Annotated in this window: 398 protein-coding genes, 12 tRNA genes, 3 rRNA genes, 1 other RNA gene, 9 pseudogenes and 2 riboswitches (1 of these 425 only partly in view); of the genes and pseudogenes, 230 read left to right on the plus strand and 193 right to left on the minus strand. The window is 70.2% G+C overall.

Annotation, left to right across the window (positions count from 1 at the left end; genetic code table 11):
- The 9 genes from AC1P0E_RS17660 to AC1P0E_RS17700 form a co-directional block, all read right to left on the minus strand.
- Positions 1–169, minus strand: the start of a protein-coding gene (locus tag AC1P0E_RS17660; protein WP_482743125.1) for a hypothetical protein. It extends 713 nt beyond the left edge of the window; the window shows 169 of its 882 coding nt (coding positions 1–169); the start codon lies at positions 167–169; its stop codon lies beyond the left edge, outside the window.
- A gap of 43 nt (positions 170–212) precedes the next feature.
- Positions 213–1,076, minus strand: a complete 864-nt coding sequence (locus tag AC1P0E_RS17665) for an RNA polymerase sigma factor SigF (protein WP_482743126.1) — start codon at positions 1,074–1,076, stop codon at positions 213–215.
- Between the two features lie 221 nt (positions 1,077–1,297).
- Positions 1,298–2,167, minus strand: coding sequence for an RNA polymerase sigma factor SigF (locus tag AC1P0E_RS17670; protein ID WP_482743127.1), 870 nt, complete (start codon positions 2,165–2,167; stop codon positions 1,298–1,300).
- Between the two features lie 180 nt (positions 2,168–2,347).
- Positions 2,348–2,641, minus strand: a complete 294-nt coding sequence (locus tag AC1P0E_RS17675) for a Dabb family protein (RefSeq protein ID WP_482743128.1) — start codon at positions 2,639–2,641, stop codon at positions 2,348–2,350.
- Between the two features lie 9 nt (positions 2,642–2,650).
- Positions 2,651–2,815: a hypothetical protein gene (locus AC1P0E_RS17680; protein ID WP_482743129.1), complete on the minus strand. Its 165-nt coding sequence runs from the start codon at positions 2,813–2,815 to the stop codon at positions 2,651–2,653.
- A 94-nt stretch (positions 2,816–2,909) separates the two neighbouring features.
- Positions 2,910–2,996 (minus strand) — tRNA-Ser (locus tag AC1P0E_RS17685).
- A gap of 58 nt (positions 2,997–3,054) precedes the next feature.
- Positions 3,055–3,483 carry a tRNA adenosine(34) deaminase TadA gene (gene tadA / locus AC1P0E_RS17690; protein WP_482745795.1) on the minus strand — a complete coding sequence of 143 codons (429 nt, stop codon included), beginning with the start codon at positions 3,481–3,483 and terminating at the stop codon, positions 3,055–3,057.
- A gap of 74 nt (positions 3,484–3,557) precedes the next feature.
- Positions 3,558–4,109, minus strand: a complete 552-nt coding sequence (locus AC1P0E_RS17695) for a tRNA adenosine deaminase-associated protein (RefSeq protein ID WP_482743130.1) — start codon at positions 4,107–4,109, stop codon at positions 3,558–3,560.
- A 184-nt stretch (positions 4,110–4,293) separates the two neighbouring features.
- Complete coding sequence (locus AC1P0E_RS17700; RefSeq protein ID WP_482743131.1) at positions 4,294–4,485, minus strand: hypothetical protein; 192 nt, start codon at positions 4,483–4,485, stop codon at positions 4,294–4,296.
- 105 nt (positions 4,486–4,590) lie between these two features.
- On the opposite strand from AC1P0E_RS17700, the gene upp reads away from it, so the two are divergent.
- Complete coding sequence (gene upp / locus AC1P0E_RS17705; protein ID WP_482743132.1) at positions 4,591–5,226, plus strand: uracil phosphoribosyltransferase; 636 nt, start codon at positions 4,591–4,593, stop codon at positions 5,224–5,226.
- A 25-nt stretch (positions 5,227–5,251) separates the two neighbouring features.
- Here upp and AC1P0E_RS17710 read toward each other — a convergent pair whose 3' ends face one another.
- The 3 genes from AC1P0E_RS17710 to AC1P0E_RS17720 form a co-directional block, all read right to left on the minus strand.
- Positions 5,252–5,884 carry a LytR C-terminal domain-containing protein gene (locus tag AC1P0E_RS17710; protein ID WP_482743133.1) on the minus strand — a complete coding sequence of 211 codons (633 nt, stop codon included), beginning with the start codon at positions 5,882–5,884 and terminating at the stop codon, positions 5,252–5,254.
- 114 nt (positions 5,885–5,998) lie between these two features.
- Positions 5,999–6,301, minus strand: a complete 303-nt coding sequence (locus AC1P0E_RS17715; RefSeq protein WP_355256020.1) for a type II toxin-antitoxin system VapB family antitoxin — start codon at positions 6,299–6,301, stop codon at positions 5,999–6,001.
- A 187-nt stretch (positions 6,302–6,488) separates the two neighbouring features.
- A complete protein-coding gene (locus AC1P0E_RS17720) occupies positions 6,489–7,079 on the minus strand; it encodes an HhH-GPD-type base excision DNA repair protein (protein WP_482743134.1) in 591 nt (196 codons plus the stop codon).
- 228 nt (positions 7,080–7,307) lie between these two features.
- Between AC1P0E_RS17720 and AC1P0E_RS17725 the strand changes: the two genes are divergently transcribed.
- Entirely contained in the window at positions 7,308–7,811 is a 504-nt protein-coding gene (locus AC1P0E_RS17725) for an MmpS family transport accessory protein (protein ID WP_482743135.1), read from the plus strand.
- 61 nt (positions 7,812–7,872) lie between these two features.
- On the opposite strand, the gene AC1P0E_RS17730 is transcribed toward AC1P0E_RS17725, so the two are convergent.
- Positions 7,873–10,158, minus strand: coding sequence for an ATP-binding cassette domain-containing protein (locus tag AC1P0E_RS17730; RefSeq protein WP_482743136.1), 2,286 nt, complete (start codon positions 10,156–10,158; stop codon positions 7,873–7,875).
- A 118-nt stretch (positions 10,159–10,276) separates the two neighbouring features.
- Between AC1P0E_RS17730 and AC1P0E_RS17735 the strand changes: the two genes are divergently transcribed.
- Positions 10,277–10,870, plus strand: coding sequence for a rhodanese-like domain-containing protein (locus AC1P0E_RS17735; protein ID WP_482743137.1), 594 nt, complete (start codon positions 10,277–10,279; stop codon positions 10,868–10,870).
- Between the two features lie 175 nt (positions 10,871–11,045).
- Positions 11,046–11,480, plus strand: coding sequence for a DUF6083 domain-containing protein (locus AC1P0E_RS17740; protein ID WP_482743138.1), 435 nt, complete (start codon positions 11,046–11,048; stop codon positions 11,478–11,480).
- Between the two features lie 152 nt (positions 11,481–11,632).
- On the opposite strand, the gene AC1P0E_RS17745 is transcribed toward AC1P0E_RS17740, so the two are convergent.
- Complete coding sequence (locus tag AC1P0E_RS17745; protein WP_482743139.1) at positions 11,633–12,280, minus strand: GOLPH3/VPS74 family protein; 648 nt, start codon at positions 12,278–12,280, stop codon at positions 11,633–11,635.
- Positions 12,281–12,414: 134 nt separating this feature from the next.
- Between AC1P0E_RS17745 and AC1P0E_RS17750 the strand changes: the two genes are divergently transcribed.
- Both AC1P0E_RS17750 and AC1P0E_RS17755 read left to right on the plus strand, forming a co-directional pair.
- On the plus strand, positions 12,415–13,182 hold the full coding sequence (locus AC1P0E_RS17750; protein ID WP_482743140.1) for an IclR family transcriptional regulator: 768 nt from the start codon (positions 12,415–12,417) through the stop codon (positions 13,180–13,182).
- Positions 13,183–13,280: 98 nt separating this feature from the next.
- The gene (locus tag AC1P0E_RS17755) at positions 13,281–14,444 is read left to right on the plus strand and encodes a PP2C family protein-serine/threonine phosphatase (protein ID WP_482743141.1); all 1,164 of its coding nucleotides are present in this window, start codon (positions 13,281–13,283) and stop codon (positions 14,442–14,444) included.
- Positions 14,445–14,645: 201 nt separating this feature from the next.
- Here AC1P0E_RS17755 and AC1P0E_RS17760 read toward each other — a convergent pair whose 3' ends face one another.
- A complete protein-coding gene (locus AC1P0E_RS17760) occupies positions 14,646–15,068 on the minus strand; it encodes a PIN domain-containing protein (RefSeq protein WP_482743142.1) in 423 nt (140 codons plus the stop codon).
- Positions 15,065–15,280, minus strand: coding sequence for a type II toxin-antitoxin system VapB family antitoxin (locus tag AC1P0E_RS17765; RefSeq protein WP_482743143.1), 216 nt, complete (start codon positions 15,278–15,280; stop codon positions 15,065–15,067). Before AC1P0E_RS17765 ends, AC1P0E_RS17760 begins: the two co-directional genes overlap by 4 nt.
- 812 nt (positions 15,281–16,092) lie before the next feature.
- On the opposite strand from AC1P0E_RS17765, the gene AC1P0E_RS17770 reads away from it, so the two are divergent.
- The 3 genes from AC1P0E_RS17770 (at position 16,093) to AC1P0E_RS17780 (ending at position 20,267) form a co-directional block, all read left to right on the plus strand.
- On the plus strand, positions 16,093–18,078 hold the full coding sequence (locus tag AC1P0E_RS17770; protein ID WP_482743144.1) for a hypothetical protein: 1,986 nt from the start codon (positions 16,093–16,095) through the stop codon (positions 18,076–18,078).
- Positions 18,078–18,443: a hypothetical protein gene (locus tag AC1P0E_RS17775; protein ID WP_482743145.1), complete on the plus strand. Its 366-nt coding sequence runs from the start codon at positions 18,078–18,080 to the stop codon at positions 18,441–18,443. Before AC1P0E_RS17770 ends, AC1P0E_RS17775 begins: the two co-directional genes overlap by 1 nt.
- Before the next feature lie 783 nt (positions 18,444–19,226).
- On the plus strand, positions 19,227–20,267 hold the full coding sequence (locus AC1P0E_RS17780) for an LPO_1073/Vpar_1526 family protein (protein WP_482743146.1): 1,041 nt from the start codon (positions 19,227–19,229) through the stop codon (positions 20,265–20,267).
- Positions 20,268–20,324: 57 nt separating this feature from the next.
- On the opposite strand, the gene AC1P0E_RS17785 is transcribed toward AC1P0E_RS17780, so the two are convergent.
- Together AC1P0E_RS17785 and AC1P0E_RS17790 are read right to left on the minus strand one after the other, a co-directional pair.
- Positions 20,325–20,993: a YdcF family protein gene (locus AC1P0E_RS17785; protein WP_482743147.1), complete on the minus strand. Its 669-nt coding sequence runs from the start codon at positions 20,991–20,993 to the stop codon at positions 20,325–20,327.
- Complete coding sequence (locus AC1P0E_RS17790; protein WP_482743148.1) at positions 20,990–21,784, minus strand: GntR family transcriptional regulator; 795 nt, start codon at positions 21,782–21,784, stop codon at positions 20,990–20,992. The genes AC1P0E_RS17785 and AC1P0E_RS17790 overlap by 4 nt, the downstream gene beginning before the upstream one ends.
- 599 nt (positions 21,785–22,383) lie before the next feature.
- Here AC1P0E_RS17790 and AC1P0E_RS17795 point away from each other — a divergent pair.
- The 6 genes from AC1P0E_RS17795 to AC1P0E_RS17820 all read left to right on the plus strand — a co-directional run bounded on the left by AC1P0E_RS17795 (position 22,384) and on the right by AC1P0E_RS17820 (position 27,262).
- Positions 22,384–22,650 carry a DUF6284 family protein gene (locus AC1P0E_RS17795; protein ID WP_482743149.1) on the plus strand — a complete coding sequence of 89 codons (267 nt, stop codon included), beginning with the start codon at positions 22,384–22,386 and terminating at the stop codon, positions 22,648–22,650.
- Positions 22,647–23,501 carry a DUF2637 domain-containing protein gene (locus tag AC1P0E_RS17800; protein WP_482743150.1) on the plus strand — a complete coding sequence of 285 codons (855 nt, stop codon included), beginning with the start codon at positions 22,647–22,649 and terminating at the stop codon, positions 23,499–23,501. Before AC1P0E_RS17795 ends, AC1P0E_RS17800 begins: the two co-directional genes overlap by 4 nt.
- On the plus strand, positions 23,501–23,839 hold the full coding sequence (locus tag AC1P0E_RS17805) for an RRQRL motif-containing zinc-binding protein (protein ID WP_482743151.1): 339 nt from the start codon (positions 23,501–23,503) through the stop codon (positions 23,837–23,839). Before AC1P0E_RS17800 ends, AC1P0E_RS17805 begins: the two co-directional genes overlap by 1 nt.
- Before the next feature lie 9 nt (positions 23,840–23,848).
- Positions 23,849–24,418, plus strand: coding sequence for a hypothetical protein (locus AC1P0E_RS17810; protein ID WP_482743152.1), 570 nt, complete (start codon positions 23,849–23,851; stop codon positions 24,416–24,418).
- Between the two features lie 62 nt (positions 24,419–24,480).
- Complete coding sequence (locus AC1P0E_RS17815; protein ID WP_482743153.1) at positions 24,481–26,601, plus strand: ATP-binding protein; 2,121 nt, start codon at positions 24,481–24,483, stop codon at positions 26,599–26,601.
- 202 nt (positions 26,602–26,803) lie between these two features.
- Positions 26,804–27,262: a hypothetical protein gene (locus AC1P0E_RS17820; protein ID WP_482743154.1), complete on the plus strand. Its 459-nt coding sequence runs from the start codon at positions 26,804–26,806 to the stop codon at positions 27,260–27,262.
- 33 nt (positions 27,263–27,295) lie between these two features.
- Here AC1P0E_RS17820 and AC1P0E_RS17825 read toward each other — a convergent pair whose 3' ends face one another.
- Positions 27,296–28,228: an HNH endonuclease gene (locus AC1P0E_RS17825; protein ID WP_482743155.1), complete on the minus strand. Its 933-nt coding sequence runs from the start codon at positions 28,226–28,228 to the stop codon at positions 27,296–27,298.
- 102 nt (positions 28,229–28,330) lie between these two features.
- Between AC1P0E_RS17825 and AC1P0E_RS17830 the strand changes: the two genes are divergently transcribed.
- The 6 genes from AC1P0E_RS17830 (at position 28,331) to AC1P0E_RS17855 (ending at position 33,755) form a co-directional block, all read left to right on the plus strand.
- Positions 28,331–29,020: a DNA cytosine methyltransferase gene (locus AC1P0E_RS17830; protein WP_482743156.1), complete on the plus strand. Its 690-nt coding sequence runs from the start codon at positions 28,331–28,333 to the stop codon at positions 29,018–29,020.
- Positions 29,017–29,646: a class I SAM-dependent methyltransferase gene (locus AC1P0E_RS17835; RefSeq protein ID WP_482743157.1), complete on the plus strand. Its 630-nt coding sequence runs from the start codon at positions 29,017–29,019 to the stop codon at positions 29,644–29,646. The genes AC1P0E_RS17830 and AC1P0E_RS17835 overlap by 4 nt, the downstream gene beginning before the upstream one ends.
- Positions 29,643–30,533, plus strand: a complete 891-nt coding sequence (locus tag AC1P0E_RS17840) for a bifunctional DNA primase/polymerase (RefSeq protein ID WP_482743158.1) — start codon at positions 29,643–29,645, stop codon at positions 30,531–30,533. The genes AC1P0E_RS17835 and AC1P0E_RS17840 overlap by 4 nt, the downstream gene beginning before the upstream one ends.
- Before the next feature lie 346 nt (positions 30,534–30,879).
- A complete protein-coding gene (locus AC1P0E_RS17845; RefSeq protein ID WP_482743159.1) occupies positions 30,880–32,061 on the plus strand; it encodes a DUF3631 domain-containing protein in 1,182 nt (393 codons plus the stop codon).
- Between the two features lie 174 nt (positions 32,062–32,235).
- A complete protein-coding gene (locus AC1P0E_RS17850; protein ID WP_482743160.1) occupies positions 32,236–32,487 on the plus strand; it encodes a helix-turn-helix domain-containing protein in 252 nt (83 codons plus the stop codon).
- Between the two features lie 8 nt (positions 32,488–32,495).
- Complete coding sequence (locus AC1P0E_RS17855) at positions 32,496–33,755, plus strand: tyrosine-type recombinase/integrase (RefSeq protein WP_482743161.1); 1,260 nt, start codon at positions 32,496–32,498, stop codon at positions 33,753–33,755.
- Between the two features lie 65 nt (positions 33,756–33,820).
- Here the strand turns inward: AC1P0E_RS17855 and AC1P0E_RS17860 are convergent.
- Positions 33,821–33,905: transfer RNA gene (locus tag AC1P0E_RS17860), tRNA-Ser, on the minus strand.
- A 98-nt stretch (positions 33,906–34,003) separates the two neighbouring features.
- On the opposite strand from AC1P0E_RS17860, the gene ffs reads away from it, so the two are divergent.
- The 6 genes from ffs (at position 34,004) to AC1P0E_RS17890 (ending at position 42,274) form a co-directional block, all read left to right on the plus strand.
- Positions 34,004–34,102, plus strand: an RNA gene (gene ffs / locus AC1P0E_RS17865) — signal recognition particle sRNA small type.
- Between the two features lie 42 nt (positions 34,103–34,144).
- Positions 34,145–36,307, plus strand: coding sequence for a DNA polymerase III subunit gamma and tau (locus tag AC1P0E_RS17870; RefSeq protein ID WP_482743162.1), 2,163 nt, complete (start codon positions 34,145–34,147; stop codon positions 36,305–36,307).
- 41 nt (positions 36,308–36,348) lie between these two features.
- A complete protein-coding gene (purD, locus tag AC1P0E_RS17875) occupies positions 36,349–37,602 on the plus strand; it encodes a phosphoribosylamine--glycine ligase (protein WP_482743163.1) in 1,254 nt (417 codons plus the stop codon).
- Between the two features lie 232 nt (positions 37,603–37,834).
- On the plus strand, positions 37,835–39,454 hold the full coding sequence (locus tag AC1P0E_RS17880) for a M48 family metalloprotease (protein WP_482743164.1): 1,620 nt from the start codon (positions 37,835–37,837) through the stop codon (positions 39,452–39,454).
- A 355-nt stretch (positions 39,455–39,809) separates the two neighbouring features.
- On the plus strand, positions 39,810–41,297 hold the full coding sequence (locus AC1P0E_RS17885) for a N,N-dimethylformamidase beta subunit family domain-containing protein (RefSeq protein WP_482743165.1): 1,488 nt from the start codon (positions 39,810–39,812) through the stop codon (positions 41,295–41,297).
- A 77-nt stretch (positions 41,298–41,374) separates the two neighbouring features.
- Positions 41,375–42,274, plus strand: a complete 900-nt coding sequence (locus AC1P0E_RS17890) for a phosphoribosylaminoimidazolesuccinocarboxamide synthase (protein WP_482743166.1) — start codon at positions 41,375–41,377, stop codon at positions 42,272–42,274.
- Positions 42,275–42,332: 58 nt separating this feature from the next.
- Here the strand turns inward: AC1P0E_RS17890 and AC1P0E_RS17895 are convergent.
- The 8 genes from AC1P0E_RS17895 to AC1P0E_RS17930 all read right to left on the minus strand — a co-directional run bounded on the left by AC1P0E_RS17895 (position 42,333) and on the right by AC1P0E_RS17930 (position 46,819).
- A tRNA-Gly gene (locus AC1P0E_RS17895) sits at positions 42,333–42,405 on the minus strand.
- Positions 42,406–42,435: 30 nt separating this feature from the next.
- A complete protein-coding gene (locus AC1P0E_RS17900; RefSeq protein WP_482745796.1) occupies positions 42,436–43,050 on the minus strand; it encodes a response regulator in 615 nt (204 codons plus the stop codon).
- Between the two features lie 11 nt (positions 43,051–43,061).
- Positions 43,062–44,282 carry a sensor histidine kinase gene (locus AC1P0E_RS17905; protein ID WP_482743167.1) on the minus strand — a complete coding sequence of 407 codons (1,221 nt, stop codon included), beginning with the start codon at positions 44,280–44,282 and terminating at the stop codon, positions 43,062–43,064.
- A gap of 24 nt (positions 44,283–44,306) precedes the next feature.
- Positions 44,307–45,074 carry an ABC transporter permease gene (locus tag AC1P0E_RS17910; RefSeq protein WP_482743168.1) on the minus strand — a complete coding sequence of 256 codons (768 nt, stop codon included), beginning with the start codon at positions 45,072–45,074 and terminating at the stop codon, positions 44,307–44,309.
- Positions 45,071–46,030: an ABC transporter ATP-binding protein gene (locus AC1P0E_RS17915; RefSeq protein ID WP_482743169.1), complete on the minus strand. Its 960-nt coding sequence runs from the start codon at positions 46,028–46,030 to the stop codon at positions 45,071–45,073. The genes AC1P0E_RS17910 and AC1P0E_RS17915 overlap by 4 nt, the downstream gene beginning before the upstream one ends.
- A 148-nt stretch (positions 46,031–46,178) precedes the next feature.
- A tRNA-Gly gene (locus tag AC1P0E_RS17920) sits at positions 46,179–46,254 on the minus strand.
- 53 nt (positions 46,255–46,307) lie between these two features.
- Positions 46,308–46,379 (minus strand) — tRNA-Gly (locus AC1P0E_RS17925).
- A 122-nt stretch (positions 46,380–46,501) separates the two neighbouring features.
- Positions 46,502–46,819: a histone-like nucleoid-structuring protein Lsr2 gene (locus tag AC1P0E_RS17930; protein WP_482743170.1), complete on the minus strand. Its 318-nt coding sequence runs from the start codon at positions 46,817–46,819 to the stop codon at positions 46,502–46,504.
- 325 nt (positions 46,820–47,144) lie between these two features.
- On the opposite strand from AC1P0E_RS17930, the gene purS reads away from it, so the two are divergent.
- The 6 genes from purS to AC1P0E_RS17960 all read left to right on the plus strand — a co-directional run bounded on the left by purS (position 47,145) and on the right by AC1P0E_RS17960 (position 53,082).
- Positions 47,145–47,396, plus strand: coding sequence for a phosphoribosylformylglycinamidine synthase subunit PurS (gene purS / locus AC1P0E_RS17935; RefSeq protein ID WP_454375426.1), 252 nt, complete (start codon positions 47,145–47,147; stop codon positions 47,394–47,396).
- The gene (gene purQ / locus AC1P0E_RS17940; RefSeq protein ID WP_482743171.1) at positions 47,393–48,073 is read left to right on the plus strand and encodes a phosphoribosylformylglycinamidine synthase subunit PurQ; all 681 of its coding nucleotides are present in this window, start codon (positions 47,393–47,395) and stop codon (positions 48,071–48,073) included. Before purS ends, purQ begins: the two co-directional genes overlap by 4 nt.
- Positions 48,070–50,319, plus strand: a complete 2,250-nt coding sequence (gene purL, locus AC1P0E_RS17945) for a phosphoribosylformylglycinamidine synthase subunit PurL (protein ID WP_482743172.1) — start codon at positions 48,070–48,072, stop codon at positions 50,317–50,319. The genes purQ and purL overlap by 4 nt, the downstream gene beginning before the upstream one ends.
- Positions 50,320–50,421: 102 nt before the next feature.
- Positions 50,422–51,231: a maleylpyruvate isomerase family mycothiol-dependent enzyme gene (locus AC1P0E_RS17950; protein WP_482743173.1), complete on the plus strand. Its 810-nt coding sequence runs from the start codon at positions 50,422–50,424 to the stop codon at positions 51,229–51,231.
- 170 nt (positions 51,232–51,401) lie between these two features.
- On the plus strand, positions 51,402–52,202 hold the full coding sequence (locus AC1P0E_RS17955) for a putative protein N(5)-glutamine methyltransferase (RefSeq protein ID WP_482743174.1): 801 nt from the start codon (positions 51,402–51,404) through the stop codon (positions 52,200–52,202).
- A 46-nt stretch (positions 52,203–52,248) separates the two neighbouring features.
- Complete coding sequence (locus tag AC1P0E_RS17960) at positions 52,249–53,082, plus strand: META domain-containing protein (RefSeq protein WP_482743175.1); 834 nt, start codon at positions 52,249–52,251, stop codon at positions 53,080–53,082.
- A gap of 46 nt (positions 53,083–53,128) precedes the next feature.
- On the opposite strand, the gene AC1P0E_RS17965 is transcribed toward AC1P0E_RS17960, so the two are convergent.
- Positions 53,129–54,280 carry a metallopeptidase domain-containing protein gene (locus AC1P0E_RS17965; RefSeq protein WP_482743176.1) on the minus strand — a complete coding sequence of 384 codons (1,152 nt, stop codon included), beginning with the start codon at positions 54,278–54,280 and terminating at the stop codon, positions 53,129–53,131.
- A gap of 282 nt (positions 54,281–54,562) precedes the next feature.
- On the opposite strand from AC1P0E_RS17965, the gene purF reads away from it, so the two are divergent.
- Entirely contained in the window at positions 54,563–56,086 is a 1,524-nt protein-coding gene (purF, locus tag AC1P0E_RS17970; RefSeq protein WP_482743177.1) for an amidophosphoribosyltransferase, read from the plus strand.
- Between the two features lie 35 nt (positions 56,087–56,121).
- Positions 56,122–57,195 carry a phosphoribosylformylglycinamidine cyclo-ligase gene (gene purM / locus AC1P0E_RS17975; RefSeq protein ID WP_482743178.1) on the plus strand — a complete coding sequence of 358 codons (1,074 nt, stop codon included), beginning with the start codon at positions 56,122–56,124 and terminating at the stop codon, positions 57,193–57,195.
- A gap of 103 nt (positions 57,196–57,298) precedes the next feature.
- Here purM and AC1P0E_RS17980 read toward each other — a convergent pair whose 3' ends face one another.
- Positions 57,299–57,556: a DUF3073 domain-containing protein gene (locus AC1P0E_RS17980; RefSeq protein ID WP_482743179.1), complete on the minus strand. Its 258-nt coding sequence runs from the start codon at positions 57,554–57,556 to the stop codon at positions 57,299–57,301.
- 301 nt (positions 57,557–57,857) lie between these two features.
- On the minus strand, positions 57,858–58,940 hold the full coding sequence (locus AC1P0E_RS17985; RefSeq protein WP_482743180.1) for a Leu/Phe/Val dehydrogenase: 1,083 nt from the start codon (positions 58,938–58,940) through the stop codon (positions 57,858–57,860).
- 183 nt (positions 58,941–59,123) lie between these two features.
- Between AC1P0E_RS17985 and AC1P0E_RS17990 the strand changes: the two genes are divergently transcribed.
- Positions 59,124–59,975, plus strand: coding sequence for a DUF8083 family protein (locus AC1P0E_RS17990; protein WP_482743181.1), 852 nt, complete (start codon positions 59,124–59,126; stop codon positions 59,973–59,975).
- Positions 59,976–60,445: 470 nt separating this feature from the next.
- On the plus strand, positions 60,446–60,652 hold the full coding sequence (gene bldC, locus AC1P0E_RS17995; RefSeq protein ID WP_003949541.1) for a developmental transcriptional regulator BldC: 207 nt from the start codon (positions 60,446–60,448) through the stop codon (positions 60,650–60,652).
- Between the two features lie 385 nt (positions 60,653–61,037).
- On the opposite strand, the gene AC1P0E_RS18000 is transcribed toward bldC, so the two are convergent.
- The 3 genes from AC1P0E_RS18000 to hrpA all read right to left on the minus strand — a co-directional run bounded on the left by AC1P0E_RS18000 (position 61,038) and on the right by hrpA (position 65,591).
- Positions 61,038–61,244, minus strand: coding sequence for a DUF6274 family protein (locus AC1P0E_RS18000; RefSeq protein WP_482743182.1), 207 nt, complete (start codon positions 61,242–61,244; stop codon positions 61,038–61,040).
- Between the two features lie 259 nt (positions 61,245–61,503).
- A tRNA-Asp gene (locus tag AC1P0E_RS18005) sits at positions 61,504–61,578 on the minus strand.
- A gap of 92 nt (positions 61,579–61,670) precedes the next feature.
- A complete protein-coding gene (hrpA, locus tag AC1P0E_RS18010) occupies positions 61,671–65,591 on the minus strand; it encodes an ATP-dependent RNA helicase HrpA (protein WP_482743183.1) in 3,921 nt (1,306 codons plus the stop codon).
- Positions 65,592–65,719: 128 nt separating this feature from the next.
- On the opposite strand from hrpA, the gene AC1P0E_RS18015 reads away from it, so the two are divergent.
- The 3 genes from AC1P0E_RS18015 to AC1P0E_RS18025 all read left to right on the plus strand — a co-directional run bounded on the left by AC1P0E_RS18015 (position 65,720) and on the right by AC1P0E_RS18025 (position 68,516).
- Positions 65,720–66,163: a hypothetical protein gene (locus tag AC1P0E_RS18015; RefSeq protein ID WP_482743184.1), complete on the plus strand. Its 444-nt coding sequence runs from the start codon at positions 65,720–65,722 to the stop codon at positions 66,161–66,163.
- Positions 66,164–66,927: 764 nt separating this feature from the next.
- Positions 66,928–67,683 carry a DsbA family protein gene (locus AC1P0E_RS18020; protein WP_482743185.1) on the plus strand — a complete coding sequence of 252 codons (756 nt, stop codon included), beginning with the start codon at positions 66,928–66,930 and terminating at the stop codon, positions 67,681–67,683.
- On the plus strand, positions 67,680–68,516 hold the full coding sequence (locus AC1P0E_RS18025; RefSeq protein WP_482743186.1) for a cytochrome c biogenesis CcdA family protein: 837 nt from the start codon (positions 67,680–67,682) through the stop codon (positions 68,514–68,516). The genes AC1P0E_RS18020 and AC1P0E_RS18025 overlap by 4 nt, the downstream gene beginning before the upstream one ends.
- A gap of 98 nt (positions 68,517–68,614) precedes the next feature.
- Here AC1P0E_RS18025 and AC1P0E_RS18030 read toward each other — a convergent pair.
- From AC1P0E_RS18030 to AC1P0E_RS18045, 4 genes are all read right to left on the minus strand, one after another.
- Positions 68,615–68,691: transfer RNA gene (locus AC1P0E_RS18030), tRNA-Phe, on the minus strand.
- 22 nt (positions 68,692–68,713) lie between these two features.
- Positions 68,714–68,788 (minus strand) — tRNA-Asp (locus tag AC1P0E_RS18035).
- Between the two features lie 38 nt (positions 68,789–68,826).
- Positions 68,827–68,899: transfer RNA gene (locus AC1P0E_RS18040), tRNA-Glu, on the minus strand.
- Between the two features lie 79 nt (positions 68,900–68,978).
- A complete protein-coding gene (locus AC1P0E_RS18045) occupies positions 68,979–70,535 on the minus strand; it encodes a metallophosphoesterase family protein (RefSeq protein WP_482743187.1) in 1,557 nt (518 codons plus the stop codon).
- A gap of 86 nt (positions 70,536–70,621) precedes the next feature.
- Between AC1P0E_RS18045 and AC1P0E_RS18050 the strand changes: the two genes are divergently transcribed.
- The 7 genes from AC1P0E_RS18050 (at position 70,622) to AC1P0E_RS18080 (ending at position 77,691) form a co-directional block, all read left to right on the plus strand.
- Positions 70,622–70,984, plus strand: a complete 363-nt coding sequence (locus tag AC1P0E_RS18050; protein ID WP_028815096.1) for a metallopeptidase family protein — start codon at positions 70,622–70,624, stop codon at positions 70,982–70,984.
- Positions 70,981–71,457, plus strand: a complete 477-nt coding sequence (locus AC1P0E_RS18055) for a fluoride efflux transporter FluC (RefSeq protein WP_482743188.1) — start codon at positions 70,981–70,983, stop codon at positions 71,455–71,457. The genes AC1P0E_RS18050 and AC1P0E_RS18055 overlap by 4 nt, the downstream gene beginning before the upstream one ends.
- Positions 71,454–71,816: a fluoride efflux transporter FluC gene (locus AC1P0E_RS18060; protein ID WP_482743189.1), complete on the plus strand. Its 363-nt coding sequence runs from the start codon at positions 71,454–71,456 to the stop codon at positions 71,814–71,816. The genes AC1P0E_RS18055 and AC1P0E_RS18060 overlap by 4 nt, the downstream gene beginning before the upstream one ends.
- 237 nt (positions 71,817–72,053) lie before the next feature.
- Positions 72,054–72,629 carry a hypothetical protein gene (locus AC1P0E_RS18065; RefSeq protein ID WP_482743190.1) on the plus strand — a complete coding sequence of 192 codons (576 nt, stop codon included), beginning with the start codon at positions 72,054–72,056 and terminating at the stop codon, positions 72,627–72,629.
- 227 nt (positions 72,630–72,856) lie between these two features.
- Complete coding sequence (locus tag AC1P0E_RS18070) at positions 72,857–75,175, plus strand: DEAD/DEAH box helicase (RefSeq protein ID WP_482743191.1); 2,319 nt, start codon at positions 72,857–72,859, stop codon at positions 75,173–75,175.
- Positions 75,176–75,590: 415 nt separating this feature from the next.
- Positions 75,591–77,531 (plus strand): FG-GAP-like repeat-containing protein, encoded by a 1,941-nt coding sequence (locus AC1P0E_RS18075; protein WP_482743192.1) that lies wholly within the window; start codon positions 75,591–75,593, stop codon positions 77,529–77,531.
- Positions 77,532–77,618: 87 nt separating this feature from the next.
- A tRNA-Lys gene (locus AC1P0E_RS18080) sits at positions 77,619–77,691 on the plus strand.
- A gap of 168 nt (positions 77,692–77,859) precedes the next feature.
- On the opposite strand, the gene AC1P0E_RS18085 is transcribed toward AC1P0E_RS18080, so the two are convergent.
- From AC1P0E_RS18085 to AC1P0E_RS18095, 3 genes are read right to left on the minus strand one after another with little or no spacing between them, the layout of a single operon-like run.
- Positions 77,860–78,405 (minus strand): NUDIX hydrolase, encoded by a 546-nt coding sequence (locus tag AC1P0E_RS18085; protein ID WP_482743193.1) that lies wholly within the window; start codon positions 78,403–78,405, stop codon positions 77,860–77,862.
- 9 nt (positions 78,406–78,414) lie between these two features.
- Entirely contained in the window at positions 78,415–79,536 is a 1,122-nt protein-coding gene (locus AC1P0E_RS18090; RefSeq protein ID WP_482743194.1) for an adenosylhomocysteinase, read from the minus strand.
- A gap of 19 nt (positions 79,537–79,555) precedes the next feature.
- Positions 79,556–79,753, minus strand: a complete 198-nt coding sequence (locus tag AC1P0E_RS18095; RefSeq protein ID WP_482743195.1) for a hypothetical protein — start codon at positions 79,751–79,753, stop codon at positions 79,556–79,558.
- Positions 79,754–79,861: 108 nt separating this feature from the next.
- Here AC1P0E_RS18095 and AC1P0E_RS18100 point away from each other — a divergent pair, with 108 nt between their 5' ends.
- From AC1P0E_RS18100 to AC1P0E_RS18115, 4 genes are all read left to right on the plus strand, one after another.
- Positions 79,862–80,602, plus strand: a complete 741-nt coding sequence (locus tag AC1P0E_RS18100; protein ID WP_482743196.1) for a hypothetical protein — start codon at positions 79,862–79,864, stop codon at positions 80,600–80,602.
- Positions 80,603–80,748: 146 nt separating this feature from the next.
- On the plus strand, positions 80,749–80,949 hold the full coding sequence (locus AC1P0E_RS18105) for a DUF5988 family protein (protein WP_482743197.1): 201 nt from the start codon (positions 80,749–80,751) through the stop codon (positions 80,947–80,949).
- 53 nt (positions 80,950–81,002) lie between these two features.
- Positions 81,003–81,076 (plus strand) — tRNA-Met (locus AC1P0E_RS18110).
- Between the two features lie 179 nt (positions 81,077–81,255).
- Complete coding sequence (locus tag AC1P0E_RS18115) at positions 81,256–82,455, plus strand: PP2C family protein-serine/threonine phosphatase (protein WP_482743198.1); 1,200 nt, start codon at positions 81,256–81,258, stop codon at positions 82,453–82,455.
- Here the strand turns inward: AC1P0E_RS18115 and AC1P0E_RS18120 are convergent.
- A complete protein-coding gene (locus AC1P0E_RS18120; RefSeq protein WP_482743199.1) occupies positions 82,394–83,377 on the minus strand; it encodes a DUF2332 domain-containing protein in 984 nt (327 codons plus the stop codon). The two genes, AC1P0E_RS18115 and AC1P0E_RS18120, sit on opposite strands and share 62 nt — an antisense overlap.
- A 259-nt stretch (positions 83,378–83,636) precedes the next feature.
- Positions 83,637–83,784: riboswitch (cyclic di-AMP (ydaO/yuaA leader) on the plus strand.
- 11 nt (positions 83,785–83,795) lie between these two features.
- Between AC1P0E_RS18120 and AC1P0E_RS18125 the strand changes: the two genes are divergently transcribed.
- On the plus strand, positions 83,796–84,881 hold the full coding sequence (locus AC1P0E_RS18125) for a M23 family metallopeptidase (protein WP_482743200.1): 1,086 nt from the start codon (positions 83,796–83,798) through the stop codon (positions 84,879–84,881).
- Positions 84,882–84,972: 91 nt separating this feature from the next.
- Here AC1P0E_RS18125 and AC1P0E_RS18130 read toward each other — a convergent pair whose 3' ends face one another.
- From AC1P0E_RS18130 to AC1P0E_RS18145, 4 genes are all read right to left on the minus strand, one after another.
- On the minus strand, positions 84,973–86,352 hold the full coding sequence (locus tag AC1P0E_RS18130) for a PrsW family intramembrane metalloprotease (RefSeq protein WP_482743201.1): 1,380 nt from the start codon (positions 86,350–86,352) through the stop codon (positions 84,973–84,975).
- 50 nt (positions 86,353–86,402) lie between these two features.
- Positions 86,403–87,197, minus strand: a complete 795-nt coding sequence (gene trmB, locus AC1P0E_RS18135) for a tRNA (guanosine(46)-N7)-methyltransferase TrmB (protein ID WP_482743202.1) — start codon at positions 87,195–87,197, stop codon at positions 86,403–86,405.
- Positions 87,198–87,506: 309 nt separating this feature from the next.
- Positions 87,507–88,718, minus strand: a complete 1,212-nt coding sequence (gene lhgO, locus AC1P0E_RS18140; protein WP_482743203.1) for an L-2-hydroxyglutarate oxidase — start codon at positions 88,716–88,718, stop codon at positions 87,507–87,509.
- Positions 88,719–88,903: 185 nt separating this feature from the next.
- Positions 88,904–90,343 (minus strand): NsdA family TPR-like regulatory protein, encoded by a 1,440-nt coding sequence (locus AC1P0E_RS18145; protein ID WP_482743204.1) that lies wholly within the window; start codon positions 90,341–90,343, stop codon positions 88,904–88,906.
- A 630-nt stretch (positions 90,344–90,973) separates the two neighbouring features.
- Between AC1P0E_RS18145 and AC1P0E_RS18150 the strand changes: the two genes are divergently transcribed.
- Positions 90,974–93,133: an asparagine synthase-related protein gene (locus tag AC1P0E_RS18150; RefSeq protein WP_482743205.1), complete on the plus strand. Its 2,160-nt coding sequence runs from the start codon at positions 90,974–90,976 to the stop codon at positions 93,131–93,133.
- A gap of 74 nt (positions 93,134–93,207) precedes the next feature.
- Here AC1P0E_RS18150 and AC1P0E_RS18155 read toward each other — a convergent pair whose 3' ends face one another.
- Together AC1P0E_RS18155 and AC1P0E_RS18160 are read right to left on the minus strand one after the other, a co-directional pair.
- Positions 93,208–95,160, minus strand: a complete 1,953-nt coding sequence (locus AC1P0E_RS18155) for a sigma-70 family RNA polymerase sigma factor (protein WP_482743206.1) — start codon at positions 95,158–95,160, stop codon at positions 93,208–93,210.
- 340 nt (positions 95,161–95,500) lie between these two features.
- A complete protein-coding gene (locus AC1P0E_RS18160) occupies positions 95,501–96,262 on the minus strand; it encodes a TetR/AcrR family transcriptional regulator (RefSeq protein ID WP_482743207.1) in 762 nt (253 codons plus the stop codon).
- A 331-nt stretch (positions 96,263–96,593) separates the two neighbouring features.
- Between AC1P0E_RS18160 and AC1P0E_RS18165 the strand changes: the two genes are divergently transcribed.
- Together AC1P0E_RS18165 and AC1P0E_RS18170 are read left to right on the plus strand one after the other, a co-directional pair.
- Positions 96,594–97,934 (plus strand): NAD(P)/FAD-dependent oxidoreductase, encoded by a 1,341-nt coding sequence (locus tag AC1P0E_RS18165; protein ID WP_482743208.1) that lies wholly within the window; start codon positions 96,594–96,596, stop codon positions 97,932–97,934.
- Positions 97,935–98,117: 183 nt separating this feature from the next.
- Positions 98,118–99,794 carry an ATP-binding SpoIIE family protein phosphatase gene (locus AC1P0E_RS18170; RefSeq protein ID WP_482743209.1) on the plus strand — a complete coding sequence of 559 codons (1,677 nt, stop codon included), beginning with the start codon at positions 98,118–98,120 and terminating at the stop codon, positions 99,792–99,794.
- A gap of 66 nt (positions 99,795–99,860) precedes the next feature.
- On the opposite strand, the gene AC1P0E_RS18175 is transcribed toward AC1P0E_RS18170, so the two are convergent.
- On the minus strand, positions 99,861–101,153 hold the full coding sequence (locus AC1P0E_RS18175; RefSeq protein WP_482745797.1) for an MFS transporter: 1,293 nt from the start codon (positions 101,151–101,153) through the stop codon (positions 99,861–99,863).
- A 126-nt stretch (positions 101,154–101,279) separates the two neighbouring features.
- Here AC1P0E_RS18175 and AC1P0E_RS18180 point away from each other — a divergent pair, with 126 nt between their 5' ends.
- The 5 genes from AC1P0E_RS18180 (at position 101,280) to AC1P0E_RS18200 (ending at position 108,510) form a co-directional block, all read left to right on the plus strand.
- Positions 101,280–101,837, plus strand: a complete 558-nt coding sequence (locus tag AC1P0E_RS18180) for a MarR family winged helix-turn-helix transcriptional regulator (RefSeq protein ID WP_482743210.1) — start codon at positions 101,280–101,282, stop codon at positions 101,835–101,837.
- A gap of 667 nt (positions 101,838–102,504) precedes the next feature.
- Positions 102,505–104,030 (plus strand): 16S ribosomal RNA (locus AC1P0E_RS18185).
- Between the two features lie 299 nt (positions 104,031–104,329).
- Positions 104,330–107,454 (plus strand): 23S ribosomal RNA (locus AC1P0E_RS18190).
- A 74-nt stretch (positions 107,455–107,528) separates the two neighbouring features.
- Positions 107,529–107,645 (plus strand): 5S ribosomal RNA (gene rrf, locus AC1P0E_RS18195).
- Together the 16S, 23S and 5S rRNA genes form the textbook arrangement of a ribosomal RNA operon.
- A 307-nt stretch (positions 107,646–107,952) precedes the next feature.
- Positions 107,953–108,510, plus strand: coding sequence for a GNAT family N-acetyltransferase (locus tag AC1P0E_RS18200; RefSeq protein WP_482743211.1), 558 nt, complete (start codon positions 107,953–107,955; stop codon positions 108,508–108,510).
- Positions 108,511–108,610: 100 nt separating this feature from the next.
- Here AC1P0E_RS18200 and AC1P0E_RS18205 read toward each other — a convergent pair whose 3' ends face one another.
- From AC1P0E_RS18205 to AC1P0E_RS18245, 9 genes are all read right to left on the minus strand, one after another.
- Complete coding sequence (locus AC1P0E_RS18205) at positions 108,611–110,725, minus strand: type IV secretory system conjugative DNA transfer family protein (protein WP_482743212.1); 2,115 nt, start codon at positions 110,723–110,725, stop codon at positions 108,611–108,613.
- 1 nt (position 110,726) lies between these two features.
- On the minus strand, positions 110,727–112,142 hold the full coding sequence (locus tag AC1P0E_RS18210) for an ATP-binding protein (RefSeq protein WP_482743213.1): 1,416 nt from the start codon (positions 112,140–112,142) through the stop codon (positions 110,727–110,729).
- A gap of 19 nt (positions 112,143–112,161) precedes the next feature.
- A complete protein-coding gene (locus AC1P0E_RS18215) occupies positions 112,162–113,715 on the minus strand; it encodes an SCO6880 family protein (RefSeq protein WP_482743214.1) in 1,554 nt (517 codons plus the stop codon).
- The gene (locus tag AC1P0E_RS18220; protein ID WP_482743215.1) at positions 113,712–115,112 is read right to left on the minus strand and encodes a hypothetical protein; all 1,401 of its coding nucleotides are present in this window, start codon (positions 115,110–115,112) and stop codon (positions 113,712–113,714) included. The genes AC1P0E_RS18215 and AC1P0E_RS18220 overlap by 4 nt, the downstream gene beginning before the upstream one ends.
- Positions 115,102–115,950: a DUF8175 domain-containg protein gene (locus tag AC1P0E_RS18225; RefSeq protein WP_482743216.1), complete on the minus strand. Its 849-nt coding sequence runs from the start codon at positions 115,948–115,950 to the stop codon at positions 115,102–115,104. The genes AC1P0E_RS18220 and AC1P0E_RS18225 overlap by 11 nt, the downstream gene beginning before the upstream one ends.
- 180 nt (positions 115,951–116,130) lie before the next feature.
- Positions 116,131–116,439 (minus strand): hypothetical protein, encoded by a 309-nt coding sequence (locus tag AC1P0E_RS18230; protein ID WP_028814667.1) that lies wholly within the window; start codon positions 116,437–116,439, stop codon positions 116,131–116,133.
- Between the two features lie 2,107 nt (positions 116,440–118,546).
- A complete protein-coding gene (locus AC1P0E_RS18235) occupies positions 118,547–118,714 on the minus strand; it encodes a VOC family protein (protein ID WP_482743217.1) in 168 nt (55 codons plus the stop codon).
- 192 nt (positions 118,715–118,906) lie between these two features.
- The gene (locus AC1P0E_RS18240; protein ID WP_482743218.1) at positions 118,907–119,146 is read right to left on the minus strand and encodes a DUF397 domain-containing protein; all 240 of its coding nucleotides are present in this window, start codon (positions 119,144–119,146) and stop codon (positions 118,907–118,909) included.
- A complete protein-coding gene (locus AC1P0E_RS18245) occupies positions 119,139–119,330 on the minus strand; it encodes a DUF397 domain-containing protein (RefSeq protein WP_482743219.1) in 192 nt (63 codons plus the stop codon). Before AC1P0E_RS18245 ends, AC1P0E_RS18240 begins: the two co-directional genes overlap by 8 nt.
- Positions 119,331–119,831: 501 nt before the next feature.
- On the opposite strand from AC1P0E_RS18245, the gene AC1P0E_RS18250 reads away from it, so the two are divergent.
- The 3 genes from AC1P0E_RS18250 (at position 119,832) to AC1P0E_RS18260 (ending at position 122,403) form a co-directional block, all read left to right on the plus strand.
- Positions 119,832–120,200, plus strand: coding sequence for a peptidoglycan-binding domain-containing protein (locus AC1P0E_RS18250; RefSeq protein ID WP_482743220.1), 369 nt, complete (start codon positions 119,832–119,834; stop codon positions 120,198–120,200).
- A gap of 157 nt (positions 120,201–120,357) precedes the next feature.
- Complete coding sequence (locus AC1P0E_RS18255; RefSeq protein WP_482745798.1) at positions 120,358–121,368, plus strand: C40 family peptidase; 1,011 nt, start codon at positions 120,358–120,360, stop codon at positions 121,366–121,368.
- A 300-nt stretch (positions 121,369–121,668) separates the two neighbouring features.
- Complete coding sequence (locus AC1P0E_RS18260; protein ID WP_482743221.1) at positions 121,669–122,403, plus strand: phosphatase PAP2 family protein; 735 nt, start codon at positions 121,669–121,671, stop codon at positions 122,401–122,403.
- 30 nt (positions 122,404–122,433) lie between these two features.
- Here the strand turns inward: AC1P0E_RS18260 and AC1P0E_RS18265 are convergent, their stop codons facing one another.
- Both AC1P0E_RS18265 and AC1P0E_RS18270 read right to left on the minus strand, forming a co-directional pair.
- Positions 122,434–124,041: an FAD-binding oxidoreductase gene (locus tag AC1P0E_RS18265; protein WP_482743222.1), complete on the minus strand. Its 1,608-nt coding sequence runs from the start codon at positions 124,039–124,041 to the stop codon at positions 122,434–122,436.
- 400 nt (positions 124,042–124,441) lie between these two features.
- Positions 124,442–124,603, minus strand: coding sequence for a hypothetical protein (locus tag AC1P0E_RS18270; protein ID WP_482743223.1), 162 nt, complete (start codon positions 124,601–124,603; stop codon positions 124,442–124,444).
- A gap of 152 nt (positions 124,604–124,755) precedes the next feature.
- Between AC1P0E_RS18270 and AC1P0E_RS18275 the strand changes: the two genes are divergently transcribed.
- Both AC1P0E_RS18275 and AC1P0E_RS18280 read left to right on the plus strand, forming a co-directional pair.
- Positions 124,756–125,583 (plus strand): SCO4651 family lipoprotein, encoded by an 828-nt coding sequence (locus AC1P0E_RS18275; protein ID WP_482743224.1) that lies wholly within the window; start codon positions 124,756–124,758, stop codon positions 125,581–125,583.
- A gap of 132 nt (positions 125,584–125,715) precedes the next feature.
- A complete protein-coding gene (locus tag AC1P0E_RS18280) occupies positions 125,716–125,907 on the plus strand; it encodes a hypothetical protein (protein WP_482743225.1) in 192 nt (63 codons plus the stop codon).
- 58 nt (positions 125,908–125,965) lie between these two features.
- Here AC1P0E_RS18280 and AC1P0E_RS18285 read toward each other — a convergent pair whose 3' ends face one another.
- Positions 125,966–126,334 carry a metal-sensitive transcriptional regulator gene (locus AC1P0E_RS18285; protein ID WP_214901758.1) on the minus strand — a complete coding sequence of 123 codons (369 nt, stop codon included), beginning with the start codon at positions 126,332–126,334 and terminating at the stop codon, positions 125,966–125,968.
- Between the two features lie 195 nt (positions 126,335–126,529).
- Here AC1P0E_RS18285 and AC1P0E_RS18290 point away from each other — a divergent pair, with 195 nt between their 5' ends.
- Both AC1P0E_RS18290 and AC1P0E_RS18295 read left to right on the plus strand, forming a co-directional pair.
- The gene (locus AC1P0E_RS18290; RefSeq protein ID WP_482743226.1) at positions 126,530–127,150 is read left to right on the plus strand and encodes a DUF47 domain-containing protein; all 621 of its coding nucleotides are present in this window, start codon (positions 126,530–126,532) and stop codon (positions 127,148–127,150) included.
- A gap of 6 nt (positions 127,151–127,156) precedes the next feature.
- Complete coding sequence (locus AC1P0E_RS18295) at positions 127,157–128,155, plus strand: inorganic phosphate transporter (protein ID WP_482743227.1); 999 nt, start codon at positions 127,157–127,159, stop codon at positions 128,153–128,155.
- Positions 128,156–128,285: 130 nt separating this feature from the next.
- On the opposite strand, the gene pstB is transcribed toward AC1P0E_RS18295, so the two are convergent.
- The 11 genes from pstB to mshD form a co-directional block, all read right to left on the minus strand.
- The gene (pstB, locus tag AC1P0E_RS18300) at positions 128,286–129,062 is read right to left on the minus strand and encodes a phosphate ABC transporter ATP-binding protein PstB (RefSeq protein WP_482743228.1); all 777 of its coding nucleotides are present in this window, start codon (positions 129,060–129,062) and stop codon (positions 128,286–128,288) included.
- Positions 129,063–129,086: 24 nt separating this feature from the next.
- The gene (gene pstA / locus AC1P0E_RS18305; RefSeq protein ID WP_482743229.1) at positions 129,087–130,166 is read right to left on the minus strand and encodes a phosphate ABC transporter permease PstA; all 1,080 of its coding nucleotides are present in this window, start codon (positions 130,164–130,166) and stop codon (positions 129,087–129,089) included.
- On the minus strand, positions 130,163–131,164 hold the full coding sequence (pstC, locus tag AC1P0E_RS18310; protein WP_482743230.1) for a phosphate ABC transporter permease subunit PstC: 1,002 nt from the start codon (positions 131,162–131,164) through the stop codon (positions 130,163–130,165). The genes pstA and pstC overlap by 4 nt, the downstream gene beginning before the upstream one ends.
- A 97-nt stretch (positions 131,165–131,261) precedes the next feature.
- Positions 131,262–132,398, minus strand: coding sequence for a phosphate ABC transporter substrate-binding protein PstS (gene pstS / locus AC1P0E_RS18315; protein ID WP_482743231.1), 1,137 nt, complete (start codon positions 132,396–132,398; stop codon positions 131,262–131,264).
- A gap of 479 nt (positions 132,399–132,877) precedes the next feature.
- Complete coding sequence (locus AC1P0E_RS18320; RefSeq protein ID WP_482743232.1) at positions 132,878–133,297, minus strand: NUDIX hydrolase; 420 nt, start codon at positions 133,295–133,297, stop codon at positions 132,878–132,880.
- Entirely contained in the window at positions 133,294–134,334 is a 1,041-nt protein-coding gene (locus AC1P0E_RS18325; protein WP_482745799.1) for a CHAD domain-containing protein, read from the minus strand. The genes AC1P0E_RS18320 and AC1P0E_RS18325 overlap by 4 nt, the downstream gene beginning before the upstream one ends.
- Positions 134,335–134,593: 259 nt before the next feature.
- Positions 134,594–136,825, minus strand: a complete 2,232-nt coding sequence (locus tag AC1P0E_RS18330; protein WP_482743233.1) for an RNA degradosome polyphosphate kinase — start codon at positions 136,823–136,825, stop codon at positions 134,594–134,596.
- Positions 136,826–137,042: 217 nt separating this feature from the next.
- Positions 137,043–137,993, minus strand: a complete 951-nt coding sequence (locus AC1P0E_RS18335) for an ABC transporter permease (protein ID WP_482743234.1) — start codon at positions 137,991–137,993, stop codon at positions 137,043–137,045.
- Positions 137,990–138,889, minus strand: a complete 900-nt coding sequence (locus AC1P0E_RS18340) for an ABC transporter ATP-binding protein (protein WP_482743235.1) — start codon at positions 138,887–138,889, stop codon at positions 137,990–137,992. The genes AC1P0E_RS18335 and AC1P0E_RS18340 overlap by 4 nt, the downstream gene beginning before the upstream one ends.
- On the minus strand, positions 138,886–139,272 hold the full coding sequence (locus AC1P0E_RS18345; protein ID WP_482745800.1) for a GntR family transcriptional regulator: 387 nt from the start codon (positions 139,270–139,272) through the stop codon (positions 138,886–138,888). The genes AC1P0E_RS18340 and AC1P0E_RS18345 overlap by 4 nt, the downstream gene beginning before the upstream one ends.
- Positions 139,273–139,374: 102 nt before the next feature.
- Entirely contained in the window at positions 139,375–140,301 is a 927-nt protein-coding gene (gene mshD, locus AC1P0E_RS18350; RefSeq protein WP_482743236.1) for a mycothiol synthase, read from the minus strand.
- Between the two features lie 323 nt (positions 140,302–140,624).
- Here mshD and AC1P0E_RS18355 point away from each other — a divergent pair, with 323 nt between their 5' ends.
- Positions 140,625–142,469, plus strand: a complete 1,845-nt coding sequence (locus AC1P0E_RS18355) for a bifunctional metallophosphatase/5'-nucleotidase (RefSeq protein ID WP_482743237.1) — start codon at positions 140,625–140,627, stop codon at positions 142,467–142,469.
- A gap of 73 nt (positions 142,470–142,542) precedes the next feature.
- On the opposite strand, the gene AC1P0E_RS18360 is transcribed toward AC1P0E_RS18355, so the two are convergent.
- The 5 genes from AC1P0E_RS18360 to AC1P0E_RS18380 form a co-directional block, all read right to left on the minus strand.
- Complete coding sequence (locus AC1P0E_RS18360; RefSeq protein WP_482743238.1) at positions 142,543–143,970, minus strand: sensor histidine kinase; 1,428 nt, start codon at positions 143,968–143,970, stop codon at positions 142,543–142,545.
- A complete protein-coding gene (locus AC1P0E_RS18365) occupies positions 143,967–144,686 on the minus strand; it encodes a response regulator transcription factor (RefSeq protein ID WP_482743239.1) in 720 nt (239 codons plus the stop codon). The genes AC1P0E_RS18360 and AC1P0E_RS18365 overlap by 4 nt, the downstream gene beginning before the upstream one ends.
- 67 nt (positions 144,687–144,753) lie before the next feature.
- Entirely contained in the window at positions 144,754–145,758 is a 1,005-nt protein-coding gene (locus AC1P0E_RS18370; protein WP_482743240.1) for a S1C family serine protease, read from the minus strand.
- Positions 145,759–145,856: 98 nt separating this feature from the next.
- The gene (locus tag AC1P0E_RS18375; protein ID WP_482743241.1) at positions 145,857–146,885 is read right to left on the minus strand and encodes a LacI family DNA-binding transcriptional regulator; all 1,029 of its coding nucleotides are present in this window, start codon (positions 146,883–146,885) and stop codon (positions 145,857–145,859) included.
- 24 nt (positions 146,886–146,909) lie between these two features.
- On the minus strand, positions 146,910–147,719 hold the full coding sequence (locus AC1P0E_RS18380) for a winged helix-turn-helix transcriptional regulator (protein ID WP_482743242.1): 810 nt from the start codon (positions 147,717–147,719) through the stop codon (positions 146,910–146,912).
- Between the two features lie 229 nt (positions 147,720–147,948).
- On the opposite strand from AC1P0E_RS18380, the gene AC1P0E_RS18385 reads away from it, so the two are divergent.
- The 8 genes from AC1P0E_RS18385 to AC1P0E_RS18420 all read left to right on the plus strand — a co-directional run bounded on the left by AC1P0E_RS18385 (position 147,949) and on the right by AC1P0E_RS18420 (position 153,304).
- Positions 147,949–148,818 (plus strand): alpha/beta hydrolase, encoded by an 870-nt coding sequence (locus tag AC1P0E_RS18385; RefSeq protein WP_482743243.1) that lies wholly within the window; start codon positions 147,949–147,951, stop codon positions 148,816–148,818.
- Between the two features lie 33 nt (positions 148,819–148,851).
- On the plus strand, positions 148,852–149,106 hold the full coding sequence (locus AC1P0E_RS18390; RefSeq protein WP_069928149.1) for a MoaD/ThiS family protein: 255 nt from the start codon (positions 148,852–148,854) through the stop codon (positions 149,104–149,106).
- A gap of 10 nt (positions 149,107–149,116) precedes the next feature.
- Positions 149,117–150,562, plus strand: coding sequence for a hypothetical protein (locus AC1P0E_RS18395; protein ID WP_482743244.1), 1,446 nt, complete (start codon positions 149,117–149,119; stop codon positions 150,560–150,562).
- Between the two features lie 90 nt (positions 150,563–150,652).
- Positions 150,653–151,357, plus strand: coding sequence for an LmeA family phospholipid-binding protein (locus AC1P0E_RS18400; protein WP_482743245.1), 705 nt, complete (start codon positions 150,653–150,655; stop codon positions 151,355–151,357).
- Between the two features lie 164 nt (positions 151,358–151,521).
- Positions 151,522–151,605 carry a putative leader peptide gene (locus AC1P0E_RS18405; protein ID WP_355254274.1) on the plus strand — a complete coding sequence of 28 codons (84 nt, stop codon included), beginning with the start codon at positions 151,522–151,524 and terminating at the stop codon, positions 151,603–151,605.
- Between the two features lie 185 nt (positions 151,606–151,790).
- Positions 151,791–152,630, plus strand: coding sequence for a sulfurtransferase (locus tag AC1P0E_RS18410; RefSeq protein ID WP_482743246.1), 840 nt, complete (start codon positions 151,791–151,793; stop codon positions 152,628–152,630).
- Between the two features lie 35 nt (positions 152,631–152,665).
- A complete protein-coding gene (locus AC1P0E_RS18415) occupies positions 152,666–152,953 on the plus strand; it encodes a DUF1416 domain-containing protein (protein ID WP_482743247.1) in 288 nt (95 codons plus the stop codon).
- A gap of 90 nt (positions 152,954–153,043) precedes the next feature.
- The gene (locus AC1P0E_RS18420) at positions 153,044–153,304 is read left to right on the plus strand and encodes a DUF3099 domain-containing protein (RefSeq protein WP_482743248.1); all 261 of its coding nucleotides are present in this window, start codon (positions 153,044–153,046) and stop codon (positions 153,302–153,304) included.
- A 4-nt stretch (positions 153,305–153,308) separates the two neighbouring features.
- On the opposite strand, the gene AC1P0E_RS18425 is transcribed toward AC1P0E_RS18420, so the two are convergent.
- The gene (locus AC1P0E_RS18425; RefSeq protein ID WP_482743249.1) at positions 153,309–153,671 is read right to left on the minus strand and encodes a DsrE family protein; all 363 of its coding nucleotides are present in this window, start codon (positions 153,669–153,671) and stop codon (positions 153,309–153,311) included.
- A 104-nt stretch (positions 153,672–153,775) separates the two neighbouring features.
- Here AC1P0E_RS18425 and AC1P0E_RS18430 point away from each other — a divergent pair, with 104 nt between their 5' ends.
- The 6 genes from AC1P0E_RS18430 to ygfZ all read left to right on the plus strand — a co-directional run bounded on the left by AC1P0E_RS18430 (position 153,776) and on the right by ygfZ (position 158,492).
- The gene (locus AC1P0E_RS18430) at positions 153,776–154,585 is read left to right on the plus strand and encodes a hypothetical protein (RefSeq protein WP_482743250.1); all 810 of its coding nucleotides are present in this window, start codon (positions 153,776–153,778) and stop codon (positions 154,583–154,585) included.
- Entirely contained in the window at positions 154,582–155,364 is a 783-nt protein-coding gene (locus AC1P0E_RS18435) for a hypothetical protein (protein WP_482743251.1), read from the plus strand. Before AC1P0E_RS18430 ends, AC1P0E_RS18435 begins: the two co-directional genes overlap by 4 nt.
- Positions 155,361–156,200, plus strand: coding sequence for a hypothetical protein (locus tag AC1P0E_RS18440; protein ID WP_482743252.1), 840 nt, complete (start codon positions 155,361–155,363; stop codon positions 156,198–156,200). The genes AC1P0E_RS18435 and AC1P0E_RS18440 overlap by 4 nt, the downstream gene beginning before the upstream one ends.
- A 230-nt stretch (positions 156,201–156,430) precedes the next feature.
- Positions 156,431–156,994: a heme-binding beta-barrel domain-containing protein gene (locus AC1P0E_RS18445; protein WP_482743253.1), complete on the plus strand. Its 564-nt coding sequence runs from the start codon at positions 156,431–156,433 to the stop codon at positions 156,992–156,994.
- Between the two features lie 57 nt (positions 156,995–157,051).
- Positions 157,052–157,501, plus strand: coding sequence for a Fur family transcriptional regulator (locus AC1P0E_RS18450; protein ID WP_482743254.1), 450 nt, complete (start codon positions 157,052–157,054; stop codon positions 157,499–157,501).
- Between the two features lie 10 nt (positions 157,502–157,511).
- Complete coding sequence (gene ygfZ, locus AC1P0E_RS18455) at positions 157,512–158,492, plus strand: CAF17-like 4Fe-4S cluster assembly/insertion protein YgfZ (protein WP_482743255.1); 981 nt, start codon at positions 157,512–157,514, stop codon at positions 158,490–158,492.
- Positions 158,493–158,516: 24 nt separating this feature from the next.
- Here the strand turns inward: ygfZ and dtd are convergent, their stop codons facing one another.
- Positions 158,517–158,942 carry a D-aminoacyl-tRNA deacylase gene (dtd, locus tag AC1P0E_RS18460; RefSeq protein ID WP_482743256.1) on the minus strand — a complete coding sequence of 142 codons (426 nt, stop codon included), beginning with the start codon at positions 158,940–158,942 and terminating at the stop codon, positions 158,517–158,519.
- 119 nt (positions 158,943–159,061) lie between these two features.
- Between dtd and AC1P0E_RS18465 the strand changes: the two genes are divergently transcribed.
- The 3 genes from AC1P0E_RS18465 to AC1P0E_RS18475 all read left to right on the plus strand — a co-directional run bounded on the left by AC1P0E_RS18465 (position 159,062) and on the right by AC1P0E_RS18475 (position 162,014).
- Entirely contained in the window at positions 159,062–159,664 is a 603-nt protein-coding gene (locus tag AC1P0E_RS18465; protein ID WP_482743257.1) for an RsiG family protein, read from the plus strand.
- Between the two features lie 61 nt (positions 159,665–159,725).
- Complete coding sequence (locus AC1P0E_RS18470; protein WP_482743258.1) at positions 159,726–160,694, plus strand: asparaginase; 969 nt, start codon at positions 159,726–159,728, stop codon at positions 160,692–160,694.
- Between the two features lie 75 nt (positions 160,695–160,769).
- A complete protein-coding gene (locus AC1P0E_RS18475) occupies positions 160,770–162,014 on the plus strand; it encodes a GNAT family N-acetyltransferase (RefSeq protein ID WP_482743259.1) in 1,245 nt (414 codons plus the stop codon).
- Between the two features lie 35 nt (positions 162,015–162,049).
- Here the strand turns inward: AC1P0E_RS18475 and AC1P0E_RS18480 are convergent, their stop codons facing one another.
- Both AC1P0E_RS18480 and AC1P0E_RS18485 read right to left on the minus strand, forming a co-directional pair.
- On the minus strand, positions 162,050–162,238 hold the full coding sequence (locus tag AC1P0E_RS18480; protein WP_482743260.1) for a hypothetical protein: 189 nt from the start codon (positions 162,236–162,238) through the stop codon (positions 162,050–162,052).
- Positions 162,239–162,428: 190 nt separating this feature from the next.
- Complete coding sequence (locus AC1P0E_RS18485; protein ID WP_482743261.1) at positions 162,429–162,617, minus strand: hypothetical protein; 189 nt, start codon at positions 162,615–162,617, stop codon at positions 162,429–162,431.
- 182 nt (positions 162,618–162,799) lie between these two features.
- Here AC1P0E_RS18485 and AC1P0E_RS18490 point away from each other — a divergent pair, with 182 nt between their 5' ends.
- The 3 genes from AC1P0E_RS18490 (at position 162,800) to AC1P0E_RS18500 (ending at position 166,638) form a co-directional block, all read left to right on the plus strand.
- Entirely contained in the window at positions 162,800–163,660 is an 861-nt protein-coding gene (locus AC1P0E_RS18490) for a winged helix-turn-helix domain-containing protein (RefSeq protein WP_482743262.1), read from the plus strand.
- Positions 163,660–164,403, plus strand: coding sequence for an HAD family hydrolase (locus AC1P0E_RS18495; protein ID WP_482743263.1), 744 nt, complete (start codon positions 163,660–163,662; stop codon positions 164,401–164,403). The genes AC1P0E_RS18490 and AC1P0E_RS18495 overlap by 1 nt, the downstream gene beginning before the upstream one ends.
- Positions 164,404–164,652: 249 nt before the next feature.
- Positions 164,653–166,638: a phosphotransferase gene (locus AC1P0E_RS18500; protein ID WP_482743264.1), complete on the plus strand. Its 1,986-nt coding sequence runs from the start codon at positions 164,653–164,655 to the stop codon at positions 166,636–166,638.
- A 10-nt stretch (positions 166,639–166,648) separates the two neighbouring features.
- Here the strand turns inward: AC1P0E_RS18500 and AC1P0E_RS18505 are convergent.
- Positions 166,649–167,077 (minus strand): annotated as a pseudogene (locus AC1P0E_RS18505) (ABC transporter permease); the annotation flags it as partial.
- A 182-nt stretch (positions 167,078–167,259) separates the two neighbouring features.
- Complete coding sequence (locus AC1P0E_RS18510; protein ID WP_482743265.1) at positions 167,260–168,252, minus strand: zinc-binding dehydrogenase; 993 nt, start codon at positions 168,250–168,252, stop codon at positions 167,260–167,262.
- A gap of 77 nt (positions 168,253–168,329) precedes the next feature.
- Between AC1P0E_RS18510 and AC1P0E_RS18515 the strand changes: the two genes are divergently transcribed.
- Complete coding sequence (locus tag AC1P0E_RS18515) at positions 168,330–168,950, plus strand: TetR/AcrR family transcriptional regulator (RefSeq protein ID WP_482743266.1); 621 nt, start codon at positions 168,330–168,332, stop codon at positions 168,948–168,950.
- 42 nt (positions 168,951–168,992) lie between these two features.
- Entirely contained in the window at positions 168,993–171,020 is a 2,028-nt protein-coding gene (locus AC1P0E_RS18520) for a HelD family protein (protein WP_482743267.1), read from the plus strand.
- 40 nt (positions 171,021–171,060) lie between these two features.
- Here the strand turns inward: AC1P0E_RS18520 and AC1P0E_RS18525 are convergent.
- The 5 genes and pseudogenes from AC1P0E_RS18525 to AC1P0E_RS18545 all read right to left on the minus strand — a co-directional run.
- Positions 171,061–171,153 (minus strand): annotated as a pseudogene (locus AC1P0E_RS18525) (nitroreductase family protein); the annotation flags it as partial.
- A 92-nt stretch (positions 171,154–171,245) separates the two neighbouring features.
- The gene (locus AC1P0E_RS18530) at positions 171,246–171,719 is read right to left on the minus strand and encodes a nitroreductase family deazaflavin-dependent oxidoreductase (protein WP_482743268.1); all 474 of its coding nucleotides are present in this window, start codon (positions 171,717–171,719) and stop codon (positions 171,246–171,248) included.
- A gap of 339 nt (positions 171,720–172,058) precedes the next feature.
- Positions 172,059–174,449 carry an ATP-binding cassette domain-containing protein gene (locus AC1P0E_RS18535; RefSeq protein WP_482743269.1) on the minus strand — a complete coding sequence of 797 codons (2,391 nt, stop codon included), beginning with the start codon at positions 174,447–174,449 and terminating at the stop codon, positions 172,059–172,061.
- 287 nt (positions 174,450–174,736) lie between these two features.
- Complete coding sequence (locus AC1P0E_RS18540; protein ID WP_482743270.1) at positions 174,737–175,399, minus strand: response regulator; 663 nt, start codon at positions 175,397–175,399, stop codon at positions 174,737–174,739.
- A complete protein-coding gene (locus AC1P0E_RS18545) occupies positions 175,396–176,523 on the minus strand; it encodes a sensor histidine kinase (RefSeq protein ID WP_482743271.1) in 1,128 nt (375 codons plus the stop codon). Before AC1P0E_RS18545 ends, AC1P0E_RS18540 begins: the two co-directional genes overlap by 4 nt.
- Positions 176,524–176,716: 193 nt before the next feature.
- Here AC1P0E_RS18545 and AC1P0E_RS18550 point away from each other — a divergent pair, with 193 nt between their 5' ends.
- The gene (locus AC1P0E_RS18550; RefSeq protein WP_482743272.1) at positions 176,717–177,139 is read left to right on the plus strand and encodes a DUF6223 family protein; all 423 of its coding nucleotides are present in this window, start codon (positions 176,717–176,719) and stop codon (positions 177,137–177,139) included.
- A gap of 145 nt (positions 177,140–177,284) precedes the next feature.
- Here AC1P0E_RS18550 and AC1P0E_RS18555 read toward each other — a convergent pair.
- Positions 177,285–177,884 (minus strand): annotated as a pseudogene (locus tag AC1P0E_RS18555) (GNAT family N-acetyltransferase); the annotation flags it as partial.
- Positions 177,885–178,338: 454 nt separating this feature from the next.
- On the opposite strand from AC1P0E_RS18555, the gene AC1P0E_RS18560 reads away from it, so the two are divergent.
- The 3 genes from AC1P0E_RS18560 to AC1P0E_RS18570 all read left to right on the plus strand — a co-directional run bounded on the left by AC1P0E_RS18560 (position 178,339) and on the right by AC1P0E_RS18570 (position 179,810).
- Positions 178,339–178,725, plus strand: coding sequence for a helix-turn-helix domain-containing protein (locus AC1P0E_RS18560; RefSeq protein WP_482743273.1), 387 nt, complete (start codon positions 178,339–178,341; stop codon positions 178,723–178,725).
- A gap of 25 nt (positions 178,726–178,750) precedes the next feature.
- Positions 178,751–179,335 (plus strand): hypothetical protein, encoded by a 585-nt coding sequence (locus tag AC1P0E_RS18565; protein ID WP_482743274.1) that lies wholly within the window; start codon positions 178,751–178,753, stop codon positions 179,333–179,335.
- Between the two features lie 127 nt (positions 179,336–179,462).
- A complete protein-coding gene (locus AC1P0E_RS18570; protein WP_482743275.1) occupies positions 179,463–179,810 on the plus strand; it encodes a DUF2516 family protein in 348 nt (115 codons plus the stop codon).
- A 67-nt stretch (positions 179,811–179,877) separates the two neighbouring features.
- Here AC1P0E_RS18570 and AC1P0E_RS18575 read toward each other — a convergent pair whose 3' ends face one another.
- From AC1P0E_RS18575 to AC1P0E_RS18585, 3 genes are all read right to left on the minus strand, one after another.
- On the minus strand, positions 179,878–181,188 hold the full coding sequence (locus AC1P0E_RS18575; RefSeq protein ID WP_482745801.1) for a PP2C family protein-serine/threonine phosphatase: 1,311 nt from the start codon (positions 181,186–181,188) through the stop codon (positions 179,878–179,880).
- A 405-nt stretch (positions 181,189–181,593) separates the two neighbouring features.
- Positions 181,594–182,643 carry a C40 family peptidase gene (locus AC1P0E_RS18580; protein ID WP_482743276.1) on the minus strand — a complete coding sequence of 350 codons (1,050 nt, stop codon included), beginning with the start codon at positions 182,641–182,643 and terminating at the stop codon, positions 181,594–181,596.
- A 194-nt stretch (positions 182,644–182,837) separates the two neighbouring features.
- Positions 182,838–183,644 (minus strand): class I SAM-dependent methyltransferase, encoded by an 807-nt coding sequence (locus tag AC1P0E_RS18585; RefSeq protein WP_482743277.1) that lies wholly within the window; start codon positions 183,642–183,644, stop codon positions 182,838–182,840.
- A 201-nt stretch (positions 183,645–183,845) separates the two neighbouring features.
- On the opposite strand from AC1P0E_RS18585, the gene mshA reads away from it, so the two are divergent.
- Positions 183,846–185,192 carry a D-inositol-3-phosphate glycosyltransferase gene (mshA, locus tag AC1P0E_RS18590; protein ID WP_482743278.1) on the plus strand — a complete coding sequence of 449 codons (1,347 nt, stop codon included), beginning with the start codon at positions 183,846–183,848 and terminating at the stop codon, positions 185,190–185,192.
- Positions 185,185–185,724, plus strand: coding sequence for a type III secretion system chaperone family protein (locus tag AC1P0E_RS18595; protein WP_482743279.1), 540 nt, complete (start codon positions 185,185–185,187; stop codon positions 185,722–185,724). The genes mshA and AC1P0E_RS18595 overlap by 8 nt, the downstream gene beginning before the upstream one ends.
- A 108-nt stretch (positions 185,725–185,832) precedes the next feature.
- Here the strand turns inward: AC1P0E_RS18595 and AC1P0E_RS18600 are convergent, their stop codons facing one another.
- Positions 185,833–186,189 (minus strand): hypothetical protein, encoded by a 357-nt coding sequence (locus AC1P0E_RS18600; protein ID WP_482743280.1) that lies wholly within the window; start codon positions 186,187–186,189, stop codon positions 185,833–185,835.
- Between the two features lie 223 nt (positions 186,190–186,412).
- Between AC1P0E_RS18600 and AC1P0E_RS18605 the strand changes: the two genes are divergently transcribed.
- Positions 186,413–188,101, plus strand: coding sequence for a glycosyl hydrolase family 28-related protein (locus AC1P0E_RS18605; RefSeq protein ID WP_482743281.1), 1,689 nt, complete (start codon positions 186,413–186,415; stop codon positions 188,099–188,101).
- Here AC1P0E_RS18605 and AC1P0E_RS18610 read toward each other — a convergent pair.
- Positions 188,091–189,389, minus strand: a complete 1,299-nt coding sequence (locus AC1P0E_RS18610) for an MDR family MFS transporter (RefSeq protein ID WP_482743282.1) — start codon at positions 189,387–189,389, stop codon at positions 188,091–188,093. The two genes, AC1P0E_RS18605 and AC1P0E_RS18610, sit on opposite strands and share 11 nt — an antisense overlap.
- A 156-nt stretch (positions 189,390–189,545) precedes the next feature.
- Here AC1P0E_RS18610 and AC1P0E_RS18615 point away from each other — a divergent pair, with 156 nt between their 5' ends.
- Positions 189,546–190,307, plus strand: coding sequence for a phosphoglyceromutase (locus tag AC1P0E_RS18615; RefSeq protein WP_482743283.1), 762 nt, complete (start codon positions 189,546–189,548; stop codon positions 190,305–190,307).
- A 132-nt stretch (positions 190,308–190,439) separates the two neighbouring features.
- Complete coding sequence (locus tag AC1P0E_RS18620) at positions 190,440–190,742, plus strand: hypothetical protein (protein WP_482743284.1); 303 nt, start codon at positions 190,440–190,442, stop codon at positions 190,740–190,742.
- 79 nt (positions 190,743–190,821) lie between these two features.
- On the opposite strand, the gene AC1P0E_RS18625 is transcribed toward AC1P0E_RS18620, so the two are convergent.
- Together AC1P0E_RS18625 and phoU are read right to left on the minus strand one after the other, a co-directional pair.
- Positions 190,822–190,983, minus strand: coding sequence for a hypothetical protein (locus tag AC1P0E_RS18625; protein ID WP_482743285.1), 162 nt, complete (start codon positions 190,981–190,983; stop codon positions 190,822–190,824).
- A gap of 130 nt (positions 190,984–191,113) precedes the next feature.
- Positions 191,114–191,812 carry a phosphate signaling complex protein PhoU gene (phoU, locus tag AC1P0E_RS18630; RefSeq protein WP_482743286.1) on the minus strand — a complete coding sequence of 233 codons (699 nt, stop codon included), beginning with the start codon at positions 191,810–191,812 and terminating at the stop codon, positions 191,114–191,116.
- 190 nt (positions 191,813–192,002) lie between these two features.
- Here phoU and phoR point away from each other — a divergent pair, with 190 nt between their 5' ends.
- Both phoR and phoP read left to right on the plus strand, forming a co-directional pair.
- Positions 192,003–193,280: a two-component system sensor histidine kinase PhoR gene (gene phoR, locus AC1P0E_RS18635; protein WP_482743287.1), complete on the plus strand. Its 1,278-nt coding sequence runs from the start codon at positions 192,003–192,005 to the stop codon at positions 193,278–193,280.
- Complete coding sequence (phoP, locus tag AC1P0E_RS18640) at positions 193,277–193,963, plus strand: two-component system response regulator PhoP (protein ID WP_482743288.1); 687 nt, start codon at positions 193,277–193,279, stop codon at positions 193,961–193,963. The genes phoR and phoP overlap by 4 nt, the downstream gene beginning before the upstream one ends.
- A 64-nt stretch (positions 193,964–194,027) precedes the next feature.
- Here the strand turns inward: phoP and AC1P0E_RS18645 are convergent, their stop codons facing one another.
- Entirely contained in the window at positions 194,028–194,711 is a 684-nt protein-coding gene (locus tag AC1P0E_RS18645) for a DUF461 domain-containing protein (RefSeq protein ID WP_482743289.1), read from the minus strand.
- A 567-nt stretch (positions 194,712–195,278) separates the two neighbouring features.
- On the opposite strand from AC1P0E_RS18645, the gene AC1P0E_RS18650 reads away from it, so the two are divergent.
- From AC1P0E_RS18650 to AC1P0E_RS18675, 6 genes are all read left to right on the plus strand, one after another.
- On the plus strand, positions 195,279–195,761 hold the full coding sequence (locus AC1P0E_RS18650; protein WP_006380568.1) for a CarD family transcriptional regulator: 483 nt from the start codon (positions 195,279–195,281) through the stop codon (positions 195,759–195,761).
- Between the two features lie 344 nt (positions 195,762–196,105).
- Positions 196,106–196,864: a 2-C-methyl-D-erythritol 4-phosphate cytidylyltransferase gene (ispD, locus tag AC1P0E_RS18655; protein WP_482743290.1), complete on the plus strand. Its 759-nt coding sequence runs from the start codon at positions 196,106–196,108 to the stop codon at positions 196,862–196,864.
- Positions 196,854–197,348, plus strand: a complete 495-nt coding sequence (ispF, locus tag AC1P0E_RS18660) for a 2-C-methyl-D-erythritol 2,4-cyclodiphosphate synthase (RefSeq protein ID WP_482743291.1) — start codon at positions 196,854–196,856, stop codon at positions 197,346–197,348. Before ispD ends, ispF begins: the two co-directional genes overlap by 11 nt.
- Positions 197,349–197,601: 253 nt before the next feature.
- Positions 197,602–199,005: a cysteine--tRNA ligase gene (gene cysS, locus AC1P0E_RS18665; protein WP_482743292.1), complete on the plus strand. Its 1,404-nt coding sequence runs from the start codon at positions 197,602–197,604 to the stop codon at positions 199,003–199,005.
- Positions 199,006–199,084: 79 nt separating this feature from the next.
- The gene (rlmB, locus tag AC1P0E_RS18670; RefSeq protein WP_482743293.1) at positions 199,085–200,041 is read left to right on the plus strand and encodes a 23S rRNA (guanosine(2251)-2'-O)-methyltransferase RlmB; all 957 of its coding nucleotides are present in this window, start codon (positions 199,085–199,087) and stop codon (positions 200,039–200,041) included.
- Positions 200,042–200,324: 283 nt separating this feature from the next.
- Positions 200,325–202,013 (plus strand): DoxX family membrane protein, encoded by a 1,689-nt coding sequence (locus AC1P0E_RS18675; protein WP_482743294.1) that lies wholly within the window; start codon positions 200,325–200,327, stop codon positions 202,011–202,013.
- Between the two features lie 116 nt (positions 202,014–202,129).
- Here the strand turns inward: AC1P0E_RS18675 and AC1P0E_RS18680 are convergent, their stop codons facing one another.
- From AC1P0E_RS18680 to AC1P0E_RS18690, 3 genes are all read right to left on the minus strand, one after another.
- Positions 202,130–202,855, minus strand: a complete 726-nt coding sequence (locus AC1P0E_RS18680; protein WP_482743295.1) for a nucleotidyltransferase family protein — start codon at positions 202,853–202,855, stop codon at positions 202,130–202,132.
- Positions 202,856–202,894: 39 nt separating this feature from the next.
- Positions 202,895–203,311 carry a hypothetical protein gene (locus AC1P0E_RS18685; RefSeq protein ID WP_482743296.1) on the minus strand — a complete coding sequence of 139 codons (417 nt, stop codon included), beginning with the start codon at positions 203,309–203,311 and terminating at the stop codon, positions 202,895–202,897.
- 205 nt (positions 203,312–203,516) lie between these two features.
- Positions 203,517–204,653, minus strand: a complete 1,137-nt coding sequence (locus AC1P0E_RS18690) for an ABC transporter ATP-binding protein (protein ID WP_482743297.1) — start codon at positions 204,651–204,653, stop codon at positions 203,517–203,519.
- Between the two features lie 209 nt (positions 204,654–204,862).
- Here AC1P0E_RS18690 and AC1P0E_RS18695 point away from each other — a divergent pair.
- The 3 genes and pseudogenes from AC1P0E_RS18695 to AC1P0E_RS18705 all read left to right on the plus strand — a co-directional run.
- Positions 204,863–204,937: transfer RNA gene (locus AC1P0E_RS18695), tRNA-Thr, on the plus strand.
- Between the two features lie 683 nt (positions 204,938–205,620).
- Positions 205,621–205,803, plus strand: coding sequence for a hypothetical protein (locus tag AC1P0E_RS18700; RefSeq protein WP_482745981.1), 183 nt, complete (start codon positions 205,621–205,623; stop codon positions 205,801–205,803).
- A pseudogene (locus AC1P0E_RS18705) lies at positions 205,804–206,074 on the plus strand (aldo/keto reductase); the annotation flags it as partial.
- Positions 206,075–206,263: 189 nt separating this feature from the next.
- Here AC1P0E_RS18705 and AC1P0E_RS18710 read toward each other — a convergent pair.
- From AC1P0E_RS18710 to AC1P0E_RS18720, 3 genes are all read right to left on the minus strand, one after another.
- On the minus strand, positions 206,264–206,992 hold the full coding sequence (locus AC1P0E_RS18710; protein ID WP_482745802.1) for a 4'-phosphopantetheinyl transferase family protein: 729 nt from the start codon (positions 206,990–206,992) through the stop codon (positions 206,264–206,266).
- A gap of 701 nt (positions 206,993–207,693) precedes the next feature.
- A complete protein-coding gene (locus AC1P0E_RS18715) occupies positions 207,694–208,950 on the minus strand; it encodes a helix-turn-helix domain-containing protein (protein ID WP_482743298.1) in 1,257 nt (418 codons plus the stop codon).
- Between the two features lie 170 nt (positions 208,951–209,120).
- On the minus strand, positions 209,121–209,270 hold the full coding sequence (locus AC1P0E_RS18720; RefSeq protein WP_482743299.1) for a hypothetical protein: 150 nt from the start codon (positions 209,268–209,270) through the stop codon (positions 209,121–209,123).
- Between the two features lie 285 nt (positions 209,271–209,555).
- Here AC1P0E_RS18720 and AC1P0E_RS18725 point away from each other — a divergent pair, with 285 nt between their 5' ends.
- From AC1P0E_RS18725 to AC1P0E_RS18775, 11 genes are all read left to right on the plus strand, one after another.
- On the plus strand, positions 209,556–209,771 hold the full coding sequence (locus AC1P0E_RS18725) for an MbtH family protein (RefSeq protein ID WP_482743300.1): 216 nt from the start codon (positions 209,556–209,558) through the stop codon (positions 209,769–209,771).
- The gene (locus AC1P0E_RS18730) at positions 209,768–211,279 is read left to right on the plus strand and encodes a condensation domain-containing protein (protein ID WP_482743301.1); all 1,512 of its coding nucleotides are present in this window, start codon (positions 209,768–209,770) and stop codon (positions 211,277–211,279) included. Before AC1P0E_RS18725 ends, AC1P0E_RS18730 begins: the two co-directional genes overlap by 4 nt.
- Complete coding sequence (locus AC1P0E_RS18735; RefSeq protein WP_482743302.1) at positions 211,276–212,583, plus strand: MFS transporter; 1,308 nt, start codon at positions 211,276–211,278, stop codon at positions 212,581–212,583. Before AC1P0E_RS18730 ends, AC1P0E_RS18735 begins: the two co-directional genes overlap by 4 nt.
- Before the next feature lie 8 nt (positions 212,584–212,591).
- Positions 212,592–213,635: a TauD/TfdA family dioxygenase gene (locus AC1P0E_RS18740; RefSeq protein ID WP_482743303.1), complete on the plus strand. Its 1,044-nt coding sequence runs from the start codon at positions 212,592–212,594 to the stop codon at positions 213,633–213,635.
- A gap of 2 nt (positions 213,636–213,637) precedes the next feature.
- Positions 213,638–217,465: an amino acid adenylation domain-containing protein gene (locus tag AC1P0E_RS18745; RefSeq protein WP_482743304.1), complete on the plus strand. Its 3,828-nt coding sequence runs from the start codon at positions 213,638–213,640 to the stop codon at positions 217,463–217,465.
- Positions 217,458–223,160, plus strand: coding sequence for an amino acid adenylation domain-containing protein (locus AC1P0E_RS18750; RefSeq protein WP_482743305.1), 5,703 nt, complete (start codon positions 217,458–217,460; stop codon positions 223,158–223,160). Before AC1P0E_RS18745 ends, AC1P0E_RS18750 begins: the two co-directional genes overlap by 8 nt.
- A gap of 62 nt (positions 223,161–223,222) precedes the next feature.
- Positions 223,223–230,509, plus strand: a complete 7,287-nt coding sequence (locus tag AC1P0E_RS18755) for a hybrid non-ribosomal peptide synthetase/type I polyketide synthase (protein WP_482743306.1) — start codon at positions 223,223–223,225, stop codon at positions 230,507–230,509.
- 25 nt (positions 230,510–230,534) lie between these two features.
- Positions 230,535–231,374: a thioesterase II family protein gene (locus AC1P0E_RS18760; RefSeq protein ID WP_482743307.1), complete on the plus strand. Its 840-nt coding sequence runs from the start codon at positions 230,535–230,537 to the stop codon at positions 231,372–231,374.
- Positions 231,374–231,577: a hypothetical protein gene (locus AC1P0E_RS18765; protein WP_482743308.1), complete on the plus strand. Its 204-nt coding sequence runs from the start codon at positions 231,374–231,376 to the stop codon at positions 231,575–231,577. The genes AC1P0E_RS18760 and AC1P0E_RS18765 overlap by 1 nt, the downstream gene beginning before the upstream one ends.
- Entirely contained in the window at positions 231,574–232,089 is a 516-nt protein-coding gene (locus tag AC1P0E_RS18770; RefSeq protein ID WP_482743309.1) for a cysteine dioxygenase, read from the plus strand. Before AC1P0E_RS18765 ends, AC1P0E_RS18770 begins: the two co-directional genes overlap by 4 nt.
- A gap of 740 nt (positions 232,090–232,829) precedes the next feature.
- Complete coding sequence (locus AC1P0E_RS18775) at positions 232,830–233,375, plus strand: GNAT family N-acetyltransferase (RefSeq protein WP_482743310.1); 546 nt, start codon at positions 232,830–232,832, stop codon at positions 233,373–233,375.
- An 805-nt stretch (positions 233,376–234,180) separates the two neighbouring features.
- Here the strand turns inward: AC1P0E_RS18775 and AC1P0E_RS18780 are convergent.
- Positions 234,181–235,572: an NAD(P)/FAD-dependent oxidoreductase gene (locus tag AC1P0E_RS18780; RefSeq protein WP_482743311.1), complete on the minus strand. Its 1,392-nt coding sequence runs from the start codon at positions 235,570–235,572 to the stop codon at positions 234,181–234,183.
- 106 nt (positions 235,573–235,678) lie between these two features.
- Between AC1P0E_RS18780 and AC1P0E_RS18785 the strand changes: the two genes are divergently transcribed.
- Positions 235,679–236,602: an aminoglycoside phosphotransferase family protein gene (locus AC1P0E_RS18785; RefSeq protein ID WP_482745803.1), complete on the plus strand. Its 924-nt coding sequence runs from the start codon at positions 235,679–235,681 to the stop codon at positions 236,600–236,602.
- Positions 236,599–237,069, plus strand: a complete 471-nt coding sequence (locus tag AC1P0E_RS18790; RefSeq protein ID WP_482743312.1) for a GNAT family N-acetyltransferase — start codon at positions 236,599–236,601, stop codon at positions 237,067–237,069. Before AC1P0E_RS18785 ends, AC1P0E_RS18790 begins: the two co-directional genes overlap by 4 nt.
- A 231-nt stretch (positions 237,070–237,300) precedes the next feature.
- Here AC1P0E_RS18790 and AC1P0E_RS18795 read toward each other — a convergent pair whose 3' ends face one another.
- Together AC1P0E_RS18795 and AC1P0E_RS18800 are read right to left on the minus strand one after the other, a co-directional pair.
- Positions 237,301–238,311: a zinc-binding dehydrogenase gene (locus tag AC1P0E_RS18795; protein ID WP_482743313.1), complete on the minus strand. Its 1,011-nt coding sequence runs from the start codon at positions 238,309–238,311 to the stop codon at positions 237,301–237,303.
- A 130-nt stretch (positions 238,312–238,441) separates the two neighbouring features.
- The gene (locus tag AC1P0E_RS18800; RefSeq protein ID WP_482743314.1) at positions 238,442–239,632 is read right to left on the minus strand and encodes an FAD-dependent oxidoreductase; all 1,191 of its coding nucleotides are present in this window, start codon (positions 239,630–239,632) and stop codon (positions 238,442–238,444) included.
- Positions 239,633–239,785: 153 nt separating this feature from the next.
- On the opposite strand from AC1P0E_RS18800, the gene AC1P0E_RS18805 reads away from it, so the two are divergent.
- Positions 239,786–240,487, plus strand: coding sequence for a pentapeptide repeat-containing protein (locus AC1P0E_RS18805; protein ID WP_482743315.1), 702 nt, complete (start codon positions 239,786–239,788; stop codon positions 240,485–240,487).
- Between the two features lie 71 nt (positions 240,488–240,558).
- Here AC1P0E_RS18805 and AC1P0E_RS18810 read toward each other — a convergent pair whose 3' ends face one another.
- From AC1P0E_RS18810 to AC1P0E_RS18820, 3 genes are all read right to left on the minus strand, one after another.
- Complete coding sequence (locus tag AC1P0E_RS18810; protein ID WP_482743316.1) at positions 240,559–241,062, minus strand: hypothetical protein; 504 nt, start codon at positions 241,060–241,062, stop codon at positions 240,559–240,561.
- Between the two features lie 158 nt (positions 241,063–241,220).
- Entirely contained in the window at positions 241,221–241,898 is a 678-nt protein-coding gene (locus AC1P0E_RS18815; protein WP_482743317.1) for a response regulator, read from the minus strand.
- A complete protein-coding gene (locus AC1P0E_RS18820; protein ID WP_482745804.1) occupies positions 241,895–243,034 on the minus strand; it encodes a sensor histidine kinase in 1,140 nt (379 codons plus the stop codon). The genes AC1P0E_RS18815 and AC1P0E_RS18820 overlap by 4 nt, the downstream gene beginning before the upstream one ends.
- Before the next feature lie 367 nt (positions 243,035–243,401).
- Between AC1P0E_RS18820 and AC1P0E_RS18825 the strand changes: the two genes are divergently transcribed.
- The 5 genes from AC1P0E_RS18825 to AC1P0E_RS18845 all read left to right on the plus strand — a co-directional run bounded on the left by AC1P0E_RS18825 (position 243,402) and on the right by AC1P0E_RS18845 (position 248,490).
- On the plus strand, positions 243,402–243,959 hold the full coding sequence (locus AC1P0E_RS18825) for a GlcG/HbpS family heme-binding protein (protein ID WP_482743318.1): 558 nt from the start codon (positions 243,402–243,404) through the stop codon (positions 243,957–243,959).
- A gap of 121 nt (positions 243,960–244,080) precedes the next feature.
- Positions 244,081–244,743, plus strand: a complete 663-nt coding sequence (locus tag AC1P0E_RS18830; RefSeq protein WP_482743319.1) for an ankyrin repeat domain-containing protein — start codon at positions 244,081–244,083, stop codon at positions 244,741–244,743.
- Complete coding sequence (locus AC1P0E_RS18835) at positions 244,740–245,972, plus strand: YncE family protein (RefSeq protein ID WP_482743320.1); 1,233 nt, start codon at positions 244,740–244,742, stop codon at positions 245,970–245,972. The genes AC1P0E_RS18830 and AC1P0E_RS18835 overlap by 4 nt, the downstream gene beginning before the upstream one ends.
- 43 nt (positions 245,973–246,015) lie before the next feature.
- Positions 246,016–247,446 (plus strand): M1 family metallopeptidase, encoded by a 1,431-nt coding sequence (locus AC1P0E_RS18840; RefSeq protein ID WP_482743321.1) that lies wholly within the window; start codon positions 246,016–246,018, stop codon positions 247,444–247,446.
- Positions 247,447–248,169: 723 nt separating this feature from the next.
- Complete coding sequence (locus tag AC1P0E_RS18845; RefSeq protein ID WP_482743322.1) at positions 248,170–248,490, plus strand: CPCC family cysteine-rich protein; 321 nt, start codon at positions 248,170–248,172, stop codon at positions 248,488–248,490.
- Between the two features lie 105 nt (positions 248,491–248,595).
- On the opposite strand, the gene AC1P0E_RS18850 is transcribed toward AC1P0E_RS18845, so the two are convergent.
- The 3 genes and pseudogenes from AC1P0E_RS18850 to AC1P0E_RS18860 form a co-directional block, all read right to left on the minus strand.
- Positions 248,596–248,796 (minus strand): zinc-binding dehydrogenase, encoded by a 201-nt coding sequence (locus tag AC1P0E_RS18850; protein ID WP_482743323.1) that lies wholly within the window; start codon positions 248,794–248,796, stop codon positions 248,596–248,598.
- 79 nt (positions 248,797–248,875) lie between these two features.
- Positions 248,876–248,971: pseudogene (locus AC1P0E_RS18855) on the minus strand (hypothetical protein); the annotation flags it as partial.
- A 947-nt stretch (positions 248,972–249,918) separates the two neighbouring features.
- Positions 249,919–250,494 carry a TerD family protein gene (locus AC1P0E_RS18860; RefSeq protein ID WP_482743324.1) on the minus strand — a complete coding sequence of 192 codons (576 nt, stop codon included), beginning with the start codon at positions 250,492–250,494 and terminating at the stop codon, positions 249,919–249,921.
- 148 nt (positions 250,495–250,642) lie between these two features.
- Between AC1P0E_RS18860 and arfB the strand changes: the two genes are divergently transcribed.
- Complete coding sequence (gene arfB / locus AC1P0E_RS18865; RefSeq protein ID WP_482745805.1) at positions 250,643–251,077, plus strand: alternative ribosome rescue aminoacyl-tRNA hydrolase ArfB; 435 nt, start codon at positions 250,643–250,645, stop codon at positions 251,075–251,077.
- A 35-nt stretch (positions 251,078–251,112) separates the two neighbouring features.
- Here arfB and AC1P0E_RS18870 read toward each other — a convergent pair whose 3' ends face one another.
- Positions 251,113–251,613: a flavin reductase family protein gene (locus AC1P0E_RS18870; RefSeq protein ID WP_482743325.1), complete on the minus strand. Its 501-nt coding sequence runs from the start codon at positions 251,611–251,613 to the stop codon at positions 251,113–251,115.
- A 361-nt stretch (positions 251,614–251,974) separates the two neighbouring features.
- On the opposite strand from AC1P0E_RS18870, the gene cdgB reads away from it, so the two are divergent.
- Positions 251,975–253,651 carry a diguanylate cyclase CdgB gene (gene cdgB / locus AC1P0E_RS18875; protein ID WP_482743326.1) on the plus strand — a complete coding sequence of 559 codons (1,677 nt, stop codon included), beginning with the start codon at positions 251,975–251,977 and terminating at the stop codon, positions 253,649–253,651.
- A gap of 110 nt (positions 253,652–253,761) precedes the next feature.
- Positions 253,762–254,778 carry a carbohydrate-binding protein gene (locus AC1P0E_RS18880; RefSeq protein ID WP_482743327.1) on the plus strand — a complete coding sequence of 339 codons (1,017 nt, stop codon included), beginning with the start codon at positions 253,762–253,764 and terminating at the stop codon, positions 254,776–254,778.
- A gap of 31 nt (positions 254,779–254,809) precedes the next feature.
- On the opposite strand, the gene AC1P0E_RS18885 is transcribed toward AC1P0E_RS18880, so the two are convergent.
- The 4 genes from AC1P0E_RS18885 to AC1P0E_RS18900 form a co-directional block, all read right to left on the minus strand.
- Positions 254,810–255,661 (minus strand): class II fructose-bisphosphate aldolase, encoded by an 852-nt coding sequence (locus tag AC1P0E_RS18885; RefSeq protein WP_482743328.1) that lies wholly within the window; start codon positions 255,659–255,661, stop codon positions 254,810–254,812.
- Between the two features lie 42 nt (positions 255,662–255,703).
- Entirely contained in the window at positions 255,704–256,630 is a 927-nt protein-coding gene (locus tag AC1P0E_RS18890) for a 1-phosphofructokinase family hexose kinase (protein WP_482743329.1), read from the minus strand.
- A 147-nt stretch (positions 256,631–256,777) separates the two neighbouring features.
- Positions 256,778–257,923, minus strand: a complete 1,146-nt coding sequence (nagA, locus tag AC1P0E_RS18895; RefSeq protein WP_482743330.1) for an N-acetylglucosamine-6-phosphate deacetylase — start codon at positions 257,921–257,923, stop codon at positions 256,778–256,780.
- Positions 257,923–258,879, minus strand: coding sequence for an ROK family protein (locus tag AC1P0E_RS18900; protein WP_482743331.1), 957 nt, complete (start codon positions 258,877–258,879; stop codon positions 257,923–257,925). The genes nagA and AC1P0E_RS18900 overlap by 1 nt, the downstream gene beginning before the upstream one ends.
- A 253-nt stretch (positions 258,880–259,132) precedes the next feature.
- Here AC1P0E_RS18900 and AC1P0E_RS18905 point away from each other — a divergent pair, with 253 nt between their 5' ends.
- From AC1P0E_RS18905 to otsB, 3 genes are all read left to right on the plus strand, one after another.
- Positions 259,133–260,356, plus strand: a complete 1,224-nt coding sequence (locus AC1P0E_RS18905) for an extracellular solute-binding protein (RefSeq protein ID WP_482743332.1) — start codon at positions 259,133–259,135, stop codon at positions 260,354–260,356.
- A gap of 32 nt (positions 260,357–260,388) precedes the next feature.
- Complete coding sequence (locus AC1P0E_RS18910; RefSeq protein WP_482743333.1) at positions 260,389–260,673, plus strand: DUF3263 domain-containing protein; 285 nt, start codon at positions 260,389–260,391, stop codon at positions 260,671–260,673.
- Positions 260,674–260,759: 86 nt separating this feature from the next.
- Positions 260,760–261,623: a trehalose-phosphatase gene (gene otsB / locus AC1P0E_RS18915; RefSeq protein WP_482743334.1), complete on the plus strand. Its 864-nt coding sequence runs from the start codon at positions 260,760–260,762 to the stop codon at positions 261,621–261,623.
- A 308-nt stretch (positions 261,624–261,931) separates the two neighbouring features.
- On the opposite strand, the gene AC1P0E_RS18920 is transcribed toward otsB, so the two are convergent.
- Positions 261,932–263,344, minus strand: coding sequence for an alpha,alpha-trehalose-phosphate synthase (UDP-forming) (locus AC1P0E_RS18920; RefSeq protein ID WP_482743335.1), 1,413 nt, complete (start codon positions 263,342–263,344; stop codon positions 261,932–261,934).
- 69 nt (positions 263,345–263,413) lie between these two features.
- Positions 263,414–264,364: a glucosyl-3-phosphoglycerate synthase gene (locus tag AC1P0E_RS18925; RefSeq protein WP_482743336.1), complete on the minus strand. Its 951-nt coding sequence runs from the start codon at positions 264,362–264,364 to the stop codon at positions 263,414–263,416.
- Between the two features lie 150 nt (positions 264,365–264,514).
- Positions 264,515–264,642, plus strand: a riboswitch (SAM riboswitch).
- Between the two features lie 17 nt (positions 264,643–264,659).
- Between AC1P0E_RS18925 and thrC the strand changes: the two genes are divergently transcribed.
- From thrC to AC1P0E_RS18950, 5 genes are all read left to right on the plus strand, one after another.
- Positions 264,660–265,958 carry a threonine synthase gene (gene thrC / locus AC1P0E_RS18930; RefSeq protein WP_482743337.1) on the plus strand — a complete coding sequence of 433 codons (1,299 nt, stop codon included), beginning with the start codon at positions 264,660–264,662 and terminating at the stop codon, positions 265,956–265,958.
- Positions 265,955–266,230, plus strand: a complete 276-nt coding sequence (locus AC1P0E_RS18935; RefSeq protein ID WP_482743338.1) for a ubiquitin-like small modifier protein 1 — start codon at positions 265,955–265,957, stop codon at positions 266,228–266,230. Before thrC ends, AC1P0E_RS18935 begins: the two co-directional genes overlap by 4 nt.
- A gap of 425 nt (positions 266,231–266,655) precedes the next feature.
- Complete coding sequence (locus AC1P0E_RS18940) at positions 266,656–266,859, plus strand: cold-shock protein (protein ID WP_005315736.1); 204 nt, start codon at positions 266,656–266,658, stop codon at positions 266,857–266,859.
- A 316-nt stretch (positions 266,860–267,175) separates the two neighbouring features.
- A complete protein-coding gene (groL, locus tag AC1P0E_RS18945; protein WP_482743339.1) occupies positions 267,176–268,798 on the plus strand; it encodes a chaperonin GroEL in 1,623 nt (540 codons plus the stop codon).
- Between the two features lie 204 nt (positions 268,799–269,002).
- On the plus strand, positions 269,003–270,166 hold the full coding sequence (locus tag AC1P0E_RS18950) for a S8 family peptidase (RefSeq protein WP_482745806.1): 1,164 nt from the start codon (positions 269,003–269,005) through the stop codon (positions 270,164–270,166).
- A gap of 58 nt (positions 270,167–270,224) precedes the next feature.
- Here AC1P0E_RS18950 and AC1P0E_RS18955 read toward each other — a convergent pair whose 3' ends face one another.
- Both AC1P0E_RS18955 and AC1P0E_RS18960 read right to left on the minus strand, forming a co-directional pair.
- Positions 270,225–270,488, minus strand: a complete 264-nt coding sequence (locus tag AC1P0E_RS18955) for a DUF397 domain-containing protein (RefSeq protein ID WP_482743340.1) — start codon at positions 270,486–270,488, stop codon at positions 270,225–270,227.
- Positions 270,472–271,311: a helix-turn-helix domain-containing protein gene (locus AC1P0E_RS18960; RefSeq protein WP_482743341.1), complete on the minus strand. Its 840-nt coding sequence runs from the start codon at positions 271,309–271,311 to the stop codon at positions 270,472–270,474. The genes AC1P0E_RS18955 and AC1P0E_RS18960 overlap by 17 nt, the downstream gene beginning before the upstream one ends.
- 115 nt (positions 271,312–271,426) lie before the next feature.
- Here AC1P0E_RS18960 and AC1P0E_RS18965 point away from each other — a divergent pair, with 115 nt between their 5' ends.
- The 4 genes from AC1P0E_RS18965 to AC1P0E_RS18980 all read left to right on the plus strand — a co-directional run bounded on the left by AC1P0E_RS18965 (position 271,427) and on the right by AC1P0E_RS18980 (position 272,554).
- Positions 271,427–271,642, plus strand: a complete 216-nt coding sequence (locus AC1P0E_RS18965) for a hypothetical protein (protein WP_069928212.1) — start codon at positions 271,427–271,429, stop codon at positions 271,640–271,642.
- On the plus strand, positions 271,639–271,857 hold the full coding sequence (locus tag AC1P0E_RS18970; RefSeq protein WP_482745982.1) for a hypothetical protein: 219 nt from the start codon (positions 271,639–271,641) through the stop codon (positions 271,855–271,857). Before AC1P0E_RS18965 ends, AC1P0E_RS18970 begins: the two co-directional genes overlap by 4 nt.
- 92 nt (positions 271,858–271,949) lie before the next feature.
- Complete coding sequence (locus tag AC1P0E_RS18975; RefSeq protein ID WP_482743342.1) at positions 271,950–272,144, plus strand: type II toxin-antitoxin system VapB family antitoxin; 195 nt, start codon at positions 271,950–271,952, stop codon at positions 272,142–272,144.
- Positions 272,135–272,554 (plus strand): PIN domain-containing protein, encoded by a 420-nt coding sequence (locus tag AC1P0E_RS18980; protein WP_482743343.1) that lies wholly within the window; start codon positions 272,135–272,137, stop codon positions 272,552–272,554. Before AC1P0E_RS18975 ends, AC1P0E_RS18980 begins: the two co-directional genes overlap by 10 nt.
- A gap of 77 nt (positions 272,555–272,631) precedes the next feature.
- Here the strand turns inward: AC1P0E_RS18980 and AC1P0E_RS18985 are convergent, their stop codons facing one another.
- From AC1P0E_RS18985 to AC1P0E_RS18995, 3 genes are all read right to left on the minus strand, one after another.
- Positions 272,632–274,164, minus strand: a complete 1,533-nt coding sequence (locus AC1P0E_RS18985) for a PTS transporter subunit EIIC (RefSeq protein WP_482743344.1) — start codon at positions 274,162–274,164, stop codon at positions 272,632–272,634.
- 40 nt (positions 274,165–274,204) lie between these two features.
- Positions 274,205–275,167, minus strand: coding sequence for an N-acetylmuramic acid 6-phosphate etherase (gene murQ / locus AC1P0E_RS18990; RefSeq protein WP_482743345.1), 963 nt, complete (start codon positions 275,165–275,167; stop codon positions 274,205–274,207).
- Between the two features lie 64 nt (positions 275,168–275,231).
- Positions 275,232–276,164 carry a MurR/RpiR family transcriptional regulator gene (locus AC1P0E_RS18995; protein ID WP_482743346.1) on the minus strand — a complete coding sequence of 311 codons (933 nt, stop codon included), beginning with the start codon at positions 276,162–276,164 and terminating at the stop codon, positions 275,232–275,234.
- A gap of 111 nt (positions 276,165–276,275) precedes the next feature.
- Between AC1P0E_RS18995 and AC1P0E_RS19000 the strand changes: the two genes are divergently transcribed.
- The gene (locus AC1P0E_RS19000) at positions 276,276–276,635 is read left to right on the plus strand and encodes a hypothetical protein (protein ID WP_482743347.1); all 360 of its coding nucleotides are present in this window, start codon (positions 276,276–276,278) and stop codon (positions 276,633–276,635) included.
- Positions 276,632–276,904, plus strand: coding sequence for a DUF4031 domain-containing protein (locus AC1P0E_RS19005; RefSeq protein ID WP_482743348.1), 273 nt, complete (start codon positions 276,632–276,634; stop codon positions 276,902–276,904). The genes AC1P0E_RS19000 and AC1P0E_RS19005 overlap by 4 nt, the downstream gene beginning before the upstream one ends.
- Positions 276,905–276,974: 70 nt before the next feature.
- Here the strand turns inward: AC1P0E_RS19005 and AC1P0E_RS19010 are convergent, their stop codons facing one another.
- Positions 276,975–278,198 (minus strand): Cmx/CmrA family chloramphenicol efflux MFS transporter, encoded by a 1,224-nt coding sequence (locus tag AC1P0E_RS19010; protein WP_482745807.1) that lies wholly within the window; start codon positions 278,196–278,198, stop codon positions 276,975–276,977.
- A 105-nt stretch (positions 278,199–278,303) separates the two neighbouring features.
- Positions 278,304–278,972: an HD domain-containing protein gene (locus AC1P0E_RS19015; protein WP_482743349.1), complete on the minus strand. Its 669-nt coding sequence runs from the start codon at positions 278,970–278,972 to the stop codon at positions 278,304–278,306.
- A 154-nt stretch (positions 278,973–279,126) separates the two neighbouring features.
- Between AC1P0E_RS19015 and AC1P0E_RS19020 the strand changes: the two genes are divergently transcribed.
- The gene (locus AC1P0E_RS19020) at positions 279,127–279,822 is read left to right on the plus strand and encodes a copper homeostasis protein CutC (protein WP_482743350.1); all 696 of its coding nucleotides are present in this window, start codon (positions 279,127–279,129) and stop codon (positions 279,820–279,822) included.
- 293 nt (positions 279,823–280,115) lie between these two features.
- On the opposite strand, the gene AC1P0E_RS19025 is transcribed toward AC1P0E_RS19020, so the two are convergent.
- A complete protein-coding gene (locus AC1P0E_RS19025) occupies positions 280,116–282,191 on the minus strand; it encodes a HelD family protein (protein WP_482743351.1) in 2,076 nt (691 codons plus the stop codon).
- Positions 282,192–282,469: 278 nt separating this feature from the next.
- Between AC1P0E_RS19025 and AC1P0E_RS19030 the strand changes: the two genes are divergently transcribed.
- Entirely contained in the window at positions 282,470–282,667 is a 198-nt protein-coding gene (locus AC1P0E_RS19030) for a hypothetical protein (RefSeq protein WP_482743352.1), read from the plus strand.
- Between the two features lie 134 nt (positions 282,668–282,801).
- Positions 282,802–284,022 carry a glycosyltransferase 87 family protein gene (locus AC1P0E_RS19035; protein WP_482745808.1) on the plus strand — a complete coding sequence of 407 codons (1,221 nt, stop codon included), beginning with the start codon at positions 282,802–282,804 and terminating at the stop codon, positions 284,020–284,022.
- 43 nt (positions 284,023–284,065) lie between these two features.
- Here AC1P0E_RS19035 and AC1P0E_RS19040 read toward each other — a convergent pair whose 3' ends face one another.
- Entirely contained in the window at positions 284,066–285,721 is a 1,656-nt protein-coding gene (locus AC1P0E_RS19040) for a DNA repair helicase XPB (RefSeq protein WP_482743353.1), read from the minus strand.
- Positions 285,722–285,824: 103 nt separating this feature from the next.
- Here AC1P0E_RS19040 and AC1P0E_RS19045 point away from each other — a divergent pair, with 103 nt between their 5' ends.
- Positions 285,825–286,367, plus strand: a complete 543-nt coding sequence (locus AC1P0E_RS19045) for a VanZ family protein (RefSeq protein ID WP_482743354.1) — start codon at positions 285,825–285,827, stop codon at positions 286,365–286,367.
- Positions 286,368–286,403: 36 nt separating this feature from the next.
- Here AC1P0E_RS19045 and AC1P0E_RS19050 read toward each other — a convergent pair whose 3' ends face one another.
- A complete protein-coding gene (locus tag AC1P0E_RS19050; RefSeq protein ID WP_482743355.1) occupies positions 286,404–288,947 on the minus strand; it encodes a helicase-associated domain-containing protein in 2,544 nt (847 codons plus the stop codon).
- Between the two features lie 79 nt (positions 288,948–289,026).
- On the opposite strand from AC1P0E_RS19050, the gene AC1P0E_RS19055 reads away from it, so the two are divergent.
- Complete coding sequence (locus AC1P0E_RS19055) at positions 289,027–290,094, plus strand: hypothetical protein (RefSeq protein WP_482743356.1); 1,068 nt, start codon at positions 289,027–289,029, stop codon at positions 290,092–290,094.
- Between the two features lie 4 nt (positions 290,095–290,098).
- Here AC1P0E_RS19055 and AC1P0E_RS19060 read toward each other — a convergent pair whose 3' ends face one another.
- From AC1P0E_RS19060 to AC1P0E_RS19075, 4 genes and pseudogenes are all read right to left on the minus strand, one after another.
- The gene (locus AC1P0E_RS19060; protein WP_482743357.1) at positions 290,099–291,085 is read right to left on the minus strand and encodes an ABC transporter substrate-binding protein; all 987 of its coding nucleotides are present in this window, start codon (positions 291,083–291,085) and stop codon (positions 290,099–290,101) included.
- 224 nt (positions 291,086–291,309) lie between these two features.
- Positions 291,310–292,101: pseudogene (locus AC1P0E_RS19065) on the minus strand (ABC transporter ATP-binding protein); the annotation flags it as partial.
- Positions 292,098–293,159 (minus strand): FecCD family ABC transporter permease, encoded by a 1,062-nt coding sequence (locus AC1P0E_RS19070; RefSeq protein WP_482743358.1) that lies wholly within the window; start codon positions 293,157–293,159, stop codon positions 292,098–292,100. The pseudogene AC1P0E_RS19065 and the gene AC1P0E_RS19070, both read right to left, overlap by 4 nt.
- Complete coding sequence (locus AC1P0E_RS19075) at positions 293,156–294,190, minus strand: FecCD family ABC transporter permease (protein ID WP_482743359.1); 1,035 nt, start codon at positions 294,188–294,190, stop codon at positions 293,156–293,158. The genes AC1P0E_RS19070 and AC1P0E_RS19075 overlap by 4 nt, the downstream gene beginning before the upstream one ends.
- Before the next feature lie 66 nt (positions 294,191–294,256).
- Here AC1P0E_RS19075 and AC1P0E_RS19080 point away from each other — a divergent pair, with 66 nt between their 5' ends.
- The gene (locus AC1P0E_RS19080; protein WP_482743360.1) at positions 294,257–294,901 is read left to right on the plus strand and encodes an HAD family hydrolase; all 645 of its coding nucleotides are present in this window, start codon (positions 294,257–294,259) and stop codon (positions 294,899–294,901) included.
- Here the strand turns inward: AC1P0E_RS19080 and AC1P0E_RS19085 are convergent.
- Positions 294,880–295,125, minus strand: coding sequence for a hypothetical protein (locus AC1P0E_RS19085; protein WP_482743361.1), 246 nt, complete (start codon positions 295,123–295,125; stop codon positions 294,880–294,882). The two genes, AC1P0E_RS19080 and AC1P0E_RS19085, sit on opposite strands and share 22 nt — an antisense overlap.
- A 156-nt stretch (positions 295,126–295,281) precedes the next feature.
- Here AC1P0E_RS19085 and AC1P0E_RS19090 point away from each other — a divergent pair, with 156 nt between their 5' ends.
- Positions 295,282–295,665, plus strand: coding sequence for a cold-shock protein (locus AC1P0E_RS19090; RefSeq protein ID WP_028811088.1), 384 nt, complete (start codon positions 295,282–295,284; stop codon positions 295,663–295,665).
- A gap of 103 nt (positions 295,666–295,768) precedes the next feature.
- On the opposite strand, the gene AC1P0E_RS19095 is transcribed toward AC1P0E_RS19090, so the two are convergent.
- From AC1P0E_RS19095 to AC1P0E_RS19110, 4 genes are read right to left on the minus strand one after another with little or no spacing between them, the layout of a single operon-like run.
- On the minus strand, positions 295,769–296,620 hold the full coding sequence (locus AC1P0E_RS19095; protein WP_482743362.1) for a 1,4-dihydroxy-6-naphtoate synthase: 852 nt from the start codon (positions 296,618–296,620) through the stop codon (positions 295,769–295,771).
- A complete protein-coding gene (locus AC1P0E_RS19100; RefSeq protein ID WP_482743363.1) occupies positions 296,610–297,275 on the minus strand; it encodes a futalosine hydrolase in 666 nt (221 codons plus the stop codon). The genes AC1P0E_RS19095 and AC1P0E_RS19100 overlap by 11 nt, the downstream gene beginning before the upstream one ends.
- A 2-nt stretch (positions 297,276–297,277) precedes the next feature.
- Entirely contained in the window at positions 297,278–297,772 is a 495-nt protein-coding gene (locus AC1P0E_RS19105; protein WP_482743364.1) for a DUF2771 domain-containing protein, read from the minus strand.
- A gap of 27 nt (positions 297,773–297,799) precedes the next feature.
- Positions 297,800–299,161, minus strand: a complete 1,362-nt coding sequence (locus AC1P0E_RS19110) for an MFS transporter (protein WP_482743365.1) — start codon at positions 299,159–299,161, stop codon at positions 297,800–297,802.
- Between the two features lie 393 nt (positions 299,162–299,554).
- Between AC1P0E_RS19110 and AC1P0E_RS19115 the strand changes: the two genes are divergently transcribed.
- The 3 genes from AC1P0E_RS19115 (at position 299,555) to AC1P0E_RS19125 (ending at position 304,964) form a co-directional block, all read left to right on the plus strand.
- Entirely contained in the window at positions 299,555–300,478 is a 924-nt protein-coding gene (locus AC1P0E_RS19115; RefSeq protein WP_482743366.1) for a DUF3027 domain-containing protein, read from the plus strand.
- A gap of 449 nt (positions 300,479–300,927) precedes the next feature.
- A complete protein-coding gene (locus AC1P0E_RS19120; RefSeq protein ID WP_482743367.1) occupies positions 300,928–304,113 on the plus strand; it encodes a sacsin N-terminal ATP-binding-like domain-containing protein in 3,186 nt (1,061 codons plus the stop codon).
- A 107-nt stretch (positions 304,114–304,220) separates the two neighbouring features.
- The gene (locus AC1P0E_RS19125; protein ID WP_482743368.1) at positions 304,221–304,964 is read left to right on the plus strand and encodes a calcium-binding protein; all 744 of its coding nucleotides are present in this window, start codon (positions 304,221–304,223) and stop codon (positions 304,962–304,964) included.
- A gap of 34 nt (positions 304,965–304,998) precedes the next feature.
- Here the strand turns inward: AC1P0E_RS19125 and AC1P0E_RS19130 are convergent, their stop codons facing one another.
- Both AC1P0E_RS19130 and AC1P0E_RS19135 read right to left on the minus strand, forming a co-directional pair.
- The gene (locus tag AC1P0E_RS19130) at positions 304,999–307,521 is read right to left on the minus strand and encodes an HAD-IC family P-type ATPase (protein WP_482743369.1); all 2,523 of its coding nucleotides are present in this window, start codon (positions 307,519–307,521) and stop codon (positions 304,999–305,001) included.
- 114 nt (positions 307,522–307,635) lie between these two features.
- Positions 307,636–307,944, minus strand: a complete 309-nt coding sequence (locus AC1P0E_RS19135) for a DUF2530 domain-containing protein (protein WP_482743370.1) — start codon at positions 307,942–307,944, stop codon at positions 307,636–307,638.
- 198 nt (positions 307,945–308,142) lie between these two features.
- On the opposite strand from AC1P0E_RS19135, the gene AC1P0E_RS19140 reads away from it, so the two are divergent.
- Positions 308,143–309,594, plus strand: coding sequence for an NCS2 family permease (locus AC1P0E_RS19140; RefSeq protein ID WP_482743371.1), 1,452 nt, complete (start codon positions 308,143–308,145; stop codon positions 309,592–309,594).
- On the opposite strand, the gene AC1P0E_RS19145 is transcribed toward AC1P0E_RS19140, so the two are convergent.
- Entirely contained in the window at positions 309,587–309,769 is a 183-nt protein-coding gene (locus AC1P0E_RS19145; RefSeq protein WP_355720936.1) for a toxin-antitoxin system HicB family antitoxin, read from the minus strand. The two genes, AC1P0E_RS19140 and AC1P0E_RS19145, sit on opposite strands and share 8 nt — an antisense overlap.
- Positions 309,770–309,888: 119 nt before the next feature.
- Between AC1P0E_RS19145 and AC1P0E_RS19150 the strand changes: the two genes are divergently transcribed.
- From AC1P0E_RS19150 to thpR, 3 genes are all read left to right on the plus strand, one after another.
- Positions 309,889–310,326, plus strand: coding sequence for a MarR family winged helix-turn-helix transcriptional regulator (locus tag AC1P0E_RS19150; RefSeq protein WP_138898141.1), 438 nt, complete (start codon positions 309,889–309,891; stop codon positions 310,324–310,326).
- A 44-nt stretch (positions 310,327–310,370) separates the two neighbouring features.
- A complete protein-coding gene (locus AC1P0E_RS19155) occupies positions 310,371–311,759 on the plus strand; it encodes an MFS transporter (protein WP_482743372.1) in 1,389 nt (462 codons plus the stop codon).
- A 419-nt stretch (positions 311,760–312,178) separates the two neighbouring features.
- Positions 312,179–312,748, plus strand: a complete 570-nt coding sequence (gene thpR, locus AC1P0E_RS19160) for an RNA 2',3'-cyclic phosphodiesterase (RefSeq protein ID WP_482743373.1) — start codon at positions 312,179–312,181, stop codon at positions 312,746–312,748.
- A 246-nt stretch (positions 312,749–312,994) separates the two neighbouring features.
- Here the strand turns inward: thpR and AC1P0E_RS19165 are convergent, their stop codons facing one another.
- The gene (locus tag AC1P0E_RS19165) at positions 312,995–313,993 is read right to left on the minus strand and encodes an aldo/keto reductase (RefSeq protein WP_482743374.1); all 999 of its coding nucleotides are present in this window, start codon (positions 313,991–313,993) and stop codon (positions 312,995–312,997) included.
- Between the two features lie 412 nt (positions 313,994–314,405).
- Here AC1P0E_RS19165 and AC1P0E_RS19170 point away from each other — a divergent pair.
- Positions 314,406–314,549: pseudogene (locus tag AC1P0E_RS19170) on the plus strand (IS5/IS1182 family transposase); the annotation flags it as partial.
- 51 nt (positions 314,550–314,600) lie between these two features.
- On the opposite strand, the gene AC1P0E_RS19175 reads toward AC1P0E_RS19170, so the two are convergent.
- Positions 314,601–315,047, minus strand: a complete 447-nt coding sequence (locus AC1P0E_RS19175; protein ID WP_482745809.1) for a DUF6228 family protein — start codon at positions 315,045–315,047, stop codon at positions 314,601–314,603.
- 191 nt (positions 315,048–315,238) lie between these two features.
- Between AC1P0E_RS19175 and AC1P0E_RS19180 the strand changes: the two genes are divergently transcribed.
- A complete protein-coding gene (locus AC1P0E_RS19180; RefSeq protein ID WP_482743375.1) occupies positions 315,239–316,930 on the plus strand; it encodes an ISAzo13 family transposase in 1,692 nt (563 codons plus the stop codon).
- A gap of 111 nt (positions 316,931–317,041) precedes the next feature.
- Here the strand turns inward: AC1P0E_RS19180 and AC1P0E_RS19185 are convergent, their stop codons facing one another.
- From AC1P0E_RS19185 to AC1P0E_RS19195, 3 genes are all read right to left on the minus strand, one after another.
- A complete protein-coding gene (locus tag AC1P0E_RS19185; protein ID WP_482743376.1) occupies positions 317,042–317,446 on the minus strand; it encodes a peptidase inhibitor family I36 protein in 405 nt (134 codons plus the stop codon).
- A gap of 123 nt (positions 317,447–317,569) precedes the next feature.
- Entirely contained in the window at positions 317,570–317,770 is a 201-nt protein-coding gene (locus tag AC1P0E_RS19190) for a DUF397 domain-containing protein (protein WP_482743377.1), read from the minus strand.
- Positions 317,767–318,615 carry a helix-turn-helix domain-containing protein gene (locus tag AC1P0E_RS19195; protein ID WP_482743378.1) on the minus strand — a complete coding sequence of 283 codons (849 nt, stop codon included), beginning with the start codon at positions 318,613–318,615 and terminating at the stop codon, positions 317,767–317,769. The genes AC1P0E_RS19190 and AC1P0E_RS19195 overlap by 4 nt, the downstream gene beginning before the upstream one ends.
- Positions 318,616–318,659: 44 nt before the next feature.
- On the opposite strand from AC1P0E_RS19195, the gene AC1P0E_RS19200 reads away from it, so the two are divergent.
- Positions 318,660–319,067: a hypothetical protein gene (locus AC1P0E_RS19200; RefSeq protein ID WP_482743379.1), complete on the plus strand. Its 408-nt coding sequence runs from the start codon at positions 318,660–318,662 to the stop codon at positions 319,065–319,067.
- A 103-nt stretch (positions 319,068–319,170) separates the two neighbouring features.
- The gene (locus AC1P0E_RS19205) at positions 319,171–320,151 is read left to right on the plus strand and encodes a hypothetical protein (protein WP_482743380.1); all 981 of its coding nucleotides are present in this window, start codon (positions 319,171–319,173) and stop codon (positions 320,149–320,151) included.
- Positions 320,152–321,094: 943 nt separating this feature from the next.
- Here the strand turns inward: AC1P0E_RS19205 and AC1P0E_RS19210 are convergent.
- The 5 genes from AC1P0E_RS19210 to AC1P0E_RS19230 all read right to left on the minus strand — a co-directional run bounded on the left by AC1P0E_RS19210 (position 321,095) and on the right by AC1P0E_RS19230 (position 324,769).
- On the minus strand, positions 321,095–321,817 hold the full coding sequence (locus tag AC1P0E_RS19210; protein ID WP_482743381.1) for a VOC family protein: 723 nt from the start codon (positions 321,815–321,817) through the stop codon (positions 321,095–321,097).
- Positions 321,818–321,910: 93 nt separating this feature from the next.
- Complete coding sequence (locus AC1P0E_RS19215; RefSeq protein ID WP_482743382.1) at positions 321,911–322,528, minus strand: TOPRIM nucleotidyl transferase/hydrolase domain-containing protein; 618 nt, start codon at positions 322,526–322,528, stop codon at positions 321,911–321,913.
- 176 nt (positions 322,529–322,704) lie between these two features.
- The gene (locus tag AC1P0E_RS19220; protein WP_482743383.1) at positions 322,705–323,091 is read right to left on the minus strand and encodes a VOC family protein; all 387 of its coding nucleotides are present in this window, start codon (positions 323,089–323,091) and stop codon (positions 322,705–322,707) included.
- On the minus strand, positions 323,088–323,381 hold the full coding sequence (locus AC1P0E_RS19225; RefSeq protein ID WP_482743384.1) for an ArsR/SmtB family transcription factor: 294 nt from the start codon (positions 323,379–323,381) through the stop codon (positions 323,088–323,090). Before AC1P0E_RS19225 ends, AC1P0E_RS19220 begins: the two co-directional genes overlap by 4 nt.
- Before the next feature lie 614 nt (positions 323,382–323,995).
- Entirely contained in the window at positions 323,996–324,769 is a 774-nt protein-coding gene (locus AC1P0E_RS19230; RefSeq protein WP_482743385.1) for a GDSL-type esterase/lipase family protein, read from the minus strand.
- Between AC1P0E_RS19230 and AC1P0E_RS19235 the strand changes: the two genes are divergently transcribed.
- The 4 genes from AC1P0E_RS19235 (at position 324,768) to AC1P0E_RS19250 (ending at position 328,675) form a co-directional block, all read left to right on the plus strand.
- Complete coding sequence (locus AC1P0E_RS19235) at positions 324,768–325,820, plus strand: WD40 repeat domain-containing protein (protein WP_482743386.1); 1,053 nt, start codon at positions 324,768–324,770, stop codon at positions 325,818–325,820. The two genes, AC1P0E_RS19230 and AC1P0E_RS19235, sit on opposite strands and share 2 nt — an antisense overlap.
- 97 nt (positions 325,821–325,917) lie before the next feature.
- Complete coding sequence (locus tag AC1P0E_RS19240) at positions 325,918–326,109, plus strand: DUF6381 family protein (protein ID WP_482743387.1); 192 nt, start codon at positions 325,918–325,920, stop codon at positions 326,107–326,109.
- 445 nt (positions 326,110–326,554) lie between these two features.
- Entirely contained in the window at positions 326,555–327,844 is a 1,290-nt protein-coding gene (locus AC1P0E_RS19245) for an ATP-binding protein (RefSeq protein ID WP_482743388.1), read from the plus strand.
- Between the two features lie 192 nt (positions 327,845–328,036).
- The gene (locus tag AC1P0E_RS19250; RefSeq protein ID WP_482743389.1) at positions 328,037–328,675 is read left to right on the plus strand and encodes a hypothetical protein; all 639 of its coding nucleotides are present in this window, start codon (positions 328,037–328,039) and stop codon (positions 328,673–328,675) included.
- Positions 328,676–328,765: 90 nt separating this feature from the next.
- Here AC1P0E_RS19250 and AC1P0E_RS19255 read toward each other — a convergent pair whose 3' ends face one another.
- Positions 328,766–329,593, minus strand: coding sequence for a TetR/AcrR family transcriptional regulator C-terminal domain-containing protein (locus tag AC1P0E_RS19255; RefSeq protein WP_482743390.1), 828 nt, complete (start codon positions 329,591–329,593; stop codon positions 328,766–328,768).
- Positions 329,594–329,691: 98 nt separating this feature from the next.
- Here AC1P0E_RS19255 and AC1P0E_RS19260 point away from each other — a divergent pair, with 98 nt between their 5' ends.
- Together AC1P0E_RS19260 and AC1P0E_RS19265 are read left to right on the plus strand one after the other, a co-directional pair.
- Positions 329,692–330,711, plus strand: a complete 1,020-nt coding sequence (locus AC1P0E_RS19260; RefSeq protein ID WP_482743391.1) for an ATP-binding cassette domain-containing protein — start codon at positions 329,692–329,694, stop codon at positions 330,709–330,711.
- Positions 330,708–331,538 (plus strand): ABC transporter permease, encoded by an 831-nt coding sequence (locus AC1P0E_RS19265; RefSeq protein WP_482743392.1) that lies wholly within the window; start codon positions 330,708–330,710, stop codon positions 331,536–331,538. Before AC1P0E_RS19260 ends, AC1P0E_RS19265 begins: the two co-directional genes overlap by 4 nt.
- 92 nt (positions 331,539–331,630) lie before the next feature.
- On the opposite strand, the gene AC1P0E_RS19270 is transcribed toward AC1P0E_RS19265, so the two are convergent.
- Positions 331,631–332,392 (minus strand): DUF4360 domain-containing protein, encoded by a 762-nt coding sequence (locus tag AC1P0E_RS19270; RefSeq protein WP_482743393.1) that lies wholly within the window; start codon positions 332,390–332,392, stop codon positions 331,631–331,633.
- 269 nt (positions 332,393–332,661) lie between these two features.
- Positions 332,662–333,780 (minus strand): phosphoserine transaminase, encoded by a 1,119-nt coding sequence (gene serC, locus AC1P0E_RS19275; protein ID WP_482743394.1) that lies wholly within the window; start codon positions 333,778–333,780, stop codon positions 332,662–332,664.
- A 355-nt stretch (positions 333,781–334,135) separates the two neighbouring features.
- On the opposite strand from serC, the gene AC1P0E_RS19280 reads away from it, so the two are divergent.
- The gene (locus AC1P0E_RS19280) at positions 334,136–337,060 is read left to right on the plus strand and encodes an FAD-binding and (Fe-S)-binding domain-containing protein (protein ID WP_482743395.1); all 2,925 of its coding nucleotides are present in this window, start codon (positions 334,136–334,138) and stop codon (positions 337,058–337,060) included.
- Between the two features lie 31 nt (positions 337,061–337,091).
- Here the strand turns inward: AC1P0E_RS19280 and AC1P0E_RS19285 are convergent, their stop codons facing one another.
- Both AC1P0E_RS19285 and AC1P0E_RS19290 read right to left on the minus strand, forming a co-directional pair.
- Positions 337,092–337,703: a hypothetical protein gene (locus AC1P0E_RS19285; protein WP_482743396.1), complete on the minus strand. Its 612-nt coding sequence runs from the start codon at positions 337,701–337,703 to the stop codon at positions 337,092–337,094.
- Positions 337,675–338,130 (minus strand): serine hydrolase, encoded by a 456-nt coding sequence (locus AC1P0E_RS19290; protein WP_482745810.1) that lies wholly within the window; start codon positions 338,128–338,130, stop codon positions 337,675–337,677. Before AC1P0E_RS19290 ends, AC1P0E_RS19285 begins: the two co-directional genes overlap by 29 nt.
- Before the next feature lie 332 nt (positions 338,131–338,462).
- On the opposite strand from AC1P0E_RS19290, the gene AC1P0E_RS19295 reads away from it, so the two are divergent.
- From AC1P0E_RS19295 to AC1P0E_RS19335, 9 genes are all read left to right on the plus strand, one after another.
- Positions 338,463–339,383 (plus strand): EamA family transporter, encoded by a 921-nt coding sequence (locus AC1P0E_RS19295; RefSeq protein ID WP_482745811.1) that lies wholly within the window; start codon positions 338,463–338,465, stop codon positions 339,381–339,383.
- A gap of 159 nt (positions 339,384–339,542) precedes the next feature.
- Positions 339,543–340,349, plus strand: a complete 807-nt coding sequence (locus tag AC1P0E_RS19300) for a TIGR03084 family metal-binding protein (protein WP_482743397.1) — start codon at positions 339,543–339,545, stop codon at positions 340,347–340,349.
- Positions 340,346–342,067: an acyclic terpene utilization AtuA family protein gene (locus AC1P0E_RS19305; protein WP_482743398.1), complete on the plus strand. Its 1,722-nt coding sequence runs from the start codon at positions 340,346–340,348 to the stop codon at positions 342,065–342,067. Before AC1P0E_RS19300 ends, AC1P0E_RS19305 begins: the two co-directional genes overlap by 4 nt.
- 166 nt (positions 342,068–342,233) lie before the next feature.
- Entirely contained in the window at positions 342,234–343,841 is a 1,608-nt protein-coding gene (locus AC1P0E_RS19310) for an acyl-CoA carboxylase subunit beta (RefSeq protein ID WP_482743399.1), read from the plus strand.
- A gap of 22 nt (positions 343,842–343,863) precedes the next feature.
- Complete coding sequence (locus tag AC1P0E_RS19315) at positions 343,864–345,846, plus strand: acetyl/propionyl/methylcrotonyl-CoA carboxylase subunit alpha (RefSeq protein ID WP_482745812.1); 1,983 nt, start codon at positions 343,864–343,866, stop codon at positions 345,844–345,846.
- A complete protein-coding gene (locus AC1P0E_RS19320) occupies positions 345,843–347,006 on the plus strand; it encodes an acyl-CoA dehydrogenase family protein (RefSeq protein WP_482743400.1) in 1,164 nt (387 codons plus the stop codon). Before AC1P0E_RS19315 ends, AC1P0E_RS19320 begins: the two co-directional genes overlap by 4 nt.
- A 44-nt stretch (positions 347,007–347,050) precedes the next feature.
- Positions 347,051–348,637 (plus strand): 4-coumarate--CoA ligase family protein, encoded by a 1,587-nt coding sequence (locus tag AC1P0E_RS19325; protein WP_482743401.1) that lies wholly within the window; start codon positions 347,051–347,053, stop codon positions 348,635–348,637.
- Entirely contained in the window at positions 348,634–349,371 is a 738-nt protein-coding gene (locus tag AC1P0E_RS19330; RefSeq protein WP_482743402.1) for an enoyl-CoA hydratase family protein, read from the plus strand. Before AC1P0E_RS19325 ends, AC1P0E_RS19330 begins: the two co-directional genes overlap by 4 nt.
- Positions 349,359–350,024 (plus strand): TetR/AcrR family transcriptional regulator, encoded by a 666-nt coding sequence (locus AC1P0E_RS19335; protein ID WP_482743403.1) that lies wholly within the window; start codon positions 349,359–349,361, stop codon positions 350,022–350,024. Before AC1P0E_RS19330 ends, AC1P0E_RS19335 begins: the two co-directional genes overlap by 13 nt.
- A 79-nt stretch (positions 350,025–350,103) precedes the next feature.
- Here the strand turns inward: AC1P0E_RS19335 and AC1P0E_RS19340 are convergent, their stop codons facing one another.
- Positions 350,104–351,204: a citrate synthase 2 gene (locus AC1P0E_RS19340; RefSeq protein ID WP_482743404.1), complete on the minus strand. Its 1,101-nt coding sequence runs from the start codon at positions 351,202–351,204 to the stop codon at positions 350,104–350,106.
- A gap of 355 nt (positions 351,205–351,559) precedes the next feature.
- Here AC1P0E_RS19340 and pdxH point away from each other — a divergent pair, with 355 nt between their 5' ends.
- The 4 genes from pdxH (at position 351,560) to AC1P0E_RS19360 (ending at position 357,599) form a co-directional block, all read left to right on the plus strand.
- Entirely contained in the window at positions 351,560–352,183 is a 624-nt protein-coding gene (pdxH, locus tag AC1P0E_RS19345; protein ID WP_482745813.1) for a pyridoxamine 5'-phosphate oxidase, read from the plus strand.
- Positions 352,184–352,575: 392 nt separating this feature from the next.
- Positions 352,576–353,937 (plus strand): PAS domain-containing protein, encoded by a 1,362-nt coding sequence (locus AC1P0E_RS19350; RefSeq protein ID WP_482743405.1) that lies wholly within the window; start codon positions 352,576–352,578, stop codon positions 353,935–353,937.
- Between the two features lie 392 nt (positions 353,938–354,329).
- Complete coding sequence (locus AC1P0E_RS19355; protein WP_482743406.1) at positions 354,330–355,787, plus strand: MFS transporter; 1,458 nt, start codon at positions 354,330–354,332, stop codon at positions 355,785–355,787.
- Positions 355,788–356,141: 354 nt separating this feature from the next.
- Entirely contained in the window at positions 356,142–357,599 is a 1,458-nt protein-coding gene (locus AC1P0E_RS19360; RefSeq protein ID WP_482743407.1) for an MFS transporter, read from the plus strand.
- 190 nt (positions 357,600–357,789) lie between these two features.
- Here AC1P0E_RS19360 and AC1P0E_RS19365 read toward each other — a convergent pair whose 3' ends face one another.
- From AC1P0E_RS19365 to AC1P0E_RS19380, 4 genes are read right to left on the minus strand one after another with little or no spacing between them, the layout of a single operon-like run.
- On the minus strand, positions 357,790–359,046 hold the full coding sequence (locus AC1P0E_RS19365) for an ABC transporter permease (RefSeq protein ID WP_482743408.1): 1,257 nt from the start codon (positions 359,044–359,046) through the stop codon (positions 357,790–357,792).
- The gene (locus AC1P0E_RS19370; protein ID WP_482743409.1) at positions 359,046–359,726 is read right to left on the minus strand and encodes an ABC transporter ATP-binding protein; all 681 of its coding nucleotides are present in this window, start codon (positions 359,724–359,726) and stop codon (positions 359,046–359,048) included. The genes AC1P0E_RS19365 and AC1P0E_RS19370 overlap by 1 nt, the downstream gene beginning before the upstream one ends.
- On the minus strand, positions 359,723–360,781 hold the full coding sequence (locus AC1P0E_RS19375; protein ID WP_482743410.1) for an efflux RND transporter periplasmic adaptor subunit: 1,059 nt from the start codon (positions 360,779–360,781) through the stop codon (positions 359,723–359,725). The genes AC1P0E_RS19370 and AC1P0E_RS19375 overlap by 4 nt, the downstream gene beginning before the upstream one ends.
- Positions 360,778–361,314, minus strand: coding sequence for a hypothetical protein (locus tag AC1P0E_RS19380; protein WP_482743411.1), 537 nt, complete (start codon positions 361,312–361,314; stop codon positions 360,778–360,780). The genes AC1P0E_RS19375 and AC1P0E_RS19380 overlap by 4 nt, the downstream gene beginning before the upstream one ends.
- A 112-nt stretch (positions 361,315–361,426) precedes the next feature.
- On the opposite strand from AC1P0E_RS19380, the gene AC1P0E_RS19385 reads away from it, so the two are divergent.
- Together AC1P0E_RS19385 and AC1P0E_RS19390 are read left to right on the plus strand one after the other, a co-directional pair.
- Positions 361,427–362,092, plus strand: coding sequence for a response regulator transcription factor (locus AC1P0E_RS19385; RefSeq protein ID WP_482743412.1), 666 nt, complete (start codon positions 361,427–361,429; stop codon positions 362,090–362,092).
- A complete protein-coding gene (locus AC1P0E_RS19390) occupies positions 362,089–363,282 on the plus strand; it encodes a sensor histidine kinase (protein ID WP_482743413.1) in 1,194 nt (397 codons plus the stop codon). The genes AC1P0E_RS19385 and AC1P0E_RS19390 overlap by 4 nt, the downstream gene beginning before the upstream one ends.
- Before the next feature lie 108 nt (positions 363,283–363,390).
- Here AC1P0E_RS19390 and AC1P0E_RS19395 read toward each other — a convergent pair whose 3' ends face one another.
- Positions 363,391–364,146: an SIS domain-containing protein gene (locus AC1P0E_RS19395; RefSeq protein WP_482743414.1), complete on the minus strand. Its 756-nt coding sequence runs from the start codon at positions 364,144–364,146 to the stop codon at positions 363,391–363,393.
- 177 nt (positions 364,147–364,323) lie between these two features.
- On the opposite strand from AC1P0E_RS19395, the gene AC1P0E_RS19400 reads away from it, so the two are divergent.
- Positions 364,324–365,016 carry an iron-dependent transcriptional repressor DtxR gene (locus AC1P0E_RS19400; RefSeq protein ID WP_069928273.1) on the plus strand — a complete coding sequence of 231 codons (693 nt, stop codon included), beginning with the start codon at positions 364,324–364,326 and terminating at the stop codon, positions 365,014–365,016.
- 502 nt (positions 365,017–365,518) lie between these two features.
- Positions 365,519–366,409, plus strand: a complete 891-nt coding sequence (locus AC1P0E_RS19405; protein WP_482743415.1) for an alpha/beta fold hydrolase — start codon at positions 365,519–365,521, stop codon at positions 366,407–366,409.
- Between the two features lie 21 nt (positions 366,410–366,430).
- On the opposite strand, the gene AC1P0E_RS19410 is transcribed toward AC1P0E_RS19405, so the two are convergent.
- Genes AC1P0E_RS19410 through AC1P0E_RS19420 form a run of 3 tightly spaced genes read right to left on the minus strand, consistent with a single transcriptional unit; the run spans position 366,431 to position 369,638 of the window.
- Complete coding sequence (locus tag AC1P0E_RS19410; RefSeq protein WP_482743416.1) at positions 366,431–368,089, minus strand: transporter; 1,659 nt, start codon at positions 368,087–368,089, stop codon at positions 366,431–366,433.
- Entirely contained in the window at positions 368,086–368,916 is an 831-nt protein-coding gene (locus tag AC1P0E_RS19415; protein ID WP_482743417.1) for an ABC transporter ATP-binding protein, read from the minus strand. Before AC1P0E_RS19415 ends, AC1P0E_RS19410 begins: the two co-directional genes overlap by 4 nt.
- Positions 368,917–368,960: 44 nt before the next feature.
- Positions 368,961–369,638: a bifunctional DNA primase/polymerase gene (locus AC1P0E_RS19420; protein WP_482743418.1), complete on the minus strand. Its 678-nt coding sequence runs from the start codon at positions 369,636–369,638 to the stop codon at positions 368,961–368,963.
- 307 nt (positions 369,639–369,945) lie between these two features.
- On the opposite strand from AC1P0E_RS19420, the gene AC1P0E_RS19425 reads away from it, so the two are divergent.
- On the plus strand, positions 369,946–371,331 hold the full coding sequence (locus AC1P0E_RS19425; RefSeq protein WP_482743419.1) for an NsdA family TPR-like regulatory protein: 1,386 nt from the start codon (positions 369,946–369,948) through the stop codon (positions 371,329–371,331).
- Positions 371,332–371,525: 194 nt separating this feature from the next.
- On the plus strand, positions 371,526–373,247 hold the full coding sequence (locus AC1P0E_RS19430) for a hypothetical protein (RefSeq protein WP_482743420.1): 1,722 nt from the start codon (positions 371,526–371,528) through the stop codon (positions 373,245–373,247).
- A gap of 84 nt (positions 373,248–373,331) precedes the next feature.
- Here the strand turns inward: AC1P0E_RS19430 and AC1P0E_RS19435 are convergent, their stop codons facing one another.
- Positions 373,332–374,666, minus strand: coding sequence for an ABC transporter substrate-binding protein (locus AC1P0E_RS19435; RefSeq protein WP_482743421.1), 1,335 nt, complete (start codon positions 374,664–374,666; stop codon positions 373,332–373,334).
- A gap of 171 nt (positions 374,667–374,837) precedes the next feature.
- Here AC1P0E_RS19435 and AC1P0E_RS19440 point away from each other — a divergent pair, with 171 nt between their 5' ends.
- Positions 374,838–375,284, plus strand: coding sequence for an SCO4402 family protein (locus AC1P0E_RS19440; protein WP_482745814.1), 447 nt, complete (start codon positions 374,838–374,840; stop codon positions 375,282–375,284).
- A gap of 29 nt (positions 375,285–375,313) precedes the next feature.
- The gene (purU, locus tag AC1P0E_RS19445; protein ID WP_482743422.1) at positions 375,314–376,204 is read left to right on the plus strand and encodes a formyltetrahydrofolate deformylase; all 891 of its coding nucleotides are present in this window, start codon (positions 375,314–375,316) and stop codon (positions 376,202–376,204) included.
- A 48-nt stretch (positions 376,205–376,252) separates the two neighbouring features.
- On the opposite strand, the gene AC1P0E_RS19450 is transcribed toward purU, so the two are convergent.
- Together AC1P0E_RS19450 and AC1P0E_RS19455 are read right to left on the minus strand one after the other, a co-directional pair.
- The gene (locus tag AC1P0E_RS19450; protein WP_482745815.1) at positions 376,253–377,452 is read right to left on the minus strand and encodes a zf-HC2 domain-containing protein; all 1,200 of its coding nucleotides are present in this window, start codon (positions 377,450–377,452) and stop codon (positions 376,253–376,255) included.
- A gap of 179 nt (positions 377,453–377,631) precedes the next feature.
- A complete protein-coding gene (locus tag AC1P0E_RS19455) occupies positions 377,632–378,216 on the minus strand; it encodes a sigma-70 family RNA polymerase sigma factor (protein WP_482743423.1) in 585 nt (194 codons plus the stop codon).
- Between the two features lie 243 nt (positions 378,217–378,459).
- Between AC1P0E_RS19455 and AC1P0E_RS19460 the strand changes: the two genes are divergently transcribed.
- Positions 378,460–378,834, plus strand: coding sequence for an STAS domain-containing protein (locus AC1P0E_RS19460; protein WP_482743424.1), 375 nt, complete (start codon positions 378,460–378,462; stop codon positions 378,832–378,834).
- Between the two features lie 58 nt (positions 378,835–378,892).
- Positions 378,893–379,429: an EF-hand domain-containing protein gene (locus tag AC1P0E_RS19465; protein WP_482743425.1), complete on the plus strand. Its 537-nt coding sequence runs from the start codon at positions 378,893–378,895 to the stop codon at positions 379,427–379,429.
- A 159-nt stretch (positions 379,430–379,588) separates the two neighbouring features.
- Here the strand turns inward: AC1P0E_RS19465 and AC1P0E_RS19470 are convergent, their stop codons facing one another.
- The 3 genes from AC1P0E_RS19470 to AC1P0E_RS19480 form a co-directional block, all read right to left on the minus strand.
- Positions 379,589–380,635 (minus strand): hypothetical protein, encoded by a 1,047-nt coding sequence (locus tag AC1P0E_RS19470; protein ID WP_482743426.1) that lies wholly within the window; start codon positions 380,633–380,635, stop codon positions 379,589–379,591.
- A gap of 76 nt (positions 380,636–380,711) precedes the next feature.
- Positions 380,712–381,577, minus strand: a protein-coding gene (locus AC1P0E_RS19475; RefSeq protein WP_482745816.1) for an IS5 family transposase whose coding sequence is annotated in 2 segments (ribosomal slippage) — positions 380,712–381,197 and positions 381,200–381,577 — 864 coding nt in all. Because the reading frame shifts where the segments join, the coding sequence is not laid out codon by codon here.
- A gap of 16 nt (positions 381,578–381,593) precedes the next feature.
- The gene (locus AC1P0E_RS19480) at positions 381,594–383,141 is read right to left on the minus strand and encodes a class I adenylate-forming enzyme family protein (RefSeq protein WP_482743427.1); all 1,548 of its coding nucleotides are present in this window, start codon (positions 383,139–383,141) and stop codon (positions 381,594–381,596) included.
- A 143-nt stretch (positions 383,142–383,284) separates the two neighbouring features.
- Between AC1P0E_RS19480 and AC1P0E_RS19485 the strand changes: the two genes are divergently transcribed.
- The 4 genes from AC1P0E_RS19485 (at position 383,285) to AC1P0E_RS19500 (ending at position 387,599) form a co-directional block, all read left to right on the plus strand.
- Positions 383,285–384,508: an amidohydrolase family protein gene (locus AC1P0E_RS19485; protein ID WP_482743428.1), complete on the plus strand. Its 1,224-nt coding sequence runs from the start codon at positions 383,285–383,287 to the stop codon at positions 384,506–384,508.
- On the plus strand, positions 384,508–385,680 hold the full coding sequence (locus AC1P0E_RS19490) for an acyl-CoA dehydrogenase family protein (RefSeq protein ID WP_482743429.1): 1,173 nt from the start codon (positions 384,508–384,510) through the stop codon (positions 385,678–385,680). The genes AC1P0E_RS19485 and AC1P0E_RS19490 overlap by 1 nt, the downstream gene beginning before the upstream one ends.
- The gene (locus AC1P0E_RS19495) at positions 385,680–386,609 is read left to right on the plus strand and encodes an acyl-CoA dehydrogenase family protein (protein ID WP_482743430.1); all 930 of its coding nucleotides are present in this window, start codon (positions 385,680–385,682) and stop codon (positions 386,607–386,609) included. The genes AC1P0E_RS19490 and AC1P0E_RS19495 overlap by 1 nt, the downstream gene beginning before the upstream one ends.
- A gap of 522 nt (positions 386,610–387,131) precedes the next feature.
- The gene (locus AC1P0E_RS19500) at positions 387,132–387,599 is read left to right on the plus strand and encodes an ATP-binding protein (protein ID WP_482743431.1); all 468 of its coding nucleotides are present in this window, start codon (positions 387,132–387,134) and stop codon (positions 387,597–387,599) included.
- A gap of 426 nt (positions 387,600–388,025) precedes the next feature.
- Here the strand turns inward: AC1P0E_RS19500 and AC1P0E_RS19505 are convergent, their stop codons facing one another.
- Positions 388,026–388,955, minus strand: a complete 930-nt coding sequence (locus AC1P0E_RS19505; protein ID WP_482743432.1) for a cyclase family protein — start codon at positions 388,953–388,955, stop codon at positions 388,026–388,028.
- An 83-nt stretch (positions 388,956–389,038) separates the two neighbouring features.
- Between AC1P0E_RS19505 and AC1P0E_RS19510 the strand changes: the two genes are divergently transcribed.
- The 4 genes from AC1P0E_RS19510 to AC1P0E_RS19525 all read left to right on the plus strand — a co-directional run bounded on the left by AC1P0E_RS19510 (position 389,039) and on the right by AC1P0E_RS19525 (position 392,767).
- A complete protein-coding gene (locus tag AC1P0E_RS19510) occupies positions 389,039–389,953 on the plus strand; it encodes an SDR family oxidoreductase (protein WP_482743433.1) in 915 nt (304 codons plus the stop codon).
- Between the two features lie 455 nt (positions 389,954–390,408).
- Positions 390,409–391,557 carry an acyl-CoA dehydrogenase family protein gene (locus AC1P0E_RS19515; protein WP_482743434.1) on the plus strand — a complete coding sequence of 383 codons (1,149 nt, stop codon included), beginning with the start codon at positions 390,409–390,411 and terminating at the stop codon, positions 391,555–391,557.
- Entirely contained in the window at positions 391,554–391,694 is a 141-nt protein-coding gene (locus AC1P0E_RS19520; RefSeq protein ID WP_482745983.1) for a hypothetical protein, read from the plus strand. The genes AC1P0E_RS19515 and AC1P0E_RS19520 overlap by 4 nt, the downstream gene beginning before the upstream one ends.
- Before the next feature lie 14 nt (positions 391,695–391,708).
- A complete protein-coding gene (locus tag AC1P0E_RS19525; RefSeq protein WP_482745817.1) occupies positions 391,709–392,767 on the plus strand; it encodes a Zn-dependent alcohol dehydrogenase in 1,059 nt (352 codons plus the stop codon).
- Here AC1P0E_RS19525 and AC1P0E_RS19530 read toward each other — a convergent pair.
- Entirely contained in the window at positions 392,759–393,871 is a 1,113-nt protein-coding gene (locus AC1P0E_RS19530) for a GlxA family transcriptional regulator (RefSeq protein WP_482743435.1), read from the minus strand. The two genes, AC1P0E_RS19525 and AC1P0E_RS19530, sit on opposite strands and share 9 nt — an antisense overlap.
- A gap of 74 nt (positions 393,872–393,945) precedes the next feature.
- Between AC1P0E_RS19530 and AC1P0E_RS19535 the strand changes: the two genes are divergently transcribed.
- Positions 393,946–395,202, plus strand: coding sequence for an MFS transporter (locus tag AC1P0E_RS19535; RefSeq protein WP_482743436.1), 1,257 nt, complete (start codon positions 393,946–393,948; stop codon positions 395,200–395,202).
- A gap of 151 nt (positions 395,203–395,353) precedes the next feature.
- Positions 395,354–396,697, plus strand: a complete 1,344-nt coding sequence (locus AC1P0E_RS19540) for an MFS transporter (RefSeq protein WP_482743437.1) — start codon at positions 395,354–395,356, stop codon at positions 396,695–396,697.
- Here the strand turns inward: AC1P0E_RS19540 and AC1P0E_RS19545 are convergent.
- The 4 genes from AC1P0E_RS19545 to AC1P0E_RS19560 all read right to left on the minus strand — a co-directional run bounded on the left by AC1P0E_RS19545 (position 396,687) and on the right by AC1P0E_RS19560 (position 402,060).
- The gene (locus AC1P0E_RS19545) at positions 396,687–397,295 is read right to left on the minus strand and encodes a flavin reductase family protein (RefSeq protein ID WP_482745818.1); all 609 of its coding nucleotides are present in this window, start codon (positions 397,293–397,295) and stop codon (positions 396,687–396,689) included. The two genes, AC1P0E_RS19540 and AC1P0E_RS19545, sit on opposite strands and share 11 nt — an antisense overlap.
- A 114-nt stretch (positions 397,296–397,409) precedes the next feature.
- Positions 397,410–398,249, minus strand: coding sequence for an enoyl-CoA hydratase/isomerase family protein (locus tag AC1P0E_RS19550; RefSeq protein WP_482743438.1), 840 nt, complete (start codon positions 398,247–398,249; stop codon positions 397,410–397,412).
- A 61-nt stretch (positions 398,250–398,310) separates the two neighbouring features.
- On the minus strand, positions 398,311–400,545 hold the full coding sequence (locus tag AC1P0E_RS19555) for an acetate--CoA ligase family protein (protein WP_482743439.1): 2,235 nt from the start codon (positions 400,543–400,545) through the stop codon (positions 398,311–398,313).
- A gap of 360 nt (positions 400,546–400,905) precedes the next feature.
- On the minus strand, positions 400,906–402,060 hold the full coding sequence (locus tag AC1P0E_RS19560; RefSeq protein ID WP_482743440.1) for a flavin-containing monooxygenase: 1,155 nt from the start codon (positions 402,058–402,060) through the stop codon (positions 400,906–400,908).
- 173 nt (positions 402,061–402,233) lie between these two features.
- Between AC1P0E_RS19560 and AC1P0E_RS19565 the strand changes: the two genes are divergently transcribed.
- Positions 402,234–402,686, plus strand: a complete 453-nt coding sequence (locus AC1P0E_RS19565) for a DoxX family membrane protein (RefSeq protein ID WP_482743441.1) — start codon at positions 402,234–402,236, stop codon at positions 402,684–402,686.
- Positions 402,683–403,114: a Zn-ribbon domain-containing OB-fold protein gene (locus AC1P0E_RS19570; RefSeq protein WP_482743442.1), complete on the plus strand. Its 432-nt coding sequence runs from the start codon at positions 402,683–402,685 to the stop codon at positions 403,112–403,114. The genes AC1P0E_RS19565 and AC1P0E_RS19570 overlap by 4 nt, the downstream gene beginning before the upstream one ends.
- Before the next feature lie 63 nt (positions 403,115–403,177).
- Here AC1P0E_RS19570 and pspAB read toward each other — a convergent pair whose 3' ends face one another.
- The 4 genes from pspAB to AC1P0E_RS19590 form a co-directional block, all read right to left on the minus strand.
- Positions 403,178–403,762: a PspA-associated protein PspAB gene (pspAB, locus tag AC1P0E_RS19575; RefSeq protein WP_482743443.1), complete on the minus strand. Its 585-nt coding sequence runs from the start codon at positions 403,760–403,762 to the stop codon at positions 403,178–403,180.
- Between the two features lie 9 nt (positions 403,763–403,771).
- Complete coding sequence (htpX, locus tag AC1P0E_RS19580; RefSeq protein WP_482743444.1) at positions 403,772–404,683, minus strand: zinc metalloprotease HtpX; 912 nt, start codon at positions 404,681–404,683, stop codon at positions 403,772–403,774.
- Between the two features lie 114 nt (positions 404,684–404,797).
- Complete coding sequence (locus tag AC1P0E_RS19585; RefSeq protein WP_482743445.1) at positions 404,798–405,451, minus strand: pyridoxine/pyridoxamine 5'-phosphate oxidase; 654 nt, start codon at positions 405,449–405,451, stop codon at positions 404,798–404,800.
- Positions 405,452–405,561: 110 nt separating this feature from the next.
- Entirely contained in the window at positions 405,562–406,737 is a 1,176-nt protein-coding gene (locus AC1P0E_RS19590; protein ID WP_482743446.1) for a thiolase C-terminal domain-containing protein, read from the minus strand.
- 139 nt (positions 406,738–406,876) lie between these two features.
- Here AC1P0E_RS19590 and AC1P0E_RS19595 point away from each other — a divergent pair, with 139 nt between their 5' ends.
- Together AC1P0E_RS19595 and AC1P0E_RS19600 are read left to right on the plus strand one after the other, a co-directional pair.
- Complete coding sequence (locus AC1P0E_RS19595; protein WP_482743447.1) at positions 406,877–408,208, plus strand: acyl-CoA dehydrogenase family protein; 1,332 nt, start codon at positions 406,877–406,879, stop codon at positions 408,206–408,208.
- Positions 408,208–408,690, plus strand: coding sequence for a nitroreductase family deazaflavin-dependent oxidoreductase (locus AC1P0E_RS19600; RefSeq protein ID WP_482743448.1), 483 nt, complete (start codon positions 408,208–408,210; stop codon positions 408,688–408,690). Before AC1P0E_RS19595 ends, AC1P0E_RS19600 begins: the two co-directional genes overlap by 1 nt.
- Positions 408,691–408,780: 90 nt before the next feature.
- Here the strand turns inward: AC1P0E_RS19600 and AC1P0E_RS19605 are convergent, their stop codons facing one another.
- On the minus strand, positions 408,781–409,428 hold the full coding sequence (locus tag AC1P0E_RS19605; protein ID WP_454379193.1) for a TetR family transcriptional regulator: 648 nt from the start codon (positions 409,426–409,428) through the stop codon (positions 408,781–408,783).
- 312 nt (positions 409,429–409,740) lie between these two features.
- Here AC1P0E_RS19605 and kbpA point away from each other — a divergent pair.
- Positions 409,741–410,538, plus strand: a pseudogene (kbpA, locus tag AC1P0E_RS19610) (AfsK-binding protein KbpA); the annotation flags it as partial.
- A gap of 534 nt (positions 410,539–411,072) precedes the next feature.
- Positions 411,073–413,625 (plus strand): protein serine/threonine kinase AfsK, encoded by a 2,553-nt coding sequence (gene afsK / locus AC1P0E_RS19615; protein ID WP_482743449.1) that lies wholly within the window; start codon positions 411,073–411,075, stop codon positions 413,623–413,625.
- Between the two features lie 57 nt (positions 413,626–413,682).
- Here afsK and AC1P0E_RS19620 read toward each other — a convergent pair whose 3' ends face one another.
- Positions 413,683–414,387, minus strand: coding sequence for a hypothetical protein (locus AC1P0E_RS19620; RefSeq protein WP_482743450.1), 705 nt, complete (start codon positions 414,385–414,387; stop codon positions 413,683–413,685).
- A gap of 199 nt (positions 414,388–414,586) precedes the next feature.
- On the opposite strand from AC1P0E_RS19620, the gene AC1P0E_RS19625 reads away from it, so the two are divergent.
- A complete protein-coding gene (locus AC1P0E_RS19625; protein WP_482743451.1) occupies positions 414,587–415,111 on the plus strand; it encodes a hypothetical protein in 525 nt (174 codons plus the stop codon).
- A gap of 117 nt (positions 415,112–415,228) precedes the next feature.
- Here the strand turns inward: AC1P0E_RS19625 and AC1P0E_RS19630 are convergent, their stop codons facing one another.
- From AC1P0E_RS19630 to AC1P0E_RS19640, 3 genes are read right to left on the minus strand one after another with little or no spacing between them, the layout of a single operon-like run.
- The gene (locus tag AC1P0E_RS19630; RefSeq protein ID WP_482743452.1) at positions 415,229–416,098 is read right to left on the minus strand and encodes an enoyl-CoA hydratase/isomerase family protein; all 870 of its coding nucleotides are present in this window, start codon (positions 416,096–416,098) and stop codon (positions 415,229–415,231) included.
- The gene (locus AC1P0E_RS19635) at positions 416,095–416,589 is read right to left on the minus strand and encodes a Zn-ribbon domain-containing OB-fold protein (protein WP_482745819.1); all 495 of its coding nucleotides are present in this window, start codon (positions 416,587–416,589) and stop codon (positions 416,095–416,097) included. The genes AC1P0E_RS19630 and AC1P0E_RS19635 overlap by 4 nt, the downstream gene beginning before the upstream one ends.
- A gap of 18 nt (positions 416,590–416,607) precedes the next feature.
- Complete coding sequence (locus tag AC1P0E_RS19640) at positions 416,608–417,756, minus strand: lipid-transfer protein (protein WP_482743453.1); 1,149 nt, start codon at positions 417,754–417,756, stop codon at positions 416,608–416,610.
- Positions 417,757–417,980: 224 nt separating this feature from the next.
- Here AC1P0E_RS19640 and AC1P0E_RS19645 point away from each other — a divergent pair, with 224 nt between their 5' ends.
- Genes AC1P0E_RS19645 through AC1P0E_RS19655 form a run of 3 tightly spaced genes read left to right on the plus strand, consistent with a single transcriptional unit; the run spans position 417,981 to position 420,358 of the window.
- Entirely contained in the window at positions 417,981–419,573 is a 1,593-nt protein-coding gene (locus AC1P0E_RS19645; protein WP_482743454.1) for a FadD3 family acyl-CoA ligase, read from the plus strand.
- Positions 419,574–419,612: 39 nt separating this feature from the next.
- Positions 419,613–419,888 (plus strand): hypothetical protein, encoded by a 276-nt coding sequence (locus tag AC1P0E_RS19650; protein ID WP_482743455.1) that lies wholly within the window; start codon positions 419,613–419,615, stop codon positions 419,886–419,888.
- Positions 419,889–419,893: 5 nt separating this feature from the next.
- Entirely contained in the window at positions 419,894–420,358 is a 465-nt protein-coding gene (locus AC1P0E_RS19655) for a hypothetical protein (protein ID WP_482745820.1), read from the plus strand.
- 1,165 nt (positions 420,359–421,523) lie between these two features.
- Here AC1P0E_RS19655 and AC1P0E_RS19660 read toward each other — a convergent pair.
- Together AC1P0E_RS19660 and afsR are read right to left on the minus strand one after the other, a co-directional pair.
- A complete protein-coding gene (locus AC1P0E_RS19660) occupies positions 421,524–421,673 on the minus strand; it encodes a sigma-like protein (protein WP_482743456.1) in 150 nt (49 codons plus the stop codon).
- 200 nt (positions 421,674–421,873) lie between these two features.
- Positions 421,874–424,870, minus strand: coding sequence for an SARP-family global regulator AfsR (gene afsR, locus AC1P0E_RS19665; RefSeq protein WP_482743457.1), 2,997 nt, complete (start codon positions 424,868–424,870; stop codon positions 421,874–421,876).
- Positions 424,871–425,042: 172 nt separating this feature from the next.
- Between afsR and AC1P0E_RS19670 the strand changes: the two genes are divergently transcribed.
- Positions 425,043–426,263 (plus strand): amidohydrolase family protein, encoded by a 1,221-nt coding sequence (locus tag AC1P0E_RS19670; RefSeq protein WP_482743458.1) that lies wholly within the window; start codon positions 425,043–425,045, stop codon positions 426,261–426,263.
- Between the two features lie 28 nt (positions 426,264–426,291).
- Here the strand turns inward: AC1P0E_RS19670 and AC1P0E_RS19675 are convergent, their stop codons facing one another.
- Entirely contained in the window at positions 426,292–427,143 is an 852-nt protein-coding gene (locus tag AC1P0E_RS19675; protein WP_482743459.1) for a hypothetical protein, read from the minus strand.
- A 277-nt stretch (positions 427,144–427,420) separates the two neighbouring features.
- Between AC1P0E_RS19675 and AC1P0E_RS19680 the strand changes: the two genes are divergently transcribed.
- The 8 genes from AC1P0E_RS19680 to AC1P0E_RS19715 all read left to right on the plus strand — a co-directional run bounded on the left by AC1P0E_RS19680 (position 427,421) and on the right by AC1P0E_RS19715 (position 439,806).
- Positions 427,421–428,341: an LLM class F420-dependent oxidoreductase gene (locus tag AC1P0E_RS19680; RefSeq protein ID WP_482743460.1), complete on the plus strand. Its 921-nt coding sequence runs from the start codon at positions 427,421–427,423 to the stop codon at positions 428,339–428,341.
- 12 nt (positions 428,342–428,353) lie between these two features.
- Positions 428,354–429,139 (plus strand): SDR family NAD(P)-dependent oxidoreductase, encoded by a 786-nt coding sequence (locus AC1P0E_RS19685; RefSeq protein WP_482743461.1) that lies wholly within the window; start codon positions 428,354–428,356, stop codon positions 429,137–429,139.
- A 94-nt stretch (positions 429,140–429,233) separates the two neighbouring features.
- A complete protein-coding gene (locus AC1P0E_RS19690) occupies positions 429,234–430,364 on the plus strand; it encodes an LLM class flavin-dependent oxidoreductase (protein ID WP_482743462.1) in 1,131 nt (376 codons plus the stop codon).
- 228 nt (positions 430,365–430,592) lie between these two features.
- The gene (locus AC1P0E_RS19695) at positions 430,593–432,335 is read left to right on the plus strand and encodes an N-acyl-D-amino-acid deacylase family protein (RefSeq protein WP_482743463.1); all 1,743 of its coding nucleotides are present in this window, start codon (positions 430,593–430,595) and stop codon (positions 432,333–432,335) included.
- Complete coding sequence (locus AC1P0E_RS19700; protein ID WP_482743464.1) at positions 432,332–433,795, plus strand: aldehyde dehydrogenase family protein; 1,464 nt, start codon at positions 432,332–432,334, stop codon at positions 433,793–433,795. The genes AC1P0E_RS19695 and AC1P0E_RS19700 overlap by 4 nt, the downstream gene beginning before the upstream one ends.
- Positions 433,796–434,030: 235 nt before the next feature.
- The gene (locus AC1P0E_RS19705; RefSeq protein WP_482743465.1) at positions 434,031–435,590 is read left to right on the plus strand and encodes an APC family permease; all 1,560 of its coding nucleotides are present in this window, start codon (positions 434,031–434,033) and stop codon (positions 435,588–435,590) included.
- 275 nt (positions 435,591–435,865) lie between these two features.
- On the plus strand, positions 435,866–437,782 hold the full coding sequence (locus tag AC1P0E_RS19710) for a helix-turn-helix transcriptional regulator (protein ID WP_482743466.1): 1,917 nt from the start codon (positions 435,866–435,868) through the stop codon (positions 437,780–437,782).
- A gap of 626 nt (positions 437,783–438,408) precedes the next feature.
- Positions 438,409–439,806 carry an FAD-binding oxidoreductase gene (locus AC1P0E_RS19715; RefSeq protein WP_482743467.1) on the plus strand — a complete coding sequence of 466 codons (1,398 nt, stop codon included), beginning with the start codon at positions 438,409–438,411 and terminating at the stop codon, positions 439,804–439,806.
- A gap of 211 nt (positions 439,807–440,017) precedes the next feature.
- On the opposite strand, the gene AC1P0E_RS19720 is transcribed toward AC1P0E_RS19715, so the two are convergent.
- Positions 440,018–441,547 (minus strand): CehA/McbA family metallohydrolase, encoded by a 1,530-nt coding sequence (locus tag AC1P0E_RS19720; protein WP_482743468.1) that lies wholly within the window; start codon positions 441,545–441,547, stop codon positions 440,018–440,020.
- 273 nt (positions 441,548–441,820) lie between these two features.
- On the opposite strand from AC1P0E_RS19720, the gene AC1P0E_RS19725 reads away from it, so the two are divergent.
- The 6 genes and pseudogenes from AC1P0E_RS19725 (at position 441,821) to AC1P0E_RS19750 (ending at position 451,769) form a co-directional block, all read left to right on the plus strand.
- Positions 441,821–442,666: an LLM class F420-dependent oxidoreductase gene (locus tag AC1P0E_RS19725; RefSeq protein WP_482743469.1), complete on the plus strand. Its 846-nt coding sequence runs from the start codon at positions 441,821–441,823 to the stop codon at positions 442,664–442,666.
- Between the two features lie 120 nt (positions 442,667–442,786).
- Complete coding sequence (locus tag AC1P0E_RS19730) at positions 442,787–443,005, plus strand: hypothetical protein (protein WP_482743470.1); 219 nt, start codon at positions 442,787–442,789, stop codon at positions 443,003–443,005.
- A gap of 2,651 nt (positions 443,006–445,656) precedes the next feature.
- A pseudogene (locus AC1P0E_RS19735) lies at positions 445,657–448,224 on the plus strand (bifunctional FO biosynthesis protein CofGH); the annotation flags it as partial.
- A gap of 151 nt (positions 448,225–448,375) precedes the next feature.
- Positions 448,376–448,885 (plus strand): hypothetical protein, encoded by a 510-nt coding sequence (locus AC1P0E_RS19740; RefSeq protein WP_482743471.1) that lies wholly within the window; start codon positions 448,376–448,378, stop codon positions 448,883–448,885.
- Positions 448,886–448,988: 103 nt separating this feature from the next.
- Entirely contained in the window at positions 448,989–450,416 is a 1,428-nt protein-coding gene (locus AC1P0E_RS19745) for a flotillin family protein (protein WP_482743472.1), read from the plus strand.
- A gap of 237 nt (positions 450,417–450,653) precedes the next feature.
- The gene (locus AC1P0E_RS19750) at positions 450,654–451,769 is read left to right on the plus strand and encodes an ADP-ribosylglycohydrolase family protein (RefSeq protein ID WP_482743473.1); all 1,116 of its coding nucleotides are present in this window, start codon (positions 450,654–450,656) and stop codon (positions 451,767–451,769) included.
- Between the two features lie 7 nt (positions 451,770–451,776).
- On the opposite strand, the gene AC1P0E_RS19755 is transcribed toward AC1P0E_RS19750, so the two are convergent.
- Both AC1P0E_RS19755 and AC1P0E_RS19760 read right to left on the minus strand, forming a co-directional pair.
- A complete protein-coding gene (locus AC1P0E_RS19755) occupies positions 451,777–453,351 on the minus strand; it encodes a sodium:solute symporter family protein (protein WP_482743474.1) in 1,575 nt (524 codons plus the stop codon).
- Between the two features lie 374 nt (positions 453,352–453,725).
- Positions 453,726–454,508, minus strand: a complete 783-nt coding sequence (locus AC1P0E_RS19760) for an SDR family oxidoreductase (protein WP_482743475.1) — start codon at positions 454,506–454,508, stop codon at positions 453,726–453,728.
- 87 nt (positions 454,509–454,595) lie between these two features.
- Here AC1P0E_RS19760 and AC1P0E_RS19765 point away from each other — a divergent pair, with 87 nt between their 5' ends.
- The gene (locus AC1P0E_RS19765; RefSeq protein WP_482743476.1) at positions 454,596–455,447 is read left to right on the plus strand and encodes a hypothetical protein; all 852 of its coding nucleotides are present in this window, start codon (positions 454,596–454,598) and stop codon (positions 455,445–455,447) included.
- 182 nt (positions 455,448–455,629) lie between these two features.
- On the opposite strand, the gene AC1P0E_RS19770 is transcribed toward AC1P0E_RS19765, so the two are convergent.
- Positions 455,630–455,839, minus strand: coding sequence for a DUF397 domain-containing protein (locus AC1P0E_RS19770; protein WP_482743477.1), 210 nt, complete (start codon positions 455,837–455,839; stop codon positions 455,630–455,632).
- Positions 455,840–455,959: the final 120 nt, after the last annotated feature.

Below are 455,959 nucleotides of genomic sequence, written 5' to 3' on the forward strand. Positions count from 1 at the left end.
CCCGTCCCGGCCCACGCTCCGCCCCGGGGCCCGCCGCACCGACCGCCGCATAGCCGTCGTCGTCGCTCCCGCCGCCGCACGCGGCCAGCACCCCGCCCAGACACAGCACAACCGCCGCGGCGCTCGTCGCAGCGCCTCGGCGGCCGTGTGTCAGACCATGACGTCGCATCGCGCCAGTGTGTCTGACGTTTCGTCAATTAGAAAGGGTCCAGTCAGTCCGCGATGAGCCCCTCCCGCAACTGCGAGAGCGTGCGCGTCAGCAGGCGCGAGACGTGCATCTGGGAGATGCCGACCTCTTCGCCGATCTGGGACTGCGTCATGTTCGCGAAGAACCGCAGCATGATGATCTGGCGCTCGCGCGGCGGCAGTTTGGCCAGCAGCGGCTTCAGCGATTCGCGGTACTCGACGCCTTCCAGCGCAGTGTCCTCGTACCCGAGCCGGTCCGCCAGCGAGCCCTCGCCGCCGTCGTCCTCGGGAGAGGGCGAGTCCAGCGAACTGGCCGTGTAGGCGTTGCCCACCGCCAGCCCGTCGACGACGTCCTCCTCCGACACGCCCAGTACGGCGGCGAGTTCGGGAACGGTCGGCGACCGGTCGAGCTTCTGCGCGAGGTCGTCGCTCGCCTTCGTCAGCGCGAGCCGCAGCTCCTGGAGGCGGCGCGGGACCCGTACCGACCAACTGGTGTCGCGGAAGAAGCGCTTGATCTCACCGACGACCGTCGGCATCGCGAACGTCGGGAATTCCACGCCCCGTTCGCAGTCGAACCGGTCGATCGCCTTGATCAGGCCGATCGTGCCGACCTGGACGATGTCCTCCATCGGCTCGTTGCGGCTGCGGAAGCGCGCCGCGGCGTAACGCACCAGAGGGAGGTTGAGCTCGATGAGCGTGTCCCGTACGTACGTACGGTCCGGGCTGTCTTTCTCGAGGGCGGCAAGCCGCAGGAAGAGCGAGCGGGACAGAGTGCGGGTGTCGATGGCTTCCGGCTGCGACACCAGCGGCGGCGGAGGAGCCGTCACCTGGTCGAGCACGGCGGGCACTTCCTTCGTGAGCACCTTCGAGCTGCCCAGTTCTGCGGACATGCCGGCCCCCTTTCAAGCACTGCGGACGCGGACGGTAGCGGCGGGCGCTCCCGTCGGAGGAAGCAGCCTCCACCTGAATACCGGCGGCGAAGCTGCGGCAAACGCGGTTCCAGCAGAATGTCACATGTCGGCAACACGCTGTAGCGCCAAGTCGACAAATCTGCGCAGGAAAAGGGGGGTGTGCGGCTTTTCGGCCACTGAACGGGTACTACACGATCCGGTTACGCCTCGATTCGATTTGCGGATCGCAGGCGGGCGAAGCTTCTCGCCAGCAGTCTTGACACATGCATCTGCGAGACGCCGAGTTCGGCACTGATCTGGGACTGCGTCAGATTGTTGTAGTACCGGAGCAGCAGGATCCGCTGTTCGCGCTCGGGCAGTTGTACGAGAAGATGCCGTACGAGGTCGCGATGCTCGACGCCGGCCAGCGCCGGGTCCTCGTAGCCGAGCCGGTCGAGCAGCCCCGGCAGCCCGTCCCCCTCCTGGGCGGCCTCCAGCGAGGTCGCGTGGTACGAGCGTCCCGCCTCGATGCAGGCCAGTACCTCGTCCTCGGAGATGCGCAGGCGCTCGGCGATCTCGCCGGTCGTGGGGGAGCGCCCGTGGGCCGTCGTGAGGTCCTCGGTGGCCCCGCTGACCTGGACCCACAGCTCGTGGAGCCGGCGCGGCACGTGCACGGTCCTGACGTTGTCGCGGAAGTACCGCTTGATCTCGCCCACGACGGTCGGCATCGCGAAGGTGGGGAACTGCACGCCGCGGTCCGGGTCGAACCGGTCGATCGCGTTGATCAGCCCGATCGTGCCTACCTGGACGACGTCCTCCATCGGCTCGTTGCGGCTGCGGAACCGGGCGGCGGCGTACCGCACCAGCGGCAGGTTCGCCTCGATGAGCGCGCCCCGTACCCGGTTGTGCTCGGGTGTCCCCGGGTCCAGCCCCTTCAGCTCCGCGAACAGCACCTGCGTGAGGGCCCTGGTGTCCGCGCCACGGCTCTTGGGGGTGCCGCCGGCCGGAGGATCGGGTGCTGTCTCGGGCGGGAGCGGTTGTAGCTGCTGGAGCTGCTGGGGCGGAGCTTGAGGCGCTGTACTGGCCGGCACGGTCACGCCACCCCTTTTCTCGGTCAATCACGATCAACTCATCCGTCAAAAGCGGTCATAGCATCACAAGACATGTGCACTGTGTGCAAGCACCGCATAACTCCGTGTTGACGCCAAGTTGGGTTGTAAACATGCGAAAACCCCGCACCGGACCGGTGCGGGGCCTGCTGGCGCGGGGGCTCAGAACTCGTAGTCGGCGATCACCCACGTGGCGAATTCACGCCACTGCCCGGCGGCCGCCTGGTGGGCCGGGTGCTCGATGTACCGCTTCAGCGCATCGCGGTCCTGAACCGCCGAGTTGATGGCGAAGTCGTACGCGATGGGCCGGTCGGTGATGTTCCAGGCGCATTCCCAGAACTCCAGCTCGGGAACGACTCCGTCGAGCTCTTCGAAGGCCTTCACGCCGGCGGCGACGCGCGGCTCGTCCCGCTCGACACCCTCGTTGAGCTTGAAGAGGACCAGATGGCGGATCAAGGGGTACTCCTACTGGATCAGCTGGGACATGAACTCGCCGACGCCCTGGGCGGCACTGGACACGCCTTCGAACCCTATCTGGACGAGCTCGGCCGATCTGCGGGGGTCGGTGATGATCGTGTACAGCACGAAGACGACGAGCACGTACATCGCTATCTTCTTCGTTTGCACCATCTGTGCGGCCTCCCCTGCCGGTCCCGTGAGTCGCGTGAGTCTAACCGCACAACACGAAAGCCCCGGCTCGGGGAGCAGGGGCTTTCGTTCGGAGCGGTAGCGGTGGGATTTGAACCCACGGATAGCTTGCACCATCACACGCTTTCGAGGCGTGCTCCTTAGGCCACTCGGACACGCTACCGAGAGAGAGCTTAGCCCACGCCGGGCCGTGCTCCGAAATCGGTTCCTCAGCGCCTTCCTCAGCGGTCCCTGAAGAAGGCCGTCAGCTGCGCCGAGCACTCCCTTTCGAGTACGCCCTGGACGACCTCGGGCCGGTGGTTCAGCCTCCGGTCCCGTACGACGTCCCAGAGCGAGCCGGCGGCGCCCGCCTTCTCGTCGAGCGCGCCGTAGACCACCCGCTCCACCCGGGACTGCACGAGGGCTCCCGCGCACATCGTGCACGGTTCCAGGGTGACGACGAGCGTGCAGCCCGTCAGCCGCCACTCGCCGAGCTCCCGCGCCGCCCCGCGGATGGCCAGCACCTCGGCGTGCGCCGTCGGATCACCCGTCGCCTCGCGCTCGTTGTGGCCCGCCGCGAGCAGCGAGCCGTCCGGAGCCAGCAGGACGGCGCCGACCGGCACATCGCCGGCCTCCGCCGCCCGCGCCGCCTCCTCCAGAGCCAGGCGCATGGGCGCCCGCCACCGGTCCCGTACCGGATCCGGCTCCGATTCCGGTTGTTGTTCCTCTGTCACTGCCGGGCTCACTACTGGACGGTCTCCAGTACGTCGGCCGCGCCCAGGGCGTCGGCGATCTCGACGAGCGCGTCCGTACCGAGCGCCAGCAGTTCCTTCTCGGGCAGGCCGAGGTCCGCGAGGACCCCCGTCTCGCCGAGCGGGCCCGCCGGTACGACGCCGCCGTCCGCCGTGATCTCCTCCTCGTTTTCGTCGTTCTCGTCGATGGGTTCCTCGTCCGGCTCCCCGTCCTCGGTGCCGTCGAGGTCGACGAGCTCTTCCAGGGCGTCCGGGTCCTCCGGGTCCCGGCCGAGCAGTTCGTCGGTGAGCAGGATCTCCCCGTACGAGGAACGGGCGGCCGCGGCCGCGTCGGAGACATAGATGCGCGGGTCCTCCTCGCCGTCCACCCGGACGAGGCCGAACCATGCGTCTTCCTGCTCGATGAAGACGATCACCGTGTCGTCGTCGACCGTGGCCTCGCGGGCCAGATCGGTCAGGTCCGACAGGGTTTCCACGTCGTCGAGCTCCGTGTCGCTCGCTTTCCACCCGTCTTCGGTGCGCGCGAGCAGTGCGGCGAAGTACACCGTGACTCTCCCACTGGTCTTGAGAAGTGCCGGTTGGAGTTCCTCCCGGCCGGAGGGTGTGGCTGAGGTGGGGAGAAACCGTTTCGCAGCTCCGAGCCCCGCCCACTCGGAATCGTGGCAGAAGAACTCGCTCCGCGAGAGGTCTTCCGCTCTTGCGTCGTGTACCAGTCCTGAGAGAAGGCCCCTACCAGCGGAAGGTGCGCATCCGCATCTGCTGCCGCATCCGGGCCGCCCGGGCCCGGCGCGGCTGCACCCGCTCACGCAGCGCCTTCGCCTCGTGCAGCTCTCGCAGGAACTGGGCGCGCCGCCGCCTGCGGTCGGCCTCCCCCATGCTTTCCCGCTGGTCCTGGTCCTGCTCCTGGTCCTCGTCCCGCATCGGCCACACCACCCCAAGCCCGCGTCTGCCCCCACCCCACCTTCCCTCCGTCCCGCGGGTTGATGCCAGCACGGGCGGCTCGTATGCCCGGCTACTGTTGACGGCATGCGTATCCAGGTCGTCGACCACCCGTTGGTGGCGCACAAACTCACCACGCTGCGCGACAAGCGCACCGACTCCCCGACCTTCCGGCGCCTCGCCGACGAGCTGGTCACCCTGCTCGCGTACGAGGCCACCCGGGACGTGCGCACCGAACAGGTCGACATCCAGACCCCGGTGACGGCGACGACGGGCGTCAAGCTGTCCTACCCCCGCCCCCTGGTCGTACCGATCCTGCGAGCCGGTCTGGGCATGCTCGACGGCATGGTGCGGCTGCTGCCGACCGCCGAGGTGGGCTTCCTCGGCATGATCCGCAACGAGGAGACGCTCCAGGCGGAGACGTACGCCACCCGGATGCCGGAGGACCTCTCCGGCCGCCAGGTGTACGTCCTCGACCCGATGCTGGCCACCGGCGGCACCCTGGTCGCGGCGATCCGTGAGCTGATCAAGCGCGGCGCGGACGATGTCACGGCGGTCGTACTGCTCGCGGCCCCCGAGGGCGTCGAGCTCATGGAGCGTGAGCTGGCCGGCACGCCGGTCACCGTGGTCACCGCCTCGGTCGACGAGCGGCTCAACGAGCACGGCTACATCGTGCCGGGGCTCGGCGACGCGGGCGACCGGATGTACGGGACGGCAGGCTAGCGGCAGCCGGTCGTACGGACCGTTCTCAGCACTTCGCAGAGGGCGCGGGCGCGGGCCTGGCCAGAGCGGCCAGCGCCTGGTCCGCGTCCTTCTTCGTGGTCAGCTTCTTGAAGCCGGTGCCCAGGATCAGGTCCACGTCGGCGCCCTTGCGGCTGTCGGCCTTCTGCGCGGCGCCCTTGAGCTGCGTACCGAGGACGGGCAGTACGCCGGCGACCGCCTTGGGCGCGCCCAGCAGTATCCCGGTGCCCTTGACCTTCTTGTCGTACTCCGGCGGAGCGTTGCCGACCTTGCCGATGGTGAAGCCGCGCTTCTTCAGCTCGTCGGCGGTCTCCTTGGCGAGACCGCCGCGTTTGGTCGCGTTGTAGACGTTGACCTTGATCTTGCCCGGCTTGGGCAGGGCGGCGGTCCGCGCGGGCGCGGAAGGCGCGGCGGCCTTGGCGCAGTCCTGTCCGCGCACGGCGGCCGTGGTCCTCTTCCCGCCGCCGGTGAAGACATCGATGAGCTGCAGCGTCCCCCAGCCGGCCAGAGCGAGGGCCACGAGGGAGGCCACCACCGCGAGGATGGTCCTGCGCCGGTTCCGGGGGCGTCGCATGCGCGGGAACTTGTCGCCCGTAATGCGGTACTTTCCACCCATGCCGGGGGGAGTCAGCATGCTCATGGCCGCAGCGTAGTGCGCCTCGGTGACGATTCCTACTAAATGATCAATGACACCGGGTCAGGCCAACCCGTAAGGCCCAATGGGACGTCCGTTCGGGCGTCGTCCCGGGTGCTCTCACATGGTGTCGAGTTCGAGCACGCGCGCGTGCAGCACCTGGCGCTGCTGGAGCGCGGCGCGGACCGCCCGGTGCAGTCCGTCCTCGAGGTACAGGTCGCCCTGCCACTTCACGACGTGGGCGAAGAGGTCGCCGTAGAACGTCGAGTCCTCGGCCAGCAGTGTCTCGAGATCCAGCTGACCCTTGGTGGTCACGAGCTGATCGAGGCGGACCGGGCGCGGCGCGACATCCGCCCACTGCCGGGTGCTTTCCCGGCCGTGGTCGGGATACGGCCGGCCGTTTCCGATGCGCTTGAAGATCACACGGAAAGCCTACCGGGCAAGCGGCTCCGGGCGCAGCCACGAGGCCGGGGTGCAAAGGTCGTATTCGGCGCCAGACCGGGAGCAAATCATGAGCGGAACTAACCCCTCCGGTGATGCGCGGCGGTTCAGGTGACGGAAAGCGGGCCCGGTGGGCGTTCCCTCGTACGGAGTACGCCCGCCGTGGGGGCTACTTGGCCGGGGCCTGCTTCTTGGCCGCCGCCTTCGCCTGCTGCTTGAACGCGCGGACCTTCACCAGCGACTCCGGGCCCGTGATGTCCGCCGCCGAGCGGAAGGAACCCTCGTCGCCGTACGCGCCCGCCGCCTCCCGCCAGCCCTCCGGGCGTACGCCGAGCTGCTTGCCCAGCAGGGCCAGGAAGATCTGGGACTTCTGCTTGCCGAAGCCGGGCAGTGCGTTCAGGCGGGCCAGCAGCTCCTTGCCGGTGGCCACGTCGCGCCAGATCGCCGTCGCGTCGCCGTCGTACTCGTCGACCAGGTACTGGCACAGCTGCTGCACCCGCTTGGCCATCGACCCGGGGTAGCGGTGCACGGCCGGTTTGGCCGACAGGAGCTCGGCGAAGGCCTCGGGGTCGTACGCCGCGATCTCGTGCGCGTCGAGATCGTCGCCGCCCAGCCGCTGGGCGATCGTGTAGGGACCCGCGAACGCCCACTCCATGGGGACCTGCTGGTCGAGCAGCATGCCGATCAGGTCGGCGAGCGGGCTGCGGCCGAGCAGTTCGTCGGCCTCCGGTTGCTGGGCGAGGCGGATGTCGGGGCTCATGCTCCGATGATCACGCACCCGCGCCGGCTTCGCACGACTCGCCCGTCTCCCCGCCCGCCCGCTCCACCGGCGGCCACCGGTGGAGCGGGTGCGTACGGGCTTCGCCAGGTCGGCCGCGCGGAACAGGCCCGGCGCGAGCAGTCTCGTCATACCGCCGGCCCAAGCCCAGGGGCGTACGGGCCGGACCCGGCGAATGATCGATTACGTCGACCCGGAAGGACGCGCCCCATGTCCGACGCGCCACCCCCGCCCCCCGACGGCCCGCAGTGGGGGCCGCGGCCCCCGGACGGAGGCCTGCCCCCGCCCGGCTGGGCCGGCTACCCGCCGATGCCGCCGAAGAGGCGCCGGATCTGGCCCTGGGTCCTCCTCGGCCTGGTGCTCCTCTTCGCCGCCGGCTGCATCGCCGTCATCGTCACGACGGTCACGGTGGTCGACGACGAGTCGAACCGGACCGTGACGGTGAAGTACGCCGTGACCGGCGACGCCAGGGACGTCACCATCGCGTACACGACCTGGCGGGACGGGGACGCCTCGTCGAACACCGTGACCGACGCCCGTCTCCCGTGGCGCGAGGAAGTCGACACCACGGGCCTGGTGAAGGGCGGCTCGCTGATCGTCACCACCGGGGCCTCCGGCGGCTCCGCCACCTGCTCGGTGACGGTGGGCGGGAACGAACCGCGGACCGCCACGGCCACGGGCAGGTTCGCGACCGCGACGTGCGACGACTTCTGAGCCCCGCCCAGCCCCCCAGCCCCCCAGCAGCCCCGGGCAGTCCCCGGCAGCCCCCGCGCGGCTATCCGCCGACGTACTGCCGCAGATGCTCCGCCGTCAGGGTGTCCCCGTCCGCGATCAGCTGCGCCGGGGTCCCGGTGAAGACCACGCGGCCGCCGTCGTGGCCGCCGCCCGGGCCGAGGTCGACCAGCCAGTCCGCGCGCGCCATCACCGCCTGGTGGTGCTCGATGACGACGACCGTGTTCCCGGCGTCGACCAGCCGGTCCAGGAGCGCCAGGAGCTTGTCGACGTCCGCCATGTGCAGCCCGGTGGTCGGCTCGTCCAGGACGTACGTCGTCGACTTCTCCGCCATGTGAATGGCCAGCTTCAGCCGCTGCCGCTCGCCGCCCGACAGGGTGTTGAGCGGCTGGCCGAGCCGCAGATAGCTCAGCCCGACGTCGTTCATCCGGCCCAGGATCGCGCGGGCCTGCCCGGACGGGAAGAAGTCGTACGCCTCCGCCATCGACATGCCCAGCACTTCGCTGATGTTCTTGCCGCGCAGGGTGTAGGTCAGTACCTCCGGCGTGAAGCGCCTGCCCTCGCACTGCTCGCAGACCGACGCCACCCCGGCCATCATGGCGAGGTCGGTGTAGACGAGACCGAGGCCGTTGCAGCCCGGGCAGGCGCCCTCCGAATTCGCGCTGAAGAGCGCCGCCTTGACGCCGTTCTCCTTCGCGAAGGCGGTACGGACCGGGCCCAGCAGGCCGGTGTACGTCGCCGGATTGGACCGGCGCGAGCCCCGGATGGGGGACTGGTCCGCGACCGCCACGCCGTCGCGCACCGACAGGTACCCGTGGATCAGCGAGCTTTTCCCGGAGCCGGCGACGCCGGTCACCACGGTCAGTACACCCGTCGGGATGTCGACCGAGACGTTCCGCAGGTTGTGCAGGTCCGCGTCCTGGATCGAGATCTTCCCGCGCGGCTCGCGCACGCTCTCGCGCAGCCGCGCCCGGTGTCCGAGGTGGCGTCCGGTGAGCGTGTCCGAGGCGCGCAGGCCGGGCACGTCCCCGCTGTAACAGATCTGCCCGCCCGCCGAACCCGCGCCCGGACCGAGGTCCACCACATGGTCCGCGATCGCGATGACCTCGGGCTTGTGCTCGACGACGAGGACCGTGTTGCCCTTGTCGCGCAGGCGCAGCAGGAGGTCGTTCATCCGGCTGATGTCGTGCGGGTGCAGGCCGATGGTGGGCTCGTCGAAGACGTACGTCACATCGGTGAGGCTTGAGCCGAGGTGGCGGACCATCTTCACGCGCTGCGCCTCGCCGCCGGAGAGCGTGGACGACGTACGGTCCAGGCTCAGATAGCCGAGCCCGATCTCGACCAGCGAGTCCAGGGTGTGGCTCAGGCCTGCGAGCAGCGGCGCGACCGACGGGTCGGCGATCTTCCGTACGAAGGCGGCCAGGTCGCTGATCTGCATGGCCGAGCACTGGGCGATGTTGACGCCGTCGATCATCGAGGACAGCGCGGCGGCGCTGAGGCGGGTGCCGCCGCAGGCCGGGCAGTCGGTGAAGACGACGGCCCGGTCCACGAAGGTCCTGATGTGGGACTGCATCGAGTCGCGGTCCTTGGAGAGGTAGACGCGCTGGACCTTCGTCACGAGGCCTTCGTACGTCAGGTTGTTGCTGCCGACCTTGATCTTGGTGGACGGCTTGTGGAGGAAGTCCTCCCACTCGGCGGCGGTGAAGTCCTTCAGTTTCGTGTCCGGGTCGTAGAGGCCGGAGCCGGCCATGACCTGCCAGTACCAGGAGTCGACCGCGAAGCCGGGGACGGTGATCGCGCCTTCGTTCAGGGACAGTTCACGGTCCACCAGCTGGTCGGTGTCGATCTTCGTCACCTGCCCGATGCCCTCGCACTCGGGGCACATGCCCTCCGCGCTGTTGAAGCTGAAGGCGGTGGAGGTCCCGATGTGGGGCGTGCCGAGGCGGCTGAAGATGATCCGCAGCATCGTGTACGCGTCCGTCGCCGTGCCCACCGTGGAACGGGAGTTGGCGCCCATCCGTTCCTGGTCGACGACGATCGCCGCGCTCAGGTTGTGCAGGGCGTCGACGTCGGGGCGGCCCATGCTGGGCATCAACGACTGGAGGAAGGCGGTGTACGTCTCGTTGATGAGCCGCTGGGACTCGGCGGCGATGGTGCCGAAGACGAGCGAGGACTTGCCCGATCCGGAGACGCCGGTGAAGACCGTGAGGCGGCGTTTGGGGAGATCGACCGACACATCGGCCAGGTTGTTCTCGCGGGCGCCGCGAACCTGGATCACGTTGTGGCGGTCCGCTGCGGTCGGCTGATGGCTGGACGGATCGGCGGACATTGCGGCACTCCTGGATTCGCGGGGGCAGGGGAGTCGTACATTCTGTCGGCTCCGGCAGCCCGGCGTCGGCCGGAATGGAGCAATCCGCAAGCGTGCGGCGCAGCGGTACCTTTCCGGCATGAACCCTCCCGTCGCGCTCGACACCGACCAGGCCCACGCCCGGCTCGCCGACCTGACCGTCATCGACGTACGCGCACCTGGTGAGTACGCCTCCGGGCACCTGCCCGGCGCCCACAACGTGCCCCTGGACCAGCTCCGCCGCGCGCTCCCCGCGATCGAGGAAGCAGCGGGACGCGGCGAGATCCTCGTGGTCTGCGCGTCCGGCACCCGCTCCGAGAGCGCCTGCCGGACGCTCGCCGGTCTCGGCGTCACCGCGACCACCCTCACCGGCGGGACCAGCGCGTGGGCGGCGCGCGGGCACGACCTGGACCGTCCCGGGGAAGGCGCCCGTACGCCCGGCACCACCTGGGCCATGGAGCGCCAGGTCCGTCTCGCGGCCGGCGCCCTCGTCCTGACCGGCCTCGCGCTCGGCCTGCTGCACCCGGCGTGGCAGCTGCTGTCCGCCGGTGTCGCGGGCGGCCTGGTCTTCTCGGCGCTCAGCAACACCTGCGGCATGGCGGTGGTCCTCGGCAAACTCCCCCACAACCGGCCACGCACCGCCGCGGCGGACCTCGACGCGACGCTGGCCGCGCTCAGGCAGCGGCGGGGGTGACGGGCCCGGCCGGGTCGCTCTCGGCATGATTGTCGTACCCCCGTGGAACGATTGCCCAAGTCGGCTGTAAACAGGGCAGTTCGCGGGTGGGGGTCCGGTCATGATCTCGTACGACGAACGTGACGCGTGCGACGCGTGCGGTGTCCCGCGCGGAAGATGGCGGGCAGTTCTCGGGATGACGCTGTGCGGTCCGTGCGAGCGGACCGGAGGCAGCCGTCCCGGTCGTGAACCGGTGCTGCTCGCCGAGGTACTGGCCACCACGGCGGTCGAGCTGACGCTCGCGGCCCGCGCCTCGGCGTCCGTACCCGATCCACGCACCGCCGGGGCCACGGCGTGCAAGCGGTGCGGCGCCCGGGCGACCTGGCACCGTACCGTGCACGGTCGCTGGATCCTGATCGAGCCGGGCGACCGGCCGGTCGGCGCCGTCGCCGCGGGCAAGCGCTGGCGGATCGCGGGCGACGGCACGGCGGTCAACCTGGGCTCGTCGTCCCCGTCGGACACGTGCCGCATCAGCCACTTCGACCTCTGCCCGGCCCGCTCGCCCGCCGCCGGTGGGCCGGGGGCGGCGGCCCGGGGTGTCACACCCGACGCTGCCGTGTCGTCCTCGTGACGTCCGCCCGGCCGAAGTCCGCCTAGCCGAAGTACGCCTAGCCGAGGTCCGGCACGGCCCTGCCGGTCTGAAGGCACGGGCCCCGGCTCCCCGCCGCGAGACCGGCGGGGAGCCGGGGCGCGGCGGGGCACCCCGTGGGACGACGGCTCGGGTCAGATCACAGCCGTGACAGCCGCGATCGTCGCGACGGTAGCGGCCTGCACCGCCACCACGGCGTCACGCACCACGGGCACCGACCACTGCCCCTTGCCCAACTCGGTCAGGCGCCGGTCGAGCGCCTTGGCCTCCGCTTCGGGGAAGGCCAGCTTCTGGAGCCCGGCGCCGTGCAGCAGCCCCAGGAGCGCGGCCGTCCGCTCGTCGGGGTCGGCGCCCTCGTTCACCACCGCGGCGAGCGTGTCCCGCAGCTCCCGTTCCACGCTCCCGTCGGCCTCCGGGTAACGGCGGATCGGGAAGACTCCCCACACCCGCTTCTTCTCCTCCCGCACCAGCCCCCGGGCGAGCAACCGCTCACGCGCCGCGTCCACCGCGTCGTTCTGCAGCAGCTCCACCCAGTCCCGGGCCTTGCGGGGCTTGTCGCGGTCCGCGAGGGCGCCGAGCACCGGGTCCACGGCCGGCTCACCGACCGGCGCCGGATCCAGCACCACGACCTTCCCGTCCGTCACGGCGATACGCCCCAGGAACACCAGCTCCACCAACGCGGCCCCCGCCACCGCCAGCCTCGTCCTCATCGCCTCCTGGCCGACACCCGAGTCGTCCTCGAGCGAGAGGAGCATGACTTGTTCACCGAGCGTGCTGTCCATGGTTTTCCCGTTCCCCCAATGTCGTTGCCGCAAGAGCGCGAGCCGTACCAGCCTCCCTCATGGACGGCCCGGTTCCTACGCCGCCGTGGCAGAGGGATCTTGCCCGGAGGGTGCGTCGGGCGCACGCTGGTCATATGGCAGCGCAGAACGGCCCCCCCGGCCCGACGCTCATCACTTCCGTACAGCGAGCCTTCCGCCTGTTGGAAGCGGTGTCCGCGCACGGGAACGGTGCGCCGGCGAAGCAGTTGGCACGGGAGACGGGCCTGCCACCGGCCACGGCCTACCACCTGTTGCGGACGCTGGTCCACGACGGGTACGTACGGAAGCTGGCCGACGGCGGTTTCGTCATCGGAGACCAGTTGGACACGCTGCATGCCGGGAGCCGCGGGCAGGCGCAGCTCAGCCGCATCCGGCCCACGCTCGCCGCTCTGCGGGACGAACTGTCGACCGCCGCTTATCTGACCTTCTACGAGGAGGGCGAGATCCGGGTCGCCGAGATCGTCGACGGCCCCCGCGCGCCCCGGGTCGACCTCTGGGTGGGATTCGAGGACGCCGGGCACGCGACCGCGCTCGGGAAGTGCGTGCTGCGCGAGCTGGACGACGAGTCCCGCAACGACTACCTCTCCCGGCACTCCCTCGCCGACCTCACGCCCCGGACCATCACTCACCGTTCCGAACTGATCCGGCGACTGGAGTCGCCGGCCACCGCCCCGGCCGTCATGGACGTGGAGGAGTACGCCCTCGGTACGGTCTGCGTCGCGGTGCCCGTCTACAGCGGCGACAAGCTCGGCTCGCTCGGTATCTCCATGCGGGCGGACCGGCTGTCCCGCATCGACGAGGTGCGAGCGCGTCTGCTCCCCACAGCCGGTCGCGTGACCAGGGGCCTTTCGCTCACTATCTGAAATCCCGGCCCTTGTGGCACCCGCACGGAACCTGTTCTCTGGACGAAAGGGACATTCGGGCGTTTGCGCCGCCACCAGGAGAGGACCGCGGACCACACATGAGTCAGGCCCGAGACCATGCAGGCGGCTGGTGGCCGACGAGGCCGTTCACGAGGACCCGGACAGGAGCCGCCGCGTTTGCCTCCGTCGCGCCCGTGCTGATCGTCTCTGTCGTTGTACTCCTCGGCCTCGTCAGCGGAGCCGCGATGACCTGGCTGCCCCTGCTCGCCGCCGGACCCGCGCTGGCCGCCACCACCAGCCGGCCGCTGGGGGTCCTCTGCGTCGGCTTCCTCGCCGCCGTACTGGGCGCCGTGCTCGGGGTCCGTGACGGCGTACCGGGTCACGAGCTGGCGATCGTGCTGTCGGCGCTGGTCGCCGTAACCCTGGCGAGCGGATTGGCCGGCGGGCTGCGCGTGCGCCGCGAACGGGTGCTCGCGGCCGTGCGCTCGGTCGCCGAGGCCGCCCAGCACGCCCTCCTCCAGCCCGTGCCCACGACGGTCGGCCCGTTTCAGGTGGCCGTCCGCTACAGCGCCGCCGATGCGGAGGCCCGCATCGGCGGGGACCTCTACGCGCTGGTGCCGACTCCGTACGGGATCAGGCTGATCGTCGGCGACGTACGGGGAAAGGGCCTGCCCGCGGTGGGCACCGCCGCTCTGGTGCTCGGTGTCTTCCGGGAGGCCGCCTACGACGAGCCGGACCTCCTCGACGTCGTCGTCAGGATCGAGCGGAGCCTGGCGCGCAATCTGGGTTCCGACGACTTCGTCACCGCGGTGGTCGTCGGGTACCCCGGGGACGGGCGCATGGAGGTGGTCAACTGCGGGCACGCCCCGCCGCTGGTGGTCCGCGATTCCCGCGTACGGGCCGTCGAGCCGACCCACCCGGCTCCCCCGCTGGGGCTGCACGCTCTCACCGGCGAGAGGCCGAGCCTTCAGGTCCTGCCCTTCGCCGACGGTGACCAGCTGCTCCTCTACACCGATGGCGTCACCGAGGCCCGCAACCACGAGCGCGAGTTCTACCCGCTCGTCGAGCGGGCGGCGCGGCACATGTCGGACGACCCGTCCCGCACCCTCGACGCGCTCCACGACGAACTGCTGGCGCACGTCGGGGGCCGGCTCCACGACGACGCGGCACTGCTCCTGCTCCGGAAACCGGCCACTGCCGAGAGCCGGGCTCTGGACGCCGGCCCGACTTACCGCCACCCGGTCGAAGCCGAAGCCCGCTGACGCGGCCGGGTGGCGCGGGGAAGCCGCCCCGCTCTGCCCGAGCACTCGTTTCCATATGTCTTATGGCCGTCCAGCGAAGCCGTACCCGTCCTCGTCTGCGGCGGATCGGTCCGGCTGCCTCCGTTCGGGCGGCGCTGGGCGGAGGCGAACGAAACCGCAACCGCAACCGCAACCGCAACCGCAACCGCCACCACTGCCGACCTACTTGCCGGGCTCCGGGCCGTACCACTGGAGGGCTTGGCCAGTCACTGCCGCGATGCATTCGAAGTCGTGGTCGCGATGAAGGAGGGTCAGCCCTTGCAGCTCGGCTGTCGCGGCAACGACGAGGTCGACAGCACCGGCGCTTCGGTGCTTTCCCTGTTTGGTGAGGGCGTCCTGGACCTGCCAGGCGCGGTCGTAGGCGCGGTCGTCCACGGGAACCCAGCCAAAGATCAGCCGTATGTCCTCGATGCCGCGCGGCCGGCCGGCTGCCGACCGGGCGCTGTGGAAGAACTCCAGCTCGGTGATGGGGCAGGTGGCGATGAGGCCGGCGGCTGCCGCTTGGTCCCAGCCGTACTGCTCCGCATCGCTGCGCAAGAAGCGCGCGAGCGCGCTGGTGTCGATCAGGAACTGCGCCGCGTTCACCGCCGGTAGTTCCCCTTGTTCTCGAACAGCTCCAGGTCGAAAGAGCCCTCGTCGGCCGCGGCGCGGAGCCGGGTGAGCGCCAGGGCGCGGCGCCGGTTCTCCAGCACTTCGCGCAGGGCGGTGTTGACGGTCTCTTTCTTGGTGCTCGTCCCCAGGGCCTTCGCTACGTCGGCGACCAGCTCGTCGTCCAGATCGATGACGGTTCGACTCATGTGCACCTCCTGGATATCAACTGTGGGATCAAGTATATCTCGCACGGCGCGTCAGGCGCCCGGCATGGTGCGGCGCCTGAAGCGACAAGCCACGGAACGCAGAAGGCCCCGGCCGGTTTCCCGGTCGGGGCCTTCTGTACCGCAGTAGCGGTGGCGGAGGATACGAGATTCGAACTCGTGAGGGGTTGCCCCCAACACGCTTTCCAACTCTGCTGGTTACCGTTCCCAGTAGTTCAGGGCAGTTCAGGTCCTGCGTGTTGCCCTCTGACGGCGCGGCCTTGAACGAGCGTGAACTGCCACGCATGAGACTGCCGTTGAGACTGGACGACAGTGTCAGTCGGCAGATTTACAGCCCACCAGGTACACGAATCAGGGCCTAGCCTGAACTGCGGCTTAGCCGGGTACAGGCGCCGTGCAGACCGACCCCGTTCACGCCTCGTCTTGATCATGCAGTGCCGTCCGATGGCTAACTTGCGACAAGAGTGATCACCTTCTGCCGCTCGTCGGTTATTCGCTTGCCTGCTCGCTGCCGTTGGCGGAAACTGGGGGAAGTGATGTAGGGACACGCGTGTATGCGCCCCTTCCCCAGAAGCGCCGACTTCACGGGGAGGAAGAGCGAGGCCCGTACAGCGCCAGCACTGACTGAGCGCCGAGGCCGGACTACGCAGACTGGATGTGCTCCTACCGCTCCCCGTGACGCGGGCCATGATCCGCAGAGCGTGGGTGCGAGGGCTGGATCGGCGATTCCGGCTCCCGCGTGAATGCCTCCGCGGGAGTGGTTCCCGTGGAGGGGACCACGAGGAGGGCCTCAGATGCCTCTCAGCCCCAATTCCGGTGCGACGATCCGCGGTGAGAAGACCGAGCTGCCCAAGCCCATCCGCCGGGTACCTGACATCCCGGACACTGACCTGCACAAGGATCTGCGTGCCGCTCTGAAGAAGCACGGCATGAGCGACCGGGCCGCCGGAGCAATCTCGACGATCTGGACCAACCCGGCCGCGGTCCTTCCGCAGGTCGAGAACCCGCAGCGTCGTCGCATCCCTGGTGCGGATCTGCTCGTCGTCTCGGGACAGGTGTACACCGCTCGCCTCGCGCCGGACCCGCTGAACCCCCGCAACGCCGACCAGATCTACTTCGCTCTCGCCGGAAGCGTGGGGGCGCCGCCGGCCACTCTGACGCCTGCGGCCGAGGCAGGCGTGGGTGAGATGTCCGTACGCGTAACGAGCCGCTCCGCGCTCGCGGAGCAGCTCACCTGGGCCATGGAGACGACGCGCAGCCAGAATCTACCGAATCCGGAGATCGCCGACCAGGGCATCATGGACCCGCCGATCGGCGTCGCCACCACGGTGTCGTACGACGCCGACGGCGAAAGCCCGACCACCCACATCTTCGTCCGCGAGGGATCGACGCGTACGAGCCACGGTCTTTACTACGTGGGCGCCGATGCGGGCGACGTGCTGTTCGGACTGCCTCGCGGCGCAGCTCCGATGCAGGCCCACATTGACAAGATCAACAGTTACGCGGACAAGCCGAAGAACAAGATCGAGAAAACGGAGAAGGCGGCGGTGCGGTGCGCCGTCACCGACTTCGAGCTCATCATCGGCGTAGTGCCTGATGTCCCCGGTGCGGTGGACCTCGCCCAGGCGATCAAGGCCCGTGTTGCCCAGGATCACCTCAACACGAAGCTGCCCTGGAACGACGCGGCCAAGTACACAGTGCTCTCAGAGGAGTGCCTCCTCGCGGCACGTGCCGCAGCCGTCGTCCCGACCGACGTTGAAGCCGATTGGCTGGCCGGTCGGCTGACTCAGGAGGAGGCCGAGCAGAACAAGATCCCGGCCTTCCTGGATGACCGGGCAGCGAGCATCGTGCACCTCTTCACCACGCGGGAGCCCAAGATCCATGACGCGGTGCGCAAGCCCATCGCCCTGGTTCTCGCTGGCGGGGAGCCACCGAAGGGGCAGCGGCGGAAGAACGTGACTCTGAAGACCAAGCTTCCGCTCGGGGTCGAGATGATCGCCCGGGAACTGCGGGGCAAGGCCTCAGAGCCGGACCTGGCCGCCTTCCGGAAGACTCTGGAGAGCGCCCTTCCGCCGCACCTGAACCAGGCCAACGGATGGAAGCCGACGCGGCGCACACCAGAGGCCCTGTACCAGGCTGCGCTCAAGGAGCTGGAGAACGGCGAGGCCGGCGGGCCTGCGGGGACCGAGTTGTGGGTCCGCGCGGCGTACGTCCTCGTAAAGCACAAGGCGATCAGCGGCCCGAGGCACGACATCGGCACCGACCGTCGCCCTCCGGCGGACATCATGCAGGAGCTGCTCGAGACTGAACATGGCCTGCAGCATCTCCGGCAGGCGGTCGAAGATGACCGTTCCGGTCTCCGGCCACGTCAGGTGGACGCTCAGGGACAGCCCGAGCAGAGCGCTGCGGGTGCGGACACCTACATCAACAACAAGTTCCTCCGCGAGGATCTGGCGCCGAAGGACAAGGAGAAGCAGGAGCCCCTAGGCGAGGAGGCGGCCCTCGAAGCGAAATACCAGCGTGGTCTTAAGGACACGCAGGGTGCCCTCAGGATTCTGGCTGACGCGATGCGGAACCTCGGTGGCATTGAGGACGAGAACGGCGTGGCGCTGATCGAACAGCGTGGCCGCGCTCAGGCTCGCCTGCTCAGAGACCAGCTCAAGATCATGCTGGGAACCGCTGAGGAGTGGTGGGAGGCGGCTGTGGACGCCGGTACCTCGGCTGCTGATGACAGGACGAACGAAGACGAGGGCACCGAGGAAGAGGGCGAGACGGCCTGATGAAGAAAGGCACCTACATGGCGCTCGCCGATCTCTGCGGGACAAGCCTGCTCAGGGCGATGCCCGAGAAACGGCCCGTCGCCCCGGACTTCCTGCCGGCGGTGTCCTGCGCGGTCTACGTCGCTGAGGACATCAGCGGGACCGTTTGCTACATCGGCTCGGTCTGCCGACCGCACGATGATGACGGTCTGGCCAACCACGTCAGCGAGTATCTCCACGACCTCCCCAAGGCTCAGAAGTGGGGCGGTCTCTACGTCCTGCCGCTTCGCTCCACGACACCGGAGCTGCAGGTGCGGCGTATTGCCGGCGACGTCACCGGCTGGATGCTGCCGTACGACCGGGAGCGCTGGCCGACAGCCAGCTGATGCGACCTTGCCAAACCGGTGGGGGCCGTTTGTGGTCTAAGCGGAGGGCCCCGCCGGCGCAGCAACGGCCCCAAGACCGGCGTGTGACCGCTGCCGACCTGGTGGGTGACCTGGGTTTTCTCCGTCGACACGAGGTCGTCGAGCGGCATCCTGGCCAGAGGATGGCTACAGCCGCACTCGGCAGCACTTGCCGCGGGAAGCTAGCCAACCTCAGGCTGGCCGAGAGGGCCATCGCGCTCTTCAGGGTCGATCGGACCGTCTCCACGCCCGCTTGGGCATAAGCCAATGCGGCCATCGTGGATGGTGCGGGGCCGCCTGCGGCTGCGCACCTTCGACGCGGATCGCACAGTTGCCAGCACTGGGTGCGTTCCTGCGTCAGCGCTTCACGACTGCACTGCGCTCGAGCCACGAACCCCACCGCCTGGTCCCGGCTGCTGTGCGGACTCCCCAGGACCACCGGGCAGAATGCTCGCATGACACCACAGCGTCGCAAGCTGCTTTGGATCTTGGGTGGGATGGCAGGGGTAGCCATGGTCGCCCTCGGCGTTTACTTCGTACACATAGGCCTGGACCGTTCTAACACACTGTCGGGAGTGCTGGGATTCTTCGTGTCCTCAATGGGACTGGCCGTTTCAGTCCTTTCCGTACTCCAGGCGCGCTCGGCATCGCCCGCAGCCTCGCCTCAGCCGCTGCGAATGAGTCAGCAGAGTGGCGCAAATTCTGTTAATTTTCAGTCCTCCGGCGACATCAACATCGGGGACAATAATAAGCTAGGCGGCCCTGATGGCTTGGCTTAGGCAGAAGGCTGGGGACGGGGCACAACTCGTACAGGCTCAAACCGTCAACTATGGGATCAGCGTAAAGGATGCTGAGCACATCTGCTTGCGCCTCATGAAAGAGCATCTAGAGAGGTACTCACAGGAAGCGTTTCACATAGCCAAAGAGCGAGTCGACGAGTTCGCACTGAACTACCTCAACGCCTTGAATGGGCAGGCTCCACACGCCATCGAGAATCTAAAAGATCCAGGTGTACAGTCTGCGGTCTTGGAGGCAGAAGCAGGCTTCGCTAAAAGTGGCGACGTTGAACTGGGCGAGGTGCTAGTTCAAATGCTTGTGGCGAGAACTCTGGAGACAGGGAGGACCATCAAGCAGCTAGCTCTGAATGAAGGCATCTCTACCGCACAGAGGCTTACATCCAAGCACCTCGCAGCCTTGTCCTTGCTCTTCTTCTTGAAGAGGACGCAGATGATGTCCGCGAGCCCAGAAAGCTTTCGAAAGAGCGTGCAATCCCTACTCACCCCAATGTGCGAAGACTTCGCGAGCTTCACACTATCGGATGGTCGATACCTCGAAGCAACGGGCTGCGCGGTGCGGTCTATGGGGGAATCGCCGTGGCCGTTTGTCATGCGGGAGAGATACCCCGGAATATTCCATAAGGGGTTCGTCTGGGCTGAAACGCCGAGCGCGGAGGAGATAGCTAGAAATGCGAATACCCCGGCCCTCCTCTTCGTTCCCGCCGACGAAGGGATGGTGAAGGTAAATGCCGTCACTGACGATGATGCAATTAGCCTCTCTCGGACGGCCGGCCTGCCGGACGAGAAAACCCTCTTTCCTCTATTGAGGCAGAATCCAATGACCGACGAGGAAATCAACAGCATCCTGTTGGAGGCCGCACCTGCCCTGTCCGCCGTCCTGAGCACCTGGCACGATGCGGGACTTCATGAGCTTGATCCCTCTCTAACTGGAATTGCTGTAGCTTATGCAAATTTCAAAAGGCTAGCACCTGAGGCTTTTCAGGCAGAAATTGACGTGTGGATCAACTAGTAGACGTCGGCGTTACGGTTCCTGGGCTGAAGTAGCTCCGGGACCCCGCCCGGGGGCTCAACGCTTCGTCCCTGCACCGTCCGACACAAGCCGACTCGTAAAGCCTGCGCTGCACAGTCGCTCGTACGCTGCCGCCACATCATCCGGTACCGGCTGGCTGACCATGAATCCCTGTTCCGGGTAAATGCGCAGTCGCTGAAGTGCGCCGACAAGCATGTCGAGCACCAGGCGAGCATCCCCGATGGAGTCGACGTAGTCGTCGAATGTCATCGGAGTGGACGCGCTCACGATCTCGACCCCAGGCCAGAGTTTGCGCGCCGTCGCGTAGGCGCGCCGCTCTTCGTAGGGCTTGCTGATGAGTAGGACGGACGAGACGTCCACGCCGGACGATTCGAGAAGGGCTTTCGAGAAGCGGATGTTCTCACCGGTATTGCGCGCGTTCGGTTCAACAAGCACATCGGAGCTCGGCACCCCCAGCTCCAACGCCCTTTCGCGATAGTGGACGGCCTCGCCACGCGGCATCCGCTCCCGCGTAGTGCGGCTCGTAGCCCCCGTGAAGACGATGAGCGGCGCCATGCCACGTTTGTAGAGGACGACCGCAGTATCGGCCACGCCCAGGTCGTGACTGCCCAAGCCGACCGCGACCGAGCACGGCCGTGGCTCGTGGTGCATTTGGTGGAAGTCCCACAGGCGGCGCGCGTCCGCCCATGACTCTGTCGAGATCACTGCTCTGCCTCTCCGTCCCGTGCTGAATCAGGCACCTTGAAGTCGTACTCCCACGCGAAGCGCGATGCTGCGTGGACACCGATTGCGTACTCAACCACGGTGCCATCGGCCGTGTACGTGGTGCGGTGCAGCTCGACCACTGGCTCACCACCGGGGAGTTGCAGCAGCTTCACCTCGTCGGCCGTCGGGATGCGGGCGAAGAGTTCTTCCTTCATGTGGTCGATCTCGTACCCGGCGTCGTACAGCACCCGGTACCCACCACCACGTCCGGCCGGCCCGGGCGTCGGGTCAACCAACCGTGTTCCCTCGACGTGCTCGGGTCGGTAATAGCTGGTCAGGGTGTGCGTGGGCTGCTCACCTTCCTTGACGAGGCGTGCACGGGCGTACACCTCAGCACCAGCAGGTAGACCATGCGCTGCGGCAACGGCCCGCGGAGCCGCAACCCGACTGACCTGTTGCGTCTGCTCACCGCGGCGGTACGCGCGACCCGTCGCGACACGGTCGGCGATGAACGCCACCTCGTCACCGTCGCGCCACTTCGCCTTGTCGTACCGGCTGATACCGAGCCGCTTGAGCGGAGTCTGTTGCCGGACGACGGTGCCATGCCCACGGGATGAGGTGACCAGCCCCTCTGCCTCCAGCGCCTTGTACGCCGCGTGAACCGTGGACTTGGACCCTTCGCCTGCTTCGACGAGGTCCCGAATGTGCGGCAGTTGCTGCCCCGGCGCGTACTCCCCGCTCGCGATACGAGCGGCCAGTCTGTCCGCCAGCTCTCGCCACTTCGGTGCCATGCAGTTGCTCCTCTCGATGACACCAGTCAAACACAGTCCCAGGACTGTTGACAGTCCCAGGACTGTGCGCCATGGTCTTACCAAGCGGTTCGCAGTCCTAGGACAGCGCCACGGAAGGCCCTTCTTTGGGCTGCCCAGACCCCGCGAAAGGGGCCCCGGACAGAGGGGGCCGAGGGACCCGGACCCCTGGTCAACCGGAGGGCACAGACCGAAAGGTCACGTCTCTGCCTGAAACGGGAGCTCGTGTTCCCGAACGAGACAAGCACGCAAATCCATCGCACTGACTGAGGGGGTTGGCATGTACCTACGACCCAGATGGGCGCCGTCGTACGGGACCGGTACGGCGGCACTGCCCGCACGCGTCACTGCATGACCGTCGTGCGGCGGGCCCCCCGGGCAATCCGTTGGCGCTCCCGCTGCACGTCTCAGCCTCTTCGAAGCGCTCGCGCTTCGACCGGTTGCCTGCTCCGCCCGTCCGGCGCCTGGCGCTGTACGGGCGGAGCCGAGGGGAGCCGGATTGCCTGCTCTGCGGCATGCGGCCCCGGGTGGCTAGACCCGGGACCGCTTCAGGCCGTTCCTCTGAGAAGGGACCACGACCCATGAGGTACATCGGCACTGTTCAGGCGGTTGTTACGGCCGTCGGAGTCGACCGTGAGCCGACGCTCGCGGAGCTGGACGCGATCGAGCAGGAGATGCCCGTTATCCGGGCGGAAGTCGAGCTGCTGGACGCGCAGATCATCAGGTTGGACCGGCCGGCGAACGAGGTGGACGAGCGGCGTGTCCGCCGGGCCCGCCGAAAGGTGCTCGCCGCTCGCCGCGAACTGGCGAACACGGCGGCGACGCTCGTTCCGGGGGTGGGGGCATGAGCCTCAACCGCACGGGGCGGGCGGCTCTCGTCCTGGCCCTGGTCGCCGTCGTCGGTATGGCGTTCCGTGTCTCCTGGAACGCGCTGAGGGACGTGGCCCGCGCGATCGGCGCGGACAGCACCGCTGCCCTGCTCTACCCCTTCGTGGTGGACGGCCTCATGGCCCTCGCCCTCGTCGCCACGCTCGTGCTGAACGGCGACGCCCGGAAGTTTGCGCTGCGGGTCCTGGCTACCTACACGCTCGCGTCGCTCGTCCTGAACTACGTGCACGGCCTCGTTCCGGGGCTGCATGACAAAGCAGTCGACTGGGGTCGACTGGCCGACTGGGACCCCGCGAACTGGGCGCTGGTGCTGCTGGCCACGTCGCTGCCGGTCGGGTCGATCTACTTCGGCTCGGACCTGGTGGCGAAGGTGCTGCACCACCGATCGACCGAACCAGCAAATACGGAGAAAGCGACCGAGACGACCGCAAATCGGTCTACCTCTGACCTGGGAGAGTCGACCCCCGCCCCGGTGGCGCCGGTCGACGTTCCGGCCGCTCTCCCCGCCCCGGTGCTGGTCGACCTGATGAAGCCGATCGAGCCGGTCCCGGTGCGGGCGGTCGCTGCCGAGTCGAGTCGACCGCGTGGGGCGACCGGCCGTGTGCCGGCCGTCGCCCGATCGGCCCGACCGGTCCGCACGGCGGATGAACTGCTCGATGAGGCACGGTCGGCTACCGCCGACTGGCCGGTCGAGGACCTGACCGCCGAGGGCATCCGCAAGGCCGTCCGCACCTCGCCGGCCAAGGCGCGTGTGCTGCGCGAGACCTTGCGCGCCGAACGGACCACCGGACCGGACGAAGCGGCCGCCTGATGGGAGCGCTGCCGACCTACCGGTGGCGGCTGGCCCCGGACGGATATGCGACTCGCCGTCAGCTCCGTGGCATGGGGCTGCGGCCCGGTGGTCAGGGTGTGGCGGCTGAACTCCAGCGGCCACGCCGCCGACAGGGCCCGCTGGTCGCCTACCTCTACCGCATCGACCAGGCCAAGCCCGTGCGGCCCATGACCCCGGCGCGGGCGGCGGCCCTGGCGACAGCCATGCAAGCGCGCCGTACCTGCCCCAACTGCCGTAAGGACGCCGGGTACTGCATCCCGCGTTCGCTCGGCATGTGCGTCCCCTGCTCCGACCTGGACATCGAGTCTGCCGCCTGAGCTGCGGCGATGAACGGAGACGTAGTGAAGCTGACCGTCAGCACACACAAGCTCTTCGGCTACCGCGCCACCCTCCGCACCGCAAAGCACCTGGCCGACGAGGCCGTACGGATCGTGGAGCGGGCCGTGCCCGGCCGGATGCCCGACGTCCAGATCGTCCTCACCTCGGAGCGGGGCATGGCAGAGATTGCCACCGCCGCTGAAGTCGAGGCGGCGGGCAACGTCGACAAGCGGGTCCAGGCCCGCGCATTGCGGGCCGTGAACCGTACCGCCCGTGACGCCGCCGGCCGTGCCGTCCCCCTGGCCGACGGCGGGGTGCTGGTCGTCATCAACGTCGACCAGCACCCCAACGAGGCCACGTTCGCGATCACGCTCGTGCATGAGCTGGTCCACGCGATGCAGCTCAGCCGCACGAGCGTGCGCGAGCGCGTCGTGTCCGGCCTGCGCCACGACCTGGGAGTGGAACGACTGTCTCGTCGCCAGTCCCGCGAGCACGACCGCTGCCTGAAGCAGGAGGAGAACGAGGCGTACGGAGCCGAGTACCTCGCCCGCCGCCTCGTCCCCGCCGCCGCAGCCTGACTCACCCCCGCACCTTCCTCTTCCTCGCCCCACGAATCGGGGCAGTCAGGAGTCGTTCCGTCATGAGCGACAACGTCGTTCCCCTCTTCGAAAAGACCACCCCCGCCCCGGAGACACCGCCGGTGGTCGTGGCGGCTGCCGTAGCAACGTCCGCCGCCCAGACGCCGCCTGTGCCCTTGTGGATGCGCTCCGGACGAGCGATCCGTACGGCGGTCACGCACGAGCGCACCACGACCGTCGTCCGTGCGGTGGCCCGTAACGGGCTCTACGTCGTGGGCGGGACGCGGATCGTGGCCCGCCGCACCTGGGACGGCCGTACCGCCGCCCGCTACGAGCGCCTGCTCCGCGCCGCCGAAGCCGCCGGGAACATGGAGGCGGCGGCGGAGTGGGAGGAGCGCGGGCAGCGCTTCCGACAGGAGCGCCACCGCCGCCGCATGGACCTGCTCACCGCCCCCGTCGACGCCGCCAAGGGCACCCTGGTCGGCACCGGCATGGGCGTCGGCACCCTGGTTGCCCTCGGGGTGGTGCTCGCCATCGCCAACAAGGACGTGACCGACGTGGTCACACCGCTGATGGCGGTCATCGAGTTCATCCGCCTGCTCATCACCATCGTGACCATCGTGTGGGGCCCCCTGGTCACGATCGGCCCGTTCCTCGCGCTGCTCGGACTGTGGGCAGTCGGCCGCCACCAGCAGGCCGCACCCCAGTGGGCGCTGCCCGCCAACGTCCGCAACGGTGAGGGGGAGCCGATCACGCCGTCCATCGTCGTCCTCGCGCTGCGCAACCTGGGAATCGCCCCGCTGCGCAATGCGATCAGGGAGATGGGCGACGCCGGCGCGTCGATGCTGGGCCCGATCCGGATCGCCGGATGCGGTGTCGAGGTCGACGTGACCCTGCCCTCGGGTGTCTCCACGAACGAGGTGCAGAACCGGCGGCGGAAGCTTGCCGAGAACCTGGCTAGGCACGAGCACGAAGTGTTCATCACGATCCCGCAGGCGGCCCGCACGGTCCGCCTGTGGATCGCGGACAGCGGTGCGCTGGACGAGCCGATCGGCCCGTCCCCGCTCACCACCGACCAGGACCTGACCGCCAACTACAAGACCGGACGCGCACCGTGGGGTCAGGACCTGCGCGGCGACGCAGCCGCGCTGAGCCTCTACCAGCGCCACCTGCTCATCACCGGTCTGTCCAACCAGGGCAAGACCGCCGCCTTGCGCGCGCTCGCGCTGTGGCTTGCGCTGGACCGCAGCGTGGAGTTCCGCATCGCGGACCTCAAGGGCGCAGGCGACTGGGCCATGTTCGACGGCCTTGCCACCGTCCTCATCCAGGGCCCGACCGACGACCACGTCATCCAGGCGACGGAGATGGTCGAGAGCGGCGTGAGCGAGATGGAGCGGCGCCTTCAGGCGCCGCCTGGCACCGTGTTCCCGCCGCTTGTGCTGCTGGTCGATGAGGCGCAGGTCGCGTTCATGTGCCCGGTGGTGGACGAGGAGAAGCGGCCGTACGGCGGGTCCAAGGCCACGTCCCGGTACTTCATGGCCACCCGGAAGATCCACAACCAAGGGCGTGCGGTCAACGTCACGCTGTGGCAAGGCACCCAGGACCCGACCGACCAGAACCTTCCCAAGCTGGTCCGCGAGGGCGCCCACACCCGCGCATCCCTCGCACTGGGGACGGAGTCACAGGCGCGTATGGCACTGGGGGACAAGGCCGTGGACGGTGGCGCTGCACCGAACCTGCTGCGGCCCGGTCTGGACAAGGGAACGCTGGTCGTCGCGAGCGACGGCATCGAGATCCCCGCCGGCCAGGCATCCATCACGGTGCGCACGCACTACATCGACACCGAGACCGCCGCGCAGATCACCGCACGAGCCAAGGCCATGCGCAACGGCGTCACCACCCTCCACGTCATCGAACGGGACGAGGACCGCGACCCGCTCGCGGACATCGCCACCGTCATCGGGAACGCCCCGCGCGTGCTCACGCAGGACGTGCTTCAGCGGCTCGTGACGTTGAACGAGGACGCCTACGGAGCGTGGACGCACGCGGACCTCAAGCGGGTGCTGGAGGGAACGGGCGCGGAGCCGTACAAGTCCGACGGGCGCATGGTCGTCGGCCGCGAACGTGTCGCCCGCGCCCTCACCAACCGCGACACCGACGGTTCCGCTTCCGCCGCCCAGTAGAGGGAAGCGCACCCCGGCGGGTCAGGGAGACAGGGAGAACTCCCTGAACCCCTCCCTGACCCGCCTCCCTTGCCCTGACCTGCACAAATGATCTCTCAGGGAGTCAGGGAAGCGCCCAGCTCATCACCCCTGAACACCCCTCCACACGCCCACCACAGGGGGTGTCTCAGCCTCCCTGGTCCGTCCGAGAAGGAGATTCCGGATGCACTCCGACAAGCCCGGCCACTTGCCCACCGAGCAGGCCGTGACCGTCCACCAACCCACACCCATCACCACGGTTCCGGCGGCGCCCGTCGTTCCCCTGCCGGGCGCTGTCCCGGCGGTGCAGAGCGTCATCCTGCCCGACGGACGCGTGATCACCGGGTACGCGATCACCGCGCCCCCGGCACCCGCCCCGGTTCCGGCACGGTCGGCGGTGAGCCGCACGGCGGTGAACATCGCGCTCGGAGGGATCGGCTTCGCCGCCGCATGCGGGGGACTGCTGATCCTCACCGGATTCATCGCCGCCCTGGCCGCATTCGTCCACCAACTCATCATCCTGGCCGCCGTCATCTTCGGCGGCTGGATCGCCGTCCAAGTCCTCGGCACCGGCCACGACAACGGCGGAACCGTCATCAACATCAGCAAGGCCGTCTTCAAGCGCAACCACTTCCGCGGCTGACTGCCTCGTAGGCAGAGCAGGTGTACAGCGGCGCTACGACTCGGCTCGGTGCGTGTTCCAGTGGGCTGTGAGCCAGAGCCTGTGCTCTGAGCGCAGGCTGAGGGTGAGCGGTTTGCCGTGCAGGTCGCCGTAGAGCGGATACGCATCGAGCACGGGGTCAACGTCCAGAAGGTCCGTAGCAGGGTCTACCGCGATGCGTCCCCGGTCGAAGAGCCGGTGCAGGTCCCTGCGCAGAAGCAGTCCGCCGAAGTCGTGGTGCTCACCACTCTCGGCATAGCTGTAGAGATGCGCCGCTTCCAGGACATCCGCGGGGGCGGGGCCGCTGATCGCGCAGCGCTCACCCTGCTCGCTCAACAGCGCCTTACGGAAGGCGTCTTGCCCTACTCGGGTGCGGACCTTGGCAAACCGGTGGCCGCCTGGAATGGGGACGCGCTTGTTGCCCGCCAGGCCTATGACAGCGTCTGCCTTCTCCGTTGCCAGCAGCGCATCGCGCAGCTTCTCCCAGCGGGCAGGCCGCATGCTGAGCTGCGAGTTGGGTGAATCGCACAGTGCACGCAGCTGGGCTCCTGTCAGCAGGCCGCGCCCGTCAATCCAGGTCCGCCCGTGCCGGGAACGGTAGGTGGTGACGGTCTTCACCTTGTGCCCCGGCTTCTCGAACGTGGCACCGCACTGATTGCAGCGGCACGCCGGGGTCATCCTCGACCGCCGTTTGAAGTCGGCCTTCTTGCACTGCGGACAGAAGTAGACCGTCTTGTCCGCGGTGTCGGTGTCGATGGCGTGGATGACTGAGACGCCGATCAACTCCCGCTTGTCCCACAGCGCAATCACGTCCCCCACCGCCAGACGGCCGTGGTTGGGAACCGTGCTGTCCCAGCTGTAGTGCTCGCGCGGGTTGTCGTCGTACCCGTCGTTCCCACCGTGCTGCCGGGCATCGCCCACCGCCAGCACCAGCCACGCCGTCGTCATACCGCCCCCTCGCCCGATCACGAACCGGGGCAGCCGCCCTCTCGCCAAAGACCGCGGCTGCCCCTTCACCCAGCTCCTGATACAGAACTGGAGACAACCAGCATGACCCACCCCACTGACAACCGGCACCCGTTGCGGCGCCCCCGCTTACTGGACGCGTTCTCCTGCCAGGGCGGCGCTGCCATGGGCTACCACCAAGCCGGATTCGACGTGACCGGCATCGACATCGCCCCGCAACCCCGCTACCCGTTCACTTTCATCCAGGCCGAAGCAGTGGCGTTCATCCGCCAGCACGGGGCCGAGTTCGATGCCATTCACGCCTCGCCGCCGTGCCAGCACGACAGCGACTGCCAGCGCATCCAGGGACGGGAACACCCCGACTTGATCGGCCCCACCCGCGCCGCGCTGGAATCGACGGGACGGCCGTGGGTGATGGAGAACGTCAAAGGCGCACTGCCCAAGCTGCACGCTCCGGTGATGCTGTGCGGGCCCATGTTCAACCTGGCCACCTACCGCCACCGCTACTTCGAAACCGGTGGCGGCCTGGCCCTGGCCGCGCCCTCGCACCCGGATCACCGGGTGCCGCAGGCGAAGATGGGCCGCCCTGTGCCGCCCGGCTGGTTCGGCCAGTTCGTCGGCAACTTCTCCGGGGTCGACCTGGCCCGCCGGGTGATGGGCGTGGAGTGGATGAACCGCGACGGCATCCGCGAATGCATCCCGCCGGCCTACACCCACCACATCGGCCAGACCCTGACCCGCCACCTGGCAGCGGACACGGGGGTGGCGGCATGAACGCACGCGTGCTGCCACTGCGACGGCCGAACGGCCTGCGCGTACTGGACCTGTGCTGCGGCGCGGGCGGACTGTCCATGGGCTACTACCTGGCCGGCTTCGAGGTCGTCGGCGTCGACAACCGCTCGCAGCCGCACTACCCGTTCATCTTCCACCAGGCCGACGCCCTCACCTTCCCCCTGGACGGATTCGACCTGGTCCACGCCTCCTGGCCGTGCGAGCACTTCGCCCGCGTCACCGCCTGGCGCGGCAGCCGCGACAACCACCCCGACCTCCTCACCCCCGGCCGGACACGGCTTGAGGCATCCGGCCTGCCCTGGGTCATCGAGAACGTCCCCGAAGCCCCACTGCGCCCCGACTACTTGCTGTGCGGGACCCAGTTCGGTCTGAACATCCGTCGGCACCGCGCCTTCGAAACCTCCTGGGGCGGCGGCGGGGACCTGGTCGCCCCGTGCTGGCACCACAAGGGACTGCTGGCCTTCGAGCACAAGGGCGAGCGCGCCTACGCGGACGCCATGGGCTGCACCTGGATGAGCAACGTCGAGGCCCGCAAGGCCGTACCCCCCGCCTACACCCACCACATCGCCACCCAGTTCCTCATCCACGAAGGGAAGGCCGCAGCGTGACCACCCACCTCCTGACCGCCGCCCTGAACGCGGCCGAACGCGGCTGGCACGTCTTCCCGCTTCGGCCCGTCGACAAGCGCCCCGCATTGCACGGCGAGGCCCACTGCCCCGGCACCGGGGACTGCGCGGGCGGTCACCGCAAGTGGGAGCAGCGCGCTACCACCGATCCCGACCGCATTCACCACGCGTGGGCATCCATCCCGTTCAACGTCGGCATCGCCACTGGCCCCTCCGGGCTTGTGGTCGTGGACCTGGACATGCCCAAGCCCAAGAGCAGTGAGGGCACGCCTAGCGGCGTGACGACCTTCAAGGCGCTCTGCGAGCGCGCCGGGCAGGCCGTCCCCGCCACCTACCGCACCCGGACCGCGAGCGGCGGAGAGCACCTGTACTTCACCGCCCCGCCCGGCATTCGGCTCAGCAACACCGCCGGGGCACTCGCGCCGCTGGTCGACACCCGGGCATGGGGCGGATATGTCGTCGCTGCCGGCAGCACCCTCCACAGCGGCAACTACACCGTGGGCGACCCCAGCCCGGTAATGCCGCTGCCCGCATGGCTGCTGGACGCTCTCAAGCCCACTGAGCGCGCCGCACAGCCGTTGCGGCTCGCCCTGCCGAAGCACGGGAATCGGGCCGCTGAGACCGCCCTGGAACGCGAGACCGAACTCGTCGCAATGGCTGAAGAGGGCCGCCGTGAAGCCCAGTTGTTCGAGAGCGCGCGCAAGGTGGCCCGGTTCGTCGGATGGGGTGATCTGACCCGCCAGGAGGTGGAGCAGGCATTTCAGGTTGCGGGTGAGTCGGCCGGACTGCCGGCATCCCAGTGCCGGTCCACCCTGCGCAGCGTCCTGAACTGGTCCCTGCGCAACTGCCGACCGCGGGAGGCGACGTGAGCGCCCGCCCCAGTCCCCATCTGAAATGCCTGGCCGCCACCGCTGACACCGGCTCCACCGAACCGGCCCTGGCCGCCCACGGAGAGAGGGCGCCGAAGGTCGTCGGCCGTCAGGCCGTCCCCATTGCTGTTGGTCCTGACCCGCAGCAGGGAGACGGGCGGTACTTCGTCGCATGGCTGCACGTCGTTGCCCCGCAAGGCGCTGTGCCTACCGCGACTTCGACGTGCGCGTGCGGTCGTGACCGCAGCGCGGTCGGCCGGCGGCAAGTCCTGGCCCTGGTCGAAGACCACACCGCCCACCGCGACGCGTGCCCGCTCCGCAACCCCAGCGCAGGAAGGACCGCCGCATGACCAGCACCGCACCGCAGACCACGGCGCCCATGGACGGGGCGGCGCTGCTCAACGAGGTGGAAGCCTTCCACCGCCGGTTCAACGTCTTCCCCACAGAAGCTGCCTACGTCGCCGTTGCGCTGTGGGACGCGCACGCGCATCTGTTGGACTGCTTCGACTCCACTCCGCGGCTCGCGTTCCTCTCCCCGGAACCGGGCAGCGGGAAGAGTCGGGCCCTGGAGATCGTGGAGACGTTGGTGCCGCACCCGATGGTCGCGGTCAACGCGTCCGCCGCCGCCCTGTTCCGGGCGGTGTCCGGGAGCGAGGGACGGCCCACGATCCTCTTCGACGAGATCGACACCGTGTTCGGCCCCAAAGCCGGGGACAACGAGGAACTGCGCGGTTTCCTCAACGCCGGTCACCGCCGTTCCGGGGTCACCTACCGGTGCGTCGGGGACGGCGGCAACCAGACCGTTCAGGCGTTCCCGTCCTACACGGCCGTGGCCGTGGCCGGGCTGGGATCGCTGCCCGACACGATCCTGACCCGCTCCGTCATCATCCGCATGCGCCGCCGAGCGAGGAACGAGAAGGTCGAACCCTTCCGCGCCCGCATCCACGAAGCGGAAGGCAACAAGCTGCGCGAGCGTCTCGTGACCTGGGCCGAATCGGTCCGTGGGTTCGTCATGGGCGCCTGGCCCGAGATGCCCGACGGTGTCAGCGACCGGCCCGCCGACGTCTGGGAACCGCTGCTCGCCATCGCTGACGCGGTCGGCGGCGACTGGCCGCGACGGGCCCGCGATGCCTGCGTGCAGCTCGTCAAGGCATCCCAGATCGACGACAAAGGCAGTCTCGGGGTGCGGCTGCTGACCGACCTGCGGGACCACGTTCTGATCGGCGTGGACCGGCTGCCCACTATCGCCGTCATCGACCGGCTCAACTCTCTCGACGACGCACCGTGGGCCGACCTCCAGGGCAGGCCGCTGGACTCCCGGCGTCTCTCGCGAATGCTCCGCGACTACGTCACCGCTGACAACGAGCCCATCACGTCCCGGAACATCCGGACCGCCGGCGGCGTCCTCAAAGGCTTCTTCGCCGAGGATCTCGCCGACGCGTGGGCCCGTTACTGCCCCCCGCCTCCCCAGGAAGCGCTACATCCGCTACATCCGCTACAGCCCAGCTCAGAGGGCATCCCGGCGTAGCGGCAACACCCCGATGTAGCGGCTACGTACCCGACCTCGTTCGGAGCCGTAGCCGCTACATCTCGCCCATCCGCTACAGGAATCATGCCGCTGACCTGCGATGTAGCGGCGTAGCGGATGTAGCGGACTTTCCAGAGGGGCCCCGGCCCCGAACTCCGTCCAGGAGGTCCATCCGTGACGACCACCGCAGCGTCCGGACCGGCGACCGGTCCTAGCGAAGTCGAGTTCGACCCCACGCTCCTCGCGCTCACGGTCGAGGAAGCCGCCCGCCGCCTCAGCGTCGGACGCACCACCATGTACGCCCTCATCCGCGACGGAGCCGTGCGGAGCGTCCCCATCGGTCGCCTCCGTCGCGTTCCCGTGCAGGCCCTCAGCGACTACCTCACCGCCCGCATGCAGCCGCAAGGCCAGTCCTTGGCCGCGTAAGGAGAGTCATGGAAAAGCGCGCCAAGCGCCCCGATGGAGCCTCGTCCATCTACTTCGGCAAGGACGGTTACTGGCACGGTCGGGTGACCGTCGGTGTCCGCGACGACGGCCGGCCCGACCGGCGCCACGTCATGAGCAAGGTCAGTGAAGGGGAGGTCATCAAGAAGGTTCGGGAGCTGGAGAAGCAGCGGGATGCGGGGAAGGTCCGCAAGCCGGGCCGGCCGTGGACCGTGAAGGCGTGGCTCCTGCACTGGGTCGAGGAGATCGCCAAACCGTCGGTGCGGGAGAACACTTACGCCGGGTACGAGGTCGCCGTCAGGGTGCACCTGGTCCCGGGGGTCGGTGCTCACCGGCTGGACAAGCTGGAGCCGGAGCACCTGGAGCGCTTCTACACGAAGATGCTGACCAACGGTAGCAAGCCCGCAACCGCCCACCAGGCGCACCGCACCATCCGGACGGCGCTCAACCACGCCATGCGACGCGGCCACGTCACCCGGAACGTCGCCACGCTCGCCGTACCGCCGCGAATCGAAGACGAAGAGGTCGAGCCGTACGGCATCGAAGAGGTGCAGCGGCTCCTCTCCGAAGCGAGCAAGCTCCGGAACAGCGCCCGCTGGTCCATCGCGCTCGCCCTCGGGCTTCGGCAGGGGGAAGCGCTGGGACTGCGCTGGTCGGACGTGGATCTCAAGGCAGGCATCCTGCGGGTTCGGAAGAACCGTCTTCGGCCGAAGTACCTGCACGGTTGCGGCGGGGAGTGCGGACGCACGCCCGGCTACTGCAAGCAGCGCGTCAGGAAGAACGAGGACACGGCGAACACGAAGTCCCGCGCCGGCCGCCGCGTGATCGGGGTGCCTGACGAGTTGGTCCGGCTTCTGGAGCTGCACCGGCAGGAGCAGGACCGAGAGCGGGTGCGGGCCGCGCAGGAGTGGCGGGAGACCGGATTCGTCTTCACCTCGCCCCTCGGGGCGCCCCTGGTGCCCAGCACCGACTACGACGCGTGGAAGCAGTTACTCACCGATGCCAAGGTGCGCGACGGGCGCTTGCACGACGCCCGGCACACGGCCGCCACGGTGCTGCTCATCCTCGGAGTCCCCGAGCGTGTCGTGATGCAGATCATGGGCTGGTCGTCCACGGCGATGGCGGCCCGCTACCAGCACGTGACTGGCGGCATCCTGCAAGACGTCGCGAAGCAGGTCGGTGGACTCATCTGGGAGGTCGCGAAGAGCGACGACGAGGCGACGGAGGAAGATCCCGAACAGCCCCGTTGAGACTGTGGATGAGACTGCCAAAGCAGAAGGCCCGGTCCGCGTGAGCGGTCCGGGCCTTCTAGCTGCGGAGGATACGAGATTCGAACTCGTGAGGGGTTGCCCCCAACACGCTTTCCAAGCGTGCGCCCTAGGCCACTAGGCGAATCCTCCGCCGCAAACAATACAAGACGTTGAGGAGTGCTCGCGAACGCGTTCCGCGTGGTCGGGGCCCGGCTCGTTTTCCTGGGGGGCGATCCGCTAGTGTGGGGGCCAGCCCCTCACGTGGCGCTATCTCACCGAACTCCCCCAGGGCCGGAAGGCAGCAAGGGTAAGTGGGCTCTGGCGGGTGCGTGGGGGGCGCTTTCGTTGGGCGGGGACGGTTGTCAGTGGGTCCCGATAACCTCGTATACGTGTCGTCCCTTGCGCTCTACCGCCGCTACCGTCCCGAGTCGTTCGCCGAGGTCATCGGGCAGGAGCATGTCACTGCCCCGCTGCAGCAGGCCCTGCGTAACAACCGGGTCAACCACGCGTACCTGTTCAGCGGGCCGCGGGGCTGTGGAAAGACGACCAGCGCCCGCATCCTCGCCCGCTGTCTGAACTGCGAGCAGGGCCCCACGCCCAACCCCTGCGGCGAGTGTCAGTCCTGCATCGACCTGGCCAGGAACGGCCGGGGATCGATCGACGTCATCGAGATCGACGCCGCTTCGCACGGTGGTGTGGATGATGCCCGTGACCTGCGGGAAAAGGCATTCTTCGGCCCGGCGAGCAGCCGCTACAAGATCTACATCATCGACGAGGCGCACATGGTCACCCCGGCGGGCTTCAACGCCCTGCTGAAGGTGGTCGAGGAGCCCCCGGAGCATCTGAAGTTCATCTTCGCGACCACCGAGCCCGAGAAGGTCATCGGGACGATCCGGTCGCGTACGCACCACTATCCGTTCCGGCTGGTGCCGCCCGGGACACTGCGCGACTACCTCGGTGAGGTGTGCGGCAAGGAGGGCATCCCGGTCGAGGACGGAGTACTTCCGCTCGTCGTACGGTCCGGGGCCGGGTCCGTGCGTGACTCGATGTCCGTCATGGACCAGCTGCTCGCCGGTGCGGCCGACGACGGTGTGACATATGCCATGGCGACCGCGCTCCTCGGGTACACCGAGAGCTCGCTGCTCGACTCGGTCGTGGACGCCTTCGCGGCGGGTGACGGAGCGGCGGCGTTCGAGGTCGTGGACCAGGTCATCGAGGGCGGAAACGATCCCCGGCGGTTCGTGGCCGACCTGCTGGAGCGGCTGCGGGACCTGGTGATCCTGGCCGCCGTTCCGGACGCCCGCGAGAAGGGCCTGATCGACGCGCCCGCGGATGTCGTGGAGCGCATGCAGGCGCAGGCCTCGGTGTTCGGCGCGGCCGAGCTGAGCCGCGCCGCCGACCTGGTCAACACCGGTCTCACCGAGATGCGCGGCGCGACGTCCCCGCGCCTCCAGCTGGAGCTGATCTGCGCCCGCGTGCTGCTGCCCGCCGCGTTCGACGACGAGCGTTCGTTCCAGGCACGACTGGATCGCCTTGAGCGGAACGGGGGAGGTGGCGGGGGTGCGTTCATGGCCGCGGCCGCTGCTCCTGGGCCCGCGATGGGGTACGTACCGGGGCCCGAGGCACATGGGGCTCCCGCTGCTCCCGTGATGCCCGCCCCCGTGGCTGCCGCGCCTGCCCCCGCCCCGGCGGCGGAGCCGGCCCCCGCGGCCGCCGAGGGCGGACAGCGTCCCGGTGCGTGGCCCGGTTCGGGCGGCGGCGGTGGCGGCGCCGGGCAGGACACCGCCGGGCGCCGGCCCGGCGGGTGGCCCACCGCCTCCGCGCCGGGTCAGGGCCGGCCCGAGCCGCAGCCCGCGCCCGCCGCACCTCCGGCGGCGGCTCCTGCGGCCCCCGCGGCTCCGCCCGCCGTCTCGCAGTCGGCCGCGCAGGGCGCCGTACAGGTGCAGAACATGTGGCCGGGCATCCTGGAGGCCGTCAAGAACCGACGGCGCTTCACCTGGATCCTGCTCAGCCAGAACGCACAGGTCAGCGGCTTCGACGGGACGACGCTCCAGATCGCCTTCATCAACGCCGGCGCCCGCGACAACTTCGCGAGCAGCGGCAGTGAGGACGTGCTGAAGCAGGCGCTGGCTGAGTCCTTCAACGTGCAGTGGAAGATCGAGTCGGTCGTCGACCCGTCCGGCGGTGGCGGCGGCGCGCCGCCGTCCGGCGGCGGAGGCGGTTTCGGCGGGGGTGGCACCGCAGGCGGTGGCGGTTTCGGCGGGCGGCCCCCGGCCCCGGCCCCGCGCCCCGCCCCGCAGGCCCAGCCGGCCCCCGCCCCCGCCGCACCGCAGGCTTCGGGCCCGCAGCGCCCGGCTCCCGAGGCCTCCTCAAGCACGCCGTACGCCGGGGATTCGACGCCCCCGCCCCAGCCGCCTCCTCCGCCGATGGCGATCGAGGACGACGTACCGGAGGAAGACGATCCGGACCTCGTCGACTCGGCGCTCTCCGGCCACGACCTGATCGTGCGGGAGCTGGGCGCGACGGTCGTCGAGGAGTTCACGAACGAGTAGCCCGGCGGGGGGAGTGCGGCGCGCGGGCTAGGCTGCACACCGTGAAGGTCCTCGTCATCGGCGGCGGCGCCCGCGAACACGCCCTGTGCCGCTCTCTGTCCCTCGATCCCGACGTCACCGCGCTGTACTGCGCCCCCGGCAACGCCGGCATCGCCGAGGTGGCCGAGCTGCACCCGGTTGACGCCCTCGACGGTGCGGCCGTTGCCCGGCTCGCCGGCGAGCTCGGCGCCGGCCTCGTCGTCGTCGGCCCGGAGGCGCCGCTCGTCGCGGGCGTCGCCGACGCCGTACGCGCGGCCGGCATCCCCTGCTTCGGCCCGTCCGGTGAGGCCGCCCGGCTGGAGGGCTCCAAGGCCTTCGCCAAGGACGTGATGGCCGCGGCGAACGTCCCCACGGCCCGCAGTTACGTCTGCACGACCCCCGAACAGATCGACACGGCCCTGGACGCCTTCGGCGCGCCGTACGTCGTCAAGGACGACGGCCTCGCCGCCGGCAAGGGCGTCGTAGTCACCGACGACCTCCGGGCGGCCCGCGACCACGCACTCGCCTGCGACCGCGTGGTCATCGAGGAGTTCCTCGACGGCCCCGAGGTCTCGCTCTTCGCAATCACCGACGGTGTGACCGTCCTCCCGCTCCAGCCCGCGCAGGACTTCAAGCGCGCGCTCGACGGCGACGAGGGCCCGAACACCGGCGGCATGGGCGCGTACTCCCCGCTCCCGTGGGCCGACCCCAAGCTGGTCGACGAGGTCATGGCCACCGTCCTCCAGCCGACCGTCGACGAACTGCGCCGCCGTGGCACGCCCTTCTCCGGGCTGCTGTACGCCGGACTGGCGATCACCTCGCGCGGTGTACGGGTCATCGAGTTCAACGCCCGTTTCGGCGACCCGGAGACCCAGGTGGTCCTGGCCCGCCTCAAGACTCCGCTGGCGAGCGTGCTCCTCAACTCCGCCAACGGCACTCTCGACGTCGAACCGCCGCTGACCTGGCGCGACGACGCCGCCGTGACGGTGGTGATCGCCTCGCACAACTACCCCGGGACCCCCCGCACGGGCGACCCGATCGAGGGCCTCGACGAGGTGGCGGCCCAGGATGCGCCCCATGCGTACGTCCTGCACGCCGGGACCAGGCGCGACGGCGACGCCGTCGTGAGCGCGGGCGGCCGAGTGCTGTCCGTAACAGCGACCGGCAAGGACCTCACGCAGGCCCGCGAGCGGGCGTACACAGCCGTCTCCCGCATCCGCCTCGACGGCTCGCAGCACCGCACGGACATCGCCCGGAAGGCGGCATCCGAGGCCTGATCGCGGCTCCGCCGCCCCACCGAACGTCAGCAGCTTTCCCCAAAGCCATTCCATCGAGTGACCGCTGGGCCATCCGGCTGACGGCCGCCAAACCCCCAACTAGGGTGCGGCGCAAGCATTCCGGCACTTGGCCCACCGACATTGCGATGTCAGTGGCGGGTGCCACAGTGGGGGAATGAGCGAAGCCGTCGCAGGGCGAAGGGGGTGACGTCCGGCCGTGTCCGGTACCGGTATGGGTGTGGAGAAGGGCGCGCAGTCCGCGCGTTCCAGGGCTCTTGCCGTGCTGCGCGTCCGCAGTACGGCGCTGGCCGTCGCCCTGCTGCCCGCGGCTGTCGCCGTCGTCCTGTTGGTGGGCGGCGCGACGGGCCACGCGGTCGGCGGGGGCTGGGACGCCGCGCGCTGGGTGATGACCGCCACAGCGGTCGTGGTTCTGCTGGCTGCCGCCGCCGTAGGAGCGGTGATCGCACGGGCGAGACCCGCCACAACCCCGACGGTCGAGGTCTCCGAGCATTCCGCTCCGGATCTCTATCGCCTCGTCCGCGACCTGGCGGACCGCCTGGAGGTACCGGCGCCGTCCGCGATAGCGCTGACGCCGGACTGCGACAGCTGGCTGGAGGACCGCACACACCCGGCGTCCATACCGGGCGCCGCCCCTCGGCGCCGCAGGACAACGGCAGCGCCCGTGCTGGTCATCGGGTCCCCGTTCCTGTGGTGGATGCGGGTGGCCGAGCTGCGCGCGGTGCTCGCCCCGGTGGTCGCCGGCACGGGCCCCTCCGCGCACCCCGACATAGCAGCGGCCCGCCGCTTCCTCCGCGGCCTGGACGCGGCGGTGGCAGTCGCGGCCGCCCCCGGCCAGGGGCCACTGCGCCGTGTCCCGCTCAGCTTCGTCGGCTGGACCTCCAAACTCCTCCTCCGCAGCTGCCGGGTCCACGCGGCAGAGATGGAGCGCGGCGTAGCCACAGCCGCTTCCGAACGCGCCCAGACGGTCGACTACGGCCTGCGGATCGTCGCCCAGGAGCAGGTGGGCCTGGCGTACGCGGGCTGGGACAGGCTCCTGACCCGGGTGGCCCTGCCGGCCTGGCGCATGGGCCGCTGGCCGTCCCGCCTCGACGCCGGCGTCGTCTCCGCGCTCACCGAACTCTCGCGCCGCGACCGCCTGGCCGAGGGCTTCACCTCCCGCCTGGGCGAACGCCCGGCCTGCGACCTGCTTGAAGAACCAGGCACCGTGGACGAGGCCACCTCGCTCCTCGCCGCCCGACTCTTCCACGGCGGCCCCGCCGAGCCGGGCCCGGACTGGTCGCCGGTGGACTGGGCCCAGTACCCGGAAGAGGTCGTGGACCGGAAGTGGCGCGCGGACGCCGCCCGCCTGCACCGGGTCCTGGACACGATGGGCGTACGCCGCGCCCCCGTCCCCGCCGCCCCCACCCTCACCCGGGTGATGGACCACCTGTCCGCCTCACAACCGGCAGCCGAGACGCTGGCCGCTGCCATCGGCGCGGAGGTGGCCCGCGAAGAGGCAGCCGCCCCGCCGCCCGCACCGCTCACGCTGGGCGAAGGCGACGACGCCCCCTGGGACACGGGCCCGCTCTTCCCCCTCCAGCCGCCGAGGACGGGCCGCGATCTGCTGGCCGACCACGTCACCGCGATGGTCTGCTGCGCCGCAGTGGACACGGCCGGCGCCGCCCCGGGCCTGGACTGGCTGGACGGCCCCACGCTCCTCATAGACGGCGAACGCCGAGCGGACCTGGGCACCCGGGTCCTGAACCTCGTAGAAGACGCCGACCCGGCACCACTGCGCTCCTGGCTGGCCTCAGTAGGAGTACGCCCGGAAAAAACAGTCCGCCTGGTCTGACTACGCCGCGTACCCCACGCCCCCAACCACCAAGCCACGGTGCCGGGAGGGGACGTGCCGGGGCGCTCCCCGCAGGGCGTCGAACGCAACCACCCCGACGAAAACCCAGTACCCGAAACGTTCGACGCCCGAGGAGACGCCCCGGCGCGGCACCGACCCCAACGCCCCCGCAAAACCCCGCCCAACAGCACCCCCGCACCCCTACCACGCCCCCGCTTACCGGAAGCAGACGTTCCGTTAACGTCAATTCGCGACGAACGGTGACGGAGTGCGTGCGTTATGTGATGTGCTGGGGTCCAGTAGCTGACAAGTGGCGCATCACAGTTGTCTCGGGGGCTAGAGGGAGGGAAGCGGCATGGGGGACGAGTTCATCCGACGCTGGGAATCGGGCGCCCTGGCGCACGCCGTCTCCGATCCCTTCGGCCAGGGCCCACTGCCCTGGCTGCGCGGCGGCGAGCACTACTTCAGCGACAGCGGCCAGGTCATCCCCTGGTACGCCGACCACGTAGACCCCGTCACAGGAGCCAAGCTCCCCCAACCCCGCTCCGCCACCACCGGCCCCCGCACCGCCGACGACGTACGCCAGCAGATCAAAGGCTTCGCGTCCCCAGGCGCCGCCGCCCCCGGCGAGGCGATCGACTTCCACATCACGGTGGACCCGCCCCAGCAGTTCTCCGTGGACATCTACCGGATCGGCCACTACGCCGGCGACGGCGCGGCAAAGATCACCACCAGCCCCCGCCTGTCCGGCATCGTCCAGCCGGCCCCGCTCACCGCCGACCGCACCGTCTCCTGCCACCACTGGTGGCTGTCCTGGCGCCTCCAGATCCCGGACTTCTGGAGCATCGGGGCGTACGTCGCCGTGCTCACCACCGCCGACGGCTACCGGTCCCACATCCCCTTCACCGTCCGCGACAGCCATCCGGCCGACCTGCTCCTCCTCCTGCCCGACATCACCTGGCAGGCGTACAACCTCTACCCGGAGGACGGCCGCACCGGCGCCAGCCTGTACCACGCGTGGGACAGCATGGGCCGCCTCCTGGGCGAAGAAGAAGCAGCCACAACGGTCTCCTTCGACCGGCCGTACGCAGGCGCCGGCCTCCCCCTCCACGTAGGCCACGCGTACGACTTCATCCGCTGGGCCGAGCGCTACGGCTACGACCTCGCCTACGCCGACGCCCGCGACCTGCACGCCGGCCGCATCGACCCGACCCGCTACCGGGGCCTGGTCTTCCCGGGCCACGACGAGTACTGGTCCGCGCCCATGCGCCGCACCACGGAACTCGCCCGCGAGGCAGGCACGTCCCTGGTCTTCCTCTCCGCCAACACGATGTACTGGCAGGTAGAACTCGCCCCCTCCCCCTCCGGCACAGCCGACCGCCTCCTCACCTGCCGCAAGCGCCGAGCCCCCGGCAAGCCCGCACTCTGGCGCGAGATCGACCGCCCCGAGCAGCAGCTGATGGGCATCCAGTACGCCGGAAGGGTCCCCGAACCCCGCCCCCTGGTAGTGCGCAACGCGGACCACTGGCTCTGGGACGCGACCGGCGCGCACGAGAACGACGAGATCGAGGGCCTGGTGGCGGGAGAGGCGGACCGCTACTTCCCCCGCACCCAGCTCCCCGAGCACGAGGACCGGATCCTGCTCGCCCATTCCCCGTACGAGGACAGCGAGGGCCACCGCCGCCACCAGGAGACGTCCCTCTACCGGGCCCCCAGCGGCGCACTGGTCTTCGCCTCGGGCACCTTCGCCTGGTCCCCGGCACTGGACCGCCCGGGCCACGTGGACCCCCGCATCCAGCGCGCGACGGCGAACCTCCTGGACCGCATCTGCAAACGCGACTAACCCGCCCCGCCCCGCCACCCGCGCCTCGCATACGGGAGAATCAGAAGCGCTCCTGGATCAACCTACGCGGAGGAACCGTGTCCGGATTCGTAGAAAAGCCCGAGCCGCTCCAGCTCCCGGGCCTGACCCACCTCCACACGGGCAAGGTGCGTGACCTCTACCAGAACGAGGCCGGCGACCTCGTGATGGTCGCCAGCGACCGCATGTCCGCGTACGACTGGGTGCTGCCCACCGAGATCCCCGACAAGGGCCGGGTCCTGACCCAGCTCTCGCTCTGGTGGTTCGACCAGCTCGCGGACCTCGCCCCGAACCACGTGATCTCCACCGACCTCCCCGCCGGAGCCCCTGCCGACTGGGCCGGCCGCACGCTCATCTGCAAGTCCCTGCGGATGGTCCCGGTCGAGTGCGTGGCCCGCGGCTACCTCACCGGCTCGGGCCTGACCGAGTACAGGCAGACCCGCACCGTCTGCGGCCTCGCCCTCCCCGAGGGCCTGACCGACGGCTCCGAGCTCCCGGCCCCGATCTTCACCCCCGCCACCAAGGCGGCGGTCGGCGACCACGACGAGAACGTCAGCTACGAGGAAGTGGCCCGCCAGGTCGGCGCCGAGACGGCAGCCCAGCTGCGCCAGCTGACCCTCGCCGTGTACAACCGGGCTCGCGACATCGCCCGCGACCGGGGCATCGTCCTCGCCGACACGAAGTTCGAGTTCGGCTTCGACGGCGAGGAGCTGATCATCGCCGACGAGGTACTGACCCCGGACTCCTCCCGCTTCTGGCCCGCAGCCACCTGGGAGCCCGGCCGCGCCCAGCCGTCGTACGACAAGCAGTACGTCCGCGACTGGCTGACCTCGCCCGCCTCCGGCTGGGACCGCAAGGCGGAGCTGCCGCCGCCCGCGCTCCCGCAGGAGATCGTCGACGCGACCCGGGCGAAGTACCTGGAGGCGTACGAACTCCTCACCGGAACCACCTGGTCCTAGCCCAGCGCCAGGCAACGCAGAAGGCCCCGGTCGCAATGACCGGGGCCTTCTGACTCTGAGCGGACGACCAGGTTCGAACTGGCGACCTCAACCTTGGCAAGGTTGCGCTCTACCAACTGAGCTACGTCCGCATGCACTGTGTTGCCGTTGTGCGATGCCAACTATACCCAACCTCGCTCGCGTGCGAGCCGCACCGCGGCATGACGATTCTCCGCACCCAGTTTCGAGACCGCCGAGGACAGATAGTTGCGTACCGTCCCGGGCGACAGCGCGGCCCGCTCCGCGATCTCCGCGACGGGCGCCCCGTCCGCCGCCAGCTCCAGCACTTCCGCCTCTCGTACGGTCAAGGGCGAGTCCCCGGCGGAGATCGCGTCGGCGGCCAACTCCGGGTCCACGTAACGGTTTCCGTCCCGTACGCTCCGGATCAGCTCGGCCAGCCGCTGTGCGCTGACGGTCTTCGGTACGAACGCCCGCACCCCCGCCGCGAGCGCCCGTTTCAGGTGCCCGGGCCGCCCGTGACTGGTCACGATCATGCAGCGGCAGCCGGGCAGCTCGGCTCGCAAGGTTGTGGCCACACTCACACCGTCGGCGCCCGGCATCTGCAGATCCAGTACGGCGACGTCCGGCCGGTGCGCCCGCGCCATCGCCAGCGCCTCGGGCCCGGTAGCGGCCTGGGCGACGACGACGAGGTCGTCCTCAAGACCGAGCAGCGCGGCGAGCGCGCCGCGGATCAGGTGCTCGTCGTCGGCGAGCAGCACCCGCACCGGGGCCCGCACCTCGGCATCGCTCACCGCAGTACCTCCTGAACCAGCGGGACCTCGGCCGTGAGCCGGAACCGTCCGTCCCCGGCGGGCCCCGCCCGCAGCGTCCCGCCCACTGCGCTCAGCCGCTCCCGGAGGCCGGCAAGCCCCGAACCGGGCGTACCCGCGGCGGGCACTCCACCCGCCCCGTCGTTCTCCACGACCAGCACCGCCTGCCCGCCCTCGGCCGTCAGCCGCACCGTGCAGCTGCGCGCGTCCCCGTGCCGCAGCACATTGGTCGTGGCTTCCCGTACGACCCATCCGAGCGCCGACTGCACGCCGGCCGGCAGATCGTCGCCGAGCCGCGCACGGTCCACCTGGCAGCCGATGCCCGCCGCGCTCAACACGCCCCGGGCCCCTTCCAGTTCGGCGGAAAGATCCGCCGCACGATAGCCCCGTACAACCTCCCGCACCTCGCGCTGCGACTCCTGCGCGATCCGCTGCACCTCGGCCATCTGATCGGCGGCCTCCGGCCTGCCGCGCCGCGCCAGCTGCACCGCCAGCTCGCTCTTGAGCGCGATGACGGCGAGATTGCGCCCCATGACGTCGTGCATGTCCCGTCCGAAGCGCAGCCGTTCCTCGGCGACGGCGAGCCGCGCGGACACGTCGCGGGCCCGGTCCAGCTCGCGGATGACCGCCATGAACCAGGCCGACGAGCGCGTGGTCAGCAGCGCGAACAGCGCCACGAACAGCACGACCGCCACCCCGCCCGCGGCCGGCCCGGTGCCCGCGCCGGTGGCGGCCAGCGCCCCCGCCAGCAGGGCCGCGGCCACCACCGTCCCGAGCAGCAGACGCCGGAGCGTCGACAGCATGAAGGTCGACATGGCTGTGGTCATCAGGGCGTACGGAAGCGTCTGCACCATCACCGACCCGTCCTTCATCCCGCCTGTCGCCTGAAGGGTCACGATCAGGCCTGCCGAAACGCCGCCCAGTGCCAGCGCCACGGAGGCGGAACGCCATGGCGCGGGGGCCCCGTCGATGTAGTGCGCGAGCCCTCGGCGGATGCTGTGCATCGCCACCGCGCACTGGGCCACGGACAGGGCGAGCACGCCGCGAGCGAGCGCGACGGCGTCGGCATCGCGGCTCAGTCCCTCGGCGAGCGGCGTGAGAACGCCGATCGAGATCAACCACGGCAGCAGATACAGCGTCACCCGCATGTACAGGTCCAGTTTCCCGGCCTGACTCCGCTTCCCCCAGAAGCCCTTCATCCCCGCCCCTCCGGCGCCCGACTTCTATCGCCGCGGCTCCCACCGGAACCACCGCTGCACAGCGAATACCGACAGTACGGCCCAGGCGAGAGCGGTCGCGACGGCCCCCAGCGCTTCGTACACCCCCAACTGACCGCTCCAGCCGCCCCGCACCAGCTCCACGACCGGCGACAGCGGCAGCAGCTCACAGACGGAGGCGATCCGGTCCGGAAGCAGCTCCAGCGGCACCACGACCCCCGAGCCCACCATCGACACCAGCATCATCGGCATGATCGTGATCTGCGCGCCCTCGGCGGACCGGGTGAAGGCGGTCGTGGCGGCCGCCATCACACCCGCGACCACAAGCCCCAGCACGACACCGAGGACCACCCACAACGGATCGGCCGGCATTTCCATCCCCAGGACCGCCGCCCCCGCGATCAACAGCCCCACGCACTGCACGAGCCCGGCCACCAGTGTGGCGGCGGCCGTCCCGGCCAGGATCTCCGCGTCGCCGAGCTCCCCGGTCCGCAGCCGCTTGAGTACGAGCTCCTCGCGCCGCACCACATAGACCGTGACCAGCGCCGAGTACACCCCGAAGATCAGCACGAACGCCACGGCCATCGGCATCATCACCGCACCCAGCGAAAGCCCCGCCTTGCCGAGGTCCAGGTCGTCGACGACCGGCCGCATCGCATACGTCATGGCCACCGGCAGCACCAGAGCGGTGAGGAGCACCGCCTTGTGCCGTACGAGCAACGTCAGTTCGGCCCGCGTCAGCGCCGCCATACGTCCCGCAATCGCCGTACTCATCGCGCACCCACCTCTTCTTCCGCCTTCTCGCTCTTCTTCGCCTCGCGCGCGATGTTCAAGAAGGCCTCCTCCAGCGAGGCCGACCGCACATCGAGCCCCCGCAGCTCCACCCCGGCCGCGTCCGCCCAGGCGAGCAGCCCCGTCGCGGCCCGCTGAAGCCGGTCCGTGAACAACCGCACCGTCCGCCCCGCCAGTTCGTGCCCCGTGACGCCCAGCTGCCCGAGCGGCGGCAGGTCCCCCAGGTGGTAGCCGTCCGGCAGCTCGAAGGAGATCTGCGACGGATACGCCGCCACCACCTCGTCCACCCGCCCCTCGGCGGCGATCCGCCCCTCGTGCAGGATCGCCAGCCGGTCGGCGAGTTCCTCCGCTTCCTCCAGGTAGTGCGTGGTCAGCAGCACGGTCGTCCCCCCGTCGCGCAGCTCCCGCACCAGCTGCCACGTCTCGCGCCGTCCCTCGGCGTCGAGCCCGGTGGTCGGCTCGTCGAGGAAGAGGATCTCCGGCCGCCCGAGCAGCGCCGTCGCGAGGTCCAGCCGCCGCCGTTCCCCGCCGGACAACTGCTTGACCCGTACGTTCTCCCGCTTCCCCAGCCCCACCAGATCCAGTGCCTCGCCCGCCGGCCGGGCCCCGCTGGTGCATCCCGCCCACATCCGGACCGTCTCGCGCACGGTCAGCTCGGACGGGAAGCCGCCCTCCTGGAGCATGACGCCGACGCGGGGACGTACCTTCGCGCGCTCGGTGTACGGGTCGTGCCCGAGCACCCGGACGCTGCCGCCGCTGGGCCGGGCGAGGCCCTCCAGGAGTTCCAGGGTCGAGGTCTTGCCGGCCCCGTTGGTGCCGAGCAGCGCGAAGAGTTCACCGCGCGCCACGGAGAAGGAGAGGGAACGGACGGCTTCGAAGCCGCCGCTGTAGGTACGCCGGAGCCCCTCGGCGTCGATCACGTACTCGTGGGTGGTCATGCGACAAGACTTCCGCCGGACCACGGCCACCGGCAGTGCGGGCTGTCACCACTGCGCATGACAAATGTCAGAAGTCGAGCAAGGGACAAGGGACCAGGGGCACAACAACGAAGGCCCCGGTCGCAATGACCGGGGCCTTCGTACTGCCTGGAGCGGACGACGAGATTCGAACTCGCGACCCTCACCTTGGCAAGGTGATGCTCTACCAACTGAGCCACGTCCGCATTTGGTGCCACCACTGTACCCGATTCACCGAAGTGATTGGGAAGTGATGTAGAGCGGGTGACAGGAATTGCACACTGCGCCTTCCCCCTGGAAGGGGGATGTTCTACTACTGAACTACACCCGCACGCTGCTTGGGGTCGGGCCCTGTGGCCTTGCCCCTCGGCGTGCTCCAGACTCTAGCCGATCAGCGGGGGTGGAACGCAAGTCGGTTGCTCCCAGGGGTCCGCCGAGGATCCCGAGGGGCTGTCACGACGCCTCCGCGAAGGCCTCGTAGACCTTCTTCGGGATCCGGCCGCGGGTCGGCACGTCCATCTGGTGCGAGCGCGCCCATGCGCGAACGGCCGCCGGGTCGGGCGCCACGGAGGTGTGGCGGTAGACCTTGCCCGACTTCGAGTGCTTTCGGCCTGCCTCGATGAACGGTTCCAGCGCCCTGCGCAGTTTCTTTGCATTGGCGGGATTCAGGTCGATCTCGTACGACTTCCCGTCCAGGCCGAAGCTGACCGTTTCCGCTGCTTCCCCTCCGTCGATGTCGTCGGAGAGCGTGACCACTACGCGCTGAGCCACGGATATCGGTCCTTTCCTGCGGCACTACCGCGTCGGACAGCGCGTCTGACATGCGGTGATGCCGGCCTTCCGGCTGATTTGGAGCAATGCTGACTTTCTCGCTATTCCTTTGTACAGCGACAGGCATTGCATTGTGAAGCCCAGTTAATTCCGTCCGCGTGTCCTTCCGCAATCGGAGACGGCCATTTTTCCCCCGATTTTTCCTGAGGTTGTCGCTCCCGATACCGGAACGTGATCCACGTCAACCTATATCTACCCGCGTAGAATTTCAGGCCGGGTACGCTGATGGAACCGCCTTCGCACCACACCACCACCGGGAGTGCCAGTGGCACGCGTCGTAGTCGACGTCATGCTCAAGCCCGAGATCCTCGACCCGCAGGGACAGGCGGTGCAGCGTGCACTGCCCCGTCTCGGCTTCGAGGGAATCGCGGACGTCCGTCAGGGAAAGCGTTTCGAGCTCGAGGTCGACGGGCCGGTCGATGACGCCGCCCTCGCCCGCATCAATGAGATGGCCGAATCGTTCCTCGCCAACACCGTCATCGAGGACTTCACCGTGAAGGTGGAGGAGTCGAAGTGACCGCTCGTATCGGAGTCGTCACCTTTCCTGGAACGCTCGACGACCAGGACAGCCTCCGCGCTGTCCGGACCGCGGGCGCCGAACCGGTCTCGCTGTGGCACCGCGACAAGGACCTCAAGCAGGTCGACGCGGTCGTGCTCGCGGGCGGCTTCTCCTACGGCGACTACCTGCGGGCCGGCGCCATCGCCCGCTTCTCGCCGGTGATGGAGACGATCATCGACCAGGCGAAGGCCGGCCTGCCGGTCCTCGGCATCTGCAACGGCTTCCAGATCCTCACCGAGGCCCACCTGCTGCCCGGCGGGATGCTGCAGAACAACCACCTGCACTTCATCTGCCGCGAGCAGAAGCTGCGTGTGGAGACGAGCGAGACGGCCTGGACGGCGGACTACACCGCCGGGCAGGAGATCCAGATTCCGCTCAAGAACATGGACGGCCGTTACGTCGCCGAGGAGCGCACGCTCGACGAGCTGGAGGCGGAGGGCCGCGTCGCCTTCCGCTACCTGGACGTCAACCCGAACGGCTCGCTCCGCGACATCGCCGGCATCACCAACGCCGCGGGCAACGTCGTCGGCCTGATGCCGCACCCGGAGCACGCCGTGCAGCCGCTGGTCGGCACGGGACGTACCGACGGCCTCGGATTCTTCACCTCGATCCTGAAGAAGCTGGTCAACGCATGACTCTGGACACCGTCAAGCACGCCTCGGAGACCCCCGAGGCCGAGCAGCCCTGGAAGGAACTCGGCCTCAAGGAGGACGAGTACGCGCGCATCCGGGAGATCCTCGGCCGCCGCCCGACCGGCGCCGAGCTCGCCATGTACAGCGTCATGTGGTCCGAGCACTGCTCGTACAAGAGCAGCAAGGTCCACCTGAAGCAGTTCGGCGAGAAGGTCCCCGCCAACGACGCGATGCTCGTCGGCATCGGCGAGAACGCGGGCGTCGTGGACGTCGGCCAGGGTTACGCCGTGACCTTCAAGGTCGAGTCGCACAACCACCCGAGCTACATCGAGCCCTACCAGGGCGCGGCCACCGGCGTCGGCGGCATCGTCCGCGACATCCTCGCCATGGGCGCCCGGCCCGTCGCGGTCGTCGACCCGCTGCGCTTCGGCGCGGCCGACCACCCCGACACGCGCCGCGTCCTTCCGGGCGTCGTCGCGGGCATCGGCGGCTACGGCAACTGCCTGGGCCTGCCGAACATCGGCGGCGAGGTCGTCTTCGACGAGTGCTACCAGGGCAACCCGCTGGTCAACGCTGGCTGCATCGGCGTCATGAAGCACGAGGACATCCACCTCGCGAAGGCGAGCGGTCCCGGCAACAAGGTCGTCCTGTACGGCGCCCGCACGGGCGGCGACGGCATCGGCGGCGTATCGGTCCTCGCCTCCGAGACCTTCGAGTCGACCGGTCCCGCGAAGCGCCCGGCCGTCCAGGTCGGCGACCCGTTCCAGGAGAAGCTCCTCATCGAGTGCACCCTGGAGATCTTCCGCGAGCAGCTCGTCGCGGGTATCCAGGACCTCGGCGGCGCGGGCCTGTCCTGCGCGACCTCCGAGCTGGCTTCGGCCGGTTCCGGCGGCATGCGCGTCGAACTGGACACCGTTCCGCTGCGTGACTCCTCCCTCTCGCCCGAGGAAATCCTCATGAGCGAGTCGCAGGAGCGCATGTGCGCGATCGTCGAGCCGGACAAGGTCGACCGGTTCATGGAGATCTGCGAGAAGTGGGACGTCATCGCCACCGTCATCGGTGAGGTGACCGACGGCTCACAGCTGGAGATCTTCTGGCACGGCGAGCAGATCGTCGACGTACCGCCGCGGACCGTGGCCCACGAGGGCCCCGTCTACAACCGGCCGTACGCCCGCCCCGAGTGGCAGGACGCGCTCCAGGCCGACGACGCGAACAAGCTGGCGCGGCCGGCGAACGCGGCGGAGCTGCGTGAGCAGGTCCTGAAGCTGGTCGCCTCCCCGAACCAGGCGTCGAAGTCGTGGATCACCGACCAGTACGACCGTTTCGTGCAGGGCAACACGGTGCTGGCCATGCCCGAGGACGCCGGCATGGTGCGGATCGACGAGAAGACGAACCTGGGCGTCGCGATGGCGACGGACGGGAACGGGCGGTACGCGAAGCTCGACCCGTACACGGGCGCGCAGCTCGCGCTGGCCGAGTCGTACCGCAATGTCGCCGCTTCCGGCGCCAAGCCGCTCGCGATCTCGGACTGCCTGAACTTCGGCTCGCCCGAGGACCCGGACGTCATGTGGCAGTTCGCGGAGGTCACGCGCGGTCTCGCGGACGGCTGCCTGCAGCTGGGCACCCCGGTGACCGGCGGCAACGTCTCCCTCTACAACCAGACCGGCGAGACCGCCATTCACCCGACGCCGGTCGTCGCGGTGCTCGGTGTGATCGACGACGTTACGCGGCGTACGCCGGTGGCCTTCGCGGAAGAGGGCCAGCTGCTCTACCTCCTCGGTGACACGCACGAGGAGCTGGGCGGGTCGGCCTGGTCCCAGGTCGTTCACGACCACCTCGGCGGCATGCCGCCGAAGGTCGACCTGGACCGCGAGAAGCTGCTCGGCGAGATCCTGATCTCGGCCTCGCGCGACGGCATGATCGACGCGGCGCACGACCTGAGTGACGGCGGCCTGATCCAGGCGGTCACCGAGTCCTGCCTGCGGGGCGGGAAGGGTGCGCGGCTGGTAGTGCCCGAGGGTCTCGACTCCTTCGTCTTCCTCTTCTCGGAGTCGGCGGGGCGGGCGGTTGTGTCCGTGCCGCGCAGCGAGGAGCTTCGCTTCAACGACATGTGCGGGGCGCGGGGCCTGCCCGTGACCCGGATCGGTGTCGTCGACGGCGACGAGATCGAGGTGCAGGGCGAGTTCAGCATCCCGCTGGCGGAGCTGCGCACGGCCCACGAGGCGACGCTGCCGGGCCTCTTCGCCTGAGCAGCTCCCCGGAGCAACCATCCCGGCCCCGGCCAGCTCTTGGCCGGGGCCGGGGTTCGCGGCGGAGCCTCGCAGCGGTGCGCCCGCGCTAATCTCGGGGCCATGTCATCCGCTGCCCAGAAGCGCCCGCGCCCCCGGCCGCGCCGTTACGACGCCGACAAGACCCGCGCCGCCGTCCTGGCCCAGTTCCGCAACGTACAAGACGCCGTACGCGACCTCACGCCCGCGCAGCTCGCGCTCCCCACCCACCTCGGGGACTGGACGGTCCGTGACCTGGCAGCCCACGTCACCATGGCCGTCGGCGCCGTCAGCCGCTGCCTCGAACAGCCGGCGCCGGCCAAGCAGGAAGTCCCCCTGCTCGACTGGCCGTTCGCCACCGTCGCCCGCGCCGCGCAGATCTCCGACGACACGAAGTCGATCGCCGAATCCGCCCCCGATCTCGACGCGTTGTACGAGCGGACCCGCGCCCGCCTCGCCGAGCTGCTGCCCACCGCCCTCGACGACCGGCTCCTCGCGACCCGCGTCGGCGCCATGCGCCTCGACGACTACCTCGTCACCCGCACCGTCGAACTCGTCGTCCACACCGACGACTTGAATCACGCCGCCGGACTCGCCGTCCCGTACGACCGCCAGGCCCTCGCCGCCTGCACCCGTCTCCTCGCCGACGCCCTCGCCGTGAAGGCGCCCGGCGGTTCGGTCGAGGTCCGCGTCCCGCCGTACGCCGTCGTGCAGTGCGTGGAAGGCCCCCGCCACACCCGTGGCACGCCCCCCAACGTCGTCGAGACCGACCCGCTCACCTGGATCCGCCTCGCCACGGGGCGTACGACCTGGGACGCGGCCGTCGACGACGCGAAGGTCCGCGCCAGCGGCGAACGGGCCGACCTGGGCGCGTTGTTGCCCATTCTCGGCTAGCCAGTACTTGATCATGTAGTGTTCCCGACGCCAACACAGGCCGTACGCACCAGGGAGGTGAGACCCATTACCGCTGTATCAGGTCGGGTGCTCTCATCTCGCGACGACCGCGCGGTCCCCCAGACGTAGGAGACCGAGGGAGCGCCCATCGGCGTCCCGAAGGGTTTCCCATGTCGCTCTCCTCCTCGCTCTCCTCCTCCGTCGTCGTCACCAGGCTTCGGGCCGCCGGCTGTGTATTCGCCGAGGACGAGGCGCAATTGCTGCTTTCCGCCGCGCGCAGCCCCTCCCACCTCTCCGCCATGGTGGACCGCCGGATCGCCGGCCTGCCCCTCGAACACGTGGTCGGCTGGGCCGAGTTCCGGGGCCGGCGCATCGCCGTGGACCCCGGCGTCTTCGTTCCCCGCCGCCGCACCGAGTTCCTCGTCGAGCAGGCCGTGGCTCTCGCCCCCGCGCGGGCCGTCGTGGTGGACCTCTGCTGCGGCTCGGGCGCGCTCGGTGCGGCGCTGGCCGCGTCGCTGGAGGGGATCGAGCTGTACGCCGCCGACGTGGACCCCGCCGCCGTGCGGTGCGCCCGGCGCAATGTCGTCGCCGTCGGCGGGCAGGCCCGGCAGGTCTACGAGGGCGACCTCTACGCGCCGCTGCCCGCCGCCACGCTGCGGGGGCGGGTCGACGTACTGCTGGCCAATGTGCCGTACGTACCGACCGGCGAGATAGAGCTGCTGCCCACGGAGGCCCGCATCCACGAGGCGCGGGTGGCGCTCGACGGAGGGACGGACGGCCTCGACGTACTGCGGCGGGTGACGGCGGAGGCGGCGCGGTGGCTGGCGCCGGGCGGGCACCTGCTGTTCGAGACGAGTGAGCGCCAGGCGCCGCGGGCCGTCGAAGCCGTCGTCCGGGGCGGGCTGGTCCCGCGGGTCGTCACGTCCGACGAGCTGTACGCCACCGTCGTCGTCGGCACCCGGGCCCAGTAAGCCCAGTAAGTGGAACCAGAATCACCACTCGTTCCGTCCCATCGCCATGGATACGTCGCGCACCCGCATCCCCGGCCCCCTCACCGGCGCCGTCACCGTCCTGGCCCTCCTGACCCTGGCCGCGTGCGGTACGGAGTCGGGCTCGGGCGCCGGCAATGACGGCACCGTAAAGCCGGACCTTCAGGTCTCCGGCATCGACTGGACCGTCGACAGCGTGACCGTCGACGGGAAGAAGACGCCGGCGCCCGAGAAGGCCACGGTCCGGATCGACGACAAGGGCCGGGCCAAGGGCAATACCGGCTGCAATCACTTCGGCGCCGATGTCACGGTCAAGGGCGACACGATCACCGTGGGGCCCGGCGAGACGACCGAGATCGGCTGTCCGAAGAACATCGCGAAGTTCGAGGAGCACCTGCAGCGGACCTTCACCGGTGAGCTCAAGGCCAAGGTCACGGACGACAAGCTGACGCTGACCACGGCCGGGGGCGACACCATCTCCCTGTCCGAAACCAAGCCCGAGCCCGACGCGCGGCTCCTCGGTACCGAGTGGCGTGTGGAATCGCTGCGGGACGGCGACACCGCGACCTCGCTCCCGGGGGACGCGGCGGCCAAGGCGAAGCTCTTCTTCGGCGAGGACGGGTCCGTAGGCGGAAATCTCGGCTGCAACAACGTCTCGGGCAGGGCGAAGGTCTCCGGGTCCACCCTCACCTTCTCCGAGATCGCCACGACCCGGAAGCTGTGCACGCCGCCGGTGATGGACGCCGAGCGGGCCCTGCTCGAGGTCCTGGACGGCAAGGCGGCGTACGAGATCCGTGAGCGCGCCCTGTCCCTCACCGCGGCGGACGGCAAGGGACTGGACGCGGTCGCGATCGCCAGGTAGACCACCGATCGGTTTCCGGTCGACTACGGGTCGGTCACCGGTCGATCTACGCCTGACGACGGCGCACCGCGAGAAGGCTCGCGCCGCCCAGCGCGAGCGCCGCCGGGGCCGCACCCCCCGTCCCCGGCGCCGTCCCCGGCCCCGGCCCCGCCGCCATGGCGTCCAGGCTGACAGCGACCGTCGCCTCCGTGGCGCCCGACGTCACGACCTTCACCGTCACCTTCCGCGCGCCGTCGGTCAGCTCCGTACCGGCCTTGACCGCGTCCGCGTCCGGCGACCTGCCCTCGCCCGGGGTGGGGTCGATCAGCGCCGACCTCGTGTAGTCGTCCCCGGAGACCCGGTAGGCGTGGACGCCCTGGACCGCGCTGTCGAGCGAGCCCGTCTTCGCCCGCAACTCGACGACGATCCTGTCCTTGGCGCCGAGCGGGATGCGCAGGGCGCGGACGCCGCTGCCCCCGCCGTTCAGGGGGCGCAGCTTGTACGTACCGGACGCGGTGACGTCGGTGAGTTCCTCAGCCGTGAGCCACTTGTTGTGGATCAGCTCGGGCGCCGTCAGGCCGGCCGCCGAACCGCCGCCGCCCATCACGGATGTGCGGCTGGTGCCGTCCTCCTTGCAGCCGGCTCCCAGGTCCCCGTCCGGGCAGCGCAGCCGCGTCTGGTGGTGGTAGCCGAGGTTGTGGCCGAACTCGTGGACCAGCGCGTCGACCGAGAAGTGCTGGGACGGCATCCAGGTCTTCCCGCCGCCGACCGTGCCGAGGCCGGCGTACTCGCACTTCGCCTTCTCGTTGGGGAAGACGATCGAGACATGGTCGTACGCCTTCTCCCCGACGCCCCGCGCGGCCAGCGCCTTCTGTGTCTCGTCCGCGATCCGGCCGTTGTCGCAGGCGGCGGCCATCGGGAGCGTGAGCGGCCCGGTGACCCGGTCGGCAGTGGCCGGCCCGAAGGTGGTTCTGCCCCGGGTGATCTCGTCGTAGAACGAGGTCAGGGAACCGCTCTTCCCGTAGTAGGTGGACTCCAGTGCCGACGCCAGCTTCGCGGCGTCGGTGAACGCGCTGTCGCTGAAGTTCACCATCACGACCTGCACGGTGCGCCGGCCGGCGGGCGCCGCCTCGGCGGCGTACGCGGTGGGGACCGACGCCGAGGCGAGTACGACGCCGCAGACGAGGGCCGGCAGACGGACTCGGGAGGTCGACTGCATGTGGGGGTTCCTTCCGCCGCAAAACGAATAAATGGGGGAAGGAGATCGTGATCAAGCGCGGCACAAATTAAACGAATACGGGGCGCCGAGCGCGTGCTTGCACAAAGCGACGGTGAGTGCGCGTGCGAGGAGTACGTCAAGATCGCGTCCCGCTCCGCGGATGCCCGTATGGACAGCGAAAGGCCCCTGATTACGGGCTTCACACGCCCGTGGCGCCCGGATTCGGAGCCGGTCCGTATCCCCAATTCGGACCAGTGGTCGATCTCGCCTACACTCGGTGGTGTGCCTCGTGGTGATGGACGACTCAACCACGACCTGCTCCCCGGTGAGAAAGGCCCCCAGGACGCTTGCGGCGTCTTCGGTGTCTGGGCTCCCGGCGAAGAGGTCGCCAAGCTCACCTATTTCGGACTGTATGCCCTGCAGCACCGTGGACAGGAGTCCGCGGGCATCGCAGTGAGCAACGGGTCCCAGATCCTCGTCTTCAAGGACATGGGACTGGTCTCGCAAGTCTTCGACGAAACCTCTCTCGGCTCCCTCCAGGGCCATATCGCGGTGGGCCACGCCCGCTACTCCACCACCGGAGCCTCGGTGTGGGAGAACGCACAGCCGACCTTCCGTGCCACCGCGCACGGATCGATCGCCCTGGGTCACAACGGCAACCTGGTCAACACGGCGCAGCTCGCCGAGATGGTCGCCGCGCTTCCCAAGGAGAACGGCCGCGCGACCCAGGTCGCCGCGACCAATGACACCGACCTGGTCACAGCTCTGCTGGCCGGCCAGACGGACGACGACGGCAAGCCCCTCACGGTCGAGGAAGCCGCCGCGAAGGTTCTCCCCGAGGTCATGGGCGCTTTCTCCCTCGTCTTCATGGACGAGGGCACCCTGTACGCGGCCCGCGACCCGCAGGGCATCCGCCCGCTGGTCCTCGGCCGTCTCGAGCGCGGCTGGGTGGTGGCCTCCGAGTCCGCCGCCCTCGACATCTGCGGCGCCGCGTACGTCCGCGAGGTCGAGCCGGGCGAGATGCTCGCCATCGACGAGAACGGTCTGCGCACCTCCCGATTCGCGGAAGCGAAGCCCAAGGGCTGCGTCTTCGAGTACGTCTACCTGGCGCGCCCGGACACCGACATCGCCGGCCGGAACGTCTATCTCTCGCGTGTCGAGATGGGCCGCAAGCTGGCCAAGGAAGCCCCGGCGGACGCCGACCTGGTGATAGCTACGCCCGAGTCCGGCACCCCCGCGGCCATCGGCTACGCGGAAGCCAGCGGAATTCCGTACGGCTCGGGCCTCGTCAAGAACGCGTACGTCGGCCGGACCTTCATCCAGCCGTCCCAGACGATCCGCCAGCTCGGCATCCGTCTGAAGCTCAACCCGCTCAAGGAAGTCATCCGCGGCAAGCGCCTGGTGGTCGTCGACGACTCGATCGTCCGCGGCAACACCCAGCGCGCCCTGGTCAAGATGCTCCGCGAGGCCGGCGCCGCCGAGATCCACATCCGGATCTCCTCCCCGCCGGTGAAGTGGCCCTGCTTCTTCGGCATCGACTTCGCGACCCGCGCGGAACTCATCGCCAACGGCATGACGATCGACGAGATCGGCAAGTCCCTGGGCGCCGACTCGCTCTCGTACATCTCCATCGACGGGATGATCGAGTCGACCACCATCCCCAAGGCGAACCTGTGCCGCGCCTGCTTCGACGGCGAGTACCCGATGGAGCTCCCGGACCCCGAGCTGCTCGGTAAGCAGCTTCTGGAGACCGAGCTCGCGGCCGGCCCGGCGAACGCCGCGGCCGAGGCGCTCCGTCGCCCGTAACGCCCCCGTTCCACGACACGAAAGATCTCAACGTCATGTCTGAGACCACTGGTGCCAGCTACGCGTCCGCGGGCGTCGACATCGAGGCGGGCGACCGCGCCGTAGAGCTCATGAAGGAGTGGGTGAAGAAGACGCAGCGCCCCGAGGTCACGGGCCTCGGCGGCCTCGGCGGCTTCGCCGGCCTCTTCGACGCCTCCGCCCTCAAGCGCTACGAGCGTCCGGTGCTCGCCTCCGCCACCGACGGTGTCGGTACGAAGGTCGACCTCGCCCGCAAGATGGGCGTGTACGACACGATCGGCCACGACCTCGTCGGCATGGTCGTCGACGACCTGGTCGTCTGCGGCGCCGAGCCGCTCTTCATGACCGACTACATCTGTGTCGGCAAGGTGCATCCCGAGCGTGTCGCGGCCATCGTCAAGGGCATCGCCGAGGGCTGTGTCCTCGCCGGCTGCGCCCTGGTCGGCGGCGAGACGGCCGAGCACCCGGGCCTGCTGGGCGAGGACGACTTCGACGTCGCGGGCGCCGGTACGGGCGTGGTGGAGTACGACCGGCTGCTGGGCGCGGACCGTATCCGTAAGGGTGACGCGGTGATCGCCATGGCGTCCTCCGGTCTTCACTCGAACGGGTACTCGCTGGTGCGCCACGTGGTCTTCGACCGCGCCGGCTGGTCGCTGGACCGTGAGGTCGAGGAGTTCGGCCGTACGCTCGGCGAGGAGCTCCTGGAGCCCACCAAGATCTACTCGCTGGACTGCCTGGCCCTCACCCGCACCGCCGAGGTGCACGCTTTCAGCCACATCACGGGCGGCGGTCTTGCGAACAACCTGGCCCGCGTGATCCCGGACGGCCTGCACGCCACGGTCGACCGCTCCACCTGGACCCCCGGCGCGGTCTTCGACCTGGTCGGCAAGGCCGGACAGGTCGAGCGCCTCGAACTGGAGAAGACCCTCAACATGGGCGTCGGCATGATGGCCGTCGTCCCCGAGGAGTCGGTGAACGTGACCCTGGAGACCCTCGCCGACCGAGGCGTGGACGCCTGGGTGGCCGGAGAGATCACCGAGCGCGGCGACCGCACCACGGGCGCGACGCTTACGGGCACGTACTCAATCTGAGGGCGCCGCGACGAAGTAGCCCCCGGGGTAGCACAGAACCCGGTCCGGAGCCGAGGCCCCAGACCGGGTTACGTGTGTGATGCCTGTTCGAGGTGTACGGACGTCAAGCGCCGCGACGATGTGCCGAAGGACCGGACTCTCCGGCGGAGTCCTCGTCCTCGTCATCGTTGTACTGAGCCGCGTACTGTGCGTACGGGTCGTCTTCCTCGTCGTCGTCCTCGAACGGCTCGCCATTAGGCGGCTGTTGCGAAGTCGAAGCGCCCAGCTCGTTGGCCAGACGCGACAGGTCAGTCCCGCCGCTGCTGTACTTCAGCTGGCGGGCGACCTTAGTCTGCTTGGCCTTTGCCCGGCCGCGCCCCATGGCTCGACCCCCTCGGTGACGGGGCTCGACGGCCCCAGAGTCTTGACACGCGTTCATGGTTCGGAACGGGCTCCCCTTGGAGAGACCGGTCCGTAGGGCATCAACGGTACCTGCTTCCGGGGCCATACGGTACGCCGCCCGCATGCAACGCCTCGGCACAGAACCCGCGAGGAGCCCCGTCCTCGCTGGTCAACCGCGATTTTAACCTCTTCTTGAGGGCCGACCCGCCGACGGGGGTGAGTCATGTCTCGTCATGTCCCACCGACGCGTCTCACCGATGGCGGGCCGGCCCCTCGGCGGGTCAGCTCCGGCGTGCCTCGGCCATCCTCTGCTCGGCGATCCTGTCGGCCGCCGCGGCCGGCGGAATGCCGTCAGTCTTCGCACGTGCGAATATCTCCAGCGTGGTGTCGAAGATCTTCGCGGCCTTCACCTTGCACCGGTCGAAGTCGAAGCCGCGCAGCTCGTCGGCGACCTGGATCACACCGCCGGCGTTCACGACGTAGTCGGGCGCGTAGAGGATCCCGCGGTCCGCGAGGTCCTTCTCGACGCCCGGGTGGGCCAGCTGGTTGTTGGCCGCGCCGCACACCACCTTGGCCGTGAGCGCCGGGACGCTCTCGTCGTTCAGCGCGCCGCCGAGGGCGCAGGGGGCGTAGATGTCGAGGCCCTCCACGCCGATCAGGGTCCTGGTGTTGGTGACGACCGTCACCTGCGGGTGGCGGTCGGTGATGCGGCGTACCGATTCCTCCCGTACGTCCGTGATCACGACCTCGGCGCCGTCCTCCAGGAGGTGCTCGACGAGGTGGTGGCCGACCTTGCCGACGCCCGCGACGCCGACCTTGCGGCCGCGCAGCGTCGGGTCGCCCCACAGGTGCTGGGCCGAGGCCCGCATGCCCTGGAAGACGCCGAAGGCGGTCAGTACGGACGAGTCGCCGGCGCCGCCGTTCTCGGGGGAGCGGCCGGTCGCCCAGCGGGTCTCGCGGGCGACGACGTCCATGTCGGCGACGTACGTACCGACGTCGCAGGCGGTCACGTAACGGCCGCCGAGGGAGTCCACGAACCGGCCGTAGGCCAGCAGAAGTTCCTCGCTCTTGAGCGTCTCCGGGTCGCCGATGATCACGGCCTTGCCGCCACCGTGGTCGAGTCCGGCCATGGCGTTCTTGTACGACATGCCGCGCGCGAGGTTCAGTGCGTCGGCGACGGCCTCTTCCTCGTTCGCGTACGGGTAGAAGCGCGTACCGCCGAGGGCCGGGCCCAGGGCGGTGGAGTGGATGGCGATGACGGCCTTGAGGCCGGAGGCGCGGTCCTGGCACAGCACGACTTGCTCGTGGCCGCCCTGCTCCGATCGGAACAGGGTGTGCAGGACGCCGTCGGTTGCGTCGGTCACGGTGGTGACTCCCAAGTACGAGGCGGCTTTGCCCTCCTGCGGGTGGGGAGGGCTGATGAGCAAGAGAGTAAGACCTGGCGGGCCGCGGGCGTGCGGCAGTGCCGAGGATCACCCCCTGGCGGAGTACGCGTGGGACGATTTCTCTTCATTTCAGGTTCTCTCCGGTCCGAGTGAGGAGCAGGCGTGGCCCAGGAGTCCTCGGTGATCGTCCCGTACGTCTCCTATTTGCGGGTGTACGAACCGCTGGCGGCCTTCCCCGAGCCCGAACGCGGCCATTGGACGCAGTACGCGAAGCGCGAGCGGCTTCCCACCGCCCAGGACGAACTCAGGCGTTCCCTGGCCGACTTGCTGCCCACTCCGCCCGTCCCGGTGCCGGTGCACGAGAGCGGTGACGCGTTCGTGACCGAAGTGGACGGAGTCGTGTGCGTTTGTCCCTGGCGGACGAGGCTGCGCGGCTGGCTGGCTCTGGAGGAGCTGCCCGAACTCTTCCCGGAGCCGCTGCTGGACGCGGCGCTGCCGCCGCTGGTGCGCCGGCAGGCGGCCGCGGACTTCGAGCGCTGGCTGGAGCGCAACCCGGACGCCCGCCCGTGGATCAGGACCTCGGCCTGGCACGTGCCGGTGCGCTGGTTCGTGCTCTTCTCGGCCGAGGAGCGGGAGTACGCGAAGGCCGAGGGCGAGGCGGCGCCCGTACTGCGCTACCGGACGCCGATGGCTCAGGCGAGGCGGCGCGTGGCGCGGGCGCTGAAGGCGCTGCGTGAGCATCTCGACGCGGAGGCCGGGGGGCCGCTCGTCGACGGCCTGGTGGATGTGGGGCGCTGGCTGGAGGAATTCCACCCCCGTTCACTGGTCGAGCTCGATTACGGCGGCCTGGCGTACGTACTTCCCGAGGAGCATCTGGCCGAGGACCTCTCGGCGGCGGACGTGGCCGAGGGGATCGCCGCGCTGCGGGCGGGGGACGGCGCGGCGGCCGGGGAGGCGTACGGGCGGCTCACTGAGCGGTGGCGGGTGGTGCGCGAGCGCCAGTTCGCGAACTGACGGCGGGCGGGTGGCTCCGGGCGCCCGGGACGTAGGTCCCGATCCGGGCCTTTGCCTCAAGCGTGACGGACAGCACTAAGCGGGCTCTTGCGCCCATCGCCCACCCTCATGCCAAAATAGGACAAGGAGTCCGGCGAGGGCTCCTTCTGTCCGACTACGGGCAGAATGGCTCGGTATTGCGCTCTATGGGGGGTCTGATGGCTCCTGATCGCTCTGTGACTGATCGTCACTGTGACGTGACTGTCCGCTATGGCATGGTCCATCGGCTTCGTCGCTGATGAACACCTGGGAGGGCAATTCCATCGGTTTGGCCGACGTGGCTGGACGGATGGTGTAGTTGTAGTGCCGAGGACAAGCCGTTCGTCCTATAACCGACTCGGCCCGCGTCCGCCATTTCGGGCAACGCGGGTCAAGGTGCAGAATTTAGAGGAAAGAACCGTGATGGTTCGGTTCTCCCGAGGAGGCCGCTCATGACCGCTCGCACCCCTGACGCCGAGCCGCTGCTGACCCCGGCTGAGGTTGCCACGATGTTCCGCGTGGACCCGAAGACGGTCACGCGCTGGGCCAAGGCAGGCAAGCTCACGTCCATCCGCACTCTTGGTGGACACCGGCGTTACCGCGAGGCAGAGGTCCGCGCACTGCTTGCGGGCATTCCGCAGCAGCGCAGCGAGGCCTGAACAACCGCATAACCCCGCTTTACCGGGCATTCCTCCGGGTCCCCCAACCCGGACGCCCACCTGGCATCACACGACAGGCGTCTGCCCCAACAGGCGCCACATCCATGCAAGACGGGTGCGTCGTTGATCGCGCTGGACTCCGCCGGGTCCAGCGCGATCTTTTTTTTATGCCCGCGCGAGGGGCTCGGCGACCGCTCTGACCTGCGGTCCGCCGGCTTTCCGGGGGGCCTTCGGCGGCCCTTGCGGAGTGGTGCAATTGCACATATTAAATCGACCTGTTGTAGGGAGGGGGTAAGTGCACCAGTTTCCAAAACTCATGCGGTGACACCCGTCACACGGCTCAACTCTTGCTTATCCCAGGCACGTCGGCGATATGGGATCGGCCTCATGGAGCCGGGGGGTTCTCGTCTTCGGCGCCGGCCTGCGGCTCCTCCCGCCGCTCCCCCCGCTGCTCCGGTTCCGGCTCCATGGCGAGCCGCAGGAGGCGATGACAGATGGGACAGTGCCGTGTGACGTGGCGATAGCCCGTAGAGGCCGCCAGATGGGCACGCAGCAGTGCGCGCGTCTCGTGCCTGGCGCTGGATGCGGCCATGCGTCACCTCCCCGGTGCGGGCCCCCGATGCCCTGATGCCTGGGTACCGGTGGCAGATGACGCAGTCAAGACGCAAGAAGGCCCGGATCCTTACGGATCCGGGCCTTCTGCTACTTCGTATCGAGCGGTCCTGACGGGATTTGCTGCATCTGATTGCGGCCTCCGGCCGCGGGCGCGGCCTCCGGTGGTGCCCCGGTGCGCGATCCGCAGCGGAAAGCACGAAGGCCCGCATCCGGGGATGCGGGCCTTCGATTCCATGCGGTCCTGACGGGATTTGAACCCGCGGCCTCCACCTTGACAGGGTGGCGAGCACTCCAAACTGCTCCACAGGACCTTGCTTTGCCGCGCTGTACTGCGTTGCGCTGCGAAGACAGACTGTACAGCAGGTCAGGGGTACGGGCGAACTCACTCAAGGCGACGGAGGAGTTACGGCGCCGCCGCGTCGATCGCCGCCACGATCCGCTTGTCCGAGACCGGCCGGGCCGTCCCCAGGGCGTGCGCGAAGTAGCTCACCCGCAGCTCCTCGATCATCCAGCGGATGTCCAGGACCTCCGGCGGTACGGGCCTGCCCTGCGGCAGCTGCTCCAGCAGCCAGGCGTACTCGTCCTGCATCTCGTGGACCTTCTCCATGCGCGTGGTGTCACGCTGGACGGCCGTGGGCATCTGCTGGAGCCTGCGGTCGACGGCGACGAGATAGCGCATCAGGTCGGGCAGCCGGCGCAGCCCCGTCCTCGTGACGAACCCGGCCGGTACGAGGGCCGCCAGCTGGTCGCGTACGTCGGCGACGTTGTTGATCAGCGTCAGGCTGTTCGTGGCCTTCAGGCGGCGCTCACAGGCCTGCCAGGCGGCCAGGATCTGCTGGACCTGGTTCACCGTGCGTACGGTCGCGTCCACGAGGTCGGCGCGGACCTTGTCGTACAGCTTCCGGAACGATTCCTCGTCCCAGGCCGGACCGCCGTGGTCCGCGATCAGCTTGTCGGCGGCAGCGGTCGCGCAGTCGTCGAAGAGCGCCTGGATCGAGCCGTGCGGATTGCGCGAAAGGGCCAGTTTCTGCTGATTGCCGAGCTTGTCCGAGGCGAACTTCGCCGGATTCACGGGGATGTTGAGCAGGATGAGCCGGCGCGTGCCGCGCCACATCGCCTGCTGCTGCTCGGCCTCCGTGTCGAAGAGCCGTACGGCGACGCTCTCGCCCTGGTCGACGAGGGCCGGATACGCCCGCACAGGCTGGCCGGCCCTCTTCGTCTCGAAGACGCGGCTGAGCGTGCCGATGGTCCAGTCCGTGAGGCCCGTACGTTCGATCGACTCGCCCGTGGGGCCCGCGGTCGCCGCGGCGGCCTTGGAAAGCGCCTGACGCGCCTTGGGGCGCAGCTGCAACCGCAGCGCCTCCAGGTCCTTGTCCTCGGCGAGGTTCTTGCGGCGCTCGTCGACGATCCGGAACGTGATCTTCAGATGGTCCGGGACGCGGGAGAGATCAAAGTCGTCCGCCTCGACCGGTACGCCCACCATCCGCTTCAGCTCGCGCGCGAGCGTGAGCGGCAGCGGCTCCTGCAGAGGCACGGCCCGGTCGAGGAACTTGCGGGCGTAGTCCGGCGCCGGGACGTAATGCCGGCGAATGGGCTTGGGGAGCGACCGGATCAGCTCGGTCACGACCTCCTCCCGCAGTCCCGGGATCTGCCAGTCGAAACCCTCGGACGTGACCTGATTGAGCACCTGGAGGGGGATGTGCACGGTCACACCGTCCGCGTCCGCGCCCGGCTCGAACTGGTACGTCACCCGGAACTTGAGCTTCCCCTGGCGCCAGCTGTCCGGATAGTCGTCCTTCGTGACCGCTCCGGCCTTCTCGTTGATGAGCATCTCGCGCTCGAAATCGAGAAGTTCGGGCTCTTCGCGCTTCTTGTGCTTCCACCAGGAATCGAAGTGCGCGCCCGACACGACGTGTTCGGGGATGCGCCGGTCGTAGAAGTCGAAGAGCGTCTCGTCGTCCACGAGGATGTCGCGGCGGCGGGCGCGGTGCTCCAGCTCCTCGACCTCGGTGAGGAGCTTGCGGTTGTCCGCGTAGAACTTGTGGTGCGTACGCCAGTCACCCTCGACCAGTGCGTTGCGAATGAAAAGCTCCCGGCTGGTCTCCGGGTCGATCCGGCCGTAGTTGACCTTGCGCTGGGCGACGATCGGCACGCCGTACAGCGTGATCCTCTCGTACGCCATGACAGCGGCCTGGTCCTTCTCCCAGTGCGGCTCGCTGTACGTGCGCTTGAGGAGGTGCTGGGCGAGCGGCTCGATCCACTCCGGTTCGATCTTCGCGTTGACCCGTGCCCACAGGCGTGACGTTTCGACCAGCTCGGCGGACATGATGAAGCGGGGCTGCTTCTTGAAGAGCGCCGAGCCCGGGAAGATCGCGAACTTGGCGCTGCGGGCCCCGAGGTACTCGTTCTTCTCGGTGTCCTTCAGCCCGATGTGGGAGAGCAGTCCGGCGAGGAGGGACTGGTGCACGGACAGCTCGGGAGCGTCTTCTTCATTGACATGTATCCCCATCTGCTTCGCGACGGAGCGAAGCTGGGTGTAGATGTCCTGCCATTCGCGAATGCGCAGAAAGTTCAGATACTCCGACTTGCACATCCGGCGGAAGCTGGAGGAGCCGCGCTCCTTCTGCTGTTCGCGGACGTACCGCCAGAGGTTGAGGAAGGCGAGGAAGTCGGAGGTCTCGTCCTTGAAGCGGGCGTGCTGCTGGTCGGCCTGCTGCTGCTTCTCGGAGGGCCGCTCGCGCGGGTCCTGGATGGAGAGCGCGGAGGCGATCACCATGACTTCGCGTACGCAGCCGTTCTTGTCGGCCTCCAGGACCATGCGGGCCAGGCGGGGGTCGACGGGGAGCTGGGCGAGCTTGCGCCCCTGCTCGGTGAGCCGCTTCTTCGGGTCTTTCTCGTTCGGGTCCAGCGCGCCGAGCTCCTGGAGGAGCTGGACGCCGTCGCGGATGTTGCGGTGGTCTGGCGGATCGATGAAGGGGAACTTCTCGATCTCGCCGAGACCGGCGGCGGTCATCTGGAGGATGACGGAGGCGAGGTTCGTACGGAGAATCTCGGCGTCCGTGAACTCGGGGCGAGTGAGGAAGTCGTCCTCGTCGTACAGCCGGATGCAGATGCCGTCGGACGTACGGCCGCAACGGCCCTTGCGCTGGTTGGCGCTGGCCTGGCTGATCCGCTCGATCGGCAGGCGCTGGACCTTGGTGCGGTGGCTGTAGCGGGAGATGCGGGCGGTGCCCGGATCGATCACGTACTTGATGCCCGGGACGGTGAGCGAGGTCTCGGCGACGTTGGTGGCCAGGACGATGCGGCGGCCGGTGTGGCGCTGGAAGACGCGGTGCTGCTCGGCGTGCGAGAGGCGGGCGTAGAGGGGGAGTACCTCGGTGTGGCGGAGGTTCTTCTTGTTGAGCGCGTCGGCGGTGTCGCGGATCTCGCGCTCGCCGGAGAGGAAGACGAGGACGTCGCCCGGACCTTCAGCCTGGAGCTCGTCGACTGCATCCGCGATGGCGGTGATCTGGTCGCGGTCGGAGTCGTCGCTGTCGTCCTCGAGGAGGGGGCGATAGCGGACCTCGACGGGGTACGTACGGCCGCTGACCTCGACGATGGGCGCGTCGCCGAAGTGGCGGGAGAAGCGCTCGGGGTCGATGGTCGCGGAGGTGATGACGACCTTGAGATCGGGCCGCTTGGGGAGCAGCTGGGCGAGGTAGCCGAGGAGGAAGTCGATGTTGAGCGACCGCTCGTGGGCCTCGTCGATGATGATCGTGTCGTACGCGCGCAGGTCGCGGTCCGTCTGGATCTCGGCGAGCAGGATGCCGTCCGTCATGAGCTTGACGAAGGTGGCGTCCGGGTTGACCTGGTCGGTGAACCGGACCTTCCAGCCGACGGCCTCGCCGAGGGGGGTCTTCAGCTCGTCCGCGATGCGTTCGGCGACGGTGCGGGCTGCGAGGCGGCGGGGCTGGGTGTGGCCGATCATGCCCTTGACGCCACGGCCGAGTTCCATGCAGATCTTCGGGATCTGCGTCGTCTTGCCGGAGCCGGTCTCGCCCGCGACGATCACGACCTGGTGGTCGCGTATCGCCTCGGCGATGTCGTCCTTGCGCCGGCTGACCGGCAGTGACTCCGGATACGTGATCTCGGGCATCCGGGCAGCACGCTGCGCCAGGCGGGCGGCGGACTTCTCGGCCTCGGCGGCGATTTCGTCCAGTACGGCCTGGCGGGCGTCGGGCTTGCGGATGCGACGGGCGCCGTCGAGACGGCGGCCGAGTCGGTGGGCGTCGCGGAGCGGCAGCCCTCCGAGCACGGTCTGGAGGTCGGCGAAGGAAGTAGACATACCTGATTCAGGATCTCACCCGCCGGTCGCGACTGGCGAACCGATTTCTGCGGGGGCGGGCCGTCGGAGCCTCTACGCTTTGGGGGACGTTCCTCACCGAGTCACCCCTGACAGGAGATCCCGAGCCCATGCCCCAGGTCAGCCGCCGGTGCCGCAGCCGCGGCGCGGCGACGGCCGGCGCGCTGCTGGGGACGCTGCTTGCGGTGGCCGTGCTGCTGCTGTGCGGGGGCACGGGGGCCTGGGGCGCGCCGACGCCCACAGCGGTGGCGGTGGCTTCCGCCTCCGAATCCGGCTCCGTCGTCACCACTCCGCCCGGCGCCTCCGCCTCCGCCTCTGGCGATGGGCGGGAGCCTGGCTGCCGTGACCGGCATCGGGACGGCGTCGGGAGTACGCCCGCCGCTCCGCCGCGAAGTGGGGCGGCGTACGAGTTGCTGCCCGCCCTGTACGACGCGGCGCGGGCAGGGGCGGGTTCGTGGGGCGCCGACGGCCTGGTCGCGGAGGTCGCGATCGACCGCCGACCACCGCCGCTCGACCCTCCGACCCCGATAGGTCTCTCCGTCCTGCGGGTCTAGGCGGGCCCTGCGGGGCTTCTTCCCCACCCCGTTGTGCCGCTTAGCGGCTCCGCCGCGTGAGGGGCGCTGCCCAACCCCCGGACGTCCTACGGGCGTGTCCTCAAACGCCGGACGGGCTTGATATGCCCGACTGGCGTTGATCCCGGACCTGGCTCGGTTCCCGACCAGGCGCTGGAGCTGGGCCTGGTGCGGTTCCTCGGGTCAGGTTGTTTCCGGGCAGGGACTGATTCCCGGGCCTGGCTCGGTTCCTTGGGTCAGGTGCGTTCCCGGGCAGGCCGCGATCCCGGGAACGCGCTGAAACGGGGGCGGGTTGGGTTCAGGGGCAGGTGCTGGTTCTGGTTCGGCTCTGTCTGTGAGTGCGGGCGGGGGCCTTCCTCAACTGGGAGGGCTTCTCCGGTGGGTGTGCTTCCTCCCGGCGGGGGCTGTCCCCGTAGGCGGCCCGGCTTCTCCCTGGGGCAGCCTTCCGCCCGGCTCCGTTCTCCGACGGGCGCGGCCTCTCCGGCGCGCGAGACCTTCACGGCCGGGCGGGGCTTCCGAACCTGGCTGGGGCGTTCCTGCCCTGGTGGGGAAGTTCGAGCCCGTCCGGCGATTGAGGACCGGGGGCCGGGGCGGAGCCCCGGTTCGGGAAGGGGCGGGGAGGGGAAAAGGCCCCGCCCAGGCCCTGCCCCGCCGACGACCTGCCCCGGTCACCGCCGCCCTCGACCCCCCGCCGACCCCGACACCGACCTCCGCTTCCGCATTCCCTTCAGGAGTACCGAACACCCATGACCTCCTCCCCCAAGAACTCACCCCGCCGCAGCATCGCCATCGGCGCCGCCGTCGCCGCCGCGGCCGTCCTGCTCGGCGTCGTCTCGTACACCGCCACCAAGCCGGACGAGGCCCGCACCGCCGTCTCCGCCGACGCGCCTCCCGCCGAGGTCTCCGCCGATCCGCAGGCCGGTGTCTACCCCGAGCTCACGAAGCTCGCCCGGCGCGACGCCGAGGACACGCTCGCGCAGGGCAGGGCGGACGCGCCCGTCGTTCTCATCGAGTACGCCGACTTCAAGTGCGGCTACTGCGGAAAGTTTGCCCGCGACACCGAGCCCGCCCTGGTGAAGAAGTACGTCGACGACGGCACCCTGCGTATCGAATGGCGCAACTTCCCGATCTTCGGCAAGGAGTCCGACGCGGCGGCCCGCGCGTCCTGGGCAGCCGGCCAGCAGGGCCGCTTCTGGCAGTTCCACGCGGCCGCGTACGCCGACGGCGCCAAGGAGAAGGGCTTCGGTGACGCCCGGCTCGAGGCGCTGGCCGAGGAAGCCGGGGTGAAGGACATCGCCCGCTTCACCCGGGACACCGGGAGCGAAGCCGCCGCGAAGGCCGTGAAGAAGGACCAGGAGGAGGCGTACCAGCTCGGAGCCACCTCCACGCCGTCCTTCCTCGTCAACGGCCGGCCGATCGCCGGCGCCCAGCCCGCCGAGACCTTCACCACGGCCATCGAGGCGGCGGCGAACGCGGCGAAGGACGCGAAGGCGGCCGAGTGAGCGCCGACATCGGATATCTCGCCGCCTTCCTCGGCGGGCTGCTCGCCCTGCTCAGCCCCTGCAGCGCACTCCTGCTCCCCGCCTTCTTCGCGTACTCGATCGACTCGACGTCCCGGCTGATGGCCAGGACCGGCATCTTCTACGCCGGACTCGCCACCACCCTCGTGCCGCTGGGCGCCGCCGGTTCGTACGCCGGGCGGCTCTTCTACGGGCACCGCGACCAGCTCGTGCTCACCGGCGGCTGGCTGATCATCGCGCTCGGCGTCGCGCAGATTCTCGGCATGGGCTTCGCCTCGCGCCGTATCGCCGCGCTGTCGGGGCGGATCAGGCCGACGACGGCGGTCTCCGTCTACGCGCTCGGGGCCGTCTACGGCCTGGCGGGCTTCTGCGCGGGCCCCATCCTCGGCAGCGTCCTGACGGTCGCGGCCGTCAGTGGCAGTCCGGTGTACGGCGGACTGCTGCTGGCCGTCTACGCGTTGGGCATGGCGGTGCCGCTGTTCCTGCTCGCCCTGCTCTGGGAGCGGTTCGAGCTGGGGAAGCGGCAGTGGCTGCGGGGGCGGGCGTTGAAGGTGGGGCGCTTCGAGCTGCACACCACGTCGCTGCTGTCCGGGCTCTTCTTCGTCGCGCTGGGCGTGCTCTTCCTCGTGTTCGACGGGACGACGGCCCTGCCCGGTCTGCTCGACGTGGACGACTCGTTCGCCGTGGAGGAGTGGGTGAGCGGCCTCGGCGAGTCCGTGCCCGACGCGGTACTGCTGGCCGGCGTGGTCGCGGTGGTGGGCGTGACACTCGCCCTGCGCGCCCGGCGCCGCAAGGCGCCCGCAGAGGAGGCGTAACGCGAAGGCCCCGTCCGGCAGCGGGCGGGGCCCGGCCTTCGAAGTGGTGGCTGGGGGGTACGCAAAGACCCCCGTCCGATGGGCGGGGGTCTTCGAAGTGGTGGCTGGGGCCGGGATCGAACCGGCGACCTATCGCTTTTCAGGCGATCGCTCGTACCAACTGAGCTACCCAGCCACTCGGACCTCACGATCCGCAGCGGTCCTGACGGGATTTGAACCCGCGGCCTCCACCTTGACAGGGTGGCGAGCACTCCAAACTGCTCCACAGGACCAAGCGTGGTGCGAGACAAGTCTCGCACACGGTTGTGCGTGCCCCCAACGGGATTCGAACCCGTGCTACCGCCTTGAAAGGGCGGCGTCCTGGGCCACTAGACGATGAGGGCTAGAGCCCGCCTGGGCGCTTTGCAGCGCGTCGGGGACGTGAGAAGCATATGGGATGGCGGGACCGTTCGCCAAAACGGTTTACGGGGAGGGTGAGGGGGAGGTGGCGGAAGGGGTTGGGGAAGTGGGTGCCCCGGGCCTGTTGTCGTCCGGGAGATGGCGGCTGACCTCGGCAGTCGTCAGGCCCAGGCCGCCCAGCGTGACCTCGTCCCAGGCCTGCAGATGGCGGGTGGAGCGATCCAGATAGAGCACCGACGCCCGTACCTTCTCCGGCTTGTCGTTCTGCAGCGCGCGCAGGCCGCCGCCGCCCGTCGAGCCTTCGATCTTGAGGCGGGTGCCCTGGCCGAGTACCTCGGTCTTGCGGTTGTGGACATGACCGGCCAGGACCAGCGGAACCGTGCCGTCCGTCTCGCGCGCCGCGACCGGGTTGTGCGCCACCGCGATGTCGACGGGCGTGCCGGCGCGCCGCTGGTCGCGCAGGGCCGAGGCGAGGCGGATGCCCGCCATGCGTTCGGCCGGGTCGCCCTGCGCCTCGACCGAGCGGTCGGGGGTGAACTGCGGGTCCCCCGTGCCCGCTACCCGGAGCCCCGCCACGGTGACCGCCCTGCCCTCGTCGAGGACATGGACGCCCTTGAGCCGTTCGAGGTAGCGCTGGGTGGCGAGCGAGTCGTGGTTGCCGCGGACCCAGACGTACGGCGCGCCGAGGTCGGGGATCGGGTCCAGGAAGCCGTTCTCGGCGGCGGTGCCGTGGTCCATCGTGTCGCCGGAGTCGATGATCACGTCGATGTCGTACTGCTCGACGAGCGAGCCGATGATGTGCCACGCGGCCGGGTTCAGGTGGATGTCCGAGACGTGCAGGACGCGCATCGTGGCCGGGTCCGGCTGGTAGGTCGGGAGCGTCGAGGTGGCGTCGTACAGCTTCGTCACATTGGTGACCAGGCGCGCGAGCTCCTTCTGGTAGACGTCGAACTCGCTGACGATGCTGCGCGCGTTGCCGACCACCGAGGGCGCGGAGGACAGGAGGCCGGAGAACTTGGGCTCCAGGACCGACTTCGGGTTCCAGGTGGCGTACGTGCTGATGCCCGACGCCGTCAGCAGGGCGAGCGCCAGGCCGCCGGCCGCCAGGGCGCGGCGCGGGCTCCGGTAGACGGCGAGACCGAGGGCGGTGGCGCCCGACACGACGGCGACACAGGAGCGTACGGCGAGGTCGGTCGTGCCGTCGGTGACGTCCTTGGTGATCTCTGCCTGCAGGCCGGACAGGCGTTCGGGGTGTTCGACCAGGGCCTGGGAGCGGACCGGGTCGAGCTGGTCGACGTCCACATCGAGGCGGATGGGGGCGGTGTGGGTGTCGAGTTCGAGAGCGCCCAGCGGCGAGACGTTGATCTTGGTGCCGCCGGCGGCGGACGCGCGGAGCGTCATGGTCGTGTCCATCGGACCGACCGGCGTACGGACGCTGCCGACGATCAGCAGGCCGAGCCAGGCGCCCGCCAGCACCACCGCGGCGAGGCCGAGGGCCCGCGCGTAGGGATGCGGGGTGTGTACGAGGGTGCTGGTGGGGCCGGTGCGTCGGGAGCGGTAGTGGCGTTGCAGTCGGGTCAGCGGGCGGGGCGGCGTGGCACGGAAAGGGCTGCGGGCCATTGGGCCCGTATGCCCATGTGGGCGGGCGCCCATGCTCACTGGGTCCCACCCCACCCCGTCGCACGGAATTACGTGACAATGGCCGGGTGCTGGAGATGACGCGTGAGGAGTTCGAGGAACTGGTCGCCGAGGCGCTGGACAGGATCCCGCCGGAGCTGACGCGGCTGATGGACAACGTCGCGGTGTTCGTGGAGGACGAGCCGGCGACGGACGACCCGGACCACGGTCCTGATCTGCTGGGCCTGTACGAGGGAACCCCGCTGACCGACCGTGGTGAGTGGTACGCGGGCGTGCTGCCTGACCGGATCACCATCTACCGGGGGCCCACCCTGCGGATGTGCGAGTCCCGGGAGGATGTCGTCGCGGAGACGGAGATCACCGTCGTCCACGAGGTGGCACACCACTTCGGGATCGACGACGAGAGGCTGCACGCGCTGGGGTACGGGTGAGCGGCGGGACCGGTCCCGAGGGTGCGATCGACTCCGATGTCGATCTCCATGTACCCGCGCAACGCGCCGAGACCGCCGGGCGCGGCAAGTGGCGCGTGCTCGCCGCGGTCTCGGCGGGCGGTGCGCTGGGGGCGCTGGCCAGGCACGGGGCGGCTGTCCTGTGGCCCGGCAGTGTGTGGACGACCTTCGGCGTGAACGTCGCGGGGTGCGCGCTTATCGGCGTGCTGATGGTGCTGGTGAGCGAGCGGGGCCGAGGGCATGCGCTGGTCAGGCCGTTCCTCGGGGTCGGCGTGCTCGGCGGCTTCACGACCTTCTCGACGTACGCCGTGGATGTGGCCCGGCTGCTGGAGCGGGGCGCCGCGCTCACCGCGATGGCGTACGCCGCCGGGACGTTCGTGGCGGCGCTGGCCGCGGTGTGGGCCGGGGTGGCGGTGACGCGGGCGGGCGTGGCGCGGACGGGGGCGGCCGCATGACGTGGCTGCTGGTGGCGGTGGGGGCGGCGGTCGGGGCGCCGCTGCGGTACCTGACGGACCGTGCGGTGCAGGGGCGGCACGATTCGGTGTTCCCCTGGGGGACGTTCGTGGTCAACGCGGGGGCGAGCCTGGCACTGGGGGTGCTGACGGGGGCGCTGGTGTCCTCGACGACGTACGCGCTGCTCGGGACCGGGCTGTGCGGGGCCCTTTCGACGTACTCGACCTTCAGCTACGAGACGCTGCGGCTGGCCGAGCGCGGCTGGAAGTTCCTCGCGGTGGCCAATGCGGGGGCTTCGCTGCTGGTAGGGCTCGGTGCGGTCTTTCTGGGGTTCGAACTCGCGCGGGGGTTGGTGGGGTAGAGGTCCGTGAGGCGAGTGTGTCCTGTGGGGCGGGTGTGGCCCGTGGGCCGCTCGAGCTGGCGTGGCGCCTCACGCGGGAATCAAGCGGGCCTCACGCGCGCCCCGCGTCGGCCCCAAGCGGGCCTTCCCGCGTCTCCCTTGCGTGTCCCTTGTGGGCCAAAGGGAGTTGGGCAGTGAAATCCCGCCCGCCGTGCCCCGGAGGTGCCGTCCGTGCGCCAGTTGCCCCAGCCTGTCCGATTGGCCCCTGTCAGATTGGCCGCCGCTGTCCTCGCGGTCGCGGCGTCCGCAGGCTGCATGAGCGTGGGTGACGAGGGAGGCAGGCCGGCGCCGTCCCGTTCACAGTCCGGGCAGGAGGCCGCGGCGGCGGAGCCCGACGGCGGCAAGGCGCAGACCGGGACGGGGATCGGGCGTACGGGGGGGCGGGCGGTGGAAGGCCGCGAGGACGGCAGGAAAGCGGACGGCGACGACAAGGCCGACGGGGACGATGCCTCGGCGAGTCACGGCGCGTCGCCGGGCGCCTCGGCCGCGCCGTCGAAGAGTGGCGAGGCCCCGCCGAAGGGCGGCGGCACCCGGCCGCAGCCGCGCCCGGGCGTGCCGACGCCGACACAGGACACGCCCGCGCCCACGCGGCCCCCGGAGCCGCCCGAGCCGCCGCCGGCCACGGAGCCGCCGCCCCCGGAGCCGTCGGAGCCGCCGCCGAGCCCTCCCCCGCCGTCGGCGTCGCCGGCGGCGGACACCCAGACGGCGGCGATGGGGGAGCGGGGGCAGATGCGGCGTGAGCCGGTGGCATCACCGCAGGTGGGGCCGGTGTAGGGAAGCTGGTTTGCCAGAAGTGGGGAAGGGTGCGTATGGTTATAGATCGTTTGATCCCATTGCCCGGCGCCGTTGAGTTCTCGTAAAGAACGAGGACCTGGAGCGCCCCGTGGCGCGTACTCTCCCTTACCGTGACTGACCGCACTGAGGCGGTCGAATTTGCGATTGATTTGCGATTTCACGGAGTTTGGGCGCGTGCCGAGACTCCGAGAGGTTTCGCATTTCGTATGTCCATTTCCAGCACTGACCGCACCGCCATGCCCGAGAACGCCGAGACGGTCGTAGAGACCGCCGACGTCATCGAGGCCAACGAGGTCATCACCGAGGTCCCCGCCGAGATCGCCGAGATCACCGCGGAGATCAACGAGCTCGACGACGCGACCGACGCGGACGACGCGATCGAGACGGACGCGGCGAACGAGGCCGTTGAGGCCGACATCGACGCCGAGCCGACTGTGACCTTCGCCTCCCTGGGCCTGCCGGACGGCATCGTCCGCAAGCTCGCGCAGAACGGCGTCACCGCCCCCTTCCCGATCCAGGCCGCGACCATCCCGGACGCCCTGGCCGGCAAGGACATCCTCGGCCGTGGCCGCACCGGCTCCGGCAAGACGCTCTCCTTCGGTCTGCCGACCCTGGCCCAGCTGGCCGGCGGTCACACCGAGAAGAAGAAGCCCCGCGCGATCATCCTGACCCCGACGCGTGAGCTCGCGATGCAGGTCGCGGACGCGCTTCAGCCGTACGGCGACGTACTCGGCCTGAAGATGAAGGTCGTCTGCGGCGGTACGTCCATGAGCAACCAGATCTACGCCCTGGAGCGCGGCGTCGACGTCCTCGTCGCCACCCCGGGCCGTCTGCGCGACCTCCTCAACCGAGGCGCCGCGTCGCTCGCGAACGTCCAGGTCGCCGTCCTCGACGAGGCCGACCAGATGTCCGACCTGGGCTTCCTGCCCGAGGTCACCGAGCTGCTCGACCAGATCCCCGGCGGCGGCCAGCGGATGCTCTTCTCCGCCACCATGGAGAACGAGATCAGCACGCTGGTCAAGCGCTACCTGACGAACCCCGTCACGCACGAGGTCGACAGCGCGCAGGGCAACGTCTCGACCATGACCCACCACGTCCTCGTCGTGAAGCCGAAGGACAAGGCGCCGGTCACGGCCGCGATCGCCGCCCGCAAGGGTCGCACGATCATCTTCGTACGCACCCAGCTGGGCGCGGACCGCATCGCCGAGCAGCTGCAGGACTCGGGCGTCAAGGCCGACGCACTGCACGGCGGCATGACGCAGGGCGCCCGTACGCGCGTCCTCGAAGACTTCAAGAAGGGTTACGTCAACGCCCTCGTCGCCACCGACGTCGCCGCTCGCGGTATCCACGTCGACGGCATCGACCTGGTGCTGAACGTGGACCCGGCCGGTGACCACAAGGACTACCTGCACCGCTCGGGCCGTACGGCTCGCGCGGGCAAGTCCGGCGTAGTCGTCTCCCTGTCGCTGCCGCACCAGCGCCGCCAGATCTTCCGCCTCATGGAGGACGCGGGCGTCGACGCCTCGCGCCACATCGTCGGTGGAGCGGGCGCGTTCGAGCCGGAGGTCGCCGAGATCACCGGCGCCCGTTCGCTGACCGAGGTCCAGGCCGACTCCGCGAACAACGCCGCCAAGCAGGCGGAGCGCGAGGCGAAGGAGCTCACTCGTGAGCTCGAGCGCATCCAGCGCCGTGCGACCGAGCTGCGCGAGGAGGCCGACCGTCTGGTCGCCCGTGCGGCGCGTGAGCGTGGCGAGGACCCGGACGAGGCTGTGGCGGAGGCGGCGAAGGCCGCCGAGGCCGAGCTCGCGGCCGCTGAGGCTGCCGCCGCTGTCCCGGCCCAGGCGCCGGAGCGTCGCGACGACCGTGGCAACTTCCAGCGGCGTGACGACCGCGGCGGCGACCGTGGGGGTGACCGCGGTGACCGCGGCGGCTTCCGTGGCGGCGACCGCGGTGGTGACCGTGGCGGTTTCCAGCGCCGTGACGACCGTGGTGGCGAGCGCGGTGGCTTCCAGCGCCGCGACGACCGTCCGACCGGTGGTGGCGACCGTGGTGGCCGTCCGTTCGAGCGTCGTGACGACAACCGTGGCGGTGGCTTCCGCCGCGACGACAACCGCGGTGGCGGCGAGCGCGGTGGCTTCCAGCGCCGCGACGACCGTCCGACCGGTGGTGGCGACCGTGGTGGCCGTCCGTTCGAGCGTCGTGACGACAACCGTGGTGGCGGCTTCCGCCGCGACGACAACCGTGGTGGCGACAACCGCGGTGGCGGCGAGCGTGGCGGCTTCCAGCGCCGTGACGACCGTCCGGCCACCGGTGGCGGCTTCCGCTCCGGCGGCGCCGACCGTCCGTTCAACCGCGACCGTCGTGACGACCGTCCGGCCGGCGGCGGCTTCCGCACCGGCGGCCACGACCGCCCCCAGGGCCGTCGTGACGACCACCGCGGTGCCGGCAGCACCGGCACCGGCACCGGCACGGCCACCGGCTCGTTCGGCCGCCGTGACGACAAGCCGCGCTGGAAGCGCAGCTGACAGCCGACAGCTGATCAACTCGGCGGCGTAGCCCGCTGACCTGCGAAAGCGGGCCCGTTCTTCACGAACGGGCCCGCTTTTCTTTTCCCTTCCTCCACATACGCAACTGCTGCTACGATCCGCCCACTTGCATGGGGGGCACTGCCGGGGGGCGTGGCTCGATTCACTTCGCCGACGGCGCGCGCACAGCCGCCGTCGCCTCCCCATGCCTTCTTCAGGCTCCCGGGGAGGGACTCTCTTTTGACTGGGTACACGCGCGGCCACATCGCCGCGCTGGCCGTGGCGGCTCTCGCCGCGGGCATGGTTGCGACACCGCCCGCGAGCGCCGCCGCACCATTGCCGACGCCCGTACAGACGGACGGCGTCTGGGGCATGGACTTCGCCGGCGGAAACGCTGCACACGGTGGAAAAGGGCGTGTCGGGAGACCAGTTCTTCGTGGCCAGGACGGTCGCGGCGGACGGTTCGACCGCCTCCGACCGGGTGTCCATGGGGTACGCCGATGAGTTCGCGAACGGCGCGCACGCGAAGCGGTTGCCCTGCGACGCCGGTTCGTGCGTCACGCTGATGGCCGCCGGCAACGGCGACTTCGGCATGGTCTTCGTCAACAACGGATCCGAACAAGTACAGATCAGGACCAGCCCGAGCAGCATTCACGGCTGGGAGCCCGCGGTGTCGGGCGCACGGATCGTGGACATGACCGGGCGCTTCTTCGTCTACGACGCGGCGTCGCCCGCCAAGCAGTACGTCGACGGTGTTCAGCCGTACCGCACGCAGGACGTGCGGATGACCCGCACGCCCACGGCCGCCTCCCTGTGGGGCAACAGGCTGTGGACCGCCAACTCCGCCGCCGGTTCCGTCTCGGCGATCGACCTCGAAGCGAAGAAGGTCGTCGAAACGCTCTCCGTCGGCGCGCCCTGCACCGTCAAGGAACTCCGGGCCGTGGGCCGCTGGCTCTACTGGAACTGCGGTCCGACCGGAGCCGCCGGCGTCTACGACCGTACGGCGAAGAAGTCGTTCACTGTTCCGTCCGGCCCGGCACTCGTCAGCGACGGCTATCTCGTACGGCACGACAGGGCGGCGGAGAAGCTGCTGCTCACCGATTTCCACACGGGGACTGCCGCCGCGCCCCGCGAGATCGCGGATCTGCCGGCCGGGAACACCGCCGACCAGCGCCGGCTGACCTGGGCGGTGGACAAGTTCGGCGGTGACATCGCCTACATCGGCCCCGACAAGGCCATCCGTATCGTGCCCAGCGGGGTGCCCGCCCAGCCGCTCGCGAAGACCGAGTCGGAGGTGGACGACGATTACCTCGACCTCAAGGACACGACGGGCGCGCAGGCCTGGTCGAGCACCTGGCAGCTCAGCAGCCCGGCGCAGTGGACCTTCACGGTCAAGGACGCGCGCGGCCACACCGTCCGCACCATGAAGGGCGGGCCGGGCACCGAGATCGACGTCGTGTGGGACGGCAGGACGGACTCGGGCGCCCACACCCTCAACGGACGGCACACCTGGACCCTGAAGGCGACCGCCGCCGAGGGAACGAGCACGTACAGCACCAGCGGTTCCATCGGGGTGGGCGGGGGCCGGCCGGGTCTCCACGACCAGGGCGGCTACAGCATCGGCGACCTGGTCACGCTCAACTCGTCCGGCACCATGACCGTCCATCTCGGCCAGGTGAAGGGCGACTTCGGTACGAAGCTCTCCGGTACGGGCTGGCCGGCAGGCACCGTCGCGGTCCCCTTCGGCGACACGAACGGCGACCGGTGCAATGAGCTGCTCGTCCGGACGGGCGGGGAGCTGCGGCGATACGCGGGCAAGTGCGCGGACAGCGCGTACAAGCCGACGAGCGCGTACACGAAGATCGGGACGGGCTGGGGACAGTACGACGTACTGACGTCGCCCGGGGACGCGAACGGTGACGGCCGCGCGGACCTGGTCACCCGTCAGACGGCCACCGGCGACATGTACTTCTACGCCGGTGCGGCCGGCGGCACGTTCAAGGCCAAGGTACGGATCGGTACGAACTGGAAGACGTACGGGCGGATCACCGGCGTCGGCGACATCACGGGCGACGGCAAGGCGGATCTGCTCGGGCACGACAGGTCGGGAGGCCTGTGGCGCTACGACGGCACGGGCACCGGCACGTTCAAGGGGCGGGCGCAGGTCTTCAAGGACTGGGGCCGCTCGTACAACGCCGTTGTCGGCGTAGGTGACCTGAGCGGTGACGGCAAGGCGGACATCGTCGTGCGCGACTCCGCCGGAAAGCTGTTCCGCAACGACGGCAACGGCCGCGGCTCCTTCGGCGGCCGCACGCAGATCGCCACCGGCTGGCAGGGCTACAAGGGCCTGTTCTAGGCTCCGGTGCAGCTTCGACGGGCCCGGCAACCGATACCCGATCGGCTGCCGGGCTCGCTGCGGCTATGCTCGGGGGTGATCTGTCGAGGGCCGTTAGCTCAATTGGCAGAGCAGCGGACTTTTAATCCGTTGGTTGTGGGTTCGAGTCCCACACGGCCTACCGACTCAGCCCCAGCTCAGAGTGCATCTGAGCTGGGGCTGATCTTGTTTTCCGGGCGCTTCGGGCCGGTTGCTCCACCGATGCTCAATCGAAGTGCTAACGATCAAGACACGAAGAAGCCCCGACCGTCCGCCTCGGGGGGAAGCGAACGGCCGGGGCCGACTGGGGTTACAGCGCAGCGGTCAGCACCCGACTGCGCAGCGGCTCGGCGACGAGCATGTCGGCGAACTGCCAGGACGCCGCTGTCACCTCCTCCTCCTGGAGCACGATCTCGTCCGCCGTGGTGCGGAACATGAACCGGAAGTCGAAGTGCATGTGCTCCGGCTCACCCTTCGCCGGGTTCGCGGGGATGATGTGCGCGTCCACGTGCAAGGGCAGGTCGACGGCCAGCGTCACCCTGTCGGCGTCGATGCCGGTCTCCTCCGCCAGCTCGCGCAGCGCCGCCCCGAGGAGCGTCTCGTCCGACTCCTCTACGTGACCGCCGGGCAGCAGCCACTTCGAGAGGGCTCGATGCTCGATGGTGAGGACTCGGCCATCGGGGCGGTGGAGCACGGCGCCGGCCGTGACGTGGCCGCGGAACTCCTTCCGCGAGGTGATCGTGTCGCCCGCCTCGTCGAGGACCTCGAGCAGCGGGGCGAGCGGCTCTTTGTCCTCGGGGTGCTGGACAAGGTAGGCGTCGAGCGTCTCGCGGACGTGCTGCGCGGTGATGGGCATGAGGTCTCCTTAGCGGTTGAAGTAGTTCAGCCAGGTACTCGCGATGGCAGCGCGGTCGGCGGGCGCTACCTCGTGCATACCGTTGCCGAGGGCGCCGTGGGCCAGCATCCGGATGCTCGCCAGGATCTCCGCCTGGATGAGGAAGATGAACGGGCCGACGCTGGCGCCGTGCAGGAAGTTGACGGCGTTGCCTCCGTTCAGCAGGTAGAAGTAGTGGCCGGTGGTCTGGTACCGGGTGACGTGGTCACCGGACGGCGTGCGGGTGTAGACGTCGGGCAGGCCGTCCAGGTCCAGCTCGTCCTCGCTACTGGTAACCGTGGCGACGTAGGCGCCGTTACGCAGGGCGGAGAAGTCCTCGCTGCGGAGGGAGACGCAGCCGGTGGCGCACAGGACCAGGCCGGCGCCGTGCAGGGCGGAGTCCCGGTCTCGCGCCACGGTGAATCCCTGGCTGAGCGCCTGGGTGCGACGGACGGGGTCGATGTCGTAGACGGTGACCTGGACGCCCTTGGCGTGGAGCAGGCGGGCGATGCTGGAGCCAAGCTTTCCGAACCCCATGACGAGGGCAGGGCGGCCGTGCAGGATGTCGCCGCGCGCCCGCATCAGGGCCTCGGTGGAGAACACGACGGACTGGCCGACCAGGAAGTCCTCGGGGTCCTTCAGCGGCGAGCGAGCCACGGACACGACGGGGCACGGCAACTTCTCGATGTCCGCGTACCGACGGTGTCCGTTCTCGGTGTCCTCGACCACGCCGAGGATGCGGCCGGAGAACCGGTCACAGATGGCTTGCAGTGTGGGCGCGAAGTAGCCGCCGACGTCGAGGAGTACGAGGGGCTCGCCGGGCGCGCGCGACTCGAGGAAGTCGACGGCCGTCTCCGGGTCGGTGAACAGCTCACGCGAGAGGGTGGCGCACTGGGTGACTTTCTCCACCTCGCGCTGCGCCGAGGCGTTGATGGACTTCGGCTTCGGGAGGACCGCCCGCAACTGGGAGGCCGCCGCTACCGCCTTCACGAACGAGGGACGCTCCGGCAACAGGTGGGTGATGAGCAGGGACGCCGGCGGCTCCGGCGGGTGGAACTGGGCGTTGATCCGGGCGAAGTACGCGTCGAGCCGAGCGTGTTCGAACGCTTCCATGGGCGTCACCTTTCAGGTCTCAAGCGCGGGCGGACTTGCACCGGGGGCACTGGCACGGCGGGTAGGCGATAGAGCCGATCGGGAGGATGCCGGTCGTGTCCCCGGCATCCGGACTGGCGTCTTCCTTCGAGCCGCGGGCGATGCCGTCGCGGCCGGCCATGTGACGCCGGAGGATCTCCCGGGAGGGCGAGGGCTGCGGCCTCTCGTTGTTCGTCATGCGCCCAACGTGCTCCCGTGCGCGGGACGTTTCTACGGACGAGATGAGGACGGCCGGGCCGCTTAGGGCCTAGCGTCCAAGAAAGCCCAAACGTCCTCGGGGGCCCCCTTGAATACCGCGCTGCGCGACGCTATGGACCACGCCGACATGACCGTCGGGAAGCTCGCCCGTAAGGTCGGCGTCACGATTAAGACCGCCGAACGGTGGCTATCCGACCCCACACGGGTACCGCACCCGCGGACACGTGCTGATGTTGAGACGGCGTTGGGAGTGAGCGCAGACGTGCTGTGGCCAAAGGTCGTCAGGTCGACCATCAAGACGGGCCCGGACAGGGAGATCGTTTCCGCGTATCCGTACCGCAACGCCTGCCCAACCTCGGTGTGGGCGGACCTCATCGACGGCGCCTCACAGAACATCTGCTTCGCCGGGTACACGAACTACTTCCTGTGGCAGGAGCACCCGCGCCTGGCCGACCGGCTGAAGCGCAAAGGCGAGGACGGTTGCTCGGTGCGGTTCGTCCTCGGCGATCCGGAGTCGGACGTCACCCGCCGGCGCGAAGAGGTCGAGGCGGTGCCGCTCACCGTGAGCACCCGCATCCGCATCACCCTGGACGCGCTCGACAAGCTGCGCCAGGCTCCGGGCATCGAAGCGAAGTACAGCGACGATCACATTGCCCTCTCCGTATTCGCGTTCGATGATCAGATGCTGGTCACGCCGCACATCTCCAACCTGCTGGGGCACGAGTCGCCGATGCTGCACCTGCGGCGCCTGGGCGATGACGGCCTGTACGACCGGTTCGCCGCCCACGTGGCCGCCCTCTGGGAGAACGGCCGCCCTGTCTGGTCCTGAACGCAGGAAGGCGCCCTTTCGAGTCCCACACGGCCGACCAACTCGGCCCCGGGTCAGAGAGCGTCTGATCCGGGGCTGAAGCTCGTTCGGGGCAGGGTGCCCCGGTTCGACGTGCGCGTACGCCGGGGTGTGGCAAGACTGGGGCCATGACTGAAAAGGCGCTTCTTGAGGGCGGGCCGGACGATCTGTCGGAGCGGGTTGTTCCGATCACGCCTCCCGGGCGGGAGCTGAAGATCCCGCACCGTGGCGGGTACGAGCACTTCAAGATCACGTCGAGGCATCAGGACACTGATCAGGGGCGGCTGACTGTCTTCGAGTGGTGGGAGCGGACGGAGATCGCCGAGTGACGCCGTGAGTGGTCGGGGGTGGTCCCCTGATGGCGTACAGTTGGGTTTAACGACGCGGGGTGGAGCAGCTCGGTAGCTCGCTGGGCTCATAACCCAGAGGTCGCAGGTTCAAATCCTGTCCCCGCTACTGAAGAAGAAAACGAAGGCCCGGATCTCGGAAGAGATCCGGGCCTTCGTCATGTGTGCACGCGTATTCGCCGTCCCCCGTTCGGCCGACCCCCGATGGCCGCCCGGCGCGGCTACGGCCAGCCTGGGCTGGGCGCGGTACCGTCCGCAGCCGGGTGCGCGGCGAAGCGGGAGACCCAGGTGGGGAAGCAAGACGGAGCGGGCGGCGGACGCGATGCGGGTAAGGCCTCGCGGTTCGTACGGGCGCTGCCCGCGCTGCTGATCGCCGGCGGCTGCGTGTTCGACGTCACCACACCGCCGCACTTCACCGCGTCGCCGCTCTTCGCCGCCGCCCCGCTGATCGCCGCGCCGCTCTTCTCCCTCCTCAACACCCTGGTGACCGGCGGCATCGCGATCGCCGCTGTCATCGGGCTGCATCTCTACAACCGCACGTCGACGCACGTCGAGTCCGTGACCGAGCTGATCACCATCGTCACCGTCGCCGTCCTCGCGCTCGTCATCAACCGCGTCGTACGCCGCAGCGGCCGGCAGCTTGCTTCCGCCCGCACCATCGCCGAGGCGGCCCAGCGCGCCGTGATCCCCGTGCCCGCCGACCGGATCGCCGGGCTGCACATCGCCGCGCGGTACGAGGCCGCTCAGGCGGACGCCTTCATCGGCGGGGACCTCTTCGCCGTACAGGACACGCCGTCCGGGGTGCGGCTGGTGGTCGGCGACGTACGCGGGAAGGGGCTCGACGCGGTGGAGGCGGTGGCCGTCGTCGTCGGGGCGTTCCGGGAGGCCGCCGAGCAGGAGCGCACGCTCGAGGGTGTCGCACAGCGGCTGGAGCGGGCGCTCAAGCGGGAGGGCGCGCGGCGTGACGGGCTGGATGCCTTCGAGGGCTTCACGACGGCCGTACTGGGCGAGATCCCGCGCGGTGAGGGCATCGTGAGGCTGGTCAACCGCGGGCATCCGGAGCCGCTGCTGCTGTACGCCGACGGGGATGTCGCGGAGATCGTGCCGGCCGTGGCCGCGCTGCCCCTGGGGATGGGTGAGCTGGCGGCCTGGCCGGACCGGGCGCAGGACTACGCGTTCCCGCCGGGCGCCACGCTGCTGCTCTACACGGACGGTCTGTCCGAGGCCAGGAATGCCGCGGGTGTCTTCTACGATCCGGCCGCGCGGCTGCGCGGGCGGATCTTCCCGGGGCCCGAGGCGCTGCTGGACGCGCTCACCGACGACGTACGGCTGCACACGGCCGGAGCCGCCACGGACGACATGGCCCTGCTGGCGGTCGGGCGGCCCGCCGAGGGCCAGCAGGACCGCCGCAGGACCGTGGGTCTCGTCAGGCGGCTGGACCTGCCTGACGGCCGAACCAGTGCAGGCTCTGGCCGTGCGGGGCCGTGAAGGCGACCGCGCGCTCGTCGAGGGCGAGGGTGAGCAGGTGCTCGTCGTCGGGGGCCGGGGCGTCGAGCCAGGGCAGCACGGTGTGGTGCTCGTTGGAGATCCAGTGGCCGGGCAAGTCACGTACGAGCGCGGCGAACTCCTCGCGGCGGGCGAGCGGCAGGTACATCAGTACGGCGGTGTGGAAGACGACCAGGGTCGCGTCCGCCGGGGCCTCGGCCGCCAGCGCCGGGAGTTCGTCGACGAGGTCGCCGCGGACGATGCGGTGGCTGGGCGCCGTACGTACGGCCTCGATGGCGGCGAGCTGCTGACGCGGGCGCTCCGCGCGGCCGGGCCAGATCAGTGACTGGAGCCAGCGGACGTCGTCCTCGTCGGTGGGGTCGAGGGGGTTGAGGTCGATGCCGGCGCGCCACGCGATGTCCGGGAGCGCGGTGGGCAGGGGCGTGGGACCGTCCGTACGGCAGTCGAAGGTGACGGGCGAGGTGCCGAGGACGGGGCCGTCGTCGTAGCGGTAGGCGTAGCGGTCGGGGTGGAGGCACAGGCCCGCGGAGGCGCCGACCTCGATGAGGGCGAGCGGCTGGGGGAGCGTGGCGAGGAGGGGCAGTAGGGTGGCGCAGCGCGCGGGCTCGTTGGTCTGGGTGAAGCGGGCCAGCATGACGGTGCGTACGTCGTCCCAGTGGGCCAGGGTCCAGTCGCGGAAGGGCGCCCACTGCTCGTAGGGGCCGCCCAGGTGGCGGACGGCGGCGAGGAGGAGATTGGGCTGCTGCTTGTTGCCGGGGGGCAGGGCGGCGATGAGGGCGCAGAGGTCCTGGTCCTCGCTGATGCGGGCGGTGAGTTCGGCGTAGGCGGGGGAGGTGCCGCGCGCCTGCTGCTCGGAGAACTCGCGGTAGCGATCGGCCACCGATTGCGTGCTGTTGACAACCATGGGGCTGAAGTTAGCCCTGCGACCGGGGCGGCGACGCTGGGTAATCGCGGGACACCCCTGCGCATAACAATTGACGAACCGTCATGGTGCGGATGTTTTCTGAGGGGTGGTCAACTCGTCCGACTGTGGCCGCTTGTGTCCTGATTAGTCCAGGCCAAGGTCCTTAACGATCAGTTGGAACGGCTTGGAAACCGGAGCCCGTGTCTATTAACGTTCGATAACGCAGCGCGGTCGTCCCAGTCGTCGCAAGAGACGGCACCGTGCGCACGCGCCGAATTCCGCAAGGGAACCGGGGAACCACGTTCCTTGGGGTGAATCGGGCCGCTTCGTACCCACGGAGAGGCCCGTAGGAGACCTTCCTGCTCCGAACCCGTCAGCTAACCCGGTAGGCGAGAAGGAAGGAAAGGAGCACGCCTCCGTGGCGTCCAACAGGCCTGCCCCCGAAGCCACCCTGCCCCCTTACGGGGCACCCAGCGACACCGGGAATCCCGTCGGCGGGGAGGGGACCTGGGAGGAGTGGAATCCGACTGAGGAATCCGTCCGGCCCGTACGCGGTCGTCACCGCGTCGCAAAGCAGCGCGGCGGTCTCGGCCGCAGCTCCACCGTTCTGGGCGTCGGCGTCATCGCCGCGGTCGGCGCGGGCGGCATCGCCACCGCGCAGGACAAGCCGGCCATCTCGATCTCCCTTCCCGACGCGATAGCGGACTCACTTCCCGACGCCAAGTCACTACCCGGTGTCGGCTCTTTGATGTCCGACGACGCGGAATCCGGTTCCGGTTCCGGCGAAGCGATCATGGCCGCCGCCCCGCTCACCACCGCGGGCATCACCACCGCCGACGCGCAGCAGGGCACCACCGACGCGGGCGAGGCCCTGCGCGCCCGCATCCTCCAGCAGGCCGAGCAGCAGCAGGCCGCCGCCGACGCCGAGGTGAAGCTGGCCGCCGAGAAGGAGGCGGCCGAGCAGGCCGCCGCCGACGCGAAGAAGCAGCAGAGCGCGGCTGAGGCGAAGGTCGCCGAGGAGAAGCGCGAAGCCGAGGAGAAGAGGCGCCAGGCGGCGGAAGAGGCCAAGCGCAAGGCCGAGGAGGAGCGGCTCGCCAAGCTGGCCGCCAGCTTCTCGCTGCCCACCTCTTCGTACACGCTCACCTCCACCTACGGGCAGTCCGGCTCGATGTGGTCCTCCGGCCAGCACACCGGTCTCGACTTCGCCGCACCGACGGGCACGCCGGTCAAGGCCGTGCACGGCGGCACGATCAAGTCCGCGGGCTGGTCGGGTTCGTACGGCTACCGCATCGTCCTGGAGCTCGCGGACGGTACTGAGGTCTGGTACTGCCACCTCTCCTCGATGACCGTCACGTCCGGCGAAGTCGGTACGGGCGACGTCATCGGCAACGTGGGCGCCACCGGCAACGTGACCGGGCCGCACCTGCACCTCGAAGTGCACACGCCCGACGGTGCCGGGGTCGACCCCGCGGCGTGGCTGCGCGGTAAGGGCCTCTCCGTCTGACGACCTGACGATTTCTCCCACAGTCCCCGGCAGTCTTGGCGCACGCCCCCCGCGCCCAGGGCTGCCGGTCTGTGTATGCGTCGTACGGCGGCTATTGCTGCCGGTACGGGTTGTACGCGGCGTAGTCCTGGTGCGGGGGAGGCCCGTACCCGTACGACTGCCAAGGCGGTTGCGGCGGCCACGGCGACGGGGGCCGCACCCGGCCCGTGGCCCGTGCCGCGTACTCCAGGGCCGGCCCGGCCACCTCCCTGCGCTGCCACAGGTGGTGCAGCAGCTCCTGCTCGCGGGCCGCGAAGTCCGGGCCGAGTGCGCCGCGGTGGGCGCGGTGGCGCAGGAAGGCCAGGGACGTGGCGAAGGCTTCGTACTCGGCGACGGCCAAGGCCGCCGCCCGGCCGCCACCGGCACGAGCCGCCGCGCCCCGGGCCAGCGAGCGGGCCCGCATCGAGGAGAGCGCGAGCGGCTCGTCGGGCCGCAGCCAGCCGGCGGCGGCATAGGCGGGCAGTTCGGCGGCTATCGTGCGCAGCTCGCGCTGGCGCGTCCAGACCACCAGCCAGGTCAGCAGCGCGAAGGCGGGGACCATGAAGACGGCGTACACGAGGTAGAAGCCGTACCCCCCGAAGACCGACGACCCGTTCCACAGGGCGTGCATGCCCATCGCGAACGCCAGGCCGAGCAGCGGCAGCGCGATACGCCGCCACCTTCCCCCGCGCGGCGGCGAGAGCGCGGCCAGGCCGAAGCCGATGCCCGTCAGCACCGTGAACAGCGGGTGCGCGAACGGCGACATCACGATGCGTACGAAGAAGGTCGCCGCGGTCACCGACGCGAGGCCGGAGGCGCCCGCTTCCTGGTCCTCCCCGAAGGCGTTGCCGAGGTAGAGGATGTTCTCGGTGAAGGCGAAGCCGGTCGCCGTGAACCCGGCGACGACCACCCCGTCGACGATGCCCGTGAAGTCCCGTCTCCTGAAGACGAAGATCAGGAGGATGGCCGCGGCCTTGGCGCTCTCCTCGACGACCGGCGCTATCACCGTCGCGCCGAGGGATTCGGCCCCCGCCGGGTCGGCGGTGGCCGTGGCTATCCAGCGGGTCGCGAAACTGTTCGCGATGATCGCGACGAGGGCGGCGGCGAACGCGCCCCAGGCGAAGGCGAAGACGAGGTTCCGCCAGGGCTCGGGCTCGACCCGGTCGAGCCAGCGGAAGGCGGCGACCAGCAGCGGCACCGGCAGCACCGCGAGACCCAGCCCCACCAGGAAACCGTGTGTGCCGGTCTGGTCGCGGACGATCGCCAGGATCACCAGCGCGCAGAGTGCGAGCACGGTGATGACCGCGCCCGCGCGCACCGCCCTGGTGCGCCACCAGGCGCGGCGCGGCTTGTAGCGCCAGTGCGCAGGCGGCGGTACGGCGGTGAACTGCGGCTGCTGCTCACAGTCCGGGACCGCCGGGTGCTGCCGGGGGTGCGGGGGCGTCTCGTACACCCGTCGACCCTAACGAGGGGCACTGACAGTGGCGATGGGGCCTTCAGGCTCTACCGGCGGCGGAAGAGCAGGTCGTGCACGACATGGCCCTTGTCGAGACCCTGCCCCTCGAAGCGGGTGAGCGGCCGGAACGCGGGCCGGGGCGCGTAGCCGCCGTCCGGGACGGTGTTCTCGAAGTCGGGGTGCGCGGTGAGTACTTCCAGCATCTGCTCGGCGTACGGCTCCCAGTCGGTTGCACAGTGCACGATCGCGCCGGGCGCGAGGCGGGGCGCCACGAGGTCGAGGAACTCGGGCTGGATGAGGCGCCGCTTGTGGTGGCGCTTCTTCGGCCACGGGTCGGGGAAGTAGACGCGCAGGCCGGCGAGGGAGGCGGGCGGCAGCATCTCGCGGAGCAGGATGATCGCGTCGCCGTTCGCGACGCGGACGTTGGTGAGGCCGGCGCGTTCGGCGAGACCGAGCAGGTTGCCCTGGCCGGGGGTGTGTACGTCGACGGCGAGAATGCCGGTGCCGAGGTCCTCGGCGGCCATCTGTGCAGTCGCCTCGCCCATCCCGAACCCGATCTCCAGCACGACCGGCAGCCCGCGCCCGCCGAAGAGCTCGTCGATGTCGAGGACGCGCTGCCCGTCGATGTCGAGTCCCCACCGGGACCACAGCCGCTCCAGGGCATCGGCCTGCCCCGTGGTCACCCGGCTGCGCCGCGGCTGGAAGCTGCGGATCCGCCGCTCGTGGTGCGATCCGGCGGGGTCGGGCGCGGGGCCGCCGGGGAAGCGGGGCTCGCCCTTGGCGCGGTGGAAGGGGGAGACGTGGGGGGCGGCGTCGGGACGGACGCTGGAGGACTCAGACACAATGCCCCGATTCTACGGCGCGGCGGGGTGGAGGCGGTCCTGCGGAGCTGCCGTCCCCACAACCAGTACCGGGCTGCGACTACGGGCCTTCGCATTCCGCGGTGCCGGGAGGGGACGTGTCGGGGCGCTCCCCGCAGGGCGTTGAACGCAACCACCCCAACGCAAACCGACGTACCCGAACGTTCGACGCCCGAGGAGACGCCCCGGCGCGGCACCGACCCCAAAGCCCCCGCAACCACACCCGCACCGCGCCCGGGACCGCACCGCACCGGGACCGCACCGCGCCGGGACCGCGCCACGGCCCCACCCCTACACCGCCGCCGCCCCCAAAACCCCCAGCGCCCGCCGAGCCACCCTTCTCCCGATCGGGAGCGAGGCCGTGGCCGCCGGGGACGGGGCGTTCAGGACGTGGATGATGCGGGGGGTTTCCTGGATCAGGAAGTCGTCGACCAGCGTTCCGTCCCGCAGCACCGCCTGCGCCCGCACCCCCGCCGGCGCCGGCCGCAGGTCCGCCTCCGTGACCTCCGGCAGCAGCCGCCGCACCGCCTCCGTGAAAGCGCGCTTCGACAGCGAGCGGTGAAGCTCCCCCGCCCCGTACCGCCAATGGCGCCGGGCTATCCGCCAGGACCCCGGCCAGCCGAGCGTGCCGGCCAGCTCGCGCGGCCGGACCGCCGACCAGTCGTAACCCTCCCGCGCGAGCGCCGGCACCGCGTTCGGTCCCACGTGTACGCCGCCGTCGATGCCCCGCGTGAGGTGCACCCCGAGGAAGGGGAACGCCGGATCCGGCACCGGGTAGACCAGCCCGCGCACCAGCTCCGGGCGGGCGAGCTCGAAGTACTCACCCCGGAAGGGGACGATCCGCATCCCCGGGTCGTCGCCCGCCAGCCGCGCCACCTGGTCACAGTGCAGCCCCGCGCAGTTCACCAGAACCCGCGCCCGCACCACCGCCCCCTCCGCCGTACGCACCGCGACACCCCACGGCCGCCGGTCCACGACGGCCACCTCCGCGCCGTACCGGATCTCCGCGCCCGACGCGCCCAGACTTTCCGCGAGCTGCCCCGCCACCGCCCCGAAGTCGCACACACCGGTCGTCGCCACCTGGATCGCGGCCAGGCCCCGCACATTCGGCTCGTACTCCTCGATCTGCGCGGACCCGAGCTCCCGCACGGGAATGCCGTTCTCCCGCCCGCGCTGCACCAGCGCGTGCAGCCGCGGCAGCTCCTCCCGCTCGGTCGCGACAATCAGCTTGCCGGTGACCTCGTGCGCGATCCCGTGCTCCGCGCAGAACTTGATCATCTCCGCCGCGCCGCGCACCGCGTACCGCGCCTTCAGCGAGCCCGGCCGGTAGTAGATGCCGCTGTGGATCACGCCGCTGTTGCGCCCGGTCTGGTGCAGGGCGGGGCCCCGCTCCTTCTCCAGCACCGTCACGCGCGTGCCCGGCGCGGCGCGCGTGATGGCGTACGCCGCCGAGAGGCCGACGATCCCCGCACCGATCACGAGCACATCGCAGTCGTACGGCATCGCTCTCCACCTCCGACCGCGGCCATGCCCGTGTGGTCCGTGTACGTGTACTGGGCCTCCGGGAAGGCGTCCTGAAAGCGCCCCGGACTCCCGATGATGCACTGACCCACTGACAACGCCTTCAAACCACCGGCAGGAGGCCCTCAACGCGGCCCGCCAACCCCAGCCCGCCAAACCCCAGCCCCCTACGCCGGCGCCACCAGCAGCGGCCGCGCCCGCTCCCGCAGCTCCGCGACCCGCGGCTCGTCGCCGTACGGCTCCAGCCGGTGCAGCAGGTCCCGTACGTACTCCGTCGTCCGCGCCGACGAGATCCGCCCCGCGACCTCCACCGCCCGGGTGCCCGCCGCACACGCCGCATCGAGGTTGCCCGACTCCAGCTCCGCGACCGCCGACACCACCAGCCGCAGCCCGTGCGAGCGTACGAACTCCTCCGTCGGCCGCGACAGCGCCTGCTCCGTGAAGCGTCGCACCTGCCGTGGCGCCTTCAGATCGCGATAGCACTCCGCCGCGTCCGCCGCGAACCTGTCGTACGAGTAGAAGCCCAGCCAGGTCGGATCGGGATCGCCGTCCCGCGCCCGCTCCAGCCACCCCTCCGCCGCCTTCAGCGCCGCTCCCGCCGCCTGCGCGTCGCCCGCCTTCGCGTGCGCCCGCGCCTCCACCAGCCGGAAGAAGCTCATGGTGCGGGCGGTGGCCAGCCCCCTGTTCCGCTCCAGCGCGGCCTGCGCCAGGTCGACCCCCTCGTCGGCGAAGCCGCGATAGGTCGCCTGGAGCGACATCGACGCCAGGATGTACCCGCCCAGCGGCACGTCGGCCGCCGCGCGGGCGAGCCGCAGCGCCTGGATGTAGTACCGCTGAGCGGCCTCCTGTTGCCCGGTGTCGAAGGCCATCCACCCTGCCAGCCGCGTCAGTTCCGACGTGGCGCCGAAGAGCGAGCGGCCGACGTCGTCGCTGTACGAACCGAGCAGCAGCGGCGCCGCGTCGACCCGTAAGCACTCCGGGACCATCGAGGAACGCCAGTCCCCGCCGCCGTACTTGGAGTCCCAGCGCCGCGCGTCCTCCGCCGCCTCCCGCAGCTTGGCCACATCCGCGTGGCCCACCCGCAGCGGCGTCGCGTCGGCTGCCGTCTCGTCGGCCGCCGTCGCCGTGGAGTCCCGCGCGACCGACGAATCGGCGGGTGTTATCAGCCATCGGGACGCGGGAGTGGCGTACGCGCTGACGGCGAACGAACCGGCCAGAGACTGCCAAATGCCGCCGCTGCCGGCCCGCCTGCCCGCCAGATCCAGCCGGTACAGCTCGGTCGCCGACCGCACCGCCGCCGATACGTCGCGCGGGAAGGCGAGGCCCACCTCCGGCGCCGGATCGGCGTCCGCCAGGCCGATCTCGTGCAGCGGCACGGGACGGCCGAGCTTGGCGCCGATGGCGGCGGCGATCAGGTGCGGCGCGGCGCCCTGCGGCACCATGCCCTTAGAGACCCACCGGGCCACCGAGGTCTTGTCGTATCGAAGTGTCAGGCCGCGCTGCGACCCGAGATCATTGACCCGCCTCGCCAGGCCGGCGTTGCTGATTCCCGCGAGGGCGAGAACCGTGCCGAGCTTTTCGTTCGGCCCGCGTTGCTCCCTGGACATGCGCCACCCCTCGACACAGACGGCCGTCCGGCGGGGACATTTCCGGCCGGACCACCCGCACAACCACGCGGCCAGTCCAGCCGGAATATGCGGCCCGCTCAGAACATCAGTAAACCCAGCGTAGTTCTCCGCATGCCGACCGTTAAGGGGCGGTGGTCCGTATGGCGAGATTCGTGTAGTTACACGAACGCCCGTGCCCCGCCCCGTGCTCCGTGCGTGTGGCCGTGCGCCCGCCCTGCGCTCTCGTCGGGCCGGCGCCGGGGCCGTTCCATGGGAGTCGCGTGGGTCGGCCCGCTGCACTGGGTCCAGTGGGCTGGGGGACACCGCCGCCTTCATCCCCGCGGGCGGCGGGCCGGTCCGGGAGGCGAACAGCGCCTCCCGGACCGTGCGTTCCCCCGCGGCTGCCCGGGGTACCGCCGCGCCCGCAGAATGGCCGAATGGCGCCTGTCGCCCAAACCGGCCGAAGTCCTGCGCGCGGCGGGCGCATTGACTCGCCCGTACGCCTTCCGTAGCCCCTCCTGCATGCCGTTGTCGTGGCAGCATGGTCCCGAAGCTACTTCTCGGATTCCCGAGTTCTTCGATGCTGCTTCGGTACGTGCGTTTGGTTGTCCACAGCCTGTGGAGGCGGCGATGCGATGGTTGGTGGGGTGGAGCAGTGTCGCCGCCAGCTTCGGGACGGTCGGAGCGGTCGGCACGCCCGGCGCCACCCCGTCCTCTACTCCTTCTTCTTCCTCCTCCGACCACGAATCCCTCACCGTGCACCCCGTCGGCTCGCAGCTCCTGTGGGGCGACCCCGACCCCCTGTGGGCCGTCGGCGACTGGCGGCCCGACGAGGTACGTACCCTCAGCGTCGACCCCTTCACCCGGATCGCCGTCCTCGGCTGCTGCGGCGCGTCCGACGAGGAACTGCGCGTAGGCCTCTTCGCGGCGCGCGGCGGCGCACTGCGGCACCTGACCGCGTGGTCCGGCAGCTACACCGCCGTCGTCCAGGCCGGCCGTCGTGTCACCGTGGTCGGTGACCTGGCAGGTGCCCGCCCTGTTTTCTATACGCCCTGGGCCAATGGCACCGCGTACGCCACCGCCGCGCTCCCGCTCGCCGACCTCATCGAGGCACAGCTCGACATCGGCCACCTCGCGGCGCTGCTCGCCTGCCCCGACGTACCCGAGGCGTTGCGCGACGGCACACCGTACGCCGGCGTGCGGCGCATTCCGCCGGGGCACGCGCTCGTCCTGCGCGAGGGGTCACGCGAGATCACCGGTTACGAACCGGTGGCCTCCCTCGCCGTGGCCGCGCCCCAACTCGACCCGGAGCGAGCCGTCGACGGCGTACGCGACGCCCTCGTCGAAGCGGTACGGGCCAGACTCACCGCACCGCGCCACGCCCCGGAGACCGCGCCGCCCGACCCGGGCCCCGTCCCCGGCATGGGCCCCGCCGACCGGCGGGCCGCGCGTGGCGCGCCCGTCCCCGGCATCGGCGCCGACCTCTCGGGCGGCAGCGCGTCGGCGACGCTGGCCCTCCTCGCCGCGGGCCTGCCGGGGCTGCCGGGCACGGTCCTGGGTCACGGCACGGGAGCCGGAGAACGCCTGCTCGCGGTCACCTTCAACGACCTCACCGCCGAAGGCCCCGGCGCGGAGGCGGAGTTGCAGCGGGCAGGTGCGATCGCGGCGAACCCCCGGCTGCACCACGTCGTAGTAGCCGGCGGCGAGGAATCCCTTCCGTACGCCGACTTGGACAGCGGCCCGCTCACCGACGAGCCGGGACCGTCCCTGGTCACCGCCGAGCGGCACCGCCGCCGCCTCGCCGCGGGCAGCGCCGACCACTTCACCGGGCACGGCGCCCGCCAGGTGCTGGACGCGCATCCGGCGCGCCTCGCCGACCTCCTGATGGACCGCAGACGGCGCGACCTGCTGCGCCCGGTCGCCGCCCTCGCCAAGGTCGAAGGGCCCTCCGCCCACTCCCTGTTCGTCCCGCTGACCGTCTACCGCGCCGCACGCCGGCTCGCCCGTACGCCGTACCGTGCGGGCATCGAGGAAGCGGCGGCCCGCCTCATGGACCGCCGCTTCGACGAGCCGGGCACCAGGGGGAGTACGGGCACTGGCCCGACGTCCGCCCTGGACGCCTCACTCGCGGCCCTCGCCTGGACCAGGCCGGGCCCCGCGGCGCGCTGGCTGACGGGGGAGGCGCTGGCTGAAGTATCGGTTCGCCTCCAGGCTTCGGCCAGCAGGCCCTCGTCGGTACAGCGCCCGGGCGAGGCCCGCGCACGGGCCGCCCTGGCCCGGGCGGCGGCCGACCACCGGGTCTTCGAGCAGGCGGCGGAGGTGCGGAGCCAGCGCCTGCACGCTCCGTTCCTCGACAACCAGGTCGTACGGGCGTCCCGCACCCTCCCGGAAGCCCTGCGCGTCCAGCCGGGCGCCCGGGCGGCGATCCTGCGCACGGTTCTGTCCGGGGCGGGCATCAAGGACCTGCCGCCGGGGTGGGGAGCGACGTCGCACGCTTCCTCAGCGGCGGCCGCCCGGGCCGGACTGCGCGCGTCGGTGGGCGACTTGATCGCACTCTTCGACGCCCCGTTGCTGGCCGACGCGGGCCTGATCGAGGCCCGCGTCGTACGCAAGGCCCTGCGCGCGGCGGCCGAGGGCGAACCGGTCCCGCTGGACGGCCTCGCGGACCTGGTCTCCACGGAACTGTGGCTCCGCCGCCTCGTCTCGCGCCGCGGAACGTGCTGGACGGGCACGGCGGCCCCGCGCCAGCGCGCGGTGGCAGGCGGAGTACCGCAGCGCAGGGCCCTCTGACGCGGCGGGCGAGGCGCCCTGCGGGAAGGGGCGGGTAGAGGAACAAGCCCGCCGCAGGCGTCCGCCCCCCGCACCTACCCCCCGCAGCTGATCCGCGACTGAGCCCAGTCCGCCAGCACCATCGACTCGTGCGGATGCTCCGGCTCCACGGCGAGCCGGATCGACTCGCGCCCCGAGATCCCGGCCCGCATCGCCACAGCCGCGTCATTGCCGCGCACCAGCCCCGACTGCCACAGCAGCTCACCGTCCCCGTACACCGAGAAACGCGCGGCCCCGAGGCCCATCGTCATGTCGTCGATGCCGACCAGCGCCTCATAGGTGGTGCACGCGCGGTTGAGGTCGATGGTGACCGACGACTTCGCGTGCGTCGTCACGCCGTTCCCGTACCGCACCCCACCGATCGACATGCCGTAGCGCTGCCACAGCCAACTGCTCCCGGCCAGCCGCACTTCCGGCTCGGTGTGGTCGCCGAACGTGCCGTACTCCAGCTTGTTCACCTGGTAGACGACCGGGGCGGGCGGCGGCGGTGGCGGCGAAGGCGTGGGCGTAGGCGGCGGAGTGGGCTTCGGCGCCGGCTTCGGCGGCGGCTCAGGCGCGGGCGGCTTCGGCGGCGCCGGCTCCGCCTTCGGCGGCGCAGGCGTGGGCGAAGGGGTCGGGGACTGCGCCGGAGGAGCCACCGGCGGCGGCTTCGGAACGGGCGGCGCAGGAGGCGCAGGCGGCTTTGGGCTCGGCCTCTGCGGTACGACGGGCCGCGACACCGGCGGCTTGGCCACCGGCTTCGGCTCGGGCTTCGCGTCCTCGCCCGCAAGCGCGAACACCAGGCCCGCCGCCACCGCCACAGCCACCGCAGCACCGATCGCCACCTTGGCGGGCGCGCCCATCGCCTCGCCCCCGGCGGCACCGGCCCCGCCTCCGGCCGAACTCGAACCCCCGCCGCTCGCCGCAGCGGCAGCCCCCGCCCCGGCCGCCCCCGCCGCGCCTCCCGCCACCAGACTGGCGGTGTGGACCGCGTACCCGCCTGCGAGCCAGCCGATGACCGCGACCGGAAGCAGCGCAGGGATCCCGGCGTTGACATCGCTCAGCTCACCGGCCGCCACCCGGCACTTCGCGCACTCCTCCAGGTGCTTGCGCAGCCCCCGCTCGGCGCGCATCCGCAGCCCACCCCTGGCATACGCACCGAGCCGGTCGGCGTACCGCGCGCAGTCGCCGCCCGCCGTGAGCGCGGTGCTCACATGCGCCTGGAGATACGCCTGCTTGAGTCCCTCCCGGGCCCGGCTCGCCAGCACTGCCGTGGCGTTCGCGGTCAGCCCGAACAGCGGCGCGACGTCGCTCGGCGACTCCTCCTCGACCGTGGTGTGCCACAACACCGCCTGCCAGCGCTCGGGCAGGCTGCGGAACGCCTGCATGGCCAGCGTCTGCTCGGCCTCGTGCATGGCCCGTACGTCGGCGCCCAGATCCAGCGTGTCGTCGTCCGACGCATCCACCGCACGGGCGGACTGCGTCGCGAAGACGGCGAAGTCCTCGACCAGGTGCTCGCGCCTCGCGGTCTTCGTCCACGTCGCTGCCACCCGCCGCACCGTCGTCAGCAGGTACGCCCGTACGGCCTGCTCGGGCCCCGAGCCCCTGCGCACCGCCTGCAGCGTGCGCGCGAAGACTTCGGCCGTCAGGTCGTCGGCGGTGTGGGCGTCCCGGCAGCAGGTACGGGCGTACCGGCGGACGGCGCCGGAGTGCCGCCGGAACAATTCCTCGTACGCACTGTCGTCGCCCCCGCGCATCCGCTGGATCAGCGCGGGGTCCGAGACCGGCGTCTGCACCGACGGGCCACCGCTGTCGCTCCCACCCCCGCGCTGCATGGGGACGCCGGCGTCGTCGCCGTCCACGGCCGGCCACGGCCCCGGCAGCACGGTCCCGCCGCCGTGGTCGTCCGCGCCACCGTCCCGGGCCGCCCCCGTGTCCGCATCGCCGTCCGCCCGGCCGGGCCCCGCCTGGCTCGGCACCTGTCGCGAAGGCGGCCTGTCGGGCTCCATGCCGACACGGTCGAGCGGCTCGTCCCGCCCCTCAACACCCATTGCGGAAGCCCCCGTAAGCGTCCTCGGACCGGAAATACCGGCCAAGAATCCCACAGAGCGCACCACGGCCCATTGCTCCGACCGGGCAACCACTCATCCGGGGAGTTTTCCCGCACACGAGCCCTAGCGCTCACTCGAACGGGGAAGGATCAACAGCTTCAGCAACCGCCGGGAACCGGCAGGCCCGCCCGCCCGCCACCTGGCGGGCAAGCGGGCCGACGGACGAACTCCCGCAGACAACCCTCGCCGGTCGACACGGTCGACACGGTCGACACGGTCCTGCAAGGGCTGCACGGGCCTACAAGGGCCTGGACCGCAGCCCCTCCAGCAGGATGTCCAGCAGCCGAGCCGAAGCCGCCGCCTGCTGCGCCGCGTCCGGCAGCGAAGGCGCCGCCGTGGCGATGACCAGCAGCACATCGGCCACCGTCACATCGCCCCGCAGCTCGCCGGCCGCACGCGCCCGGTCCACCAGCCGCCCCACGACCTCCAGCAGCTCGGCGGCACCCGCGTCGTCACTGCCCAGCTCGTCGGAGCCGACGCCCACGGGCCGCTGCTCGACCAGCCGCAGCTCCGGCACCGCCGAAGCCACGGCCTGCCGCTGCTGCGGCACCCGCACCTCGCCCTGCGCCAGCGGCAACTCGCCGCCGTCCACGCCGACCCGCAGTACCTGCGGCGGCAGCAGCCGGCCCGCGCCGGACGCCACCGAAGTACGCAGGAAGCGGGACAACGCCGACCAGGGCTCGTCCTCCTGCCCCAGGGCCGTACGCGCCTGATCGGTCAACCGGGAGGTCTCCTCCTCGGCTATTCGGCGCACCAGTACGTCCTTGCTCGGGAAGCGGCGGTACACCGTCCCGACGCCTACCCTGGCCCGGCGCGCCACGTCCTCCATCGGCGCCCCGTAGCCCAGCTCGCCGAACACCTCGCGAGCGGCCCGCAGTACATGCTCAAGATTGCGCTGTGCGTCCACACGCAGCGGCGCGGAGCGAGATCCCCCCGTCCCCGCACGCCCGTGGCCGTCGGATACGACGGCTGTCTGCCAATGAGAGTCCTGAATGTGCATCAGCGTTCCCCCGGTAATGATGTCTCCCCCCGGAGACTCCCCGCCCTGATAGTCGGCCGGGACCGCAGACCTGGCCGCCCCGACGAGATACGAACATAGTTGAGCGCGCGTAGATTCAGAAGGGGGTAGTTCCGCACGGAGCGCCCGCCCGATCGGAGTATCGACCAAAACCTTCCTGATTCGGCCAGTGTCCGTACCCCCTCGCCACGCGCTGACCTGCAAACCTTCCAGTTTGGGAAGGAATTGCCGCACCACGACGCGCGCATGGCCCCCGGTCACACAATTTGCCGGGGCTGTGGACAAAGTCCTTCAGCCGTTGCGTCATGGGACAGTGACAGAACCTGCGCGCATTCTCGTTGTCGGCGGCGGCTACGTCGGGATGTACACCGCTCTGCACCTCCAGCGGAAGCTGAGAAGCGGCGAGGCCGAGGTCATCGTGGTGACCCCTGATCCCTATATGACGTATCAGCCGTTCCTGCCCGAAGCGGCGGCCGGCTCCATCTCGCCGCGCCACGTCGTGGTCCCGCTCCGCCGCGTCCTGGACAAGTGCAAGATCGTCATCGGCGAGGCCAAGTCCATCGACCACGCCAAGCGCACGGCGACCGTCACGACCCTCGCCACCGAGGAGGAGGGCACGGGCGGTACCGAGATCACGTACGACGAACTCGTCCTCGCGCCCGGTTCCGTCTCCCGCACCCTTCCCATCCCCGGCCTCGCCGACTACGCCATCGGCTTCAAGACCGTCGAAGAAGCCATCGGCCTGCGCAACCACGTCATCGAGCAGATGGACATCGCGTCCGCCACCCGCGACCCGGCCGTCCGCGACGCCGCCCTCACCTTCGTCTTCGTCGGCGGCGGATACGCGGGCGTGGAGGCGCTCGGCGAGCTGGAGGACATGGCCCGCTACGCCGCCCGCTACTACCACAACGTCAAGCCCCAGGACATGAAGTGGATCCTCGTCGAGGCCACCGGCCGCATCCTCCCCGAGGTCGGCGAGGAGATGGGCAAGTACGCGATCCGTGAACTGCGCGGCCGCAACATCGACGTACGCCTGGAGACCCGTCTCGACTCCTGCGCGGACCGCGTCGCCGTCCTCAGCGACGGCTCGCGCTTCCCCACCCGCACCGTCGTATGGACGGCAGGAGTCAAGCCGCACCCCGTCCTGGCGGCGAGCGACCTTCCCCGGAACGAACGCGGCCGCCTCACCGCCACCGCCAAACTCACGATCGAAGGAACCGAGCACGCCTGGGCCGCCGGGGACGCCGCCGCCGTCCCCGATCTCACCGCGGACGAGAAGGGCAGTGAGTGCGCGCCCAACGCCCAGCACGCCGTACGCCAGGCCAAGGTCCTCGCCCAGAACGTCCTCGCCTCACTGCGCGGCGAACCACTCAAGAACTACGAGCACAAATACGCCGGTTCGGTCGCCTCGCTCGGCCTCCACAAGGGTGTCGCGCACGTCTACGGCCGCAAGCTCAAGGGCTATCCGGCCTGGCTGATGCACCGCACGTACCACCTCAGCCGGGTGCCGACCTTCAACCGCAAGGCCCGGGTCCTCGCCGAATGGACGCTCGCCGGACTCTTCAAACGCGAGATCGTCTCACTCGGCTCCCTGGAGCACCCGCGAGCCGAATTCGAACTCGCGGCGGGCGGCAAGCCGCCCAAGAGCAAGTGACGACTGTCAGTGCGGTCGGTCACACTGGGCGTGTGACCATAGGTTGGCTCGCACCTGCTCAGGGTGACCCGCTGTAGCGACACAGCAGGCCCTCTCCCACAGCATCCACACCCACCACAGCAACTCCTGCAACCACAGCGTCAGCGACGCCACGCAACGCGACACCATGAGGCTTGAAAGTCAGTGAACTTCACGCGCTGGAGCGCCCGTCTCCCCGGAACGCAGCGCCGCGCCGCAGCGCGGACCGACCGCGGCTCCGTCCCGGCGGCCCGCGCTGAGTACGGCCGGCAGTCCGAGCACGGGCCCGACGCCCCGGACGCGCCCGGCGACGACCCCCTGCACTCCCCGCACCTCCTGACCGGCCTCTCCGTCCGCGAGATCCTCGGCCGTCTCCCCGCTCTCGTCGCCCTGGTGTACGGACCCGAGCACCGCGTCGCGTACGTCAACGACGCCTACGCCGCCACCTTCGGCCCCCGGGAGACCGGCGCGCCCGCCGCCGTGGCCCTCCCCGAGCTGGACGAGCTCGGCCTGCTCCCGCTCATGGACCAGGTCCTGCGCAGCGGCACGCCCCGCACGGTCAAATCCCGCAAGGTGCCCAAGGGCGGCTCGTACACCATCACCTGTACGCCGATCGAGCCCGCGGCCGGCGCCGGTGACGGCCGTGGAGAGGGCGGCGTGCTCGTCTTCGCCGCCGACGTCACCGACCACGCGGAGGCCGCCGAGCGCCTGCGCGCCAGCGAGCGCCGCCTGCGCGAGACGGCGGTCACCCTGCAACGCTCCCTGCTCCCCCAGGAGCTGGAGCAGCCCGACGACCTGCGCATCGCCGCCACGTACCAGCCGGGCGGTACGGACGCGGCGGTCGGCGGCGACTGGTACGACGTCATCACCCTCGGCGCCGGCCGTACGGCCCTGGTCATCGGCGATGTCATGGGCCGCGGGGTGCGCGCCGCCGCCGTCATGGGCCAGCTCCGCACGGCGGTCCGCGCGTACGCCCGACTCGACCTCCCGCCCCACGAGGTCCTGCAACTCCTGGACGGCCTCGCCGCCGAGATCGACGCCAGCCAGATCGCGACCTGCGCGTACGCCGTCCACGACCCCAACGAGGGCCGCCTCGTCTACGCGTCGGCGGGCCACCTCCCGATCCTTGTCCGCGACGAGGACGGCACGGTCCGCCGCGCCGAGGACCACACGGGCCCCCCGCTCGGCACCGGCGGCTGGATGCACACCTCGGGCACCATCGCCCTCCCGCCGGGTTCCACGGCTGTCCTCTATACGGACGGTCTCGTCGAGCGCCGCCGCGAGGACATCGACGAGGGTGTAGCGGCCCTGGAACGCGCCCTGTCCGGCGCCACCGGCACGCCCCAGGTCGTCTGCGACCGCCTGATCCGCGCGCTGGGCGTCACCGCCGACCATGACGACGACGTAGCGGTACTGGTCCTCCAGCACCCCACGCGCACCGGCTCGGACGCGGAGCTGTTCCACAACGCCGCGCTGGAACTCCTCGGCGGCGTGGAAGCAGCCCCCCGAGCCCGCGCCTTCGCCTCCGGGGTCCTCGCCTCCTGGCGCTTCCCGATGGAGCTGTGCGATTTGGGCGTACTGGCGGCGAGCGAGCTGGTCGCGAACTCCCTCCAGCACGGCACTCCGCCGATGCGGCTGCGCCTTCGCCGCACCGACCGCCGCCTGATCATCGAGGTGACGGACGGCGACGACCACCTGCCGCGCCGACGGCGTGCCGAACCGGCGGACGAGGCGGGCCGCGGCATCTCGATCGTCGCGACGATCGCCTCGTCCTGGGGCAGCCGCCGCACACCGGGCGGCGGCAAAGCGGTGTGGTGCGAATTCGCCCTGCCGACAGCTTGACGCGTCCGGAGCTCCGGACGGGAAGGAGCGGGAGCGGGGAAAGGTTCGCAGGACCCGAGGCCCGCCCTACTCCACCGGTGCCAGATCCTTCGCCGGCACGCCCGAAGCAACGACCCGCGACTTGGCCGGCAGCGGCCGGTCCTGCGCGGCGGTCAACTGCTTGCCGAGCCGGAGCGCCAGCACGCTGATACCCAGCGAGAAGACGACGAAGGTGAGGATGTACGGCGCGTGCAGCGACGCGCCCATCGGCCCGCCCACCGCGGGCCCGACCGCCAGTGCGAGCTGCTTGACCAGCGCGAAGGCCGAGTTGTACTGCCCGATCATCGACTCCGGCGCCAGATCGGCGACCAGCGGCGCGACGGTCGGCGACAGCATCGCCTCACCGAGCCCGAAGAGGGCGTACGTCGAGATGAAGGCCGCCGTGGCCATCGTCTGGCTGCCGTGCCCGAGCCCGGCGTAACCCGCCACCACCCACGCGACGGTCCAGATCAGCCCCACCAGCGCGATGACCCGCGACCGCCGCCGCCGCTCGACCAGCCGCAGCACGACGAACTGCGCGATGACGATGACGGCCGTGTTGGCCGCGAGCGCGATCCCGAGGGTGGAGGGCTCGATGCCCGCCGCCTCGGTGCCGTATGCCGCGAGCCCCGACTCGAACTGCCCGTAACAGGCGAAGAACAGTACGAACCCGAGCCCGCACAGCTGCACCATCGCCCGGTGCTTCAGCAGCGCCCGCAGCCCGCCCTTGGGGGCGGCGTCGTCCTGCGGCATGGCGCCGGGGATGACGGCCGCACGCGGCAGCCGGACGCTCGCCCCGATCCCGGCGAGCACCAGGAACATCACGGCCTCGATGCTGAAGAGGAGCAGGAAGCTGTCGGGCCGGCTCTCGTCGACCAGCTGGCCGCCAATGAGCCCGCCGATGCCGAGGCCGAGGTTCGCGAGGAAGAACTGCGTGGCGAAGGCCCGCGTACGGGTGGCGGGCGTCGAGCACCACACGATCATCGTGGCGAGTGCCGGCTGTACGACCGCCGTACCCGCGCCGAGCAGCGCGGCGGACAGCAGGACCATCGGCACGCTGCTCGCGAGCCCCATGCACAAGGCCCCCGCGGAGGCACTGACCGCACCGCCGACCAGCACGGGCAGCGGCCCGCGCCGGTCGATCACCCGGCCGGTGAAGGGCAGGACGACGAGTGCGGCCACAGCAAAGACGGCGAGCACCACACCTGCTGTACTCGCGCCCAGATCCCGCACCTGGGCGACGTACACATACAGATACGGAACGGTGAACCCGATACCGAACGCACTCAGCGCGTTCCCCATCTGGATCCGGCGCATCGCGGCGCCCATTGCCCTGGTCACACTCACCTGCCTCAAGGTTCGAAAAGAGAAGAGCTGAAGTCTGAAGACTTCAACACTAAAGTTAGAACCTCAACAGTACACAGTGAAGGACTTAACCGCCAGCGGCTCCGTGTCATACTGCGCCGCATGCCTGAGACCCAAGAGCCGCCCGGCCCCCAGGAGCCGAGCCTCGACGAACAGATCGCCGCCTATCAGCGCGAGTACGGCGACCTGGACCCGCAGGTGGAGAAGGTCGTCTCGGCCCTGGGCCGCCTGAACCGCCGCATGAACGTCGCGTACGGACGCCAGGTCGCCGCACTCGGCATCAGCAACACCGAGTGGGAAGTCCTGAAGACCCTGGTGGTCTCCGGCGCCCCCTATCGCCTGGGCCCCGGCGAACTCGCGAAGCGCCTCGGCCTCACCCCGGCCGCCATGACCCACCGCATTGACCGGATGGCGGCGGACGGCCTGGTCACGAGGGACCGCGACGAGAACAATCGCGTGCGCGTGATCGTCGAGCTAACGGACGAGGGTCGCACCAAGTGGCTCGAGGCGATGCGCATGGCATCGAGCTTCGAGGAGGACCTGCTCCAGGACCTGTCCGCCGACGAACGCGGCTCGCTCGGCGAGATGCTTATCCGGTTGCTGCGCAGGGTCGAGGACGCCCAGCCGGACGCCGGCGGTCGCCTCACGGACCTGGACTGACACCCGGACTTACGCCACATCGGCGGGGGTTGACACGGCCCCCGCCGATCCGTAAGGTTCTTCGAGTTGTCACCGAGCCGGAACGGTTCTGCGACAGCCGCTCGCCGCGAACGCGGCAAACCCAAACTCTGCACGATCTCCCACTCGGAGATAATTTCGGCATGCCGGAATTCATTCGACAGGCTCGCTCGATTATGAGCCGCCCGGGAAATCCGCTAGGGTTCAGGACGTCGGAACGGCCCAAACAGCCGGAAAGACAAGCCCGCTGACTGGGAGTCAGGCCCGAAAGGATCTGATAGAGTCGGAATCGCCGGAAAGGGAAACGCGAAAGCGAAAACCTGGAAAGCGCCGAGGAAGTCGGACACGAAAGAGTCTGATAGAGTCGGAAACACGAAATACCGAACGAAAGCCCGGAGGAAAGCCCGAGAGGGTGAGTACAAAGGAAGCGTCCGTTCCTTGAGAACTCAACAGCGTGCCAAAAGTCAACGCCAGATATGTTGATACCCCGGCCCACTTCGGTGGGTTGGTGGTTCCTTTGAAGAAGACCTGGCTGTCCTAGTGATAGTGCAGTCCAGGCAAACACAGCGAGGACGCTGAGAACAGCGGGCCATATTCCGGCCCGATCTGTTCCGCTCTTTCGTGGTGCTAGCTCGATTACGAGCAAACATTCATGGAGAGTTTGATCCTGGCTCAGGACGAACGCTGGCGGCGTGCTTAACACATGCAAGTCGAACGATGAAGCCCTTCGGGGTGGATTAGTGGCGAACGGGTGAGTAACACGTGGGCAATCTGCCCTTCACTCTGGGACAAGCCCTGGAAACGGGGTCTAATACCGGATAACACTCCTCCCTGCATGGGGAGGGGTTAAAAGCTCCGGCGGTGAAGGATGAGCCCGCGGCCTATCAGCTTGTTGGTGGGGTAATGGCCTACCAAGGCGACGACGGGTAGCCGGCCTGAGAGGGCGACCGGCCACACTGGGACTGAGACACGGCCCAGACTCCTACGGGAGGCAGCAGTGGGGAATATTGCACAATGGGCGAAAGCCTGATGCAGCGACGCCGCGTGAGGGATGACGGCCTTCGGGTTGTAAACCTCTTTCAGCAGGGAAGAAGCGAAAGTGACGGTACCTGCAGAAGAAGCGCCGGCTAACTACGTGCCAGCAGCCGCGGTAATACGTAGGGCGCAAGCGTTGTCCGGAATTATTGGGCGTAAAGAGCTCGTAGGCGGCTTGTCACGTCGGATGTGAAAGCCCGGGGCTTAACCCCGGGTCTGCATTCGATACGGGCAGGCTAGAGTGTGGTAGGGGAGATCGGAATTCCTGGTGTAGCGGTGAAATGCGCAGATATCAGGAGGAACACCGGTGGCGAAGGCGGATCTCTGGGCCATTACTGACGCTGAGGAGCGAAAGCGTGGGGAGCGAACAGGATTAGATACCCTGGTAGTCCACGCCGTAAACGTTGGGAACTAGGTGTTGGCGACATTCCACGTCGTCGGTGCCGCAGCTAACGCATTAAGTTCCCCGCCTGGGGAGTACGGCCGCAAGGCTAAAACTCAAAGGAATTGACGGGGGCCCGCACAAGCAGCGGAGCATGTGGCTTAATTCGACGCAACGCGAAGAACCTTACCAAGGCTTGACATATACCGGAAAGCATCAGAGATGGTGCCCCCCTTGTGGTCGGTATACAGGTGGTGCATGGCTGTCGTCAGCTCGTGTCGTGAGATGTTGGGTTAAGTCCCGCAACGAGCGCAACCCTTGTCCTGTGTTGCCAGCATGCCCTTCGGGGTGATGGGGACTCACAGGAGACCGCCGGGGTCAACTCGGAGGAAGGTGGGGACGACGTCAAGTCATCATGCCCCTTATGTCTTGGGCTGCACACGTGCTACAATGGCCGGTACAATGAGCTGCGATGCCGCGAGGCGGAGCGAATCTCAAAAAGCCGGTCTCAGTTCGGATTGGGGTCTGCAACTCGACCCCATGAAGTCGGAGTTGCTAGTAATCGCAGATCAGCATTGCTGCGGTGAATACGTTCCCGGGCCTTGTACACACCGCCCGTCACGTCACGAAAGTCGGTAACACCCGAAGCCGGTGGCCCAACCCCTTGTGGGAGGGAGCTGTCGAAGGTGGGACTGGCGATTGGGACGAAGTCGTAACAAGGTAGCCGTACCGGAAGGTGCGGCTGGATCACCTCCTTTCTAAGGAGCACTTCTTACTCGGTTCGCCGGGTCAGAGGCCAGTTCATCGGCGAACGTCCGGTGCTGGTTGCTCATGGGTGGAACGTTGACTACTCGGCACGGTTTGGTGGGTTCACAAGTACTGCTTCGGCGTGGAAAGTGAGCACAGTAAATCGGGTCGGGCACGCTGTTGGGTATCTGAGGGTACGGACTTCGGTCCTTATCTTCGCGATGCCGGCCCCAGTGCACTCGCCCGTAAGGGTGGGGTGATGGGTGGCTGGTCGTTGCTTGAGAACTGCACAGTGGACGCGAGCATCTGTGGGCAAGTTTTTAAGGGCGCACGGTGGATGCCTTGGCACCAGGAACCGATGAAGGACGTGGGAGGCCACGATAGTCCCCGGGGAGCCGTCAACCAGGCTTTGATCCGGGGGTTTCCGAATGGGGAAACCCGGCAGTCGTCATGGGCTGTCACCCATACCTGAACACATAGGGTATGTGGAGGGAACGCGGGGAAGTGAAACATCTCAGTACCCGCAGGAAGAGAAAACAACCGTGATTCCGGGAGTAGTGGCGAGCGAAACCGGATGAGGCCAAACCGTATGCGTGTGATACCCGGCAGGGGTTGCGCATACGGGGTTGCGGGATCTCTTTGTCACAGTCTGCCGACTGTGAGACGAGTCAGAAACCGTATGGATAGGCGAAGGACATGCGAAAGGTCCGGCGTAGAGGGTAAGACCCCCGTAGCTGAAATTCATACGGCTCGTTTAAGAGACACCCAAGTAGCACGGGGCCCGAGAAATCCCGTGTGAATCTGGCGGGACCACCCGTTAAGCCTAAATATTCCCTGGTGACCGATAGCGGATAGTACCGTGAGGGAATGGTGAAAAGTACCGCGGGAGCGGAGTGAAATAGTACCTGAAACCGTGTGCCTACAAGCCGTGGGAGCGTCGCGCATTGAGTTTACTCAATGCGTCGTGACTGCGTGCCTTTTGAAGAATGAGCCTGCGAGTTAGCGGTGTGTAGCGAGGTTAACCCGTGTGGGGAAGCCGTAGCGAAAGCGAGTCCTAATAGGGCGATTGAGTTGCACGCTCTAGACCCGAAGCGGAGTGATCTAGCCATGGGCAGGTTGAAGCGGCTGTAAGAGGTCGTGGAGGACCGAACCCACCAGGGTTGAAAACCTGGGGGATGACCTGTGGTTAGGGGTGAAAGGCCAATCAAACTCCGTGATAGCTGGTTCTCCCCGAAATGCATTTAGGTGCAGCGTCGTGTGTTTCTTGCCGGAGGTAGAGCACTGGATAGGCGATGGGCCCTACCGGGTTACTGACCTTAGCCAAACTCCGAATGCCGGTAAGTGAGAGCACGGCAGTGAGACTGTGGGGGATAAGCTCCATGGTCGAGAGGGAAACAGCCCAGAGCATCGACTAAGGCCCCTAAGCGTACGCTAAGTGGGAAAGGATGTGGAGTCGCAGAGACAACCAGGAGGTTGGCTTAGAAGCAGCCACCCTTGAAAGAGTGCGTAATAGCTCACTGGTCAAGTGATTCCGCGCCGACAATGTAGCGGGGCTCAAGCGTACCGCCGAAGTCGTGTCATTCCAGCACATACCCCCAACGGGGGCTGGGATGGGTAGGGGAGCGTCGTGTGCCGGGTGAAGCAGCCGCGGAAGCGAGTTGTGGACGGTTCACGAGTGAGAATGCAGGCATGAGTAGCGATACACACGTGAGAAACGTGTGCGCCGATTGACTAAGGGTTCCTGGGTCAAGCTGATCTGCCCAGGGTAAGTCGGGACCTAAGGCGAGGCCGACAGGCGTAGTCGATGGACAACCGGTTGATATTCCGGTACCCGCTTTGAAACGCCCAGTATCGAATCCATTAATGCTAAGGCCGTGAAGCCGTCCTGGAGCCTTCGGGCAAAGGGAAGTGGTGGAGCCGCCGGCCCAAGGTGGTAGTAGGTAAGCGATGGGGTGACGCAGGAAGGTAGTCCAGCCCGGGCGGTGGTAGTCCCGGGGTAAGGGTGTAGGCCGAGGGGTAGGTAAATCCGTCCCTCATTGAGGCTGAGACCTGATGCCGAGCCGATTGTGGTGAAGTGGATGATCCTATGCTGTCGAGAAAAGCCTCTAGCGAGTTTCATGGCGGCCCGTACCCTAAACCGACTCAGGTGGTCAGGTAGAGAATACCGAGGCGTTCGGGTGAACTATGGTTAAGGAACTCGGCAAAATGCCCCCGTAACTTCGGGAGAAGGGGGGCCATCACTGGTGATCCGTTTTACACGGTGAGCTGGGGGTGGCCGCAGAGACCAGCGAGAAGCGACTGTTTACTAAAAACACAGGTCCGTGCGAAGCCGTAAGGCGATGTATACGGACTGACGCCTGCCCGGTGCTGGAACGTTAAGGGGACCGGTTAGTGCGCTTTCGGGCGTGCGAAGCTGAGAACTTAAGCGCCAGTAAACGGCGGTGGTAACTATAACCATCCTAAGGTAGCGAAATTCCTTGTCGGGTAAGTTCCGACCTGCACGAATGGCGTAACGACTTCTCGACTGTCTCAACCATAGGCCCGGTGAAATTGCACTACGAGTAAAGATGCTCGTTTCGCGCAGAAGGACGGAAAGACCCCGGGACCTTTACTACAGTTTGATATTGGTGTTCGGTTCGGCTTGTGTAGGATAGGTGGGAGACTGTGAAGCATGCACGCCAGTGTGTGTGGAGTCAATCTTGAAATACCACTCTGGTCGTGCTGGATGTCTAACCTCGGTCCGTGATCCGGATCAGGGACAGTGTCTGATGGGTAGTTTAACTGGGGCGGTTGCCTCCTAAAGAGTAACGGAGGCGCCCAAAGGTTCCCTCAGCCTGGTTGGCAATCAGGTGTTGAGTGTAAGTGCACAAGGGAGCTTGACTGTGAGACCGACGGGTCGAGCAGGGACGAAAGTCGGGACTAGTGATCCGGCAGTGGCTTGTGGAAGCGCTGTCGCTCAACGGATAAAAGGTACCCCGGGGATAACAGGCTGATCTTCCCCAAGAGTCCATATCGACGGGATGGTTTGGCACCTCGATGTCGGCTCGTCGCATCCTGGGGCTGGAGTCGGTCCCAAGGGTTGGGCTGTTCGCCCATTAAAGCGGTACGCGAGCTGGGTTTAGAACGTCGTGAGACAGTTCGGTCCCTATCCTCTGCGCGCGTAGGAATATTGAGAAGGGCTGTCCCTAGTACGAGAGGACCGGGACGGACGAACCTCTGGTGTGCCAGTTGTCCTGCCAAGGGCATGGCTGGTTGGCTACGTTCGGAAAGGATAACCGCTGAAAGCATCTAAGCGGGAAGCCTGCTTCGAGATGAGTGTTCCCACCCCCTTTGAGGGGTTAAGGCTCCCAGTAGACGACTGGGTTGATAGGCCAGATGTGGAAGCCCGGTAACGGGTGGAGCTGACTGGTACTAATAGGCCGAGGGCTTGTCCTCAGTTGCTCGCGTCCACTGTGTTTGTTCTGAAGTAACGAACTGTGCCTTTACCGGTTTGTTTAACTTCATAGTGTTTCGGTGGTCATAGCGTTAGGGAAACGCCCGGTTACATTCCGAACCCGGAAGCTAAGCCTTTCAGCGCCGATGGTACTGCAGGGGGGACCCTGTGGGAGAGTAGGACGCCGCCGAACAATTATTGTGGGAAAGCCCCGCACCTTATGGTGCGGGGCTTTTCTGCGTTCTGGGCGGTTTTCAGGCCGGCCGTACCAGCTTTGCGTCGTACGCCAGGATTACCGCCTGCATGCGATCCCGCCGGACAGGAGTTCTTCCGGGAGTTACCACCCGCAGGACGACCCGACACGACGCTGCCGTCGTGGCGATCAGAAGGCGCGCGGCGCATCGTCCGATCGTGGGCGGGAGCTGGGCGCGGGGAGTAGTACCCGGGTACGACGCCGAAATCGCTTGGCTCGGGGATCAGGGAGGGGTGAGTATCGGGGGATGGACTGTGTGATTCGGCCTGTACGCGCTGGTGAGTGGCCCGAGGCGAAGGAGCTGAGGCTTGCCGCGCTTCAGGATCCGCTGGCGGGCATCGCGTTCCTGGAGACGTACGGAAAGGCTGTGCGCGAGCCGGACTCCTTCTGGGAGGGGCGTACGGCCAGGGTCGCGGAGGGCCGTGACGCGCGGCAGTTCGTCGCCCAGGCGCCGGACGGGCGATGGGTGGGGTCTGTCACGGCGATCGTCGAACGGGCTGGGGACGAGGCGACGTTCGGTGGTGCGCCGGAGGTCGACCAGGTGCATGTGGTGGGCGTCTTCGTGCGGCCCGAGGCGCGGGGGACCGGGGTGGCGGAGGAGCTTTTCCGGGTGGCGCTGGAGTGGTCGTGGGGGCTGACCGAGCCGCGGGTGGAGCGGGTGCGGCTGTATGTGCACGAGCGGAATGCGCGGGCGGAGGCGCTTTATGCCAAGGCGGGGTTCGTGCGGAGCGGGGAGATCGTGGCGGTGCCGGGGTGCGGGGCGGCCATGGAGTACGAGATGGAGGTGGTGCGGGGGTGGAGTTAGGGGCGGAGTACTTCATTCCCGGCTGCCGGCCCTTGCCACTGCCGTAACTGAGGCTCTGTCACAGCCCTTGGCCCTGGCGGCCTGTGGGCGTGGCGGCGGCTTACCCGGGGGTCAGGGGGTGGTCCGGCCAGCGGGCTCGGCCCTGTTCCTGCGAACGGAGCAGGACCAGGGTCGGCAGGCCTTGGTCCTGACCGGTCGACAGCAGCTCGGGAAGCTGGGGAAGCGGAGCCACGGCCGCGACGTCGTCCAGGACGAACGACATTGGTGGGTCGAGCCGACCGTCGGATGACCGTGCGGCCATGCGGCGGCCGTGCTCGACCACGCTTGATGTGAGTGCGGTGAGCAGAGGCATCGCTCCGGGTTGCGACTTGGGGTCCTCGATTGCTTCACCCACCACATAAAGGGTGCCCCCCTCGTCCGCGAATGATTCCAAAGTGACCGAATCGTTTCGATTGGGGGTGCATGCCTCGCGGATGTGGATCGAGGAGAGGGCCGCGAGCGCCCTCACCGTCAACTCCTGGGCGACTTCCCGGCGTTCCGGGTACGCGGTGAGCGCGGACTCGAGGAGGCCCGCGGCGCCGCTCGACGCCTTGGGGTGGGTGCGGAGGATACGTACCGGCTCGTGCGCACTGTGACCCTGCGCCCAGCGGTGCACCTGCCGGAAGGGGCGGCCGTCCACGGCGGCGGCGTGCAGCCAGCTGCTCAGCAGCGTCTCCGCGGTGTCGGCCATCGCGGCGTCCAGCCGCGCCTGGGGCCGTATGGGCGCCAACAGCGCGACTGCCCGGGCGGCGGCGACATCGGCGCGTTCGCAGCCGGCGGTGGGGGACCAGTGGAGGCGGGCGGGGGTGTCGCAGAGGTGCCCGGGGTCGTACACGAGAACGGGGCCGAGCTTGGCCCGCGCGTCCTTGGTCTCGGCCCACAGGGTGGGGTCGGACGTGACGACGAGCGCGGGGCCCGCGGCGTCGAGGACGGCCTGCACGGCGGCGGGCCGGCGGGCCTCGGGGCTGCCGTAGAGGAGGCGGGGTGCGCGGGGCGCCGGGACGGCGGGGGCGGTCCAGGCGTGGGGGTGAGGGCTCGTGGGGGCGTGGCTCCCCGGCGGGAGGGTGCCGGGGTGGAGGCCGGGGGTGGTGGCTTGCTGAGGGTGCGTGTCCGCGCCATGGAGGTGGTAGGGCTTTGCGCCCGCGGCCGCGGCCTGGGCCATGCCCTGGGCGTCACCGGGGTGAGCCGGGACGGCGGTTGGGCCACCGGTGCCGGGTGCAGCGGCGGCGTGGGGTGGTGCGGCGCCGGGGGGCATGCCTGGGCCGAATCCGTGTCCGGCACTGTGGGCGGCGGCTGTTCCGGCGACGCCTGCCGCTGATCCGTAGCCGGGTCCGAGGTCACCCGGACCGGCGCTGCCACTGGCATCCGGGTGCGGCAGAGCCGCGGACTCGTAGCCCGCGTAGGCCGCACCCGCTCCGGCGTGGGGCAGAACCCCGGGCCCGTGGCCGGCACCGGCACCCGCCCCAGCGCCGGTACCGGCTCCCGCGTGCGGTGGGGTCCCGGGTGCCCCGTATCCGTAGGCCGCGCCGGCGTGCGGTGGGGTCCCGGGCGCGTAGGCCGCACCCGCCCCGGCGCCGGTACCGGCTCCCGCGTGCGGTGGGCCGGCGGGCCGGCCGTAATCGGGTCCCGCGCCTGCGTGCGGGTGCTCTCCCGGCGTCCCGTAGCCGTAAGCCGCGCCGGCGCCCATGCCCGTACCAGCGCCCGTAGCCATGCCCGGACCGGCGCCGGCACCCGCGTGCCCAGTTGGCGGGTCTTCTGCTCCCCTGCCTGCCTTCGCCGCCGCTCTTGCCGTCTCGCGCTGCACCTTCAGGCGGGCCAGTACGCCGATCACGAAGATCGCCAGTACGCACGCCACCATCAGCTCGCCGATGAGCAGGCCCCAGAACAGCCCGTACCCCGACAGCTGGTCCGGCGGTGTGTCCGGCCACGCGGCCGGGATGTCTTGAGGTGCGCCCATCAGGCGGCGCAGGGCCAGCGGCGTACGGGCGAACGTGACGCCGGCCGGCCACGCGCCGTGGGCGAACAGGCCCGCCAGGCCCGTCGCCAACCAGGCCAGGATCGTCAGGCCCAGCATGAAGGCCAGCAGGCCGACCAGCAGGGAGTCGGGGATGCCGCGTTCACCCGGCTGTTGCTGTTGGAGTTGCTGTTGTTGCTGATGCCTGTCGTTGTGTCTCATGTCAGGCGACCGTCGATTCCGAGGACGAGGACTCGTTCATCTGCTGCTCGATGAGGATGGCCCGCTGCTCCGCCTCCAACTCCGCGGCTCGCAGGTCGTCCGAAATCATCTCCGCCGAGGTCTCCGTCATCGCGCGGTCCGTGAACACGAGGGGCCGTTCCGCCTCTGTGATCAGGTGTTTGACGACTTGGACGTTGCCGTTCACGTCCCATACGGCGATACCGGGGGTGAGGGTCGGGATGATCTCGACCGCCCACCTCGGCAGGCCCAGCACCCGGCCCGTCGCCCGCGCCTCGTCCGCCTTCTGGGCGTAGATCGTCCGGGTCGAGGCCATCTTCAGGATCGCTGCCGCCTCCCTCGCCGCCGCGCCGTCCACCACGTCGGAGAGGTGGTGGACGACCGCCACGAAGGAGAGCCCGAGCCGGCGGCCGAACTTCAGCAGGCGCTGGAAGAGCTGAGCGACGAAAGGCGAGTTGATGATGTGCCACGCCTCCTCCACCAGGAAGATGCGCTTCTTGCGATCCGGCCGGATCCAGGTGTGTTCCAGCCACACCCCCACGATCGCCATCAGGATCGGCATCGCGATCGAGTTGCGGTCGATGTGCGAGAGGTCGAAGACGATGAGCGGGGCGTCGAGGTCGATGCCGACCGTCGTCGGACCGTCGAACATGCCGCGCAGGTCACCGTCGACCAGCCGGTCGAGGACCAGAGCCACGTCCAGGCCCCATGCCCGTACGTCGTCCAGGTCGACGTTCATCGCCTCCGCCGACTCCGGTTCCGGGTGGCGCAGTTGCTCGACGATGTCCGTCAGGACCGGCTGCCGGTCGATGATCGTCTCGTTCACGTACGCGTGCGCGACCTTGAGCGCGAAGCCGGACCGCTCGTCGAGGCCGTGTCCCATCGCGACCTCGATGATCGTACGGAGCAGGGCGAGCTGCCCCGTCGTCGTGATCGCCGGGTCGAGCGGGTTGAGGCGGATGCCGCCGTCGAGTGCCGCCATCGGGTCGAGCCGGATGGGAGTTATCCCCAGCTCCTGCGCGATCAGGTTCCATTCGCCCGCCCCGTCCTCGCCCTGCGCGTCGAGGACGACGACCTGCCGGTCCTTGAAGCGCAGCTGCCGCAGTACGTACGTCTTCTCCAGCGCCGACTTGCCGTTGCCGGACTCGCCGAGGACCAGCCAGTGCGGCGCGGGGAGCTGCTGTCCGTACAGCTGGAAAGGGTCGTAGATGTACCCCTTGCCGCTGTAGACCTCGCGGCCGATGATCACGCCCGAGTCGCCGAGGCCCGGAGCCGCGGTCGGCAGGTAGACGGCCTGGGCCTGGCCCGTCGACGTACGGACAGGGAGTCTGGTCGTCTCGACCTTCCCGAAAACGAAACTGGTGAAGGCATCCGTGACGGCGGACAGCGGATCTCGCATGGCGGGTCTGCCCTCTCGGCTAACGACGGATGCCGGTGGCGAACGGCAAGGTGTTGACGAACGCCCGGTGGTGCTCGCGGTCGCACCACTCCAGCTTCAGATACGACTTCCCGGCCGAGGCCCTGATGGTCCGCTTGTCGCGGGCCAGCGCCTCGGGTGAACGCGACGACACAGTGATGTACCCGACGAGATTGACCCCCGCCGCACCGCTCGCGAGATCTTCACCCCGCTGGTCGAGCCGGCCGTGTGCCGCGATGTCGCGCGGGTCGACGGTGCGGTTCATCTTGGCCTGACGGCTGGCTTCCGCTTCGTCGTTGGTCTTCTCCGTCAGCATCCGCTCGATGGCGATCTCGGTGGGTTCGAGGTCCATGGTGACGGCGACGGTACGGATCACGTCGGGGGTGTGGACGAGCAGCGGCGCGAGGAAGTTCACGCCGACCGGCGTCATCGGCCACTCCTTCACCCACGCGGTGGCGTGGCACCAGGGCGCGCGCGTTGACGACTCGCGCGTCTTGGCCTGCAGATACGTCGCCTCCATCGCGTCCAGCTCGGCCGGCCAGGCGTTGCGCTTCGTCATGGCCTGGATGTGGTCCATGGGGTGGTCGGGGTCGTACATCGAGTGCACGAGGGAGGCGAGGCGCCCCTGGCCGAGGGGCTGGCGTACGCGGATGTCCGCCTCCGCGAGCCGCGCGCAGATGTCGGTCAGCTCGCGCGCCATGACGACGGCGAGGCCGGAGTCGCGGTCGAGCTTGCGGCCGCCGTGCGGGCGGGCGGCGCGGGCCATGGCGTTGGCCTCGGCGGCGAGCTCGCGGGAGTAGTGCATGCAGGCGACGAGGTAGGCGCGGTGCTGCTCGCTGGACGTGGACACCATGGACTGGAGCTGGTCGTACGAGTCCTTCAGCCAGCCGGGGGCGTGGGTGTCGCCGCGCTGGGCGACGTCCTTGGCGTGGGCGTCGGGGTCGGCGGGGAGGGTGCGGGCGAGCATCTGGAGGCGGGTGACGAAGCCGTCGCCGTTGGCGACATGCTTGAGCAGCGTGCCGAACCGGTCGACCAGCGCCTCCTGGTCCTCGCTGTCGCGCAGGCCGACGCCGGGGCCCTCGATCTCGATGGCGGCTGTGACGGTGCGGCGGTCGGCGTGGAGGAGTACGGCGATCTCGTCGGGGCCGAAGGGGGCGGCGAGCCAGTTGATGCGCCCGATGCCGGGCGGGGGGCCGACTTCGACCTCACGACCGTCGATGCTGCGTACGCCCGCTTCCATGGCGCCGCTGCGGTACGTCGTGCCATTGCGCAGGGTCCGCTTGTAACTGCGGTTGATTTCGAACCATTTGTAGAGGGTGCGGTGCTTGTACGGGACGTACACCGCCATCAGGGCCAGCATCGGGAAGCCCATGAGCAGCACGATCCGCAGGGACAGGACGGGGACCAGCAGGCCGCTCATCATGCCGAGGAACGCGCCGGCGATGATCAGCGCGATCTCGCCGGTCTCGCGGTTCTTGCCGACGATCGCGTTCGGCCGGGCGCGGCCGATGAGATACGTACGGCGGGGCGTGATCGGTTGGGACTGCGTCGTCAACGCCCTGCACCTCCTGTGCTGTTGTTGCCGGTGCCTGTGTTTCCGGTACCGCGGTTCGTGTGGGTGCTGTTGGTACGGGCCGAGGGCGCGGCGGAGGGGACGGCTCCGCCTCCGCCCCCGCTGGCTCCCGTGCCCGCTCCTGCGCCTGCTCCTGTGCCGGGTCCGCCGGAGCCGCTTCCGCCGGAGCCGCGGGCGCTGTGGGCGGCCACGCCGCCGCTGACGGGGTTGGCCTGGCGGGGCGGCGAACTGTTGCCGCCCCGGTCGCCGCCGCCTCCGCCGCCACGGCTGCTGTGGGTCTTGATGCCCTGCGAGACGAGGGCGGCGGGGGAACTGATGACGGCGGCCGCCTGGGCGCCGTCGGTGGCCTTGTTGCGGTTGCTGCGGGCGGAGGCGATCTCGTCACCGAAGCCGGGGACGAAGCGGTAGATCATGCCCGACGCGAAGATCGCCAGCAGGATGATGGCGAGGCCGGAGACGACGGCGGAGAAGGCGTTCGGCCCGTCGTCGGCGGAGAGGGCCCCGGCGAGACCGAGGACGATCACGATGACGGGTTTGACCATGATGATCGCGATCATGATGCCGGCCCAGCGGCGTACGTGGCCCCACATGTTCTTGTCGACCAGCCCCGCGTAGACGACGACGCCGAGGAGCGCGCCGACGTAGAGCAGCAGGGCGCGGATGAACAGCTCCAGGAAGAGGATTCCGGCCGCGAGGATGGTGACGAGGGAGACGACGATCAGCATGATCGGCCCGCCACCGATGTCGTCGCCCTTCTTGAGCGCCTCGGCGAACGACCCGAAGAACACGTCGGTCTGCCCGCCGGTGCCGGCGGCGATGACCTCGGTGACGCCGTCGGTGGCGGACACGATGGTGTAGAGGATCAGGGGCGTGAAGGCAGAAGCGAGGACGGTGAGCCAGAGGAACCCGATGGCCTCGGAGAGCGCGGTCGCGAGCGGCACACCGCGGATGGCGCGCTTGGCGACGGCGAGCAGCCAGAGGACGAGCGTGAGGATGGCGGAGGCGGCGAAGACGACGGCGTACTGCTGGAGGAACTTGGGGTTGGTGAAGTCGACGGTGGCGGTCGACTTCACGGCGTCGGACAGCTTCCCGACGATCCACGCGGCGGCGTCGGCGCAGCCCTTGGCGAGGGAGGAGAGGGGGTCCAGGGACTCGGCGGGGTCGGTGGGAGCGCGGAGGTTGGAGCCGCCGCCTTCGCCGTCCTCGCAGTACTCCTTGGCAGGACCGATCAGCAGATCGCAGGGGTCGTCGCTCTTGCCGGGTGACGGGGTGGGGGTCGGCGCGGCGGCAGCACGCGCTGCGAAGAGCACCACAGCCGCCTGCACGGTTGCCAGCGCGGCGACGACCGATTGGACGCGGGGGCGGGGGCTACCTGGCATAAGTGAACCCTCCGTACTTTGCGACCGCTTCGCTGATTTCGTCTGAAGTCGCCGCCGCAACATCTCCTGGGACGGGAGCAGGGCCGTCCTGCTGGGAGTCGGAGGTGATCTTCCAGTCGTTGTCGGTCCACTTCAGGTCGAAGGCCCAGGTCTTCCAGGTGCTGCTCACCGGGTCGGTCGACCCCTGACCGGACATGCCGATCAGGCCCGTGTACCAGACGGAGACCTTGGCGGTGGACCCACCGAAGCTCTCCACCTTTGTGCCGACGGGGATGGTGCGCGAGACGAACGTGCTGCCCGCCGGGGGGTTGCCGGCCGCATCCAGGCCGAGCTTCTGCAGGAAGCTGGCGGAGTAGGCCTTGTCCTGAGGGCCTCTCAGCTTCTGAGCAGTTTCAGGCGTGTAGACCGAGTCGACGATCTCGTGGCGGGTGTCTTCTTTGAACATCCCGTCCGAACCGAGGACCACCGCAAAATTGGAGGCCGCCGACTGGGCGCCCTGCTCGTCCTGCGCGAAACCGGACGGGATCATCCCGTTCTTCCCCTCAACCGGTCTCACACCCGTCGCAGACGTCGGAGCCGCCTCACCGCCCCGCTTGGGTTCATTGCCGGAGCCGGTGTCTCCACCACCCTGGTTCGCGAAAGCGATAGCCGCGATCAGCAGTACCACCACGCCCACCACGGTGATGAGGGAACGGGAGGTCCGCACGGGTCGTCGCGCGCCCCCGTACACATCGCTCCCGCCGCCCCCGGGGAGGCGTGTGCGGGTCTGGCCGGAGCCACCGACACGGTCCGAACGACCGCTGTCGCTGCCGTAGCCGTGCTCGTCGCCGAGACTCATGCCGCGTGCGCCCCCTCAACCGTTTGCAGTTCCGCGTAGTACGACGGTAGCCGTGCTGGTTCCCGCGCGGGCGCGGTGTGGTGACTCGACATCAGGGAGACGCAACCTCAGCCAATGGGCACGACGGACGGGTGGGGTGGGAGGTGGGCCGGGGCACACCCGGTGCTGGCTGACGGTGGTTTAAACAGCCATCCCGTACACGATGGTGAAGAGGGTGCCGAGCGAGCCGATGATGAAGACGCCGGTGAGGCCCGCGACGATCAGACCCTTGCCCTGCTCCGCGCTGAACGTGTCCCTCAGAGCCGTCGCGCCGATCCGCTGCTTTGCCGCTCCCCAGATGGCGATTCCGAGGCAGAGGAGGATGGCAACAGCCATCACGACCTCGATCATGACGCGGGCCTCGTTCCCCAGGGTTCCGAAGGGACCCCAGTTCGGGGCGATTCCACCAATGATGGTGGTGATGTCGCCCTTTTCGGCTGCCAGGTTCATGTAAGTCACCGCCCCTGTCGGGTAGTTCGTCGCCCCCGCCGCACGGCAGGGGTCACGCTCTATCTTCGCTGATGAAACCGCACTGGTATGTCGACTTGGTGGCTGTCTTTGCCCGACCTCCGCACGTATGGCCGGAAGGACCGCGTTGACCTGCGGTGCCTACCGGTTGTATTCGGAAACGCGTATGGTCACTCTGTGTATCACGAGGCGTGACTGCGGGCAATGACTGGCGTTATGCACCTTTGGTGAGGCGGGCGCCGAGGGGCTGCTGGTCGCTTCTGGGGGACGGGGGTGGCTGACCACTGGTTGCGTCTGGGGGTTTCGGGCCGTCCTGAGCGCTCGAGTGTCGGTGGGCCGGGGCGGCGCGTCAAGGGCGCTCCCTGCGGTCGCGTCGCCTGCGGCGATTTCGCTTCGCTCCACCCTTGACCCGCCGCCCCGTCCCACCGCTAACGCTCAACAGGGGACGGCCCAAGAAAAAACGCCCTGCACGACAACTGGGATATGGGCGCGGGTGGGCTCGGTGGCTTGCGGGTTGGTGGGTGGGGCGCGGTCGGTCTAGGGGGCGGCTCGGCCCCAGTCTCAGCGGGTGCGGCGACGGCCGTTGGTGCACCATCCCCAAACCAGACGCACACGGGCACCCACGCCGGTGGACGGCCGACCGTCCGGGTCGACCTGCGGACTGATGTCTGCGCGGGTGGGGCGCGAAGTTGAATGGGGCGACTCGGCGGGTTCGGCGTCCACCCCGGCCGGTGGTCGGTCGAGCGACAAGCACGTGGTCGGGCTTGGTGGGTGGAAGGGCACCCAGGGGCGAGTAGTCCTGTCGACGATCAAGGCCGGGGCGGATGTCCCGGCCGGTGGGGCCGAGGGGCGAGACTCTCGCCCTTCCCGGGCCGGATGCCACACCACCGGCGTGGCATGCGCCTCGGGTGTTGCATTTTTCCGAGTCGGCGTCGGGGCGGATCGTCGGTTGTCGGCTAAAGGCTTCCGCTGCGCCCGGTCAGCGGCTCAAGTCGCTTACGGGAGTGTGTACGGCCGTCGTTGTTGGTGAGCTGCGGTCTCCCATTGCGACGAACTCGACACGTGGCGAATCTCGGCGCCCCTCACGCCTCACTCGTCACAGTCGTTGCGCTTCCGGCCATCGCGGGAGCGTTTCGACCCACGCGCAGGGGGCGGTGGGGGTCGAAAAGGGCTGCCGTTGGGGGGCCGGCTCGGCGGTGTGGCTGGTGAGTTTGGTGTGGCGACTTGACGGTCGCCGGTCGGCTTTCGCTTCCCTGGGGGAACCGGGTCGCCCCACCTGCCGCCCCGGGGGAGCCGGGTGCAACGAACCCAACACTTGGCGAGTCCCAACGCCTCTTCAGTCCCATCCGTCTCAGCCGTATCGCTTCCGGTCGTCATGGGAGCGTTTCGACCCACGGCGGCCCTACGGACCGGGCGCACCGCTCGGATGGTGTGACTGGCGTGGGTGGGATGGCGGGCCGGATCGCCCCCGGGCGGGCCGGGCTTTGTTCCCGGCCGCAGCGCGGCCTGCTGGTCGCAGGCGCGCCGCAGCCATCGGCAGAACCACACCCCTGGACGCCCCTCCACGCACGAAGCCCAGCAACGTGCTTGTGGCCTGGCCGACCACCGGTGGGGGTGGACGCCGAGCCGGCCCGAGTCGCCCCATTCAACTGTCGCGTCCCACTCGCATACGGGATGGTTCGCAGGTCGATCCTCTTGGTGGGCCGCCTACCGGCGTGGGTGTTCGTGTGCGTCCGGAATGGGGGTGGTGCACCAGCGGCCGTTGCCGCACCCGCTGAGCCTGGGGCCGAGCCGCCCCATAGAGCTCGTGCGCCTCACCCACCGAGCCCGTCGCCCGGCAGCGACAGCGCAGCCGATCGCCGGGCCTTTTCCGTGGGCTTCCCCCGGGGGCCGCCCCCCTTAAGCATTGCGGCGGAGGTTCGGCGGTCAAGGGTGGAGCGGAGCGCAATCGCCGCAGGCGACGCGACGCAGGAGCGCCCTTTACCGCCGGGCCTCCGACGCCACCCTCACCAAAGGCGGCCCCCACACCAGACGCAACCAACGCCACGGGCCCGCCGAAGCCCCGGCCTCTTCACCCCTGGGCGCACTCTTACAGCTCATGCGTCCTCTGGTGCCGTGGTTCGTACAGGCCGAGGTCACCGCCTCCCGGGAGTTTGATTACCGTCATCAGCCCCCACCCCTCATCGCTGACCGGCTGCTTGAACTCCACGCCCTTCGCGCTGAGCTCTTCCGCCGTGGCCTTTACGTCGTCACACATCAGGAAGACCGCGTGCGACTCACAACCGTCTCCGGCATCGATGTGGGGAAGCCGAGCACGTCCCGAAAGAACGCCCGGTCCGCTTCGGCGTCGCGGCTGTAGATGATGACGTGAGCACCGTTGATCAGGCGGCGAAGCTACCGGCGTGCGGCGGCGCGGGCCGGGGCGCTCGGGTCGGTGGGGAACCGGCACTCAGACGGTGGGGTTCTCGGCGTCGAGCTCGGCGAAGTGGTCGAATTCGCCGGCCTGTACGCCGAGTACGAACGCGTCCCACTTCTTCTGCGTCGTCGTCACGACGTTCTCCGGGGCGCTGGTCTCGCGGAGGTAGACCAGGTCCTCCGGGCCGAAGGCGATCTCGATCCAAGGGCCGGGCCCTTCTTCACCCTCGGGGGCGGCGCGGATCCAGTCGAGGCCGGTGGGGATCTCAGCCATGGTTCGGGGACTCCTTGCGGTCGCGTAGGAACTTGGCCCAAGTGGCGGGCGTCGTGTGGAGTATCGCCCCGCTGGGGTCGCCGCTCTCGGTGAGTCTGACCGTGCGGCCGGTCGATGTGGTGACGCTGAGGCGGGCGTCGCCTTCTCCGCAGTACGACGACTTCTGCCAGTTGGCGTTCGGCATGGCGGGCCCTTTCAGAGGCGTTGGGCAATCATGTGGATGAAGCCCCGGGAGTCGTCTGGGGCGAGGGCCCCGGGCTCCATGTGGTCGAGCAGCTTTTCGATACTTCTGGAGTTGGGCCTCGGCGTCGAGCAGCACGGCCCCGTGGGGGGCTGGTCGAGGTGCACTGTGTCGAGCTGGGGCATGCTTCCCAGCGCGTACGCGACGGACTGGCCCGTGACGTCACCCCTGACCGGCCAGGGACAACGGGGAGGGATCGTGCTTCCCGGGCCGCTCTCTCTCGTGCTCGCCACCGATTCTCATCCCGTGTGCGGCCCCGGTGGGGCGGACTGAGGGTCACTCAGTGTGTTGGTGCGCTGCGCTGTCTGTACCCGTCACTCACATGGGTAGTTCTAGTGGCATATGCGCATAATGGGACTTTCGGTGGACACGAACTTCTCCGGCACTTCAGCCGCATCCTCAGCTCAGCTCAGCTCAGCTCAGCTCGGAGAAGGAGAGTTCCTCATGGTCGTACGTCACCGGGTCGCCCTCGCGTCGGCCGCCGTACTCGGCGCGCTCGCCATGTCCGTCAGCCCCGCCGTCGCGCACTCCGCCGCGCCGGTCGCCGCGCCCGTGCCTCTCGCCGGGCTCGCCGCGCCTGCCCACTGCGGCTACTACGACGGCAACGGCACGACCCGGCGCGGCCGGTCCGGCGCCGCTGTGAAGGAGGTGCAGTGCCTCATCAATTACTGGGCCGGGGGGCGGCCGCTCGCTGTTGACGGCATCTTCGGGGCTCGTACGGAGAGCTGGGTCGTCCACTTCCAGGACGTGAACGGTCTTCGGGTCGACGGGATCGTCGGGCCGCAGACCTGGGCTGCTCTGCGGGCCGTCTGAATCCGAAGCAGTACGTGAGTGTTGTGTCCGTCACCGCGTGGCGGAGGCGGACGCGGCATTGTGGACGTACGTGAGTGATACGGCATCGGACGCGCGCGCCAAAACTGCTGTGAACCCGTCCCGGATGGGGGAGGGTTGAGGGGTGCGCAAAGTCTGGGTGGCCACTGGGATCGGGATCGGGCTCTGTCTGAGCTTTGTCGCGCTGCTCGTCGTCGGCACCTTTTCCGCGGCCGCGGGGCTGGCCGGCGGTGCGGGTGGCGGGCGGGCGGTCGGGCTGGCCAAGGGGGCCGTGCCCGCGCTCTACCAGCCGCTCGTACAGAAGTGGGGCAATCTCTGCCCGGCCATCAACCCCGCGCTGCTCGCCGCGCAGTTGTACCAGGAGAGCGGCTGGAACCCACAGGCGCAGAGCCCGGCCAACGCGCGCGGCATCGCGCAGTTCATCCCGGGGACGTGGGCCGCGCACGGGGTCGACGGGGACAAGGACGGGGACCGGGACATCTGGGATCCGGCCGACGCGATTCCGTCAGCCGCGACGTACGACTGCCAATTGGCCGGATACGTCAAGAAGGTGCCGGGGGATCAGACCAAGAACATGCTCGCCGCCTACAACGCGGGTGCCTACGCCGTCATCAAGTACGGGGGCGTTCCGCCGTACCGCGAGACGCAGAACTACGTGAAGATCATCACCAGTCTGGAGCAGAGTTTCGCCCGGCCTGTGGGGCGGGTCGAGCCGTCGCGGCAGGCCGCCGGGGCCATTTACTTCGCGCAGAAGAAGCTTGGGACCAAGTATCTGTGGGGCGGGAACGGCACGCCTGAGCAGGGCGGGCGTTTCGACTGCTCGGGGCTGACGCAGGCCGCGTACCGGACCGTCGGGATCGAGCTGCCACGGGTGGCCAACGATCAGTACAACGCGGGGCCGCATCCTTCGAGGGACGAGCTGCTGCCCGGGGACCTGGTGTTCTTCTCGGACGACCTCACCAACTCGCGGGCCATCCGGCACGTCGGGTTGTACGTCGGCGGCGGGTACATGATCAACGCGCCGTACACCGGGGCCGTGATTCGCTTCGACAAGATCGATACGCCGGATTACTTTGGGGCTACCCGGGTGACCGAGGATGGCGCGAAAGCACTTCCCACGGACCTGCCGGAGGACCGCAGCGGCGCGTGACGTGGCTGGAACTCTCCGTTATCGCCACCCTCTGAGCTGCGAAGACGTATCTCTCTTCGATAACGTCATGGTGATCATTCGGTGGAGAGTGGAACGGTGGGGGCCGGCCGGGCGTTCCCTGGACTGGGGAAGTGGAACAGTTCGCGCTGACCACGCAGCACTGTTCGCGTCGCAGTACGGACCACGGCACGGCATCGCATCGACGTATCGCATGGCATCGCATGAACCACGGGGGTTCGCAGGAGCGGCACGCAGACACGTGTGCCGCGCAGCAGGCAACAAGGCAAGGGGCCGCGGCAGATGGCTGGACTCGCACTGGATGGGGCGAACCCCGACGTCAGTCTGCTCTACGACATCAACGGACTTGCGGCGGATGCGCCGCACTGGTTCGACCGGGTCATGGAGTTCGTCGGTGAGTACGGGACCATGTTCGGCATGGTCCTGGTGGCACTCTGGTGCTGGTGGGGCGTGCGCAGGCGTGAGGATGCGGTCACGTCTGTGGCCGGGCTCGTGTGGGCGCCGTTGGCGGCCGGGATCGCGCTGCTGATCAACATCCCGATCCGTGGGTTCGTGGAGCGGCCGAGACCGTTCAACGACCACAAGGGCCTTGAGGTCCTGGTGGCGGGCAAGACGGACTACTCGTTCGTCAGCGACCACGCGACGCTGGCGATGGCCATCGCTGTCGGAGTCTTCGTCGCCAACCGGAAGTTCGGGCTCGTGGCGATCGGGCTGGCCGTCGTGGCGGGCTTCTGCCGCGTCTACGCGGGCGTGCACTACCCGACCGACGTCATTGGCGGATTCGCCCTCGGTACGGCCGTGGCGCTGCTGCTCGCGCCGGTCGCGATGGCGCTGCTGACGCCGCTCATGGCGGCGATCGCGCGTTCGCAGAAGGTGGGCTGGCTCGTACGGGCGAAGGGGTCCGTGGAGCGTGGTGGGGCGAGCGCGGGTTCGGGGTCGGGGTCGGGCGACGGTGGGGCGGCGATGGTCCCGGCGCCGCGCGCCGGAGACAACGAGCGCAATGACCTAGCTGCCTGACGGGGTGTCCGGATTGCAGGTTACGTCGGTCTACAGGGCCTGGGGGAAGTCGAAGAGCCGGTCCGGGTCGTAACGCTTCTTCAGCTGCGTCAGACGGTCCGCCGCCGCGCCGTAGTACGCCTTCCGCCAGTCGGTCAGGGTCGCGTCCGTGTAGTTCTGGTACGCGGCCCCGGAGGCGTACCGGCGCATCGCTTCATGGGCGTTTTTCAGCCAGGTCTGCTGGGCCGTGCCCGCCGTGCCCGCCCGCCACGCGCCGATGTACTGGGCGAGTACCCGTGAACGGCGGTGCACGAACGCCGTCGCGAGCGGGTCCACGCGGTTGACCGCTCCGCCGAGCGCGGTCAGCGCGATGCTGCCGGCGCCGCCCTCGGACACGGGGAGCCGGGTGAACGCCTCGGTCTGGGCGAGCAGTGCGCGTACCCCCGCCGGCGGGAGCGATCGGTCGAAGAAGTCGCTGCGGGCCGCGTACGTCTCCCGGCCGAGGGCGCCCTGGGGTGTGCGGCCGGGGGTGGTGCCCGGAAGGTGGCACTGGGCGTCGCTGAAACCGGCGCAGCCGGCGTACACGAGCATCGACTCCTGGAAGCTGCGGCGGCGCAGCGAGACGGAGCGGGCGGGGGCGCCGATCTTGTCGGCGAGGCGGTCGACGGCGTTCTGGAGATCGGTGTGGGTGCCGAGCGAGAACGCGGAGACGGAGACGTTGGGCGTCGGGCCGCCCGGGCCGGCGGCGAGGTGCGCCGACGACCAGATCTCGTCGGGCTGGTCCGGGCCCCACTCCTGCCAGACGGTGACGACGGCCTGCGCCTTCGACCAGGGCCAGGAGAGGAACGCGGTGACCGCTTCGGGGGCGGGGTGGGTGCGGAAGGTCAGCTCGGTCACTACGCCGAAGTTGCCGTTTCCCGCGCCGCGCAGGGCCCAGAAAAGGTCCGGGTTCTCGGCCGACGTGCAGTCGAGGCGCTCGCCCGCGGCGGTGATCAGGGTCGCGGAGGTGAGGCTGTCGCAGGTCAGGCCGTACGCACGGGAGACGACTCCGTGGCCGCCGCCGAGGGTCAGGCCGGAGATGCCGACGGTGGGGCAGGAGCCGGCGGGGATGGTGCGGCGGCCCTGGCGGGCCAGGCCCTGGTAGACGTCGATGAGCTTGGCGCCGGCGCCGATGGTTGCGGTGGTACCGGTCGCTTTGACTTGGGCGAGCTTCGATACGTCGATGACGAGGCGGCCGGTGCCGGTGGACCAGCCGGTGTAGGAGTGGCCGCCGTTGCGGATGGCTACGGGGGTGCGGTGCGCTGTGGCGAAGGCCAGGCATTCCTTGACGTCCGCGTCGGATGCGACGTAGGCGACCGCGGCGGGCTTCAGGTTGTCGAAGCGGGTGTTGTAGAGCTGGCGGGCGGTCTTGTAGGCGGCGTCCTCGGGGCGGACGAGCGGGCCGTCGAGGCTGCGGGCGAGAGCGGCCCAGGTGGGGGTGGTGGAGGGGGGTGGGGTTGGCGTCGCGGCGGCGGCCGGGGTGCGGGTGGCCGGGCCGGGGCCTTTGGCGGTGCGGCTGCCGGTGTCGGGGCCGGTGGTGGCGCCGGTGCCGGTGCAGGCGGCTGCGGCTGCGGTGGCCGCGAGGGCCGTGGCCGAGGTGAGAAGTGTGCGCCGTTCCATGTTGTTGCCTCCCGGAGGCGAGACGGCTTTGCGTCGGAACGGGTTCCTGCGGAGGCGGAGTTTTCCGGTGGCGGCGCGGTGCGGTGCGGGTGGTGCAGTGGAGTTTCCCCAGCCCCGCCCCTTCCCGAAACCGGGGGCAAGCCCCCGGCCCCCCGGAGCAGGTGAGGCGCGGGGCGCCCCCACACCCCCTGCACGGCAGCTTCGCGCCGCAGCCCGCGTGGCCGTAGGCGCGGCAGCGTTGCGCTGCTGTGCGCGCGGCAGCTTCGCGCCGCATACTCGCGTGGTCGCAGGCGCGGAGTTCTTCGCCGCAAGTCGATGGCCGCCATCTGTCCTCGGGGGCGCGGCGGTGTGCCGCGCCCCTTTCGTGCGGGGGCGTTCGTTGTACGGGCGAGCGGCGGGGTCAGGTTATTTGTGCGTGTTGCTCCGCGTCCGTGCGGGCTCGGTCGCGGGAGCGGCGGGCCGGGCCGCGCCAGCCGCAGGAGCAGTGGGCGAAGCAGAAGGAGCCGCGTTCGGTTGTGCCGGTGCGGTGGGTGGTCGCGTCCGGTGTGGCTTCTTGAAGCACGCGTTCACCGTACCGTCGCCGGTTCGTCCCAGGTCCGTCGGCCTCCTCGTCGGCAGTGGGTTTGCTTCGGGCGTGACCGGGGTCGTGGGGGGTCGTTAGGAGGGGCGGGTGGGATTGGACACCGGGCAGTAGTGCGTTGGGGGTTGGCGGCGATGGTGGTGCAGCAGCACAGGAGCAAGGGCGGGGCGGTCGCTGTGGCCGTCGTGGCCGGGCTGATCGCGACCTCCTCCGGATGTTCCGGTGGCGGAGCGGTCGCCGAGGACCAGCAGGGCGGTGACCCCCTCGTCAGCGTGCGCGGCGCCGCCGATGCGCTGGTCGCCGCCGGGAGCTCCAAGGCTCGTACGTCCATGGTCATGGCCACCGGCGGCACCCGCGTCACCATCCGGGGCGAAGGGGCGTACGACTTCAAGAAGCCCATGGGGCAGCTCAAGGTGCTGCTGCCGCCCGACCCCGACGGCGCGGACAAGCACCGGCCCATCACCGAGCTGCTCGCGCCCGGTGCGCTCTACATGAAGAACCGGGGCGCGGGCGTGCCCGCCGACAAGTGGGTGCGGATCGACACGACGACGCTGGACGACGGGAATCTGGTCACCGGCGGCGCCACGGATCCGCTGGCCGCCGCGGAGTTGCTGCGCGGGGCGAAGGAAGCGACGTACGTGGGACGGGCCGATGTCGCCGGCACCGGCGTCCGGCACTATCGCGGGGTCACCGACATCGGCCGCGCCGCACGCGTCGCCTCGCCGCATGTGCGCGGCGCGCTCGCCGCCGCGGCGAAAGGGTTCTCCAAGGACGCGGTTCCGTTCGACGCCTATCTCGACGACCAGGGGCGGCTGCGCAAGGTCCGCCACCGGTTCGACTTCGCCAACGCGGGACGCACGGTGGCCGTCGCCTCCACGACGCTGCTGTACGCGTTCGGGGCGCCGGTCGAAGTGCGGCTGCCCGCCGGGCGGGACATCTACGCCGGGAAGATCCAGGCGTAGGGCGGCAGGGCGCAGGGCGCGCAGGGACGCGGCACGCTCCGGCGTGGGTGGCGGGGAAATGGTCCGTCCGTGCCATGCGCCGGGCGTGCCGCGCTGCCTACGCTAGGAAGCCGACGACGGCTGAAAGAGGTGATGCACGTGGCTCCGCTTCGCAGTACTACGCCCGTCCAGGACCACATCGCCCTCGCCGAGATCGAGCTGTGCGGTGAGTTGATGATCGCGGCGTCCGCCGCAGACGGGGAACGGCTCAGCCCGGACCGTATCGACGAGGTGCTGATGAACGTGGATGCGGCGTCGGCCGGGGCGGCGGAGCGTTCGTCCTGAGCGTGGCGACGGCCGACTGCCGGGCGGGGGCCGTGCCTCCGCCCGGGCCCGGCTCGGCTCAGGTCCGCAGCAGGCGGGCGATCGCCTTGGTGGCCTCTTCGACCTTCTCGTCGATCTCTCCGCCGCCCTTGACCGCCGCGTCCGCCACGCAGTGCCGCAGGTGCTCCTCCAGGAGCTGGAGGGCGAAGGACTGGAGCGCCTTCGTCGACGCGGAGACCTGGGTGAGTATGTCGATGCAGTAGACGTCCTCGTCGACCAGCCGCTGCAGGCCGCGGATCTGGCCCTCGATCCGGCGCAGGCGCTTGAGGTGCTCGTCCTTCTGCTTGTGGTAGCCGTGCACACCGAGGTCGTGGTCGGTCACCACGGCTTCGGAGGCTCCGGAGGGCGCTTCGGTCGTCGTCGCGCCGGCCGCTTCGGTGGTCGTCATCGCGTCCTCCCGTTGTCCTGAAAGGGGCTGTATACCCCTCGCGGGTATATGGTAACGAATTTTGTGGGTAAGGGCTCGGGGGCCCGTACAGAGCACTGTGCCTGATGGGCGACACTGAAGAACGCCGGTTAGCCGTGGCCGGATGATGCGCCTAGCATCACCCTGACCGAATCCAATGCACCCCGAGGACCCCACGTGCGCTTTCGTCTGACCCCCAGGGAGACGAGCTTCTACGACATGTTCTCCGCATCCGCGGACAACATCGTCACGGGCTCGAAGCTCCTCATGGAACTGCTCGGAGCGGACTCCTCCGCCCGGGTCGAGATCGCGGAGCGGATGAGGGCAGCGGAGCACGCGGGGGACGACGCGACCCACGCGATCTTCCACCAGCTCAACTCCTCGTTCATCACGCCGTTCGACCGCGAGGACATCTACAACCTCGCGTCGCAGCTTGACGACATCATGGATTACATGGAGGAGGCCGTCGACCTGGTCGTGCTGTACCAGATCGAGGAGCTTCCCAAGGGTGTCGAGCAGCAGATCGAGGTCCTGGCGCGGGCGGCCGAGCTGACCGCCGAGGCCATGCCGCACCTGCGGACCATGACCAATCTGACCGAGTACTGGATCGAAATCAACCGGCTTGAGAACCAGGCCGACCAGATCCACCGCAAGCTGCTCGCGCACCTCTTCAATGGCAAGTACGACGCCATGGACGTGCTCAAGCTGAAGCAGATCGTGGACGTACTGGAGGAGGCGGCCGACGCCTTCGAGCACGTCGCCAACACGGTCGAGACGATCGCCGTCAAGGAGTCCTGACCTCCGGTGGACACCTTTGCGCTCATCGTGACCATCGGGGTCGCGCTCGGATTTACGTACACCAACGGCTTTCACGACTCCGCGAACGCCATCGCGACTTCGGTTTCCACGCGGGCGCTGACCCCGCGCGCGGCCCTCGCCATGGCCGCCGTGATGAACCTCGCCGGTGCCTTCCTCGGCAGCGGCGTCGCCAAGACCGTCAGTGAGGGGCTCATCGAGACCCCGCACGGTGACAAGGGGATGGGAATCCTCTTCGCCGCGCTGGTCGGGGCCATTGTGTGGAACCTCGTCACCTGGTACTACGGTCTTCCTTCGTCCTCCTCGCACGCGCTCTTCGGCGGCATGGTGGGCGCGGCGCTCGCGGGCGGCACCGAGGTCATCTGGACCGGGGTGCTGGAGAAGGTCGTCATCCCGATGTTCATCTCGCCGTTCGTCGGGCTGCTGCTCGGCTATCTGGTGATGGTCGTCATCCTGTGGATGTTCCGGAAGTCCAACCCGCACAAGGCGAAGCGGGGCTTCCGTATCGCTCAGACCGTCTCGGCCGCCGGCATGGCGCTCGGGCACGGCCTTCAGGACGCGCAGAAGACCATGGGCATCGTGGTGATGGCGCTGGTCATCGCCGATGTCGAGGGTCAGGGCGACGCGATTCCGGTCTGGGTCAAGATCGCTTGTGCGGTGACGCTTTCGCTCGGTACGTACGCGGGTGGCTGGCGGATCATGCGTACGCTCGGCCGCCGGATCATCGAGCTGGACCCGCCGCAGGGCTTCGCGGCGGAGACGACGGCCGCGTCCGTGATGTACACGGCCTCGTTCATGTTCCACGCGCCGATCTCGACGACGCATGTCATCACCTCCGCGATCATGGGCGTCGGCTCCACCAAGGGCTCTCGCGCCGTGCGGTGGGGTGTCGCCAAGAACATCGTGATGGGCTGGTTCATCACGATGCCGGCCGCCGCGCTCGCTGCTGCCGCGACCTACTGGATCGTGCTGCTGGCCTTCGGGTAGTCGCAGCCCAAGCCAAATGGGCCCGCCCCCGCTCCTTGTGAGGAGCTGGGGGCGGGCCCTTTGCCTTGCGGTGGCACCGCCATGCAGCACCGCAGGACAGCCATGGCGGCCGGCTTCTAGCCGAAGCGGCCTAGCCGAAGCGGCCGGAGATGTAGTCCTCCGTCGCCTGGACGGACGGGTTGGAGAAGATCCGCTCGGTGTCGTCTATCTCGACGAGCTTGCCGGGCTGGCCGATCGCCGCGAGGTTGAAGAACGCCGTACGGTCCGAGACGCGCGCCGCCTGCTGCATGTTGTGCGTCACGATGACGATCGTGAAGCGCTCCTTCAGCTCGCCGATCAGGTCCTCGATGGCGAGGGTCGAGATCGGGTCCAGGGCCGAGCAGGGCTCGTCCATGAGGAGGACCTGCGGCTCGACCGCGATGGCGCGGGCGATGCACAGACGCTGCTGCTGGCCGCCGGAGAGGCCGGAGCCGGGCTTGTTCAGGCGGTCCTTGACCTCGTTCCAGAGGTTGGCGCCGCGCAGGGACTTCTCGACGACCTCGGCCAGTTTGGCCTTCTTGTACGAGTGGTTGAGGCGCAGGCCCGCCGCCACGTTGTCGAAGATCGACATGGTGGGGAAGGGGTTCGGGCGCTGGAAGACCATGCCGACCGTGCGGCGTACGGCGACCGGGTCGACGTCCTTGGCGTACAGGTTCTGGTCGTCCAGGAGGACCTTGCCCTCGACGCGGCCGCCGGGGGTGACCTCGTGCATCCGGTTGAGCGTGCGCAGGAAGGTGGACTTGCCGCAGCCGGAGGGGCCGATGAAGGCCGTCACGGAGCGGGGCTCGACGGTCATCGAGATGTCGTCGATCGCCTTGTGGTTGCCGTAGTAGGCCGACAGGCCGCTGATGTCGATTCGCTTGGCCATCTGAATCACTGCTTTCTGCTGGCCTTAGCGGCCGGTGCTCGGGGCCTTCCAGCGGGCGATGCCGCGGGCCACCAGGTTGAGGATCATGACGAAGGCGATCAGGACGAGCGCTGCTCCCCAGGCCCGGTCGACCGATGCTTCGGTGCCGACGATGTACTGCTCGTACACATACAGCGGAAGCGAGGACTGAGCGCCTTCGAAGGGGTTCGGGTTGATCAGCTTCGTACCGAAGACGAGCAACAGAACCGGGGCGGTCTCACCCGTGATACGGGCCACCGCGAGCATCACACCGGTGGTGATTCCGCCGATCGCGGTCGGCAGCACCACCTTGAGGATAGTCCGCCACTTGGGGACACCGAGAGCCAGAGAGGCCTCGCGCAGCTCGTTCGGTACGAGCTTGAGCATCTCCTCGGTGGAACGGACGACCACCGGCATCATCAGGATCGCGAGGGCCAGCGCGCCGGCGAATCCGGAGGGCCCGAAGCCCAGCATCAGATTCCAGGTCGCGAGGATGAACAGGCCCGCGACGATCGACGGGATGCCCGTCATGACGTCGACGAAGAAGGTGACGGTCTTCGCCAGCCTCCCGCGCCCGTACTCGACCAGATAGACCGCGGTGAGCAGGCCGATCGGGGCGGCGATCAGGGTGGCGATGCCGACCTGCTCCAGGGTGCCGAGCAGGGCGTGGTAGATACCGCCGCCCTCGTCGGTGTCGAGCAGGCCGCTCATCGAGTGGGTGAGGAAATACCCGTCGAGGACCTTGGCGCCCTTGGAGATCGTGACCCAGGCCAGTGAGAGCAGCGGGACGAGGGCGAGGATGAAGCAGACCCAGACGAGGCTGGTCGCGACCCGGTCCTTGCCCTGGCGGCTGCCCTCCACCTTGGTGGTGATGGCGAAGGTGGCCAGTACGAAGATCAGGGCGGCGAGCATGCCCCACTGGACGCGGCTGTGCCAGCCGGCGACGAGGCCGAGGCCGATACCGGCCGCGACGGACCCGGCGGCGATGGCGGTGGGGGCCCAGCGGGGGAGGCGGGCGTGGGCGAGCGACGCGTGCAGCGTGGGGGACACCGGGCGCTTGTCCATTACCTGGCTTGTCTGGTTCATGCGTTGGCCCCCGAGTACTCCTTGCGGCGGCCGATGATCCAGCGGGCCGCTCCGTTGACGAGCAGCGTGATGACGAAGAGCACGAGACCGGAGGCGATCAGGGCGTCGCGGCCGAACTCGTCCGCCTCGTTGAACTTCGCGGCGATGTTCTGCGCGAAGGTGCCGCCGCCCGGGTCGAGCAGCCGGCCGGAAATGATGAAGCTCGGCGAGAGCACGACGGCGACGGCCATCGTCTCGCCGAGGGCGCGGCCCAGGCCCAGCATCGAGGCGCTGATGATGCCGGAGCGGCCGAAGGGGAGGACGGACATCCGCATGACTTCCCAGCGCGTGGCACCGAGGGCCAGGGCGGCTTCCTCGACCATCTTCGGCGCCTGGAGGAAGACCTCGCGGGTGACGTTGGTGACGATCGGCAGGATCATGATCGCCAGCAGGATGCCGACCGTGAAGAGGTTGCGGGCGACGCCGTCGCTCGTCTTGTCGAAGATGTACGTCCAGCCGAGGTACGTGTCGAGCCACTTGTTGAGGCCGTCCAGGTACGGGACCAGGAAGACGGCGCCCCACAGGCCGTAGATGATGCTCGGGACCGCGGCCAGCAGGTCGACGACGTACGCGAGCGGCGTGGCGAGCCTGCGCGGCGCGTAGTGCGAGATGAACAGCGCGATGCCGATCGCGACCGGCACGGCGAGGGCCATCGCGATGATCGAGCTGACGATCGTACCGAAGAGGAGGACGGCGATGCCGAACACCGGCGGGTCGCCGGCCGGGTTCCACTCGGAGGTGGTCAGGAAGTTGGCTTCGTCCTTCGAGAGGGCGAGGCCGGTGCGGTAGGTGAGGAAGGCCGCGATGGCAGCCATGATCACCAGGAGCGCGATTCCGGACCCCCGCGACATGGCGAGGAAGACGCGGTCACCGGCGTGGCTGCTGCTCTTGGACGCGAGCTTGGTGCCGGGTCCGGGCGGCGGTGGGGCGGACGATGCTGTTTCGGTTGCTATATCCATCGGTTTTCTCCGGTCTGCGGAGCCGGTGAGGGCTCCTGGCGGCGGTGCACCGGAAGGCGCGGCCGGCCCCGGGTGGCGGGGCCGGCCGCGGCCGGGGTCAGGAGAGGGTGGGGACGATCTCGCGGACCTTCGTCGCGATCTCGGCCGGGAGCGGCGCGTAGTCGGCGTCGGCCAGGACCTTCTGGCCCTCCTCGCTGACGGCGTAGTTCAGGAAGGCCTTGAGGGCGGGCAGGTTCTCTGCCTTGTTGCCCTTGTCGCAGGCGATCTCGTACGTCACCAGAACGATCGGGTAGGCGCCCTCGGCCTTGGTGGCGTAGTCGAGGGAAAGGGCCAGGTCCTTGCCGGTGCCGGTGACCTTGGCGGCGGCGATGGCCTTCGAGGCGTTCTCCGTGGTGGCCTCGACCGGGGCGGAGGCGCCGGTGTCGACCTTGACGGTGTTCAGCTTGTTGGCGGTCGCGTAGGACAGCTCGAAGTAGCCGATCGCGCCGTTGGTGCCCTTGACGTTGGAGACGACGCCGGAGGAGCCGTTGGCGGCCTGGCCGCCCTTGGCCGGCCACGACTTCGACTTCGGGTCGTACTTCCAGTCGCTCGCGGCGGCGGTGTTGAGGTACTTGCCCAGGTTCTGGGTCGTACCGGACTCGTCCGAGCGGTGGAAGGCCTGGATCGTGGTGTTCGGGAGCTTGGCGTCCGGGTTGAGCTCGGCGATCGCCTCGTCGTTCCACTTGGTGATCTTCGAGTCGAAGATCTGCGCGAGCGTCTTGGCGTCGAGAACGAGGTCGTCGACGCCCTCCAGGTTGTATCCGATGGCGACCGGACCGCCGACCATCGGCAGGTTGATGCCCTGGCCGCCCTTGCAGATCTTCTTCGACTCGGTGACCTCCTCGGGCTTGAGCGCCGAGTCGGAGCCGGCGAAGGCGACCTGACCCTGGTTGAACTTGGTGATGCCGCCACCGGAGCCGATGGCCTGGTAGTTGACCTCGGTGCCTGCACAGGCGGCCTGGAAATTCTTGACCCAGAGGTCCATCGCGTTCTTCTGCGCGGTCGAGCCGGCTGCGAGGAGCTGGCCCTTCGCGTCGTCGCACTCGATGTTGGCTGCGGCGTTGGTCTTCTCGCCGGAGCCACCGGTCGAACCGGTGTTGTCGTCGGAGCCGCACGCCGTGAGGACCAGGGCGCCGGAGACGGCGAGGGCGCCGAGCGCGGTGGCGCGAAGCCGGTTCTTGCGCTGAAGCTTCACTTTCGGGTGTTCCTTCCAGGAGCCGCCGGGCCTGGGTGGTGGCGGCGTGCGAAGAGGTAGTCGTACTCGGGTCCCAGCTGCGCAGTGAGGTGGCCATCTCTCGATGTGCCTCGCACTGTGTACGTCCGAAATTAGGCAGAACAGGTGAAGCCGTCGACGGGGGAGAGTGAACGGGAGGTGAACCGTGCCGAACGGTGTGGTGTGCGGGGGCGCCTCGCGGCGGGCGATGGGGGTGCTGTGCGGTGGGGCGGGGTGCTTGCTGTGCTCTTGCTGTGCGGTGCCGGGAGGGCCGTGGCCTGGGCGGGTTCGGTGGGCCGGGGGATGCTCCCCGTGCGGAGGGTGCCCGAAACGCGGCGGTCTGCGCCGTTGCGCGGCTTGACGCCCACCACCCGCCCGCCCGTTCTACGGGGGTCAAGGGGTGCGAACGGGTGCGAACCCTGGTGGGCGGTCCGGGGCCGCACCTCATGGCTCGGCGGTGTTTACGCGTGGTGGAGGGTGGCCAGGAGGGCGTCCACGAGGTCGCGGTCGCGGGGTTGCGTCAGATGGTTTCTGGCCGCCGTGGGGGAGAGCCAGAGGATCCGGTCCACCTCGTCGCTCGGGATGAACGCGCCCCCCGTCGCCTCCGCCGCCCAGTACGACACCCGCTTCGGGCGGCCGTTCGCGACGTACCGCAGAGTGGGCAGCCGCGCCCCCGGCTCGCAGTGGTGGCCCGTCTCCTCCAGGACCTCGCGCAGCGCGCCCGCCAGCTCGTCCTCGCCGTGCTTGAGCTTGCCCTTGGGATGCGACCAATCATCGTATTTCGGGCGGTGTACGAGGCAGATCTCCAGGCAGCCGTCGCCCGGCGACCGGCGCCACAGCACGCAGCCGGCGGCGAGGACCGTGTCCGCGGGGTCGGTCATGGTGCCGTCGCCGTCGCTGTGGCCGGCTGCCACACCTGCTGGAAGGCGAAGCGGGCCGCCTCGACCTCGTGCCGCTGGTCGGCGTGGAGGACACCGAGGGCGTACGCCGTCGCCGGGGCGATGCGCGGGGTACGGGCCGCCGATGCGGCCGCGGTGGCCGCCTCGGCCGCGTCCCGGTGGCGGTCGAGGGCCTGCGCCGCGGGGAGTGCGTCGGCGGGGGCCGCGACTACCTCCTGCGCGTAGCGGTGCAGGCGCAGGAGGAGGCGTACGTGGTGCCAGGGGGCATCCTGCGCCTCGCTGCTGGGCGCTGCGGCGAGGCCGTGGACGAGTGCCTCGGCGTTGTACGGGTGCGAGGCGCGGCCCAGCGGCAGTGCGGCCACCGCTTCCCTCAGCCGCTGCTCGGCGCCCGTCGCCAGCGGTGCGAGCACTTCGGCGGCGGGCGCGGCGGCGGCGGGGCCGAGCGGAACGTCCGAGGCCAGTAAAGCCACGGCGTCGGCGACCGCGTGGAACCGCGAGGAACCCAGCGCCTGAAGCGCCGCCGAGTGTGCCCGCGTCCTGGCCAGCGTCAGCTGCCGCTCCAGGAGCGCACCGGCCCGGGCGGCGCCCACGGTCAGCGAGCTCCCGGGTTCCGAACGGCCACCGCCGCCACCGCCACCGCGCGCCGAGGGCACGGGGGCCGCGCCCGCGCCGCCCCCAGCCCCCGAAAGCCGGTTCAGGGCTTCCAGCAGCCGGCTGAGGCGGGCCGCGTAGGCGTGCTCGCGGGCCAGGGTGCCGGTGAGCCAGGCCAGCTCTGCGCGCAGGGTGTCCGCCCAGCCGGTGTCGGTCAGCGGCCGGAACGTGTGCAGCGTCCCGCTGATCCGCCGCGCCGAGCCGCGCAGCGCACGGGCAGCCTCGACGGCGTCCGCCGCGCCCTGCGCGTCCTGCCCACTCTCGCGGTGCAGGCGCAGACTGCGCAGGAAGTCGGCGGCCTGGGCGTGCAGGTACGGCGCCAGAAGCTCATGGGAGAGCACGTCCGCCGGAAGCCCCCGCCGCCGCAACCCCCGTCCGGCTCCCCCTTCACCGGCGCCGCCACCGGGGCGTCGGCGTTCACCGTGAAGGCCGCCACCGGGGCCGCCCGCACCGGGAAGGTCGCCGGTGGTGAGGTCCTCGCTGGTTGGGGCCTCGCGGGGCAGGTCCCCGGTGGGAGGCCCGGCGGGCGGAGCGGCGCTCGGTGGGCCCTCGTCCGGCAGTTTCCCGGGCCCCGCATGCGGAGGGGCCGGGTCGGTGTCCGGGCGGGGGCGGGGTCGGGCCGCGGTGTCATGGTTTCGCACGCCGGCGCCTCCGGGCGTCAATGAGCATCTCCTGTACGTGCCGCAGCGGCTGTCCCTCGGCGTCCGTCGCGCGGCGCGTCCAGTTGCCGTCGGGGCCGAGGTGCCAGGAGGACGTCGAGTCGGACATTCCGGTTTCCAGCAGCCTGCTCAGTGACGCCCGGTGGGCCGGGTCGGTCACCCGCACCAGAGCCTCTATGCGGCGGTCGAGGTTGCGGTGCATCATGTCGGCGCTGCCGAACCAGACTTCGGGCTCGCCGCCGTTGCCGAAGGCGAAGATCCGCGAGTGTTCGAGGAAGCGGCCGAGTATCGAGCGGACCCGGATGTTCTCCGAGAGGCCGGCGACTCCGGGGCGTATCGCGCAGATCCCGCGTACCCAGATGTCGACCGGCACGCCCACCTTCGCCGCCCGGTAGCACGCGTCGATGATCGCTTCGTCGACCATCGAGTTGACCTTGATCCGGACGTACGCGGGACGGCCCGCCTGGTGGTGCGCGGCCTCCTTGTTGATACGGGCGACCAGCCCGTCACGCAGGGACTTGGGGGCCACGAGCAGCCGGCGGTAGGTCTCGCGCCGCGAGTAGCCGGACAGCCGGTTGAAGAGGTCGGAAAGGTCCGCGCCGACCTGCGGGTCGGCGGTCAGCAGCCCCAGGTCCTCGTACAGGCGGGCCGTCTTGGGGTGGTAGTTGCCCGTACCGACGTGCGAGTAGCGGCGCAGCAGGTCGCCCTCCTGCCGGACGACGAGGGACAGCTTGCAGTGGGTTTTCAGGCCCACCAGGCCGTACACGACATGGCAGCCGGACTCCTCCAGCTTGCGCGCCCACTTGATGTTGGCCTGCTCGTCGAAGCGGGCCTTGATCTCGACGAGTACGAGGACCTGCTTGCCGGACTCGGCCGCGTCGATCAGCGCGTCCACTATCGGGGAGTCGCCCGAGGTCCGGTACAGCGTCTGCTTGATCGCGAGCACGTCCGGGTCGGCCGCCGCCTGCTCCAGGAAGGCCTGCACGGAGGTGGAGAAGGAGTCGTACGGGTGGTGCAGGAGTACGTCGCGCTCGCGCAGGGCGGCGAAGACGTCCGGCGCGGACGCCGACTCGACCTCGGCGAGCTCCCGGTGAGTGCCCGCGATGTACTTCGGGAACTTCAGCTCCGGCCGGTCCAGCGCCGCGATCCCGAACAGCCCGGTCAGGTCCAGCGGGCCGGGCAGCGGGTACACCTCGGCGTCCGACATCTTCAGCTCGCGGACGAGGAGGTCAAGGACGTACGGGTCGATCGACTCCTCGACCTCCAGCCGCACCGGCGGCCCGAAGCGGCGCCGCATGAGCTCCTTCTCCAGCGCCTGGAGGAGGTTCTCGGTGTCGTCCTCCTCGACTTCGAGGTCCTCGTTGCGCGTGACCCGGAACATGTGGTGCGCGAGCACCTCCATCCCCGGGAAGAGCTCCTCGAGGTGCGCGGCGATGACGTCCTCGAGGGGTACGTACCGCTGCGGCGACGCCTCCAGGAAGCGGGACAGCAGCGGCGGCACCTTGACGCGCGCGAAGTGGCGGTGGCCGCTGACCGGGTTGCGTACGACCACGGCGAGGTTGAGGGAGAGCCCCGAGATGTACGGGAACGGGTGCGCGGGGTCCACCGCGAGCGGGGTGAGGACCGGGAAGATCTGCTGGCGGAAGAGCGTGAAGAGGCGCGCCTGCTCCTTCTCGGTCAGGTCGGGCCAGCGGATGAGGTGCACGCCCTCGTCGGCGAGGGCCGGGGCGATGTCCTGCTGGTAGCAGGCGGCGTGCCGGGCCATGAGCTCGCGCGAGCGGGTCCAGATCAGCTCCAGCACCTCGCGGGGCTGGAGACCGGACGCGGACCGGGTGGCGACACCGGTCGCGATACGGCGCTTGAGGCCGGCGACCCGGACCATGAAGAACTCGTCGAGGTTCGAGGCGAAGATCGCGAGGAAATTCGCTCGTTCGAGGAGGGGGGTGGCAGGGTCCTCGGCCAGTTCGAGCACCCGCTCGTTGAAGGCCAGCCAGCTGCGCTCCCGGTCGAGGAAACGGCCCTGGGGCAGCTCTGTGTCGGCCTCGGCGTCCTCTACGTACGTATCCAGATCGGCGTCGATGTCGGGATCCAGATTCGTCACCGGCGACCCCGCCAGGGTGTGCGGGCGGTGCGCGGCGATGGAACCGACGGACGGCTGAGCATGCTGGACAGGGACATCGGCGCTCGGCTGCTGGCTCATGAACCCATTGTTCCGCGCGTAGGGGTTTCCGGGCGCGCCGAGAAGGGGTGATGTGCGGGAGGTTCTCCCGTTCGGGGAGGGTGGCACAGCGGGCTGCATTCCGAGAGGGTCGCAAGCGTGTCTGAATACGCGGTAACGGAGACATGACGTGCAGGATGCGGGGCCGGGGCCGCCGGGGCCGCCGGGATGTGTCCCGGCGGCCGTTCGCTCCCCCCGGTCAGGTGCTCCGGCGGCGCAGTACGTAGAACGCGGCGGCCGTCAGCAGGACCGCCAGGGACAGCACGATGCCGGTCTCCACGAGCTGCAGCGGCCAGAAGTTCGACGCGGGGTGGTACTCGCGGAAGCTGGTGATGCCGTGGTCGGCGTAGCACTGCTGGACGTCGTTGCTGCTCCAGCACTGCTCGCCGGAGACGCGCTCCCCGTCGGCGTTGGTCATCCAGTCCGCGACGGGAAAGGCGCCTTCGGGCGTGTCCAGCGTGAGCCTGGTGGGACCGCTGATCGTCGTGGTGGTCCAGAGCCCGCTCCGCGCGTTGGCCAGCGCCACCATGACGGCGCCGGTGACGAGCGCGGTGACGGCCATGGCGGGCACGGTGCGGCGCACCAGCAGCCCGACAAGCGCGCCGACGGCCACGGCGAGCAGGGCGTACGCGACGGAGACCGGGCCGATCGCGGTATAAAAGTGCGGTTCGTACCAGCTGTGGCCGTACACGTCCTTCCCCACGTACATCCAGCCCCAGCGGTAGACCCCGGCCAGCAGGGTCACGCCGGCGAGTACCGCGAGCGCGGTCACCGTGAGCTTCGCCGTGAGCCAGCGGGCGGGCGTCACCGACTGGGTCCACAGCATCTTGTACGTGCCGCTCTCCAGCTTGCGTGCGACCATCGGCCCCGCCACGAACGCCCCGACGAGCAGCGGGATCAGCAGCATGCCCACTGCGCCGTTCTCCATGACCCACATGCTGGTGCTCTGGACGCTGCTGTACTGGGAGATGTCGTCGCTGCAGCGTGTGATGTCGCCGTCCGGGCACTTGGCCTGCGCGGACGCCATCCAGACGCGCAGTGCGACGACGGTCCCGGCGGACGCCACGAGCAGGGCCAGGGTCACCCACAGCGGGCGGCGGTGCTGTCGGACCGTGACCCAGGCCGGGCCGCGGAGTGTGATCGCGCTCATTCGCCCGCCACCGCCCCCGCCGCTGCGGCGCTGGGGGTGAGCAGGGCGGGCGCTCCGGGGGAGCGGAGGTGGGCGAGCAACAGTTCCTCCAGGGACGGTTCCATGGTCTGCCAGTCGTCGCGGACCGGGCCCTCGCGGCGGACGAGCGCCGTGAGCTGACGGCCGGTCGTACGGGACTCGACGACCGTGTGGGGGGCCAGGTCCCGTACCGGGCCGGTGAGCAGGGTGTGCGCCGCGAGGATGTCCTCCGTCTCGCCGCCCAGCCGGACCCGGCCGCCGTCGACGAGCAGCAAGTAGTCGCAGGAACCCTCCAGTTCGGCGAGTACGTGCGAGGACATCACGATGGTCGTGCCGCGCTCGGCGGACTCCGCCATGAGCGCGCCCATCAGCTGGTGGCGGGCCAGCGGGTCCAGGTCGGCCATCGGCTCGTCCAGCAGCATCAGCTCCGGCCGCTTGCCGAAGGCGAGGGCGAGCGCGAGGCGGGTGCGCTGGCCACCGGAGAGGCTGCGGACGCGGGCGTGCGGGGCCAGATTTCCCTCCTGTACGATCCGGTCGGCCGCCGCCGCGTCCCAGCGGGCGGGGTTGAGTTCGCGGCCCATGCGCAGGGTGTCCCGGACGCTCAACTGCGGCAGCAGTGGCTTGTCCTGGGCGACGTAAGCGACCCGGGAGCGGGCCTCGGCCGGGGAGACGCCGAAGATGCGTACCGTGCCCTCGGTGGGGCGCAGGAGGCCGGCCGCGGTGGCCAGGAGCGTCGACTTGCCGGCGCCGTTCGGTCCGGCGAGTGCGCAGATACGGCCCATGGGCACGCGGAAGGAACACTCGCGCAGGGCCCAGCTGTCGCCGCGCCGTCTGCCGTAGGTCTTGCCGAGGCCGGTCGCCTCGATCGCCGGTGTCATGCGTCGTCCCCCATGGTGTCCAGTACGGAAGTGAAGAGCGCGGCCATGTCGTCCCTTTCCAGGCCGGCCTCGCGGGCCCGCGAGGCCCACTCGGTGAGCTCGGCGCGCAGCGAAGTGTCCGCGGTGGCCTGCCCTCCCCCGAGGGAGCGGGTGACGAACGTGCCGAGCCCGCGCCGGGCCTCGACCAGGCCCTCGCGTTCCAGCTCGCGGTACGCCTTGAGCACGGTGTTCGGGTTGATCGCCGTCGCCTCGACGACCTCTCGGGCCGTCGGGAGTTTGTCGCCGGGCTCCAGCAGGCCCAGGCGGAGGGCGTGTTTGGTCTGCTGCACGATCTGGAGGTAGGTGGCGACGCCGGTGCGCCGGTCGATGCGGAACTCGACCACGTGGGCTTGCACCCCCTTTCACTAATTAAGTAGTGGAAGGGTGGTGCAAGAAAGGGGGCGGTGTCAACAGACCCCGCCCCCCACCCTGTTGCTGACGACCGGTTACGACTCCGTGCGGTACATCAGATCCGTCTCGTGCGTGCTGAAGCCGAGCCGCTCGTACACCGTCACCGCCGCCGTGTTGTCCGCGTCGACGTAGAGCATCGCCGTCGGCGCGCCCTGCGCCGCCAGGTACCGCAGGCCCGTCGCGGTCAGGGCCTTGCCGAGGCCGCCGCCCTGCGCGTCGGGGCGGATGCCGACGACGTACACCTCGCCGAGCTGCTCCTCGGCGTGCACCTTCGTCCAGTGGAAGCCGACGAGCTCGCCGTCGCGCTCCGCCAGGAAGAAGCCCTTGGGATCGAACCACGGCTCGGCCTTGCGGTCGTCCAGGTCGCGCTGCGTCATGCCGCCCTGCTCGGGGTGGTGCGCGAACGCGGCCGCGTTCACGGCCAGCCAGGCGGCGTCGTCCTGCCCCGGCACGAAGGTGCGCACGCTCACGCCCGCCGGGTACACCGGTTCCGGGATGTCCAGCGGGGTCAACGGACGCCGCATCTGCCGCAGTTCGCGAAAGAGCGTGAGCCCGAGCACCTGCGCGAGGTGCCGCGCCGCCGACTTCCCGCCGTGCGCCCAGACCCGCAGCCGCTTGCCCGACGCGTCCATCACGGTCGTGCCGAGGGTGCGGCCGTGCCCGTGACCACGGTGCGAGGGGTGTACGACCAGCTCGGCGGCCGGCGCCTCGACGGGATCGGTGTCCTCCAGCTGCGCGTAACCGAGGAGGGGCCCTTCGCCGACGTACAGCAGGAAGTGCCGGATCCCTTCCCGGTGCCCGCCGCGCAACTGGAGCCGGCCCTGCTCGGAGACGGCCTGCATGCCGTCCGCGTGGGCGGCCTCGTCGAGCAGCGCCAGGACCTCCTCGGCCTGCGCCTCGTCGAGCGCGTCGAGGGTCTGGATCTTCCGGAGGAAGGCGGGGGTCGTGGGGTCAGTCGTCATGAGTACGAGCGTACGGCGGCGGTGCTGCGGCAGGGGTGAGCCGGTTCCGCTCTTCGTCATGGAGCAGGTCGTCGACGACCGGCCCGTAGAAGCCGAACACTTGGAGATGGCGTTCAGATGCGCACGGAGTCGCGCGGCGGGATGGGTGCCCCGCCCGTTCGTCGCGTTCAGTTACGGCCCGCGTCCGCCGTCGGAGTGACGGCCGTCCAACAGACCACGTACCGCCGAAGGCAACCAGCTTGTAACCCGTCACCCCCTGTTGCGCTACGCGCGTTGACTTTAGGCTGCGGTTCGTCCGTCACGCTGAACTCACAAGGGGACAGATGTCAGCGAACCCTCGTACCACTCGCAGCCACCGTGCGACCCGGCGCATACTCGCCTCCGCCGCCGGACTCGCCACCCTCGGTGCCCTCGTCGCCGCGATGCCGGCATCCGGGGCGGAGGAAGGCGCCGGGGCAAGCGCTCGGCAGCACACGTCGAAGCCCTCGCGGACCGTGGACGTACAGCTGCTGTCCTTCAACGACCTGCACGGGAACCTGGAGCCCCCGGCGGGCTCGGCCGGCACGGTCACCGAGACGCAGCCCGACGGGACGGCCAAGGTGATCCCGGCCGGTGGCGTCGAGCACCTGGCGACCTCCCTGCGCAAGGCGCGCAAGGGCGAGCGGTACTCCGTCACCGCCGCCGGCGGCGACATGATCGGTGCGAGCCCGCTCATGTCCGGGCTCTTCCACGACGAGCCGACGATCGAGGCGCTGAACAAGCTCGACCTCGACGTATCGGCCGTCGGCAACCACGAGTTCGACGAGGGCGCCACCGAGCTGGCCCGCATGCAGAACGGCGGCTGCCACCCGGTCGAGGGCTGCTTCGAGAAGGGCAAGGAGTTCGAGGGCGCGGACTTCCCGTACCTCGCCGCGAACGTCACGAACGAGAAGACCGGCAAGCCGGTCCTCAAGCCGTACACGGTGTGGAAGAAGAACGGCGTCAAGATCGGCTTCATCGGGGTGACCCTCGAAGGCACTCCGAACATCGTCAGCGCCAACGGCATCAAGGGCCTGAAGTTCCACGACGAGATCGAGACGGTCAACAAGTACGCCAAGGAACTCGACCGCCGGGGCGTCAAGTCGATCGTCGCGCTGATCCATGAGGGCGGCTCGCCCGCCTCCTCCTCGTACAACTACGACTGTGACTCCCCGGGCGCCGGCGACGGCATCTCCGGTCCGATCGTCGACATAGCGAAGGGCATCACGCCGAAGGTCGACGCACTGGTCACCGGCCACACGCACCAGGCGTACGTGTGCACGGTCCCCGACCCGGCGGGCAAGCCGCGCATGGTCACGTCGGCGTCCTCGTACGGCAAGCTCTACACGGACACCACGCTCACCTACGACCGCCGCACCAAGGACATCGTGCGTACGGGCGTCAAGAGCGCGAACCACATCGTCGTCCGCGACCAGGAACAGGCCAAGATCTGGGCCCCGGACATGACCTCGCTCATCGGCCGCTGGAACGCGCTGGCCGCCCCCATCGCGGGCAAGCCGCAGGGCTTCATCTCCGCCGACATCAACGGGCGCGGCTCGACGGCCCCCGAGAAGCCGCTCGGCGACCTGATCGCGGACGCGCAGCTGGAGGGGCTCGCCCCGGCCGACAAGGGCGGCGCGCAGATCGCCTTCATGAACCCCGGCGGCATCCGCTCCGACCTCGTCTTCAAGGCGAGCGGCAGTGAGGGCGACGGCGTTGTGACCTACGGCGAGGCGTTCACCGTCCAGCCGTTCACCAACATGATGAACGTCGTCGACCTGACCGGCGCCCAGCTGATCACCGCGCTCCAGCAGCAGGTCAGCGGCGGCAACGAGGCCTCGCCGAAGATTCTCCAGGTGTCGAAGGGCTTCACGTACACCCTGGACATGACGAAGGCGGGCGCGGCCCGTATCGACGTCGCCTCGGTGAAGCTGAACGGCGCCGCGCTCGACCCGGCGAAGACGTACCGCGTCGCCATGAACGAGTTCCTCGCGGGCGGCGGCGACGGCTTCCCCGTCTTCAAGGAGCACAAGAACAAGCTGGTCGGCGCCTCCGACCTGGACATCTTCAACGCCTACCTGGCGAAGAACTCCAGCGCGGCCACCCCGATCACACCCCCGGTGGCCGACCGCATCACGGTCGTCAAGTAGTACGCGGCAAGCAATACAGCGGGGCGGCACCCGAACCGGGTGCCGCCCCGCTCTGCTGTCCGTGGGCCGCGCGTCAGGCCGTCTCGGGAGGTGGCGTCGGTGCGCCCGGGAGGTGGATCAGGGCTTCCGTGCCGGCGGCGGTGTCGGTCGGGCGGCGCAGGGTGACCGTGCCGCCTGCCTGCTGGACGGTGCGGGCCACGATGGACAGGCCGAGGCCCGAGCCCGGCAGGGCGCGGGCGGACGGGGAGCGCCAGAAGCGCTCGAAGACGTGGGGGAGTTCGGCGTCCGGGATGCCGGGGCCGTGGTCGCGTACCGTCAGTGTCCCGTTCGTCAGGGTCACGTCGACCGTGCCGCCCGGCGGGCTGAACTTCACCGCGTTGTCCAGGACGTTGACCAGCGCCCGCTCCAGCGCCGCCGGTTCGGCCCGTACGTACCAGGGCCGGAGGCCCGCGTTGATCGTCAGCTCCGGGCCGCGCAGGCGGGCGCGTTCCAGGGCGGTGGCGGCGATCTCGTGCAGTGCTACGACTCGGAGCGGGCTGCCCTGATCAGCCGTGTCGGGGCGCGCCAGCTCCTGCAAGTCGCCGATCAGCGACGCCAGTTCGGTCATCTGTGCCTTGACAGACGCCATGAGCGCGGCCCGGTCGGCCGGGGGAATCGCGCGGCCGGTCTCGTCGCTGCGGGCGAGCAGTTCCACGTTCGTACGCAGGGAAGTGAGCGGCGTGCGCAGCTCGTGGCCCGCGTCGGCGATCAGCTGCGCCTGGCGGTCGCGAGAGGAAGCGAGGGCAGTCGTCATCGCGTTGAAGGAGCGCGAGAGGCGGGCGATCTCGTCCTCGCCCTCGACCGGGATGCGTACGGTCAGGTCCTCTGTGCGCGCCACGTGTTCGACGGTGTCGGTGAGTTTGTCGACGGGACGCAAGCCGGCGCGGGCGACCCACAGCCCGGTGGCGCCGGCGCCCAGTACGCCGATGCCGGAGAGCACGAGCAGCACCCAGGCGAGGGAGCTCAGCGGATCGTCGACCTCGCTCATCGAGCGAGCCACGGAGACCGCGAACGGTGGACCGGGGAGCAGATTCTGCCGAGCCTCCCTGGGCGGATAGGTGTAGACCCGCATCTCCTCACCGTCGGCCGCCTCCGTGGTGTGCAGCGCGTCTTCCTGCTCACCGGACGCCACGGCGATGTCGGCGGCCTGCGCCGGGATCGGCGAGACGCCGGGGGAGGTGCAGGGCTCGCCGGAGGCCGTGACGAGCTGCACGGTGTACAACTCCGGGGCCGTCACCGCTGCGTTACGGCCCGCGCAGGCCAGGCGCAGGTTCTGTACGTAGGCCTCGCTGACCTCGACGCTGCGCAGCGAGTCGTCCAGCTGCGCCTCCAGCTGCGCCCGCGTCACGAACCAGCACGCCGCCGCCACCGCCGCCACCGCGATCGCCACCGCCGTCGCCGTCAGCAGCGCGAGCCGGGACCGCAGCGGCAGCGCGCGGAATCTGCGCAGCGCACCGCTCACGCCTCACCGCCCCGCAGCGCGTACCCCACACCCCGCACCGTGTGCACCAGGCGCGGCTCGCCGGCCGCCTCCGTCTTGCGGCGCAGGTACATGACGTACACGTCGAGGGAGTTCGAGCTCGGCTCGAAGTCGAAGCCCCACACGGCCTTGAGGATCTGCTCGCGCGTCAGCACCTGGCGCGGGTGCGCGAGGAACATCTCAAGGAGTGTGAACTCGGTGCGGGTCAGCTCCACCGGCCGCTCGCCCCGCATCACCTCGCGCGTCGCCAGATCCATCCGCAGGTCGGCGAAGGACAGGACGTGCCCCGGCGCCTCCTCGCCGACCGCGCCCCCGGCGGCGTACGAACTGCGTCGCAGCAGCGCCCTGATGCGGGCGAACAGCTCGTCCAGCTCGAACGGTTTCACCAGGTAGTCGTCGGCGCCCGCGTCGAGCCCGGTCACGCGGTCGCCGACCGTGTCGCGGGCGGTGAGCATCAGGATGGGGAGGGTGTCGCCGGACGAACGGATGCGGCGGGCCGCCGTCAGGCCGTCCATGCGCGGCATCTGGATGTCGAGGACGATCAGGTCGGGGTCGTACGACGCGGCCTTCGCGAGCGCGTCGATGCCGTCGACGGCGACCTCCGTCCCGTACCCCTCGAAGGCGAGACTGCGCTGCAGGGCCTCGCGCACGGCGGGCTCGTCGTCGACGATCAGGATGCGCTCGGCGGGGGTGTTCATCGGGCTTCCTCGGGCTCGGTCACTGCGTGGTGGCGTACGTCGCTTTCAGCCTCGCACGGTACGGATGTCAGCTCTCGCCCCCGGCGCGCAGCTGCTCCAGGTCGGCCTTGACCGTGTCGACGGGGATGGCGAAGCCGAGACCGACACTGCCCGCCGCGGAACCGCTCGCTCCGCTCGGGGCGTACATCGCGGAGTTGATGCCGATGATCTCGCCGTTCATGTTGATGAGGGCGCCGCCGGAGTTGCCGGGGTTGAGGGAGGCGTCGGTCTGGATCGCCTTGTACGTCGTCTTCGACGAGCCGGTGTCGCCGTTGAACTGCTGCCCGCCGAACTCGAACGGCCACTGGCTCCCGCCCCCCGGCTGCTCCTGACCGCCCGGATTCTCGTCCTTCGACACGGTCACGTCCCGGTCGAGCGCCGAGACGATGCCGCTGGTCACGGTCCCGGTGAGCCCCTCGGGCGAGCCGATCGCCACCACCTCGTCGCCGACCTTGACGTCGTCGGAGTCCCCGAGCGTGGCTGCCTTCAGGCCGCTCGCGCCCCGGAGCTCGATGAGGGCGAGGTCCTTCTCGGGGGCGGTGCCGACGACATCGGCCGTGTACGTCTTGCCGTCGTTCAGCTTGACCTTGACGGAGGAGGCCCCGGAAACGACGTGGTTGTTCGTGATGATCTCGCCGTCGGCGGTGATGATCACGCCGGAACCGGTGGAGTCGCCCGAGGCGGACGTGGCGCTGATCTCGACGATGCTGGGGCTCACGGCCTGCGCGACCCCGGAGACGGTGCCCTTGCTGCTCTGCGAGACGTTCGTGCCGCTGACGCCGTTCGTGCCGGTCGCGGCCTCCGTGCCGGTGAGGCGCCCGGCGAAGGCCGCCGTACCGCCACCGATCGCGGCGGCGACGATGGCGACCGCGGCGATGAGCGCGACCGGCCGCCGGGCCCGCCGGTGGTGCGCGGGTGCGGCCACCGGAGGCGCGTACGCCGGCGGCGGTGGGTACGCGCCGCCGTACGAGAAGGAGGAGGGCTGCTGCTCGGGCTCGGGGTACTCGCCGCTGCGGCGGGGGCTCTCGGTCATGTCTCAGAGCTTGGCCAGCGGTTATGAGAACCGTCTGAGGAGCCGCTGAGAAGCCCGACAGAACCGTGTATGCCCCATATAAAGAGTTGTGTCGAGAGTTACGTCGCCGGGCAGCCGCAGGAGCGCCGTACCACCAGCGCCGAGGGGAACTGCTTCAGCCGCTCGCGCCGCGACCCGGCCACCCGCAGAGAGTCGTCCAGCACCAGGTCCACGGCCGCCCGCGCCATCGCCGGCCGGTCGGAGTACACCGTCGTCAGCGGCGGATCGGTCAGCGCCGCTTCCTTCACGTCGTCGAACGCCGCCACCGCCAGCTCACCCGGTACGTCGATCCGCAGCTCACGCGCGGCCCGCAGCATGCCGATCGCCTGGTCGTCCGTGGAGCAGAAGATCGCGGGCGGCCGGTCGGGACCCGCCAGCAGGTCCAGGCCGACCTTGTAGGCGTCGTAACGGTTGTACGGAGCGTGGAAGAGCCGGCCCTCGGTGGGCCGCCCCGCCTCCTGCATCGCCCGGCGCCAGCCCACCACGTGGTCGGCCACCGGGTCGCCGACCAGCGGTGTCGACTCCATGCCGCCCAGGCAGGCGACGTACGGATGACCGTGCTCCAGGAGGTGGCGGGTCGCGAGCTGCGCGCCGCCGATGTTGTCCGTGACGACCGCCACGTCGTCGATCGTCTCGGGCCGCTCGTGCAGCAGCACCACCCGCGCGTCCCACGCCTCGATCTCGGCGGCGGCCCACTCGCTCGGGCCCTGGCTGACCAGGATCAGACCGGAGACACGCATGCCGAGGAAGGCCCGCAGATAGTGGACCTCGCGCTCGTCGCGGTAGTCGGAGTTCCCGACGAGGACCATCTTTCCGCGGTCGGCGGCGGCCTGTTCGACCGCGTGCGCCATCTCGGCGAAGAAGGGCTGCCGCGCGTCGGGCACGATCATGCCTATGAGGTCGGTACGGCGGGACGCCATGGCCTGCGCGACCCGGTCCGGCCGGTAGCCGAGCTCCTTGATCGCGGCGAGGACACGCTCGCGCGTGGCCGGGGCGACCGGCCGGGGTCCGTTGTTGATGACGTAACTGACGACCGCGGTCGAAGTCCCCGCCAGTCGCGCCACATCGTCCCGCGTCACCTTGGCCACGCGCGGCAGTCTACGCGTGGTGACCTACCGCTGGGCAGGCCGTACTGCCTCTTCCCCCCGCGGTGCCGCCTCCTGGGCAGTGCCCGCCATACGGGTGACGGCCACAGGCGCCGCTTTTTGCGCCGCCTTGACCCTGGCCTCCTCGGCCGCCGCCCGCTCGACCTTCTCGGGAGTCACGAAGCGGTAGCCCACATTGCGTACGGTCCCGATCAGCGACTCGTGCTCGGGGCCGAGCTTCGCGCGCAGCCGCCGTACGTGCACATCGACCGTCCGCGTACCGCCGAAGTAGTCGTAGCCCCACACCTCCTGGAGGAGCTGCGCGCGCGTGAAGACCCGGCCGGGGTGCTGCGCCAGGTACTTCAGCAGCTCGAACTCCTTGAAGGTCAGGTCCAGTACCCGCCCCTTGAGCTTCGCGCTGTACGTCGCCTCGTCGACCGACAGGTCACCGTTGCGGATCTCCATCGGGCTGTCGTCCGAGGTGATCTGCTGGCGGCCGGTCGCGAGACGCAGCCGCGCCTCGACCTCTGCCGGGCCTGCCGTGTCGAGCAGTACGTCGTCGATGCCCCAGTCGGCGGTGACGGCCGCGAGACCGCCCTCCGTGACGACGAGGATCAGCGGACAGCCGGGTCCGGTGGACCGCAGCAGCTGGCACAGCGACCTGACCTGCGGAAGGTCACGGCGGCCGTCGATCAGGATGACGTCGGCACCTGGGGTGTCGACGAGTGCCGGGCCCTCGGCGGGGGCCACCCGCACACTGTGCAGAAGCAGGCCGAGGGCGGGGAGCACCTCCGTCGACGGCTGAAGGGCATTGGTCAGGAGCAGCAGAGAACTCATCGTCGGCCACCTGCCCGGGTCGTCCGGTCGTGCACGTTTCGCTTGCCCATTACGTCGGTTCCTCCTCGGTCCCTGCGAGGACGTATGCGGCACTGCTTCGTACTGCTTCCGCGATTCGGTCCCGCGCCCTGGGACCGCGCCGCGTCATCTGTCCGTAACAACGGTCAGAAAACACAAAAGGACCCGGGGGCAACGTTGCCCAGGTCCTATGCCCAGCAGAATAGCTCACATGAGTTCCGGACCGGAGGGTGAAAACCGCGAAATGCGTGTTCCCTCGATCACGCACGGCTCCCGGCGCACGGTTTTGCCGGCGGACGACGGGGTGCGGATCGAGGCGCTGTACGAGCCGTCGCAGGGCGGCGGGGACAGCGCGAACGACGACCTCGCGATCGTCGTCGCGCACGGTTTCACGGGCTCGGTGGACCGGCCGGCGGTCCGGCGGGCGGCGCGGGTTTTCAGGCGGTACGGCGCCGTCATCACCTTCTCCTTCCGCGGACACGGCGGCTCGGGCGGCCGCTCCACGGTCGGCGACCGCGAGGTCCTCGACCTGGCGGCGGCGGTCCGCTGGGCACGCTCGCTGGGGCACGAACGGGTGGTCACGGTCGGCTTCTCGATGGGCGGCTCGGTGGTCGTCAGACACGCCGCGCTGTACGTGGACGGAAGCGAGCGCCCGCACAGGGGGCGCACGGAAGCGCACCCGGCGGAGCGAGTGCAAGCGCGCGCCGACGCGGTGGTGGCCGTCAGTGCCCCCGCCCGCTGGTACTACCGGGGTACGGCGCCGATGCGGCGGCTGCACTGGGTCGTCACCCGGCCCGCCGGGCGGCTCGTCGGGCGCTTCGGGCTGCGGACCCGGATCCACGACCGGGACTGGGACCCGGTGCCGCTCTCGCCGGTCGAGGCGGCGGCCAGGCTCGGCGCGACGCCGCTGCTGGTCGTGCACGGCGACCGCGACCCGTACTTCCCGCTGGACCACCCGCGGTCGCTCGCGGCGGCGGCCGACGGGAGCGAACTGTGGATCGTGCCCGGCATGGGCCACGCCGAGAACGCCGCCGAGGAGACACTCCTCACCCGCATCGGCGCCTGGCTGACAGCGGCATAGCTCATCATGGAAGCCGACGAAAGGAGCGCCGCTATGGCAGTGGGCACCATCCGCTTCTGGGCGGCGGCCAAAGCCGCCGCCGGCACCGCAGAGGAGCCGTACACGGCCGGGACGCTCGCCGAGGCGCTCGACGCGGTGCGCGAGCGCCACCCCGGGGAGCTGACGCGCGTACTCCAGCGGTGTTCGTTCCTCATCGACGGCGACCCCGTCGGGACCCGTGGTCATGAGACCGTACGGCTGGCCGAGGGCGGCACGGTCGAGGTGCTCCCGCCGTTCGCAGGAGGATGACCCCCACACCATGAGCAACCAGCAGCCCTACCCGTCGTACGACGGACAGGACGGACGACCGGACCCGCACGAGGGTCAGCAGCCGCCGGCCGCGCAGGAGCCCGCCTTCACCCAGACGTGGGAGGGGCAGACCTGGGACACCCAGTTCCAGCCGGTGCAGCAGCCGTACCGGCCGCAGGACGCGGCCGCCCCGGGCGCCGCCGACGACACGGCGTACATGCCGCCGGTCAGCGGCGGGTACGCGCTGCCGCCGGAGGCCCCGGCGCCGTACGCCGAGTACCCGGCCGCTCCGACGGCGTACGAGCCCCAGGCGACGACGGCGTACGAGCCGCCGTCGGCCGCCTCCTCCGCAGCCGCACCGGGTGCCTTCGAGCCCGGCCACGCCCCGGCGCCGCCACGGGGGGCGTACGACCCCGCCTCGGGGGCGTACCAGCCCCAGCCGGCACAGTCCGGCTACGAGCCGGCCCCGGGGGCCTACCAGCACTCACCGGCTCAGGGGTCTCCGTCGTCGGGTGCGTACGAGCCGGCCCCGCAGGGCTACGCGCCCGCAGCGGCGGCGTACGAACCCGCACACGGAGCCGCGGCCGCGGCTCCCGCGCCGCACCCCGCCGCCACCGACTCCGCGTCGTACAGCGCGCCCACGACCATGGGCAACGCCCGCCCCCAAGCTCCGGGCTCCGCCCGAGCGGGGGAGACCCCACTCACCGCCGCCCAGCGCGCCCGCGCGGAGGGCCGGTCGCCGATCATCGCGCCCGGGATGCAGCCGGCCGCGCTGACCGCCGTGCTCGCGCTGCTGCTCGCCGGAGCCGCGGCCGTCGGCCAGTACGCACTCCTCGTGCCGCTCGTCCTGCTCCAGGCGGTCACCGCCGCCGGCTGGTTCCGGCTCAACGGCATGTGGCCCGCCCGGCAGGGCATCGCGCTCGCGTTCCTCGGCGGCGTCACCGCGGACATCGCGCTGCTCGCGGTCGACGCCGAGCACGCGCCCGCCGCGATCATCGGCACGCTCGGCGTCTGGGTGCTGCTCACGCTCGTGCTCCAGCTGCGCAACCGTGCCCCCGCCGACGAGCGGATGTACGGCCTGACGGCCACCGTCACCTCGGCCGCACTCGCCGTCATTGCCGCCGGCCACCTCGCGGCGGCCCCCGAAGCCGTGACCGTCGCCGGTGTCGCCGTCGCCGTCGCCGTACTGGCCCGCGCGCTGCCGCTGTCGGGTGTCGCCTCCGTGGTCGTCGCGCTGCTGGCCGCCGCAGGCGCCGGGATCGCGGCCGGCGGGGTGACCGACATGGGCGCCGAGGGCGCGCTGCTCGGATTCGCGGCCGGGGTGTTCGCGCTGATCGGCCTGCGCGTGGCCAGCTACGACTACCCCTCCCGGTTCGTCCACATGACGGCCGGAGTGGCCCTGCCGCTGACCGTCGCCGCGCCCGCCGTCTACCTGATCGGCCGGGCCATCGCCTGATGCCTGTGATTACCTGGCAGTAGGCTCGCGATCGTCAAGGGGGCTTGGACGAGTGCGACGAATCACACGAGTTGTGGGGGACCTGTAAGCATGCGTGCACTGCGAACACTGCTGGTCGTCGCCGTGATCCTCGGCGGCATCTTCGTCGTCGTGGACCGCGTCGCGGTCAACTTCGCCGAATCCGAGGTCGCCGAGCGCGTCCAGAGCCGACAGGGCCTGAGCGGCGGCACCGAGGTGTCGATCAAGGGCTTCCCCTTCCTGACCCAGGTCGCCGCCAAGCACCTCGACCAGGTCGACGTCACCGTCGAGGGCGTCGAGGCGAGCGCGGAAGGCCGCACGGTCCGCATCAGTGAGATGACCGCCGAACTCCACGACGTGCGGGTGCGCGGCAGCGTCAGCAGCTTCGCCGGCGCGACGGCGGAGCTGGCCACCGGCAAGGCGCTCATCTCGTACGAGGACCTGTCCAAGGCCTCCGAGAGTGGCTTTCCCGTCTCGTACGGCGGCGACGGCAAGGTGAAGGTCACCGGTTCCGTCGAAATCCCCGGCGTCGACCGCAAGATCACGCGCAGCGTGCTGTCGAGCGTGAGCGTGATCGACGGCAGCACGATCCGGGTGCGGGCCGACGAGGTTCCGGGCGAGGGGCTCCCCGGTATCGAGGAAAGGGTCCGCGAGAAGACGGACTTCGACCGGCAGATCAGCGGGCTGCCCGAGGGCCTGAAGCTCGAAAAGGCAGAGGCGACGAAGGACGGGCTGGAGATCTCCGTGACCGGTACGAACGTGGGCCTCGCCGGATAGTGAGACGGCAGCGTCCGCCCCTCAGGAAGCGGGCGGGCGCAGACCGTGCGCGGGCCCGGAACGGCGACCCGCCGCCCGACCCCCGTCCCATATCGCGGACGATCGCGTCTCAGCATCCGACACGCCGGTGACATGCCGGTCGTGACCTCCCTACGATCGGTCCCATGCAGCAGCGACAGGCGGACCTCACGAAGCGGCGGGCAGTAGACCTGTGCCGCGTCGCCGCCATGCTCTGTCGTACTGCCTGAGCGGGTTCTGACCGGACCGGAACAGTCCGGCACCCGCCTTCCCCGGCCCTTTGACCGACCGAACTGGTGCAGTCGAAGTCAGGGCCACCCCCGTGCGGTCGTACGCCGCCCCGTTCCGCGTATCGGCGTACCCGCACACAGCCCCTCGCGCATAACCGCCGCACACTGCCCCGGAGGAGAACAGCATGAGCCGCAGCGACGTCCTGGTCGACGCAGACTGGGTCGAGGCCCACATCGAGGACCCCAAGGTCGCCATCGTCGAGGTCGACGAAGACACCTCGGCGTACGAGAAGAACCACATCCGCAACGCGATCCGCATCGACTGGACCCAGGACCTCCAGGACCCGGTCCGCCGCGACTTCATCGACCAGGCCGGCTTCGAGAAGCTCCTGTCCGACAAGGGCATCGCGAACGACACGACGGTCGTCCTCTACGGCGGCAACAACAACTGGTTCGCCTCGTACGCCTTCTGGTACTTCAAGCTCTACGGCCACAGCGACGTCCGCCTGCTGGACGGTGGCCGCAAGAAGTGGGAGCTCGACTCCCGCGACCTGGTCGCCGAGGTCCCGAAGCGCCCGGCCACGCAGTACAAGGCCCAGCCGCAGGACACCTCGATCCGCGCCTTCCGCGACGACGTCGTCTCCGCGATCAACAACCAGAACCTCGTCGACGTGCGTTCCCCCGACGAGTTCAGCGGCAAGCTGCTCGCCCCGGCCCACCTCCCGCAGGAGCAGTCGCAGCGTCCGGGCCACGTCCCGTCCGCCCGCAACATCCCGTGGTCGAAGAACGCCAACGACGACGGCACCTTCAAGTCCGACGAAGAGCTCAAGGCCCTGTACGAGGCCGAGCAGGTCGACCTGGCGAAGGACACCATCGCGTACTGCCGCATCGGTGAGCGCTCGGCCCTGACCTGGTTCGTCCTGCACGAGCTGCTCGGTGTCGACAACGTCAAGAACTACGACGGCTCGTGGACCGAGTACGGCTCGCTGGTCGGCGTGCCGATCGAGCTCGGCGCCAACAAGTAACCCCTCTCGCCTGCGACTTGAAGGACGGATTCAACATGTGTGGAGCAAAGGCCGGCGGCCCCGACGCCTCGACGATCAAGCCCGGTGAGACCACCATCCAGGGCAGCGTGACCCGCGACGGCGAGCCCGTCACCGGTTACGTGCGCCTCCTGGACTCGACCGGCGAGTTCACCGCCGAGGTCCCGACCTCGGCCACGGGCCAGTTCCGCTTCTACGCGGCCGAGGGCACGTGGACCCTGCGCGCGCTGGTCCCCGGCGGCACGGCGGACCGTACGGTCGTCGCCCGGACGGGCGGTCTCGCAGAGGTCGCGATCGCCGTCTGACGACGCGTTTTCTACTGGCCGAAGGGCCGCACCCCAGGGGTTTGGACGCTGCCTGGTCCGGGTGCGGCCTTTCGGTCGTACCGTGGAGGTATGTACGAGCGGCGGCGGCACGCCTACTTCCTGCTGATGGGCGGATGCATCGTTCTCTTCGTCTCCGCCTGGGCCCTCGTGCGGCTGTGGTCCGTGCCGGTGGCCGTGGGGATGTGCTTCGCCGCGATGGTCATTCCGCCGGTCGCGGCAATGGTCGCCAACCGGCGGGGCCCGGAGGACCGCTGGTGGGACGACCCCTCCGGCGATCCGAAGTCCGACGACTGGTGGGACGAGCTGGACGGCAAGAAGCGCCGGCAGTGAACGCTCAGTAGACGAGGGACCGGACGTCGTCCGCCATGATCTCGCTGACGAAGACCTGGGCGCCCGCGATCCGTACGCCCTCGATCACGTCCTTCTCGGTGATCTCGCGGCGCGCCGCGCACTGCGTGCACAGCGTGATCTGTCCGGCCGCCGTGATCGACTCGATCAGGTCCGGCAGCGGCGCCGCGTGCGGCAGCTCGAACTCCGCCGCGCGCCCCGGCAGCGCGAACCACGCGGACTCGCCGGTCAGCCAGAGCGAGACCTCCACCCCACTGGCGACGGCCACCGCCGCCACCGTGAACGCCTGCGAACACCGCTCGGGGGCGTCGGCCCCGGCGGTCACCTTGATCACGAGCTTCTTCGCCATGACCGAACTGTAATCCGAAGCCGTACAACCGCCGCCGCCCCTCACTGGTCTGTACTGCGCCGCAGGTGATGGAACCTGCGCTTCAGGTCTCGTGGGGGGACCCCTTGGAAGCTCAGCAAAACGTTCCTGACCAGCAGGAACCAGAAGAATCGACCGCGTCGGCGGAGGGCCGACCCGCGCGTCCCGCCCGCCCTCGCGGCCGTACGACCCTGATCATCGCCGCCGCCGCGGTGCTCGGCATCGTCGCCGGAACGGCCGTCGGATACACTGTCCAGGCCGAGCGTCCGCCGACGCCGCTGCCCGCGCTGGCGCAGACCGGTCTGGCGTACCCGGCTAAGTCGCTGCCCAAGGGCAAGGAACCCGAGCCGCTGTCCGCGAAGGACGACCGCCGGGTCAAGACGGACGGCGACCTGCGCAAGCTCCTCCTGGCGAAGCCGGCGGGGGCCCGTGACACGCGCATGGTGGGGCTGGACGACGGCTGGGTGGGCCTCGCCGAGTACGCCCTCGACTTCGACGAAGAGGACTACATGTTCGAGTCGCTGGTCGGGGAGGAGTTCCGCCGGGTCGCGGGCGTCGCCTGGGACCAGGGTGAGAACCGGCAGACGAGCATCCGCCTCGTTCAGTTCCACTCGAGTCCGTTGGCGGGCGCCGTCGAACACGCCGAGGGCCAGCAGTCGTACATGCCGTACGACACGGACGGCGCGGGCAACGAGGGCGACCCCGTCAAGGGCAGCGGCAACGGCCGGTACTACCTCTACAAGCCGGAGCGGGAGGCCGGGTACCTGCCGTCGTACCGGGCCAGGGCCATCTTCCAGCGCGGCGACGTCATGGCCGACATCAACATCTTCGACACCGAGCCGATCAGCAAGGGCGACATCCGCGCGCTGGCCGAGCGGCAGCTGGAGCGCCTGTGAACAAGACGCCTCTGAACAACAATGTGACGCGCCGGCTGCTCGGCACGGCGCTTCCCGCCCTCCTGGTGCTCGGCGCCGTCGGGGGCGGACTTGCGTACACCCGGCACACCGTCGACGGGGCGGACCGGACCGCTCCCGTCGTCGAATGGGAGGACACCGACACCGGTGAAGAACCGGGCAAGGACCCGGCGGGGAACGCCAACAAGGGCCAGGACTCGACGGAGCTCAGCAAGCTGCTGCTTCCGGTGCCCGACGATTACCGGCTCGGACCGGACATCTCGGAGTACGGCAATGACGCCGAGCTCAGCGGCGCGCAGGCCGAGGCACTCCTCAAGGAGCAGGGGCGCGGGGTGTCCGGCAAGAGCCGCCGGGACTACGAGAAGCGGATCGAGCGGCTGGGGGTCCGGGGCATCGCCGTGCGTTCGTACGCCTCCTCGGACCTGAACGACCTCGTCGTGGACGTGCAGATCATCCGGATGGAGAACAAGAAGCAGATCCGTGATCTGTTCACGGTCCAGACGGAACTGGCGGGTCTCTTCGACACGCGCAAGGGCCCGAAGATCAAGGGCCACAAGAAGGCCGCCTGCTTCATGACGCCCCCCGCCATCGCGGTCGGCGGCGCCAGGACAGAGCTCGACGGGATGACCTGTCTGGCGTACGACGACGAGCTGCTGGTGAGTGTCAGCTCCTCCGGCGCCAAGCCCTTCGACAAGTCCGCAGTCGCCCGTCTCGTGAAGGACCAGCTGGACCACGTCGTGTCCCCCGGGGAGTACATATGACCGAGCAGCTCACACCGCCGGCGACGCCGGACGAGGCCTCCGGCCCGCTCCCGCCCGCCGAAGCGCCTGTCGTTCCCCGGCCGCCCCGCAGGGTTCTACGGGCCGTCGCCCGCTGGAGCGCGGCCGTGCTGGTCTGCGGCGGGCTCGGCGCCGGCACCGCGTTCGGTGTCGTGGCGATGGAGCGTACCGACGTACCCGGACTGGCGACCGAGCACGACGGTCGCTGGGACTATCCGGAACTCTCGCTGCCCGCGCTGCCGGCCGGCTCTCCGCGCCCCTTCAGCGAGGGCAACAACGGGGAGATTCACCACGCCGACCTGCGCGAGCTGATGCTGAGCGCCCCGGCGGGAGCGAAGCCCGACAAGAAGCTGACCGGTGAGTGGGTCGGCGACGGCGAGTACGCCTCCGTGTACGAGAAGGACGAGCGCTCCCGCATCCGGCAGGCGCTCAGCGACTCCGCCGTACGGCACATCGCCGCGCGCGGCTGGACCATGCCTGACGGCACCGCGTCCCGGATCTATCTGCTCCGCTTCAACTCGGTCGCGTACGCGGAGCGCTTCAAGGACGACGTGATCGACGTCGGGCTGGAGGGCGGCGCCCCCTTGACCGGTGCGCCCGTCGTCGCGCTGGACGACAAGTGGACCGGTCTGCGTGAGGTGCCGAGCGTCACGGCGTATGTGTACGTGGAGAAGAAGCCGTACGACGCACGTCAGGTCAGGCAGGCGTACATCCAGGCCGGTGACACGCTGGCACTGGTCACGCACTCCGGAAAGGGCAGCGCCGCGCAGGTGCCCTTCTTCCAGTCCGTGATCCTCCAGGGCCAGCTGCTCGGCTGAAGCCCCCGGACGGCCGTGCCTGCCCCCGCCGACTAAGCTGGGGCCCGGCCCCGTACTGCCCACCGCTCATGCAAGGAGCAACCCCGTGCTGACGATTTTCTTCGAAGCCCTGCTGGTTCTGGTCTGCGTCGGCGTTCTCGCCTTCACCGGTCTGGCCGTGAAGAAGCTCTACCAGGGTCAGCGCTAACCCACCCTGCCACCCCTCCCCTCACAGATCGCCTGAGCAGCTCATGATCGAGATCCCGTCCGACCTCCACCCCGACCTTGTCCCCCTCGTCTTCCTCCTCGGTAACTGGGAGGGTGCGGGTGTCTTCGACTTCCCCGGTGACGAGAAGGCCAACTTCGGCCAGGAAGTCACCTTCACCCACGACGGCCGGGACTTCCTCGAGTACGTCTCGCACACATGGGTGCTCGACAACGAGGGCAAGAAGGTCCGGCCGCTGGAGAGCGAGTCCGGCTACTGGCGCGTCGACAAGGACCGCAAGGTCGAGGTCGTCATGATCCGCGACCAGGGCGTCGTCGAGATCTGGTACGGCGAGCTGGCCGACCAGAAGCCGCAGATCGACCTGGTGACGGACGCGGTGGCGCGTACGGCCGCCTCGGGGCCCTACACCGGCGGCAAGCGTCTCTACGGCTACGTGAAGAGCGACCTGATGTGGGTCGGCGAGAAGGCCACCCCGGACGTCGAGCTCCGCCCCTACATGTCGGCGCACCTGAAGAAGGTCGTCGACCCGAGCGAGTGGGCGAAGGACCTCAAGGACCTGCCCGACGACGGCATCGCGTTCTTCAAGTAAGCCTTCAAGTAGGCGGACACCACGTTGGTTGCTCGCCGCGCTGCCTACACTGGGCACGTGGTGAGCACCGACTGGAAAAGCGACCTGCGGCAGCGCGGCTATCGGCTGACGCCCCAGCGTCAGCTTGTCCTGGAAGCCGTGGACGCCCTGGAACACGCGACGCCCGACGACATCCTCGTCGAGGTGCGCAGGACCGCGTCCGGCGTGAACATCTCCACGGTGTACCGGACCCTGGAGCTCCTGGAGGAGCTGGGTCTGGTCAGTCACGCGCACCTGGGGCACGGGGCCCCGACGTACCACCTGGCGGACCGCCACCACCACATCCACCTGGTCTGCCGCGACTGTACGAACGTGATCGAGGCCGACATCGCGATCGCCGCCGACTTCACGGCCAAGCTGCGCGAGACGTTCGGGTTCGAGACGGACATGAAGCACTTCGCGATCTTCGGGCGCTGCAAGAAGTGCGCGGCTGAGGCTTCAGCGGAGGCTTCAACCACCGAGACGTAGGCTGGGTCACATGCTGCGACACTCACCGACCAGCCCCTTGCTCTCCCTGCCCGGCGCCGTCCTCGCCGAAGGGCGCGACGAAGGCGTCGCCGCGCACTACGGAGACCTGTTCCGCGAGCAGCGCGCGCTCGCCGACGGCACCGGCTTCGTCGATCTCTCGCACCGCGGGGTCGTCACGGTCACCGGCGACGACCGGCTGGCCTGGCTGCACCTCCTGCTCACGCAGCACGTCAGCGATCTTCCGGCCGGCCGGGCCACCGAGGCGCTGATCCTCACCGCGCACGGCCATGTCGAGCACGCGATGTACCTGGTCGACGACGGCGAGACGGTGTGGATGCACGTCGAGCCGGGTACGCAAAGCGATCTCATCGCGTACCTGGAGTCGATGAAGTTCTTCTACCGGGTGGAGACGGCTGATCGGACGGAGGACTTCGCGGTCGTCCACCTCCCGGCCGGTTCGATCGCCTCCGTACCGGAGGGTGTGGCCGTACGGGAGACCTCGCACGGCCGTGATCTCTTCCTGCCGCGCGGTCAGCTGGAGGCGTACGCCGAGGCCCATGGTCCGGCGGCCGGCATCCTGGCGTACGAGGCCCTGCGCGTCGAAGCGCACCGGCCGCGCCTCGGCTTCGAGACCGACCACCGCACCATCCCGCACGAGCTGGGCTGGATCGGCAGCGCCGTACACCTCCAGAAGGGCTGCTACCGGGGCCAGGAGACGGTCGCCCGCGTGCAGAACCTGGGGAAGCCGCCGCGGCGGCTCGTCTTCCTGCACCTGGACGGCAGCGATGTCCTGCTGCCCGGGCCGGGTACGCCGGTGCGGCTGGCGGCGGACGGCGAGGAGGGACGTCAGCTGGGGTTCGTCACGACGTCGGCCCGCCACCACGAGCTGGGGCCGATCGCGCTCGCGCTGGTCAAGCGCAATGTGCCCCTGGACGCCCAGCTGCTGGCGGGGAACACGGCGGCGGCGCAGGAAGTCGTCGTAGAGCCGTAGGGAGCCGTAGGGCTTGGATCGCCCTCAGACCTCGATCAGGACCGTGAACGGGCCGTCGTTCGTGAGCGAGACCCTCATCTCCGCTCCGAAGCGGCCCGTCTCCACGTGCGCGCCCAGCGCGCGGAGCTGCGCCACGACCTCCTCCACCAGCGGTTCGGCGACCTCGCCGGGGGCCGCGGCGTTCCAGGTGGGGCGGCGGCCCTTGCGGGCGTCCCCGTAGAGAGTGAACTGTGAAATGACCAGAAGTGGCGCATTCACATCGGAGCAGGACTTCTCGCCCGCAAGGATCCGAACCGACCACAGCTTCCGGGCGAGCTGTGCGGCCTTGTCCGTTGTGTCCTCGTGGGTGACTCCCACCAGCACACACAGCCCTTCGCTCACGATTTCGCCGACCGTTTGACCGGCCACGACGACGCTCGCGCCGTCGACCCTCTGCACCACTGCTCGCATGCGGCCCAATCTATCCGGGGCTGAACGGGGGTAGAGAGCCTGCGTAGCCGCCTCCAGGAGTGGCACGATGCACGGAGGCGGTGCGCGCCCCGCACCGGTCGAGGGGACGGAACACATCCATGAGCACACCTGGCGCCGGGCAGCCGCCCGGGCCCGTACCAATGCCAATGATCCAGCTGACGTCTTCCGCTTCCGCCGCACGACCACCGGCGCAGCGGACCGGCGAGGCCGCGAATCGGCAGCAGAAGACCGATCTCGGTGTGCTGCGGCTGCCGGAACTGCGCGGGCTGCGCCGTGACTCGCAGCGGGACGAGGCCGACCTGAGCTATGTGCGGCGTCTGCTGCACGGGCGGATCGACATTCTGCGGGCCGAGCTGGCGCGGCGTACGGGGCCGGACTCCCCTGTCGTCGAACGGCTCTCGGAGATCCTCGCGGACGCTCCTTCGCGCCACCGCTCCTCCGCCCGGCACGTGACGATGTCCACGCCGCACAGCGAGGAGTTCCGGCTGCTGGCCGCCGAGATGCTGGCCGAGGTCGAGCTCTCGGACCTGGCGGCCCGTACGGACGACGAGCTGCACGCGGCGATGGGGCGGCTGGTGCGTTACGAACAGCAGGTCTCGCGGCGCCGGCAGCTTCTGCAGCGTACGGCGGACGATTGCAGTGCGGAGATTGCCCGCAGGTACCGTGATGGGGAAGCGCAAGTAGACGACCTGCTGACCTGAGGCCACGATCCGATCCGGCCTTGCGGGAGCCTGGTCCCGTTCCCGTCCCCGGAAGGTCGAGATGTCCTCCAGCACCGCCCCCGCTGCCGCCATATCCCCGGTCCTCGCGGAAGTCGTCCGTTCCGGCTTCGTCGAGGGCCATCACCGGGGTTCGCTGGTCGTGCTGGCGGCGGACGGCAGTGTGGAGCTGGCGGTCGGGGACCCGTACGCCGCGGTCTTCCCGCGCTCCAGCAACAAGCCGATGCAGGCCGCGGCGATTCTGCGGGCCGGACTCGACCTGTCGGGGGAGCGGCTGGCGCTGGCGGCCGCGAGCCACTCGGGGGAGCGGTTCCAGCTCGATCTCGTACGGAAGATGCTGGCGGACGCCGGACTGACGGAGGCGGACCTCCAGACTCCGCCCGACCTGCCGCTGGACCCGGTGGAGGCGGAGTCGTACCTGGCGGCGGGCGGGGTGCGGGAGCGGCTGACCATGAACTGCTCGGGCAAGCACGCGGCGATGCTGGCGGTCTGCGGACTGAACGGCTGGGACGCGGCCTCCTACCTGGACCCCGCTCATCCGTTGCAGCAGCTGGTGCTGCGGGTGGTCGAGGAGACGAGCGGTGAGCGTGTCGCGGCGGTGGGCACGGACGGGTGCGGCGCGCCGCTGATGGGGATCAGCCTGGTCGGGCTCGCCACGGCTTTCCGCAGCTTCGTGCTCGCCGAGCCGGGGTCGGCGGAGCGACGCGTCGCGGACGCGATGCGCGCACACCCCGAGTACGTCGCGGGTACGCGCCGCCCCGACACGTGGCTGATGCGCGAGGTGCCGGGCACGCTGTCCAAGATGGGCGCCGAGGCGGTCCAGGCGGTGGCCCTGCCGGACGGCCGCGCCCTCGCGTTCAAGGTCGACGACGGCGCCACGCGTGCCCTGGGGCCGGTACTGGCGCGGGCGCTGCGGCGCCTCGGCGTGGACGGGCCGGTGGTGGACCGGATCGGGCGGGCGCCGCTGATGGGCGGGCCGTCGGAGGTCGGGGAGATACGCGCGACGTTCTGAGGGCGAGGCTCTGAGGGCGAGGTTCTGAGGGAAAATCGGGCGACAGGCGGTGTTCGGTGTGCCTAGCGTGGGCGCATGAGTGTCGACGTCCGTACGGTCACCGAGTCCGAGTTTCCCGACTGGCTGCGCGCCCTCGCCACCGGTTTCCTCCGGCCTCCCGTCGTCCCGCGGGACGAGGCCGCGGAGCGCCTGCCGCACATGGGACTGCCGCGCATGCAGGGCGCGTTCGACGAAGGGCGCTGCGTCGCGACGTACCGCTCCTTCGCGCAGGAGCTCACCGTGCCGGGCGGCGCGCGGCTGCCGGCCAGTGCCGTGTCGAACGTGACCGTCTCGCCGACGCACCGCCGCCGCGGGCTGCTCAGCACGATGATGGACGCGGACCTCGCGGCGGCGAAGGAGCGCGGGGACGTGCTGTCGACGCTGATCGCCGCCGAGTATCCGATCTACGGGCGGTACGGGTTCGGGCCCGCCGCGTCGGTCACCGAGTGGGAGGTCGACGTACCCCGCGCCGGGCTCGACGCGCGCTGGGCCGGGCCCGACGACGGGGGCCGGGTCGATCTGGCCGACGGGGCCGACGTACGCAAGATCGGGCCCGAACTGCATGAGCGCTTCCGTGCGGCGCAGCACGGTGCGATCGACCGCAACGAGCGCTGGTGGCAGCTCCACACGGGGCAGGTGGTGATGTCGTTCGAGCCCTGGACCGAGCCCTTTTACGCCGTCTACCGGTCGGGACGCGGCGAGGTGGAAGGGCTGCTCGTCTACCAGGCCGACGAGAAGTGGGGCGACGCCAAGCAGCCGCTGAACACGGCGACCGTACGCGACATGATCGCGGTGTCGCCGGCGGCGGAGCGCGCGCTGTGGCACTTCGTCTGCGCGGTCGACTGGATCACGACCGTACGGTCCGGATACCGCGCCGGCGACGATCTGCTTCCCCTCCTGCTCCCGGATCCCCGGGCTGCCAGGATCGTCACCCAGGCGGATTACCTGTGGGTGCGGCTGCTGGACGTCGTACGGGCCCTGGAGGCTCGTACGTATGCGGTGCCCGCCTCGCTCGTACTGGAGGTGCACGATGCGGCAGGGCTGGCCGGCGGGCGGTTCCGGCTGGATGCGTCGGCCGACGGGGCCGCGTGTGCCCCTTCGGCCGAGTCGCCCGATCTGACGCTGGATGTACGGGAGTTGGGGGCGCTGTACCTGGGCGACGAGTCCGCGGTGCGGCTCGTGGCGCTCGGTCGGGTCGCGGAGGAGTCGGCGGGCGCCGCCGCCATTGCCGACGCCCTGTTCCGTACGTCCAGGCGACCGTGGTGCCCGGACATCTTCTGATCCTGCTCTGATCTGATCCTGCTCTGTCCTCGGTCTCAGCCGAAGGTGGGCCGGAGCAGCAGCACGAGGACGACGGCGCCGATGCTCAGGCATGCCGTGCTCTTGGCCTTGACGCCGATGGACAGCAGTGCGACGGCCACCAGGCCCATGGCGCCGAACTGCCATTGGATGATCTCTTCGACGGTGAAGAAGAGTGCTGCGAGGAGGATGGCGACGAGCGGCATAGCGGTCCCTCCCTGGGATGTGTCCCACTTGGCGGCTGATCGGCCAACTCCGGGTGGCGGCATGCGTACTCTCGCCACGTTGTTCAAGTTGGTGACCAACTCTTACTGAGTTGTCCCCTACTTGGGCCGGGAGGTAACCATTCCGCTGACAACTCACCTGAGGTGGCGGGCAGTTGGGCCGATTTGCGCGTCAGGCCGCAGGTCCGGTCACCTGCATGGCGATGACCAGAGCTCCCACGCCCGCGCAGGCGGGGCTTCTGGCCTTGACGCCGATGGCGATGAGCAGCAGCCCCACGGCGACGCATGCGCCGTACTGCCATTCGGCGAACTTCTCGAACCCGACGACGACAACGGCGGCGAGCAGCAGGAGCGCGGGCATGGTGGTCCCTCCTTCAGGGGGCGGCGGGGATGTGCGCGGTGGCCTCACCAAGTTTCTCTAGTTGGCAACCAACTACACTGAATTTGTGCCCACTTGGTCGCGATCCATAAACAACTGGCCAACAACTACCGCTAGATGGCAAGAAGTTGTAGCGTCGAGTTGTGACCCAGGAGAACGCGGCAGTGAACGGTAGGAAGCTCTCGTACAGAGAAGTCGCGGATGCCCTTCGTGACCGCATCCGCGCAGGTGACCTCAAGGCCGGGGACCACATGCCGACCCAGTCGCGGCTGGCCGTCGAGTTCGGCGTCGAGCGCGGCACGGTCCGCCAGGCCCTGCGGGTCCTCCAGGACGAGGGCCTGCTCACCGGTGTCACGCGGGGCGCGCCGGCTCGTATCGCCGACGCGTCGCCCGCACTGCCGGGGCCCCCCGAGCAGGCCCAGCCGACGATGGCCAGCCTCGGACCGCGCGTCACGACGGCCTTCGCGTCCCCCCATGTCCGCATCGACGCGCTCAGCCTGACGTCGGAGTCCCTGACGATCGCGCTGGGCGAACCGCTGCGGCTGGTCCACGCGGGCCGCATCACGCCCGAGACGATCGAGGCCCGCATCCTGCTGCCCAGCCGGGACATCGCGCTGGCCTTCCCCACGGCGGTCGAGGACCCGTCGGACGACGGCCCCGTCCACTCGCGCTGGCTGACGCAGCGCAACTCCCAGGGGCAGGTGCTGCGGCACAACCTGCTGGCCCTGCGGCGCTCGCACGGGATCGATGTGCGGGTCACCTTCCGGGCGCTGCCTTTCACGCCGCCGGTGAAGCTGTATCTCCTGAACGACTCCGAGGCCCTGTTCGGGTACTACATGATCACGAAGCGGGAGGAGGAGATCGACGACGTGACAACGGAGATGTACGACACGCTCGGCCTCAAGTCACTGCTCTTCTCGTTCAGCTCGGGCGAAGGGCCGCAGAGCGCCGAATTCGTGGAACAGTCGCAGAAGTGGTTCGACGCACTCTGGAACACCATCACGTCGGACCTGACACTCTCCTAGTGACTTCTGACGCGACTCAAATCGAACAGGCGGCATCGGTGATCGAGAAACTGCGGAATTTGATCACAGGTGCGGAATGCGTGCTCTTCGACTTCGACGGCCCCATCTGCCGGCTCTTCGCCGGCCACCGGACGCACCAGATCGTGGAGAACCTGGTCGACTGGGTCGAGAAACGTGGTCTGCACGTGCTGCTGACGGAGAAGGAGCTCTCCTCGAAGGACCCGCAGGACATCCTGAAGGCGGTGGCCCGGGTCCGCCCCGGCAGCGGGCTGGTGGAGGCCCTCGAAGAGCAGCTCACCCGCGAGGAACTCCGCGCCACCGCCACGGCCCGGCCCACCCCCTACGCCGACCCGCTGATCCGCACCTGGAGCGCGGTCGGCAGCCGCCTGGCGATCACCACGAACAATTCCCCGCTGGCGGCGGAGCAGTACCTCACCGGCCGGGGCCTCGCCGGCTGCTTCGCCCCGCACATCTACGGCCGTACGACCGACCTGAACCGCCTCAAGCCGGACCCGGACTGCCTGAACCGCGCGCTGGAGGCGTTGGGCGCGGGCCCCGCTGCGGCCCTGATGATCGGGGACACCCCGGCGGATCTGGTCGCGGCGCGGCGTGCGGGTGTGAGGTTCCTCGGCTACGGACGTGACGCGTGGCGCCGGGGGCGCCTCGAGGAGGCCGGTGCGGCGGTGGTCGTCGAGAACCTGGAGCAGGTCCTGGACCAAGTGCGGGGGCTCGGTCAGGCCTGACCGTCAGCAGTACGAAGACGACGGCACCCAGGGCGGTGCTCAGCACCTGGCTGTGCATTCGGACGGCGCTACACGTTCGGCCCTCCCCACGTCACTCACAGGGCCTAAGGTGGCTCAACTCGTCGCCCCACAGGCAAACTTCGCCGCTACTCTGTGCGCATCTTCATCAATCGTCCCGCGCGAGTATCCGGCAACGGCCCGAGCCTCGCCGAACGGGTTCTTGCGGCCGGGCCCCCGGCGCATGCCGTCGTGAGGACGTGGCAGGACGAAGCCCAGGTCCTCGGCGCTGTCGAGAAGGTGCTGCCCTGCGTGTCCGCCGGTGGGCACGGCCGGCTGCAAGCCGTGCCGCTGTCGCCGCTGTCGCCGCTGTCCAGGACCTGTGAGAACGGCAAGCCGGTCGACTCCCGGATGATCCAGTCGCTGGTCGGGCTCCTCGCCCGATTGACCGTACTGCGCCGCGAGGACCTGCCCAGACTGCCGCCGGAGTGGCCGCGTGAGGGGCACAGCCGGTCCTTCCTCCGTACACTCGCCCGGCTTACCGATCAGCAGGTCCTCCAGCCCAATCGGGCCGAATTCGGTGGGCTGCTCGCGGCGCTCGGCATCCCGGAGAACGCGATGGAGGCGTTCGCCGCGCGGCTGCCTCCCATGGTCGGCCGCCCTTTCAGCCTGCTTCACGCCGATCTGCGCCGCGACAGGGTGATGATCGCGTCGCAGGGCGTGGCCCCGCCCGTCATCCACCGCGACTGGAGGCCGGCCACCTACGGGGACCCGCTGCACGACCTGGCCACCCACCTGGTGCGGATGCGGTACCCGGACCGCCAACGGCAGGAGGTCGAGCGGGCCTGGTACCGGGCAATGCTCCGGGTCAGACCCGCAGCGGCCAAGGGCCTGGAATCCGACCTGCGCCACTATCTGGATTTCGAGAACGCCCGGGCCGTCTGTCCGGACGTCATGCGCGCGGCGCGGTCGCTGGGGCGCGGCAGGCAGCCGTGGGGGCTGGAAGCGGCCACGCTGGAGGTTCGGCGTGCGCTTGTGGCGGCGAGCGAGCCGCTGGGACTGGCCGAAGTGCCGTGCACGGCCGAGATCGAGGGAATCCTCTACCGCTGGCACGCGGCGCACGGTGTCCCGGCGGAGGAGGTTGCGCGTACTGTCCCTGTCGCCTCCTGGGTGGCGGACCGGCGGTGCCCCGAGAATCCGCTGTTTCCCGGCCACGCGGTGACGGAGGCACTGGCGGCAGAGGGAGCCGCGCCTGCTGAGCGGGTGTTCAAAGGAACGGGGCACCTCAACACCGTCGTAGACGTCCCGAGTGTCCGCTCGACGGTCGTGGTACGCCGCAGACTGAGCGCGGGGAGTCGCAGAGAGCCGCGCTTCCTCGACGAGCACGTAGTGCTGAACGCCCTTGAGGGTCTGCGAGACGCCGTACGGGCGCCGAGAGTCCTCGCGATGGGAGCGGGGCTGCTGTACGACTCGGACTGGTTCGCCGTGCACTCGTACGAAGGGCCCCCCGGAGCCGTCCGGCCCCCGGATCATCCGGTTCACGGTCTGATGCCGCAGGAAGCGGACCATTTGGTCGACCAGCTCAGCGCCCTCGTGGGTGTGGATGTCACCGCCCTCGACCCGACTGTCGGGGACGGCGGCTTCTACCCCTGGCTGAGCGAACGTCTTGTGGAGATGGTCGGCGCGCTTCCCAAGGAATCCCTGCAACTGGCCAGAGCCCTCGGCCTGCCCGGCGCGCAACGGCTGAAGGAGATCCTGGACCGGCACGGTGTCACACCGCGTGCCCCTGTCCTGCTGCACGGTGATCTCAACCCCTGGAATCTGATCAGGGGCGAAGCGGCCGGAGAAATGGTCCTCGTCGACTGGGAGATGGCGATGGTGGGCGATCCGCTGTACGACCTGGTGCGTCATCTGCACCTGACACCGCACCGGCCCGAGATCAGACGGCGGATGCTCGACCGGTGGAGCAGCGCGCTGGGCGAGCGGGGCCAGGCGTACGTCAACGGCTGGGAGAAGGACGTACAGATCTACCGCTGGATCGAGAACGTCCGCTCGGCGTACGTCGACCTGGACCGTCTGGTGACGGGCGCTGGCCTGGAGGCCCCCAACGTACGACGGGCCGTCGAGTCCTACGCGATGACGCTGCAGGCCGCCACGGCTTCACTCGGCCTTCGTGCTCCGCAGGTGAAGACCCCTTACCCCGCCCGGGCCCTTCCGCGGGTCGGCGTCGCGTACTGACTGACCGGCCCTATGCCGTCCGGCGCCTGAACAGTGCCTCCGACAGGACGACTGCCGACGTCAGAATTCCCGCGCACCACGCCAGCGCGATCCATGGCGTGTTTCCCACCGGCTCGTTCATGAGCAGCCCGCGAAGGGATTCGATGACCGGGGTGATGGGCTGGTGGTCGGCAAAGCCGTGGAGCCAGGCGGGCATCGTCTCGGTGCGGACGAAGGCGCTGCTCGGATAGGGGAGGAAAGAGACGAAGAAGGTGAACCCGCCGGCCGCCTCGGGGGACTTGGCGAGCAGGCCCACGGCTGCCGACAGCCAGGAGAGCGCGGTGATGTAGGCGAGGAGGACGGCTGCCGCGATGAGCCAGGCGGTGGGCGCGCCCGAGGGGCGGAAGCCGATCGCGAGGGCGACGCCGAGGACCAGGGTGGTCGAGACGAGGTTACGCGCCACCTCCGGCGTTTGAGGGCCGGGGCCTGGGGTGGAGCCGCAGTTGCAGGAAGGGGCGCGGGTAAGGGAAGAGCCCGCAGGCCCCCCGTCGGCCCGGGCCACTCAGCCCGCGCCACTCAGCCTCGCGCCGCTCAGTCCCCCGCGCCGCTCAGTCCCCCGCGCCACTCAGCCCCTCGGGCCACTCAGCCCTCAGTCCCCGCCACCGTAAGCACCGCCTTGCCCGGCACCGTCCGTGCCTCGATCGCCGCATGCGCCTGCGCCGCCCGCGCCAGTGGGAACGTCGCCGCGATCACCGGGCGCAGGCGGCCCGCCGCCGCCTCGGCCAGCGCCTTCGCCGACAGTCGCGTGATGTCCGCCGCCCCGAACTGGACCTCCGCGATCCCGCGCAAAGTGATCCCGCGCCGACCGGCCTCGCCCGCGTCGATCGCCGCGAAGCCGCCGCTGGACGCGCCGTGCGCCGAGACGCGGCCGCCATCGGCCGCCAATGCGAAGGCGGCCAGGCCGAGTTCGCCACCCACGCCGTCCAGCAGTACGTCCGCCCCGTTGCCCCGGAGCGCCTCCCGGGCCCGCTCGGTCCAGCCCGCCTCGGAGTAGTCGACGACCGCGTCGGCGCCCAGTTCCCGTACGAGATCCAGCTTCCGCTTGCCGCGCGCCGCCCCGACGACGTGCGCCCCGGCCGCATGCGCCATCTGCACCAGCAGCGTCCCCATACCGCCCGAAGCGCCCAGGATCAGTACCCGCTCGCCGGGCCGGATGCCGACCCCCTCGGCGATACCGGTGCCGGTGACGCCGTCGTGCGCGAGCGCGGCCGCCTCGCGCAGGCCTACGCCGTCCGGAACCGGGACCAGGCGGTCGACCGGGGTGACGACCAGTTCGGCGTACGTCCCGACAGTGCCCGGGCCCGCCACCACCCGGCGGCCGGTCCACGCCGCGTCCACGCCCTCGCCCACCGCCAGCACCGTTCCGGCCGCCGCACCGCCAGGAACGTACGGCGGCTCGATGCCGAACTGCACCCCCCAGCCGCCCCGGATCTGCGTCTCGACGTAGATCGTGTCGGCCACGGCGACTCGCACGACCACCTCACCGGGACCGGCCACCGGATCCGGCAGCTCGGTCTCCACCAGTACCTCCGGTCCGCCGAACTCCCTCACCTGAATCGCACGCAAGACGCTCACTCCCCACTCGGTCGGTGTCTGCCGGTGAGTCTGTGACCTCAAGTTCTGTTGAGGTCAAGCGCGTACGCTTCGTCCTCATGAGTGGTTTGCGCGAGCGAAAGAAGCAGCGGACGTACCGGGTGGTCTCCGATGCCGCGATCGCCCTCTTCCTGGAGAAGGGCTTCGACAAGGTCTCCGTCGCCGAGGTGGCGGCCGCGGCCGAGATCTCCAAGCCGACGCTCTTCCGCTACTTCCCGGCGAAGGAGGACCTCGCGCTGCACCGTTTCGCCGACCACGAGGACGAGGCGGCCCTGGTGGTCGCCGCCGGGCGCGCGGAAAGGCTCGCGCCGCTGGACGCCCTGCACCGCCACTTCCTGGCCGGCCTCGACCGCCGCGACCCCGTGACCGGGCTCAGCGACGACGCCGACGTGCTCGCCTTCCACCGGCTGCTGTACGGGACACCGAGCCTCGTGGCGCGGCTCCATGCGTACGTGAAGCGTTCCGAGGAGGCGCTCGCCACCGCCCTCGACGGGCCGGACGCCCCTCTCGCTTCGCGGCTCGCGGCCGGGCAGATCGTGGCCGTACAGCGGATCCTCGCCGAGGAGAACTGGCGTCGGATCGAGGCGGGGGAGAGCGCGGACGAGGTCCTTCCGGGGGCAGCGGCAGCAGCGGACCTGGCCTTCGAGCAGCTGCGGACCGGGCTGCGTGCAGGTCTGTAAGACTTGGTCAAATTTATTACTCAGTTACGTTATCTTTGGTGGATGACGTCACTCGACCATGCCCTCAGCCAGGAGCGGGCCTTCCACGACCTCTGCCGCGCAGCCCTGACCCGGATGACCGAAGGCGCCGGTGAACAGGTCGTCACCGGCGAGGACGTCTCCGCCTCCGGCGCCGACGCCGAAGCCCTCGGCTTTCATCTGCGCTCACACGCCAAGGAGTTGAGGGAGGAGCCCGAGAGCCCGCTCTTCTTCGGGCGGCTGGACCTCACGGACGGCAGGAGTCACCACATCGGCCGCCGCCGGATCGCCGAGCACCCCGCCGATCCGCCGCTGGTCATCGACTGGCGCGCCCCCGTCTCCCGCGCCTTCTACCAGGCGAGCGCCCGCGACCCGCAGGGCGTACTGGTGCGCCGGCGGTTCGGCTGGGCGCCGTGGAGCAAGGGGGCGTCAAAGGATCTGACCGGACTGGAGGACGAGCGGCTCGCGGAGGGGGAGCAGCTCGCGTCGGGGGAGCAAAACGACGTCGTACCGAAGAGCGGCATCCTCGCCGATGAGATCGAACGGCCACGCGTCGGCCCGATGCGCGACATCGCCGCCACCATCCAGCCCGAGCAGGACGATCTCGTACGCTCCGGACTCACCGAATCCGTATGTGTGCAGGGCGCCCCGGGCACCGGCAAGACGGCCGTCGGACTGCACCGCGCGGCGTACCTCCTCTATACGTATCCGCAGCGCCTCAAGCACAGCGGGCTGCTGATCCTCGGGCCCAACCGGACCTTCCTCTCGTACATCTCCGAGGTGCTGCCCGCCCTGGGGGAGGGTGCCCGTCGTGGAGCGACTGAGTGTCACTGGCGGCAGTCGACTGTCGACGACGAGATCGGGCGTCATCCCGTGCGCGCCGAGGACAGCCCCGCTGCCGCCGCCGTCAAGCACGACGCCCGCATGGGGCCCGTGCTCCACCGGGCCCTGTACGGGCGGGTGTCGGCGCCCGCCGAGGCCGTCGCCGTGCCCGACGGCTCGTACCGCCGGCGGATTCCGCTCGGCGAGCTGGAGCGGATCGTCGAGGAGGTACGAGCCGAGGCGCCCCCGTACGCCGTCGGCCGCGAGCGCGTCCGCACGCGCGCCGTCCGCGCGCTCCAGCTCCAGGCCGAGCGGCGCGCCGGGCCGCTGGGCAACGAGTGGCTGCGGCGGATGGGGCGGTCCCGGGCGATCGGGGCATTCGTCGACTCGGTGTGGCCGAAGGTCCGGCCGGAGGACGTCGTCGCCGCGGTGCTCACCGACCCCTGCGACCCTCTCCTCACCCCGGAGGAGCGGCGGGCGATCCGCTGGGCGCAGCCGCCGCGCTCCTGGAGGAGTGCCAAGTGGTCGGCGGCGGACCTGCTGCTGATCGACGAGGTCGCCGGGCTGATCGAGCGCCCCGAAAGCTACGGCCACGTCGTCATCGACGAGGCGCAGGACCTCTCCCCGATGCAGTGCCGGGCGATCGCGCGCCGCGTCGCCTTCGGTTCGGTGACGGTGCTGGGCGATCTCGCGCAGGGCACGACGCCGTGGGCGGCTCGGACCTGGCCCGAACTCCTCGCCCACCTGGGAAAGGAAACGGCCGCCGTCGTGCCGCTGACCACCGGTTTCCGGGTGCCGGCCGCGATCGTGGAGCTGGCGAACCGGCTGCTCGCGTCGCTCGACGTCGACGTACCACCGGGCCGGTCGCTGCGTACGGACGGCGAGCTGGCGGTGCGTGAGGTGCGGGACGTGGTGGCTGCGACGGTCGACGCGGTACGGGCGGCCCTGGCCCGGGAGGGGTCGGTGGGCGTCATCGCGGACGCGGGCCGGGTGCGGGAGTTGCGGGAGACGCTGGACGCGGCGGGCATCGGGGAGATGCCCCGGTTGTCCGTACTCCCCGCCACGCTCGCCAAGGGCCTCGAATACGACCACGTCGTCGCCGTCGAACCGGCCGAGATCGCCGGTGCCGAGGACCGGGGCGCGCACAGGCTCTACGTGGTGCTGACGCGGGCGGTCAGCCGCCTCGATGTGCTGCACAGCCTTCCGCTTCCGGCGCAGTTGCTGGCCTGAGCCGCCACGGAAGGTCCGCATGTCCTCCGGGCTGCCCAGCGCCTGCTTCCACTCCTGCTCCAGCATCAGGTGCCAGCTGGTCGAGCGTCTCATCCGGCACGGGGTCGGGCTTCAGGCGGCGCATGGCGCGCATTGTGGGCAACGCGAAGTCGGGTCGGGCGACGGTGGCTTGAGCCGGAAGGCGGGAGCCGCCCGGGGGCCAGGGCCCCCGGGCGGCCCTCCGCCTCAGACGGCCGTACGCCGCAGCCGAACCACCGGAATGTCACGGGTGGTCTTCTTCTGGTAGCTCTCGTACGGCGCGAAGATGTCCACCAGGTGCGGCCACACCCGGGCCTTCTCCTCGGCGGAGAGCGTCTCGGCGCGGGCCGGGAACCGCTCGGTGCCGACCCGCAGTTGCACGTCGGGGTTGTCCTGGATGTTCAGGTACCACAGGGGGTGCTCGTCCGAGCCGCCCTTCGACGCCACGATCAGATGGTCGTCGCCGTCGCGCCCGTAGATCAGCACGGTGCGCCGGATCGAGCCGCTGCGCCGTCCGACGTAATCCAGCAGCAGGCAGGGTGCGCCCTGCATGGTGGTGCCCTTGGTGCCGCCGGACTCCTCGTACAGCTCGGCCTGCTCGGCCACCCAGCCGCTGGGGCTGAGCTTCACCGCACCGCTGCTGTCGCCACCGCCGTTTACCTGTGTCACGTCTGCTGTCACCTGTGCTGCTCCTTCTCGCCGTATCGCTGTCTGGTCGTATCGCTGTCTCGTCGTAGTGCCGGACATCTCCAGGGTCACCCCTGGCGCCTCCGGTGACGCGAAATCACCCGACAGCGGGCATACGGGCAAAGAACATTCACCCCGATGACACGATCCGATATGCCGCCCGCGCCCGACGAACGCGCCTCGCTCGCCGCCTTCCTCGGGCCCGGCGCGACAGGGGCAGCGGGAGCCGTGTCAATCCGCTCTGGATCCTCCCGCACCTGAGCGAGAGACCGCGCGGTGCAACGGCCACCTCATGAGCGTGCTTTGCGAGTCCAACCGGCGGCGAGGCCTCCTTCAGGTGCCGACGTACGCCGCGAGGTGCTCACCGGTGAGGGTGGAGCGGGCGGCCACCAGGTCGGCGGGTGTGCCCTCGAAGACGATCCGGCCGCCGTCGTGGCCGGCGCCGGGGCCGAGGTCGATGATCCAGTCGGCGTGTGCCATGACCGCCTGGTGGTGCTCGATGACGATGACCGACTTGCCGGCGTCGACGAGCCGGTCGAGCAGGCCGAGCAGCTGCTCGACGTCGGCGAGGTGGAGGCCGGTGGTCGGCTCGTCGAGGACGTAGACGCCGCCCTTTTCGCCCATGTGGGTGGCCAGCTTGAGCCGCTGCCGCTCGCCGCCGGACAGCGTGGTGAGCGGCTGGCCGAGGCTGAGGTAGCCGAGCCCGACGTCGGCGAGCCGGTCGAGGATGCGGTGCGCGGCCGGCGTGTGCGCCTCGCCGGCGCCGAAGAACTGCTCGGCCTCGGTCACCGACATCGCGAGCACCTCGCTGATGTCGCGGCCGCCGAGGAGGTGGTCCAGTACCGACGCCTGGAACCGCTTCCCCTCGCACTCCTCGCAGGTGGTGGCGACGCCGGCCATCATCGCCAGGTCGGTGTAGATGACGCCGGCGCCGTTGCAGTTGGGGCAGGCGCCCTCGGAGTTGGCGCTGAACAGCGCCGGCTTCACGCCGTTGGCCTTCGCGAACGCCTTGCGGATCGGGTCGAGCAGACCGGTGTACGTCGCCGGGTTGCTCCGTCGCGAGCCGCGGATGGGCGCCTGGTCCACCGACACGACGCCCGCCGGGGCGGGGATGGAGCCGTGCAGCAGGGAGCTCTTGCCGGAGCCGGCGACCCCGGTGACGACGCACAGTACGCCGAGCGGGATGTCGACGTCGACGTCCTGGAGGTTGTGGGAAGCGGCCCCCCGGATCTCCAGCGTGCCGGTGGGCTTGCGCACCTCCTCCTTGAGGGTGGCCCGGTCGTCGAGATGGCGGCCGGTGACGGTGCCGCCGGCCCGCAGACCCTCGACGGTGCCCTCGAAGCAGACGGTGCCGCCCGCCGAACCGGCGCCGGGGCCGAGGTCGACGACGTGGTCGGCGATCGCGATCGTCTGCGGCTTGTGCTCCACGACGAGCACCGTGTTGCCCTTGTCCCGCAGTCGCAGCAGCAGGTCGTTCATCCGCTGGATGTCATGGGGGTGCAGCCCGATGGTCGGCTCGTCGAACACGTAGGTGACGTCGGTGAGCGAGGAGCCCAGGTGGCGGATCATCTTGACGCGCTGCGCCTCGCCGCCCGACAGCGTGCCCGACGGCCGGTCGAGCGAGAGGTAGCCAAGACCGATCTCCACGAACGACTCGAGGGTCTGCTGCAGCGCGGCGAGCAGCGGCGCCACCGACGGCTCGTCGAGGCCGCGGACCCATTCGGCCAGGTCGCGGATCTCCATCGCGCAGGCGTCGGCGATGCTGACCTTCTTGATCTTCGACGACCGGGCCCCCTCACTGAGCCGGGTGCCATCGCACTCGGGGCAGGTGGCGAAGGTGACCGCTCGCTCCACGAACGCCCGGATGTGGGGCTGCATCGCCTCCTTGTCCTTGGAGAGGAACGACTTCTGGATCTTGGGGATGAGTCCCTCGAAGGTGAGGTTCACGCCCTCGACCTTGACCTTGGTCGGCTCCCGGTGGAGGAAGTCCTGCATCTCCTTCTTGGTGAACTTGGCGATCGGCTTGTCCGGGTCGAGGAAACCCGACTCGGCGTAGGTCCGCACGGTCCACCAGCTGTCCGACTTCCAGCCGGGGATGGTGAACGCGCCCTCGGCGATCGACTTGGAGTCGTCGTAGAGCTGGGTGAGGTCGATGTCGGAGACCGTGCCCCGGCCTTCGCAGCGCGTGCACATGCCCCCGGTGCGGTTGAAGGTCGCCTTCACCGCCTTCTTGGCGCCACGCTCGACGGTGATCGCGCCGGTTGCCCGGACCGAAGGGACGTTGAAGGCGAACGCGCCGGGCGGGCCGATGTGCGGCTTCCCGAGCCGGCTGAACAGGATGCGCAGCATCGCGTTGGCATCGGTGGCGGTGCCGACCGTGGAGCGCGGGTCGCCGCCGATCCGCTGCTGGTCGACGGAGATCGCGGTCGTCAGCCCTTCGAGTACGTCGACCTCGGGCCGCGCCAGCGTCGGCATGAAGCCCTGCACGAAGGCGCTGTAGGTCTCGTTGATCAACCGCTGCGACTCCGCGGCGATCGTGCCGAACACCAGCGAGCTCTTGCCCGAGCCGGAGACGCCGGTGAACACCGTCAGCCGGCGCTTCGGGATCTCGATGCTGACGTCCTTGAGGTTGTTCACGCGCGCGCCGTGCACACGGATCAGATCGTGACTGTCGGCAAAGTGCAGCGCGGGCGACTGCGTGTCCGTCCTGTTGGCCGTACTCATCGTCTCTCCATCTGTTACGCGGGTCTGTTACGCGGGTCCCGCCTTCGCGGTCCCCGTCGGCGTCGCCTGGCTCGATAGATCTGACCAATTTTGGGGCAGTACGTCCGATTGTCCTTCGCTTCGGTCCGTGAAGCCCGGCCGCCCGCAGAAGAAGAACGACCACCGAAACCGTCTCCAGGTGGTCACGCTAGTTGCGGCCCGGGGCTCCGCGCTTCTCGATTCCTGATCGGTCCGGCCACCTGTTTTCGACGGCATCCGGCGGCTGCGCGTACTTACGGCCGACCCGCTCAGCGGTTGTGCGGGGCTACCAGGCCGGATTCGTAGGCGAGGACCACGAGTTGGGCGCGGTCGCGGGCCCGGAGCTTGGTCATGGCCCGGTTGATGTGGGTTTTTGCGGTCAGTGGGCTGATCACCATGCGGTCGGCGATCTGGTCGTTGGACAGGCCCTGCGCGACCAGGGCGACGGCTTCGCGTTCGCGGCCGGTCAGGCACTTCAGCTCCGTTCCGGCGCCGGTGTGGAGCGGCTGGGCGACGTACCGGTGGATGAGCTTGCGCGTGATCGACGGTGCGAGCAGGGCGTCACCGCGCGCGGCGACACGTACGGCGTGCAGGAGGTCTTCCGGCACGATGTCCTTGACGAGGAATCCGGCGGCCCCGGCCCGCAGCGCGTTGAGGACGTATTCGTCAAAGCCGTAGTTGGTCAGGATGACGACGTGCACCCGGGCCAGGGCCGGGTCCGCGGCGATGAGCCGGGTCGCCTCGATGCCGTCGACGACCGGCATCTGGATGTCGATGAGCGCGACGTCGGGCAGGTGCTCCTGCGCCAGAGCCAGGCCCTCCTTCCCGTCGCCGGCCTCGGCCACCACCTCGATGTCGTCCTCGAGGTCGAGGAGCGCGCGAAATGCGCTGCGCAGCAGCGGCTGGTCGTCGACCAACAGGACACGGATCACGAGGTCCGGTCCACGGGGAGTTCCGCGTGGACGGTGAAGCCGCCCCCGCTGCGTGGTTCCGCGCGCAGGCGGCCGCCGAGAGCGGTGACTCGTTCGCGCATCCCGAGCAGTCCGACGCCGGGTGTCGGAGCGGTGGCCGGCGAGGCCGTGCCGTCGTCATCGACTCGTACGGTGAGGGCGTCCGGACCGTAGTCGATCCGTACCGACGCCGTTGCCGCGGCGGCGTGACGGGCGATGTTGGTGAGCGATTCCTGAACGATCCGGTAGACGGTCCGGTCCACCGCTGCCGGCATGTCGTGCCGGTCTCCTTCGATCGTCAGCGCCGCGTCAAGGCCGGTCGTCCGGGCGTTTTCCACCAGCTCCGGTACGTCGTCGAGACCACGAGGCGGGGTCCTGTCGTCGTCGCGCAGCGCCTCCAGGGTCGCTCGCAGTTCGCGGGTCGCCTCACGACCGGCCTGCTGGATGGCCAGCAGGGCCTCCGGCACCCGTTCGCCACGCCTACGGGCCACGTGGACGGCGACTTCGGACTGCACCTTGATGATCGAGATCTGGTGGACGAGCGAGTCGTGCAGCTCCCGCGCGATGTGCAGCCGCTCCTCGTCGGCGCGGCGCCGCGCGGTCTCCTCCCGGGTGCGTTCGGCTTCGTCCGCCCGCCGTTCGGCCTGCCGCAGCGCTTCGCCCGCGGCGCCGGCCGCGATCAGCCAGGCCAGTTCGAGGGCGCCTCGGGCCTGCGCGAACGCCTCGCCGGTGTCCTGCAGGCCCGAGGCCAGGGCCGCGAGGGGGAGAGCGGCCAGCGTGGTCACGCTCGCCGCCACCGTGATGACGCGGTGTCCTGCCCGTACGGCGGCGTACACCGCGAACAGGAACGCGACGGCCGGCACGTCGAAACCGGCCGCCTGGTAACCCACCGCGCACAGGCCGGTGACGGCCAGGACGGGAACCGGAGCCCGGCGGCGCGCCGCCAGCCCCAGGCCGCCGGCCGCCAGCAGCGCGTAGCCGAGCAGGTCGAGGTCCGTGGCGGAGTGCTGCCCGGACAGCCCGGTGACCAGCAGCGTCGCTGCCACGCCGACGGCGATCGCCCAATCTGTTACACCGGCCGGGACACCGGGCCGTCCTGTGCTCATGGGCGCACCTTAGACGGATGCCGCCGCGGGCGAGTCCCGCTCGGGGACGAGCGGTTGCCTACCGCGCACGCAGTACTTGCGCGACGCCTGCGGCGTCCGCGGCAGCGCGAAGTGCATCCGTCCGCAGGACGATCGGCGGTGGGTCCGGCGGCGATGATCGGGCGACGTCCAGTCGTAGGAGAAGGAGCACCTCATGTCCGTCCGTCACCTGCTTGCCGCCGCCACAGCCGCCCTGCTCGGAGGTCTCGCGTTCGCCACACCAGCGGCCGCGCACTACTCGGCCCAGCCGGCCGCCGCCAGTGCTTACGCCATGAGCTCAGGGCGACTCGGGGCCGTCGTGGCCGCGCTGGTGGGGCTGACCGGCTTGGTCATGGGCGGGCTGGCTCTGGCCCGCTCCGCCGGTCGTATCGGCACCGGCAATGCGGGAAGCGCGGCCATCGTGGCCCTGGGGGCGGGGCTGATCGGCATGACCCTCGGCGGGCTGGTTGTGGCCACCTCCGACGGTGGTCTCGGCACCGGCAACGGGCTGGGCGGGGCCATCGTGGCGCTGGTGGTGGGGCTGATCGGCATGGTCCTCGGCGGGCTGGCTCTGACCCGCTACCGCCGCACCGGCTGACCGTTTCTTCATGGTCAGCGAAGCCTGCCGGTTGGCGGCAACGCGAGGACGGGCCGAGCGGGCTCCAGGGCGGCGCGGGTGCAGGCGCGATCCGCCGGTCCGGGCCGCATACCGCCCGGGTCCTGCGCTTCGAGTTCGTTGGTACTCAACCGACTTCCGGTGCGGCGCATGAGAAGTCGTACACGGCCCAGTCGGTAACCGGGGCGTATCCGATGCGTTGGTAGAGCTCGTTGCTGGTGCGGTTGGCAGGGTCCGCGTAGAGCACGACGTCCGTCGCGCCTGCGGCCAGCGCGGCCCTGCTCACCTCGACCGTTACGGCGCCCGCGTAGCCACGACCCCGAAGGTGGGCCGGGGTGTAGACGGGGTCCACCCGGACCATGCCGGCGACCATCGAGGTCACGGCCGCCATGGAGACGGGCGTGCCGTCCGGGGTCTCCCAGAACGTGAAGTGTCTGTCGGCGAAGCGCGAGTCGGCCCAGGAGCCGGCGTCCACGGCGGGTACTTCTCCGACGGCCTCGACGAACTCGCCGCACCAGCGCACGAGTTGCTCACGGTCCCGCTCGCCCACGACTCGACCCCGGCCCTCTGGGAGCGGCCCCGGTGGGGTGAGTGCGCCGAGACGGTACAGGCGGATCCGCTTGCCGAGTGTCGGCGCTGCGCCTGTGTGCCGCTGCCATGCCTCGGCGAAAGCAGTGGCGGTGCTGTGGTCCGCGCTGACGTACGGAAGGGAGTGCCCGAGGGCGGCCTTCGCTCCTTCGGCAGACCCAGCAACAGGCGTGCGGTGACGACGAGTCCAGGTATGGGCCCAACTGCGTGACGACCGATCCGCCGGAAGCAAGTAAGACTCGAAGGACACCGGATGTCCGCCGGGTGCGAGCGTGCGATGGAATTCGGCGAACACGCGGGGCAACAACTCCGGCGGTGTGTGGTGGGTGGAGTCGCAGGCAAGGATGCCGCCGAGACCGCTGTCCTGAATCGTCGGCGAGGTCATCGAGCCCACATCGAACCTCAGACTCGGACAGGCCTGCCGGGCCGGCTCGATCCGGGCGGCTGCAGAGGAGCAGATCCAGTGGGAAGCCGCAGGTATACCGGGAACGGAGACCTATCGTGCTCGGTCTCACCTCGCCCTGCCGCATGCCACCGACACTTTTGCAAGCAGGCGCTTGCAAAAGTTAGCGGTCATGGCGCACTATCGGGACATGGCATCACTCAACGTCGGCAATCTCGGCGAGTATCTGCGCGAGCAGCGGCGCACCGCGCAGCTGTCGTTGCGGCAGCTCGCCGATGCCGCGGGGGTGTCCAATCCGTATCTCAGCCAGATCGAGCGCGGCCTGCGCAAGCCGAGCGCGGAGATTTTGCAGCAGCTCGCGAAGGCGTTGCGGATTTCCGCCGAGACGTTGTACGTCCAGGCCGGGATCCTCGACGAGCGGGAGCGCGAGGAGCTTGAGACGCGCGCCGTCATCCTCGCCGACCCGTCGATCAACGAGCGGCAGAAGCAGGTGCTGCTGCAGATCTACGAGTCGTTCCGCAAAGAGAACGCGATGGACGCCGAACCGGATGCCCCTGAACCACCACCCTCGAATTGAACTGAGATCCGGGAGGACCACAGTCATGGCCATCACCGATGACCTGCGCAAGACCCTCACCGACCCGACTCCCCTCTACTTCGCGGCCGGCACCGCGGACCTCGCCGTACAGCAGGCGAAGAAGATGCCCGCCCTGATCGAGCAGCTGCGCGCCGAGGCTCCGGCGCGTATCGACGCTGTGCGCAACGCCGACCCGAAGGCCGTGCAGGAGAAGGTGTCCACGCAGGCCAAGGAGGCCCAGGTCACCGTCCAGGCCAAGGTCACCGAGGTGCTCGGCGCCCTCGACAACGACTTCAAGAAGCTGACCGAGCAGGCGCAGGACCTGGCGCTGCGGGGCGTGGGCGTGGCTGCCGAGTACGCGGTCAAGGCGCGTGAGACGTACGAGAAGGTCGCCGAGCACGGTGAGCAGAGCGTGAAGGCCTGGCGCGGTGAGGCGGCCGAGGAGATCAACGAGATCGCCGTCGCCGTCGAGCCCGACCCGGAGCCCAAGGCGGGCGAGGCCAAGGCGGAGGAGTCGAAGACCGTCGACGCCAAGGCCGCTCCCGCCAAGAAGACCCCGGCCGCCCGCAAGGCGCCGGCGAAGAAGGCCACGCCTGCTACTGAGAAGTAGGGCAAGCGGGGCGAGTAAGGCAAGCAGGGCTGTACGGGCGCGAGCCGGGCACCTTTATGGGTGTCCGGCCCGTTGTCCGGGTACCTTGGCCGCGAGGCGCTCATCCACTCTCTAGGCGGTGTACAGCATGTTGCTCTCGGGATTCGGCACTCTGTTGTCGTTGCTCAACCTCGCCATGCTCGTCCTCGCCGTGGTGGCGCTGTTCTTCGCCGCGACGGCCCGTGAGGACGCGTATCGCGCCACCGACAAGCAGACCAAGGTCTTCTGGCTGGTCCTTCTGGGCGTCACGGTCGCCGTGAACCTCTTCGTCCCGATGCTGTTCCTGCAGATCGCCGGTCTGGTCGCGACCATCGTCTTCATGGTCGACGTACGGCCCGCGATCAAGCAGGTCTCGGGCGGCGGCGGTGGCGGTGGCCGCAAGGGCGGCGGCAGCAGCAGCGACGGTCCGTACGGTCCGTACAACGGCGGGCGTTAGCCACCACGGCGGGCGCTGCCGCCGGGAACACGGCCGCGGCGCGCTGCCGGGCTGGGGCGGGCGGTGCTCAGCCCCGGTCCAGGAGCAGCAGCGCCACGTCGTCGGTCAGTTCACCGTGGTTGAGGTCCCGGGCCTCGGTCATCGCGGCCTCCAGCAGTGCCTCGCCCCTGAGTCCGGCCGCCAGCTGGCGGTTGATCATCTCGACCATCCCGTCCTGGCCGAGCCGCTGCTTCGACCCGGGCGGGCCGACATGGCCCTCTATCAGGCCGTCCGTGTACATCATCAGGCTCCACGAGCCGCCCAGCTCGACCTGCCGACGCGACCAGCGGGCGCGCGGCAGCAGACCGAGCGCCGGGCCTCCGTCCTCGTACGGAAGAAGCTGCGCGGCCCTGCCCTGGCGGGCTATCAGCGGTGACGGGTGGCCGGCCAGGCACAGCCCGGCCCGCCGTCCGTCCGGCGCGATGTCGACCGTGCAGAGCGTCGCGAAGATCTCCTCGCTCTCCCGCTCGTGCTCCAAAACCTGTTGGAGCGTCGAGAGCAGCTCGTCGCCGCACAGTCCCGCGAAGGTCAAGGCGCGCCACGCGATGCGCAGTTCCACGCCGAGGGCGGCCTCGTCCGGGCCGTGGCCGCAGACGTCGCCGATCATCGCGTGGACCGTGCCGTCGGAGGTGCGGACCGTGTCGTAGAAGTCCCCGCCGAGCAGGGCGCGCGAGCGTCCGGGCCGGTAGCGGGACGCGAACCGCAGGTTCGAGCCCTCCAGCAGCGGCGTCGGCAGCAGGCCGCGCTCCAGGCGGGCGTTCTCCTGGGCGCGCAGCCGCGACTCGGCCAGCTTGTGCTGCGCCGTGTCGGCGCGCTTGCGCTCGACGGCGTACCGGATGGCGCGGCTGAGCTGACGCCCGTCGAGCTCGTCGCGGAAGAGGTAGTCCTGCGCGCCGACGCGCACCGCCTCGGCGGCCCGCTCGGCGTCGGTCTCGGAGGTCAGCGCCAGGACGGCGTGCCGGGGCGCGAGGCGCAGCACGTGCCGCAGGGTGGCCAGCCGGTCGCCGTCCTCGCCCGAGGAGCCCGAGGAGCCTGAGGCGCTGGACGCGGCGGAGGAAGCCGAGGAAGGCCCCGGCAGGGCCAGGTCGAGCAGGATGCAGTGCACGTCGTCGGTGAGCAGCCGCTCGGCCTCGGTGAGGTTGCGGGCGGTGCGGATACGGACACGGGTGCCGGCGGCGTCGAGCAGCGAGGGCACGGTGAACGTCCCCGCCGGATCGTCCTCGATCACCAGCAGGGTGAGGTCGGTGCTGTTCGCGGACACGACGGGGGCGGCCGGGGCGGCGTGCTCTGCGGCTGCCGGAGCCGGTGCTGTGGCTCCTGTGGCTGCTGCGGTGTCCATGCTGCTCCCGGCCTGCTGTTTCGGCAGGAGGGCCTGACCGTGTTCCACGGCCGTGCTCTCGCGCTGCCGCGGTACGGGTACGGGCATCGGTTTCGGTTTCCTTCCCTCCCCCCGAGGGTGCGGCGGCACGACGATCGACGTTCCGCCAAACGGGGACCATAGCGTTACCCGGCGCCCCAACGGAATGCCGTACGGAAAGCCGGCCGGGGTCATATGCCGCCTCCCGCAACGCATCCGGGCGGATCGGCGGGGTGCCGGGTCATGACGAACATCACGCCCCGGGCCACCCGTACGGCCGCTTGCGACACCCAGCGCGACACCCAGCGCGACACCCCTTGCGACGTCCCTCGCGGCACCGGCTCGCGACCCCGCCCGCGCACGGCTCGGCCCGCCCCGCGGCCCCGGCTACTTGTCCGGACGTACGACGCCCAGAATCGGCATCGAACCGGCCCCCGCGATCGTCACGTCCCGGCCGGGGCGGGGCGCGTGCACCATCGCGCCGTCACCCACGTACATCCCGATGTGGCTGGCGTCGTCGAAGTAGACGATCAGGTCACCGGGCCGCATGTCCTTCACGTCGACGCGCGGCAGCCGCTTCCACTGCTCCTGCGACGTGCGCGGTATGCCGCGTCCGCCCGCGAGCCACGCCTGGGAGGTCAGCCCCGAGCAGTCGAAGGACCCCGGGCCCTCGGCGCCCCATACGTACGGCTTGCCGATCTGCGCCGTCGCGTACGCGACGGCCGCCTCGCCGCCCTTCGTCGCCTTGCCGCCGACGTCCTTCAGCGCGCCGGAGTCGAGCCAGGCGGTCTGTGCTTCGTACTGCGCCTCCTGCTCCATCTTGAGGAGCCGCTCGCGCTCCTCCTTCTCCAGCGTCGACTCGAGCTTCTCGGCGGCGGCGATCTGCTTCTTGATCTCCTTCTTCGCCGCTTCCTTCTTCTCGCGGTTGGACTCCAGCTTCTTCCACTGGGCGGTCGCGTCCTGGGTGTACGCCTCCAAGTCGGCCTGGGTCCGGGACAGTTCGCCCAGAAGCCCCTTGGCCGCCTGCTGGCCCTCACGGATCCGGCCCGCCCCGTCGAGGAAGTGCCGGGGGTCGCCGCTCAGCATCAGCTGTGCCTCGGGCGGCAGCCCGCCGTTGCGGTACTGGGCGCGCGCCTCGGCGCCCGCCTGCCTCTTCAGCTCCTTGATCCGCTGCTGGCCCTCGACGATCTCCTTGGCCAGCTTCACGATCTCGGACGACTGCTCGTCGGCGCGCTCCTCGGCGAGGTTGTACGCGTCCGTGGCCGCCCCGGCCTTGCGGTAGAGGGCGTCGATCTCGCTCCGTACCTCCTGGAGGCTCTGTTCGCTCCGGGGAGGCTCGGGAGGCTTGGGATCTGCGTACGCCTGCCCAGGTGCGGCCAGCACGGTCAGGGCGCAGACCAGCGCGATCGCGGTCGCGGCGCTGCGACGTCGGTTCACTAGCTCCCCCGGATCCCAGGTCCCACATCACATGTCCCGCATGTGATTTACCGTCAGTAACTTAAGTGCGCTGCGGTGATGCTGCCATGCCGTCCGTAAAAACGACAGAGGCCCCCGCCCACAGCTTTCTGACGAACGGACAGCTCGCCGTGTTCCCCTCACGCGCCACTCGTTCGGGAAGATCCGGATCGGTTTCAGCCGGTGCGCGGCTGGAGAGCGGCCCAGTTCACGGTGACTTCGCCCTGCCGCCACCGCCGCTCCCCGTCCGCCAGCGGCCAGTCCGCCGAGAGATCGCGTACGGCCTTGATCCAGCGCTGCCGGGCGCCGAGCGAGGCGTACGGAGCGGCCGCCGCCCACGCCCGGTCGAAGTCCCGCAGGAAGGCGTGCACCGGCTCGCCCGGCACATTGCGGTGGATCAGCGCCTTCGGCAGCCGCTCCGCGAGGTCGGACGGACGCTCCAGCGACCCCAGCCGGGTTGCGAAGGTGACGGTCCGCGGCCCCTCCGCCCCCAGCGCGACCCACACGTGCCGCCGCCCGATCTCGTCGCACGTCCCCTCGACCAGCAGCCCGCCGGGCGCGAGGCGCCCGCACAGCCGCGCCCAGACGGCGGCGACCTCCCCTTCGTCGTACTGGCGCAGCACATTCGCCGCCCGTATCAGGGAGGGGCGGCGGCTGTCCGGCAGAGGTATCTCGAAGCCGCCGTGCCGGAAGGCGAGGCCGTCGCGTTCGTACGGCTTCGCGGCGGCGACCCGAGCCGGTTCGATCTCGATGCCCACGACCTCGGCGGCCGGCGCGGCGGTGCGCAGCCGGCCGAGCAGCTCGACGGCGGTCCAGGGCGCGGCACCGTACCCCAGATCGACCGCCACGGGATCGCCGCTGCGGCGCAGCTCGGGGCCGTGTGCCGCGGCGATCCAGCGGTCCATGCGGCGCAGGCGGTTCGGGTTGGTCGTCCCGCGGGTGACGGCGCCCACAGGGCGCGAGGGGGAGGTGCGGGAGGCCATGAAGCGAGGGTAAGGGAGGCCGAGCGCCCGCTCGGGCCCGTAAAGGTTGAGGCAGCTGAAGTAATGATTTGGCAAAACGGAAATTGGAAGGGGTCATTCCGCTGTTTGCGGTGAACGGAGGGCCGACCCCGCGCCCTCTCAGGGCCATGCCCGTCATGCCCCGCAAGCCCAGCCATCCCCCGAGCGAGGAGGACCGTCGACGTGAGCCAGTACGTCTCCCGACTCGCCGGCACACTGGCGACGCCGCCCCGCCTTCGGCTGCCCGGCGGCCACCACCGCAAGCCGCGCCGGATCGCCATGCTCAGCGTCCACACCTCCCCGCTGCACCAGCCGGGGACCGGCGACGCCGGCGGCATGAACGTCTACATCGTCGAGCTCGCCAAGCGCCTCGCCGCCATCAACATCGAGGTCGAGATCTTCACCCGGGCGACCACCGGCGGCCTGCCGCCCAGCGTCGAGCTGGCGCCCGGCGTGCTGGTCCGCCATGTCGACGCGGGCCCGTACGAGGGTCTGGCCAAGGAGGAGCTGCCCGCGCAGCTCTGCGCCTTCACCCACGGCGTCATGCAGGCCTGGGCCGGTCAGCGCCCCGGCTACTACGACCTCGTCCACTCCCACTACTGGCTCTCCGGGCACGTCGGCTGGCTCGCCGCCGAACGCTGGGGCGCGCCGCTCGTCCACGCCATGCACACCATGGCGAAGGTCAAGAACGCCGCGCTGGCGGAGGGCGACACCCCCGAGCCGGCCGCGCGCGTGATCGGCGAGACGCAGATCGTGCGGGCGGCGGACCGCCTCATCGCCAACACGGCGGAGGAGGCGGACGAGCTGGCCCGCTTCTACGAGGCCGACCCCGGCAAGATCGCCGTCGTACATCCCGGCGTGAATCTGGAACGCTTCCGTCCGGCCGACGGCCGGGCGGCGGCCCGCGACCGCCTCGACCTGCCCCAGGACGCGATCATTCCGCTCTTCGCGGGCCGCATCCAGCCGCTCAAGGCCCCGGACATCCTGCTGCGCGCGGTCGCGGTGCTCCTCGACGAGGACCCGTCGCTGCGCTCGAAGCTCGTGGTGCCGGTGGTCGGCGGACCGAGCGGCAGCGGCCTGGCCAAGCCGGAGGGTTTGCAGAAGCTGGCCGCGAAGCTGGGCATCGCCGACGTCGTGCGCTTCCGCCCGCCGGTCGGCCAGGACCGCCTCGCGGACTGGTTCCGGGCGGCGTCGGTACTGGTCATGCCCTCGTACAGCGAATCGTTCGGCCTGGTCGCCATAGAGGCCGAGGCGTCCGGTACGCCGGTGGTGGCGGCGGCCGTCGGTGGCCTCCCGGTGGCCGTGCGGGACGGACAGACCGGCATCCTGGTCGAGGGTCACGATCCGGCCGGATACGCCCGTGCGCTGCGGCGTTTCATCGACGAGCCGGGCCTGGTGGACCGGATGGGCGCGGCGGCCGCCCGCCACGCGCAGTCCTTCGGCTGGGACACGGCCGCGTCCGCCACGGCCGACGTATACCTGGCCGCGATGCACGACCACCGCCGTCGCGTACGCTCGCACCATGGCTGACGCAGGGCAGATCGCGGGGCAGATCACCGAGACGCTTGAGCAGGCGCTGAAGGACGCGGAGCTGGAGTGGGAGAGCCCTGAGCCCGGCTCGTACGTCGTCAAACTGCCCGGCACCCGCAAGCTGTCCACGACCTGCTCACTGATCGTCGGCCGCCACTCCCTGTCGGTCAACGCCTTCGTGATCCGCCATCCGGACGAGAACGACGCGGCGGTGCATCGCTGGCTGTTGGAGCGCAATCTGCGTCTGTACGGGGTGAGTTACGCGATCGACAGCCTCGGCGACATCTACCTGGCCGGCAAGCTGCCGCTGGCGGCGGTGACCCCGGACGAGCTGGACCGCCTGCTGGGGAGCGTCCTGGAAGCGGCGGACGGCAGCTTCAACACCCTGCTGGAACTGGGCTTCGCGAGCGCGATCCGCAGGGAGTACGCGTGGCGGGTGTCGCGCGGCGAGTCGACGAGGAACCTGGAAGCGTTCACGAACCTGACCCAGGACCAAGGGCAAACGCAGGACGGAGCGACACCGCCTGCCTGACCGGAGCTCCTCCCCGCCCGGACGAACGGCCCCGCCTCCACGAATACACGTGGGAGGCGGGGCCGTTCGGATGTGGCGTGCGCGGCAGGTGGCCGGCTACGCCGGACCTCAGTCCTCGTCGTAGAAACCGTGGTGGCCGTTGTAGCCGTTGTCACCGTCGTGGCCGTTGCCGCCGTTGTCGCCGTGGTGACCCCGGCCGCAGGAGTGGGAGCCGCGGATCTCAGTGATGCCGTGGAGGCCGCCCACGTTGGAGAGGTAGAACTTCCCGCTCTTGTTCTTGCAGCCGTGGTGGCCGCCGGCGAAGGGGCCGTCGCCGTGGTGGCCGCCGGCGAAGGGGCCGTCGCTGTAGGGGGCGTTGCCGTGGGGACCGCCGTCGAAGTCCATGGTGGCAGCGGCAGCGGGGCCGGCTGCCATGAAGCCGGCAGCAGTGATGCCGACAAGGGTGATCGCGACGCGACGAAGCATGTTTCGCTCTCCTGTACGTACGTGACGGGTGAGGCCTGACGGGGTCTGACTTCACTCCATGTCCGCGTACTTGACGTCAGCACACGCCACGGGGTCATCCGGAAGGGGGAGGTGTCTGCATCCGATCGGTCGCACCCGCCCCCTTCCCCGCACCGCTTCCCCGTGGCATGCTCACCGCCGACGCACACCTGAACGTTGTTCACATACGTACATGGAGGCGGGTATGGGCATGGGTAGCGGTCAACGCGCCGTCAGCAGACGCGGCTTGCTCGGCAGCGCCATAGCCGTAGCCGTGGCGGCCAACACCGCACCCGCGTTCAGCGCCACACCCGTGAACAGCGCCCATAGGCACGCTCCCCCCACTCTCTGGCGGGAGTTCGCCGCCACGCCCTTCACCCACCCCCAGATCCCCTACGTCGGCCGGGCCGGCGCCCGCGCCGGGGCCATCCGCTTCCCCCGCCGTCCCGTCGTCACCAACGTCCTCGACCACGGCGCCAAGCCCGACGGCTCCGCCGACGCCGCCCCCGCCATCAACCGCGCCCTCGCCGCCGCGGGCGCCCGTGGCGGCGGCACCGTCCTCGTCCCGCCCGGCACGTACCGCATCGACGACGTCATTCGCATCGGCCACAGCGACGTCGTCCTGCGCGGCGCCGGAAGTACGCGCACCAAGCTGATCGCGACCAAGCACCTCACCGAGCTGATCGGCCCCTACGGCAGTCGTTACGGCGGCGACAAGTCGTCCTGGTCCTGGGCCGGCGGCCTCATCTGGCTCTGCCCGCAAGCGCGTTACGACTCCCTCACCACGGCCATCAGGGCCAGGGCCTGGCCCTTCGAGGGCTGGACCGGCAACAAGCGCGATGAATGGCGCACCCTCACCGCCGTCGCCCCCGCCGCGCGTGGCGACCGGACCGTCACCGTCCACGACCCCACCCGCCTGCGGCCCGGCCAACTGGTCCTCCTGCGCCTCGCCGACGACCCCGGCCACACCCTCCTGGCGCACATCGCCGGCGACGGCCCCGGCGCCCGGGCGTACCACTGGGACGACAAGACCAAGCTGACGAGTTACGTCCCGTACGAATGGCCCGTACGCATCACCCGCGTCACCGGCCGCAAGGTCACGCTCGAACGCCCCCTGCCCCTCGACATCCGCCCCGAATGGGACCCGCGCCTCACCACCCTCGCCACCCCGCTCACCGGCTCCGGCGTCGAGGGCCTCACCCTCGAAGCGGTCGAGACGCCGCAGGCCCCGCACCTCCTCGACGAGGGCCGCAACGGCGTCACCTTCCAGTGCGCCTACGACTGCTGGGCCGACGACATCACCGTCCGCCACGCCGACAACGGCTTCGGACTCGTCGCCGCCTCCGCCTGTACGGTCCGCCGCACCCGCGTCGAGGGACGCGGCTCGCACCACCCGTACTTCTGCCGGGAGGGCTCCCACGACAACCTGGTCGAGGACTTCACCATCGCCCCGCGCACCACACCCGCCCCCGCCGGCACCCAGCTGCACGGCATCAACGTCGAGGGCCTGTCCAGCTACAACGTCTGGTCGCGCGGGGTCATGCACATGGGCACCTTCGACACCCACCGCGGCATGCCGTTCGCCAACGTACGCACCGAGATCACGGTCAACAACAACGGCCGCCACGGCGGCGACGCCTCCGCAGGCCCGCTCTACGGCGCCCGCTTCACCCACTGGAACGTGACCGTCACCAACGCCCGCGCCGGCCTGGTCAAGATCGACACCATCGCCCCGTACAGCGCGACCGCAGGCATCAGCGAGGTCCGTGAATTCGACCAGACCGACGTCCCCGATTTCACCGGACCGCTGCACTCACGGCTCGAGGCGTACGGCGCCCCCGACGCCGTACACCCGCGCAACCTCTACGAGGCCCAGCGCGCCCTCAGCCGCTGACCTTCTCCCCGTCCGCCTCAGGAGCGGGTACGGGGGAGAGCGCCACCGGCGCGACAGCAGCCGCCGCCTGCCCTTCCGACTCCGCGAGCACCCGCCGCAGCCGCGTCGCGTACCCGGCAGCCGCCACGCACCCGACGACCCCGCACCCGATCCACAGCACGTCCGGGCCGGGCCCGCCCACGATCCAGCCCGCCAGGATCGGCGCGAGGAAACCGGCCAGCGACCAGGACATGCCCATCACGCCCTGGTACCGCCCCCGCGCGTGCTCCGGGGACAGCCGCGCGGTGGCGGCCGCGTTGGTCGGCACGTGCACCATCTCGCCGAGCGTCCACACCACCACGGTCACCGCGAACAGCAGCGGCGTCCCCGCCAGCGCGGTCGCCCCGGTCCCGGCGGCGAACAGCAACGAGGAGACGGTGAGCAGCGCGGCCGGCGACCGACGGTCGGTGATCTTGTTGACGAGCAACTGGAAGCCGACTATCACGACACCGTTGACCGCGATGACCACGCCGTACGCACTGGGCGCGAGGCCCTCCCCGGCCATGGTCAGCGGAAGTCCGACCCAAGGCGCGGTAAAGATGAGGCAGACGAGAAGGTTGAGCAGCACCAGCGTCCGGAAGGGCGCGTCCCGCAGCACTTCGAGCACGCTCACCTTCGCCTCGGCGACCGCCTCCTCGCCCTTGGCGAGCGGCGGGGCGACCGGCCGGGTCTCGGGCAACTTCAAGAAGACGATGACCGCGCACAGGACGGTCGCCGCCGCGTCCACCAGGAACAGCGTCCGGTAGCCGAAGACGATCGCCGCGCCGCCGCCGAGCGCGGCGATCGCGAAGCCGAGGTTGAGTGCCCAGTAGTTCAGGGCGTACGCGCGCCGCTGCTGGTGTTCCGGCACCAGGTCGGCGATGGTCGCGCCGATCGCCGGGCGCACCGTCTGCATGGAGACACCCATCAGGAGCACCACCACCGCGACACCGACCGCGCTGGTCACCACGGCGAGCGCCGCCGCGCCGGCCGCCGTACCCAGGTGCCCGGCGATCATCGTGGGCCGCCGCCCCCACCGGTCGGTGAGCATCCCGCCGAGCGGCGAACCGGCGACCCCGCCGAGCCCGTGCAGTGCGATCACGAGCCCCGCGTACCAGGCCGAATAGCCCAGCTCCTGCGTCAGATACAGCGACAGGAAGGTGAGCACGAAGGCGCCGGTGCGGTTCACCAGCGTCGAGGTCCACAGCCACCAGAAACCGTCGGGAAACCCCGAGACCGTCTCCTTCGCGGCACGTCTGAGCGCGGCCATGGACATACGTATCCCCCCAGGGACCTTCGGCGGCGGCGGTGGCGGACGCCTGTAAGCGGCTGATGCGGTATCCGCAAATTACAAGTGGGCGTGCTCCGCAGCCACTGAATTGACGCGAGCCGTCAACCGTCCGAGGCGTCCATTAGTCTCGTACGCATGGCCGACGCACCGTACAAGCTGATCCTCCTCCGCCACGGCGAGAGCGACTGGAACGCGAAGAACCTGTTCACCGGATGGGTGGACGTCAACCTCACCGAGAAGGGCGAGAAGGAGGCGGTGCGCGGCGGTGAGCTGCTCGTCGACGCCGGCCTGCTCCCCGACGTACTGCACACCTCGCTCCAGAAGCGCGCCATCCGCACCGCCCAGCTCTCGCTGGAGGCCGCGGACCGCCACTGGATCCCCGTCCACCGCTCCTGGCGCCTGAACGAGCGCCACTACGGCGCCCTCCAGGGCAAGGACAAGGCGCAGACGCTCGCCGAGTTCGGCGAGGAGCAGTTCATGCTCTGGCGCCGCTCGTACGACACCCCGCCGCCGGTCCTCGAGGACGGCGCGCCGTTCTCCCAGTCCGACGACCCGCGCTACGCGACGATCCCGAGCGAGCTGCGCCCGCGCACCGAGTGCCTCAAGGACGTCGTCGAGCGCATGCTGCCGTACTGGTACGACGGCATCGTCCCGGACCTGCTCGCGGGCCGCACCGTCCTGGTCGCCGCCCACGGCAACTCGCTGCGCGGCCTGGTGAAGCACCTCGACGGCATCTCCGACGAGGAGATCACCGGCCTGAACATCCCCACCGGCATCCCGCTCTACTACGAGCTCGACGCCGACTTCCGCCCGGTCACCAAGGGCGGCAAGTACCTCGACCCGGAGGCCGCGAAGGCCGCCATCGAGGCCGTGAAGAACCAAGGTAAGAAGAAGTAACACGCACGGATCGAGCCCCCTGCCGCGGATCTTTCCGCGGCAGGGGGCTCGGCGTTGCGGCGTGACGAAGGCTCCTGACGGTCCGCTATGTATGCGGTACGCGATGTACGCACGAAGAGGCGAGCGCACGATATGAGCGACACCCTGCTGACCGCACTGGCCGCCACCATGGCGCAGTTGGTCACAGCCATCGACATGACGGACGAGGACGACGTCGATCCGGATCTGGCCACGACCTGGTTCGAAGACGTCGCCGACAACCTCGGCCGGCTCTCCGCCGAGGACCGTCACCGGCTCGCGGCGCTGTTCAGGGAAGCGGCCATGGAGGAGACGCGCCCGGAGTTCCGGGAGGCGATGCTGGAGGTGCCGGAGAACTTCGGCCTCGAGGACGACGATGACGACGATGACGAGTACGACGACGGGCACGCGGCGTAGGTCCGCCTGCTCCCGTACCTACGGAAGGGCCCCGTCCGCACTGCGGATCCACGGGGCCCTTCCGTACGCACTGGTCGAACTAGCCGCAGCAGCCGCCGCACTGGCACGGCGCGCCCGACTGGCAGCCGCAGCCGCAGCCCGACCCGCAGCCGCAGGCGCCGAGGACGGGCAGGGCCGGCCGGTGGCGGACCACTTCGACCGGCGGTTCCTGCTGGGAGTTGGGCGTGGGGGAATCGGCCATGAGGTTCCTCCTCGAAGGGGCACGTGGCGTACCTGCTGCCCATTGGATGCCCACTCCGGTGGGCGCATCAACGGCGCACACGCGCAATGCTCCGATTCTGCTCCGACTTATTACGGGGCCGGGGCCGGGGCTACTCGGCCTGCGCGGGCGGCGGAGCAGCGGCAGCGGCGGCCGCCGCCTGGAGCTCGTCAGCGTGCTCACCCGTCACCAGGTACACCACGCGCTTCGCCACGGACACCGCGTGGTCGGCGAACCGCTCGTAGTACCGGCCGAGCAGGGTGACGTCGACCGCCGTCTCGATGCCGTGCTTCCAGCGGTCGTCCATCAGGTGCTGGAACAGCGTGCGGTGCAGCAGGTCCATCTCGTCGTCGTCGTGCTCCAGCTGCAGCGCGAGGTCGACGTCCTTCGTGGTGATGACCTCCGCCGCCTTCGCCATCAGGCGCTGCGCGAGCTGGCCCATCTCCAGGATGGTCGCGTGCAGGTCGTGCGGTACGGCCGAGGCCGGGAAGCGCAGCCGGGCGAGCTTCGCCACGTGCTGGGCCAGGTCGCCCGAACGCTCCAGGTCGGCGCTCATCCGCAGCGAGGTCACGACTATCCGCAGGTCCGTCGCGACGGGCTGCTGGCGGGCCAGCAACGCAATCGCGCGGGCCTCCAGGTCGTGCTGGAGATCGTCGACCTTCTGGTCGGCGGCGATCACGCTCTCGGCGAGCTTGAGGTCCGCGTCGAGCATGGATGTGGTGGCCCGCCCGATCGCGGACCCGACGAGCCGGGCCATCTCGACCAGGGCTTCACCGATCGAGTCAAGTTCCTCGTGGTACGCGTCGCGCATGAAAGTCCCTCTCTTGTCCTTCTGAGGCCAGCCTCTGGACCCCACGCTCCCACGTTCTGTCCGTTACGCGTCCGCTTCCGGCACCCCAAGTGAACCAGCCCCATCCCCTCGGTGAACTCTGAGCGACGAGTGTTCGAGCGGCCACCCATTTGGCTGGGGCAGTGTCGTAGCCCCGGCATAACCTGGGTGCATGGACGTGAACGCGGCAGTCGCCGCAGCAGCAGCGATCGCCGGTCTGCTGACCGGTGTGATCGCCGTGCTGACGTTCCGCTGGAGCGAGCGCGAGCAGGCCAGGCCCAGCAGGTCCTCCATGCGGCCCGACGTCAACGCGGTGCTGCCGCCGGGCGTCGACACCGTGCTGTCCGTGCTCCGCTCCTCCGCCGTCGTACTGGACGAGAGCGACAGCGTCGTCAAGGCCAGCTCGGCGGCGTACGCACTCGGGCTCGTCCGGGGCGGAAAGCTGGCCGTGGACCCCATGCTCCACATGGCCCGCGACACCCGCCGCGACGGTGAGATACGCCAGGTCGAACTGGACCTGCCTCGCCGTGGCACGGGTCGCGGCGAGGCTCTCGCGGTCTCCGCCCGCGTCGCCCCGCTCGGCTCGCGCCTCGTACTGCTCCTGGTGGAGGACCTCACCGAGGCCCGCCGCATCGAAGCGGTACGGCGCGACTTCGTCGCCAACGTCAGCCATGAGCTCAAGACTCCTACCGGCGCGCTCTCGCTGCTCTCCGAGGCCGTCATGGACGCCTCGGACGACCCCGAGGCGGTCACCCGTTTCGCGGGCCGCATGCAGATCGAGGCGACCCGGCTCACCAATCTGGTCCAAGAGCTCATTGATCTTTCCCGAGTCCAGAACGACGACCCGCTGGAGGATGCAGAGCCGGTTCGCGTGGACGAACTGGTCGCCGAGGCCATGGACCGCAGCCGCCACGCCGCGTCCACCAAGAACATCACGATGGCGTCGGGCGGCACCGATGGCCTGCGCGTCTGGGGCAACCGGGGGCAGCTCGCCGCCGCCCTCGGCAATCTCGTCGAGAACGCCGTCAACTACAGCCCGGCCCGCACCCGCGTCGGCATAGCCGGCCGCCGGATCTCGGCCCCCGGCGGGGACCTGATCGAGATAGCCGTCACCGACCAGGGCATCGGCATCTCCGAGAAGGATCGCGAGCGGATCTTCGAACGCTTCTACCGCGTGGACCCGGCCCGCTCCCGGGCCACCGGAGGTACGGGCCTGGGCCTGGCCATCGTCAAGCACGTGGCCGCCTCGCACGGCGGAGAGGTCACGGTGTGGAGCTCCGAGGGACAGGGCTCCACCTTCACCCTGCGACTGCCCGAGGCAGCCGCTTCACGCGACCGGTCCCCGGTCGCCGCCCCGGGCGACGACGTCGACGACTGCGCAGACGACGCCGGCGGCCCGTACGAGACCACTGATCGCGCATCCATTCCCCACCCGGAGGTCCTTCCGTGACCCGAGTGCTCGTCGTCGAGGATGAGGAATCCTTCAGCGACGCCCTGTCCTACATGCTTCGCAAGGAGGGCTTCGAGGTCGCCATCGCGGCCACCGGCCCCGACGGGCTCGACGAGTTCGAGCGCAACGGCGCCGACCTCGTCCTGCTGGACCTGATGCTCCCGGGCCTGCCGGGCACCGAGGTTTGCCGTCAGCTGCGCAGCCATTCCAACGTTCCGGTCATCATGGTGACCGCCAAGGACAGTGAGATCGACAAGGTCGTGGGCCTGGAGATAGGAGCCGACGACTATGTCACGAAGCCCTTCTCCTCGCGGGAGCTGGTCGCCCGCATCCGCGCGGTCCTGCGCCGCCGCGGAGAGCCGGAGGAGGTCGCTCCGGCGGCCCTGGAGGCAGGCCCGGTCCGGATGGACGTCGACCGGCACGTGGTCACGGTCGGCGGCGGCAAGGTCGATCTCCCGCTGAAGGAGTTCGACCTCCTTGAGATGCTGCTGCGCAACGCGGGCAGGGTCCTCACCCGCATGCAGCTGATCGACCGTGTCTGGGGCGCGGACTACGTGGGCGACACCAAAACCCTCGACGTCCACGTGAAGCGACTCCGCGCCAAGATCGAACCGGATCCGGGCGCGCCGAGATATCTGGTGACGGTCCGCGGCCTGGGCTACAAGTTCGAACTAAGCATCTAGGGTGGCGTTTTTGGTTGTTGTCCGGCGGGGCGCCCCCATCAGCATGCTCTGTGCGGTACGGGCGTCAGTGGCCCGCGTCGTGCCCCTCGGCGGAGGACTGCGTGGCGCCCGCCGACGGGGTCGTGGACGCCGTGGAGCCCGCTGCGCCGGTGGCCCCCTCCGTCGGGGTGACGCCCGAGGGGGTCGTCGTCGCCGTCGCCGTACCGGACGGCGCCTGGGCCGGCTGCTTCGGGAGTTCGCTCGGGCCGACGTCCTTGAAGTAGTGCGTCGCCGGGACCACGAACGCCCGCAGCTCCACCGTGCCGGTCTCGCTGAGATCGAAGCTCACGGGCTGCGCGTCGCCGGCCTTCGCCGCCTCGCGGCCGTTCTCGATCACGGCGGAGGCGTTGCCCTCGCCGCCGAGGAGGAGCGAGCCGCCGGCGGGCACGGTCAGCGGGCCCGCGCCCTTGGCGGGCTTGAGGTTCACCTTGGCGCTGGTGCCGGGCAGCGTGACGGCTTCGAGCGTCTCCGCCTTGGTGCCGTTGTTGAAGATCATGCCGGTGACGACCGCGGGGCCTTCGGCGTCGAGCTTGGGCTGGGTGACGATCGTCGCGTTCTGGATCTTGATGTCGTCGACGGCGGTCGCGGCGTTGTCCGGCCTGACCCCCAGCGTCTGAGCGTCGTTGCCCGCACCACAGGCGGCAAGCGAAGCGATCGAGAACACGATGGCGGTGGCGGCGAGGACACCGCGTCGAAGGCTGCGGCTCACGGCGGAGGCATCTCCTGTTAGACGGGTTCGAGCGACGTAAAGCCGCTCTAAGGGTGTGTCAGCGCGCTTAGGTTACCGAGCCGTCGCCAGGCCCTCGCACCCGACCCGCCCCACCCCGCCCGCCCATACCGGCCACGGACGGCGCGGCGGCTTGTTTCGTACGCCGTTCACATATCCGGAGGAGGGTGTACGGGCGTCCCGAGTGCGGATTATCCGTAAGGAATGTATGGGGGTCCGGAGAATTGATCACCGCCGTACGTGATCAATTCCAGATTCGGGCCGAACGGGTGACCGGTCGGCGAACGGAGTACATCAAGTTCACCGCTTGGAACCCGGCAAAACGGGACTTTCAGCCTCTTCGGAGGGGTCTGCGATGTGTGTAACGTACGCGTTTCTCTCCGCCCGCACAGCCGCTCCGACCTGCGAATACCCGCTTCCGGAAGACCTGCGCAGCACGTTCCTGTTGCTGTTGTCAAGCCCCGAGATACGCCCTGACCTGCGGAAACGCCATTCAGAAGAAGCCGTATCCGTGTTACTCTGGATAGCCACGGAAGGGGTACCTGTCACATGACGTTCAAGGTTGGCGACACCGTGGTCTATCCCCATCACGGGGCCGCACTGATCGAGGCTATCGAAACTCGCCAGATCAAAGGTGTGGACAAGACCTACTTGGTGCTCAAGGTTGCCCAGGGTGACTTGACTGTTCGTGTGCCTGCGGACAATGCGGAGTTCGTCGGTGTACGCGATGTAGTCGGTCAGGAAGGGCTCGACCGGGTCTTCGAGGTGCTGCGCGCACCGTATGCCGAAGAGCCGACGAACTGGTCCCGGCGCTACAAGGCAAATCTCGAGAAGCTCGCCTCCGGTGATGTCATCAAGGTCGCCGAGGTAGTGCGCGACCTGTGGCGCCGTGAGCGTGAGCGCGGTCTCTCCGCAGGTGAGAAGCGCATGCTCGCCAAGGCGCGCCAGATCCTGGTGAGCGAGCTCGCACTCGCGGAGAACACCAATGAAGACAAGGCCGAGGCTCTGCTCGACGAGGTCCTCGCGTCCTGACTCCGGGTCCAGGGGCTTCTTCTCCTGATACCCAGTACGAGTAACGATGCCGTGGTGCCCGCTGACAAGGCTGTCCAGCCCTTGTTGCCGGGCACTGCGGCACGTTTCGTTTGTCCGCCGCGTTCTCCGGGCATCCCTGACGCCCGACCCCGCCTGCCCCTGATCCCCAGGTGCTCCGGATCCTCTGGTGTGCCGGGCCCGGGCAGCTGACTCGACCAGTCGTCACGGAAGGGGACGGTCAAGGCGTCGCGCCCGGCACGTTGTGGCCATACCCACGAAGGCCGCGGACACAAACCTGGCGGACCCGAACCCGTTCCCGAAGCTTGTCGGCCCCGGAGCTACCGATGACAGACGAATCCCGCCCCACACCCACTCCGCGCACCGCCGCCGTGATCCCCGCGGCCGGCCGCGGGGTACGGCTGGGCCCCGGCGCCCCCAAGGCGCTCCGCGCGCTGAGCGGCACACCCATGCTGATCCACGCGGTACGCGCCATGGCCAACTCCAGGGCGGTGTCGCTCGTCGTCGTGGTCGCCCCGAAGGACGGCGCCGTCGAGGTCAAGAACCTCCTCGACGAGCACGCGCTGCCCGAGCGGACGGACTTCCTGGTCGTACCGGGCGGTGAGACCCGCCAGGAGTCGGTGCGACTCGGGCTTGAAGCGCTGCCGGCCGACATCACGGCCGTGCTGGTGCACGACGCGGCGCGCCCGCTCGTACCCGTCGACACGGTCGACTCGGTCATCGAGGCCGTACGGGACGGAGCGCCCGCGGTGGTGCCCGCGATGCCGCTCACCGACACCGTCAAGGAGGTCGAGCCCGCGGAAGTGAAGGGCGAGCCCGAACCGGTCGTCGCCACTCCGGCGCGGGCGCGGCTGCGCGCCGTACAGACTCCACAGGGCTTCGACCGGGCCACGCTCGTGCGCGCGCACGAGACGATCGCGGCGGGCGGGGAAGGCGCGACGGACTGCGCCGGCATGGTCGAGCAGCTCGGCGTGCAGGTCGTGGTCGTACCGGGCCACGAAGAGGCATTCAAGGTGACACGGCCGCTGGATCTCGTCCTGGCCGAGGCGGTACTCGCCCGCAGGAGGGCCAACGATGGCTTCTGAGCTTCCCCCGCTACCGCTGGTCGGCATCGGGACCGACATCCACGCCTTCGAGGAGGGCCGCGAGCTGTGGTGCGGCGGTCTGCTCTGGGAAGGCGAGGGCCCCGGCCTGGCCGGCCACTCGGACGCGGACGTCGTCGCGCACGCCGCCTGCAACGCGCTCTTCTCCGCGGCCGGGCTGGGTGACCTGGGCGCGCACTTCGGCACCGGGCGGCCCGAGTGGTCCGGTGCGTCGGGCATCACGCTGCTGACGGAGGCGGCGCGGATCGTACGGGCCGAGGGTTTCGCGATCGGCAATGTCGCGGTCCAGGTCGTCGGCGTACGCCCGAAGATCGGCAAGCGGCGGGACGAAGCGCAGAAGGTGCTTTCGGCGGCGGTCGGGGCGCCGGTCTCGCTGTCGGCCGCGACGTCCGACGGCCTCGGCTTCACCGGCCGTGGCGAGGGCCTGGCGGCGATCGCCACGGCGCTGGTGCTCCGCGCGGGCTGAGCGGGACGGGCAAGCTGGGGCTCCGCCCCAGACCCGCTCCTCAAACGCCGGAGGGGCTGGGAGCTCTCCCCCACGCGGCCGGCGGAGCCGCAAATGGTGTTACAGCGGGAAGGGCCGCGGGGTGGCGGAAAAAGATCCGTGGGGGACGCCCGGCCCGTACGGGTGAACGGCGCGGAGGCCACCGCGGCGCCGCGCCGCACCCAGTACCAAAAAGGGTCGCAAGGCACTGTCGTCCGCCCACTACCCTGGTGTGGTGACTATTCGGCTGTACGACACCAGCGCCCGGCAGACTCGCGACTTCACCCCGCTCACGCCGGGCTGCGTCTCGATCTACCTCTGTGGCGCTACCGTGCAGGCCGCCCCGCACATCGGGCACATCCGGTCGGGCCTCAACTTCGACATCATGCGCCGCTGGTTCACCTACCGCGGTTACGACGTGACGTTCATCCGCAATGTCACGGACATCGACGACAAGATCATCAAGAAGTCGGCGGACCAGGGCCGCCCCTGGTGGTCCATCGGTTACGAGAACGAGCGCGCCTTCAACGACGGCTACGCCGCTCTCGGCTGCCTCCCGCCCACCTACGAGCCCCGCGCGACCGGCCACATCACCGAGATGGTCGAGATGATGCGCGGTCTCATCGAGCGCGGGCACGCGTACGAGGCCGAAGGCAACGTCTACTTCGACGTGCGTTCGTACCCGGACTACCTCGGGCTCTCCAACCAGGACCTGGACAATCTCCTCCAGCCGTCCGGCGAGGGCGAGACCGGCAAGCGCGACCCGCGCGACTTCGCCATGTGGAAGGCCGCGAAGCCCGGCGAGCCGAGCTGGGAGACCCCGTGGGGACGCGGGCGTCCCGGCTGGCACCTGGAGTGCTCCGCGATGGCCCACAAGTACCTGGGTACCGCCTTCGACGTCCACGGCGGCGGAATCGACCTGATCTTCCCGCACCACGAGAACGAGATCGCCCAGGCCAAGGCCTTCGGCGACGACTTCGCCAAGTACTGGGTGCACAACCACTGGGTCACCATGGCCGGCGAGAAGATGTCGAAGTCGCTGGGCAACTCGGTGCTCGTGTCCGAGATGGTCAAGGCGTGGCGCCCGATCGTGCTGCGCTACTACCTCGGTACGCCGCACTACCGCTCCGCCATCGAGTACAGCGAGGCAGCCCTGCGCGAGGCCGAGTCCGCCTTCGCCCGCATCGAGGGCTTCATCCAGCGCGTGGTGGAGAAGGCGGGCGGCGACGTCGAGCCCGCCGCCGACGTCCCGCCGGCCTTCGCCGAGGCGATGGACGACGACCTGGGCGTCCCGCAGGCGCTCGCGATCGTCCACACCACCGTGCGCCAGGGCAATTCCGCGCTGGCCGCCGACGACAAGGACGAGGCCGTCGCACGACTGGCGGAGGTACGGGCGATGCTCGGCGTCCTCGGCCTCGACCCGCTCTCCGAGCAGTGGTCGGGCGGCGGCACGGAGCGCGGCGAAGACCTCCACGGGGTCGTCGACACGCTCGTACGCCTCGTACTCGACCAGCGGCAGTCGGCCCGCGACCGCAAGGACTGGGCCGCGGCCGACGCGATCCGTGACCAGCTCCAGCAGACCGGCCTCGTGATCGAGGACAGTCCGTCGGGCCCGCGATGGAGTCTCGGTTCGCGCTGAGAGGCGCGCCGGTCATGGTACGGGGCACACTTTCACTTATACGTACGCACGTCTGAAGCAACGGAACAGGTAACAGGTCATGGCCGGGAACAGCCAGCGCAAGAACCGCCGCACGTCCAACAAGAAGGGCGCTACGGTCGGCAGCGGTGGCCAGCGGCGCAAGGGCCTCGAGGGCAGGGGCCCGACGCCGCCCGCCGAGGCCCGTAAGAAGCACAAGAAGAACCGCATCGCCACCGCCAAGGCCAAGCAGGCCGCGGTCCGCCGCCCGGCTCCGCGCCGCGGTGGCGCCAAGGGCACGTCCGAGATGGTCGTCGGCCGCAACCCCGTCTTCGAGGCGCTGCGCGACGGCGTCCCGGCGACGACGCTGTACGTCCAGCAGTACATCGACAACGACGAGCGGGTGCGCGAGGCGCTCCAGCTCGCGGGCGAGCGCGGCAACATCAACCTGATGGAGGCCCCGCGTCCGGAGCTCGACCGGATGACGAACGGCCTGAACCACCAGGGCCTCGTCCTCCAGGTCCCGCCGTACGAGTACGCGCACCCCGACGACCTCACGGCGGCGGCGTTCGACAAGCACGAGGACCCGCTGATCGTCGCCCTCGACGGCGTGACCGACCCGCGCAACCTCGGCGCGATCGTCCGCTCCGTCTCCGCGTTCGGCGGCCACGGCGTGGTCGTGCCGGAGCGCCGTGCGGCGGGCATGACGGCCGGCGCGTGGAAGTCCTCCGCCGGTACGGCGGCCCGTACGCCGGTCTCCCGTGTCACCAACCTGACGCGCGCCCTGGAGAGCTACCAGAAGGCCGGCATCACGGTCGTCGGCCTCGCGGCGGACGGCGAGCACACGGTCCAGGACCTGGAGCAGCTCGGCGGCCCGGTCGTCATCGTCATCGGCAGCGAGGGCAAGGGCCTCGGCCGCCTCGTCGGCGAGACGTGCGACTACCTGGTGCGCATCCCGATGCCGGGCGGCGCGGAGTCGCTCAATGCGGGTGTGGCGGCGGGCATCGTGCTGTGGGAAGCGGCTCAGCGCAGGCGTTGAGCGGGCGCGGGCACGCGAGGGTGCGGCCCGGGCCGGCTTTGCGCCGACGGACGGAGTCCGGCGCAGGCGGCCGAAGCCCGCGGAGCGGTGCGAGGGCGGCAGACGGGGGTGCCGCTCAATGCGGGTGTGGCGGCGGGCATTGTGTTGTGGGAAGCGGCGCAGCGCAGGCGTTGATTCGGTGCGGGGCGGCGGGGCCGGTTATGTCCCGGTAAGGGTGTCTTGACGGGTCTCGGACAGATCGGGAGCGTCAAGGCAGTGTCCTAACGACACATCACTCGGTTAGATGAGTGTGGACACCAGAACACCCGGGTTCGACGATCAGCCCGCCCTGAGCATGGTCAAGGTGCCCTGCGATCCGGCGCAGGTCATCGTCAACCACGCCAGCTTCCGCGTGCAGCTCGCCCCGGCCCAGAGCCGGCGGCCCGTCCCGCCGTACGCGGGGGCGGGCGGTGTGGGCAGTGGGCTGGGGGACACCGCGCGCATTCCGGCGATGGCCGGTGCGGCCGCGGCCCGACGGCGGGCGCCCGTCGTCTGGAGCGGGAAGTCCGAACCGGGAGACCCCGGCGCGACCGGGCTGCTCCAGGCCGTACGCGACTCCTCCGTCGGCGAGCGCCTAGACAGCGGCGCCACGCAGGTCATCCCCCGCGTGGGCGAGAACGCGGAGGACACAGCCGCGATCCCCACCGTCATCGGGCCGCGCGGCTCCGAGCCGCCCATGACGCAGATGCTGCCCAGAATGAAGCAGGCCGTCGGCGCGTACGACGTACCCGACCGGAACGGCGAAGACGCCTACGCCCGCCAGTTCGACGACGACGACTACGACGAGGACGAGTTCGGCGAGGACGGCGAGCGCGGCCGCCGCAACAGCGCCGACGCCGTCCGGCACGCGTACTACCCCGGGCGGCGGATGAACCTCGGTGTGGTGCTCTTGCCGCTCCGCGTGTTCCTCGGCTTCATCTCCATCTACGCCGGCATGGGCAAGCTCTGCGACCCCGTGTACTTCGACGGCGGCGAGCGCGGCTCGATGGTCAAGTGGCTTACGTCGCTGCACCCCTGGGCCCTCGCCGAGCCGCTGCGCGACTTCGCGCTGAGCCACCCGGTGGGCGCCGGCCTGACCGTGGCGTTCCTCCAGGTCGTCGTCGGCGTGCTGACGGTACTGGGGCTGTGGCAGCGCGTCGCGGCCTGCTTCGGGACGCTGCTCTCCGCCGCGCTGATCATGACGGTGAGCTGGAAGACCGTACCGGCGTACGACGCGCCCGACATCATCTACCTCGCCGCCTGGTCGCCCCTGATCATCGCGGGCGCGCCCGTCTACTCCGTCGACGGCCGGCTCGCCGGCGAGGCCTGGCGCAAGCTCGGACCGCGCTCGGAACTGTGGGAGCTGCGGCGGCGCGTACTGCGGCGCGGCGCCGTCGTCGCCTCCCTGGTGGTCGGACTGACGCTGCTCATCGGCTCGATGCTGGGTGGGGCGGTACGTTCCTCCGACATGGTGACCGTGCCGGGCCCGAACGACGACCCGACCAACCACCTCCCCGGGGCCCCGCTGCCCCAGGAGACCGGCAGCAGCACGGGCCGCGCCTCGGAGGGGCCCACCAGCCGCGCCCCCGCGCCCTCCGCCAGCAGCTCCGCCGGCCCCTCGGCCAGGGCCACGACGCCCGGCGCGGTCCGCGAGACCGCCACGGTGGGCACGGACGCGCAGCGGCCGAGCCAGACGCAGGGCAGCACGGCCGGCCAGGCCCCGCCCCAGCAGCAGCCCGCACCCCCGCAGCCTCCCACCACCAGCGCCGGACCGACCTCCAGCGGCGGCGGCACCGGCGGGACCACGGGCGGCGGCGGCACCACCGGCGGCGGCACGACGGGCGGCGGCACCGACGGCGGCACCACGGGCGGCAGCGGCACCGGCGGCAGTGGTGGCGGCAGCGGGAGCGGCGGCGGCAGCGGCGGCAGGGTGATCGGCGGCCTGCTCGGCTAGGCGACGGCCAGGCGGCTGCTGCCACGCCGTACGGCGAAGGGCCCGGCACACGCGGGATGTGTGCCGGGCCCTTCGCCGTACGCGTACGCCTGCCTGTACGCCTGTCCGGCTTCGCTTCAACCGCGCGCGGCGGCCAGCTCCTTGGCGGCCTCGCTCAGGTCCTTGGCCGTGTCGATGGCCCGCCAGTACGCCCCCTGTGGCAGCGGGAAGCCCGCCAGACGGCGCTCTCGCGCCAGACGGGGGAACGTGGTGCGTTCGTGGTCGCCGAGGTCCGGCAGAAGCTCTCTGAAGGCCGCTGAGAAGACGTACACGCCCGCGTTGATGAGGTAGGGCGAGGGCGGCGACTCGATGAAGTCCGTGATGTGGCCGAAGGTGTCCGTCTCGACGGCGCCCCACGGGATCCGGGGGCGGGCCAGGGCAAGGGTCGCGGTGGCGTCGCGCTCGGCGTGGAAGGCGGCCATGTCCTGGAGCGAGAAGCGCGTCCAGATGTCGCCGTTGGTCGCGTACCAGGGGAGCCCGGGATCAGGGAGGTGCGCGGCGGCGTACTTGAGGCCGCCGCCGCGGCCCAGTGGCTCGCTCTCCACCACGGTGGTGACACGCAGCGGGAGATCCGCGGAGTCCAGCCACTCCTGGAGCACGCCGGCGAGGTGGCCGCAGGAGACCACCGCGTCGGTGACTCCCTCTGCGGCGAGCCAGGAAAGCTGATGGCCGATGATCGGGGTCCCGGTTCCCGGGATCTCGACCATCGGCTTGGGGCGGTCGTCGGTGTACGGGCGCAGTCGCGAGCCCTGGCCGCCGGCCAGGACCACGGCCTGCGTCGGATACGTCGTCGTACGGGTCATACGGGGCACGATATGCGGCAGGCCGCCGTCGGCCGCCGCTCAGCCGGTCTGCTGGGCGACGCCGGAGGCGAAGGAGGTGTCGCACACGGGGCGCGAGAACGACTGCGCGCGCGTCGGGCCGTACTGCTTCACCGCGGCGCGGCCGAGCGAGCGGGCGATCGACATGCAGTGCTGGGCGAGCGAGGGGCGGCGCTCGACCTCGCGCTGGAGGTGCGTGAGCGCGACGCCGGGGTCCTTTTCCTGGAGTTCGAGGAGGAGCTTGTCGCGCAGAATGTCCTGCGGAGCGCGGGACTTGGCGCGTACGTTTACCTTCTCGGAGGACGCGGTCAGGACCTGCGCTTCGGGTCCGCTCGTGGACCACGGGACATTGGCCACCGCGAGGGTCCCGGAGAGCACGAGGACGACGGGCAGGACGAGAGCGAGACTTCGGCCGATTCGGCGGGCTGTGTGGGTCACGCGAGTGAGCGTAGCGGCCAGTAATGATTTGGCGACATTTAGTCACTCGCGTGGGTGATGGTTCGATGTCCTTTTTCGAATTACGTGTTGACGTACAGGGTTCGAAATGACCGATATGCCGGGGTATTTGTCGACACCTCGGGCCTCTGCGGAAACACGCGAAGGGCCCCGCACCGAGGTGCGGGGCCCTTCGGAGCTCAGCCGCTCAGTCGCTCAGGCGCTCGCCGGTCGACGAGGAGAAGACGTGCGTCTCGCCCACGCGCGGCACGACGTGCAGCTCGGCGCCCTTGTCCGGTACGGCGCGGCCGTTCACGCGGACGACGAGGTCCTTGTGCTCGCCGCCGACCTGCGCGCTGCCGTACACATAACCGTCGGCGCCCAGCTCCTCGACGACGTTGACCGTGACGGCCAGGCCGGCCGGGGCGTCGTCGGACGCCTTGGAGAGCGACGCGGCGGCGGCGCTGTTCTGCTCGAGGATGTCGAAGTGCTCGGGGCGGACACCGACCGTGACGGTCGTGTCGCCCCGGTCGGCGGCGGCGGAGAGCGCCTCCCGCGAGATCGGCACGACGCTGTTGCCGAACTTCACGCCGCCGTCGGTGATCGGGACCTCGACGAGGTTCATCGCGGGCGAGCCGATGAAGCCGGCGACGAAGAGGTTCGCGGGGCGGTCGTACATGTTGCGCGGCGAGTCGACCTGCTGGAGCAGACCGTCCTTCAGTACGGCGACCCGGTCACCCATCGTCATGGCCTCGACCTGGTCGTGCGTGACGTACACGGTGGTGATGCCGAGGCGGCGCTGGAGCGAGGCGATCTGCGTACGGGTCGAGACACGGAGCTTGGCGTCGAGGTTCGACAGCGGCTCGTCCATGAGGAAGACCTGCGGCTCACGCACGATGGCGCGGCCCATCGCGACGCGCTGGCGCTGACCGCCGGAGAGCGCCTTGGGCTTGCGGTCCAGGTACTCGGAGAGGTCGAGGATCTTCGCGGCCTCTTCGACCTTCTTGCGGATGTCGCTCTTGTTCACGCCGGCGATCTTGAGCGCGAAGCCCATGTTGTCGGCGACGGACATGTGCGGGTACAGCGCGTAGTTCTGGAACACCATGGCGATGTCCCGGTCCTTCGGCGGCAGGTGCGTGACGTCGCGCTCACCGATGCGGATGGCGCCGCCGTTGACGTCCTCGAGACCCGCGAGCATGCGCAGGGAGGTCGACTTGCCGCAGCCGGAGGGACCGACGAGGACGAGGAACTCGCCGTCCTCGACGTGAAGCTCGAGCTGGTCGACGGCGGGCTTGGTGGACCCCGGGTAGATCCGGGTGGCCTTGTCGAACGAGACAGTTGCCATGGTGATGTGCTCCTTCACCGGCAGGAACGTGCCGGACGATCCGTTGTAAGGGAGTGGTGTGGTCCAGAGACTGGACCTGCCGTGACGCTACCTGGCGATGCCGTTTCTGTCAGCAGGCGGCAGAGCGTCTGTCGATTACTTCGTGGATCGCGGAATCGGGCTCTGTGTAGAGTGTGGGAGCCTTCGCGCGCGGCTCAGACGTGCGTGATGCCTCCTTAGCTCAGTCCGGCCAGAGCAACGCACTTGTAATGCGTAGGTCGTCGGTTCGAATCCGACAGGGGGCTCAGAGAAGAACCGCAGGTCAGGCCTCTGACCTGCGGTTTCTTCGCGCTCTCGACCTTGGAATGTTCGCTTGTAGCGCTGTGGATGCCTGTGCATGAAATGCGTAGGTCAAGGGTTTCACTCTCTGGGGTCAAGGGTGTGCCTGGAGGTCAGGAATTCCGCTGACCTGCGCTTTCTCGGCGGTCGCTGAGGCGTGAGTCAGTATGAGCGAGACGCGCGGTGGCCGAGCGGTGGCCATGCGTGCAGTGGTGGTGCAGCTGCGGAGCTGCCGACGGAAGCCGTGTCGAGTATCGATCTTGTGACCTTTCGACAATGCGGTGTTCGGGCACGTCGTCTGCGCTACGCGTCGAGCTTCTCGTTAATCTGCGCGCCCACGCGCTATACCCCGCCGTCAGTGATCTTCGCGTCACGCAGCTGGGCCCACCGCTCCAGGACGGGCCGTTTCATGAAATGCCACGCCGGCCATAACCTGCCGCGTCGACTCATCCTGCTCTCACTGACCGACAGCGCAACCGATCAACGCCTACGAGAATCTTGGAGATGGTCCGCTTCGTCGAGCACGGCCAGACCGTGCACATGGTTCCTCTCCTGGACGACGGTGTAGCGGTAGACACCCCGGAGGGGGTCTGGCGCGAGCCGAGCGCCTCCTCGATCAGTAGGCTCTTTTCAGCGGTGACGCTCCAGGATGAAGATGGCTCCGGCGCGCTTGTGTTTCGGTCATGACCCGGTTGACGGTCTTCTCGCCGTGCGCGCCGTCCAGCAGGGCGAAATCGTGGTCGTTCTCGCGCAGGACCTTCAGCAGGCTCGGGGCGCGTTCGGCGAGCAGGTGGATGACCGCGGTGGCTGCGCCCAGGAGCAGGTCGCCTGAGTACCGTACTTTCCGCTCGGCAGCGCCTTTCCGGCTTCCCCAAGGTGACCGACGAGCAGACTGTCATCGCAGCCGCCCACGATCTCGGCAGCATGCCCTCACAGGTGGGCCTCGCCTGGATGCTCCACCACGTCCCCAACGTGCACCTCATCCCGGGAACAGCCGACGCCGACCACCTCGAAGCCAACGTCGCCGCCGGGCGATCACGCTCGGCGAGGCGACGCTTGCCGCACTCGACGCCATCTCCTCCCGCTCGGTCGAGGCCTCCTGAACCTGTCGTTCCGAGAACGAAGCCAGGACGACACTGAACGGCGCCGAGCGTCGCCGGACCAGCGACGATCTCAGGAGAAGCCTCGCATCGGCGGGACTGGTCACCGCCAAAGCAGCTGCGGACCTTATGTTCACTCCTGCGCGGCTGTAGCCATATCTCAACGATCATGTTCGGGTGAGATACGGCTACTCACCATGGAGCTGGCTGCACAGGAAGGACTCCACACTCTGATGGGATTGGCGAGGTGACCACCACGGTCGTGGCCATGTGGCCGTCCCCGCAGCTACCCCGAGTCTGCCAGCGACCCGTGAAGCGCGAGAGCCGCTCTCCGGCCACGATCGGGCCGGGAACGCGGAGGATCCCCGTGAAAGTCCCGCGAACCTGGTCAGTCGGGACGTGCGGTACGACAGCGCAATCGTGGAAGTCCAGCCACCGCCCGGTCAAGGGGAACCATGCCTTGTAGATGCTCTCCTTGGCACTGAAGATCAGCCGGTCCCAGGGCACGTCCGGGCGGCGTTCCTTGAGCCGTGCGACGGTGTCTCGCTCCTCCGGGAGTAGCGTTGCGTCGACCACTTCGGCCGGCAGCGGAGCATACGGCTCGGCGTCCACCCCAATGGCGACGACCGGGCCCCGGAGCGCCACTGCGGCGGCACGATAGCCGGCGCAGTGTGTCATGCTCCCGACGACGCCGTCGGGCCAAATGGGGGCCCGCCTCGGTCCTGGCAGGATCGGCTTCGGCGCGATCCCGAGACGGGCCAGGGCGGTACGGGCGCACATTCGTACGGTGGTGAATTCCAGCCTGCGCTGCTCGACGGCCCTGATCACCAGCGCGGTCTCCTCCGGGTACAACAGGGCCTCAGGGGGGTCGAAGAACCGTTCCTCGACCTCCACGCCCGAGGGCAACAGCTTGGTTAGCAGCCCCGGCTCGTGTATGGGATCGGTGGCAAGGGCGGTCGCGGTCGTGAGAAGTATGCCGTGCTCGGCCATATCTCGAAGTCCTTCTTCCGTCGGTCGATAAAAGTGCTGCCAGAGGGCTGCACAAGTCGACTGTCGGTTAATCGCGGTGTCCGGTGGACTGCACGGCGCACGGCCCGCCTTGGCGAGTACCTGAATGCGAGGCGGGGCGCCGAAGTGGGGCTGGTTCTGGGCGGTGATGTACCCGAAGGCGGGCATGTGGACAGGAGCGGTCAAGGCAAGGCGACTGATCTGTCCAGGCCGAAATGACCGAAGCAGGACCCGCCGAGTCCGCCGTTATCAGGTCCCCGGTCCGCATCAAGGGCAGCATTCGGGCAGCGATCACCGTCGGGGTCTGTCACCGCAGTTCCCTCATCCGGCCCTCGATCGAGTCGACCTTCGAGCCCTTCGCCGGCAGCTCGCGCTTCGGTGTCCGGTCTGGGGCCAGAGCCGCCTGATCGTGTTCCACGATCCCCAGATGCTGTGATCGTCCGGATGAGCATCCGATGCAGCCGACGGACATCTGCCCAGTCCTCCATGAGGATCACCCGTTCCTCCTGATCGTGATCGTCAAGTCCAGGGCCGGATGGCGATCACGAAGCGGGTTTATGGGTGATGCACCGTCAGAAGAGTTGAGTTCAACCGCCGCCGAGACCCACCACGACTCAGACAGACTTTGACGACTGAACAGAGGCCAGGGTTTCTGCAAGGCTCTTCCAGATCTCCGCGGCCAAATCCATGTTCGATGCCTCATGTGCCTCCCGCGCCAGCTTCTCGATGGCGTGCACACCGACGTCAATCCGTCCGGACATGATGTCGAGGAGATGGCCGAGTACCTCGAAGCGGACCTTGTCGCGGAACTCAAGCTGATCAGCTTCGGAGGCGATCTGCTCACACAGTGCGCGTGCTGCGTCGAGTTCCCCTGCCTGGAACAGGGCATGGGCGCGGATCGTGCGGAACTCCAGGTGCTGCCGGGGGGTTCCGACCAGGTTGAGGGCCGGCTCCACGTCGGCGATGACCTGCTGAGCGTCCGCCAGCCGACTGGGATGCATCTGCAGGTAGAGCGATGCGGCGGCGAAGCGCAGCCGCATCCACAGGTCGAGGTCGTCGTTGCTGCTGCTCAGCTCGAGGGCCTCGCCCAGTCGGGTCGCGGCGGTCGTGTGGTTTCCGTGCCGGACATAGACACTGGATGCGGTCCACAGGGCCTCGACCCGGAGGGTCCCCGAGGCGTCCTGCGAGAGCACTTCGAGGTCCCCCACGTGCTTCAGCGCGTCGGGCAGCCGACTCACCTCGGCCTCCGTGGAGATCAGCACCATAAGGGTGCGCACCACATCGGCCAGTGGCAGCTCGTGCTGGATCGCATCCGCGTACGCGTCAGACGCGAAGACATTGGCCGCCTTCATGTCGCCCATGGAGCGGTGGAGGCGGGAGAGCAGGACACGGGAGCGGACCCGCAGCTCCGGCACCCCGCTCTCGTCAGCGGCCGTCAGCAGCTCTTGGCTCACGGCCAACTGCTCGTCGCGCGAGGTGCGTTCCATCTGGACCCCGACCAGGGACCACAGGGCCATCCACCGCAACGGGATCGGTAGGTCGGTTTGGTCGCGCGCGACGCGTTCGAGTAGGACGCCGACCTGGGCGTCGCCGCTGTCCGGAGCGGTGATCGCCTTGACCAGGTCCTCGGTCGGCGCCCTTTCCGCACGGGGCGGCCCCTCGAACGCGGAGACGGGCACGTTCAATTGCGCGGCGAGGTAGGCGAGAACCTTCGGCGTGGGCGGCCGCGCACCGGACTCCAGCCGGGACAGGTAGCCCGGAGACATGCTGTCCCCAGCCAGCTTTGCCTGGGAGAGGCCTCCTTCCTGCCTGAGTGTGCGCAGTCGCCTGCCGAAATGTGGCTGATCGATCACCGCAGTAACCCCTTCCATGCCAGGCGGTGTACGTAAGGGGGGTGGGAATCGACCGCGCGCGGTCGATTCCCACCCCCCTGCTGGCAGCTTGACGGTTGCCAGAATGTTTGTCAATTTTTGGTAACTCCGAGCGCTGTCAATTTGGCAACACCAGGCAAGCTCTGCAAGCGGATTTGACGCGAAGACCCTTAGGGCCAGTCGATCGCCAGGGTGGCGAAGGCCGCTGCGGAGGTGACGGTGGGCGCGTCCCCCGCCTGCGGGGTGGTCGCGACGTGGGTGATACCGACGAGGGCGGCGAACAGGCTCAGAGCGGTGCCGAAACGGGCTATGTGTCGCATGTCGGGATCCCCCAGATGAGAACGCACCTGTTCACCAGGTGTGTCGTGTGTATGGAGCACTGCCGGCGGTCAGGGCCGGGAGGGCTTGGCTGCCATGCACCGGTCGTGTCGACCGAGGCGGGCGGAGCTCACGTTAATGGATTGGCACAGCATTGACAATGACTTGTCGGAATGATGATCAGTGTGCCAAAGTCGTGTCATCGATGTGTCAATTCGTGTCGTGGAAGACGGCACAGCGTTGCCGCGCCGTTCTGGCGTTCCGGCAACCCCGAGGAGTGAGGCTTGATGCTGAATCCGCTCGACGATCCCCAAAGCCGGTTCGTCGTGGTGACTAACGATGACGGTCACCATGCGCTCTGGCCGGAGTTCTCCGTCGTACCCGCGGGATGGGCCGTCGTACACGGGCCGTCGGACCGGTCGTCGTGCCTCGACTACGTCAACGGGCACTGGACGGACATGCGGCCGCTCAGCCTCGTGACGCAGATGGCGGCGGACCGGTGACCATCGCTGCCGAGCAGAGCGGTGCCCTCCAGCTGGACGCCGCCGGACGGATCACCGCGCAGACGCGGCTGGACTCCATGTCGCCGGCGAAGCGTGCGCTTCTGGCGAAACGCCTGGCAGGCCGCGGAGCGGGCTCCCGTGCCGCCGCGGCGCCTAAGGCCGGGGTGACTCTCCCCGCGCTCTCCGCCGCTCAGCGGCGCGGGCCGCTCAGCTTCCCGGAAGAGCGCTTCTGGATCGCGTACACCTTCGAGGACCAGTCGTCCGCCTATCACGTGCCGGTCACCCTGCACCTCAAGGGAGAGCTGTCCGTGCCCGCCCTCACGGAGGCGCTGCGGACCCTGACCGCCCGGCACAGCATCCTGCGCACCCGCTATCCGATCGGCCCCGAAGGCGAACCGACCGCCGTGGTCGGCGACCCCGAGCCCGTCGAGCTGCCGCTCAGGGACGTGGTGGGCGACCCGTGGGAGCTGCTCGACCGTGCCACCAACGCGCCGTTCGACCTGGAGCTCGACGCGCCGATCCGTCCCCTGCTGCTGCGGCTCTCCGACGACGAGCACTACCTGCACATCACGCTGCACCACATCGTCACGGACGCCTGGGCGACCAACATTCTGCTGCAGGAGCTGACGACCGCATACACCGCGCACGCCCACGGCGAGCGGCCCATGCTTCCCGAACTCACCATCCAGTACCGCGACCACGCACACTGGCAGCGCGCCCAGGCCGAGCGGTTCGCCCGGCAGCTGGCGTATTGGCAGGAGACGCTCGACGGCGCGCCGCAAGACCTGGGGCTGCCCACCGACCGGCCCAGACCGCCGGAGCACCGGCCCTTGGTGCCAGGCCGCTGCTTCACCGCCGCAATCCCGGCGGAGCCGACCCTCCAGCTGTCCCGGAGCACCGGGACCACCCTGTTCATGGTGCTGCTCGCGGCGTACTCGGCGGTCCTCGGTCGCCGCGCGGGCGACCAGGAGGTGGTGGTCGGCACACCGGTGGCGTGCCGATCCGACCCAGCGCTCGATCCGTTGATCGGATGCTTCATCAACACGCTCGCGATGCGGACGGACCTGTCCGGCGACCCCACCGCCGCCGGGCTGCTCTCCCGCGTACGGGAGCGCACGCTTCATGCCTACGAGAACCAGGACGTGCCGTTCCAGCAGGTCATCGAAAGCGTGGGCAGACGGACCGACGGTCGCAAGGCCTTGTTCCAGGCCTGGCTGGCCCTGCAGAACGTGCCCGACGCACCGCTGGAGATGACCGGCCTCGAGGTCGAGGAGACGCCCGACATCGTCAAGGCGACGAAGTTCGACCTCACCTTCCATCTCCTCCCGATGGCGGACCGGTTCGAACTCCGCATCGAGTACGACAGCTCGCTCTTCGACGAGGTGACGGTGCGCGGTCTGGTCGAGGAGTTCAGCGCCTGGCTCACGGCCGCCGCGGCGGATCCGGACCGGCGGCTTTCCGAGATCGCTCCCCCTGTTTCCGATCTGGAGGTTTCCCCGTGTCCGTGACCGCCAAGCCGGGCTCCCTGTTCCGGCACCGAAGTTTCTTCCTCTTGTGGTCCAGTCAGTCCGTGTCGTTCCTCGGGACGCAGATCACCTATGTGGCACTTCCCCTGACCGCGGTGCTTGTCCTGAACGCGACGCCGATGGAAGCCGGCCTGGTGGGGGCGCTCGAGAAGCTGCCCTTCCTCTTGTTCGGGCTCTTCGTCGGCGTGTTCGTGGACCGCCGGGCCCGACGCCCTATCCTCATCTGGACCAACGCCGTACGGTTCGCCGCGCTGATCTGGATCCCGGTCGCCTACCTGCTGGACATGCTGACCATGGGGCAGCTGTTCCTGGTCGTCTTCGTCGTCGGCACGATGACTGTCTTCTTCGAGATTGCCTATCCGTCCTACGTCCCCGGCCTGGTCGGCCGCGAACGGCTGATGGAGGCGAACAGCAAGTTCCAGGTCTCGGAATCGGTGGCGGAAGTCGCCGGTCCTGGCATTGCGGGTGTGCTGATCAGCGCGCTGAGCGCGCCGGTGGTGATCCTTCTGGACGCCGTGAGCTACGCCGTCTCCGCCCTGGCCCTCGCCAAGCTGCCCGAGGACGATGCTCCCCGCACCGACGTCCACACCGACCGGAAGGCGCCCTCGGTGTGGACGTCGGTGCGTGAGGGCTTCAGCGTGATCAAGCAGCACGCCGTACTGCGCTGGTGCACCGTGGCAGCCGTCTTCACGAGCCTTTCCTTCAGTGCCGTGATGGCGGTGTACTTCCTCTTCCTCATCAAGGAGGCCGAAGTCGGAGCGGCCGCGATCGGCGTGATCACGGCCGTCGGCAGCGCCGGTGCCCTCTGCGGAGCGCTGGTCGCCGACCGGCTGACCCTCCGCTGGGGTGTCGGCCCGACGCTGGTCCTGTCCCTGATCTTCCCGGCGCTGGGCTACCTCGTCCTCGCGAGTGTGCACGGGAACTCCTTCGGAGCGGTCGCGACCGCGGCGGTCGCGAGCTTCATCGCCCTCTTCGGCATCCCTGTCTTCGACGTGACGGTCATCAGCTACCGGCAGGCGGTGACCCCCGACCACCTGCTGGGGCGGGTCAACGCCACGGTGCGCACCTTCGCCTGGGGCGCTCTTTCGGTGGGCTCGCTGCTCGGCGGTGTGCTCGGCACGGTCCTGGGCCTCCGACAGGCCGTCCTGGTGTCGGCGATCGGCCTGCTCCTTCCGTCCCTGATCCTCTTCCTCTCCCCGGCTCGCCGCGTGCGCAGGCTGGACGAGGCCGCACAAACCCCGGCCGAGCCCGATTCCCCCCAGCCGGCTCTTCCCCTCGACCAGTGAGGACCATCATGACCACCACGTCTCCCACGAGTGCCCGGGGCGTCCGTCGCAGGGTTGCCGTGTCCGGCACCCAGGAGCTCGTTTCCGTCCGCCACAGCCCGCACTCCGTCATCTCCGTGATCGAGCCCACCGCGCCCTCGGTCGACCTCGCCTACTGGGTGCGCGGCAACCGCTCCCGCGTCGAGGAACTGCTGGGCGAGCGCGGCGCGTTGCTCTTCCGGGGCTTCCCCGTATCCCGGGCCGCGGACTTCCATGCCGTCGTCAAGGAATGGTCCCCCCGGCTGCTCAACTACACCTACGGATCCACGCCGCGCAGCCGCTCGGACGTGTCCGGTGTGTACACGTCCACCGAGTACCCCGCCGACCAGACCATTCCGCAGCACAACGAGATGGCCTACGCGCGGATCTGGCCGACGTACCTGTGGTTCTACTGCGACCAGGCCGCCGCCGCGGGCGGTGCGACCCCGCTGGCGGACAGCCGCCGGGTCGCGGCCCGCCTGGACCGGTCGCTGCTCGACGAGTTCGCCCGGCGAGGCGTGCGCTACGTACGCAACTACGGGACCGGGTTCGACCTGAGCTGGCAGCAGGCCTTCGAGACCGAGGACCGTGCCGAGGCCGAGACTCTCTGCCGGGCCCAGGGGATCGAGTTCACCTGGCACGGGGACGACCGGCTCCGCACCTCACAGAACTGCCAGGCCGTGATCGAGCACCCGGTGACCGGGGCGGAGATCTGGTTCAACCAGGCGCACCTCTTCCACACCTCCGCCCTGCCCGCGGAGGTGAGCGCCGAACTGTTGGACGGCGACCCCGCGGACATCCCGCGGCAGGTCCACTACGGCGACGGCGAGTCCATCGAGGACGCCGTTCTCGACGAGGTACGCGCGGCCTTCGCCGCCGAGACGGTGCGCGAGCCCTGGCAGGAGGGCGACGTCCTGCTCATCGACAACATGCTCGTCTCGCACGGGCGGGACCCGTACGAGGGCCCGCGCCGGGTCCTCGTGGCGATGACCGACGAGCACAACGGCTGTCACGACGAATGTACGGGGGAATGAGAATGACCGCGGTCGAACCCGAGCAGATCGAGGGTTACGAGCTCTCGCCCCAGCAGCAGGCGGTGTACCTGCGGCAGGGCGGCGACCACCGGGCCGAGCACGGCTTGCGATGTGCGTCGGTAATCGCCCCAGGCCCGCTGGCAGGGCGGGTGGAAACACTGGTCGCGGAATACGAGATCCTGCGCACCCGATACGTCACCCTGCCAGGGCTGCGTATGCCCGTCCAAGTGGTCGATGCGGCGGGACCGGTCGCCGTCGCGCCCGGCCGGCGTGGCGGCACGCTGCTGCGGGCCGGCGAGCTCACGGTCGAGCACACCGACAGCCCGGACGGCACCTTGCTCCGCCTCAGTCTGCCGCGGCTGAGCGTAGACCGTACGACCTGGAGCATGATCACCGGTGTCCTGCTCGAAGAGTCTCCCCAGGACACCGGCGCGCGGGCTGCGGACGAGCGGCTCCAGTACGCCGACGTCACCGGCTGGCTCGCTGACGAGATCGATTCGTCGGGCACCCCGGAGGAGATGGAGGAGACGTCCGGGACACGGACCGCGCTCCCGTTCCTCGCGCCGGCCCGCCTGTGGAATTCCGACGCCGAACCCGAGACGCTCTCCCTGACGGTTGAGGGGCCCGTACTCCAGCGGCTGCGGACCGCCGCCCGTGACCTGGGCGTCGACGAGGCCGCGCTGCTGCTCGCCGCATGGAGCTCCCTGTACGCGCGCTACACACATCACAGTGACGACCGGGTCGTAGTGGTCACGGACGGGCGTTCCGCGGACGGGCTGAGCGGCGTGCCCGGCCTGTTCGAGCGCCCGGTGGTCACGCGGCTGACGCTCGATCCGGAGCAGTCGTTCGCGCGTGCCGCGCGCGCCGCGGCCGACGCACTGCGGGACGCCGCGGCGAGGCAGTACGGGTGCGACCCGCAGAGCGTCGTCCGGGGCGCCGGGGACGGTGCCACCGGCCCGGTGCTCTCCTTCCGCCACCATTGGGATCCCTGGGCCGAGGCCACCGAACCGGGACTCCTCGACAAGTCGGAGACGCCCGGCACGCTCCATCTGGTCTGCACCGAGAGCCCGGAGCACCTGTTCCTGACCTTCGCGGGCACCGGCGCGCGGATCGCGGCCGACGACCTGGCACCGCTCGCCGAGGCGTACGAACAGCTTCTCGTCGACGCCCTGGCCGACCCCGAGCGCGCCGCGGGCACGCTGCGCCTGGTCGCCGCCGCACCGGCCGCACCCTCGACCGAACTCCCCGGCGAGGCGGAGACGGTGCTGGAGCGCTTCCTCCGGCAGGCCGGGCGCACGCCTGACCGGGCCGCCGTCCGCAGCTACGATGAGACGCTGACCTACCGTGAACTGGCCCGACAGGCCCAGGCCGTCGGCGCCCTGCTGCGCACGCGGGGAGTGCGGCCCGGCGACCGGGTACCCCTGCTGGCCCCGGCCTCGGTGGACACGCTGGCCGCCATGCTCGGCACCTGGCTGGCCGGGGCCGCGTTCGCGCCCGTCGACCCGGCGTGGCCCACGGAGCGCATCGAGACGGTGGTGGGCCAGCTCGGCTCCGCACCGGTCCTTGTCCCCCGGGCCGCCGCTGGTGTCACGCTCTCCGTCCCGTCGCTGCCCCTGCCCGGCCCGGACGGCCTCCCCGCCGACCTCACGTCCGGCCCGGCCGACGCCGAGGGCGCCGCGTACGTGATCTTCACCTCGGGCACCTCGGGGCGGCCGAAGGGCGTCGTCGTCGGCCACCGCCAGCTGGCCCACTACGTCGAGGCGGCTCTGCACCGGTTCGGGCTGCCGGACGGCGCCGGGTTCGCGGCCGTGTCCACCCTGGCCGCGGACCTCTCCTACACGGCCCTGTTCCCCATGCTCGCCGACGGCGGCTGCGTCCACCTCTTCGACACCGACGTCGCCACCAGCCCGCGGGAGCTTGCCGAGCGGCTGCGGACCGACCCGGTGGCCGCGATGAAGCTCGTGCCCTCGCACCTCTCGGCACTGCTGGCCGAGGCCGACGACCCGCGGGAGCTGCTCCCGAAGGAGGTACTGGTGCTCGGTGGCGAGCCGCTGCCGCTCGCGCTGCACGACCGACTGCGTGAACTCGCCCCGGAACTGAGGGTGTTCAACCACTATGGGCCCACCGAGACCACCATCGGCGCTTCCTGCCTGCCGCTGGAGGCGCCGGTCGACGAGCGGTGCTCCTCGGTGCCGGTGGGTACCGGGCTCGGGCGGAACGACCTGTCCGTCGTCGACCCCGAGGGCCGACCGCTGCCGCCGTGGTGCCTCGGCGAGGTGCTGATCAGCGGCCCCGGCGTGGCCCTCGGCTACCTGTCCGAACTGGACGAAGGACGCCAGGGCTTCGGCCGGCCGGGCGACGAGGGCACTTACCGTTCCGGCGATGTCGGCCGACTGGTGCCCGGTGCGGGCGTCGAGATCGTCGGACGCCTCGACGACCAGGTCAAGCTGCGTGGGTACCGGCTGCAGCTCGGCGAGGTCGAGGCGCTGCTGCACCGGCAGCCCGGCGTGCGCGCCGCGGCCGTCGTGGCGCGCACCGACGAGAACGGCCTGGTGTCCCACCTCGACGCCTATGTGGTGGGAACCGGTGACGAGAGCGCCCCGTCGGTCAGCGATCTGCGGACGGCACTCGGCGACCAGCTCCCCGCGGCCCTGGTCCCGACCGGCTGGCAGGTCCTGGAACGCCTGCCGCTGACCCGCAACGGCAAACTCGACCGCAAGGCCCTGATGCCCGTGGAAGCGCAGCGCACCCTGGCCGGTCGCCCGCGCGACTCCGTCGAGCAGCGGCTCCTCGTCCTGTGGTCCGAAGTCCTGGGCGTGGACGGCATCTCGCCCGAAGACGACTTCTTCGAACTCGGCGGGCACTCGCTGCGCGCCATCAAGCTGATCTCCCGCGCCAACGCCGCCTTCGGCTGCCGGCTTCCGATGTCCTCGATCTTCAGCGCGCGTACCGTCGCCGCCATGGCCGGACTCGTGCGAGGCAGCGCGGGACAGGACTCCAACCTGGTGCCGCTGCGGCACGCCAAGGGCGCCGCCCCCGTCTTCTGCATCCACCCGGGCGGCGGGAGCACCCTCAGTTACTGGGAACTCGCCCGCCAGCTGCCGGCCGACCGGCCCGTGCACGGCGTCGAGTCCTGGGGCCTGCACGGCAGGTCGCCACAGCAGGATTTCCACGAGATGGCCGCGAACTACGCGGACGCGATCGCCGCGGCCTGTGACGAACCGCCGGTGATCATCGGCTGGTGCTATGGCGGACTGATGGCGCTGGAGACGGCCCGGGCGCTGCGCCGCAAGGGGCGCGAGGTGGCTCGTCTGGTGATCGTCGACTGCCCCGCCCCCGGATACGACGAGGCAGGCGAGGAGGTGCAGCCGCTGACAGAGGAGGTCCTCGTCGGCCGCTTCGCCTGGCACTACGAGCTGGACCTGCCCACCCGGCTGCCCTCGGGACCTGCGGCGTACGCGCTGCTGCTGGATGCCATGCAGAGCAACGGGCATCTGCCGCCCACCGCGGGAGAGGACGAGCTGCGCACGCTGTTCGACGTCTACGCCTCGAACATGACCGCTCTAGAACACCTTTCCGAGGACACGGACCCGAGCACCCGGACTCCCGACCACCCCGTCCTGCTCGTCCGGGCCGAGCCCGCGGGCACCCCGCGGGACGAGGACCGTACCTGGGGCTGGCGTGCCCTGGTCGGACCCGGCCTCGCGTTCGCCTCCGTCGACGCGGACCACCACGCCATCATGCGTGCGCCCGCGGTCGGCGAGCTCGCCGACATCGTCGGGCGGGCCCTCGAGGAGCCCACGGCCCAGAAGCGAGTGACCCGTGACTGAACATCAGCAGGCCGTCGCCGGGCCGCCGGCCCTCCGCCTGCCGGGAGACCGGGTGGCGCCCGCCGCGCGGAGTCGAGGCACCGAGTCCCTCACGTTCACCCTGGGACCGACCACAGCCCGGCACCTCGACGAACTGAGCCGGGAGCACGGTGTGAGCCGCTTCCTGACGCTACTCGCCGTCTTCCAGCTCGTCCTGGGCCGGTACGCCGGGGTCAGGGACGTCGCCGTCGGCGTCGCCGCCGACGTACAGACGCCACAGGACGCCCATGCGGGCCCGGGCACTCGGGCCGTCAGGGCACGATGGGAGGACGGGCAGAGCTTCGCGGAGTTCCTGCGCCACATGCGCAAGCGCGGGGCGCAGGAACTCGAGGCGTCGGACACCCCGGACCATCTGCCGCTGTTCTGGACCGAGGACCTGTCCGTCGCCTGGGAGACGGCGCCGGCCGAGGGCTCGGGAGAGGGCGAGCTGCGCGGTACGGCGTGGTACGACGGCGACCTGCTCGACCGCGCCACGGTCGCGCGGATGACGACGCACTACGTGACCTTGCTGGAATCCGCGCTGGCCTCGCCCGAGGCGCGCGTCGCGGACCTGGCGCACACCACGCCCGAGGAGCGTGCCCTGCTGGCCGAGTGGGGAACCGAAGGGGGCGCGGACCACGCCGACAGCGTCGTGGCAGCCTTCCAGGCCCGGGCCGAGGCCGCCCCTGACGCCGTCGCGCTGGTCTACGGCGACGAGACCGTCAGTTACGACAGGCTCCGGGAGCACGCGGCGCACGTGGCGCACCGGCTCGTCGAGCGCGGCGTCGGGCCGGAGAGCGTGGTCGGCCTCGCCATGGAGCGGTCGGCGTCGCTCGTCGTCGCCATGCTCGGCGTCCTCACCGCGGGCGCCGCCTATCTGCCGCTGGACCCGGGACAGCCGGAGGCACGGCTGGCCTACATGGTCGAGGACAGCGGGGCGTGCCTCGTGCTGGCCGACCGGCACGTCGCCTTCGCCGGCGACGTGCCGGTCCTGCGGACCGACGAACTGGTCGCGCCGCTCGCGGAGCTGTCCCGGACCACAGGGGAACCGCCCGCGGCGCACCCGGAGCAGCAGGCGTGTGTGCTCTACACCTCCGGGTCCACCGGTCGTCCCAAAGGCGTCGCGATCACCCATCGCGGGATCGTGCGCCTGGTCTGCGACGCGGACTACCTCGGCTTCGGGCCCGCCGACATCGTGGCGCAGGTGGCCAACACCTCCTTCGACGCGGCCACCTGGGAGGTCTGGGGCGCGCTGGTGAACGGTTCCCGGCTGGTCGGAATCAGCAAGGACGAGGCGCTCACGCCCGACCTGCTGCGCGCCCGTGTCGAGGAGCACGGGGTCACCGCCATGCTGCTCACCACCGCGCTCTTCCACCGGTGCGTGGACACCGCGCCCGCCATGTTCACCCCGCTGCGCACCCTCTTCTTCGGCGGCGAGGCGGCGGACGCGCGGCGCGTGGCGGCCCTGCGCGCAGTTGCGCCCGAGCTGCGGCTGGTGAACGCGTACGGCCCCACCGAGGGCACCACCATCGCCAGCACGTACGACGTCGTGGACACGGCGCCGGACGCGGCCCGCGTCCCCATTGGGCGGCCCATCGCCGACACCCGCCTGCACGTGCTCGACCGATACGGCCGGGAGGCCGGAATCGGCGTGCCCGGCGAACTACACATGGGCGGCGCGGGACTCGCGCGCGGCTACGTCGGACGGCCCGACCTGACCGCGGAGCGGTTCGTGCCGAGCCCGTTCGGCGTGGGTGAGCGCCTGTACCGCACCGGCGACGTGGTGCGCTGGCGCGAGGACGGCGTGCTCGAGTACCTGGGCCGCGCCGACACGCAGGTGAAGATCCGGGGCGTGCGCATCGAGCCCGACGAGATCGCGAGCGTGCTCTCCACGCACCAGGACGTGCGGGAGGCCGTCGTCGACGTGCAGGGTGCGGACGGCTCCGAGCGCCTCGTCGCGTACGTCGTCCCCCAGGGAGAGCGCCGGGCCGCGCCGCGCGAGCTGCGTGCGTACCTCGCGGCTCGGCTGCCCGAGGCGATGGTGCCCGCCCGGTACGTCACGCTGACCGAACTGCCGGTCACCCCGAACGGCAAGCTGGACCGACGCGCCCTGCCCGCGCCGTTGGACGAGGACGGTGTCCTGGCCGAGACGTACGTCGCGCCGCGTGGAGCGACCGAGGAACTCGTCGCGCAGATCTGGGGCGACGTCCTGGGAGTCCCGAAGATCTCCGCCTCCGACGACTTCTTCGCGCTCGGCGGGCACTCGCTCCTCGCGGCGCAGGCCGTGGCACGCGTAGCGTCACGGCTCGGCGTGGAACTCGGCGTCCGCGCCGTCTTCGAGGCACCGACCGTCGAAGGGTTCGCCGCGCGAGCCGCCGCGGCCCGCCGTGCGGACGTCCACCTGCCCGTCGTCTCCACCGGCGACGGCCCGCATGCCCTGTCCTTCGCCCAGCAGCGCCTGTGGTTCCTGGACCGGCTCGCCCCGGGCAGCCCCCTCTACAACGTGCCGCTGGTGCTCTCCGTCGACGGGACGCTCGACGTGGCCGCGCTCGGCGAGGGCGTCCGGGGGCTCGTGCGGCGCCACGCCTCGCTGCGCACCCGGCTCGTGGCAGACGGGGACGATCCGCTCCAGGTCGTCGACGCGGACGCGGATGTTCCCGTGCGCGTCGAGGACCTGAGGCACCTGCCGGCGGCGGAGCGCGAGCGCGCGGCGGACGACCTCGCGCGGAGCGAGGCGGAACGCCCCTTCGACCTGGCCCGAGGGTCGCTGGCCCGGGTGCGTCTGTTGCGGCTGGCCGAGGAGCGGCACCTGCTGCTGCTCACCCTGCACCACGCCGTCTCCGACGGATGGTCGGTGGGCCTCCTCGTCCGCGATCTCGGCGCGCTGTACGCGGCGGCAAGGGGCGGCACGGCAGCGTCGCTGCCGCCCCTTCCGGCCCAGTACGCGGACTACGCGGCGTGGCAGCGCCGGTTCCTCGACGCCGGTGCGCGCGACGAGCAGGCCACCTACTGGAAGGACCGCCTGGCGGGGGCGCCCGCCTGCCTGGAACTGCCGACCGACCGGCCACGTCCACCTGCCCCCCGGTACTCGGGGGACACGTTCGCGTTGCGGCTCGCTCCCGGGCTCACCGAGCGCCTGGGCGAGGTGAGCCGGGCGCATGGAGTGACCCGCTTCATGACACTCCTCGCCGCGCTCCAGCTCGTCCTGGGCCGGTACGCGGGAGCACGGGACGTCAGCGTCGGCACACCGGTGTCGGGGCGTACCCGGCCGGAGTTCGAGGAGCTCGTCGGCTTCTTCGTGAACACGTTGGTGCTGCGCACCCGCTGGGAGGGCGGACTCACGTTCTCGGAGTTCCTCGCCCGGGTGCGGGAGACCACACTGGGCGCCTACGAGCACCAGGACCTTCCGTTCGAGCAGGTCGTCGAGGCGGTACGGCCGCCGCGCGACCCGAGCCGGACGCCGCTGTTCCAGGTAATGCTGGCGATGCAGAACGCGCCGGCGGGCACCGACGCTTTGCCCGGCCTGACGGTGTCGTTGCGTGAAGGCGCGAGCCGGATAGCCAAGTTCGACCTGACCGTGGCGTGGGAGGAGGCGTCGCTGGACTCCGGCGAGCTGCGCGGCTCGGTGGAGTACGACGTCGACCTCTTCGAGCGGGCGACGGTCGAGCGGATGATGCGGCACTACCTCACCCTCCTCGACTCCGCGCTCGCCACGCCCGACGCCCTCCTGACCGACCTGGAGATGATCGACGCCGAGGAACTCGCCGCCTTGGTAGGGCCGGTGGCCGAAGCGTCGGCGAGTCCGGCCGCTACGCTGCACGGGCTCGTCGACGCCGCGGCCACCCGCACGCCGGAGCACCCGGCGCTGGTCCACGGCGACCAGTCGATGGATTACGCGGAGCTGCGGGAACGCTCCGACGCCGTGTGCGCGCACTTGCGCGTGCGGGGAGTGGGCGCGGGCGACACCGTCGTCGTACGGATGGACCGCTGCCTGGAGTGGCCCGTGGCGCTTCTCGGTGTGCTCAAGGCGGGCGCCGCGTACATCCCGGTCGACCTGGGCACCCCGCCGGAACGCCTCGCCCACGTGCTGCGCGACGCGCGGCCCGCCCTGGTCCTCGGGTCACGTGCCGACGGCGCGCCGTTGGACCTGGGGGTCCCTTTCGTCGCCGTCGAGGACGCTTTCGAACACGGGGCCGGCCTGCCCGCCGGCGAGCACGCCGCGTACTCCGCGGCGACCGCGTACGTCCTGTACACGTCCGGTACGACCGGCCGCCCGAAGGGCGTGTGCGTCAGCCACGCGAACCTCGTGCACACGCTGGAGGCGGTCGCCGAGCGGTACGGGCTGGGCACGGAGGACCGGGTCCTGCAGTTCGCGTCGCTCACCTTCGACGTGGCGGCGGAGGAGCTCTTCGCGAGCCTCGTCCGGGGCGCGACCGTTGTCCTGCTGCCGACGGGGCCCGTGCCGGGCGTCGACGAACTGATGTCCCTGGCCCGGCACGAACGCCTGTCGGTGCTGAACCTGCCCGGGTCGTACTGGCACGAGTGGGTGTCCGCCCTGGACCGGCATTCGCCGACGGAATGCCAGGCGCTGCGCCTCGTCGTCGTCGGCAGCGAACGCGTCGACGGCGGCAAGCTCGCCGAGTGGCAGGCCGCCGTGCCCGCGCACATCCGCCTCCTCAATGCCTACGGTCCGACCGAGACGACCATCACGGCGACCGTCCACGAGCCGCCCGTCACCCGACCGTCGGGCCGGGCGGCGGGCGGCACCGTCCCCATCGGCAGGCCGCTGCCCGGCGTCCGCGCCTACGTGCTCGACGACGCGCTGCGGCCCGTACCGCAGGGCGTCCCCGGCGAGCTGTACCTCGCGGGCCCTGGCGTCTCGCACGGTTACCTCGGCGACCCCGGGCGGACCGCCGGATCGTTCCTGCCCGACCCCTGGGGGCGGCCCGGCGAGCGCATGTACGCGACCAGGGACCGCGCGCGCCGCGGCCCCGACGGCGAACTGGAGTTCCTCGGCCGCACGGACGACCAGATCAAGCTGCGCGGCTTCCGCATCGAACTCGGCGAGATCGAGGCCGCCCTCGCCGCGCATCCGCGGGTACAGGACGCGGCGGCGGTGCTGCGTGAGGACACGGTCGGCCGGCCGCTGCTCGTGGGGTACGTGGCCCTCGCCGACGCTACGACGGAGGCGGAGCTGCGCGCGCACCTGGAGCGGCGTCTGCCGGCCTACATGGTGCCCGCCGTGATCGTCACGCTCGACCGGCTGCCACGCAATGAACGCGGCAAGACCGACCGCCGTGCGCTGCCGCTCCCCCCGCGCCCCGAGCGGACGCCCACGACACCGGACGCGTCCATGGGCGACATCGAACGCGTCGTCGCGGGCGTATGGCGCGACGTCCTCGTCACGGAACACGTCGGCATGGACGACAACTTCTTCGAACTGGGCGGCCACTCCCTCCTCGTCGTGCGGGTGCAGTCGCGGCTGACCGAGGCACTCGGCAGAGCGGTGCCGGTGGTCGACCTCTTTCAGTATCCGACCGTGCGCGCCCTCGCCCGACACCTTGCCGCGGGCGACGGGCCCACGGCGGCCGCGGGAGCCGAGGGACGCCGCCGCGGCGCCGCCCGCCGGCAGCTGCAGGGCACGCGAGTGGCGCGGACCAGAAGGCAGACGACATGAGGGCGCAGACGCCGCAGACAGATGTGAAGCCACCGATGACGGACCACTTGGAGACAGAAGCAATGAGCGACGAAAACGACCTGCCCGCCGGCGCTGTTGCCGTCGTCGGCATGGCGCTGCGGGTTCCTGGCGCCCGAACCCTGGACGCCTTCTGGCGCAACCTGCGCGAGGGGGTGGACAGCGTCACGAATCTCACCCACGAGGAACTGCTCGCCGACGGCGCGACCCCCGAGGAGCTCGCGCACCCGGACCACCGCCCCGCACTCGGCGTCCTCGACGACATGGAGCGATTCGACGCGCGGTTCTTCGGGTTCTCCCCGCGCGAGGCCCAGATGCTCGACCCGCAGGCTCGGATCTTCCTGGAGTGCGCATGGGAGGCCCTGGAGCACGCGGGCCTGCCTTCGGACGCCACCGACGCCGTCACCGGCGTCTATGTCGGCGTCGGGGAGAGCGCCTACCTGCGGCACAACCTCCTGGCCCACGAAGGCCTCGTCGAGCGCATAGGCGCCTTCCAGACCTCCATCGGCAACGACAAGGACTTCGTGCCGACCCGGGTCTCCTACAAGCTGAACCTGCGCGGCCCGAGCGTCAGCGTGCAGACCGGCTGTTCCACCTCGTTGGTCGCCGTGCACACCGCCGCACAGGCCTTGATCGGCGGCGAGTGCGACATCGCGCTCGCGGGCGGGGCGACCGTCGTCCCGCACCGACGCGGCTACCGGTACGAGGAGGGCGGCGTCCTGTCCGCCGACGGCCGGTGTCGGGCCTTCGACGCGAGCGCCTCCGGCACCGTCCCGGGCAGCGGCGCCGGTGTCGTGGTCCTCAAGCGCCTCGCGGACGCCCTCGCCGACGGCGACGTGATCCACGCCGTGATCCGCGGCTCCGCCATCAACAACGACGGCGACCGCAAGGTCGGCTTCACCGCCCCGAGCGTCGAAGGACAGGCCGACGTCATCATGGAGGCGCTCGACGTCGCCGAGGTCGACCCGGCCACCCTCTCGTACGTGGAGGCCCACGGCACCGGCACGCAGCTCGGCGACCCCATCGAGGTGACGGCTCTCAAGAACGCCTTCGCCGACGCGGGCGCGGCGCACCGCTGTGCCCTCGGCTCGGTGAAGACCAACATCGGCCACCTCGACACCGCCGCCGGTGTGGTCGGCCTGATCAAGACCGTGCTGGCGCTGAAGGCGCGGGAACTTCCGCCGTCCCTCCACTACACCGAGCCGAACCCCCGACTCGGCCTGGAGGAAAGCCCGTTCTACGTCAACGCCGCACTGACCCCGTGGCACGGCGACGTGCTGCGCGCCGGGATCAGCTCCTTCGGGATCGGCGGCACCAACGCCCACGTGATCCTGGAGGAGGCGCCTCGGCCCCCCGCCGCCGGGCCGGGCCGAGGCCGGCACGTGCTGCCCCTGTCGGCCGCCACGCCCACCGCGCTCGACACCGCTGCCGCGGAACTCGCCGCCCATCTGCGCGCCCACCCGCAAGAGCGCCTGGACGACGTGGCGTACACCCTGCAGCACGGCCGCTGGACCCTGCCATACCGCCGTTTCGTCGTGGCCAGCAGCACCCAGGAGGCGGCCGAGGCCTTGACCGGGCCCGCCCCGGCGCACTCCGCCAGGCCCGAGACCGACCGGGACCGCGAGGTCGTCCTCACCTTCCCCGGACAGGGCGCCCAGCGCGTCGGCATGGGACTCGCCCTGTACGAGCGCGAGCCGGTCTTCCGCGCGGAGGTCGACCGCGCCGCCGGCATCCTTCTGCCGGTGCTCGGTGAGGACATCCGCCACCTGCTGTACCCCGCGGAGGCGGAGCGGGAGACCGCCCAGGAGAAGATCCGGCGGACCGCGTACGCACAGCCCGCCCTCTTCGTCGTCGAATACGCCCTCGCTAAGCTGTGGGACTCCTGGGGCATCCGCCCGTCGGCCATGCTCGGACACAGCCTCGGCGAGCTCGTCGCCGCATCCCTGGCCGGCGTCATGCCGTACGAGGACGCGCTGCGCCTGGTCGCCGTGCGCGGGCGGCTGATGCAGGGCGCGCCTGCCGGTGCGATGGCGGCGGTGCCGCTGCCGGAGAGCGAGGTCACGCCACTGCTCGGCGCGGAGGCCGTTCTGGCCGCCGTGAACGGGCCGCGCGAATGCGTGGTCTCCGGCCCCCTCGACGCTGTCGAGGCCGTCGAGGCGCTCCTCGAAGAGCGCGGGGTCACCACCAAGCGGCTGCGCACCTCGCACGCCTTCCACTCGCCCATGATGGACGGTGCCGCCGACGCGTTCGAGGCGGAGGTCGCACGCGTCGCGCTGACGGCGCCGCGGATCCCCTTCGTATCCAATGTGACGGGCACGTGGATCACGGATGAGGACGCCACCAGCTCGGCGTACTGGGCCCGCCAACTGCGCTCCACGGTGCGGTTCGGTGAGGGCCTGCGCACGGTGTGCCGCCCCGACGTGACGCTGCTCGAGGTCGGGCCGGGCCACGTCCTGACAGGCCTCGCCCGCGCGGGGAGCACCGTGCACGGGGCGGTCGCCTCGCTGCAGTCGACCGGCCCGGACACCGATGCCGAGCAGGAGATCCTGACCGCTGCCGGCGAGCTGTGGCGCCTCGGCGTGCCCCTTGTCTGGGAGGCGCTGCACGGCGAGGAGACGCCTCGCCGCACCGTGCTACCGACATACCCCTTCGAACGCGAGCGGTACTGGGTCGACCCGCCGCGCGGCACCCGCACGACGCGCACGAACCCAGACGGACTCGCGGTGCGCGGCTTCCGCCGGGTGAGCTCCGCGATCCCCACCACCGCGCACGATGCCACGGCAGCCTCGTGGCTGATCGTCACGGACCGGGTGGGCGTCATCCACGGCCTCGCCGAGCGCCTGCACGGCACCCACGCGCGGGTGATTGAGGTCTCGGCCGACGCGGTCCGCACCCAGGACGACTGCACCCAGGTCTTGGAGACCACACTCATCCCGGACGAGCGGATCGCGGGCGTGCTCCACGCGGCGCTGCTCGGCACCGGTGCCGAGTCCGGCGCCGTCCACGCACCGGAGCAGCTGGAGGCACTGGAGCGCGCCCTCATGGAACGCGGGAACGACGGGGCACGGTTCGTCACCGTGGTGTCCGGCGCGCTCGATGTCACCGGCGACGAACCGCTCGCGCCTGGGAAGAGTGCGCTGACCGCGTGGGCCCACTCCGGACGGCCGGGCTCCCGGACGCTCCTCGACGTGCTCGTACCCGGAACGGCCGCGGCTGCCCGCCGCCTGACTACCGCGCTGCTCGCGGAACTCGAGGGCAGGCCCGAGGAGCCGGTGGTTGCCCTCCGCGGTGGCCACCGCTTCGTCCCGGAGCTGGCCCCCCTGGGCACGGCGACCGGCGGTGCCGACGCCGGCCGGCATGCCGGTGCGCACTACGCGTCGACAGGCGACGACCTGGTCGCGACCGTGTTCACCCGGGCCTTGACCCGTGCGGGCGGCACGGTGACCCCGCTGTCCGCCGCCGTGGCCGTACCGTCCACTCTCCTGGTGCTGCTCGACGCGAGCGCTCCGCGGGCCTGCGTGCTGGACGCACTCGAGCGCGCCACCACGGCGGTCGCCCAGGCACCCGCGGGCACCCTGCTCGCCTGCGAGGTCCATCTCGTGGGGGACGCCGACTTCGAGCCGTCCCGCTCTCCGGTCGCCTTCGTCGTCGAGACCCATGTCGCCCTGGCGTGCCGCGAGTCCGAGATTCCGTGGACCGGCTTCGTCTGGTCGCACGCGGACCACGTCACCGTCGAGCGGTGGGCGGCCCGCGTGGTCGGCGCGGCCCCCGGCAGCTGCCAGGCAGTCGTGGAACCGGCGGCCGAACTCGCACCGGACACCACCGCCCCGCAGGGTGCGACCCGCGAAGCCCGTGCAGACCACACCGACGACACCGAGCGTCAGGTCGCCGCGATCTTCTCGGACCTCCTGGGAGTTCCCGACATTGCACCGGACACCAACTTCTTCGAGCTCGGCGGACACTCCCTGCTCGCGGCGCAGTTCGTCGCACAGGTCCGTACGGTGTGCGGTGTCGAGGTCCCGCTGCGCACGTTCGTCGGCGAGCCGACAATCCGCGGCCTGGCCGCCGCCGTGCACGCCGCCCGCGCCGAGGCCGGGGACGACTTGCTGGAGGCGCTGCCGACCGTGGTGCCGGATCCCGCCAACGAGGGCGTCCCCTTCCCGCTGACCGATGTCCAGCAGGCGTATTGGATCGGCCGCACCGGTGTCTTCGAGATCGGCAACGTCGGCATGCACGGGTACGAGGAATTCGACGTCCAGGACCTGGACCTGCCCCGGATGGAACGGGCTTTCCGCCGGCTCATCCAGCGGCACGGCATGCTCCGCGCTGTCGTTCTCCCGCACGGCGAGCAGCAGATCCTGACGGATGTCCCCGACTACGTCATCGAGACGGAGGACCTGCGCGGGCTGCCCGGGAACGAGGCGGACGCGGCTCTCAAGAGCGTCCGCGCGGCCATGTCCCACCAGAACTTCGAGGCCGACCGATGGCCGCTGTTCGAACTGCGCGCCTCGGTCCTCGACGGCGGCCGCACCCGACTGCACTACAGCATCGACGGTCTCGTCACCGACGCCCGGGCCTCGAACGTCCTGCTGCGCGAACTCGCCCACCTCTACAATCGGCCGGACGTCGAGCTGCCCGCGCTCGAACTGTCCTTCCGTGACTACGTACTGGCGGAGCACAGCCTGGAGTCGTCCGAGCTGTACCGCCGCGCGGAGGCCTACTGGCGGGAGCGGATCCCCGTCTTGGCGCTCGCCCCGGAACTCCCGCTGGCCTGCGACCCCCGCACCGTCGACTCCCCGCGTTTCAAGCGCGTGGAGGGCCTGTTGCCCCGAGACACCTGGGAACGCGTCAAGGGCCGGGCGTCTCGGCGCGGCATTACACCTACGGCACTGCTTCTGACGGCCTACAGCGAGGCCCTGGCCACCTGGTCGAAGAACCGCCGATTTACGCTCAACCTTCCTATGGCGAACCGACTTCCCCTGCACCCGGAGGTGGATGCCATCGTCGGCGACTTCACTTCGGTGACCCTGCTCGAGGTCGACGCGGCGAGCGAGGCGACGTTCGAGGCACGTGCCTGCGCCGTACGGGACCGGCTCATCATCGACATCGACCACCGGGTGTTTAGCGGTGTGCGCGTCATACGGGAGATGAAGAAGGCGCGCGGCGACGCGGCGGCGGCCATGCCGGTCGTATTCACCAGCCTCTTCCTCGACCACGGCCAGGACACCCCGATCGGCGAGGTGGCGTACAGCATCTCGCAGACCCCGCAGGTCTGGATCGACGCACAGGTCTACGAGGTCGACGGCACGCTCGCGTTCGACATCGACGCGGTCGAGCAGCTCTTCCCGGACGGTCTCGTCGCCGCGATCCACGCGGCCACGCTGGAACTGCTGGAGTGGCTCGCGCAGGACGAGGACAACTGGAACCGGCCCATGCCCCTGCTCGTCCCGGGCAACGAACTGGCCGAGCGGAAGACGTACAACTGCACCGAAGGACCGCTCCCGTCGGGGCTGCTGCACGCGCCGTTCTTCGCCACTGCGGCCCGGACACCCGAGCGCACCGCCGTCGTCACCCCAGGCCGCACCCTCAGTTACGGGGAACTGGCGGCGCGGGCTGGCGGCATCGCTCGGCGCCTGACCGGCCTCGACGTGCGGCCCAACGACCTGGTCGCGGTGGTGATGGAGAAGGGCTGGGAGCAGTGCGCCGCCGTCCTGGGCATCCTCGCCGCAGGCGCCGCCTACCTGCCCATCGACCCCGAACTGCCCGATGAGCGCATCCAGCTCCTGCTCGAACACGGCCAGGCCCGCGCGGTCCTCACCCAGGGCCGCGTCGCACGGGGCGGGGAGGACCGGTTCGCCGACGTCCCGACCGTGTTCCGTGTCGACGAACTCCCTCTGGAGGAGCACGCGGCCGATGGTCTGCGGCTGGAGGGTCCCGCCACACCGGGCGACCTTGCGTACGTCATCTTCACGTCGGGTTCGACTGGTCTCCCGAAGGGAGTGATGATCGACCACCGCGGCGCCCTCAACACGATCGTGGACATCAACGACCGTTTCGGGGTGGGGGCCGACGACCGCGTCCTGGCTCTGTCGTCGTTGAGCTTCGACCTGTCGGTCTACGACGTCTTCGGCCCGCTGGCGGTCGGCGGTGCCGTCGTCATCCCCAACGCTTGCGCGCACCGCGACCCGGCATCTTGGCTCGACCTGCTGGAGACGGCCGGGGTCACCCTCTGGAACTCCGTGCCGGCACTGATGGAACTGCTCGTCGAGCACATGAGCGTGAAGGAGGCGACCAGCACGGCGCTGCGGTTGGTGATGCTGAGCGGCGATTGGCTGCCGGTCACGCTGCCAAACCGCATCCGGCAGATGCTCGGTGGCCCCGAGGTCGTCAGCCTCGGCGGTGCGACGGAGGCGTCGATCTGGTCCATCCTCTACCCGATCGGCGAGGTGCCAGCCGACTGGCCGAGCATCCCGTACGGCAGGCCCATGCGGAACCAGACGTTCCATGTCCTTGACGAGGCGCTCCGGCCGCGCCCGACCGGTGTGCCGGGCCAGCTCTACATTGGCGGCGTGGGGCTGGCCCAGGGCTACCTGCACGAGGAGGCCAAGACCAAGGGCAGCTTCATCGTCCACCCCGAGACCGGGCAGCGCCTCTACCGCACCGGAGACCTCGGACGCTTCCTGCCGAGTGGCGACATCGAGTTCCTTGGCCGCGAGGACTTCCAGGTCAAGGTGCAGGGCTACCGCATTGAGCTCGGCGAGATCGAGGCCGCGATCACGCAGCATCCAGACGTCCGGGCAGCGGTGGCCGTCGTCCAGGGGGAGCCGCGCGGCGCGAAGCGGCTGGTCGCCTTCGTCGTCCCGCAAACCGCTCACGACGTTCCGAGGGACCTCCGCGACTTCCTCGGTACGAAGCTGCCCCGGTACATGGTGCCGGACGTCTACGTGGAGATCGACGAACTGCCGCTCACCGCGAACGGCAAGGTCGACCGACGGGCGCTCGTGGTACCCGAGCAGGTGGCCGCGGAGGCCGCGCCGCTCCACGTGGCACCGCGCACGCCGATCGAGGAGGCCGTCGCCGAGGTCTGGGCGAGCATGCTCAAGGTCGAGCGCGTCGGCGTCCACGACAACTTCTTCACTCTCGGCGGAGATTCGCTCATGGCTATGCGCGCGGTAGTCCACCTACGCAAGGCGCTCGACACCGAGCTGCCGATCCGTGTCCTGTTCGACAGCCAGACGCTGGCGGACACCGCGCTCGTCATCGAGGACCACCTTCTCGCCGAAATCGAAGAACTGTCCGAGGAAGAAGCTCAGGCGCTTCTCGCCGCCTGATCCAATCTGTCATGGAGACCTCAAAGTGAACCTAATCGCAGCACCCCGCGCGACGCGTGCTCACGGCTGGATTGTGGGCGCGCGGCACCAGGCCGCACCGGCCATCCGTCTCTTCTGTCTCCCGTATGCCGGAGGCGGGGCCTCGACCTACGCCGCGTGGCCCGCCCTCTTCCCGGACGACGTCGAAGTCTGCCCCGTGGAACTGCCCGGCCGGCTGACCCGCTGGAGCGAGAACGCCTTCGAACGGGCGGAGCCGCTCGTCGAGGCGCTCGCCACCGCGCTGGCGGACGAGCTCGACATCCCCTACGCACTCTTCGGACACAGCATGGGCGCTCTTCTGGCGTTCGAACTGGCCCGGGAGCTGCGCAGGCGCGGCGCGGACCAGCCGCGCGTACTCTTCGTCTCCGGCGCCCCTGCACCTCAGCTCTCGCGTCGGATGCCGCAGATTCATGACCAGCCGGACGACGTCGTCGTGGCCAAGCTGCGTGACCTGGGCGCCGTTCCGGAAGACGTGTACGCGGAACCGGAGCTGCTCGAACTGCTCCTGCCGACGATCCGCGCGGACTTCTCGGTCGTCGAGACGTACGCACACCAGGCCGAGCCACCGCTCGGGTGCCCCGTCGTGGCCTTCGCCGGAACGGAGGACCAGGAGGTTCCGCCCGACCAAGTGGCTATCTGGCACGAACAGACGACGGGCGGCTTCGCCGATCACGTTCTGCCCGGGGACCACTTCTTCCTGCACAGCGAGCGGACCACGCTCCTGGACACGGTCCGCTCAACACTGATGGCCGCCGTCCGGCGGCCGTCAGCGGCCGCGGGGCGTCTGGCCGACCCGACGAACCGACCCGAACAAGAGGAGCAGTGATGGACACGACGGAGGCCTCCGGCCTGATGCTTCCCCGGTGCTGCGCTCACCTGATGTCCTGGGACGACTATCCACTCGCAGCCCGTACTCCCGCCGCTGCCGTACTCGCGGTACTTTCGGCCGTGGCCAGGCTCTCGGGGGCTGCGACAGCTTCCGAACCCGACGTCCTCTGGCTCTCCGAGACCCGGAAGGTCGCTTCGTGAGCGCCAGCGACCTGCAGATCGCCGGCGACATCCTTGAAGTTTCCCACCTATTGCCGTCTCCGCGGGAGCATCCGGTCACCGTCGCCGAGTTTGCCGGCCTGGCAGGCTCCATCGCGGCCGACCGCTCGCAGTGGGAGCACCTGGTGGAATATGACGCGACGACGCGCTGGTATCACCGGCTGCGCACCGGCCCAGGCTACGAGGCGTGGCTGCTGTCCTGGGTGCCGGGGCAAGGCAGCGGTCTGCACGACCACGGTCGCTCTTCCGGTCTGCTGACCGTCTTGGAGGGCATGCTGACCGAGCGGACCGGACGCGGCACGCGCGTGTTGGCGGCGGGAACACAGCGGGTGTTCGCGCCAGGGTATGTGCACGAGGTGGTGAACGACGCGCTGGAACCAGCCGCGAGTCTGCATGTCTACTCCCCGGGCCTCACCGAGATGCCCATGTACACCTCCGCCCACTGTGCTGCACTCATCGCGCCGCGCCCGGGACTACCTGACGCGCTGACGTAGCGGCGGTATTCGGTTCTTTCACGGTCTGAAGCGGGCTGTGCAGCCGACCCGCAGAAGCAATGGCGACAGCGGGGTGCGCGATAGATGTCGTGCACCCCGCAGGAGGCCTTGGAACCTTCGCCGAGTCGACCCGCGACGAGCCACACCCAGTCACATCCGCTCGGGCGTAGAGACATCGAGCAGGGCGCGTAAGCAGCACAGGCCACTCGGCTGATGTCCGTCGGCCGAGCCAGCCCCGGCAGCCTGTCCGGCTCCTCGCCGTCCCACAGAAGGACCCGGCAGCTGTCGTAGAAGCCGTTGGTGGAACCCATCGGCTGCTTCAGGTATCGGGCCCGCCGGAGTGGCTCGCTGCGCAGAGCGCTGGCGGGCTACTACCTGCGCGCACTTTACCGGCGTGCCAAGCAGGCGAGTCTCACGTCTGCGCTCGAGAAGAGACAGCTTGACGTCCTAAGGGCTCCCTTGCGTCCCACTCTCCCAAGAGCCGTGCCGGATTGTGTGCCCGCCTGCGCGTGGGTGTGTCACGTGTAAAACGCCGGTGGTCGTACGGCCGCTGGATACGCAGGTCGATGCCGAGGCTGGTGCTTCCAGGCTCGCGCGTATCAGTCGGCTTGCACTCCCGACTCGATGAGCTGGTCCAGCGCCACCGTCCATGCGCACGTGCCCGCCACCGGAAAATCTGGTGAGCTTATGGCTGCCCCGGTTAAGCTGCCGCTTCCCACAGGCCAGGGAGGATCTATACCATGAGCAGCACCAATTTGCCCTTTCCCGACCGGATTGAGCTCACAGGCGAAGGTCTCGTCCTGCGTGACTGGACAGAAGCAGACCTGGCCGCTATGCCGGACTTGTTCAACCATCCCGACATCGCGTATTGGACGCCGATGGTCTCACCCTTCGATGAAGCGGCCGCTCGCGCACGGCTGGACCGGGACCGGCGGCTGCGGGCGGAGGGCACGACCATCTTGCTCGCTATCACCGTTGACGGCTGCGCGCCGCTCGGAGAGGTGATGCTGCGGCGTGCCCTCGGAGGTACGGAGATCGGCTATGCGGTCGGCCCGGCGCACCGCGGGCAGGGGTTGGCTGTACGGGCCGTACAGGTGATGGCGGCATATGCCTTTGAGCAACTGGGCGCGGAACAAGTGATCCTGGAGTTGGAGGCCGAAAACGGCGCCAGCGTTGCCGTGGCCACCAAGGCGAGATTCAGCCTGCTCGAAGTGCCGCTGATCGAGGGGGAGGAGAAGGGACGGCCCTTTGCCCTCCAGACGTGGGGCCTGCTGCGCGCCTCGTAATGTTGTTCAGGGTGGTCATTCGCCGCGCTGGGGGGCGTCCGGTCTTGTTTGGGAGAGTGACTGTAGGTGCTGAGCACTGTGCTGGTAGCGGAAGTCCCCACACCAGCGTGGCACCACACGATTACGTGCTGCAGGACAGGCCGGGTGGCGAGGCGACGCGGGCCAGGGACATCGCGGCGGCTCTCGGGCTCAATGCGTCCGTGGCGGCGAAGGTCGAGGACCGCGTTGCTGTACATATGCGCGAGGTAATCGCACGACAATGCGGGTGAGTTGAAGTCAACGGCCGCAACCGCGCACACATGGGACAACAGGGCCTCCCGGGATGGTTCGGTTGGGTCCGCATCCCCGAACTACCAAGCGCCCCTGCCTTCATGCGCGTATCGCCGTAAGATCACCCGGCCAGGAACCCTGTTCGACAAGCACGTTCCACCGTCGGTTGAGAGACGGCTACTGAAATGAGCGGGATCGGCTGCAGAAGGAGTTGTAGAAGATCTACAACTCTCGTGGCACCCCTGCTTGTCGTCATCGGTGGCCCCTCCGGTGGCCAGCCGGTGGCCGGATGCCTTTGGACGACGTAACGTCAGACGGCACAGCTCAACCAGCTGCACGTGCTCTGACCGGGTGAAACGTCATCCGGCGGGCCCACCAGGCACCACGTAGCACGATCGCTCACGGTCTTGTAATGCGTAGGTCGTCGGTTCGAATCCGACAGGGGGCTCCATCAGGGAAAACACCCCGGACTTTGAAAGTCCGGGGTGTTTTGTTTCGCGAAGAGAGTCGCTCGTGCCGCTCGTGCGCCCGGTGATCAGTGGCGGCCCGAGATGCGGTCGGCGTAGCGGGCTACGGGGTCCGTTTCGGTTGTGCGGCCGGTTGCCTCGCGGCGGTCCGCGGAGCGGTAGGCGGCGTACATGGCCTGGACTCCGAGCCAGCGGAAGGGTTCCGGCTCCCACTTGCGGACCTTGTGGTTGACCCAGGGGAGGGTCGTGAGGTCGGTGGGGCCGCCCTGGCCCGAGTCCTGCTGGATCAGGTCGCGCAGGGTGCGGGCGGCGAGGTTCGTCGTGGCTACGCCGCTGCCTACGTAACCGCCCGCCCAGCCGATGCCGGTCGAGCGGTCGAGGGCGACCGTCGAGCACCAGTCGCGGGGTACGCCGAGTACGCCCGACCAGGCGTGGGCGATGGGGATGCCGGCGGCGGTGGGGAAGAAGCGGACGAGGATCTCGCGCAGTGCCTCGATGGTGGCGGGCTGGGTGCGGCCGTCGTTGTCGGTGCCTGAGGCGTAGCGGTACGGGACTCCGCGGCCGCCGAGCGCGATGCGGTCGTCCGCGGTGCGCTGGGCGTACATGTAGGCGTGGGCCATGTCGCCGAGGGTCTCGCGGCCGTCCCAGCCGATCGTTTCCCAGACGGACGGGGGGATGGGGTCCGTGACGATCATTGAGGAGTTCATCGGGAGCCAGGTGCGGCGCTGGCCCTTGAGGCCGGCCGTGAAGCCCTCGGTGCAGCGCAGGATGTACGGGGCGCGGACCGTGCCGTAGGGGGTCACGGCGTGCTTGGGCTTGATCTCCGTTACGGGGGTCGATTCGTGGATGGTTACGCCCAGGGACGCTACGGCCTCCGCCAGGCCCTTGAGGAGTTTCACCGGGTGCAGGCGCGCGCCGTGCGGGGACCAGGTGGAGCCGACCGCTCCCGTCACGCGGATGCGTTCGGCGGTCTCGCGGGCTCCGTGGAGGGTGCGTTCCTTCTCGCCGAAGGCGATCTCGGCGGCGTGGAAGTGCTTGAGGCGGGCGAGCTGGGCCGGGGTGTAGGCGACTTCCAGTACGCCGCCGTGGTGGATGTCGGCGTCGATGTTCTCGGCGGCGGCGGTGTTGATCACCTCGGTGACCGTGTCGTTCATTGCTTGCTGGAGGCGGACGGCCGCGTCGTGGCCGTGGAGCTTGGCGTAGCGGTCGCGGCCCGCGATGCCGTTGTAGAGCCAGCCGCCGTTGCGACCGGAGGCGCCGTAACCGCAGAACTTGGCTTCCAGGACGGTGATGTTGAGGAAGGGGACGGCCTTCTTGAGGTAGTACGCCGTCCAGAGGCCGGTGTAGCCGCCGCCGACGATGCAGACGTCGGCCGTCGTGTCGCCGGGCAGGGGCTCGCGGGGGTCGGGTATGCCTTCGTTCGCGTACCAGTAGGAGATGCCGCCGTTGACGGTGCTCATGATCCTGTTGCCCCTGCGTTCGTTTTGTTTGTAGCGCTGCTGCTCAGTGGTGGTGGCGCGGAACGCTAGCGGGCGGGAGTGGGGTGCGGCAACGCCCGGTCGTAGGATCCGGGGCGTGATCGTGATTCCGGAAGCTCTGGCCGTGACGCAGGTGGAGGTCAATGGTGACGCGGGGCGGGAGTGGATCGCCGCGCTGCCGGGGGAGGCGGCGGCGTACCTGGAGCGTTGGGGGCTTCGGCTCACCGGCCCTTCGATGCACGGTGCCGTCTCGCTCGTGCTGCCGGTGGAGCGGGCCGACGGGACGCCGGCTGCTCTGAAGCTGCAGTTGCTGGACGAGGAGAGTGCGGGCGAGGCCGCGGCGCTGCGGGCGTGGGACGGGGACGGCGTCGTGCGGCTGCTGGAGCACGACGAGGTGAGCGGCGCGATGCTGCTGGAGCGGCTGGACGCCGGCCGGCATCTGTCGGTGGTGCCGGACACCATGGCGGCGGTGCGGGTGCTCGCGGAACTGCTGGTGCGGCTGAACGCGGTGGCCGCGCCCGAGGGCGTACGCCGCCTCGGGGACATCGCGGGGGCGATGCTCGACGACGTACCGCATGCGCTGAAGACGCTGGCGGACCCGGCGGAACGGCGGCTTCTGGAGCGGTGCGCGGGGGCGGTGCGGGAGGTCGCGGGGGAGCCGGGCGGGCAGCTGCTGCACTGGGATCTGCATTACGAGAACGTGCTGGCGCCACTGGCGGGGTCCGGGCGCGGTGAGCCTTGGGTGGTGATCGATCCGAAGCCGCTGGCGGGTGATCCGGGGTTCGAGCTGCTGCCGGCGTTGGTCAACCGGTTCGAGGCCGGTCAAGTGCTGCCGCGCTTCGACCTGATGACGGAGGTACTGGGGCTGGAGAGGGGGCGGGCGCGGGCTTGGACGCTCGGGCGCGTGCTTCAGAACTGCCTTTGGGATCTGGAGGACGAGGAGGAAGGGGAGGGGGAGTTGTCGGGGGAGCAGGTGGCGGTCGCGCGGGCGTTGCTTACGCTGCGGGGATGATTCGAAACGCCACACCTGCTGATGTTCCGGTTGTCCACGAGATGGTCCGCGAGCTCGCGGAGTACGAGAAGGCGCTGCACGAGGCGCGTGCGAGTGAGGAGCAGCTGCGGGAGGCGCTCTTCGGGGAGCGGCCTGCGGCGTACGCGCATATCGCGGAGACGGAGGAGGGGGAGGTTGCCGGCTTCGCGCTGTGGTTCTTGAACTTTTCCACGTGGCGCGGGGTGCACGGGATCTACCTGGAGGACTTGTACGTGCGGCCCTCACAGCGCGGGGGTGGGCACGGGAAGGCGCTGCTGGCTTCTTTGGCGCGGATCTGTGTTGAGCGGGGGTACGAGCGGCTTGAGTGGTCCGTCCTGGACTGGAACGAGCCGTCGATCAACTTTTACCGGGCGCTGGGGGCGGAGCCGCAGGACGAGTGGACGGTGTACCGGCTGACGGATGGCGCGCTTGCGGAGTTGGGGGGTTAGTCGGGTGGGCCGGGGGGCGAGTGCGGTGTGAGTGCGGGAGCGGTTGCGGTTGCCTGCGGCGCTTTCCCCTGCCCGCCTGTCCAGCTCGAGGACCCGCACCCTGCTCGACGCCGGGCACTTCGAGCTGGAGAGGCAGGCGCGGCGAGGAAATCTCCATACTGGTAAGGGACTTCCTGCGGGAAGAGGTGACGGCGGCCCGACCCCTGTGCGGGCCGCCGCCCGTCGGGGGTTTTACGGTACGAGGACGACCTTGCCCATCGTGCCGCGCGTCTCCAGGGCCCGGTGGGCCGCCGCCGCCTCCGCGAGCGGGAAGCGCTGGACCGCAGGGACGAGGCGCCCGGCCGCCGCCTCCGCCAGGGCGCGGTTCTCCAGAGTGCGTAGGGGGTTGTCGCCGCCGGCCTTCGCCATCATCGCCGGGCCGAGTACGCCCTCGGAGGTGATGCCGCGCTCGGCGAGCTCCTCGTCGGTGAAGGTGAGCGGGGAGCCGTCGTGCAGGCCGTCCGACGACCAGCCGAAGACGACGTGCTTTCCGCCTCTGGCGAGGAGGTCGACGGCGGCGCGGGCGGTGTCCCCGCCGACCGAGTCGAAGACGACGGTGGCTCTGCGGTCGCGGCCGTCCAGGTACGCGCGTACTCGCTCCGGCCAGTCGGGCTGCTTGTAGTCGACGGCCAGGTCGGCGCCGTTCTCCTGTACGCGGGCGACCTTGGCGGGGCCGCCGGCCAGGCCGATGACGGTGCCGCCGGCGTTCTTCACGTACTGGACGAGGAGCGTGCCGATGCCGCCGGCGGCCGCCGGGACGATGGCGACGGTGTCGGCGGTTACGTCGGTGAACTGGACGATGCCCATGGTGGTGCGGCCGGTGCCGATCATGGCGACGGCCTGGGCCTCGTCGAGGCCCGCCGGGATCTCCTGGAGGCGCTCGGCGTCGGTGACTGCCAGCTCGGCGTAACCGCCCGGGTTCATGCCGAGGTGGACGACGACGCGCTTGCCGAGCCACGACGGGTCGGTGCCCTCGCCGAGCGACTCGACCGTACCGGCGACCTCGCGGCCGGGGACGGTGGGGAGCTCGACGGGGGCGGGGAAGGGGCCGGGCATGCCCTCGCGCAGGGCGGTGTCGAGGAGGTGCACGCCGGCCGCCGCGACGGCGATACGGACCTGGCCGGGGCCGGGGGTGGGATCTTCGGTCTTCTCGTACGTGAGGTTCCCGGCGGGGCCGTAGGCGTGAAGGCGGACTGCGTGCATGGCGGGCTCCTCGGGGGTGCAGGGTTCAGGGTTCCGGGCTCGAGGCTGGGCTGCGCTGGGCTGGGGCTCTGGTGTGTCCGGTGGGGCGGAGAGCCGGACCGGCCTCGTGCGGCAGGGCCAGCCTCCGGCCTCAAGCGCGGTTGAGGTCAAGCCCGTCGCGGCCCGTGATCCTGCCGGGGCCGCCCCGCAGCGCCAGAGTGGCCGCCTCCAGGCCGCTGTTGAAGGCCACCTCGGCCAGTAGTCCCGGCGCCGCCACCTGGTCGCCCGCGAGGAACACGCCGTCGCCCCGGTTGATGGCGGGGCGGTCCCGCCAGGTGGTGCCGGGCCGGTCGAGTGCGCCCGTACGGCCTGCGGCGATGGCCTCGCGCCGCCAGGTGACTCGCTCGCGCCAGCCGGGGAAACCGAGGTCGAGCAGGCGCTCGGCGCGAGCGATGCCGTCCGCCCTGGACTCGCCGGGAGCGATCGGGAACTGGCTCTGGAGGAGCTGTTCGCCGGCCGGGGCGAGCGTGGGGTCCTGGGCGGTGAACCGTTCGATCCAGCCCGGCGCCTCCAGGTCGGAGACGACGAACGGGTCGCCCCTGCGGGTCCTGACGGTCAGATCGAAGAGCGCCGTACGCCCGCTGTCCCAGGTCAAGTTGGTGTCGCCGAGGAGCCGCCGGGCTGCTTCCAGGGAGGTCGCGACGATCACCGGGCCGCCGTTCTCGGGAAGGGTGGTGACGCGCTCCGTCATCGCGATCCGTACGCCGAGGTTCCAGGCCCTCGCGGCCATCCGGTCGACGACCGAGGCCCAGCCGCCGCGCGGGTAGTGCGCCTCGGGCGGAAGTTTCACGACGCGCCGCAGCCGCTCCTGCACGAAGGGGGCGGAGAGGGAGCCGGGGTCGTGGTGGAAGAGGGCGACCGCGGTGAAGTTCGCCGCCGCGCGCGCCCCGGACTCGCCCACCTCGCCGGTGGCCCAGGTCAGGAAGTCGGAGTCCACGGGGGCCTTCGCGGTCGAGCGCAGGCCGAGCTTCACCATCGCGAGCGGCGGGGTACGCCGCAGGGCGCCGCCCCGGTGGAAGCGGAAGCGGGCACCTTCGAGCGGTGGCACGGCTGCGATCGGGCCGAGCAGGTCGCGCTGCTTGAGCCAGGCCCAGAGCGGGCCGCCGTTGTAGAGGGCGTGGGGGCCCTCATTGGTCTTGTACGGTCCCTCGGCGGTGCGGGCCCGTCCGCCGAGGGTGTGGTGGGCCTCGTACAGGGTCACCCCGGCGCCCGATTCGGCCGCCGTGATGGCTGCGGTGAGGCCGGCGACGCCGCCGCCGATGACAGTGATGTGGTGCCGCATCTTTCCGGTCTCCTTGCCGTCGTTCGGTCGCTCTCACGGGTGGTGACGGACGGCGGGGGCGCGGATGTGACATCGGGGCCGGGCGGCGGGGCCGGGCGGCGGGGCGGGAAGAACCGCCGGGGAATTGTCAGTGGCGTGGTCCAGCATGGGTGGATGGCACGGAACGCGAACACCCCGAGCACGAAGAAGTCCCAGGTCGTACGCCCCGTACGGCGCCCCGAGGTGCGGCTGCCGCCGCTCGCGCCGTTCGGGCCCGGTGAGCTGGAGTCCGAGGGGGACTACGACGGCCTGGAGTTCCGTGAGCTGGACCTGACGGCCCAGGACGGGCGCGGGGCCCGCTTCATGGACTGCGGTCTGTACGGCGTCGCGCTCGACGAGACCGGGCTGAGCCGGGCGCGCATCATCGACTCGGTGCTGGACGGGGTGCGGGGCGTGGGCACCGACCTGGCCGAGGCGTCACTGCGCGACGTGGAGGTGATCGACGCCCGGCTCGGCGGGGTCCAGTTGCACGCGTCGTCGCTGGAGCGGGTGCTGGTGCGGGGCGGGAAGATCGACTACCTGAATATGCGCAGGGCGCGCCTGAAGGACGTTGTCTTCGAAGGGTGCGTGCTGGTCGAGCCGGACTTCGGCGGGGCGCGCCTGGAGCGGGTGGAGTTCCGCGACTGTGTGCTGCGGCGGGCGGACTTCAGCGCGGCCACGATGGCCGACGTCGATCTGCGTACGGTCGCGGAGCTGGACATCGCGCGGGGCGTGGACCGGCTGTCGGGTTCGGTGATCAGCCCGTCCCAACTCTTGGAGCTGGCACCGGCGTTCGCGGCGCAGATCGGGGTGCGGGTGGAGAACGCCGGGGAGTAGGGGCGTACGTCCGCCAGCACGTCCGCCAGCACGTCCGTCGGTGCGTTCGCCGGTGCGTTCGTTCGTACGGACTAGGAGGGCAAGCGGGGGAAGCGGGCCTGGAGGTCCCAGACGGCCGGGTTGTCGGCGAGGCCGTCGTGCATGTCGGTGAGGTCCGCGATCAGATCGTGCAGGAAGTCGCGGGCCTCGCGGCGCAGCAGCCGGTGGCTGAAGGTGATCGGGGGCTCCTCGACCGGCATCCAGTCGGCCGCGATGTCGACCCAGCCGAAGCGACGCTCGAAAAGCATCCGGTCCGTCGACTCGGTGAAGTCCAGCTCGGCGAACTGCGGCTTGGCGGAGCGGCTGCCGCGCGGGTCCTGGTCGAGCAGCTCGACGATGTCGCACAGCGCCCATGCGAAGTCGAGTACGGGAACCCATCCCCAGGCTGTGGAAACTTCCCGGTCCGCCTTGGTGTCGGCGAGATAGACGTCACCGCAGAAGAGGTCGTGCCGCAGGTCGCGGACGCCGACGCGCCGGTAGTCGGTCTGCGGAGGGTCCGGGAAGCGGCGGGAGAGGGAGTAGCCGATGTCGAGCACGTGGTCGATGGTGTCACGTCCACCGGATGGACCTGCCCCGACCGGCTCCGGCCTGCGGAAACGTTATCGCTCACACGTTCGGGTGAACGGTTTCAGGTTCTGGGAGCGTGTCGGAGATCACCGGTCAGGTGACCCCGCAGGGCCGGAACCGGCCGCCGCTACGGCAGCAGGCGCTGTTCCTTCGCCACCGCCACCGCGCCCGATCTCGTGTCCACGCCCAGCTTGGCGTAGATGCGGCCCAGGTGGGTCTTGACGGTCGCCTCGCTGATGAACAGCGCGCGGGCGATCTCCCGGTTGCCCAGGCCGTGCGCCAGCTGCCCCAGGATGTCCCGCTCCCGTTCCGTCAGGGTCGGGCGGGCCGCGCCGCGCATGCGGTCCATGACGCGGCTGGCGACCGGCGGGGAGAGCGTGGTGCGGCCCTGGGCGGCCGAGCGGATCGCGGTGAAGAGTTCCTCCGGGCGCTCGGCCTTGAGCAGGTAGCCCGTCGCGCCCGCCTCGATCGCCCGCGTGATGTCGGCGTCCGTGTCGTACGTGGTGAGGACGAGGACGTGGACCCCGGTCGGGGCGATGCGGCGGGTGGCCTCGACGCCGTCGATGCCCGTACCCAGCTGGAGGTCCATCAGCACCACGTCCGGCGTCAGCTTGGCGGCCAGCGCCACCGCCTCCTCGCCGCTGCCGGCCTCCCCGACCACCTCGATGTCGGGTTCGCTGCCCAGTAGGGCGAGCAGTCCGGCGCGTACGACCACGTGGTCGTCGCAGAGGAGGATGCGTACGGGATTGGCCTGGTTCACCGGGTTCACCGGGTTCACCGGGTTCAGCGGGTTCACCGGGTTCATGGCTGGGGCTCCAGGGGGATCGCGGCGGAGAGCACGGTGCCCTCGCCGGGGGCCGACTCGATCGTCAGGGTGCCGCCGAGCTGGCGCACGCGGGCGCGCATCGCGGGCAGACCGTGGCCGCGTACGCCGGGAAAGGCGGACGGAATCTGCGGCGCAAAGCCTGTCCCGTCGTCGGCGATGTCCAGGACCACCTGGTCGCCCAGGTAGGTCAGCGTCAGCGCCGCCGTCTGCGCGTTCGCGTGTTCGCGTACGTTCGCCAGCGCGCCCTGCGCGATCCGCAGCAGCGCCGACTGCACCCGGTCCGGCAGACCGGCGACCGGCGCCCCGTCCACCCGGAACGCCGCCGACTCCCGGGCGGCGAGCATCCGCAGCGCCTCCTCCAGGCTGCCGCCCTCCGCCAGGTCGGCGGGGGCCAGGTCGTGGACGAAGCGGCGCGCCTCGGCGAGGTTGCGCTCCGCGATGGACTCGGCCGTACGGACATGACGGCGGGCGGTCTCCGGGTCCGCGTCCCACTGCCGGTCCGCCGCCTGGAGCAGCATCTGCTGGCTGGACAGGCCTTGCGCGAGGGTGTCGTGGATCTCCATGGAGAGGCGCTGGCGCTCGGCGAGCGTGCCCTCGCGCCGCTCGGTCGCGGCCAGTTCGCGGCGCGTACGGATCAGGTCGTCGATGAGCGCGCGCTGGCGGGCCGCCTGCCGCTGCATGTAGAGGAAGACGGCGGTCGCGACCGCCGCCACCGCGGGTGGAGCCAGCACCAGGTTCGGGTCGAAGCCGCCGTGGGCGAGCTGCAGCTGCGCGGCGACGACGAACGCGGTGAGCACGCCGACGAGGAGGAGGGCGGCGCGGGAGGGGAGCGTACGCAGCCCGGTGTAGAAGAGCGGCACCGCGCACCAGGCGAAGCTCGGCGCCAGGACCACGAGGACCATCCAGACGGCGACGACCCCGCCCAGCCACACCAGCCGGCGGGGCGCGGGCCGGGCGGCTCCGGGGGCGGTGGGGCCGAGGACCGGGCCGAGTACGTACAACAGCGCCAGCGTGATGCTCAGCGCGGTGATCCAGGGGGTGCGGGGTTCGCCGGGGTGCCGCAGCAGGAAGCGGGTGAACGAGGCACCGAGCAGCAGGAAGAACGCCACGTGCATCACGGGGGCGAGCCAGCGGGCGTCGGGGTCGGGCTGCTGGGGCTGTTCGTCGGGCCGGGGCGGGGGCGTGGGCGGGTGCGGTGTGTGCTCCCGCTCCTGTTCATGCTCCTGGTCCTGGTCCTGGTGCACCGTTCGCTCCTCGCTGACCTGCGGCTACGTCCCCATGGTGACCCGGTGGGACCAGACCCGCATCAACCGATCGGCTGACGGGAAGGTCGGCCGTCCCGCACGACGTATGGAGCCGGTACGCCGACCGTACGGGCCCGGAAGCGGCCCGAGGATCGATAGCAGAGCCGAGTGGGGCGGAAGAAGGTCCCACTGCGGTGCCACTGCGGTCCCACCCGAAACTTTCCACAGGAGTCCCGTCATGAAGAAGCTTTCGCTGCGCACCCGTGTCCTGACCGGCGCCGTCGCCGCTGCCGCCCTCAGCGCCGGCACCTTCGGCGCGATGTCCGCCAACGCAACCGAGCCCGCCGCCGCCGCTCCGGCCGCCGTCACGGCCGACACTGCGAACAAGAACCTCCAGCAGTCCACCCACCTGACCATCGACGCCGCCACCGAGGCCGCGCAGGCGGTCCTGGACGCCGCCGAGGACGAGAACCAGCGCGTCACCGTCGCCGTCGTCGACCGCAACGGCAACACCGTCGTCACGCTGCGCGGCGACGGCGCGGGCCCGCAGTCGTACGAGTCCGCCGAGCGCAAGGCGTACACCGCCGTCTCCTGGAACGCGCCCACTTCCGAACTGGCCAAGCGCCTCGCCCAGGCACCGAACCTGAAGGACATCCCCGGCACGCTGTTCCTCGCGGGCGGCGCTCCGGTGCAGGCCAAGGGTGCCCCGATCGCGGGCATCGGTGTGGCCGGCGCTCCGAGCGGCGACCTGGACGAGAAGTTCGCGAAGGCGGGCGTGGCTGCGCTGGGCAAGTAAGCAGCGTCCTGACGCCGTATCACTCGGCGTGCACTCGCGCACTCGCGCACTCGCGCACTCAGGCACTCACGCACGCGGGTGCGAGCGCACGCACGTCCGAACGCATGAAAAGGACCTCCACATGAACCTGACCCATGCCGAGCACCGGCTCCTCGTCGCTGCCGCCCGCGGGGACGCGGCCGGTGTCCGGGCCGCCATCGACGAGGGCGCCCGCGTCGAGAGCCGCGACGAGGATCTGCGTACTGCGCTGCTGCTCGCCTCGCTCGGCAGCCATGTGGAGGCCGCCACGCTGCTGGTCGCGGCCGGGGCGGACCCCAATGCGCAGGACCTGCGTGAGGACAGTGCCTGGCTGGTCACGGGTGTGACCGGCAGCGTGCTGATGATGCGGGCGCTGCTGCCCGCCCGGCCCGACCTGAAGCTGCGCAATCGTTTCGGCGGGATCTCCCTGATCCCGGCGTGCGAGCGCGGCCATGTCGAGTACGTACGGGCGCTGCTGCGGGAGACGGACATCGGCGCCGATGTCGACCACGTCAACCGGCTGGGCTGGACGGCTCTGCTGGAGGCCGTGATCCTGGGCGACGGCGGCCGCGCCCACCAGGAGATCGTAGAACTCCTCCTCGGGGCGGGCGCGACCCCGGACCTCCCCGACGCCGACGGGGTTACTCCGCTGGCCCACGCGGAACGCCGGGGCTTCGCCGCGATGGCGACACTGCTGCGGGCGGCGGTGGGGGACCGAACCGGGCGCCCCGGCCGCACTGGTCGCCGCCACGGGGGCACGAAGTGAAGCCCCGAGCAGCCGCCGCGCTCGCCGTGGCGGGGCTCGCGGTCGTCCCGCTGCTCGGCGGGTGCGGGTGGGGCGGCGCCTCCGAGGCCGGGCCGGAACGGCCCCGGGGTGGCGCTGCTGCCGCTTCTGCGACGCCATCCGCAGCCTCAGCAGCACCCCCGACGGGGTCCGGCCCGCCTCCGGGGCCCGCCACCCGTACCCTCACTCTCCTCGTCGCCGACTTCGGCAGCGACACCGTCACCTTCGTCGACGCCGGGTCCGGAGCACCGGGACCAGGCGGGCCGGGCCCCGCCGCCTCCGTCGAGGTCGGCACCGCGCCGTACGGGCTGGTCGTCGGGGCCGACGGGCGGGCCTGGGTCGCGACGGCCGAAGGCGTCGCCGTCGTGGACACGCGCACCCGCGAGAGCCTCGGCCGCATCCCGTACCGGACCGGTGCGGGCCCCGCGACCCACGGCGAGTACCGCGGCGGCGGCATGGGCATAGCCCTCGCACCAGACGGCAAGCACGTGTACGTGGGCGTCAACGTGCCGGGGCAGAAAGGTGTGTTGGAGGTCATGGACACGGCCACCCGCGAAGTCACCGACACCGTCCCGGTCGGCATGCGCCCCTTCGACGTGGACGTATCGCCGGACGGCAAAGAGGTGTACGCCACCGGCCACGACTCCTTCGACGTGACGGCGGTGCGTACGGGCGCGGGCGCGGGCACGGACGCGGACGCGGACTTCCTTGTCGGCCCCCGCCGCATGGAGGTCGCCCCGTACGGCACAGAAGGCGGGCTCGGCTCCTGGCTCAAGCCGCACTACGCCGTCGTACGCCCCGACGGAAAGCTTCTGCTGCCCTTCGAGGGCGAGCGGCTCGCCGTACTCGACCCGCGAACCGGCGCCGTAGACGTCGAGCGCATGACGGCCGACACCCACCAGCACGGCGCCACACTCACTCGCGACGGCACCCTGCTCGTCGTCGGCACGGGTCCCATCGGCGCGGACGGCGACGATCCCTCCCTCACCATCCGCGCCAAGGACGGCACGGAACGCGTCGTTCCGATCGAAGGTCCGCACGAGGACGTCGCCGCGTCACCCGACGGCCGTACGGCGTACGTCACCGGCGGCTTCACCCGGGAGGGCTCCTGGGACGGCATCACCGTCGTCGACCTCGACAGCGGCCATACGCGCAGGCTGCCCGCCGGGGCACGCCCGCTGGGCATAGCGGTGCTGGACGTACGGGGCTGACGCGTCCGGGTGGGCGGTGCATTCCGCGCATAGGATCATCTGTGTGGATGAATGGACTCGCGTACGACGCACAGCTCCCGCCGCCGCCGTCGCCGCTGCCGCCCTGCTCGCGGTCACGTCGTGCACAAGCCTCGGCGGCATCGGCGGGGTCAGCGGCGCACCGGGCGCCTCGGGCGTACGCGACCCGTACTTCCCCCGGCTCGGCAACGGCGGCTACGACGTCCAGCACTACGCCCTGACCCTCGACTACACCCCGGAAGCCGGCAGCGGCGGGAGCGCCGGCCCCCCGGGCCGGCTGACCGGTACCGCCGAGATCACCGCCCGCGCCACCCAGGACCTGAGCGCCTTCAATCTCGACCTGCACGGCCTGGACGTCTCGTCCGCGACCGTGGAGGGAGCGGAGGCCGCCGTCAGCCGCGCGGGCAACGAACTGACGCTGCGCCCCGATGCCGACCTGACCGAGGGCGAGACCTTCACCACCGTCGTCCGTTACTCCGGCAACCCGGCCACCATCACAGACGCCGGCGACTCGGAGGAGGGCTGGCTTACGACGGTGGACGGCGCGGTCGCGCTCGGCCAGCCGAGCGGTTCGATGGCGTGGTTCCCCGGGAACAACCACCCGAGCGACAAGGCGTCGTACGACATCACGATCACCGTCCCCAAAGGGCTGAAGGCCATCTCCAACGGCGAGTTGCAGAGCGAGCGCACCCGGGGCGGCCGCACGACATTCGCTTGGCACAGCGGCGAGCCGATGGCCAGTTACCTGGCCACCGTCGCCATCGGGGTGTACGGGACGAAGACTTCGCGCACACCGTCGGGCGTGCCCGTCTACACGGCGGTGGACCCGGCGGTCGCGAAGAGCAGCGCCAAGGTCCTGGCGACGATCCCCGACGTCATGGAGTGGGGCGTCAAGAACTTCGGCCCGTACCCCTTCTCCTCCACAGGTGCGATCGTCGAGCGCGGCAACGACTCCAAGTACGCCCTTGAGACCCAGACCAAGCCGGTGTTTCCCGGCGCGCCCAACCAGCCGCTGCTCGTCCACGAACTCGCGCACCAGTGGTTCGGCGATTCGGTCTCGCCCGAGACGTGGCGGGACATGTGGCTCAATGAGGGGTTCGCGACGTACGCGGAATGGCTGTGGGCGGAGGACTTCGAGCACATCCCCGCAGACGTCAGCTTCGACCGGGCTTTCGGCGTGAAGGCCAACTGGGCGTTCCCGCCCGCCAAGCCGCCCACGGCGGCGGAGATCTCGGACGAACCTGTCTACGGGCGCGGCGCGATGGTGATTCACAAGGTCCGTGAAGCGGTGGGCGACGACGTTTTCTTCGACATCGTGCGGGGTTGGACCGCCGCCCACCGCCACGGCAATGCGTCGACGGACGACTTCACGGCGTACGTCGAGAAGGAGTCCGGCAAGGACCTGACGAACCTGTGGGACACCTGGCTCTTCGGCCAGGACAAGCCATCCAGGTGACGCTGCTGAGGCTGTCGGGGGGCGGGGGGCCGGGGGAAAAAGACAACCACTGGTTGCGTCTGGGGGTTTCGGGCCGTCCCGAGCGCTCGAGTGTCGGTGGGCCGGGGCGGCGCGTCAAGGGCGCTCCCTGCGGTCGCGTCGCCTGCGGCGATTTCGCTTCGCTCCACCCTTGACCCGCCGCCCCGTCCCACCGCTAACGCTCAACAGGGGACGGCCCAAGAAAAAACGCCCTGCACGACAACTGGGATATGGGCGCGGGTGGGCTCGGTGGCTTGCGGGTTGGTGGGTGGGGCGCGGTCGGTCTAGGGGGCGGCTCGGCCCCAGTCTCGGCGGGTGCGGGAACGGCCGTTGGTTCACCATCCCCAAACCAGACGCACACGGGCACCCACGCCGGTGGACGGCCGACCGTCCGGGTCGACCTGCGGACTGATGTCTGCGCGGGTGGGGCGCGAAGTTGAATGGGGCGACTCGGCGGGTTCGGCGTCCACCCCGGCCGGTGGTCGGTCGAGCGACAAGCACGTGGTCGGGCTTGGTGGGTGGAAGGGCACCCAGGAGCGAGTAGTCCTGTCGATGGTCCGGCCGGATGGGACGAACCACGCAGAAGACGAGATCGGGCGACCGATCATGCCCACTTTGTGCGCATTGAAAGGGGGGCGGTCGCGTCATGTGCCGGGTTGGGCTCTTGCCTTGTGGATCATTTGGGAGAGCGCAACGATGGCGGCCATGACTTCCGATAAACCGCCCAACATTTCGTCGGTTGACACCGCAAGCGGCCCGGTTGCGTGCCCGTGCTGTTTCCAGCGGACGTTGCAGGAGCGGGCCAACTTCGAGATCTGTCCAGAGTGCGGCTGGGAGGACGATGGGCAGGACGAGGCAGACGCACACTTCGTGCGGGGTGGGCCCAACGGCCGGCTGAGTCTGACGCAGGCCCGCCTGGACTACCTGGAAGACGTAGCCGAGGAACGTGATGAGTCCATCGCACGCGGTGGTGAAGGGCTGTGGCAGTCGGAAGCGCGGCGCCAGATCCCAGACCTGGCTGAATAGGGCAGCGTCCGGCAGCTCTCGCTTCAGTGGAAGCAGAGCTCACACCGGCCCCGCGATCCGCGAGCACCTGCGTAGACGCAGTCCCAGGTATTGGGGGAGGGGCCGTCACACGGTGATGACGACCTTCGAGCGCGCGTGCTCCACTTCGACGTATCGAATGGCCTCCGGTACCTCGCTCAGCGAATAGGTCCGGTCAATGGCCCGGGCGAGCTTCCCGGACTCGGCGAGTTCCCTCAACGCCGACAGGTTCTCCATGCTCGGCGTCGCCGTGAGTACGAGCAACCGATGGCGTACGAAACGTGACATCGCTTGTTTTTGGATGAGACCCATCGGCCCGACAAGACTCGGGCAACGAACGGTTCCCCACCAGGTCGAACACGACGTCGTAGTGCCGCCCGTTCTGGATGAAGTCCTCCCGGGTGTAGTCGATGACGTGTTCCGCGCCCGTCGACCGGACCAGTCCGTGCGGGCATCGGGCCAAGTCCCTAGATGACGCGGCAATTTCCCGCAGGCGGCGACGATCTGCCTCGTGAGTCTGACGGAAGCCTTGGGAGCCCGCCTATGGGGATGTCGGAACGCGACGAACCGCACACTTGATGGTTCCCAACGCTCCTCCAGTCCCACTCGTCTCAGCTGTTTCACTTCCGGTCGTCATGGGAGCGTTTCGGCCCGCGTCGGTCACGCGGACGACCGCCTGAAGTGACTGGTGTGAGTGGTGTGGCTGGCGGGTTGGGTTGCGTGCTCGGTGGCTCACCACGCACGAAGCCCAGCAACGTGCTTGTGGCCTGGCCGACCACCGGTGGGGGTGGACGCCGAGCCGGCCCGAGTCGCCCCATTCAACTGTCGCGTCCCACCCGCAGGCGGGACGGTCCGCAGGTCGATCCTCTTGGTGGGCCGCCTACCGGCGTGGGTGCGTGTGTGCGTCCGGAATGGGGGTGGTGCACCAGCGGCCGTTCCCGCAGCCGCCGAGCCAGGGGCCGAGCCGCCCCCTAGAGCTCATGCGCCCCACCTACACACCCGTCGCCCGGCAGCGGTGAGTGACCACTTGCCGGAGTTTCCCCGTGGGCTCCCCCCGGGGGCCGCCCCCCTTAAGCATTGCGGCGGAGGTTCGGCGGTCAAGGGTGGAGCGGAGCGGAATCGCCGTAGGCGACGCGACGTAGGAGCGCCCTTGAGGGGCGGGCCTCCGACGCCACCCTCACCAAAGGCGGCCCCCACACCAGACGCAATCGACGTTACGGGCCCGCCGAAGCCCCCCGGCCCACCGCCCCCGGTCGCCCATGATGGTCAACCAATACCGCTGAAACGCAGCAGGCGGCAGGCAGCAGGCGGCAGGCAGCAGGCAAAGGCAACAGGGCCCCGGCCGTAGCCAGAGCCCTGTTGCCTGTTGCCTTTGCGTTTTGCCTTTTTGTCTTCTCGCCTTGTTCAGGCCTAGACGTTGACGCCGAAGTCCGAAGCGATGCCCGTCAGGCCGGCCGCGTAGCCCTGGCCGACTGCGCGGAACTTCCACTCCGCGCCGTTGCGGTAGAGCTCACCGAAGACCATCGCGGTCTCGGTGGCGGCGTCCTCGCTCAGGTCGTAGCGGGCGATCTCGGCGCCACCGGCCTGGTTGACGATGCGGATGTACGCGTTGCGCACCTGGCCGAAGTTCTGGCTCCGCGTCACCGCGTCGTAGATCGAGACCGGGAACACGATCTTGTCGACGTCGGCCGGCAGGCCCGCCAGGTTGACGTTGATCGCCTCGTCGTCGCCCGCGCCCTCGCCACTGCGGTTGTCACCGGTGTGGACGATGGTCTGGTCCGGCGTCGACTTGTTGTTGAAGAAGACGAAGTGCCCGTCGGAGTAGACCTTGCCGGTCGGGTTGACCGCGATCGCGGACGCGTCGAGGTCGAAGTCCGTACCGGTGGTCGTACGGACGTCCCAGCCGAGGCCCACCGTGACGGCGGTCAGGCCCGGGGCCTCCTTGGTGAGCGAGACGTTGCCGCCCTTGGACAGACTTACAGCCATCGGGATGTCCTCTTCCTTGAAGTCGTGCGGGCCGGTCGGACCCGTGAGGTCCGAAGCTACCCTCACCCGCTCTAACGTCGACAGGCCGCCGCAAGGTTCCAGGTCTCCACGGAAAAGTGGGTGACGCAATGCCCGCGAACACGGGATCATAGGACGCATGTCCGGGCCTCATGTCATTCGCGGTGCTGTCTCCCTCCCGGAGGCAGAGCTCATGTGGCGTTTCTCCAGGTCCTCCGGACCCGGCGGTCAGCACGTCAACACCACCGATTCCCAGGTGGAACTCCGCTTCGACCTCGCCAAGACCGAAGCGCTCCCTCCCGTCTGGAAGGAGCGCGCACTGGAGCGGCTCGCCTCCCGGCTCGTGGGCGGCGTCATCTCCGTACGGTCGTCCGAGCACCGCTCCCAGTGGCGCAACCGTGAGACCGCACTCGTCCGCATGGCGGCCCTGCTCGCCGAGGCGACCGCCCCGCCGCCCAAGCCGCGCAGAGCCAAGAAGATCCCCCGTGGCATCAACGAGCGCCGCCTGCGCAACAAGAAGGCGCGCAGTGAAACCAAGCGCGGCCGTTCGGGCGGCTGGGACTAGACCACAGGCACCCATCCACTGGCCCCCCACCGCCACTAGCCCAAGTGCCGGTACCGGCCCATGAAGTACGCCAGCGGTCCGCCGTCCGCGCTCGGCAGGCCCACCTCCAGTACCCGGCCGATCACCAGCGTGTGGTCCCCCGCCTCCACCCGCTGCTCGGTCCTGCACTCCACCACTGCCAGCGCGCCGCCGATCAGCGGGGCCCCCGATGCCGTACCGCGCGTATAAGGGATGTCCTCGAACAGCAGGCGGTCGCTGAGCCGGCCCTTCATCGCGAACCGTCCCGCGATGTGCCGCTGGCTCTCCGACAGGAGCGAGACCGCCCACAGCGGCTGCTCGGCCAGCAGGTCGTCCATGCGTGAGCCGTTCCGTACGCTCACCATCACCAGCGGCGGGTCCAGCGACACCGACATGAAGGCCGTCGCCGTCATGCCGACGTCCTCACCGCGCGCACCACTGTCCGGGTCGTGCGCGGTCACCAGGGTCACGCCCGCCGTGAATCGGGACATCGCGGCCCGGAACTCTTCGTTGCTCACCCCCTCAGGATGGGGGATCGACGGGGCAGAGGGCTGGGGTGAGTGAGTCGTCTGGAACACACAGGGAACGCTATGCCCGGGGCTCCCGCCGTCACCATCGGGCATTGGGACCAGTACGCTCCCCTCCCGGTCCTAGGACCGGGAGGACCGGGAGTGTTTGCGTTCAAGAAAGCTATGGAGCGCTCCCACGGTCCCCATGCGGCCGTTCATCCCCTGACGTGACTTGAGTCACAGAGCCCAGTATTTGCTGACCCTGTGTACCGGGTGGGCAGCTCGCTGTGATTCAGTGACCGTGATACTGCAACAAAGTGCGGCGATGAGAATCCTGGAGTTGCTGTCGAGGTCTCGGGGAGAGCGAACAATGGAGGCCGAGTCCGAGCCGTACGTCCGCCTGGCGACGCTGCGGCAGCTGCACCAGGTGGTCGCCGACCTCAATCGGGCCACCAGCCTGGCTGACACCCTTCAGGCCGTCGCCGACGGAGTCGTCGCGGGCCTCGGGTACGAGCTGGCCTGCGTAAACCTCGTCCAGCCCGACGGTGACCTCGTCATCGCCGCCTTCGCCGGCAACGCGGCGGCCGAAGCCCTGATCACCGGCCGCGTCGGCTCGCGCGCCTCCTGGGAGCGCCGCCTGTCCATGGGCGAGGCCTGGGGCGACCTGCACTTCATCCCGCACACCGAGGGCTGGGTCCTCCTCGACGACGACGTACCGCAGTGGCACACCGAAGGCCCCGAGCCGCGCTTCGCCGACGAGTGGCACCCGCACGACCGCCTCTACGCCCCCATGTACGCGTCGGGCGGCGGCCAGGAGCTCCTCGGCGTCATTTCCGTCGACCGCCCGCGCAACGGCAGGCACCCCGGCGCCTGGGGTCAGGAGGCGCTCCAGATGTACGCGTCCCAGGCGGCCATTGCGATCAGTAACGCCCGGCTTCGCGCAAACATGCAGCGCGCCCTCGTCCGGCTGGAGCGCGAGCAGCAGGCCCTGCGCGCCAGTGAGGAATCCTTCCGCCAGGCGTTCGAGTACGCCCCGAGCGGCATGGCCATCGCCGAAATGGGCGGCGACCAGCACGGCCGGCTGCTGCGGACGAACGACGCGCTGTGCCGGCTTCTCGGCCGCCCCGCTTCCGCGATGCGCCGTTACTCGTTCGCCGACCTCGTCCACCCCGAGGACATCGGCACGCTTCTGCGGACCTCCGCCGAAGGCGGCCGGGCCGAGCTGCGGCTGGGGCGGCGCGACGGGACGTACATCTGGGTGTCCCTCCGTAACTCCGTCGTCGCCGACACCACCGACGGGCCGCGTTTCCTCCTCACCCACGTCGAGGACATCGAGGAGCGCAAGCGCCACGAGCTGCACCTCGCCCACCGCGCCTCGCACGACTCCCTCACCGGCCTGCCCAACAGTGCCGAGCTGCGCTCCCGCCTCGCCGCCCGGCTGTGCCGCCGCCCGCACTCCGTGCGCGCCACGGCGGTGGAGGCCCTGGACGCGGCGTACGGCGAACCTGCCGCGCCGGGAACGGTCGTGCCCGAGCACGGCTTCGACTACAACCCGCACACGGACGCGGGCTCCTTCGACCACCACGTCCACATGGTCGCGCCCACCTCGGACGCCGACGGGGGCGGAAGTGCCGGCGCCGACGACGGGACGAAGGGGCTCGCCGTCCTCTTCTGCGACCTGGACGGCTTCAAGTCGATCAACGACCGCTTCGGGCACCACACCGGCGACGCAGTCCTGATCGAGGTCGCGCGCCGCCTGACGACGTGCGTACGGGACGGAGATACGGTCGCCCGGCTCGGAGGTGACGAATTCGTCGTTCTCGCCGACGGTCTCGGCAGCGCGGACGCCGCCGACCTCGCCGTACGCTTGCGAAACGCCATCATTCCGCCGATCCGGGTCGACGGCAGGGCGGTCCGGGTCGGAGCGAGCTTCGGCATCGGCTGGGCGAGCTGCGGGATGTCGGCGGACGAGGTGTTGCAGTCCGCTGACCAGCGGATGTACGTGGAGAAACGCTCTCGCGCCAAGGTTCACAGGCGAGCGGGCTGACCGACCCCCCATTACCGCACTGTGGTCCACGTCAAACCTTCGGGTTGCCCGTTCGGGGTAGGCTCGCCCGGTCGGCGACGGCTGGCGAACATGGTGAGGAGTGACCAGGGATGACTGCCGCGAACAACGGCACGAGCACGCCTGAGGACGACGATCCGTTCGGCTACCTCTACGAGGACGGACAGGCGGCGGGCGCTGTCTCGCCCCGCTCGGGCAGCTACGGCTACCCGGGCCCGGCCGCGCAGCCCGGGGTGCCCAGAACGTCGTACAACCAGGTGCGTACGGTCGGCGAGCGGCAGTACGGGCAGCAGCAGCATGGCCAGTATCAGCAGCAGTACGGCCAGCAGGTGCCCCCGCAGCAGGCGTACGGCCAGCACGGTCAGCAGAACTACAGCCAGCCCAACGCCCACTACGCGGCCCCGGAGACGCAGCCCGGCGGCGCTCCGACCCGCCCGGTGCCGCACGCGGGCGGCGGCGGTGGCGGCCACAGCGGCGGGCCAAACACCAAGGGCCTGCTGATCGGCGCGCTGGCGGTCGTCGCGATCGTCGTCATAGGCATCGGCATCGCCCTGATGACCAGCGGCGACAAGGACGACAAGGGCATCCAGGCCGGTGACACGGGCGGCGGGGACTCGTCGGCGAGCGACACGGTCAAGCCGAGCGAGGACCCGAAGGACAAGGACAAGTCCGAGAAGCCGGCCGCCGAGCTGCCCAAGAAGGACGCGGCGCTGCTCCAGCTCTCCCCCGGTCTCTCCTCGGACACGACGATCCCCGGCGCGCGGTCGTCGAGCGGGGCGTACGTCCCGCTGAATACGCCGGGCGCCTCGGCGACCTGGACGGTGAAGGTGCCGAAGGCCGGGGCGTACACGCTGTCGATCGACTACGGCGTGCCCGGCAAGGACGCGAAGACCTCGCTGACCGTCAACGGGAAGCCGCACGGCGGCGGCCTCAACATGAAGAACTTCGCCAATGCCGAGGAAGGCGCCTGGGACAAGGGCTGGACCAACACCTTCGCCTGGGTCAACCTCACCGAGGGCGAGAACACCTTCGTGGTCTCCTGCGGCGAGGGCGACCAGTGCGAGGCGAACCTCGACCGGCTGGAGCTCAAGGCCGGGCACGTCAAGTGACCTCCCTGCACTAGGGGGCATCGGCCCTGCATCAGCCCTGCATCAGCCCCAGGAAGTGCGCCACCGTCCCGGTCATCGCCTCGCGAGCCGGGACGATGTACTTCCTGGGGTCGACCGTCGTCGGGTTCGCGGCCAGGTACGCACGTACCGCGCCCGTGAAAGCCGTGTTCAGGGCCGTGCCCACGTTGATCTTGACCATGCCCGCCGCGACCGCCCGCCGGATCTCCTCGTCCGGTACGCCCGACGAGCCGTGCAGCACCAGCGGCACCGGTACGGCGTCGCGCAGGGCCGCGATCAGGTCGTGGTCCAGGGCCGCCGTGCGGTCCGTCATCGCGTGGGACGAGCCGACGGCGACGGCCAGGGCGTCCACGCCCGTGTCGGCCACATAGGCCGCCGCCTCCGCCGGGTCCGTGCGTACGCCGGGTGCGTGGGCGTCGAGCGGGGGCTCGCCCTCCTTGCCGCCGACCTTGCCCAGCTCCGCCTCGATCCAGATGCCGCGCTCGTGGCCCCAGCGGACCGCTTCCGCCGTGGCCTTCACGTTGTCGCCGTACGACAGCTTCGAGGCGTCGAACATCGCCGAGCTGAAGCCCGCCGGGTGCGCCGCGCGCAGCACCTCGACCGACTCGACGTGGTCGAGGTGGAGGGAGAGCGGGACGGAGGACGCTCGCGCTACCGCCGTCGCCGCCGCCGCGATGGCGGTGAGGTCGCCGCCGTGGAACTTCACCGCGTTCTCGGAGATCTGGAGTACGGCCGGTGCGCCCGCCCGCTCCGCGCCGGCCGCGATCGCCTCCGCGTGCTCCAGCGTGATGACGTTGAAGGCGGCCACGCCGTGGCCCGATTTCCGGGCTGCGGTGACGAGTTCGCCGGTGCTGACGAGTGGCATGCGATCCCCTGGTGCTGGTGACGGGAGTGCTCGGTTGCTCGGTTACGCCGCCTTGGCGTGCGTGGTGACTTCGACCTGCGGGAGAAGGTCCTCGTAAGTCCGTACGTCGAACTCGCCCGCCGCCGGGGCCAGTACCGTCGCCGCCGACAGCGCCACCGCCCGCGCCAGCCGCTGCGGCCACGGGAGCCCCTCGACCAGCCCCGAGAGCAGCCCGGCCACCGCCGAGTCGCCCGCGCCCGTCGGGTTGCCCTTCACGCGGGCGGGCGGGGCCGCCTGCCACAGGCCCTCCGGGCCCGCGGCGAGCACGCCGTCCGGGCCGAGCGAGGCGACCACGGTGTGCGCGCCCCGGCGGCGGGCGTCGTGGGCGGCGCGCAGGGGGTCGCGGGAGCCGGTGAGCTGCGCGAGTTCGTCGGCGTTCGGCTTGACCAGGTCGGGGCGGGCGGCGATGCCCCGGCGCAGTGGTTCGCCGCTGGTGTCGAGGAGCACGGGGACGCCGGCGGTGCGGGCGCGGCGGATCAGATCGGCGTACGCGCCGACATGGATGCCGGGGGGCAGGCTGCCACAGAGGGCCACCGCCCGGGCCCCGCGCAGGAGTTCGGCGTACGAGGAGAGGAAGGTGGCCCACTCCTCGGGGGTGACTGTCGGTCCCGGCTCGTTGAGCTGGGTCGTGTCGCCGGTGGTGGCGTCCACGACGGCGATGGTGCGGCGGGTGCTGCCGGTGACGGGGACGAGCGCGTCGACGGGGGCGAGGGGCGCGAGCAGGTCGCGGAGTACGCCGCCGGAGGGGCCGCCCGCGAAGCCGGTCACGACCGTGTCGTGGCCCAGGGCGGCCAGTACGCGGGCGACGTTGAGGCCCTTGCCGCCGGGGCGTTCGGTCACGTCGGTCACCCGGTGCGAGGCGTGCGGGGTGAGGGCCGGGACGCGGTAGGTGATGTCGAGCGCGGTGTTCAGCGTGACCGTCAGGATCACCCGCGTCACCCCCGTAGAAAGCGCTCACTCTCCCACTCTGTCGGGGCGATCATGCCAAAGAAATGGCGGTTGGCCCAGAGTTCCGGGCCAACCGCCGCGTGCTGCTTTCGCGTGGACTGATGGTGAAATCAACCCACTTGGGGTTACTTACGGCTCAATCACCCAAGCGCCCTTGCGCATCACGCCCTTGAGCGTGAAGTTTCCGTCCAGGACCACCAGGTCCGCGTCCTTGCCCGGCTCCAGCGAGCCGACCTTGTCGTCGACGCCGAGCAGCCGGGCCGGATTGGCCGAGATGGACCGTACGACGTCCTCGACCGGCAGCCGGTCGACGGTCACCGCGCGCTTGAAGGCGGTGTCGAGAGTGAGTGTGGAGCCCGCGATCGAGCCGCCCTCGACGAGACGCGCGACCCCGTCCTTGACCTCGACCGCGAGCGGTCCGAGGTCGTACATGCCGTCGCCGAAGCCCGCCGCGTCCATCGCGTCCGTGATGAACGCGACCCGCGCGGCGCCCGCCCGGTGGTACGCCAGCTCCAGGGCGGCCGGGTGCAGGTGCGTGCCGTCGTTGATCAGCTCGACCGTGATCCGCTCGTCTTCGAGCAGTGCGGCGATCGGCCCGGGGGTGCGGTGACCGAGAGCCGGCATCGCGTTGTAGAGGTGCGTGGCGACGGTCGCGCCCGCGTCGATGGCCTCGACGGTCTGCTCGTACGTCGCGTCCGTGTGGCCGATCGCGGCGATCACGCCGTGCTCCGCGAGCAGCCGCACCGAGTCGATGCCGCCGGGCAGCTCCGTCGCCAGCGTGACCATTTTCGCCGTGCCGTGCGCGGCGTCGATCAGCTTGCGGACCTCTGCCGGGTCGGGGTCGCGCAGCAGGTCCTCGCTGTGCGCGCCCTTGCGGCAGGGCGAGATGAACGGGCCCTCGAAGTGGATGCCGGCCAGATCGCCCTGCTGGACCAGCTCGGAGAGCAGCGCGGCCTGCCGGGCGAGTACGTCCATCTCGCCGGTCACCGTAGAAGCCGCGATGGTCGTCGTGCCGTGCTCGCGGTGCGTCTGTACGCCCTTGAGTACGTCCTCGGCGGTGCCGGAGGTGAAGGAGGCGCCGCCGCCGCCGTGCACGTGCATGTCGACGAAGCCGGGCACGATCCAGTGGCCGGACAGGTCCAGGGACGGGGTGTCCACCGGGGCGGCGCCGGCGATGCGGCCGCCCTCGACGATGACCCGGCCGTTGTCGACGGTCCCGGTCGGCAGCACCACCCGGGCGCCGGAAAGAACCTTGCTTGCAGCGCGTCCGGCCATCAGGCGGATACCTCCGTGGCTTGCGTGGAATCGCGTTCGACTTCGAGAAGATCCCAGGCGAGGAGCCCCGCGCCCAGGCAACCGGCGGTGTCCCCGAGGGCCGCCGGAACGATGAGGGGCAGCTTCTGGAACGTGACGCGTTCCGCGACGGCCGCCCGCAGTGGTGTGAACAAGGTTTCCCCGGCCTCGGCCAGTCCGCCACCGATGATCAGCGTGCGAGGGTCCAGGAGGGTGAGCGCGGTGACGAGCCCGTCGGCGAGCGCGCCGATGGCCTCCAGCCACACTTCGCGGGCCCTCGGGTCGCCCGACTCGACGGCCTTCGCGCAGTCCGCGGCGTCGGCCTCGGGGTCGCCGGAGGCGGCCGCCCAGGCGGCGGAGACGGCGGAGGCGGAGGCGAAGCGCTCCAGGCAGCCGCGCTGGCCGCAGCCGCACAGGGTGCCGCCGGGGCGTACGACGATGTGGCCGATCTCGCCGGCGTAACCGTGTGCTCCGGACTCGATGCCGCCGTTGATGCCGATGGCGCCTGCGATGCCGGTGCCGAGCGGTACGAACAGGAACCGGTCCGCGCCCCTGCCCGCCCCGATCCGCCCTTCGGCGAGGCCGCCGGTGCGTACGTCGTGGCCGAGCGCGACGGGCACGCCGTGCAGCTTGTGGCTGAGGAGTTCGCGCATGGGTACGTCGCGCCAGCCCAGGTTGGCGGCGTACACCGCGATCCCGTTCTCGGCGTCGACGATGCCGGGCACGGCGACGCCGGCGGCGGAGGCGCTCTCGCCGTACCGCTCCTCGCCGTACGCGCGCAGTTCGGCGGCGAAGTCCGTGATCGTCTCGACGACGGCGTCCGGCCCCCGCTCCCTGCCGGTCGCCCGGCGAGCCTCGTGGAGCAGTGCGCCGTCCGCGCCGACCAGCGCGGCCTTCATCCCGGTGCCGCCCACATCGAGGGCGATGACGTGTTTCACGGGAACAGTCTCGCGCGTCGACCCTGGAAAGGTCTAGTCCACTCGCGACCGTTCGTCACCCCTACCGGGTGGAGGTGTTGCACAAGTGAGACCGCACTGGTGTAGACCTCATGGTGCGGACTGGGAGAAAATCGCAGCTCATACGCATGTCGGCCAACAAATCAGTCAAATCAAACGAATCAAATGAATCAGGTGGGAAAGAGCTGTGCACCGGCGCTTCTTGGGTTTGACCGCGACAGTGGCGGCACTGGGCATGACAGTGGCCCTGGCGGGCTGCGGAAGCATCGGGGGCTCCGACGGCGGTGACGTCACGCTCAAGCTCGTCGCGGCGGACTACGACCCCGAGGGCGGCGACAGCACCAAGCAGTACTGGGACGGCGTCGTCGAGGCGTTCGAGGCCAAGAATGCGGGCATCAAGGTCGACGTCTCCGTCTACGACTGGAAGGACGTCGACCGCGAGGTCGCCGAGATGGTCGAGGCCGGCAACGCCCCCGACATCGCCCAGATCGGCGCGTACGCCGACTACGCGGCCGAGGGCGCGCTGTACCCCGTCGACGACCTGCTCTCCATCCCCGTACAGGCCAACCTGCTCGCCCCGCTGGCCGACGCGGGCGAGGTCAGCCGGGTGTCGTACGGCATTCCGTTCGTCGCCAGCACCCGGCTGCTCTTCTACAACGAGAAGCTCTTCACGCAGGCCGGCCTTGAGCCCCCCAAGACGTGGGACGGGATCGAGAGCGCGGCCAAGGCGCTCAAGCAGCGCGGCGTGAAGTACCCCTTCGCGCTGCCGCTGGGCAACGAAGAGGCCCAGGCCGAGACCATGATGTGGATGCTCAGCAACGGCGGTGGATACACGGACTCCGTCGGTACGTACACGATCGACTCCGCGCAGAACATCGAGGCCTTCGACTGGCTGAAGGACACCCTCGTCGGCGAGCAGCTGACCGGACCTGTCGCCCCCGGCAAGCTCGACCGGAAGCCCGCCTTCACGGCTTTCGCGAACGGTGAGGTCGGCATGCTGAACGGCCACCCCTCGCTCCTCCAGCAGGCCGCCAAGAAGGGCGTCAAGGTGGGCATGGTGCCGCTGCCGGGGCCCGACGGCAAGGCGCGGTCGAGCATGGGCGTCGCCGACTGGATGATGGGCTTCAAGCAGAACGGCCACGGCAGGCAGATCGGCGAGTTCCTGAACTTCGCGTACAGCGACGAGAACGTGCTGGAGTTCGCCGACGAGTACGACCTGCTGCCTGTCACCGTCTCCGCCTCCGAGGCGATGGGCGCGGACCCGGCGCACAAGGAACTGTGGCCGTTCCTCGACGCGCTGCCCGAATCGACGCTCTACCCGGTCGGCAAGACGTCGTGGGCGAAGGTCAGCGAGAGCATCAAGAAGCAGATCGGCTCGGTGGTCGGCCCGAACGGCGACCCGACGGGGACGCTCGGCGCGATCGGCCGGGACGCGGCGGCGACGGAGAACGCGGAGTAGGGCGTTTTTCGCGCCGTCCTTAGACTGCTGATATGCCTTACGCCCCGGACGAGCCGGCCGAGCCCGCCGAGCGCCCCGAGCCCTCGGAGGCCGGCGGGCTCTCCGATCGGGACCGTGCGGTCCTCGCCGTCGAGCGGCGGTCGTGGCCGGGGCCCGGGGCCAAGGAGCGGGCGATGCGGGAGCAGCTCGGCATCGCGCCGACCCGCTACTACCAGCTCCTCAACGCCCTGCTGGACGACCCGCGCGCCCTCGCCCACGACCCCGTAACGGTCAACCGACTCCGCCGGGTACGGGACGCCCGCCGCGAGCGCCGCTGAGCGAGTGGCCCGACCGGGTGCCCGGCCGGGCCCGGCCGCCGTCGGCCCAGTGCCGAGGCGGGCGTGCGCCGGTAGGGTCAGGGGGCATGGGCAGCCAACCGCAACCGCACCCCCTGCCGACCGACTTCACGCCCGCGACCCAGGCCGGCCGCGACGGCCTCGCCGCGCTGCTGGCCGTGCCGGACCGGGCGGTGATCGCCCTGGACTTCGACGGCACGCTGGCCGACATCGTCCCGGACCCGGAACAGGCCCGCGCCCACCCCGGCGCGGTCGCGGCACTCGCCGCCCTCGCGCCGAACGTCGGCTCCGTGGCCGTGATCACCGGCCGCCCGGCCGGCGTCGCGGTCCGTTACGGCGGCTTCGCCGGAGTCCCCGGCCTCGAACACCTCGTCGTACTGGGCCATTACGGCGCCGAGCGCTGGGACGCCGTCACCGGCACCGTCCGCGCCCCTGCCGCACACCCCGGCGTACAGGCGGCCCGCGCCGAACTCCCCGGCTTCCTCGACGGCATCGGTGCCTGGCGCGGCTCGTGGATCGAGGAGAAGGGCCAGGCCGTCGCGGTCCACACGCGCCGCGCGGAGGACCCTGTGACGGCGTTCGAGTCCTTGCGCGTCCCCCTCGCGGAACTGGCCGCCCGCCACGGCCTGATCGTCGAACCCGGCCGCATGGTGCTGGAGTTGCGCCCGCCGGGCGTCGACAAGGGTGTGGCGCTGGCGGAGTACGTACGTGAGGTCGGCGCGGGGTGTGTGCTGTACGCGGGGGACGACCTGGGCGACGTCGCGGCGTACTCGACGGTGGAGAAGCTGCGTACGGAGGGCGTCCCCGGCCTGCTGGTGTGCAGCGGCAGCGAGGTCCCGGCGCTGGCGGACCGCGCGGACCTGGTGGTGGACGGCCCGGCGGGAGTGGTGGGCCTGCTCGCCGCTCTGTCCTCAACCGCCGGACGGCCTTGATGGCCGACTGAGGTCACGTTCCCACACTCCCCAATGGGGGCGGGGTGGGCACTGTTCCCCGACCCGCCCCTTCCCGAACCCGCCCAGGGGGCGCTTCCAGCCCGTCCGGGGGCTGGGGGCTTGCCCCCAGTTTCGGGAAGGGGCGGGTAGGGGAAAGCCCCGCAGGGCCCCCGGCCCCGGCCCGCCGAGGCCGACGCTGGGAGCGGCGCCCCCGCGGCGGAGCCGCAACGTGTCGCAGCGTCAAGGCGCGGGCAGGGCCGCACCGCGCCATCAGAGCCGCACCCGCGCCGGCAAGGGCGCGCGCCCGCCTAACCCGCCGTCAGCGCCGAGAGCTGTGCCAGGAACCACGCCGCCGGCGGCAGCGCCGTCGCCGCCGCCGACAGTCGCTTCGTGCGCTCCGCCCGCTCACCCGGTTCCATCACCAGCGCCGCGTGCAGCGCGTCCGCCGTCGCCATGACGTCGTACGGGTTGACGACGATCGCGTCGTCGCCGAGCTCCTCGTACGCCCCCGCCTCCCGCGAAAGCACCAGCGCACACCCCGCGTCGGAGACCACCGGCACCTCCTTCGCCACGAGGTTCATGCCGTCCCTGATCGGGTTGACCAGCGCCACGTCAGCCATCCGGTACGCCGCCAGCGACCGCGCGAAGTCGTCGTCCAGTTCCATCAGCACCGGCTGCCAGTCGTCCGTCCCGTACTCCGCGTTGATCTCGTCGGCGAGCCGCCGCACCGCCGCCGTGTAGTCGCGGTACACCGCCAGGTCCTGCCGCGACGGGTAGGCGAAGGCCACGTGCACCACCCGCCCCCGCCACTCCGGCCGGTCCGCCAGCAGCTGCCGGTACGCGTGCAGGCCGCGCACGATGTTCTTGGAGAGTTCCGTACGGTCCACCCGCACCACCGTCTTGCGCTCCGGCCCGACCCGCTCGCGCAGTCTGACCAGCCACTCGTCCACGTCCTCCTGGTGCGCCCGCTCCCGCAGGAAGTCCGCGTCCGCGCCGAGTCCGTGCACGCCGACCTCCGTGCCCTCCAGGGCCTCGGCGCCCAGCACATCCACCGCGCACGCCGCGAACGCGTCCGCCCAGCGCCGCGTCAGGAACGCCACCCGGTCCGAGCCGAGCAGACCGTTCACCAGCTGGCGCGCGATGTCGTCGGGGAGGAGGCGGAAGTAGTCGACCGGCGCCCACGGAGTGTGCGTGAAGTGGCCGATCCGCAGGTCGGGGCGCAGCTCGCGCAGCATGCCCGGCACCAGGCACAGGTGGTAGTCCTGCACCAGGACCGCCGCCCCCGGCGCCGCCTCGGCCGCCAGCGCGTCGGCGAAGGCGCGGTTGTACGTCTCGTACGCCGCCCACTGCCGTCGGAACTCCGCGTCGAAGACCGGCTCCAGCGGCGTCTGGTACAGCATGTGGTGGACGAACCACAGCACGGAGTTCGCGATGCCGTTGTACGCGTCCGCGTGCACACCGGCGTCGATGTCGAGCATCCGCACACCCGCCGTGCCCGTCCCGCGCCGTACCGCTTCCCGGTCGCCGTCCCCCAGCGCCGCGCACACCCACAGCGAGGCTGTCTCTGCGTCGGACTGCCCGATCGCCGACAGGCCGGAGACGAGACCGCCCCCGCCGCGCTTGGCGTCGAGCGAGCCGTCCTCCCGCAGGGTGTACGAAACCGGGCCGCGGTTGGAAGCGACAAGAACCTGTGCAGCGTGCTCGGAGACCTGGGAGACCATGTGGCGAAACCTAGCCCGTCCTGGAAGCCCTCAAACGTGCGTACGGCCGGGCTGTGCCACAGCCGGGGGTTACGCCGCCCGCCGCGCCGCGTACTCGGCGATCTCGCACATCGGCGGCCGCTCCTCCGTGTCGACCGCATGCGTCCGCGGTACGAAGCCGGACCCGTCCTCGCCCCGCTCGAACTGCGTCAGCGCCGGCCGCACCAGGGGCCCGCGCGAAAGCCGCAGGTGAGCCGTCCGGTAGATCGTGGCCGCCATCCGCCCGAGCGCCTGCCCGTCCTGGTGGCGGTGTTTGCGTACGCCGACATCGACCTGCGCCAGCGCGTCGAGGCCGACCGTGTGCAGGGAGTCGACGAGCAGGCCCAGCTCCACTCCGTAACCGACAGGGAAGGGCAGCCGCTCCAGCAGGGAGCGGCGTACGGCGTACTCACCGCCCAGCGGCTGTACGAACCCGGCCAGCTGCGGCCAGTGCAGGTTGAGCAGAGGGCGCGCCACCAGCTCCGTGACCCGGCCGCCCTGACCTGTGGTTTCGGCCAGGGGGCGGTCGTACATCGCCTTCACGAAATGTACGTCGGGTTCCGTCAGCAGCGGCCCGACCGTGCCCGACACGAACGAGGCGGAGAACTCCTTCAGGTCCGCGTCGATGAAGCACACGATGTCGCCGCTCGTCACCAGGAGTGACCGCCACAGCACCTCCCCCTTGCCGGGGACGGCCGGTATGCGAGGCAGTATCGCGTCCCGGTGGACGACCCGTGCCCCCGCCGCCCCCGCCACCTCGGCGGTGCGGTCCTTCGAGCCGGAGTCGATGACGACCAGCTCGTCGACGAGGGGCACGGCCAGCATCAACTCGGCGCGTATCGCCGCGACGATGTCACCGACCGTCTCCTCCTCGTCGAGGGCGGGCAGCACGACGCTGACGGTGAGGCCGCGCCCGGCCTTGGCCGCGACCAGCCGGTCCAGCGGCCGGTCGGCCGTGGACCAGGACCGCTGGTCCAGCCAGCGCTCCACCTCTTCCAGCACGTGCCACTCCCTCGCTGTGATCAATCTCGCGGTGCGGACAGCCGTCTCAACCGTCCGGGGGTTCGGTTACAGTCTTGAACAACGCGGAGGACCCTCGCATGCCGGGGGTACCGCGGAACAAACGCGCCGGGTCCAGACCCGGCGCCATAGCGCTCATCCAGAGGGACAGAGGGAACGGCCCGTTGAAGTCCCGGCAACCATTCCGCCGACCGCGAGGTAACGGTGGGGAAGGTGCCAATTCCGTCTCACGGCGAAACGCGTCGTGGGGAAGATGAGGAGAAAGGGCCTCGCCATCATGGCTGTGCAGTCTGTTGAAGCTGATGCAAGCACCACGAATTCCCTGCCCGTAGACCTGGGCCCCGCAACCGCGCTTTCCTGCCGCGAGTGCGGAGAGCGATTCGAACTCGGCCCGATCTTCGCCTGTTCTTCCTGTTTCGGTCCTCTTGAGGTCGCCTACGACCTCCCGTTCGGCGACGCCGACGCGCTGCGCAAGCAGATCGAGGCCGGACCGGACAACATCTGGCGGTACGCGCCGCTGCTGCCCGTGCCCGCCGACGTGGCCCTGAAGCCGAGCCTGAACCCCGGCTTCACCAAGCTCGTCAAGGCCGACAACCTGGCCCGCGAGCTGGGTGTCACCGGGGGCCTGTACGTCAAGGACGACTCCGGCAACCCGACGCACTCCTTCAAGGACCGTGTCGTCGCCATCGCCGTCGAGGCGGCCCGCGCGTTCGGCTTCACCACGCTCTCCTGCTCCTCCACCGGCAACCTCGCCGGCGCGGTCGGCGCCGCCGCCGCGCGGGCCGGCTTCCGCTCCTGCGTGTTCATCCCGCACGACCTGGAGCAGGGCAAGGTCGTCATGGCTTCGGTGTACGGCGGCGAGCTCGTCGGCATCGAGGGCAACTACGACGACGTGAACCGCTTCTGCTCCGAGCTCATCGGCGACCCGCTGGGCGAGGGCTGGGGATTCGTCAACGTCAACCTGCGCCCGTACTACGGCGAGGGCTCCAAGACCCTGGCGTACGAGATCTGCGAGCAGCTGGGCTGGGAGATCCCGGACCAGCTCGTCATCCCGATCGCCTCGGGCTCGCAGCTCACGAAGATCGACAAGGGGCTCAAGGAGCTCATCGCGCTCGGTCTGGTCGAGGACAAGCCGTACAAGATCTTCGGCGCCCAGGCCGAGGGCTGCTCGCCGGTGTCGACGGCCTTCAAGGCCGGGCACGACGTCGTACGGCCGCAGAAGCCGAACACGATCGCCAAGTCGCTCGCGATCGGCAACCCGGCCGACGGCCCGTACGTCCTGGACATCGCCCGCCGCACGGGCGGCGCGGTCGAGGACGTCAACGACGAGCAGGTGGTGGAATCCATCAAGCTGCTGGCCGAGACGGAGGGCATCTTCGCGGAGACCGCGGGCGGCGTGACCGTCGGCGTGACGAAGAAGCTCATCGAGGCCGGGCTGCTGGACCCGTCCCTGACGACCGTCGTGCTCAACACGGGCGACGGCCTGAAGACCCTTGAGGCGGTGGCCCCGACCACGGGCCAGTCCGCCGTCATCCGCCCCAACCTGGACTCTTTCCGAGAGGCTGGCCTCGCATGAGTGTCAAAGTTCGCATCCCCACCATTCTTCGTACGTACACGGGCAGCCAGGCGGAGGTCGCGGCCGAGGGCGCGACGCTCGCCGACGTCATCGCCGACCTGGAGAAGAACCACCCGGGTATCGCGGCCCGCGTCCTGGACGACCAGGGCAAGCTGCGGCGCTTCGTGAACGTGTACGTGAACGACGACGACGTGCGCTTCGAGCAGGGCCTGGAGACGGCCACGCCGGACGGCGCGGGCGTATCGATCATCCCCGCCGTCGCCGGCGGCTGATCTCCGCTCCGCACACCCCGAGTTACACCGATTGCCCCCTCCGCAATGAAAGCGGAGGGGGCAATTCTGCATGGTTGAGCGCGGTACAGTTTGGGAAGCCCCCTCCGCTGCCTGTGCCCGGCGCATATGAGAATGCGTCCCCGCGCGACAAGAAGCAGCCAAAGTACCGGACCGAATTGTCGCCCATGTGCGCTTCGTCCGGCCCGACTTGCCCGGGAAACCTGAGAATTCTTCACTTTCGGGTGTTCCTTCATGCTCAGATTTCTCGTCCGATTGACCTGTTGCAGAGGGCAGTTGGGCGGATACATTCAGCCGCGGTCGACGCGTTCCGGCGCACGCCCTCTCCTGTCGGAGGGTGGAGGAGTCTGACCCAGGACCCGCGAAGTGCGGTCCTGTGCAAGGGCCAGAAATAGGGGAGTTAAGCCATGGCTCAGGGCACCGTCAAGTGGTTCAACGCGGAGAAGGGGTACGGCTTCATCGCGGTCGACGGTGGTGCGGATGTTTTCGTCCACTACAGCGCGATCCAGATGGACGGCTACCGCACCCTTGAAGAAGGTCAGCGAGTCGAGTTCGAGATCTCGCAGGGCCAGAAGGGTCCGCAGGCGGACATGGTCAAGCTCGCCGTCTGATTCTCGGCGCGACCGGCCACCGACGCACTCACGCATGAAGGGCCTGTACCCCACACCGGGTACAGGCCCTTCACGCGTGCCGCGCCCGCTCCGGCCGGCTGTCCACATCCGAGGGGGACGCTTGCACTCGAAGGGGTCGAGTGCTAATCATTGGCGTTAGCACTGTTAGCACTCTCCCAGTGAGAGTGACAGAAGGACCGGGCCGGTGAGGCCCGCAGGCCGGGTGGGACAAGGAAAACCACCAGGCAGGCAGGCCGTCCGTCGCGGGCGCCACTCGGTCCGGAGAATCCACCCCAGTCCGGGAGGACCACTTCACATGGCCAAGATCATCGCGTTCGACGAGGAGGCACGGCGCGGTCTCGAGCGCGGGATGAACCAGCTCGCCGACGCCGTCAAGGTCACCCTCGGCCCCAAGGGCCGTAACGTCGTCCTCGAGAAGAAGTGGGGCGCCCCCACGATCACCAACGATGGTGTTTCCATCGCCAAGGAGATCGAGCTCGAGGACCCGTACGAGAAGATCGGCGCCGAGCTGGTCAAGGAAGTCGCGAAGAAGACCGACGACGTCGCCGGTGACGGCACGACGACCGCGACTGTCCTCGCCCAGGCTCTGGTCCGCGAGGGCCTGCGCAACGTAGCCGCCGGCGCCAACCCGATGGCCCTCAAGCGTGGCATCGAGAAGGCCGTCGAGGCCGTCTCCGCCGCTCTCCTTGAGCAGGCCAAGGACGTGGAGACCAAGGAGCAGATCGCTTCTACGGCCTCCATCTCCGCCGCCGACACCCAGATCGGCGAGCTCATCGCCGAGGCGATGGACAAGGTCGGCAAGGAAGGCGTCATCACCGTCGAGGAGTCGCAGACCTTCGGGCTCGAGCTTGAGCTCACCGAGGGCATGCGCTTCGACAAGGGCTACATCTCGGCGTACTTCGCCACCGACATGGAGCGCATGGAGTCGTCGCTCGACGACCCGTACATCCTGATCGTCAACTCCAAGATCTCCAACGTGAAGGACCTCCTTCCGCTGCTGGAGAAGGTCATGCAGTCGGGCAAGCCGCTGCTGATCATCGCGGAGGACGTCGAGGGCGAGGCGCTGTCCACGCTCGTCGTCAACAAGATCCGTGGCACCTTCAAGTCCGTCGCCGTCAAGGCTCCGGGCTTCGGTGACCGCCGCAAGGCCATGCTCGGCGACATCGCCATCCTCACCGGTGGCACCGTCATCTCCGAGGAGGTCGGCCTCAAGCTCGAGAACGCCGGCCTCGACCTGCTCGGCCGTGCCCGCAAGGTCGTCATCACCAAGGACGAGACCACGATCGTCGACGGCTCCGGTGAGAGCGACCAGGTCCAGGGTCGCGTCAACCAGATCCGTGCCGAGATCGAGAACTCCGACTCGGACTACGACCGCGAGAAGCTCCAGGAGCGCCTGGCGAAGCTCGCGGGCGGCGTGGCCGTCATCAAGGCCGGTGCCGCCACGGAGGTCGAGCTCAAGGAGCGCAAGCACCGCATCGAGGACGCCGTTCGCAACGCGAAGGCGGCCGTCGAAGAGGGCATCGTCGCCGGTGGTGGCGTGGCTCTGCTGCAGGCCACGGCCGTCTTCGAGAAGCTCGAGCTCTCGGGCGACGAGGCGACCGGCGCCAACGCGGTCAAGCTCGCGCTGGAGGCCCCGCTCAAGCAGATCGCCGTCAACGGTGGTCTCGAGGGTGGCGTCATCGTCGAGAAGGTGCGCAACCTGCCGATCGGTCACGGCCTGAACGCCGCGACCGGCGAGTACGTCGACATGATCGCCGAGGGCATCATCGACCCGGCGAAGGTCACGCGCTCCGCTCTGCAGAACGCCGCGTCCATCGCCGCGCTCTTCCTCACCACGGAGGCGGTCATCGCCGACAAGCCCGAGAAGGCCGGTGCCCCCGCGGGCGGCGGCATGCCGGGTGGTGACATGGACTTCTGATCCGTCGAGGATCAGTAGCTCCATCGCTGTACTGCGGAACCGCTGTACTGCTGTACGCGACCGAGGGCGGCACTCCCATTGCGGGGGTGCCGCCCTCGGGCGTTTTCGGCGCCCGGTATCATTACGGTTTGTATTCAAACCACCACACTGGGTGATTGCGGGTGATCGTTTCTGCATGGTGCCATCGTGACCATGCGAAACCCCATGAGGATCGTCCTCGCGGCTGCCGTCACGGCTGTCCTGGCGACCGTAGGCCCGTTGTCCGCTTCGGCGACGCAGCCCGTCCGTTCCGCTCCCGCTCCGTTCCGACTCGCGGACCAACCCGTCCCCGGCCAGTACCTCGTCGCCATGAAGCCCGCGTCGGACGTCGCCAAAGCCGCACGTCAGGTCGGCGTGACCCCCCTGTTCAGCTTCACGAAAGTGCTGCACGGCTTCGCCGCCAAGCTCACGGACGCCCAACTGGCCCTCGTGCGGGCCGACCCGAGCGTGGCGGCCGTGGAGCAGGACGCCGAGGTCACCGCGTCCGGGCCCGCCGCGTCCTGGGGCCTGGACCGGATCGACCAGCGCCTCCTGCCGCTCGACGGCCAGTTCACCACCGGCGCGACCGGCGCCGGAGGCAACGCCTACATCCTCGACACCGGCATCGACTACGACCACAGCGAATTCGAAGGCCGCGCCAGGTCAGGCTTTGACGCCTTCCCGATGGAGGGGCGCTTCGGGAAGGACTGCCAGGGCCACGGCACGCACGTCGCGGGCACGGTGGGCGGCAAGACGTACGGCGTGGCCCGCCAGGCGGACCTCATCAGCGTCCGGGTCCTCGACTGTCAGGGCAAGGGCAGCAGCGTCACGATGATCGCCGGCCTCGAATGGACGGCCAAGCACGCCGCGCTGGACCCCGCCAAGCCGGCCGTACTCAACGGATCGCTCGGCGGCGGGTTCTCCCGCCTGGTGAACCAAGCCGCCACCGCGCTCTCCGACAGCGGCGTTCTGCCGGTCATCGCGGCGGGCAATGACGCGAAGGACGCCTGCGGCGTCTCCCCGGCGTCCGCACCGCGCGTGGTCACGGTCGCCGCGTCGGACGTGTCCGACGCGCAGGCCTCCTTCTCCAACCACGGCCCGTGCGTGGAGGTCTACGCACCGGGCGCCGCAATCGTCTCGGCCAAGCTCGGCGGCGGAAGCGTCGCCCTGAACGGCACGTCCATGGCCTCTCCCCACGTGGCCGGGACCGCCCTGCTCCACAACACGGTCAACCCGGGAGCCACGCCGGGCGAAATCGCGAACTGGATCGATGCCACCTCCACCAAGCAGGTGCTGTCGGGCGTCACCCCGGGCACGCCCAACAAGCTCCTGTACACGGGCGGTCTCTGACTCTCCCGTACGGCGTCCTGCCCTCCACCCCGGCCCGGGGTGGAGGGCAGGCGTCGCTCTAGCGCCGCTTGAGGTCCGCGACGAAGGCGGTCCAGGTGGCGGTCGGGAACACGAGTGCCGGGCCGTCGGGGTTCTTGGAGTCGCGGACGGGGACGATGCCGGGGTGGCCGTCGGAGACTTCGAGGCAGTCGCCGCCGTCTCCGCCGCTGTGCGTGGACTTGCGCCAGGTGGCGACCTCCAGGCAGTTGCCGCCGCTGCCGTCGCTGTAGCTCGACTTGTGCCAGGTCGCGGTGGTCAGGTCGTACTCAGGGCTGATCTTCATGCGCGTAATCCTCCGCCACTGATGTGATCAAGGCCAGGGATTCCTTGGGTGACAGCGCCATGGCCCTGACCAGATCGTAGGTCAGTTCGTGACGGGCGACCGTGGCCGGATCGTCCTCCAACTTCCCTGCCTCCGGCCCCTGGACGTAGGCGAGCGGGGGTGCATCTTCGAAAGCCATCAGTTTGAGGCCACCGTTCATCGCCGCATGGGCGCCCGCCCCGAACGGCAGCACCTGCACGATGATCCGGTGGCGTCGGACCATCGCCGCCAGGTGGTGCAGCGCACCCGCCATCTCCGCAGGCTCGCCGACCTCTCGGCGCAGTACCGCCTCGTCCAGAACCGTCCACAACAACGGCTTTGTTGGGTCGTCGAGGAGGTGCGCGCGCTCCAGTCTCGCGGCCACCAGTTCGTCGATGACCGTCTCGGTCGCCGTCGGCTGGTACGCGCGGAAGATTGCCCTCGCGTACGGCTCCGTCTGCAATAGGCCAGGGATCAGCAGCGGCGCGTACTCCTTGATAGCCGTCGCGATGGCTTCTGCCTCGGCCGCCTCCGCGAAGTGGTCCGGGTACTTCGACTTCGTGGACGCCTTGCAGTTCCGTTCGAAGAACCCGCCCGTTTCCAGGATCTCGTCTATCTTCACGGCGTACTCTGGCATCATCCGACGCGTACCGGCCTCCAGTTGACCGATGAACGAGCCGCTGACGAAGAGCGGCTGGCCGAGTTCCTCCTGGGTGAGGCCCTCCTTCTCGCGCGCGTGGCGCAGTTCCGCGCCGAGCAGGGCGCGGGGGGAGGAGGAGGGGTCGAGATCCTTTGGTCCGGGCATGGCAACTCCCTGTCGTACACGTGGGGTTGTTGGGCCGTCGTCACTGACAGGCTAGTGCCGATTCGGACACGCTGTGTGAGGAAAGCGAATACACAGAGTGCGGAGGTGCCTGGTCATGGTGGTGCGATCGTCGGAGCGGCTGCGGGCTGCGGAAGAGGTGGTGGCCCAGTTGCGGGAGGGGCTCGGGGTGGTGGCGGTGACGCTGCCGTCGCTGCGGGTGGACGTGGTGTCGCTGGCGAGCGAGGCGCCGTATCCGCTGGTGGACCTGGGGCGCTGCAACCTCGACACGGCGATGCGGCTCGCCGCCGTACTCCAGGGGCTCAAGCCGTGACGGGAGGCGAGCCGGCTGCGGGGGAGTACGCCGTCGATGTGCGGGACGGGCGGGTGGGCCGGGTCATGGGGCGCGTCGGCACGTACGTACAGCTACGGCCGCCGGGCGGGGGCCGGGAGTGGGACTGCCCGCCCGAGGACGTGCGGCCGGCTCCACTCGGGGAGGTGCTGAGGGCGCGGGTGCGGGAGATCAACGCGGAAGGGCGACTGCCGTGACGCGTGGCCGTGCCGCTTGTAGGTATGTCCGCTACTCTAGGTGTAAGGAATCGTGCGAATCGTATGCCTGGAGGCGGCTAATGTCGCGCACCATGATCGACCTGGATGATGTGCTGGTTGCCGAGGCTGCCGAGATACTGGGCACCACGACGAAGCGGGCCACCGTCAACAGCGCTCTGGCGGAATTTGTCGCCGCGGCCAAGCGGCAGCGGTTCATGGAGATGCTGGATGAAGGGGTTTTCAGCGACCTCGGTAACCCGGAAGTGATGGCGAAGGCGTGGCAGTAGCCCGATACCTGGTCGACAAGAGCGTCTGGGCGCGAGCGAGGCACCCCTCGGTCAGGACGGTGCTGCAGCCGCTGGTGCAGCGCGGCCTCGTAGCGACCTGCGCCGTCGTGGATTTGGAGATCTTGTACAGCGCCCGCAACGCGTCGGAGCATGCTGCCGGGCGTTCGGTCCGGAAGGGGTTCGACTGGCTTCCCATGACCGACGAGATCGGCGCGCGGGCAGTCGAGATCCAAGGGCTCCTGGCGGGCAAGGGAATGCACCGAGAGGCTTCGATTCCGGATCTGCTGATCGCGGCCACAGCTGAGCGGCACGGGGTGACAGTCCTGCACTACGACGGTGACTTCGACCACATCGCCGGATTCACGGGGCAGCCCACCGAGTGGGTGGTGGAGCGCGGGTCCGTGCCGTGAGCCGAGTGCTCGGCGTCGTGCCGGCAGGGGAGGGCGCCCCCGTGCCGGCACAGTTCCGGCTGGTGGCCGTGGCTCTGTCAGAGCGTCGCGGGTTCCCTCTGCGGACTGTCCGGGTCGGGCGGGCCGGAGGCACTGATGTGGTTGGGGGACGGGGCCGCGTCGGCGTCGCTGTTGAGGTCGGTCAGCATCTGCTTGCTGAAGCCGAAGAAGTACGTGGCCAGGAAGCCCGCGACGTAACCGATGACCAGGCCGGCGGCGTAGACCGCGATCATCGTGCCCACGCCCTGGTTGCCGTCCAGGAGGGGGAACAGGGCCCAGCCGGACGGGCCGATGGCGGTGGAGCCGACCGAGTCACCGAGCTGGCTGAAGAGGCCGACGAAGCCGCCGCCGAAGGCGCCGCCGATGCACGCCGTGATGAACGGGCGGCCCAGGGGGAGTGAGACGCCGTAGATCAGGGGCTCGCCCACGCCCAGGAAACCGGCCGGGAGCGCGGACTTGATGGTGCGGCGGATCGAGCCGTTGCGGGGGAGGCGGACGTAGACCGCGACGGCCGCGCCGACCTGGCCCGCGCCTGCCATGGCGAGGATCGGCAGGAGGACTGTGAAGCCCTGCTGCTCGATGAGGGTGGCGTGGATCGGGATGAGGGCCTGGTGCAGGCCGAGCATGACGAGGGGGAGGAACAGGCCGCCGAGGACGAAGCCCGCCGCCGCGCCGCCGGTGGCGAGCAGCCAGCCCGCGAAGTCGCCGATGGCGGTGGAGATCTCACCGGCCACGAACATCAGGCCGAAGACGGTGACGAGGCCGGCGACCAGGACCGTGACGGTCGGGGTGACCAGGACGTCGAGGGCCTCCGGGACCCAGCGCCGGCACCATTTCTCGACGTACACAGCGAGCACCGCCGCGCCGAGCGCGCCGAGCACACCGCCCTGGCCGGGGGACAGGGGCTGGCCGAACGCCTCGATCTTGGCGACGCCAGGGAAGACGATGATCGCGGCGACCGCGCCGCCCAGGATCGGCGTACCGCCGAATTCCTTTGCGGTGTTCAGGCCTACGAAGACCGCGATCAGGGCCATGAAGCCGGTCGCGATCGCGGCGAGGGCGGGGGTGACGGCAGGGAGCCGGCCGAGGTTGACCAGCAGGCCGTTGAAGCCGGCGATGATGCCGCAGCCGATGAGGGCGGGGATCAGCGGGACGAAGATGTTCGCGATCTTGCGCAGGAAGAGCTTGAAGGGGGTGGCGTTCTTCGCCTTCCGCTCGGCCTTGATGGCGGCGCCCTGCGCGGCGAGTTCGTCGGCGGCGAGGGGGGTGGCCGGGTCCGGTGTGGGGGTGGGTGTGAGGGTGGTTGCCGCCCGTTCCTCCTCGACCAGGGCCTCGAACTCCGGGGTGACCCGGGCGACCGTGCCGGGGCCGAGCACGATCTGGTACGTCGTGTCCTCGACCACTCCCATGACGGCGGGGAGCGCCTTCAGCTCCTCGTCCCGGACCAGGGCGCGGTCACGCAGGCCCAGCCGGAGGCGGGTCATGCAGTGGGCGATGGAGGTGACGTTCCCCGCGCCTCCGACGAGCGGAAGGATCGCGGCGGCGGTGGCGCGGTTCTTGTTCTCTGTCATGGTGCGTGGTGCCTTGCTGTGCGGGGGTGGTACTTGCAGTTCAGCGCCTACGGGCGGCGGCGGCCCGCAGCGCCACGCGCAAGTGGCCCCGCGCTTCGTCGAGCAGGGTGGCGGCGGTGGGGCCGTCGACGGACCCGAGGAGCACCAGGATGGCGTCCTTCACCTCTCCGTCGGTGGCGGTGAGCGCGGCCTCGATCTCCGTGTCCTGCGCGCCCGTCGCGAGCGCGACGATGCGGCGGGAGCGGGCGCGCAGCTTCTCGTTGGAGGCGCGTACGTCGACCATGAGGTTTCCGTAGGTCTTGCCGAGGCGGATCATCGTGATGGTCGAGATCATGTTGAGCACGAGCTTCTGGGCCGTGCCCGCTTTGAGGCGGGTGGAGCCGGTGAGGAGTTCCGGGCCGACCACGATTTCCAGGGCGTGCTCGGCGGCGGCGCCCAGTGCGCTGTCCGCGTTGCAGGAGAGGCCGATGGTGAGGGCCCCGCGCGTGCGGGCGTGTTCGACGGCGCCGATCGCGTACGGGGTGCGGCCGGAGGCCGAGATGCCTACGACGGTGTCGTCGCCGGTCAGGCCGAGTGCGTCCAGGTCCTCGGCCGCCAACTCCTTGGAGTCCTCCGCGCCTTCGACCGCCTTGACCATCGCGGACGGTCCGCCCGCGATCAGGCCGACGACTTCGGCGGGGTCGGTGTTGAAGGTGGGCGGGCATTCGCTCGCGTCCAGTACGCCGAGTCGGCCCGCCGTGCCGGCGCCCGCGTAGACGAGGCGGCCGCCGCGAGCCATCCGTTCCGCGGTGGCGTCGATGGCGGCGGCGATCTGCGGGAGCCGGGCGGCGACGGCGTCGGGGACGGTGCGGTCCTCGCCGTTCATGATGCGGGCGATCTCGGCCGTCGGCAGCTGGTCGATCTCGGCGAGCTCGGGGCGGAAGGCCTCGGTGGTGAGGGTGGCGAGCTGGGCGCGCAGTTCGCCGTACGGATTGGAGGTCGCGTTCGCGCTGGTGGAGGTCATGAGGAGTGCGGCTCTTTCTCGTCGTACGGCTGAGATGTGGGGCTACCGGCTACCCGGCTGTCGGCTACCGGCTGCCGCTGCGGGGCGTGTGGCGGTGCGCCAGCGCCTCGTAGGAGGCGGCGAGGGCGGGGGCGGCCGTTTCGTACGTACGCTGGGCCACGCCTATGAACAGGCAGTCCACGACGAGGAGTTGGCTCGTACGGCTGGACATGGCCGCCGGGCGCAGTTCGCTCTCGCGGGCGGTCGACGTGGTCAGGATGTGGTCGGCGTACTGCGATACGGGCCCGTCCGGGCGGCCCGTGATCGCGACCGTCGTGGCGCCCCGGTCGAAGGCGACGCGCAGGGGCTCGATGGCGTCGCCGGTGGAGCCCGAGTGCGTGATGGCTATCGCCACGTCGCCGGAGCGCAGCTGCACGGCGTTGGTGACGGCGAGGTGCGGGTCGGTGTGCGCGTGTGCGATGAGGCCGATGCGGAGCAGCTTCTGGGCGAGGTCCATGCCGACGAGGGAGGAGGCTCCGACGCCGTAGATGTCGATGCGGCGGGCTGCGGAGAGGGCGGTGACGGCGGCGCCGAGCTGGACGGTGTCCAGGCCGGCGGCGGTGTCGGCGAGGGTCTGCTGTTCGTCGTACGCCAGCTTGGTGACGACGTCCGCGATGGGGTCGTCGACGGAGATGTCGGCGGTCACGGCGGGCGCCCGGCCCGACTGCTGCTGTGCTGCGAGGCCGGCGAGGGCGAGGCGCAGGTCGCGGTAGCCGGGGTAGCCGAGGAGGCGCGCGGTACGGACGACGGTGGCCTCGCTGGTGCCGGTGAGCTCCGCGAGGCCGGTGACCGTGAGGGCGGCGCAGCCGGCGGGGTCGGCGGCGACGGCCTCCGCGACGCGCTGCATGGAGCGGGTCATGGAGGGGGCGAGGGTCCGTACCTTGGCTGCGAGGGCGGCGGGGGCGGGCGGGGCGGCCCTGCCGGAGCCGGTGAAAATTTCCTTCACTTCATTGGTCACTACTGAAAGATATTTTCCGCAGTGTTCGGCCGTCAACCCCCACCTGGGGCCGCTGCGGTTGAGGTTGCGGGGCCTGCGGGGGCGGGTGCGGGGCGCGCGACAATGGGTCGTATGGACCCCATTCCCTCTCCCGCCGAACAGGCCCTGCACGCCGCCCGCGCGCTGGTCATGGCCGACCTCGCGGCCCGCGACGTGGCTCAGGCGGACGTCGTGTCGCTGGTCGAGGACGCGATTGTGCACCGCCGCTGGTGGGTGGAGCAGTGGCCCGAGGGCGCGGAGTACGTCGCGGGCCTGATCGCCCAGGACGTTCAGGACGCGCTGCTGAAGGGGTACGGCCGCTGGCCGATCTGCCCGGTGTGCACGGCCGGCGAGCCGCACGCGCTGGAGGTCGAACCGGAGCTGGGGCCGGACCCGCACTGGGTGTGCACGAAGGCGGCCGTGATCGTGGCGCCGATCGGCAGTCTGCGGTGACGCTGTACATCGACCCGCCGACGTGGCCGGGCCACGGGCGGATGTGGTCGCACCTGGTGAGTGACGTCTCGTACGAGGAACTGCACGCCTTCGCGGCGGCCATCGGGTGCCCGCCACGTGCGTTCGACCGCGACCACTACGACGTGCCGGATGCGCGGTACGCGGATGCGGTGGCCGCGGGGGCGGTGGAGGTGGGCTCGAAGGAGCTGGTGCGGAGGCTTACGGGGGCGGGGTTGCGCAGGCCCAAGGGGCGGCCGGCACCGGGGTAGGTGGCGGGGGTGCGGTGCGGGTGCGGTGTGGGTGCGGTGCGGGTGCGCCGCAGGCAACTCGCGTCCGGCCTTACGGCCCGGTGCGCTCCGACGCGGTGAAGTTCGTGGCCGGGGGCTTCGCCGAGCTCGCGATCACGCGCGAGCCGCCCCCGCGCCGCTGGAGCCGCAGCGAGAACGCCACCGCCACCAGCGCCAGCACCGTCATCGCCGCCCCCGCCCACGCCGTCGACGAGAAGCCGAAGTCCGCGTCGATCACCGTGCCGCCGAGCCACGGGCCGCCCGTGTTGCCCAGATTGAACGCCGCCGTCGTGGTCGCCCCGGCCAGCGTCGGCGCCGCGCCCGCGACGTTGAACATCCGGGCGTTGAGCGCGGGCGCGGTGTAGAACGCCGAGAGCCCGAGCAGGAACGACAGGGCCACCGCCACCACCGCGCTCGAAGCGAAGAGGGCCAGCGCCACCAGGAAGACCGTCGACGCCGCGATACCGCTGATCAGTACGCCGAAGAGGTGCGCGTCCGCGACCCGCCCGCCCACCGTCGTACCGATCAGCGCACCGATGCCGAACAGCGCCAGGACCGTCGGCACCCAGCCCGCGTCGAGGCCCGCCACATCGGTCAGCAGCGGCGCGAGGTAGCTGAACGCGCAGAAGACGCCGCCCGCCGCGAGCGCCGTGATCGTGATCGCGAGCCAGACCTGGCCGTCACGGTAGATCGCCAGCTCCCGCTTGAGCCGCGGCTTCTCCTCGGGGAGGGGGATGCGGGGGATCAGCGTCACGACCCCCACCAGCGCGAGCGCCGACGCCGCGCCCACCGCCCAGAACGCCGACCGCCAGCCGAGGTGCTCGCCGAGGAACGCCCCGGCGGGCACGCCCAGTACGTTCGCGATGCTCAGTCCGCCGATCATGACGGCCATCGCCCGCGCCCGTGAGTTCACCGGCACCATCGCGATGGCGACCGCCGCCCCCACCGCCCAGAACCCGGCGCACGCGAACGCGCTCACGACGCGCGAGGCGAAGAGCAGCTCGTACGAAGGCGCCAGTGCGCCGGCGACCTGGCCGAGGCCGAACACCGTGATCAGGGCGATCAGGGTCGTACGCCGGGGCAGGCGCAGCGTGGCGACGGCCAGCAGGGGGGCACCGATCACCATGCCGATGGCGAAGGCCGAGATCAGGAGCCCGGCCTGCGGGATCGAGACGTCCATGTCGGCGGCGATCGGCGGCAGCAGCCCGGACAGCATGAATTCGCTGGTTCCGAGGGCGAAGACCGCCATGCCGAGTATGTAAACGGCCAGGGGCATGCGGGTGCGTCGGTCGGCAGAGTCGGGCATGACAGGGGAGAACACCACCGGCGCCGCTTACATTCCCGCCCGGGTTGGCATTCCCGCTCCCGTTCCCCCTCCTGCTCACACCGTGAGCAGTTCCAGCTCCGTCGCCAGGTTCTGCCGCGCCCGCGCTTCCCACTCGGCCCGCCCGTGCGGCGTACGGAACAGCGTCGGCAGCTCCAGGAGCTGCCGCAGCACCGCCGCGCGCCCCTCGCGGAACGCGGCGTCGGGGACGAAGCCGTACTCCTCGCGCACCGCTGCCGCGTAGGCCGCGTACGGCGCCGGGGGCGCGGCCAGGATCGCCAGGTCCGCGTCGCACAGGGCCTCGCCGTTGGTGTCGCCGGGGGCGGGGTCGTGGGTGGCGGTGAGGCGGACCAGGCGGGCGACCTCGGCCGTACGGGCCTCGTCGAGCCCCAGCTCGGACAGCGCGCGCTCGGCCAGGAGGGCGCTGCGCTCCTCGTTCTCGGAGCGGTCGGGGCGGTAGACCGCGTCGTGGAACCAGGCGGCGAGGCGGACGGTGGCCGGGTCGTCGGCGTGGGCGGCCAGGGTGTCGAGGTGGCCGAGGACCGCGATCAGGTGGTCGGTGGAGTGGTAGCGGCGCTGCGGTTCGGCCCAGCGGGCGAGGAGGTTCTCGGCGTACGGGCGGGGGTCGGCGGAAAGCTCGCTGCCGGCGGGGACGGTGTTCAGCCAGCGGCGGATCAGATCGTCGTGCGCGGGGTGGCGTGGGGTGGCGGCGGCCGTGGCGTTCATGTCCCTCATTCTGCCGCCGGGCACGCTGCGTTCGGTCTGGGCTCTGCGTGGGTGCGTGGTGCGTGGGTGCGTGGGTGCGCTGGCGGGGCTTGGGCTCTAGGGTGGATATTGGACTAGACCTGTAGTCGCCGTTTTTCCCGAGGAATGGGGTCCCATGAACAACCGTGCAGTCCTGGAGGTGATCGCTCTCGACGCGGAGGACGCGATCGCCGCCCAGTCCGGAGGGGCGGACCGGCTCGAGCTGGTCACCGACATGGCGGCGGACGGTCTGACCCCGTCCCGCGAGACCTTCGGGCGGATCCGGGCGGCGGTGGACATCCCGCTGCGTGTGATGCTGCGGCTGGCGGACGGGTTCCTCGCCGGGGACGTCGACGAGCTGGTGCTGGCGGCGCAGGGGATGCTCGCGGAGGGGGCTGACGAGTTCGTACTCGGTTTCCTCGACGCGGACGGGAATCCCGATCTGGTCGCGGTCGAGCGGGTGGTGGCGGAGATCGAGGGGTGCAGGTGGACGTTCCACCGGGCGATCGACCGGGCGGTGGACCGTGTCGCGTTGCGCAAGCGGCTCGCGGAGCTGCCCGGCCTGGACACGTACCTGACGGCGGGGGCGGCGGAGGGCGTCGACGCGGGGTTGCCGGTGCTGTTGGCGGAGGCGGCGGCGGGTAAGCGGGGTGCGCCGGGCTATCTGCCGCAGCTGCTGGTCGGCGGTGGTCTGCGCCTCGACCATGTGCCGGCGCTGAGCGCCGCCGGTATCGATGCGTTCCATATCGGCGGGGCGGCGCGGCCGGGGGGCTGGGCGGCGCCGGTGTCGCCGGAGGCGGTCCGCGCTTGGCGGGTGGCGCTGGACGGGTAGCGGGGGCGGGGGGTGCGGGGCGGTGCGGGCGGCACGGCGCGGTGCGGGTGCGGGTGCGGGGCGGTGCGTGCGGGGCGGTGCCGCTGCGCGGGGCTTTCCCCTACCCGCCCCTTCCCGAACTGGGGCGCTGCCCCAGACCCCGCTCCTCAAGCGCCGGAGGGGCTGATGGTGCCGCTGAGTGGGAAGGGCGGCAAATCCAGCCCGTCCGGGGTCTGGGGCTTGCCCTCACGCGGCGGAGCCGCAAATGTCACAGCCGCGCCGCGTGCGCGACGGTTCGCGTAGTGGCCGTTCGCTCAGTGCAGCGGCGTCGGGAGCGGTGCCGTGTGGATGATCGTCAGGCCCGACACCGCTCGGGTCAGCGCCACGTACAGGCGACGCAACCCGGTCCGCTCGTCCGGCTCGCCCGACACCACCGCCGACGGCTCGTCCAGTACCACGTAGTCGTACTCCAGACCCTTCGCCAGCGACGTCGGCACCAGTGTCAGCCGGGACTCCGCCGTCGTCTCCTCGCCGGGGGAGAGGTACGCGTGGCCCGCCGCGGTCAGTGCCGCCGCCAGCTCCGCCACGCGCGCGTCCGCCGCGATCAGCCCCGTCGAGCCCTCGTGACGCAGCGCCTCGGCGCATGCCGACACCACCGCTTCCGTCAGTGCCGCCGGATCCACCCGGCGCACCGCCAGTGCCCCCGCGCTCTCCCGCACCGACGACACCGGCGCCAGTCCCGGCGAGATCACCGGCAGCAGCCGTGACGCGTAGGCGATGACGTCGCGCGGCACGCGGAAGCCCGCCGTCAGTTCCTCGACCGCCGCGTCCGGCTTGCCCAAGTGGCGAAGTGCCTCCGGCCAGCTCGCCGTCGCCCACGGCGTCGTCCCCTGCGCCAGGTCGCCCAGTACCGTCGCCGAGCCCGTCGTGCAGCGGCGGCCCACCGCCCGGTACTGCATCGGCGACAGATCCTGCGCCTCGTCGAGCACGACATGCCCGAGCGAGTGCGTACGCGAGATCAGATCCGCCGCCTCGTCCAGCAGCACAACGTCCGCCGCCGACCACTTCGCGGACTTCACCGACCGCGCCGGCTTCGCCCACAGGATGCGCTTCTGCTCCTCCGCCGACAGCAACCCCTCCGCGTGCTCCGCCAGGAAATCCGCGTCGGAGAGGAGGCGCAGCACCAGCTTCGCCGGGTCCACCGCCGGCCAGGCCGCCTTGACGGCCGCCTTCACCGCCGGGTTGCGCGCCACCGCGTCCTGCACCCGGTCGTCGGGCGCCTCGCCCGCCTCCTCCATGCGTACGAGCACCGCGTGGGCGATGCGCTGCGGGAGCGCGTCGTGGGCGGCGCCGTAGCGGATGTCGCGGGCGAGCAACTCGCCTACGATCTCTTCGACTTCGTACGCCGGGACCCGCCAGCGGCGCGAGCCGCGCACCACCACGACGGGCTCGGCCGGGACGGTGACGTGCGAGCGCAGTGCCCTTCGCAGCACCTGCGCCATCCGCGCGTCGCCCTTGATCACCGCGGTGACCGCCTCGTCCGTGCCGCGCACCTCGCCGTGCGCCGCCACCAGGTCGTCCACCGTCGCCTGTTTGACCTCCAGCTCGCCGAGCGCGGGCAGCACCTGCTCGATGTAGTGGAGGAAGGACTTGTTCGGGCCGATGACCAGCGTGCCCGTGCGGGCCAGCCGGTCGCGGTGCGCGTAGAGGAGGTACGCGACCCGGTGCAGGCCCACCGCCGTCTTCCCGGTCCCCGGACCGCCCTGCACGCACACGCTGCCGGACAGGCCGGACCGTACGATCTCGTCCTGCTCGGGCTGGATCGTCGCCACGATGTCCCGCATCGGGCCGACACGCGGGCGTTCGATCTCCGCCTGGAGCAGCTTGCTGGTCCGCGCGGCCTCTGCCGGGTCGGAGAGGTGTTCGTCCTCGTACGCCGTGAGCTCGCCGCCCGTGTAACCGAAGCGGCGCCGCAGCCCGACGTCCAGCGGGTCCTTCTTGGACGCGCGGTAGAAGGGCTGGGAGACGGGCGCGCGCCAGTCGATGACCATCGGGTCGCCGTCCGGGTCGTGGACGTGGCGCCGGCCGATGTAGAAGCGTTCCCCTTCCGCCCCCTCCGCCTGGTCCGCGCCCACCGCGTGGAGGTAGTCGAGGCGGCCGAAGAACAGCGGGGTGTGGGAAAGGTCGGCGAGCGACTTGATGCGTTCCTCGATCTGGGCGCTCAGGACGACGGCGTTGACCCAGTTCGCGGTGACGTCGCGGATGTCGAGGGCCTGGGCGTCCTCGCGCATCGACCGCAGCGCGGCGCGCGAGGCGGTGAGGTGGGCACGCTCGCGCCCCAGGGGATCGGGGTCGCGTTCGAGGGAGTGGCTGAGGTCGGGCGCGGGCACGGTGCTGCCTCCGGAGGGGATCACACGAGGGGATCGCGTGGGGGATCACTGCGTGGACCGGCCGGTTTCCGTCCGGGCGGCGGCGCTCCACGAAGGGAGGCGGGAAGACCGGGGATTGTAGTCGCGGGGGCGTCGCACGGGCCAATGGTTTTCCGCCCCGGAGGGACGCCGGGAGGCGTTGCCCTAGGGGTGGGGTCAGACCCCGGGAGGAGGCGGGCGGCGCGGAGTTCAGCCCGCAGACCGTTGTGCACAAAATGTCCGGAATCCATCATGGAGACATGACTTCATCGACCTTCACCCCAGGCCCGTCCGCCCACCGGAACCACCCCGTCGGCGGCGCCACAGCCATGGGCGACGCGCATCCCGGCCACCGTTTCGGCGAGGCCCTGCGCGCCGTCAAGGTGTTCGTGAGCGCGGCGTTCAGCGTGGCTGTCCTCGGTGAGTACGCGCAGGAGGCGGGCGTGAAGCGCTACTGAGCGCACGCCGCTCCACAGGGCTGCTCCCCGGTCCGGTCTCCGACCCGCTCTCCGACCCGCTTCCGCTGTCCACTAGGGTCGCGGCCGTGGAACAACGGAGTGTGACCCCTCGATCACCGGCCGTACCGGCCCGGATGCCCGCCGGCATCCTGCTCGCCGTATCGCTGGCCGCGCTGGCCACGCTGTGCGTACTCCAGCACATCCCCATGGCCGACACCCTCGTCTACCGGGCGGAAGGTGCGGCCGTCGCGAACGGCACCGACCTGTACGGGTTCACCGTCACCCAGTGGCAACTGCCCGCCACCTACCCGCCGTTCGCCGCGATCCTCTTCGTACCGACGACCTGGCTGCCGATCGGCGCCCTCAAGGTCGCCTTCGCCGTCGGCAACACCGCGCTCCTCGCGCTCCTCGTCCATCTCTCCTGCCGGTTCGCCCGCCTCCCGGCCGGCCCCGCGGTCGTCCTCGCGGGAACCGCGGTCGGCGTGTGGCTCGAACCCGTCTTCCAGACGATCCTGTTCGGACAGATCAACCTCGCTCTCGTGTGTCTCGTCCTGTGGGACCTGACCCGTACGGACGACGCGATCGGCAAGGGTTTCGCGCTCGGCGTCGCGGCGGGCGTCAAGCTCACGCCCGCGATCTTCATCGTGTACTTGCTGCTGACAGGCCGTGTACGCGCCGGCCTCACCGCCCTCGCCTCGTTGACCGGCACGGTACTGCTCGGCGCGCTCGTACTGCCGCATGCCAGCGTCGACTTCTGGACCCGGCGGGTCTTCGAGACCGGGCGGGTCGGCAGGGCGTGGATCGTCGACAACCAGTCGCTGCAAGGGCTGTTGGCACGCGTACTGCACGATCCCGAGCCCGGTCCGGTCTGGCTCGCGGCCGCGGCACTCGTCGCGGCGGCCGGGCTGTGGGCCGCGCACCGGGCGGCGGTCGGAGCGGGCCGCGAGACATGGGGCGTGCTGGCCACCGCGGCGACGGCGCTGCTGGTCTCGCCGATCAGCTGGTCGCACCACTGGGTGTGGTGCGTGCCGGTGCTCGCGGTGCTCGCGGCGGAGGGGCGGTGGAAGGTGGCCGCAGCGGTGGCCGCCGCCTTCCTGGCCCGGACGCTGTGGCTGGTGCCGCACGAGGGAGCGCTGGACCTCCGGCTCCCCTGGTGGCAGCAGCCGCTGGCGTCCCCGTACCCGCTGCTGGGGCTGGCGCTGCTGGTGTACGCGGCGGGACGGGGGCGTGTCCGCCGGTTGGTCCCTCAGCCGCGCCCCGTCCCCCCGGCGGCCAAGTCCGCCGTGACGGGAAAACCCGCCCCGGCGGGACGCATCGCCACTCCAGGTCGCCGGGCGGGCCGGGCGGGCGACTAGAACAGGCGGAGGCGGACGCGGAGGTGCTCGTGCGGGATCCGCGTTACGGCGTGGTGCCGTCGTCCGCCATCAGTTCGTCCGCGTCCACGATCCGGTACGCGTAGCCCTGTTCCGCCAGGAAGCGCTGGCGGTGTGCCGCGAAGTCCTGGTCGATCGTGTCGCGCGCGACCACCGAGTAGAAGTGCGCCTTGTGGCCGTCCGCCTTCGGGCGGAGGACCCGGCCCAGGCGCTGAGCTTCCTCCTGGCGGGAGCCGAACGTACCCGACACCTGGATCGCGACCGTCGCCTCGGGCAGGTCGATCGAGAAGTTCGCGACCTTCGAGACGACCAGCACGCTGATCTCGCCCTGCCGGAACGCCTCGAACAGCTTCTCGCGCTGCGCGTTCGACGTCTCGCCCTTGATGACCGGGGCGTCCAGATGCTCACCCAGCTCGTCGAGCTGGTCGATGTACTGGCCGATGACGAGGATCTGCTGGCCCGCGAACTTCCGTACCAGCGCCTCCGTGACCTTCCGCTTGGTCGCGGTCGTCGCGCAGAAGCGGTACTTCTCCTCCGCCTCCGCCGTCGCGTACGCGAGCCGCTCGGTCTCGGTCAGGTTGACCCGTACCTCGACACAGTCGGCGGGCGCGATGTACCCCTGCGCCTCGATCTCCTTCCACGGCGCGTCGAAACGCTTCGGCCCGATGAGGGAGAAGACGTCCGACTCGCGGCCGTCCTCGCGCACGAGCGTCGCCGTCAGGCCGAGGCGGCGGCGCGCCTGGAGGTCCGCCGTGAACTTGAAGACCGGTGCGGGCAGCAGATGCACCTCGTCGTACACGATCAGGCCCCAGTCCCGGGAGTCGAAGAGCTCCAGGTGCGGGTAGATGCCCTTCCGCTTCGTCGTCAGGACCTGGTACGTCGCGATGGTGACCGGGCGGATCTCCTTGCGCGTACCGCTGTACTCGCCGATCTCCTCCTCGGTCAGCGACGTCCGCTTCACCAGCTCGTGCTTCCACTGGCGGGCCGAGACGGTGTTCGTGACGAGGATCAGGGTGGTGGCTTTGGCTTGAGCCATCGCGCCTGCGCCGACCAGTGTCTTTCCCGCGCCGCAGGGGAGTACGACCACGCCCGAGCCGCCGTGCCAGAAGCCCTCGACGGCCTGTTTCTGGTACGGGCGCAGCGCCCAGCCGTCCTCCGCGAGCTCGATCGCGTGGGCCTCGCCGTCGACGTAACCCGCGAGGTCCTCGGCCGGCCAGCCCAGCTTGAGCAGCGTCTGCTTGATCTGGCCGCGCTCGGAGGGGTGGACGGCGACCGTGTCCGCGTCGAGCCGGGTGCCGACCAGCGGCTGGACCTTCTTCGAGCGCAGGATCTCCTCCAGCACCGGGCGGTCCGTGGAGGTGAGGACGAGGCCGTGGACGGGGTGCTTGGAGAGGGTGAGGCGGCCGTAGCGGGCCATCGTCTCGGCGACGTCGACGAGGAGCGCGTGCGGGACCGGGTACCGGGAGAACTCCACGAGCGCGTCGACGACCTGCTCGGCGTCGTGTCCGGCGGCCCGTGCGTTCCACAGGCCGAGGGGCGTCACCCGGTACGTGTGAATGTGCTCGGGGGCCCGCTCCAGCTCGGCGAAGGGCGCGATCGCCCGACGGCAGGCGTCGGCGAGCTCGTGGTCGACTTCGAGGAGCAGCGTCTTGTCGCTCTGGACGATGAGGGGTCCGTTCACGCGTGTTTCGGCCCTTTCTGCGGCAGGTCGGCCCGTACGGCCAAACGTCCAGTGTGCCGCATCGCATGCGATACGGGTCGAGAGTCGGGGTAGGCGGGTGTCCATGACAGCTGAAGCGGATGAAGCGGATGGCGCGGTCGACGCGCAACCTCGTCGCTCATGGGGGCGGGCGCTGCTGCGGGCCCTCGCGGTCGCCTTGGCCTTTGTCGGCCTCGTGCTCTTCTCGGCAGTACTGGCACGGCTGACGCTCGCGCCCTCGCAGGCGTCGGAAGCCCTGGTCACGACCAACCTGCGGCCCGGTGCCTCGCTTCGGCAGTACGCCGAGGACTACACATTCCTCGCCGCGTGCAAGCAGATCGGCGGCAACCTGCTGCTGGGCATGCCGTTCGGGCTGCTGCTGCCGGTGCTCGTGCCGCGCTCGCTGCGGCTGCTGCGTGTGGTGGCTCTCACGGTGGTGGTGATGGTGCTGGTGGAGCTGGCGCAGGGGGCGATCGTGGAGGGCCGGGCGTTCGACGTCGACGACGTGATCCTCAATACGACGGGCGCGCTCATCGGCTACTTCCTCCTCGGCCGCCGGATCGGCCGGTCGGTGCACGCCCGGCGCGCGCCGCGCGGGCGGGGGGACACGGTGCCTTCCGGCAAGTGACACGCGCCCCCCGGCGCCGTGGCGTCCGCCCAGCGGCTAAGGGCTGTCCGCCAGCTCCGCCACGCCCGTGATGCGGTGCAGGGGGTACGTGCGGACCTCGTCCGCCGTGTGGTCGTACGCCGTGACGAAGCCGCCCTCCACCCGCACCGGCGCGATCACGCGCTGGCTCGCCGCCCCGTCCGCGTTCACGTAACCGATCCACACCGCCGAGCCGGTCAGGGCCGCCGCCTGGACCGTGGCCAACGTCTCGGCGGGGGTCGTGCGCGGCAACTCGCCGGGGGTGGGCGCCGCCCCGGTCGCGGCCGCCGCCGGGACTTCCTTGCGTACCGCCGTGGACGCCATGTCCCCCGCGCGGATCGCCCGCAGCGCCGCCCCCAGCAGCGTGTCGTCCGGCGTCGGCGGGCCTTCCGGCACCGGTACGGGCGCGGTGCGCGGCGGGGTCCGGTAGGCGTGGGCCCTCGTGATCAGTACGTCTCCGGCCGCCGACTCGCCAGCGGGCGCGAAGCCCATCCCCCGCAGGCCTTCGAGCAGCGTCGCCGGGTCGCTCTGCGCGGCCAGCACGGTGGGGGCGAGACGCCGCAGACCCAGCGGCTGCGACCGCTTGTCGGCGAGGATCTCGCCCAGCATCGCGTCGTCGTCGCACCGTACGTAGGCGGAAGCGGCGCCGATCCGCAGGTGCCCGTGCTTCCTGGCCACGTCGTCGATGAGGTAGCTCAGCGGCTGCGGCACGGGCGTACGGCTGTGCTCGGCCAGGAAGGTGTGCAGGTCCGACGCGGCCCGGCCCGCGTCCAGCGCCCGCCGCACCGACGCGGGCGTGAAGCGGTACACGGTCGCCCCGCCCTTCGACTCCACATCGGCCAGTACGTCGAGCGTGTCGGCCAGCGGCCGCCGCAGCGGCCCGGGGGCGACGGCGGTGAGGTCCGCCTGGAGCAGCACGTGGTCCAGCGGCTCAGGGATCAGCGGGGCGAGCAGAGCCGCGGCGGTCACGGCGGCCGCGGCCTCCTCGGCGTCGCTCGCCCGCGTGTGAGCGGTGCCTCCGGCGGCCACCAGCGCGCGCCCTTGGGAGGACAGCGCCCCGCGCCCCGTCAGGCCCAGGAGCTCCGCCTCGGTGAGCGTCCACAGGGCGATACGCGACCGCAGGTCACCCGGCGACGTACCGGCGCCCCCGGCCTCGGCGGGCGCCCCCGCCCCCCGCAGCGGACGCTCCCACCGCAGCCGGGCCAGCACCTGGTCCGGGGCCGGTGCGGCGCCCTGCGGCAGCTCGGCCAGGAGGGCCAGGACCCGTCGGCGTACCTCCGGGGCCGCCGAGCGGTCCAGGTCGGGGCCGAGCGCCGCCAGGACGCGGCCCTTGCTGTCCTGGCCGCCGACCAGGCCGGCCGTGCGGGTGGCGTGCAGCCAGGCGGTGGCGAGGCGGGTCCACTGGTGCTGCGGCGGGAGGTCGAGCCACTCGTCGTACGCGGGCGTGGCGGCGTACCGCTCGGAGGCCTCGCCGTCGGTGGCCAACAGCCCTGCCGCGTAGGCGAGTTCGACCCAGAACGCGGCCGTGTGCTCGGGGACGTCGAGCGCGGCGGCGGTCCGCTTGAGGTCGCGGACGCTCAGGCCGCCGGAGCGCAGGACGGCCGGGCCGCCCTCGTTCCAGTCCTTGAGCAGCTCCTCGATGGTGGAGAGTGCCGTGTATGCCTGGCCCGCCGCCGTGCCGTCCACAACCTGTGGACGGTATTCGGCGGCGGCTTTGACGACGGGCGGCACCGGCTCCGGCATCCGGTGCGCGCGCCCGGCGCGCAGATGCAGCGCGGCCTCGCGCGGCAGCACGACCGTACGCAGACTCGTCGGCAGCAGAAGTCCGCGATCACGCAGCCATCGCACGGGCGGTGCGGGGTCCGACGTGACCTCGCCGTACGGCGGACCCCACACCAGGCGCTCCAGCACCATCAGCGCCTCGGGCGGCGCCGTGTCGAGCAGTTCGGACATGCGGGTGCGGTCGTTGAAGAGTGCGGCGAGAGCCGTGACCGCCGACACCGGGTCGTGGGTGGGCGGCAGTCCGGCCGCCGCGAGGGTCTCCTGCCAGCGCCCCGGCGACATCCCGGCGGTCGCCTCCGCGACGGTCGGGCCGAGGCCGGTGGGGGACGGGTGCGTGGGGGAGGGGGCGAGCAACTCGCGTGCCGTACGCACCAGGCGCAGCCGGTCGTCCGCGCCCCACAGCAGCGCCTGGTCGCGCAGCGTGGCAACGGCCCCAGGCAGCGCCGCCTCGACCGCCGGGTCGCCGTCGTCGCCGGTCATCAGCGGGCGCAGCGCCTCGTACGGCGCCGGGTCGGGTGCCACGGCCAGCGCCTCGGCGGTCTGGAGCGTGAACCGGTCGAGCCGTTCCAGCGCGCGTACGACCGAAGCGCGCGTCGCCGCGCGGGTCGCGAGCTGCGACAAGTCGTTCGGCACGGGCGAGAGCAGGTCGGGCCGGGCGCGCAGCAGCGCGGCCAGGGACGCGTCGCCGCGGGTGCGCAGTGCTTCCGCGAGCGTGCGTGGTGGCGTTGCGCCTGATCGTTCGGACACGTGCGCCTCCTGGTTGCGCTCGCCGGTCCCCATCCGCCCCACGGTAGCCGGTGTGGCGCTACCGTCGGTGCAGGCAAGTTGGAGGTTGGAGGGTGAGGGGACGGACCGGCGCGTGGGGATCGAGAGCGATCAGCTCGTCTATGACTATCTGAGCCGGGTCGGCGACCTGGCCCAGCAGCACAAGCTGCCCTCCGCGACGCGGATGCGGCTGGTGGCCGGCCTGCGCGACGAGATCGACCGTCAGCGCTCCAAGTTCGGTACGCCGGACTCGCCTGCGGCGGTACGCCGCATCCTCGGTCGGATCGGGTCGCCGGCCGAGCTGGTCGCGCGGGCCGCGTCGGGCGGGACGGTGCGGGGGGCCGCGCGGGGGGCGGAGCACCCGGAGCACGTCGTACTGCCGGAGCACGTCGTGCTGCCGGAGCAGCGTGACAAGTCGAAGCGGCGCGGCGGGTCGAACGGGCGCGGCGGGTGGATTCCCCGGCCTCGTGAGCGCGACAGCGGTCTTGCCCCGCCGGGCGTGGTGGACCAGTCCGCCGGTGCTTCCCCGCCGCACCTCGCCGGATCGGACGAACTCGGGCCGCAGGGCAGCGAACCCGACTGGTGGCGCGTCGAACCGGGGCCGTTCGGGCTGGGCGTCAGCGTGCCGGGATTCACCGGGGGCGTGGAGATCCCCGAGATACTCAAGCCGCCGCCGGTGGAGGGTGACGGCGCGGAGGACGCCGACGCAGATGCCGGAGAAGAAGGCAACGGTGCCGTCGAGGCGGAAGTGGCCCCGCGTCGGCGCCTCCTGCGGCTGCGTCGGCGTACTACCGCCGCGGCCGTCGTCGTACAGCCCGAGGTTGTACGGCCGCCCGTCGGTGTTCTGCTGCTGCTTGCCGCCGCGCTGCTGGTGGTGGGCGCTGTGCTCGGCAACTGGCTTGTTCTGGGCGGCGGCTGGCTGCTCGCGTACGCCTCGCGGCGCATCAGCCGTGCCCAGGCGAAGTGGGCGGTGCTCGGCCTGCCGGGGCTGGTCGCGCTGGGCGGGTTCGTGTGGCTGTGGGGCAGGACCGAGGGCCGGTGGGGCGAGCCGATCGCGCAGGGCGCGATGGGTGAGGCGGTGTCGGGCGTGTGGCCGGTGGTCGTACGGACGGCGGCCGTCGCCTCCGCGCTCTATCTGGTGTGGCGGGCGCGGAGGCGGTAGGAGCCTACTTCGTGAGGTGGGTCTGCATCTCGTCGAGGATCTTGTTCGCGGCGGTGTAGCCGATGCCCTGGATCCACAGCTCGTCGTCCACGCCGAAGACCTTGTCCGCCTTCGCGGCGGGCATGTTCTTCCACAGGCCGCTGTTCAGCGTGTCTGTCTGCTTGGCCTTCTTCGCGTCGCCGTACGTCGAGTGGAAGACGATGTCGGCGTCCTCGCCCGCGAGGTTGATCTTCTCGGGGCTCACGTCGTACGAGAAGCCGTCCTTCGCCTTGTCGGTGATGGCGGGGCGGCCCAGGCCGACGTCGGCCAGGACCGTCGCGATGTAGTTCTGCTTGCCGTAGATGCGGATGTCCGCGCCTTCGATGAAGCGCACCACATTCACGTTCGTCTTCGCGGCCTTGTCCTTGCCGCCGACCGCCTCGGTGACCTTGGCGGCGTGCGCGGTGTAGTCGGCGACGGCCTGCTTCGCTTCGGCCTTCTTGCCGAGCGCGTCGGCGTGGACCTGGAAGTTCTCCTTCCAGGGGTAACCCGTGTTCTCCGTCATCACCGTCGGCGCGAGCTCCTTGAGCTCGTCGTACAGGGCGGCGTGCCGGATCTTGCTGGTGAGGATCAGGTCGGGCTCGAGGGCGGCGATGGCCTCCAGGTTGGGGGTCATCATCTCGCCCACGTCCTTGATGCCCGCGACCTTGTCCTTGGGCAGGTAGCTCAGGAAGCCGGGCTCGGCGGTGGTGTGCGTCGCGCCGACCGGCTTCACGCCGAGGGTGATCGCGGAGTCCAGCTCGGCGGTGTCCAGGACGACGACGCGCTTCGGGTTGTCCGGGACCTTCACGTCTCCCATGGCGGTCTTGACGGTGTGCGTTGCGCCTCCGGCGGGGGTGTTCGGCTTGTCCGCGTCGGAGGAACCGCAGGCGGAGAGTGCCAGGGCGGTGGTGACGGCCAGGGAGCCGGCGATCAGGGCGCGGCGGCGTGAGGTTCCGGTGACGAGGGTCATGAAGAGGGTGCCTTTCGGGGGGTAGCGGTGCGTTCGGCGGCGGTGGTTCCGGAAGCGGTGGCTTCGGGGTCGGTGCTGCGCCGGGGCGTCTCCTCGGGCGCCGAACGTTCGGGTACTGCGTCTTCTTCGGGCTCGTTGCGTTCGACACCCTGCGGGGAGCGCCCCAGCACGTCCCCTCCGGGCACCTTGGTGTGCGAAACGGGGGCGGGCGTGTCCTGCCGGGCCTGCGCCGGGCTCCATGGCAGGCCCGGGATTACCAGTGGTGAGGCGGTTACCGGGTCCGGGATCACGACCGCTGACAGGCCGAAGACCTCGCGTACCAGGTCTGTGGTGACGATGTCGTTGGGGTGGCCCTCGGCGACGATGCGGCCTTCCTTCATCGCGACCAGGTGGTCGGCGTACCTGGCCGCCTGGTTGAGGTCGTGGAGGACGGCGACGACGGTGCGGCCCTGGTCGTGGTTGAGCCGGCGGATCAGGTCGAGAACCTCGACCTGGTGGGAGATGTCCAGGTACGTCGTCGGCTCGTCCAGGAGGAGCACGTCTGTTTCCTGCGCCAGTGCCATCGCGATCCAGACGCGCTGGCGCTGGCCGCCGGAGAGCGCGTCGACCGGCCGTTCGGCGAGGGCTGTGATGTCCGTACGGTGCATCGCGTCGGTCACCGCGCGCTCGTCCTCGTCCGACCACTGCTGCCACCAGCGCTGGTGCGGCTGGCGGCCGCGCGCCACCAGGTCGGCGACGGTGATGGCCTCGGGCGCGACCGGGGCCTGCGGCAGCAGCCCGATTGCCTGGGCGATCTTCTTGGTGGGGGTCTTCGCCAGTTCGGCGCCGTCGAGGAGTACCGCTCCGGTCTTGGGCTTCAGTAGTCGGCCCAGGGCTCGGAGCGTGGTGGATTTGCCGCAGGCGTTCGGGCCGACGATGACGGTCACCTTGCCGTCGGGTACCGCCAGGTCGAGTTCGTGCACGACCGTGCGGTCCTCGTAGGCGAGCGTCAGCTCGCGCGCGGTGAGCCTGCTCACGCCTTGCCTCCAGTGCGGCCTTTGATGATCAGCCAGATCAGGTACGGGGCGCCGACCGCCGCCGTCAGCACGCCGACCGGTAGTTCGGTGGGTGAGAGGAGGCGCCGGGCCAGCAGGTCCGCCAGTACGACGATCAGCGCGCCCATGAGCGCCGAGCAGAGGAGCGGGATCTGCGCGGTTCGGGTCATGCGGCGGGCGATCTGGGGTGCCAGGAGCGCCACGAAGTCGACGGGGCCGGCGGTCGCGGTGGCCAGGGACGCGAGCACGACGCCGGTGAGGACCAGGCCCAGCCGTACCCGGCCCAGTCGTACGCCGAGGGCGGTCGCGGTGTCGTCGTCCATCGATACGGTGCGTTGGGCGCGGGCGGCCCAGAGGATCGCGGGGAGAAGCGCGAGGAGGGCCCAGGTGAGTGGAGCCGCCTCGTCCCAGCCTCGGCCGTTGAGGGAGCCGGTCATCCAGATTTGCGCCTGCTGGGCGACGAGGTAGTCGCCCTTGGTCAGGAAGAGGTGGGTGATGGAGCGCAGGGCGATCGCGAAGCCGATGCCGATGAGCACGAAGCGGGTGGCGTGCAGCCCGCCGCGCCAGGCGAAGGCGTAGACGAGGGCGGCGGCCAGGACGCCGCCGGCGATGGAGAGGTACGGGAGTACGGCGTAGGAGGTGACGCCGAAGGTCATCGCCCCGACGGTGAGCGCGCTCGCGCCCTGGCTGATGCCGATGATGTCGGGGCTGGCGAGCGGATTGCGCGCGACTGTCTGGATGAGCGCCCCTGCTGTGCCGAATGCTGCCCCGACGAGCAGGCCGACGGTCATGCGGGGCAGTCGCAGTGTTCCTACGACGAGTTCGTTCGCCGACGGCCGGCCGAAGAGGACCTTCAGTACTTCGGCGGGGGGGACGTTGCTCTCGCCTGTGGAGAGGTACGCGACGCACGTAGCGGCCAGCGTCAGCGCGAGCGCCCCGGCTACGGCGGCGGCGCGCCGGTGCAGCAGGAAGCGCCCCCGCCCGGCCCGGACGAGCGTGTATCCCGCGGGCCGGACGCCCGCAACCGCGCCGCTCGTCATGCCGGCACCGCCTTTCGTCGTACCAGGGCGACCAGGAACGGCACGCCGATCAGCGCGGTCATCACGCCCGCCGGGACCTCGCCGGGAGGGAAGACGACCCGCCCGACGACGTCGGACACCAGGAGCATCACGGGGCCGATCAGTGCCGCCATCGGCAGCACCCACCGGTGGTCGCTGCCCACGATCGCGCGGGCGATGTGCGGGACCGCGAGCCCGACGAAGGCGATCGGGCCGGCGGCCGCGACGCCCGCCCCGGTCAGGACCGTGGCCCCGATGCCGCCGACGATCCGTACGGTCGCGACGTTCTGGCCGAGACCCTTGGCGACGTCCTCGCCGAGCGCGAGCGCGTCCAGCCCGCGCGCCACCGCGAGTACGAGAACGACTCCCAGCAGGAGGAACGGCCAGATCTGGCCGACGACCTCCGCGTCCCGCCCGGCCACGGACCCGACCTGCCAGAAGCGGAACTCGTCGAGCGCGGCTGCTTGGGTCGTCAGGACCGCCATCGTGACGGAGGCGAGAAGTGCGTTGATCGCGGCGCCGCCCAGCGCGAGCTTCACCGGCGTCGCGCCGCCGCGTCCGCTCGCCGCGATGGCGTAGACGGCGACGGAGGCGAGCGCCGCGCCGGCGAAGGCGAACCAGACGTAACCGGAGAGTGAGTGGATCCCGGCGAAGGCGATGGCGAGGACCACGCCCACGGATGCGCCCTGGCTGATGCCCAGGATTCCGGGGTCGGCGATCGGGTTGCGGGTGATGCCCTGGAGGACGGTTCCGGCGAGCGCGAGTGCGGCGCCGACCATCAGGCCGATGAGGGTGCGCGGCACGCGCATCGTCCGTACGACCTCGGCCGCGTCACTGTGGCCGCCGTGCAGCAGTACGTGCACGACCTCGGACGGCGCGATGTACCGCGCCCCGACGGCGAGGCTCAGCAGTACGGACAGCAGCAGGGCCGCCACGGCCGCGGCGGTCCAGCAGATCCGGCGGGTCACCAGCGCGCGTCGCGGGTGGCTGATGGCGGCTCGCATCTGACCCATTCCGGTCCGGAGGTTGGTAAGGCTTGGCTAAGTGTACGGGTGGGCGCAGAGGCCCACGCAGGCACAATGGCCGTTATGCCTACGCACTCCGAGAAGCCCCTGCTGACCGTCGGCTTCGACCTCGACATGACGCTCATCGACTCCCGGCCCGGCATCAGGGCCGCCTACGAGGCGCTGTCGGCGGAGACCGGTGCGTACATCGACGCGGATCTGGCGATCACCCGGCTGGGGCCGCCGCTGGAGCGGGAACTGGCGTTCTGGTTCCCCGAGGAGCGCATCCAGGAGATGGGCGACCGCTACCGCGAGATCTATCCGACGTACGCGATCACGCCAACTCCCGCGATGCCCGGAGCCCGCGAGGCAGTGGCCGCGGTACGGGCGGCGGGCGGCCGCGCGATCGTCGTCACGGCCAAGCACGAGCCGAACGCCAAGCTCCACCTCGCGCACCTCGGCATCGAGCCGGACGCGGTCATCGGCTGGCTGTGGGCGGAGGCCAAGGCGGAGGCGCTGCGCGAGTACGGCGCCTCGGTGTACGTCGGCGACCACGTGGGTGACGTACGCGGCGCGCGGGCGGCGGACGCGTTGTCGGTGGCCGTGCCGACGGGGCCGTGCGATGCGGTTGAGCTGCGGGAAGCCGGTGCGGACGTGGTCCTGGACGACCTCACGGCCTTCCCGGCCTGGCTGACTTCCTATTGCGCAGAACGTGCCTGACGGCGCTGCGCGGCGATCGACCTGAGCACCCCGGCGGCGGCGATCACGAAGCCGGCGCCCATCAGCATGCAGACGGCGTAGGCGATCGGCGGGAAGGGCTCAGTGCCGAGGAAGAGCGGGGCCACAGTGACCAGAGTGGCCAGTGCGCCGACGAAGAAGACGATCGCGCCGGCACGTACCAGCCGGTCACCTGCGCCGGCCTCGGCCGATTGGGTTTCAGTCATCACCTGGCCAGGGTAGTTCCCTGCCCGGAGGAACCGCCCGGCGACGTCTTGTCACCAGCCCCTGGACCATTAGCCTTGGGGGATGGCGGGTCCTACGACCCGCTGTAGTGCTATCCAGAGCTGTTTTCAACGACAAGTACGAGGACGAGGACAGACGTGCCTACCGGCAAGGTCAAGTGGTTCAACAGTGAGAAGGGCTTCGGCTTTCTCTCCCGCGACGACGGCGGCGACGTCTTCGTTCACTCGTCGGTGCTCCCTGCCGGAGTCGACGCCCTGAAGCCCGGCCAGCGCGTCGAGTTCGGCGTCGTGGCGGGTCAGCGCGGCGACCAGGCGCTTTCGGTGACGATCCTCGACCCGACCCCGTCCGTCGCTGCCGCGCAGCGCCGCAAGCCCGACGAACTGGCGTCGATCGTCCAGGACCTGACGACACTTCTGGAGAACATCACCCCGGCGCTGGAGCGCGGCCGCTACCCGGACAAGGCGGCGGGCGCGAAGATCGCCGGTCTTCTGCGCGCGGTGGCCGACCAGCTGGACGTGTAACGCGGGGCAGCCCCCGTCCCCGTTTTTGTCCTCAAGCGCCGGGCGGGCTGAAGAGTTGCCGCGGCAGCATCCAGCCCGTACGGCGTTCGAGGACCGGGGTCCCTTACTCGAACGCCAGCGCGTCGTGCGGCAGCGGCGGGACCAGGCCCTCGGCGGCCGCGCGCGTGAGAAGCCCCCGCACGGCCGCGTAGCCGCTCTCGCCCAGATCCGCCGTGAACTCGTTCACGTACAGCCCGATGTGCTGGTCCGCCACCGCCGGGTCCATCTCCTGGGCGTGCTCGAGTACGTACGGCCGCGACACCAGCGGGTCGTCCCAGGCCATCCGCACCGACTCCCGCGCCGCGTCCGCCAGCTGCCGCAGCCGCTCCGCGCCCAGCGAGCGCTTCGCGATGATCGCGCCCAGCGGGATCGGCAGGCCGGTCGTGTTCTCCCAGTGCTCGCCCATGTCGGCGAGGGAGTGCAGCCCGTAGTCCTGGTACGTGAAGCGCGCCTCGTGGATGACGAGCCCCGCGTCGACCTTGCCGTCGCGCACCGCCGGCATGATCTCGTGGAACGGCATGACGACGATCTCGCCGACCCCGCCCGGCACGACATCCGCCGCCCACAGCCGGAACAGCAGATACGCCGTCGAACGCTCGCTCGGCACGGCGACCCGCTTGCCGGTCAGGTCGACGCCCGCCTCGCGCGTCAGCACCAGCGGCCCGCAGCCCCGCCCGAGCGCCCCGCCGCACGGCAGCAGCGCGTACTCCTCCAGGACCCAGGGCAGCACGGCGTACGACACCTTCAGTACGTCGAACTCCCCGCGCTCGGCCATCCCGTTGGTGATGTCGATGTCCGCGAACGTCACGTCGAGCGCGGGCGCTCCCGGCACGCGGCCGTGCGCCCACGCGTCGAAGACGAAGGTGTCGTTCGGGCAGGGCGAGTAGGCGATCTTCAGCGGCGCGTCAGTGGTCATCGTCTGCATCCCAGCCTTCGAGTACGGGCACGAGCTTCCCGAACGCCCCGGTGAGCGCCTCCAGCGCCTCCCCGATGCGCCAGGCCGCCCGGTCGCGGGGTCCCACGGTGTTCGACACCGCACGGATCTCCAGCACGGGCACGCCGTGCTGCGCGGCGGCCTCGGCGACGCCGAAGCCCTCCATCGCCTCGGCGGCGGCGTACGCGTGCCGGGTGAGCAGTTCAGTGGCGCGGGCGGCGGTGCCGGTCACGGTGGAGACGGTCAGCACGGTGCCGGTGACCGCGCCGGTCGCGTCGGCCACGGCCCGTACGAGCGCGGCGGGCGGCAGGTGCTCCACGGCGCCGAAGCCGAGGGCGGTCACCGGGAGGTAGCCGTCGGGGGTCTCGGCGCCCAGATCGGCGGCGACGATCGCGTCGGCGACGACGAGGGAGGCGAGCGGCGCCACCTGGCCGAAGCCGCCGCCGATACCGGCGGAGATCACCAGCCCGTACGGGCGAGTCGCGGGCGCCAGCGCCAGTGCGGTGGCGGTCCTGGCGGCGGCAGCGGCGGGGCCGACGCCGGCGGCGACGACATCGACGTCGTCCGCATCGGGCCCCAACGCACGCGTGACCGCGTCCCGCTCTGCGGGGACCGCGGTCACGACCAGTACACGCATCGTCAGGAGGTCTTCTCCAGCTTGAAGTGCCAGATGCCGGTGAGCTTCTTGCCCTTGGTCTCGACGACGCTGACCTGCGCCTCGTCGGGGCTCGGCGTACCCGGCTGCTGCTGTTGCTGCTGGGCGAAGAAGGCGCTGCCCGGGATGGTCCGGTACGTCTTCTTGAACGGCTCCTGCTCGGCCTGCTGGCCGTTGATGAAGAGCGTCCAGCCCTTGTCGGCGATCTCGGGGTCGACGCCGAAGCGGACCTTGTCGTCCATGGCGACCTTGACGGTCTTCTCGGCCTTCTTGTTCAGGCAGTCCTGGAGCAGGGATTCCTTGATCGCGGCGCCGTCGTTGTAGCACGAGGCCTCGGTGTGCACCGAGTCCGTGCCGACCGTCACGGTCGCGAGCGGCGTCGGCTTGTCGCAGGCGGACAGGACGAGGAGTCCGGCCGACACGGCACCGATCACGGTGGCGGTGCGGCGGGCCTTACCAGAGGGGAGCGCAACGGTCATGGGGCGAAGGTTATCGCCCGTCCCGCCTCATGCCACGCGGGGGTGCGGCGAGCCGCGCCGGGCCGCACTCAGGAGGCCCCGTACGGACAGGGCCGCGCCGGTCGCGAGGAGGCCGGCCGCGACCGACATGCCGAGGGAGCCGTTCAGCGGCAGGGCGATCCCGATGGCGCCGCCCACCACCCAGGCCATCTGGAGCAGCGTCTCCGACCGGGCGAAGGCCGACGTACGTACCTCCTCCGGTACGTCCCGCTGGATCATCGCGTCGAGTGAGAGCTTGGCCAGCGCCTGGCAGAGGCCGGCCGTCGCGCCGAGCACCGCCACCATCAGTCCGCCGAAGAACACCGCCGCACCGATGGCCACGCCGAGCGTCAGTGTCAGCACCGTCGCGATGATCACCTCGGGGCCGCGGGACTTGAGCAGGGCCCCGATGGCCGTCCCGCAGGCGTTGCCCACCCCGGCCGAGACGCCGACGACCGCCAGTGACACGGCCGCGCTCTGCCCGGACAGCGGGTGCTCGCGGATCAGGAACGCCAGAAAGAAGATCAGGAAGCCGGAGAGGGCGCGATGCGCCGCGTTGGCCTGGAGGCCGTGCAGTACGGAGGGGCCGACGGTCCGCAGGCCGGGCCGGCGCGGCGCGTGCCCGTGCTCCAGGAGCATGGCCTTCCGCTCGCCCTTCGCGGAGTCCACCTTGTGCGGCATCGTGAAGGCCAGGACCGTACCGGCGACGAACAGGACGAACGCGCCGTACAGCGGCCAGGCGGGACCGATTTGCTGGAGCCCCACCCCTATGGGCGCGGCGGCGCCCGTCGCGAGCAGCCCGGCGAGGGTCACCCGTGAGTTCGCCTTCACGAGGGAGAAGCGGGGCGGGAGGAGGCGCGGGACGACGGCGCTCCGTACGACGCCGTACGCCTTCGAGGACACCAGTACGCCAAGTGCCGCCGGATAGAGCTCCAGGCCGCCCGTCGCGACCGCGCCCGACAGCGTGAGCGCGAGCAGCGCGCGGGCCAGCATCGCACCGGCCATCGCGGCTCGGCGGCCGTGCGGGATCCGGTCCAGGAGGGGGCCGATCACCGGGGCGAGGAGGGTGAAGGGAGCCATCGTGATGGCGAGGTAAAGGGCCACACGGCCCCGTGCCTCGTCCGTGGGGACGGAGAAGAAGACGGTGGAGGCGAGGGCGACTGTGATCATGACGTCGCCCGCGCCGTTCACGGCGTGCAGCTCGATCAGCTTGCCCAGGCCCGACTCGCCCGCGCCGTGCGCGTGCGTGGCGCGGCGGATTCCCTTCGCCGTACCGGTGAAGGGCAGGTGCAGGGCACGGCCGACCGCCCGGCCCGTCCTGCGCAGTGGACTCAGTGGACCGGATTCGTCGGACGACTTTGCGGCAGCCACCCCGTCATAGTGCCCCAAGCTCTCCGGGTCGAACGGGAAACGTGGCGGACGGCGCAGGTGAACCACCACTCCGGGCATTTGGGACGCCTTGCCGATCTCCGCACCGGATCTCTCGGGCCTTCCCGACGCAAAGACGGGCGTGCAGGTGGGCCGGGGGCGGCAGAGGGGGTAGCGTGCGTAGCGCGCCACCGGCGGTTGTCCTCGGCCGCGCGCCTCTCCATCATCCCGCAGAATGGGTGTTGGAAAGTGCGCCCGAGACCGAGACCAGGTCGGGCGCGGACGTCGACGCGGCCCTTTGGTCCGCTCCGCCCGCAGCTCGCACCTCGTATCTCGTACCTCGTACGGGCATCCGTTGGCGCACCCGTGAGACGGCGTAGGAGAGAAGCGAGACCTGTGAGTGCTGCGACGACGCGAAGCCGAACCCCTGACCGCCTGTGCGCCGAGGCGGTAGACCTTGCCCGGTCGGCGGCCGAGGAGGCCGCCTTTCCCGGGGTGGTCGGCGAGCATGTCTCCCTCTTCGCCGAGGGCGACCGGGTGGTCACCCACCTCTTCGAATGCAAGGAATCCGGATACCGGGGCTGGCGCTGGGCGGTGACGGTCACCCGCGCCTCGCGGGCCAAGCTGATCACCCTCGACGAGACGGTCCTCCTGCCGGGGCCGGACTCGTTGCTGGCGCCGGAGTGGGTGCCGTGGAGCGAGCGGCTGCGGCCCGGGGACATGGGTCCCGGCGACCTGCTCCCCACCGAGGCGGAGGATCTGCGCCTGGAGCCGGGCTACACGGGCGAGGACGTGCCGCCGCCGGACTCGGCGGTCTCGGAGGAGATGGCGGAGCTCGTCGAGGCGGAGGACGCGGAGGTCGCGGGCGGGGCGCCGGCGACGTTGCCACTGGTTCCTTCGCGGGGTTCGATCGCGGCGGTCGCCGAGGAGCTCGGGATGCGCCGGGCGCGCGTCCTGTCGCGGTACGGGCTGCACATCGCGGCGGACCGCTGGGACGAGGCGTACGGCGCGAAGACCCCGATGGCGCAGGCGGCGCCGGCGACGTGTGTCTCGTGCGCTTTCCTCGTGCCGCTGGCGGGGTCGCTGCGGCAGGCGTTCGGTGTCTGCGCGAACGAGTACTCGCCGGCGGACGGGCGGGTCGTTTCGCTCGCTTACGGCTGTGGGGGCCACTCGGAGGCGGCGGTCATGCCGAAGCCGTTGCGGCCTGCGCCGCCGGTGCTGGACTCGATGGCTTCGGACGCGTTTCCGCTGCGCCCGGACCCGGAGGGCGGCTCGGTCCCGGCCACGCCGGACCCGACGGAGGACTTGGGCCACTCCTGACCCCACCAGGGAATCCCGCTGCGCGGAGCCTTTTCCCCGACCCGCCCCTTCCCGCAACTGGGGCGCTGCCCCAGACCCCGGTCCTCAAACGCCGCGGCCGGCCGCGCGCGGCAAAATCCAGCCCGTCCGGCGTTTGAGGACACGCCCGTAGGGCGTCCGGGGGTCTGGGGGCTTGCCCCCAGTTCGGGAAGGGGCGGGTCGGGGAAAGCCCCGCGCAGCGGCTCCCCCACGGCACCCCCGGGCCCGCACCGGCAGCGCACCCACGAGCGGCTCCCCCGCTGCACCCGGGCTTGCAACAGGCAGCGTCCGCGTACCCCACCCCGCGACCCGGCCGGCGCGTGGCGGTCGCGCGGCCGTCCGCGCGGGATACTTGCGCCCCGTAGACGCGGGTAGGCGTCAGTAGCGAGCGAGCGATCAGCATCCGTACCAAAAGACGAGCGGAGACAAGCGTGAGCGTCAGGGCCACCGACGAGGCCGACCCCTTCGGGACGGCGCGGCTGCGACGCGGGGTGCTCGACGCGTGGAGCGCGAGCCCCGCCCGCTTCCGTGAGGACGCCAACGCCGAGGAGGATCTCGCCCTCGGTGGCTACCGCGACCGCCTCGTCGTCGAGCTGGCCCAGAACGCCGCCGACGCCGCCGCCCGAGCCGGCGTGACCGGCCGGCTCCGCCTCACCCTGCACGCCGCCACCGCGGACGCCCCGGCGATCCTCGCCGCCGCCAACACCGGCGCCCCCCTCGACGCCGCCGGCGTCGAATCGCTCAGCACGCTGCGGGCGTCCGCCAAGCGCGAGGACACGGACGGTGCGGTCGGCCGCTTCGGAGTCGGGTTCGCAGCGGTGCTCGCCGTCAGCGACGAGCCCGCCGTCCTCGGCCGGCACGGCGGCGTCCGCTGGTCCCTGGCCGAGGCCAGGGAACTGGCCGTACAGGCCGCCTCCACCCCCGTACAGGCCGCCGGCACCGCACCCGGGCTCGGCGAAGAGCTGCGGCGCCGCGACGGCCACGTGCCCCTGCTGCGCCTCCCGCTCCCCGCCGAAGGTTCCGCCCCCGGCGGCTACGACACCGTCGTGGTCCTGCCGCTGCGCGACGGCGGCGCCGTGGACCTCGCCCAGCACCTCCTCGAAGCCATCGACGACGCGCTGCTGCTGACCCTGCCCGGCCTCGCCGAGATCGTCGTCGAAACCCCGGACGGCACCACCCGGACGATGACGCGCTCCGTGCAGGACGCGTACGTACACATCGACGACACCGCACGCCGCACCACGCAGGCCACCCAGGCCGCCCAGGCCCCACAAGCCACCCGCACCACCCGCTGGCGCACCGTCACCCGCTCGGGCGCCCTCCGGCCCGCCCTCCTCGCCGACCGGCCCGTCGAAGAGCGCCTGCGCCCCCACTGGGCCATCACCTGGGCCGTCCCGGTGGACAGCGAGGGCGCGCCGCAGCGGCCCGGCACCGCGCCTGTCGTGCACGCCCCGACCCCGACCGACGAACCCCTCGGCGTACCGGCCCTCCTCATCGCGTCGTTGCCGCTGGACACCACCCGCCGCCACCCCGCGCCGGGCCCGCTGACCGACTTCCTCGTGCAGCGCGCCGCCGACGCGTACGCCGAACTGCTCGGCGACTGGGAGCCGGTGTCCACCGGGACCGTCGACCTCGTCCCCGGCCCGCTCGGCAAGGGCGAGCTGGACGGCGCCCTGCGCGCCGCCGTCATCGAGCGGCTGCCCCGCGTCGCGTTCCTCGCGCCGGCCGTGCCGTCCGAGGAACTCACCGCGCTTCGGCCGTTCGAGGCGGAGGTCGTCGAGGGCGCGGGCGCCGACACCGTCCGCGTGATGGCCGAAGTACTGCCGACCCTCCTGCCGGCAGGTCTCGAACGCCGCGCCGAGCTGCGCACCCTCGGCGTCGGCCGCCTGCCGCTCGGCGATGCCATCGAGCGCCTCGCGGGCGCCGAGCGCGACCCGTCCTGGTGGCGGCGGCTGTACGAGTCGCTGGCCGGCGTCGACCCGGACCGCCTCTCCGGGCTGCCGGTGCCGCTCGCAAGTGGCCGCACGGTCATCGGCCCCCGGCAGGTCCTGCTGCCCCTGTCCAACGACGCGGACGCCGCCGCCCCCGAGCAGCTCGCCCGCCTCGGCCTCAAGGTCGCCCACCCCGACGCGACCCACCCCCTCCTCGAAAAGCTCGGCGCGCTCCCCGCCACGCCCCGCGCGGTCCTGACCACCCCCCAGGTGCGGGCCGCCGTCGCCGCCTCCATGGACGAGGGCGGCCAGATCTGGGACGAGGACGCTCCCGACGCCGAGGAGCTGGCGGAAACCGTCCTGGCGCTCGTACGGGACGCGGACCTGTCGCCCGGCGACGAGCCGTGGCTCGGCGCGCTCGCGCTGACCGACGAGGACGGCGAACTCGCGCCCGCCGGTGAACTCGTCCTCCCCGACAGCCCGTTCGCCCAGATCATGCGCGAGGGCGAGCTGGCCCTGTGCGACACCGAACTGGCCGCCCGCTGGGGCGAGCAGCCGCTCACCGCCTGTGGCGTCCTGGCCACGTTCGCGCTCGTACGCACCACCGACATCGTCCTGGACCCGGACGAATTCGAGCCGCGAGACGGCGACTTCGCCGAGCCCGACGACGCCGCTCTGCTCGACGCCGTGGACGTGTGGTGCGAGGACATCCTCGACCAGCTGCCCGAGACCTCCGTGCCGCCGGTCGCCACCGAGATCGTCGCCGTACGGGACCTGGACCTGGTCGACGACGACAAGTGGCCGCAGGCCCTCGCGCTGCTCGCCCAGCCGCCGCTGCGGGACGCGCTGACCCAGCCCGTGCGCGTACTGCTGCCGGACGGGACGACGGAGTCCGTACGCCCGTACACCGCGTGGTGGCTGCGCGACCACCCCGTGCTCGACGGCCGCCGTCCCGCCGGTCTGCGGTCCGCCGGGGGCGACCCGCTCCTGGACGGCCTCTACACCTCCGCGAACGCCACCGGCTTCGACGACGAGCAGGTGCTGAGGGCACTTGGCGTACGGACCTCCGTGCCGGCGCTGCTGGACGAGCCCGGCGGCGCGGCCGAGCTCCTCGGCCGCCTCGCGGACCCGGACCGTACGGTCACCGGACGCCAACTCCACGCCCTGTACGGCGCCCTGGCGGACCTCGACCCCGAGCAGGTCACGCTCCCTGACGAGCTGCGCGCGGTCGTGGACGGCGAGGTGCGGGTGGTCGACGCGGCGGACGCGGTGGTCGCGGACGCCCCCGACCTGCTGCCGCTCACCTCCGCGCTGCCGCTGCTGCCGGTGGCCCCCTCCCGCGCCGCCGACCTGGCCGAACTCCTCCAGGTGCGCCGCCTCAGTGAGTCGGCGGAGGCCGAGGTGACGTCGGAGGGCGTGGAGCGAGAGGTTCCGGAAGCTGTACGGGTGCTGCTCGGTGCGGGCACCCCGGCGACGTATATCGAACACGAGGAACTCCGCGCGGGTGGAGTCGAGCTGGACTGGCGCCGTACCTCCGACGGAGTCGTCCACGCGGCGACGCTGGAGGGAGTGGCGGCGGGTCTTGCCTGGTCGGCGGGGCAGTGGCCGCGTCGTTTCGAGGTGGCCGCGTTGATCGAAGACCCGTCGCGGACGGAAGAACTGGCACGGGACCGCTGGTTCGACTGATTAATTGTTTACGAACTCTCCGCCGAATCCCTACACTTCGTTCGACACTTCGAGATCCCGCCGGGGGGAAACGCGGCGGGATCGCACAACTGTGGGGAAATAAATACATGCGCGTACGTGCCACTGTGGCCGCCGTTTCGGGCGCCCTGGCCCTGTCCGCCCTCGCCGTCCCGGCCGCCCAGGCAGACGGTCACGAGGGTGACATCACGATCACGAGAGTGGTCGTCAACGGCGGCAAGAACGTCGTGGTCGGCACCACCGACGCCAAGACGTTCACCGTCGCGGTCACCGCGTCGGACAACTCCGGTATCAAGGAAGCGGACCTCACCCTCTTCGGCCCCGGCTACGGCATGCTGGAGCCCACCTCCACCACCTGCTCGGGCAGCACCTGCACCGGCAAGTTCACGGTCGACCCCCGTGTCGACCTGGCCGGCTCGAACGACCAGGCCGGTACCTGGTACGTCGACGCCTGGGTGGACGCGAACGACGAGGACTACATCTGGAAGGAGAAGGCCGGTTCCTTCAAGCTGCAGCGCGCTTCGAAGCTCACGGCCAACGCCTCCCCGGAGCCGGTCGTCAAGGGCAAGACCATCACGATCACGGGCAAGCTGACCCGCGCCAACTGGGACAGCTTCACGTACAAGGGCTACACCGCCCAGCCGGCGAAGCTCCAGTTCCGCAAGGCCGGCACCACCACGTACAGCACCGTCAAGACGGTGAACACGAACAGCACCGGCAACCTGAAGACCACCGTCACCGCCGCCTCGGACGGCTACTGGCGCTGGACCTACGCGGGTTCGTCGACGACCGCCCCGGTCACGGCCGCCGGCGACTACCTCGACGTGCGCTAAGCACCACCCGAGCACACCCGGGCAGTAACCCCCGCTACGCGGGAAAGCGGCGGCCGACCCAGCGCCACACCAGCTCCAGGGCGGCCGCCGCCACCGCCGAGACGCCCACCGCCGTCCACGGCATCGTCGTACCGACCAGCCTCAGTGCGAAGAAGTCCTGGAGCCACGGCACCACGAGCACGATCACGAAGCAGAGACTCATCGTGGCCACCAGGCCGACCCGCCACCAGGTGTACGGGCGGGCGATGATCGCCAGTACCCAGATCGACACCAGGAAAAGCGTCAGCGTCGCCACGCTCGTCTCGGCGGACAGGGCGTCCGGGCCCGAGTAGTGGGTGCGGGCGAGCAGGTACGTACAGAAGGTCGCGGACGCGGCGATGATGCCGCCGGGGATCGAGTACCGCATCACCCTGCGGACGAAGTTCGGCTGGGCCCGCTCCTTGTTGGGCGCCAGCGCCAGGAAGAACGCCGGGACGCCGATCGTCAGCGTCGACAGCAGAGTCAAGTGCCGTGGCAGGAACGGGTACTCGACCTGCGAGCAGACCACCAGGATCGCCAGCAGCACCGAGTAGACCGTCTTCGTCAGGAAGAGGGTCGCGACCCGCGTGATGTTGCCGATGACCCGGCGTCCCTCGGCCACCACCGACGGCAGCGTCGCGAAGCTGTTGTTGAGCAGCACGATCTGCGCGACCGCCCGCGTCGCCTCCGACCCGGACCCCATCGCGACCCCGATGTCGGCGTCCTTGAGCGCGAGTACGTCGTTGACGCCGTCACCGGTCATCGCGACCGTGTGGCCCTTCGACTGGAGCGCCGCCACCATCTCGCGCTTCTGCCGCGGGGTGACCCGGCCGAAGACCGCGTTCTCGTCCAGCGCCCGGGCCATGTCCGCCCGCTCGGCGGGCAGCGTGCGGGCGTCGACGGTGTTCGCGGCGCCCGGCATGTCGAGCTTGGCCGCCACCGCGCCGACGGACACCGCGTTGTCCCCGGAGATGACCTTCGTGGAGACATCCTGGTCGGCGAAGTACTGGAGAGTGTCGGCGGCATCGGGGCGCAGCCGCTGCTCCAGTACGACCAGGGCGGTCGCGCGCGAGCCGTCCGCGACCCGTGGGTCGTCGAGGCCTTCCGGCTCGCCGGTGACGCGGGTCAGCAGCAGGACGCGCAGGCCCTGCTGGTTGAGCAGGTCGATCTCGTCGAGGTACGGGTCGCCCTTCGGCAGCAGCACATCGGGTGCGCCGAGCAGCCACGAGCTGCTGCTGCCGTCGCCCTCGCTGAAGCTGGCCCCGCTGTACTTGCGCGCGGACGAGAAGGGGAGCGACTGCGTACAGCGCCAGGAGTCGGTGTCCGGGTAGGCGTTCTTGATCGCCAGAAGGCTGGCGTTCGGCCGCGGGTCGGACTCGCCGAGGGCGCCGAGCACGCTGTGTACGTACGCCTCCTCGGGGCCGGGGCCGGGGCCGGGGCCGGAGCCCGAGTCCGAACCGGAGCCGGAGTCCGAGCCGGGTCCGGAGTCCGAGCCGGGTCCGGAGCGTGATCCCGCGCCCGAGCCGGCGTCCGATCCCGCGCCCGAGCCGTTCAGGGTCCGCACCTCGGTGACGTCCATGCCGCCCTCGGTGAGCGTGCCCGTCTTGTCCAGGCAGACCACGTCGACCCGCGCGAGGCCCTCGATCGCGGGCAGCTCCTGCACGAGGCACTGCTTGCGGCCGAGCCTGATCACACCGACCGCGAAGGCCACCGAGGTGAGCAGTACCAGGCCCTCGGGGATCATCGGGACGATGCCGCCGACCGTGCGCGCGATCGAGTTCCTGAGCTCGTTCTCCTTGACGACCAGCTGGCTGATGATGAGGCCGATCGAGGTCGGAATCATCAGCCATGTCACGAACTTGAGGATCTGGTTGATACCGCTGCGCAGCTCCGAGTGGACGAGCGTGAAGCGGGACGCCTCCTCGGCGAGCTGGGTGGCGTACGCCTCGCGGCCGACCTTGGTGGCGGTGAACGCGCCGCCGCCCGCAACGACGAAGCTGCCGGACATCACCTGCTCGCCGGGCTGCTTGAGCACCGGGTCGGCCTCACCCGTGAGGAGCGACTCGTCGACCTCCAGGCTGTCCGTCTCGACGACCTCGCCGTCCACGACGACCTTGTCGCCGGGCCCGAGTTCCACCAGGTCGCCGAGCACGATCTCCGAGGTCGACACCTCGGCGGAGACCCCGTCGCGGCGCACCTGCGGTCTGGCCTCGCCGATGACGGCGAGGCTGTCCAGGGTCTTCTTGGCGCGCAGCTCCTGGATGATGCCGATCGCGGTGTTGGCGACGATGACGAAGCCGAAGAGGCTGTCCTGGATCGGCGCGACGAAGAGCATGATCACCCACAGCACGCCGATGATCGCGTTGAAGCGGGTGAAGACGTTGGACCGGATGATCTCGGCGGCGGAGCGCGAACTGCGCAGCGGTACGTCGTTGACCTCGCCCCGCGCGACCCGCTCGGCGACCTCGGCGGCAGTGAGTCCGGTGGGCCTCGGCCCCGCGACGGCCCCGTCCGTGTCGATCTCTGCCCGCTGCGTCATGGTTTCGACGGTACGGCCGGATGTGCTGATTGACCCGTCGAGTGCCGGAAGACCGGACCGGAGGATGACGGCGGGGCGGCGGGGATGGCCCTGGGTCGTACGGAGCCCGTTACTTCAGGGGGTTTCGCGTTCCGTCTCGGCCGTCTCGGCCGCCTGCGCAGCCTTCGCGGCCGCCTGCGCCGCTTCCGCGCGCTTGATCGCCGCTGCGCGCCCGCGCACGTACCAAATGCCGATCAGTCCGAGTCCGGCGCCGGCCAGGCAGGTCCACACCCACCACGTCCAGCCGCGGTCGTCGAACCAGCTGTAGAAGGGGAGCTGCACGAGGAAGAGGGCGAACCAGAGGATCGTGCCGCCGACGACGGTGGCGACGACGGGCCCCTCAAGGGGGTCGGGTGCCTCGTGCTTGGGGGTCCACTTCGCCATGGGGACAGTGTAGGCGGCACCCCCACGGGCGCGGCGGGGCCAGTGGGCCCAAGGGTCTACGCGCGGAGATAGCGATCTTTCCCTTATGTATTCATACTGAAACGGCTTTGGTCTGACTGGTTTTGTTCGTCTGAACATCCAGGGTCGACCACTTCCAGGGCACTCCCTTAGCTTCCCTTCTTCCGCATGAGGTCACGCATGTCTCCCTCGGCCACGGCTCCGGTCGACCCCAAGCAGCCGCCGTCTCCCTCGGAGCCGCAGAACGGTCTCGACCGCTTCTTCAAGATCTCCGAGCGGGGCTCCACCGTCGCGCGCGAGATCCGGGGCGGCCTCGCGACCTTCTTCGCGATGGCCTACATCATCGTGCTGAACCCGATCATCCTCGGCAGCGCGAAGGACATGTACGGGCACCAGCTCGACGGCGGCCAGCTGGTCACCGCCACCGTGCTGACCGCCGCGTTCTCCACGCTGCTGATGGGCGTCATCGGCAACGTGCCGATCGCGCTCGCGGCCGGCCTCGGCGTCAACACCGTCGTCGCGCTCCAGCTCGCGCCCCGCATGAGCTGGGCCGACGCGATGGGCATGGTCGTACTCGCCGGATTCGTCGTGATGCTGCTCGTCGCGACCGGCCTGCGTGAGCGCGTGATGAGCGCGGTGCCGATCAGCCTGCGCAAGGGCATCGCGATCGGCATCGGTCTCTTCATCATGCTGATCGGCCTCGTCGACTCGGGCTTCGTCTCGCGCATGCCGGACGCCGCCCACACCACCGTGCCGCTCCAGCTCGGCGCGGACGGCCACCTCAACGGCTGGCCGGTGCTCGTCTTCGTACTCGGCGTACTGCTCACGCTCGCGCTGATCGTCCGCAAGGTACCGGGCGCGATCCTCATCTCGATCGTCGTGATGACCGGCCTCGCGCTGATCGTCAACGCGATCGCCGACATCCCGTCGTGGGGCCTCACCACCCCGGAGTGGCCCGGCAACCCGGTGGCCTCGCCCGACTTCGGTCTGGTCGGCCAGGTGAGCCTGTTCGGCGGCTTCGAGAAGGTCGGTCTGCTGACCGGCGTCCTCTTCGTCTTCACCGTGCTGCTGTCCTGCTTCTTCGACGCGATGGGCACGATCCTCGGCGTCAGCGACGAGGCCAAGCTGCTGGACGAGAAGGGCAACCTGCCCGGCGTCAACAAGGTGCTGCTCATCGACGGCATCGCCGTCGCCGCAGGCGGCGCCACTTCCAGCTCCGCGACCACCTGCTTCGTGGAGTCCACCGCCGGTGTCGGCGAGGGCGCGCGCACGGGCCTGGCGAACGTCGTCACCGGCGGCCTCTTCGCCGTAGGACTGTTCCTGACGCCGCTGGTCACGATGGTTCCGTCGCAGGCGGCCACGCCCGCCCTGCTGGCGGTCGGCTTCCTGATCCTGTCGGGCTCGGTCAAGGACATCGACTGGAGCGACTACACGCTCGCGATCCCGGCGTTCCTGACCATGGTGATGATGCCGTTCACGTACTCGATCACGAACGGCATCGGCATCGGCTTCGTCGCCTTCTGCGTGCTGCGCCTGGCGGCGGGGCGCGGGCGCGAGGTGCCGATCGCGATGTACGCGGTGTCGGCGGTCTTCGCCTTCTACTACCTGATGCCGGCGCTGCAACTCACGTAAGGCCGTAGAACTTCTCTGTCTCGTCGACCGCCGTCTTGAAGCGCTCGTCGAAGTCGTCGCGAATGAGCGTCCGGACCACATAGTCCTGGACGCTCATTCCGCGTTTGGCGGCATGGTCCCGGAGGCGGTCGTGCAGCTCACCGTCTATTCGCAGGCTGAGCACTGTCGATCCCATGGGGACAGCGTCGCGGCCCGCCCCCGGGCGGCGCGTCACTTTCCGGAGCGATCTCACTCGTATGGGTGATGGGTCGATACGGGTGGTCTTTAGTGTGGGTAATGAGTTACGCTAAATACATGCCTGACCTGTCGCACGACGGCAACGCTGCCGCTGTGAACTCCCTTCGCTCGGCCGTCATGCGGCTGGGCCGGCGCCTGAAGCATCAGCGCGTCGACGAATCGCTGAGCCCCACCGAGATGTCGGTGCTCGGCACCCTCGCTCGTTGCGGCTCCGCCACCCCCGGTGAGCTGGCCCGCAAGGAGCATGTGCAGCCGCCCTCGATGACCCGCATCGTGGCGCTGCTCGAAGCCAAGGGACTGGTCAGGCTGGAGCCGCATCCCGACGACCGCCGGCAGAAGGTGGTCAGCCAGACCGAGACCGCCGAGGCGATGCTCGAAGAGAGCCGCCGCAAGCGGAACGCCTGGCTGGCCGGCCTCGCCGAGGGCCTGGACGAGGACGAATGGGCGAAGCTGCGCGCTGCCGCCCCCGTTCTGGAGAAGCTCGCACACCTCTGACCCACACCCCTGACCCCGCGCGCCGCCAAGGAGGCGAACCCACTTTGAGTACGGGATCCGGAGCAGACTCCGCCCCCGCACCGAACACCCACCACGAGACCCTCAGGAACAAGGAACACCAGGGGACGGGCATGTTCTCGTCCCTGAAGATCCGCAACTACCGGCTGTTCGCCACCGGCGCCGTCGTGTCCAACACCGGTACGTGGATGTCACGCATCACCCAGGACTGGCTGGTCCTCGACCTCACCGGGTCGGCGGCGGCCGTCGGCATCACCACGGCCCTCCAGTTCCTGCCGATGCTGCTCTTCGGCCTGTACGGCGGTGTCATCGCCGACCGGTACCGCAAGCGGACCCTGCTGCTCTTCAGCCAGGCCGCCCTCGGGCTGTGCGGCGTCGCGCTCGCCGCCCTCACGCTCTCCGGCCACGTCCAGGTCTGGCACGTCTACCTGATCGCGTTCCTGCTCGGCATGGTGACGGTCGTCGACAACCCGGCCCGGCAGTCCTTCGTGTCCGAGATGGTCGGCCCCGACCAGCTGCGCAACGCGGTCAGCCTCAACTCGGCGAACTTCCAGTCCGCCCGCCTGATCGGCCCCGCCGTCGCGGGCGTGCTGATCACGACGATCGGCAGCGGCTGGGCGTTCATGCTCAACGGCCTGTCCTTCCTCGCCCCGCTCGTCGGCCTGCTGCTGATGCGCCAGAGCGAGATGCACAAGGTCGAGCGAGTCCCGCGCGGCAAGGGCCAGCTGCGGGAGGGCCTGCGGTACGTCAAGGGGCGCCCCGAGCTGATGTGGCCCATCGTCCTCGTCGGCTTCGTCGGCACCTTCGGCTTCAACTTCCCGATCTGGCTGAGCGCCTTCGCCGACGGGGTCTTCCACGGCGGAGCCGGGCTGTACTCCTTCTTCAACATCCTGATGGCAGCCGGCTCACTGGCCGGAGCGCTGCTCTCCGCGCGCCGCCGCTCCTCGCGGCTGCGGATGCTGGTGGCGGCGGCCATGGCCTTCGGCCTGCTGCAGATCGCGGCGTCGTTCTCGCCCACGCTGTGGCTGTTCGCGCTGCTGCTGGTGCCGATCGGCATGCTGGGCCTGACGGTCAACATCACCGCCAACACGAGCGTCCAGATGGCGACCGACCCGGCGATGCGGGGCCGCGTGATGAGCCTCTACATGATGGTCTTCGCGGGCGGTACGCCAGTGGGCGCGCCCCTGCTGGGCTGGGTCACCGACACCTACGGCGCCCGCGTCGGCTTCGCGACGGGCGGCGTGATCTCGCTGCTGGCGGGCGTGGGAGTGGCGCTCGTACTGGCCCGCCTCGGTGGCCTGCGCCTGAAGCTGGACCTGCGGCGGGGGCACCGGCACGTGGAGTTCGTACCGAAGGTGCCGCTCCCGCAGGAGGACGCCGCCGTACGGCCGAAGGAGCTGGCGACGGTGGCGTGATGCCGTCGACGTGACGTGACGAGCAGGTCCCGGGCGGCGTGCGCCCGGGACCTGTCGTACGTCGTCGCACGTCGTCGTATGTCGTCGTACGTCGTCGTACGTTCGTCAGGACTCGGCCCACTCGCGCAGGTCGCGCGCGAGGGCTCGTACGCCCGGCGTGCCGGGAGCCACCTGGGAGAGCAGCGCCGTCGCTCTGGCGGGGTCCGGCTTCAGGTGCACGCCGTTGGCTTCGAGGAAGCCAACGGCCGCGTACCACCCGAACCTGAGGTTCGAGTGCTCCAGGGGCCCAGCAGTACGAGGGTCTGGATCCTGGTAGCCATGCCACCATGTTTGCCTGCTGTCTGCGCAGGTGAAAGCGGAAGTGCACGTTCGAGTGGGCGGCGACCGCAGTCGATCACCGGGTGCCGGAAACTGGTCGTATGAGACTCTTCGCCGCCGTACTCCCGCCCGCAACGGCCCTCGACGAGCTAGGACTCGCCGTCGACCGACTGCACACTCTCCCCGGCACGGACGGTCTCCGCTGGACGGGCCGTGACGGCTGGCACTTCACGCTCGCCTTCCTCGGCGAGGTGGACGAAGACCTCCTCCCCGTCGTCGAGGAACGCTTCGCCCGCGCCGCCGCCCGCCAGGACCCCTTCCCCCTCCGCATCTACGGCGGCGGCCACTTCGGCCGGCGCGCCCTGTGGGCCGGGGCGGCGGGCGGCCTCGACGCCATGCGGCTGCTCGCGGACCGGGCGGACGCGGCGGCGCGGCGGGCGGGGGTGGCGATGGAGGAGCACCGGGCGTACAAGGCGCACCTGACGATCGCCCGGGGACGGACAGGCTTCGACACGGACCTGCGGCCGTACGTCGAGGCGCTGGCCGCGTTCGAGGGCGAGGCCTGGACGGTGGGTGAGCTTGCTCTCATGCGCAGCAACCCGCCGGTGGCCGGAGTGCCGGGAGCGCAGCCGCGGTACGAGGCGATGCGGATCTGGCCGCTGGGGCGGTGAGGTGCTGGGGCGGGGCGGCGGGGGGAGTGGGAGTCGTGTCCGGTTACGCTCGATGCGTGGACCCGAAAAGCAGAAACCGGATCATGGCCGGTGTACTCGTGCTGATGTTCGTCGTCGTCGCCGTGGCGGCCGCGGTCGGCGGCTAGCCGCCGCGCGGGCCGTGGCGCCACGGCGACACGAGTGCGTGCGTGCGTGTGTGTGTGCGTTCCTGCCTGCCTACTGCCAACTACTGCCTATTACTGCCTGCTACCAGGCGAAGGCCTCAGGAGACGGCCCCGGCCCCGGGAAGATCTCGTCCAGCGACGCCAGCACCTCCTCCGTCAGCTCCAGCTCGACCGCGCGCAGCGCCGACTCCAGCTGCTCCGCCGTGCGCGGCCCGACGATGGGCCCGGTGACTCCCGGCCGTGTGAGCAGCCAGGCCAGGGCAGCCTCGCCGGGCTCCAGCCCGTGCTTGTCCAGCAGATCCTCGTACGCCTGCACCTGCGCCCGGACCGTCGTGTTCGCGAGCGCGTCCGCCGACCGCCCGGACGAGGAGCGGGCCGCCCCGCCCTCACGTTCCTTGCGCAGTACGCCGCCCAGCAGCCCGCCGTGCAGCGGCGACCACGGGACGACCCCGAGGCCGTACTCCTGCGCGGCCGGAATGACCTCCATCTCGGCGCGCCGCTCGGCGAGGTTGTAGAGGCACTGCTCGCTGACCAGTCCGTACGAGCCGACGCGCCGCGCGGTTTCGTTGGCGCGGGCGATGTGCCAGCCGGCGAAGTTGGACGACCCGGCGTACAGGATCTTGCCCTGCTGCACGAGTACGTCGACCGCCTGCCAGATCTCCTCGAACGGCGTGTGCCGGTCGACGTGATGGAACTGGTAGATGTCGATGTAGTCGGTCTTGAGGCGCCTGAGGCTGGCCTCGACGGACCGGCGGATGTTGAGGGCGGAGAGGCGGTCGTGGTTGGGCCAGGGCGGTGTGTCGTCCAGCGACATGTTCGCGTACACCTTGGTGGCGAGGACGGTCTTGTCCCGCCGGTCGCCGCCCTTCGCGAACCAGGAGCCGATGATCTCCTCGGTCCGCCCCTTGTTGGCGCCCCAACCGTAGGCGTTGGCGGTGTCGAAGTAGTTGACGCCGACCCCGAGAGCGGCGTCCATGATGCTGTGGCTGTCGGCCTCGTCGGTCTGCGGCCCGAAGTTCATCGTGCCGAGGACGAGGCGGCTGACCTTGAGTCCCGTGCGTCCGAGTTGCGTGTACTTCATGGTTGACAAGCCAACGCCTTCGAGCGCGCTCGAAGCAAGGGGACGTGCGCGGAACTTGGGCTGACATAACGCGCCTCGAGGGAACGCTGGTCCTGGCGAACGGCATCGACCGACGAGTGCAGTTGTTGCGGAGCTCAGCTCAGGGCAGTCGAGTGCCGCGGCCGCACGCGCCGGACAGAAGCGCGCCATCCCATACGGAAATAGCTGCAGTTCAGGGTGAGAAGTCCCCCGGCCGTCGTGGCGAGGGAAACGGAAAGGGTTCTGATGCCGGAGAAATCGTCGCCGCTGTGGTGGCTGTTCTCCGCGATAAGCGTAGCTCTCTACCCTGTCGTGGTTTCTCCCGGAATGGTGAACCGAAGGCAGAAGGTCTGGGTTTCGTGCGGCCCGGTGGCGGGTTTCCTGGCGATCGCGGCCTACAGCGCCAACTACGACTGGTCTGCTTGACGCGATCCCGCCGGTCCGTGGGCGGGTCGGCGGGCCCCGCCGCAAACCGGATTCGCTGTTCGCCGACCGCGGCTACGACCACGACATCTACCGCGGCCGGGTCCGTGATCGACAACTTGGCACGTTGTGCCGCCTTAAAAGACTGACGAGCTGTCTCCGCTCACTACGGCGGGTCCGACTCCAAGAAGGTACGCATCTCGACAGCAAGGCGGCGCATGTCCTCACCAGGAGCATGGCTGGTCGTCATGTCGAAACGCCACTCGTCGTCGGGGAGACGGTCGTGCAGCCCCCACGTCAATCGGACGTGTGATCCTGCGTGCTCGGCAGCCAGCGTCAGGTCGTCCTCAAGAGAGCGCCAGGTCCTAGTGCCGTTCCATCCTCGAAACTCTTCGGCCAGCTCGGCGAGGAAGACATCGAGGCCGTCACCGTTCCAGGTCCTCACCGTGACCTCGATCCGCACCGACTCACCTTGAGCCGTCACGAGGAAGTCCCGCAGCAAGTCATCACGCTCTTCCGGGAAGGAGCGTGTCAGCTGGTGGAAGCGCAGGCTGATCGCTCGATAGCGATCACCTCCGACGCGGACAGCTGGGTTGGTGTCGTCTTCCTCCATCACGAGTGCAGGCTACGGCCACGAGAACCCCTGTGACCAGGGTGTTTCTCCCTACTACCGGACACCGGCCACCGGCCACCGGCCTTCGGAGTGAGCCCAGTGCAGTCTCGACGCCGTCATTCCGTTAGCCGTTGTTAGGGCGTGCAGATCTTTAACTCGTGGCTTTCCGCTCGGTGATTCGTTGGTCTGGCATGAGCAGGTTGGAAAAGCAACGAGTGGTGCTGGCAACCAAGTTCGGGGCGATTCTGCCGCACCTGGACGAGCGGCAGCGCCGCCTGTTGATAGGGGCAGAAGCCCAGTCCCTCGGCCATGGCGGGATCAGAGCGGTCGCCCGCGCCGCTGGTGTCCGTGAAGCCACGGTGTCTGCCGGAGTGCGGGAACTCGACTCCGGCGAGGCCCCGTTGGGGCGTATTCGGCGGTCCGGCGGTGGCCGCAAACGCGTCGTCGACCTGAACCCGGCGGTTCGGGAGGCGCTTCTCATGCTGGTCGAGCCCGAGGTCCGCGGAGATCCCATGTCGCCGCTGCGCTGGACTACCAAGTCCACCCGCAAGCTCGCCGAGCAGCTGACCCGGCAGGGCCACAGGATTGCCGCGGACACGGTGGGCGACCTCTTGCGCGAGGAGGGATTCAGCCTGCAGAGCAACGCCAAGACCCTGGAAGGCAAGCAGCACCCCGACCGGGACGCGCAGTTCCACTACCTCAACGAACAGGCCCGCGACCACCAGGACGGCGGCGCTCCGGTGATCAGTGTGGACACGAAGAAGAAGGAACTGGTCGGTCCCTTCAAGAACGGTGGCCGTGAATGGGAGCCGCGAGGCGAGCCGGTGCGGGTCGACACCCACGACTTCCCCGATCGTGAGCTGGGCAGGGCGGTGCCCTACGGCATCTACGATGTCGCCGCGAACGCCGGCTGGGTCAACGTGGGCACCGACCACGACACCGCCGCGTTCGCCGTCGAATCCATCCGCCGCTGGTGGAACGGAGCCGGGCGGACCACCTATCCGACAGCCGACCGGCTGCTGATCACCGCCGATGCGGGCGGATCCAACGGGTATCGCACCCGCACCTGGAAGACCGAACTTGCCCGGTTCGCAGCCGAAACCGGCCTGACGATCACCGTCTGCCACCTGCCTCCCGGAACATCGAAGTGGAACCGGATCGAGCACCGGCTGTTCTCCCACATCACCATGAACTGGCGGGGAAGGCCCCTGACCAGCCACGAAGTCATCGTCGAGAGCATCGCCGCGACCACCACCAAAACCGGCCTGACCGTGCACGCCGAACTCGACACCAACCCATACCCCACCGGCATCCAGGTCAGCGACGACGAGATCGCCGCCCTGCCAATCACCCGGCACCGCTTCCACGGCGACTGGAACTACACCCTCCACCCCCACGACCTGATGGACGCGGCGACGGCCGACAGCGCGCCAGGCCAGGACCCGGCGGACAGGCCACATTGCCTCACGCAGCATTCCCTACAGGACCCTGAACTGACCGGCATGACCCGCCAACAGCTCACCGAGCTCATCGACGCGCTGGCGCCCGCGCTGGAGGTTCAACGCGAGCGAGTACTCCGCACCCGCCGCGGTCACGAGCGCCTGGTCGCCTCCGGCGCAGGAGCCAAAGCCAAGCTCACCGCAGCCGACCGGATCCTGGCCACCGTGCTCCACCTGCGCAAGCTCGCCACCATGGACCTCCTCGGCCAACTCTTCGGCGTCACCGCGATGACCATCAGCCGCGCAAAACAGGAGGTCCACCCACTCCTGGAAGCACACGGCCACCACATCAACACCTCAACCGCCCGCCTCCGCACACCAGCCGACGTCGCAACCTTCCTCGCTCCCGACCCCAACCAGACCAAGGTCAAAAAGACGAGTTAAAGATCTGCACGCCCTTAGCCGGTACTGCCCCCGCCAGGTGCGTGGCGGGGGCAGCGGCTGGTATCAGCGGGCCAGTCTGTTGGCTGGTCAGCTGGTCAGCTGGTCAACCGGTCATCCGCAGGAGCCGCTGATCCAGCGGTGCGACTTGAGCATGTAGGTACCCGCCAGGTTGCCTCGCTGGCCCTGAGGCGTGCAGCCCTTGCGCGTGTTGTAGTTGCGCCACTGGTAGTAGGCGACACCGGAGGCCGAGCTGGTGCCCCGGTTCCACACCGACTTCACGTTCGTGGTCTGGGACCAGGAACAGCGGATGGAGCCCTGCGTCCAGTCCTCGTCGGCGACGCTCCAGGAACACTTGGAACCGGTTCCGTTCGCTCCCGTGTAGAAGCAGACGTTGCCGCTGGCGCACGCGCCCCACGCCTGCTCGCCGGCCGGTGCGGCGGAAGCCACCGGGACTGAGATGGCGCCGAGGAGGGCTGCCGTTCCGAGGCCGGCCAGCGCGGTACGGATTTTGGGCATGATGAAGTACTTCCTCTCCCTCAAGGGATTTCCCCCGTCGCCCGGGTCAGTGAGCGACGCGCCCACGCTATGGACGCGGGCGCGGAAGGCCAAGAGCACCAATCAGCCACTGTGGCGGGGCAGTTAGAGGTCCGTGTCGCAGCCGTTTTCGTTGCGGTACGTCGCGACGAAGGCCGACCAGGTGGAGGGGGAGAGGGCGAGGGCGGGGCGGGTGGTGTCCTTGGAGTCGCGGACGTGGATCGTGTGGCGGGAAGTGGCGACCTCAACGCATTCGCCCTCTTCACCGCTGTAGCTGCTCTTGAACCAGTTGAGGTGCGATCTCATAGTTCCTGTGCCACCTGTTCGATCAATGTCGCGGACTCTTCGGGGGTCAGGGCGTGCGCCCGCAGAATGCCATATTTGCCGAATAGATTGCCAAGGTCGGGCTGTTCACTGACGAAGTAGCCGCCTTTGTGTCCTTCGATATACGCGAGCCGACGGCGCTCGGCTGTCTCCAGCAGGATCATTGGGCCCATGAGGCCGGCGTGAGTCTGCCGGTTATGAGGCATGACCTGGATCTCGACGTGGCGGAGCCTGCCGATGTCGAGGATGGCGTGCAACTGCTCTTTGAGCACCGAGGGGCCGCCGAGTGGGCGGGTCAGCGCGCTCTCCTCGATCACAAAGCCCACGTTGGGCATGGGCTTACGGTGGAAAAGCTGCTTGCGATCCAGTCGCGCCGCCACTCGCTTCTCGATCTCCTCGTCGTCCAGTGACGGGAAGTAGTTGCAGTTGAACAGTGCCCGTGCGTACGCATTGGTCTGGAGCAACCCGGGTACTACGTGGTCCTGGTACGAGTGGACGGAAGAGGCCTTCTGTTCCTCGGCCAGGTAATCCTCAGTCCATGGTGGAATCCCGCTGTCCTTGAACTCCTTCTCCGCCACGACCAGTAGTGCACCTTGTGCGCCCAGTGCCTCGTCCGCTTTGGGGACGAACTTGCCCCTAGGGGGTCGCTCCCCTCTTTCCACCATGGCTACCTGTGACTTGGAGAATCCGATGTGGCCGGCCAGCGCGTCCTGCGACATGTCAGCCAGGCTGCGATGGAAACGCAACAGCGCGCCGAATGACTTCGAGCCTCGTTCACCGTTGTGCACAGCAACCTCCCGGAGTGCACAGACCTGCACAGTCGTCATGTGGTGCTGGTCACATCCAACTCCGATGCGCAATCGTCTGTTTCATGAACAGAGAAACTGCGCCCTCATGGGTGCCCGCCCACGGTCACGCCCTGCGACATGCCGGAATCCACTTCGACGCGGTCCGGGTTGAGGGGATTCTGGGCGAGCAGGCGGCGTACGAACTGCTCCAGTTCACGGGGTTCCAGGCCGGGCCGATCGTCCGTGAAGAGACTGGCGCGCGGAACATGTACTTCCTGTTGCCACCGCAAACCGCCGCCGCTCACCGCTGGCCGGCAGGCGTGCGCGCGCTGAGCCGTAACGCGGGATGTGCGGCATTTGTCGGCGTACCGGCACTGGATGGGGCCACTTGGCCCCTGGGGTGGCAGTCGCGGCCGACGGCGGAAGTGCCTTTCGTCGACGGCGAGTTGTTGCGCGAAATGGTCGAAAGAGCGCTTCGTGCTGTACGGTAATCGCGTCATCACGCTCCGTTACTCGGAGCGGCCCCCGGCGGTGTTGGAGCACCGGCCGAGGACCTACACACCACTGGACTAGACACATGAGAGGTCCAACGGGATGCTTCGGCATGCTATCGCGCCCTCGCGCGACTACCTGAAGGCCCCGCACGCGATCGTGCGGCATTCGCGCCTCAACAACGACGCCAAGATGCTCCTGCTGTACGTGCTCGGGCTGCCCGAGAGCCGGTGCGGGAAGCCGTTGAGTGAGCACGCCGCCCGGCTGGGGATCAAGCCGCGGGCGTACCAGAAGGCCAAGGCGCTGCTGGTCGAGTGCGGGTTTCTGCGGGAGAGGAAGTGGCAGAACGAGCGCGGGCGTTGGGTTACGGAGCAGACGTTGACGAATGAGGTTGTGGTTGTCGCGTCACCGAGTGCGCAGATTCCGACGGCCGGTGATTCGGCCGGTCGGGTGGTCGTCGGCTCTCCTACGGAGGATGAAGAACAGGAGAAGAACGCTCCCCACCCACCACCCGAACGCGAGGCGGCCGACCTGGTCGATCCGGCCGATCCGGTCGATGCGGTCGATGCGGTCGGACCGGTCATCCCGGCCGGACCTCTGGCCGGGGAACTCGCTGAAGCCGAGCGCGTGTTGCTGTCGCTGCGTCGTGTGGACCGTCGGCTGCATCTGGGCGTACGGGAAGCTCGAGGGCTGGCGGAGACGGCGGTCGAGTGGCTGCGGCGGGGAGTCTCGCCGGGCGAACTTCGGCACGCGCTGAGCGCGGGGCTGCCGGTGGAAGGGATCAGGTCGGTGGTCGGCTTCCTGCGGCATCGGCTGGCGCAGAAGATGCCGGAGGTACCGTCCGCCGCCCGCATGCGCGCTACGGCGGCGCTTCCGCCGGACCGCGTCCGGGGCGAACTGGTGCTGTGCGGGGGGCCGGGCGACGATCACGCGTTCAGGCCGCTTTCGGGGGAGACGCTGTGCGGGGAGTGCCGCAGGGCGGCGGCGGCCAGGGCGGCGGGCTTCGAGCCTCGGCCGCGTGTCGAGACCGTACGCACGCCATGGCGGGAACGGGTAGCGGTGGGCGGCGCCGGGTTGGTGTGAGGCAGGGCGCGAGGGCGGGTGCGGGTGCGCCCGGGGCGTTGGCTGCGTCTGCTGAAGGGGCCGCCCTTTTCGGAAGTTTCGCGGTTGCGGGCCGGGTGTAAAGGGCGCTCCTGCGTCGCGTCGCCTGCGGCGATTCCGCTCCGCTCCACCCTTGACACCCACCCCTCCACCGCTGGTTCTTTACGGGGGGCGGCCCCCGGGGCCGGGCCCCGGCGCAAGCCCGTCACCGGGCCAGGCTCGCGCGGCCGACCGCCGGGTGAGTGGACGAGGCGCGGCAGGTCTATGGGGTGGTGCGGCCCCAGGCCAAGCGGCTGACGGGAACGGCCGCTGGTGCACCACCCCCAAACCCGACGCACACACGCACCCACACCGGCGGACGGCCGGCCGTTCCGGGGCGACCTGCGAACTCATGACCATGCGGGTGGGGCGCGGCAGTTGAATGGGGCGACTCGGACGGGCTCGGCGTCCACCCCCACCGGCGGTCGGCTGGGATTCATGCCCCGTTTCTGGGCTGGATGGGTGGTGAGGCAACGAGCCGCGCGGACCCGGCCTTCTGGCCCTGGCGGTCGGACCGTCTGGCACCCGAACGGATTCGTGTGGGTGGAAACGCTCCTGTGATGACGGGAAGCGATACGGGCGGGACTGGAGAGGTGGTGAGGTTCGTCAAGTGCGCGGTTAGTCCCATTCGGGAAGCCCTGAACCGGGGCTGCTGGAGTGACCAAGCTCCGCAGACGCCGAAGGTGGGGTGCCCGCGCCGGAAGGGGGACCACATCCGGCGGCGCCTGCGCGTCCGCTGCGAGCGGTGGGAGGCCCACCGTCCGCCACGCGGGCCGCCCGATCCGCCCACGACGAATGGCTCACAGCACCGACACCACCGCCCTACCCGGCACCACCCACGGTTGATGCCCTACGCCACGACAGGGAACAGACCGCGCTCCGGGACTTACCGTGGCGTCAGCACACAGAACTCGTGACCGTCAGGGTCGGCCATCACCACCCATTCGACGCCCCCTTGTCCGATGTCGATACGCGTCGCCCCGAGGGAGACGAGCCGGTCGACCTCCGCCTGCTGGTCACTGCCGGCCGGTGGGGCGAGGTCGAAGTGCAGCCGTTCCTTCCCCGTCTTCGGCATCAGGGGCGGACCACCCCACGTAACCTTCGGACCGCCGTGCGGTGAGCGGATCGCGGTCTCCTGGTCCCGGTCCCAGACCAACGGCCAGCCCAGCGCTCGGCTCCAGAAGTACCCGGCTTCCTGTGAACCATCGCCCGCCAGCGCTCCGATGAATCCGCACTCGGCGAGGAAGCTGTTGCCCGGCTCGATGACACAGAACTCATTGCCCTCGGGGTCGGCGAGCACCACATGTCCTTCCTCCGGACGTTGACCGATGTCGATGTGCCGGGCGCCGAGTTCGAGCGCCCTCTCCACCACCTGCTTCTGGTCGTCGAGGGACGTGCTCGTCAGATCGAAGTGCATGTGGTTCTGGCCCGTCTTCCGCTCCCGGGTCGGGAGGAAGCGGAGCCGGAACCCGGTTTCATCACTGGGCAGGAGCGTGATGCCGTCGGAGGCGTCATCGGACGTATCCCAGTAGAGAAAGTCCGCCCAGAAGCGCGCGAGACGAAGCGGGTCGTACGCATCGAAGCAGAGCGCGTGCAGGTGAGAAGTCATCCGCAGGTCTCCCGGTAGGTCAGGTGGGTCGTGCTGGAGCCTGCCCAGCCGATGCCACCCGGTCAACTGATGAACGGCAGTCCGTCCATGACCTCACAGGCTCGCGAGGAGGCCGTCGAGTGGGGGCGGTGTCCGGTCCGGTGCGAGGGCCTCGACAAGGAGACGACCGTAGCGGATCTTGCGGCCCTTCTTTGTGCCGAGGAAGCGCCGCACCTGCTGATGCCGGGGCCGGTCGTGCTGTGCGGGTTGGCGCTGGAAGGTCTGCCAGGCACGGAAGTCGCCCTCGGCGCGGAGTATCTCCTCGACTCCTGCCGTGCCGAGCACGCGGATGAGTTCATCCTCCAGATCCGCAGTGCATACGTAGATGTCCTGGAGAGGTGCCTGTGCCCGCGTCAGGCCGCGCTCGTAGAAGGCTTGTTCGCCTTCGTCGCACAGTCCTGTCAGGCGCAGACCGAGACCGGGCGGCCCGAGGAGGCCGGCATAGCGGCCGACGCTCATCGCCCCGCCCATCGGCACGACACACACTCCCTCGGCGGCCAGATCCCTGCCACGCCGGGCGGCCAGCGCCTCGACGGCCGCGAGATCGCTCAGCCCTTCCACGAGCACCGCGGTCCGCACCCTCAGGCTTTCCGCCAGATCGCGCGCCGGCCCGTCGGGACCGCCCGTCGCCCAACTGGTGACCGCATCCTGGAACGCCCTCATGTCCGCCATGGGGTGAGTCTGTACGTCCACCGGTGGCGCGGCACGGGATTATTCGACGGCCGCGAGAGCTGCGACGGTCCCGGCTGCCAGTGGCGCAAGCTGTGGTCGACCGACGGCACCTGGGAACGGCTCCTCCGGCATTCAGGCCGTGGACGATGCCGCGAGCGGGAGCGACGGGACCCTCCTTACTTGCTGTGCACGATCTGGATCAGGTTGCCGCAGGTGTCGTCCAAAACCGCAGTGGTGACCGGGCCCATCTCCAGCGGCTCCTGGGTGAAGTACACGCCGAGCTCGCGCAGCCGGTTGAACTCCGCAGGTACGTCGTCCACGGCGAAGGATGTTGCCGGGATGCCGTCCTTGACCAGTGCTGTCTTGTACGGCTTCACTGCGGGATGGCCGTCGGGCTCCAGCAGCAGTTCGGTCCCGTCGGGGTCCTCTGGCGAGACCACGGTCAGCCACCGGTCCTCGCCCAGCGGGACCTCGGTCTTCTTCACGAAGCCCAGCACGTCCGTATAGAAGCGCAGGGCCTTGTCCTGGTCATCGACGAAGACGCTGGACAGGTGGATCTTCATGGGGTGCTCTCCGGTGCGTCGGGCCTGAGCCACCGGGTCACGATGTGCTCAAGGGGTTCGGTGTGCAGATCGTGAAACTTATAGCGGCCCTGGCGCTGCGAAAGGACCAGACCCGCGGATTCCAGCACAGCCAAGTGCTGGCTGATCGCCTGGCGGGACAGCCCCAGACCGTGCTTGGTCACCAGCCGTGTGCAAATCTCGAACAGGGTCTGGCCGTCCCGTTCCACCAGCTCATCAAGGATGCGCCGGCGGGTGGGGTCGGCCAATGCCTTGAAGATGTCCTCCGCCATAACCAACACTTGGTGAATCCCGGCGCCTCTCCAGTCACACCCGTCTCCGCCGTATCGCTTCCGGCCGTCATGGGAGCGTTTCGACGTTTCGACCCACATGGTGGACCCGGAGGTCTCCCCTTCTCCCCGTGTGTGGCTGAAGTGCTGAGTGTGGCGCCCTGCCGGGTCCGCGCGGCTCGTTGCCTCACCACCCATCCACACCGGCAACGTGCTTGTAGCTCCGCCGACCGCCGGTGGGGGTGGACGCCGAGCCCGTGCGAGTCGCCCCATTCAACTGTCGCGCTCCACCCGCATGGTCATGAGTTTGCAGGTCGTCCCTGAATGGTCGGCGGTCCGCCGGTGTGGGTGCGTGTGTGCGTCGGGTTTGGGGGTGGTGCACCAGCGGCCGTTCCCGTCAGCCGCTTGGCCTGGGGCCGCACCACCCCATAGACCTGCCGCGCCCCGTCCACTCACCCGACGGTCGGCCGCGAGAGCCTGGCCCGGTGACGGGGTTGCGCCGGGGCCCGGCCCCTTCAGCAGACGCAGCCAACGCCCCCGGCCACGCCCGACGCCGCCCGCGCGCCCTGCCTCACGCCAACCCGGCGCCGCCCACCGCTACCGGCCGACTGCCCCGGTTACGCGCGGCTGAGCAAGGAGGGAGGAGAGGTGGCGGCGTACGGCGAGCCCATGCTCCACGCCCCGTGCATCGCGTCCGCGAAAGCCGCCGCCAGTTTGTGTTCGCCCGTCGGTCCCGGGTGCGTGCCGTCGTACGTGTCCTGGTGGATGTCGTACGTCGCGTGAGGCGCCGCCAGCAGCAGCGGGGACTCCTCGGGCGCGTCGAGGTTCGCGACCGCCTTCGTCAGCAACTCGTTGAAGCGGTCGCACTCGGCGGCGAACGGGGCGTCGGACTCCGCGCGGACGTTGGGGATGACCGGGTGGATCACCATCCGCACCCCGGGGTTGGCCGCACGGGCCTCAGTTATGAAGCGTTCCGCGTTGTCGGCGGTCTGGCCCGCGTCCGTGTAGAAGCCGAGATCTATCAGGCCCAGCGAGACCAGCAGGACGTCCGCCTTGGTCGAGGTGACCGTCTCCCGGATCAGGGGCGCCATGTGCAGCCAGCCCTCGCCCCATCCCGACAGGTGACGGCGCGCGTGCGCCGGAAAGGCCGGGTCGGCGTACTCGTACGACAGCGGGGCGTTCGCGAAGGTGTCGTACAGCTCGGTACGGGGGCCGACGATCTGGAACGGGCCGCCGTACGACGTCACCAGGTGCTGCCACATGCGATAGCGCCACGTGAAGTCGCCGGCGCGCCCGATGGTCATGGAGTCGCCGACGAACAGGAAGCGCATTGCGTCATCATCCCGGATCACCGCCGTGGCCTGCGACGTGATGATGAACACTTGGGCCATGCGCCCGCTCTCGTATGTCGTCGCCCCCAGTGCCGCAGCCGTCCTTCTCCTGCTCGCGTCCGCCGTCGGCGCCGCCGCCGAAGAGGGAGACGGCGACGGCGACTTCACGATCAAGGACCCGCGGATCACCGAGTCCAGTGGCCTCGCCGCGAGTCGGCTCCACCCCGGCATCTACTGGACGCACAACGACAGCGACGACGGTGCGTTCATATACGCCGTGGACTCCAGGAGCGGCGAGACGGTCGCGACTCTCACCATGCGTGGGGTCGGCTCCCCGCGCGACGTCGAAGCCATTTCCATCGGGCCGGACGGGAATCTGTACGTCGGTGACATCGGCGACAACCTCGACGGAAGCTGGAGCCATGTGTGGATCTACCGCTTCCCCGAGCCCAAGCAGCTCCGGAACGCGACTGTCGACGCGACCCAGTTCACCGTCAAGTACGCCGACGGGCCGCGCAACGCCGAGGCGCTGATGGTGCATCCCAAGACCGGCCGCGTCTACATCGCCAGCAAGAACGAGGACGGCGGCGGGCTCTACGAAGGCCCCGCCCGACTGTCGGCGGGGGGTACGAACGTCTTCCGGCGGGTGGGCGAGGTGCCGTGGGTGACGGACGGGGCCTTCTCGCCGGGCGGGAACGAGCTGGTACTGCGCTCCTACTTCAGCGCTCGTGCGTACGAGTGGAAGGACAACGGGCGGCTGGGGGCCGACCGCGGGGTGGGCGCACCGTTCCAGGGGCAGGCCGAGTCGGTGACGTACACGGCGGACGGGACAGCCATGATGTTCGGCTCTGAGGGCGTCGGAAGCGACGTACAGCGGGTGGATGTGGAGGGGCGGAAGGGGCGGGGGGACGACGGGTCCGGAGACAAGTCGCCCTCCTCGGGCGGGGGTGCGCGGGAGGACGGCAAGGGCGGGGAGGGCGGTGGTGACGGCAGTGGTGACGGCAGTGGTGACAGTGGTGGTGGCGACGGCAAGGCCGTACTGGGGCTCGTCGTCCTTGGGGGCGTGTTCACGGCTTTCCTCGGGCTGAAGCGGCTGCGGCGGCGGGCTTAGGTCGTGACGTAACGGTGTGTGATCGTTCGGCGTGCGAGCGTGACGAAGCCCTGGTTCGCTTGAGGGGACCCGCTCTTCCTAGCGTCAAGGAGTGACGATGAGCGTTGCAGGCGAATCCAGTGGCCGTGTGCAGCAGATGCGCGACAAGGCCGAGCAGCTGAAGCAGGCGGCCGAGCGCGCGACCGACCCGCAGGAGCGTCAGAAGCTGCTGGACAAGGCCGACCGGCTGCGGGAGCAGAGTCAGCAGGAGGGCAAGATGGGCGGCCAGCAGGGGTTCCTGCCCGAGTAGTCGCCTAGTCGCCCGAGTAGTCGGACTGGGTTCGGCAGTACGTCTGTCTGCCTGTCTGTTCTCGGCATCATCACGAGCCGATGGCCCTCCGTCCCGCGCGAGCGGACGGGGGCCATCGGTGCGTGATGCGTTCCAGGGAACGGTCGATTTCGCGTGCGTTCCCGGGAAGGGGCGATTCAGCGTGCGTTCCCGGGAGCAGGCGGCTGAGCGTGCGTTCCCCGGAACGGGTGCCCCCGCTGTCCGTTCCAGGGAGGGGCCGTGGGGGCCCTCGTTCCCCGGAACGTTTCCGGCCGTTCCCGGGAACGGCGCCCGCTCGCCCGTCCCCCTGGCTACAGACGGATCGTCCGACTTCCCGCCCGGGATTGTGCACAGTGGCGCAGGACCCGCCGCAGCGTCGCCCCTAGCCTCACCGGAACAGCACCAGCACCTATGAGGGGCGGTATCGGTGAACTGGCTCATCCATGACTATCGCGAGAGCGATCTCGCGGCAGTGGTCCACCTGATCGACACCACGGCCGAGCTCGGGCAGGAGTCCGTCTTCTCGCTCGCCGAGTGCATCGGTGCGCTCACCTCACGGCAGCCCGCCGTCGTCGCCGTGCACCAGGGTGTCCCCATCGGCGCGGCGCTCGCCTGTGTGGCCGGTGAGCGCGCCTGGGTGATGCGTATCGCGATCTCCTCCGCCTGGCGCGGGCGCGGTCTGGCCAGTGCGCTCCTGGTGGAGCTGGAGCGGCGGCTCGTCGCCGCCCGGGTGGGGCGTATCGCGTACGTACTGCCCGAGGAGGATCTCCTCGGCGAGGGACTGCTGAACGCGGGGTACACGCGCCAGCCCGCCGTCGCGTACTTCGAGAAGGTCGAGCCGCTCCACGGCCCCTCGGCCAACCTCCTGGAGGATCTCGGCGGGCGCTTCCTGCCCAGCGACCTCTGGGCCAAGGTGGCCGGCATGGAGGCGGAGAAGGACCTCATCGAGCGGCGCGTCGTACTGCCGCTCGCGCAGCCGGAGCGTGCCGCCCGGCACGGGGTCCGGCCGCCGCGCGCGGTCGCTCTTTTCGGGCCTCCCGGGACCGGCAAAACGACGTTCGCGAGAGGCATCGCTTCCAAGCTCGGCTGGCCGTTCGTCGAGCTGCTGCCGTCGCGGCTGGCCGACGAGGGCAATCTGGCCGCCGCGCTGCGCGACGCGTTCGCCCGTATCGCCGAGCTTGAGCGGGTGCTCGTCTTCATCGACGAGGTCGAGGAGATCGCTCCCGTACGAACCGAGCCCGCGCAGCCCGGCGGGATGCACGGAGTGACCAATGAGCTGCTCAAGCTCATACCGGGCTTCCGGGAGGGCGACGAGCGGCTTCTGGTGTGCGCCACCAACTCCATCCGGTCGCTCGACCCGGCGTTCCTGCGGCCCGGCAGGTTCGACTACCTGATCCCGATCGGTACGCCGGACAGGGCGGCGCGGGCGGCCATCTGGGCCCGGTACACGGACGGCAGGGCGGATGTGGACGTGGCGCGGCTGGTGGAGGCCAGCGAACTGTTCACGCCGGCCGACATCGAGCACGCGGCCCGCATCGCCGCCCAGGCCGCGTTCGAGCGGGACCTGGAGGAGATCGGGGCCGGCACGGGCGATCCGCGCGCGCTCGGTGCGAGTACGGAGGACTACCTGGCGGCCATCGCTCAGTGCCGGCCGACGGTGACGCCCGCGATGATCGACCAGTTCGACGCGGACATCACGGCCCACGCGCGATTCTGAGGGCGCGCGGGTCGACGGCCCCTGATGTCAAAATGGGACGGACGGCTCGGGGATGCTCACGTCACGTGGGAGGCCACGATCATGGCGTCGCAGAACGGACGAACCCCATCCTCTTCCCCTTCCCCTTCCCCGTTCGCGTCTCATCCGGAACCCGCGCCCCACCGTGACCTGTGGCCGGGGATCGCAGGGCTGGTGGCCGGAGGGCTGCTCATCGCCGGGCACATCCTGTGGATGCGTACACCGGACACGACCGGGCGTGGCGCGATCGGGAACGTCGTTTCCTTCTACTCGAAGGACAGCAACCAGGCGCTGGCGGAGACCTCGGCGCTGATGCTGCTGGCCACCGGCCTGCTGTTCATGTTCTTCCTGGTCGCGCTGTCCCGCCTGGCGGGGAACCGCTCGCACCTCGTGCTGGTGGGCGGCACCGTGTTCACCGTGTTTCTCATGGTCTCGGCGATCGCCGGGAACATGTTCGCGATCACGGCGGACAGTTCCGACGTGTTCCGCGTCGGCCCGGAGACGGCGCTCATCGCGATCCTGCTCCTGGACCTGGCGTACGGCGCGACGATCGCGGCGATGGCAGGCGCGGCGGTGCTGCTGTTCGCGGTGTGGCGTGTGGCGCGTGAGTCACGGGCGGTGCCGATGTGGCTCGGGTGGTTCGGGTTCGTGGTGGCGGTGCTGTCGCTGGGCGCGCCGTTCAGCGCCTGGGCCACGCCGGTGCTGCTGGGGGCGTGGATTGTGGCGGCGGCCGTCGTGCTGATCCTGAATGCGCGGGTGGCGCAGCGGGACGAGGGGGAGGAGCCGGCCGTGGCGCCCGCCGGAACGCCCTGACGTCCGGTACGTCCCGGGTACGTCCCCAGCGCGTCCGGTACGTCCCGGGCACGTCCGCAGTACGTCCGGTGAGTCCCGACGGCGGCCTCCTCACCGTCCCACCGCGCGCTCCGCCACCAGGGTCTCGAAGCCGGCGATCAGCCGGCGCAGGCCGAAATCGAAGTGGTCGAAGTCGGTGGAGAAGGTGTCCTCGTCGAGCGCCGCCGTCAGCGGGAACTCGCCGCTCGCCATGGCCCGTTCGAGGTACGGCAGCTGGCTTCCCCAGAAGTCCTCGTGGCTCAGCCCCGTCTCCTTGGCCGCCTCGACGGCCTCGGCCTCCATGCGGGCGACGCCGAGCACGAAACTCTGGACCGCGATGATCGCGGAGATCAGCTCCTGGTCCCTGAGCCCCATGCCCTGAAGCGCGGCCAACGATACTTCGAGGCCGCGCACGGCGCTCGGGCCGAGGACCGTGCGCGCCTGGTTGATCTTCAGTAGCCACGGATGGCGCCGCAGTAGAGCGAGATGGGTGCGCGCCATCGACTCCACGGCCGTCCGCCAGTCCACCGGCTCCCGAGTGTCGACGGAGTCGAGCGGTTCACCCTGTACGCGGTCGACCATCAGGTCGAGCAGCTCGGCCTTCCCCGGTACGTAGCGGTACAGCGACATCGTGCCGGTGCCCAGGTCGGTGGACAGACGGCGCATGGATACCGCGTCCATGCCCTCGGCGTCCGCGATCGCGACGGCGGCAGCGACGATGCGGTCGAGCGTGAGGCCGGGTTTGGGACCGCGGCTGGGGCGGGCGCCCGTACCCCAGAGGAGGTCGAGGCTGCGGCCGATGTCGCCGCTGCCGGTCGTGGCGCCGGTGGTGCTGGTGCTGCTGGTGGTGTTCGTCGCGCTCGTGTCGTCTGTTCCGCCGGGCCCGGTCGTCTGCTTCATGAGGTCACCTTAAATCTCCTGGACGGAAACTGAGTACGGTGTACTCTCATCAGAGTACGCCGTACTCAGTTATGTCGTGAGTGGGAAGGGGACCCCTTGTGAGTGGCACCGATTACGCCGTGCGGGCTGAAGGAATCCAGAAGCGGTACGCCGAGAAGAAGGGTGCGAAGGCAGGCAAGGGCGCGAAGGGGGGCGGCGCACACAAGCTCGCCCTCGACGGCTTCGACCTCGCCGTCCGCGCCGGCACGGTCCACGGCCTGCTCGGCCCCAACGGCGCGGGCAAGACGACCGCCGTGCGCGTCCTGGCCACGCTGCTCAAGTTCGACGGCGGCCGGGCGGAGGTCGCGGGCGTGGACGTAGCCCGCGATCCCCGGCTCGTACGCCGCCGGATCGGCCTCACCGGTCAGTACGCGGCGGTCGACGAAGTGCTGACCGGGCGGCAGAACCTCGAAATGTTCGGCCGCCTCTTCCACCTGGGCGGGACGCGGGCGAGGGTGCGGGCCGGAGAACTTCTTGAGCAGTTCGACCTCTTGGAGGCGGCCGACAAGGGCGTGGGCGCGTACAGCGGCGGGATGCGGCGCCGGCTCGACCTCGCCGCGTCGATGATCCTGGCCCCGCAGGTCCTCTTCCTCGACGAGCCGACGACCGGGCTCGATCCGCGCGGGCGGGGCGAAGTGTGGGATGCGGTACGGGCCTTGGTGGCGGGCGGTACGAGCGTACTGCTGACGACCCAGTACCTGGACGAGGCCGACAAGCTCGCCTCGCACATCACCGTCATCGACCGGGGGCGGGCCATCGCCGACGACACCCCGGACGGGCTGAAGAACCGGGTCGGCGGCGACCGTATCGAAGTCGTCGTCGGGCACGCGGAGGACCTCGGCGTGGCCGCAAAGGTGATCGCGCGCGTCGCGGACACCGACACCGAACCGGAGATCGACGGCGCGGCGCTGCGGGTCCACGCGCAGGTGCGCGACCGGGTGGCGGCTCTGACGGAGGTGGCGCGGACCCTTCAGGACGAGGGGATCGCGGTGGAGGACATCGGGTTGCGCAGGCCGAGCCTCGACGACGTATTCCTGCGCCTGACCGGACACCGTACGGAACTGGAGGCAGCGGCATGAGTGCTGTGAGCACCGCGGATGTGACCCTGACGGGACCCGAGCGGCGGCTGTACTGGGCGCTGGCCGACTGCTGGAACGTAACCAGGCGCACTCTCACCCACTATTGGCGCCAGCCCATCACCATCGTCTGGCAGCTCGGTTTCCCGATCATCTCCGTGCTGCTGTACGGGTTCGTCTTCGGCGAGGCGATGGCGGTACCCGGGGACGGGGACTACCGGGAGTTCCTGATGCCCGGCATGTTCGCCTCCACCATGGCCTTCGGGTTCATGAACACGACGATGGCCGTGGTGACCGACTCCACGAAGGGCGTCATCGACCGCTTCCGCTCCATGCCGATGGCGCCGTCGGCTGTGGCGTCGGGGCGGGGCGTGTCCGATCTGCTGGTCGCCTGCGCGGAGTTGGCGATCCTGGCGGTGACGGCCCTGCTCATCGGCTGGGAGGCCGAGGGCGGCGCGCCCGCCGCGGTGGCGGCCTTCGGGCTGCTTCTGCTGCTGCGCTTCAGCCTGATCTGGGTGGGGGTCTGGCTGGGACTGCTCGTGCCCAGTGCGGAGGCGGCGGGTGGGCTGTACGCGGTCGCCTTCCCGCTCACGATGATCTCCAGCATCTTCGTGGCGCCGTCGCTGATGCCGAGCTGGCTGGGTCCGATCGCGGCCTGGAATCCCGTCTCGTCGACGGTCACGGCGACCCGCGAGCTGTTCGGCCAGCAGGTGAGCGGCGGCACGTGGATCGAGGAGAACGCGGTGTTGATGGCGGTGGTCTGGCCGCTCGTGATCAGTGCGGTGTTCCTGCCGCTCGCGGTACGGCGGTTCCAGGGGCTCAGCCGTTGAGTCCGGAGTCGCTGAGCCGCTGAACTGCTGAGTCGCTGAGCCGAGGGTTTGGGGGGTGGGCCCGGAAGGGGGGCGGGCCCACCCGGTCGTGGCTAGGCCGGGCACTCCTTCCAGGCCAGCCGGTAGATGGTCTTGATGTCGCCGTCCGTCGAGTCCATGGTGATGAAGCTGTTCGTCTTCGCCGGGTCGGATGTGCCCGCGCTGACCCGCAGTTCGGTGTTGATGTTGAAGTTCCGCTTCACGCCGCAGGGCGCCCAGACCAGTTGGCCCCAGTCGGTCTCGTCGGTGGCCTGCCAGTTGTTGTCGTACGGCCCGGTGTGCGGGTGGCTTCTGGACGCCGTGTCGGGGGAGCCCTGGAAGTAGTACGACGCCTTCTGGATGGCGGTGGCACCGGCCTGGAGGCGGGCGTAGCCGCGGTAGTCGGCGCTGGCGACAGCGTAGGTGAAGCCGTGCGGGACGTGGACGATCAGGTTGAGCTGGCAGTTCTTGCGGAAGTCGGTCGGCTTCGCGCCCAGGCCGACTTGGGCGAGGTAGTCGCTGTACGTAATGGTGAAGGCCGTGTTGTCCGGGGAAACGGCGACAGCGGCCGTCCCCTGGCGGCAGCCCGAACCGTTGACGGTCGCTATCTCGATGACGATCTTGTCGGGCGGTGCGATGATCCCGGGGCCGGGGGCCGCGGCGGCGTTTTGCGCTACCAGGGTTGAGGCGAGCAGCGTGGCGGCCGCACCGCCGACGAGCAGCGCTCGGTGTCGGGGTTTGCGACCTGGTTCGCGTCCGGGCTCAAGTCCGAGCTTGGGTCCGGCCTTGGGTTCGGACTTGGGCCCGGACTTGGGTTCGGACTTGGGCCCGGGCATGTGTCTGGGCATGGTGCTCCGATCGGTCGTCGGGCGAACTTGGGGGGTCCAGCCGAAGAAACTGCGTGGCGCCGATGAAACTGGCGTGAGCATGTCAAACATTCAAGCGGTTCCGGCCGGTGCTCGAAGCGCCGGAACCCTTCGGACTGTAGGCAGCGGGGCGGAACCTGAATAGGGCGGTTATCGGCCGAGCGCGCGAAACGGCGCACGAAAAGGGGCCCGTCCGACGGCGTGACGGCGTCGGACGGGCCCCTCTTGCGTGCGTACGACTAGAGCTTCTCGATCACGTAGTCGACGCAGGCCGTCAGCGCCTGGACGTCGGCCGGGTCGACCGCCGGGAACATCGCCACGCGCAGCTGGTTGCGGCCCAGCTTGCGGTACGGCTCCGTGTCGACGATGCCGTTCGCGCGCAGCGCCTTGGCTACCGCCGTGGCGTCGATCTCGTCGGAGAAGTCGATCGTGCCGATGACCTGCGAGCGCTTGGCCGGGTCGGTGACGAACGGCGTCGCGTACTTGGACTCTTCGGCCCAGCCGTACAGGTTGCCCGCAGAGGTCGCGGTGCGGCGGACCGACCAGTCGAGACCGCCCTGCGTGTTGATCCACTTCAGTTGGTTGTCGAGCAGGAAGAGGGTCGCGAGCGCGGGGGTGTTGTACGTCTGGTTCTTGAGGGAGTTGTCGATCGCCGTGGGGAGGCTGAAGAACTCCGGGATGTGGCGGCCGGACGCGTGGACACGCGCGGCGCGCTCCAGAGCGGCCGGGGAGAAGGCCGCGATCCACAGGCCGCCGTCGGATGCGAAGGATTTCTGCGGGGCGAAGTAGTAGACGTCGGTCTCGGCGATGTCGACCGGCAGGCCGCCCGCCCCGGACGTGGCGTCGACCACGACGAGGGAGCCGGCGTCGGCGCCCTCGACGCGCTTGATCGGGGCCGCGACACCGGTCGAGGTCTCGTTGTGGGTGAAGGCGTAGACGTCGACACCCGCCTCGGCCTGCGGGTCCGGGTGGGTACCGGGGTCGGAGGCGATCACGGTCGGGTCGTCCAGCCAGGGCGCCATCTTGGCGGCCTTCGCGAACTTCGACGAGAACTCGCCGAAGTTCAGGTGCTGGGACTTCTGCTCGATCAGGCCGTGGGTCGCGATGTCCCAGAAGGCGGTGGAACCGCCGTTGCCCAGGATCACCTCGTAGCCCTCGGGGAGCTGGAAGAGGTCGCGTACGCCGTCACGCACCGAGCCGACCAGGTTCTTGACCGGGGCCTGGCGGTGGGACGTACCGAGGAGTGAGGTGCCGGTCGCGGCCAGGGCGTCCAGCGCCTCCGTACGCACCTTGGAGGGGCCCGCGCCGAAACGGCCGTCGGCGGGCTTCATGTCAGCGGGAATCTGGATCTCAGCCACGAGCCGGAGCGTAGCCGGTCCTGGGTGGTGCGGGAGACGCGCGTCCGGCGAGTGAGACGCGCGCTCCGGCTCGTGAGACGGCCACGGGTGGTGTGTACGGGTGCATACGAGCGGGGGGCGGCGGGATGCGCCGCGCGTACGGGCTGCGGTGGGATGTGCGGTGCGTACGGGTGGCAGGGGTGCACGGGCGGTTCTGTGGGCAGGGCGCACGGGCGGTCGCGGGGGCGGCAGTGTGGGCGGGCGAGTGGGCCGTGCGTGCGGGGGCGTGCGGGCTGTGCGAGTGGGGCGTGCGGGCTGTGCCGGTTGTGCGGGTTGACGGGTTCGGAGCCGGGGTTGCGGGGGCATCCTTGGCCCCATGTCTGATCACAGGGACGTCGACGTCAACGGGGACAGCGGCCGGGGCCGGGGCGGACCGGGCAGTCGGCGCGAGGACGGCCGTCGCGGGGACGGCCGTCGCGGGGGCGGCGACACGGCGGCGCTGGCGCGCGAGCTGCGCGGGGCCGTGCACGGTGAAGTGGCCTTCGACGCGGCGGCGCGCGCTCTGGTGACGATGGACGCCTCCAACTACCGGCGCGTGCCGCTCGGTGTCGTCGCCCCGCGCGACGCCGCCGATGTGGCCGCCGCGCTCGCCGTCTGCCGGGCGCACGGGGTGCCCGTCGTGCCGCGCGGCGGGGGGACGTCGATCGCGGGCCAGGCCACGGGCACGGGCGTCGTCCTCGACTTCACCCGCCACATGCGCGCCATCACGGACCTGAATCCCGAAGCCCGCACCGCCGTGGTCCAGCCGGGCGTCGTCCTGGACGATCTGCGCGCCGCCGCCGGCGCGTACGGACTGACCTTCGGCCCCGACCCGTCCACGCACAGCCGCTGCACGCTCGGCGGCATGATCGGGAACAACTCGTGCGGCTCGCACTCGGTGGCCTGGGGAACGACGGCCGACAACATCACCCGCCTGACGGTCCTCGGTTACGGCGGCGACGTGCTGCGCCTGGGGCGAGGCTGGGAAGGGGCACCCGAAGGACTGAGCGTTCTCGTGAACGACAACTTGACGCTCCTGCGTACTGGTTTCCCGGAACTGCCGCGCCGTATCTCCGGATACGCCCTGGACGCGCTGCTTCCCGAGAACGGCGTCGACCTCGCGCGGGCGTTCTGCGGAAGCGAGGGCACGCTCGGGGTGGTGAGCGAGGCGACCGTACGGCTGGTGGAGGCACCCCGCGCACGCGCACTCGCCGTTCTCGGGTACGCCGGTGAGAGTGCCGCGGCGGAGGCCGCTCCCGCGCTCCTTTCGTACGGCCCTCTCACCGTGGAAGGGATGGCCGAAGACCTCGTTCCCGAGAACGAGCGGAAGCTGCTCCCGCGCGGCTCCGCCTGGCTGTTCGTGGAGATGGGCGGGGATACGCAGGCCGAAGCCCTCTCCCGCGCCGAGCACCTGCTGAAGGCCGCCCAGGCGCTCGACGGAACGGTCGTCACGGACACGGCCGGACAGCGCGCTCTGTGGCGCATCCGCGAGGACGCCAGCGGTACGGCGACACGGATGCCCGACGGGAGCGAGGCATGGCCCGGGTGGGAGGACTGCGCCGTGCCGCCCGCACGGCTCGGCGCGTACCTGCGCGACTTCAGGTCGCTGCTCGCCGAGCACGGCCTGCGCGGCACGCCCTACGGGCACTTCGGCGACGGCTGCATCCATGTCCGTATCGACTTCGACCTGCTCACTGAGAGCGGCGTACGGCGCTTTCGCACGTTCTCCGAGGAGCAGGCGGAACTCGTCGTCGCGCACGGCGGCTCGCTCTCCGGAGAACACGGCGACGGACAGGCACGCGCCGAACTGCTTCCGAAGATGTACGGGAACGAACTGGTCGCGCTTTTCGGCCGCTTCAAGGACGTGTGGGACCCGGCCGGCGGAATGAACCCGGGCGTGCTCGCCCGCCCCGCCCGGCTGGACGAGAACCTCCGCTTCGCGGTGCTTCCCGAGCAGCCCGTCGACGTCACCTTCGCCTACCCGCACGACGGCGGTGATTTCTCGGCCGCCGTACGCCGCTGTGTGGGCGTCGCGAAGTGCCGTACCGAGTCGGTGACGGGAGCGGGCGTCATGTGCCCCTCTTTCCGGGCCACGGGAGACGAACAGCACTCCACGCGCGGGCGCGCGCGTCTGCTGCACGAAATGCTCGCCGGAGAGGTCGTCACGGACGGTTGGCGGTCGGAGGAGGTACGGGACGCCCTGGACCTGTGCCTGTCCTGCAAGGGGTGCAGGAGCGACTGTCCGGTGGGCGTCGACATGGCGACGTACAAGGCGGAATTCCTGCACCACCACTACAGGGGCCGGATACGTCCCGCAGCGCACTACGCGATGGGATGGCTTCCCGTGTGGCTGCGTGCGGCGGCTCCGTTCGCGCGTGTGCTGGGGCCCGCTTCCCGGGTACGCCCACTTGCCGCCCTCATGAAGCGCCTGGGAGGCATCGCTCCGGAACGCGACCTGCCCTCCCTCGCGCCCGCCACCTTCAGAAGCTGGTGGCGAACCCGGAACAGGACGGCCCACGAACGGCCCCCGAAGCCCGGCGCCACGACGGTCGTCCTGTGGCCCGACACCTTCACCAACCATCTCTCCCCGGAGGTCGGCCGCGCCGCCGTACGCGTACTGGAAGCGGCCGGGCTGCGGGTCGTGATGCCACCGCGACAGCTGTGCTGCGGCCTCACCTACGTGTCGACCGGACAGCTCGACAGGGCCCGCGCGGTCATGCGCCGCACCCTGGACGGCATGGAAAGCGCCAGCGCCGCCGGACTGCCCGTCGTCGTCCTGGAACCGAGCTGCGCGGCCGCGCTCAAGGCGGACCTCCCAGAACTCCTGCCGGGCGACCCGAGAGCGGCCGCGCTCGCTTCCTCGGTACGCACCTTCGCGCAGGTGCTGGAGGAGTACGCCCCGCACTGGCAGCCACCCGGGATCGACCGCCGGGTCGCGGGCCAGACGCACTGCCACCAGCACGCCGTACTGGGCGACGCGGCGGAACAGCGGCTGCGCGAGCGGGCAGGCCTCACGGGCACGCTGAGCGGCGGCTGCTGCGGCCTGGCCGGAAACTTCGGCTTCGAGCGCGGCCACTACGACGTATCGGTGGCCTGCGCGGAGGAACAACTGCTCCCGTCGGTGCGCGACGCCGACCAGGGAACGGAGATCCTGGCCGACGGCTTCTCCTGCCGCACGCAGCTGGAGCAACTGGCGGGCCGCAGGGCGAGGCACTTGGTGGAGGTACTGGCAGAGGGGCTGGCAGAGGAGCGGGACGTCTGACGGACTGGACCGGCCCTTACTGGCTACGGCATCACCAAGGCAGGGCCTCGGCGCCCACATCGACCAGGGCCGCCAGAAAGTGCTGCGCACCGGTGCCGAAGGCCGCTGCCAGGGCGTAACCGACGCTGATGTCGACGGGGCCGGGCACAGTGCCCTCGGACCACACCGCGATGACACTGGCGTCACCGTCCGCCTGGAAGACCCCGAGCCGCGCACCGTCGCGCAGCAGCCGGCTCTCGATGAGCGTGTGCGGCACGAGCCGGTACGTGATGTCGCCGATGGTGGCGTCGACCCGGTACGAGCGACGGCTGAGGCGTCCTCGGGCCGGCACGAGCAGGGCGGTGGTGCCGTCGACCGTCAGGGAGAGGCGGTGCGCGGCCCGGGTGCCCACCGGAGTCACACCGTCTGTCCGGCTGCTGTCTGCCGGGTCGCCGGGCGGACCGCCGTCCGACGAGTTGTCCTCCGACGAGTTGTCCTCCGACGGGCTGCCGTCCGAGGGGTTGCCGTCGGTCCGCAGGAGCAGCGCGGTCGGAATGCCGGGCCCTGAAACCTCCACCCGGCCCTTCGCCGTGTCCAGCGTGATCGTGACGGCTCCGGCTCCGGAGACGCCTTCGTCAGAGATGTGATGGTGCGGAGATCTCATCGAGGAGTGCCTTCCCCAGGTCGTCGACCGGGTATTCGGTGTTGGACAGTACTGCGACCCCGCGCGGCCCGCTCGGCACGGGGTCGCAGTCGAGGGCCAGGTAGGGGGCGGAGCCGCCCGTGGCGCCGTTGTGCCAGAGGCGGTCACGGCCGCGATCCTCGTTCACCAGCCATCCGAGGCCGATCCGGTTGCCGGGTACGGCCGCGGCCCGCGGCACCGTGGCCGACTGGCCGGGGGCAGCCCCGCGCGCAATGGCGGTCAGCAGCCGTGCCATGTCCTCCGCTGTCTGGGCCGACGACTGCCGAGCGTGGTGAACCTGGTCCGTTCGCCGTCGAGCAGGGCGACGGACAGGACCTGGCGCCGGCCGGCGTGCGGCATATCGAGGGCGCGTACCCGTTCGGCCAGCTCTTCGTCGCCATGAACCCAGAGGCCGGTATCACCGCTGTTGGTCAACGGGGGCTTCCCTTCGCGTCGGACAGGGGCTCGGGCAGGGGGTTCCACAGGAGTGCCGGAGCGGACGAATGTACGTACGGACGATCGTACGGACGACGACGACCGGGCCGCCGCGCCGCCGTACCCGGGCGTGAGTTGACGCGCACGGGCTGCCCACCGGCGAGCTGCTGCCAGGAGGTGATGTCCCCGAGGCTCCGGTCAGGGGTGTGGACATATAACGGTCCTGGTCCATTTACCGTGGAGCGTATGGACCAGCCCACCTCCGCCGCCCCCGGCCACGCGCCCGCCTCCGCTTCCGCTCCTTCGATGCCCGACGGCGGCCCCACCGCCGGCACCGGTACGCCCCCCGGAGCGCGGCTCGGGGGCCGGATCGGGCCGGTGGCGATGGTGGTGGCTGGGGGGCTGTCGGTGCAGTTCGGCTCCGCCGTCGCGGTGACGCTGATGCCGAGCACGGGAGCGGCCGGAGTCGTCGCCGTGCGGCTCGCCGTCGCGGCCGTGATCCTGCTCGTCGTGTGCCGGCCGCGCGTGCGCGGGTACGGGCGCGCCGACTGGTGGACCATCGCCGCCTTCGGGCTCGCGATGGCCGGCATGAACGGCCTCTTCTACCAGTCGCTGGACCGCATCCCGCTGGGCGTGGCCGTGACCCTGGAGGTGCTCGGCCCGCTCGCGCTCTCGGTGTTCGCCTCGCGCCGCGCCATGAGCTTCGTGTGGGCCGCACTCGCGCTCGGCGGTGTCGCGCTGCTCAGCGGCGGGGGCTTCGACCGGCTGGATCCCGTCGGCGCGGCGTACGCGGTCGCAGCCGGCGGCTGCTGGGCGGCGTACATCCTCTTCAGCGCGCGGACCGGGCGCAGGTTCCCGCAGGCGGACGGGCTGGCGCTGGCGATGGCGGTCGCGGCGCTTCTGAGCCTGCCGTTCGGGATAGCGGAGGCGGGCAGTCGGCTGCTGGAGCCGCACACGTTGATGCTGGGGGTGGCGGTGGCTCTGATGTCGTCCGTACTGCCGTACACGCTGGAACTGCTGGCGCTGCGCCGGCTGCCGGCCGCGACATTCGCCGTACTGATGAGCCTGGAGCCGGCCATCGCGGCGGTCGCCGGGTTCCTGGTGCTGCACCAAGCCCTCTCGACGACCGACGCGCTGGCGATCGCGCTGGTCATCGGAGCGAGCATGGGCGCGGTACGGAGCCAGGCGCGTCAGGGGCGCCGGGAGCGGGCCAAGTCGGCCACGTAGTCCCGGCCGGCTGCGGCTGGGTTCGGCCGGACTCCCGCCGGACTCCCGCCGGACTCCCGCCGGGATTCCGACGTTGGCGAATAATGCAAGCATGCTTGCTTGTTTCTTGCGGGGCTGCCATGCTCCGGACACACCGCCCTACCCCGAGGGGAGCGCACCGTGTTCGATCCGGCAGCCGTGCTCGACGATCTCCGTGCCGAAGGCGACGAACTCGACCAGCTGGTCGGGTGCCTGAGCGAGAAGCAATGGTCGCTCGCCACACCCGCGCCACGCTGGACCGTCGCCCACCAGATCGCGCATCTCGCCTGGACGGACACGGCCGCGCTGCTGTCCGTCACCGACCCGGAGGGCTTCGCGGCGGAGGCTCAGGAGGCGCTTGCCGCGCCCGAACGCTTCGTCGACGACGGCGTCGAGGCGGGGGCCGAGCTGCCGGTCGACGAGCTGCTGGCGTGGTGGCGGGACGGGCGCGAGCAGCTCCAGCGTGCGCTGCGCGCCGCGCCGGAGGGAGTGAAGTTCTCCTGGTACGGGCCACCGATGGGCGTCGCTTCGATGGCGACCGGGCGGCTGATGGAGACCTGGGCGCACGGCAAGGACATCGCGGACGCGGTGGGTGCGCGCCGTGAACCGACAGTGCGGCTGCGGCATGTGGCACGGATCGGGGTACGGGCGCGCGGCTACGCCTTCGCGGTGCGCGGGCTCACCCCGCCCGCCGAGGAGTTCCGGGTCGAGCTGACCGCGCCGGACGGGTCGGGGCTGTGGGTGTACGGCCCCGAGGACGCCCGGCAGCGGGTCACCGGGCCGGCGCTCGACTTCTGTCTCCTGGTGACGCAGCGGGCGCACCGTGACGACTTGGCGGTACGTGCCGAGGGCGCCGACGCCGACCGGTGGCTGGACATCGCGCAGGCGTTCGCGGGACCGGCGGGCGCGGGGCGGCAGCCGAAGCGGCGGGACGGGGAGCAGGCGTGACCACCGCGAGTGGGCGGCGGCCGCTGCGCATCGCGAACGCCTCGGGCTTCTACGGTGACCGCTTCGACGCCATGACGGAGATGCTCACCGGCGGCGAACTCGACGTACTCACCGGTGACTACCTCGCCGAACTGACCATGCTCATCCTCGGGCGCGACCGACTGAAGGACCCGCGTCTCGGGTACGCCAAGACCTTCCTTCGGCAGCTGGAGGAGAACCTCGGCCACGCACACGAGCGCGGCGTGCGGATCGTTGCCAACGCGGGAGGCCTCAACCCGGCAGGACTTGCGGACGCCGTACGGGAACTGGCGGAACGGGTCGGCGTTCCGTCCTTGCGGGTCGCTCACGTGGAAGGCGACAGCCTGCCGCTGCCGGAAGGGGCGCTCACCGCGAACGCCTACCTGGGCGGCGGCGGGATCGCGCAGTGCCTGGGAGCAGGCGCGGACGTGGTGGTGACCGGGCGTGTCACGGACGCGGCGCTCGTCACGGGACCGGCGGCGTGGTGGTTCGGCTGGGGCCCCGAGGAGTACGACCGCTTGGCGGGGGCGGTGGTGGCGGGGCATGTGCTGGAGTGCGGGACGCAGGCGACGGGGGGCAACTACGCGTTCTTCGCCGACCAGAACGACCGTTCCCGCGAACGCACCGTAACGCGCCCTGGTTTCCCGCTCGCAGAGATCCATGCCGACGGTTCTTCGGTCATAACGAAGCACCCGGGAACGGACGGTTACGTCGACACGGGAACGGTCACCGCCCAGCTCCTCTACGAAACGGGCGCACCCCGGTACGCGGGCCCCGACGTCACGGCACGACTCGACACGGTACGGCTGACCCAGGACGGCCCCGACCGGGTGCGGATCTCGGGCGTACGCGGAGAGGCCCCGCCGCCCACCCTCAAGGCGGGGGTGACGCGGGTGGGCGGGTGGCGGAACGAGGTCGTGTTCGTACTGACGGGCCTGGACATCGAGGCGAAGGCCGACCTCGTACGCGCCCAGGTGGAGCACGCGCTGTCGGCGGCGAAGCACCGCCCGGCCGAGGTCCGGTGGGATCTGGCGCGCACGGACCGGCCGGACGCGGACACGCAGGAGTGCGCGAGCGCGCTGCTGCGGCTGGTCGTACGGGACCCGGATCCGGCGAACGTCGGCCGAGTGATCAGCGGAGCGGCGATCGAGCTGGCGCTCGGCAGCTACCCGGGCTTCCACGTGACGGCTCCGCCGGGGAAAGGGGCGCCGTACGGGATCTTCGAGGCGGCGTACGTGCACGCGGGGGAGGTGGAACACGTCGCGGTGCTGCCCGAGGGGGAGCGGGTGCGTGTGCCGCATCCAGCGGTTACGCGGGGCCTCGAGCCGACGGAAGATGCGACGCCCCTGCCACCCGTACTGACCGGCCCGACGCGCAGGGCGCCGCTCGGTACGGTCGCGGGCGCCCGCAGCGGGGACAAGGGCGGGGACGCGAACGTCGGTGTCTGGGTGCGGTCCGACGAGGCATGGCGGTGGCTCTTCCACACGCTGACGGTGGACCGCTTCCGCGAACTGCTCCCGGAGACGCGGGCTCTCCCGGTCGCGCGGCACGTCCTGCCGAACTTGCGCGCGGTGAATTTCGTGGTCGAGGGACTCCTGGGCGAGGGAGTCGCATCCCAGGCCCGCTTCGACCCCCAGGGAAAGGCACTGGGCGAGTGGCTGCGCTCCCGACACATCGACATCCCGGAGGTACTCCTGTGACGGCCCAACGCTCCCGCGCGGTGGCGCACTTTCAGCCTGTTCGGCGTTTGGGGACCGGGGTCTGGGGCCGGGCCCCAGTTCTGGAAGGGGCGGGTAGGGGAAAGGCGCCGCAGGCATCCGCACTCGCCCCCGTACTCGCCTCCGAACGCGTCGCGGCGGTGGCCCCGTGACCGTACTCCCCACCGCACTCGACCCGCACGCCCCCGACTACGCCACAAACCGCGCCGCCATGCTCGCCAAACTGGCCGACCTCGACGCCGAGCACGCCAAGGCGCTCGCCGGCGGCGGCGACAAGTACACAGCCCGCCACCGCAAGCGCGGCAAACTGCTCGCCCGCGAGCGCATCGAGCTGCTGCTCGACCCCGACACCCCGTTCCTGGAACTGTCCCCGCTCGCAGCCTGGGGCAGCGACTACGCCGTAGGCGCGTCCATGGTCACCGGTATCGGCGTCGTAGAGGGCGTCGAATGCCTCATCACCGCCACCGATCCCACCGTCCGAGGCGGCGCCTCCAACCCCTGGACGCTCAAGAAGGCCCTCCGCGCCAACGAGATCGCCCACGCCAACCGCCTGCCCTGCATCAGCCTCGTAGAGTCCGGCGGCGCGGATCTCCCCTCCCAGAAGGAAATCTTCATCCCCGGCGGTGCGCTCTTCCGCGACATCACCCGCCTCTCGGCGGCGGGAATCCCGACCGTCGCGGTCGTCTTCGGCAACTCCACGGCCGGCGGGGCGTACATCCCCGGAATGTCCGACCACACCATCATGATCAAGGAGCGTTCCAAGGTCTTCCTCGGCGGCCCGCCCCTCGTCAAGATGGCCACCGGAGAGGAATCGGACGACGAATCCCTCGGCGGCGCCGAAATGCACGCCCGTACCTCCGGGCTCGCCGACTACTTCGCCGTGGACGAGCACGACGCCCTGCGCCAGGCGCGCCGCGTGGTCGCCCGCCTCAACTGGCGCAAGGCGCAAGCCGACCCGCCCACTCCCGTCCCCGCCGAACCGCCCAAGTACGACGAGGAAGAGCTCGCCGGCATCGTCCCCGGCGACCTCAAGGTCCCCTTCGACCCGCGCGAAGTGATCGCCCGCATCGTCGACGCCTCCGACTTCGACGAGTTCAAGCCGCTCTACGGCCCCAGCCTGGCCACCGGTTGGGCCCGCCTCCACGGCTACCCCATAGGCATCCTCGCCAACGCACAGGGCGTCCTGTTCAGCGCGGAGTCGCAGAAGGCCGCCCAGTTCATCCAGTTGGCGAACCAGCGCGACATCCCTCTCCTCTTCCTCCACAACACCACCGGCTACATGGTCGGCAAGGAGTACGAGCAGGGCGGCATCATCAAGCACGGCGCGATGATGATCAACGCGGTCTCCAACTCCAAGGTCCCGCACCTCTCCGTCCTGATGGGCGCCTCCTACGGAGCCGGTCACTACGGCATGTGCGGCCGCGCCTACGACCCCCGCTTCCTCTTCGCCTGGCCGAGCTCCAAGTCCGCCGTCATGGGCCCGCAACAGCTCGCCGGGGTGCTCTCGATCGTCGCCCGCGCGTCCGCCGCCGCGAAGGGGCAGCCGTACGACGACGAGGCCGACGCGGGGCTGCGCGCCATGGTCGAGCAGCAGATCGAGTCGGAGTCCCTGCCGATGTTCCTGTCGGGGCGGCTGTACGACGACGGGGTCATCGACCCCCGCGACACCAGGACCGTGCTGGGGCTGTGCCTGTCCGCGATCCACACGGCACCGGTCGAGGGCGCGCGCGGCGGCTTCGGCGTCTTCCGGATGTGAAGGATTTCCGATGAGCCTCCCGATGATTTCCTCCGTCCTCGTAGCCAACCGCGGCGAGATCGCCTGCCGCATCTTCCGTACGTGCGCACACCTCGGCATCACCACGGTCGCCGTGTACTCCGACGCGGACACGGGTGCGCTCCACGCGCGTTCCGCGGACGTTGCCGTACGCCTCCCGGGAACGGCCCCGGCCGACACGTACCTGCGCGGTGATCTCGTCGTGAAGGCCGCCCTCGCGGCCGGCGCGGACGCCGTGCATCCCGGGTACGGCTTCCTTTCGGAGAGCGCCGAGTTCGCCCGCGCCGTACTGGACGCGGGCCTGGTGTGGATCGGGCCGACCCCGGAGGCGATCGACGCCATGGCCTCCAAAACGCGCGCCAAGGAACTCATGGCGGCCTCCGGAGTCCCCCTCCTCGCCCCCGTGGCCCTCGACAAGGCCACCGACGAAGATCTTCCGCTCCTCCTCAAGGCGGCGGCTGGAGGTGGCGGCAGGGGCATGCGGGTCGTACGCGATCTCGCGGCGATCCCGGGAGAGCTCACAGCGGCCACCGCGGAAGCGCGGTCCGCCTTCGGCGACGGGGAGGTGTTCGCCGAGCCGTACGTCGAACGCGGCCGCCACGTCGAGGTCCAGGTGATGGCCGACGCGCACGGCACGGTGTGGGCGCTCGGCACCCGCGACTGCTCGCTCCAGCGCCGGCACCAGAAGGTCGTCGAGGAGGCTCCCGCGCCCGGGTTGGACGACGCCCTTCGTACAACCCTGCACGACGCCGCGGTGGCGGCGGCGAAGGCGGTGGACTACCGGGGCGCGGGAACGGTCGAATTCCTCGTCTCGGCCGAGGGCCGCCCGTACTTCCTGGAAATGAACACCCGGCTCCAGGTCGAGCACCCCGTGACGGAAGCGGTGTACGGCATCGACCTGGTGGCGCTCCAGCTGCGCGTCGCCGAGGGCGAGGCCCTGCCGCCCGAACCACCGACCCCCTCGGGCCACGCTGTGGAGGCCCGCCTCTACGCGGAGGACCCTTCCCGCGACTGGCAGCCCCAGACGGGCCTCCTGCACGCCCTGAGCGTCACCGAGACGACACCGGGCGTGCGACTCGACAGCGGGTACGCCGACGGGGACCTCGTGGGCGTGCACTACGACCCGATGCTGGCCAAGGTGATCGCCCACGCCCCCACCCGCGCCGAAGCCGTACGCAAACTGGCCCATGCCCTGGAGCGCGCCCGGATCCACGGCCCGGTGACCAACAGGGACCTGCTCGTACGCTCGCTACGGCACCCGGACTTCGCGGCCGCGCGACTCGACACAGGGTTCTACGACCGGCACCTGGGCGCCCTCACAGAGGCGTCCGCGGACGCCTCGGAAGGAGCGCTCGCAGCGCTCGCCGCGGCCCTCGCCGACGCTGCCGCCCGGCAGAGCGCGGGAACAACCACGACAGCCCGTCTCGGCGGCTGGCGCAACGTGGCGTCCCAGCCCCAGCTGAAGATCTACCGGGCCGAGCCCGACGGGAGGGAGCACCAGGTCCGTTACCGGGCCACCCGAAACGGCGTTGCTGCGGAAGGCATGCCGGGCGTTCGCGTGAACGACGTACAGACCGATCACGTGACGCTCGAAATCGACGGCGTACTGCGGCACTTCCTCATCGCGGCGCACCGCGGCGGCCGGACGTACGTCGACACGTCCACCGGCGGCTCGCACACCCTCACCGCACTGTCCCGATTCCCCGACCCCACAGCCAGTGCGGCGCCGGGGTCCCTGCTCGCTCCCATGCCCGGAACCGTCGTTCGCGTCGCCGAGGGCCTCGAGGAAGGCACACACGTCACCGCCGGGCAGGCCCTGCTCTGGCTGGAGGCCATGAAGATGGAGCACCGCATCTGCGCTCCCGCCTCCGGCACGCTCACCGCGCTCCACGCCGCCCCCGGCCGCCAGGTCGAGGTCGGCGCCCTGCTCGCCGTCGTACGGGCCGAAGAGCCTGGCGAAGAGTCTCTGGAGGAACAGCAGTCATGAGCAACGCCGTTGTAGAGACCGAAGAACACAAGGCACTCCGAGCGGCCGTCGCCGCTCTCGGGAAGCGTTATGGACGCGACTACATGACCACCGTCGTGCGCGAAGGAGCGCACCCCGACGCGCTCTGGGCCGAGGCCGCCAAGCTCGGCTACCTCGGTGTGAACCTCCCCGAGGCGTACGGCGGAGGTGGCGGCGGGATAGCGGAACTGTCCATAGTCCTGGAGGAGCTCGGTGCGGCCGGCTGCCCGCTCCTCATGATGGTCGTCTCGCCCGCCATCTGCGGCACCGTCATCGCGCGCTTCGGTACGGACGAACAGAAGACCGCCTGGCTGCCGGGCCTCGCCGACGGAAGCCTCACCATGGCCTTCGGCATCACCGAGCCCGACGCCGGATCGAACTCCCACCGCATCACCACCACGGCACGCCGTGACGGCGACGACTGGCTGCTCACGGGACGCAAGGTCTTCATCTCCGGCGTCGACATCGCCGACGCGACCCTGATCGTCGGCCGCACGGAGGACGCGAGGACGGGCCGGCTCAAGCCGTGCCTGTTCATCGTCCCCCGTGACACACCAGGCTTTCAGCGCTCGCAGATCGACATGGAACTCCAGGCACCGGAGAAGCAGTTCGAGCTGGTCCTCGACGACGTGCGCCTGCCCGCCGAAGCCCTCGTCGGTGACGAGGACGCCGGCCTCCTCCAGCTCTTCGCCGGCCTCAACCCCGAACGCGTCATGACAGCCGCCTTCGCCGTCGGTATGGGCCGCTACGCCGTGAACAGGGCAGTCGAGTACGCCAAGGAGCGCACTGTCTGGAAGGCGCCAGTCGGCACCCACCAGGCCATCGCGCACCCCCTCGCGCAGGCCCACATCGAACTCGAACTGGCCCGCCTGATGATGCAGAAGGCCGCTCACCTCTACGACGCCGGCGACGACCTCGGCGCGGGCGAGGCCGCCAACATGGCGAAGTACGCCGCCGCCGAGGCCTGCGTGAAGGCCGTCGACCAGGCCGTCCACACCCTGGGCGGCAACGGACTCACCCGCGAGTACGGCCTCGCGTCGCTCATCACCGCCGCCCGGGTGGCCCGTATCGCGCCCGTCAGCCGCGAAATGATCCTGAACTTCGTCTCTCACCAGTCCCTGGGTCTCCCCAAGTCGTACTAGCAGGCGCGATTCTGGCCACCACCCATACCGCGGAGGGGACCGTCATGGCGTTCCAGAGCGAGTACGCACCCGTAGAGCCCGTCGAGCTGCCCATCCACGAGGCGGTGCTCGGGAGGGCCGCCGAGTACGGCGATGTGCCCGCCCTGATCGACGGGACGAACGGCGACACGATCACGTACGGCCGGCTGGACGTCTTCCACCGGCGGACCGCCGCCGCGCTGGCCGAGGCGGGCCTGCGGCAGGGCGACGTACTCGCCCTGCACAGCCCCAACACCATCGCGTACCCGGTGGTCTTCTACGCCGCCACGCGCGCCGGGGCCTGCGTCACGACCATCCACCCGCTGTCCACTGCGGAGGAGTTCGCCAAGCAGCTCGTCGACTCCTCCGCCCGCTGGATCGTCACCGTCTCGCCGCTCCTGAGTGTGGCGCGAAGGGCGGCCGAACTCGTCGGCGGGATTGAGGAGATCTTCGTCTGCGACAGCGCCGAGGGACACCGATCGATCCTCGACATGCTCACCTCGACCGCACCGGAACCACAGCTCACCATCGACCCGTCCGAGGATGTCGCGGCGCTCCCGTACTCGTCGGGCACCACAGGCGTTCCCAAGGGCGTGATGCTGACGCACCGCAGCATCGCCACCAACCTGGAGCAACTGCACCCCTTCCTCCCCATGGGCCCGGGCGACCGCATCCTCGCGGTTTTGCCCTTCTTCCACATCTACGGGCTCACGGCTCTCATGAACGCACCGCTGCGCAATGGTGCGACAGTCGTCGTACTACCGCGCTTCGAACTCGACCAGTTCCTCGGAGCGATTGAGAAGTACCGCATCAACGGCCTGTACGTCGCTCCACCGATCGTCCTGGCCCTCGCGAAGCACCCCTCTGTCACGAAGTACGACCTGTCCGGCCTGGAGTACATCGTCAGCGCCGCCGCCCCGCTCGATGCCGCTCTCGCGCAGGCCTGCTCGAGCCGCCTCGGCCTGCCGCCCGTCCTCCAGGCGTACGGCATGACGGAACTGTCCCCCGGTACACACGCCGTTCCCCGGAGCACACCGAACCCGCCCCCGGGAACGGTCGGAAAGCTGCTCCCGGGAACGGAAATGCGCATCCTCTCCCTCGACGACCCCACCCAGGACGTGGGCGTCGGAGAGGAGGGCGAAATCGCCATCCGGGGCCCGCAGGTCATGAAGGGCTATCTCGGCCGCCCGGACGCCACCGCCGCGATGATCGACGCCGAAGGATGGGTGCACACCGGTGACGTCGGAAGGACCGACGCCGACGGCTGGCTGTTCGTCGTCGACCGTGTGAAGGAACTCATCAAGTACAAGGGCTTCCAGGTCGCGCCGGCCGAACTCGAAGCGCTCCTCCTCACCCACGAAGCGATCGCGGACGCGGCCGTCATCGGCGTGTACGACGAGGACGGCACCGAAGTACCCATGGCTTACGTGGTCCCACAGCCGTCCGCCCGCCTCACCGAGGACGACGTGACGGCGTACGTCGCCGAGCGCGTCGCCCCGTACAAGAAGGTCCGCCGCGTCGCCTTCATCGAAAGCGTCCCCAGGGCGGCCTCCGGAAAGATTCTCAGGCGCGAACTGCGCGAACTGCGCGAACGTGAAGGGGAGAGCGCATGACGCTGGTACCGGCCGCACACGAACGCGGGATCACCACCCTGGCCCTCGACTCACCGGCGAACCGCAACGCGCTGTCCGCGCGGCTCGTCGGTGACCTCGGCGACGCCCTGTCCATGTGCGCGAAGGACCCCTCCGTACGCGCCGTACAACTCACCCACACAGGGGGCACTTTCTGTGCGGGCGCCGACCTCAAGTCGCCGCCGGACCCGGTGGCCTTCGTCGCCCTTCTGCGGAACATCGTCGAACTGCCCAAACCGGTCGTGGCGCGGGTAACGGGACACGTGCGCGCCGGCGGCCTCGGACTGCTCGGCGCGTGCGACATCTCGGCGGCGGGGCCCGGCGCGAGCTTCGCGTTCACCGAGTCCCGGCTCGGGCTCGCTCCCGCCGTCATCTCGATGCCGCTGCTGCCCCGCCTCGCCCCGCGCGCCGCCGCCCGCTACTACCTCACCGGGGAACGGTTCGACGCGGCCGAGGCGGCCCGTACGGGACTGATCACCATCGCGTCCGGCGACGACGTGGACGAGGCGCTCGCACCCGTGCTCGACGGGCTGCGCAGGGCCTCCCCGCAGGGGCTGGCCGAGTCCAAGCGCCTGGTCACGGCTACAGTGCTGGCAGCCTTCGACCGGCACACGGGCACGCTCGTCGAGCAGTCCGCGCGCCTGTTCGCCTCACGGGAGGCGGCCGAAGGCGTGACGGCATTCCTCGAACGACGGGACCCCGCATGGGTGCTGTGACACCGACACCGAGCCCGACGCCGACCCGGAGCCCGACCTCGGGAACGGCGGCCGCGGGCTCGGCACCGGCCCCCGGCAAGGCCCCCAAGCAGGACCGCTCCAGGGCCACCAGGCAGCGCCTGCTGGAAGCCGCGGTGTCGTGCCTGGCCGAGCGCGGCTGGGCGGGCTCCACGGTGTCCGTCGTCGCGGAACGGGCCGGCGTCTCTCGGGGCGCCGCCCAGCACCACTTCCCCACCCGGGAAGACCTCTTCACGGCCGCCGTGGAGTACGTCGCCGAGGAACGTTCCACAGCACTGCGCGCACTGTTCCCGAACGGCGCCACCAACCGCACAGCCGTCATCGGCGCCCTCGTCGACCTCTACACGGGTCCGCTCTTCAGGGCCGCCCTGCACCTGTGGGTCGCCGCTTCGAACGAGGACCAGCTGGGCGCCCGAGTCACCGAGCTCGAGGCCCGCGTCGGCCGCGAGACCCACCGCATCGCCGTGGAGCTCCTGAGCGCCGACGAATCGGTGCCAGGCGTTCGCGAGACCGTCCAGGGCCTCCTCGACATGGCCCGAGGCCTCGGCCTCGCCAACCTCCTCACCGACGACGCCACGCGCCGCGACCGGGTGGTGGCGCAGTGGGCGGCGCTGCTCGACGGCGCGCTGGACTGAACGCCGCCACACTGAACGCCGCCGCACTGAACGGCGCCGGACTGAGGGGCCGGCAACCCGGCCCCTCAGTCCGGTCGACTCAGCGTGCGATGTCGTCGAAGCCCGTGACGTCGCGCGGGTTGCGCGACGCGGGACCGACGTACCGCGCGGAAGGCCGCACCAGGCGCCCCGTGCGCTTCTGCTCCAGGATGTGCGCCGACCAGCCGGCCGTACGCGCACACGTGAACATCGACGTGAACATGTGCGCCGGGACCTCCGCGAAGTCCAGCACGATCGCCGCCCAGAACTCGACGTTCGTCGCGAGCACCCGGTCGGGACGCCGCGCGTGCAGCTCCTCCAGAGCGGCCTTCTCCAGCGCCTCGGCGACCTCGAAGCGCGGCGCTGCGAGCTCCTTCGCCGTACGCCGCAGAACGCGCGCCCGCGGGTCCTCGGCGCGGTACACACGGTGGCCGAAGCCCATCAGGCGCTCGCCCTTGTCGAGAGCCTGCTTGACGTACGCCGTCGCGTCACCGGTGCGCTCGATGTCCTCGATCATGCCGAGGACGCGCGAAGGCGCGCCACCGTGGAGCGGCCCGGACATGGCGCCGACCGCGCCCGAGAGGGCGGCGGCCACATCCGCGCCGGTCGACGCGATCACGCGCGCAGTGAACGTCGAGGCGTTCATGCCGTGCTCGGCGGCCGACGTCCAGTACGCGTCGACGGCCTTGACGTGCTTGGGGTCGGGCTCGCCGCGCCAGCGCTTCATGAAGCGCTCCACGACGGTCTCCGCCTTGTCGATCTCCTTCTGCGGGACCATCGGCAGACCCTGCCCGCGCGCCGACTGGGCGACGTACGACAACGCCATCACGGCGGCGCGCGCGAGGTCGTCGCGCGCGGTCTGCTCGTCGATGTCGAGCAGCGGTTTCAGCCCCCACACGGGCGCGAGCATCGCGAGCGCGGACTGCACGTCGACGCGGATGTCACCGGAGTGGACGGGGATCGGAAACGGTTCGGCGGCCGGAAGGCCGGGGTTGAACGCGCCGTCGACCAGCAGACCCCACACGTTCCCGAAGGACACGTGCCCGACGAGGTCTTCGATGTCGACCCCCCGGTAGCGGAGCGCACCGCCCTCCTTGTCCGGTTCTGCGATCTCCGTTTCGAACGCGACGACTCCTTCGAGTCCGGGTACGAAGTCGGACATCAGGCGGCTCCTCATGATGTGTTCGACAAGCATCGACAGGTATCGACAGGTATCGACAAGCGGCAAACGGCTTATGACCAGGGGGGCAGGTACCAGGCCCATCGGTCACCCCGGTGATTCCCCGCGCGGCAGGTGGTCAGCCAACCGCCTCGGAAGCAGGCACGATATCCCCTGCTGTATAGAGGCCACAGTGCCCGGCGCCCACATTTTGGCGGGTTCGGCCGATGCGGGGAAGCGTGATTACCGGCACACTGCCCCATTTCCCGGGTGAGGATTGATGGCACCGGGTGCCGGGCACACTGGGCCCCTGCGGCAGGATGGCACCGTGCCGAACCGAGATTTCGATCCCGCCGCCATGCGCGAGCACTATCGCAGCGAAGCCTTCACGGAGGCGGAACTCGCAGCCGAGCCGATGGGCCAGTTCGACCACTGGTTCAGAGAGATCGCCGCGGGCGGCCTCCACGAGCCGAACGCCGTGATCCTCTCCACGGCCACCCCCGACGGCCGGCCCTCGTCGCGCACGGTCCTGCTCAAGAAGTACGGTCCCGACGGCTTCGTCTTCTTCACGAACTACGCCTCCCGCAAGGGGCAGGAGATCGCGACCAATCCGTACGTCTCACTGCTCTTCCCGTGGCACCAGGTCGCACGCCAGGTGATAGTCACCGGCACGGCCGAACGGATCGGCCGCGACGAGACAGCGGCGTACTTCAGAACGCGCCCGCACGGCTCACAGCTGGGCGCCTGGGCGAGCGCGCAGTCCTCCGTCATCGCTTCCCGGGAAGAGCTGCTCGCTCACTACGACGAACTGGCGACGCGCTACCCGGACACCGAGCGCGTACCGGTGCCACCGGACTGGGGCGGCTACCGGGTCGTTCCCGAGACGGTGGAGTTCTGGCAGGGCCACGCGAACCGCCTGCACGACCGCCTGCGGTACGTCGCCGAGACCGGCGCATGGCGAGTGGAGCGCCTCTGCCCGTAGGGCCCCGTACCGGCACACACAGGGCCTGTGGAACGCAGAAACCCGCGGGCTCTGGTCCCTCCGAAGAGGAGCCGGCCGGACTTACCGGCGAGCCCGCGGGTCAGTGACTGCTGGGATTTCGGCCGACGATCTGCCGGCCTGCACTAAGTGCGACGACGGGCCGTCAGCCCGCAGTCACCTCACGAGTCCGAAATGACATCACTTCCGAACCACCTCCCTTCACGTGTACCGCAAGCCTAAGAACCTCTTCCGCCCGCCACAACCGAATTACTGAGGGCACGCATTTTTCGGAAGCTGGTGTGCGCTGCGTCACGTTCCAGTTGAATGATCCCGAGTTCAGCAGTGCAGCGGACAGCAGTGCAGCAAAGGCGAACACCTGCAGGGGGTGCCAGGTGAGTGCTTCCCGGATTGGCGAGACCACCGACGCGGTCGGTCCCGACGAGCCAGGACCCGGTTCCGACGATCTTCTTGCCGCGCTTCTCGACGGCATGGACGCGGCGCTCTGCGCCTTCGACGCGGACGGGGTGATCACCCACTGGAACCGCGAGGCCGAGCGGATCCTCGGGTGGACCGCCGACGAGGCGGTCGGGCGGGCCGGTTTCGCGGGGTGGGCGGCAAGGGCGGCCGACGCGGACGAGGCGCAGGGACGGCTCATGTCGGCGATGCACGCTCCGGGTCGGCAGGTGCACGAATTCGCGCTTCTACGGAAGGACGGCGGGCGCGTTCTCGTACGGACACAGTCGGCGGGAGTGCGGGGAGCGGAGGGCAAGCCCGCCGGGGTGTACTGCGCGTTCAGTGAGGTGCACGCGCAGATCGACCTGGAACGGGCGATCGCGCTGAGCGAGGCGCTCTTCGACGACGCGTCCTGGGGCGTCGTCCTGGTGGACGTGGACCTGCGGCCGACCGTCGTCAACGCGCACGCGGCGCGCGCTCTCGGTGTGGGCCGCACGACGCTGCTGGGGCGCCCCCTGGGCGAGCTCGTCGCGCAGGGCGTGGAGGAGCTGGAGGGTGCGCTGCAGCACGTACTGGCGGAGGGGGCGCCCCCCGCCCCCGCCGAGTTGTGGGTGACGCTGCGCAGGGCCGAGTCGGGCGGCAGGGGAGAGCGGCGGCGGTGCTGGCGCAGCGGCTTCCTGCGGCTGGCCTCGCCGCTCGCGGAGGAACCTGTGCCGCTGGGGGTCGGCTGGCTGTTCCAGGACATCACCGAAGCGAAGACAGCGGAACAGGAAGCCGCGCAGCTGCGGTTCCGCGGCAACCAGCTGCACCGCGCGGGGCGCGCGGCCGCCGAGTGCGAGGACCCGATGGAGGCCGCGTTGTCGTACCTCGACTTCGCCCTCGCGGGCTTCGCCGACCATGCGCTGGTCGACCTGACCGTGGGAGACCGTCCCGCCCGTCTGGTCCGGGCTGCGGCCACACCGTCAGGTGCACCGGGCCCGTGCCTTCCCGTGACCGGCGGAGCCGGCATCCCGGTCGCGTACGAGTCCGGCCATCCGGCGCTCCAGTGCCTGGACCGTCTCGGTTCGGTACGGGCGAGTGGGGGTCCGGAAGACTGGGCGGCGCGGCGCCAGTGGCCGAAGGACGCCGTGCACGCCCTGTGTACGGTGCTGCGCAGCCGCGGCAGGACACTGGGCGTGGCCACCTTTCTGCGCGGCCCCAGCCGCAGCGCCTTCGAGCGCCCGGACGCGACGTACGCGGAGAACATCGCTGTGCGCGTGGCGGCGGCGATCGACTTGGCGCAGACGCTGAGACGGGCGTAACGAACGAACCCGTCAGTACCGCGCGGGCCCGGGTGGGTGGGATGGGTGGGCGGTTGGCTGGCTGGGTGGCTGGGTGCGTACGGGCAGGGTGAGTTATTCCGTTGCGGAGACGCTCGGGGGCCTTCTAGCCTGTTCCAGTTCCGTCGGTGCCCATTCCGGGGCCCGACGCTGTGTTCCGAGGTGATGACCTATCTCCCAGGCCAAGTAGCCGCTCGTTCTGAGGCCTTTTCCGGTTGTCCGCCATGGCGGGCTTCTGACGTATGCCTCGACGGCGGTGCTCCCGATGGCCTGGGCTCGTTGCACCCTGCTTTCCCCTGTCGCGCTGTAGGCGTACGGGGCATGCCCAGGCCTGCCCCTGCCCTTTTTCTCCGTACGCGAACAGGAATCCCGTCGTGTCAACCGACACCCATACCAACGGTCAGCCACGCCCCACAGCGGCCGGCCGTGGTGCCACGATCACCCTGGTCGTGGTGCTGATCGCCGAGCTGATGAACGCGCTCGACGGTTCCATCGTCCATACCGCCCTGCCGTCGATCCAGGCGGACACCGGTGCCTCCAGCGCCGCGGTGCAGTGGATCCCCGCCGCCTACACCCTCACCTTCGCCCTCGCCCTGATCACGGGCGGGCGCCTCGGTGACCTCTTCGGGCGCAAGCGGGTCTTCATTGCCGGTACCGCCGTCTTCACGCTTGCGTCGCTGCTGTGCGGGATCGCGACCGGTCCGGAGTTCCTGATCGCCGCGCGGGCCCTGCAGGGTGCCGCCGCGGCGGCGATGGTGCCGCAGGTCCTGGCCACGATCCACGTCACCTTCGACGGGGAGTCCCGCGCCAAGGCGTTCGGCATGTACGGCATGATCATGTCGCTCGGCGGCGTCCTCGGACCCGTCCTGGGCGCCGTCCTGACGGCTGCCGACATCGCCGGTCTGGGCTGGCGGACGATCTTCCTCATCAACCTGCCCATCGGCCTGGCCACCGTGTTGTTCGCCCTCCGGTTCATTCAGGAGTCCCGTGAGCAGCAGGCAAGGCGTCTGGACCCACTGGGCATGGTGCTCTCCGGCGCGGGTCTGCTGCTGATCGCCTATCCGCTCACCGTGGGCGGCGAGCAGCACTGGCCCGCCTGGAGCTTCATCATGCTCGCCGCGGGCGCCGTCGTGCTGGCCGTTTTCGTGGCCCAACAGCGGGCCAAGACCGCCAAGGACGGTTCCGCCCTGGTGGCGCTCTCCCTCTTCCAGAGCAAGGCGTTCGCCGGCGGGCTCGCCGCCCAGCTGGTCTTCGGTCTGGTCTCCGGCGTGTTCCTGCTGACGTGGGTGCTGTTCATGCAGTCGGGTCTCGGCCTGAGCCCAGGGCAGTTCGCTCCGGCGTCCGTCGCCATCTCCATCGGCGGCATGGCCGGCGCCATGCTCGCCTCCAAGTGGGCGGCACAGCACATGCGGCGCGTGCCGCAGGCGGGCGCTGTGCTGATCGCTCTCACCCTGGCCGGATACCAGCTGCTGGTCTCCGGCCAGGGAACCGGTATGCCGTTCGTGGCCGCTGTCGCCCCGATGATCCTCATCGGGTTCGGCTTCGGCGTGATCGGCGCCGGACTGGCCGGTCTCACCCTCAGTCAGGTCGGCAACGAAGACGCCGGCTCTGCGGCCGGGTTGTTCAACACCGCCATGCAGCTCGGTACCGCGCTCGGTATCGCGATGGCCTCCGTGGTGTTCTTCAACCACGCCCCCGCGGGCAGCCACGGCACCACCGTGACCAGCGCCTTCGCAGGCAGCATCTGGTACGTCATCGCCGCTCTGGCAGTGATGTGGGCGCTGATGTTCCGGCTGCCCAAGCCGGCCCAAGCCCGCCGCTCGCGCGCCTGAATCACGGCCGGCGGTCCCGCCCTTTGAGGGGTGGGCCGCCGGCCTCCGCAGGGTTCCCGGGCGTTCTCCGGCACGCGGCCCTTTCCCCTTTCCCCCTTCCCCTTGGGCGCTTCCCCTCGGGCGCGGATGTGTTCCGCCCGCAGTCGATGTGAGGTGATGACGTATCTCCCAGGCCCGGTAGCCGTCCTTCCCGGCGATGACAGCACCTTCGCGGTGCCGCACTGACCTGTCGGCAACGACGGCGCCCTCCTCGGCCTGGGCCCCGTTCCCCCTTTTCCTGTGCGCCGTCGGCGTACGCGGTGGCCCTGGCCTGCCCGTAACCCCGAACACCACCGGAACAGGAACCCTTCTCCCGTGTCCTACGACACTCACAAGACCACCGGCAGCCCGCCGCGCAACGGATTCCGGGACGCCGGCCGTGCCCGGGCCATCACCCTCGCCGTCGTCCTGACCGCAGAGCTGATGAACGCGATCGACGGCTCCGTCGTCTACACCGCCCTCCCGTCCATCCAGGCCGACACCGGCGCCACCACCGCGGCCCTCCAGTGGATCCACGCCGCCTACGCCCTGACCTTCGCGCTCGGTCTGATCACCGGCGGCCGGCTCGGCGACCTCTACGGCCGCAAGCGGATCTTCCTGCTCGGCACCGCCGTCTTCACCCTGGCCTCCCTGCTGTGCGGGATCGCGACCGGCCCGGATCTCCTGATCGCCGCCCGCGTGCTGCAGGGCGCCGCAGCCGCGGCGATGGTGCCGCAGGTCCTGGCCACGCTGCACGTCACCTTCGACGCACACTCCCGGACGAAGGCGTTCGGCCTGTACGGGACGGTCATGTCACTCGGCAGCGTCACCGGTCCGGTCCTGGGCGGTGTCCTGACCCAGGCCGACCTGTTCGGCCTGGGCTGGCGGCCTGTCTTCCTGATCAACCTGCCCATCGGGATCGCCGCCGTCGTCCTCGGCCTGCGCTTCATTCCCGAGTCCCTCGACCGCACCGCCCGGCGCCTGGACCCGCTCGGCATGTTCCTGTCCGCGCTCGGTCTGCTGCTGATCGCGCTCCCGCTGACGGTGGGCGGCGAACATGGCTGGCCCGCCTGGTCGTTTGCCGCGATGGCCGTTGGTCTGCTCGTCCTGGCGGCGTTCGTGGTCCAGCAGAAGACCAAGATGCGCAGGGACGGCTCGCCCCTGGTCGTGCTCTCCCTCTTCACCGGCCGCACCTTCAGCGCCGGGCTCGCCACCCAGCTGGCGTTCGGGCTGTTGTCGGGCGTCTTCTTCCTGTCCTGGGCCCTGTTCATGCAGGACGGTCTCGGCCTGACGCCGGGCGAGGCCGCGGTCGGCTTCGTCGCCGCCTCCCTCGGCGAGATGGGCGGTGCCTGGCTCGCGATGAGCCTGGTCCGCCGCTACGGACGTGCCGTCCCGCAGGCCGGAGCCCTGCTCGCCGCCGCCACCCTGACCGGCTACCACTACCTCATCGCAACAGAAGGAACCGGTATGGGAACCGTACTGACCGCGGCCCCGATGCTCGCTGCCGGCTTCGGCCTCGGCATGATCGGCGCCCCGCTCGCCGACCTCACCCTCGCCAAGGTCGCCCACCATCACGCCGGATCGGCCTCCGGCCTCTTCAACACCGCCACCCAGCTCGGCATCGCGCTGGGCACCGCCCTGACCACCGTGGTCCTCTTCACCCGCATCAGCGCCGGTACCCGCGGCCCGGTCGTGAGTACCGCCTTCGCCGACAGCCTCTGGTACGTCGTCGGCACACTCGTCATGATGTGGGCGCTGATGCTCCTGCTTCCCAAGCCGGTCTCCTCCGGCTGACGCGAGAGGGGCGACGGTTTCTCGCACCGTCGCCCCTCTCGCCCCTCTCGGGCCTGGAGGGCGGCGTGTCGACGCTCACGCTCCCGCAGCCCTGCCACTGGCGCGAGGCAGCACTGGTACTCGGCGACTTCGCCCACCACGCCGTGTTCTGCGGCTGGTTGGCACACCTCCCAACCGGCCGATGGCCGTCTCAGGCCGCGTGCAGCGCCAGTGTCGGTGAGAGCCGGGCGGCCCGTACGGCCGGGTACAGGCCCGCGATCGTGCCGATGACCAGCGTCGCGCCGAACCCGCCGCCGACCGCCCACGGGGGTACGACCCACGGCATGCCGCCGGCGTACGCGTAGATCCCGGTCGCGGCGGAGCCCATCGCGACTCCGGCCAGGCCGCCCAGGCCGGAGAGCATCAGTGATTCGGTGACGAACTGGATGCGGATCTGGCCGCGGGTGGCGCCCAGGGAGCGGCGAAGGCCGATCTCGTAACGGCGCTCCAGCACCGAGATGATCATGGTGTTGGCGACGCCGACCCCGCCCACCAGCAGCGCGATCCCGCCGAGCCCGAGGAGCAGACCGCTGAACGCGCCTTCGGTGGCGGCCTTCGCCTGCAGGGCCGAAGAGGGGTCCGTGACCTGTACGTTCTGCGGGTTCTGTGGGTCGACGGTCGGGGCGATCAGTTTCCGTACGTCGCTGACGGAGGCATCCGTCGAGCGTTCGTACACCGACGTGGGGTGGCCGTCGAAGCCGAGCAGCTTCTGCGCGCCCTGCCAGCCGACCAGTGCCGAGCGTTCGATCTCGGGGGAGAGCGGCAGCGGGCCGAGGATGCCGACGACGGTGAAGTAGCGCTCGCCGATGCGGACCTGCTGCCCCGGTGAGGTGATGCCGAGGCGCTGTGCGGACACGTGGCCGAGGACGACCGCGGGATAGCGGCCGTTGGCCTGGTTGAGCCACGTGCCGGCGGCGACCTTGCCGCGCAGTACCTTCAGCAGCTCCTCCGTCGCGGCCTTGACCGCGATGCCGCCCGTCTCGTCCTCGGAGATCTTCTCGCTGCGCCGCACCGATTCCTTGACGTCACCTGTCGCGGCCGCCTCCTCCACCCCGTCGATGCGTCCCACCATGCCGACCGCGTCCTTGGGCAGCTTGACGTCCTCACCGGAGAACATCGGTTCGCCGGGGGTCGCCACCAGCATGTTGGTGCCGAGCCGGTCGAGGCGCTGCATCAATTGGGCCTTGCTGGACGCGGAGATGCCGACCACCGAGATCATGGTGGCGATACCGATGGCGATGCCGAGCGCGGACAGGACGACCCGCACGGGGCGGCTGCGCAGGCCTGCCGAGCCGACGTGCAGGACGTCACGGGGGCCGAGTCTGGCTGCCTTCAGTCGCGTACGGGCCTGTGTGCGAGCCGTGTGAGCTGGGCGAGCTGTGGGAGCTGTGGGAGCTTTACGGGCCATCAGTCGCCGTTCCTCAGATCCGCCACAACGTGGCCGTCGCGGATGCGGACCTGCCGTGGCAGCCGTTCGGCGATCTCCGTGTCGTGTGTGATGACCGCGATCGTGGCCCCCTCCTTGTTGAGGTCGTGCAGCAGCGTCATCACGGCTTCTCCGGACGCGGAGTCCAGTGCCCCGGTGGGCTCGTCGGCGAGCAGCAGGTCCGGCTCGCCGACGACTGCGCGCGCGATCGCGACCCGCTGTTTCTGGCCGCCGGACAACTCGTGCGGCTTGTGCCCCATCCGGTCCGCCAGTCCCACCCGTTCCAGCGCGTCCGCGGCCCGTCGGCGCCGCTCCGCGCGCGAAAGGCCGGAGTAGAGCAACCCCTCGGCCACGTTGTCGCGAGCGCTGATGCCCGGCACCAGGTGGAACGCCTGGAAGACGAAGCCGACGTGCTGGGCGCGCAGGGCGGACAGTTCGCGGTCGGAGAGCGTTGCGACGTCGTGTCCTGCGATGGCGACCGTTCCCGCGGTCGGCCGGTCCAGGGTGCCGACGATGTGCAGCAGGGTGGACTTGCCGGAGCCGGACGGGCCGACGATGCCCATCAGTTCGCCCTCCTCGACAGTGAGGTCGACGCCGCGCAGCGCGGCGACACCTCCGGGGTACTCCTTGGTGACTCCTGCCAGGTCGACGACGGCGCTCATATCTTGGGCACCCCGACCTTCATGCCCTCGCGCAGTCCGCCGCCGCTGACTTCGACCCGGCCCTGCCCGAACATGCCCAGTTCGACCTTCGTCTCGCGGGACTTGCCGTTCTCGACGACCTCGACGCCGAAGCCACCGCCGGGCAGTGCGAGAAGTGCATTCACGGGAACGGACAGAACGCCTTCCCGGGTCTCTCCGGTGAGGTCGACGGTGACCGGGGACTGGTCGAAGCCGCTGACCTTGTCCGGCTTGTCGAAGGAGACGGTCACGCCGATCTTGGGGGTCTTGTCCTGCGGGTCGTCGCCCGGCTTGGCGGTCTTGCCGACCGACGAGACCTCACCCTGCGCGCTGGAGCCGTCCGGCAGCCCGACGGTGACCTTGGTGCCGGTCTTGGCGAGCTTCCCGTCGGCGACATCCAGCTTGAACGTGACGACTCGCTCGGAGCTGGTCGTGGTGAGTACGGGCCGACCCGGCGCCGCCTGGTCTCCGACTGCCGAATCCGCGCTCTTGATACGTACCGGACCCGGCGCGAAGGTGACCTGGTCCGGGCCCACCCGGCCGGTCCGGTCGAGGCTGTGAGCCTTCTGCCACCGTTTGACGGCGGCCGCGGTCAAGGACGTGTACTCGTCGTCGACGGTGAAGCCCGTGTAGCCGAGAGCGGCGAGGTTCTGCTCCAGCTGTTCGACGTCCTTGCCCTCGTCGCCGGTCTTCAGCGTCCGGTACATCGGCCCGCCGCCGTACATCAGACGGACGGGCTTGCCGTCGATCTCGTACAGCCTGCTGTCCCGCTTCACCGCGGAACCGGCGCCGGCGGCCCAGGTGAGCGTTCCCGTGACGCCCGCGTTGAGCTTGCGTTCCTTGGCGTAACCGAGCGTTCCCTCGACCTGGGTGCTGTCACTGAGATCGCCGCGTTCGACAGGTGCGGTGGCCGGCGGCAGGGCGGAGTCCTGCGGGGCTTCACTCTTGTCGGGGGTGCTCAGGGCGGTTGCGGCGACTCCACCGCCCGCCACGGCGAGGACCACCACGGCGGCGACGACGATCCTGCGCGCGCTCATCGCATGATGCTTTCGCAGGCCTTGTTGGCCTTCTCGAACTTCTCCTTCTCGGCGCCCTTCGGCATCGGCCGCGCCGCCATCGCCCCGCCGTCGAACTGCGGGTCCGGCATGTTGTAGCCGTTCTTGCGCATGCACTGGGCGTGCTTGAGCATCTTGTCCTTGTCGGCCTGGGTGATACCGCCGCCCGCCGATCCGGGGCCGCCCTTTCCGGCGCACGCCTTCAGCGCCTTTTCCATGGCTTCCTTGCTCATGCCGTCGCCGCTGATCGTCATGCCGCGTTCGTCCTCGCCCGGCTTGGGATCGGGGACGTCCAGCCCGTTGTCGCGCAGGCACTTGCGGTGCTTGGCCGCGTCGTCACTGGCCTTGCCCGCGTTCGTACCGGAGTCCTTCGACGTGTCGCCGCTCCCGCTGTCCGTGCCGCCGGAACCGCCGGAACCGCCCGAGCAGGCGGAGGCGAAGAGAGCGAGTGCGGCGAGACCTGAAGCGACGGCCGCCGAGCGCGTACGGGAACGGGTACGGGTCTTGGTGCTCATGGTTGTGCTCCTTCTGAGGGGGACACCGCGAGCGTTCCAAGGAACGGTGTTTCGTTTCTCTCAGCGCAGACGCTTACATCGCCGAAAGGTCCGTCTCAGGTACACAGAGCACATGCGTGTGCTGGTGGTGGAGGACGAGAAATTCCTGGCCGAGATGATCGCCGAGGGCTTGCGCCGCGACGCGATCGCGGTGGACGTAGCGCCCGACGGCCTGACGGCCCTGCGCAAGCTCGGGCTGGGCGAGTACGACGTACTGGTCCTCGACCGCGACCTGCCGGGACTGCACGGCGACGACGTGTGCCGCGCAGTCGTCGAGAGGCGGCTGCTGACGCGCATCCTGATGCTGACGGCCTCCGGGACGGTACGGGACCGGGTCGACGGCCTCGGCCTCGGCGCCGACGACTACCTCACCAAGCCTTTCGCGTACGACGAACTCCTCGCCCGCGTCCTGGCGCTCGGCCGGCGCGCCCGGCCCGCGCTGCCCCCGGTCCTGGAACGCGCGGGACTGGTCCTGGACACCGCCCGCAGACAGGTCAGCAGGGACGGCCGCTACCTCCCGCTGTCGCGCAAGGAATTCGCCGTGCTGGAGTCGCTGATGCGGGCCGACGGGGCGGTGGTCAGCGGCGAGGACCTGATCGAGCAGGTGTGGGAGGAGGACACCAGCTACCGCACCAACGCTGTCCGGGTCACCCTCAGCAAACTGCGCGCCAAGCTGGGTGAGCCGCAGGTGATCGAGACGGTCCCGGGTGCGGGCTACCGGGTCGGCGGTGCGGCATGACCAGCGAGCGCGGGCGTCTGACCGCCCTCTACGGCGGTCTGCTCGTCCTCGCCGGCGTGCTGCTGATCGGCCTGGTCTACGTTCTCGTACGGGACGCGCTGCACTCCAGCATCAGCACAGCGGTCACCACGACAGTGCCGTACACGGACCTGGCCGTCCCGGGCCCGGACTGGCAGGCGGCGGCCCCGGCACGCCGGGCGGAACCCGGTCCCCTTGTCGGCCTCGGCGAGGGGGTGCGGGCGGAATACGCGGCGACCCGGCGGATCAGCAACGCGGCCGAGGACGCCGCGCTGGAAAGCCTGCTGACCGTGTCCGGCGTGGCGCTCGCCCTCTTCTCGGCCGCCTCCGTGGCCCTGGCCTGGTGGATGGCGGGCAGGGTGCTGCGGCCGGTCGGGGTGATCACCGCGCGGGCGCGCCGGCTGTCGGGCGAGAACCTCCACGAACGGCTCGCCCTCAAGGCGCCGCCCGGCGAGCTCAAGGAGCTCGCCGACACCTTCGACGGAATGCTCGACCGGATAGAACAGCTCGTCTCGGCACAGCAGCGCTTCGCCGCCAACGCCGCCCATGAACTGCGTACGTCGCTCGCCGTGCAGCGGGCCGCCGCCGAGATCGGACTGGCCGACGAACCGTCGCCGGAGAAGGTCGCCCGTATCCGGGAGAAGCTGATCGAGACGGCGGGGGAGAGCGAGCAGCTCATCGAGAGCCTGCTGCTTCTCGCGGTCTCCGACCAGGGACTCCAGCGCCGCGAGCCGGCCGCGCTGGGCGCGATCGCCGGGACGGTGGCGGCCGGGCTGAGCGAGGACGCCCGGAGCCGGGACATCACGCTGGAGACGTCGGCGCAGCCGCTGACCGTACGGGGGGACGCTGTGCTGCTCGAACACCTCGTCCACAACCTCGCCGCCAACGCCATCCGTCACAACCATCCGGGCGGCCGCGTGCGGCTCGAGGTGTCCCCCGACGGTCTGGAGGTCTCCAACACGGGCCCCGTCGTCCCGCCCGAGACGGTGCCCCGCCTGTTCGAGCCGTTCCGCAGGGCGCGGGAGCGGCATCACGCCGCGGGGGAGGGGGCGGGACTGGGGCTGTCGATCGTGGCGTCCATCGCACGGGCCCACGGCGCGCGGACGGCAGCCACGGCCAACCCGGGCGGCGGGCTGACGGTACGGGTGACGTTCCCGGGAACGCGAGCGTAGGTGCGCGTTCCCGGGAACGGAGGATGTGCGTTCCCGGGAACGTGTGCTGTGTGTTCCGAGGAAGGCTGGCCGTGCGTTCCCGGGAACGCTCGGCGTACGTACGGCGGATCAGTGCCGGTAGAAGATCCGGTCGCGGTACTCCGTCATCACGCGGCCGTTCCACTCGTGACCGCCGTCGACGTTGCCCGAGCGCAGCAACGGCGGTTCGATGCCTCGCTCCACCAGGTCACCGGCCGCGCCGGCCATGACGGCCTGCATCAGCGCGCTCGTGACCACCGTCGAGGCGGGAGCGAAGGGTGCCTCGATGCCCTCCGCCGTGAGCTCCGCGTCGCCGGCGGCGATCTTGCTGTCGATGACGATGTCGCAGTGGTCCTTGAGGTACGTACCCGAGACGTGCCGGGACTTCGTCTCGCGCGTGTACGCCACCGAGGTCACGCCGATGACCTTCAGGCCGAGCGCCCGAGCGTTCATCGCCATCTCCACCGGCAGCGCGTTGCGTCCCGACAACGAGATGATCACCAGTACGTCGCCCGCCTTGGCGGGGCTGCTGTCCAGCACGGCTCCCGCGAGCCCGTCGACGCGTTCCAGGGCGGAGCCCAGGGTGGCCGGCATGACGTCCACGCCGACGGTCCCGGGAACGGCGAGCAGGTTCACCAGGGCGAGGCCGCCGGCCCGGTAGACGACGTCCTGCGCGGCCAGGGAGGAGTGTCCGGCGCCGAAGGCGAAGAGACACCCTCCCGCGGCCACCGCGTCGGCGATCGCTGCGCCGGCGGCCTCGATGTTCTCGGCCTCCTCGTCGCGGACGCGGTGCAGCAGCCCGATCGCGGCGTCGAAGAACTGACCGGCCAGTTTGCTCTCGCTCATCGCGGCGGAGCTCCTTCCAGCTGTACGTCGTGCGAACGTCGTGCGACGGTGGCGCGGATCACGTTGCGGTCTGGACCAGTGCCGTGTCAATACGGCTTCCCGTCGGCGCGGCACGGTTGTCAGCGCTATGCGTCAGAATTGGGTCAGGGCCAGCGCACGAGTAATCGAGGGGCACGTATGTCCGGACTGATCGACACCACGGAGATGTATCTCCGAACCATCCTCGAGCTCGAGGAAGAAGGCGTGGTCCCCATGCGCGCCCGTATCGCCGAGCGGCTCGACCAGAGCGGACCGACAGTGAGCCAGACCGTGGCGCGCATGGAGCGCGACGGGCTGGTGACAGTGGCGGGCGACCGTCACCTGGAGCTGACCGACGAGGGCCGAAAGCTCGCCACCCGCGTGATGCGCAAGCACCGGCTCGCCGAGTGCCTGCTCGTCGACGTGATCGGCCTGGAGTGGGAGCAGGTCCACGCGGAGGCCTGTCGCTGGGAGCACGTGATGAGCGAGGCGGTGGAGAGGCGCGTCCTCGAGCTGCTGCGTCACCCGACGGAGTCTCCGTACGGGAACCCGATCCCCGGCCTGGAGGAGCTTGGCGAGAAGGCCGAGGCGGACCCGTTCCTGGACGACAACATGGTCAGCCTGAACGACCTGGCGCCGGGCCCGGAGGGCAAGACCGTCGTCGTACGCCGGATCGGGGAGCCGATCCAGACGGACGCCCAGCTGATGTACACACTGCGCCGCGCGGGCGTACAGCCAGGTTCGGTCGTGAGCGTGACGGAGTCGCCCGGCGGGGTACTCGTAGGGAGCAGTGGCGAGGCCGCGGAGCTCGGTGCCGAGGTGGCCTCGCACGTTTTCGTCGCCAAGCGCTGACAGCGGCGCCCGGGCAGCGATGTTCGCCGGCCCCGCGGTGGTCGGGGCCGGTCCGGCGATCCTCCGGAATCCCAGCGACCGGACGGATCGCGTGCCAGGCTGTGACCGAGGCACATGACGTGAGGGCCGCCGGCCGGTCGGTCGGTTCGTCGGGGAGGGGGCAGTCGATGCGCCCGTCGCGCTCGTATCGCCCGGGGATTCGTTCCGGTCGTTGTGCAAGTGATGGCTCCGGCGCCCTGAGGCGCCGGAGCCTGTCCTCCCCTGCGCTGACCCGGAGCCCCGAGCTCCCAGGGTCAGCCCCCGCGGACCGTTTTCCCCGAGCGGCCCGCCTCCCGCTGAAGATCTCCCCTCGGCGGCGGGCGTCAATCCTTGAGCGTGGTCACTCGAACGAGGGGTGTTGCGCGCCGAAACCGCATTTTCGAATACAGGTTCGATAGCCTGGCTGGGCTCGACCACTCACTCATCGACGGACCACCGGGGGACGAAGGGGGTGCCAGGACATATGGTGCGGCGCATCGACGTGACCGGAGCCGACGGCGTACGCCTCGCGGCCTGGGAGTTCGCCGACCCGCCCAAGGGGAGCGGGGAATCAGACCGCGCCCCCGGGGTCTTACTGCTCCACGGCCTGATGGGCCGCGCCTCGCACTGGGCGGGCACGGCGCGCTGGCTGTCCGAGCGCTACCGGGCGGTCGCCGTCGACCAGCGCGGTCACGGCCGCAGCGACAAGCCGGCGGACGGCCCGTACACCCGCGACGCGTACGTCGCCGACGCCGAGGCCGCGGTCGAGCAGCTGGGCCTCGGGCCCGTCACCCTCATCGGCCACTCCATGGGAGCCCTCACCGCCTGGCAGCTCGCCGCCAAGCGCCCCGATCTCGTCCGGGCCGTCGTCATCTGCGACATGCGGGCGGGCGCGCTCGGCGCCGCGTCCCAGCGCGAGTGGGACGACTGGTTCAAGGCCTGGCCCGTCCCGTTCGCCACGCTCGCCGACGTCCGCAAGTGGTTCGGCGAGGACGATCCCTGGGTGGAGCGCCCGAGCCCGGCACGCGGCGAGTTCTTCGCCGAGGTCATGGCCGAACGGGCCGACGGATGGCGCCCGCTCTTCTCCCGCCGCCAGATGCTCACCTCCCGCGAGACCTGGGTGTACGACGCGCACTGGGAGGAGCTGGCGCTCGTCCAATGCCCCGCCCTGGTCGTCCGCGGCCTCGACGGCGAACTGGGCCGGGCGGAGGCGCAGGAGATGGTCCGCGTACTGCCGCGCGGGCGGTACGCCGAAGTGGTCGACGCGGGCCACCTCGTCCACTACGACCAGCCCGAGGGCTGGCGCACCGCGATCGAGTCGTTCCTGGAGGAGACCGCCGAGGAGCCGGTCGTCCCTCCGGCGAGCCGGCCCTGAGCCACCGTTCATGCGCGTCGGTCAGCCCTTGCTCACCGCGGTGAGGATCTCCGGCAGTCGCGCCGCCGCCTGCGGCGCCGACCAGCGCACGCCTGCCCAGGAGATCAGCGCACCGTACGCCGCGCCCAGCGGCAGCACCAGCCACAACCAGCCCTCGGCGTCCGCCACATGCAGCCAGATCGTCAGCGTGATCAGCGGCGCGCAGAGCAGCGCCGCCGCGATCATGCCGCCGAGGATCGAGATCCAGGCGAGTCCCGCCTGTCCCGGCGCGACGTTCTTGTGGGTGCTGCCCTGCGGGATCGAGTACGGGAAGCGCACGGACGACACCGCACCCGTCGCCAGCATCGCGCCGAGCAGCGCGAACGACAGGCCGAGCGCCTCGGGAAGAGCCTGCCAATCGCCGACCAGGCCCGCCGTGATCACGGTGACCAGCGTCGAGTACGGGAGCGTGATCACCAGCAGCGCCAGGGCGCGCGCCCGCAGTTCCTCGTACGCGTCCCGAGGCGTGGAAATCGTCATGGCGACCATCCAGAACGCGGAGGTGTCCTGGCCGAACTGGTTGTACATCTGGATGCCGAGCATCCCGGCCGCGAAACACGCGAAGTAGATGGTGCCCGTTCCCTGGAGCGCGTTGAACACGGGAACGATTAGTCCGATGACCAACGAAGTAACCCACGCCGCCTTGGTCTTGGGGTCCCGCCACACGTACCGCAGACTGCGCTCGATCACCGTTCCCGTACGCCCGGCCGGCAGGAACCGCCCTCCGAACCCGCGCGACGACTCCTTGCGGGCCGGCTCCGCGGCCTGGAGCGTCGAGCCGTCCGGAGCCGTCATCAGCTTCACCAGACTGCGCTCCCAGGACCACAACAGGGCCGCCAGGGCCACCACGGCCAGCAGCAGCTGGGCCGCGCCACGGCCGTACGCCCCGTCGCTCACCGCGTCGACCGCGCCGATCGCCGACGCGGGCGGCACCCAGCTCAGTACGTCCGCGACCGGGTCGAGCCTCGAGAGGCCGCCCGCATTGCTGAGCCGCTGCGCGCCGAAGTTGACCACCTGGATGCCGACGGCGATCACCAGACCGCTCAGCACGGCCAGATCGCGCCCCTTGCGGCTGCTCAGCAGCCGGATGTTCGCCGCGGCCACCGCCCGCGCAAGCGCCACGCACAGCAGGAGCGTCAGCGCCACGGCCAGCACACCCACGGCGGCCGCCGCCGCGCCGTGCGCCACGGAGATCACCGACCCCAGCGCCAGGCACAGCGTGAAGAGCGGCCCGATGCCCACGAGCGACGCCGTCAGCAGCGCCCGGATCAGCGGACGGGGCCGCAGCGGAAGCATGACCAGGCGGGTCGGGTCGAGCGTCTCGTCGCCGCTGGGGAAGAACAGCGGCATCACCGCCCAGCCGAGCCCGAGAAGGGCCGTCAGCAGCACCACGACTGTCGTCGCGTGCTCGTTCCCGCGAAGCGCGATCAGACCGATCAGCTGAAGCGCCGCGAAGAGCAGGGCGAGTACGCCGGAGAGGATGTACGCGGTCTTGCGGCCGGACGACTGCCGCAGCCCGTTGCGCAGCAGCGACAGCTTGAGCCGTACGAAGACGGACGTGATCCCGGGAACGGCCGATGTGCCGTTCCCGGGAACGGTCGTTGCGCTCTTCCCGGGAACAGACGACGCGCCCGCGCTCATCGGGCGCCGCCGCCGAGCCAGTCCAGGCTCTCCGCGTCGGCCCGGTCGTTCGCGCCGACCAGTTCGAGGAAGGCGCTCTGGAGAGTGGGCGCGTCGCCGCGTACCTCAGCGAGCGTTCCCTGCGCGCGGATACGGCCCGCGGCTATCACCGCGACCCAGTCGCACAGCGACTCGACAAGCTCCATCACATGACTGGAGAAGACGACGGTCGCACCAGAGAGCGTGTACCGCTCCAGCACGCCACGGATCGTCTGCGCCGACACGGGATCGACGCCCTCGAAGGGCTCGTCCAGGAACAGCACTTCGGGGTTGTGCAGCAGGGCGGCGGCCAGACCGACCTTCTTGCGCATACCGGTCGAGTAGTCGACGACCAGCTTGTGCTGGGCGCCCGCCAGGTCCAGTACGTCGAGAAGCTGCGTAGCCCGCTTGTCGACCTCGTCGCCGGGGAGGCCCCGCAGCCGGCCGGAATACGCGAGGAGTTCACGCCCCGACAGCCGCTCGAAGAGCCGCAGTCCCTCCGGCAGTACGCCGATCCTGGCCTTGACCGCCACCGGGTCCTGCCACACGTCGTGCCCGCCGACCAGGACAGTCCCCGCGTCCGGACGCAGCAGCCCCGTGACCATCGACAGGGTGGTGGTCTTGCCCGCGCCGTTCGGTCCGACCAGGCCGATGAACTTGCCCGCGGGCAGCTCCAAGTCGATGCCCGCGACGGCGATCTGCTCGCCGAAGCGCTTCCACAGGCCCTCTGCACGTACGGCGGCGGGCGGCGCAATGTGCGCTCCGCCCGCCTCTTCTGATCCCGCTGATCCCACTGCTTCGTCGGGCATGTCGCACGGCCTCCCGGTGTCCCCGTCCTGCTACGGGGAACACCCTACGGTCGGCGTGTACGCGCCGCTGCTGCCTCTCGCCCACAGGAATAGGCCAGCGGGCTGATCAGCTCCTCCACGTCCGGCAGCCAACGGTTCGCCGGGGTGGGGCGGCGTGCCCACTGCACCGCGCCCATCCCGCCGAGCCGGGTCGGCGGCGCCGCGACGTAGTCGCCCTCGCCCCGCGTGACCAGGTCGATCGCGGTCGGCGTCCAGCCCAGCTTCCGGACCAGGTCCGGCACCTTGGCGGCGGCGCCCGGCAGTACGAAGAACAGCATCCGGCGGTCGGGCGTGCAGGTCACCGGGCCGAGCGTCAGCTCCATGCGCTCCATCCGTGCCAGCGCCAGGAAACCGGCCGACTCGGGAACGTCCACGGCGTCGAAGGAGCGGCCCGTCGGCAGCAGGATCGAGGCCCTCGTCTGTTTCGACCACATACGGCGCGCCGCGGTGGCGCTCCCTGTCGCCTGTGACGCCCAGTCGGCCGTGGCGGGGTGCGCACCCGGCGAGGCGCAGGAGGGGACGCCGCACGAGCATCGCTCGACACCCTCGTCCGCCTCCAGCCAGGTGCCCGGGAACACGTCCCAGTGCCGTTCTTCCGCGTACCGCACGGCGCTGTCCTGCAGTTGATCGCCGCGCTGCTTGGGGATCTGGGCGGCATCCGTGACTCCGATGGTCTCTTCCACGAACAGCTCAACTCCCGCCGTCACCTTGGGTTACGGGCGTGGGGTCGGCTTGCGGAGGAACATCGATCCTGCACACGGGGCGCATCGGTGCATGGGCGGGGGCGCGCATGGGGCCGTGCGGCGACGGGCGGGTAGCCACAGGTGTGGAAGCCCGGGAATGACGGTCAAAAGGCCGTCAATACCGTCTCTTCCGGCATGTTCCGCATTCTCTGCATATCTGCCGGGCAGTGATCAGCGTGACCGGCGTGATCAGTTCACGACGTACGGACCACGAATCACGGACCACTGCGGCACCAGGGGGTAGTCAATGGCAGCCAGGCCTCTCGTCGCTCGCCAGCCGAACGAACGGTTGCAGGCGCTCATTCAGGAAGCCGGGTGCTCCAACGCCGGGCTCGCCCGTCGCGTCAACATGTGCGGCGCCGAACACGGCCTCGACCTGCGGTACGACAAGACATCGGTGGCCCGCTGGCTGCGCGGACAGCAGCCGCGCGGGCGGGCACCCGGAATCATCGCGGAAGCGATCGGGCGCAAACTCGGCCGTACGGTCACGATCGACGAGATCGGCATGGCCAACGGCAAGAACCTGGCTTCCGGGATCGGTCTGCAGTTCTCGCCGACCGTGCTCGGCGCGATCGAGCAGGTCTGCGAGCTGTGGCGCAGCGACGTGGGGCGGCGCGACTTCCTGTCGGGTTCGACGGTCGCCGCTTCGGCGCTCGTCGAGCCGAGCCGCGACTGGCTGATCACGGGAGCGGACCAACAGGTCGCCAGGACCGCCGGCGGCGGGCGGGTCGGCGCGTCGGACGTGGAGGCGGTACGGGCGACGACGGACGCCCTCGTGGAACTCGACCACCGCTACGGCAGCGGGCACGTCAGGCCGATCGTCGTCCACTATCTCAACAGCGTCGTGTCCGGGCTGCTGTCCGGCTCGTACCGCGAATCGGTCGGAAGGGACCTCTTCGCGGCGGTGGCGAGGCTGACGGAACTGGCCGGCTACATGGCCGTGGACACGGGCCAGCCGGGGCTCGCCCAGCGCTACTACATCCAGGCGCTGCGGCTCGCCCAGGCGGCCGGCGACCGAGGCTACGGCGGGTACGTCCTGGCCGCGTCGATGAGCCACCTCGCCGCCCAGCTCGGGAACCCGCGCGAGATCGCGCAGCTGGCGCGGGCCGCCCAGGAGGGGACGAGAGGCCAGGTGACGCCCCGCGCGGAGGCGTTGTTCTGCGCGGCGGAGGCGCGCGGGCACGCGCTGATGGGCGACACGCGCGCGTGCAACCAGATGGCGGGCAAGGCGCTGGGCGCGCTGGAGCGTACCGGGGAAGACTCGGGCGACGATCCCGTGTGGATCGCACACTTCGATCACGCGTACCTCTCCGACGAGCTCGCGCACTGCCACCGCGACCTGGGGCAGGGGCAGGCGGCGGCCCGGCGCGCCCAGGACGCGCTGGACGGTCACGCGGCCGGGCGGGCGCGGCGCCGCGCGATCGGGCTCGTCGTACTGGCCACGGCACAGATCCAGCAGCGCGAGATCGAGCAGGCCTGCCACACGGGCACGCGCGCGGTGGAACTGCTGGGCACTTTGCGGTCGAACCGGGGAGCGGAGTATCTGGAGGACTTCCAGCAGCGCCTGGAGCCGTTCCGCGACGAACCCGCGGTACGGGAGTTCGGAGCGCGGCTGGAGATCCAGGCGGCGTAGGGGGACGTACGGGCCGGCCCTTGGCGCCGGCCCTTAACAGCGCCTTGGGGGCGCTTCTTGTTACAGGGCCCCGGGGCGGGGCCCCCGGAGGTATGTGTGGGGACCGTGGGTGCGTGGCAGAGGCGTGTTGTCACCCGGTAGCGTGAACCGATGGTTCCGTAGGTCCACACATACGTCCACACGTAGGAGTCCCGGTGACGCAGAGCGGACAGGGTGACGAGTCGCGGCTTCCCGCCGCGCGGCCGCCCGCGCACGAAGGTGTCGTGCTGCCCGCGGACGGCAGCGGTCCCTGGATACCCGGGGCGCCCGAGGAGCACGTGGCTCCGGCGGGTGGACAGCCGTGGGGACAGCCGTGGGGGCCGCAGCAGCCCGCTGCCGGGCAGCCGCAGCAGCAGCAGTACGACGCCCCGCAGCAGCCGCAGCACGAGACGCAGCAGTACGGCGCCCAGCAGCCGGCACCGCAGCAGCAGTACGGCGCGCCCCAGCCTCCGTCTCAGCAGTCTCAGCAGCAGTACGGCCCCCCGCAGCCCGGATCGCCCCTGCCGCAGCCGCCCGGCGCTCTGCCGCCGCCGCAGCCCCAGCCGGGGGCGCAGCAGCAGTACGGTGCCCCGCAGCCGTCGCAGGCCCAGCAGTACGGCGCGCAGCCGCCCGTACCGCAGCAGCCTCAGCCGCCGCAGCAGTACGGCTCTCAGCCCGCGCCGCAGCAGCCTGGACAGTCGCAGCCCGGACAGCAGCAGTACGGCGCCCAGGCGCAGCCGTTGCCCCTGCCCGCGGAGGCGGCCCCGGCCGGAGCCCCGGCGGCGGCCGACGCGGACGCCACGCAGTACATCCCGTACGTGCCGCCGGCCGGGCCCGGCGCCCTGCCGCCCGAAAACCCGGCGGATTCCACGCAGTTCCTCGGCCGGTACCAGAACGCCCCTGCTGCCCCGGCGGGCGACGCGGACTCCACGCAGTACCTCCCGCCCGTCCCGAACGGGCAGGGCGTGCCTGAGGCGCCCTCCGGCGCCCCCTTCGGCATCCGGCCCGGTCCCCCCGAGGACCGGCAGCCGCCCGCGGAGTTCGACAACCTCTTCCGGACCGACGCGGCCCCGCCGGTGGCGGATGCCACGCAGCAGATGCCGCCGCTCAACGCGCAGCCCCCGTACCAGCAGCAGCCGCCGTACCAGCAGCCGCAGTTCGCAGCCGCGCCCCAGGGCCGCGCCGCACGCCGTAACGCCGCACAGCCCGGGCCGGCCGGGCCCGCTGCCCCCATGGCGCCCGCGGCTTCCGGGGCGGCCGCCCCGCGCCGGCGCAATTCGCCCTTGGTGCTGATCGCCGCCGTCGTCGTCGGCTGCTCCGTACTCGGCCTCGGGGCGGGCGCGCTGCTCAGCGGTGGCGACGAAGAGAAGCCCGAGGACAAGAAGCCGGTCGCCGCGGCGAGTTCGAAGGCGGGCGACGCCTCTCCGAAGGCCGCCCCGGATCCCGCGAAGCCGCAGGCGGAGTCGCTCGACGAGCTGCTCGCCGACAGCAACGACAGCCGCGCGTCGGTGATCAGCGCGGTCAAGTCCATCGGAAGCTGCAAGAACCTGCCGAAGGCGGCGAGCGACCTGCGTGCCGCCGCCAAGCAGCGCAACGATCTGGTGACCCGTCTCCAGGGCCTGACCGTGGACAAGCTGCCGAACCACACGGAGCTGTCCGCCTCCCTCACCACCGCGTGGAAGGCGTCTGCCGCGGCCGACGACCACTACGCCGCCTGGGCCGACCAGGTCGCGGGCAAGAAGGGCTGCAAGAAGGGCCAGGCGCGGTCGACGCCGCAGCAGCAGGCGGGCAACCGCGAGAGCGGCAAGGCGTCACAGGCGAAGAAGGAAGCCGTCGGCATGTGGAACGAGATCGCGAAGCGGTACGGACTGACCGAGCGCGACGCCACGCAGCTCTGACGGCAGCGGCCCTGGGGACAGCGGCCAGGGGACAAGGGACAGCAGACAGGGGCGCCCGAGCGGGCGCCCCTGTGGATCAGTCGGTCAGCCCGCTGAAGGCGCCTTCACCAGCGTGTCGCCCACGTCGACGAAGCCCTTCTTCACGGACACCAGCCGCCCCCGCCGCACCACTTGGAACGTCACCTGCCTGTTGACGATGCGCGGAAAGTCCCGCGCCGCCAGCATGTGCTCCAGGCGCCAGCTGAGGGTGGGTGTGAGGCCGCCCGTCTCGACGGCCTTGACCCGGTTGAGCTCCCCGATCACGTCGGACGCCGCAACGCTGTCCTTGTCGCGGTCCCCGCCGCCCTCCGCGAACGACTCCAGGACCGACTTGAGCACCGTGTACGCGATCCACGTGGTCTGCACCCCGGGATCGGCCGGATCGATCCGGTTGTCCGCGAAGGCGTGTTCCCGGATGACCTCGCGCATCGGGTTCCAGCGCGCGTCGCTCGCCACCGGGTACCAGCCCGTGACGAACGCCCCCTCGAAGGGCCCGTCCTTGCCGCCCGTACGGTCGAGGAGCGGCTGTCCGACGCTTCCGAGGACCGACGCGATCCCCACCTCCCTGGAAGCATCGGCCTCCAGTCTCCGGAACGAGTCGAAGAAGGTCTCCGTACGGTCGCCGAGCACCGCCGTGACGCAGCCCCTTCCGTTCCCGTACGCGTCGAAAGCGCCGGCACTGGTGAGTGCCTGTCGTGCCGGCGCGGTGTAGTTGTTCGCGTCCTCCGCCGCCAGGATGTCGGTGGGAGGCTTACGGTCGCCCTCCGCGAGGCCGGAACCGAGGAGCGTCGGCAGGCCATCACCGGCGACGGTGTCGGGGCGTACCAGGGACACGCGGTCGCAGTCGCGGGAGAGCTGCCTGCCGTTGCCCGCGAGGAGGGCCGCCTGACCGCCGTTGACGGGGTACGAGAGCGGGCTGGCGAACTCCTCGTCGGAGGCGCCGTAGCCGCCGAGGAACGGAATGCCGGCGACCTCCAGAGGCGCCATGAAGGCCCGGCCGTGCTGGCTGTACGAGCCGACGACCGCGATGGCGTCCTCCCGTACGGCCTGCTTGGCGCACTTGGCCGCGCCGACGGTGCTGTTGCGCTCGTTGCAGGTGACGACCTTGAGTTCGTGGCCCGCGAGGCCGCCGTTCGCGTTCACCCAGCGGGCGTAGGCCTCCGCCATGGCGGGCATGCCCGGCATGTTCGTGGCCGAGGTGCCTACCGGGGCCCACGTCATGACGGTTACGGGCTCCCTGGAGCCCCCCGTGGCTCCAGGGAGCATCCCGCAGCCGGTCAGCAGCGACGCCCCGACCGCCGTTGCCGTGCCCGCGGCGAGCAACGTCGCGGCCTTCGAGAGGAATGGGCGGGTGGAGAAGAGGCTTCGCCGTCCGGTCATGTGCATGCACGTTTCCGCCCCATGGGTAACGGCGGAGTGAGCATGTCTCAACGCGCGGTGACATCGAGGTGAATTACGGGGGGCCGTACGCCCGTGCTGTCAGGGAACGTACGATCTGCAACCGTGCAAGGTTCGGTGAACTCTTCCCGTCGCGGCCGTCGCTCCCCCACCATGGGCGGCATGCCGCTCAATGACATGCCATGGTGGCGCTGGCGCACGAACGTGCGATCGGCGCTGCACATGCTCTCCGATCCCGCCTTCCAGCAGGAGTGCTGGCTGGCCGGTGTGGAGGGCTACGGAGACGTGACAGACGCCGTGTACCGGCTGGTGGAGGACACCTGGCTGGACAACTGGTCGGCCGAGAAGTACGTCGGCACGATCTTCCGGGACTCCCAGGAGGCGTCGCTCGTCGACGTCGCCGTCCTGCGCGTGCTGAAGATCATGCATCAGGTGGGCGCGGACGCGCCCGTGTCCGCGTACCTCGAGCACCATGCCTGGCCGGAGGCGGTACGGGCGGCACGCGAGGCGCACGTACGGCTGGCGGCGAACGACGGGGAGGACGCGGACACCGCGCCGCGCACGCTCGAGGTCATCCGCATCCTGACCGGGTCGGCCTGACCCCCGCCGGATATGGAATCCTCGGGGGCATGAGCGACCCGCAGCCCGCCCTCTCGTCAGACCGGCCTTCCTCGGACCAGTACGTCCTCACTCTCTCGTGCCCGGACAAGCAGGGCATCGTGCACGCTGTGTCGAGCTACCTGTTCATGACCGGGTGCAACATCGAGGACAGCCAGCAGTTCGGCGACCACGACACGGGCCTGTTCTTCATGCGGGTGCACTTCTCGGCGGAGGCTCCGGTGACCGTGGAGAAGCTGCGGGCCAGCTTCGCCGCGATCGGTGACTCCTTCCGGATGGACTGGCGGATCCACCGTTCCGAGGAACGGATGCGGATCGTTCTCATGGTCAGCAAATTCGGGCACTGTCTGAACGACCTGCTCTTCCGGTCGCGGATCGGCGCCCTGCCGGTGGAGATCGCGGCGGTCGTCTCGAACCACACGGACTTCGCCGAGCTGGTCGGCTCGTACGACATCCCCTTCCACCACATCCCGGTGACGCGGGACAACAAGGCGGAGGCGGAGGCGCAGCTCCTCGAGCTCGTACGCTCCGAGAACGTCGAGCTGGTCGTCCTCGCCCGCTACATGCAGGTTCTCTCGGACGACCTGTGCAAGCAGCTCAGCGGCCGGATCATCAACATCCACCACTCCTTCCTGCCGAGCTTCAAGGGCGCGAAGCCGTACCACCAGGCGCACGCGCGCGGTGTGAAGCTCATCGGAGCGACTGCGCACTATGTGACGGCCGACCTCGACGAGGGCCCGATCATCGAGCAGGAGGTCGAGAGGGTGGGCCACGACGTGACGCCTGAGCAGCTGGTGGCGATCGGCCGCGACGTGGAGTGCCAGGCGCTGGCGCGAGCCGTGAAGTGGCACAGCGAGCACCGCGTCCTGCTCAACGGCCGCCGCACGGTGGTCTTCGGGTAGGGCGGGCTGCTTTTGGGACGGCCGGTTCTGCTTTTGGGACGGCCGGGTCTAGAGGCGGCTCAGTGACGCCGCCGCGAAGAGTACGTCGCGGATGGCCTCCCGGTCGCCGTTCTGGCCCGCCGCCGCGTCCTCGGGCGGTACGTGACCCGAAGCCAGCTGGCAGAACTCGACACCGTCCAGAGCGACGTGGGCCACCTGGTGGGCGGGCGAGCCGACCGCCGCCGGGGAGTCCAGCGCGATGTACCAGTCGCCGCCGCCCGCGCCCTCGATCTCCAGGTGGAGCGAGCGGCCGGGCGAGCCCGCGGTCACCAGACTCTGGGACGGGGCCGCGAGACCTGCCCTGCGGCGGGCCGCGAGATTCGCCGGGATCAGCCGCGCGGCCAGGTCGATCATGCTGTTGAGGTGGGCGGCGGCCGGCGGCTCGTACGGATAGTCCACCGCGTCCGCGATGTCCCCCGCGTGCACCCAGCACTCGAACGCCCGGTCCAGCAGCGCGTCGCGCAGGGGCAGCGCGAAGTCGCCGTACGAGACGGAGAGCTCGGCCACGCCGCGGCCCGCGAAGGACACCGTGCGGATCAGGGCGTGGCTCTGCTCGCGCCAGGGTTCGCGGACGGTGCGGGTGGGCGGGAAGTGGGAGCCGCGCCAGTACGACTCGGTGCGGTCCGACGGCGATACGGGCCCGGCCGCGCCCAGCGGATCGTCGAGGCCGAGCGCCTTGGCGACCAGGCCGTCGACGGTCATCAGGTGGCCGATGACCCCGGCAACCGTCGTCCTGCGGGTCGTCGCCTGCTCGCCCGCGAACCACTTCAGGCGCACCGGAGCGTGCCACTCCGAGTCGCCGATGTCCCGCAGCAGGGCGTCCAGGCGGGCCGTCTCGGCGTCGTACGGCGTGGCCCAGCCGGGGACGGGGATGCGCGCGGGCCTGCGGCCCAGGCAGCCGTCGAGCACGCGGTTGCGCAGCAGGGGGTCGAGGTCCAGGCTGCGCTCGGCGTGGAGGAGGCCGACGGCGTCCCGCAGGCGCAGTGCCTCCTCGGCGCAGGGGGCGCACTCGGTGAGGTGGTCCTCGACGGCCTTGGTCTCGTCGGCGGAGCACGCGGACAGGGCCCAGGCGCCCAGTAGCGACTTGAGCACGCCGTGGGAAAGGGCCGGGGAGGGAAGCGGCGGTGGCGGTGGCAGGGGCGGTGGCGGGGGCGGGGGAGCCGGCTCCAGGACCTCGCGGTTGTCCGCGGCCGTTCTCGGCGACGGTATCCGCGGAGCCCGGCCCTCCGGCCGATCCCGCTCGCCGCTGCCGTCCGAGCCGTTGCCCTCGGGGCCACTCGGACCGTTCGGGCCGCTTGGGCCGTTCGGCCGGTTCGGACCGCTCGGCCGGTTCGGACCGCGCGGGCCGTTGGGACCGTGCGGACCCCCGCTCGGCCCGTGTTCCGCGCTCACCGGTGCTGTCCGTATCCGGGCGGGGACGACAGCCCGTCCTGATGGCGCGGGTTCGCCGTGGACAGCAGCTGCAGCCCGAGCCGCAACCGCCTGCGCGCCTCGTCCTCCGTGACGCCCAGGTCGGCCGCCGTCTGCCGGTAGTCCCTGCGCTGGAAGTACGCGAGCTCCAGCGCGGCCCGCAGCGGCGCGGGCATCGACGTCACGATGTAGTCCGCGCGGGCGGCGGCCGACGCCCTGAGGACCTTCTGCTCCAGCTCCTCCGAGGTGCCGTCGCCGCCGTCCATCAACGCCGCCGCCCCGGTCTGTCGCAGCCTGTGCACGGCCTGCCGGTGCGTGAGCTTGGCCACCCAGGACCTCATCGATCCCTGCTTGGGGTCGTAGGCGTCCGGGTTCTCCCAGACATAGCCGAACACCTCGCGCGTGATCTGGTCGGCCGCCGTGTCGTCGTCGAGCACACGGTGGGCCAGGCTGTGCACCAGCGAAGCGAACCTGTCGTACAGCTCGCCCAGCGCCGCCGCCTCGCCCCGTGCGAGCCGCTGCTGCATCCTGCGGTCCCAGCGGGGTGGTGCGTCCTTCGCCATGCGGCCCCCAACCCTGTGCGCCTGCCCACCGTGTGCCCCTCGTCACTTCCTTCGAATGTAGTGCGAGCCGCTGACAACGCATGCACCTTTACGGTAAGTGCGTTCGCGTCCCGGTCCGGGATGATAATGATCCGGTCGCTCCCGCACCGCGTCTTCGGGGGACTGGGTTTCATGGGAGTGCAGCGGGGCAGCCGCGACATGGAAGGACGACTTCCGCATCAGCAGAACGAAAGGTCCAGTCGCGTGACGCTGAAGGTGATCGAGGCCGAGCACAACGCATGGGCCGTACTGCACGTTTCCGGAGAGCTGGACCTGGTGACGTCACCGGCGGTCCGCCAGCACGTCCACGACGCCGTCGCGAAGGGCCGCCACCGCGTGGTGCTCGATCTCTCCGGGGTCCTCTTCTGCGACTCCAGCGGGGTCGGCATCATGATCGCCGCCCGCCGCCTGATGCATTCCTGCGGCGGCGACCTGCGGCTGATCCTCCCGGCGCGCGGCGCTGTCGACGGTTCGCATGTGAACAAGGTGCTCGCCGCCCTGGGCGTACGCCGCCTCTTCGAGGTCTACCCCGACGTGGCCACGGCGGCCGACGACGAGGCGCAGGCACTCTCCGCCTGAGCAGCCGTTCCTGGCGGGAATTCCCCGGTCCGCCCGCCCACGTCGTACCCTCCCCCCTATGGACAGCGCAGAGTACGAGCGCAAGACAGCAGCCCGTTTCGCGAGCTTCGACCAGGACGGCAACGGATACATCGACCGCGAGGACTTCAGCGCCGCCGCGGCGGCCCTGCTGGCCGAATTCGGGACGACGGCCCGTTGCGACAAGGGGCAGGCGCTCTACATGGGGGCCGAGGCCTTCTGGCAGGGCATGGCGGGCATCGCCGACGTGGACGGGGACCAGCGGGTCAGCCGCGAGGAGTTCGTCACGGGTGCGGTGAAGAGACTGCGGGACAATCCACGGCGGTTCGCCGAGATCGCCCGCCCGTTCCTGCACGCGGCGATCGCCGTCGCGACCGAGGCCGGCAGCGACGGTACGGGCGTCACTCCGCAGGCCGCGGGGCGGGTCCTGCGCGTGCTGGGTGTGGCGGGGGACAGGGCGCAGGCCGTCGCGGCCGCGCTCGACGCGGACGGTGACGGACTGATCAGCGAGGACGAGATCCTGGCCGCCTTCGCCGCGTACTACACGACACCCGGACCGGACGAGCCGCGAACCTGAGCGGCCGAACCTGAGCGCCGATGAGCGGTGAGCGTGCCACGCCACGGCCCCTAGGGCGCGTCGTTTGGATCATCTGGTGGTTGGCCAAGGCTGCTGCCTGGAGAGTCGATCGCGGTGCCGATTGTGGCGTGCGCGTCGGCGGGGGACTTCCGCAAGGGCTCACTGGATCAGCTCGATATGAGGGTGGGACGGGTCCACCGGGCAGACGTGGAGCTGGAGGTTGTAGCCGCCGACGATGTCGATCAAGGTGAAGTTGCCGCCCCGGGCGCCCAGGGGAGGCGGGGCCGGGTTCGCCGGTTCCTCCTCGGCGATCCAGGTCTCGCTGCCGCCGTCCCATTCCGAGGAGGCGATGGTGAGGAGCGGGACCTGCTCGGTGCCGCACTCGGGGCAGGGGCGGGGCTTGGGGTCGGTGAGGCTCCAGCGGGTCCAGCCGCCGGTCTTCCAGCCGGGGGCGGTGGAGAGGTTGTTCAGGTAGAGCTCGCCCGGGTCGTCCGCGTACGTGTTGTACCGCGCGGGGTCGATAGACTCCCAGCGGCTCATGTCGTCCACCTGGTCCTGAAGTTCCTCGTCCAGGTCCGAGGGGTGGGGGTACTCGGTGACCTGCTCCGGTGAGAACAGGCACGGCTGAGGGAGGTAGCAGTCGCGCTGGACGATGGGCGGCTCGGGTGGTATCTCGAGGACGTCCTTGACGGTTGCGGAGGAGCGCCAGAACAGTGCGGTTTTGGGGCTGGCATGTTCCGCGTGGTCGAAGGGGCACCACAGGACCTGGAGGAGGTCCGCGTCGGACGGGCACGGGAAGGGGACGTCACGGGCGTAGAGCTGGGCGACGGGGAGGAGGGGGATCGGGCCGTCGAACCACGGGCGGTCCGCGAGCCGCTCCCAGGTAGCTCGTTCCTCGGGAGTCCACTGGGGTGCCTCGGGGTCGAGGCGCCGCCGCTCGGCCGCTGCGGCGCGGTCGTGGCGGAGTAGCCGGACGTCATCCGGGGAGTGGACCACCGGCGCCGCGCCGCTGTCGTGCGGCTCGTCGCAGTACGGCCACGGCTCGTCGGCGGGCCACAGGAGCGGCCCGCCGACGGAGCTGTCGTGCACGGTCGGCGACCCGGGGCGCGGGTGCAGCCGGGTCGCCGTGCGCGCCAGCGGGGCCAGCTGAGGAAAGAGCGCGGTGATGTCGAACGGCCGCGGCGGGGTTGTAAATATGGCGTTCATAGCGGTGATGCTGCCAGCAGCGTCTGGCAATGGGTGTACCGAGCCACGTCAGCTGACACTGCACAGCTTCCCTGAGTCAGCAGGCGGACCAGAGGAAGATGCCGGCGATATGGAGTCCGGCCAGGTAGATGGTCGCGGTCTTCTCGTAGCGCGTGGCGATGCCGCGCCACTGCTTCAGACGGTTGATGCACCGTTCGACGGTGTTGCGCTGTTTGTAGGTCTCGCGGTCGAACGCCGGCGGTCTCCCGCCCCGACTGCCCCGCCGCAGCCGATGACCACGTTGATCCGCCGGCACGGGGATCACCACACGGATGCCGCGCTTGCTCAGGTGGTCGCGGATCGCGCGGGAGGAATACGCCTTGTCGGCCAGGACTACGTCCGGCCTGGTTCGGGGCCGTCCGCGGCGACGCGGTACACGCAGGCCGGCCATGACGTCCATGAAGGTGGGTGCGTCGCCCGCTTGGCCGCCGGTTAGGACGAACCCGAGGGGACGGCAACGGCCGTCGGCAGCAAGATGGACCTTCGTTGTAAGTCCCCCGCGCGACCGGCCGATGGCGTGGTCGTGCGGCTCGGCCGCTGGGGCCCCCTTTTGCGGGCCCCAGCGGCGTGCTGATGAGCGCGCACGATTGTGGAGTCCACCGAGACGACCCAGTCAAGCTCATTATCGGCGTCGGCTTGGGCCATCAGCGCCGTGAACACCCGCTCCCAGGTGCCATCGAGGGCCCACATCCGAAGGCGGTTGTAGACGCCCCGCCAATTGCCGTACTTCTCCGGCAGGTGCACCCACTGAGTTCCGGTCTGGAACTTGAAGGCGATCGCGTCGATCACCTCACGGTGGTCCCGCCAGCGGCCACCCCGCTTCGGCGTCCGGTCCGGGAGCAACGGTTCGATCCGCGCCCACTGCGCATCAGTCAACGGCACACCCGGACCAACGACTGACAGATCCAAACGAAACCGCCTAGGCCTGTGAATAGCGTTCACGCAGCTTGTACTTGAGGACCTTGCGCAGCGTCTCGTTGCGCGGCAGAGCGTCCACAACCTCCAGTTGCTCGGGCAGTTTGTGTACGGACAGCCCCTGCGCCCGCAGATACGCGGCGACCTCCTCCAGGGTCAGCGGTGCGGCGCCCGGGGGCTGTTCCACGACGGCGCACACCCGCTCGCCCCGCGCCGGGTCGGACAGCCCCACCACGGCGGCGTCGCCCACGCCCGGGTGACGGTGCAGGAGGTCCTCGATCTCCTTGGCCGAGATGTTCTCGCCCTTGCGGATGATGATGTCCTTCAGCCGTCCGGTGAGCACCAGATGGCCGGTGGGGGTGAGGTGCCCGACGTCCCCGGTGATCAGGAAGCCGTCCGTGTCGAAGGCATCCGCGTTCTGGGACGGCTCCAGGTAGCCCCGGCACACGGCCTCGCCGCGCAGCCGCACCTCCCCGTCGGTGCCCGCCGGCACCGGTGTGCCGTCCTCGGCGGTGATGCGTATCTCCATCCCCTCGGGGGGTCTGCCCTCTGTCGTGGCCAGGTTGTCCGGTGTGTCGTCCGGGGAGCCCATCGTGATCATCGGGACCTCGGTCATGCCGTAGCCGTGCGTCAGTTGGCAGCCCATCTCGCGTACGACGGCGTGGTAGGTCTCCGGCGGTTTGGGCGCTCCGCCGCCCGCGAGCAGCCGCAGGGTCGGGATGAGGCTGCGGGAGGGGTCCTTGCGCTGTTCGGCCAGGAACATCGCGTAGAAGGCGGTCGATCCGCCCGCGACCGTGACTCCGTGCCTGCGGTATTCGTCCAGGGCGGCGGGCATGGCGAAGTGCTCGAAGAGGACGGCGGGGAAGCCGTACAGGAGCAGCATCACCAGGTAGTCGGGGCCGCCGATGTGGGCGTACGGGAACGCGACCGAGCCGATGTCGTGCGTGGACAGCCGTAGGGCGTGCGCGAGACACGAGCCGCCCGCTATCAGGGAACGGTCGGTGTGCAGGACGCCCTTGGGATCGGACGTCGTCCCGGAGGACCAGTAGATCCAGCGAACCGTGGTGCCGTCGGAAGGCGGCTCCGGGAGCGTTCCCGGGTCCCCGTCCGGAACGTTCCCGTACGCCTCGAAAACGCCACGCGCGCCGAGCCGGTGAGCCATCGCTGTGTGGTCAAAACCGCGCCACTGTCCCGGCACGGCGAAGAAGTCCGCCTTGGACTCGCGCAGCGCGAATCCCACTTCGCGCTCCCGGTAGAACGGGATGACCGGTGTCTGTACGGCGCCGAGCCTGGCCAGGGCCACCGACAGGAGCACCGTCTCGATCCTGGTCGGCAGCTGCCAGGCGACGACACTTCCGGGGCGCACGCCCTGCCCGTACAGGCCGGCCGCGACACGCTCGGCGCGGTCCCTGAGCTCGCCGAAGGTCAGGACGCGGTCGGCCTGGAGCAGTGCGGGCCGCTGCGGGGTGAGGGCGGCGCGGCGGTCGACAAGCTCCCAGAGCGTCCGGGAGGCGCCCAGTGTGTACGCGGTGTCGGTCGCGGTGTCGGTCACGGCAGTCCCCTCGCAGCTGACGGACAGTCAGATCATCCGGAGAGCGTAGGGCTCTGCGCCTTGTCGGTCCAGGGGTGCGGGGCTAGCCTGAGATCTGACGGGTCATCAGAAACGCGGGACCGCTAACGCCGGAGGACACAACCATGGAACTGCCTCGGATTGTCAGCGTCGACGACCATGTGATCGAGCCGGCGCACCTCTTCGAGACCTGGCTTCCGGCGAAGTACCGCGACCGCGGCCCGAAACCGCTGACGGCCGGAATCGGCGAGCTCGCCTACGTGGCGGGCAAGTACCAGATCACGATGGACCCGGACGGGCCGCCCACCGACTGGTGGATCTACGAGGACCTCAAGTTCCCGTACAAGCGCAACATCGCCGCCGTCGGCTTCGACCGCGACGACATGACCTTGGAGGGCATCACCCGCGCGGAGATGCGGCGAGGCTGCTGGGACCCCAAGGCGAGGCTCGCCGACATGGATCTCAACCATGTGGAGGCCTCCCTGTGCTTCCCCACGTTCCCGCGGTTTTGCGGACAGACCTTCGCGGAGGCGCACGACAAGGAGGTCGCCCTCGCCTGCGTGCGCGCGTACAACGACTGGATGGTGGAGGAGTGGTGCGGCGACAGCGGCGGCCGGCTGATCCCACTGTGCATCATCCCGCTGTGGGACATCCGCCTGGCCGTCGCCGAGATCAAGCGGAACGCGGCACGCGGCGTACGGGCGGTCACCTTCAGCGAGATCCCGACCCACCTCGGGCTGCCGTCCATCCACTCGGGCCACTGGGACCCCTTCTTCGCGATCTGCGAGGAGACCGGCACGGTCGTGAACATGCACATCGGCTCGTCGTCCCAGATGCCCGCGGCGTCCCCGGACGCCCCGCCCGCCGTCCAGGCCGCCCTCAGCTTCAACAACGCCATGGCCTCGATGATGGACTTCCTCTTCAGCGGCGTCCTGGTGAAGTTCCCACGCCTCAAACTGGCCTACAGCGAGGGTCAGATGGGCTGGATCCCGTACGCCCTCGAGCGCGCCGACGACGTGTGGGAGGAGCACCGCGCGTGGGGCGGGGTGAGGGACCTGATTCCCGAGCCCCCTTCGACGTACTACTACCGGCAGATGTTCTGCTGTTTCTTCCGCGACAAGCACGGCGTCGCTTCCCTGGACGTGGTCGGCCGCGACAACGCCACCTTCGAGACCGACTATCCGCACGTCGACTCGACGTTCCCGCACACGAAGGAAGTCGCGCTCGATCACGTGAAGGGCCTCGACGACGAGACCGTCTACAAGCTGATGCGCGGCAACGCGATCCGCATGCTCGGTCTCGACCTGGACCGTGGCCGCGTCCCCGCCGTTGCCCGCAGCGTCCGCTGATGGACCTCACGTACACCGAGGAGGAAGAGGCGTTCAGGGCGCGTCTGCGCGAGTGGCTGGCAGCCACGCTGCCCGGCCTGCCGCCCCGCCCCGACCCGCTCGACTGGCCCGCCAGGCGCGCGTACGACACGGCGTGGCAGCGCAGGCTGTACGACGCGGGGTACGCGGGGCTGCACTGGCCCGCCGACGCGGGCGGGCGCGGTGCCACGCCCACCCAGCACTTGATCTTCCTGGAGGAGACCGAGCTGGCCGGGGCGCCCTACGTGGGCGCGAACTTCGTCGGGCTGCTGCACGCGGGACCCACCGTCGTCGCCGAGGGGACCGCGGAACAGCGCGCGCGCTGGCTGCCGCCGATCCTGCGCGGCGACGAGGTGTGGTGCCAGGGCTTCAGCGAACCGGACGCCGGCTCGGACCTCGCTTCACTGCGCACCAAGGCGGTGCGGGACGGGGACGAGTACATCGTCACCGGATCGAAGATCTGGACGTCCCACGCGGAGGTCGCCGACTGGTGCGAGCTGCTGGTACGCACCGAACCGGTGAGCGCGTCCGTTCCGAAGCACCGGGGCATCACCTGGCTCGCCATGCCGATGAACGCTCCTGGGGTGACGGTCAGGCCGTTGCGAACGCTCGCGGGAACGGCCGAATTCGCGGAGATGTTCCTCGACGAGGTGCGCGTGCCGGTCGCCAACCGCGTGGGGGACGAGAACGACGGCTGGCGCGTCACCATGGTCACCCTGTCCTTCGAGCGAGGCACGGCCTTCGTCGGTGAGGTCGTGGCCTGCCGCCGCACCCTGCGCGCACTCGCCGCGGCCGCTCGCGGGAACGGCCGTTGGGACGACCAGGAAGTGCGCCGCACCCTGGGACGCCTCAACGCGGAATTCACCGCTCTGTGGCGGCTCACCCAGTGGAACGTCAGTGAAGCGCAGCGCACGGGAGGCGAAGGAGGCGTTCCCGGGAACGGCGGTTCCGTCTTCAAGCTGCGCTACTCGCACGCCCGCCAGGAGCTGTACGACGCTGCCGCGCGGGTGCTCGGCCCCCGTTCCCTGGACCTGTCTCACGACTGGACCCTGGACCGGCTGTCGTCGCTCTCGTACACGATCGCCGCCGGCACGTCGCAGATCCAGCGGAACATCGTCGCCGAGCGCATCCTCGGCCTTCCCAAGGGGCGCTGATGGACTTCCGTCTCACCGACGACCAGCGTGCGCTCCAGGCAGGCGTACGGGAACTTCTCGAGGGCCGCTTCGGACGCGAGCGGCTGCGGGCGGCGGTCGACAAGCCCGGCTCGGGCCTGGACACCGGCCCGGAGGCGGCCTTGGACCGTGCGCTGTGGCGGGATCTCGGTGACGCCGGGTTCTTCGCGCTGCGGCTTCCCGAGAAGGACGGCGGAGTGGGCCTCGGTCTGCCCGAAGCCGTACTCGCCTTCGAGGAGGCGGGCCGCGCGCTGCTGCCCGGCCCTCTGGTGGCCACGCACCTCGCCGCCTGCACGGTCCCGGGAGCGGCCACCGGCGACACCGTGGTGACGCGGGTGGACGGCGAACTGGTGGAGTGGCTGGACGCGGCGGACGAGGTGCTCGGGAACGCTGCGGGAGCCGTGCCCGTACGTTCCGTGGATCCGCTTACGCCGCTGCACCGGGTGCTCCGGGACGTTCCCGGGCACGTGGCGGGGGGCGTTACGGGGCGCGTTCCCTGGAACGGTTCTGAGGCTGCTCTCCTCACCGCCGCCGAACAGCTCGGCAGCGCCGCCCGTACCACCGAGGCCGCCGTCCAATACGCGCGCGAGCGCGAACAGTTCGGGCAGCCCATCGGAGGCTTCCAGGCTGTCAAGCAGCTGTGCGCCCAGATGCTGGTACGCACCGAGGTGGCCCGCAGCGCCGTGTACGGGGCCGCCGTGACCGGGGACCCGGTGGAGATCGCCGGAGCCAAACTGCTGGCCGACGACGCGGCCGTCCGTAACGCACGTGACTGCCTTCAGGTGCACGGCGGCATGGGCTTCACGTGGGAGGCCGACGTACACCTGCATCTCAAGCGCGCGTGGGTGCGCGCCGAGCGGTGGCCGACGGCGGGGGACGCGGCGGAGGCGCTGGCGGCGGCGCTGCTGTGAGCGAGGGGTCGCGGGTGTCGCGGGTAGTGAGGGTGTCGCGGGTAGTGCGGTGGTCGCGGGTGACCGGTTGCGTACGGGCCGTGCCCTTCCGTGGCGTTCCGTGGCCGTGGGTAATCCGCCGGTCACTCCATCCTGCGACTGGTGAGCGATTACCGTGCGTCGATATCGGGTTGTGTCCTTCGCGTGACTCGTCACGGGCCGGAGTCGGGGGTGCGCTCCGGTACTCTCCGTGGGATGCGAGTGGTTGTGATGCGCAGCTGTCCCGGTGTTGCCTCTGTGGTGACTCCGGGCCGCGAGATGTGCGCCGCTCGCACCGTGCGGAGGCGCCGTGCGCGCCCCTGTTCGACTCCCCGCAGCGTGCGTCGCACAGTATGCACCACGCGTACTCCTTCGCGCTGGAATATGCCCGAAGCGCTTGTTGCGGTGACTGTACGTCAACCATGCTGTCCCATAAGGGAATCACGTTCCGTGACCCTGTGGAGACGCGAGGCGATGTGTCCGCCGGTTCGGATGGTGTGAGCGGTGCAGGTGCTTCAGGTGCAGTTGGAGGTCGGGGCCGACCCCGCCGAGGTGGGGCGCGCTCGTAGGTGGGCCCGCTCGCGGCTCGCCGGCTCCGGGATAAGGGTCGACGAGCCGCTGGCCGAGACCCTGATCCTGCTCATCTCGGAACTCGTCACGAACGCGGTGGTGCACACGGGCTGTCCGGCCGTACTGCGGATGCTCTTCGGCGCGGCGGACGACGGCACGGTGCGGGTCGAGGTGGCCGACGCGAGTGCCTGCCCGCCGAAGCCCCGGCACGCGGAGGGCGACGACACCAACGGACGCGGGCTCGAGCTGGTCGACGGCCTCGCGGACCGCTGGGGCTGGCAGTCCGAGGGTGCGGGCAAGCGGATCTGGTGCGAGGTGGACCGGGGGGCGCCCGTGGTTGCGTCAGGGGCGTACGGGGCGGCTGTGTATGAGCCGTCGTGCGCTGTCACAAATAGCGCATAACGAGCAAATCGCCGGTCGGGTGTTGACGGCTGGTGATGGCCTGATGACCCTTGGGTGAGGCGATTCGCTGCGAGGGGACGCCGAGGATTCGAGCTGCGTTCACGCGGCCCGTCCTTGGCGAACGCGGGTCGCGGTTCGGCGTCGGCTCCTTTTGGGAACACGAGGGGCAGGGCCTGTACGCCGGAGCCGGGTGGTGGCCCTTGTGCCGCGCTCGGGGCGTGCGGGAGTGCGTCGCCACCCGGCTGTTCGAGAATGGCCCGGCCAGGGTTTGGCCGGGTGGTCCCCCGCTGGTTCTGGTTAGTCCGGCCGGTCCGGGTGGGCCTGGTTGGTTCGGGTGGTCCGGGTGGTTCGGCTGGTCCCGGGTGGTCCGGGTGGTCCGGGTGGTTCGGCTGGTCCCGGGTGGTCCGGGTGGTCCGGCCGGCAGTGTCAGAGGATTGCCACGGGGGCGACCGGGGTGCCCGTTCCCCCGACGAACGGCTCCGGCATCGCGGAGAGCAGGAAGGCGTACCGCCCCTCCTCCGCACAGGCTGTGGACAGTTCCTCCAGGTTCCAGTTCTGGCCCTGCAGCATGCCCATCTCGACGAGGTCGAGAGCGTGCACGGGCAGCCACAGGTTCTCGGTCTCCGGCGGGCAGATCTCGAAGGTGAGGGTGTCGTTCGCGACCGCGGCGACGTCACGGGCGTGGAACCACTCGGGCGTACGGATGGACAGGCCGGGGGACGGATAGCCGTAGGCGTGCTTGTCGCCCGCCAGGTATGTCTGGATCTGCCCGGTCCGTACGAGAACGATGTCGCCGGCCCGGACGGTCGTACGCGCCAGCCCCTCGGCGGCTTCCAGATCCTCCGGCGTCACCGCGTGGTCCCCGGCCAGCCGGTCCACTCCGCGTGCGCGGGCCACGTCGAGCAGTACCCCGCGCGAGACGACGTGCCGCGCCTTGTCTATGCCGCTGAAGCGGGCGCGGGTGTGGGCGGTGATCGTGTTGGCCGGGCGGCCGTTGTAGATCTTCCCCGAGTGCGACACGTGGGTGAGGGCGTCCCAGTGGGTGGCCGCCTGGAGCCCCATCGTCACGGCGTCGTCGCTGGTGGCGACGGTTCCGGGGCCGAAGAGCTCCTGGTTGATCTGAACCATGGAGTGGAGCGGGTTGATGCGGCCGGGGATCAGTCCTGTCTGGACGCCGTCCTGGTGGAGCGGGAGCGCGAGGGGTATGCGGCGGCCGGTGCGGATGGTCGTGGTGGCGGCGGTGCGTACGACTTCGTCGGTGATCAGGTTGAGGGTGCCGATCTCGTCGTCGGTGCCCCAACGGCCCCAGTTGTTCACGCGCTTGGCGATGTCGTGGAACTCGGGCGGCAGTGACATGGGGCCTCCTCGGGGCTTGTGTTCGGGCGACCGGGTGCGCGTAAAATCTAACGGTCCGTCAGAAACCGTGGAAGGGGCCGGTCGTGGGGAACTTCTTGGCAGGCAAGGTCGTCGCCGTGACGGGTGCGGGGCGGGGGATCGGGCGGGCGGTGGCGCTGGCCTGCGCGGCCGAGGGGGCGCGGGTGGTCGTCAATGACTACGGGGTCTCGATGGAGGGCTCCGAGCCTACGAGCGAGGTCGCCGAGGCGGTGGTGAAGGAGATCGCGGCCGCGGGCGGTGAGGCGGTGGCAGTCGCCGACGACATCTCGACGATGGCGGGCGGGCAGCGGATCGTCGATGTGGCGCTGGCGCAGTACGGGCGTATCGACGGGGTGGTGTGCGTCGCCGGGATCCTGCGCGAGCGGATGCTCTTCAACATGGCCGAGGAGGAGTGGGATCCGGTCATCGCTACTCATTTGAAGGGTACGTTCACGGTGTTCCGGGCGGCTTCGGCGGTGATGCGCAAGCAGGGCGGCGGGACGCTGATCGGTTTCACCAGCGGCAACCATCAGGGGAGCGTCGCCCAGGCCAACTACAGCGCCGCTAAGGGCGGGATCATCTCGCTGGTGCGCAGCGCGGCGCTCGGGCTGCACAAGTACGGGGTTACGGCAAACGCGGTGGCTCCGGTGGCCCGTACGCGGATGTCCGCGAACGTACCGATGGAGCTCAAGGAGATCGGCGAGCCGGAGGATGTGGCGGCGCTGGTCGTGTACTTGCTGAGCGAGCGGGCGCGGGAGGAACGGATCACCGGGCAGATCTACACGGTCGCCGGCCCGAAGATCGCGGTCTGGGCGCAGCCGAGGGAACTGCGTGCGGGGTACGCGGAGGGTGGGCGGTGGACGCCGGAGCGCATCGCGGACTTCCTGCCGGGGACGGTCGGCACCGATCCGATGCCGATGCTGGCGCAGCTGGAGGCGATGGCTGAGGCGGCGTCGCGGAAGACGCGGCCGAATGCGTGAGGTTGGGGCGCTGGCGGGGGTGGCGGGGGTGCGGGGGTGGCCGGGCGGTGCGGGTGCGGGGGCAGTGGCTTTGGGGTCGGTGCCGCGCCGGGGCGTCTCCTCGGGCGTCGAACGTTCGGGTACGTCGGGTTTCGTTGGGGTGGTTGCGTTCAACGCCCTGCGGGGAGCGCCCCGACACGTCCCCTCCTGGCACCGTGGAGTGCGACGCGGGGTGAGGCGCGCCCCGACACGTCCCCTCCTGGCACCGTGTATGCGCGACCGGGGGCCTGCGGGCGCCCCCGGCACGTCCCCTCCCGGCACCGTGGAGTGCGATGCCCGGGCCGGCGGGTGCATTTCCCTCCTGGTTCCGTGTTCGTGAAGCCGGTGTGGGGCTTGGGGTGGTGAAGGTGTCGCAGGGGCCGTCCTGACCGGCAGGGCGCACAGTGCACGCTTCCGCAATCGAGAGGAGACCCACCGTGGACTTCGCCTTCGGCGTCGACGACGACGCGTTCAGGGGTGACGCGCGGGCGTGGCTCGCCGCGCATCACGGGGGCGCCGCCGGAAGGGAATGGGAGCGGGAGCTCGGTGGTGGGGGGTGGATCGGCCTCGGGTGGGACGACGGTGGGGCGTACGGCGGCCGGCGGGCCGGTCTGACCCAACAGGTTGTCTGGGCCGAGGAGTACGCCCGCGCCCGCGCTCCCGCCAGAGCCGGGCACATCGGGGAGAACCTGCTCGCCCCGACCCTCATCGCGTACGGGAGCGAGGGGCAGAAGCAGAGGTTCCTGCCCGCGATCGCGCGCGGCGAGGAGCTCTGGTGTCAGGGGTACAGCGAGCCCGGCGCCGGCTCCGACCTGGCCGGGGTGCGCACCGTCGGCGTACGGGACGGGGGCGCGTACCGCGTCACGGGGCAGAAGATCTGGACCTCCCTCGCCCAGGACGCCGACTGGTGCTTCGTCCTGGCCAGGACCGAGGAGACGAAGCCCGGCGCGCGGCGCCACCACGGGCTGTCGTTCCTGCTGGTGCCGATGGATCAGCCGGGGCGTGTCGACGTACGGCCCATCCGGCAGATGACCGGGACCAGCGAGTTCAACGAGGTGTTCTTCGACGGGGCCGTTGCCCGGGAGGTCGTCGGCGGTGAAGGCAACGGCTGGCGTGTCGCCATGGGACTGCTCGCGGTTGAGCGCGGAGTGTCCACGCTCGTGCAGCAGATCGGCTTCGCGGAGGAGTTGCGGGAAGTGGTGCGGCTGGCCGTCGGAGTGGGAGGTGGGAGCGTCGGGGATCCCGTCGTACGGGCTCGGCTCGTTCGGCTGTGGGCCGAGCTGCATGCCATGCGTGCCAACGCGCTGCGGACATTGGGCTCTTCCGGTGACCCCGGCGCTCCCAGCGTCGCCAAGCTCCTCTGGGGCGGCTGGCACCAGCGGCTCGGTGAGCTCGCCGTGCAGGTGCGGGGCGCCGCCGCGACAGTCGGGCCGTACGACTGGGAGGAGCATCGGCCGTACGAACTCGACCTTGCGCAACGGCTGTTCCTCTTCAGCCGCGCCGACACCATCTACGGCGGCTCCGACGAAATCCAGCGGAACATCATCGCCGAGCGCGTGCTCGGCCTACCGAGGGAGTCCGGGTGACGAGTGGCGGCAGCATGCGCGGTGTGGTCTTCGACGGGAAGGCGGTCCAGGTTGTTGATGATCTGGAGATACGGGACCCGGAACCCGGCGAGGTCATCGCCGAGCGCGTGCTCGGCCTACCGAAGGAGTCCGGGTGACGAGTGGCGGCAGCATGCGCGGTGTGGTCTTCGACGGGAAGGCGGTCCAGGTTGTTGATGATCTGGAGATACGGGACCCGGAACCCGGCGAGGTCATGGTCGCCGTCGGCGCGGCCGGGCTGTGTCACAGTGATCTGTCGGTCATCGACGGGACCATCCCCTTCCCGGTACCCGTCGTACTCGGGCACGAAGGCGCGGGCGTCGTCGAGGCGGTCGGCGCCGGGGTGACGCATGTGGGGCCCGGTGATCACGTGGCCCTGTCGACCATCGCCAACTGCGGGGCTTGCGCGGAGTGCGGCCGGGGGCGGCCGACGATGTGCCGCCGGGCTATCGGGATGCCGGGGCAGCCCTTCTCGCGCCGGGGCGGCGCGCCGCTGTACCAGTTCGCGTCCAGCTCGTCGTTTGCCGAGCGCACGATCGTCAAGGCCGTCCAGGCCGTCAAAGTGCCTGAGGACATTCCGCTGACCTCGGCCGCGCTGATCGGCTGCGGCGTCGTCACGGGTGTGGGAGCCGCGCTGAACCGGGCGAAGGTCGGCCACGGCGACACCGTCGTCGTCATCGGGACGGGCGGGATCGGGCTGAACGTCATCCAGGGCGCCCGCATCGCCGGGGCGTCGGTGATCCTCGCCGTCGATTCCAATCCGGCCAAGGAGACGGTCGCGCGGCAGTTCGGTGCTACGCACTTCCTTCCGTCGGCCGACAGGGATGCGGTACGGGAGATCCTGCCCACCGGCGCCGACCATGCCTTCGAGTGCGTCGGCAAGACGGCGTTGATCCGGCAGGCGATCGATCTTCTCGACCGGCACGGACAGGCGGTGCTGCTCGGCGTTCCGGCCGCGACGGCCGAGGCGTCGTTCCTTGTCTCGTCGATGTACCTGGACAAGTCGATCCTCGGGTGCCGGTACGGTTCTTCGCGCCCGCAGCGGGACATCGCGCTGTACGCCGAGCTGTATCGGGAGGGCCGACTGCTGCTCGACGAGCTCGTGACGGAGACGTACCCCGTCGAGGACTTCGCGAAGGCGGCGGACGACGCACACCACGGGCGCGTGGCGCGCGGAGTACTCCTATTCTGACCTGGCTTCCTCCCATCCTGTCGGGTCACCAGGCGCCCCTCGGGCGGTGGTGCTTCCGGCCTCGTCGCCCCGTCCGTCCACGCCTCCCGTGTCCCCGTCGCCCGTACTGGCGCGGAACGTGCGGCGGTAGGCGGTCGGCGGGACGCCCAGCGCCGCCTGCAGGTGCTGGCGCAGGGATGTCGCCGTGCCGAAGCCGGCGTCGCGTGCCACCTGGTCGATCGACAGGCCGGTCGATTCCAGGAGGTGCCTGGCGCGTTCCACGCGCTGCTGGGCCAGCCACTGGCCGGGGCTGATCCCGGCCTCCTCGCGGAACCGGCGCGTGAACGTCCGTACCGACATCGCTTCCTGCTGGGCCATGTCGCGCAGCTGGATCGGCTCGTGGAGCCGGCCGAGTGCCCAGGCCCGCGCGGTGGTCGTCGTCGCCAGCTGGGGCTCCGGGACCGGGCGGTGGATGTACTGCGCCTGGCCGCCGTCCCGGTGCGGCGGTACGACCGTGCGGCGGGCCACCTCGTTGGCGACCCCGCTGCCGTGGTCGCGCCGCACGATGTGCAGGCAGAGGTCGATCCCGGCGGCGACCCCGGCGGAGGTCAGGACGTCACCGTCGTCGATGAACAGCACGTCCGCGTCGACCTCGACCGACGGGAACAGCCGCTGGAAGTGCTCGGCCGCCGTCCAGTGCGTGGTGGCGGGCCGGCCGTCGAGGTAGCCGGCCGCGGCCAGGACGTAGCCGCCGGTGCAGATGGCGACCATGCGGGTGCCGGGGCGTACGAAGGCGAAGGCCGCCTTGAGCTCGTCGGTCAGCACGCCCTCGTCGTAGACACGGCCGAGTTCGTACGACGCGGGGATCACGACGGTGTCGGCGGTGGCCAGCGCCTGCGGGCCGTGCTCGGCGACGATGGAGAAATCGGCGTCGGTACGGACCGGGCCCGGCGGCCGGACGGAACACGTCACGCTCTCGTACAGGGGGCTGCCCGCGGCGTCCTTCGCAAGGCCAAAGATGCGGTGCGGAATGCCGAGTTCGAAGGGCAGCAGCCCGTCGAGTGCGAGGACGACGACGCGGTGCGGCTCGGCGTGACGCCCCTTGCCCCTGCTGCCCTTGTCCATGGGTTCCTCCTCCGCTGTCTCCACCGTCTTATTCGCTGGCTGGTATAGACCTCAAGCTGATACATGTCTGCGCTGTGACGGACAAGCGCGCACCGGCCCAGGACATTCCCGAGACGACACGAACGCCCCCAGAGGCCTCCCGAGGCCTCTGGAACCGTAACTTCCGGCTCTTCTTCGTGGCCCGTACGGTCGCGGTCTTCGGCGACGGCATGGTGCCCGTCGCCCTCGCGGCGGGCCTGCTCGGCGCCGGCCACCCCGGCTCGTCCGTCGGCTACGCCCTCGCCGCCTGGATCGGCCCCTTCGCGGTACTGGTCCTCTTCGGTGGCGTACTCGCGGACCGGTTCACGCCGCGCCGGATGATGATCCTCGCGGACGCACTGCGGATGGCCGGCGCCTCGGTGCTCGCGGTCTCCTTCGCGGCCGGGGACCCGTCGGTGTGGGTGGTGTACGGACTGAGCGCGGTCAGCGGCGTCGGAGCCGCGCTCTTCCAGCCCGGGGTCGCCTCGACCGTCCCGCGCATCGCCCACGACGTACAGCAGGCGAACGCGGTCCTGCGCGTCTGCGAGGCGCTCATGACCATGGCGGGCCCGGCTTTCGCGGGGCTCGTGGTCGGCCTCTCGGGTGGTGCGGGCGCGGTCTTCGCCGCGAACGCCGCGACCTTCGCGGTGAGCGGAGTCTGCCTGTTCCTGCTGCGACTGCCGCCGGTGGGAGATCCGGTGAAGCGCGGCTCGCTGATGGCCGAACTGATCGACGGGTGGAAGGAGTTCACGGCGCGCAGCTGGCTGTGGGGCGTCATCGCGATCTGGACGGTGTACGGACTGACCGTGGCCGGCCCGCTGATGCCGCTGACGGCGGTCCTGGTGACCGAGGGGCACGGACCGGGGACGTACGGCGCGCTGATGGCGGTCAACGGCGCCGGCAGCGTCGCGGGCGGCCTGCTGGCGCTGCGCCTGCGGCCGGGGCGTCCGCTGGCGGCGGGGGCGGTGGCGCTGCTCGGTGTTGTGGTGAACCTGCTGGTGCTGGGGTTCGACATGTCCGTACTCGCTCTGGGCGTCGGTCAGTTCGTCGGCGGGGCGGCCTTCGCGTTCTGGCTGGTGATGTGGTCGACGACGGTCCAGACGCACGTCCCGGCCGACGCGCTGAACCGGCTGCACGCGTACGACGTGTCCGGATCGCTGCTGATGATGGCGGCCGGGCGGGCGCTGGCCGGCCCGGTGGCGGAGGCGGTGGGCGCGGAGCAGGTGCTGCTGGCGGGGGTGGCGGTCATGGTGGTGGTGGTCGGGATGCTGTTGGGGGTCCGGCCGATCCGGGAGCTGAGGCGGGTGGGTTGAGGTGCGTTGACGGGCGCGCACAGGAAGAGAGCCGTGGGCTGAGAGGCGTGGGGAACGTTCATGCTTGCTTGTCCCGTCGTGGCCCGATTCTTACGAACACTGACCACCGGGCCACTCGCTCGTGATCTGCGCGCGCTCGAAGCTGAGTGACGTGACCCAGACAACCGAAGGCGCCACGCACGCCGCACCCGGGCCCGCCGACGCCCGACGTAAGCCGACCCGCCCGCGGCGGAGCCGCCGCATGTCACCGCACCGCGCGTGGTTCGTCGCGGCGGTCGCCTTTGTGACGATCATCGGCGGCGCCGCCTTCAATTCCCTGCCCGGTCTGCTGATCGACCCGCTGCACGAGGAGTTCGACTGGTCGCGCGGCGAGATCGGTCTCGCCGTCTCCATCGACATGGCGCTGTACGGACTGACCGCGCCCTTCGCCGCCGCGCTCATGGACCGCTTCGGTATGCGAAAGGTGGTGGTCGTGGCGCTGAGCCTGATCGCAGCGGGCGCCCTGCTGAGCGTCTGGATGACGGCCTCCTGGCAGCTGATGCTCTACTGGGGCCTGCTCGTCGGCCTCGGCACCGGCTCGATGGCGCTGGCCTTCTCCGCGACGGTCACCAACCGCTGGTTCGTCGCCCGCCGGGGCCTGGTCACCGGCGTCCTGACGGCCGCGGGCGCGTCCGGCCAGCTGGTCTTCCTCCCGCTCTGCGCCTGGATCGTCGACAACCACGGCTGGCGGCCCGCCTCCGTCACGGTCGCACTCGCCGCGCTGGTCGTCGTCCCGTTCGTGTGGCTGCTGCTGCGCGACCACCCGGCGGACGTGGGACTGGCCCCGTACGGCGGGGACTTCGTACCCAAGCCGGCACCGCAGACGGGCGCGGCGAAGCGTACGGTCATGGTCCTCTTCTCGGCCGCGAAGACCGGGCCCTTCTGGCTGCTGGCGGGTACGTTCGCGATCTGCGGGGCGTCGACGAACGGCCTCGTCCGCACCCACTTCGTACCCTCGGCTCACGACCACGGCATGCCGATCACCGCCGCCGCGTCACTGCTTGCCGTCATCGGCGTCTTCGACGTCATCGGCACGATCGCCTCGGGCTGGCTGACCGACCGCTTCGAGGCGCGCCGCCTGCTGGCCGTGTACTACGCGCTGCGCGGCGTCTCGCTGCTCTTCCTTCCGATGCTGATGGCTCCGACCGTCCACCCGCCGATGATCTTCTTCATCGTCTTCTACGGCCTGGACTGGGTGGCCACGGTTCCGCCGACCCTTGCCCTGTGCCGTGAGCAGTACGGCGAGGACTCGGCGATCGTCTTCGGCTGGGTGCTCGCGTCGCACCAGGTGGGAGCGGCGGCGGTCGCCTTTGCGGGTGGTGTGGCGCGGGACGTGTTCGGCTCGTACGACGTGGTCTGGTACGCGGCGGGTGCGCTGTGCGCGGCGGCGGCGCTGATGTCCCTGGTGATCCGGCGGAAGCCGATCCCTGTCGTGGTCGGGGAGGTCAGGCGCTGAACCTGCCGAAGCCGCCGAACCTGCCCCGGTGGAACAGCAGAGGCTCCCCGTCCTCCGTCCCGCCCAGCGCCTCCACCCTGCCGACGACGATCAGGTGGTCTCCGCCGGTGTGCACGGCCTGGATGCGGCAGTCGATCCACGCCGGTACCGAGTCGAGCAGCGGTGACCCCGTGGCGGGCGCCGGCTCGTACCCGACACCCGCGAACTTGTCCGCCCCGCTCACCGCGAAACCGCGGCACAGGCCGCCCTGGTCCGCGCCGAGGATGTTGACGCAGAAGACGCCGGCCCGGGCTATGCGCGGCCAGGTCGTGGACGTACGGGCGACCATGAAGGTGACCAGGGGCGGGTCGAGGGACAGCGAGGCGAAGGACTGGCAGGCGAAGCCGGAGGCCGGTTCCTCCGGGCCGGTGGCCGGCGCCGTGATGACGGTGACGCCGCTGGCGAAGTGGCCGAGTACGGAACGGAATTCGGCCGGGTCGACCGGCAGTCGTTCGTCCTCGCCGACGGCTCGCAGGTCGGGGCGGGGGAGTGCGTCGTAGGGCTCGGCGGCCGTGGGGGCGCCGACCGACCTGAGGTATCGGACGACGGTGGCCGCCATCCCTGCGTGTCCCATCACGCCATCCATTGAAGCTGACGGGTCGTCAGATTGGAAGGGGCTGGCCGGCCCTGCGGCTGCCGCTGCGGTTGTGGCTGTGGCGGTGGGCTGTGCGGCTCACAGGCCCCGGTACTTGGGGGTACGCCGTTCCACGAAGCTCGCCACGCCCTCGGTTGCGTCCGCCGTGGTCATGTTGATCTCCTGGGCGGTCGCCTCGGCGGTGAAGGCGGTGGTCCGGTCGACGTCGAGGGACGCGTTGACCAGTTGCTTGGCGAGGGCGATCGACCGGGTGGGTCCGCCCGCCAGCCGCTCGGCCCAGGCGCGGGCGGTCGCGGCCAGTTCCGCGTCCGGGACGACACGGTTGACCAGGCCCAGTCGCTCGGCCTCGACGGCCGGGACGGAGTCGCCGAAGAACATCAGCTCCTTTGCGCGCTGCGGGCCGATGAGACGGGGCAGCAGGTATGCCCCGCCGCCGTCCGGGACCAGTCCGCGACGTACGAAGACCTCGATGAACTTGGCGGATTCGGCGGCCAGTACGAGATCGCAGGCGAACGCGAGGTGGGCGCCGATGCCGGCGGCGGTGCCGTTCACGGCGGCGATCACCGGCTTCTCGCAGTCCAGGACGGCAGTGATGAGCCGCTGCGCGCCGAGCCGGATCGTACGGGCGACATCCCCGGCCACCCGCTCCCCGCTGCCGCCGGCCGGGGCGCCGGCGCCGCGCAGATCCGCGCCGGCGCAGAAGCCCTTGCCGGTGGCGGTGATGACGACGGCGCGCACGGCGGGGTCGGCGGAGGCGGCGGCGAGCAGCGATATGACGCGTTCTCGCTGGTCCCAGGTGACGGCGTTCATGGCGGCGGGGCGGTTCAGGGTGATCCACGAGACACCGTTGTCAGTGGCGTGAAGTATCAATGAATCAACGGATTCGTCGGGGGTGTCGAGGGGGGAGTCGGTCGTCATGTGCGAGCTCCTGGGGTGGGGTTTGGGGTACGGGGCGTCCGGGGGTCTGGGGCGGAGCCCCTCACCGGCACACAGCCAGCGCGTCCAGTGCCACCGCTCCCTGGCCCCTCGGCAGGATCATCAACGGGTTGATGTCCAGTTCCGACAGGTCGTCGCCCAGTTCCAGGGCCATCCGCTGGACCCGCAGCACGACCTCCACCAGCGCGTCCACATCCGCCGGGGGCGCGCCCCGTACGCCGTCCAGCAGTGCATGGCCCCGCAGTTCGCCGAGCATGGTCCGCGCCTGGTCCTCGCCGAAGGGGGGCACCCGTACCGACGCGTCGCGGAGCACCTCCACCAGTACGCCGCCGAGCCCCACCGTCACCGTCGGTCCGAACAGGGCGTCCTGCGTCACGCCGACCATCATCTCGACGCCCCGCTCCACCATCTGGCACACCAGTACGCCGTCCAGCTCGATCCCCTCGTACCGCGCGATGTCCGTCAGCTCGCGGTAGGCGTCGCGGATCTGGCTGGCGGAGGTCAGGCCGACCTTCACCAGGCCGAGCTCGCTCTTGTGCGCGAGCCGCGGACCGGACGCCTTCATCACCACCGGGTAGCCGACGAGCCCCGCCGCCCGGACGGCCGCCGCCGCGCTCGTCACCAGTTGCTCGCGCGGTACGCGGATGCCGTACGCCCGCAGCAGCTGCTTCGCCGCGTGCTCGCTCAGCTGCTCGCCGGGGCGCATCAGTGCCCGCGCCTTGCGGAAGGAGGGGGAAGGCGTGCGCGGCGCGTCGTCGAAGGGGGAGCGGTAGGAGGCGGTGAAGCGGTGGTGGGCGAGGTAGGCGCGGACCGCCGAGATGCAGTTGCCGAACGTACGGAAGGTGGCGACCCGCGACGACCCGAGCAGTGTCTCCCGGTACGCCGCCTCCGTCCCGACCGGCGAGCCCCACACCACGCACACCAGCTTGTCCGTCGCCTCGGCCGCGTCGGCCAGGTCCTGGGCCAGTTTGTCGCTCATGGGAGGGAAGGGGCCCGTGATCGGGCAGATCAGAACCCCGACCCCCGGGTCCGCCAGTATCGCGTCGATGATTTTCCGGCCGCGCCAGTCGCCGACCGGGTGGCCGCCGTTGTCGACGGGGTTCGCCACGTTCAGGTAATCGGGTATCCACTGGTGCAGCTCGGCCTGCTTGGCCGCCGACAGCTCCGGCAGCCGCAGATCCGCCGCCGTCGCCAGGTCCGCGAAGTGCGCGCCCGTACCGCCCGAGATCGAATAGACGACGACCCCGTCGGACACCGGCTTCCGCGCCCGCGCCAACAGTGCCGCCGTGTCCTGGAGTTCGTCGAGACCGTCCACCCGGATCACCCCGAACTGCCGCATCGCCGCGTCCACCACGTCATCCGCGCCGGTCAGCTTGCCGGTGTGTGAGGCGGCCGTACGGGCGCCCCTCTCCGTACGGCCCACCTTGACCGCGACGACCGGTACCCCCGCCTGCGCGGCCCGGTCGGCGGCGAGCAGGAAGGAGCGGCCGTCCTTGAGGCCCTCGACGTAACACGCGATGGCCCCGACCTCCGGCTGCTGGGCGAAGTACGAGATGAAGTCGGCGGTCTCCAAGTCGGCCTCGTTGCCGGTGGGCGCCCAGTGGGAGAGACGTATGCCGAGCTCCTGGAGGGCGTGCAGGGGGCGGCCCTGGTGGCCGGACTGGGTGATCAGGGCGATGGCGGGGCCGTCCAGGTCGTCGCGGAAGTTCTCGAAGGCGTTGAGGTTGGTGTTCGGCCCGAGCAGTCGTACGCCCGACCGCTCCACCGCGGCGGCCAGCCGCGTCTGGGCGGCGGCGCCGGCCTCGCCCGTCTCGGCGAAGCCGGAGGCGAAGGCGACGGCGAACTTCACCTTGGCCTCGCCCAGTTCCTCGACCACCGGGACGGGATCGCCGACCAGCAGTACGGCCAGGTCGACCTGCTCGGGCAGGTCGCGGACGGAGGGAACGCACGGCAGCCCGAAGACGGACTCGCGCGTGGGATGGACGGGGTGCAGCCGGGCGCCGACCCGCTCGGCCCAGGCGATCAGCTGCCGGGTGATCCCGGCGTTGGGCCGGCCCTCGGCGTCGGACGCGCCGACGACGGCCACCGACTCGGGCCGGAAGAACCGGTCGAGGTCGGGGACGGCGGCGTACAGCGGCCGGCCGCTGACGTCGAGGTCGCCGGCGGCGGTGGCGGTGGGGGTCGCCGTGTCGTGGACGGCGGCGTGGGGAGCCTCTCCGCAGGCCACGACGCGGGCGCGGAGATCGGTGGTCAGGGTGCCGTGGGTAGATCCAAGCATGTCTCAGCCCGCTCCTGCTCGTCGGCCAACGTAACTGACGCATAGTCAGGTTACTGAACTGACGGCTCGTCAGGAACAGTCCGGCAGGCAAAGAGTGCGGGGCGGGCGCGAATGCCACGCCCGCCCGCTGCTACTGCCTACCCCGGTCGGAGCGTGGTCAAGACCACCAGACGGCGGTGGCAGCGTTTCCAGTACGACGAGGAGCGGGAGGCCCACGGCGTCGGCGAGCAGGGCCTGGTGCTCGGGGTCGGCCTTGTCTGCCCGGCTGACGACGGGATCCGGCACGTGCGAGGTGGCGGGCGCGGGCTGGTCGCACAGCACGGCGCAGCAGCACGGCACACCCCTGGGCGCCCAAGTCGCTCAGCGGGTGGCCCTGTGCCCGGCCGCGACCTTCTTGGCGATCTTCCTTGCGTCGATGGCCAGTTCCCGGAGCATTCCGCTGATCGGGTTGGTGAACCCCGTGAAATACAGGCCCGGCGCCCCCGGCGGGGTGCGTGCGCCGTGGGCGATCGGGCGGCCGCGCTCGTCCAGTACGCCGAGGTGGCCCACCAGGCCCTCCAGTGCCCGCCGGTAGCCGGTCGCCGCGATGACCGCCTGCGGGGAGATCCGGGTGCCGTCCGCCAGTACCGCCTTGTCCTCGTCGAAGGACTCGACCGCCGCCACCGGCTCCACCGTTCCCCGCTTCACTGCGGCCACGAGCCCGACGTCCTGCACCGGGATCGCGCCGTCCTTGACCCGGGAGTAGAGCCCGGTGTCGGGGCGCGGCAGGCCCCGGGCCGAGAGGTCGGGGACCGCGAGCCGGCTCATCAGGCCGCCCGCCCGGTCCACGAGGCGGACCGGGAGGCGGCGGACCAGGATGCCGGTGCGCTGCGAGGGCCAGCCGGCCGTCGAGCGGCGCACGATGTGCGGGACCGTGCGCACGGCCAGGCGTACGCGCGCCGCGCCGCCCTCCACCAGGTCCACCGCGATCTCGGCGCCCGTGTTGCCCGTGCCGACGACCAGGACGTCCTTGCCTTCGTACGGGCGCGGGTTGCGGTAGTGCCGGGCGTGCTTCAGCTCGCCGGTGTACGTGTCGCGGCCGGGCCACTCGGGGACGTACGGCGTGTGGTTGTAGCCGGTGGCGACCACCACCGCCGAGGCGGTGAGCTCGCGGCCGCCGGTCGCGTGCAGCAGCCAGCCGCCGTCGGGTCCGGAGTCGATACGGGAGACCTCGACCCCGGTGACGATCTCCAGCTCGTGGAACTCGGCGTACTTCTCCAGGTACCGCACCACGTCGTCCCGCGACACCCACCGCCCGAACGAACGCGGCATCGGCAGTCCCGGCAGGCCGGACAGGCGCCGCGTGGTGTGCAGGTGCAGCCGGTCGTAGTGGACGCGCCAGGACGCCCCGACGGAGTCGGACTTCTCCAGTACGACGGCGCGTACGCCCTGCTCGCGCAGTGCTGCCGCGGCGGCGAGTCCGCCCGGTCCGCCGCCTATGACGTAGACGGGGTGGTCGATAGTGGTATTGGCCATGATTCGTCAGCGTAATGACGAAAGTGGTTGATGGGTCTCGGTCAAGGCCGAAATCGGTTGCGATACGGTCACGGACAGTCGCCGGGGCCGTACCTCTTGCGCGCGGCCCGCCTCATCCGTTGAACTGACGTACCGTCAGATCGGCGGTGGTGGCTGAAGGTGGGTGGAGCGGAATGCAGACCATCTGGCTCGGCGGCGCGGAGTGGCTCGCCGTGCTGCGCATCGGCCTCGGCCTGTGGTGGCTGGAGAGCTGGCGCCACAAGGACAAGAAGGGCTGGTTCGAGCGCGGTACGGGCATCGCCTGGGCGGCGGACGTGGCCGGGAAACACAACTGGCCGGTGGTGAAGCGCGGCTTCGACACGATCGTCGCGCCTCGCCCCAAGGTGATGGCGTACATCGTCGTGTACGCCGAACTCGCCCTCGGACTCGGCCTGGTCGTCGGTTTCCTCACCCCGATCGCGCTGGCCGCCGGCCTGCTCCTGAACCTGCTCTACCTCGTCCTGATGATCCACGACTGGGCCGAGCAGGGGCAGAACGCCATGATGGCGCTGATCTCGCTCGTCGCGCTGTTCGCCATGTCCTGGCAGACCTGGTCCCTCGACCACGCGATCGGACTCTTCCGGTGAGCGCGGCCAACCCGGCGGTCCCCGACATCGATGCCTTCACGCGCCCCTACTGGGACGCCGCCGCCGAAGGCCACCTGCTGCTGCGCCGCTGCCGCGCCTGCGCCCGGCCGCACCACTACCCGCGCGAGTTCTGCCCGTACTGCTGGGGCGAGGACGTCGACTGGGAGCGGGCGAGCGGTCGCGGCACGCTCTACACCTGGTCCGTCGTCCACCGCAACGACCTCCCGCCGTACGGCTCCCGCGTGCCGTACGTCGCGGCGGTCGTGGACCTCGCGGAGGGGCTGCGCATGATGACGGAGGTCGTGGACTGCGAGGAGGCCGGCCTCGGCGTCGGCATGGAGTTGCGGGTGGCCTTCCGGCGGGGCGAGGGGACGGAGATGGTTCCGGTGTTCCGCCCTGCCTGTCAGCCCTCGTCCGGGGCCGGCTGAGCCATCGCCACTCCGTACAGACCGCGTTCTTCGCCGGCGTGGGCGCCGTCACCGGCAGACCGCTTACAGTCCCGGCGCGCCCCACACGGGGAACCACCGGGCGAGGTCCTTCTCCACCCGGAGGTCGTCGCCCAGGGCAGCCCTGACCTGCAACTCCAGCGGGTTGTCGCGCTTTTCGGCACCGCCCGGCAGCGGCGCGAACGGATAGAACGTGCCGCGCTTGTAGAGGTAGACCAGGGCCAGTGACCGGCCCTCCTGGTCCCGGAAGCCGATCAGGGAGCAGAGCAGGTGCGGGCCGAAGCCGCCTTCCTGGAGCAGGGTGTTGACCGCGTGCAGGTCGTTGACCAGGGCGGCCGTGTCGTCGGCCGGGTGGCGGGCGAGCAGCCAGGTGTATCCGTACGCGTCCCGGCTGAACTCCACCGGGACCCCGCCCCGGCCGGTGTCCGCGTCGAGGAGTTCCCGTACGTCCTGCTGGATACGGGCGAAGCCGCCGCCCTCCACGCCCGCGAAGCAGACCGAACCGCGCCCGGTGGGGGTGAAGCCCACGCCCGCCTGGAGGGTGAGGGCGGCCGAGGGGACCGCGAAGAGCTGGTCGAGGTCGGGGCGGACCGGCTTGCTCCGGCCCAGGAGGGAATCGAGGAGACCCATGAACGTTCCTTACGGCCGGGACAGGTCGGCGGAGATGCGGGCCAGCTGGTCGAGGCGCTGTTCGAGCGTCGGGTGCGAGGAGAGCAGCCGGCCCAGGCTCTCCTTTGAGGCGAACGCGGGCATGAAGTAGAAGGCGTTGTACGGTTCCGCCTTCCGCAGGTCCTGCGTCGGGATCCGTGCCATCTGGCCGTCGACCTTGGTGAGGGCGGAGGCGAGTGCCGACGGGCGGCCGGTGAGCAGCGCGGCCGCGCGGTCGGCGGACAGCTCGCGGTAGCGGGAGAGCAGCCGGGTCAGCAGGAAGCTCAGCGCGTACACCACCGCGCTGATCAGCGGGATCAGCATGATCGCGATGCCGGCGGGGTCGCTGCTCCGGCCGTTGCGGGCGAAGCCGCCCCACAGGGCGACACGGGTGATGACGCCCGCGAGCACGCCGAGGAACGAGGCGATCGTCATGACGGCGACATCGCGGTGGGCGACGTGCGACATCTCGTGGGCGAGGACGCCCTCCAGCTCCTCGGGTTCGAGTCTGCGCATCAGGCCGGTGGTGGCGCAGACCAGAGCGGTCTTCTCGCTGCGACCGGTGGCGAAGGCGTTCGGTACGTCGCTCTGGGCGATCGCCACCCGGGGTTTCGGCATGTCGGCCAGTGCGCAGATCCGGTCGATGGTGCCGTGCAGCTCCGGTGCCTCCTCGGGGGTGACCTCCCGGGCGCCCATGCCGTAGGCCGCGATGCGGTCGCTGAACCAGAACTGTGCGACGAAGAGGCCGCCCGTGATGGCCAGGATGATCGGCCAGGAACCGCGCAGGGCCGCGAGAAGCACGCCGACGAAGACGACGTACAGCAGTCCGATCAGGAACATTGTGGTGACCATGCGCGTGGTCAGACCGCTGTCGGGGGCGTATCGGGTGCGGGTTCGTGCCACGGTGCCTCCCTTGGCTCACCCTGCGTCTGGCTCACCTGCTTCCCATGATGCCCCCATTGTTGTTGAAATCGGATAAATGGGTGGCAGGCGGTCCGTTCCTGAAGAGTCCGTTCCTTAAGGCCAGAGCAGCTCCCGCGCCCACTGCCCGTCGCCGTCCCGCCGGTATCGCAGGCGTACGTGCCGGCGGCGTGCGTCCCCCTGGAAGAACTCCACCTCGGCAGGCTCGACGACGTACAGAGTCCAGGTCGGCGCGTCGGCCTCCGGCTCCGCCTGCGCCAGCTCCCACGCGGCCTCCGACGCGCGCACCAGATCCTCGTACCGTGGCAGTACTTCGCTCTGCCGCCCCACCAGCGCGGAGGCGAGCGCCCCCGTCGACCGGGCGTGCAGATCGGCCAGGCTCTCCTCCCGCTTCCCGGTGGTCACCGCGCCCCTGACCCGTACCTGTCGGCCCTGCGCCGCCCAGTAGAACCCCAGCGCGGCGTGCGGGTGCGCGGCCAGCTGGCGGCCCTTGGCGCTGGTGGAGTGGGACGCGAAGTGCCAGCCGCGGTGGTCGGCGTCGTGCAGCATCAGGGTCCGTACGTCGGGCAATCCGCTCTCGTCGACGGTCGCCAGGCTCATCGTGTGCGGCTCGGGCTGCCCGGCGGCGACGGCCTCGGCGAACCACTGGTGGAAGAGCGCGAGCGGCTCGGGCGATGCGGCCGAGGTGTCGAAGGCGGGGAGTTCCGTGTCCCAGACGCGCTGGGAGCGGAGCAGGTCGTGGAAGGTCATCGGGCCATCTCACACCATCGCTCTCGCCGTGCGCGATTGCCGTCCTGCCGGTACGGGATTGCCGTCCTGCCGGTACGGGAGCGCCGTAGCCGTCCTCCGCACGTGCGCGGTTACGTACGCCCCAGCACCAGCGTCCCCGAGGAGCAGAACCAGCCGCCCGTCCCAGAGGCCACCGCCAGCTCCGGCAGCCCGCCGCCCGCCCGGTGGACCTGGCCCTCGTCTGCCTCGCCACGCAGTTGCCGTACCGCTTCCACCAGCAGGAACAGGCCGCGCATTCCTGGGTGGCAGGCCGACAGGCCGCCACCGTCGGTGTTCACCGGGAGCCCGCCGTCGCGCAGCAGCCGGCCCTTCTCGACGAACGCGCCGCCCTCGCCCTTCGCGCAGAAGCCGAGGTCCTCGAGCGTCACGAGGGTCATGTACGTGAAGGCGTCGTAGATCTCGGCGAGGTCGATGTCCGACGGGCGCACTCCGGCGCGCTCGAAGGCGAGGCGCCCGGACACCGCCGCCGGGGAGACGGTGAAGTCCTCCCACTCGGACATGGTGGTGTGCGACACGGCGGTCCCGGCGCCGAGCACCCACACCGGATCCTTCGCCGTATCCGGTACGTACTCCTGCGCCACCATCAGCACCGCGCAGCCGCCGTCGCTGCGGATGCAGCAGTGCAGCTTGGTGAAGGGGTCGGCGATCACCGGGCCGGACAGTACGTCGTCCACGGTCACCGGGGCGCGGAACATCGCGTCCGGGTTCGTGGCCGCGTTCGCCCGCGCCTGGACGGCGACCTCGGCCAGCTGCTCAAGGGTGGTGCCGTACTCGTGCATGTGGCGGCGGGCGGCCATCGCGTACTTGGCGACGAGGGTGTGCCCGTACGGGACTTCGAACTGCAGCGGGCCGCGCGCGCCGAACGAGAGGTTCGAGGTGCGGCGCCCGGCCTTGATGTCGGCGCGGGCGGTCGAGCCGTACACCAGCAGAACGGCGTTGGCGTGCCCGGCGGCTATCGCGTCGGCGGCGTGCGCCGCCATGACCTCCCAGGTGGAGCCGCCGACGGTGGTCGAGTCGACCCAGGTCGGCCGCAGCCCCAGGTACTCGGCGACCTCGACCGGCGCGAGCGTGCCGAGGCCGGCCGACGCGAAGCCGTCGATGACGGACCGGTCGAGGCCGGAGTCGGCGAGGGCGCGGCGGGCGGCCTGGGCGTGCAGGGCGTAGGGGGTGGCCTCGTCGACGCGTCCGCAGTCGGAGAGGGCTGTGCCGACGATGGCTACCTTGCGGCGGGGGTGAGTGGGCGGCATGAATCTGACGGTACATCAGGTAGGCGCCCGGCCGGTGGGGGTCTTGGCGGGCCGGGGGAAGGAAACCATCAGCCGCACCCCTGTGCATCTCACCCGCCCGCCCCTAACATGACGGCCCGTCAGACAGGGAGGGAGTTCCATGGACGCCGCCTTCACCGTGGAGCAGGACGAGATCCGGCGCACTCTGCGCGAACTGCTGGCCAAGCGAAGTGGTCCCGACGAGGTGAAGTCGGCCGTTCGGACCGCCACCGGGTACGACACCGGCCTCTGGCGGCAGCTCGCCGAACAGATCGGGCTGCCCGGGCTCGCCCTGCCCGCCGCGTACGGCGGAGTCGGCTGCGGAGTGGTCGAACTCGCCCTCGCCTGCGAGGAGACGGGCCGGGCCCTGCTGCCGTCGCCGCTGCTCGCCACCGCCGTGCTCACCGCCCCGCTCATCGCCGCGCTCGGTACGGACGCCCAGCGCGGCGCCCTGCTCCCGCGCCTCGCCGACGGCACCCTGACCGCCACCCTCGCCGTGCCCGGCGGCAGCCTCGCCGCCGCGCTCGCCCTCACCGGCGACAATGCCGACGGTGACTGGGCGGGAGGCGGGCGCTCCGGCGGCGTACAGGCGCGGCGTACGGCTGCTGATGGGCAGGGGCCTGGGCATGGGCATGGGCATGGGCATGGGCCTGGGCCTGGGCCTGGGCCTGGGCATGAGCGTGACGGAACCTGGACGTTGTACGGGGAAGCCGCGCAGGTGCTCGACGGGCACAGCGCCGGTCTCCTGCTCGTCGCAGCGCACGCGGGCGGGTTCGCGCGCAGCCGGACGTTGCTGTTTCTTGTACGGGCCGACTCGCCCGGACTGGTTCGCGTACGGCAGACCGCCCTGGACGAGACCCGGCCCCAGGCGCGGCTCGAACTGCGCGAGGCAGAAGGGGAGCTGCTCGGTGGAGACGGATTCGCCGACGTGACCGGTGCGCTGGCCGACGCCGGCCGTATCGCCGCCGTCATGCTCGCCGCCGAGGCGGTCGGGGCCGCCTCGCACGCCCTGGAGCGAACTGTCGACCACGTCAGGACGCGCGAGCAGTTCGGGCGGGCGATCGGCTCCTTCCAGGCGGTCAAGCACCGGCTGGCCGACCTCTACGTACAGGTGCAGGCGGCGCGCTCGGCGGCGTACTACGCCGCCTGGGACCCGGCCACCGGGGGGCTCGCGCTCGCGCACGCCCTCGAGGCGCTGCGTGCGACCGCGGGGGAGGCCGTCCAGTTGCACGGCGGGATCGGGTTCACCTGGGAGCACGACGCACACCTGTACTTCAAGCGGGCGGCGTCGGACGAGCTGCTGTTCGGTCCCGCCCACCGCCTGCGCGACCGCGCGGCGCAGGTCGCGGGCCTCTTCCGTACAGAAGGAAAAGGAGAAGGAGAGGGAGAAGGCGGAGGCGGAGGCGGAGGCGAAGATGTGGTGGGAGTGGCTGAGCGAGAGGTGAGTGCCTGATGCCGCCCGGAGTGCGCCTCCTGCAGAAGGTTTCCTCGACCCGCGCCTTCGCCCGGATCGCCCCCCACTTCATCCCCGCCATGGACCGCACGGTCCACCGCCTGACCCGCGGCAAGGTGATGCTGAGCGCCCAGATGCTGCCGGGCGTGATCCTCACGGTGAAGGGCGCCAGGAGTGGCCTGCCGCGGACCACGCCTCTCGCGTGCATGCCGGAGGAGGCGAGCGGCAGCTGGATTCTGATCGGGAGCAACTTCGGCCGGCCGGGGCATCCCGCCTGGACGGCGAACCTCATGAAGCATCCGGACGCCCGTATCAACCGACGGGGCGAGGACATCGAGGTCAGGGCGCGACTGCTGGAGGGGGCCGAGCGGGAGGCCGCGTGGCAGGCGGTGCTGAGGTTCTGGCCGCCGTACGCGACGTACCAGGCGAGGGTGGAGCGGGAGATCCGGCTGTTCCGGCTGGAGGAGCGGCGAAGCCGTTGAGGAAAGGCCGCAGCGGCGGACCGGTGTGGGGGCCGCCGCTGCGCAGACAGGACTAGGGGCGACGCCGGCTCGGCTCTGGTGGGTGACTACTTACTTCGTCGGCTTCTTTCCGGTGATGCCCAGGTGCACCAACAGGGCCAGATTGGGCCGGAGTTCGTTCTGCTTCACACCCCAGGTCTGGAAGCCCTTCTGGTGCGAGGCGACAGCCGCCAGCATCGCGACGAGCGAGCCGGCCATCGCGGCGGGGCTGATGTCCTTGTCGACCTTGCCCTTGGACTGGAGCTCTTTCACCGTGTCCGTAAGGGAGTTGGTGACCGAGTTCAAAATCTTCATGCGGATCTTGTAGAACCGCTTGTCGCCCTCCGCGGCGCCGAGGTCGACGACCCGCAGGATGGCGTCGTTTTTGCGCCAGAAGTCGAGGAAGCCCTCGACAAGTTCTTCCGAGGTTGCCCACCCGGCCTTGCCGACCCAGGAGCGGCCGGAGACGAGCTCGGTCAAGCCGGCGCCCTCCTTGGCCATTTCTTCCGCGATTTCGAGGACGGCGCCCTCCACATCAGGGAAGTACTGGTAGAACGTCGCGGGTGAAGTCCCCGCCTTCCGGGCCACATCGATGACTTTGACGTCGCGGTAGGGCGAGGAGCTGAGCATCTCGCTGAGGCAGTCGAGCAGCTTCTGCCGCGTCGCCTGACCGCGTCGTCCGGCCACGCGGCCGTCGACGGTGCGTACTTGTCCTGTCATGCCGTCAGCTTACCGAGGGGTGATCGGAGCGCGATTCGGCCGACTGCAAATGGGGAACCGGCCAGCCGCCCCGGCCGCCCACCCGCACGCCGCCGCCCCGCTGCCGCCCGGCTGACCCCCTCCACCCGAATAGTCTTATCAACAGCCTGTGGACAACTTTGGTGGACAACCCGTGCACGCCATGGCGTGATGCCCCGGTAATTGACCAGTTGTTCGATTTGTCTCGCTGCGTGGAGCGCGGCGGCCCGTTAGCTTGAATGTGACGGGAGCCACACGCCGCCCCTGCCCCGCGTGACGGAAGGATCCGGGCCCATGGCCGTATATGCGGAAGGCATGCCGTGCTGGGTCGATGTGACGCTGGACGACGTCGAAGCGGGCAAGCGTTTCTACGGTGGGCTGTTCGGCTGGACTTTTGGGGACCCCGGCATCGACGACCGGGCGAAAACGGGGTGGTCGGGGCGGGCTGGGCAGGCCGCGTTCGTCAATGCCCTCAGCGATGGCAAGAAGGTCGCCGCCCTCGCCCCCAAGCGTGACGGGCGCATGCCCACCGCCTGGGGCGTCTACTTCGCCACCGACGACGCGGTGGCGCTCGCCCGGAGAATCAGGGCGGCGGGCGGCCAGATGGTGACGGACCCGCTGCCCGTGCCCCCGCTCGGCGCGATGGCTGCGGCCGCCGACCCCGGCGGCGCGGTCTTCGGACTCTGGCAGGCGGGCAGCCATGCCGGTTTCGAGAAGCGGGACCTGCCGGGCTCCTTCTGCTGGACCGAGGTCTACGCGCGCGACAAGGTCCGGACCGACCCGTTCTACGAGACCGTCTTCGGCTTCCAGGGCTTCGACCTCGACGAAGAGGGCGAGGACTTCAGGACGTGGTCCCCGGCGGGCTCGGTCCCCGGCCCCGACACCGCCATTGGTGGTCGCAGTGTGATGGGGGACGCCTTCCCGGTCGAGATGCCCGACCACTTCGTGATCTATTTCGTGGTCGACGACTGCGACGGGGCCGCGTCGCGGGCCACCGAGCTCGGCGGCCGCGTCCAGGCGCAGCCCTTCGACACGCCGTACGGCCGGATCGCGGTGCTCACCGACGACCAGGGCGCCACTTTCGCGGTACTGGCGGAACCGGCTGCGTCGGCGGAACCGGCTGCGTCGGCGGCACCGGCCGAGTCGGCTGAGCCTGCCGGGTCGGCTGAACCGGCTGAACCGGCTGAGTCGGCTGAGTCGGCCGAACGGGCTGGTGCGACGGCTGATGCGGCCGATGCGGCTGAACGTGCCGAGCCGGCCGAACGAACGGCCGAACGACCTGCCGAAGCCGCCGCAGCCGGCGAACCCGTCGTACCGGCCGGATCAGCCGGAACGGCCGGATCAGCGGGATCGGTCACACCTGACGGGCTGGCCGAAAGTGACGAGGTCGGCGGGCGCACCGACCCCGACGGACCTCGCGAAACCGATAGATAGCAGGTCATCACCGATATTTTGCCGCCGCGCGACCTGTCCGAATCCTGGTGAGACACCCCGGTCCGCCCCCGGGTTCGCCACCATCGCCTCAGACAGGAAGAATCAGGGTGCGCACCGCTGGGTGGTGCCCAGTGGTGAGACGCTTCACGGGGCTGTGTTTGCGGCCTCGTACGGGGAGGTGGCAGGCAAGTTATGGAGCAGCTGACGCAGCACGACCCGCGGCGGATCGGCCCGTTCGAGGTGCTGGCACGGCTCGGGGCCGGCGGCATGGGGCTGGTCTATCTCGCGCGGTCGGCGTCGGGCCGGCGTGTGGCGATCAAGACGGTACGGACCGAACTCGCCGAGGACCAGCTGTTCCGCGTCCGCTTCACGCGTGAGGTGGAGGCCGCTCGTGCGGTCAGCGGGTTCTACACGGCTGCCGTCGTGGACGCCGATCCGCGGGCGGCGGTGCCGTGGCTGGCCACGGCGTACGTACCCGCACCCTCCCTCGAAGAAATAGTGAATGAATGCGGGCCGATGCCGGCCCAGGCGGTGCGCTGGCTGGCGGCGGGTATCGCCGAGGCGCTCCAGTCCATCCACGGGGCGGGCCTGGTCCACCGCGACCTCAAGCCGTCGAACGTCCTGGTGGTGGAGGACGGACCGCGCGTCATCGACTTCGGTATCGCCTCCGGCGTCTCCAACACGCGGCTGACCATGACCAACGTCGCCGTAGGTACGCCCGCCTACATGTCGCCCGAGCAGGCGCGCGACTCGCGCAGCGTGACGGGCGCCAGCGACATCTTCTCGCTCGGCTCGACGCTGGTCTTCGCGGCGACCGGCCACGCGCCGTTCCATGGCGCGAACCCGGTCGAGACGGTCTTCATGCTGCTGCGGGAGGGCCCCGACGTAGAAGGGCTGCCCGACGAGCTGCGCCCGCTGATCGAGTCGTGCATGCAGATGGAGGCGGTACTGCGGCCCAGCCCGGCCGATCTCCAGGCGCAGCTCTCGCCGCACCTCTTCGACTCCGGCGAGGACGACAGCGGTACGGCGTCCGCGTGGCTGCCCGCACGGGCGACCGCGATGATCGAGCAGCGGCGGGGCGGTCGGCCGGCCCTGCCGAGTGCGCCGCCCTCGCGGGCGCACTCCACACCGCCGAGGCCGCCGGGCCCGCCGCCGTTCGCCCCGGTGGCGGTCAGGTCGGATGCCCCGGGTGGGCGGGCTCCCTCGTCACCGTCACCGTCCCCCTCCCCGTCTCCGGCGTACGCGGACGGGCGCGCCCCGCAGGGCGCGCACGCCGGTCATGCGGCGCAAGGTGCTCAGAGGGCTCAGGGTGCTCAGGGCGCCCACGCCCCGCACGTCCCCCATGCCCCGCAGCACGCCGCCGTACGGTTGCCCGGCTCCAAGGTGCCGATCGGCCCGGGCCCCCGCGTGATCGACGGCCGCACCGCCTCGGTCCCCGCGCCGGGCGAGCAGGCCACGGGCTGGATCAGACCTCCGGCCGGGCTGACCGCCTCCCCGAACGGCGCGGACGCCGTCACCGGCGTCGTACCTCCGCCCGCGTCCGCCCCGCCTCCACCGGCCGTTCCGCCGCCCGCGCAGTCGGCCGACGGCGCCGGGCCTTCCGGGGGATGGCGGCCGTGGCGGTTCCGTATGTCCAACGACGTGTGGGGCACGCCGGCCGTCGCGGGCGACCTCGTCTACGTCACCTCCTTCGAGGTGCACGCCCTGGACGTGGCCAGCGGCCGCCGCCAGTTCAAGACGCGTGACGTGGCCTGGGCGATGGCGGTCGCGGGCGGCCGTATCCATGCCTCCGACGGTCCCACGCTGTACGCCCTCGACGCCGCCGACGGCCAGGAGCGCTGGCGGCTCCAGACCGACGCGTGGGTCTACTCACTCAAGGCCGAACGCGGCACGGTGGTGACCGGCACGCGGGGCGGCGGCGTCCAGGCCTGGGAGGCGTCCAACGGCCAGAAGCTGTGGGAACTCACGGGCGGGCAGAGCGACTTCGAGACCCCGGAGGCCGGTCCCGCCGTACACGACGACACGGTGTACGTCTGGAAGGACGCGCGGCTGCGCGCCCTGGACTCCCGTACCGGCATCGAGCGCTGGTCGTATCCGATCGGCGACGCGGCGTCCTGCGGGGGAGTCCCGCTGCGGCTGACGTCGGCGCCTGACGGCCATGTGTACGTCGCCGCCGGCACGCGCGTCCTCGCCATCGACGCCGCCGCCGGGCATGTGCGGTGGCACTTCGAGGCTCCGGCGGTCTTCCTGAGCCCGCCCGCGTTCGCACCGGGTCCGGCCGTCACGGGCGGTGGCATCTACCTGGCCGACTACCTCGGCACGGTGTACGCCCTGGACGCGTCCACCGGCAAGGACCGGTGGCGTATCGCCACGGAGTCCCGCCAGTCCATCGAGCCGGTACTGGTCGCCGCGGGCAACGTCCACGTGGGCAGCGGCAGTGCGCTCTACACCCTGGACGCGGTGACCGGCACCCCGAAGTGGCGTTTCGCGGCGGGCGGCGAGGTCGTCGGCGCGCCGGTCGTCTCCGACGGCCGTGTCCACTTCGGCTCGGCGGACCACTGCCTGTACACGCTCGACGCGAGCGGCGGGCAGCTGCGGTGGAAGCTGGCGACGGGCGGCGAGATCACCGGGTCGCCGGTGGCGCAGGGCGGTGTGGTGTACGCGTGCAGCAAGGACCGGTGCGTTTACGCCCTGGACGCCGTGAAGGGCACGGCGACGGGCCGGGCGTCGGGGACGCCGGCCTGAGAGGCGGTGGGTTCGAGGTGGTGCGCCCGGGCGGTAAGCGGTAGGCCCGGTGGTGGTCTAGCGGTAACGGTGATCCGGCGGGGGCGGCCGGTCGTCCGGGCCGTCCGGGCCGCCGCCTCGTTGTCCCGGGGGCGGGCTCCAGGGGAAGCGCTGGTCGCGCCCCTCCTCCGGTGCGTCGTAGCGGTCCGGCTCGTGCGAGGAGTCGTACCTGTTGTCGTACCTGGTGTCCTGCGCGGCGGTGTCGTGCGCGGCGGTGTCGTGCGCAGTGTCGTCGTACGCCGTCCCGTGCTCGGGCTCGTGCCGCCGGTGCTTGTTGCCGTTGCCGTTGCCGTCCACGCGCCGTCGCCGGTGCGTGCGTCCGTGCATGAGGGCAGCGGCCAGCAGGAGGAGGAGGCCGCCGCCGAGCGCCGTCGCGACGCCGACGTCCAGCCCGGTGCCGTCACTGTTGACGGTGAGGCTGCCTTCGGCCTGGCCGACGCGGACCATCCAGAAGATCGTGAAGCCGAGCACGACGACCCCGGCGAGGGCGACCAGCAGCCGAGAGCGCAGCAGTAGCCCGACCAGGGTCAGCAGGGCGGCGAAGGCGAACGGCAGCAGGATCGATCCTGCGATGCCCGCTTTACTGTCCGTAATGCCGCTGAACAGGTCGCCGATGCGGTAATCGCGCCCGAGACGACCGTCGTACCAGGTGCGGAAGGGGCTGAGCACGGCGGCCGTCGCTCCGACGAGAGCGAGGATCCAGCCGAGGACGCTACGGATCATCTCCGGCCTCCTTGGGATGGCTCTCGCTGACGACGCTACGCCCACGGGGCGGCGGCTGCCAGTCGCGGCGGACGGGTGGGGCCGCTGTGGCGTGCAGGCCCCCGAACCTTCGTTTTGCTGGCGCGACCAGCACCCCACTAGGGTGACGTGTGCTCGTCAATCGAGTGCCACATTCTACGATTTCAACGGGGGTTGAAGCGTGAAGCTTCGCCATGTCCGGGCTGTTGCCATCTTCGGTCTCGCTGTCGTCGCGCTGACCGGAGCGCGCGGTTCCAACGGGGGCAGCTGCGACAACAGCAGCGGCAGCAGCGGTGGGTCCAGTAGCAGTAGTGGCGGCAGCAGTGGTTCGAGCTACGACGACGACTCCACGTCGGGCGGTTCCATCACCACGGGCGGCACCACCACCGGAACCGGCACCGGTGGCAGCCGCGGAAACGCGATCAACGACGTGCGAATCGACTCGTGCGAGTACGACCCGGCCCGGGGCATCGTCGCCGCCATCAGCGCCACCAACAGCAGCTCGTCCGAGACGTACACCTACACGTTCAAGGTGTCGTTCACCGATCCGAGCGGGACGAAGCTCGGCGACGAGAACACCCTCGTTCCCCCGGTGAGCCCGGGCGCCACCGAAAACCTCGATGTCGCGACCGCGTACACCCCCAAGGCGGGCGAGACCTCCGGCGGCAAGTGCACGCTTTCCGACGTCAAGCGCTTCGTCTCCTGACGGGCGCGGGAAGGGGCGGGAGCGGGCCACGCCGTGGCCGGCTCCTCCGCAGGCGCTTTCGTGGCGGTGGCGGTGGCGGTGGAATTGGCGTTGGAATTGGCGTTGGCGGTGGCGTTCCTAACGCGTACGGAAGCCGGGCCGGCGGGTGGCGAAGAGTTCCGCCTGCCGGTCCGGCGGCAGATTCCCGAGCGCGACGAGGTGAGGGGCCTGGGCCAGTGCCTGGGCGCGTGCCCCTTCCTTCGCCGCCCACACCGCCCGCACAGTCCCCTGCACTGCCTCTGTCGGATACGACGCGATCACTTCGGCTGCCCGCACCGCTGCGCCCAACTCGGCGCCGGGTGAGGCCAATTCCGACACGAGCCCCGTCTCGTACGCCCGTTGCGCCGACACCCGTTCCGCCGTCCCCATCAGCGCCATCCGGGCGACCTCCCCGAACGGCATCCGCTGTGCCATGCCGATCGCCTCGTACGCGCTGACCATCCCGTACGTCGTATGCGGATCGAAGAACGTCGCGTCCTCGGCGGCGACGACGAACTCGACCTCCCCCAGCAGGTAGAACGCCCCGCCGCACGCCATCCCGCGTACTGCCGCGATTACTGGCTTCCAGAGGTCGTTCGCCTTCGGCCCGATGGAGAGCAGCGGATCGTCGATGGAGTACGGCGACGGGGGCTGAGGCACGTCCACGCCCCGGTCGATTCCGCTGCAGAAGGCCTTGTCGCCGGCGCCGGTGAGGACTATGGCCCGTACGGTCTCGTCGTAGCGGAACTCCCGCCAAGTGGTGGTCAGCTGCCGGGCGGCCTCCAGGTCGATGGCGTTCAGCCGCTCGGGCCGGTCGAGCGTGACGACCGCGACGCCGGTCTCTTTGTCCCGCTCGACGCGTACGCCGTTGCCGCTGCTGCCGCCGCTGCTGCCGTTGTCCCTGCCGTTGCCCCTGCCCCTGCCCCTGCCCCTGTCTTCGTCCCTGTCCCCGTCCCTGCCGCTGTTCATGACCGCTCCAGGAGCCACCGGGGAAGTGTCACGCCCGATGCACTCGCACTGTCGGTGAACGCGACCTGCACCTTCGCACCGATGCGCAGCCGCGCCGGATCGACGGAGTCGAGCGCCGCGCCCGGCTCGGCGACCACATTCCCCACGAGCCGGATGTGCGGGGCATCGGCCAGTTCCACGACGACCGCGTTGTACGGAGCCTGGGCGGCGTAGGCGGGGAGGAGTGGCGGGTGAGGCAGGACGTACGACCAGATCCGTCCCTTGCCGCTCATTCGCCGCCACTCGCAGTCGAAGGACTGGCAGTGCGGGCAGCAGGGCCGGGGCGGAAAGCGCAGCTCGCCGCAGCCGGGGGCGGCGCAGGCCTGGATGCGGAGCTCGCCCTGGGCGGCGTACTCCCAGAAGGGGGCGCCGTCGTCGTCGACGACGGGCGTCAGCAGGCGGTCGCGGCGACTCATCCCGCCCATCTCGCCTGTCTCGCGCATCTCACTCATCTCGCTCATCTGCCTCTCTCAACTCCTCAGCAGCAGTGCCGATGTCGGGACACCCTCGCCCGCCGTCACCAGGCAGGTGGCGGCTCCGGGCACTTGGGCGGTGCTGGTGCCGCGCAGTTGTTTGACGCCCTCGGTGATGAGGTTGAAGCCATGGATGTACGCCTCGCTGAGCCCGCCGCCCCCGGTGTTGATCGGCAGCCGCCCGCCGCTCTCCAGGGCGCCGCCTTCGGTGAAGGCTGCCCCCTCGCCTCTCCCGCAGAAGCCGTAGCCCTCCAGGGACAGCGGGATGAGTGGGGTGAAGGCGTCGTAGATCTGCGCGACGTCGACGTCGTCAGGGCCGAAGTCGGCCTGTTTCCAGAGCTGGCGGGCGGCGGTCCAGGCGGGGCCGGTCAGCGGGTCGTCGTTCCAGTAGTTGACCATGCCGTGGTGCTGGGCGGGCAGACCCTGGGCGGCGGAGTGGACGTACACGGGCTTCTGCCGGCAGTCGCGTGCGCGTTCGGCCGACACGATCACGCAGGCGAGGGCCCCGTCCGTCTCCAGGCAGTTGTCGAAGAGGCACAGCGGGTCGCTGATCCAGCGGGAGTTCATGTACATGTCGCGGGTCAGGGGCCGTTCGTACATGATCGCGGCGGGGTTCTGGTTGGCGCGGTTGCGGCACGCGAGCGCCACGTTGAAGAGGTGGTCGCGGGTGGCGCCGTACTCGTGCATGTACCGGCGGGCCAGCATGCCGATCTCGTCGGCGGGCCGCAGGAGGCCGAAGGGGCGGGTCCACTGGGCGGGCGTGGGGAGTTGGGCGGTGGTGTTCTTCCAGGGCCGCGGCCCCGATCCGCGCTTGCGCGATCGCCAGGCCACGCCGACGCTCGCCTGTCCGGTGGCGATGGCGGCGGCGAGGTGCGCGACGGTGGCGCAGGAGCCGCCGCCGCCGTAACCGACCTTGGAGAAGAACGTGAGGTCCCCGGCGCCGATGGACTTGGCCACCTCGACTTCGTCGGTCTCCTCCATGGTGTACGAGGCGAGACCGTCGACCTCGGCCGGGGAGATACCGGCGTCGTCGAGGGCGGCGAGGATGGCGCAACAGGCCAATGTCTTTTCGGATTCGGGCAGTTGCTTGGCGAAGGCGGTCTGTCCCGTACCGACTATCGCTGTCGCATCCTTGAGTGTCGCCACGTCGGGGCACCTCCGCGATGGTCATGCTGCTGCCACTGACTACTGACAGCGCGTCAGGCTACCGCTAATCTGACGGATAGTCAGGTAGCTGTGCGTGGCTCGTGGCTGTGGCCGTAAATGTGGTCGCGGGTGCGGGTGCGGGTGCGGGTGCGGGTGCGGTCGCGGTTCCGGTTGGGGTCGTGGTCGTGGTCGCGGTTGTGTTCGTGTTCGTGGGAGGGCTTGCTATGAGCGACGTCGAGTGGGGCAGCATCCCGGAGCTGGTGCGGAGTGCGGCTGAACGGTACGGCGAGCGGGAGGCCGTGGTCGAGGGCCGCACCCGTATCTCGTACGCCGACCTGGGCGAGCGCGTGGAGCGCGCGGCGGCGGCGTGCATGGCGCGCGGAGTCGAACCGGGCGACCGGGTCGCGGTCTGGGCACCCAACACCCTGGACTGGATCGTGTCGGCGCTCGGCGCGGTGACGGCGGGGGCGGTTCTCGTGCCGCTGAACACCCGCTTCAAGGGCGCGGAAGCGGCGTACATCCTGCGGCGCAGCCGGACCAGGCTCCTCTTCGTCACGGGCACATTCCTGGGCACGTCGTACGTCGCCTCCTTGCGCCGCGCGACGCGCGCAACGACGGAGGGCGGCGGGACCGGCCCCCTCCCGTCCCTCCCGCACCTGGAGGAGGTGGTCGTACTGGCCGACGACGCGCCGGAGGACTTCAGTACTTGGAAGGACTTCCTGGCGGGGGGCGAGTCGGTGTCGTCGGCGGAGGTTTGTGCCCGCGCGGCGGCAATCAGCCCTTCCTCCCCCTCCGACATCATCTACACGTCGGGCACGACGGGCCGCCCCAAGGGCGCGGTGATCACGCACGCGCAGACGCTGCGCTGCTACGACATCTGGTCCGAGCTGGCGGGTCTGCGCGAGGGCGACCGCTACCTGATCGTGAACCCTTTCTTCCATACGTTCGGCTACAAGGCGGGCATCATCGCCTGCCTGATGCGGGGCGCGACGATGGTTCCTCAGCCGGTCTTCAACGTGGACACGGTCCTGGCGAACATCGCCGCCGAGCGCATATCGGTACTCCCCGGCCCGCCCACGCTCCACCAGTCACTCCTGGACCACCCGTCCCGGGACGCCCATGACCTGTCGGCCCTGCGTTTGGTGGTGACGGGCGCGGCGGTGGTCCCTCTGCAGCTGGTGGAACGTCTCCGCTCGGAGCTCCACATCGCGACGGTCCTGACGGCGTACGGCCTGTCGGAAGCGTCCGGCATCGTGACGATGTGCCGCCGGGGTGACCCGCCGGAGACGGTCGCGTCGACATCGGGCCGCGCGATCCCGGGCACGGAGGTCCGGGTACTGGCGGAGCCCGGCGTGCCGGGGGAGGTTTTGGTGCGTGGCTTCAACGTCATGCGCGGCTACTACGAGGACCCGGCCGGGACGGCTGCAGCGATCACGCCGGACGGCTGGCTGCGGACGGGGGATGTGGGCGTACTGGACGAGGCCGGCAACCTGCGCATCACCGACCGGATCAAGGACATGTTCATCGTCGGCGGCTTCAACGCCTACCCGGCGGAGATCGAGCAGCTGCTGGGCCTGCATCCGGACGTGGCGGACGTGGCGGTGATCGGCGTACCGGACGCGAGGCTGGGGGAGGTGGGCAAGGCGTATGCGGTGCGGCGCCCGGGCTCGACGCTGACGGCCGACGACTTGATCGCGTGGTCGCGTAGGGAAATGGCGAACTACAAGGTCCCGAGGGAGGTGGAGTTCGTAACGGATCTTCCGCGCAACGCGAGCGGCAAGGTCCTGAAGGCGGAGCTGCGGGCCCGGGGTGAATGAAGTGGCGTGGGTCACATCGAGGGCGGTACGGTCGATGGTATGGCAACCAAGAAGTACACGGTCACCTTGCCGGAAGAGCTGGCGGAGGAGATCCGGAGCGAAGTAGGCCCCGGGAGCTTCAGCGCGTATGTCACGAAGGCCATTGAGCGTCAGCGTGAGCGCGACAGGCTGGGTGAGCTGGTTGCGGATCTGGAGGGGGAGTACGGTCCCGTCACCGAGGAGGAACTCGCGGTCGCGGAGGCGGAGCGACGCGACAACGAGCGCTGGTTTGCTGAGCGCAAGGCTGCGGTCGGGAAGGACTCGGCGGCTGCCTGATGGCGATGCTCGATTCGTACTATGTGCTGGATTGCGAAGGCCTGTCGCGGGCTGTCCTTGGCGAGCGGGCGATGTCGGCCAGACTCAAGGACGCGCACCGAGTGGGTATCACGGTGGTGACCAGCTCCATGACCTTGATCGAGGCCTGCCACAGCTCTCACAGCTCTTACGGCTCGCACGGCTCTCACGGCTCGCACAGCTTTCACAGCAAGATCCGACGCCCTGTATGGGACCGGCGGATGTTTCGTATCGTGGTCGAGCCCGTAACGAGGGAAGTCGCCGACGCGGCGATCGCACTGCTCGACGACACGGGGCTGCACGGTCATCAACTGCACGGTCGTAAGTACGCCATCGATGCCGCGCTGGCGGTGATCGCGGGACGGCAGCCGGGTGATGTGGTCCTCTATACCTCGGACGAGGACGACATGAGTAAGCTCTGCCACCCCCGCGTGCGGATCCGGCCGCTGTAGTGGCGCTGCCCCCGGCTGCGCGGCGGGCGGGGGGCCGGGGCGGGGCGGCCTGGCGGGGTCGGGGGTAAGGACAACCACTGGTTGCGTCTGGGGGTTTCGGGCCGTCCCGAGCGCTCGAGTGTCGGTGGGCCGGGGCGGCGCGTCAAGGGCGCTCCCTGCGGTCGCGTCGCTGCGCGATGGGCCTGCGGCCCACCCTTGACCCGCCGCCCCGTCCCACCGCTAACGCTCAATAGGGGACGGCCCAAGAAAAAACGCCCTGCACGGGGGCTCCGGGGAGGGGCTGGGGTGGGTTTGGTGGCTGTCGGGTTGGTGGGTGGGGCGCGGGCGGTCTAGGGGTCGGCTCGGCCCCAGTCTCAGCGGGTGCGGGAACGGCCGTTGGTGCACCACCCCCATTCCGGACGCACACGCGCACCCAGGTTGGGTGGGCGGTCGGTCGTCCGGGCCGACCTGCGGACTGATGTCTGCGCGGGTGGGGCGCGACAGTTGAATGGGGTGACTCGGGCGGGTTCGGCGTCCACCCCGCCCGGTGGTCGGTCGAGCGACAAGCACGTGGTCGGGCTTGGTGGGTGGAAGGGCTTCCAGGGGTGAGTTGTCCTGTCGACGCTCGGGCCGGTGCGGATGTCCCGGCCGATGGGGCCGACGGTCGAGACCCTCGCCCTTCCCGGGCCGGATGCCACACCAGCGACGCGGAATGCGCCTCGCGTGTTCGTATGTCCGAGCCGACATCCGGTGAGACCGCTGGTTGTCGGCTAAAGGCTTCCGCTCGGCCCGGTCAGCGGCTCAGGTCGCTTATGGGGCCCGTACGGGCGTCCGTTGTTGGTGAGCTGCGGTCGCCCGATGCGACGAACTCGACACTTGGCGAATCTCAGTGCCCCTCACGCCTCACTCGTCACAGCCGTTGCGCTTCCGGTCATCACGGGAGCGTTTCGACCCACCGGCAGGGCGTGGTGGGGACGAGAAGGGCTGGCGTTGGGGGTCGGCTCGGCGGGCTTAGGCCCGGCTTTTGCCTTCTGTGCGATCCGGTCGCATCACCTGCCCACTCCGAGAGCTGGGTGCAACGAACCCCGCTCCCCGGCCGACCCCCGCCACGCGCCCAACCCCCGGGCATGCGGCGGCCGCGGTGGCTCCCCTCCGCGCCACCGCGGCCGTTCCCCGTCAGGAAGGTCTACTTGGGCGTCGGGGTCGACGCGTGCTCGTCAAGCGTGGTTACGGGCTCGCCGCTTGCGTGCTCGTCAAGTGTGGTGATGGGCTCGCTGCTCGCGTGCTCGTCCTGAGGCTTGACCGTGCCGGGCTTGCTGGTCTTCTTGTCGCTCATGGCCATCCACTCCGTAGCTTGAACAGTTGGGTCAGAGACGCCCGCCCGGCGACTCCCCCGAGGGTCGCCGGGCGGGCAGTTCGGGCCGTTCACACTAACGGTGCGGCCACTCGCGACCCGTCTGCCCCCCGACGCGACGAATCGACATTCACGAGAATGCCGGGCCGTCATAAACGAATGATGAACGGCGTGGTGGGGGCCTATGCGGCGGTTGCGGGAGCGAGCAGGGAGCGCACTTCCTCGGCCTCCGAGGAGCCCAGTCCCTCATAGATGGCCAGCGCTTCGCGCCAGCAGGTCTGCGCGCGCACACTCTGGGAAACTTCGGCCAACGCCTTGCCCAGCACCGTCAGAACCGTGCCGCGTCGCCACTCTCCGCCGATGCCCTTGAGGGCGAGAGCTTGCTCAGCATGGGCTGCGGCCTGTGCCGGTCGCCGTGCCACGAGATGCGCCTCGGCCAGCCGGAAATGCGCCATCCCTTCCCAGAGCGGCTGGCGGCTCTCACGGAACGCTTCCAGTGCCGATGTGAGCTGCTCGAGTGCCTCCGCAGGCCTGCCGGCCCGAGTGAGCGCCAGACCGAGGGCGTACTTTCCGTTGGCGAGCCGCAGCGTGGCTCCCAGCCTGTCGTAGATGTTGACGCCTTGGACCGCCAGGTCCACAGCGCTCGCCGTACGGCCCAGCTCCAGATGGACGCGCGACAGATTGCACAGCGCGCTTGCCTCGCCCGGCTGGTTCCGGTCGGCGCGGAACGCCTCGATCGCCTGGCGCAGATGTGTCTGCGCGTCCTCGTACCGGTGCTCGTACAGGGCAATGATGCCGCGCTGGTTGGGTGCACGGCTCATGGGCACCGCATCGTCGTTGATCAGGCCTATGTCCAAGGCGCGTTTGGCTTCCTCGTCCGCCTCGGCGAACCTGCCGGTGAGACTGAGGACGTGCGTCAGGAAGGTACGTGCACGGCCCTCGGCGTGCAGGTCCTGGCCGGCCTTGGCGGCCTCGCTGATGGCGGAGGCCGTGGTCTCGTAGCGCCGGGAGTTCGCTCCCGATTCCGCGAGATCCATTGCCGCCATCAGGAGGTCGGTCGCCCGACGCAGCATGGTTCCCTTCGCGGACTGCTGTGCGCAGGCCAGAAGGCAGTCCGCTTCGGCGAACAGCCAGTCCAGCGCCGAGCTCCGGTCGGCGAACACCAGCCCGGCGCGCGAGGTCGGCTCCAGGTGGTCCACCAGTCGATCCCCCGGCCGCTCCAGTGCGTACACCGCCGCCGCCGTCGACAGGTAGAAGTCCAGCAGACGCGACAGCGCCAGGTCCCGCTCCACCGGGGGCTGTTCGTCGCGTTCCGCGCAGGATCGGGCGTAGAGGCGGACCAGGTCGTGGTAGCGGTAGCGGCCGGGGGCCGCTGATTCCAGGAGGGACGTGTCGACCAGGGATTCCAGCAGGTCTTCCGTCTCCTGGAGGGGCTGGTCCAGTACTGCGGCCGCCGCGGCCAGGGAGATGTCCGGGCCGTCCGCCAGGCCCAGGAGGCGGAAGGCGCGGGCCTGCGGCGGCTCCAGCTGGCCGTAGCCGAGCTCGAAGGTCGCCTTTACGGCCAGATCGCCGGCCTGGAGTTCGTCGAGGCGGCGGCGTTCGTCCGCGAGCTTCGCCGCCAGGACCGAGACCGTCCACGTGCGGCGGGCCGCCAGGCGTGCGGCCGCGATGCGGATCGCCAGGGGGAGGAAGCCGCAGGCGCCCACGACGTCGAGTGCCGCTTCGCGTTCGGAGGCGACCCGTTCCGCTCCGACTATTTTCGTGAAGAGCTGCAATGCCTCCTCGGGGGACATCACGTCCAGGTCGACGAGGTGTGCCCCGGCCAGGTCCACCATCCGCGCCCGGCTCGTCACCAGCGCCGCGCAGCCCGTCGTGCCGGGGAGCAGGGGGCGGATCTGCGATGCGTCGCGGGCGTTGTCCAGCAGCACCAGGACGCGGCGGCCGTCGAGGGTCGAGCGGTAGAGGGCCGCGCGTTCGTCCAGGGTGTCCGGGATTGAGGTGTCGGGGGTGCCGAGGGCACGTAGGAACGCGCCCAGGACTGTTTCCGGTTCCGCTGCGCGCGAGCCCGCGCCTTGCAGGTCTACGTACAGCTGGCCGTCCGGGAAGTGGGAGCGCGACGCGTGCGCCACGTGGACCGCCAGAGTCGTTTTGCCTACGCCGCCGATGCCGGCCAGCGCCGACACCGCCATGACGCTCGTCTCGGCCGTCGACAGGCTGTCGCCCAGTTCGCGTACGAAGGAGGAACGACCGGTGAAGTCGGGCACAGTGGCCGGGAGTTGCGCCGGGCGTACGACGGCGGGGGCCGCCGACGGTGCCGGTTCCACCGGGCGGGCCAGGTCCGCGTCCGCCTCCAGGATGCGCTGCTGGAGGTGGGAGAGCTCGGGGCGCGGGTCCACGCCGAGCTCGTCGGCGAGGAGGCGGCGCGTGTCGGCGTACACCGCGAGCGCTTCGGCCTGGCGGCCGCTTCGGTAGAGGGCGAGCATGAGCAGTTCGCGCAGGCGCTCGCGGAGCGGGTGCGCCGCCGTGAGCGCCGTCAGCTCCGAGACCGCCTCCGCGTGGCAGCCGACCTCCAGGTCCAGGTCCAGGCGGGTCTCGGTGAGCTGTAGCCGCCATTCCTCCAGGCGGGTGCGCTGGTTCTCGGCGTACGGGCCCGGGACCGAGGCCAGTGGTTCGCCGTCCCACAGGCCGAGAGCCTTGTTGATCAGCGTGCGGGCCTGGCAGCGGTCGCCGGACGCGCGGGACTTCTCCGCGTCGGCGGCCAGGTCCTGCGCGACGGCCAGGTCGAGGGTGTCGGCTCCCGGCCGGATCGCGTACCCGCCGGCATCGCTGACCAGCACCTCCGGGTCCAGCGCCTTGCGCAGCCGGGAGGCGTACGTCCGTACCGCCGCCAGGGCCTGTGACGGTGGTTCCTCGCCCCAGATCGCGTCGATCAGCTCGGACGCGGTCGCCGTCCGGCCGTCGCGGAGCAGGAGGGCGGCCAGCAGGGCACGCTGCTGCGGGGAGCCGGTGTTGAGGGATTCCCCGCCCCGCCAGGCGCGGACGGGGCCGAGCACGCTGAAGCGCACGGCCTCGTCGTGCTGGTGGACCTGTTGGATCTGCTGATCGTGCCGGGTCTCCACGTCGGGGCGCGGACCAGTAAGCGGAGTCCGCTTCTCCGGTACCCGAGGTACGCCGTCCATCGCACTCCCCCTACTGCCTCTGCTGCCGCCTGCGGTCTGCCCTACCGCCCAGTCGCAACAGTCAGTTTGCCTTGTCCATGGCGAATGCGTCAGCACCGGAAGGCGCCTACCCGCCTACCTGCCGACGTCCAACCAGCTGACGGATCGTCAGATCGAGGCTACCTTGGATCGTATGGAGACCTTCCCGAAGATCATCTCGGTGGACGACCACACGGTTGAGCCCCCCAACGTCTGGCGGGACCGGCTCCCGTCCAAGTACAAGGAATCCGGCCCCCGCATCGTCCGCGCCCCGCTGAAGGAAATGACCTTCCTGGGCGGGAAGTTCGCCCCCGTGATGGGCGCGAAGGGTGACGACGGGCCGGTCGGCGACTGGTGGGTGTACGAGGACCTGCGCCGCCCCCTGACCAGGCTGGACACGGCTGTCGGGTACGACAGGGACGAGATCAGGCTCGAAGTCATCACGTACGAGCAGATGCGGCCGGGGTCCTTCTCCGTTCCCGACCGCCTCGCCGACATGGACGTCAACCACGTCCAGTCGGCCCTCTGCTTCCCGACCTTCCCGCGCTTCTGCGGCCAGACGTTCACCGAGGCCAAGGACCGCGAGCTGGGGCTCCTGGGCGTCCGGGCGTACAACGACTGGATGGTGGAGGAATGGTGCGGTCCGGATGCCCGCGGCCGCCTCATCCCCCTCACGCTCATCGCGCTCTGGGACGCTGAACTCGCCGCCGCCGAAGTCCGCAGGAACGCGGCGCGCGGTGTCCGCGCGGTCGCGTTCTCCGAGATACCCCCGCACCTGGGCCTGCCGTCCATCCACACCGACGAGTGGGACCCCTTCCTGCGCGCGTGCGACGAGACCGGCACGGTCGTCGCGATGCACATCGGATCGTCGAGCAGGATGCCGTCGACATCCGCCGACGCCCCGCCGGCGGTCGGCTCGACGATCACCTTCGCCAACTGCTGCTTCTCGATGGTCGACTGGTTGATGAGCGGCAAGTTCGAGCGCTTCCCGAATCTCAGGATCATGTACGCCGAGGGTCAGATCGGGTGGATCCCGTACATCCTGGAGCGCGCCGACGTGGTCTGGGAGGAGAACCGCGGCTGGGGCGGGGTGGCCGACAAGGTGCTGCGGCCGCCGTCCGAACTCTTCACGGAGCATGTCTACGGCTGCTTCTTCGACGACGCCTTCGGGCTGAAGAACCTCGACTCGATCGGGGTGGGCAATGTCCTGTACGAGACGGACTACCCGCACTCCGACTCCACCTGGCCCAAGTCCCGCGAGGTCGGCGAGCAGCAGATGGGTCACCTGGACGCGGACGTGGTGGACCGGATCGTACGGGGGAACGCGATCGACCTGCTCGGCCTCACCGACGATGGGCTGTGGCCGGGGCGGTGATCGGGTGTGGCCTCCGTACGCTCCTCACTCAGCCCAGCGGCCGGCGCATCTCGTCCCGTACTTCCAGCACGCGCGCGGCCACCTTCTCGAGGTCGACGTCCTCGGGGGCCTGCGACACGGTGTCCGTGCGGACCTCGGCCACGACGGCACTGGTGTTGTCGTCGGCCCAGGCGCACATGGGCACTGTGGCCGTGGTCCCGGCCTGGTCGGTGGTCGCCACCTGACAGCTCACCGACAGATCCGCACCTGCGGGCGTGATCTCCTTGGCGGGCACGACGAGAGTCACGTTCTTCCCTTCGGAAGCCCCACGCATCAGGCTCGCGCGCGCGTCCTCGGGGTCCCGGATCTGGCCGTACAACCCGGAGATGGTGATCACCTGCCCGGACTGGGCGCCGCCCTCCCCCGTGTACTGTGCCGCGACGCCCGTCCAATTCTTCATGTCGCTCTTGTCCCAGTTGCCGCTGCTCTCCTGCGGGGCGGAGCTGGACAGGTCGTCGGCCAGTGTGTGCGTCCCGCCCAGAAGGGACTTGGGCAGGGTGAGCCGGTATTCGGCGTCGGGGTAGGAGCTGGCGGGTCCTTCACCGCGGTTGGCGGCGTTGACGGCGGCCCCCGCGACCACGGCGAAGATTACGAATCCGACAATGCTCAACGTCACGATCAGCGCGGTGTTGGACTTCTTCGGCGGCTGCATCGGCGGCCCGCCCCATCCGCCGGGCTGCATCGGCGGATGCCGGCCGTACGGCTGTCCGGGGAAGGGCTGTTGCTGCTGTGGATACGGGTGCCCCCCGTGCGGTCCTGGCTGCTGCGGCTGCCCGTACGGTCCTGGTTGTGGCGGCTGCCCGTACGGACTTGGCTGCGGCTGCGGCTGTTGATGACTCATCCTGCGAGATCCCCCGTTGTGGCTCTGTTCTGCTGCTGCCCCGGCCGTTCACGGCCACAGCTTCAGCACCTCACCGCTTATACCGGCCAACCCTGTTGGCCGTTGCGTATGCGAACCGCCACGGTATCTGATCACGTGTGCGATTGGCCGGCGGTGCATGGCCTGGTGTGTGAGCCGGTGAGTCGACTCGACCCCGCCCCTTGTCTGATGGTCCGTCAGGAACGACGATGGCCACCTTGGTCAGTGACGGCCCATCAGATGAAGTGGTGGTGGTCCCATGGTGATGTACGGGATGCAGCTCCCGGTCCAGTCGCAGAGCACCCTCTACGCCGAGTCGTGGGAGGCCGAGGCCGGTCCGGAGGACCTCGCCGAGGTGGCCAGGACCGCCGACCGGTCCGGCTTCTCCTACATCGCGAGCTGCGACCACGTCGCGATCCCGCGTCGGCTGGCTGATGCGATGTCGACCGTTTGGTACGACCCCGTCGCCACCCTCTCGTTCCTCGCCGGCGTCACCGAGCGCGTTCTGCTGCTCAGCCACGTCGCCGTGGTCGGTCTGCGCCATCCGCTCGTGTCCGCCAAGCAGTACGCGACGCTCGACCACCTCTCCGGCGGCCGGCTGGTCCTCGGGGTCGGCGCCGGGCATGTGCGGGAGGAGTTCGACGCGCTGGGCGCGGACTTCGACGGGCGTGGCGGCGTACTCGACGAGACGATCGACGCGCTCAGGGCGGCGCTGGGGCCGGACGAGTACCCCGAGTTCGCGGGGGACCGGTACGCCTTCAGCGGGATGGGGCAGCGGCCGCGCCCCGCGCAGGAGCGCGTGCCCGTGTGGGTGGGCGGGTCCTCGCCCGCCGCCGTGCGCAGGGCGGCCGTGCGCGGGGACGGCTGGCTGCCGCAGGGTGATCCCCGGGGCAAGCTCCCTGCGCAGATCGGCCGACTGAGGCGCCTGCGCGAGGAGGCCGGGGTCGCCGAGCCGATCACGGTCGGGGCGATCGTCGAGCCCCTTTACGTCGGCGACGCGGCCTGGGACGTCGGGCGGCGGACGGTGGCAGGGAAGCCGGAGGCGGTCGCCGAGTCGTTGCGCGCGTACGGCGCGATGGGCGTGGACCAGATCCAGGTGCGCTTCCGCAGCAGGAGCCGTACCGAACTGACCGACCAGATGGCGGCGTTCGCCGCCGAAGTGGCCCCGCATCTGAACTGAGGGAGACCTGGTATGGGCAAGCTGGACGGGCGCGTCGTCGTCATCACGGGCGCGGCGCGCGGGCAGGGCGAGCAGGAGGCCAGGCTCTTCGTGGCGGAAGGCGCGAAGGTCGTGCTGGGCGATGTGCTGGACGAGCAGGGCGAGGCGCTCGCCAAGGAGCTGGGGGAGGGCGTCGCGGCGTACGTCCATCTCGATGTGAGCCAGGAGGCGGACTGGGTTGCTGCCGTGGCGGCCGCGAAGGACGCCTTCGGGAAGATCGACGGGCTGGTCAACAACGCGGGCATTCTCAGGTTCAACGAGCTGGTGAACACGCCGCTGGAGGAGTTCCAGCAGGTGGTGCAGGTCAATCAGGTGGGTGCCTTTCTGGGGATCAGGACCGTGGCGCCCGAGATCGAGGCGGCCGGTGGCGGGACCATCGTCAATACGGCGTCGTACACCGCACTGACGGGCATGGCTTTCGTGGGTGCGTACGCCGCCACCAAGCACGCGATTCTCGGGCTGACGCGGGTCGCGGCCGTGGAGCTGGCAGCGAAGAAGATCCGGGTCAACGCCGTGTGCCCGGGGGCTGTGGACACGCCGATGACGAATCCGGCGGCGCTGGATCCGGCGGCGGATCCGGTGGAGGCCAAGGCCGCGGTGGAGGAGCTCTACAAGAAGCTCGTGCCGATGGGGCGGATCGGGCAGCCGGAGGAGGTGGCGGCGCTGGCGCTGTTCCTGACGGGGGACGACTCGTCGTACATCACGGGGCAGCCGTTCGTCATCGACGGTGGCTGGCTGGCGGGCGTCAGTCTTTTCTGACGTGGCGTCAGGTGTTGACGGCTCGTATGGGCAGTGGAACAGTCGTGCACATCCATAACTGACGGTGTGTCAGTTTCTCCGAAGGAGAAGTACCTTGGAATTCGGGCTCTTTGTACAGGGGTACGTGCCGGCCGCGCGTGCCAAGGCCGACCCCGAGGCGGAGCACAAGGCGCTGATGGAGGAGACCGAGTACGTCATCCAGGCGGACAAGTCCGGCTTCAAGTACGCCTGGGCCTCCGAGCACCACTTCCTGGAGGAGTACTCGCACCTCTCCGCGAACGACGTCTTCCTCGGGTACCTCGCGCACGCGACTGACCGGATACACCTCGGGTCGGGGATCTTCAATCCGCTGGCGCCGGTCAACCATCCGGTCAAGGTCGCGGAGAAGGTCGCGATGCTGGACCACCTGTCGGAAGGGCGCTTCGAGTTCGGCTCGGGGCGCGGGGCCGGCAGCCACGAGATCCTCGGCTTCATGCCGGGGATCACGGACATGAACCACACCAAGGAGATCTGGGAAGAGACGATCTCCGAGTTCCCCAAGATGTGGCTCCAGGACGAGTACGTCGGCTTCCAGGGCAAGCACTGGTCGCTGCCGCCGCGCAAGATCCTCCCGAAGCCGTACGGGAAGTCGCACCCGGCGATGTGGTACGCCGCCGGGTCGCCCTCGTCGTACGCCATGGCGGGGAAGAAGGGGCTCGGGGTGCTGGGCTTCAGCGTGCAGAAGGTGTCCGACATGGAGTGGGTCGTCGAGTCGTACAAGAACGCGGTCAAGGAGGCGGAGCCGATCGGGGGGTTCGTCAACGACAACGTGATGGTGACGTCGACGGCGATCTGTGCGGAGACGCACGAGAAGGCGGTCGAGATCGCGGTGGGCGGGGGGCTGAACTACCTGCAGTCGCTGCTGTTCCGCTACCACGACACGTTTCCGCGGCCGGAGGGGATTCCGGAGTGGCCGGAGCTGTTGCCCGAGTACTCGGCGGAGATCATTGAGCTGCTCATCGCCGAGGAGCTGATGATCTGCGGGGATCCGGACGAGGTGTTCCGGCAGTGCAAGCGGTGGGAGCAGGCGGGGGCGGATCAGCTTTCGTTCGGGTTGCCGATCGGGGTGTCGCCCGAGGACACGAAGACGACGATCAAGCTGATCGGTGAGCACGTCATCCCGAAGATCGACACGGATCCGGTGCACCGGACGACGCGGTTCCGCGGGACGGCGTCGTCGGGCTGAGCGCAGCGGTGCGCCCCCTGCGGCGGGCTTGTTCCCCACCCCGCGCGGAATCCAGCCCGTCCGGCGTTTGAGGACAACGCCCGAAGGGCGTCAGGGGTCTGGGGCTTGCCCCAGTTCGGGGAGGGGCGGGTCGGGGAAAGCCCCGCGCAGCGGCGCCCGCGCCACCCGCGCCACCCGCGCCCGCGCCACCCGCGCCCGCCACCCCCACCCACCCCCGAAGGGACTGCCATGCTCGACCACCTCATCCGCGGAGCCACCGTCGTGGACGGCACCGGCGCCCCCGCCTACGTTGCCGACGTCGGCATCCGCGAAGGCCGCATCGCCGTGATCGCCGAGCCCGGCACCGTCGAAGAGCCCGCCCGTACCACCGAGAGCGCCGAAGGCTTCGTGCTCGCCCCCGGATTCGTGGACCCCCACACCCACTACGACGCCCAGCTCTTCTGGGACCCGTACGCCACCCCGTCCCTCAACCACGGCGTCACCACCGTCGCCGGCGGCAACTGCGGGTTCACCCTCGCGCCCCTGCACCCCGACCGCCCCGAGGACGCCGACTACACGCGCCGCATGATGTCGAAGGTCGAGGGCATGTCCCTCGTCGCGCTCGAAGAAGGCGCCCCGTGGAACTGGCACACCTTCGGCGAGTACCTCGACGCCCTCGAAGGCCGCATCGCCGTCAACGCCGGCTTCATGGTCGGCCACTGCGCCCTGCGCCGCCACGCCATGGGCGCCGACGCCGTCGGCGACGCGCAGCCCACCGAGCAGCAGATGGCGCGCATGGTCCAGCTGCTCCACGAGGCCATGGACGCCGGCGCGTGGGGCCTGTCCACCACCCAGTCGTCCACCCACTCCGACGGCGACGGACAGCCCGTCGCCTCCCGGAACGCCACGCCCGCCGAGCTGATCGCCCTCTCCCGCGCCGTCGGCCTGCACGAAGGCACTCAGCTGGAGGCGATCGTCGCGGGCTGCCTCGACCAGTTCACGGACGACGAGATCGACCTGTTCGTGGAGATGACGACGGCCGCCGGCCGCCCCCTCAACTGGAACGTACTGACCATCGACGCCGCCGTCCCCGAGCGCGTACCGCGTCAATTGCTCGCGAGCGAACGCGCCCGGCAGGCCGGCGGCCGGATCGTCGCCCTCACCATGCCGATCCTGACCCCCATGAACATGTCCCTCGGCACCTTCTGCGCGCTCAACCTCATCCCCGGCTGGGGCGACATCCTCTCCCTCCCCCTCTCGTCCCGCATCGAGAAGCTGCGCGATGCGGACGTACGGCGGGAAATGCTGCGCCGCGCCGACAGCAAGGAGGCCGGTGTCTTCCGGCGCCTCGCCAACTTCGAGCGGTACGTCATCGGCGACACGTACTCGGACGCCAACGAGGGCCTCAGCGGACGCGTCGTGAGCGACATCGCCGCCGAGCGCGGCCAGGACCCCTTCCACTGCCTCGTCGAGATATGCGCCAACGACCAGCTCCGGACGGTCCTGTGGCCGATGCCCGCCGACAACGACCCGGCCAGCTGGGAGCTGCGGCAGCGCACCTGGCAGCACGAGGACGTCATGCTGGGCGGCTCCGACGCCGGGGCGCACCTGGACCGGATGTGCGGGGCGCCGTACACCACGCGCTTCATCGGCGACTGCCTGCGCGGCCGCAAGCTGGTGTCACTCGAAGCGGCCGTGAAGATGCTGACCGACGACCCCGCCCAGCTCTTCGGGCTGCGCGAGCGCGGACGTATAGAGGAGGGCTTCCACGCGGACCTGGTCCTCTTCGACCCCGAGCGGATCGCGGCGGGCCCGGCCACGCTCGTGCACGACCTGCCCGGCGACAGCCCGCGACTCGACTCGAAGGCGATCGGCGTCGTGTCCGTACGCGTCAATGGCGTCGAGGCGATACGGGACGACCAGGTCACGGGGGCGGTGCCGGGCACGGTGCTGCGCTCGGGCAGGGACACGAGGACGGTGGCGACGAAGTGAGGGGTGAGGAGCAGAGGCTGTTCATCGGGGGCGAGTGGACCGAGCCCGACGGCGGCCACTACGAGGTGATCAACCCGGCCACGGAGGAGGTGGTCGGACTCGCCCCCGAGGCGAGCCGCGAGCAGGTGTACGCCGCCGCTTCCGCCGCCAGGGACGTTTTCCCGGCCTGGTCCCGTACCGCCCCCGAGGAACGCGCGGCCATCCTCGACCGGGCGGCGGACATCATCGAGCGCGACTGCGCCGCGCACGCCGAACTCGCCCGGGCGGAAAGCGGCGCCACTTCCGCGACCGCGCTCGGGATGCAGGTGGGTGTGGGCGCCGCCCGCTTCCGGCGGTACGCGCGCGGGGCGCTGGAGCCCGTGGAGACGCCGCTGCCGCCGCAGGTCAATCCGGCGGGAGCGATGGGGAAGGCGGGGGTCTTCGGCGCGCTCGCCGTACGCCAGCCGGTCGGCGTCGTCACCTGCGTCACCTCGTACAACAACCCGTGGGCCAACGCCGCCGGCAAGGTCGCTCCCGCGCTCGCCATGGGCAACACGGTCGTCGTGAAGCCCGCACCGCAGGACCCGCTGTCCGTCTACCGCATGGCGGCGGCGCTGGCGGAGGCCGGCGTACCGCCCGGTGTCGTCAACGTCGTCACCGGCTCGTCGCCCGCCGCCGGTGAGGCCGCCGTCGACTCGCCGGAGGTCGACATGGTCAGCTTCACCGGGTCGACGGCGGTCGGGCAGCGCATCGCGGAGGTCTGCGGGCGCGGCATGAAGCGCCAGCTCATGGAGCTGGGCGGCAAGGGCGCGGCGGTCGTCTTCGACGACGCGGACCTCGACTCCGCCGTCATGGGCATCGGGACGACGTTCTCCTTCTACAGCGGGCAGATCTGTACGGCGCCGACCCGGGTGATCGCCCAGCGCGGGATCTACGAGCGGCTCGTCGAGAAGCTGACCGGCTACCTCGGCTTCATGAAGGTCGGCGACCCCGCCGCCCCGGACACGGTCGTCGGCCCGGTGATCTCCGCCGCCCACCGCGACCGCGTCGAGTCGTACATCGAGCTGGGCAGGAAGGAGGGCGCCCGGCTGGTCGGGGGCGGGGCCAGGCCGGCGTACGAGAAAGGGTTCTACGTCGCTCCGACCCTTTTCGCCGACTGTACGAACGACATGCGCGTCGTCCGCGAGGAGATCTTCGGGCCCGTCGTCGTGGTGGTCCCCTTCGACGGCGGCGAGGAGGAAGGCATCGCGCTCGCCAACGACAGCGACTACGGGCTCATCGACTACGTCTGGTCGGCAGACGTGGCCAGGGCCTTCCGGGTCGCGCGGCGTCTGCGGGCGGGCGGGGTCGGGGTGAACACCGTCGGGCGCAACATGGAGGCGCCGTTCGGAGGCTTCAAGAAGAGCGGAGTGGGGCGGGACGTCGGCTCGTACGCGCTGCACGCGTACAGCGAGACGCAGGCGATCGTCTGGACCGGATGAACCGGACGAGCCCTCCGGAAAGACGTATGGGAAACTTTCTAAACGGGCATAACGGACGGTGTTGCGGTTTCCGCACCTCGGAAGTTTCAGCCAGGGCCTGGTAATGGGCGTGCGGGAGTCGCCAGCGACCTTCAATACTCAACCAATAAGTCTTCTGGTGCCGCCGAATGCAAGGATCTCTGGAGCGGAGCGAAGTGCTCCGGATGTGGAATACGCAGCCGTTAACGTCGCGCTCATGACTCATGTTGATGCACGGCCCCAGGCCGGAGACACGGTAAGCGGCGCCCCCTCGGTGGAGGGCGGCGTACGCGAGAAGGGCCTGGGCGGGAACTCCGTCGGGCTCATGGGCAACGCCGTCATCGGCATCTCCACCGTTGCACCTGTTTACTGCCTCACGGCCACGCTGGGCCCCACGGTCGGCGAGGTCGGCCTGCAGATGCCCGCGATCTTCCTGGCGGGCTTCCTGCCGATGCTGCTGGTGGCTTTCGCCTACCGCGAGCTGAACAAGGCCATACCCGACTGCGGCACCTCCTTCACCTGGTCGGTGAAGGCATTCGGGCCCCGCATCGGCTGGATGTGCGGCTGGGGCCTGCTGGTCGCCACGATCGTGGTGCTCTCGAACCTCGCCGGCGTCGCGACCTCCTTCTTCTACTTGCTCCTCGGTGAGCTGACCGGCAGTGCGGACATTGCCGCGCTCGACGACAACAAGGTCGCGCACATCCTCACCACGCTGGCGTTCATCGCCATCGCCACCGCGATCAGCTATCGGGGTATCACCGCCACCAAGTGGGTCCAGTACGCCCTGGTCGGCCTGCAGCTCGCCGTACTCCTGATGTTCGTCTACATGGCGCTCACCAAGTCCGACGAGGTCGCCAACTCGATCGACTTCTCCTGGTCCTGGATGAACCCCTTCGCGGTCGAGTCCTTCGCCGCCTTCACCGCCGGCCTGTCCCTTTCGATCTTCATCTACTGGGGCTGGGACGCCTGCCTGTCGGTCAACGAGGAGAGCACCGGCAGCGCCAAGACGCCCGGCCGCGCCGCGATGCTCGCCATGGTCGTGATCGTCGTTTCGTACCTGATGGTCGCCATCGCCGCGCAGATGTACGCCGGCGTCGGCGAGAAGGGCACCGGCCTCGGCAACCCGGAGACCTCGGACAACGTCTTCGCCGTACTCGCCGAACCGATCATGGGCTCGGGGCTGGGCATCCTGCTCTTCCTCGCGGTCGTGGCCTCCGCCGCCGCGAGCCTGCAGACCACCTTCATCCCCGTGGCGCGCACGGCCCTGGCGATGAGCACCTACCAGGCCATGCCGGCCTCCTTCTCGAAGGTGCACCCGCGCTTCAAGACCCCTGGTCGCGCGACCGTCGTGGCGGGCATCGCCACCGGCGTCTTCTACGCGACGATGACCCTGCTCAGCGAGAACGTCCTCATCGACACGATCTACGCGCTGGGCCTGATGATCTGCTTCTACTACGCGATCACCGCCTTCGCCTGCGTCTGGTACTTCCGCGGCGAGCTGCGCAAGTCGGCGCGCAACTTGATGGTCAAGGGCATCTTCCCGGGCGTCGGCGCCCTGATGCTGACCGCGGTCTTCGGCCAGACCCTGTACGACATGTGGGACCCGGCGTACGGCAGCGGCAGCTCGCTCTTCGGCGTCGGTTCGGTCTTCGTGATCGGTGTCGGCCTGCTGCTGCTCGGCGGAGTGATCATGTTCGTCATGCAGCGCGTCAGCCCGGCGTTCTTCCGTGGCGAGGTGCTGACGCAGGACACGCCGGCGCTGGTGGTCGAGGACTGAGCCGGACGGGCCGGACGGGCCGGACCGGTCGGACGTCGAACCGGTCGGACCGCTCGGATCGGTCGAACCGGTCGGATCGGTCCGTCTGGTCGGATCGGTCCGTCCGGTTGGACCGACATGCATGAGTCACAGGTCGGGGGGAGCCGTATTCGGCTCCCCCCGACCTGTTTGTCCGCCGCCTTTTGTTCGCCGCGCTGTCACCGACGGAGACCCCTGCCTCCGGTGCTGGGCGCGTGCGACCGCCCGCCCATATTCTGGGAGGGAAGGGAGCGGCCATGGCCGTCCAGGAGGCCCCCTCCATCGAGCGGGCGCGGGACGCGGCGGCCCGGGAATCCTGGGCCGAGGCATACGTCCTGCTGCGCGCCCTCGACGGCCACGCCCCGCGCGCTCTCGCCCCCGAGGACCTGGACACGCTGGCCGACGCCGCGTGGTGGGCCGGGCACGTGGACGAGTCGGTCGACGCCCGCCTGCGGGCCCACGCCGGGTACGCGGCCGCGGGGGACCACCGCAGGGCGGGCTGTGCCGCGTGGTGGCTGTACTTCGAGTACCGCGAGCTGGGGCGTCCGGCGGCGGCCGCCGGCTGGCTGCACCGGGCCCGCCACCACCTGGAGCGCGAGCCGGAGTGCCCGGAGCAGTGCTTCCTCGCCTGGACGGACGCCGAACAGGCGCAGGGACGGGCTCCCGGCGCCGCACTCGCCGCCGCGCACCGGATGTACCGCATCGCCCAGCACTCCGGCAGCCCCGACCTCATCGCCCTGAGCCGCCACGCGCACGCGGCGGTTCTGCTGGCGGACGGCCGGACGGCCGAGGGCCTCGCGCTGCTGGACGACGTGATGTGCGCGGTCACGGCCGGCGAGCTGAGCGGCATGTTCACCGGCTGGCTCTACTGTCTGGCGCTGAACCAGTGCATGGCGGCGGCGGACTTCGGGCGGGCGGTTGAGTGGACGGACGCGGCGATGGCGTGGTGCTCGGTTGCTTGGTCGGAGCACGTGGGGAGGTCGTCGAGGCCGTCGTCCGAGCAGTCGTCCGTACGGCCGTCCACGTCGGCGCCCGTACCGCCATCCGTACCGTCGTCCGAGCCGTCGTCTGCGCCGTCGTCTTCCACTCCCGGTGCCGGGCAGGTGCAGCGGCTTCGAGGGGCCGATGAGCGATCGCCGTCCCCGGCAGCGGCCTTCGCCTCCCCGGGCGGTACGGGCCGTGCCACGCCCACGCCCCTCACGGACAACCCCTTCCGCGGACTCTGCCGCGTACACCACGTCGAGGTGCTCGACCTCCTCGGCGCATGGTCACGCGCGGCGGCGGAGGCGGAGAGGGTCTGCGAGGAGGTCATGCCGGACTGCCTCGAGGCCGCCGCGGCGGCCCACTACGCCGCCGGGGAGATCATGCGCCGCCGGGGTCACCTCGACGCCGCCGCCATCTCCTACGCCCACGCCCACGGGCTCGGTCGTATCCCGCAGCCCGGCCTTGCCCTGCTGCGTCTGGCCCAGGGAAAGGCAGACGCAGCCGTGACCGGCCTGCGGCTGGCCCTGGCCTGCCAGAGCGCTGCGCCCCCCGACCTGCTGGGCCGCGCCCGGTTGCGTGCCGCCCAGACGGAGGTGGCGCTGGCGGTGGGGGACGTGGACGGCGCCACCCACGCGGTCGCGGAGCTTGAAGCGCTCGCCGCCGGTGGCCGCCCTCCGGCGTCCGCCGCGACCCTGCTGAGCGCGATGGCCGACACCGCCCGGGGCGCGCTGGAACTCGCCCGGCACGGCGCGCGGGACCCCGACGAGGCGCTGGGGCCCCTGCACCGGGCGCTGGCGGATTGGCTGGAACTGCGGATCCCGTACGAGGCGGCGCAGGTACGCATGCTGCTCGCTGCAGCGGACCGTGCGGCCGGCGACGACGAGGCGGCCCGACTGGAGCTGCGGGCCGCCAGGACGGCATTCGAGCAGCTGGGCGCGATTCCCGATGCCCGGCGCGCGGCGGTTCTGCTGAACGAGAGGCAGCGCGGGACGCTGCCCGGCGGGCTCACCCCGAGGGAGGTCGAGGTCCTGCGCCTGGTCGCGGCGGGCGGCACGAACCGGGACATCGCCCGGGAACTGGTGATCAGCGAGCACACGGTGGCCCGCCACCTGAACAACATCTTCGCGAAACTCGGCGTAACTTCCCGAGCCGCCGCGACGGCGTACGCCTACTCCCACAACGTGGCCTGACGACAGCACTGCACGGCCACCCCCTTCCCGAAACTGGGCGTAAGCCCCCAACTTCCTGAGCCCAGTCCCCAGCCCCAGCCTCCTGACCCCAGCCTCCTGACCCCAGCCTCCTGACCCGGCCCCCAGCCCCCAGAGCCCGGGCCCCACTGCCAGCCCCCGGGCCCTGCCCCCGGCCCCCCGGGCCCTGCCCCCGGCCCCCCGGGCCCTGCCCCCGGCCCCCCGGGCCCTGCCCCCGGCCCCCCGGGCCCTGCCCCCGGGCCCTGCCCCCGGGCCCTGCCCCCCGGGCCCCGCCCCAGATGCCCTGACCGCAGCACGCACCCCCGCCCGCCACCTCCAGCCCCTCCGGCGTTTGAGGAGCGGGGTCTGGGGCGGAGCCCCAGTTCGGGAAGGGGCGGGGTGGGGAAAGAGCCCCGCGCAGCGGCGGCGCTCCCGCACCCGCCTCGTACGGGCGGCGGCCGCGCACCCGCATCCGCACCCGCCCCCGCCCCCGCATGGGCCGTACTGCCCATGCCCGGGCCCCACCCGACGTGGGTGGTACATGCGATGCCCAGGGCGGAGCCCGCGACGTATAACGGACGTATGAACGCACTCCGCACTCCTCGCGCCCCCGAAAGCCCGTGCCCGCCATGACCACGCTCACCACTCCACCCGCAGGCCCCGCCGACCTCACCCTCGAGCCGCTGCGCGTCACCGTGCGCGGTGATGTCGTAGGGCCGGAAGACCCCTCGTACGACCAGGCCCGCCGCGTCTACAACGCGATCCACGACCGCAGTCCGGCCGTCGTCGTCCGGGCCGTGAACGCCGGTGACGTCGTCGCCGCCGTACGGTTCGCCCGCGACCACGAGCTGCCCCTCGCCGTCCGCGGCGGCAGCCACGCCGTCGCCGGATACGGCACCTGCGACGGCGGTCTCGTCGCCGACCTGTCCCGGATGCGCGCGGTCCGCGTGGACCCGGCGGCCCGTACGGCCCGCGCCGAGGGCGGCTGCACCTGGGGCGACTTCAACCACGCCACGCACGCGTTCGGCCTCGCCACCACCGGCGGAGCCGTCTCCACCACCGGAATCGCCGGCCTCACCCTCGGCGGCGGCATGGGACATCTCTCCCGCCGCTGCGGCCTGTCCTGCGACAACCTGCTCTCCGCCGATGTCGTGACCGCCGAAGGCACCCTCCTCACCTGCGACGCCGACCAACACCACCCCGACCTCTTCTGGGCGCTGCGCGGCGGAGGCGGCAACTTCGGCATCGTCACCTCCTTCGAGTACCGGCTGCACCCCGTGAGCGACATCCTCGGCGGCCTCACCTTCTATCCGCTCGACGGCGACGTGGCGCGCCAGTGGCAGGGCATGAACGCCGAGGCCCCGGAGGAGCTCAACTCACTCTTCGCCGTACTCCTCGGACCTCAGGCCCCGTTCCTGCCCGAGCGCTGGCACGGCCGCCCGGTCTGCGCAGTGCTGACCTGCTTCAGCGGCCCCGCCGCAGACGACGACAAGGTCCGCGCCCGCCTGAACGCCCTCGGCCCCGTCATCGGCCAGTACCTCGACCGGATGCCGTACCCCGCGATCAACACCCTGTTCGACGAGGACCTGCCGCCCGGCCTGTACCACTACTGGAAGGGCAACTTCAGCCGCGAACTGACCGACGGCGCCATCGATGTCCACATGACGTACGGCGCGACGATCCCCTCGATGGAGAGCGACACCGTCATCTTCCCGATCGACGGCGCCTGCCAGCGCGTCGGCGCCGAGGACACCGCGTTCGCCTACCGCGACGCCACCTTCTCCGCTGCCTTCGGAGCCAGTTACACCGATCCCGCCGACACCGAGCGCAACATCGCCTGGACCCGTGCGTACGACGCGGCCCTGCGCCCGCACACCGAGGACGCCGGCTACATCAACTTCATGGGAGCCGATGACCAGGACCGCGTGCGTACCAACTACCGCCAGAACTACGACCGGTTGCGATCGATCAAGCGCCAGTACGACCCCGGGAACGTCTTCCGTATGAACCACAACATCGCTCCTTGACGAGGCCAGAGAGGCGGGGGATACACGCGCAGCAGACCGCCCGCGCCGTGCCCAGGACCGTCACCGTGGCTGTGGCTGCGGCTGCGGCACGGCGGTTGAACGTCATGAGGTCCGCCTAGATGCGCGAACGCGTCACCCCGGCCACAGAGAAGCCGAACCGCCGTTTCGGCAAGTGGGCTTCTGCGTCCGACGGCTTTCTGCGTCCGACGGTTCAGCGACGGCCACGCCCCAGGAAGACGGGGTTGGTAAGCGCCGCCAGTGCTCCCGGCAGGCCGGGCACCGTCGGCGAGTGGCGGACTTCCGCGCGTACGTAGGTCGCGTACTGCGGCGTCGTACGCCACTCCACCGTGCCCGCACCGGAGGCCGGCAGCGGCGCGGTGTGGAGCGTGCCCTGGTCGGTGACGAAGTGGGCGCTGCAGCCGGGTGCGCCGGTGACCTCCAGCCGTACGGTGACGGGGGTGTCGGCGTCGACCTCCAGCCGGTCGCCGATGCCCGCGTGCCGGGCACGGCCGCCAAAGGCGCCGAAGGCCAGCGACACGGCGGAGGACTCGGCGATGTAGGAGTGGCCGAGGCGAATGCCGTCGAGGATCGCCTCGCGGGTCAGGTCGTCGGCCAGTACCACGGTCTGCGGCATGCCGACGAGCTGCGGCTCGCGGTGGGCGTCGCTGTTGCCCATGGCCGGGGTCCAGGCGTGGCTGTTCGTGGCGAGGGTGTTGTCCCAGGAGGCGAGGGCTATCTCGTCGTCGGGCGTGTACGGGCCGTTCCACACCTCCACCGCGTCGACGTCCGCGAACCCGAACTTCCAGTTGCACCCGATGCAGGTCGCATGCGGATGCGCGGGTACGACGAGCCCGCCGGCACGGCGGATCTCGCGGGCGTAGTGCCCGAAACGGTTGTCGCGGGCGCGGTAGCGCCAGTCGACGAAGGTGCCGGGGTCGGTGCCGACGGCGACGACGTGACCGTTACGGGTGGTGACTTCCTCACCGGTGAGGATCAGCAGTTCGCCGTCGGGGTGGTGGCCCCGGCCCCACAGGCCCTGCCAGGCGCTGTGGGAGGCGTGGGTGTTGTGCTCACTGGTGTTGATGAAGTCGAGCCCGGCGGCACGTGCGGCCGTGGCGATCTCGGCGGGGGTGCGCTTTCCGTCGGAGTACACGGAATGCAGGTGGCAGTCGCCCCGGTACCAGGCGCGGCCGCGCCCCTTGGCGCGTTCGGGCGGGTAGACGGGGGCGGGGGTCTTGCCCGGGGCGCCGTACCGGAGCGTGATGGTCACGGCGTACGGCAGCCCCTCGGGGGCGGTGGTGTACGGGCCCAGCGCGATGTTCCAGGTCCCGGCGCGCACGGGACCGGGGATGTATCCGGGCGTCGCGGCGTCGGCGCGGACGAAGAACTCCGACCGCGCCCCGCCCGACCAGCCACGGAAGCCCCGGCCGCCGAGGCCGGTGCCCCGCTCGTCGAAGATGCCGATGTCGAGGGCGTTGCCCTGGGTCCCGGGGGGCACGGGAGTCTTCTCGTACGTATATGAGACGGCGATCTCCCGTACTCCGCGCGGCACTGCGACGGGCAGGTAGACGTAGTCTGGCGATCCGGGCGGGAGGGTGCCGCGTACGGTCTTGGTCTCTTCGCCGCCGGGGGCGAGCGTGGCATTCGCGAAGCTCACGGTGCTCAAGGCAAGGGCGGCGGCGGCGCCGGAGCCGGTCACGAACAGTCCGCGTCGAGTCGGTCCGGTCGTCGAACCTGTCATGACGGCGTCTCCCAGGGAGTCGAGAGGGACAGGGCGTCAGCGAGTCAGCGAGTCAGCGCCTACTGAGACCCTGGTATTGAGCCGTGAACTCCCCTGCAACGGAAGGGGTGCGGCAGCCGACTTTTGCGATGCTGGTGCGACGCGTGACGCGTGACGCGTGACGCGCGACGTGCGACGCGCGACGTGCGACACGTGCGTCGTGCGACGGCTGTCGTGCGACGGCTGTCGGGCGATGACGAAACGACGACGATGACGATGACGAGGAGCTCCCGCATGCAGATCGCCACCACGATCTTCCTCACCGACGAGACGATCACGCCGGTACGGCTGGCCCGCGAGTTGGAGGAGCGCGGCTTCGCCGGCCTGTATCTGCCCGAGCACACCCATATCCCGGTGTCGCGCGAGTCGGCGTATCCGGCGGGTGGTGAACTCCCGCGTGAGTACGGCCGTACGCTCGACCCCTTCGTCGCCCTCGGCCAGGCCGCCGCGGTCACGGAGCGGCTCGGTCTCGGCACCGGCATCACGCTGGTGGCGCAGCACGACCCCATCGACCTCGCCAAGCAGATCGCGACTTTGGACCACCTCTCGGGTGGCCGCTTCACGCTCGGTGTGGGGTACGGATGGAACAAGGAGGAGGCGGCGGACCACGGGGTGAAGTGGACCACGCGCAGGGAGCGGACGCGGGACCGGATGGCTCTGATGCGTGCGTTGTGGGCGGAGCAACCGACGGCGTACGAAGGTGAGTTCGGCGCGGTGCGTGCGTCGCACGCCCACCCGAAGCCGGTGCAGAAGCCGCGCGGCCCGGTGAGCGGGCCGCGCACGTTGGTGGGCGGGGCGGCGGGCCCGAAGCTGTTCTCGCACATCGCGGAGTACGCGGACGGGTGGCTGCCGATCGGGGGCCGGGGCCTGACGGAGTCGATGCCGGTGCTGCGTGCGGCATGGGAGGAGGCGGGCCGGGAGCCGGAGGCGCTGCAGGTGGTTCCGTACGCGGTGAGGCCGAGCCCGGGAAAGGTGGCGCACTACGCGGACCTGGGCATCGAGGAGCTGGTGCTGCAGCTGCCGTCGGCGGGGGAGGCGGAGATTTTCGGCGTACTGGACGAGTACGCGAGGTTTATCTGACGTTCGTCCGACCAGAATCGTCCGCCCCTCTGTGCCGGGCGCCCGGGCGCCGCTACCTTGGCCACTTCGGCATGGATAGCGCCCGGCCGCTTGGCCGGCACCTCGGGGGAGGGAACGCACGTGCAGAAAAGCCCGTTCAGCATCGTCGCGATCATTTTCGGCGCGGTAGCACTGTTCATCTGCCCGCCACTGTTCGGCGTCCTCGGCCTTGTCTTCGGCGGGATAGCCAAGTCCAAGGACGAACCGCTCGCGGTGACAGCCCTGATCGTCGCGGCAGCCGGCCTGGTGGTGGGCATGCTGCTGGGATTCCTGGTCTTCAGCTCAATGTCGGCTCCGTGAGGGCGTGTCCGGGGCGGGGTCGGGGGCGGGGTCGGGGGTAAGGACAACCACTGGTTGCGTCTGGGGGTTTCGGGCCGTCCCGAGCGCTCGAGTGTCGGTGGGCCGGGGCGGCGCGTCAAGGGCGCTCCCTGCGGCGATTTCGCTTCGCTCCACCCTTGACCCGCCGCCCCGTCCCACCGCTAACGCTCAACAGGGGACGGCCCAAGAAAAAACGCCCTGCACGACAACTGGGATACGGGCGCGGGTGGGCTCGGTGGCTTGCGGGTTGGTGGGTGGGGCGCGGTCGGTCTAGGGGGCGGCTCGGCCCCAGTCTCAGCGGGTGCGGGAACGGCCGTTGGTGCACCATCCCCAAACCAGACGCACACGGGCACCCACGCCGGTGGTCGGCCGACGGTTTGGGTCGACCTGCGGACTGATGTCTGTGCGGGTGGGGCGCGACAGTTGAATGGGGTGACTCGGGCGGGTTCGGCGTCCACCCCGGCCGGTGGTCGGTCGAGCTACAAGCACGTGGCTGGGCTTGGTGGGTGGAAGGGCACCCAGGGGTGAGTTGTCCTGTCGACGCTCGGGCCGGTGCGGATGTCCCGGTCGATGGGGCGGACGGTCGAGAGCCGACATCCGGTGAGGCCGCCGGTTGTTGGCTGGAGGTTTCCGCTCGGCCCGGGCAATGACTCAGGTCGCTTATGGGGCCCGTGCGGACGTTCGTTGTTGGTGAGCTGCGGTCGCCTGATGCGACGAACTCGACACGTGGTGAATCTCGGCACCCCTCACGCCTCACTCGTCACAGTCGTTGCGCTTCCGGTCATCACGGGAGCGTTTCGATCCACGCGCAGGGGCGGTGGGGTGGAAAGGCTGCTGTTGGGGCGGTCGGCTCGGCGGGTGTGACTGGTGAGTTCGGTGTGGCGGCTGTCGGCCGCCGGTTCGGTGGCTTGCGGGGCAGGGGACGCTCGGTGGGCTTGGGCCCCGGCCGGGGTGCTCTTTTCCGCCCCGTCACGGCCGAGGCAGCGGTCCGGCATTCGCCTTCTTCGGAGCCGGTCACCTCACTCGCCCCCTTGGGGGAGGTGGGCGCGAGGAACTCGACACGTGACGTATCTCAACGCCTCTCCAGTCCCAACCGTCTCAGCCGTATCGCTTCCAGCCGTCATGGGAGCGTTTTGGCTCATGGGCAGGGGTGTCGGTGGGGCCGAGCGCAGCGGCTGTGGGGGAGTCGGTCGGGTTGGTGTGCTTGGTTAGGCTGGTGTTGACCTGGGTGCTCATTCCGCCCCGCCATGGCGCGAGCACCGGCCCTCTTTCAGTGGGGTTCATGTCCTTCAACCGCCCCCTCCCAGGGGCAACTGCAACGAACCCGCCACTTGACGAGCCCTGACGCCCCTCGGGCCACACCAGTCCCACCTGTATCTCTTCCGGTCGTCATGGGAGCGTTTCGACCCACAACGGTCCCACGAACCGTGCGAACCGATCGGATGGTGCGGCTGGCCTAGGTGGGATGGCAGACCGGAACGCTCCCCAGGCGTGCCAGGGTTGGTTGGCGGTGACGGCGTGGCCTGCTGGTCGCAGGCGCGCCGCAGCCATCGGCAGAACCACACCGCTGGATGCCCCTCCACCCACAAAGCCCAGCAACGTGCTTGTGGCCCGGCCGACCACCGGTGGGGGTGGACGCCGAACCGGCCCGAGTCGCCCCATTCAACTGTCGCGTCCCACCCGCGCATCCATGAGTTCGCAGGTCGTCCCGGGCGGTCGGCCGCCTACCGGCGTGGGTGCGCGTGTGCATCCGGAATGGGGGTGGTGCACCAGCGGCCGTTCCCGCAGCCGCTGAGCCTGGGGCCGAGCCGCCCCATAGAGCTCGTGCGTCCCACCCACCGAGCCCGCCGCCCGGCAGCGGTGAGTGACCACTTGCCGGAGTTTCCCCGTGGGCTCCCCCCGGGGGCCGCCCCCCTTAAGCATTGCGGCGGAGGTTCGGCGGTCAAGGGTGGAGCGGAGCGCAATCGCCGTAGGCGACGCGACGCAGGAGCGCCCTTGAGGGGCGGGCCTCCGACGCCACCCTCACCAAAGGCGGCCCCCACACCAGACGCAACCCACGCCACGGGGCCGCCGAAGCCCCCGCTCCTGTGGCGCTGGCATCGTCGTGGGCGTGCCCTCGACCGAGCCCTCCTCGACCGTTCCCTCCCCCAGTTGCAGGACGCGGTGCGTCCTTTTGACGTCCACGGCACCCTGATCGACGCTCTCGACAACCAGCGCCGAGTCCGCGCCGACTGGGCCCTGCGGTGCGAAGCCGATCCCAGCGAGGTGTATGGCGTCGCGTTGCGAACCAGGCCCTCGTAGACCTTCGCCGTCATCGCTCCCGCCGGGGGCCCGCAGGCTGGAGGACGAAGACGTACGGTCCGGGGTGGTCGCGGCAAGCCGTCCCCCATCCCTCCCGTACCTGCTGGCCGCCGCGCTGCCTTCCTGGCAGGTGCGGCGCTCAACGGACCTTGCCGATGTACGTCGCTCGTATGCTCGGTCGCATGACGACGAGCGACACACCGCCGGAAAACGGGAACGGGAACGGGAACAGGGACTGGGATGGAGTCGGGGCCCGGCCCGGCTCCCCGAGTGGGCAAGGGACCACCGGAGCCGTAACCCCGGCGCTCCCCACCCCAACTCCCGCCCCCGCCCCAACCCCCACCGCCATGCGCCGCGCCCTCAAGCGTGCTCGGGGCGGGGTCGCGCTCGATGTTGCCGAGGCTGCCGTGCTTCTTCAGGCGCGTGGTGACGACCTCCGGGACCTCGCCGCCTCCGCCGCCCGCGTGCGCGATGCCGGGCTGGACGCCGTCGGGCGGCCCGGGGTCATCACGTACTCGCGCAAGGTGTTCATCCCGCTCACGCGCCTGTGCCGCGACAAGTGCCACTACTGCACCTTCGTGACCGTTCCCGGGAAGCTCCGCCGCGACGGTCATGGGATGTTCCTGTCGCCCGACGAAGTCCTCGACATCGCCCGGCGCGGCGCCGAAATGGGGTGCAAGGAAGCGCTGTTCACGCTCGGCGACCGGCCCGAGGAGCGGTGGCCCGAAGCGCGTGAGTGGCTGGAGGCGGAGGGGTACGACGACACCCTCGCGTACGTCCGGGCCATGGCCATCCGCGTGCTCGAGGAGACCGGGCTGCTGCCCCACCTCAACCCCGGCGTCATGTCCTGGACCGACCTCCAGCGGCTCAAGCCCGTCGCCCCCAGCATGGGGATGATGCTGGAGACCACCGCCACCCGGCTGTGGGCGGAGCCCGGCGGGCCGCACTACGGGTCCCCCGACAAGGAGCCCGCCGTACGGCTGCGGGTGCTGGAAGACGCCGGGCGTTCCAACGTGCCCTTCACCACCGGTCTCCTGATCGGCATCGGCGAGACGTACGAAGAGCGCGCCGACTCGCTCTTCGAGCTCCGCAAGACCGCCCGCGCCTACCACGGCATCCAGGAAGTCATCGTCCAGAACTTCCGCGCCAAGCCGGACACCGCCATGCGCGGCATGCCCGACGCCGAGCTCGAGGAGCTGGCCGCCGCCATCGCCGTGGCCCGCCACATCCTCGGGCCGAGCGCCCGCATTCAGGCGCCGCCCAACCTCGTCGACTCCGAGTACGCCCTCCTCATCGGCGCCGGCATCGACGACTGGGGCGGCGTCTCGCCGCTCACGCCCGACCACGTCAACCCCGAGCGCCCCTGGCCGCACATTGACGAGCTCGCCGCGAAGACCGCCGCCGCCGGCTTCGAGCTGCGCGAACGCCTCACCATTTACCCGGAGTTCATCCAGCGCGGCGAGCCCTGGCTGGACCCCCGGCTCGTTCCGCACGTACGGGCGCTCGCCGATCCGGAGACAGGGCTGGCGCGTGAGGGTGTACGACCGGCCGGGCTGCCCTGGCAGGAGCCGGACGAGGGGTTCGCGGCGGCAGCGACAGGCACCGGCCGCACCGACCTCCACCGCACCATCGACACCAGCGGCCGCACCAGTGACCGCCGTGACGACTTCGACGACGTGTACGGCGACTGGGACGCGCTGCGCGAGGCCGCCGCCCCCGGCATGGTGCCCCAGCGCATCGACACCGACGTACGGCAGGCGCTCAAGCAGGCCGCCGACGATCCCACGAAGCTCACGGACGACGAGGCGCTCGCACTGCTCCACGCCGACGGTCCGGCCCTCGACGCCCTCTGCCGCATCGCCGACGAGCTGCGCCGGGACGTGGTCGGCGACGACGTCACGTACATCGTCACGCGCAACATCAACTTCACCAACGTCTGCTACACCGGCTGCCGTTTCTGCGCCTTCGCGCAGCGGCGCACGGACGCCGACGCCTATACCTTGTCCCTCTCCCAGGTCGCCGACCGCGCCGAGCAGGCGTGGGACGTCGGCGCGGTCGAGGTGTGCATGCAGGGCGGCATCCATCCCGATCTCCCCGGCACGGCGTACTTCGACATCGCGCGCGCCGTGAAGGAGCGCGTCCCCGGCATGCACGTGCACGCCTTTTCGCCCATGGAGGTCGTCAACGGCGCCACCCGCACCGGCATGTCGATCCGCGAGTGGCTGGCGGCGGCGAAGGAGGCCGGGCTCGATTCCATTCCCGGGACCGCCGCCGAGATTCTCGACGACGAGGTGCGCTGGGTCCTCACCAAGGGCAAGCTGCCGACCGCTACTTGGGTCGAGGTCGTGAAGTCCGCGCACGAGCTCGGCATCAGGTCCTCGTCGACCATGATGTACGGGCATGTCGACCAGCCGCGCCACTGGCTCGGCCACCTGCGCACCCTGGCTCGCATCCAGCAAGAGACCGGTGGCTTCACGGAGTTCGTGACGCTGCCCTTCATCCACACCAACGCGCCCGTCTACCTGGCCGGCATCGCCCGCCCGGGCCCGACGGACCGCGACAACCGGGCCGTCACCGCCATGGCCCGCCTCCTCCTCCACCCCCACATCACCAACATCCAGACGAGCTGGGTGAAGCTGGGCGCGGAGGGCGCCGCCGAGATGTTGCGTTCGGGTGCGAATGACCTCGGCGGGACGCTGATGGAGGAGACCATCTCGCGTATGGCGGGCTCCAGTTACGGCTCGTACCGTTCCGTCCAGGACCTTGTCGTGATCGCGGACGCCGCGGGCCGCCCTTCGAAGCCGCGGACGACGCTGTACGGCGACGTAACGCAGGAGCGGCAGCGGGCGGCGGCCGCGTCGGACGGCCACCTTCCCGAGCTCCTGCCGGTGTTGGAGTGAAGCGGCATCAAGGGCGCGTAAAGATTGCCGTAACCCGGCAATGTTTTCTGTCAGTCCCGCATGAGACGATCCCTTTTGTTCAAGAGATTGCGCAAGAGATTGTGTAAGAGATCGGCGTACGCGGGTCGTACACGGGGGAAGGGCGAGCGGGATGACTGTTTTTCTCGGTCTCGGCATTGCGGGGATCGTGCTGCTGGCCCTCTCGTTGATCTTCGACGGGATTCTGGAGGGGCTTTTCGGGGGAGTCCTCGACGGCCTTTTTGACGGGCTTCTCTCGCTGCCTGTCATTGCCGGGTTCATTTCGATGTTCGGCTTCGGCGGCGCCATCATGCTCGGCGCCACGGGTCTCGGAGCCGGTGCGGCAACGGGAGTCGGGATCGCGGCGGGGGTTGCCGCGGGCTGGCTCGCGTGGAAGTTCAGCCGTGCGCTGATGCGCGACCAGACCGACGCCACCCCGCGCGGCGCCGACCTCGTCGGCACCGCCGGGTCCGTCGTGACCCCGATTCCCGCCGACGGGTACGGCGAGGTGATGCTGCGGATCGGCGGCCAGCCGGTCAAACTCGCGGCCAAGAGCGCCGTCCCCGTCGCCCGGGGCGCCGAGATATGGGTGGAGGCGTCACTGTCGAGCACCTCGGTCGCGGTGCGCCCCGTCGAACGCTGACACCCGCCCCGATCTCGGCCTCGGCCCCGTCGCCCAACCTTCCTGTGTACGTACCACCACTCCAATTGCTGCCCTCCCCTGGGAAGGCAGGGGGGAATTCCACATGAGTCCAGTCATCGTCGCTGTCGTCGGAGTCGTCGTACTCCTCGTACTGCTGGCCCTTGTCGTCATCACGCGCTACAAGGTCGCCGGCCCCAGCGAGGCCTTCATCATCACCGGCCGTCGCGGGAAGACGTCCACCGACCCGGTCACCGGCCACATCTCCACCGACAACAGCGGCCAGAAGGTCGTCGTCGGCGGCGGCGTTTTCGTCGTGCCGTTCGTACAGCAGAAGTTCACCCTCGACCTCTCCAGCCGGCACATCCCGATCGCCGTCCGTGGCGCCGTCACCCTGCGCGGTGTGAAGGCCAACCTCGAAGGCGTCGCGATCGTCAAGGTCGGCGGCAGCGAGGACGCGATCAGGGCCGCGGCCCAGCGGTTCCTCCAGCAGCAGGACGGCATCGTCGGCTTCACGCAGGAAGTGCTGTCCGGTGCGCTGCGCGCCATCGTCGGCCGCATGTCGGTCGAGGACATCATCCGTGACCGCGCCGCCTTCGCCGGGCAGGTCGCCGAGGAGGCCGAGGCCAGCCTCTCCGGGCAGGGCCTGATCCTCGACGCCTTCCAGATCCAGGACATCACCACCGAGGGTTCCTACCTGGAGGACCTGGGCCGCCCCGAGGCCGCCCGCGCCCGCCAGGAGGCCGACATCGCCGAGGCGATCGCCAAGCGTGCCTCGGAGCAGGCCCGGCTGAAGGCGGCCGAGGAGATCGCCATCGCCGAGCGGACCTTCTACCTCAAGCAGGCCGAGATCCGCGTCGAGACGGAGGCCGCGGCCGCCAAGGCCAACGCCGCGGGACCGCTGGCCGACGCCGCCCGCCAGCAGGAAGTACTCGCCGAGCAGGAGAAGGTCGCCGAGCGCCAGGCCGCGCTGACCGACCGCGAGCTCGACACGAAGGTCCGCAAGCCCGCCGACGCCGCCCGTTACCAGGCGGAGCAGGAGGCCGAGGCCCGTCGTATCGCGCAGGTCAAGGAGGCCGAGGCGGACGCCGAGCGCTCCCGCCTCACCGGTGAGGGCGAGAAGCTGCACCGCGCGGCGCTCGCCGAAGCCGTACGGATCGAGGGTGAGTCGGAGGCCGCCGCCATCGCCGCGAAGGGTTCGGCCGAGGCCGAGGCGATGCGCAAGAAGGCCGACGCGTTCGCGCAGTACGGCGACGCGGCCGTGCTCCAGATGCTGGTCACGGTGTTGCCGGAGGTCGTGGCCAAGGCGGCGGAGCCGATGAGCGCCATCGACAAGATGACCGTGATCTCCACGGACGGCGCGAGCCAGCTGTCCCGTACGGTCACCGACAACGTGGCCCAGGGCATGGAGCTGCTCAGCTCCACGACCGGAGTCGACCTCGCCGAGCTGCTCAAGGGCATGACGCAGCGGGGATCGAAGCCGGCCGCGCAGGAGCCGGCGGACGCCAACGGCAAGATCCCGATCACGGACTGATCCGGGAGCCCCAGACCACGGACGGGCTGGATTTGCCCGCTGAGCCGGTCCCTTCCCGCTCAGCGGCGCCATCCAGCCCCTCCGGTGTTTGAGGAGCGGGGTCTGGGGCAGCGCCCCCGCACCCCCTCGCACACCCGTCCCCTGAACACCCCGTTCCCCTTCGATTACAGTGCTGCGCCAGACGCCGTACCGGGCGTCGTACGCCGGCACGGCACACACTCGCGAAGGGCAGAAGCGGTGAGCGCACCAGTCACATCCGTATGGGGCCGTGCCGAGCAGCAGGACTTCCGCAGCCGGGTGCGCGGCTGCCTGCTCGGTGGCGCGGTGGGCGACGCCCTCGGCGCCGGCGTGGCAGCCCTGAGCCTGGACGAGATACGCGCGGCCCACGGCATCGACGCCGTCACCGACCTCGTGCCCGCCTACGGCAGACGCGGCGCCGTCACGGCCGGCACCCAACTGACGCTCTTCACCGTCGACGGCCTCATACGGGCCCAGGTACGCCGCGACACGGGTGCCTGGCACCCGCCCACCGACGTACACCGCGCCCATCTGCGGTGGGCCGTCACCCAGCGCGACTGGGGCCCGGACGAGCGCCGCAAGGACAACGGCTGGCTTGCCCGCGAGGAGTGGCTGTACGCCCGTCGCGACCCCTCCCGCGAATGCCTGACCGGGCTCGCCGACGAGACCATGGGCACCATCGACCGCCCCAGGAACCCCACCGCCCGCGACTCCGGCGCCGTGACCCGCTCCGCGCCCTTCGGGCTCCTCGTCGGCTGGGAGCCCCAGCTCGTCTTCCAGCTCGCCGTCGAATGCGCCGCCCAGACCCACGGCCACCCCACGGCGTACCTCTCGGCCGGAGCGTTCGCCGTCGTCGTGCACGGCCTCGCGCGCGGCGAGACCGTCGACACCTCCGTGCAGCGCGCCCTCGTCCAGCTCGCCGCCCGCCCGGGCCACCAGCCCGTCACCGACGCCCTCAAGCACGCCCTCGGCGCCGTACGCCAGGGGATGCCGTCACCGGCCCGCGTCGAGTCCCTCGGCGACGGCCGCACCGCCGAGGACGTGCTCGCCGTCGCCGTCTACTGCGCCCTCGTCGGCGAGGACATCCGCCACGGCCTGCGCCTGGCCGTCAACCACGGCGGAGCCTCCGAGGCCACCGGCGCGCTGTGCGGCAGCCTGCTCGGCGCCCTGCACGGCGAGACCGCCCTGCCGCCGGGTTGGGTGGCGGAACTCGAAGGGCGCGCCACGCTCCTCGAACTCGCCGACGACTTCGCCATGGAGATGACCCAGGGCCCGGCCCTCCACGGCCCGGCGATCAACGCCCCCGGCTGGCTGTCCCGCTACCCGAGAGCCTGAGCCCGCATCACTCCTTCGCCCGCTCCGGCACGGCCGCATCACCGGCGCCTGCGGGCTCCGGCACCGCCGCGACGCCCGCCGAGGGAGCGCCTCCGCCGTCGCCGTCGCCGTCCGAGTTGATCCGTGCGAGCAGCGCGTCGCGCTCCGGGGTGTCCTCCGGCCTGACGAAGCCGATCACGATGAACAGCACCAGCGAGACCGCCAGCGGCACCGACACCTGGTACTGCGTCGCCACGCCGTCCATTCCGTAGTTCACCACCCAGAAGGCGAACAGCCCGCACGCCCAGGAGACCAGGGCGGCCGTCGGGCCGGACTTACGGAACCGGGGCAGCAGCCCGAGCATGAACGGGATCGCGATCGGCCCCATCAGACCGGCCACCCACTTGATGACGATCGTGATGATGTCCTTGAACGCCGGCGAGTTGACCTGCGTCGCGATCGCCATCGACAGTGCCAGGAACGCCACGGTCGACAACCGAGCCGCCACCAGACCGGCCCGCTGCGACCAGCCGCGCGCCTTCACCGACAGAGCGGGCGCGATGTCGCGGGTGAAGACGGCGGCGATGGCGTTGGCGTCGGAGGAGCACATGGCCATGGTGTGCGAGAAGAAGCCCACGATGACCAGACCCAGCAGGCCGTGCGGCAGGAGCTGCTCGGTCATCAGGGCGTACGAGTCCGAGGCGTCCGGCTTCTGCGCGTCGACCAGCAGCGGCGCGCACCACATCGGGAAGAACAGCACCAACGGCCACACCAGCCACAGGACCGCGGACAGCCGGGCCGAGCGGGTGGCCTCGCGGGCGGTCGCCGTGGCCATGTAGCGCTGGGCCTGGTTCCACATGCCGCCCGAGTACTCGAAGGTCTTGATGAAGAGATAGGCCAGCAGGAACATCAGGGTGAAGTCGCCGGTCAGCGGGTCGTTGTGGCTCTCCGGGAGCTTGTCCCACACCGTCCACAGCGAGCTGAACCCGCCGAGCTCGCCCATCACGGCGATCAGCATCGCCAGCCCGGCGAAGAGCTGGATGATGAACTGCCCCAGCTCGGTGAGGGCGTCGGCCCACAGGCCGCCGACGGTGCAGTAGATGCCGGTGATGATGCCGGTGATCAGGATGCCCTGGTTGAGCGAGATGCCGGTGAAGACGGTCAGCAGAGTGGCGATGGCAGCCCACTTGGCGGCCACGTCCACGATCTTCAGCAGTACGCCGGACCAGGCGAGAGCCTGCTGGGTGGACAGGTTGTAGCGGTCCTTGAGGTACTCCAGCGGTGAGGAGACGCCCAGCTTCGACCTGAGGCGGTTGAGCCGCGGAGCGAAGAGGCCGGCCCCGATCGCGATGCCGATCGCGATGGGAAAGGACCATGTCACGAACGACGTGACGCCGTACTTGTACGCGATGCCCGCGTAGCCGGTGAACATGACGGCGCTGTAGCCGGACATGTGGTGGGAGATGCCGGAGAGCCACCACGGCATCTTTCCGCCTGCGGTGAAGAAGTCGCTGACGTTGTCCACGCGCTTGTGGGACCAGACGCCGATCGCGACCATGATTCCGAAGTAGCCGATGAGCACGGCCCAGTCGAGACTGTTCATGCCCCCTCCAGGGGTCCGCCTTGCGCTGCGTTCAACCGAATGAACCAGATCGCGCTTCGTCAGTACGTCACCGATGGGCGTCGACCCCGTGCGGGAGCGGGGGCTTTGGGGATTGAACCGTCTGCCAGGAGGGCCGGTCAAGGCTTTCTGCGGTCAGGGATGTGAACAGAGGTCAGAAAGCGGAACTTCTTTGCCTGTTCTTGACCAGAAGAATTGTTGTCGTGTACGTGACGGCAGCCACACGATGGGCGGGCGCTTCGTCAGGCGCCGCACATGCCATACATGCCGCACGTGGCGTGCATACGAGAGCGACCGCCCGGGACGCGGGTCCCGGGCGGTCGGAAGAAGGAGGGGCTGGCGGCGTACGTACGTAACTAACGCATCAGCTCACCCGCGTTGACGAGCAGCGACTGGCCGGTGATCGCGCGGGCCCGGTCGGAGGCCAGGAAGGCCACGGCCTCCGCCACGTCCCCGTCCGTGGCCAGTTCGGGCAGCGCCATGCGTTCGGTGAGCCGGCCCAGCACCTCCGGCTCCGGCACGCCCTCGGTGTGCGCGGTGAACTGGACGTACGCCTGGACCGGCGGGCCCCACATCCAGCCCGGCAGCACGGTGTTGACCCTGATCCGGTGCGGCCCGAGTTCGCGCGCCATCGAGTACATCGCCGAGGTGAGCGCCCCCTTGGAGGCCGCGTACGCAGCCTGCTCCACCTGGGAGGGTGCGGCGATCGCCGACTGCGTACCGATGATGACGACCGAGCCACCCCGCTCCTTGAGGGCGGGCAGGCAGGCCCGGGTCATCCGCAGCGTGCCGAGCAGATTGACGTCGAGCACGCTCTGCCAGGTCGCGAAATCGGCGTTCTCGACGCCCCCGAAGTAGCTGTCCCAGGCGGCGACATGGACGACCGCGTCGATCCGCCCGAAGCGTTCGAGGGCGAGTGCGGCCAGCGCCTCGCACTGGTCCTCGTGCGTGATGTCGGTGGCCAGGCGGGCCGTGTGCCGGCCGTCCGGGTCGATCTCGGCGGCGCACTTGGCGAGGTTCGCCTCCGTACGAGCGCCGAGCACCGCGTTGCCCCCGTCCCGTACGACGGCCGCGGCGATCCGGTGACCGAGCCCGGAGCCGACACCCGACACGACAACGGTCTTCCCCTGAAGCAGCATCGGCCGGTCGCCTCCCCGCTCTGGATATCCATCTGACGAGGCGTCAGAGTAGGTCCCTCCGGCGGCGGAAGGAAGGGATCGGCAGCCATGGGTGAGGACACGCGCAGTGAGGTGTACGCGGAACTGGCGGGCGTGGGACCGTACGGCGTGCGGCCCGGCCACGCACTGATCACCATGGTGGAACCCCACCCGGGCCACGAGCACGCGTACAACCGCTGGTACGAGGACGATCACTACATCGCAGGCGCGATGGCCATGCCCTGGATGTTCGCCGGGCGCCGCTGGGTCGCCACTCGCGATCTTCAGCTCCTTCGCTACCCGGAGAAGTCCGCCGTCGCGCAGCCCGTCACCGCCGGGTGCTATCTCTCGACGTACTGGGTGACCGAGGGGCGCTACGACGAGCACATGAAGTGGACCGTCGGCATCAACAAGCGGCTCAACCGCGACGGGCGCGTCCACCAGGACCGTACGCACGTCTTCACGGCCTTCCAGGACCACGAGGCGACCGTCTACCGTGACGGGGCCGCCGGACCGCGCGATTTCCACGCGCTCGACCATCCGTACCAGGGACTGGTGCTGGAGGTCGTCGACGCCGAGAGCCCCGAGCGGAGGACGGAACTGCTGGAGTGGCTGCGGGACACGCACCTGCCGCAGCGGCTGGCGCGGACCGGTGCGGGCTCCTCGGCCGCCATGGTCACGGTCTTCCGGCCTACGCCGCTGCCGGGTGACCGGATGAGTTACGTGAAGCAGGTGGAGGGCGTCGACACCCGGCTGACGCTGCTGTGGTTCCTGGAGTGCGACCCGCGCGAGGCGTGGGAGGAGCGCTTCGGCGGGCTGGACGGGGAGGCGGCGGCTTCGGGGCTCGGGCGGGTGGAGCTGGTCGCGCCGTTCGTTCCGACGGTGCCGGGGACGGACCGGTACGTCGACGAACTGCGCTGAGGCGCGGCCGCGCGACGGGCACGCCAAAGCCCCCTCGGCCAGGACGGCGGACCGGTCGAGAGGGCTCACTGCGGTCGTGCACTCGGGTGTGCACTCGGGTGTGTGCGGTCGTGCATTCGGTTGTGTTCGGTGCCTCGTGACTCGGCTCGTCATTCAGCGCGTCGTGACTCGGCTCCGAGCGGTCAGCCGAGGTCGAAATTCCCCTGGCCGACCCCGCCCACGAATGCGCTCCAGGAACCGGGGGCGAAGGTGATCGAAGGGCCCTCGGGCGCCTTCGAGTCCCGCACCGCGACAGCGTGCGTGACCGGGGACTTGACTTCTACGCATGCGCCGTTGCCTCCGGAGTACGAGGACTTCGTCCAGGTGTCCGTAGCGCCCTGATGGATTGCCATGTTCGCTCCGATTTTGCTGGTCGTGGAGGGAGACGCCAACGTTTCTTGCTGGCGGGAGCGACGCTACTCGCGAACCTGTCGGCGTGAAGGGGCCGTTCACCCGACCGGATGGCATATTCC

Source organism: Streptomyces sp. TRD_SC_5 (assembly GCF_056836825.1).

Coding starts and splice junctions, on each gene's coding strand:
- mshD (WP_482743236.1), bottom strand. CDS start 140,301: ATGACGACTGACCCCACGACCCCCGCCTTCCTCCGGAAGATCCAGACC.
- AC1P0E_RS17720 (WP_482743134.1), bottom strand. CDS start 7,079: ATGAGCCCCGACATCCGCCTCGCCCAGCAACCGGAGGCCGACGAACTG.
- AC1P0E_RS17800 (WP_482743150.1), top strand. CDS start 22,647: ATGAGCCTCAACCGCACGGGGCGGGCGGCTCTCGTCCTGGCCCTGGTC.
- AC1P0E_RS19205 (WP_482743380.1), top strand. CDS start 319,171: ATGCTTCGGCATGCTATCGCGCCCTCGCGCGACTACCTGAAGGCCCCG.
- AC1P0E_RS18385 (WP_482743243.1), top strand. CDS start 147,949: ATGAGTTCCGGACCGGAGGGTGAAAACCGCGAAATGCGTGTTCCCTCG.
- AC1P0E_RS19465 (WP_482743425.1), top strand. CDS start 378,893: ATGGACAGCGCAGAGTACGAGCGCAAGACAGCAGCCCGTTTCGCGAGC.
- phoR (WP_482743287.1), top strand. CDS start 192,003: ATGGACGTGAACGCGGCAGTCGCCGCAGCAGCAGCGATCGCCGGTCTG.
- AC1P0E_RS19380 (WP_482743411.1), bottom strand. CDS start 361,314: ATGAGCACCAAGACCCGTACCCGTTCCCGTACGCGCTCGGCGGCCGTC.
- AC1P0E_RS19270 (WP_482743393.1), bottom strand. CDS start 332,392: ATGCCCGGGCCCAAGTCCGAACCCAAGTCCGGGCCCAAGTCCGAACCC.
- AC1P0E_RS19085 (WP_482743361.1), bottom strand. CDS start 295,125: ATGACTGAAACCCAATCGGCCGAGGCCGGCGCAGGTGACCGGCTGGTA.
- AC1P0E_RS19755 (WP_482743474.1), bottom strand. CDS start 453,351: ATGAACAGTCTCGACTGGGCCGTGCTCATCGGCTACTTCGGAATCATG.
- AC1P0E_RS18575 (WP_482745801.1), bottom strand. CDS start 181,188: ATGGACACCGCAGCAGCCACAGGAGCCACAGCACCGGCTCCGGCAGCC.
- AC1P0E_RS18420 (WP_482743248.1), top strand. CDS start 153,044: ATGTACGAGCGGCGGCGGCACGCCTACTTCCTGCTGATGGGCGGATGC.
- AC1P0E_RS19015 (WP_482743349.1), bottom strand. CDS start 278,972: ATGAACGCCACGGCCGCCGCCACCCCACGCCACCCCGCGCACGACGAT.
- AC1P0E_RS17745 (WP_482743139.1), bottom strand. CDS start 12,280: ATGGACAGCACGCTCGGTGAACAAGTCATGCTCCTCTCGCTCGAGGAC.
- AC1P0E_RS19645 (WP_482743454.1), top strand. CDS start 417,981: ATGAGCGACGTCGAGTGGGGCAGCATCCCGGAGCTGGTGCGGAGTGCG.
- AC1P0E_RS18285 (WP_214901758.1), bottom strand. CDS start 126,334: ATGACGACCACCGAAGCGGCCGGCGCGACGACGACCGAAGCGCCCTCC.
- AC1P0E_RS18815 (WP_482743317.1), bottom strand. CDS start 241,898: ATGAACCCGGTGAACCCGCTGAACCCGGTGAACCCGGTGAACCCGGTG.
- AC1P0E_RS18960 (WP_482743341.1), bottom strand. CDS start 271,311: ATGCCCGGACCAAAGGATCTCGACCCCTCCTCCTCCCCCCGCGCCCTG.
- AC1P0E_RS18825 (WP_482743318.1), top strand. CDS start 243,402: ATGAAGAAGCTTTCGCTGCGCACCCGTGTCCTGACCGGCGCCGTCGCC.
- AC1P0E_RS19030 (WP_482743352.1), top strand. CDS start 282,470: ATGACTTCATCGACCTTCACCCCAGGCCCGTCCGCCCACCGGAACCAC.
- AC1P0E_RS17725 (WP_482743135.1), top strand. CDS start 7,308: ATGTCCGACGCGCCACCCCCGCCCCCCGACGGCCCGCAGTGGGGGCCG.
- AC1P0E_RS19740 (WP_482743471.1), top strand. CDS start 448,376: ATGACTGTTTTTCTCGGTCTCGGCATTGCGGGGATCGTGCTGCTGGCC.
- AC1P0E_RS17820 (WP_482743154.1), top strand. CDS start 26,804: ATGCACTCCGACAAGCCCGGCCACTTGCCCACCGAGCAGGCCGTGACC.
- AC1P0E_RS18020 (WP_482743185.1), top strand. CDS start 66,928: ATGACCTCCTCCCCCAAGAACTCACCCCGCCGCAGCATCGCCATCGGC.
- AC1P0E_RS17795 (WP_482743149.1), top strand. CDS start 22,384: ATGAGGTACATCGGCACTGTTCAGGCGGTTGTTACGGCCGTCGGAGTC.
- AC1P0E_RS18265 (WP_482743222.1), bottom strand. CDS start 124,041: ATGGAACGGCGCACACTTCTCACCTCGGCCACGGCCCTCGCGGCCACC.
- AC1P0E_RS19100 (WP_482743363.1), bottom strand. CDS start 297,275: ATGCGTGTACTGGTCGTGACCGCGGTCCCCGCAGAGCGGGACGCGGTC.
- AC1P0E_RS17730 (WP_482743136.1), bottom strand. CDS start 10,158: ATGTCCGCCGATCCGTCCAGCCATCAGCCGACCGCAGCGGACCGCCAC.
- AC1P0E_RS18395 (WP_482743244.1), top strand. CDS start 149,117: ATGAGCAACCAGCAGCCCTACCCGTCGTACGACGGACAGGACGGACGA.
- AC1P0E_RS19395 (WP_482743414.1), bottom strand. CDS start 364,146: ATGAGCGAGAGCAAACTGGCCGGTCAGTTCTTCGACGCCGCGATCGGG.
- AC1P0E_RS19410 (WP_482743416.1), bottom strand. CDS start 368,089: ATGAGCGCGGGCGCGTCGTCTGTTCCCGGGAAGAGCGCAACGACCGTT.
- AC1P0E_RS19340 (WP_482743404.1), bottom strand. CDS start 351,204: ATGTCCGACTTCGTACCCGGACTCGAAGGAGTCGTCGCGTTCGAAACG.
- AC1P0E_RS18595 (WP_482743279.1), top strand. CDS start 185,185: ATGGCTGACGCAGGGCAGATCGCGGGGCAGATCACCGAGACGCTTGAG.
- AC1P0E_RS17765 (WP_482743143.1), bottom strand. CDS start 15,280: ATGAGTCGAACCGTCATCGATCTGGACGACGAGCTGGTCGCCGACGTA.
- AC1P0E_RS18475 (WP_482743259.1), top strand. CDS start 160,770: ATGAGTGTCGACGTCCGTACGGTCACCGAGTCCGAGTTTCCCGACTGG.
- AC1P0E_RS18240 (WP_482743218.1), bottom strand. CDS start 119,146: ATGGCTGAGATCCCCACCGGCCTCGACTGGATCCGCGCCGCCCCCGAG.
- AC1P0E_RS19490 (WP_482743429.1), top strand. CDS start 384,508: ATGGACCTCACGTACACCGAGGAGGAAGAGGCGTTCAGGGCGCGTCTG.
- AC1P0E_RS19600 (WP_482743448.1), top strand. CDS start 408,208: ATGCCGCCCGGAGTGCGCCTCCTGCAGAAGGTTTCCTCGACCCGCGCC.
- AC1P0E_RS19195 (WP_482743378.1), bottom strand. CDS start 318,615: ATGACGACTGTGCAGGTCTGTGCACTCCGGGAGGTTGCTGTGCACAAC.
- AC1P0E_RS18610 (WP_482743282.1), bottom strand. CDS start 189,389: ATGGCCGCGCTCAGACGTGCCGCGAAGGAGACGGTCTCGGGGTTTCCC.
- AC1P0E_RS19590 (WP_482743446.1), bottom strand. CDS start 406,737: ATGCCGCCCACTCACCCCCGCCGCAAGGTAGCCATCGTCGGCACAGCC.
- AC1P0E_RS18225 (WP_482743216.1), bottom strand. CDS start 115,950: ATGAGTCTCGGCGACGAGCACGGCTACGGCAGCGACAGCGGTCGTTCG.
- AC1P0E_RS19525 (WP_482745817.1), top strand. CDS start 391,709: ATGCGCGGTGTGGTCTTCGACGGGAAGGCGGTCCAGGTTGTTGATGAT.
- AC1P0E_RS19635 (WP_482745819.1), bottom strand. CDS start 416,589: ATGAGTGAGATGCGCGAGACAGGCGAGATGGGCGGGATGAGTCGCCGC.
- AC1P0E_RS19455 (WP_482743423.1), bottom strand. CDS start 378,216: ATGGCGAAGGACGCACCACCCCGCTGGGACCGCAGGATGCAGCAGCGG.
- AC1P0E_RS17825 (WP_482743155.1), bottom strand. CDS start 28,228: ATGACGACGGCGTGGCTGGTGCTGGCGGTGGGCGATGCCCGGCAGCAC.
- AC1P0E_RS17830 (WP_482743156.1), top strand. CDS start 28,331: ATGACCCACCCCACTGACAACCGGCACCCGTTGCGGCGCCCCCGCTTA.
- AC1P0E_RS19330 (WP_482743402.1), top strand. CDS start 348,634: ATGACGCTGGTACCGGCCGCACACGAACGCGGGATCACCACCCTGGCC.
- AC1P0E_RS19215 (WP_482743382.1), bottom strand. CDS start 322,528: ATGGCGGACATGAGGGCGTTCCAGGATGCGGTCACCAGTTGGGCGACG.
- AC1P0E_RS18690 (WP_482743297.1), bottom strand. CDS start 204,653: ATGGCAACTGTCTCGTTCGACAAGGCCACCCGGATCTACCCGGGGTCC.
- AC1P0E_RS19565 (WP_482743441.1), top strand. CDS start 402,234: ATGCAGACCATCTGGCTCGGCGGCGCGGAGTGGCTCGCCGTGCTGCGC.
- AC1P0E_RS19760 (WP_482743475.1), bottom strand. CDS start 454,508: ATGCTGCTTCAGGGGAAGACCGTTGTCGTGTCGGGTGTCGGCTCCGGG.
- AC1P0E_RS18940 (WP_005315736.1), top strand. CDS start 266,656: ATGGCTCAGGGCACCGTCAAGTGGTTCAACGCGGAGAAGGGGTACGGC.
- upp (WP_482743132.1), top strand. CDS start 4,591: ATGCGTATCCAGGTCGTCGACCACCCGTTGGTGGCGCACAAACTCACC.
- nagA (WP_482743330.1), bottom strand. CDS start 257,923: ATGGCCGGACGCGCTGCAAGCAAGGTTCTTTCCGGCGCCCGGGTGGTG.
- AC1P0E_RS18235 (WP_482743217.1), bottom strand. CDS start 118,714: ATGTGTGACGACGTAAAGGCCACGGCGGAAGAGCTCAGCGCGAAGGGC.
- AC1P0E_RS18715 (WP_482743298.1), bottom strand. CDS start 208,950: ATGGAAGGGGTTACTGCGGTGATCGATCAGCCACATTTCGGCAGGCGA.
- AC1P0E_RS18845 (WP_482743322.1), top strand. CDS start 248,170: ATGACTTCCGATAAACCGCCCAACATTTCGTCGGTTGACACCGCAAGC.
- AC1P0E_RS18860 (WP_482743324.1), bottom strand. CDS start 250,494: ATGGCTGTAAGTCTGTCCAAGGGCGGCAACGTCTCGCTCACCAAGGAG.
- AC1P0E_RS18200 (WP_482743211.1), top strand. CDS start 107,953: ATGGACTGTGTGATTCGGCCTGTACGCGCTGGTGAGTGGCCCGAGGCG.
- pstC (WP_482743230.1), bottom strand. CDS start 131,164: ATGGATATAGCAACCGAAACAGCATCGTCCGCCCCACCGCCGCCCGGA.
- AC1P0E_RS18600 (WP_482743280.1), bottom strand. CDS start 186,189: ATGCTTCGTCGCGTCGCGATCACCCTTGTCGGCATCACTGCTGCCGGC.
- AC1P0E_RS18045 (WP_482743187.1), bottom strand. CDS start 70,535: ATGGCCCGCAGCCCTTTCCGTGCCACGCCGCCCCGCCCGCTGACCCGA.
- AC1P0E_RS18120 (WP_482743199.1), bottom strand. CDS start 83,377: ATGGTTGTCAACAGCACGCAATCGGTGGCCGATCGCTACCGCGAGTTC.
- AC1P0E_RS19405 (WP_482743415.1), top strand. CDS start 365,519: ATGGTGCGGCGCATCGACGTGACCGGAGCCGACGGCGTACGCCTCGCG.
- AC1P0E_RS18955 (WP_482743340.1), bottom strand. CDS start 270,488: ATGAAGATCAGCCCTGAGTACGACCTGACCACCGCGACCTGGCACAAG.
- AC1P0E_RS17885 (WP_482743165.1), top strand. CDS start 39,810: ATGGGGGACGAGTTCATCCGACGCTGGGAATCGGGCGCCCTGGCGCAC.
- AC1P0E_RS19710 (WP_482743466.1), top strand. CDS start 435,866: ATGGCCGTCCAGGAGGCCCCCTCCATCGAGCGGGCGCGGGACGCGGCG.
- AC1P0E_RS18280 (WP_482743225.1), top strand. CDS start 125,716: ATGCACGTGGCTCCGCTTCGCAGTACTACGCCCGTCCAGGACCACATC.
- phoU (WP_482743286.1), bottom strand. CDS start 191,812: ATGCGCGACGCGTACCACGAGGAACTTGACTCGATCGGTGAAGCCCTG.
- AC1P0E_RS18745 (WP_482743304.1), top strand. CDS start 213,638: ATGACCGCGGTCGAACCCGAGCAGATCGAGGGTTACGAGCTCTCGCCC.
- AC1P0E_RS19210 (WP_482743381.1), bottom strand. CDS start 321,817: ATGACTTCTCACCTGCACGCGCTCTGCTTCGATGCGTACGACCCGCTT.
- cdgB (WP_482743326.1), top strand. CDS start 251,975: ATGGAGGCCGAGTCCGAGCCGTACGTCCGCCTGGCGACGCTGCGGCAG.
- AC1P0E_RS19685 (WP_482743461.1), top strand. CDS start 428,354: ATGGGCAAGCTGGACGGGCGCGTCGTCGTCATCACGGGCGCGGCGCGC.
- AC1P0E_RS19390 (WP_482743413.1), top strand. CDS start 362,089: ATGACCAGCGAGCGCGGGCGTCTGACCGCCCTCTACGGCGGTCTGCTC.
- AC1P0E_RS19240 (WP_482743387.1), top strand. CDS start 325,918: ATGAGCGTTGCAGGCGAATCCAGTGGCCGTGTGCAGCAGATGCGCGAC.
- AC1P0E_RS18905 (WP_482743332.1), top strand. CDS start 259,133: ATGACAGTGGCCCTGGCGGGCTGCGGAAGCATCGGGGGCTCCGACGGC.
- ispD (WP_482743290.1), top strand. CDS start 196,106: ATGACAGACGAATCCCGCCCCACACCCACTCCGCGCACCGCCGCCGTG.
- AC1P0E_RS18000 (WP_482743182.1), bottom strand. CDS start 61,244: ATGGCCGCATCCAGCGCCAGGCACGAGACGCGCGCACTGCTGCGTGCC.
- AC1P0E_RS18675 (WP_482743294.1), top strand. CDS start 200,325: ATGAGTGTGGACACCAGAACACCCGGGTTCGACGATCAGCCCGCCCTG.
- AC1P0E_RS18800 (WP_482743314.1), bottom strand. CDS start 239,632: ATGCGGCACCACATCACTGTCATCGGCGGCGGCGTCGCCGGCCTCACC.
- AC1P0E_RS19125 (WP_482743368.1), top strand. CDS start 304,221: ATGCGCGTACGTGCCACTGTGGCCGCCGTTTCGGGCGCCCTGGCCCTG.
- AC1P0E_RS19180 (WP_482743375.1), top strand. CDS start 315,239: ATGAGCAGGTTGGAAAAGCAACGAGTGGTGCTGGCAACCAAGTTCGGG.
- AC1P0E_RS19165 (WP_482743374.1), bottom strand. CDS start 313,993: ATGAAGTACACGCAACTCGGACGCACGGGACTCAAGGTCAGCCGCCTC.
- AC1P0E_RS18390 (WP_069928149.1), top strand. CDS start 148,852: ATGGCAGTGGGCACCATCCGCTTCTGGGCGGCGGCCAAAGCCGCCGCC.
- AC1P0E_RS18880 (WP_482743327.1), top strand. CDS start 253,762: ATGACTGCCGCGAACAACGGCACGAGCACGCCTGAGGACGACGATCCG.
- AC1P0E_RS18795 (WP_482743313.1), bottom strand. CDS start 238,311: ATGCACGCAGTCCGCCTTCACGCCTACGGCCCCGCCGGGAACCTCACG.
- AC1P0E_RS19095 (WP_482743362.1), bottom strand. CDS start 296,620: ATGACCACTGACGCGCCGCTGAAGATCGCCTACTCGCCCTGCCCGAAC.
- AC1P0E_RS19530 (WP_482743435.1), bottom strand. CDS start 393,871: ATGGACAAGGGCAGCAGGGGCAAGGGGCGTCACGCCGAGCCGCACCGC.
- AC1P0E_RS19130 (WP_482743369.1), bottom strand. CDS start 307,521: ATGACGCAGCGGGCAGAGATCGACACGGACGGGGCCGTCGCGGGGCCG.
- AC1P0E_RS18105 (WP_482743197.1), top strand. CDS start 80,749: ATGACTGAAAAGGCGCTTCTTGAGGGCGGGCCGGACGATCTGTCGGAG.
- AC1P0E_RS18975 (WP_482743342.1), top strand. CDS start 271,950: ATGATCGACCTGGATGATGTGCTGGTTGCCGAGGCTGCCGAGATACTG.
- AC1P0E_RS18095 (WP_482743195.1), bottom strand. CDS start 79,753: ATGACGAACAACGAGAGGCCGCAGCCCTCGCCCTCCCGGGAGATCCTC.
- AC1P0E_RS18150 (WP_482743205.1), top strand. CDS start 90,974: ATGCGATGGTTGGTGGGGTGGAGCAGTGTCGCCGCCAGCTTCGGGACG.
- AC1P0E_RS19325 (WP_482743401.1), top strand. CDS start 347,051: ATGGCGTTCCAGAGCGAGTACGCACCCGTAGAGCCCGTCGAGCTGCCC.
- thrC (WP_482743337.1), top strand. CDS start 264,660: ATGGCTGTGCAGTCTGTTGAAGCTGATGCAAGCACCACGAATTCCCTG.
- AC1P0E_RS18570 (WP_482743275.1), top strand. CDS start 179,463: ATGTTGCTCTCGGGATTCGGCACTCTGTTGTCGTTGCTCAACCTCGCC.
- AC1P0E_RS18805 (WP_482743315.1), top strand. CDS start 239,786: ATGGCACGGAACGCGAACACCCCGAGCACGAAGAAGTCCCAGGTCGTA.
- AC1P0E_RS18950 (WP_482745806.1), top strand. CDS start 269,003: ATGAGGATCGTCCTCGCGGCTGCCGTCACGGCTGTCCTGGCGACCGTA.
- AC1P0E_RS19230 (WP_482743385.1), bottom strand. CDS start 324,769: ATGGCCCAAGTGTTCATCATCACGTCGCAGGCCACGGCGGTGATCCGG.
- AC1P0E_RS17805 (WP_482743151.1), top strand. CDS start 23,501: ATGGGAGCGCTGCCGACCTACCGGTGGCGGCTGGCCCCGGACGGATAT.
- AC1P0E_RS17780 (WP_482743146.1), top strand. CDS start 19,227: ATGGCTTGGCTTAGGCAGAAGGCTGGGGACGGGGCACAACTCGTACAG.
- AC1P0E_RS18090 (WP_482743194.1), bottom strand. CDS start 79,536: ATGGAAGCGTTCGAACACGCTCGGCTCGACGCGTACTTCGCCCGGATC.
- pdxH (WP_482745813.1), top strand. CDS start 351,560: ATGCGCGAGCACTATCGCAGCGAAGCCTTCACGGAGGCGGAACTCGCA.
- AC1P0E_RS19020 (WP_482743350.1), top strand. CDS start 279,127: ATGAACAACCGTGCAGTCCTGGAGGTGATCGCTCTCGACGCGGAGGAC.
- AC1P0E_RS19670 (WP_482743458.1), top strand. CDS start 425,043: ATGGAGACCTTCCCGAAGATCATCTCGGTGGACGACCACACGGTTGAG.
- AC1P0E_RS18145 (WP_482743204.1), bottom strand. CDS start 90,343: ATGTCCAGGGAGCAACGCGGGCCGAACGAAAAGCTCGGCACGGTTCTC.
- murQ (WP_482743345.1), bottom strand. CDS start 275,167: ATGACCTCCACCAGCGCGAACGCGACCTCCAATCCGTACGGCGAACTG.
- AC1P0E_RS18070 (WP_482743191.1), top strand. CDS start 72,857: ATGTCCATTTCCAGCACTGACCGCACCGCCATGCCCGAGAACGCCGAG.
- AC1P0E_RS19545 (WP_482745818.1), bottom strand. CDS start 397,295: ATGGCGGCCACCGTCGTCCGATACCTCAGGTCGGTCGGCGCCCCCACG.
- AC1P0E_RS18330 (WP_482743233.1), bottom strand. CDS start 136,825: ATGAGCCAGCAGCCGAGCGCCGATGTCCCTGTCCAGCATGCTCAGCCG.
- AC1P0E_RS19285 (WP_482743396.1), bottom strand. CDS start 337,703: ATGAGATCTCCGCACCATCACATCTCTGACGAAGGCGTCTCCGGAGCC.
- AC1P0E_RS17665 (WP_482743126.1), bottom strand. CDS start 1,076: ATGTCCGCAGAACTGGGCAGCTCGAAGGTGCTCACGAAGGAAGTGCCC.
- AC1P0E_RS18335 (WP_482743234.1), bottom strand. CDS start 137,993: ATGAGCGCGATCACACTCCGCGGCCCGGCCTGGGTCACGGTCCGACAG.
- AC1P0E_RS18250 (WP_482743220.1), top strand. CDS start 119,832: ATGGTCGTACGTCACCGGGTCGCCCTCGCGTCGGCCGCCGTACTCGGC.
- AC1P0E_RS19140 (WP_482743371.1), top strand. CDS start 308,143: ATGTCTCCCTCGGCCACGGCTCCGGTCGACCCCAAGCAGCCGCCGTCT.
- AC1P0E_RS18775 (WP_482743310.1), top strand. CDS start 232,830: ATGAGCAGCACCAATTTGCCCTTTCCCGACCGGATTGAGCTCACAGGC.
- AC1P0E_RS18650 (WP_006380568.1), top strand. CDS start 195,279: ATGACGTTCAAGGTTGGCGACACCGTGGTCTATCCCCATCACGGGGCC.
- AC1P0E_RS18160 (WP_482743207.1), bottom strand. CDS start 96,262: ATGCACATTCAGGACTCTCATTGGCAGACAGCCGTCGTATCCGACGGC.
- AC1P0E_RS17740 (WP_482743138.1), top strand. CDS start 11,046: ATGACGCTGTGCGGTCCGTGCGAGCGGACCGGAGGCAGCCGTCCCGGT.
- AC1P0E_RS19495 (WP_482743430.1), top strand. CDS start 385,680: ATGGACTTCCGTCTCACCGACGACCAGCGTGCGCTCCAGGCAGGCGTA.
- AC1P0E_RS18445 (WP_482743253.1), top strand. CDS start 156,431: ATGATCGAGATCCCGTCCGACCTCCACCCCGACCTTGTCCCCCTCGTC.
- AC1P0E_RS18535 (WP_482743269.1), bottom strand. CDS start 174,449: ATGAGTACGGCCAACAGGACGGACACGCAGTCGCCCGCGCTGCACTTT.
- AC1P0E_RS18965 (WP_069928212.1), top strand. CDS start 271,427: ATGGTGGTGCGATCGTCGGAGCGGCTGCGGGCTGCGGAAGAGGTGGTG.
- AC1P0E_RS18985 (WP_482743344.1), bottom strand. CDS start 274,164: ATGACAGAGAACAAGAACCGCGCCACCGCCGCCGCGATCCTTCCGCTC.
- AC1P0E_RS19400 (WP_069928273.1), top strand. CDS start 364,324: ATGTCCGGACTGATCGACACCACGGAGATGTATCTCCGAACCATCCTC.
- AC1P0E_RS19680 (WP_482743460.1), top strand. CDS start 427,421: ATGGTGATGTACGGGATGCAGCTCCCGGTCCAGTCGCAGAGCACCCTC.
- AC1P0E_RS18355 (WP_482743237.1), top strand. CDS start 140,625: ATGTCAGCGAACCCTCGTACCACTCGCAGCCACCGTGCGACCCGGCGC.
- AC1P0E_RS18180 (WP_482743210.1), top strand. CDS start 101,280: ATGCCTGAGACCCAAGAGCCGCCCGGCCCCCAGGAGCCGAGCCTCGAC.
- AC1P0E_RS18220 (WP_482743215.1), bottom strand. CDS start 115,112: ATGCCAGGTAGCCCCCGCCCCCGCGTCCAATCGGTCGTCGCCGCGCTG.
- AC1P0E_RS19650 (WP_482743455.1), top strand. CDS start 419,613: ATGGCAACCAAGAAGTACACGGTCACCTTGCCGGAAGAGCTGGCGGAG.
- groL (WP_482743339.1), top strand. CDS start 267,176: ATGGCCAAGATCATCGCGTTCGACGAGGAGGCACGGCGCGGTCTCGAG.
- AC1P0E_RS18560 (WP_482743273.1), top strand. CDS start 178,339: ATGGCATCACTCAACGTCGGCAATCTCGGCGAGTATCTGCGCGAGCAG.
- AC1P0E_RS18405 (WP_355254274.1), top strand. CDS start 151,522: ATGCAGCAGCGACAGGCGGACCTCACGAAGCGGCGGGCAGTAGACCTG.
- AC1P0E_RS19200 (WP_482743379.1), top strand. CDS start 318,660: ATGAACAGAGAAACTGCGCCCTCATGGGTGCCCGCCCACGGTCACGCC.
- AC1P0E_RS19660 (WP_482743456.1), bottom strand. CDS start 421,673: ATGAGCGACAAGAAGACCAGCAAGCCCGGCACGGTCAAGCCTCAGGAC.
- dtd (WP_482743256.1), bottom strand. CDS start 158,942: ATGCGAGCAGTGGTGCAGAGGGTCGACGGCGCGAGCGTCGTCGTGGCC.
- AC1P0E_RS19720 (WP_482743468.1), bottom strand. CDS start 441,547: ATGACAGGTTCGACGACCGGACCGACTCGACGCGGACTGTTCGTGACC.
- AC1P0E_RS18740 (WP_482743303.1), top strand. CDS start 212,592: ATGACCACCACGTCTCCCACGAGTGCCCGGGGCGTCCGTCGCAGGGTT.
- AC1P0E_RS19045 (WP_482743354.1), top strand. CDS start 285,825: ATGACAGCTGAAGCGGATGAAGCGGATGGCGCGGTCGACGCGCAACCT.
- bldC (WP_003949541.1), top strand. CDS start 60,446: ATGACCGCTCGCACCCCTGACGCCGAGCCGCTGCTGACCCCGGCTGAG.
- AC1P0E_RS18230 (WP_028814667.1), bottom strand. CDS start 116,439: ATGAACCTGGCAGCCGAAAAGGGCGACATCACCACCATCATTGGTGGA.
- AC1P0E_RS19070 (WP_482743358.1), bottom strand. CDS start 293,159: ATGACGAGCGGCGCGGTTGCGGGCGTCCGGCCCGCGGGATACACGCTC.
- AC1P0E_RS18210 (WP_482743213.1), bottom strand. CDS start 112,142: ATGCGAGATCCGCTGTCCGCCGTCACGGATGCCTTCACCAGTTTCGTT.
- AC1P0E_RS17965 (WP_482743176.1), bottom strand. CDS start 54,280: ATGCAGTCGACCTCCCGAGTCCGTCTGCCGGCCCTCGTCTGCGGCGTC.
- AC1P0E_RS18275 (WP_482743224.1), top strand. CDS start 124,756: ATGGTGGTGCAGCAGCACAGGAGCAAGGGCGGGGCGGTCGCTGTGGCC.
- AC1P0E_RS18320 (WP_482743232.1), bottom strand. CDS start 133,297: ATGACCGACCCCGCGGACACGGTCCTCGCCGCCGGCTGCGTGCTGTGG.
- AC1P0E_RS19135 (WP_482743370.1), bottom strand. CDS start 307,944: ATGGCGAAGTGGACCCCCAAGCACGAGGCACCCGACCCCCTTGAGGGG.
- AC1P0E_RS19335 (WP_482743403.1), top strand. CDS start 349,359: ATGGGTGCTGTGACACCGACACCGAGCCCGACGCCGACCCGGAGCCCG.
- AC1P0E_RS18515 (WP_482743266.1), top strand. CDS start 168,330: ATGAGTGGTTTGCGCGAGCGAAAGAAGCAGCGGACGTACCGGGTGGTC.
- lhgO (WP_482743203.1), bottom strand. CDS start 88,718: ATGCCGTACGACTGCGATGTGCTCGTGATCGGTGCGGGGATCGTCGGC.
- AC1P0E_RS19745 (WP_482743472.1), top strand. CDS start 448,989: ATGAGTCCAGTCATCGTCGCTGTCGTCGGAGTCGTCGTACTCCTCGTA.
- AC1P0E_RS19585 (WP_482743445.1), bottom strand. CDS start 405,451: ATGACCTTCCACGACCTGCTCCGCTCCCAGCGCGTCTGGGACACGGAA.
- AC1P0E_RS19440 (WP_482745814.1), top strand. CDS start 374,838: ATGGGCGGCATGCCGCTCAATGACATGCCATGGTGGCGCTGGCGCACG.
- purL (WP_482743172.1), top strand. CDS start 48,070: ATGACTCTGGACACCGTCAAGCACGCCTCGGAGACCCCCGAGGCCGAG.
- AC1P0E_RS19225 (WP_482743384.1), bottom strand. CDS start 323,381: ATGGCGGAGGACATCTTCAAGGCATTGGCCGACCCCACCCGCCGGCGC.
- AC1P0E_RS18550 (WP_482743272.1), top strand. CDS start 176,717: ATGTCCGTCCGTCACCTGCTTGCCGCCGCCACAGCCGCCCTGCTCGGA.
- AC1P0E_RS17680 (WP_482743129.1), bottom strand. CDS start 2,815: ATGGTGCAAACGAAGAAGATAGCGATGTACGTGCTCGTCGTCTTCGTG.
- AC1P0E_RS19695 (WP_482743463.1), top strand. CDS start 430,593: ATGCTCGACCACCTCATCCGCGGAGCCACCGTCGTGGACGGCACCGGC.
- AC1P0E_RS18415 (WP_482743247.1), top strand. CDS start 152,666: ATGTGTGGAGCAAAGGCCGGCGGCCCCGACGCCTCGACGATCAAGCCC.
- AC1P0E_RS19190 (WP_482743377.1), bottom strand. CDS start 317,770: ATGAGATCGCACCTCAACTGGTTCAAGAGCAGCTACAGCGGTGAAGAG.
- AC1P0E_RS19675 (WP_482743459.1), bottom strand. CDS start 427,143: ATGAGTCATCAACAGCCGCAGCCGCAGCCAAGTCCGTACGGGCAGCCG.
- AC1P0E_RS18370 (WP_482743240.1), bottom strand. CDS start 145,758: ATGACCGAGAGCCCCCGCCGCAGCGGCGAGTACCCCGAGCCCGAGCAG.
- AC1P0E_RS19375 (WP_482743410.1), bottom strand. CDS start 360,781: ATGAGCGCGCGCAGGATCGTCGTCGCCGCCGTGGTGGTCCTCGCCGTG.
- AC1P0E_RS18615 (WP_482743283.1), top strand. CDS start 189,546: ATGGCCGACGCACCGTACAAGCTGATCCTCCTCCGCCACGGCGAGAGC.
- afsR (WP_482743457.1), bottom strand. CDS start 424,870: ATGGACGGCGTACCTCGGGTACCGGAGAAGCGGACTCCGCTTACTGGT.
- AC1P0E_RS19725 (WP_482743469.1), top strand. CDS start 441,821: ATGCAGATCGCCACCACGATCTTCCTCACCGACGAGACGATCACGCCG.
- AC1P0E_RS17710 (WP_482743133.1), bottom strand. CDS start 5,884: ATGAGCATGCTGACTCCCCCCGGCATGGGTGGAAAGTACCGCATTACG.
- AC1P0E_RS19105 (WP_482743364.1), bottom strand. CDS start 297,772: ATGACCGTTGCGCTCCCCTCTGGTAAGGCCCGCCGCACCGCCACCGTG.
- AC1P0E_RS18155 (WP_482743206.1), bottom strand. CDS start 95,160: ATGGAGCCCGACAGGCCGCCTTCGCGACAGGTGCCGAGCCAGGCGGGG.
- ispF (WP_482743291.1), top strand. CDS start 196,854: ATGGCTTCTGAGCTTCCCCCGCTACCGCTGGTCGGCATCGGGACCGAC.
- AC1P0E_RS19620 (WP_482743450.1), bottom strand. CDS start 414,387: ATGATCCGTAGCGTCCTCGGCTGGATCCTCGCTCTCGTCGGAGCGACG.
- AC1P0E_RS18480 (WP_482743260.1), bottom strand. CDS start 162,238: ATGCCGCTCGTCGCCATCCTCCTCGCAGCACTCTTCTTCACCGTCGAA.
- AC1P0E_RS17735 (WP_482743137.1), top strand. CDS start 10,277: ATGAACCCTCCCGTCGCGCTCGACACCGACCAGGCCCACGCCCGGCTC.
- AC1P0E_RS19555 (WP_482743439.1), bottom strand. CDS start 400,545: ATGCTTGGATCTACCCACGGCACCCTGACCACCGATCTCCGCGCCCGC.
- AC1P0E_RS17775 (WP_482743145.1), top strand. CDS start 18,078: ATGAAGAAAGGCACCTACATGGCGCTCGCCGATCTCTGCGGGACAAGC.
- AC1P0E_RS17790 (WP_482743148.1), bottom strand. CDS start 21,784: ATGGCACCGAAGTGGCGAGAGCTGGCGGACAGACTGGCCGCTCGTATC.
- AC1P0E_RS19770 (WP_482743477.1), bottom strand. CDS start 455,839: ATGGCAATCCATCAGGGCGCTACGGACACCTGGACGAAGTCCTCGTAC.
- AC1P0E_RS19080 (WP_482743360.1), top strand. CDS start 294,257: ATGGCCGTTATGCCTACGCACTCCGAGAAGCCCCTGCTGACCGTCGGC.
- AC1P0E_RS19505 (WP_482743432.1), bottom strand. CDS start 388,955: ATGTCACTGCCGCCCGAGTTCCACGACATCGCCAAGCGCGTGAACAAC.
- AC1P0E_RS19050 (WP_482743355.1), bottom strand. CDS start 288,947: ATGGGGACCGGCGAGCGCAACCAGGAGGCGCACGTGTCCGAACGATCA.
- AC1P0E_RS18625 (WP_482743285.1), bottom strand. CDS start 190,983: ATGGCCGATTCCCCCACGCCCAACTCCCAGCAGGAACCGCCGGTCGAA.
- AC1P0E_RS18545 (WP_482743271.1), bottom strand. CDS start 176,523: ATGAGCACAGGACGGCCCGGTGTCCCGGCCGGTGTAACAGATTGGGCG.
- AC1P0E_RS18885 (WP_482743328.1), bottom strand. CDS start 255,661: ATGCCACTCGTCAGCACCGGCGAACTCGTCACCGCAGCCCGGAAATCG.
- AC1P0E_RS17855 (WP_482743161.1), top strand. CDS start 32,496: ATGGAAAAGCGCGCCAAGCGCCCCGATGGAGCCTCGTCCATCTACTTC.
- AC1P0E_RS18380 (WP_482743242.1), bottom strand. CDS start 147,719: ATGAGTTCTCTGCTGCTCCTGACCAATGCCCTTCAGCCGTCGACGGAG.
- AC1P0E_RS19000 (WP_482743347.1), top strand. CDS start 276,276: ATGGACCCCATTCCCTCTCCCGCCGAACAGGCCCTGCACGCCGCCCGC.
- AC1P0E_RS18565 (WP_482743274.1), top strand. CDS start 178,751: ATGGCCATCACCGATGACCTGCGCAAGACCCTCACCGACCCGACTCCC.
- AC1P0E_RS18620 (WP_482743284.1), top strand. CDS start 190,440: ATGAGCGACACCCTGCTGACCGCACTGGCCGCCACCATGGCGCAGTTG.
- tadA (WP_482745795.1), bottom strand. CDS start 3,483: ATGCGCCTGGCTCTGGAGGAGGCGGCGCGGGCGGCGGAGGCCGGCGAT.
- AC1P0E_RS19765 (WP_482743476.1), top strand. CDS start 454,596: ATGGGTGAGGACACGCGCAGTGAGGTGTACGCGGAACTGGCGGGCGTG.
- AC1P0E_RS18470 (WP_482743258.1), top strand. CDS start 159,726: ATGTCCTCCAGCACCGCCCCCGCTGCCGCCATATCCCCGGTCCTCGCG.
- AC1P0E_RS19365 (WP_482743408.1), bottom strand. CDS start 359,046: ATGGCCCGTAAAGCTCCCACAGCTCCCACAGCTCGCCCAGCTCACACG.
- AC1P0E_RS19320 (WP_482743400.1), top strand. CDS start 345,843: ATGAGCAACGCCGTTGTAGAGACCGAAGAACACAAGGCACTCCGAGCG.
- hrpA (WP_482743183.1), bottom strand. CDS start 65,591: ATGTCTACTTCCTTCGCCGACCTCCAGACCGTGCTCGGAGGGCTGCCG.
- AC1P0E_RS18585 (WP_482743277.1), bottom strand. CDS start 183,644: ATGGCCTCCCGCACCTCCCCCTCGCGCCCTGTGGGCGCCGTCACCCGC.
- AC1P0E_RS17915 (WP_482743169.1), bottom strand. CDS start 46,030: ATGACCACCCACGAGTACGTGATCGACGCCGAGGGGCTCCGGCGTACC.
- AC1P0E_RS17700 (WP_482743131.1), bottom strand. CDS start 4,485: ATGCGGGACGAGGACCAGGAGCAGGACCAGGACCAGCGGGAAAGCATG.
- AC1P0E_RS17905 (WP_482743167.1), bottom strand. CDS start 44,282: ATGAAGGGCTTCTGGGGGAAGCGGAGTCAGGCCGGGAAACTGGACCTG.
- AC1P0E_RS19145 (WP_355720936.1), bottom strand. CDS start 309,769: ATGGGATCGACAGTGCTCAGCCTGCGAATAGACGGTGAGCTGCACGAC.
- AC1P0E_RS18245 (WP_482743219.1), bottom strand. CDS start 119,330: ATGCCGAACGCCAACTGGCAGAAGTCGTCGTACTGCGGAGAAGGCGAC.
- pstA (WP_482743229.1), bottom strand. CDS start 130,166: ATGAACCAGACAAGCCAGGTAATGGACAAGCGCCCGGTGTCCCCCACG.
- AC1P0E_RS19035 (WP_482745808.1), top strand. CDS start 282,802: ATGCCCGCCGGCATCCTGCTCGCCGTATCGCTGGCCGCGCTGGCCACG.
- AC1P0E_RS18085 (WP_482743193.1), bottom strand. CDS start 78,405: ATGCCCATCACCGCGCAGCACGTCCGCGAGACGCTCGACGCCTACCTT.
- pstB (WP_482743228.1), bottom strand. CDS start 129,062: ATGGCCAAGCGAATCGACATCAGCGGCCTGTCGGCCTACTACGGCAAC.
- AC1P0E_RS18755 (WP_482743306.1), top strand. CDS start 223,223: ATGAGCGACGAAAACGACCTGCCCGCCGGCGCTGTTGCCGTCGTCGGC.
- AC1P0E_RS19560 (WP_482743440.1), bottom strand. CDS start 402,060: ATGGCCAATACCACTATCGACCACCCCGTCTACGTCATAGGCGGCGGA.
- purM (WP_482743178.1), top strand. CDS start 56,122: ATGTCTGAGACCACTGGTGCCAGCTACGCGTCCGCGGGCGTCGACATC.
- AC1P0E_RS19630 (WP_482743452.1), bottom strand. CDS start 416,098: ATGAACAGCGGCAGGGACGGGGACAGGGACGAAGACAGGGGCAGGGGC.
- AC1P0E_RS17810 (WP_482743152.1), top strand. CDS start 23,849: ATGAACGGAGACGTAGTGAAGCTGACCGTCAGCACACACAAGCTCTTC.
- AC1P0E_RS19235 (WP_482743386.1), top strand. CDS start 324,768: ATGCGCCCGCTCTCGTATGTCGTCGCCCCCAGTGCCGCAGCCGTCCTT.
- afsK (WP_482743449.1), top strand. CDS start 411,073: ATGGAGCAGCTGACGCAGCACGACCCGCGGCGGATCGGCCCGTTCGAG.
- AC1P0E_RS18790 (WP_482743312.1), top strand. CDS start 236,599: ATGATTCGAAACGCCACACCTGCTGATGTTCCGGTTGTCCACGAGATG.
- AC1P0E_RS17960 (WP_482743175.1), top strand. CDS start 52,249: ATGGATACGTCGCGCACCCGCATCCCCGGCCCCCTCACCGGCGCCGTC.
- AC1P0E_RS19595 (WP_482743447.1), top strand. CDS start 406,877: ATGGACGCCGCCTTCACCGTGGAGCAGGACGAGATCCGGCGCACTCTG.
- AC1P0E_RS18440 (WP_482743252.1), top strand. CDS start 155,361: ATGACCGAGCAGCTCACACCGCCGGCGACGCCGGACGAGGCCTCCGGC.
- AC1P0E_RS18765 (WP_482743308.1), top strand. CDS start 231,374: ATGGACACGACGGAGGCCTCCGGCCTGATGCTTCCCCGGTGCTGCGCT.
- AC1P0E_RS19185 (WP_482743376.1), bottom strand. CDS start 317,446: ATGCCCAAAATCCGTACCGCGCTGGCCGGCCTCGGAACGGCAGCCCTC.
- AC1P0E_RS18605 (WP_482743281.1), top strand. CDS start 186,413: ATGGGCATGGGTAGCGGTCAACGCGCCGTCAGCAGACGCGGCTTGCTC.
- AC1P0E_RS18850 (WP_482743323.1), bottom strand. CDS start 248,796: ATGTCACGTTTCGTACGCCATCGGTTGCTCGTACTCACGGCGACGCCG.
- AC1P0E_RS17845 (WP_482743159.1), top strand. CDS start 30,880: ATGACCAGCACCGCACCGCAGACCACGGCGCCCATGGACGGGGCGGCG.
- AC1P0E_RS19385 (WP_482743412.1), top strand. CDS start 361,427: ATGCGTGTGCTGGTGGTGGAGGACGAGAAATTCCTGGCCGAGATGATC.
- AC1P0E_RS17815 (WP_482743153.1), top strand. CDS start 24,481: ATGAGCGACAACGTCGTTCCCCTCTTCGAAAAGACCACCCCCGCCCCG.
- AC1P0E_RS19370 (WP_482743409.1), bottom strand. CDS start 359,726: ATGAGCGCCGTCGTCGACCTGGCAGGAGTCACCAAGGAGTACCCCGGA.
- AC1P0E_RS18910 (WP_482743333.1), top strand. CDS start 260,389: ATGCCTTACGCCCCGGACGAGCCGGCCGAGCCCGCCGAGCGCCCCGAG.
- thpR (WP_482743373.1), top strand. CDS start 312,179: ATGAGACTCTTCGCCGCCGTACTCCCGCCCGCAACGGCCCTCGACGAG.
- AC1P0E_RS19150 (WP_138898141.1), top strand. CDS start 309,889: ATGCCTGACCTGTCGCACGACGGCAACGCTGCCGCTGTGAACTCCCTT.
- otsB (WP_482743334.1), top strand. CDS start 260,760: ATGGGCAGCCAACCGCAACCGCACCCCCTGCCGACCGACTTCACGCCC.
- AC1P0E_RS19265 (WP_482743392.1), top strand. CDS start 330,708: ATGAGTGCTGTGAGCACCGCGGATGTGACCCTGACGGGACCCGAGCGG.
- AC1P0E_RS19655 (WP_482745820.1), top strand. CDS start 419,894: ATGCTCGATTCGTACTATGTGCTGGATTGCGAAGGCCTGTCGCGGGCT.
- AC1P0E_RS19075 (WP_482743359.1), bottom strand. CDS start 294,190: ATGGGTCAGATGCGAGCCGCCATCAGCCACCCGCGACGCGCGCTGGTG.
- AC1P0E_RS19315 (WP_482745812.1), top strand. CDS start 343,864: ATGATTTCCTCCGTCCTCGTAGCCAACCGCGGCGAGATCGCCTGCCGC.
- AC1P0E_RS17950 (WP_482743173.1), top strand. CDS start 50,422: ATGTCATCCGCTGCCCAGAAGCGCCCGCGCCCCCGGCCGCGCCGTTAC.
- AC1P0E_RS18830 (WP_482743319.1), top strand. CDS start 244,081: ATGAACCTGACCCATGCCGAGCACCGGCTCCTCGTCGCTGCCGCCCGC.
- AC1P0E_RS18400 (WP_482743245.1), top strand. CDS start 150,653: ATGCGTGCACTGCGAACACTGCTGGTCGTCGCCGTGATCCTCGGCGGC.
- AC1P0E_RS18365 (WP_482743239.1), bottom strand. CDS start 144,686: ATGAACACCCCCGCCGAGCGCATCCTGATCGTCGACGACGAGCCCGCC.
- pspAB (WP_482743443.1), bottom strand. CDS start 403,762: ATGGGTCTCCTCGATTCCCTCCTGGGCCGGAGCAAGCCGGTCCGCCCC.
- AC1P0E_RS18205 (WP_482743212.1), bottom strand. CDS start 110,725: ATGAGACACAACGACAGGCATCAGCAACAACAGCAACTCCAACAGCAA.
- AC1P0E_RS18935 (WP_482743338.1), top strand. CDS start 265,955: ATGAGTGTCAAAGTTCGCATCCCCACCATTCTTCGTACGTACACGGGC.
- AC1P0E_RS19415 (WP_482743417.1), bottom strand. CDS start 368,916: ATGCCCGACGAAGCAGTGGGATCAGCGGGATCAGAAGAGGCGGGCGGA.
- AC1P0E_RS19280 (WP_482743395.1), top strand. CDS start 334,136: ATGTCTGATCACAGGGACGTCGACGTCAACGGGGACAGCGGCCGGGGC.
- ygfZ (WP_482743255.1), top strand. CDS start 157,512: ATGCTGCGACACTCACCGACCAGCCCCTTGCTCTCCCTGCCCGGCGCC.
- AC1P0E_RS18485 (WP_482743261.1), bottom strand. CDS start 162,617: ATGCCCGCGCTCCTGCTGCTCGCCGCCGTTGTCGTCGTCGGGTTCGAG.
- AC1P0E_RS19425 (WP_482743419.1), top strand. CDS start 369,946: ATGGCAGCCAGGCCTCTCGTCGCTCGCCAGCCGAACGAACGGTTGCAG.
- AC1P0E_RS17770 (WP_482743144.1), top strand. CDS start 16,093: ATGCCTCTCAGCCCCAATTCCGGTGCGACGATCCGCGGTGAGAAGACC.
- AC1P0E_RS18410 (WP_482743246.1), top strand. CDS start 151,791: ATGAGCCGCAGCGACGTCCTGGTCGACGCAGACTGGGTCGAGGCCCAC.
- rlmB (WP_482743293.1), top strand. CDS start 199,085: ATGGCCGGGAACAGCCAGCGCAAGAACCGCCGCACGTCCAACAAGAAG.
- AC1P0E_RS19060 (WP_482743357.1), bottom strand. CDS start 291,085: ATGACCCTCGTCACCGGAACCTCACGCCGCCGCGCCCTGATCGCCGGC.
- AC1P0E_RS18520 (WP_482743267.1), top strand. CDS start 168,993: ATGACGTCACTCGACCATGCCCTCAGCCAGGAGCGGGCCTTCCACGAC.
- AC1P0E_RS18780 (WP_482743311.1), bottom strand. CDS start 235,572: ATGAGCACCGTCAACGGCGGCATCTCCTACTGGTACGCGAACGAAGGC.
- AC1P0E_RS18340 (WP_482743235.1), bottom strand. CDS start 138,889: ATGACACCGGCGATCGAGGCGACCGGCCTCGGCAAGACCTACGGCAGA.
- AC1P0E_RS19435 (WP_482743421.1), bottom strand. CDS start 374,666: ATGACCGGACGGCGAAGCCTCTTCTCCACCCGCCCATTCCTCTCGAAG.
- AC1P0E_RS19010 (WP_482745807.1), bottom strand. CDS start 278,198: ATGCCCCTGGCCGTTTACATACTCGGCATGGCGGTCTTCGCCCTCGGA.
- AC1P0E_RS19255 (WP_482743390.1), bottom strand. CDS start 329,593: ATGAAGCAGACGACCGGGCCCGGCGGAACAGACGACACGAGCGCGACG.
- AC1P0E_RS18920 (WP_482743335.1), bottom strand. CDS start 263,344: ATGGTCTCCCAGGTCTCCGAGCACGCTGCACAGGTTCTTGTCGCTTCC.
- purU (WP_482743422.1), top strand. CDS start 375,314: ATGAGCGACCCGCAGCCCGCCCTCTCGTCAGACCGGCCTTCCTCGGAC.
- AC1P0E_RS19175 (WP_482745809.1), bottom strand. CDS start 315,047: ATGGAGGAAGACGACACCAACCCAGCTGTCCGCGTCGGAGGTGATCGC.
- AC1P0E_RS19605 (WP_454379193.1), bottom strand. CDS start 409,428: ATGACAGGACAAGTACGCACCGTCGACGGCCGCGTGGCCGGACGACGC.
- AC1P0E_RS18680 (WP_482743295.1), bottom strand. CDS start 202,855: ATGACCCGTACGACGACGTATCCGACGCAGGCCGTGGTCCTGGCCGGC.
- AC1P0E_RS18720 (WP_482743299.1), bottom strand. CDS start 209,270: ATGCGACACATAGCCCGTTTCGGCACCGCTCTGAGCCTGTTCGCCGCC.
- AC1P0E_RS18060 (WP_482743189.1), top strand. CDS start 71,454: ATGACGTGGCTGCTGGTGGCGGTGGGGGCGGCGGTCGGGGCGCCGCTG.
- AC1P0E_RS19220 (WP_482743383.1), bottom strand. CDS start 323,091: ATGAAGATCCACCTGTCCAGCGTCTTCGTCGATGACCAGGACAAGGCC.
- AC1P0E_RS18700 (WP_482745981.1), top strand. CDS start 205,621: ATGAAGATGGCTCCGGCGCGCTTGTGTTTCGGTCATGACCCGGTTGAC.
- AC1P0E_RS17955 (WP_482743174.1), top strand. CDS start 51,402: ATGTCGCTCTCCTCCTCGCTCTCCTCCTCCGTCGTCGTCACCAGGCTT.
- AC1P0E_RS18820 (WP_482745804.1), bottom strand. CDS start 243,034: ATGCACGTGGCGTTCTTCCTGCTGCTCGGTGCCTCGTTCACCCGCTTC.
- AC1P0E_RS18465 (WP_482743257.1), top strand. CDS start 159,062: ATGAGCACACCTGGCGCCGGGCAGCCGCCCGGGCCCGTACCAATGCCA.
- AC1P0E_RS17755 (WP_482743141.1), top strand. CDS start 13,281: ATGAGTCAGGCCCGAGACCATGCAGGCGGCTGGTGGCCGACGAGGCCG.
- AC1P0E_RS17880 (WP_482743164.1), top strand. CDS start 37,835: ATGGGTGTGGAGAAGGGCGCGCAGTCCGCGCGTTCCAGGGCTCTTGCC.
- AC1P0E_RS17910 (WP_482743168.1), bottom strand. CDS start 45,074: ATGAGTACGGCGATTGCGGGACGTATGGCGGCGCTGACGCGGGCCGAA.
- AC1P0E_RS19705 (WP_482743465.1), top strand. CDS start 434,031: ATGACTCATGTTGATGCACGGCCCCAGGCCGGAGACACGGTAAGCGGC.
- AC1P0E_RS17835 (WP_482743157.1), top strand. CDS start 29,017: ATGAACGCACGCGTGCTGCCACTGCGACGGCCGAACGGCCTGCGCGTA.
- AC1P0E_RS17750 (WP_482743140.1), top strand. CDS start 12,415: ATGGCAGCGCAGAACGGCCCCCCCGGCCCGACGCTCATCACTTCCGTA.
- AC1P0E_RS17980 (WP_482743179.1), bottom strand. CDS start 57,556: ATGGGGCGCGGCCGGGCAAAGGCCAAGCAGACTAAGGTCGCCCGCCAG.
- AC1P0E_RS18425 (WP_482743249.1), bottom strand. CDS start 153,671: ATGGCGAAGAAGCTCGTGATCAAGGTGACCGCCGGGGCCGACGCCCCC.
- AC1P0E_RS18015 (WP_482743184.1), top strand. CDS start 65,720: ATGCCCCAGGTCAGCCGCCGGTGCCGCAGCCGCGGCGCGGCGACGGCC.
- AC1P0E_RS19485 (WP_482743428.1), top strand. CDS start 383,285: ATGGAACTGCCTCGGATTGTCAGCGTCGACGACCATGTGATCGAGCCG.
- AC1P0E_RS19715 (WP_482743467.1), top strand. CDS start 438,409: ATGACCACGCTCACCACTCCACCCGCAGGCCCCGCCGACCTCACCCTC.
- AC1P0E_RS19550 (WP_482743438.1), bottom strand. CDS start 398,249: ATGACGACCGACTCCCCCCTCGACACCCCCGACGAATCCGTTGATTCA.
- AC1P0E_RS19470 (WP_482743426.1), bottom strand. CDS start 380,635: ATGAACGCCATATTTACAACCCCGCCGCGGCCGTTCGACATCACCGCG.
- AC1P0E_RS19295 (WP_482745811.1), top strand. CDS start 338,463: ATGCCCGACGGCGGCCCCACCGCCGGCACCGGTACGCCCCCCGGAGCG.
- AC1P0E_RS18260 (WP_482743221.1), top strand. CDS start 121,669: ATGGCTGGACTCGCACTGGATGGGGCGAACCCCGACGTCAGTCTGCTC.
- AC1P0E_RS18725 (WP_482743300.1), top strand. CDS start 209,556: ATGCTGAATCCGCTCGACGATCCCCAAAGCCGGTTCGTCGTGGTGACT.